The organism is Christiangramia fulva (assembly GCF_003024155.1).
Lineage (GTDB): Bacteria > Bacteroidota > Bacteroidia > Flavobacteriales > Flavobacteriaceae > Christiangramia > Christiangramia fulva.
This window is the reverse complement of record NZ_CP028136.1, coordinates 57,672-519,044: the sequence shown is the minus strand read 5'-3', so window position 1 is coordinate 519,044 and position 461,373 is coordinate 57,672. Positions and strand designations below refer to the sequence as shown.

Genomic DNA, 461,373 nt, shown 5'->3' with positions numbered 1-461,373 from the left:
TGAATTTGTTGAAAAAGAGAATTGTTATCGCTAACATAACGCCAGGTTAGAAACTGGTTTCTTAAAGTTATTTTCTTTTTAGAATTGTAATTAAACCTTCCTGTTAATTCACCTCCAGCCAGCATAGCTCCAAACCCGGCATTAAACCAGTTATAGCGGTAACCATTTAAGTCCTGATGGGAGAGAAGGTTCCAATCTACAACACCAAAATGAAAAGGCTTCTTATCCCGCTTGATAGAAGTATCAACATCGAATTCATGTGTGATTTTATTAAGATTTTCCCTTCGCATCTTCAATCGGGCTGCTTTTACTGAAGGTAATTCCAGGTCGGTTTCTATGGAAATGGAGAGTTTTCGAAAATTAAATGTTGCATTTAAACCAAAAATATCTCCTAAATAATTCAGCTTCAAAAAAAGGTTAGTTTTTGTTGAAATCAAGGCTCCTTCTTCAAGAACATAACTTTTTCCATTAAATTTTATCAGTTTTTGATTAGTATCTATCGTAAAATTATTTTCAGTAGTTATAAAAAAGCCTTTGATCTGCGAATTGTCATCGCTTAAGCTGTTTTTAATTTGTAAGAATTGAAATAGCTCTGTAATGGATATTAATGCCTGATCCCCGCAAATTAAAGAAGTGATCTCAGTGGCGGGCATTGATTCTACATTTAAAGACAACAATACTTCATCACAGTTTTTTTGTTGAGCTAAGGTTTTGGGTGCAGAACAGATAATAAAAAACAGGAACGCAATTAACCTGAAAGAGATCTGATGCCTTCCAGGACTGGAAAAAGGATTATTTCGATTGACAGCTGTCAAAGCTATTCATTTATGATAGTAGCCCAGAGCGAAAGATTTCCTGAAAAAGTTCCATTAAGGGCCTCACCATTATGGATTTTAAGGATTCCTCCAATCGGGATTTCCAATGAATGATCTTTTTGAAGGGTATATACCGTATTGGTTTCTTCTGAAAGAAGTTCTACTTGCAGCCCCTCGGAATTTGTCATTACTCCGGGTGTGGTATGGACCTGTACCATAATAGGGGTTGTGCTATCTGTAGAAATAGAAAAAATGGCAGGACTATGATTTGGATTGATTTGGGTTGCATTACCCGTGTTCGACCATTCACCCGTTGGAGCTACACGAATAGTGGCATTTTGGGAGGAATTTAAAAGATAGAAATCACCAAAGTTCAATTCCTGGGTCACAGAAATAAAGATATTTTGTGCAGACACGGCTGAAACCTGGAGCAATAGAAAAAATAAGAAGAGCATTTTCATTTTATCCGTTATGGAAGTGGAATTATAGATCCAGTGTGGCCTCCGCAAATTTTTCTTTTGGTTTCTTTTGTGAATAATAGGAAATTTTCAGTGTACCGCTATTATAATTTATTTCTTCTGGAGCAAGGAGTTTAATCCGCGTTTTTCGAAGCGAGCCTGGGGTATACACTGCAAATCCTTTCATTTTTGCAACTTCGGTTTCCTTTCCATCGGGGGAAATATGTTTAACAATTATGTCACCGTAAACTGAAGCATTCCCCTTACGCCTAAAATCCATAGAAACGATGGGAATGGAACCCTTAAATTTTTCAAAGCTGGTATTTTCAATAGTTACTTCCGCATTTGGATTCCCCACTCGTATAATATTGGCAATGCTTATCCCATAGATTGGGGTGAGATTAATTTTAATGCCCTCAGTTTTACCCTTTTTAGGAGATTCAAGGGCGTCTTCCTTAGGTAGTGCCTGTATGTAAAGGTGGGAACGATATTCTCCGGGCTGTAATTCACCGGTTTTTGTTAACTGAATTTTAATTACCTGGGTTTCTTTAGGTGCCAGTGTGATGCTACGGGGAAAAAAGCGAAGGTAAGGGGAGGCAAAATATTGCAAGGAATCAGGTTCCGTTATTTTTTGAAATTTACCATCTACATCCATTTTTATCTCTATGTACGAAATTCTGTAGGTGGTAGTTTCGGTCCCGCTATTATTCAGGTTAAGGGTTTGGACCCGGTTGCGAGTGCCTTCAAAGACAATTCGCTTGGGAAAGATCAAAAGGTCTCCCTGTGCGGAAAGGTTAAAAGTGATTAGGCTTAGAAAAAAAAGTATTAATAGGGCTTGGGTATTGCAATTCATTCTCATCTTCATCAACAACTTTAATATGAAAAATAATTGCCGCGGGAATGCCGCGACAATTATTTATGAAAACACTTAGTTATAGTTAACGGTAAGAGTCATTCCGGTTGCGTTAGTGTACACACCAGGAGCCTGATCAGCACCCACTGTTAAAGTAGCACCAACGTTTACAGTTTGAGTTCCACCAGTTAGGGTACCTGTTGCATCAGGATTACTTACAAAAGTGCCCACTCCCATGGTAGCCGTACCACCACTGTTCGAAATGTCAAAAGCAGAAGGTAGGCTAATGGCATAGGTATAACCATCTGCACCATTTACGGTAAAGGATGCAGCAGAAACCGTTCCCGGAGTACCGGTAATGGTAAGGTCGGTGGCGCTTGCTGTTCTTGTACCGTCAGTAGCAACAGTAACTGTACCACCACTGGATGTACCTACAATATCACCAAAACTGAGAGCCGAACCTCCAGTAATTGTAATGGGGGTGATTACGTTAGCAGTCGTGTTTACCGAAGCAGAGGCATTATCCTGAGCTACGGCATTAGTTGAAAATGCAATTGCCATAATTGCAAAACAAATAAGAGTAATTTTCTTCATCATGTAAGATTTAAATAAACAAATATTAAAAAAAAGTTAAAAAAATTAGACTGCGAAGAAAAATAAAATGGATCGGATAATCGACGAAAGGATAAAATAATCGATGAAATGCATAAAAAATTAACTTTGATATAAATGTCCTAAGATAATGGCTAATTCTTTTAGTAAAAGATATAAAATAACATAACTAATTGTAATGTATATCAAAAGTTAACAATTGTGGTTCAATTTTATTTAAATTATGGTGCGTGGGAATAGATATTTTCTCAATATAATCTGCGGACAAAACCTTGTCTTTTCTAATGTTAGATACTGTTAGGGAATCAAATTCATTACCAGTCTGTTTATAAATAAAAAAGGAAGGATCTAATTCTAAGCTATAGATTTCACCATTGCTTGAAAGTTTCATATCGGCCAGAATCACTACAAAATCATTTGTAGGAAAAATACTATATTCAGAGGAACGAATTGAAGGAAAATGAACCTGTAGGAAATCGTTGGAAGATTTAAAAATTATGGAAGACGATTTCAGATCCGTTTGTAGTGGCGGAATAATTCGGGTATAGGTAGGAACTGAGGATGAATTTTGAGTAAATCCTATAAAATGGATAAAAAGAATGAAAAAAATAAATAATCGCCTCATTCCTTAAAGGAACTCGAAAAATAGTATCAGGAATAATTTATTCGATGTGAGCTAAAAATAAACGATAAAATACATTTTCAGGTGTTAAAAGGTTCTTTAGGATTGCATGATCATTGTCTGTTAAATTTTTTCGTACTCCGAACCTCCTTGTGAATAATTCAGGTTATCGGCCTGCAAATTTGTAGAACGAAAGTCAAATCAACTTCAATCCCATCGTTTAAAATGAAACTTGCGGTGGGATTGTTTTAAAACTCGTTTTACAATGCCAACAAGTATTATTACCACCGAGGATCTCCAAGCTTTCAAGGAAGAAATGCTTACAGAGATCGAAGCAATGCTCAGCAAACAGCAGGGCGGATTCACCAAAAAATGGTTAAAGTCAACCGAAGTCATGGAACTCCTTAAGATCTCCCCTGGAACTCTTCAGAACTTTAGGGTCAACGGCACCCTTCCGTATACCAAAATTGGAGGGATTATTTATTATGAAGCATCGGATATCCAAGAAGTATTAACGGCTAATAAGATCCATCATAATTTTTAGGAGGTTATGAATTACATCGCTCATCTGAATAAAGTCTTAGCACATTTCGGCCGGGATCCCCGTCTTCATCCAACCCATATCAGTTTGTATATGGCCCTTTTTAGGCGCTGGAATGAAGAACATTTCCCGCGATGGCTGACGATCAGCCGGAAACTGGTCATGAAGGATGCCTGTATGGGATCAACTTCCAATTATCACCGGTGTATCAGAGAAATGCACCGATGGGGATACTTAAAATATAAGCCTTCCCATGCCATGGCAGGATCTCGTGTGAGGCTTCTTGTAAACCTTAAAATAGGTGTCCCGCTAGAGGGACAACCTGATGACAAGGCTTGTCTTCTATTGGGACACCGGTGTCCCAATACGGAACAACTGTCCATATATAATAAACATATAAACATTAAAAGGCTTTGGAAAGAAAAAAAAGAAACTATTGAAGATTTTTTTGAAAGGAAAAACCTCGAAAAAGCCACTGAAGAATTTCTGAGATGGGTTTCGCTCGATTACCCCGAGAAGCAAACTTTTGAGGATGTGGACGATCTCCTTGAAGAATGGTACCAGGAAATGAAGACTGAGAAGAAGGCCAAATCTCAGCCCAGAGAAGATTACCTACAGGTTAAAAAAACCAAGCGTTATGATCAACCCCTGTAAAATATCAGATGGTGGGGTAGAGTATATCCTGGGAACCTTTGACGGGGAAAAGGCCGTTTATGATTTTCCTAAGATCCTGGAATTTTTCGAAAGGAAAGGCAGGGAATTGTTCGGCGGACATTTCAGGATTTACCCTGCTGATCATGAGATACTTCATAAACTCTGCAACTATGCCATTCGCGACCCCGTCAACTGCGAAAAATACGGTTTGGATCCCAATAAAGGATTGCTGCTGAGTGGTCCTGTAGGCTGTGGAAAAACCACACTGATGAAACTGCTAAGGCATCTGGTGCCTCACCAGCGCAAGTATGAAGTCATTCCCTGCCGAAATATTGTGTTTGGGTTCAATCATGTGGGATACAAAACCATTGAAGATTATGGAAACAATAGTTTTATCTGTTTTGATGATATGGGAGTGGAACCCGCAGGACGGTACTACGGGAAAGATTGCAATGTGATCGGAGAGATCATGCTCTCGAGGTATGAACTTTTCCTGTCCAACAAAGTAAAAACCCATGCGACCACAAACCTCAATGCCGACGAAATGGAGGAGCGCTATGGCAGCAGGGTAAGAAGCCGGATGCGGCATCTTTTTAATCTCATCGCTTTTGACAGCGAAACACCTGATAAAAGAAAATAACATGAAAATTGCATTTTACAATATCGAAAATCTCTTCTTCAGGCATCGCGAGCTGCTTGAAAAACCAAAAAGCCATAACCATAGTAACTGGAGGGAGGAACTGGACAATTTGATGAATACCAAATCAAACCGGCGTTATGAACGCATCCGGGAATTGGTTTACCTGCTTGGCTTTGAGCATAAGGATCCTTTCAGGTATGGTTATTTGAACCGGAAGGGAATGGTCATGGCCATGAAACCACAACACTATGAGCTTGCAACCAGGGCAGGAGAAATTACAAACTGGCAGGGATGGATTGAAATAGAAAATCGGCCGCTTCCCACCAGATCCATCCATCATAAAGCACAGATCATAGCCGAGACCAATGCTGACGTACTTGTGCTTCAAGAGGTAGAAAGTAAACCGGCGGTAAAGGTGTTTCTTGAAAAATACCTTTCACACTATCCAATCGCACCCTACCGCGATCTCTCGTTTTCACAAGGAAATGACGATCGTGGGCTGGATCAGGCGGTGTTGGTCAGAAAAGGAATTATGCTGGATTCAATGGGCATCTATAACCAGGAAAGAGAGAGCACAGGTGCCTTCCTGTTTGATCGCGATTTCACCGCTTTTAGAATCACCGGAAAAACGGAAAGCTTCTGGATACTGGCGGTACAATTTACCGCAGGAATAGAATTAAAAGAAGAGTTAGAAAAGAAGAGATACCGACAAAGCCAGGCGGTTGCCAGGGTATATCAACAGCTTCGGGAGCAGGGGAATGATCATATTCTGGTATTGGGAAGCCTGTTCGCGGTTTCCTATTGCTATTCACTGTCTCCACTTCTTCAGGATACTGATCTTAAATCTATTTCCCGGCATCCTCAATTTCTTGCAGCCAAAGACCATGGAAAAGATAAAGATTATTATAGCCTGGGGGCCTATGGTCGGGGTCTCAATTTGAAGGAAGAGGTATATCTGCTTGCCAGTCCTGGGATGTATTCAAAAATAAAACGCTGTGGCATCGATCGTCGTGCCATTTGGCCGGGTACTGAAAATCAATGGAGAATTTTAACGACGCTAAAGCAAAAAGAGGAACAGGCCAGTCAACACCCGGTTTTATGGATGGAGGTTAAATTTTAAGAGAACAATAGGAGTTAAGGTTAAAGTTCATTTAAACCTTTTTGGAAATGATCCTAAAAAATACGAAGTGATTATTTTTACAAAAGAAGTAAAAGGGTTATATTTATAACTGTCGCAAAGGGGTGCTTCGTTATGAAGCTGAGAATATACCCTTAGAACAAAATAGGTAATGCTATTTTGGATCTGCGATAAATCAAAGGGAACATTAAAGTAGAATTTATTGTTCCCTTTGTCTATTTAGTAACTCACCGCAATCCTATAGCTTTTTTATACACTAAATACCTCAAAAAGGCTTTTATTTTTATTAGCTATTCCTCTTGTATTAAACAATGGGTAGTCTCTCGCAGATTTAATTGAGAATCTTCAAATTTCATCTATTCCGGATGGTTAAATTCTACTACCACGGTCTAAGGATTTGAGGCAGGTTCTTAGGTTTGAATTATTCTTTAATAAACCTAAAGCCATGAAAATCAAACAAACCTTCACACTTTTTTTGTCCCTGATTTCAATCCCGTCCTTCGCGCAGATCGGCGGGATTGAACAATCTGTTTCGGATATTTCCGATACCATTCGAGCTGTCTTTCCCATTATCCTGGGTGTTATTTTTTTAGTAGGATTTCTTTTCAACGCCGGACATTTTTTCGGAGAGAATGCCGATTTGAAAAAGGGAATTACCCGTGTTCTGGTGTTTGTCTTAATTGCCGGAGCAGTAGTTGGAATTTTTACTTACCTGATCGGAATTGTTGTCTGATGAAGAGCTTTTCAATTTATCGTAGTATCAGGCAAAAGGCACTGCTTTATGGCCTCCCTCTTGAGCGCTTCGCTATACTTATGAGTTCGGTGATCCTATCTCTTCTGGTGGTCATTTTCTCCTTCGGATTTATGGCAGTGGTCTTTTGTTTCTTTTGGAACACGGCGCTGTACTTTTCCCTACTACGGTTAAAAACATTCCGCTCAGGGATGCTAACCGGCAAGGGGATAGCATTCATTTCCTGCAAACAATTAGGTCTTGGAAAATATGCGAATTAATCTCCATGCATATTATCCTATTATCAGCCAACAGGGAGATGCGGTCTTTCTGGGCAATGGTAATTTTTGTTTAGCCTACCGGGTGAGGCTTCCCGAAATCTATTCCCTTTCCGAGACCGATTTTGAAAAACTACATACCTGGTGGCATCAGGCCTTTAAGGGATTACCTTCAGGAACCGTTATTCATAAGCAGGATGTGTATTTAAAACAAGCTTTTAACGGGGAGCGACTCCCTGGTGAAAGTTTTCTGGCCCGGGCAACTTCGAATTATTTTCACGGCCGGGAGTTTCTTTCCCACCAGTCCTATTTGTTTTTCTGCTGGCCTTCCAACCGGTTATTCAATAGAGGGGCGGTGATGAATCCTTTTTTAAAGATTAAAAAGGAGTTCCCGATTACGGCTGATGGCTCTTGTCAGCTTTTCGAGGCGGCAGTTCATGAAGCGGTCAATTTTTTAAATACCACAGCGCTTATTGATCTGGAGGAGATGAAAGCAGAAGAAGTTATCAAACTCACCGATTCTTATTTCAATGGGTTTGGACAGGATGCGGATACCGACATCCGCTCGGGTCAGCTGCATTTGGAGATTGGTGAAAAACCATACGGGATGCTGGCAGTCAATAGCGAGTTGTGCTTTTCCGGAGGAGTTTCCACCAGCCGCATGAACCCGCGGTTTTCCATGGGAGACATTAGCTTTCACCAGGGGTTTATCGATAATCTTGGGCTTGAATTTTCCAGAAATCATGTGGTAAATCAAATTATGTACCTCGATGACCGATCCCACTGGTTGTCGATCCTCAATAAAAGAAGAGAAGAACTTTCCAAGAGTATTCGTTTCGGAACTCAGAATAAAGTCATTCTTGAAAGGATCGAAAAGATCCTTGGCGAGATAAACCGGGACGACCAGGCACGCATAATTCGAGGCCAACTCAATGTACTTTTTTGGAGTGAAGAGAAATCGCAACTTTCAAAGCTTGGAGGCCAATTAAAAGGAGCTTTAAAAGATTTGGATATTCGTCCCTATCAACCTTCAGGAAAAGAGCTCCAGCGATATTTTCTCACCAGCTACTTCGGGTTTTCTTCAGGCTTCTGCAATGAAGACCTGTATGTGAGTGATTTGCGCCATGGCTTATGTCTATGGCTAAATAATACCTCTTATACCAGTGATGGGGCAGGCATTATTTTCAATGATCGGCTTCAGAATATTCCGGTAAGAAAAGATGTTTGGGATGAGGGAAAGAAAAGAATAAAAGCACGCAATTTTGCCATTTTCGCTCCCACAGGAGAAGGAAAATCCTTCCTGGCCAATAATATTCTAAGACAATATTTTGAAAACGGGACCCGGCTGGTCATCATAGATCTAGGAGGGAGCTATTCCAAATTCGCGCTGTTATACCCCGATGACCAGGTAGTATTAAGGTATGAAGATGGAAAAAATTTAGGCATAAACCCCTTTTATATGGCAGGCCCAGATGACCTAAGTCCGGAGCGTATTGAAGATCTGGCCGGATTTTTACTTGAGCTCACTTCTTCCGGACTTAAGGTCGCCAGGGAGGGCCAGGTGGCACTTAAGAAAATCCTGGTAAGCTATTACCGGGAATGTCTTAGCGACCATTCCCTGGAGAGTTTCTTTCATTATGTCAAAGAGATATCAGATCATTTAGAGTCCAAGCTGAGTATATCGCTACAGTTTTTCGATCCGCAACAGTTCCTGCATTTACTCTCGGAATATGTAGAAAATGGCATTTATAGTTTTTTATTCGAGACCAGGGAGGATCAGTCCTATAAACTGGAAGATAAAAAACTGATCATTTTTGAACTTGATGAAGTTCGCGATAACCGTGCTGTGCTTTCGGTGATGCTCATGCTTATCAAGTCGGCTATCCAGCGTACCATTTGGAAAAACCCTTCAGAGCGGGGCATTATTTTATTTGATGAGTTTGCCAAACAACTGAAATTTGAGAATGTACTGGAGAGCGTTGAATTCTATTACCAGGCCATCCGAAAACAAAATGGCGCTATCGGGATCATTCTCCAATCTATCAACCAGTTACCGGAAACTGCGGCATCGGCCAGTATTCTGGAGAATACCCAGGTCATCTATAGTTTGCATAATGAAAAAGGCTATGAAGCACTTCGCAGGCGGCTGAATCTTTCCGCTCATGATCTGAACCAGCTTCATTCCATCCGCAATAACCTTACCGGTCCCCGCAAATACACCGAAGTCTTTATTAAGATCGGAAAACAAAGCAATGTTTTCCGCCTGGAAGTTCCCCCCGAGGTCTATGCGGCATACCTGACCGATGGAAAAGAAAACCAGCAGATCATGACACTTTATAAAGCCCATGGTTCTATGGAAAAAGCAATTGTTCAATTTTTAAACCAGTGACTATGAAACGAATTTTTATTCTCAGCCTAATGGTGTTTTTAAGTTTTTCAAGGCTGGCTGCCCAGGGCATGCCCGTCTATGACAACACCAACTTTTTAGCCCTTGGCCAGCAGCTTATAGAGTCTGCCAAGCAAACCTCCCAGCTGTTACAAACAGTAAGATTTCTCCAGGAGCAAAAAGAACGGATCGAGCAGGTAAGCCAGGTCATTCAGCAACTGAAAACCGTTCGGGAAATTATTTCCAATTATGAAGAACTCTATACTACCGTTCGTAGCGATCTACAGGAGATATTAAACTCTCCCTATATCCATGGAGATGAAGTCACCATCATTAGTGAATCCTTTAATACTTTAATGGATACCGCCCTGGAGGATCTACAGTTTATGCAGGATTTGCTTACTAGCAATTACCTGGAAATGACCGATGCAGAGCGGCTGTCCATTTTGGAAGCTCAGCGAAAACGCTCACGAGAAATGATCCAGGAGATCAGTCTTAAGAAGAAGCGCTACCAGCATATTATAGAATTTCGTCAGGTTAAGGAATCTATTAACGGTCGGCCCGCTAAATACTAAATAGAATGGAGCTGGGTCTGGAATACATAGATGCCATATTTACCACTCTCAAGGAGACGGATATTTCACAGTACACCCTTACCGGGGTAAAAACACTGGCTGTACTTTTATTTCTGGTCAATATCCTAAAGAAATACCAGGAAGGGGCGGTCTCCAGTGATGGCTATACCTGGGGACTGCAACCTGCCGATTTGATTAAAAACTTTACCCTGACGTTACTGGTCATTTTTTCTTCACAAATTTTAGGATTTTTTGACGGTATACTCGTGAGTATCGAATCGAATTTTAGGGATACCGCTCCGGCACTCATTCCTTTACAGCTTCAGGATGTGGAAATCGAGCAGGATCTGGGCCTGGTGGAAGCAGGGAGTAAAGCCCTCGGCATGCTATACGAATACCTGGTCACTCCTTTTTATCCGATGAAAGTGGTAGCCTTTATCCTCGGCTTGTTTTTATGGATCATGGATCTTTTCATCTATCCGCTCTTTTTAGCCGAACGATTCTTTTTGCTGGGGTTACTGCAGCTCTTTTTTCCTCTGGTCTTATCTCTGGCAGTATTTGAGAAATTCCGGGAAATGGGCTATCGTTTTTTTCGGTTGTATGCAGCGGTTTATATGGTAGTGCCAGCTTTTTTTCTGGTCAATATTTTTATCAACGAACTCTACAGGGCCATCAACCTTGATTTTTGGCCGAACCTGGTAGGAGAGGATGTGGACGGAACTATTCTGGCCCCTGTGATCCAGTTAGGTTCCATCTGTTTTATTGTATTACTTAAATTCAAATTATACCGAAAAGCGATCAGTTTCACTTTCCGACTTTTCGCCAGTTAAATTCAAATTTATGAAAACACCATATATGCATATTTATCGAGTCCTGCGCCTTAATCGATTCGTGGTGCTGACCGTGATCTTCATTTCCTTTGGCAGTAGTGTAATTTCTCTGGTACAGGTCCGTAAAGCCTACCGGGAATTACTGGATAAGGCTTTTGTTGTAAATGGAGATGGGAGTGTAGTACCACTTTCCCTTGTCAACCAACGGGAAAACCTGGAAGTAGAAGCCCGGGCTCACCTGGATCTTTTTCATCGGTATTTCTTCGATCTCAATACCAGTAATTACGAATCGAGCCTGGAAAAAGCCCTTTGGTTAGGGAACAGTTCTGTAGATGAAGTTTACCGGCAGAAAAAGGCCGATGGCGTTTACAATCGGCTTTTGCAGTATTCACTGGTTCAAAAAGTAACCGACCTGCATTCTGAGCTGGATCTATCAAAGAGTCCCTTTAAGTTTAGGACCACGCTGCATTTTGAGATCAACCGTGGAAGTATTACCGATCGATACGAGTTAGTCACAACCGGAAAACTTATACGTGTGGATCGAAATTTCCCCAATAATCCGCATGGATTATTGATCATCGATTTTTTTGAAAACAGTTTAAAAAAGTTACCCAATGAAAATAAATAAACGAAAAGTAGTTTTTGGAGGATGTATTCTGATCATCCTGTTACTGATGGTCCTTTATTGGATTTCAGTATTTGGAGATACCAAGGAAATCACCCCATCGCTTAAGGAAACTTCTGTTCCCAGACTGGAGAAGGAGCCTGAGCAGTTTAGTAGCCGTAGAAAGGCAATAGATCAGCTACGGGAGAAAAAACCTTCCCTGGCTCCCAGTATTTATGATGAGAGTCTTCTGGATTCCTCGGGAACCTATGATCCTTATTTAAAGGAAAAAGAGAAGCTGAAATTAATGGATAGTATTCTGGCCACTGGCCCTGAGGAATATGATTATAACATTCCCGAAACGATTGTTGAGAAAACAGAAAAATCTCCAGAGCTTTCTGATTCACTGATGCCGCTTAAAATCTTGGAAGCATTCCTCGGAAAGGGGCATGCTCAATTTTTTATCGCGAGTCCCTCACCAAAAAACAAATCTGATAGACCCCCAATAAAGGCGGTCGTAAATAAAGACCAGGTGGTCAGGAAAGATGAGCGTTTAGAGCTTCGTCTATTGGACTCCTTTATGGCCTCCGGGGATACCCTGGAGAAAAATACGATCCTTTATGGACAGTGCAGTTTTAAGGCTAATCGTTTGATGCTGACTATTTACCCAAAAGGAAAGTTATCGCAACAGCTGGAAGCCTATGATATTTCTGACGGTCAAAAGGGGATTTATATCCAAAACAGCTTCCGTAGCCGGGCTACCACTGAGGTTTTAGACGATGTCATTCAGGATATCAATATTTCGGGGGTACCGCAGGTAAGGGGGATCAAAGGTCTTTTCCAGCGGGACAATCGAAATGTAAAAGTCAAAGTCCTTCACCAATATCAATTACTCTTAAAACCAGCATTATGAAAAATCTTTTATTATCAATGACGTTTTTTTGGATTCAAATAAGTATAGCACAGCATCCGCCAGTATTGTACTGTAATTCCAGACAGAATGTAGCGGTGGTGTTGCCATCCCCGATTTCCAGTGCTATTTCCGGCTCCGAAGATTTTGTCTTCAGTTATAACCAGCAGGCGAGTGACACGCTCGGCCTTTTGCAGGGCCGGCAGGGAAGAGCCAGTAATCTTTTTATAAGAACGGCCGATGGGGGATTTCATTCATTTATTTTAAAATTCAGGGACAGCCTTCCGACTTTCACCTATTATATCAGGAGTGATCAAAAGGCTATGGAAGAAAAGAAGACCAGCGATCGCCCAGACCGATCAGTGGTATCAACAAAAAAGTCGCTATCTGATTCATTAAATACGATTCTTGCCCAACATTTAATGGAGGCTAAAGAAAGGTCCTCGTTAGGGGTTGCCCGAAAAGGACATATCAAATTTGAAGTGAAGGCGATAGCTTATATAGGTAACAGCGTTTATATTCGTTATAAAATCAGTAACCGGTCAGCTATTGATTTTGAGATCAACCAGGTTGGCCTTCGGATCTTACAGGGAAGTAAACAAAGAAAAAGTTCTTACCAGGAAATCCCAATAGATCCGATTTTTACCTATCAATTACCAGATCTTATTCCGGCGGGGCATTCCAAAGGATTTGTGATCGTTTATCCAAAGTTTACTGTGACCAAACAACAACAGTTAGAAATAATGGTCAATGAGAAAAATGGAAGCCGGTATCTTTCTATGTCGCTCCGAAGTAATAAAATCAATAAACCATACAGACACTAAAAAGGATGGTTACAAAGAATTAATTAATGCCGAGGCCTCCAGGTAAATCTTCTTAAAATTCTCTTCGATATCCTCCCTACCGGGATGTCGGAATAGGGAAGGCAGTGATTTTAATAATCGCTGCCTTTTGAACTGAATAAGCTTTTCTTTACCATCTGCATAGGCCACAAATTGCCCCGGTTTTAATCGAAAAAAAAGATCCGCTCTTCGTTTGGAAACTTCGCGTTGCGAGCGGGTGATTCGTGTATCGAAATTCATGGACCGACTCTCACTAACGCTAATCATTTCTTTATGCGTAAGTTCGAAAAATTGCTCATAATACCGGGCCGTGGCCGGGTCATTGGCTTTTCCAAAGAATTGATAAGAGAGATTACTAAGAATGGCTTTACTGGCTTTTTCTCCATAAAGAAGGTCATTCTGGATTTTATCCTGCATGACGTAAAGGGTGGCAATATCATAGCTCCTTAGGGTGGCAGGCACCCGGTGCATATTTAACAGGCGCAGGGTAGGAGCCTCTTCCATGAGAATAAAGGAACTCTCCCTCCCACGAACACTCATTTGTTTGATGATAATATGAATGATAGTGGCAATAACCGGAGAATAGGCGGCATCCAGTTTAGGGTTATTCACAATAGATACCACCGCGGGGTTTTCAGGATTATTGATGTCCAGTGCAATATCATTTCCTGAAAGGGTGAAGAAGATCTTACGGGTACTGATTTTTTTAAAAGCGTTCGCCAGGGTACCTTTCACGGCGGCCGTTTGTCGTTCAGAATCAATACCACTTATAAAAGCGTCTGCCATCCCCCTGGAAGTAAAATCGGAACTCAAAAACCTTATCAGCTGTTCGCTGGTCATCAGCTGATAAATTGCAATCAGATGGGGCAGGGTGCAGCAGGCAGGGTGGTAGGTACGGAGTTTCCAGATTAGGCCACTAAGAATCCCTTCCACCGCATCGTTAAAAAAACGGGTAGAGCCAGAAGCATACTGGTCTTTTTGTTCCAGTAGGTTTTCCATCAGCACCCGGGCCACTTCATTCACGCTTTCTTCATCAGGAAGATAGGGTGGAGCGATGGGATTGACCCGGTGGAAAATAGGATCGAAAGAGATGATAAAAAAAGGAATATTGGATTTGCGATATAGGGGATAGGCTAATTCCGTGAGTTCAAAATTTTTATAATCATGAATGATCCCGCAGAATTGGTGGCGGTGAAGATGTTGAAGGAAATTATAAATGACACTTTCAGTCTTTCCGCTTCCAGCTGCCCCTGTGATAGAAACCCCGCGCCGGAGATTTTGTATCTTAAAAGAACCATTTTGAAGTAAGAAGGGTACCCTGTATTTGGGAGCAAGATTTTCATCCTGATCCTGATTTCGGAAACCATGGATAAGAAGGATTTCAAGAAGCAGGGGTAAGATCAGCAATAAACAAATAAGAATATTTTTTTGGGTCAGGAAATAGGTCGGGGAGAAAATGATACCCGCTAAGGCCAGGTTCAGCCAAACCCCACGGTTATAGATCCGTTCAAGGGTTAAAAAGCCGATAGTGCAGACAGCATAAGCTAAAAGTAAATGTAAGGCCATATTTAAAAGTTTAATAACCAATCGATCCAGAGCGAATACCGACTTCCAGTGCTTTTTGAAGTTGTTTAATAGCAAAACGGATTTTGGCATTGGGAATAGGGGGCAGACTTTGTACAGGCAGCTTAATCAGCTGCATGGCAAGTTTACGTTCAGAAACAGGTAAGCGCAGGAGTTTTGAATAATAAAGTTTTGGGTTATGCAAAAGATTTTTGCGGGAGCTATAAGCTTCTGCATAATTTCTACGATATCCGAATTGTTTATCAAACCGCTCTTCAGCTTTTTGAAAAAACAGGTCCCGGTCGAAGCCTCGTTTTATCGTACGTCCCTGAAGGACCACCTCTGAGGCTTTATATTTACTCCCGGGAGAGAGGCTGACGCTATTGGTGCGGTCTTTACGACTTACCACCAGGTGCACATGCGTTTGGGAACCGGGTTTCTGCATGCCCTGTTCGATTATCTTGCCTTCCAGTTTATGGGGCGCTTCTTTTTGCAAGCGCAGGATTTCTTTTTCCAGTTCTTTGATGGATCCTGTTAATTCTCCGCGGTCCACCTTACGGATATCATTTTGGAGTTTGGCGATACGATTAGAAAAAGGGGCATTCTCGCGGATTTCACGGTCGGTTCCTTTATAGGTGCGGGCATATTCTATTTTTGCAAAATACAGGACATCTGAGGACTGAATGGGCCTCCCGTTGATCTCCCTATTAAAACAGGAGGCATAATCTTTCATAAGGGATCGCACATAGGTTTTTAGCTTTTCAGGATCATTGCCAATATGTTGCAGTTCCCGCTGGGAAGGATTTACGGTTAAGGAATAGTAGCGGGGTTCCGTAGATTTTAATTTAGAAGTGTTGTGATCTATTGCGCGGACTACCTCCTTGGGTGAAATTCGCTCCTGGTCCTTAGAAAAGAAAAATTCCTGGTGATCCGGTTGAAGATCTTTGTTCTCTTTTTCCAGGTATTCGATAAAATCGGTGACGCTGGTGGAGAAGGAGTCACCGAGTTTTTGAGGACTAATCGTGATATACATGGTATTTAGATTTTAAATGGTTTATTTCCTGTGGAGATATGGTAATTTTAAGAAAGGGTTTTCCGAAAGTTGGTTGTACGGTTTTGATATGCCTGAGCAGCTTACGAATATCCTTATGATCAGGTTCTTTTGGTTTTAGGGGTACCGTGGTGGTTTTAGCATTTAAATTCTTAAAAGCTTCCTGGAAGGAACTAATATTCTTTTTAGGATTTTGTCCCGGCAATTCTTCAAAGAGCGCTTCCAGCATTCCTTTGGTGGGGATGGTTTGATTTTGTTCGATATCACGGATGATGGCCATAAGTGCATTAATCCTTTTTTTGATGACGGACTCGAGGGTCTGCATTCGTGGGCCCAGGGATTCAGTTGGTGCGATTTTATTAAACTCAAAAAATTCCAGCATCAAAAGCAGGGTCATGGAACGGGACCTGGATATTTCTTTACTGTACCGAATGAATTTTTCGGCTACAGAGCTTTTAAAACTCAGGTTTCTAAACTTTTCTTTTTTTAAAGAATCATCCATTTTGCGTGAAAAATTTGCCTGTTTATAGGGGCTGAGACAATTTTTGCGTGAAAAACTTCCCAACTTTTGATGTGTTTTATTTTAGATAGAACTAAAAGCGCCCATTTGAGTGCAACTCAAATGAAAAATGTTTCATAACCTCGCGTCGCGGGTTATCCTCTTGCTTTTCCTTTTTTGCCGGAGGCAAAAATTCAAAGCCTTTGGAAATTAGGATTTTCCAACTAAGCTAAAAGATTGAAAAGTCGCTTTTAAGAGTTTTCTAAGCGAAGAATTATGAGTTTTGCAGTAAAAACAGGAAAGGACTATTAAAAAGAAAAAGGGATCTTTAGTAAAAATCCCTTTCATAAATGAATAGTCGAACTTAAAAAACTATAGAATTGCTTCATCGGCAAAGGAAAAATAATCGCCGTCGGGAGTAATGATCAGGTGATCCAGTAGTTTTACATCCAGAAATTCCGATGCGTTTTTGATTTTTTTAGTGAGCTGTTTATCGGCCTGGCTGGGATGGAGGTTTCCGGAAGGATGATTATGGGCCACGATAATAGCTGTGGTCATAGATTTTAAAACTACGGCAAAAACAATACGCAGGTCAACAAGGGTGCCGGTAATGCCTCCCGTGGAGACTTCAAAAATTCCTTTAATCCGGTTGGCGTTATTGAGTAGCATTACTTTGAAGGTTTCCTGCAGCCCAATTCGGTCTTTGTCCCAGGAATTAAAAAACACCTCTTTGGCATCAAAAGAGGAACTGATTTTAGGGGCCTCTGCGATTTTAAAATTCCCGAGGTATTTGATCGAAATTTCGTTAACTTTGGTTTTCATAATTTACTCTTTTAAGGGTTAATTAAAAAGAGGGCGCTACCGTGAACAAGTCTCGCCCTCTTTATTTTTCATACATTATCATGATTCTCATCAAGGTTTTTGCTGCCGAGCAATAGAATTTCAGAAATCACTATTTCTGTTACATACCTTTTAACACCTTCCTTATCTTCATAGGATCTGGAAGAGAGTTTTCCGTCGATGGCAATTTCTTTGCCTTTACCTACGTGATTTTCGATGATCTCAGCGGTTTTTCCCCAAGCTACCAGGTTGTGCCATTGGGTTTCCTGAATTTTCTCTCCGCTGGTGGTGCGGTAATGGTCATTAGTGGCCATGGAGAAAGAAGCTACTTTCTTACCACTTTCAAGGTTTCGGATTTCGGGAGTGTTCCCTACGTTTCCGATGAGCTGTACTTTGTTTCTAATAGTACTCATGATTAAAGAATTTAAGATTAATAAAAAGTGTTCCCGTAAGTACCCACGGGTAGGTTTAAAAAATTTACTTTCTGTATCTGGAGCGTTTTTCCTTTTTTGATTTTGGAAATTTCTTGATCTGGAATTGATATGCAGTTGAAATGATTTCATGATGAAGATGTTAGAATTTACTTCCCGTAGTGCCATCGCTGTTATCCTTTTTTGATGCAGATACGATTCAACATTCAGAATTAGTCAAAGGGCATATAAAAAGGGAGTGCGTAGCCGAGTGGTTTATGCTGCCCGGCTAACTTCTGAATGTTGGTATTTTGCGTCTTAAAAAAGGAGAGGAGATGGCAAGGATGGTGTATTCAAATGAATGGAAAAACTGTAACTTTTATCAGACGATATACATCCAAATTGAAAATTCCTGAAAAAAGAATAATTATAGCTCGTAACTCCTAGTTTTGAAGATATTTATGAGAAGGGAATTTCCTCTAATTCTCTAAATGTATTCCATTAAAAAAAATCCACATGTGATTAAGAGTTTGAAACTTTTGGTGAACCAAATTAATGGTGGCATATTATTAGTAAGAAGATGCCCTAGATATCCAAATTGAGAATGATTTCCTCCTTTTGTCATTACAGTTGTGTGTTTTTGGGAAGTTTGACCTTATTTTCCATGACTTCTTCTAAACCGGAAAGACCACCATTTTGCGCTTACAATATAAGAGTGGGAATTTCTAAAGATGATAGATCAATATCACGGGGATGATAGGTGCCCATCAGAAATAACAGACGTTTCCTATCCTATTCAGGCTATATGGGGTGCAGATGGTCCATTTTTAAAACTTGAAGAAAAAGGACAGGAAATTAAAAAGGCTGCTGGCTTATCAAAAATTCACAAGTTGAGTTCCAAGCACTTTATACAGGAAGAAAAGCCCTTGGAAATTGTGGGAAAATTGGAAGAGATTATACAAGTATTCCAGCACCGACGGCCACAGTAGGCATATTAAAATTGATTCTCGTAGAATCAATTTAGGAATTTAAGGAGTACAATTTAATTTAAAGTCTAAAAAAATATCAGCCGGTAGTTGGTATATTGAAGCATAACCATTAGCTAAAATAACTATAAAATTCAAAGAGTAAAATTCATAAACCGGCAAATCTGTAAATTCACTATTGCGCCTGACGATATCTGGGATAGTTCCAATTCGTTAGGATATTTTATTCGCTGAGAGCTTTTTTCCATAATGAAAAACTATTATAAGCAATACACTTAAACCAAATAATGGCAAAAGAAGGCTTAAAAGAATTATTAAACCTATGACTACTTTACCAACTGTAAAATTTTTAGGTACTTTAGGTATTCCCCAACCCTTTTTGTCGCGTAAATAATAAGATAAAAAAGCAGAAAGGGATAATGTGAATAAGGCTATAGCTGTAAGAAGCATTAAATATTTATTCCAGGGTCCAAATTGGCCTTGATGAAAAGCCATAAACCATAATCGCCCTCGCATTAGCACACCGATGTCATTCCAATCATGAGAAACAATTTCCTTTCCTGAAAATTGGTCTAAATGATGTATTTCCAGGTAATGCGGATCGCCCACAGTATTAGAGACGGTAAAAACATCAGTTTTTTTGTAGGGAAGTCCAATATGAATTTCCCCTTTCAAATCCATTCCCTTTGCTATACCTATTACACTGTCTAAAGGAATAGTCTCTATTCCAAAAGATTTAGAATGAACATTTGTTGCCTGCCAGGTAACCGGGTACCCCGTATGGGTAACCTTTTGCATCCATTTGAAGTAGTCGCCAAAAACATCGGTCCAGGGCAAACCTCCCATTAAAATCATTAGTAAAAGAACAGAAAACCAGAATGCGGTTACGGCGTGCAAGTCCCGGAAAAAATTCCGTCTTCCTTCCTTTTTCCTGATGAGAAAAACACCTTTCAACGACCATTTCTTTTTTGGCCACCAAACATAAATTCCGGTTATAATTAGTACGATTAACCAGCAAGCTATCAATTCAACTATTTTGGTGCCAAATTTTCCCATTAGAAGTTCGCCGTGTAGCTTACGTACTTTAAACATCTTAGAATCTTTTTCTCTAATCTGGGCTAAAATATCACCGGAATAGGGATTAAGGTAAAGAGTAGATTTAGTGGCGAATTGTCCTGATGCAAATCTGGTAGCCTGAACATTATTTTTATTCAAAATAATTTCATCGGGCTTTTTACTGGATTTCTTCTGAACTACTTCCCACTGCTTTTGAAAGCTTAAAGGTTGGCCTTTTACCTCTTTTATCTGATTTATTTTTGCCAAATGTGGAGCTTCATAATTATCCTTAAAAAGATAAATTCCACCTGTAATAGAGAGAATGAGCACGAATGGAAGGGAAATTAATCCGGCTATTACGTGCCATCTCCAGAGCCAGCTGTTCAGTTTTTTATTTTTCATTTATTTCTTAAAAATTATATTTTACTCCCAGATGAAATGCTCTTGGATTTCCAATAGTATAACTGTTTTCTTTTCTATAAATATTATAAGAGGCCTCTACTGCATACAGGCTGTCGAAAATATTTAGAACCTGTCCCCAAAATTCAAACCTTTTTAAAGTATAACTCGCTTTAAGATTGAAAATGCTGTAGCCTTTATAGGTTGCCGTAGAGTGGCCCCCATCTTCGGAAATTACCTGTCCTTCAAAACTTGTATTATATCTTCCAACCATGGTATTATTAGCGCTAATATTCAGATGGGTTAAAAATGAAGGATGATAGGAAATTTCAGTAAAACTTGTATATCGTGGAGCCGTTTCTCTGTCTGTTCCTGAATAATCCACACCATTTTGAAAGAATTTGATGTAACGATGCCTTGCTAGACTTCCGCTGTGGGTAATTCTAAGCGATGAAACTGGAAAATAAGTTACTCCATATTCAATCCCATACGATCTGGTTTTTCCGGCATTGGTGTAATAAAATTCATCATTTCCATTTCGCAGACTTATTAAAGTATTTTTTCCATTTAGCATATAAAGAGCCAGGTCAAGTTTTACCCGCGATGGAAGATTAAAATATCCTCCCAATTCGTAGTTATTGTAATTACTGGGTTTTAAATCAAACACCCTGCCTCCCGCACCTACAAAACTATTGCGGTATAAATTGGAAGTCTCCGGCGGAGTAAAGCCTACCGCGTAATTTCCGTAGATCCCCAGCGCTTTTGAAAAATTATAGTTAAAACCAATTTTGGGAGACCAATTTTGGTATCTGGTAATAGCATCTTCCGGTCCTGCAACATCTTCTATAAGGTTATTATAATCGTACTGAAATTTATCGAACCTGATCGCCCCGGTTACTTTCAATTTCTGAATAGGACTAATTTCATATTGGGCATATCCCGCATAGTTTAAAATATTAGCGCGATAGTTCAAAAGAAAATTATTCTTATCGATTGTATAGCCGGTGTTCTTGTGTGTTTCAACATCCACCTGTACCTGGATAGGATTGGCAAAATATTTTTGCGGTGAATAATCTAACGAAACTCCCGTAATTAAGGTAGAATTCCAAAATTTAAAATCAGTTTTGTGCTGAATTATACCCACATAACTATTAAATCCATTGGAGTTTATTTCTCCAGATCCACTGCCGGTTAATTGACCCTGCTCACGAAATTGAGTAACTCTATAAGATGGGATTTGCCCCATGGTATTATCTCTAAAAATGAAATTAAAGGTTGTCTTGTTTTTGCTATTCCATTCTTTATCCAGCGTACTCCTTAAGCGCAGAGAATTATCGGTTCTATTGGTAAAAGTTTGGTCGCTAAGATACTCTCCTGTCCTAAAGTCATTTTCACCCAAAGAACCTGTCATATCACTCCGATAATTGATTAGATCCAGTACATTGGTCCATTCCAGGGAACTGGAAAAATTCACTTTAGATTTAAAAGTCAGACCAAATTTTTCATAATCGCTATATTCGATAGGCCCATTTTTCCTCTGTACATATTGCGATCCAACATAAAACCCCACTTTTTTGCCTAAGTATTGAGAATATTCAGCTTCATATCTGGAAAGCCCCAAATCGTTTAATTGAAATCCCAGGCTTCCGGAAGGGTTAAAAGTTGGATCTTGCGTAATAAAATTGAAGCTTGCTCCAATAGCCTCACTTCCATAAATGCTAGATGCAGGACCTTTTAAGACTTCTATTTTTTGAAGGGAAGTATTATTGATTTCCAATAACGAATTATGGTTGAAAACCGCGGTGGGTCTTATGGGAAGTCCATCTTCAAGATACAAAAAAATAGACCTGGTTGAAATTGGAGATCGAACCGACATAAAATGTTGTTCATTTCCGGCCGCTTTAGATGTGGACATAAAAACTCCGGGTACCTCATTTACTAATTGTTCCAATCCAAATGCCTTTGATTCCTGGATTTGCCTGGCCGATATGGTTGAAATAGAAGCAGGAACTTCCGATCGTTTTTGTAATTCTCTACTGGCCGAAATCACAACCTCCTCCAGGCCCGTTTGTGCCTCATTAAGAATAATTGTGTTAAACGTTTTAGTAAGTTTTGTGATTTTTGACTCGAATCCAACATAGCTTATTTTTACTTTATTGGTATTTCTGAGTAATATTTCAAAATTACCATCAAAATCTGCAACAACACCATTCTCCGGATTTTCAACCGAAGTTATGGTAGCTCCCGATAATCCCGCTTTATTTTCTGATATAACGCGGCCATAATATTTATTCTGGCCAAAGGCATTAATGCTTACAACAATGGCTGTAAGCATTATAAAAATTTTATTCATAATTATATTTTAATGCATACTCCTTTAGAGCGTCAATAAACGCTCTGTTTTTTTGTTCTGTATTATGCACTAAACTTTTGGAGGGGGGGAAGGTACAGTTTGAATTTGTGAGTAATCTTTGGGTAAAAATCTCCAATTATCGCAGCGGTAAAAATCGGAAATATATAGGCGAGATTTATAGGAATATTCCTGAAAAAATAGTGGGAGAAAACTTTCAGCCAGAATTGTATTTTGTTTTTTATCACTTTTAGATCCCAGTGATAATTCCTTCATTAAATGACATTTACCGTTGCAATGAAGTTCGGGCTTATTTTTATTGACGCAAAAGTTTCTGATAATTTCGCTCTGGTTCAGCTTAAAATAGGTTAAATAGGCAAATTCATATACAGGTCTCGCGGTAAAAGCGAAAAATAAAAATATGACTGCTATTTTTTTCATCATATTGGGTGTATGCAAAAGTAAAAAAAAATGGAGTTTCCACTTGATGGTTTCCTTTTATATCTTGCTTTTCTATAAGAGAATTTTTTTTATATTCACGTTAACGTATATTTCGGATTCAACTTTATTGTCTCAAAAAAGAATTACTGGAAATTGCAGAAAAGTTTGATCTCCCTAATATGCAAATTTTCAGTTTTCTTCAGAAAGTATACTTGAAGGATTAAATCCCGATACGAAGCTATTTTTACACCTATAAGCTTAGCTGAATAGCTGGCTTTCCACCACCTAGGTTAGCCTTTATCAAGGCTAAATCCAATAGCATCTCGGGGATGAATTTTTGTTGAAATGCTAAAAGAATATGCCTGATTTCTTCACTTTCTTTTTCTGGCATTATGATATGTTGAGTTTTAATTACGTTCTGTAAATTTTGTAACCCATTAGTAGAAAATACTACCAATTCCTGCTTCCGTTTTTCATAAGGAGGAGTTCCCACCATCGATTTAATTCTGTCCCAAATTTCCTGTAATAATTCAGGCCAATTTGCAATACCCCGGTAATACGATGAGATGAGCGGATAGTCATGAACTTCTTTAATAGAATCAAAAACATTTATGATATTTCCCCTTGTCTTCCCGGGATCTATCAAGGGTACTTTTTCTGTCCCCTTTACAATGCCAAAGGGAATTTTATAGTAATAATCATCTTCATTTTCAGGTTCTGATCTATTTCTCTTTTCAGCCCCGTAACTTAATTCATAAAAAAGACCTGTAATTATTAAAAGCTTTGGTAGAACATAAAAGATCGTATCATTAAAAGCTATTAACTGCTTTATTTTAGTCTGGTTTTTTAAAGACAATTCTGGAAAAGTGGAAAATTCGTTTATAAGAGCCATTTCACGGATTTCGTCCGCTTGTTTTTCAAATGCCATGGTACGCAAAACGGGGCTTACTTCTTTCCATCTTTGCTCCAGATAATCTGGATAGTTTGCTAAAATTCGAAAAATTGAATTAACTACAGGTACACGTAAAGTGTTCTGAATATCTTTATAAATGAGAGCCATTCTTGGACCTACTTTTTCGGGCATTAAATCCTGTTTTGTGGCCGCTAACTGCATCCCTCTTTTTATTTCTTCCTGAAGATCTTTATTTTTAAATTTCATAATCCTTTTTAATAGCCTTATATATCCCTACAAATCGTAATTATTAAGATCGTTCTCGTTATTTACATTCCTGAAAGCATTACAATAGTTTCCGATCCATTATTAGGTCCTAATTACATCGCACGGTGATTCTTGGTTCTTTTTTTAAGTGCTTCATAATTTTCTGCCGCCAATTCATCAATTTTTTTGGGATCCATAAAGTTTAATTCAATCTGTTTTTTTCTTTCCTCACCTCCTAAAATCACATTTATTTCTTCCGAAATTAACCCCTCTACAACCAGTTTTGCAACTTTTTCAGGTGAATCCATTTCATCAACTTCAGCTGTTTTCATCATGTTGGTATTAGTTGCCGAAGGATATACAGTCATTACGTGTATAGGATATTGGTAGAGTTCTCTTCTCATTGCATCAGAAAATTGTCTGACAGCCGCTTTTGTTGTAGCATAAACACTATAAAAGGGCATTGCAATGTAACCATAGCCGGATGAAATATTCACAATTGCACTTTGATGGCTTTGTTTTAAAAGTGGAAGGGATTTTTTGGTCAAGAGAATCAAACCGGTAAGATTTACGTTTATTTGCTGAATTATATCTTCCTGACTTACTTCAGAAAGTAAACCTGCACTAACCACACCAGCATTATTGATTAGTATATCCAATTCTTTCCAATTACTTTGTATAACGGTAATACATTTTTTCAAATCTTCTGTAGAAGATAAATCTCCTTTTAAAAGGAGAAATTGAGCAGAAGGGAAATCACTTTTTAACCGTTCTAGAGTGTTTAAGTTTCTTGCAAAAACAGCTATTTCTTTAACGCCATGATGAATTAATTCTTTTATTATAGCTTTTCCTATACCTGAATTGCCCCCTGTAATTAATACCTTTTTATTTTTAATGTGCATAAAAATCTAATTTTGATGATTTCTAAAAATAATACCCAATCAAGGAAAATAATGTCTTTTTTTTGACACTTAACAAAATTTTTGACCTTATCAGGAGCAAATTTCTTTATTTCCTTTCTCTCCAGAAATAAAACCTTAAACCAGTAATAAATAATATTACAGGAATAAAGCCTGAGATGAAAACCAAAATCCTTCCAGGTAATCCGACTATTTCCCCAATATGAACTGGATAAAATTGTAATGCTATTTGTTCACTCAAGGGGTCACTATAAAAAGAAGTGGAAGAAAGGACTTTTCCCATTTCATTTAATTTTAATTCCCTGGTTTTTCTCAGTCCTGGCACAATGAATCTGTTTTGAATATACCTAAACTGATATGCTGGATTTGAAGCTTCTGGAAAATAAATTGCACGGAGTGAATACCTTTTGTTAGGATTCTCCAGTAATTGATGAATATCAAGAGTGTTTTCTTGCGTTATTTTTTTATCCAGGCTGATATTTTGAAAGCTATCCAACACCTTTAAACCTTTCTTGTAATAAGTGTTATAAGTAAAATAGGCTCCGGAAAATGCTATTATCAGGAGCGGTATAAAAAAGAAAAATCCCAGGCTTTTATGAACATCGTAGTTAAACCTTTTTTTATTTCGTTTCCATTTAATTTTAATTCCTTTTTTAAAATTCAGGTTATATTTTTTCCACCATAGAAAAAATCCGGAGCTGAGGAGAAAAAGAAAAAATAAAATTGCACTTCCACCAACAATGTATTTTCCAATTTTAGGAATGCCGAGGCTACGATGGATCCTCAACAAATCTTCAAAAAATAATATAGACGCTGATTTTTCTCCTAAAAGCTCGCCAGTCCTGGGATGATAATAAAATGTTTTTCCATCCCTAAAAATAATAGAAATGCTTTGCTGTTCCCTGTAGGGGAGGAAAATTTTCCCTATTGAATCTTGATGAGTTTTATAAAGTGTCTGGGAAGTTTTTAAAAGTTTTTCTTCAGAAATATCATTGAAAGAATCTACATTCAGCAATTGCGGATTTAATGCGGCCATTATTTCAGGCTGCCATACATACAAAGCACCAGTAAGCCCTGAAATAGAAGCTATAAGGCCACAGGTCAATCCTAAATAAAGGTGAATTTTCCGGGCTATTTTTAAAGACAGATTCAAAAGATATGTTTATTCTTGAAGAAAAGCCGTTGCTTAAACATGTCAATGACTAAGCAACGGCAATCTCATATTTTAGAAATTATAAGTTAACCCAAGACGAGCATTAGCTCCTTCTCCTGCGACGGTAAAGGACCTTAATGGTGCCGCCCATTGTGACCGTGCAGGTAAATAGAATTCATTCAGAAGATTATTAATACCCAGAGAAATACCCAGGTTGTTTTTTATCTCGTAAGTCGCTGAAAGATTGACCAGCGTATATCCTTTTACCGGAAATTCAGTATGCCTGAAGACGAAATTTCCTTCCGCGTCCTGAAAAGGATCAAATCGGTTTCGATCCCCAAGGTGAATTACGTTTAAGGAGGTACTTAAGTCTTCGATTGGCCTCCAGGTGATATTCGCTGTGAATTTGGGAGCTGAAATCACATCTCCGCCAACATAGCTTAAGTTGTTTTCCTCTCCTTCAGGATGCTTTAGACCTTCTACATAAGAATAGGTAGCTCCTAAAAAAAGTTTGTTATTAGGAAAAGAATAATTTATGGCTAGCTCTCCACCGTATATTTTTTGTGGCTGTTCAGAAGGCACAAATGAATTTAGCTCATCACTAAAGACAACTCCGGTACCTAAATTTGAAGTACTATAATACCAAACGGCTTCTACACGCAAATTATTAAAGTTTGAAATAAATCCGAATTCATAATTATTGGTGACCGCCGGTTCTAACTGGATATTTTCGATACTTTCAGCTGTTGCAGATCTCAGAATAGACCCGAGATCGGCTATTGAAAATCCCTGGGAATAACTTATGTAGGGGATAAATTCCTGGTGCTCAATATATCGTAGTCCTAAATTGAAGGCAAGGTTGTCGAAGGCCAATTCTCCTCCCTGAACAGAAACAGATGGATTAAAGTTTCCATCTCCCTTAGGCGAATAGGGAAGGGTATTATAATCTGCAATATTCATTTTCAAATCGTCATAGCGCAGCCCGGCCTTGAATACCCATCTGTGGTCCAGCTTCAGGGTGGTTTGTAAATAAGGCGCAAAGCTCATCAATTCAATATTTGGCACCCAAAGCCTTCCGTCTAACAAGCCCTGATTGGTTCTATCCTTTAAAAGATCCAGCCCATAGATTAAAGAGATTTCTGAATTTCCATAGGAGTTGATTCGAGTATTGAAATTAGGCCTTAAGCCATATTTTTCTGAATTGACAACAGATTGGCCTCCATTTTCAAATTTATCAGAATAAAAGAAGATACTTTCCGCCTTAGAATAATAAAGATCGGTTACAAAATCTGTAGTTCCTGAAAAAATAGAGTTCAGGTTGTATTTTAACCGGCCATTTATCAGCTGGGAACCTGTTGGTTGTTCTCCAGGAATAGATCCATCAATACCATATCCAGGTTCTAAGGAATAATCTCCTTCCTCATTTAGAACCTGAATGTCCGCAAAAACTGGAATAAAAGGGGAGTCCTGGAGCGATTTATAGAGGTTTCCATTAAGTGTTAATTTCTGGTTTTCTGAAAGAAGATATTCTAGTTTAGCATAGGTACTGTAGATCTTGGTATTATCCAGGCCATAGGTTGGGAGAAGGGGAACACCATTAGCATCATATTTATTCCCAGTTTGTTCGAAACTTCCACTTACGTAATAATTGAATTTATTTAACTGACCGGTCAAAGATTGGTAAACTCCATACCCAAAGGCATCTTCTGTTTCGGAAAGCTGAGAAGTACCCCAAACATTACTGGTTCCACTGAATTTTTCTGAAGTATTTGGGTCTTTGGTAATATAATTTATAAAACCTCCATTTCCTCCATTTCCGAAAATAGAAGTAGCTCCTTTTATTACTTCAACTCTTTTGATATCATTTGGATTAATGCTTTTGATTCCCAATTGTCCATTCCGCAGGGGAGTGGATTGCGGAATTCCATCTACCATCACCAGTAATGACCGGCCTCTTAAAGTCTGTCCCCAGTTGGAAAAAGTTCCTGTGCTTACAGCAAGTCCGGGTACGGTATAAGCTAGGATTTCATTAATGTTCGATGTAAAGGTAGAAAATTCTTGAAGTTTCCCTGAATTTACAACCGTCACCGATGCGGGAATTTCTGAAAGATATTCAGGATTTCGGCTCGCAGATATAACTACCTCGTCAAGGTTTCCATAGTCATCTTGTAAGATAGTGTTATATTCTACTACCGAATTTGAGGTAAATTCCAGCTTTGCTTTTTTGGTTTGATATCCTAACATTCTTATTGTGACAGTCCAGATTCCCGGGGGTATATCCTTTAAATTATAAACTCCCTCGAAATTGGTAGTTGTCCCTTTCTGTAGTTCTTCCAGATATATCGTGGCGCCGGCAATAGGTTCATTTATATCATTTTTAATTTCCCCCTTTAGTTCAGATTGAGAAAACCCACACAGGCTAATAAGCAGGCAGACTGCTAAAGTAAAATATTTCATTATTATTATTTAGATTGATTAAAAATAGTGAAGCAAATATAGAATTTAATTTAATTTTTTACAGTTTGGTATTAATTTTTTATTTAAATACTTGCTTAAATAATAAATAAATTAATATATTCGTTTTTGTAAAAATTGAAATAGATGAAGACAGATTTAAATTGTACCCGGGTAGAGGCAAATTACACTCAAATTAACCAGTGTAAAGAAATGATCAATTCCTCAGCCGCAAGTTTTACCGGAATTAGCAAGATCCTTGCATTAGCAGGAAATGAAGTAAGGTTGAAAATTTTATTTCTTCTAGAAGAAGAAAGGGAACTTTGCCCATGTGATTTATCCGATATTTTGGGAATGAGCATACCGGCAGTTTCGCAACATCTTCGAAAATTAAAAGATGGCAATATTGTAGAAGGAAGACGGGAAGGGCAAACAATTTTTTATTCCTTAAAGAAAGAGAACTTAACAATGCTCCGGCCTTTTTTTAAACTCATTCTTGCTCATCCAGAAAAATCATTAGCATGAGTTTTCTAACCACCAATAAAGGGAAAAAACAGAACTACAGGGGTAAAGGAGCCACTGTTTCAGGAATATTTGCGGCATTAGCTGCCTCTTCCTGTTGTATTCCACCTGTAATCGCAGCTATCGCTGGAATTGGTGGTATAGCGGGCAGTTTATCATGGCTTGAGACCTATCGCCCTTATTTAATAGTGTTAGCCATTTTTGCCATAGGCTACGCCTGGTATAACTATTATCAGCGGCAAAAATCAGACGAGTGTTGTGCTATAAATGCAAAGCCAAAATGGTACCAAACCAAGACTTATTTATTAAGTGCCAGTCTTTTCGCAGCTTTAGCCGTCGCGTTTCCATATTACTCTGGTATTTTCTTCCCTTCTAATAATAAGGAGGTTGTTGTAGTAAATAATTCTGATTTGCAAAGCAATACTTTTAATATACAAGGGATGACGTGTAATGGTTGCGCCGCCCATGTGGAATCTGAGGTCAAAAAGCTACCAGGGATTTTCTTTGTTGATGCTATTTATGAGAAAGCATCTGCCAAAGTGGAATTTGACCGGACTAAGGTAAGTATTGGACAGATTGTCGCAGCCATTAATAGAACAGGTTATAAGGTGGTGAAGAAAAACTAATCCTTTTTTTGCCTTTTATATTTAAGAACTTGATTAAAAGATTATATATGAAAAAATATGATGTTTTTGTAATAGGATCAGGAATGGCGGGAATGACGGTCGCCAATAAATGTGCTGCAGGCGGACTGAAAGTTGGGATTACTGATGAATTAGCCTACGGCGGTACCTGTGCCCTCCGGGGTTGTGATCCAAAAAAGGTTATTATAGGAGCTACCGAAGTCCGTGATTTCGCTCATAGACTCAAGGGAATTGGAATAGATACTGTACCCCAGGTTAACTGGAAAGATATTATGGCATTTAAGCAATCTTTTGTAAATGACATGCCTCCAAAGATTGAAAAGGGATATAAGCAAAATGGCATCGATACTTATCATACCGCGGTAAAATTTATATCAGAAAATACACTTCAGCTTGGAAAAGATCACATAACAGCCAATAATTTTGTTATTGCCACTGGAGCCAAACCCAGAGAATTGACTTTTGAAGGCGGACATTTCGCCCTCTCCAGCACAGAATTTTTGAATATGAAGGATCTGCCAGGCTCAATGCTTTTTATTGGAGGCGGTTATATAGCTTTTGAATTTGCCCATATCGCAGCCCGTTGTGGTTCAAAAGTTACTATTGTTCACCGCGGAAAACATCCTCTGAAGAATTTCGAGCAGGACATTGTCAAACATCTGATTGATGCCACTAGAGACCTGGGAATTGAGCTTATATTAGAAACAGAGGTTCTGAAAATAGAAAAGAAAAATGATGATTATTTAGTAAGCGGCAAATCAGGCGAAACAATGTCAGAATTCAAAGTCGAGGCTGTATTCAATTCGGCAGGAAGACCCCCTGCTATTTTTGACCTTGACCTGGTGAAAGCAAATATCGCTTATTCCGAAAAAGGAATTGAAGTAAACAGCTTTTTGCAAAACACCACGAATAAAAAAATATATGCCGCAGGAGATTCAGCCGATACGAATGGGCTTCCGTTAACACCCATAGCGGTTATGGAAGGGCACATCGTGGCCTCAAATATCATTAAAGGAAATAAAAAAGAGGTGAATTATCCTCCTACACCATCGGTTGTATTTACACTGCCTGTGCTCACGGGTGTAGGTCTTACCGAAGAACAGGCCAGAAATAAAGAAGTCCAATATAAGGTAAATTATCAATCGGCCGAAAACTGGTTCAATGCCAAGAGGTTAAATGTTAAACAGTATGCATTTAAAACAATTATTGATAAAAATACCAACAGTCTTTTAGGTGCTCATATCATTGGTCCCAATGCCGAAGAGATCATAAATATATTTGCTATCGCTATAAAGACTGGAATCAAAGTTGCTGAATTAAAAAAAATGATCTACACCTATCCGACTATGGCTTCTGATATTCCACATATGGTTTAATAACAAAAAGATGAAAGTAGAATTAAAGTCCGAAATAAGCTGCCCACATTGTAATTACAGAAAGGAAGAAACAATGCCCACCACTGCCTGTCAGTTTTTTTATGAGTGTGAAAATTGTAAAGAGGTATTAAAACCTAAAGAAGGAGATTGCTGTGTATTCTGTTCCTATGGCTCAGTAGCCTGCCCACCAATACAGGACGGTTCGGGGTGCTGTTAAAAATTTGTAAAAAATCCAGTGAACACCCTTATTGCTAGAGTATCTTGTGAAAAATAACAAGAATATGATTCCAAGAGATTTAAGTAAAGACATAAAGACCCGGCTACAAAGTATAAATGGGCAAATAAGCGGACTCATAAAAATGCTTGAGAAAGATACAGATCCCGACAAGCTCCTAATTCAGTTTAAAGCTGCTCAAAAAGGATTGGATAAAGCACACTTCCTTTTATTGGACGAAACCTATAGAAAAACACGCGCTATAGATAAAGAATTAGGTAAGTTGCAATAGCCTTTCAAGGTCTTTAACATGAATTTCTTTCCTGTCATAATCTATGATTCCCTCTTTCTTTAAGGAGCTGAAAACACTTGAGACTTCCTGCCTGTTAGTAGAAGTCAGCTGGGCAATTTTGTCGTGAGTAAGGTTATTATTAATGACAAGTTTCTTACCGAATCTTTCGGCCATGGGAAGCGCCGATTCTTTAAGAAATTCTAAAATTCGTTCCCTGTTGCTTTTCAAGGAAACATCTTCAAGCCGTTTTTGTAATTTCTCTAGTCGGCTTTCAATGAGTTGGGTGAATTTTAAATTCAGCTCAGGAACCATTAGCAGAAGTTTTTTCATATTACTACTGCTCATTACGCAAAAAGTAGCTTCCTCTTCAGCAATAGCCGCATCTTTTCTGAAATTTGATGGATTTAGGAAGGATTCGCCGAAAATTTCCCCCGGTTCTAGAATGCTGACTAAAAACTCTTTTCCTTCCGGGCTACAATGAGAGATCTTTATTTTTCCCTTTTTAAGAAAGTATACGCTGTTTGCAGGACTTGACTGGAAGTATACCGTTTCATCTTTGCCAATGGTTTTCATTACCGTGTTCTTACAAATAAAGCTTCTTTGCTTATCGTTTAATTCTGAAAAAAAATTAAAAATTTTCCAGGTACCAGATTTTAGAATGCTCCTTCATGTTGTTGAATTTTTATTGGGAGGCGTTAGGTTATTTAAAGTTTAATTGAAGAAAACTTTCATTTTCTTAAAGGAATGGTAAAAAAACTAATTTAGATACATCTAGCAGAAATTCTTCAAAAAATAAAACTTTAAAGTTTTTATAAAACCTTTGAAAGGTCAAAAAAATGACATTAAAAGTTTACAGGTATTCGGACTTTTAAATATCAGAGAGATCAAGAAATAAAAATTAAAATTATGGAAACATTTAATTATAAGGAATCTTCAAATTCTAAATTTTTAGAAGTAGCAGGTTTTATGGTTAGTATGGGAATACCAGCGATCATTGCTGTATGGGGGATATTTGCCCTTGGTTTCGACAGCATTAACTGGGGTGCTGCAATTATTTGGGGAATAGCAGCCACAATAATTTTTACTCTTGTCACAATAATGGGAAAAAAGATGGGTATGACCCGTATGGATCTCCTGGATTTGCTTGGTAGTTTTTTTATGCCACCACATTCTAAATCTTCCCGCCAACTGGGTATGGCAATCCATTTAATGAATGGTGCCCTATTAGGTATTTCCTGGGCATATGGCACAGTTTTATTTTCTGTTGATGCTAACTGGCTTACGGGCTTGGCTTGGGGAATCATTCTTTGGATATTAGCCTTATTAATGATGTCAACCTTGAGTGCGGTTCATCCCGCCATAAAAAAAGGTCATCAGGAGGATCCTGGAATAGCGGCAACAAATTTTGGAAAAATGACACCTGTTGGAAGTCTTATAGGTCATATAATTTTTGGTGTTGTCCTGGGATTCTTGTATAGCTACATTCCCTTTTGAGACTGGAATAAGAAACAGCGCCTAATTTTTCGTAAATTAATCCTGTTTTTAAATTGTTGAAAATGAAAAGAATATTGGTGGTTAGTTTTTTGGTGTTGCTTTTTAATTCATGTGACGACCATTCTGTTGAAAAAAGATCAGAACAGAAAATTAGTAAAGAAGAAAATTTTGAATCTCCTACTTCCAGCTCGAAGAGAATTAGTGATTTTCCGGTGGATAGTCTCAATAGTTTTTGGAAAAAAGAGTTAAATGATAAAGATGGATTTTATAAAATCACTTTTCCGCGCACAGATATAAAACTTAAACTAGATGATATTCCTGTGGTCCCTGCACTTGCTTATACTTCCTGGATCGCTTATTTGCCAGTTGAAAATGGTTCTCGAATTATGGGTGATATGGTTTTGTTAGATTCCGAAATATCAAAAGTCCTTCCTTATCTTAAAAAGAATGGTATCAATATCACGGCTGTTCATAATCATTTATTACGAGAAAAACCGCGTTTAATTTATATGCATTTTGCAGGGACCGGTAATGCGATAGAACTTTCAAAGAAAATGAAAAGTGCTTTTGAGTTAACAGCAACACCATTAACAAAAAAAGAAGACAAGGACGAAGAGGTGAAAAAAGTCAGCAAAAATTTCAATTGGTCATCAGTAAAGAGTATACTGGGTGAAGGTACAGAGAATAAAGATGTTATTAAATTTACTTTCCCAAGAAAGGAAACCATCAAAATGGAACATTTAACCTTACCTAAAACTTATGGTATTGCTACTTCCATAGGCTTTCAAGGTCTTGATGAGCAAACCGCGGCCATCACTGGTGATTTTGTAATGAAAGAAAACGAAGTGAATGACGTTATTGCTACCCTTTCTAAAAATAATATTGAAATCACAGCTCTTCATAATCATATGCTACATGAGGAGCCAAGACTGTTTTATATGCATTTTTGGGCGGTAGGGGAGCCAGAACAACTTGCAAAAGGCTTGAGGGAGGCTTTAGAAAAAATGAAAGTGGTCTTAAATTAGGACTTAATTATTTTTCACCATAAGGATAAAAATACTGTTTTTCATTTTGTTTCCATTTTTCTTTTATAAAGGGAGTTGAAAGATCCCAATCTGGCCTGATTTTCCTGGAGATAGCCCGAAAATCCTGTCTTAATTCTTCCGGAGTGGGCCTGCCCCCGTACCAGGACAAAGTACAGGAGAAGTATATCTTTGATCAAAAGCTGGAATTTTTGAAAATCAGACTTACAACTCTATAACTAATCGGTTAATAACGGGTTAATTTGTCTTCTTTCTATTTACTGAATGAATAAAAAAATAGAAATGCCAGGTAGAAATAAAATTCAATATGGATGTAAGCTTTGGGCATTTCTAAATTAATTATGACGGCGTGCAGAATTTTTAATTTAGAATTTTTTTGTCACTGGTTATTCGAGGTACATTTAAATTTAACCTGGAAACGTTGAAGGACAAACGGAGGTTTAAGTTTCCTTTATTTCATTTAAAGTTATTTAATTTTAATTGCTACTTTTAAATATTAGAAAGTCAAGGTTTCTAAAAATGGTCTACAAATCGGTCAACAAATTGAGGAATTGATTTTTCATCCCTTTAAATATAGGGGTTGCGAGATGGGTTCGAATCCCTTCGCGCCCACAGAACTTAAAAAAGGCTTCCATTTCTGGAAGCCTTTTGTGTTTTATTATTCTAGAGCTCTCCTGGCAAAAAAAACCGATAGATATGACCATTATCATATAATCTGAGCCTGCAGTTGGTCATATTTGCTGATTAAAGACTAAAAGAATGCAGGCAATTTCAGCTCACAACTTTCACATTCCCGTGATGGGACTGGCGTTTTCTATAGACACACCCATTAAAGTAGGTCCCTTCGGAATTAATTCAGCAATTTCCATAATAGAAGATAATCTGCTGGAAACCATGCGGAGGTATTATCTAAAAAAGATTGAGGAACCCTATATTCCTATTGGAAAACATGAAACCAATTACCGGGTAAGGCGCATAAAGGCTTATTTAAATCTAATGCAACGCCTGGTTAATTCGGAATTTGAAAAAATTAAGAGTTCAACCTTCGAGTTAGGATCAGACCTGGTGAAGTATTTTGAAATGCTTCCGGCAAACAGCGGTCTGAAGAAAAAGTATGAATATTTCATGTCCTTAGGTGACCCGCACGAGAAGGCGGTGGTAGCGAAATCTTTGAAAGATGAAATGATTCCGGGAGCCATTGAGGTGAATATTATGACCAAAGTTGATAAGGATAATTTAGATAAGGAAGGAGCACTTATAGAAAATGGTTCAGATGCACTTACCGCTTTAAAAGCTTATGCCGAAAGCGATCTAAAAAACTCTTCTCTTATTTTTTCTGCCGGAATGAACCCCAGGCTCTATAATTATCTTGAGAATTTCACCGAATTTGATGCTGTTGATTATGGCCAATTCAATAAAAGAGTGGTCATTAAGGTTAGCGATTATCGTTCTGCTTTGATCCAGGGAAAATATCTCGCAAAAAAGGGAATTTGGGTTAGTGAATTTCGAATTGAATCGGGACTGAATTGTGGAGGACATGTTTTTGCGACGCCGGGAATTCTCATGGGAAGCATTTTAAAAGAGTTTAAAGAGAAAAAAGAAGAACTGGTTTCGAGCCTTTTCGATTTATATGCTTCTGCTGTGGCAGAGAAAGGCAAAAAAGTTTTTGACGAGCCTCATCCTATCAAAATTACCGTGCAGGGCGGAATAGGTACCGGAGCTGAAGATAAATTTTTGCATGATTATTATGAAGTCGACAGTACCGGCTGGGGAACACCATTTTTGCTTTGCCCCGAAGCAACTACGGTTGATGAAAAAACTCTTCAACTCCTGCTTAAATCAAAAGAAAATGATGTGGTACGAAGCAATGCTTCACCTTTGGGCGTTGCCTTTAATTACCTGAAAGGTACCAGTGGGGAAAAAGAAAGGCTGGACCGGATGGAAAGTGAAAAGCCAGGCAGCCCTTGTACCGAAAAATATCTGGTCTCGAATACCGAATTTTCAGATAAACCTATTTGTACAGCTTCTAAGCAATACCAGCGAAAAAAACTGAAACAATTAGAAGAGAGCCAGCTTTCTTCTGAGGAATATGAAAAGGAATATCAAAAAATAACCGGAAAGGAATGCCTCTGTGTTGGGCTCAGTAATGCTGCGCCACATTTGTATAATGTACCTTTTCTTCCGAAGCAGCAGGCGGTAACCATTTGTCCGGGGCCTAACATTGTGAATTTTTCAAAACTTCTAAGTTTGAAACAGATGGTTGATCATATCTACGGACGTGAAAATCATTTGACCCAGGGCAACAGGCCGCATATGTTTATCAAAGAACTTGAATTATATCTCGATTTTCTGAAAGAGCAGCTAATTGAAATTTCCGAACCTACGAGTCGCACAATTCGTGATTGGAAAAATTATTGCGGAAACCTTTTAACAGGAATCGCACATTACAAGGAATTAGCAATGAACGGATTGATTGAGAAAGCTGATACTTTTAAGAAAGCAATAGAAAAAGCGGAAGAGAATATTAAGCTTATACAGGTGAAATTGGAAGATCAACCACTGGTTGCTAATTAATAAAAGGATTTTGCTTTTGTTTCTAAAATTTTAAACAGGCGAAACCTTTTTTAATATATTTGCCGGGTGAATGAGTGATTAGCTCAGTTGGTTCAGAGCACTACCTTGACAGGGTAGGGGTCACTGGTTCGAATCCAGTATCACTCACGAAAATATTATACCAAACCCTACAAACGTTGAGTTTGTGGGTTTTTTTGTTTTGATATTCTTGAAATTTTATTACATTTTTTTAAGCGTTCCCTTCTTTTAAAACTCCCCTTAACTTCCTAACTTATAGTTTTAATGTATTTTCCTGAAATCGATAAAAATGGAAAATTGCTATCCCTTAAAATGATCCCGCTGGAAATGAAAAAATTCAGTCTCCACTATGCGAATTCAGAACAGGTGAAATGGCTGAAGTCGATGTTTGATAGGGAGGGGGAGAAATTTGGCACTTCGGTTAAACTGACGGAGGCTCAAAATTTAAAACTGAACTGGCAGAATTGATATTTTGGATCTTTTCAATCATATCAATGAGCCTGATAGCCTTTATCTGAAGAAATTTTAATATTTTAGGAGATCCTTGGTAATCTATGTTTATCAGGGATTTCAATTTTTTCTATTAATACAAAATAAAATGATGACAAACTTTAAAAAATGGGGCTTACTGGCTCTTTTAGGTGTTTTTCTTTCGGTTACAAATTCCTTTGCACAGGAAAGATTCGGCGGTCTCGCCCTTTATACAGTCAGAGATGCTATGGCTGATAATCCTAAAGAAACGCTGAAGAAGGTTGCTGATATGGGCTATAAATACATTGAAGCAGCAGGTTACGAAAATGGTAAGTTCTACGGAATGGAGCCAAAAGAATTCAAAAAATATCTGGATGAACTTGGTCTTATACCCTTAAGCACTCATCAGGGATCTGTTACTCTTGAAAATGCCGATAAAATGATGCAGGACGTGAAAGATGCCGGATTTGAATATTTTGTTCTTCCCGTGCCACCCATGGGATATTTCACTTATGATCAGGAAAAGCAAAGTATGGGAATGAAAGATGATGTGAAGACTCTGACCAATATTTTTAATACGCTTGGTAAAAAAGCGGAAGCAAAAGGATTAAAATTGCTTTATCATAATCATAATTTTGAATTTAAAGAAAATGAAAACGGCATTAAGGCTTATGATTATTTCCTTAAAAATACCGATCCTAAATATGTGAATTTTCAAATGGACCTTTATTGGATTACCAAAGCCGGTGAAGATCCTGTAGCTTATTTTAAAAAGTATCCGGGTAGATTTAAATTATGGCATGTTAAAGACATGGATGATCAGGGAAGATTTGCACCTGTAGGAACAGGGACTATAGATTTCAAACGCATTTTTAATAATAAGGATCTTGCGGGAATGCAGCATTATTTAGTAGAACAGGATAAAACCTTTAATCATACTCCTCTTGAAGCTGCCAAAATCAGCCACGAAAATTTAAAGGCTATTTGAACAAATAGAGGCTTTCATCGTGTTACAATAAACTAAAAAACGGCTGATTTCAGCCGTTTTTTTAGTCTCTTATTTTTTTAATGAATTGAGCAATCTTTCCAGGGCCATTCCCCTCGATCCTTTTATTAGGAAATAGCAATTTTCATAATTGGTCTCTTCAATATGTTTTTTTAAACTGGCAATATCCTTGAATTTGAAAATAAAATCACTTTGAACTTCAGTATTTCTGAAATTTTCTCCCAATAAATAGGTTTCGGAGAAATTACTGTTCTTCACATGATTCACGATGAGCTGATGTTCAGTAGCAGCTTCATCTCCCAGTTCGAACATGTCTCCTAAAATGGCAATTTTCTGTTTATTGGTTTTTAGATTCTGAAAATTTTCAAGCGCAGCGTGCATGCTGGTAGGGTTGGCATTATAAGCATCCATAATGATGGTATTGCTTCCTGCCGGAATGACTTCAGAACGGTTATTTCCGGGCTTAAAATCTTTTATTGCCTGCCTGATCTCATCAAAATTTACCTTAAAATAAAGCCCGATACTTAATGCAGCTGCAATATTCCTGGCATTATAGCTGCCGGAAAACTGGCTGGTAAAAAGGGTATTATTATAAATAATTTCAGCCTTTTCTCCTTTTTTATATTCCAGTTGAACATCAGCTTCCGGGTTTTCGCCAAAAGAAAAAGTATGCTTGTAATTAGAATGTTTTCTTTGTATCTCATCATCGATATTCAGAAAAATAAGTTTATTCCTTTCCTGAAGATGTTTGTAAAGTTCAGTTTTTCCTTTTATAACTCCTTCGATTCCTCCAAAACCTTCCAGATGGGCTTTCCCGAAATTGGTAATGAAGCCGTAATCGGGATTGGCGATGGTGCAGAGAAATTCGATCTCGAGTATATGATTAGCACCCATTTCTACAATACCGAATTCTGTCTCTTCATCCATCGTGAGCAGGGTAAGGGGGACGCCAATATGATTATTGTAGTTTCCGCTGGTCGCAATAGTTCTGTATTTTTTTGAAAGTACCGCGTTAATAAGTTCTTTGGTGGTTGTCTTTCCGTTGCTGCCTGTGATCGCAAGAATAGGGATCTTAAGGTAATTACGGTGGAAAATGGCCAATTTCTGAAGTGCTTCCAGGGAATTTTTTACTAGAATATATTCCTCTGAATCTTTAGCGTATTCTTTCTCATCGACTACCACATATTTCGCGCCTTTACGAAGCGCTTCTTCAGCAAAGACATTTCCGTTGAAGTTATCGCCTTTAAGTGCGAAAAAAATGCTGTTTTCTCGAATTTTCCGGGTATCGGTATCAACTCCACTGCAAAGGAGGAAACGTTGATGTAATCTGGCTGTTTTCATAAAACTAAAACTATAAAAAAAGCCCTAAACAAGTTAGGGCTTTAAGTTAATTTTAGGTAACTGCTAGGGTTACTTAGTCGTTCTGGCAGTTTTATTTTTATTTAAAGATTTAGATCCAACCCGGGACATAGCGTTTCTGAAACCTATATAATCGGTAGCCATATCCTGAGGGAAGAAACGTCTTTGTGCGGGATCCAGCCAATAGGCTCTGTCTCTCCAGCTGCCTCCTTTGTAAACTCGTACCTCGTCACTGATTAGTGTAGTTCTTCTTTCTTTGTCGTAGCCTCTTTCTTCTAATGTAGGAGTGGCCGAACTGTCGCTGAATTTAAAGTTATCATAGGTCGGGGAATTGTACATTCTTTTAGAGGGATCATCTATATCCTGAAAAGGCTGATAATATCTGCTTGAACTTTTATCTCCATCACGAAAATCTCTCTGATCACTTTCAGTATAGTTGGTTCTCATGTAGGTATCTTCCTTGGTAACCGGCACCTGGGCGATCTCTCCCGGAAGGTTTTTTGCGACAAGTTTCCCATTGCTGAGCGTGTCATACACAATATCTTCAGTACCCACGACTTTTACCGTTCCATCTTCATTAATGGCATGTTTGGTATAGACATTTCCTCGGTAATAGTTAAAGTCGTTGAATTCATCATCAACGATAGGTCGGTAAACATCGGCAACCCATTCTGCTACGTTCCCTGCCATATCATAAAGACCAAAATCATTGGGTTCATAAGATTTTACTTCGGCAGTTATATCTGCACCATCGTCGCTCCATCCGGCAATTCCGCCGTAATCACCATCTCCCTGTTTAAAATTAGCAAGCTGGTCACCCATTCTTTTCGCTTCACCACTACGGGTGTATTGGCCATCCCATGGATATTTTTTTCTTCCGCGATAAATGTTATAATTTCTTATTCCAACAAGTCCGAGAGCCGCATATTCCCATTCTGCTTCTGTTGGAAGACGATACTCCGGATAAAGGAGACCGCTTTCCCTCCCGGGATATACCTCTTTTACGGGATTTCCATTTTCGTCGGTATTCTCCATACGGTCCTGAACTTTCTTCCCGTCAAGTAATTCGGTATTGCCTCCATATACCTTAGTTGGAGAGGCGATATAAGTATCGGTATTAAAAGTAGCCGACTGATCTTCTGAATTATACCTCGCGTTTTCGGCAAGGAATCCTTCTTTTTCTAATCGGGCTTCATTTACACGATCTGTTCTCCATTTGCTAAATTCCACCGCCTGTATCCAGCTAACTCCCACGACAGGATATTCAGCATAGGCAGGATGGCGAAGGTAATTGGTAACCATGGTTTCATTGTAACCAAGCCTGTTCCTCCAAACCAGGGTATCTGGCAGTGCTCCGGTATATATATTTTTGTAATTTTCCTGAGAAGGCGGAAAAACACTTTTTAACCAGTCTAAATATTCAAGATACATCTTATTGGTTACCTCGGTTTCGTCCATATAAAAGGACTGAACATGTTGTTGAGTAGGAGTGTTGTTCCAATCATGCATGGGATCGTCCTGTACACGTCCCATAGTATAAGTTCCCCCCTCTACAAAAACCAGCCCGGGGGCAGCATCCTGTTCTTTATAGTCGGTATTGTATTGAAAACCTCCGTCTTTTGAATTAATATCCCATCCCGTGGCACGCGAGGTATTCTTATAATTGTTTTTGTTACAGCTTACTAAGCTAACGCCACAAACAACAGCAATAATGGCTTTTAAAGCTATTTTCGATTTCATAGTCTTTCTCCTTTATGATAGAAATTTAGGCCCTGCAATATACTAATTAACGCCAAATGTACAAGTTTATTTTATTTATTATAAAACTGCTCAATTTAGCATAACTCTCTGATATACCATACACTAAACGGCATTGCAGATGGTTTATTGTGAGTGTTTTAGGAAGGGTTTGGAAGAAATTCACTTTATAAAGCTTAAGCTTGAAATTATTGCTTAAAGTGCAAAGGCTGCTTTTGTGTTATATGAAGCAATAAATTAAAATTTTTGCAGTTATACTATTTAACCAAGTTTATTTCAACCAGAATTTACGTATTTTATCATAGTTTAGGGAAGTTTTTTGAAGCCTCAGTTCTTTCTTAACAGGAATATTACTATATATTTGTTTATCATTAACTACTATAATGAAAAAAATTACATATTTAATTACTGGAGTAATTCTTCTTGGAAATTATTCTCTTATTGCTCAGGAAAAAGGAGATCGGGTAATAACAACCTCAGTTCCTTTCCTAAAGATCGCGGCTGATGCAAGGTCTGCCGGGATGGGTGAACTTGGTGTGGCATCATCTCCAGATGTGTATTCTCAGCAGTGGAATCCTGCAAAATATGCTTTCTTTAATTATGAAAATGGAGCGGGTGTCACCTATACCCCGTATTTAAGCAGGATCGTTAATGATATTTTTCTTGGAGGCGTAACTTATGTTCAGAAGCTAAATGAAAGAAGTGCTTTTGCAGGCAGTCTTCGTTATTTTAGCCTTGGTTCGATTGAGCGAAGAGATACTTTCGAGCAGGACGCACTTTTGGTAAACCCGAATTCATTCACCTTAGACCTTTCTTATTCATTAAAACTTAGTGAAGATTTTTCTATGGCAGTGGCCGGACGTTATCTTCGATCTGATTTGGACCTGGGAGGAAATGAAAATATCGCGGGCTCAACTTTTGGCGTTGACATCGCAGGATATTATGAGAGTCCGCAAATGACCTATAGTAGTTTTGATGGAGTCTGGAGGCTCGGCGCCAATATTTCTAATATTGGGCCTAAAATAAAATTTGATAATGCCGGTCAGGAAAATTTCATTCCAACCAACCTGGGTATTGGTGCAGGATTTGACTTTATTTTTGATCCCCAAAATAAACTGGCTACTTATCTTGAATTCAATAAATTGCTCGTGCCAACTCCTAAAGATTTCAACGGAGATGGCAAAATTAATGGAGAAGATACCCAGCAATATAATGAAATAGGCTCGATAGAAGGAATTTTTAAGTCTTTCGGCGATGCACCTGATGGCTTTTCTGAAGAACTTAAGGAAGTTACATGGGCTCTTGGAGCCGAATACTGGTATCAAAACAAATTTGCACTTCGGGCAGGATATTTTAATGAAAGTGAGGAAAAGGGATTTAGAAAATTTTTCTCCGTAGGGGCCGGTTTTGCTTATGAATCGGTGGTTATTGATATGTCCTATTTATTTTCTACATCTTCTGTCCCCAGCCCTCTGGAAGGAACCTTGCGATTTGGCTTAAGTTTTAATTTTGGAAACAGCTATACCAATTAATCTCTAAATATTAAAATTGCTGCGGGTGGTTTGCTTGAGAGAGCTTTTCTCTTATCTTGTATTCCCAATTTTTTTTGGCTGATAAAGGCAAAGTTTTCAGGCGAATTGTCCCTGAATGGTCCTGAAGTAAATAACTATCACACATGAAATCATTAACTATAACCTCACACCTGGAGGTTTACGATTCTTTGGAAGAGCTTCCTGGTAACTTGCAGCAATTAATGCAACAGGCAATTAAAGTTCGCGATACGGCCTATGCTCCCTATTCTCAGTTTAAAGTAGGTGCCGCACTGTTGCTCGATAATGATGAAGTGATTTTGGGAAGTAACCAGGAAAATGCTTCTTATCCTTCAGGTTTGTGTGCCGAGCGCACCGCGGTTTACGCGGCAGGAGCAAAATATCCTGAGGCCGAAATAAAAGCGATTGCGATTTCTGCTAAATCCATGAAGCATCAGGTAATTTCCCCGGTGCCTCCATGCGGTGCCTGCAGGCAGGCTCTTATTGAATATGAAGTGAAGCAGGAAAAGCCTATCGGGATCTTTTTTATGGGTGAAAGCGGGAAAGTGGTGAAAGCCAATTCTATTAAAGACCTGCTCCCGTTAGTCTTCGATAATTCCAGTCTATAAGGTTTTCGTGATTTTTTGCAGTAAAACTGTTTTCGTTTCTTACTGAAAATAGTATTTTTGTTATCCGCTTGGCAAAACCAATCTGTCTGGCCTTAAAATAAAGTAGATTAGATGAAGAAAGTAACAAAAGCCACGTATCTTAAGTGGTATGAGGATATGCTGTTTTGGCGCAAATTTGAAGATAAATTAGCCCAGGTTTACATTCAGCAAAAAGTAAGAGGTTTTTTACATTTATATAACGGCCAGGAAGCTATTTTGGCTGGTGCGATGCATGCGATGGATCTTGAAAAGGACCGCATGATCACTGCATATAGAAACCATGTTCAGCCAATTGGCCTCGGAGTGGATCCAAAAAGGGTAATGGCCGAGCTCTTCGGAAAAAAAACCGGTACTTCTATGGGACTTGGTGGTTCCATGCATATTTTCTCTAAAGAACATCGTTTCTATGGCGGCCACGGAATTGTAGGAGGTCAGATCCCTTTGGGGGCAGGAATTGCCTTTGCCGATAAATATTTCAAAAGAGATTCTGTGACACTTACCTTTTTGGGTGACGGGGCTGCAAGACAGGGATCACTTCATGAAACCCTTAATATGGCCGTAAAATGGGACCTGCCAGTTGTTTTCTGTGTAGAGAATAACGGGTATGCAATGGGAACTTCTGTGGCGCGAACTGCAAAAGGTACCGATATCTGGAAACTCGGGAATGGCTATGAGATGCCTTGTGGGCCGGTAGATGCGATGAATCCTGTAAAGGTTGCCGAAGCTTTTGACGAAGCGATTACCCGTGCAAGAAAAGGAAACGGTCCAACCTTTCTTGAATTGAAAACCTATCGCTATCGGGGTCATTCCATGAGTGATGCTCAAAAGTACAGAACAAAAGAAGAGGTTGCGGAATATCAGAAATTAGATCCTATCACTCAGGTTCTTGATGTGATCAGGGAGAAAAAATATGCATCTGATAAAGAGATCAAAGAAATTGAAAAGCGCGTCAAGGAAAAAGTTGCTGAATGTGAGAAATTTGCCGATGAGTCAGATTTCCCGGATAAAAACGTGATGTATGACGTGGTTTACCAACAGGAAGATTATCCTTTCCTGGCACATAAATTAGATTAAAATTATGGCAGAAGTTATCAAGATGCCGCGATTGAGCGACACCATGGAAGAGGGTGTGGTTGCGAAGTGGCTTAAGAAAAAAGGAGATAAAGTTGAAGAAGGCGACATCCTGGCCGAGATCGAAACCGATAAGGCTACGATGGAATTTGAATCCTTTTATGAAGGTACGCTGCTCCATATAGGTGTAGAAGAAGGGGAAGGAGCTCCGGTAGATGCACTTCTCGCTATCATCGGCGAAGAAGGTGAAGATATAAGTGATTTGCTTGCCGGAGGCGGAGAATCTTCTGAAGAAAAAACACAGGCTACTCAGGTTAAAGAAAAAGAATCTGAAGAATCTGTCGAAAAAGAAGATGATTCTGAAGAAGGGGAAATTCCGGAAGGTGTTGAAATAATCAATATGCCTCGCCTTAGTGATACCATGGAAGAAGGAACCGTCGCTTCCTGGCTTAAAAAAGAAGGCGATAAAGTGGAAGAGGGAGATATCCTGGCCGAGATTGAAACCGATAAGGCCACCATGGAATTCGAATCTTTCTATTCCGGAACACTTCTGAAAATTGGAGTTCAGGAAGGGGAATCTGCCAAAGTGGACAGCCTTCTTGCAATTATTGGCCCTGAAGGAACCGATGTTTCAAAAATTATGGCTTCCGGTGGTGCCAAAAAAGCAAAAAAATCTACTGCAGAACCTAAAGCCGAAGAACCTTCTCAGGCTCCTGCTGAAACTGAAACAACAAAAACCGAATCGGCTGCCAAAGACGGCGGACGAATTTTCGCTTCGCCACTTGCCAAAAAGATGGCCGAAGATCGTGGCATAAGCCTTTCTGAAGTGAAAGGTTCGGGTGAAAATGGGCGGATTGTTAAGAAAGATATTGAGAATTTCAAAGCTGCTCCAAAACAGGAAACTGCTGCCGCAACTCAGGAAACTGCTGCAAAACAAACTACGGCTGCGGTACAGCCTTATGTTCCTGCCGGGGAAGAAAGCTACGAAGAGATCAAGAATTCTCAAATGCGCAAGACCATTGCAAAACGTTTGGGAGAATCAAAATTCACTGCACCGCATTACTATCTCACTATCGAAGTGAATATGGAAAATGCCATGGCATCCAGAAAACATATCAATGAAATGCCTGACGTGAAAGTGTCTTTCAATGATATGGTGATCAAAGCTTCGGCTATGGCTCTTAGAAAGCATCCGCAGGTAAACAGCCAGTGGACCGGGGAAAGTATGAAATATGCCAAACATATCCATATGGGTGTGGCGGTAGCTGTTGAAGAAGGACTTGTGGTTCCTGTTTTGAAATTTGCCGACCAGATGTCCCTTACTCAAATAGGGAACAATGTGAAAGACCTTGCCGGAAAGGCGAGAAACAAAAAGATACAACCTTCAGAGATGGAAGGAAGTACGTTTACCGTTTCTAACCTGGGAATGTTTGGGATTGTGGAATTCACCAGCATCATAAATCAGCCAAACTCGGCGATTCTTTCAGTCGGGACTATCGTTGAAAAACCTGTAGTGAAGAATGGTGAGATCGTTGTTGGTCATACCATGAAGCTAACGCTGGCCTGCGACCACAGAACCGTTGATGGAGCCACCGGTGCCGCATTCCTTGCGACTCTGAAAACTTATATGGAAAATCCTGTGACCATGCTGGCTTAATCAGGAGTTTTAATAAAAAATCGAATCCCGCTTACTCGCGGGATTTTTTTATCTTTAGGCTTATGCGAAAAAATATATTTCAACTTCCGTTTATACTTCTTATCGGTGTTTTTATAAATTTTTCCTGTATTTCTCAGGAAACAAATTCAGAATCTTACCAGGTTTCAAAAGACGAAGTGCTCGCTAATTTAACCTACCTCGCTTCAGATGAATTAAGGGGAAGAAAAACCGGTTCAGAAGATATCAATACCGCTGCCGCTTATATTGAAGGAAAATTCAAAAGCTATGCTATAAAGCCATTTTTTGAAACCTATCGTGACAGTTTTCAGGTTGGAGATCTTTACGGTTATAATCTGGTTGCTGTTTTGCCGGGGAAAGATGAAGAATTGAAAGATCAGTACATCCTCGTGGGGGCTCATTACGATCATATTGGGAAAGCTAATCCCGACGCTGATGATGTTATTGCTAACGGTGCGAATGATAATGCTTCCGGAACGGTTTCAGTTCTTGAAATCGCAAAAGAATTTGCGAAAAACAGCGATAATAAAAGGAGTATTATTTTTGCTCTTTTTTCGGGGGAAGAACTTGGGCTAAAAGGATCTTCTCATCTCGCCCAGAAACTTAAGGAAAAGGGAATAGACCTTTACACCATGTTCAATATCGAAATGGTTGGTGTGCCAATGAAAAATAAATCTTATGAGGTTTATGTCACGGGATATGATAAATCTAATCTTGCCCAGAAATTCAACGATTATACTTGGAAAGAAGTACTCGGATTTTTGCCCCAGGCCTCAGAATACAATTTATTCAGAAGGAGTGATAATTACCCTTTCTATAGTAATTTTAAAATCCCGGCCCAGACTATCTCTTCTTTTGATTTTACCAATTATCCTTATTATCATCATGTAAATGACGAAGTTGAGTATCTTGATCCTGAATTTATGGCTGATTTGATAGAAGATATCCTACCGGGACTGCATAAAATGGCCAGGACAGATAACAAAGAGATAAAATTAACAATAGAGCAATGAAAAATGTTGTGATTACCGGAACCAGTCGCGGAATGGGTTTCGAAATGGTAAGCCTTTTTGCTGAATTGGGGCATAATGTGCTGGCACTTTCGCGAAATGAGAAGCCTGTACAGGATCTAAAAATCGAAAATGTTACCGCTTTTTCTTTTGATATTACCAGTACTGCCAGCATGGCTGAAGTCTTTGAGCATGTTGAAAAACATTGGGAACGGGTGGACATACTCATTAATAATGCCGGAGACCTTGTCAATAAGAGCTTTGAAACCACTTCAACTGAAGATTTCCGAAATATTTATGAAGTCAATGTTTTTGGAGTTGCCGAGATCACCAGGCGATTGCTCCCGTACATGGATCGTGATTCACACGTGGTCAATATCAGCAGTATGGGCGGCATCCAGGGAAGTATGAAATTTCCAGGCCTTGCAGCATATAGTTCAAGTAAAGCTGCAGTTCTGACCCTTACGGAATTGCTTGCGGAAGAATATAAGCAAAACGGCCCCTCTTTTAATGCTCTGGCCCTGGGAGCAGTCCAGACTGAAATGCTTAATGAAGCATTCCCAGGATATCAGGCCCCGGTTTCAGCGGTTGAAATGGCAGAATATATCGTGGGTTTCAGCCTGAAAGGAAACAGATTTTATAATGGTAAAATAATGCAGGTTTCAAACAGTACTCCGTAAATGAAAGAAATTCTGGGAAAATATCTTCCGGCAAATGCTGTTCATCCGGTATCAGAATTAATTAAAATGAGCTCGGTTCATCTCAAGATCGTGAATGAACGGGTGACAAGGCATGGCGATTATAAACGTTTGCATGACGGTTCTCAGCAAATAACCATAAATGCAAATTTGAATAAATATCGTTTTTTGATTACAACTATTCATGAGCTGGCGCATTTAATAGCTTTCGAAAAATACGGCAGGAGAATAAAACCGCATGGGGTAGAATGGAAACATTGTTTTCGCAGTTTGATGTTGCCTTTTATAAGGCCGGAGATATTTCCTAATGAGTTACTTCCGCTTATTGCGAACCATTTTAGGAATCCGCGTGCCAGCAGTGATACCGACGCAAAGCTTTCGGTAGCCTTAAAAAAATATGATGAGCAGAATGGTAAAAACTATATTTTTGAAATTCCTTCCGGAAGCATTTTCCGAATATATAATGGAAAAACTTTCCGCAAAGGAGCCCGCAGAATTAAGAGATATGAATGTACGGAGGTAGACACCGGAAGGATCTACCTTTTTCAACCTAATGCTGAAGTACAACTGTTAAAAGCCTGAGCTATGACCGGAACGAATAAAGATAATTATTATGCCATTTTAATGGCTGGAGGTATAGGCTCCAGGTTCTGGCCATCGAGCAAGGCCTCTAATCCAAAGCAGTTTTTGGACATTCTGGGTGTGGGAGAGACGCTTTTTCAAACAACCTATAACAGGCTCTCAGGTCTTATTCCGCACGAGAATATTTATATTCTTACCAATGAAAAATATGTAGATAAAGTGAAGGAGCAATTGCCTTCTGTCAAAGATGAGCAAATTGTTCCCGAACCCGAGATGCGAAATACAGCTCCGAGTATTCTGCTGGGGGCCATGAAGATCCACAAAAAGAATGAAAATGCTCTGATGATAGTCGCTCCCAGCGATCATTGGATCGATAATGAAGATGAATTCATCGCGTCTGTACAAAAAGGATTTGATTTTGCCGAGCAGAACGAAGGTCTGGTAACTTTAGGCGTGGAACCTGCTTTTCCTAATACGGGATATGGATATATAAAATACGATAAAGAAGGTGAGGACGAGCTGAGAAAGGTACGGGCATTTACTGAAAAACCAAGCCTAAAAAAGGCTGCTGAATTTATTAAAGCCGGAAACTATTCCTGGAATGCAGGAATTTTTATTTGGAGTTCTTCCTATATTATTGAAAGCTTTAAAACGCTTATGCCGGGAATGTTTCAGCTTTTTGAAAAAGGAACTGAATCTTTGAATACTGCTGATGAAAAAGAATTTCTGCAGAAGAATTACAAGCTTGCCGATACTATTTCTATAGATTATGCTATTCTTGAGAAATCGGAGAAAGTATTTGTGATTCCGGTTCATTTTAAATGGAGCGACCTGGGCACCTGGTCGGCAATTCAAAAGGAATTACCTTTAGATGAAAACGGAAATACTGCAATTAATGCCAGAGTTGTGGCACAGGATTCAAAAGATAATATTATTTCTTCCTCCAGTAAAAAAGTGGTTGCTTTACGTAAAATTTCTGAAATGATTATCATTGAAGATGATGAAATTCTTATGATCATTCCAAAATCAGAAGAGCAGGAAATCAAAAAACTTCGAGAAGAGGTAATGGAAAAATTTGGTAAGGATCTCGGTTAAATTAGCTTCTAATCATCATTGTTTTGAGCCGCACGTACCTGCTGAAAGAGGTCTGAAGAATATACAAAATCTGTCACTGCTTCATCATCGGTTTTGAAGATCTCGTCTTTGGTACCTTTCCATGCCAACACACCATCTTTAAGAAAGGCTATTCGTTCCCCAATCTCAAGTACCGAATTCATATCATGAGTGATCAGTACCGTGGTGATGTCGTTCTCATGAGTAAGTTCCTGGATAAGGTTATCGATCACCGTGGCCGTTTTCGGGTCGAGTCCTGAATTGGGCTCATCGCAGAAAAGATACTTTGGCTTATTCACGAGGGCCCTGGCAATGGCCACCCGCTTTTGCATTCCACCGCTGATCTCTGAAGGCATTTTATGATCGTTACCTGTAAGGTTCACCCGCTCAAGAACTTCATGCACTCGTTTCAGCATTTCCTTCCTTCTTTGATTGGTAAACATTTTCAGCGGAAACATGACATTTTCTTCCACGGTCATTGAATCGAATAAAGCTCCTCCCTGGAAAAGCATTCCTATTTCGGTTCGAAGTTCCCTTTGTTCTTCTTCAGAAAATGTGGTATAGGGTTTTCCATCATATTCAATGGTACCCTTATCGGGCTTAAAAAGTCCGAGCATGCATTTTAGAAAGACACTTTTTCCTGAACCGGACTCCCCGATAATGAGGTTCGTTTTTCCGCGTTCAAAAACATAGTCGATTCCTTTAAGCACATCCTGCCCGCCAAAAGATTTATATAAATTTTTAACTTCGATCATGATCAGCTTAATAGTAATTGGGTGACTATATAGTTGGTGACAATTAAGATAACACTCGTCCAGACAAACGAGGTAGTGGCAGCCTCTCCTACTTCAAGAGCTCCGCCTTTCATAAAATAGCCATGATAAGCGGGAACGGTAGCCAAAATGAATGAAAATAAAAAAGTTTTTATAAAGGCGTAGGTAAGATGAAACGGTATAAAATCATCCTGTAGGCCTGTTACAAATTGATCTGAAGTGACAAAACCTCCAAAAACAGCTGCGCAATAAGCTCCGAGAATACCTAAAAACATCGAAATTGCGATCACAAACGGATAGGTGAGCATTGCGATGATTTTAGGGAAAATGAGATAATTCTGGCTGTTAATACCCATTACTTCCAGAGCGTCGATCTGTTCAGTTACCCTCATAGATCCAATGCTCGAGGTGATATAAGATCCAACTTTCCCGGCCATAATTATAGAAATAAATGTAGGGGAAAACTCGAGGATCACCGATTGTCTTGCAGCATAAGCTACCAGCGATTTAGGGATCAGCGGATTGTTTAAGTTAAGCGCGGTTTGAATGGCTACTACGGCACCAATAAAGAATGATAAAAATGCAACGATTCCCAATGAACCCATGATAAGATCATTGATTTCCTTTAGGATGAGATTCCTTAGAACGGAGCCTTTGGTCATTCGGCCAAAAACTCCTTTGAGCATTAAAAAATATTCACCAATCGAGTGCAGATAGGTCATTCAATAAATTTTGAAAAGCTAAAATACTAAAATTTCACGCGAAAGTATTTAAGGCTGAATTAAAGTTTAGCGTCACAAGTTTAGTATTTTTGAACATAATAAAAATCTTTTTTGATGAAACGTTACTTAATAGCACTTTTTCTACTCGTTAATTTTTTTTCAGTAAAGGCCCAAATTCCCGATACCAGACCTAAACTTGTGGTCGGCATTGTTGTTGACCAGATGAGGTATGATTATCTCTCCAGGTTCTGGAACCAGTATGGAGAAGAGGGATTTAAAAGATTGGTGAATGATGGTTTTAATTTTAAAAACAATCATTTTAACTATGTGCCTACTGCTACCGGCCCGGGCCACGCCTCGGTTTTTTCAGGAACCACGCCAATGAATCACGGGATCATCAGCAATAACTGGTATGATAAGTTTTCCAAGGAATTCATTTATTGCGTAAGTGATGGATCGGTCAGCCCTGTAGGAACTACCAGCGATGCAGGAGAAATGTCCCCGCATCGTATGAAAAGTTCGACTTTTGCAGATGAAAACCGATTATATACCGAAATGAGGGGGAAGACCATTGGGGTTTCTCTTAAAGATCGGGCCTCCATTTTGCCCGCCGGACATTCTGCCAATGCAGCTTACTGGTTTAACGGCCGCGAAGAAGCTAATTGGATAAGCAGTTCTTATTATTTAAAGGAATTACCACAATGGGTAAAGGATTTCAATAATTCAGGAAAGGCAAAATCGTATTTGAAGACCTGGAATACTTTAAAAGATATTTCTGTTTATACTGAAAGCGGAAGCGACGAAAACAACTTTGAAGGTGGTTTCCGCGGAAAGGAAAAAGCGGTATTTCCTTATGATCTTAAAAAACTGGCTCCTGAAAATGGACAATTTGATATTCTTAAATCTACTCCTTACGGGAATGACCTCACCGAAGAATTCGCTGAAGCAGCCGTGAAAGGTGAGCAACTTGGGCAGGATGATATCACTGATGTGCTTACCTTAAGTTTTTCAAGCACCGATTATGTGGGCCATAATTTCGGAGTTAATTCCAAGGAAATTGAGGATACTTATCTAAGGCTGGATCTCACGCTCGCGAAATTCTTAAAATTTCTCGATAAGCAGGTGGGACCGGGAAATTACACCCTTTTCTTAACCGCAGATCACGGAGCCATAGATGTTCCTTCTTACCTTCAGTCACAACGCGTTCCTTCAGGTTATTTTGAGGAGACAAAAAACAATATGAACCTGGATGAATTTGTAAAAAAGGAATTTGACAGTGACAGCCTGATCGCGAATATTTCTAATTCCCAGGTATTTCTTAATTATGATGAAATCGCGAAAAAAGGCCTCGAATTATCTGATGTAGAAGAGAAAATAGCACATTATTTGTTGCAACAGGATCATATCTATAAAGTTTTTACGCGGGAAGAACTTACTGCCGGCTCTTTCACAAAAGGAGTGGGAGCGTTAATTCAGAATGGTTTTAATCAAAAACGAAGTGGTGATGTGGTTTTTGTTTTAGATCCTTCTTATGTTGTTTATTCTCCAACCGGTTCTACGCATGGAAGCGCGTTTAATTATGATACTCATGTGCCTTTGATCTTCTACGGAAAAGGGATCAGAAAGGGCTCGACAGTTAAAATGAGCTTCATTCCTGATATCGCGCCAACCATCTCAAGCCTGTTGGGTATTCCTTTCCCTAGTGCCGCTACCGGAAAGCCATTACTGGAAGTACTTGAAAAATAAGCTTAGACCAGTTTCTTTTTAATATTGGCCCAGCGCAGTTTTCTTATAAAACGACCTTCTTCTACCGAAACCAGAAAAGGTCGTTTTTTACTTTTAGCCCTGAAATAACCGGTGATATAATGCAAAAATGCAAATGGGTTCATTTTCATTACGGCTAATTTGCCCGAGGCAATGACTGTTAGCAAAAGTCCGTAGCGTAAACGATAAAATGCCTCGCCCTGTTTATGGCCGGAATGTTCAAAATAATTCATTCCGGTTGGACGCAAATGCTGCACCAAAAGTTTTTCATCGGTTACTACTTTCCAGTCATGAAATCTTGCAAGAAGTTCATCAGCAGTGTCCCAGCCCATGGCGGGTTTCAATTTACCTATTTGAATAAAGCAATGCTTCCGGTAGGCTTTTAAAGCGCCTCGAATATGATCTTTCCCCGTTAAGTTCTCGGGAATCCATTTGTTATTGTGTTTCACACTACAAAAGCCTCCTGCCATTCCTACTTTTGGATCTTCCTGAAAAATTTGTACAATTTTTTCCAGATAATTCTTCGGAAAGATAAGGTCGGCATCGAATTTACAGATCACGTCAAAATTTTCGTCAAGCTGATAGTAGCCTTTGTAAAAGGCATTGATCACTTTACTTCCTGGGGCATGTTCGGCTGATGATTCATTTTTTACCAGCTCAATAAAATCAAATTTCCTGCTGAACTCTTCGACTATTTCAGCGGTGTTATCGGTAGAATGATCATCAACCACTACTAATCTGGTTGGTAAAAGAGTCTGTGAAACAAGTGACTGAAGGCATTGTGCAATAAAATTTCCCTCGTTATGCGCCGGAATGACAATATAGACCTTCAAGAAAATGCTTTTTAAATGTGAAGCTAAGATATGATTTTAGAAAAATTATTTGCGCTCTGCGTAAACGGCGTAATATCGGGGAGTGATCTTTCTTAGTAGTGGACGAACTCCAATTTTATTTACCGGATTTGTCCATTTTAAGGTTTTTTTTATTTCCCAGCCGCTTTTTTCCAGCAACCAGTCGAACTGCCAATCTTCAAATTCGTGATAATGCCGATCCCATTTATCGGTTTTACTTCTGTAAGCAGGCGAAAACCATAATTTTAAGGGAACGCTGGCTACCAGCTTAGGTGCTTTTATCTCTTTCAGAATATTATAAGGAGCGATTAAATGTTCGAATATCTCAAAGGCTGTTACTGCTTCAAATTCTCCATTCTGGACTGATGTAAAATCTTCGTCCAGGTCTTCTCCGGAAGTGTTCGTGACGCTGTAACCATTTTCCGACATAATTTTGGAAAAGGGATTTTTCACTCCCAAATCCAGGATCTTAGCCGGTGGTTTCACCGAATCCTGAAGGAATTCAAGTGTTTTTTGAAAGCGCTTTTCCGGAAAGGTGTTTTCGTACATTTTATACCTGGTAGGTAATGGCATTAATATTCATTCCGGCACCCACGCTGGCAAACATCACAACGTCTCCTTTATTCAACTTCTGGTTTTTAATTCCGCCTTTTCGAACGAGGTCAAAAAGAGTTGGAACCGTCGCCACACTGCTGTTGCCAAGTTCATGAATAGTCATGGGCATAACATCTTCAGGGGCTTTGGTCTGGTGAAGTTTGTAGAACCTGTCTATAATTGCCTGGTCCATCTTTTCATTCGCCTGATGAATAAAGATTTTTTTAAGGTCGTTAATAGATTTTCCGCTATTATCAAGACAGCTTTTCATGGCTTTAGGAACGTGCATCAAGGCAAATTCATAAATTTTCCGGCCATGCATTTTTATATACCGTACATCTTCCGAAGCTTCCGAACGGTTTGATTTTCCAAAATAAATATATTCCGCTTCCTGAAAAGAATGTGTAGCCGATTCATGGGCAAGGATCCCGCCTTTTTCTTCGGTGGCTTCCAGGATCGCTGCCCCGGCCCCATCTGAAAAAATCATCGAATCCCTATCATGTTTATCGATCACTCTCGATAAAGCTTCAGCGCCAATTACCATACATTTTTTTGCCATGCCCGCTTTGATAAACGCCTGGGCATGTATCATACCTTCGATCCATCCTGGGCACCCGAAAAGCACATCATAACAAACACATCGGGAATTTTTAATCCTTAAATGAGATTTAACCCGGGTCGCCAGGCTGGGCACCGTATCGCTCTGAACAGAGCCGGTTTTAACATCTCCGTAATTATGAGCCACAATGATATAATCAAGGGTTTCGGGATCTAATTTTGCATCCTCAATAGCTTTTTGAGCTGCAAGAACAGCAATATCTGATGTGTTCAGGTTTTCACTTAAATACCTTCTTTCCTCAATTCCTGTAATGGCCTTGAATTTCCTGATGGTAGTTTCGTTATCATGAGGGAAATTAGTGCCATCAGTGTTGTAGAATTCATGTTTGTCAAAGTCAGCGTTTTTAGTGATAATATTTGGTATGTAACTACCGGTTCCGGTGATTTTGCAATTCATCTGACTTTCATTATTGTTAGTTATACAATTTAATTAAATCATGTTAAATATAACTTAAAATTCGCTATTTTTCATAGGAAAAAAACCTGTTTTTCAACAGGCCCTTTTTGGTATTTAAGCTTCAGCATATTCTTCAGTAGGAGGGCAGGTACACATTAAATTCCTGTCTCCGTAAGCTTCATCGACTCTTCTAACGCTCGGCCAAAATTTGTTGTCATGTAAATGTTCCAAAGGATAGGCCGCTTTTTCTCTGGAATATGGAAGATTCCATTCGTCTGAAGTAAGCATATGTATAGTATGTGGTGCGTTCTTCAATACGTTATTATCATTATTGCCCGAGAGTTCATCAATTTCATGGCGTATGGAGATGAGCGCATCACAAAAACGGTCTAGTTCAGGTTTGCTTTCACTTTCGGTAGGTTCGATCATGATGGTCCCGGCAACCGGAAAAGAAACGGTAGGAGCGTGGAAGCCATAATCGATCAGCCTTTTGGCAATATCGGTAACCTCAATTCCTTTTTCTTTAAAAGGCCGGCAATCTACGATCATCTCATGCGCAGCACGACCTCTTTCACCAGAATAAAGCGTTTTATAATGGCCTTTTAGTCTTTCTTTGATATAATTGGCATTCAGAATGGCATATTCTGTAGCCTTTTGTAATCCACCGGTGCCCAGCATTTTTATATAGCCGTATGAAATAAGGCAAACGAGCGCAGAACCCCAGGGAGCTGATGAAATTGCCCCAATGGCTTTATCGCCACCTGTTTTGATCACCGGATTTCCGGGTAAAAATGGTTTTAGCTGCTCGGCCACGCAAATAGGTCCCACACCGGGTCCGCCACCTCCGTGAGGGATGGCAAAGGTCTTGTGAAGGTTGAGGTGACAAACATCAGCGCCAATTCGGCCCGGATTTGTCAAACCTACCTGGGCATTCATATTTGCCCCGTCCATATAAACCTGTCCGCCGTTCTCATGAATGATATTGGTGATTTCTCTAATCGCCGATTCGAAAACACCATGAGTAGAAGGATAGGTAACCATTAATGCGGCAAGATTATCTTTATGTTCGATCGCTTTTTCGCGAAGATCGTCTACATCGATATTTCCGTTTTCAGTAGCTTTTGTCACCACCACTTTCATACCGGCCATTACTGCAGAAGCGGGATTTGTACCATGGGCTGAAGATGGAATTAAACAAACATTCCTGTGACCTTCACCATTGGCTTCATGATAAGCCCGAATCACCATTAATCCGGCATATTCTCCCTGCGCACCTGAATTTGGCTGAAGGGAAGTTGCCGCAAAACCGGTAATTTCAGTTAGCTGTTTTTCAAGCTCTTTCAGCACGATCTGGTAACCTTCGGCCTGTTCTACGGGAACGAAAGGATGCAGATTTCCCCACTGCGGATTACTTAACGGAAGCATTTCTGAAGCGGCATTTAGTTTCATCGTGCAGGAACCTAACGAGATCATGGAATGATTCAGGGAAAGGTCTTTGCGCTCCAGTTTTTTAATATAGCGCATCAATTCTGTTTCTGAATGATACAGATTGAAAACCTCATGAGTTAGAAAATCGGTTTTTCTCTCCAACTTTTCAGGAATAGCCGATTTCTTTGAAATTTCTTCCACCGAAGATTTTTCCTTTCCGGCAAGTTCGGCAAAAACCGCGATGATCGCATCAAGATCATCGGTGGTTGTGGTTTCATTTATAGAAATACACACGCTGTCAGCATCAGGATAAAAGAAATTGATCTCATTTCTTTCGGCAATTTCCTTCAGTTTTTTAGAATCGGCTTTTAGATGAAGCGTATCAAAATAAGCTGAATTCAATTGTTCAAAACCAAGTTCAGCGAGCTTTTCCTCTAAAGTATTCGTATAAGAATGTACGGTATCGGCGATATAACGAAGTCCGTTTGGCCCGTGGTACACCGCGTACATTCCGGCCATTACAGCGAGAAGCACCTGCGCGGTACAGATATTTGAAGTCGCCTTGTCGCGTTTTATATGTTGTTCCCGGGTTTGAAGGGCCATACGAAGGGCGTTGTTGCCATCCATATCTTTACTCAGACCAATTATTCTTCCGGGAAGATTCCTTTTATATTCTTCTTTTGTAGCGAAATAAGCGGCATGCGGACCTCCATATCCCAACGGAATTCCAAAACGCTGCGTAGTTCCCACAACCACATCAACTCCCAGTTCACCGGGAGCCTTAAGTTTTACCAGACTTAAAATATCAGCTGCAACGGAGATTTTTATTCCTGAATTCTTACAATTTTCTACAAATTCAGCATAATCGAAAACCTGTCCGAATTTTCCCGGATACTGAATTAGTGCTCCAAAATAATCTTCAGAAAAATCAAATTCTTCATGATCTCCAACAACCATGTCAATCCCGAGGAATTTTGCACGGGTTTCCATCAAATTAATAGTTTGAGGAAGCGCCTGCTGAGAAACGAAAAATTTGTTTACATCATCTTTCTTTTGCTTGCGGTCACGAACAGCGTGAAGCAACGCCATGGCTTCAGCAGCAGCAGTAGATTCGTCAAGAAGAGAAGCATTGGCGATTTCCATGCCGGTAAGATCGCTTACCATAGTTTGAAAATTTAGCAAAGCTTCGAGACGACCCTGGGCAATTTCAGCCTGATATGGAGTATAGGCCGTATACCAGCCCGGATTTTCAAGTATATTCCTTTGAATAACCGCTGGAAGTATTGCCTGGTGATAGCCAAGGCCTATATAGGTTTTGAAAATTTTGTTCTTTTCAGAAAGTTTTTTGATATGTTCGGCATATTGATTTTCGCTCATGGCCCTGGGCAGGTCCAGGGGCTTCGAAAGTCGAATATCGTCAGGGATAGTTTCGTATATAAGCTGCTCGATAGATTCTACTCCAATAGTGTCCAGCATGTCCTGTAAATTCTCAGATTTTGGACCTATATGGCGCAGTGCAAAAGAATCTGTTCTCATTTAAATTTCAGTTGTGTTTTTGTGCTGCGAAAATACGTAATTTCAGTCTAAAATTTTACAATTTGAGCGACTTGTAGTTGTTAAGATTTTAAGCTGATTTGCAGCTTTTTTTTAATGTGTATTTTAGCCTGATGAAATTTTTAAAAACTCTCTTTGCTTTCTACATTAACAGCAGTGTACATGTAGCGCTGGCAGTAGTGTCTTTTACGCTTGTTTCTTTTCTTCAGGAAGGACGCGAATTCAACCGGGATCTCATCGCTTTTATTTTCTTCGCCAGCATCACGGGTTATAATTTTGTAAAGTATTCTGGGATCGCCAAATTACATCACCTTAGCCTCACCAGAAATTTAAGATGGATCCAAATATTCTCTTTTTTCTGCTTTCTCGGCCTTGTTTATTTCACTTTACAATTACAATTAAGAACCATTATTGCTACCGGAATTCTGGGACTTTTTACCCTCTTATATGCACTTCCGGTTTTTAGTAAAAAAAGAAATCTAAGAAGTCTTCCCGGGCTTAAAATTTTTGTCATTGCTGCTGTTTGGGCGGGAAGTACTGTAATTCTTCCTGTAATAGAAGCTGAAAAATTAATGGGGATGCACCTGATTTTGGATATGATCCAGCGATTTATGCTGGTGGTTGTGCTCACCCTGCCGTTTGAGATCAGGGATGTTCGATTCGATGAATCTGATCTGGATACCATTCCTCAGAAGATAGGGGTGAGAAAAACCAAAACCTTTGGTACTGTCCTGCTAATTCTGATCTTTTTTATTGAATTATTTCAAAAGGATTTTCAGAATATTGATTTTCTAACCTTAACTTTAATATTGATCATTTTGGGAATAATGCTTTGGAAGTCAAGAACTTTACAGCACCGATATTATGCTTCGTTTTGGGTAGAAGCAGTCCCTATTTTTTATTTTTTGCTGCTTTTTTTGGGTAAAGTAGTCTACTAAGAGTGCTGGCGGGATGTTTCTTCTTCAATTTGCTTTTTCCAGGCTTTTTTATGCTCTTCAGGGCAAGATTTTAAATGGGATTTTTTTAGAAGCCGGGTGAGTCTTTTATTCCTGGAAGTGTATTTTCTGCAGGCTTTGCAAAAAGCAAGATGAATTAGAAGTCGTGCTCTTTCCAGCGGTTTTACATCATCATACTGCGCTTTATCGCAATTACTGTTCGCTTCAGAGCAATCGATAAAAAATAACCTGCGTAATCGATTCATAATTAGAACCAGTTTTTTTCTAGACATTCGGCCAAAGCTGTTCTGGCCCTGTGAATAATAACCCAAAGGTTAGACGGCGTAATATTAAATTCATTACATATAGCTTCAGTATCTAAACCGTCAATTGTTTTTCTTCTGAAAATAGCCGCATGTTTTTCATTAATACTATCGAGACATTCCAGAATCGCGAGCCCCAGTTCATTGTTTTCCATTTCGTCTTCGGCAGTGCGGTCGCTCAAATCTGCTACCTGCTCTTCCAGCCATTCACCTTCATTGTAATCGTCAGAATAATCTATGTGAACTTCAGCTTTCCCTTTACGGGAATTTATTTTCCGATAGTAATCTATGATTTTTCTTTTTAATATCGAAATAAGCCAGGTCCTTTCCGAAGCCTCTCCCTTGAAATATTTAGCCGATTTAAGGCCGGCTAGAAAGGTTTCAGAAATAAGGTCATTGGCAACCTCCCGATCATTCACGCGAACGATGGTATAATTAAAAAGGTAGTCTGAATAGCGATCTACCCATTTGCTTGGATCTAAAGTGTTGGCAGGCATTTTTTTAACTCATCTCTCTATCAAAAGTAACAAAAGAAACACGACCAATAGTTATAGAAAGGATAAGTTTTTCTGATGAGGCCTGCGCTGACAGCTATTTTGAAATAAGGCCCGCCCTTCTTAGCAAAGCTTCGGGTTGAGGTTCTTTTCCGCGGAAGCGTTTATAAAGGATCATGGGATGCTCGGTTCCTCCTTTTGATAAAATATTTTCGCGGAATTTATCGGCGATATCCTTACTGAAAATGCCGTGTTCGGTAAAATATTCGAAGGTATCGGCATCAAGAACTTCAGCCCATTTATAGGAGTAATATCCGGCTGAATATCCTCCCTGAAAAATATGGGAAAAGGCGGTACTCATACAATTCGATCCTACTTCAGGAAATAATTTGGTAGGTGCGAAAGCCTCTTCTTCATGTTTTTTGACATCAGTTATACCGGTGGGATCTATACCATGCCAGCTAAGGTCCAGCATTCCGAAACTAATTTGTCTTACTGTTGCCATTCCTTCCATGAAATTAGCCGATTCTTTGATCTTTTGTATATAATCTTCCGGAATAGGCTCGCCTGTTTTATAATGTTTGGCAAAAAGCTGAAGCGATTCCTTTTCGTAACACCAGTTTTCAAGAACCTGGCTAGGGAGTTCCACAAAATCCCAGTACACATTTGCACCAGAAAGGCTTGGATAAGTTGTATTGGCAAGCATACCATGCAATGCATGTCCGAATTCATGGAAAAGAGTGGTCACTTCGTTAAAAGTTAAAAGTGAAGGCTCTTTTTTGGTGGGTTTGGTGAAATTGCATACAATAGAAATATGCGGACGCTCATTTTTGCCATTTTGAACTGACTGTTGCTTGTAAATGGTCATCCAGGCACCATCCCTTTTCCCGGGGCGTGGATGAAAATCGGCATAAAAAAGAGCAACGGGATAATCTAATTCATCGGTCACCTGGAAGGTTTTTACATCGGGATGGTATTTATCCACATCGTTCACTTCACTGAACTTCAGGCCATATAATTTATTGGCAACCATAAACACTCCGTCTATCACATTTTCGAGTTTGAAGTAAGGTTTCAGCTTTTCATCATCAAGATCGAAGAGTTTTTGTCGCAATTTCTCTCCATAATACGCAGAATCCCATTTTTGGAGCTGGTCAATTTCATCAAGATCTTTAGCGAAATTCTCCAGTTGTTTAAATTCTTTTTCTGCTGCTGGTTTGGCCTTTTCCAGCATTTCTTTTAAAAATGAATCTACTTTTTCGGGAGTTTCGGCCATACGCTCTTCCAGAACAAAGTGGGCATGAGAATTAAAGCCAAGCAGTTTCGCCCGCTGGTACCTCAATTTGGCAATTTTCAGCACATTTTCCTGGTTATCCAGTTCATCATTATGAAAACCACGAGAACCAAAAGCCAAAGCCATTTCTTTTCGAAGTTCACGGTCATCGGCATATTTCATAAAAGGCAGGTAACTTGGATATTCGAGCGTGAAAATCCAACCATCCTTATCTTTAGACTCTGCAATTCCCCGGGCTTCTTCTTTAAAACTTTGGGGAAGTCCTCCAAGCCTGCTTTCATCGGTGACTTGAAGTTCGTATCGGTTGGTTTCGGCCAGGACATTTTCACCAAATTTGAGCTTTAACTGCGATAATTCTTTGTCTATATCCCGTAATTCCTGTTGCTTGTCTTTCGGCAGATTGGCACCATTTCGGGTAAAGGCCTTATATTTTTTCTCCAGAAGGGTTTCTTGTTCTTTAGTAAGTTTAAGGGTTTCCCTTTGGTCAAAAACTGTTTTTATCTTTTCGAATAAAGCCTTATTCAGGATAACATCATTTTTAAATTCGGAAAGCAGGGGAGAGATCTCCTGAGCGGTTTTTTGAATTTGCTCATTGGTTTCAGCCGAATTTATATTGAAGAATATGCTGGTAACCCGATCCAGTTTCTGGCCAGAAAATTCTAAAGCCTCTATGGTATTTTTAAAATCTGGTGCTTCCTTATTCGAAACAATTTCATCTATTTCAGCTTTGGCCAGCTCGATAGATCTTAAAATAGCTGGTTTATAATCCTCGGTTTTTATTTTAGAAAATGGAGCGTAATCAAATTCGAAAAGTAGAATATTGTGGATACTCATATTGGTTTTCAATTGTTGTTTTTGAAGTATTTTTTAATGCAAATACTCTATGTTATGAATATTTTAACTAAATTAGCTGCTTTGATATTTGATATCCAACTTATTATAAGATAGTAGTTTGCAAGGTTCTGGTTTTATATTTAGAATGGTTAATAAATAATAAGTACAGATTTTCTTAGTTTACTACTCGGGACCGCCATCGGCGGTCCTTTTTTTTATTTTTTTACGGATTTAGCTCCTGCGATTACTTTTTCTTTAAGGCCTTCTTTATAGATCAGTATTTTATCCCGGACACATTTGTCAGAAGATCCTATGATCTGGGCAGCCAGGATTCCTGCGTTTTTTGCACCATCTAAAGCTACAGTAGCAACGGGAACTCCGGCGGGCATTTGTAAAATGGAAAGTACAGAATCCCATCCGTCAATTGAATTCCTCGATTTTACAGGGACACCAATTACCGGCAGCGGGGAAAGGGAAGCCACCATTCCCGGAAGATGAGCAGCTCCGCCGGCACCTGCAATGATCACCTGGATTCCTTTTTCGTGGGCAGTTTTGCCAAATTCGAACATCTTTTCAGGGGTGCGATGCGCTGAAACGATATCTACTTCTACTTCAATATCGAATCCCTCAAGAATATCGATAGCTTCCTGCATAACCTGTAAATCGCTGGTGCTGCCCATAATTACTGCTACTTTTCCCATTTTATTTCTGTTTACTAATGACTTTTATACTGTTTTTTACTTTTTCAGCGATTTTTCGTGCTTCAACAAGGTCTTTATTTACAATGGTGACATGGCCCATTTTCCGAAATGGTCGCGTAAGCTTTTTACCATAAATATGAGGTGTTACGCCATCCATCGCCATGATTTTCTCAATATTTTCATATTCTACTTCACCTTCATAGCCCTCAGCGCCCACCAAATTTACCATAATTCCACCTACTTTGCTATCGGTATTTCCCAGGGGAAGGTCAAGAATAGCACGAATGTGCTGCTCAAACTGATTGGTATAAGAGGCTTCGATACTGTAATGGCCGCTGTTATGTGGTCGCGGAGCTACTTCGTTTATTAAAATATCGTCGTCTTTGGTTTGAAACATTTCTACCGCAAGCAGCCCTACATGATCAAATGCCGCTGAAACCTTTTCCGCCAGTTTTCGAGCTTTTTCGGCTACATGCTCTTCAATTCGGGCCGGACAAATCACATATTCGACCTGGTTGGCAGTAGGGTGAAATTCCATTTCTACCACCGGGTAGGTTTTTATTTCTCCGGAAGGTCTTCTTGCTACTATCACTGCCAGTTCATTTTTAAAAGGGATCATTTCTTCGGCGATACATCCACCCTCAGAAAGATCGTTTAAATCTTCAATTTTCTTAATGACCGAAACTCCTTTGCCATCATAACCGCCGGTAGCGCTTTTCCAAACAAATGGGATTTTTAATTTTTCTTCCCTGACCGAATTCTTTAAATCTTGCAAGGAATCGAAAATCTCAAAATCGGCCGTTGGAATGGCATTTTTTACGTAAAATTTCTTCTGAATTGCCTTATTCTGGATCTTTTCAAGAGTTGCTGCAGAGGGATAAGTCTTTTTTCCTTCCTTTTCCAGTTGTTTTAGGGCATCTGCATTGACGCCTTCAATTTCGAAAGTGACAACATCAGCTTTTCGGCCAAAATCCAGAACCGTATCATAATCCATTAAATCTCCCTGTTGAAAATAATTACAGGAAATTTTGCAGGGAGCTTCAGCGCTGGGATCCAAAACCAGTGTTTGGATATCAAATTTTCGGGTTTCGTAGAGCATCATTTTCCCCAGCTGTCCGCCTCCTAAAATGGCTATTTTGAAATCGGAAGAAAAGTAATCCTTCATAAAAAGTCGGCTTTTTCGCAAAAATAACCTATTCATAATTTCTGCAAGGCATAATCGGGAAGAAATCAGGCTTTTGAGCTTAAAGAGATTCCTTATCTTTGCACCTTTAAAATTGATGATTTTGATCAAACTCCACGACCTCGAATTTGAGCCTTTTATATCAGAAGCCGAGATTACAGGCGCTATAGATAAAATTGCCAGTCAACTCAACAGCAATTTTGCCGGGCAAAATCCGGTTTTTCTTGCTGTGCTCAATGGCGCTTTTATGTTTGCTTCTGAAGTTGTAAAGCGTTTCCAGGGAGATTGTGAGGTAAGTTTTGTGAAAATGGGATCTTATAAGGGTACGGAGAGTACAGGTGAGGTGAAAACCTTATTGGGTCTCGACCATGATCTGAAGGGTCGTAAAGTGATTTTATTGGAAGATATAGTAGATACTGGTAACACACTGGTTGAATTGGATAAAATGCTGAGGCAGGTTGGTGCGGAAAGTTATCATGTGGCGACACTTTTTTATAAGGCGGAAGTCTATGATAAACATATTCCCATAGCTTTTAAAGGCATTGAAATACCTAATAAATTTATTGTAGGCTTTGGTCTTGATTACGACGGACTGGGCCGAAATCTTACTCAAGTATATAAACGCAAAGAAAATACAATGACAAATCTTGTATTGTTTGGCCCTCCGGGTGCAGGCAAAGGAACACAGGCCGCTATTTTAAAGGAAAAGTATGACCTGGTACATATCTCTACTGGCGATATTTTTCGGTATAATATTAAAAATCAAACTGAGCTCGGACTTAGTGCCAAATCTTATATTGACAAGGGCTTGCTTGTGCCAGATGAGGTTACCATCGATATGCTTAAAGCTGAAGTTGAATTAAACGAAGGAGCCAAAGGCTTTATTTTCGACGGATTTCCAAGAACTGAAGCCCAGGCCGAATCTTTAGGTGATTATCTTAGATCGAAGGGAACTGAAGTTCATGCAATGATAGCCCTTGAAGTGGAAGATGAAATTCTTGTGGAGCGCTTACTGGAAAGAGGAAAAACTTCAGGAAGGCCTGATGATGCTGATGAGTCGGTGATAAGGAACCGGATAAAAGTTTATTATAAAGAAACCGCGATTCTGAAAAATTATTATCAGAAACAGAATAAGTATTTTGGCGTGAATGGGGTAGGAAGCATTGAGGAAATCACTGAGCGTTTAAGCAATGTGATCGATAAGTTAATTAAATAGATTTATGACTGAAGGGAATTTTGTTGATTATGTAAAAATCCATGTTTTTTCCGGGAACGGAGGAAAAGGTTCTGCCCATTTACGACGCGAGAAATATATCGCAAAGGGCGGGCCTGATGGTGGTGATGGTGGCCGGGGAGGACATGTGATTGTTAAGGGAAACAAAAATCTCTGGACACTCTATCATTTAAAATTTAAAAGGCACGTGAAGGCTGAACATGGGGAGCATGGCGGGAAACAGCGAAGTACCGGTGCCGATGGTGCCGATGAATATATTGAAGTTCCTTTAGGAACAGTGATCCGCGATTCTGAAACAAACGCGGTGATTAAGGAAATCACTGAAGATAAACAGGAATTTATTGTTGCCGAAGGAGGAATGGGAGGCCAGGGAAACTGGCATTTTAAAAGTTCCACTAATCAGACTCCCCGCTATGCACAACCTGGAATTCCGGGAAAGGAAGTCGATATAACACTTGAATTAAAGATCCTTGCTGATGTTGGTCTTGTTGGGTTTCCGAATGCGGGTAAATCTACTTTGCTTTCGGTGGTAACCGCTGCAAAACCTAAAATAGCCGATTATGAGTTCACCACCCTTAAACCCAATCTTGGTATTGTGGAATACCGCGATTATCAGACTTTTGTGATCGCCGATATTCCCGGAATTATTGAAGGGGCTGCGGAAGGAAAAGGTCTTGGACATCGTTTTCTTCGTCATATTGAAAGAAATTCTACGCTCTTATTCTTGATTCCCGCAGATGCGCCGGATATTGTTGAACAATACAGAGTCCTTCTGGATGAGTTGAAACGATACAACCCCGAGTTGATGGACAAAGACCGATTGATCGCTATATCAAAAAGTGACCTTCTGGATGGTGAATTAAAAGCCGAACTTTCCCAGGAACTTGACAAAAAACTTCAACTTCCATATCTTTTTATCTCCTCTGTGGCACAAAGCGGCCTCACAGAGTTAAAAGACAAATTGTGGCAAATGCTGAATAAGGAGCCTGTTTAATTCCTGTTAAACAGCAGCTTTCTGGAACTGATTTTGCTTAATTTTAGTAAAAATAAGTTATGAAATTATTCAAATTCCTCGGGATATTATTCCTTTTATCCTCCTGCAATGCGCCTCAGGCAGTATATGATTATGACCAGCAGGTAAATTTTCAGAAATATAAAACCTATGCTCTTTTTCCCGATTTTAAAACTGGCTTAAGTCAGCTTGACGAACAAAGATTGATCAGGAGCATTGATGAGAAAATGCAGGCCAAAGGTTTTACGCGGGCTGGGGATCCCGGAATTTATGTTAATGTATATACTCAAACCTTTCAGGAAGATAACAGAAGTCGTGTTGGCATTGGAGTAGGAGGCGGAGGCGGAAATGTAGGCGTGGGAGTTTCAGGCGGAATTCCTCTTGGCCCCATGGATACAATTTTAAAATTAACTTTTGATTTTATAGATGTTGAAAAGGATAACCTGGTATGGCAGGCGGTGATTGAAAGTCCTTTTGATTTTAATGCGAGTCCTGAAAAAAGGCAATCTCGTTTTGATAAAATAGTGGAAACGGCTCTGGAAGGTTACCCTCCAAAAAAGTAAACTTAAGATATTTAAAAGAAAATAGAAAAGCCCCCGCCGACGGCGGGGGCTTTCACTTTTTGGTTGGTTAGTTAGTATCGAAAAATCTAATTTTCGTTTTCCATATCGTTCACGTCTTTTGTCCCATCAGAACTTTTTCTGTTGGATACCACAAAGACACTTCTACGGTTTTTAGCATATTGTGCTTCTGTACAAATACCTGGTTTGGTACAGTCATTAACCGGACGGTTTTCTCCATATCCTTCAGAAGTTAAGCGGCTTTTATCAATTCCGTGCTCAACCAGATACTTGACGGTGGAAGCAGCTCTTCTTTTGGAAAGTGCCATGTTGTATGCATCGCTTCCGCGGGCATCAGCATGAGATTCAACTTTCACTTTTATTTCCGGATTTTCATTCATATAGGTTACTACAGAATCAAGTACAGGTTTGGACTCAGGCTTGATAGTAGCCTTATCGAAATCGAAGTAAATTTTACTGCCGTCAATAGGAATAATATCCTGCCCGCTGGTCTCGTCGGTTACTACCGGAGCTTTGATCACTTCATTTTCCTCACGGGTGAACTGATAAAGATTGTCACTTCCTCTTCGGTTAGAGGCAAAGAATCCTTTTTCCTGGCCTTCCTTAATGACGAATGCGAAATCATCGTTACCGCTGTTAATAGATCTACCAAGGTTTTGTGATTCAGAAAAATCTCCTTCGCTTCTGTAAATATCCAGGTTACCAAAACCTTCATGACCATCTGAGGTGAAGTAAAGAACCCCTGCATCACTAATGAATGGGAATTGCTCCCTGTGAGGCGTATTTACTCCGGGGCCAAGATTTTGGGGAGTTCCGTAAGTTCCATCTTCGTTAACATCAACCACATAGATATCAAAAGATCCTGTGGTGCCTGGCATATCACTGGCAAAATATAGTTTCTTACCGTCGGCACTAAGGCTTGGATGTTCTACCGAGTATTCTTCACTGCTAAAAGGAAGTTTTTTAACGTTCGTCCATTTACCATTAACTTTTTCAGCACGATAGATGCTGATATTGGCGACGCGAACATCTTCTTCATTTTTCACCCTCTTATCGTTGGTACGGTCAAAGAACATAACAGTACCATCCTGATTAAATGTAGCAGAGCTTTCATGAGCATCTGTGTTGATCGCATCAGAAAAAAGGATGATGTCACTTACTTTTCCCGTACTGTCTATTTTAGCGTTGTAAAGGTCAAGAGTGGGAAGTTTATTCCACGGATAAATAGGTCGCTCCTGGTTTCTTGTTGAAGCAAAAGCCACGCGATCTCCATAGAATCCAATTCCGAAATCGGAAGAAGATTGGTTATTCATTACCTGGTCATACTTGAATTTATGAGGCACGGCGGTATCAAGTTCTTTCGAGAATTTCTCGAAATCCCAGTTTTTACCGGTGACTTCATTCATGTAATTATAGGCTTTCACATAATTTCCTGCAGCCATAAGGGCATTTGCATAGCGAAATTTATATTCCGCATCTATATTGCCTTCATGTCTAAGGAACAATAATTCATAAACTTCTGCAGCATTCTTCATTTGATTGGTAAAGAAATAAGAGTCTCCAAGGTTTTGAAGGATGTGCTGCGTTTTGTCATTAACCTTTTCATAAGCATCAGCTGCGTCAATGTATGCTGCCTGGGCAAAGTAACGATCTCCTTCCTTAACAGCAGACTTTTGTGCAAAAGCGGTGATGCTTATCAAAAGTATTAGAAGTGTAATATATATTTTTTTCATGTTAGTCGGTTTTTAGAAGAATCGGGGTGATTTGTCATATCCTTTTTTCAGGCCGAACAGGTCAAGATCAAATAAAAGCATGATCTCGTGTGAACCGTCCTGACTCAGGTCGTAGGTTGGATAATCATAAGCATAACCAACTCTAAGTGATGGTGTGATTTTGAAATTCACCAGTCCGGTAATACTCTTGTCGAACCTGTAACCAATTCCAGCTTCCAGTCTGTCATAAAGCAACACGTTTGCATTAACATCTACAGAGAGAGGTGCTCCCTGAACTCCTCTTAACATAAAAGAGGGTTTAAGTTTTGCATTGCTGCTTAGATCAAAAACGTAACCACCGGTTAAGAAGTAATGTACTGCTTCTACACCAAGTTTTTGCAAACTAGAGTTGTTTTCGATGTGTTTCGAGGTGAAAAGGTTGGGAGCAGAAATACCTAAATAGTGATGATCTCCAAACCAGAAGGCTCCCACACCAAATACGGGGAAAATTTCATTCTGATTTTCAAAGGCGGGATCATTAGGATTATTAAGAACCACCCCTGATAGGTTAGCATCCCAGGTTGAAAGACCGGCTTTGGCACCAAAAGAAAGTTTAGTGTTTTCGCTGGCGGGAATCACATATGCAAAATCTGCAGTGATATTATTTTCTTTCACCCAGCCGCCTATTTCATCATGAACGACGGTAAGGCCAAGTTCTACTCTTTCGCTAACTGGAGTATGGGCGAAGAAGTTGAGGGTGCGCGGAGCACCATCAACATCTACCCATTGAGTTCTATATATCGCCCCCATGTCCAGCATACCAGGATCATCGGTAGCATAGGCCGGGTTTACCACACTCATGTTATACATGTACTGAGTGAAAAGCGGGTCTTGCTGAGACATACCTTTTATTGAGAAAAGGATAATCCCTGCGAATAATAAATATTTTGTGATTAATTTTTTCATTGCTTTCTCTTGTTTATCCTTTTATTATCTGCTTAAGTATATTTTTCCTCTTTTTGGAGGGGTGACCCCATCGTTAAAGTCAAGTAGGTAAAAATAAACTCCCACAGGTAAAACGTCATTGCCTAAAGCCCCAGATTGGTTTGAAGTTCCATCCCAATTTGGTGTGTTGGCGCCTCCTTTATATACCAGATCTCCCCAACGGTTGTGGATTTTAATGATATAATTTGGATAGTAACGTTCGATATGCTCGATAACAAAGGTGTCGTTTTTCTGATCACCATTAGGTGAAATACCTTCAGGGAAAACTAATGGACAATTTTCAATGGTTACTGTAACTTCAAGTCGCTGTGAACTTTCACAATCTGTAGCCGGATCATAAAGGGTAGCATAATATTTACCACTCTGAAGAGCCGTTGAAGTATTTAAAGGATCTGTACTATCAACAGATGCATACCATGTAACATTGGAAGTTTGATCTACTGCTGAAGAAAGATCAGCAACTTTTGGATCATCATATTCGCAGAATGAAAGACTGGCATTATCGATTGTTGGCGTACCGGGATCGTTTATAGTTACAGTGAATTCTGTAGCGTCAGATTCGCAACCGTCTTCAGATGTTCTTTGTGTAACATAATAAGTTCCACTTACCAGTTCGTCTGTTTCCAGAACCATTGTTTCCAGAGTCGCATCAGTATAGAAAGTCAGATTTTCACCTTCTTCCATAAGATTAGCACCTGTTGGAGACTGGATTGCACAGAAGGAAATATCATTCACATCTGGCGCATCTGGAGCCGGACTAATATTTAGCTGGAACTCTGCTGTGTCATCTCCGCAATCATTTGTCGCAGGAACAGTATACACAACGGTAGAGTTATAAGCTGCAGGATCTAATTCAGAAGGAATAATTTCTCCATTTGCGATCACTTCGTCTGTTTCTTTAAAAGTGAATGTACCATTTTGATCAGCATCTACCGAAACATAATCGGTAAGGAGATTAATGGTGGTTGAATCATTAGAACAGGCAGTGATATTGGAACCTTCTCCGGCATTTGCAGCATCTAAGAATTTAACTTGTAAAATCGCTGAATCTGAACACGCACCACTATTATTACTTACCATATAAAAGAAATTATAAATGGTATCGCTATCAAAATCTGAAGGTATTATCTCTTTATCTACTGTATTTCCGTTCACGGTGAACTTTCCGCCTGACTGTGCATCAGCACTTAGTAAGGTTGATAAATCGAAAGTATCCAGATTTTGACAAACTTCTTCGGGTTCCGAAGTATCTGCTCCGGCATTAGGAACTGCTCTCACATTCAATTTAAATACTGCCTTAGCATCACCACAATCATTTTCTGCTTTAACGGTGTATATAATATTATAAACCTTAGGTTCCAGATCAGAAGGATCTATTTCTCCATCTACAATAACTTCTCCTGTTGATTCAAAGGTGAATGTTCCAGTTTTATCAACTCCTTGATCTAATTTCGAAAAGAGTTTTAAAGTTCCTGAATTCTGACAAACATTTAAAGTTTTTGCACTACCAGCGTAAGCTGATCCCAGAACTGTAATATCAAAAGTAATAGAATCTGATCCGGTTACACAGCTTGCTTCTTCGTCTAAGATGTAGGTAATGGTATAAACACCTTCTCCTTCTTCTCCAGGATTAAAAGTTCCTTCATCATATCCTACAAATCTTCCAAAGTCAGGATTAGAACCAATAAAATCGGTTAAATCTTGAATTCCTGCATTTTGACATATAGGATCTGGATCTTCAACTTCAGTTAATTCCGCAACAATATTATCCCGTATTACTATTGAAAGTTCAACTGAGTTATTACAGGGTTCATTATTTAGTGAATAAACTGTGGTTAAAGTTGTATCACCATTGTTATAATCCTGAATGATTGTTGGGATATCCGGATTAAAAGATCCGCCTTCTGTTGGAACATCATTATCGATTAAACCTAAATAATAAGCGGTAAGAGCATCTTCGGTGAAGAAATTTTCATCGATATCTTCTCCACAAATTATTTTCGGTTCTACCGGAGCAATTTCTATTCCCTCAGTTATTGTAAAGGTAATTGTAGCCATATCATTACCGATAGTACATGGGTCTGAATCTGTGTCCCCATTAACTGTATAGGTAAAAGAATGGTCTCCTGTTGTTTCAGCTGAAGGATCAAATTGGCCATCTGTAATAGTAAGATTATCACTACTAAATACTCCTCCAGATGTTGCTCCATCACCTAAATATGTACTTAAGTCCTGAAGATCATCAGTAGAACATATAGGGTTTTCCATATTCTTATCTCCTCCGGCACTAACTACAGTGTTTGGAGTGATGGTGACAGAATAAGTGGCCGAATCTGTACAATCACTATTACTTACTGTGTAAGTAGTTGTGAAAGTTGCCGGAAATTCAGTAGTACTGCCATATTTAGTTAAAAGAGTGATTAAATTGTCTCCTGTGAAATCGCCATCCGGAGTAATATCCAAGCTAAACTCGTCAAGAAGAGCTGATGGATTTGTTAAAGCCGTAGCTGCTATAGCCTCAAACTCGGCTTTACAAAAACTAAACTTTCCACCAGGACCTGCATTTGGTGCTTGATTAACATTAATAGTAAAAGTTGTTGACGCGGTTGTAGTAACACAATCTGTTTCGGGAGATACTGTATAAGTTATATCATATGAACCAACACCTTCTTCAGAAGGGTTAAAAGTAGCATCGCCTACCTCGGCATTGTCACTTGAAAATGTTCCTACTCCATAATCTCCGCTTAAAAAAGTATAAAGATCAAGATCAGTATCTTCATTAGAGCAAAAAGTATCACCAGTTCCAGTTCCGGCATCGGCAGGAATAGCTTTTATAACTGTAAGTGTGGCTGTCGCCATTGCGGGAGCACAAACCCCATTGTCTACAGTGTACTCTGTTGTAAAGTCTTCAGAAGGATCTGTGATGCCGTCATTGTAATTAGTGATTAAAGTATTTAATGGCGGATTAAAGCTACCACTGGCATCATCTGTTCCAAGAAGTTGCAGATAGTAAGTTTTTAGACTGGCTTCATTGGCAAAGATACCTTCAGCATCAACATCTGTTTGGCACATTTCATCAGAATTGGTAGTGCCTGCATTATTTTCAGGAAATACATTTAAGGTTGCAGTAGCGCTTTTTTCACATCCATCATTATTAACGGTGTATTCTATTGTATATGTCTTAGGAAAATTATTATTATCGATATCATTACTAAGAGTGGCAATAAAGTCTGAGATACCTGGAGTGAACTCTCCGTCAGTATCTAATCCAGTGCCTCCGAGATACGTCCTAATTGCTGTTTCAACAGCATTAATGTTAGACGCAGCAAGAGGAACTAATGGTGCAAGTTCTGTAATACAAACATCTTGTTCTTTATCTGTTCCCGGATTTGGATCTGCAGCAACAGTGACTCCTAAGATTACAGAATCTTCACATCCATTAGAAAAGGATACGGTATAAGTAGTTTCATAATATCCCGCTTTAGTACCGTCATTGTAATCTGCAACAATTTCGGTTAACGTAGCCATATCGAAATTTCCTGTATCAGGCACATCGTTTGATGTGTCAGAATCATTATTATATTCCAATAAGCTCAGGAAATAAGCCCTTGCATTGGTTTCGTTGTTGAGTTGAGAATCAGCATCAGAAACACAGAGCGTATTATCGGTATTATCCGGTCCTGCGTCAGCAGGCAATACAGTGAAAATGACTTCAGTTCTTTCACTCTCGCAAGGAGGCCCATCAGAGGGCTTAACCTGGGACACATAATAAGTTGTACCATTTTGGACAAGGTCATCATCGGCAAGGTTAGGTTCTGAAGTGGGCGTGTCGTACCATAAGTTTTTATCTCCTTGTACATATTGTGACAGCTCACCTAATGTTGTTCCTTCACAAACTTCATCTGGAACAGTTTCGGTAGGTGCACTAAGTTCTACAGGTTCAAATCTTACCGGTTTGCGTTTAGACTGGCATCCGGTGCCTGCATCATAATATCCTGCATAATAATTGCCCACAGAAAGCGGGTCTGTATCAGCCAGGGGCGTTGCGTTACGGTCATATCTGCTTGAAAAAATTTCAAGAGTGTAACCCGAAGGGGCTGGTGCCGCATCAATAGCTTCTTTTAGATCAGCAATAGTGTATGGGCCGCCCCCGGAGCAGGGAGTAAAGAAATCGTCCTGAACTACTGGAGTGGCAGGACCTGTTATACTTACTGTTACTGAAGGTCTTGTGAAACCTGAATCAGTACAGTCAGGTGAATCTGCGAAATAATCTTCGCCATCCTGGAGAATTCTATCAATAGGTAAAGCGGTTGAAGAAGTTGCTTCTGCATACCACTTAACATTGTCTCCATTTGCCTTCAGATCAGCAACTGTAGATAAGGCATTACAAAAGCTTTGGCTTGAGTTGTCTACAGTTGGACATGCTTGCCCGTAGATCGAGGGCAAACTTCCGATGAGTAAAGTTAAGGTCAAAAGGTAAAATATCTTACCCTTAAACCTTAAAGTAAAATTTTGCATAGGCTAGGTGTTAAATTCAAAAAATTAGGATTAGGTTAAACTCATTAAATGTTGCACAAATATGTAAATAATTTTTAATATGCTACGTTATATGGGCTACTTCTTTAGATTTTTTAATACTGAATTTTCTTCAATACTTAAAAATTTCTGAAAGAACATGATAAATTTAAGAAAATTTTAATTATGAACCTGAATAATAAGTACTTCATCGTCATTTTCTGTCTTTTTACGGTGAATATTTTTGCGCAATCTCAGATTGTAGAAGCGGAAAAATTGTTGAATAATGGAGAAATAGAGGAAGCAAAACAGATTTTTCTCCAAAATGACCAGGATGAAAAGGCCAGGGAATACCTTGGAGACATCGCATCTTTTCAGAAAAACTGGGATCAGGCTAAAGAATATTATAGGGACCTGGTTAAGCAAGAACCTGAAAACGCAGTCTATAATTTCAAACTTGCAGGTGCTTTGGGTATGAAGGCCTATAATACCTCAAAGTTTCAGGCAGTTTTCATCATCGGCGATGTAAAGAAATATTTTCGCAAGGCCGCTGACCTGGATAAATCGTTTGTTCTGCCCCGAAGGGCACTGGTTGAATTGTATATGGAGCTTCCCGAAATAATTGGGGGAAGCCGTACCATGGCTGAAAGTTATGCGCATGAACTTGAAAATATCAATCCTTTAGAAGCTTTGCTGGCTCAGGCATATATCTATAGAAAATCTGATTTTAAAGAACTGGCGAAATTGAAATATGAAGAAGCTATAAAAACCGCCCTTAAAAGACCAAATCTTATCACGCGAAATTATTTAAATTATGAACTTGGCGAAGCTTCTGCCTGGTACAAAATCTATCCTGAAGCGGGAATTGATTTTCTGCATAAATATTTGAAAGAATATGGATATAAAGATTTGAATTCTCCTGCCTGGGCATATCTTCGGCTGGCTCAGATCCAAAAATCTCAAAATAACAGCGCAGAAGCCTTGAATATGATTAACAAATCACTGGAAGTAGATCCCGGATTTGAAAAAGCCATTCAGGAAAAACAGAAAATACAACAGATGTGAGCTATTGAATCCATACTGCAAGCCTTATATTTGCGCAAAATTTTTATATGAGAATCCATTTTATTGCGATAGGTGGAAGCGCCATGCACAGTCTGGCAATTGCGTTGAAAGAAAAGGGTGATGAAATCACGGGAAGTGATGATGCTATTTATGAACCTTCCTATTCAAATCTTAAATCTCACCATATTTTACCGGCAAAAATGGGCTGGTTTGAAGAGAATATATCCGAAGATATCGATGCTGTTATTTTAGGAATGCATGCCAGGGCCGATAATCCTGAACTGCTCAGGGCTAAAAAACTCGGATTGTCCATATATTCTTATCCTGAATTTCTTTTTGAGCAATCTAAAGATAAGACACGTGTGGTTATTGGTGGCTCCCACGGAAAAACCACTATCACTGCGATGATCCTTCACGTGATGAAATATCACGAAAAGGAAATTGATTATATGATTGGCGCTCCGGTGACCGGAATTTCAAATTCTGTGCACCTTACCCGTGAAAATGATTTTATGCTAATTGAAGGCGACGAATATCTTTCTTCGGCGCTGGACCGCAGGCCTAAATTCCATCTCTATAAACCCAATATCGCGCTTTTAAGCGGAATTGCCTGGGATCATATCAATGTTTTTCCTTCTTATGAAAACTATGTGGAGCAATTTAAAATCTTTGTCGATTCTATTGTAAATGGAGGTATTCTCGTTTATAATGAAGAAGATGACGAAGTTAAAAATATCGCTGTTTCAACCCAGAATCCCATTCGAAAACACCCTTACAGCACTCCTGCTTATTATACCGAAAACGGAAAAAGTATCCTGGAAACTGCAGAAGGCGATCTCCCTCTTGAGATCTTCGGAAAACATAATCTGAATAACCTGTCCGGTGCAAAGTGGATTTGTCAGCATATGGGAATCGATGAAGATGATTTCTATGAAGCAATTGCCAGTTTTAAAGGAGCAGCCAAACGTTTGGAAAAATTAGCAGAAACTTCTTCCGCCGTAATCTATAAAGATTTCGCTCATAGTCCTTCAAAAGTAGCTGCCACCACTGCGGCTGTTAAGGAGCAATTTCCCAACAGGAAAGTAATTGCATGCCTGGAATTACATACCTATAGCAGCCTGAATTCCGAATTTTTGAAGGAATATCGGGGCACTTTAAATATGGCTGATGAGGCTCTTGTTTTTTATTCTCCTGAAGCGATCGAAATAAAAAAGCTGGAACCTATCGGTAAGGAATATATTGTAGAATCTTTCAGGCATAAAAATCTTAAAGTTTTTACCAATAGTGAAGATCTAAAACGAAGCCTGGAAAATACCGATTTTAATAATTCAGTATTGCTGCTTATGAGCAGCGGCAATTACGGAGGTATACAAAATGAAGAGTTTAAAAACTTGATTTAAAATTCTTTGGACTGTAATTTATTAAATCATTTCATGTCTTTGTTTATCTTTATTTTTATATGAGCAAGGACAAAGAAAATCTTAGTATCAAAAAGTGGGCTGAAGACGACCGGCCTCGTGAAAAACTGCTTCAAAAAGGGAAGTTAAGCCTCAGCGACTCTGAGTTGATCGCCATTCTTTTAGGTTCAGGGAGTAAAAATGAATCGGCAGTAGAGCTGAGTAAAAAGATTCTTTCTTCGGTCCAGAATAATCTTAATCAATTAGGAAAGCTTTCCGTTCAGCAATTGTGCAAATTTAAAGGCATTGGTCCTGCCAAGGCGGTAAGTATCGTCGCTGCAATGGAACTTGGCAGAAGACGCAGGCTGGAAGAAGCGCTGGAACAAAAGAAAATTAGTTCAAGTAATTCAGTGTTTGAGATCATGCAGCCGTTAATTGGGGAATTGCCTCATGAAGAATTCTGGATTCTATACCTTAATAACAGCAATAAAGTAATAGAGCAATTTCAAATAAGCAAAGGAGGAATAACCGGCACCTTAGTGGATGTTCGCATCACTCTAAGAAAAGCTCTGGAACTTGGCGCTGTTTCTATAATTTTGGTCCATAATCATCCTTCTGGAAACCTTAAAGCCAGCGAAGCCGACAAACAACTCACAAAAAAGTTAAAAACGGCTTCTGAAAGCCTTGACATCAAAGTCCTGGACCACATTATTGTGACCGAAAAATCATACCTTAGCTTTGCAGACGAAGGTCTGCTCTAACCAGGATTGCAATGCTAATAATTTACACCCAGAAAGTTACCCCGCGTATAATCTATGTTTTCAAGCATATTTGTTCAAATATTCTGGGAATTTCCATAAAATTCACTTCCAAAATTGAAGAATTTATTGCCCATGATGGCCCCAAACTTTCTTATGGGAAGCAGCCTCTCGGAAATGAATTTTTTATTCAGAAGGTGGATCTTTTAATGGAACAGGGTTTTTCAGAAATTGAGATAAAAGTACAGCCCTGGGACGATACTCTTTGCTTTTTCCCGGTACCAGAAGTTAGCGATCTGCCATTTGACATTTTTGCCGCGTCTTTTTACCTGCTCAGCCGTTATGAAGAATATCTGCCTCATGTAAAAGACGAATCCGGAAGATTTCCTGCCGGTGAAAGCCTGGCGGCCCAGGAAAGTTTCCTGCATAAACCTGTAATTGATATCTGGGCGTTAAAATTCCGTGAAATTCTCAGCACCCGTTTCCCGGGGCTGGAATACAAAAAACGAAATTATAAAGCTCTAAGCCTGATAGCTTCAGAAAATGTTTTCATTTTTAAAAACAAAGGTTTTCTTCGCAGTTTCCTGGGTCTTTGTATTGACCTTTTTAGTTTAAATCTTGGAAAAGTTTTTGACAGGATGCAGGTTTGGTTTCGGCTGAAATCTGATCCATATGATATTTTTGAAGACCTTATTCAGCTTATCAGGAATAATAAAACAGAAATGCTGTTTATGTTTCAGCTAAGCGATTTTTCAATGCATGACCGTAACATTAGCCATAACCGGATGCCACATCGCTCTGTAATAAAATCGGTTGCTGATTATGCCACGGTGGGACTTTTAATAGGCTATTATGCCATGGAGGAGATCACAACTTTGCGAAAGGAAAAGCGGCGCCTTGAAGATATTGTACATAGCCCTGTCGAAAATGCCATGAATTCGAGATTCAATCTAAGCCTGTCTAATAATTACAGTAATCTTATAGAGCTTGAAATCCATAATGATTATTCCATGGGATATCCAAATAATCCCGGTTTCAGGGCCGGCACCTGTACTCCCTTTCTTTTTTACGATATTAACATGGAAGTAACCACGCCTTTAAGACTGCATCCTTATGCTTTTAATTCATCTGTTCTGGAGCGAATTTCAAAAACGCGGATCAGGGAAGATCTCAAAAGAATGATCACGGAAGTAAAAGAAGTGGGCGGAACATTTTGTGGCGTTTTTTCCAATAAGGATTTTTCAAATTATTCTGATAAAAAACTATATTATTCCCTTTTAAACCAGATGCATGAAATGGAATGAAATAGAACATGTTTTTTTTGATCTTGACCATACTCTGTGGGATTTCGAGAAAAATTCGGCTTTGGCGTTTCAGAAGATATTTGAAGATCAGAAAATTAATATTTCGGTTTTAGAATTTTTAAAGGTGTACAAGCCTATTAATTTTCGATACTGGGAAATGTACAGAAGTAATTCGGTTACCAAAGAAGCCTTGCGCTACGGAAGGTTAAAAGAAAGCTTTGATTCCCTGAAATTTGAAGCTACTGATGCTACCATCAATACACTCGCCGATGATTACATAAAATATCTGCTCGCCAATAATCATTTGTTGGAAGACGGCAGGGAAGTGCTGGATTATTTAAGTAAAAAATACGAGCTTCATATTATTACCAATGGTTTTGAAGAAGTTCAGCACAGTAAGATGAAAAATTCAGGAATTCTTCATTATTTTAAAAGCATCACCACCTCAGAAGAAGCCGGGGTGAAAAAACCACATCCTGCGATTTTTGAAAAAGCCCTGCGAAAGAGCAAGGCAGATCCTTTAAAATCGGTTATGATTGGCGACAATCTTGAAGCTGATATCATTGGTGCCCATAAATTTGGCCTTCATACCATTTACCTCGATACAGAGGAGGAAAATATTGAAGTAGAATTTGTTAGGATCGAAAAGTTAAAAGAACTCTTAAATTATTTATAACAATAAAGAATAGGTATTTTCGTTTGGCAAAGAAAGCTGCTCCCGTGTTTGCAAAAAGGCCTTTAAAAATATTATTTCTTTTACTTACCATAAGCTTCTCTTTAAGTTCCTGTTTTAAGGATGTGGATTTTGGCCAGGCACAGGATATTCTCCTAAAACCAGACATTGATGTTGACCTTTTGGTTTACCAGCTCAATGAAAATGATTTTATTGATTCTCGAGATCAAAGCTTTACTCCTGTAATCAGGGATACGGTACGTCTTGAGTTTTTGAATGATGATTATGTTCAGAAAAGCCTTCAATATGCCGAATTCAGATTTAAGCACACTAATTTCTTCAGCCAGCCTATAAAGAGCAGTATTAAATTTCTTGATGAGAACAACAATTACCTTTTCAGCGTGGATTATATAATACCTGCGGGGAATGAAAATTCGCCTGGAGTTGTAGATACCATTAAAGTCATGCAGGGTAACGATATTCTAAAGGTGAGGAAATCAATACAAATGGCATTAGAACTTGAATTGCAGGGTAGCGAAAAAGATCTCAAAGGAGAACTTGACTTTTCTTCCAAAGGTCTGTTCAAATTTGAATTTTAGGATGCGGGAAACTATATTTATTATTCTTTTCTTGTTAAGCATAAACTGTGTAGGGCAAAACAGACCTTTGTTATGGGGTGTGGATGACTTACCGCAGTCTTTACTTCAAAATCCGGGTGCGCGAATAGATTATACTCGTCATTTCGGATTTCCCTTTTTTTCTCAGATACATCTTTTTGCCGGTTCTACGGGCGTTACCGCTTTTGATATTTTTGACGACTCAAATCCGAATGTCAATCAGCGGGTGAGCAATGTGATGAGCAGGCTAACTAAAAATGATTTTTTTTCGGTCAATGAACAATTGGAAGTTCTTTCTTTCGGATGGAAAATGGGGGAGAGGGGATACTTTTCTGCAGGGATTTACCAGGAACTTGACGTTTTCGCCTATTTTCCACATGATCCGGCAATATTGGCCTTTGAAGGGAACGCAGATTATATAGAGCAGAATTTTGATTTTTCAGATGTCAATTTTACCGGCGATGTCCTAACGGTTTACCATGTGGGTTTAAATTATAATGTTGACCGGCAGCTAACATTTGGCGCGAGATTTAAACTGTATTCAGGTATTTTTAATGCTGAAAGCACTAATAACAGCGGGGTTTTCAGGACCGAAATTACGCCTGGTGGTCCCAATTTTTATCGACATTTTATTGAGAATATGAGTGTGAAGGTAAATACTTCTGGCTATGCTTCCCTTAAGAACAAGGAAGGGATGACGGTTGATGAAGCGGTGGCGGAACTTCTAAGTCGTTCCTTTTTTGGTCAGAATGTGGGTGTGGGTGTAGATCTGGGATTTAATTACAAGGTGACAGAACAGTTGACGCTAAGCGGTTCTGTGCAGGATCTGGGAATCATGTTCCATCAAAAAGATACTGAAAATTCCTATTACTACGGTTCTTATCAAACCGATGGCCTGGAACCTCTTTTTCCCGAACTTGATAATAATGAGGCAACTATTCCCTATTGGGATGTTTTTGAAGAAGAACTCAATGTGAATCTGAAAGACGAAACGCTAAGTGAACCCTACAATTCCTGGAGGCCTCTGAAATTCAATGCATCCCTGGAATTTGGTTCCGGAATGTCATTTTTACCTTGTGATTATCTCATTCATAAAAGACCCCGGTATATGAATGTTTTTGGAATGCTTTTTTCAGGTGTGAACAGGCCTAAAGGTCCAACTTACGGGGTTACTGCATATTACGGAAGAAAGTTTACCGAGAATTTCAGGATGCGGCTCGCTTATGGGATTGATCAGTTTACCTTAACAAAAATAGGTTTGATGGCTTCCAAACGATTTTCTAATTTTAATCTTTATCTTGCGGTTAATGATATTCTTGGGTTCACTAATTTAGCGAAAGCTAATAGTGCTTCCCTTCAATTTGGAATGCAATTTATATTTAAAGATTTATGAAAAGACTTTTGATACTAATACTTATGATCAGCAGCATGGCTGGAAGCTATGCACAAAATATCAATTCTTATAAATATATAATAATCCCTGAAACCTATAAATTTACAAAGGGAGTTGATCAATATCAGCTTAATTCCCTTACAAAATTCCTTTTTGAGAAGGAAGGTTTTAATACGGTGATGATGAAAGGAAAGAAACCCGCTGATCTGAGACAGGATCCATGTCAGGGCCTGACGGCGGATGTTCAGGATAATTCCGGGCTTTTTGTTACCAAACTCGTACTCACTTTAACCGATTGTTCGGGAGAGGTAGTTTATAAAAGCGAAGAGGGCAGAAGCCGTGCAAAAGATTTTAAAGCCGCTTACCACGAGGCTTTAAGAGGAGCTTTTGAAGGAGTAAAAGAAATGAATTATCAATATAATGGTGATTCTGCCAAACCATTATTGGCGCAGGAAACAAAAACTTCTGAAAAAAAACCTGAAAAACCTGCGACATCAATTTCTGAAGAAGAGGCTCTGGAAGAGACAAAAAAACCTACCCCGGTAAAGATCGCCACGGAGCCTAAAGCGATTGTTGATGCAGAGAAAACTGAAGTTAAACCGGGCAATTCGGAAAAATCTCTGGAAGAAAGGCAGTTCGAATATGACGGGCAGCAATATAAATTAAAACCTACTGCCCAGGGCTATGGTCTTTATATAAAGAATTCTCCCGAACCAATTGCCCTTCTTCTAAAAAGCGGAAGCGGTGGTAACTTCATATATAATTCCCTAAGCAATCAGGGGATTGCTTATTTCGATAATCAGGGAAATCTTGTGGTGGAGTATTTAAATAAGCAAACCAACAAAAAGGATATTATTGTTTACCTGAAGAAATATTAATAATCATATTTATTCTTCCATCTTTTCCGAAGGAATTCCCGCTGGGCGTTTTCCCGCTGATTCTGTCCGGGATCATATAGTTTCGTGTTTTTGATCTCTTCCGGAAGGAATTCGGCTTCGACAAAATTTCCTTCATGATTATGGGCATATTTATAATCTTTTCCGTAGCCTATATCTTTCATCAGTTTGGTGGGTGCATTCCTAATGGAAAGCGGTACAGCAAGATCACCGGTCTTTTTTACCAGGCTTTGCGCGGCATTGATCGCCTGGTAAGAGGCATTGCTTTTAGGTGAAGTGGCAAGATAAGTAACACATTGAGATAAAATAATACGAGCTTCAGGATACCCAATGGTGTTTACCGCCTGAAAGGTATTGTTGGCGATTACCAGGGCGGTAGGATTGGCATTTCCGATATCTTCGCTCGCCAGGATAAGAAGCCGCCGGGCGATGAATTTCACGTCTTCGCCACCTTCGATCATTCTTGCCAGCCAATAAACCGCAGCGTTAGGATCGCTGCCTCTTATGGATTTTATAAATGCCGAAATGATATCATAATGCTGTTCCCCGGTTTTATCATATAAAACAGTATTCTGCTGGACTTTTTGAAAAACCAGATCATTGGTGATTTCAGTATTTTCAGGTTCAGAGGTTACGATAAGTTCAAAAATATTCAGCAATTTCCGGGCGTCACCACCGCTTAACCTTAAGAGGGCTTCGGTTTCTTTTAATTTTACTTTTTTGGCAGCTATGGTTTTATCTTCTTTCATTGCTCTCTCGAGAAGGGCGGTGAGATCTCCTTTGCTGAAGGGTTTCAGAATATAAACCTGGCAACGGGACAGAAGTGCGGAAATCACTTCAAAACTGGGATTTTCAGTAGTGGCTCCTATCAAGGTTACCCATCCCTTTTCAACGGCTCCCAGTAATGAGTCCTGCTGAGATTTACTAAAACGATGGATCTCATCGATAAAAAGAATCGGACTTTTAGTAGTAAAAAGTCCTTCACTTTTTTTAGCTTTCTCAATGACTTCTCTTACGTCTTTAACTCCGCTGCTAATGGCGCTTAGGGTAAAAAAAGGTCGGTCGGTTTCATTGGCAATAATATTGGCGAGGGTGGTTTTGCCTACACCGGGGGGGCCCCAGAAGATCATGGAAGGGATTATTCCCTGTTTTATTTGTTGTTTTAGGATTCCGTTTTTGCCAATTAGGTGATTCTGACTTAAATAATCATCAAGGCTTTTTGGTCTTAACCTTTCTGCCAGAGGTTGATTCATAGCATTCTTTTAATGACAGTTTTTCATCCGGTTTAGTTTGGATGGTTTTTTGTAATATTAATTAAAATTGAAGAGAATTTGAAAGCTTCATCACCTTTTGTTTTTAGTACCGGAACTATAGGCTATCCTTTGATGTTCGTTCTGCTTATATGGATTGTTTTCTGGGCTGAGGTGCGTTTTGGATTTCATCTAAACAGGTTCGGGATCCAGCCGGGGAGCATTGAAGGATTAAGAGGGATACTGTTCTCACCTTTTATTCATTCAGATATCCGGCATCTTTTTAATAATACCATTCCGCTATTTGTATTATCACTTTCGCTTTTTTATTTCTACAGGCCCATTAGCTGGAAGGTTTTGGTCATCGGATTTTTTTCTACCGGCATTTTGACATGGTTGATCGGGAGACCGGCTTATCATATTGGTGCCAGCGGAATTATATATTTACTGGCTTCCTTTTTATTTTTCAAAGGAATTTTTTCCCGATACTATCGGCTGGTTGCGCTTTCACTGATGGTGGTCTTTCTTTATGGCGGCCTCGTTTGGTATGTAACACCCATAGATCCTGAAATTTCCTGGGAAGGACATTTGTCCGGATTGATCTCTGGCTTTGTATTATCGCTGATCTTCAGAAAAAGAATTGCTTCAACTCCCAAATATGAATGGGAAAAACCGGGTTATAATGAAGCTGATGATCTCTTTATGCGGCATTTTGATGAAAATGGAAATTTTATTGAAAACCTGCCTGAAAATGATACTTCAGATGAGGAAGAGAGTAAGATTCAATATCATTATAAAGAAACACCTAAAAAGGATTAAAGCCTTTGCCGAACCACTTCGTAAAGTAAGGCACCACATGCAACTGATACATTTAGCGATTCTATACTACCTAACATCGGCAATTTTCCTTTAAAATCAACCGATTTCAAAACCGAATTAGAAACTCCTTTAGCTTCATTTCCCATAATGATCGCAACAGGTTGTTTTAAATCCAGGGCATAAATGGTCTCGTTTGTTTTTTCGGTTGCCGCAACTGTTTTGATGTTATAAGACTGAAGGTGAAAAATAGCGTCTTTAATGTGGTTGACTTTACATAAAGGAACTTTAAATGCGGCTCCTGCTGAAGTTTTTATGGTGTCGGCATTTAGCTGTGCAGAACCTTTTTCAGGAAAAATAATTCCATCTACGCCGCAACATTCTGCGGTTCTAATAATCGCACCAAAATTACGCACATCGGTAATTCCATCGAGGAGAAGGAATAAAGGAGCTTTTTTTGATTGGGTCACCCTGGTAACCAGTTGCTCAAGCTCCACGAAATTAACCGGAGAAATTTGAGCCACCACTCCCTGGTGATTTCCTCCTTTACTCAATTTGTTGAGTTTTTCTATGGGAACAAAGGAAACCGGAAAATTCCCTGTTTTTAAATGTTCATTAAGCTGATGGAAAAGCGATCCGGAAAGACCTTTCTGAACATAAATCTTTTCAATGCTTTTATCGCTTTCGATAGCCTCAATAACTGCTCTTATTCCAAAAATTCTTGTTGTTTCCTGCATGGGGTAAAGGTAGTGCAAATGTTTATTTCCTGAAATTTAGGTAATAAAAAAACCACCCGTATTGGCGGGTGGTTTTTTATATAAACATAATTTGGATTAATAATGTGGATTGTCGTCTGCCACCTTTCCAGTTCTTTCATATCCTTTGAAAACATATACAGTTCCTGGGTCCCAGCTAAACTCTGCTTCAAATTGAATTTCATCTACTACTGTATTACTGCCAGGAGTAGTAAAGCTGTTTTTAGTGAATTTACCATTTGTTATTGTAACTGTTTCACCAGTATATAATTCTTCTGTATCAGGCACACTAGAGAAAGTAAGAGTGCTGGGATCAAGGGAGACTTTTGCTTTCAATTCCATCCAGAGGTCATTATCATCCAGCCAAAAATTGGTGTTATTGGCTGCAGTTGCATATGTACTGAATTGCACGTAATCTCCGCCATACGCTGGAGTTTCACCATCAGGTTCGAGTGCTATTACCCACCAATCTCCTGTGATGTCTTCGACAACAATATTACTGGGATCTGCAACTGGATCATCATTCTCACAGGAAAAAAGGGAGCTCATCAAAGCAAAACCTAGTAATAAAAAGCTTAATTTTTTTGTTATATCTTTCATTTTTTTCGATTTTTTTGAACAATAATTAAGAAAAAGAAATTATTGTTGTACCTGAGTTAAAGTTACTTCGAATACATAACCGGCATCCCAAGATGTTTTGAATTTAATAGTTCCGGCAGCTGGATTTACTGTAAATGAATCCATTTCTAAAGTTCCTCCAAATGCACCAACTCCGGTTGTATCATCCAGTGTAAAATCATTAGTTGCAATATTGTTTGCAGTTACCGTCATACCTGTGGCAGCATAGGCGGGACCATATCCTCTTCCATAATCATAATAGCCACCAATAGCATCAGAAAGTTGGTAAACACCATTCCCTAAATCAATGATCATAATAGGACCCAGGTCCTGATACTGAGGAGATGTGCTTCCATTTCTAACAACATCAGCTTCATATACACCTGTAATACTATTTACCAGGTCACCATTACAAGGAGGCCAATAAACGCTTCTGAAAGCCGTAGCCGGGATTCCATCTTCATTAAAGGCACTATAAGCAACACTATAGATATCGGGACCATCGATAGTATTACCACCGAAATAAGTACCGGAAATTGATGTAGTTAGTTCAATCTCTTGACCACCCGCCTCAGCTATTGCTCCCGGGTCAGTATATGATTCAGTATCACAAGGCAAAGTAATTTTAGTACTTCCCTCAAGAGTGATCTTAGGTAGGTAAGTGACAGATGATGCAACCAATGGCTCATCATCTGTATTACAGCTAGTCAAAAACAATCCAAGGATTGCAAATGTGTAAAATAATATTCTGTAGTTTTTCATTTTAATTTTTTTTAGTTATCCCAAAATATATTATCGGTTATAGTCCTCTGAGCTGGTGCGTTTGGGTTTAAACTTCTTTCAGATTCTGGATATAACCAAGCAGATGGAAATGTACCATTAGGAAGAACAGACAGTGGCGGAGTTTGCCAAATACCATTGGTAAACAGTCTGCTTTCAGGTCTATCAAACCTGCGTGCTTCTATCCAACCTTCATCTTCCTGTGTTCCGTTCAATGAAATCCATTTTTGAACTGCGATTTGGTCTATACGATCTACCAGGGCATCAGAACTTGAGTAATTCAGTGAGTTGATATATGAGGATGCTTCATCTTCGATTCCCATATACTTAAAGTTAAGTGCTATGGCCGTCTCAAAAGCCATTTCTTCGTCGTCGCTTGTATCATATCTGGCGGCCGCTTCAGCTCTCAAGAACCAAACTTCCCATGGACTCATTAAAATTACAGGGTTGGTTTCAGAATATGCATACTCTGATGCCATACTGTAATCAGTAGGAGGTGCAGTAAAAGGTTCGTTCTTGATAGTACCTTGATCAATTCCGTGTAGTTGTCCGGCAAAACTTCCAGTAGTAGCTTTAGTATATAAGACCTCACCTCTTGGATCATCTAAAGACTCAAGAACATCCAGGGTGGCGTTGCTCGCAAAATAGAACATACCAACCCCGTATTCAGCTCTGGCAAACATTGGGTTTTGATCTCCTGATGCACCAGTATAAGGTATATATGGCATATCCGCAACGGTCTCAATAAAAGTTCCGTTAGCGATAAGCTCCTTAATGGCAGCAGCCTGAGGGTCGGTTTCTGAAGTTCGCATAAGAACTCTTAATTTCAATGAATTAGCAAATTTAATCCATTTAGAGATGTCTCCTTGATATATGAAATCCTCTTCCCCTACAACACCATCTTCAGCTCTTTCTAAATCTGATAGAGCTTCGTCTAGCAAAGTAACTAAGCCAGGGTAAACAGCAGATCCTGCGGCGTCAAAACTTGGAGCTAATATAGATCCATCTTCAATAGCACCTGCGAGTGCTTCCGAAAAAGGAATGTCACCAAAATGATCAACTAAACCTTGAAAAAGATAAGCTTTTAACACTTTCGCAATTCCACTATAAGCAGGTGCGGAGCTGTTTTTTGTTATAGCGTTAAGGTCAGCCAAGCAATTGGCATAGGCTCTTGCCCAATACCCGTTAAAATCATCAGGCTGAGCAACATATCTTTCTGAATTCCCTATAGAAACACCTTGGCCCCAAGTATAATACTGACTCCAAAGGAAAGATTCAGAATAATTCAAATCGGTGTCTACAACATAACCCAGAAATCCGATTGCTGAACTTAAAACTTGGGCATCTCCCGCTGAGGGAAATGTGTTGGGATCTACATTAACTTCTTGTAAGCTATCCGAACATGAATAGTTTAAAGTTAATAAAAGTAAAAGCAGTATTTTAATATTGTTTTTCATCGTATTTTTTTTAGAATGACAATTGTACATTAAGTCCCAAACTCCTTGAAGTTGGTGTTTGAGTTGTCTCAATACCCTGTGCATTACCCGTTAATGCTGGACCGTTTACTTCAGGGTCAGCGTATTTATTTTCACCTGGCAACCAGAATTTAAGGTTTTTACCATAAATTGCTAATCTCGCATTCGTTATAAATGTATTTTCCAGGAATGTTTTAGGTATAGTGTAACTTAATTCTACTTCTCGCAATTTGATATAACTGGCATCTATTAAATAAGTAGAAGCAGCAGGATCGTAACTGGTATAAAAATCCTGTTCAGTAATTGCGGTAGTATTTTCAGAAAAAGTACCATCTTCATTTTGTATTACAGAGTTTGGTATAATGAAAGGTTCTCTGTTATAAATGGTGGTATTAATTGCAGTTCCGTTAAATTCAGTCATATATTTTGACTGGGAAACGAATTCTCCACCTTCTTTCATATCAACTAAAACTCTCAATCCAAATCCTTTGTAATTGGCGTTGGTACCAAAACTTAAAAGGTAATCAGGTTGATAAGATCCAAGGTATACTTCTTCATCTGTATATAGCGGATAACCAGTGTTAGGATCTACTATAATTTGTCCTTGAGCATTGGTCTTAGGTGCAAGTCCTTTAAACGTTCCGAATGGCATACCTTCTTTTGCAACTACAGATACACCAGTATTTCCAAAAGGTCCGCCTATAGTTAATTCGCTGATATCTTCAGCAATATTTACGACCTCGTTGTCGTTTTTAGAAAAAGTACCGAAAAGTTCAAAATTTAAGTCGTCTATAACATTTTTTAAAGGTCTTATACTTAAAGTAGCTTCGTGACCTTTATTTGTCATTCTACCAATGTTACTTACCGTTTGAGAGAAACCTGTTGATCTTGGCAGGTTGATAGTTACAATTTGATCATCATGAATAGATTTATAATAGGTATATGATAAGGTTATCATATCTCTAAAGAAGCCAAGATCAGCACCTACTTCATAAGTAGTTGTTAATTCAGGTCTAAGTGTCGGGTTCCCAATAGTATTACCGAGCGTAAAACCTGGAACACCATTTTTAGGGAAGAACAGTGCATAATCTCCTAGGCCTACAATGGTAGGATTTCCTATGAAATAGGAATTTAGTAAATATATACCAGCATCCTTTCCTGATGTACCGTAACTTCCTCTTAATTTACCATAATTTAAGAAGTCATTTTCAATGTTTAAAAGGTCCGTGAATATTACAGAAGCACCTACGGCACCATACAAGAAAGAATTATTACCTGCTGGAAGAGTGGAAGACCAGTCATTTCTTGCCGAAAGCTCTAAAAACGCAGCGTTTTTATAGCCAATACTTGCGTTTGCCAAAGCACCGTAAATTCTATATCTACTTCTATACATGCTAGAGGTAGGTGATTGGACACTGTTGGATAGGTTGTATACACCGCTAACTACAAGGCCTCCTACAGAACTACCTGTTAAAGATTTATTCTCTCTTGAGAAGTAATTAAAACCTGCTGATGCCGAAAGTTCAAAATCATCACTTAACTGCTTATTATAGTTTGCTGAAACAGTTGCATCAAGGTTTAGCGTCTTATTATTGTAGTTTACATATTCGCCAAGCGAGTTATGTTTTGAGTTACGAGTACCAATCTCCAAACCATTTGTCCAAATTAATTGCTGAGCTGGAGTGAATGTTGGAGTCCAGGTATCGGTTTGAGTATTCACAATATTACCTCCAAAGCGTCCATTTAATGATAGGCCATCAAAAAGTTTATATGTCAGGGATGCATTAGCTAAGAAGTTATCAATATTTGCCTCGTTTCCATATTCATTTAAGATATAATAAGGGTTAACGGAAGAATAAGATCCCCAATAACCGTTGATATCATGAAATGGGCTTTTATAGTCTTTCAACTCCGAAAAAGGAATATTTACAGGAGATTGTACAACCATAGCGTACGCATTATTTCCTTCAAAGGGTCTGGAACCTTCCTGTGCCGTATTTTCTCTCACATTGGCATAAGAAATTTTGAAGTCTGATTTGAGTTTGTCGCTTAGTTGAGCAGAAGCATTAAAGCTAAGGTTATCTCTTTTGTAATATGTATTGTCTAAAATACCCGATTGATCTGTATTACCATAAGAGGCGAAATATGTAAAACCTTCTTTCGCACCAGATAAACTTATAGTGTTAGATAAAGTATATCCGGTATTGAAAAAGTTTTGTAATTGGTTGGGAACAGCACTATAAGGTCTTATTAAAGCTTCTAATGCTCCATCTCCATCAGAGTCGATTGGGCTAGTCCATGGTCTAACCACACCGTCAAGTGTTGGTCCCCAGGACCAGTTTTCTCCAGAATCCAAACTAGCATTATCATAGCCCTGCCCATAAGTGCTCTGTCTTTGCAAATTAATGATCGCAGTCTCCATAGATGTTGAACCATTGTAGTTGATTCTCATTTTTTCACCTTTCTTTCCAGATTTGGTAGTAATAAGAACAACCCCGGAAGCTCCACGTGATCCATAAAGAGATGTGGCAGAAGGACCTTTAAGAATTGTTACAGATTCGATGTTATCAGGGTTGATGTCATTGAATCGGTTACCATAATCTGCGTACCCAGTACTTGAAGATCCAGCGCCCCCAGAAGTTGCAGAGTTGTCAATTGCAACCCCATCAACAATGATAAGGGCGTTGTTATTTCCCGTAAGAGACCCTTCTCCTCTAAGTACAATTCTTGTAGATGAGCCTACAGAACCTGAACCGGTTGAGAGTTTTACACCTGCTGCTTTACCTCTTAATGCTTCTAATGCATTTTTGCTAGGAGTCGAATTTAATTCTTCAGAATTTACGGTTTGGTTAGCATACACCACCTCACGTGCATTTCTATCTGAAATACCTAGTGCAGTCACTACTACTTCTTCAAGTTCAGAAGCACTGGGACTCATGGTCACGTCTATTCTGTCACTTTCAGTAGTCCCTACTGTGTATTGTGCAGTTTCGTAACCTATAAATGAGAATACTAAGACATCTCCTTGCGATGCCTCTATAAAATAATTCCCATCAAAATTTGTTTGGGTACCTTGTGTGGTCCCTTTAATTATAACGTTCACCCCTGGCAGCGGTAACCCTTCGGCATCCGTTACCGTCCCGGTAATCGTTCGTTGGTTTTGCGCAAAAGTAATTTGCACAACAAACGCCAGTAATAGCGTTAAAATACTACTTAACTTTGTTTTCATGTTAAAATTTGTTTGAATTAGCCTCGCCAAATGTGATAATAAATGGTTAATTAAACAAGTTTTTATTTTTAAAAAATAGACTTATTGTAAAAAAAATGTTAAAAATCCTTTAAAATCCTCTGCAAACCGCTTTTCAGGAATTTTTTCTGTTAAGAAATCGGAGGTTTTATAATATCCACTTACCTGTTTTATATAGGGGCTCCTTTTTTCTTCCTGTTGATACCCGCTTTTATGGGGTGAAAGAAATTTTTCAAGAAATCCTTGAAAATAAATAAAGTAGTGTTTGAATAATATTTTTTTATTTCTACCTTTGCAAACCCTTAAAAAGAGGGGAGTAAATTTTATTAATAATTAGTGTATAGGAAATTATGCCAACAATTTCACAATTAGTACGAAAAGGAAGAGCCAAAATAACCAAGAAGAGTAAATCGGCTGCTTTGGATTCGTGCCCTCAAAGGAGAGGTGTTTGTACCCGTGTGTACACTACCACTCCTAAGAAACCAAACTCTGCTATGCGTAAAGTAGCTAGGGTAAGGTTAACTAACGGAAAAGAGGTGAACGCCTACATTCCGGGAGAAGGACACAACCTCCAGGAGCACTCGATAGTATTGGTTAGAGGTGGAAGGGTGAAAGATTTGCCTGGTGTTAGATACCACATCGTTCGTGGTGCGCTTGATACTGCCGGTGTTGAAGGTAGAACTCAGCGTAGATCTAAATACGGAGCAAAACGCCCTAAGAAGTAATTAAAAACTTTTAATGTAAAGAAATGAGAAAAAGACAGGCGAAAAAAAGACCTCTTTTACCAGATCCTAAATTTAACGATCAGCTTGTAACACGTTTTGTGAACATGATGATGTGGGATGGGAAAAAATCGGTTGCCTTTAGAATTTTCTACGATGCTATTGATATCGTGGAGCAAAAGAAACAAGACGAAGAGAAATCTGGTTTGGAGCTTTGGAAAGACGCTCTTTCAAACGTTATGCCTCACGTAGAAGTGAGAAGTAGACGTGTTGGAGGTGCTACCTTTCAAATTCCTATGCAGATTCGTCCAGACAGAAAAGTATCAACTGCGATGAAATGGTTGATTAGTTTTGCGCGTAAGAGAAATGAAAAATCTATGGCCGCAAAACTTGCTGCCGAAGTTCTTGCCGCAGCTAAAGAGGAAGGTGCTGCTGTGAAGAAAAGAGTAGATACTCATAAGATGGCTGAAGCTAATAAAGCATTCTCTCACTTTAGATTCTAAAAAAACAATATGGCACAAAGAGATTTAAAATATACTAGAAATATAGGTATTGCAGCTCACATTGATGCGGGTAAAACCACAACTACTGAGCGTATCCTTTATTATACAGGTATCAGTCACAAGATTGGTGAGGTGCACGATGGCGCTGCTACCATGGACTGGATGGAGCAGGAGCAGGAGCGTGGTATTACCATTACTTCGGCGGCTACCCATTGTACCTGGCCATATAGGGATCATGAATATACCGTTAATATAATTGATACTCCCGGGCACGTTGATTTTACCGTAGAGGTAGAACGTTCATTACGTGTTCTTGACGGAGTTGTTGCATTGTTCTCTGCAGTAGACGGGGTTGAGCCTCAGTCTGAAACTGTTTGGAGACAGGCAGATAAATATAGAGTACCACGTCTTGGTTTCGTTAATAAGATGGACCGCCAGGGTGCAGATTTCTTCAACGTTTGCCGTCAGGTAAAAACAATGTTGGGAGGGAATCCTGTTCCGCTTCAGGTTCCAATTGGAGATGAAGCCGATTTTAAAGGTGTGGTTGACTTAATTTCTAAAAAAGCGATCATCTGGAATGATGAAGACATGGGGATGACCTATGATACCATCGATATTCCTGAAGAGCTTAAAGCAGATGTTGATAAATATCGTGCAGAACTTGTAGAAGCAGTGGCTGAATATGATGAGGCCTTGATGGAAAAATTCTTTGAAGATGAGAATTCAATCACTGAAGATGAGATCATCGCTGCCCTTCGTGCTGCAACTATAGATATGTCTATCATCCCGATGATGTGTGGTTCAGCATTTAAAAATAAAGGTGTTCAGGCGATGCTTGACGCTGTAATGCGTTATCTGCCTTCTCCGGTAGATGTAGAGGCTATTAAAGGTGAAAATCCAGACACAGGTGAAGAAGAAAGTCGTAAGCCTAATGTCGATTCTCCTTTCTCTGCACTTGCATTTAAGATTGCTACCGATCCTTTTGTAGGTCGTTTGGCTTTCTTCCGTGTGTATTCCGGTACTTTGGATGCTGGTTCTTATGTGTTGAACGTTCGTTCAGGTAAGAAAGAACGTATCTCGAGAATTTACCAAATGCACTCTAACAAGCAGGAGCCTATCGATAAGATTGAGGCTGGTGATATTGGAGCGGCTGTTGGTTTTAAAGATATTAAAACCGGAGATACGCTTACCGATCTTGATCATCCAATCATTCTTGAGTCTATGTCTTTCCCTGCACCGGTTATTGGTATTGCTGTAGAGCCTAAGACCAAGGCTGATGTTGAGAAGATGGGTATGGCTCTTGGAAAACTTGCTGAAGAAGATCCAACCTTTACTGTAAGGACTGATGAAGCTTCTGGTCAAACAATTATCTCTGGTATGGGTGAACTTCACCTGGAGATCATTATTGATCGTATGAAGCGTGAGTTTAAAGTGGAAGTAAATGTAGGTCAACCACAGGTTGAGTACAAAGAAACCGTAACTCGTTCAGCAGATCATCGTGAAGTTTATAAAAAACAGACTGGTGGTCGTGGAAAATTCGCTGATATCGTATTCACCCTGGGGCCTGTAGATGCAGACTTTGAAGGTGAAGGTCTTCAGTTCGTAGACGAAATTAAAGGTGGACGTATTCCTAAAGAATTTATTCCTTCTGTTCAGAAAGGATTCCAGGAGGCTATGAAAAATGGTCCTCTTGCAGGATTTACTATGGATTCTTTAAAAGTTGTTCTTAAAGACGGATCTTTCCACCCTGTGGATTCCGATCAGCTTTCATTTGAACTGGCTGCAAAACTAGGATACAGAGATGCTGCTAAAAAAGCAGGTGCTGTAATTCTTGAGCCAATCATGAAAGTAGAAGTTGTAACTCCGGAAGAAAACATGGGGGATATTGTTGGTGACCTTAACAGAAGAAGAGGTCAGGTAAACAATATGTCAGACAGATCTGGAGCGAAGGTAATCAAAGCTGAAGTGCCACTTTCTGAAATGTTCGGATATGTTACTACATTGAGAACACTTTCTTCAGGTCGTGCAACTTCAACTATGGAATTCTCTCACTATGCTGAAACTCCTTCAAATATTTCTGAAGAGGTGATCAAAGCAGCAAAAGGAGCAGCAAACGAATAATCTTAAGGAAATGAGTCAAAAAATCAGAATAAAACTAAAATCTTACGATCATAACCTGGTAGACAAATCTGCTGAAAAGATCGTAAAAACCGTAAAAACTACGGGAGCTGTTGTTACCGGACCAATTCCGTTGCCAACAAACAAAAAGATCTTTACTGTTCTTCGTTCGCCTCACGTGAACAAGAAGTCAAGGGAGCAATTTGAGCTTAGCTCTTATAAAAGATTGCTTGACATCTACAGTTCTTCTTCAAAAACCATCGATGCGTTGATGAAACTGGAACTTCCAAGTGGAGTAGAGGTAGAGATTAAAGTGTGATAAAAAACTTCCGTGCACCCAGGTGCCCGGTTAACATGTCCGGAGCTTCGAGCAAAGGAAAAACGGTGAAAAATACAATTCAGGGCTGAAATGTATTTTTCAGCCCTTAGTTTTTAGAAAAAGTAAATCAATTAATAATTAATTAAATATGTCTGGGTTAATAGGAAAAAAGATCGGCATGACCAGCATTTTCGACGAGAATGGAAAGAATATTCCATGTACCGTGATCGAAGCTGGACCATGCGTTGTTACCCAAGTCAGAACCAAAGAGGTTGACGGGTATGAAGCACTTCAACTTGGTTTCGATGACAAAAAGACTGTTAATAAAGCTGCTGAAGGGCACGCGAAAAAAGCAGGAACTGTTGCAAAACGGAAGGTCATTGAATTCCAGGGATTTAAAGAAGATTACAAATTAGGAGATTCAATCACAGTTGAACAGTTCAGAGAAGGTGAATTCGTAGATGTGTCTGGAATTTCTAAAGGAAAAGGCTTCCAGGGTGTTGTAAAAAGACACGGTTTTGGAGGTGTTGGGCAGGCCACTCACGGTCAGCACAACCGTTTAAGAGCCCCGGGTTCTATCGGTGCAGCCTCGTATCCTGCGAGAGTTTTCAAAGGGATGAAGATGGCCGGAAGAATGGGTGGTGAAAAAGTAAAAGTTGAAAACCTTAGAGTTTTAAAGATTGTGGCAGACAAGAATCTTCTTGTTGTGAAAGGTTGTGTTCCAGGTCATAAAAACTCTTACGTAATCATCAGCAAGTAATGGAAATAGCAGTTTTAGATATTAAAGGAAAAGAAACAGGCAGAAAAGCAAAGCTTTCTGATTCTGTTTTCGCTATAGAGCCTAATGAACATGCTGTTTACCTTGATGTGAAGCAATATCTTGCCAATCAGCGTCAGGGAACACATAAGGCTAAAGAAAGAGCAGAAATTACCGGAAGTACCCGTAAGATCAAAAAACAAAAAGGAACTGGTACTGCCCGTGCGGGTAGCATCAAATCTCCTGTTTTTCGTGGCGGTGGGCGAATCTTTGGTCCCAGACCAAAAGATTACGGTTTTAAACTGAACAAAAACCTAAAACGTCTTGCAAGAAAATCAGCGCTTTCTATGAAGGCAAACGATAAGGCGATTTTAGTGGTAGAAGATTTTTCTTTCGATACTCCCAAAACCAGGAATTTCATCGAAGTTCTTCAGGCTCTGGGAATTGAAACTAAAAAATCTTTGATAGTGTTGGGTGACTCAAATAAAAACGTATATTTGTCGTCGCGCAATTTAAAGACCTCTGAAGTTATAACAAGCTCAGAATTAAGTACTTACAAAATTCTGAATGCGAATAATGTTGTCTTTTTAGAAGGATCTTTAGAAGGAATTGAATCGAAATTAAGTTAATAAACGTTATGAGCATCTTAATAAAACCTGTTATTACAGAAAAAGCGACCGCAGATAGCGAAATGAACAATCGCTTCAGTTTTGTGGTAAGTAACACGGCTAATAAGATTCAGATCAAAGAAGCGATCGAATCGGCTTATGGCGTTTCTGTTACTAAAGTTCGAACTATGAATGTCCGTCCTGATCGTAAAACCAAATACACAAAATCTGGTATGATCACTGGTAAAACTAAAGCTTTCAAAAAAGCAATAGTACAGGTGGCGGAAGGTGAAACTATTGATTTATACAGTAATCTCTAAGATTGAAAAATGTCAGTTAGAAAGTTAAAACCAATCACACCTGGTCAGCGTTTTAGAGTAGTTAATGGGTATGACGCCATTACTACTGATAAGCCGGAAAAAAGCCTTTTGGCTCCGATAAAAAAATCAGGTGGTAGAAACAGTCAGGGAAAAATGACCATGCGCTACAAAGGTGGTGGTCATAAAAGACGTTATCGAGTTATCGATTTTAAACGTGACAAGCAGGGAATTCCTGCTACTGTTGCGAGCATAGAATACGATCCAAACAGAACGGCCTTTATCGCTCTTTTGAATTATCAGGATGGTGAAAAAAGGTATATCATTGCTCAAAATGGTCTTCAGGTAGGGCAAAATGTGGTTTCAGGACACGAAAGTGTTGCTCCTGAAATTGGAAATGCCATGCCTTTGGCAAATATTCCTCTTGGAACAATTGTTTCTTGTATCGAGCTTAGGGCCGGGCAGGGAGCTGTTATGGCTCGTAGCGCCGGAGCTTTTGCTCAATTATTGGCAAGGGAAGGAAAGTATGCAACCGTGAAATTGCCTTCAGGTGAGATTCGAAGAATCCTTGCAACTTGTATGGCTACAATCGGTGCTGTTTCCAACAGTGACCACCAGCTATTGATCTCTGGTAAAGCCGGTAGAAAACGCTGGTTAGGTATCAGGCCGAGAACAAGACCTGTAGCTATGAACCCTGTCGATCACCCAATGGGTGGTGGTGAAGGTAGAGCTTCAGGTGGTCACCCAAGATCTAGAAAAGGTATTCCTGCAAAAGGATTTAAGACCCGTTCGAAGACCAAAGCGAGTAACAAGTATATTGTAGAACGCAGAAAGACTAGAAAGAAAAAATAAGATATGGCACGTTCATTAAAAAAAGGACCTTTCGTTCACTATAAACTGGAGCAAAAAGTTGCCCAGAATGTTGAGTCTGGAAAGAAAGCCGTGATCAAAACCTGGTCTCGTGCTTCTATGATTACTCCAGATTTCGTTGGACAAACCATTGCAGTGCATAATGGAAAACAATTTGTTCCTGTATATATCACTGAAAATATGGTGGGTCATAAATTAGGAGAATTTTCACCAACACGATCTTTTAGAGGACATGCTGGTGCGAAAAATAAAGGTAGAAAATAATTGAAGCTATGGGAGTTCGTAAAAGAGAAAGAGCAGAGCAAATAAAAGAAGCCAAACAACAGGTAGCTTTTGCTAAGTTGAATAACTGCCCTACTTCGCCAAGAAAGATGCGTCTTGTGGCGGATCTGGTAAGAGGAGAGAAAGTAGAAAAAGCGCTTCATATTTTGAAATTCAGCAAGAAAGAAGCTTCAAATCGTTTGGAAAAGCTATTGCTTTCCGCCATTGCCAACTGGCAGGCTAAAAACGAAGATGCTAACATCGAGGAAGCTGAACTATTTGTGAAAGAGATCCGCGTAGATGGGGGAACGATGTTGAAAAGACTTCGTCCTGCACCACAGGGTCGTGCACACCGAATTAGAAAAAGATCCAATCACGTAACATTGGTGCTTGGAGCAAACAATAATACACAAAGCTAAGATAGAGTATGGGACAAAAGACAAATCCAATCGGGAATCGCCTTGGTATCATCAGAGGATGGGAATCCAACTGGTATGGAGGTAATGACTACGGCGACAAATTAGCCGAAGACGATAAGATTAGAAAGTACATCCATGCTCGTCTTTCTAAAGCGAGTGTATCGCGTGTAATCATCGAACGCACGCTTAAGCTTGTAACCGTTACTATCACCACTGCAAGACCTGGTATCATTATCGGGAAAGGCGGCCAGGAGGTAGACAAGCTTAAGGAAGAGCTTAAGAAGATTACCGACAAGGAAGTTCAAATTAACATCTTTGAGATTAAGAGGCCAGAACTTGACGCCCACCTTGTGGCTGCAAGTGTAGCAAGACAAATCGAGAATCGTATCTCTTACCGTCGTGCAATTAAAATGGCTATCGCGGCTGCTATGAGAATGAACGCCGAAGGGATCAAAATAGAGATCTCCGGTCGTTTAAACGGTGCTGAAATGGCACGTTCAGAATCATACAAAGATGGTAGAATACCTTTGTCAACTTTTAGGGCTGATATTGATTATGCTTTGATCGAAGCTCATACTACCTATGGTAGGCTGGGTGTTAAAGTATGGATCATGAAAGGTGAGGTATACGGAAAAAGAGAGCTTTCGCCTCTAGTTGGCCTTGCGAAAAACCAGGGTAAAAAATCCGGTGCCGGACGTGGAAACAAATCCCGTCGTAGAAAGTAATTTTTTAAAGTAAAAAAGAAAATGTTACAACCTAAAAGAACAAAATATCGTAAGCAGCAAAAGGGCCGTATGAAAGGTGTATCTCAAAGAGGGCATCGTCTTTCAAACGGAACTTTCGGAATCAAATCAATGGATTCGAGCTTCGTGACCGCACGCCAAATCGAGGCAGCGCGTATTGCCGCTACCCGTTACATGAAAAGGGAAGGATCTATCTGGATTAAAATTTTCCCAGATAAGCCTATCACTAAAAAGCCTCTTGAGGTACGTATGGGTAAAGGTAAAGGTGCTGTTGAGTATTGGGCAGCCGTAGTAAAACCAGGAAGAATCATGTTTGAAATTGGTGGAGTGCCAATGGATATTGCTAAAGAGGCACTTCGCCTTGCAGCGCAGAAACTTCCTGTGAGAACCAAATTTGTTGTAGCTAGAGATTATCAAGAATAATTTTTTGAATTATGAAACAATCAGAAGTAAAAGAATTGTCTGTTGCAGAATTGCAGGAAGAGCTTGATAAATCTCGTAAAGCATACGCAGATTTAAAAATGGCTCACGCCGTTTCGCCATTAGAAAATCCTATTCAATTAAGACATGTGAGGAGAAACATTGCGAGACTGGCTACAGAGTTAACTAAAAGAGAACAACAATAATTGTTATTCTGCTGAAAGATGGAAAAAAGAAACTTAAGAAAAGAGCGTATAGGTGTTGTTACAAGTAACAAAATGCAGAAATCAATCGTGGTTTCTGAAGTTAAAAAAGTAAAACACCCTATGTATGGAAAATTCGTTTTAAAAACGAAAAAATACGTAGCACACGACGAAAATAACGACTGCAACGAAGGAGATACCGTAAAGATCATGGAAACACGACCTTTAAGTAAATCTAAATGTTGGAGATTAGTAGAAATAATTGAAAGAGCGAAGTAATCATGGTACAACAAGAATCCAGACTAAGAGTAGCAGATAACACCGGGGCTAAAGAAGTTTTAGCGATCCGCGTGTTGGGAGGTACAAAGAAAAGGTACGCTTCTGTTGGTGATAAAATCGTGGTGAGTGTCAAGGAAGCCACTCCAAACGGTAACATCAAAAAAGGTGCTGTTTCAACAGCTGTTGTTGTTCGTACCAAAAAGGAAGTACGCCGTCCAGACGGATCTTACATCCGCTTTGACGATAACGCATGTGTGCTTTTGAACCCCCAGGGGGAAATGCGCGGAACCCGTGTATTTGGTCCTGTGGCACGAGAACTTCGTGATAAGCAATTCATGAAGATTGTATCATTGGCACCAGAAGTGCTTTAATACATTACTAAAATGACAAAGCTTAAAATTAAATCAGGAGATACTGTTCGTGTAATTGCCGGAGACCACAAAGGTCAGGAAGGTAAGGTACAGAAAGTTCTTCGTGACAAGAATAAAGCCATCGTGGAAGGGATCAATATGGTCTCAAAACATGAAAAGCCAAGTGCTCAGAATCCACAGGGTGGTATAAAAGAGAAGGAAGCTCCTATCCATGTATCCAATCTTGCACTTCTTACCAAAAATGGTGAGATTACCAGGGTAGGATATAAAGAAGAAGATGGGAAGAAAGTGAGATTTTCTAAAAAATCTAATGAAGTAATTTAGTTATGGCATACGTACCAAGACTTAAACAGGAATATAATGAGCGTGTGAAGAATGCGCTTACTGAAGAATTTAGCTACTCCAATATAATGGAGGTGCCAAAACTTGAGAAAATCGTCATCAGCCGTGGTGTTGGTGGTGCGGTAGCCGATAAAAAACTTATTGATCATGCGGTAGATGAACTTTCATCTATTAGTGGTCAAAAAGCCATCGCTACTTATTCCAAGAAAGACGTTGCATCGTTTAAGCTTCGTAAAGGGATGCCAATTGGCGCTAAAGTTACTTTACGAGGATACAGAATGTATGAATTCTTAGACAGACTTATAACTACCGCTTTACCGCGTGTAAGAGATTTTAATGGTATCAAGTCTAACGGATTTGATGGAAGAGGTAATTACAACCTTGGAGTTACCGAGCAGATTATCTTCCCTGAAATCGATATTGATGCAGTGAACAGAATTGCTGGTATGGATATCACATTCGTAACAACTGCCAATACCGATAAGGAAGCTAAAGCATTGTTAACCGAACTAGGTTTACCTTTTAAAAAGAATTAATTATGGCTAAAGAATCAATGAAAGCCCGTGAGGTTAAGAGACAAAAACTGGTAAAAAAGTATGCTCAAAAACGCAAGGAGCTTAAAGAAGCCGGCGATTGGGAAGCACTACAAAAATTGCCAAAAAATTCTTCTCCTGTACGTTTGCACAATCGTTGTAAACTAACTGGAAGACCAAAAGGTTATATGAGACAATTTGGTCTTTCCCGAGTTATGTTCAGAGAGATGGCCAATCAGGGGCTAATTCCAGGTGTTAAAAAAGCAAGCTGGTAATAATTATTAATTGGAGGCAGGTTCAGAAATACTGAAAACCACCCCCGCAAATAAATATAAATGAATACAGATCCTATTGCAGATTACCTAACAAGAATCAGGAACGCCAATGCTGCTAATCACAGAGTGGTTGAAATTCCTGCTTCCAATGTTAAGAAAGAGATCACAAAAATTTTGTTTGATCAGGGATATATTCTTAGTTACAAATTTGATGACAGTACCGCTCAGGGAACTATCAAAATCGCTCTTAAATATGATAAAATCACTAAAGAGCCTGTAATCAAGAAAATTCAGAGAATAAGTAAACCTGGTTTACGTAAATATGCTGGTGCCCATGATATTCCAAGAGTCCTTAATGGTCTTGGTGTGGCGATCGTTTCAACTTCTCACGGTGTGATGACCGGGAAGCAGGCGAAAGCTGATAATGTTGGTGGAGAAGTACTTTGCTACGTATACTAATACTTAAAAGACTAAAGAAATGTCAAGAATAGGTAAAAACCCAATTACAATTCCCGAAGGTGTAAACGTTGATTACACAGATGGAGTTGTAACGGTAAAAGGAAAATTGGGAGAACTTAAGCAGGAGATTACCGATATCGATGTGAGTATCGAAGATAATGTAATTTCTTTTGAAAGATCTTCAGAGAAAAGTGATCAAAAATCAAAGCATGGTCTTTACCGTGCGTTGGTGAACAATATGATTGAAGGTGTTACCAAAGGTTTCAGTAAACAACTTGAACTTGTGGGAGTTGGTTATAGAGCCAGCAACCAGGGAAACAGGTTGGAGCTCGCCGTTGGTTATTCTCATAATATTGTGATAGATTTGGCTCCCGAAATTAAGGTGGAGACTATTTCTGAAAAAGGAAGGAATCCAGTTGTGAAACTTACTTCTTATGATAAGCAACTTGTGGGACAGGTTGCCGCTAAGATCCGTTCATTTAGAAAACCTGAGCCTTACAAAGGAAAAGGTATCAAGTTTGTCGGAGAGCAATTGAGAAGAAAAGCAGGTAAATCAGCTTAATAAATTTAGTTATGGCAGTGTCAAAACAAGATAGAAGAAATAAAATCAGAAAACGTATCCGTAAAGGGATAGCGGGAACTGTAAGCCGTCCTAGATTATCTGTTTTTAGAAGTAATAAAGAAATTTATGCTCAGATCATCGACGACGTAGAAGGTAAAACCCTCGCATCAGCTTCTTCAAGAGATAAGGGAATCGCTTCTGAAGCTTCTAATAAACAGGAGCAGGCTCAGCTGGTTGGAAAAGCCATCGCTGAAAAGGCCAAAAAAGCCGGAATAGATACTATTTCTTTCGACAGAGGTGGTTACCTGTATCACGGTAGAGTTAAATCATTAGCAGAAGGTGCTCGCGAAGGAGGACTAAAATTCTAAAAATATGTATCAAGATTATAAAAACGTAGAACATGTAAAGCCAGGAGGTCTTGAACTTAAAGACCGTTTGGTAGGAGTACAACGTGTTACTAAGGTTACAAAAGGAGGTAGAGCATTCGGCTTTTCTGCAATTGTGGTTGTGGGAGATGAAAATGGTGTTGTAGGCCAGGGACTTGGTAAATCTAAGGAAGTTGCCGATGCTATTTCTAAAGCCGTTGAAGATGCCAAGAAAAATCTGGTACGCATTCCTTTAAATAAAGGAACTTTGCCACACGAGCAAAAAGGTAAGTACGGAGGTGCAAGAGTGCTTTTGATGCCTGCAGCTACCGGTACCGGAATTATCGCAGGTGGAGCAATTCGTGCGGTACTGGAATCGGTTGGAGTGCATGACGTACTTTCAAAGAACCAGGGATCTTCAAACCCTCACAATGTGGTGAAAGCTACTTTTGATGCCTTATTACAATTAAGAAGTGCTGAAACTGTTGCAAAACAACGAGGCGTTTCGTTAGAAAAGGTTTTTAAAGGATAAATCAAGGAAAAGATGGGAAAGATTAAAGTCACAAAAGTAAAGAGTGCCATCAACCGCACTAAGAATCAAAAACTTATTCTTGAGTCTCTTGGACTTAGAAGAATGGGGCAGACGGTTGAGCATGAAGATACGCCAAACATCCTTGGTATGGTAAATAAAGTTAAACACTTAGTTTCTGTAGAAGAAGCAAAATAATAAGTCTCTCATGGATTTAAGTAACTTAAAACCTGCAAAAGGTTCAGTTAAGAAAGATGGTAAGCGTGTTGGTCGCGGTGAAGGTTCCGGTAAAGGAGGAACTGCCACTCGTGGTCACAAAGGTGCCAAGTCACGATCTGGTTACAGCAAGAAGATCGGTTTTGAAGGTGGACAAATGCCACTTCAGAGACGTGTTCCAAAATTCGGATTCAACAATAGAAACCGCAAAGAATATCAGGGAATCAATCTTGATACACTGCAATCTCTGGTAGATAGCGGCAGGATCAAAGATACGGTTGATATGGATGTTCTTGTAGCTAATGGTCTGGCTGGAAGAAACGAACTTGTTAAGATATTAGGTAGAGGTGAATTGAAAGCAAAATTGAAAGTATCTGTTCATAAATTTACGGCCTCAGCAAAAGAAGCTATTGAAGCTGCCGGTGGTGAAGTTGTTACTTTATAATAGATAATCAAATGAAATTCATCAATACGATCAAAAATATTTGGAAAATCGAGGAACTGAGAAACCGTATCTTGGTTACCCTCGGTTTACTTTTGGTATATCGTTTCGGTGCGCAGGTAGTTTTACCTGGTGTTGATGCGGCTCAATTGGAAAACCTGGCTAATCAAACCGATAATGGTCTTTTAGGACTTCTTAATGCTTTTACCGGTGGTGCTTTTTCAAGGGCTTCAGTATTTGCACTTGGGATTATGCCTTATATCTCTGCTTCGATTGTAGTGCAATTGATGGGAATTGCAATTCCTTATCTTCAAAAACTGCAAAAAGAGGGAGAGAGCGGCCGAAAAAAGATCAATCAAATTACGCGCTGGTTAACCATCGCGATTACACTTGTTCAGGGACCTGGTTATATCTATAACCTGTTCGCTACCTTGCCATCACAGGCATTTTTATTGGGGGATAACATCACGTTTATCGTTTCCTCAGTGATCATTCTTTCTACCGGAACGGTATTCGCAATGTGGCTGGGTGAAAAGATTACCGATAAAGGTATTGGTAACGGGATCTCTCTTCTGATCATGGTTGGAATCATGGCCAGGCTGCCTCTTGCATTTGTACAGGAGTTTGCTTCCAGAGTTTTCGAATCGAATGGAGGTTTGATTATGATTTTGATCGAATTGGTGATCTGGTTTGCAATTATCATGGCTGCGATCATGCTCGTTATGGCTGTTCGTCAGATTCCCGTACAGTATGCTCGTAGAACGGCTTCTGGAGGTTATGAAAAGAATGTTTTCGGTTCAAGACAATATATTCCGCTTAAACTGAATGCTTCTGGGGTAATGCCTATCATTTTCGCTCAGGCGATCATGTTCATTCCCGTAGCTCTGGCTGGTTTGTCAGATTCTGATACCGCACAGGGAGTTACCGCGGCATTTAGAAACGTTTTCGGATTTTGGTATAACCTTGTGTTCGCCTTATTGATCATAGTATTTACCTATTTCTATACCGCGATCACAGTTCCGACTAATAAAATGGCTGACGATCTAAAACGCAGTGGTGGGTTTATTCCCGGGATTCGTCCGGGTACCGAAACCGGTGAATATTTAGACCGCATAATGTCTCAGATTACGCTTCCGGGATCTATTTTCCTCGCACTTATTGCTGTAATGCCGGCAATTATAGTGCAGCTGTTGGGTGTGCAACAGGGATGGGCGCTATTCTTTGGAGGTACCTCGCTTTTGATTTTGGTTGGAGTAGTTATAGATACCATGCAGCAGGTGAATTCTTATTTGCTGAACAGGCACTATGACGGATTAATGAAAACAGGTAAAAATAGAAAAGCAGTAGCTTAATTATGGCAAAACAACCACCAATTGAACAGGACGGAACGATCATCGAAGCATTGTCAAATGCGATGTTTCGTGTGGAATTGGAGAATGGTCACGTGGTGACCGCCCATATCTCCGGAAAAATGAGGATGCACTACATCAAATTGCTTCCTGGAGATAAGGTGAAACTGGAAATGAGTCCTTACGATTTATCGAAGGCTCGAATAACTTACAGATACTAAAAAGTAATTTTCAGGCTTTTATAAATTTTTTATACTTTTGCACTCTGAAAAATTTATGACAGCTTAACTTCACAGAATGAGATAAGACTCTGCCTGTGAATCAAAAAAAGATACGATGAAAGTTAGAGCATCAATAAAAAAGAGAAGTGCCGACTGCAAGATTGTACGCAGGAAAGGGCGCCTTTACGTGATTAACAAAAAGAATCCTAGATTTAAACAAAGACAAGGCTAATTATGGCAAGAATTGCAGGGGTAGATATACCTAAACAAAAGCGAGGAGTTATAGCATTGACCTATATCTTCGGAATTGGCAAAAGCAGGGCTCAGGAGATACTTGCTCAGGCTAAAGTGGATGAGAGTAAAAAAGTTTCAGATTGGGACGATGATGAAATCGGACGAATTCGTGAAGCCGTTGGCCAATATACAATCGAAGGAGAATTACGTACCGAGGTTCAAATGAGTATTAAGCGTTTGATGGATATCGGCTGCTACAGAGGAATTCGCCACAGAGCCGGATTGCCTTTGAGAGGTCAGCATACCAAGAACAACTCCAGAACCAGAAAAGGAAGAAGAAAAACAGTTGCTAACAAGAAAAAAGCAACTAAATAGTAAGTAGTATGGCAAAGAAAGCAAATCCAAAAGCTAAAACTCAGAAAAAGCGTAAAGTAACCGTTGAATCTAACGGGGAAGCTCATATCGCTGCTTCTTTCAACAATATCATCATTTCCCTTACCAATAAGAAAGGTGATGTAGTGGCATGGTCTTCTGCAGGGAAGATGGGTTTTAAAGGATCAAAGAAAAACACTCCTTACGCTGCACAGCTTGCCGCTGAAGATGCTTCAAAAACAGCTCATGAGGCTGGTTTGCGTAAAGTAAAAGTGTATGTGAAAGGTCCTGGAAATGGTAGAGAATCAGCGATACGTTCAATCCACAATAATGGGATTGAGGTAACCGAGATCATCGATATCACTCCGCTTCCGCACAATGGTTGTCGTCCACCAAAAAGACGTCGCGTTTAATAATTTTATAATTAGAAGAGGAATTAGATTATCGAAGGACGAATGCCTTAATTCATAATCCCTTTTCAAAACAACTATAGTAATGGCAAGATATACTGGTCCAAAAACCAAGATAGCACGTAAGTTTGGTGAGCCTATCTTTGGTGATGACAAATCTTTTGAAAAAAGAAATTACCCTCCGGGACAGCACGGGAATAACCGTCGTCGCGGAAAAAAATCGGAATATGCAATCCAGTTGATGGAAAAGCAAAAAGCCAAGTACACCTATGGTATTCTTGAGCGTCAGTTCCGCAACATGTTCGAAAAAGCTACCCGTTCTCAGGGAATTACCGGTGAGGTATTACTTCAGCTTTGCGAAAGCCGTTTAGATAACGTGGTTTACCGTATGGGAGTAGCTCCTTCAAGAAGGGCTGCACGCCAGTTGGTGGGTCACCGTCACATTACCGTAAATGGGGAAATTGTGAATATTCCATCTTATCACCTTAAACCAGGAGATGTAATTGGAGTAAGAGAAAAATCTAAATCACTTTCTGTAATCCAGGAATCACTTTCAAATAACAGCAGTGTTTACGAATGGATCTCATGGAATTCAGAAAAGAAAGAAGGAACATTTGTTTCCGTACCAGGAAGAGTTCAGATTCCTGAAAATATAAATGAACAATTCATCGTCGAATTATATTCGAAATAATAATTCACACAGAAGTCGAAATATGGCAATACTAAATTTTCAGAAGCCCGATAAAGTTATAATGATTGATTCTACCGATTTCGAGGGGAAATTCGAATTTCGCCCTTTGGAACCCGGATATGGATTGACCGTTGGTAACGCTTTAAGACGAGTGCTTTTATCTTCTCTGGAAGGTTTCGCGATAACTTCGGTTCGTATTGAAGGTGTAGATCATGAATTTTCTACCATTTCAGGCGTAGTTGAAGACGTAACTGAAATTATTCTTAACCTGAAACAGATCAGGTTCAAGAGGCAAATTGATGAGATCGATAACGAATCGGTTACCATTTCAATTTCAGGAGAGGAACAGTTAACTGCCGGTCACTTCCAGAAATTCATTTCAGGATTTCAAATTCTTAACCCAGACCAGGTGGTTTGTAATATGGATAAGAAAGTGAATCTGAATATGGAGATCACTATCGAAAAAGGTAGAGGTTACGTTCCGGCGGAAGAAAACAAGAAAGCCAATGCTCCTTTGGGAACAATTTTCACCGATTCTATCTATACTCCTATTAAAAATGTGAAGTATAGCATCGAAAACTATCGTGTGGAGCAGAAGACTGACTACGAGAAACTGGTATTTGAAATTATCAGTGACGGTTCTATTCATCCAAAAGATGCATTGACCGAAGCAGCTAAAACACTTATTCATCACTTCATGTTATTCTCTGATGAGAGAATTACTCTTGAGGCTGATGAGATCGCTCAAACTGAAACTTATGATGAAGAATCTCTTCACATGAGACAGCTTCTTAAAACCAAGCTGGTAGATCTTGATCTTTCAGTAAGGGCCTTGAACTGTTTGAAAGCTGCAGAAGTTGATACCCTTGGAGATCTTGTTTCTTACAATAAGAATGACCTTATGAAATTCAGAAATTTCGGTAAAAAATCTCTTACCGAGCTGGAAGAATTAGTGAGCAACAAAGGTTTGAACTTTGGGATGGACCTTTCAAAATATAAATTAGATAAAGACTAGTTTGGTAGTGGTATAAAACCACTGCTTCAACTTAAAATAAATAACCATCATAATTTGCTCCTCAGAGCGGGTTGCAGCAAGATGATGAAATATAAAATGTCATGAGACACGGAAAGAAAATAAATCATTTAGGTCGAAAGACGGCGCATCGCAAGGCAATGCTCGCGAATATGGCCTGTTCCCTAATTGAACATAAACGTATCAATACTACGGTTGCAAAGGCCAAAGCTTTAAAAGTTTTTGTGGAGCCTCTGGTAACCAAATCTAAAGAAGATACAACTCATAACAGAAGGATCGTTTTCAGTAAACTTCGCAGCAAAGAAGCCGTAAGCGAATTGTTTAGAGAAGTTGCTCCTAAAGTTGGGGACCGTCCGGGAGGTTATACCCGCGTTATAAAATTAGGAAGCCGTCTTGGAGACAGCGCCGAAATGGCAATGATCGAGCTTGTAGATTATAATGAAACTTATGGTGTAGATAAACCTAAGAAGAAAAAATCTACCCGTCGTGCCGGTAAGAAAGTTTCTTCTTCTTCAGATAATGCAACTGAAGAGAAAAAAGCTGCGGCTCCAAAGGAAGAAAAACCTAAAAAAGAAGAGCCAAAAGCTGAGAAAGCTGAAGATAAAAAGGCTGAAGAAAAGAAAGATGATAAAAAAGAAGAGTAGAAATGCTTCTTATAATAATCTAATTTTTAAAAGGATAAACTTTTTGAGTTTATCCTTTTTTTATACCATTTCGATAAATATATTGGACTAATTTTTAAGGCAACAAGAAAACAACTATGAAATATCAGGTTCGAAAAAAAGCAATTATTTTACTTGAAGACGGAACTATTTTCTACGGAAAAGTGGTTGGAAACAAAGATGGCAGCGCCGTTGGGGAGGTTTGTTTCAATACCGGGATGACCGGTTATCAGGAAATTTTTACCGATCCTTCCTATTTTGGGCAGCTTATGGTGACTACTAATGCTCATATTGGCAATTACGGAACCAATGAGGGCGAAAATGAATCTGATAAAGCCAAAATTGCCGGACTGATCTGTAAGAATTTCAGTTATACGCAGTCGCGCCCCGCAGCCGATAGAACTTTGCAGGAATTTCTTGATGAAAGCGACATTTTCGCCATTTCAGATGTTGATACCCGCGCGCTGGTCACCTATATTCGCGAGAATGGAGCGATGAACGCCATTATCTCTACAGATGTTGATAACATTGACGGCCTGAAGAAAGAGCTTGAAAAAGTGCCAAATATGAAGGGTCTTGAACTGGCTTCAAAAGTTTCGGCTAAAGAACCTTATTTCTACGGTGATGAAAATGCAAAATTCCGCATTGCTGCTTTGGATGTTGGAATAAAAAGAAACATCCTTAGAAACCTGGCAAAACGGGATGCTTACGTAAAGGTTTTCCCTTACGATGCCACTTATGAGGAAATGAAGGAATGGAATCCTGACGGGTATTTCCTTTCCAATGGTCCCGGCGATCCGCAACCTCTGGAAAGCGCTATTTCAGTTACTAAACAGATCATTGAAAATAATCATCCTTTGTTTGGGATCTGTCTCGGCCACCAGATCATCGCTCTGGCGAATGGAATAGAAACCTATAAGATGCATCATGGTCACCGCGGAATTAATCACCCGGTAAAAAATCTTGTAACCGGAAAGGGAGAGATCACCTCGCAAAACCACGGGTTTTCGGTAGATAAAGAACAAACCGAAAATCACCAGGATGTAGAAGTTACCCATATCTGCCTTAACGACGGAACCGTGGGCGGTCTCGCGATGAAAAGCAAGAATGTCTTCTCGGTGCAGTATCACCCGGAGGCAAGTCCCGGACCGCATGATGCCAGTTATTTGTTTGATGAATTCATTGAGCGAATCCAAAAAGGAAAAGCTTAAATATAAATTTAAAAAGGCCGGATTCAATCCGGCTTTTTTAATATAACAGCTTCGTCTAAAATAAAATTTTGAGTTAGGTTATAAAAGAGTAGTTTTGGGACTTTTTATTTCAACTAATCCAATTTTATGAAGAAAATCTTCTTTATCGGCTTTTTCCTTTTCGGATGCAATGCCTTTTCCCAAACTTCCAATCAATTTTCCCTTAATTTTTTAATTCCTTCAGCTGAATATGAAGCTTCAGTAGGAGATAACTCCACCATAGATGGTCTTGTAGGTCTCGGGTTTGGTTACCATGATGCCAGTTACCTTGACGAGCCGCAGTTTGGAATTTTTCCTCAGTTTGAAGCTCAGTACAGATATTATTATAATTTTAAAAAGAGGGAGGAAAAAGGCAAGAAAATTTCGGAGAATAGTGGCAATTATATAGCAGCGGTAGGCATTCTTGCCGGTGGCAATCCTGTTTTTGGAGATATGGAATTGCGAAATGATTACAGTGGTCTTATAGGACCGGCCTGGGGCCTTCAGCGAATTTACGATAGTAATTTTAAACTCAACCTTAATCTCGGAGCAGGTTATGGCTTTAATGATTATGACGAATCTTCCTTTCAGGTTTTAATAGACATTCAGCTGGGTTTCAAACTTGGACGGTAGTAAACAAGAGCCGGAGAAATTTTTCCCGGCTTTTTTCTTATCCTAAAGTTGATTATTTTGGAGGTCCTTAATCGCCTCATTCTGTGAAAAGACTTTTCCTTATTTTTTGTTCTTTAATTTGCATTTCGGCTTTGGCTCAGAACAATACCGGGAGTCAGTTTTCTCTCAATGCATTCACGCCTTCTGCCGAATATGAACTTTCAATTGGTGAAAAGTCTAGCATCGATCTCGATTTTGGTCTTGGTTTTTCTTACCTACATTCCCTGGGAGAATCGCATTATGGTATTTATCCCGGTTTTAAAACGCAATACCGTTATTACTATAATTTTCAAAAGCGGATTGATGATAAAAGGAATACTTCAGGAAACAGCGCGAACTATATTGCAGGAATAGCTTCCATTACCGGTGGAAATCCCATATTTGGAGATTTAAAATACAGCAGCGATTATGGACTTGTAGCTGGTCCGGCATGGGGCTTACAGCGCGTTTATGACAACAACTTTAAAGTTAATGTCAATTTAGGACTGGGCTTTGGATATTCTGAAGTAGGAGATTCGTACCTGCTTCCAATTATTGCCGTGCAATTGGGATGGGTATTAGATCGTTAATACAGCTTTCAGATTTCCATTCTACCGAAAACGTTATCGTTATTTTCTTGTTATAATTGCTTTAAAACTACCGTGTTTACTCGCTTTTTAACTGGTGTCTTTGTATCTTGCATCTTATTCAATTAACTAATTAAAAAAGATTATGAGTGCTATTTTAGATATTCATGCCCGCCAGATTTTTGATTCACGTGGTAATCCAACCGTAGAAGTAGATGTGATCACAGAAAATGGAATTATGGGACGTGCAGCTGTACCTTCCGGAGCTTCAACAGGAGAACATGAGGCAGTGGAACTTCGGGACGGAGGAAAAGATTTTATGGGAAAAGGAGTGCAAAAAGCGATTGATAATGTAAATGGTGAAATTGCAGAAAAACTTCTTGGCTTTTCGGTTTTTGAACAAAATCTTATCGATCAAACCATGATTGATCTTGACGGGACTCCAAATAAATCCAAATTGGGTGCAAATGCGATTTTAGGTGTTTCTCTTGCTGTGGCCAAAGCAGCCGCCAATGAATTGAACATGCCTTTGTTCCGATATGTTGGAGGTGTTAGCGGAAATACGCTCCCTGTGCCAATGATGAATATTATAAACGGAGGTTCTCATAGTGATGCTCCCATCGCTTTTCAGGAATTTATGATCATGCCGGTGATGGCTAATAGCTTTTCCCATGCACTAAAAATGGGAACTGAGATTTTTCATAATCTTAAAAAAGTGCTTCACGACAGAGGATTGAGTACGGCTGTTGGTGATGAGGGAGGTTTCGCTCCTACGCTTGACGGAACTGAGGATGCACTGGATACTATTCTGAAGGCAATTGAAAAAGCGGGTTACAAACCTGGAGAGGAAGTAAGTATTGCTTTGGATTGCGCTTCAGCTGAATTCTACGAAAACGGAAAATACGATTACACCAAATTTGAAGGGGATAAAGGAAAAATTAGAAACAGCGAAGAGCAGGCAGAATATTTGGCCGAGCTGGCTTCTAAATACCCGATTATCTCTATTGAAGACGGTATGGATGAAAATGACTGGGAAGGCTGGAAAGCCTTAACCGATAAGATAGGCGATAAAGTGCAATTGGTTGGTGATGACCTTTTTGTGACCAATGTGGAAAGACTTGGCCGCGGAATTAAAGAAAAGATCGCTAATTCTATTCTTATTAAGGTTAACCAGATTGGTACCTTAACAGAAACGATTTCCGCAGTAAATATGGCTCATAACGCCGGATATACTTCTGTGATGTCACATCGTTCCGGAGAGACTGAAGATAATACTATCGCAGATCTTGCCGTTGCGTTGAATACCGGACAGATCAAAACAGGGTCAGCTTCCCGTAGCGATCGAATGGCAAAATACAATCAGTTGCTGCGTATCGAAGAAGAACTGGGCTCGGTAGCTTATTATCCTCAGGATAAAGCTTTTAAAATAAAATAATTGAAAATTTAATTCTTTAATATTTTTAAACCTCTTTTCGAAGAGGTTTTTTTATGCATAAAACCCCTGTTCCAATTCCATTATTAACAATGATTTAAATAAATATAATTGCGTCTATCCCAGCATATTCCTTAACTTCATGATCCAATCAGACATACATTAAATTGAAAAAACGTTTTTTATTTGTAGCTGCAGAAAATGATGGAATCCCTAAATGTAAAGCGGGAGGAATGGGAGATGTTGTGAGGGATGTTCCAAGACAAATTGCTGCCCGTGGAGATTCTGTAAATGTCATTACTCCTTCTTATTCCCGATTGCATCAGGAAGGTGAAAAACTGGCCGAGGTGCGATTTTTTTTCAGGGGGCAGCAACAAACGGCTGGAATTTATAAGGTTCCGGGAAAAAAGGAAATTGAAGGCATTAAACATTTTGTGGTTCATCACCCCGAAATTAAAGCCGGAGACATCGCCCATATTTATTTCAACGATCCTGATCAGCCTTTTTTTACCGATGCAAGTATGTTTGCCTTGTTTTGCACAGCGGTAGGCGCAGCGATCAGAGACAAGATTCTTGGTGAGCTTGATATTGTACATCTTCACGACTGGCATACGAGCATGTTGCTTTTTTTAAAAGAATTTCATCCAAGATTTTCAGCGCTTCGCAATATCAGGTTTGTTTATTCTATTCATAATCTTGCCATCCAGGGGATCAGACCATTTGAAAACAGTTATTCTTCAGTGAAAGCCTTTTTTCCTGATGTTGAATTTGATTACCATAAACTTTATGACCGCCGGTATCTTGACTGCATCAACCTGATGGCCGTTGGCATTCGTCTTGCCGATGCTGTTCACACGGTTTCTCCTTCCTATAAAGAAGATATTCAAAAACCAAGTAATCCGCCTCATTTTATTGGAGGTGAAGGTTTAGAGGAAGATCTGAAAAAAGCTGCCGCGGAAAACCGCTTATTTGGAATTTTGAACGGAGCCAATTATACAAATATCGCTGTAGCGGAAAAAGGTATCCTTTTCAGGCAATGCATCAGAAGACTTTTTAGATGGTTGCAGGAAGATAACAAAGATTATAAGGCACATTATCTTGCTCATACCGGTGAGAAACTTACCAGGTTTCAGGAATTTCCGCCAGATTTTATCTGTACAAGTGTTGCCAGGCTTACCGAGCAAAAATTCTTCTTCTTTAAAGATGCGCCTGAGCTTTTGGACAGGCTTATGAAAAAGCTTCAGGAAGTAAAAGGGGTATATGTCCTGCTGGGAACAGGCGCGCCCGAATATGAAGCTCTTTTCAGGGAAGCGAGCTACCGTCATAAAAATTTCATTTTTATCAATGCGCAGTCTGAGAGTATTATTGATATGCTGTACCAGGAATCAAACCTTTATTTAATGCCAAGCCAGTTTGAACCCTGTGGAATAAGTCAGATGCTGGCGATGAGGAACGGCCAGCCTTGTCTTGTGCATCATACCGGAGGTTTAAAAGATACTGTTGTGCATGGAGAAACTGGCTTTAGTTTTAATGGAGAAACTACTACCGAGCAGGAAGAGGATTTTGTAAAGGTTTTTTCAGAAACTGTCGATCTTTTTTTCCAGGACCAGGAGCGCTGGAAAGCTATTTGTGAAAATGCGAGAAATCAAAGGTTCACCTGGGAAAAATCGGTAGATGAATATTATAAATATTTATATGTGCTATAGGTAATTTTTGCGATTGGATATGATTTTTTAGGAAGATGAAAATAATATCATAATTCTTTATTTTTTAGATATTGAGAGACTTATGATCAAATTGGATTATAATTTTTTAGCTTCTTCATTAAATTATACCGAAAACCTAAGAAATAAAGGGATTTTCTGCAATTTCGGCAGTGTGGTTCAATTTATTTTAACACTAAATTTCGTATTTTAGCAAGGCTTGAAAATTTTAATTAAAAAGAACTATATATACTATGTCTAAAGTTGCGACCCTCCAATATGATGGAAAAGAATATGAGTTTCCGGTTACAGTAGGAACCGAAAATGAAGTAGGTATAGAGATTAAGAAACTTCGTGCAGAAGCTGGACTTATTACTCTTGATCCCGGATATAAAAATACAGGTAGCTGTGAAAGTGCGATTACGTTCCTTGATGGTGAAAAAGGAATTTTAAGATACCGTGGCTATGCCATAGAGGATCTTGCTGAAAAAGCCGATTTCCTTGAGGTAGCTTTCCTTTTAATCTTTGGTGAGCTTCCTAATAAAGAGCAGCTGGAAAAGTTTACCAATGACATTAAAGAACAATCTCATGTAGATGAGGAGATGAAGAAAATCCTTGACGGATTTCCAAAAGCGGCTCATCCCATGGGTGTGCTTGCTTCTTTGACAAGCGCGCTTACCGCCTTTAATCCTTCTTCAGTTGATGTTTCTTCAGAAGGAGATATGTATAAGGCAATTGTTAAGATCATGGGTAAATTTCCTGTTCTTGCCGCCTGGACGCTTCGCAAAAAACATAGTCTTCCTTTAAATTATGGAGATGAGTCTCTCGATTATGTGGAGAATCTTCATAAAATGATGTTCGAAAAACCCGGGAAAAGTTATAAAGTAGATAAAACGGTTATAGATGCTTTGGATAAGTTACTGATCCTTCATGCCGATCACGAACAAAACTGTTCTACTTCAACGGTAAGAATGGTAGGTTCTTCACATGCCGGATTATTCGCTTCTATTTCTGCCGGTGTTTCTGCTTTATGGGGCCCACTTCACGGTGGCGCTAACCAGGCCGTAATTGAAATGCTGGAAAGGATAAAAGAAGATGGTGGAGATACTCATAAATTTATGGAAAAAGCTAAAGACAAGGAGGATCCTTTCCGTTTGATGGGCTTTGGTCATAGAGTTTATAAAAATTTCGATCCGCGTGCGAAAATTATCAAGAAATCTGCAGATGAGGTTCTTGGTCAGCTTGGAGTAGATGATCCTGTACTGGACATCGCAAAAGGTCTTGAAAAAGAAGCTTTGGAAGACGATTATTTCGTACAAAGAAAACTGTATCCAAATGTTGATTTTTACTCAGGCATTATATACAGGGCTCTTGGAATTCCTGTAGAAATGTTTACCGTGATGTTCGCTCTGGGACGTTTGCCAGGATGGATCGCTCAATGGAGGGAAATGCGATTGAATAAAGAGCCAATAGGTCGTCCAAGACAAATTTACGTTGGGCCGAATCATAGAGATTTTAAGCCACTAGGCAGTCGTTAAGAAAACTTTCATTAAAGTAAATTAAGGAAAGGCTTCATGTTAAAATGAAGCTTTTTCTATATTTGTCAAAATTGGAAATTCCCGATGAAACTACACATAATCAACGAAACTTCGCGGCTGAGAGCCGTGGTTTTGGGAACCGCAAAAAGCAATGGCCCTGCGCCTTCACTTGAAGAAGCTTACGATCCAAAATCAAAAGAACATATCCTGGCAGGAACTTATCCCAAGGAAGAAGATATGGTGGAAGAAATTGAAGCCGTTGCTGCAGTTTTTGAGAAATATGATGTAAAGGTTTTCAGGCCAAAGATTATCCCTGATTATAACCAGATTTTTACTCGTGATATCGCTTTTGTGATAGAAGATAAATTTATTAAATCTAATATTCTTCCTGATCGCGAAAAGGAAATTGAAGCTATAGATGAGGTTTTAAAGCAAATTAATCCTGAAAAAATTATAAAACTTCCCGAAGAAGCCCATATTGAGGGCGGGGACGTTATGCCCATGGGAGATCATATTTTCGTGGGAACTTATAAGGGCAAAGACTATAAAAATTTTATTACCGCCCGCACGAATATTCAGGCAGTGGATGCTTTACAGCAACTTTTTCCGGATAAAAAAGTGGTGAGCTTCAACTTAAAAAAGTCCAATACCATTGCAAGGGATAATGCGCTGCACCTGGATTGCTGTTTTCAGCCCGTAGGAAAAAATAAAGCCATTATCTACAAAGAAGGTTTCCTGAATCCGGAAGAATATGATTGGCTGGTAAAGTTCTTCGGAAGAGCGAATATCTATGAGATCACCCGCGATGAAATGTATGATATGAATTCCAATATTTTTTCAATTTCTGAAGAGGTAGTCATTTCAGAAAGAAATTTTACGCGTTTGAATGCCTGGCTGAGGGAACAGGGTATTAAAGTTGAAGAAGTTCCTTATGCTGAAATATCCAAACAGGAAGGCTTATTGAGATGTTCAACCCTGCCATTAATTAGAGATTAAGATGAAACAGATCACCGATACCATTTTGATGGTTCGCCCCGTAGCTTTTAGAATGAACGAGGAAACCGCTGTGAACAATTATTTTCAGAAAAATTTAAAGTCTCCCGATCTAAATGTCTGGGCAGCAAAAGAATTCGATGAATTTGTAGCCAAACTCCGCAATGTGGGAGTGAATGTGATTGTGGTAGACGATATTCTGGAAGACAATACTCCGGATTCCATTTTTCCAAATAACTGGGTGTCTTTTCATGAAGATGGGCAAATTGCCCTGTATCCCATGTTTGCTGAAAACCGGAGAAAAGAACGCCGACTACAATATTTTGAAGAACTTGAAAAAGCCGGATTTAAAATCACCGATATTACCGATTATACTTCAGGTGAAGAAGATGATGTTTTTCTGGAAGGAACGGGGAGTCTTATTTTAGATCGTCCAAATCAAAAAGCTTACTGCGCCATCTCCCCGAGAGCCGATGAGGACCTGTTGATCGAATTCTGCGAAGATTTTGAATTTACGCCAGTTATCTTCCATGCAAATCAAACGGTTGGTGATAAGCGGCTTCCCATCTATCATACCAATGTGATGATGTGTGTTGGAGAAGAATTTGCAATTATTTGTCTCGATACTGTTGATGATAAAAAGGAAAAGAAGAATTTGGTAAAGCACTTGAAAGAGGATGGCAAGGAGATCATAAATATTAGCGAGAAACAGATGCATGAATTTGCAGGGAATATGCTTGAAGTGCAGGGCCGGGATAAAAAATACCTCGTAATGAGTGAAAGGGCAAGGCGAAGCCTTACTCTGGAACAGGTTGAAAAGATTGAAAATTACTGTGAGATCCTTAGTTCAAAGATCGAAACTATAGAAACCTGTGGGGGAGGAAGTGCCCGTTGTATGATGGCAGAAGTTTTTCTTCCAAAAGCGTAACTACCTCTTTTTGAAAAGTCTTTTGAGCATCACCAGCATCAGATAAATGGTGAAAAAAGCAAAGGGCAAAGAGGTAATTATCAGTAGTTTTTGCATTGCGGTGAGCACATTTGATGTAGGTTTTACCTGCCCCAACACAATTATAGCTTCGCAAAAAATACAAATTATCACCGCCCAGGCAAGACGAAATCTTTTGCGGGGTTCCTGTCTTCCGCCATCGGTGAACATACTTAAAACAAAAATAGCACTGTCTACCGAGGTGACCAGGAAACTAATAAGCAGAAGTATTACCAATAATGCGATAATTCCTGAAAACGGATAGGCTTCCAAAAAAACGAATATTGAGGTGAACACGTTTCCAAATTCACTGTGATATTCCTCCAGATTTTCTATAAACTTAAACGCGGAATGCCCAAACACGCTAAACCAGAAGAAACTTCCAAGGGACGGTATCAATAAAACGCCAATGATCATTTCCCTGATGGTTCTTCCTTTTGAGATTCGGGCAATAAAGATCCCTGTAAAAGGGGCCCAGGCCAGCCAGAAAGCCCAGTAATAATAGGTCCAGTCGGTCAAAAAAGCTTTCCCGGGATCATAATTCCCCATTGCAAGGCTCAGTGGAATAAAGTCGCGGACATAAAAATAAAGGGATTTGAAGAAGTTTTGCAGAATTCCAGAAATATCTGCCTGAAAAAAGACAAAAAGCATGAGGAAAACGGCTAGATAAATATTCCAGTTAGAGATTCTTTTGATACCTCTGTTCACTCCCGACCAGGCCGAAATAAACGCGAGGAAACAAATGAGAAAGACCAGCATCATATTAGTGATTAAACTGCCCGGTTCCCTGCTCATGAAATGGCTAATTCCTCCCTCGATCTGTGTTGTGCCCAAACCAATAGCCGCAACCAAACCAATTACAGTTGTTAAAATGGTGAGAATATCGATACTTTCCGGCAGGTACCGGACTTTTTTTAGTCCTTCCGTAGCTTTTCCCAATTGTACTTTTTTCTGCTGAATAAAAATGGAATAGGCCAGAACCACTGCGAATAATCCATAAAATGCCCAGGCTGTAAATCCCCATTGATAAAAAGTGTATTCCAGGGAAATACTTTCGGGAGAGGCCCCGGTTTCTATGGGCGGATTCAGAAACATAAAAACGGGTTCCTGAACGGCTCTAAGTAAAATTCCCGCTCCCATCCCGGCACTGTATAACATCGCGATCCATGAAAGTTGGTCAAACTCGGGCTTTGGCGCGCCTAATCGTTTTTTTCCAAATTTGCTGAAAGCCAGAATAAGTAAAATTATCACACAAAGTAATCCGGTGACCAGGTAGAACTGCCCAAAATAATTGCGCACCCAAAGAGAAACTGATTCAATGAGGTCGTAAAAATATTCGGTATAAATAAAGATGAAAATAGAACCACTCAAAAGTAAAATGGCTGAAATAAGAAAGATGCCATTATTGATGAGGATTTTTGGGTATTTCTTCAAAAAAATAAAAGTTAGTCTTTGCCTAAAACTATTACATTTTCTTGCCTTTCGCAATTCGGTTGATCATTCCTTCAAAAATAAAATAGTGAAATGGGTACATAGAATACCAGTAGGCGCGCCCTAATAAGCCTTTTGGCCTGAAAGTCGCATTTTGATGAAGAATATTATTTTCATCTATATTAAATTCCAGCCATGCTTCGCCGGGAACTTTCATTTCGGCAAAAAGTAGCAGCCTGCGTTGTTGCTTATCGGCAAGTAAAACCCTCCAGAAGTCAAGCGAATCCCCGGCATTGATCTTAGATGGATGCGTTCTTCCCCGGCGAAGCCCAACACCACCGGCCATTTTATCCATAAAACCTCGAAGCTTCCAGAGAAAATCGGCGTAATACCAGCCGGTTTGACCACCAATAGACCAGAGTCTTTCAAGAACTTCCTTCGGATTTCTTATTTTAACCGACTTTTTATCCTGAAGGCATCCGTAAGTCGGGATTTGAATATACCTGTTGAGATCTCTGCGGAAGCGCCCGCTGCTAAGTGAATCTTTCCAGCTGGAAATCACTTCGTTTTGTTCTATCTTATAAAAAGCCATTCGAATTGCTTCCTTATAATCTATGAGGTCAATATTCAACATTTCCTGAAGTCTGGTGTCTTTGGTGATCACCTCCACACTCATAGAGTCAATTAGATTTTGTGCCAGTCTGTAAGAAGTTGAGGTTACGAAATACAACCAGTAGGAACTCAATTTTGGAGACATCACCGGCACCCCGATGATCCAGATTTTTAACTTCCGTACTTCGGCATATTGTTCCATCATTTCCTGGTACGTAAGTATGTCCGGTCCTCCAATATCAAACGACTGATTAAAGCATTCTTCTCTTGCGATTACTCCGGTGAGGTATTGAATGACGTTGCGTATCGCGATAGGCTGGCAGCGCGTTTTCACCCATTTTGGAGTGATCATGGCCGGAAGTTTTTCGCACAGGTCCCGTATAATTTCGAAGGAAGAACTTCCTGAACCTACAATAATTGCTGCTCTTAAAACCGTCAAATTGAAACTTCCCTTGTAGAGGATTTCCTCTACCATTTTTCTGGACTGCAGGTGTCGCGAAAGTTTATCTTCATTGATGATTCCGCTTAGATAGATCACCTGTTTTACCGAGGTGTTCGCCATCATTTTATTGAAATTCCTGGCGGCGGTCGCTTCGATCCTGTCAAAATCTTTGGTTGCAGCCGTCATCGAATGGATGAGGTAGTATGCAACATCAATATTTTTAATTTCTTCGGGAGGCGAATCGTCATGAATAAAGTCAATCTCGACAATCTCTACATGGTCTTTGATTCCGTCATAAGAGGTAAAACGGTCGCGGTTTCTTACCGCACAAATCACTTCATGTCCCTGGCCAATCAGCTGCGGCAAAAGTCGCATTCCAATATAGCCGTTAGCTCCGGTAAGTAGTATCCGCATTAAAAGAATATTATTCTTCAAATTAGAAATATAATTACTAATTTCACCTGTGATTAGTAAAACTTTATTAAATGAATAACGTCCTTAAATTTGTGCTCTTAATCCTTGGGATCGGTCTTATTGGTTATGGATTATATACTCTTATAAGTCCCGAATTCTCTATAGATGCAGGTCCATTGCAGGTTAAGGCACAGGGTGATAATACTCAGAGTTATGCTATGATTGGCTTTGGTGTTCTTGCTTTGATAGGAGGACTGGCTTTTAAACGCCGCTAAAGACTTAAACATTCTTTAGAAAACTTTTTTTAATTCGGAGGAATTGAAATTTCCTTAAAGATCCTCTATCTGGGTAGGCGCATTGTCTGATTTGTAGTCGAGAATCTTCCGGAAGAATTTGTGAATTCCCGGGCTGTCTGCTTTCACCTTAATGAAGTAATGATCTATATAAATGCTGTATTCTTCGGCCTTTCCTTTGTACAAATTCAATTTAAAATAGGGAATTACCAGGGCATAGGTTTCTAAAAGCGACCGAAACATAACTATAATACCATTCTTACGCATCTCCACATTACAAACATTAGAATTGTTATCGAGAATCAGCAAATTATGGATGTCTATACTGGAAGAAGTGATTTGTAGTTTAGGAGAGCCGGTACCTTTCAGTTTTACCCGTTCTATCAGCGTAAAAGGTTTACCCACCGCCCTGTTAATTTTATCAGAAGTATCGGGCCGGTTGTACGAAATATTCAGAAGCATCTCTTTTTTTCTAAATATAAGGATTTGAAGGCGAAGACAGGCCAGGGGAACTCTAATTCTTTTTATCTTTGCGGCTCAATTCCAATAAACACAAAGGAAATGAATATTGAAAAAATTCTTGCGGTTAAAGTCAAAGAAGCGGTTCTTAAAAATTACGGGTTAGAACCTGAAAATATCGAATTTCAGCCTACGCGGAAGGATTTTGAGGGAGATATTACGTTGGTGGTGTTTCCCATGATGAAACAAATTAAAACGAATCCTGCCCAATTGGCCGAAAATATCGGGAAATATCTTGAAGCTGAAGTTGAAGAAGTAGCCGGTTACAATGTTGTAAAAGGTTTCCTGAATATTATTATCAGTGACAACTTCTATGTGAATTTTTTCAATGAGGTGAAAGACCGGGAAGATTATGGAATTTTGCTGCCTCAGAGCGATGCCAGCGGAATTATGGTTGAATATTCTTCACCAAATACAAATAAGCCACTGCATCTGGGCCATATCAGGAACAATCTTTTGGGATATTCGGTTTCTGAGATCCTGAAAGCCGCCGGCAATGAAGTTTATAAGGTGCAGGTGATCAATGACCGTGGGATTCATATTTGTAAATCGATGGTCGCGTGGCAGAAATTTGGCAATGGCGAAACTCCTGAATCTACGGGATTAAAAGGAGATAAACTGGTCGGGAATTATTACGTGAAATTTGACCAGGAATACAAAAAGGAAATTGCCCGGCTCCGCGAAGAAGGAAAAAGTGAAGACGAAGCGAAGGCTGAAGCCCCTATTTTTGTAGAAGCTAAAGAAATGCTCCGAAAATGGGAAGCCAACGATCCTGAAGTGGTGAAACTTTGGGAAATGATGAACAATTGGGTTTACAAAGGTTTTGACAAGACTTATAAGGCTTTGGGAGTTGATTTTGATAAAAATTATTACGAAAGTCAAACCTATATTTTAGGAAAAGATGAAGTGCTGAAGGGCCTTGAAGAAGGTGTTTTCTATAAAAAGGAAGATGGCAGCGTCTGGATAGACCTGAGTGAAGAAGGCCTTGATGAGAAGATCGTTTTGAGAAGTGATGGTACCGCAGTATATATGACGCAGGATATTGGTACGGCGATCCAGCGTTTTCGCGATTTCAACATAAACCAGCTGGTTTACACTGTGGGGAATGAGCAGGATTATCATTTCAAAGTCCTGTTCCTAATTTTGAAAAAGTTAGGTTATGATTGGGCAGATTCATTATACCATTTGAGTTATGGAATGGTAGATCTACCTTCTGGAAAAATGAAAAGCCGCGAAGGAACAGTGGTCGATGCAGATGATTTGATTGAGGAAATGACGCAGACTGCCAAAAGTATTTCTGAAGAACTTGGAAAACTTGATGAATATACTGAAGAGGAAAAAGAAGAACTATACAGAATCATTGGTCTTGGCGCTCTGAAATATTATATTTTAAAGGTTGATCCAAGAAAGCGTATTTTGTTTGACCCTGAAGAATCGGTAGATTTCCAGGGAAATACCGGCCCGTTTATTCAGTACACCTATGCAAGGATTCAGTCCATTCTTAGAAAAGCCGATTTCGATTTTTCTGAAGAACTTTCCAAAGATTTCAGTTTTCATGAAAAGGAAAAAGAACTTATAAAAACCCTTCAGCTTTATCCTGAAACCATTGGTCTTGCAGCCGAAAATCATTCTCCTGCCCTTATTGCCAATTATGTTTATGAACTGGTAAAATCTTTCAATTCGTTTTATCAGAATGTTCCTATTCTCGGAATTGATGATGAAAACGAGAAGATTTTCAGGGTGCAGTTGTCTAATTTGGTAGCGAATGTGATCAAATCAGGGTTTAGGCTATTGGGAATTGAAGTGCCGGAGAGAATGTAAGCGGGTGGGCCTTTGCCATTAAGCTTATTAACTAAATGAATTTGAAATTTCATTTTAGCACTTTATTCTTCAGTTTCAAATCATTAAATTTGCAATCCGCTGCCCGGCAGTGATGAAATAAAACCACAGGAAGATTATGTTTGATAGTTTAAGTGACAAGTTAGATAGTGCCTTTCATGTACTGAAAGGTCATGGGCAAATTACCGAGATCAATGTTGCAGAAAGTCTGAAAGAGGTGCGACGCGCCCTTGTAGATGCCGATGTGAACTATAAGATTGCCAAAGAATTCACCAATACTGTTAAAGAAAAGGCCCTCGGGCAGGACGTTCTGAAAACACTGAAGCCAGGCCAGTTAATGGTGAAACTGGTAAAAGATGAGCTTACCGAATTGATGGGAGGAGAAGCGGAAGGCATAGATCTTTCGGGAAATCCTTCAATAATTTTGATGTCGGGGCTGCAGGGTAGTGGTAAAACAACTTTCTCTGGGAAACTTGCTGATTATCTCAAACGTAAGAAGACTAAAAAACCATTATTGGTAGCCTGTGATGTTTACCGTCCTGCGGCGATCAACCAGCTGCATGTGGTAGGTGAGCAGGTGGATGTTGAGGTATATTCTGAAGAAGGAAACCAGGATCCGGTTGCGATCTCTAAATCGGCAATTGCTTACGCGAAAGAAAATGGACATAATGTGGTGATCATCGATACCGCCGGTCGTTTGGCCGTTGATGAGATGATGATGACCGAAATCTCAAATATCAAAGACGCCATTCAGCCTCAGGAAACACTTTTCGTGGTAGATGCCATGACTGGTCAGGATGCGGTGAACACGGCGAAAACTTTTAATGAGAGACTTGATTTTGACGGGGTGATCCTTACAAAATTAGATGGTGATACCCGTGGTGGTGCTGCGATTTCGATTAAATCGGTGGTGAATAAACCGATAAAATTTATCGGAACCGGGGAAAAAATGGATGCGATGGATGTTTTCTATCCTTCGCGTATGGCTGATAGAATTCTGGGAATGGGGGATGTTGTTTCCCTTGTGGAAAGAGCTCAGGAACAGTATGACGAGGAAGAGGCCAGAAAACTTCAGAAGAAAATTGCCAAAAACAAGTTCGGTTTTGACGACTTCCTGAATCAACTTCAGCAGATCAAGAAAATGGGATCTATGAAGGATCTTTTGGGAATGATCCCCGGAGCCGGGAAAATGCTGAAAGATGTCGATATCGATGATGATGCTTTTAAAGGAATTGAAGCTATTATACATTCCATGACCCCGGAAGAAAGAAGTGAGCCAAAACTCATCAATGCCAGCAGAAAGAAAAGAATTGCCAAAGGGTCGGGAACTTCAGTTCAGGAAGTGAACCAATTGCTGAAACAATTCAACCAGATGGGTAAAATGATGAAAATGATGCAGGGAGGCGGTGGCCAAAAAATGATGCAAATGATGAAGGGGATGAAATAGTCTTTTATAGTTGGTAGTTAGCAGTTTGTAGCAGTAATCAGTAAATAGCGGTGTTTAATATGCAGTTTACAGGAAAAAAATAAATATATGAATTCAGATCTTTAAAGGCTTATGAGATTGCATTCGATTTAGCCATGAAGATATTTGAAATTTCAAAGGGGTTTCCAAAAGAAGAAACCTATAGTTTAACCGACCAGATTTGAAGAAATTCCAGGTCGGTTTGTTCTAATATAGCCGAGGCATATCGGAAGAGAAATTATCCGAATCACTTCAGAAGTAAATTTAGTGATTGGGATGCCGAGAATGCGGAAACACAAAGCTGGTTACACTTTGCCAATGTGTGCTGCTATATTTCAGAAAAGGATTATGAGAATTTGAATCAACAAAGTGAAGAGGTTGGAAAGCTTATAAATTTTATGATTAATAATCCCGGCAAATTTGGAGTACAAGACTGCTAACTGCCTACTAAAAACTGAATACTAAAAATGACAATTCTCGATGGGAAAAAAGTAAGTAGTGATATTAAGGATGAGATCGCTGCTGAGGTTACTAAAATAAAAGAAAGAGGAGGGAAAGTTCCCCATCTGGCTGCCATCATAGTAGGGAAAGACGGTGCCAGTCTCACCTACGTTAACAGCAAAGTGAAAGCCTGTAAAAGAGTGGGATTTGAGTCTTCACTTTACCGACTTCCTAATACGGTGAGTGAATTGGAGCTTCTCGCTAAAATTGAAGAGCTTAATCAAAATGATGATATTGATGGTTTTATAGTGCAGCTTCCGCTACCGCCGCAAATCGATACCCAAAAAGTTTTAAACGCTGTAGATCCCGATAAGGATGTGGACGGTTTCCACCCCACAAATTTCGGCAAAATGGCTCTTGATATGACTTCCTTTATTCCTGCGACGCCCTTCGGAATTTTGGAATTACTGGAGCGTTATGATATTCCTACCAAAGGTAAACATACTGTGGTGATTGGCCGGAGTTATATTGTTGGCCGCCCCATGAGCATTTTAATGGGCCGCAGTGGTTTCCCTGGAAATTCTACGGTTACCCTCACTCACGAGTTTACCAAAAATATCACGCAGGTCACTTCGCAGGCCGATATTATCATTATCGCGGTGGGAATTCCTGATTTTCTGAAAGCCGAAATGATCAAAGATGATGCGGTGATCATAGACGTTGGAATTACCCGCGTACCTGATGAAAATGCCGAAAGAGGCTACGTGATCAGGGGAGATGTTGATTTTGAAAATGTAAGTAAAAGGGCTTCGCATATCACTCCGGTGCCCGGCGGAGTTGGACCCATGACCGTCGCCATGCTTTTAAAAAATACACTGCTGGCCAGGGAAAGACATAAACACAGAGCCGATGAGGCAGCAAAAAATAAATAGTTAAGAAGCTGGCTCAAAAGTCGAAAAAAAGTCATCCTGAATTTATTTCAGTTTGACGAAAATAGAGCTTTTGAGACAGCCCTTTTTATTTTAATCATTCTCCAGTTTCCAGTCAAGATAGCGATGAATATCGGTTTGAATGAATCTCAATCCGAAAGTTAGCACGGCAAGATCATCTATATATCCGATGCCAGGTACAAAATCCGGCATTATGTCAAAGGGATTCAGAATGTAAAGAAAAGCGAAAGCAATGGTCGCGATGGTAAACCATGGCACTTCCTTATAAATACCCTTGCGATAATCTTTCAGCATTCCAAACATCACATTGGCCAATTCGGCATACTTTTTCAAGGTATTTGAATTGTTCAGCTTCCGGTCTATTTCCTTCTGACTGTCCAAAGCAACGGTCACATCGTCTTCATCTACCCTGGCAATTTCGGCTTTCATAAAGCCTTCATCCAGTTTTTCTTTTTGTTTCTCTTTCTTTTTTCCGAACATGATAATATGGTTTAATGGTTAAAGTCTGTGGTGGGAATTTCCATACTCCTTTTTATAAATTTTCAGAATTAAAATAAAAAGGGAAATAAGTAATGGCCCGAATATGAGTCCGATAAATCCGAAAAGAGGCACTCCCACGATAACACCAAAAAGTGTAATAAGCGGATGCACACTTGCAAGTCGTTCGAGCACATACAGCCTCACAACATTGTCGCTGGCTCCCACCACAACGAAACCATAGATTAACAACGCGATTGCCTGCCAGTCACTGGCCTGGGCAAAGAGTAAAATTACTGCCGGAACAATCCCTATAGCAGTTCCTATAAAAGGGATCATCGAACCAATGGCGGTAATTACGAACCAGAAAAACGGATCGGGAACTCCAAAAATAAGGAAACCTATTAAAGCTATGACTCCCTGAACAAAAGCTACCAGGGGGATTCCCAGGGCATTCGATTTTACGAGTTCATCGCTTTCATCACCAATAATTCGGAGGTTGTCTTTTCCTAAAGGAATATAATCGATCATGGTCTCCCGAAGAGAAGATCGGTTGATCAGCATATAATAAAGCATAAAATACATGATCCCGATCGCGATAAAAGCATTGAAAGTACCTCCGGCAAGGCTTTGGAGATTTGCAGAGATCCAATTAGTGATGGCCGAGGTGTCAATGCTTCCGCTAATATTATAGCCTAAATATTCCTCGGCAGAATTTAATTGCGCTTTAATTGCGCTGAGCACTCGTTCCGAATTTGCCACTGCTTTCCCGATTTTGGTGGTAAGCATAAAGGCTGTGATAGAAACGGGGATTAAAATACCTACGAAAGAACCGGTCATGAGCAATGCAGCTGCAATAGGTGGTTTCCAGCCTCGTGCTACCAATCGCCTCATCCAGCCTTTCATTAAAACATAAAGGGTTACCGCACCGAGTACTCCTGATAAATAAGGAAGGATTTCCCCGAATATCAATACGGTTAGAAAAAGGATGAGCATCAGTACGAAGATCTGTCGTACCAGTGACGGTTTAAGTCTGTCCATTCTGGTTGGTTGTTAATCTGAAATTATCGGGCAAAAAGCTGGTCCATATTTTTAAAAGCCTTGAATTCAAGAGCATTTCCGCAGGGATCTTTGAAAAACATGGTCGCCTGTTCTCCCGGTTTTCCTTCGAATCTAATATAAGGTTCAATGACAAATTTTATCTTCTTGGTTTTCAGTAATTTAGCAAATTCATGGAAAACATCCCATTCCAGTACCACACCAAAATGAGGAACAGGAACGTCTTTCCCATCTACGGGATTTGAACTTTCTTTGGCTTTTTCGGCTGGATCCTGATAGTGAATTACCAGTTGATGACCGAAGAAATTAAAATCTACCCAATGGTCGCTGCTGCGGCCTTCTCCGCAGCCCAGAGTTTCTTTGTAGAATTTCCTGCACTTCTCGAGATCAGAAACAGGAATGGCCAGATGAAAGGGTTGTATCTTCATAAATGTAAAATTTCCGGTTAAGTTAAATTAAAATATCCTTAAGGTTTTCCGGACCGAATTTAAATTTAACAAGAAACTTCACAAAATAGTAAGGCCGGTCGCTAATTCTCTGTTAAGATTTTTGCGCCTCTCAGTGTTTACCAGAATTTTCCAGTAGCTGATTTAGCTCCTGAAGTTCCTGTTCAGTGAGGTCGCGCCATTTTCCCGTAGGAATGTCGAGATCAATATTCATAATCCTGATGCGTTTAAGGGAAGTAACTTCATAGCCTAAAAATTCACACATTCTTCTAATCTGGCGATTCAGGCCCTGAGTCAGCACGATGCGGAAAGTATTTTTTTCAAGTCTCTCCACCTCGCATTTGCGTGTTACAGTATCAAGAATAGGTACGCCACCTGACATTTTTTTGAGGAAATCGGCGGTAAGGGGCTTATTCACCCTAACCACGTATTCTTTTTCATGCTGATGCCTTCCGCGTAGAATTCGGTTTACAATTTCGCCGTCATTTGTTAGAAGAATGAGGCCTTCACTATTTTTATCAAGCCTGCCAACCGGAAAAATGCGTTTTGGGTAATTGATGAAATCTATAATATTGTTCTTTTCAACTTTTGAATTGGTGGTGCAAACTACTCCTACCGGTTTGTTGAAAGCAATGTAAACCGGAGCTTCTTCAAGTTCTTTTTCTGAAACTTTTTTACCATTTACGGCGACTTCATCGCCCGGCATTACTTTGGTACCCATTTCGGGAATTTTTCCGTTAACGGTCACTCTTCCCTGCGCGATAAGTTTATCGGCTTCCCGCCTGGAACAGTACCCCAGCTGACTTAAATATTTATTGATTCTAATTTCTTCGGCCATATCGGCAAAGATACAAGTTAGTTTTTGCCATTCCGAAAAGGAAATTTTAAAAAAATTAAAACCTCAGGCAACCTTTTGTAACTTTCCTGCGTCTATATAAGTAGAAGCCCTTGATAAAAATGGTGAAAGTCATACAGCTTTTTAAGAATGAATCTCTTTTGATCAAAAGGGCCGCAGCGGGTAACCGTGAAGCCCAGCAAAAGATATATGAACTGTATTCACCTAAAATGCTAAGCCTGTGCCGGAGATACATCAAAGATCTTCATCATGCCGAGGAAGCAATGCTTAACGGATTTTTTAAGGTCTTTACTCACTTGAAAGAATTTAAATCGGAAGGCAGTTTTGAAGGCTGGATCAGAAAGATAATGGTACGGGAGTCGATCTCGTTTTTAAGGCAACAAAAAAAGTTAGAATTCACTGAAGAAATTGAAAATGGTACGGCCGAAGTCTATAATAATATCAATTCTGAAATGGAAGTGGCCGAAATTCAGAAGATGATCGACGACTTGCCCGAAGGTTATAAACTGGTTTTTATTCTTTACGCGGTGGAAGGATATAAACATTCTGAAATTTCAGAAATGTTGAATATTACGGAGGGTACTTCAAAATCCCAATTATTTAAAGCACGAAAAATGCTTCAGGAAAAATTAAAATCTAATAATCTCAGCAGTTATGGCACCAATTAAGTTTGAAGAACATATCAGGGAGCAGCTGGAAAAAAGGAAAATAAAACCTACCGAAGGCAGCTGGGAAAAGCTCAATGCCCGGCTCGATAATTCAGATACAAAGCGAAAATCGAAATGGTGGATGGGAATCGCGGCTGCGGTAGTGGTTTGTTTAATCGTCTCTATGTTTTTTATAAGTCAGCAAAAACAAACAGGGTCTCCAATGGTAGAAAATCCGGTAGAGGAAGCTGTTCCGAAACCCCAAAGATTTGAAAAATCCGCTTCCCTGGCTTCTGAGGAAACAAAATCTGAAGATATTTCTGATAAGAAAAAAGAAGTAACAACTAAACGATCACCGGAAAACCAGAAAAATAAAAATCAGAACGTAGTAGCTTCTGCTGAAGCTAATGAGCCTGGATCAGAAAATGAAGAAAAAATTTCACCTACGAAATCGGTAATTTCTCCTGTTGTTGAAATTTCCCCTATTCCGTTGAAAGAAAATGAATTGAAAATTGAGAAAAACATCCTCGATAACAAAATTGAAGAACTGGTGGCAAAGGTCAAAAAACAGAAAAATGCCGGGGAGATCGTTACCGATGAAGAAGTGAACGCGTTGCTTGCTGAAGCCGCAAAAGACCTCGGCCAGGAGCGAAAATTCTATTCGCATGGCAGAGTCGATGCGGATGAATTACTGGCAGATGTGGAAGCAGATATTGATCAGTCTTTCCGAAAAGAGATCTTTCAGCTTTTAAAGGAAGGCTTTGTAAAAGCGACCACGGCTGTGGCGACCAGAAATTACTAATAAGTTCAATTTAATAAATCCCTTAAGGGTCATTCATCAATCATTTCTGATGTGAAAGCTTTTTGCCTTTTGCTGAAGAAAATTTAAATCAAAAACAAACAATGAAAACAATTATTCTTTATCTCATTCTCGCTGTATTTAGTTTTACCTCACAGCAGCTGGAATGCCAGGAAACCAGTCAAAAAACAAAAGAAGAGATCCTTCAGAATAAACGGGAAGAGATCATCAATAACGAAAAAGAAAAATTGCGCTTTAAAATTGAAACGATCAACAGGCAGCTTGAAAATAAAGTTATCACTGCCGAAGAGGCTGAAAAACGTAAAAAGGAAGCCGCTGAATTGCATGCGAAAAACATCGAAAACCGTATTGCAATTATGGAAAATAAGTACGAATTAGACATCAGGAATGATAAAGAGCATTCTTCCACCTATATAGGTTTGAGTGAAGACGGGATGACTTTTCGCGTGAATGCTGAAAGAGAGCGCAAATACGACAAACGAACCACTAGCGATATTGTGTTTGCTGCAGGTTTCAATAATGCGCTTACCGAAGAGCAGTCGCTAAATGATTCCGATTTTAAGATTGGTGGCAGCCGCTTCTTTGAAATTGGCTGGGCATGGAAAACCCGGGTTTTTGATAATTCTAACTGGCTGCGGTTAAAGTATGGATTTTCTTTCCAGTTTAACGGCTTAAAACCAACCGATAACCGATATTTTGTGAATAATGACGGACTTGTTAGCCTCGAAGAGTTTGATCACGATCTTAGTAAATCTAAATTCAGAACTGATTATCTCGTGGCCCCCGTTCATTTCGAATTCGGCCCTTCTGAAAGACATGAAACCGAAAGGAGTCTGCGTTTCTCGACTGAAGATAAATTCAGGATCGGACTTGGTGGGTATGCAGGTTTTAGTCTTGGGGAGCGTCAAAAATTGAAGTACACCATTGACGGCGATAAGAAAAAAGACAAATTAAAAGGAGATTACAATACCAATGATTTTATATACGGGCTTAGTGCCTACATGGGGTGGGGCGGTGCTACCTTGTATGCGAAATATGATTTGAATCCGCTTTTTGCAGATCCAAATCCCGAAATGCATAATTTTTCTCTTGGGATAAGATTCGACGTGGATTAGCCATTTTAATAGTTTAGTTTAGTAAGGCTTTGGAAGTATGGAAAAATCCATATTTTTAAAGCCTTATCTTTTTATGCATTTTTGCAGTAAACCTGAAGAAATTTGATCTCAAAAGCTACCATAGATACAGTCTTTGAAACCGCTCGTGTAGAGGAGGTTATCGGTGATTTCGTTCAGCTGAAGCGTTCGGGAAGCAACCTGAAAGGGCTTAGCCCTTTTACCGATGAAAGAACCCCGAGTTTTATGGTTTCGCCGGTAAAACAGATATGGAAGGATTTCAGTAGTGGAAAAGGAGGAAATGTGGTTGCCTTCTTGATGGAACACGAACATTTTACCTATCCCGAAGCCATTAAATACCTTGCTAAAAAATACGGTATTGATATAGACGAAACAGAGCAGAGCGATGAGCAGAAGGAGCTGGCAAATGAGCGGGAGAGTATGTATCTGGTTTCAGAATATGCCAGTAAATATTTTCAGGAAGTACTTCATGAAACCGAAGAAGGAAAGGCAATTGGTTTAAGCTATTTCAAGGAAAGAGGATTTACAGCCGAAACGATCAAGAAATTTGATCTTGGATATTCTCCTGAAGAGTGGGAAGCTTTTACCAGCAGGGCTCTGGAAGAAGGTTATCAACTGGAATATTTAGAAAAAACAGGTCTCAGCATTGTAAAAGAAGATAGAAAATTCGATCGGTTCAAAGGCCGTGTGATGTTTCCAATTCATTCCATGTCTGGCCGTGTGTTGGGGTTTGGCGGTAGAATTCTTTCCAATACAAAAAAAGCCGCAAAATACCTGAATTCTCCCGAGAGCGATATTTACCATAAAAGTAAGGTGCTTTATGGGATCTATTATGCCAAACAAGCGATCGCACGGGAAGACAATTGCTACCTGGTAGAAGGATATACCGATGTAATACAGTTGCATCAAAGCGGAATAGAGAATACGGTTTCCTCATCGGGGACCGCTTTGACATCAGAACAGATAAGGCTGATCAACCGGCTTACAAAAAATATTACCGTTCTTTTTGATGGAGATGCGGCGGGAACCAGGGCTTCTTTGCGAGGTATCGATCTCATTCTCGAGCAGGGAATGAACGTAAAAGTTTGCACTTTTCCCGAAGGTGAAGATCCTGATAGCTTTGCCAGGGCAAATTCAGAGGAAGACCTGAAAGAATATCTCGAAGAAAATGCCAGGGATTTTATCAGCTATAAGGCTTCTTTGCTAATGGAGGAGGCTAAGAACGATCCCATTAAAAAGGCTGAGCTCATCAGGGATATGGTAAATAGTATTTCCAAAATTCCCGATAATATACAACGGGAAGTTTACCTGCAGGAATGTTCGAGGATCATGGATATTTCTGAAAATGTACTTTATGCGAGTCTTGCGCAAATTCAGAAAAAAGATTCAAAAACTTCTGCGAAACAGCAAAAGCCAATGGAGGTGGTTCGGGAAGAATCCCAACCTCGCGCTAAGGTTGACCATCTGTACGTTCTGGAGCGAAATATTATAAAGATCCTTATGCTTTACGGGAATAAGGAAGAAGATTTTGAAGATTTGTTGTTGAAGGAGAATAAGGAAACGGGAGAACTGGTTCTTGAACCTGAGACTCAGCATTCCAAAGTATTTAAAAAGGTATTTCTGGATTTACAGGATGACGAAATTGCCTTTTCTAATGAGGAATTTAAAAAGCTTTATAACCTTTTAATTTCCAAACTCAATAGTAAAGAAAACGAAGATTTTGCAGTAGAAAACATCATTAATGAGCTTGAACCTGAAGAAGCTTCAAGAATTACTGATATCCTCATGGAAGAAGAACAATACGAATTGCATAGCTGGGACCGCCATGATATTCCCGTAAAGGAAAAAGACCAGACCGTTAGCCAGTTCGTGAGTCAGACGATATTAAACCTTCGCAGGCATCTCATCGATTGTAAGCTGAATGACCTTCTGGAGAATATCAGAAATGTCGAGACCGAAGAAGAGAAGACAGATATTAAAACCGAAGTAATGGGTTTTAATAAATTGAGAACTCTTCTATCAGAGAGATTAGGAAGGGTTATGTAGTATTCAATTGAAGTAACCTTGATTGGGTGATCAAATCAGCCACGTTATCTACTTTTAATTTTTTAAGAAGACGGGTTTTGTAGGTACTCACCGTTTTCTCATTGATCGCAAGTGCTTCAGCGATATCTTTATTTCTTTTACCGGAAGAAAGCAGATTTAAAACTTCAGATTCCCGGGTAGAAAGCTTCTTAAATTTTGTAATCAAACTCTTACCTCTTGAGATACCCGAATTCAGTTTTTCGGTGATCTTGCGGTTAAGGTAAATTCCGCCTCTTGCCACCTGATAAATAGCTTTTTCAAGTGTCTCATTATCAGAATGCTTAGAGATGTATCCGGCAGCGCCGGCTTTGATCGTACTCAAGGCATACATTTCTTCGGGATGAGAACTGAAAATAAGGGTTTTCACCTGCGGAAATTCCTGCTTAATGCGCCGTATTGCATTAATGCCATTTATCTGAGGTAAATCGAGTTCCACGATCAATACATCTGGAGCGTCTTTTTCCAGTTGATTGAATAGCTGCGTACCGCTGCCAACCCTTCCGTACACCTGAAGTGCCGGATTATTTCTCAAAACACATTTTACTCCTTCGTAGATTATGGGGTGATGATCTGCGATTAAAACTCGATACATTTTTTTTAGATTAAAAAAACAAGTGAGGGGAAGCTTGCAATTGTTGTTTTCCTATACCTAAATTAATGCTATTCGGTCTTAATTTTGAAAAGTCCTTAACATATTCGATAAGATGTTTATTTTTTTAGATGAACGGGTATTTCGCAAACAGGAATGGGAGCTACTTTGTGTTTATTTGCAAAATTTAGGCGCTGATAAATTTCAAGGACCTCTTTTTCCCTGGCGTTGAGATTATTTAGGTCAATTCCCGAATTTATCTTTTCCATCGCCCACTCAAGTTCATTATAAGTAGCGCCTAATTGCTCTTCATCACTTCTGCTATCCCCAAAAAGACCATCAGTAGGAGGGGCAAGCATTATTTCGTCAATAATATTCAGATGTTTACCCAAGTCGTACACTTCACTTTTTAAAAGATCTGCAATGGGACTGAGGTCAACACCACCATCTCCGTATTTGGTAAAAAAGCCTACGCCAAAATCTTCAATTTTATTTCCGGTTCCGGCAACGAGATAAGCATGGAGTCCTGCAAAATAATAAAGCGTTGTCATTCGCAGTCGCGCCCTGGAATTGGCGAGGCTGAGGTCAAGTTTTTCAGAAGCAGGTTCCTGGGGAAGCGTTGCTACAAAATTATCATAGACCGGCGTAAGATTTATTTCCAGGCTGCTCACGTTGGCGAAATTATGTTCCAGCTCATTTAAATGTTTTCTCGCTCTGGTAACCTGGTTTTTTTCCTGATAAATAGGCATTTCCAGGCATAAAGTGCGCATTCCGGTCTTTGCGCATAGAGCAGAGGTGACCGCAGAATCGATCCCGCCGCTAACTCCAACCACAAATCCGTTCATTCCTGCCTGAGAGGCATAATCTTTTAACCAGTTAATAATGTGATCGGCAACTTTTTCAGTCTGCATAATGTTGGGTGATTAAGTATGTAAATGATAACTTTGCGGCACAAATCTAATACTAATCCCTATTTTTTGAAAAAGACGGGAGTTAAAGCCTTGCTAAGAAAGATGTTGAAGAAGTTGAATTTGCTTTTGTGTATGCTGATTCTCTTTTCCTGTGATCAAAAATCGGAAACTGAGGAAAAGATAGAAAAGGTAAATGCTGATTTTCAAACCATTCGCTTTGATAGGAAATTTGCCGAAGCTGATGAGGCGGGTCTTCCACGGCTAAAAAAGGAATACCCGTTCCTTTTTCCCAAGCAGTATCCTGATAGCGTCTGGATTAACAAACTTCATGACAGCATTCAGGAAGAGCTCAATACTGAAGTGGAGAAAATTTTTCCGGAGTTTTCAGAAGAAACCGACGCGCTGCACAGCCTTTTTCAGCATGTAAAATACTACTTTCCGAACTTCCAGGTGCCCGAGGTAATCACGATCACTTCTGATGTTGATTATAAAAATAAGGTGCTTTATACCGGGAAATATCTTTTTATTGCGCTTGATACCTACCTTGGGGAGGACCATAAATTTTATATAGGGATCCAGGAATTTCTGAAAAAGAATTTCAGAAAAGAGCAGATCATTCCCGATGCCGCCGGAGAAATTGCAAAACAATTTGTGCCGAAGCCCGAAGCGAGAACTTTTCTCGCTCATATGCTCTACTATGGGAAAATCCTTTATTTAAAAGATCTTTTTATTCCGGGAGTGAGCGATGCTGAAAAAATGGGCTACACAAAGGAAGAACTCGACTGGGCTAAGGCTAATGAAGATCAGATCTGGCGATATTTTGTAGAAAATGAGATTTTATATGATACCGATTCCAACCTGTATTCAAGGTTTTTATATCCGGCACCTTTTTCTAAATTTTATCTTCAGCTCGACAGTGAGTCGCCAGACAGGTTAGGGCAGTACATCGGCTGGCACATTATACGTTCATATATAGAAAAAAATAAGGTTTTCGTCAAACAAATGCTGAAAACGCCTGCCGCCGAAATTTTTGATAAAGCAAACTATAAACCACAGAAATAATGTCTAAATACAAAAAATCTGAAATAAATATTGAAGTCATCACCGACGAAAATCATGTTCCCGAAGACATCACCTGGAGCGCTGAAGACGGGAATATCTTTAAAGAAGAGGCCAAAGCGCTGATGCTTTCCGTCTGGGACAGCAAACAGCAGGAAACCCTACGTATTGATCTTTGGACCAAAGACATGCCCGTTGATGAAATGAAGAAATTTTTTCATCAAACCCTGGTTTCCATGAGCAATACCTATTACCGCGCCACCAATGATGATAAAATGCGAGATACCATGAAGGATTTCTGCGACTATTTCGCTGAAAAGACTGAGATCAAAAAGCAGTAATTGAAGCTGCTTTTTATTTATAACGCGAACTCGGGAAAGGCTAATGCCTTTGTTGACACCCTGCATAAGATCTTCAGGCCTTCTACTTATTCCTGTGATCTTTGCAATCTAAGCTTCGGAATTTTCTCCGAAAAGAAGCAATGGAAGAAATTCAGGAAAAATCTTGAGGTAGAAACAGAATTTCTGCATAGGGATGAATTTCAGAAGAAGTATGCCTCGAAGTTTGGCTATAAATTCAATTATCCTATTGTACTTTCTGAAAATTCAGAAGGGCTTGAGGTTTTTATATCTGATAAAGAATTTGCTCAAATCAGTTCTGCCAAAATGCTTATGGGGCTTATTGAACAAAGGCTGAAGCAGTAATTTAATTTTTGTTCAATTGCTTATTGATGTTTTCTATGTAATCCAGAATAGCTTCCCCGCCCGTGTTTTTTGCGGCTGAAGTAATGAAAAATTCCGGCATCTCTTCCCAGGTTTTTAGCATTTCTGCTTTGTAATTTTCGATATTTTTTTCGAGTTCCTTTAGCTTCAGCTTATCGGTTTTGGTGAAAATTATACAGAACGGGATCGTATTTTCGCCGAGCCATTGCATGAATTCCATATCGATAGCCTGCGGTTGATGCCGCGAGTCTATGAGTACAAAAGCGCACACCAATTGTTTTCTTTGCTCAAAATAAGCGGTGATAAATTTCTGAAACACCTTTTTGGTAGATTTGGAAACCTGAGCGTAACCATAGCCGGGCAAATCTACCAGATGCCAGTTGGAATTGATCAGGAAATGATTGATCAGCTGTGTTTTTCCTGGTTTTGCTGAGGTTTTTGCCAATGATTTGCGACCGGTAAGCATATTGATAAGCGAAGATTTTCCCACATTACTTCTTCCTATAAAAGCATATTCGGGCAGCGAACTGTTGGGACATTGCTCAACTTTGGAGTTGCTCACAACAAATTCGGCAGACTTGATCTTCATATTTTGGATTTTTAGATATCCCTTTTTTTGAACCAGGCGTGAAGCACTTTGTTGAACTCCCCGGGATGTTCCATCATCGCAGCATGTCCGCATTTGTCGATCCAGAAAAGATCGGCGTCGGGAAGAAGGCGTTCAAAATCTTCAGCGACCTCCGGTGGGGTAACCGAATCGTTTTTTCCCCAGATAATACAGGTTGGGGTGCCCATTTTTGGCAGATCTTTAGCCATATTATGCCGAATAGCGCTTTTAGCGATGGCCAGGGTCTTAACCAGTTTATTGCGATCGCTCACGGTTTTATACACATCATCAACTATTTCCTGTGTAGCAACCTCAGGATCATAAAAAACCGCCTGGGCCTTCTTTTTTATGAATTCATAATCGCCGCGACGAGGATAACTTTCACCCATCGCATTTTCATAAAGCCCTGAACTACCGGTGATCACAAGAGCTTTTACTACTTCGGGGAACATTTTTGTCGCCAGTAAAGCAATGTGGCCGCCCAGAGAATTTCCAAGCAGGATCACTTCTTTGTAGCCTTTAAAATCTATAAATTCCTTGAGATATCTGGCAAATGTGCCAACGCTTGTTTTAAGAAGCGACATGGAGTAAAGAGGGAGTTCCGGGATCAGCACTTTATAGCCGTTCTCGGGAAAATAATCTACCACGCCGTCAAAATTGCTCAGGCCTCCCATAAGTCCGTGAAGGATAACAATTGGAGTGCCTTCGCCTTTTTCAAGATATGTGAATTTTCCCTCTTGCCGTAAGTGATCTTTCATTGATTGCCTTTGCGGTTAGCAATCGCAAATATAGCGATTTCGATACAAGTATAATCATTTTTGCTTAACTGCCATGGCATTTTCCGAAAGTGGGAATTCTAAAATTTCCACAAATTGGAAGCTTTCTTTTCCACAATTCTCCACCTTTTTTCAAAATACTGAATCCTAAGTAAATAGGGCTATTTCAAAGGTTTTCAATTACATAGAAGGGTGAAACTTATCAACATTGTGGTAAAAAGTGGTAAATTGTGGTAATATTTTCAATATATTTGGCTCTATAAAGGAAATCAGTGGTAAATCTCATTGGAACATACGAATGCAAAGTTGATGCGAAGGGCCGGCTTATGGTGCCTTCAGCATTGAAGAAGCAGCTTGCGCCAATGTTGCAGGAGGGATTTGTGATCAAGCGGGCGGTTTTTCAGAATTGCCTTGAGCTGTACCCGATGAGTGAATGGAATGTGCTGATGAAAAAAATGAACGGACTTAACCGTTTCAAAAAGAAGAATAACGATTTCATCAGGAGGTTTACCGCCGGGGTGAAAACTGTGGAGGTCGATGCCAATGGCCGGCTTCTCATTCCTAAAGATCTTACCGCTTTCGCCGGAATCGATAAAGAGATCGTGATCTCTTCGGCGATCAATATTGTGGAGATCTGGGATAAGGAAAAGTATGAAAATGCCATAGAAGCTGCTTCCGACGATTTTGGCGATCTGGCGGAAGAAGTGATGGGTAACGAAGATATGGATGGAATATCATAACCCTGTTCTGTTAAAAGAATCGGTGGATGGTCTTGCTGTTAAACCCGACGGAATTTATGTAGATGTGACTTTTGGTGGTGGCGGCCATTCCCGGGAAATACTTTCAAGACTTGGTGAAAAAGGCAAATTGTATGCCTTTGATCAGGATAAAGACGCTCTTAGAAATACAATTGAAGACGACAGGTTTACGCTCATCAACGAGAATTTCAGATACCTGAAACGCTTTCTCCGTTTTTACGGAGTTCGAAAAGTAGACGGAATTCTTGGCGATTTTGGGGTTTCCTCTCATCAGTTCAATGAAGCGGAAAGAGGATTTTCAACCCGGTTCGATGCGAAGTTGGATATGAGGATGGATCAGAAAAATAAGCTCAGCGCTTATGAAGTGATCAATAATTATGAAGAGGAGCAGCTGCGAGATATGTTTTATGAATATGCCGAGCTGAAGAATGCGCCGAAACTCGCCAGAACTATTGTGAGTGAGCGAAAGAACAAGCCGATAGAAACCAGCGAACAGCTGAACGATTTGCTGAAGCCGTTGCTTTTTAAAGGAAGAGAGAATAAAATCCTTGCGCAGATCTATCAGGCTTTGCGTATTGAAGTGAACCAGGAAATTGAGGTTTTGAAAGAATTTTTATCACAAACCGAAGAGATCGTAAAAGAAGGAGGCAGGTTGAGTTTGATCTCCTATCACTCGCTCGAAGACCGGTTAGTGAAACGATATATAAGAAGCGGATTGTTTAAAGGGGAACCCGAGAAAGATATGTTCGGAAATGTATCGGTTCCTTTTAAAAAAGTGGGAAAACTAATCGTTCCTTCAAAAGAAGAGATAAAACAGAATAATCGTGCGAGAAGCGCAAAACTTAGAATAGCTGAAAAACTTTAAAAATGAAACAGGGTTTTTACAACATTCTTAAAGCGAATTTCCTAATCAGTAATGACGCGGTTAAAAACTGGCGTTTCATCGTTTTCTGCACCATTCTGGCCATCATCATGATCGCAAGTTCTCATAGTGCAGAACGAAAAGTACATGAGATTGCAAGACTGAATAATGAGGTGAGAGCACTAAGAAGTGAATTTGTAGAGAGACGTTCAGATTTGATGAAAATAAAGATGGAATCTACCATCACCAATAAAATGGCTGGAAAGGGTATTGGGCCTTCAGAGGTCCCGCCCAACAAAATAAAAGTGATAATTAAAGATTAAGCTGAGATGGCGACAACCGAAAAAAACATCCTGAACCGAATGTACTTCGTGGCTGGCTGTCTCTTTATTTTTGCGATAGCCGTCGGCGCCAAACTGATCGATATTCAGTTTGTTCAGGGGGATCATTACCGGGAACTTGCTGAAGAAAGAGTCTTCAGGAATTTTAAGATTCCGGCTAACCGTGGCAATCTTTATGACGTGAATGGAAACTTACTGGCGACTTCGGTTCCGAAATACGACGTTCGTTTTGATGCAGTCACCGTTTCTGATAAAGATTTCGAAACTAATATTGGGCCGCTTTCCAGGGAGCTATCCAAAATGTTTGGAAAACCTTCTTCTTATTATAATCAAAAACTGAGAACGGCTCGGGCGAACCATCAGCGGTATTTGCTTATTGCAAGAAATCTGGGCTATTCAGATTATATGAAGATCAAGAATTTTCCAATGTTTAATCTTGGAGCCTATAAGGGTGGTATGATCACCGAGCAAAGTACGGTGAGGGAACATCCGCTGGGTAAAATGGGAGAGAGAACGGTCGGCTATGAACGAAAAGACGAAAATGGTTATTTCACCCGCGTAGGTCTGGAAGGAGCTTTTGGTCATTTTTTAAGAGGAACTGACGGCCGACAGTTAAAGCAAAAAATTGCTAAAGGGCAGTGGAAGCCTATCAGTGATAATAATGAGGTAGAACCTGAAGACGGTTACGACGTAATCTCTACTATAGATGTGAACATTCAGGATATCGCACATCATTCTTTGCTCAGGCAGCTCGAATATTTTGAAGCTGAACACGGTACGGTAATCGTCATGGAAACCAAAACCGGCGAGATCAAAGCTGTTTCCAATCTTGGACGCACCGAAAACGGCACTTATTACGAAAAAAGAAATTACGCGGTTTATGAGGCTCATGAACCGGGTTCGACTTTCAAGCTAATGGCCATGGTGGCCGCGCTTGAAGATAAAGTTATTGACACGAATCAGGTTATTGATACTGAAAAAGGCGTAACCTATTTCTACGGTCGTGCGGTAAGGGATTCCCATCATGGCGGCTTCGGAAAGATCTCTGCGGCCCGCGCTTTTGAGGTTTCTTCGAATACTGCTTTCAGTAAAATGATCACTAATGCTTATGGCAATCACCCCGAGAAATTTGTTAACCGACTTGATGCTATGGGGCTTAACCGCAAGATTGGTCTTGAAATTAAAGGTGAGGGATCTCCCCGAATCCCTCACCCTCAAGACAAATCGTGGAATGGTTTGAGCCTTCCGTGGATGGCTTTTGGTTATGGCGTGGCGATCACTCCCTTACAAACGCTCACTTTTTATAACGCTATAGCCAATGATGGTGTGATGGTGAAGCCGCATTTTATAAAGGAAGTGAAAGACCGCGATAAGGTGATTATGGAAATGGATACTGAAGTGATGAATCCTTCGGTTTGTTCCAAAGAGACAGCGCATAAAGTTCGTGAAATGATGAAAAATGTGGTCAAACGAGGAACGGCGACCAATATTTATACTGAAAACTTTTCGATGGCTGGGAAAACAGGAACCTGCCAGACCGAATACTGGATTGAACCCGGCCGATATATCGCCTCTTTTGCAGGTTATTTCCCTGCCGACCATCCTAAATATTCCTGTATCGTAGTAATTCACAAGCCTAAAAGGAGCAAGGGCTATTATGGTAATATCGTGGCGGCCCCCGTTTTCAAAGATATCGCTCAAAAAATTTACACCGATACCCCGGTTATGGATTCCATCCAGTCACTAGAAATTAAGGATCCGAAGGTGAAATCCGATTTTGAAAAATATTATGCCAAAGTTCAGAATGAGAAATTACTGATGCCCGATGTGACCGGAATGCCGGCCATGGATGCGGTTTCTATCCTCGAAAATCTTGGACTTGAAGTTTATATAGATGGCAGCGGGGAAGTTAGGAGACAATCGGTCGCTGCCGGGCAAAAGGTTAAAAATAATCAGAAAGTAAAACTGGAAGTAAGTTGAAAATTTTAAAGGATATACTTTACAGGGTAAATATGGAGGCGGTTGCCGGCGACACCGGCGTAAGCATTAATTCGCTTCAGTTCGACTCCCGTAAGGTCCAGTTGAATGACGTATTTGTAGCGATCCGCGGAACAGTTTCTGACGGACATGATTTTATTAAAAAAGCCGAAGATCAGGGCGCGATCGCCATCATCTGCGAGCAGATGCCTGAGAAAAAGGTGAACGGCGTTACTTATGTGGAAGTAAAAGACACCAAAAAAGCCCTGGCTTATATGGCTTCCAATTATTACGATACGCCATCAGAAAAATTAAAACTGGTTGGCGTTACCGGTACCAATGGAAAAACTACTATTGCCACCCTCCTCTACGATCTTTTCACCAACGCAGGTTTTAAGGCCGGGCTTCTTTCAACCGTAAAAGTCATGGTAGGCGATAAGCAGTATGAAGCCATCCGAACCACTCCAGATTCTATTACTATCAATTCTTATCTGAAAAAGATGAATGATGTTGGAGTGGAATTTTGCTTTATGGAAGTAAGTTCTCACGGGATCGATCAGCACCGCACAACAGCCTTGAAATTCGTGGGAGGAATTTTCACCAATTTATCACACGATCATCTCGATTATCATAAAACCTTCGCAGACTATCGCGATGTTAAAAAGCGGTTTTTTGATGAACTGCCTGCTTCGGCTTTTGCGCTTTCGAATGTTGATGATAAGAACGGATTGGTGATGCTTCAGAATACAAAAGCTAAAAAATATACCTACGCCTTAAAATCGTATGCCGATTATAGAGCGCAGATCCTGGAAAACCAGTTTACCGGTTTGCTTCTGAAAATAAACGACCAGGAAGTCTGGTCAAGATTAATAGGAAGTTTTAACGCTTATAATGTCCTGGCGATTTTCGCAACGGCCGACCTTCTCGGTTTGGAAACCCTCGAAATCTTAAAACTCATCAGTGAGCTGAGATCGGTAAACGGAAGGTTTCAATATGTGATTTCAGAAAAAGAAAAAATTACGGCAATCGTCGATTACGCTCATACGCCCGACGCGCTTAAAAATGTGCTTGAAACCATTAACAGCATCCGCACAAAAAATGAAGAATTGATCACCGTGGTGGGTTGTGGAGGAGATCGCGACACCACGAAGAGGCCTAAAATGGGCCATATCGCTTCTGCCTTGAGCACCAAAGTGATCTTTACCAGCGATAATCCGCGTACCGAAGATCCCGAAAAGATCATTAAAGATGTGGAAGCTGGTGTGCAGCCTCAGAATTTCAAAAAAACAATGAGCGTCACTAATAGAAAACAGGCAATTAAAATGGCCTGTCAGCTGGCCAGGCAAAACGATATCATTCTCATCGCCGGTAAAGGCCATGAAACCTATCAGGAAATTAACGGTGAAAAATTTGATTTTGACGATTTCAAAATTGTAACCCAAACTTTAAAAGAACTGGATAAATAATGCTCTATTACCTTTTTCAATATTTAGAGAGTGAATATCAGCTTCCGGGAGCACAGCTTTTCCAGTATATTTCGTTTCGTTCAGCGATGGCGATCATTTTATCCCTGCTCATTTCTACAATTTACGGTAAGAGAATTATAAATTATCTGTTGGTAAAACAGGTTGGAGAAAGCGTGCGGGATCTGGGTCTCGAGGGTCAAAGTGAAAAATCTGGAACACCAACAATGGGTGGGGTGATCATTATTTTTTCAACGATCATTCCGGTTCTTCTTTTTGCCAAACTTGAAAATATCTATATAATTCTTCTACTCGTTACAACACTATGGATGGGAACCATCGGTTTCATTGATGATTACATCAAAACTTTCAAAAAAGATAAGCAAGGGCTTAAAGGCAAATTCAAGGTGATCGGGCAAATTGGTCTTGGTTTGATCGTGGGTTGCACCATGTATTTTCATCCGCAGATCACCACCAAAGATGTAACCACCGTTACGACGCCGACGCAAGATGTGATCGCCAGGACCGAAGTTGTGGATATGGGGCCGGAGGTGAAAAATACCACCACCACAATTCCTTTTGTAAAAAACAATGAATTTGATTATTCCAGGCTTATAAGCTGGATAAATCCGGAATTTGCAAAATACGCCTGGCTGATTTTTATTCCTATTGTGATCTTTATCGTTACCGCAGTCTCTAACGGGGCGAACCTCACCGATGGAATTGACGGCCTCGCGGCAGGCTCCTCAGCGATAATTGTACTTACCCTGGGGATCTTTGCCTGGGTTTCGGGTAACATCATTTTCTCAGATTATCTCAATATCATGTATATCCCGCGTTCGGGTGAAATGACCATTTTTATTACCGCTTTTGCCGGTGCACTGGTCGGTTTTCTCTGGTATAATACCTATCCGGCGCAGGTTTTTATGGGTGACACGGGAAGTCTTACCATTGGCGGTATAATCGCGGTACTGGCCATCGCGACAAGAAAAGAATTACTGATCCCTCTTTTATGCGGAATTTTTTTGGTGGAAAATCTTTCAGTGGTCATGCAGGTTTCGTGGTTTAAATATACCAGGCGAAAATATGGAGAAGGAAGGCGAATTTTCCTGATGTCGCCGCTTCATCATCATTATCAGAAATTGGGAAAACATGAAAGCAAGATCGTAGTGAGATTCTGGATTATCGGGATTTTCCTGGCAATTCTTACCATAGTGACGCTGAAAATTAGGTAAAAGGATGGTGAAGAAGATAGCGATACTGGGCGGTGGCGAAAGCGGGATTGGAACAGCCATCCTGGCATTAAAAAAAGGATATGAGGTTTTCCTTTCAGATAAAGGAAAGATCAAACCAAAATATAAAGAAGTTCTTAAAAATATTGAGATCGATTGGGAAGAAGAGCAACATACTGAAGAGAAGATTTTTCAGGCTGATGTGGTAATGAAAAGTCCGGGAATTCCCGACAAGGCGCCACTGGTTGTAAAACTGAAGGAAAAGCAGATTCCTGTAGTATCAGAAATTGAATTTGCTTCGTGGTTTACTAAAACTCCGATTATTGGAATTACCGGTAGCAACGGTAAAACCACCGTGACCAACCTCATTCAACATGTGCTGAAAGAAGGTGGGATCAATTCAGAAATGGGAGGAAATGTTGGGAATAGTTTTGCCAAAATGGTGGCCGAAGGATCAACAGACTGGTATGTGCTGGAATTAAGTAGTTTTCAGCTTGATGGTATTGAAAAGTTCAAACCTGAGATTGCAATTCTGACTAATATCACACCTGATCACCTGGATCGATATGAATATAAACTTGAAAATTATGTTGCTTCCAAATTCAGGATCACTGAAAATCAAACCGAAGAAGATTATTTCATATACGATGCCGATGACGAAATTATAGCAAAGAAGTTGAAACAAACCCCGATCAAAGCTCAAAAACTGCCATTTTCGCTTGAAAAAAAACTGGAAAATGGCGCCTATATAGAAAACGAAAATATTGTTGTAAAAATTAATAACACCAAATTTACCATGCCAACAAAAGACCTTGCCTTAGAGGGTAAACACAACACCAAGAATGCCATGGCGGCTGCTACTGTAGCCCAGCTGCTACGAATCAGAAAACAGACGATTCGAGAGAGTATGGCGAACTTCCAGGGTGTAGAGCACAGGCTTGAGAAAGTTCTTAAGATCAATAATGTGCTTTATATCAACGATTCCAAAGCAACAAATGTCAATGCAACCTACTATGCTCTTGAAAGTATGGAAACCGACACGGTCTGGATCGTTGGCGGTGTTGATAAGGGAAATGTTTACAATGAATTGCTTCCACTGGTAAACGAAAAGGTAAAAGCCATTATTTGCCTTGGGCTCGACAACGATAAGATCGTCAACGCCTTTGGGAATATTGTGGATAATATGGTTGAAACTGCCTCGATGAAAGATGCTGTGCAAATAGCATATCGCCTGGCCGATAAAGGAGATACGGTTTTGCTTTCCCCGGCCTGTGCAAGTTTTGATCTCTTTGAAAATTATGAAGACCGCGGAAGACAATTTAAAGAAGCGGTAAGGAATTTATAAATGATTAATTCAGGACCTGGAAGGTTTTAAAAACCTTGCAGGTAGGATAATACAAAATGAACAATATTTTCTCAAATCTGAAAGGAGATAAAGTGATCTGGGCACTGGCCGGCCTGTTGGCGATATTCTCATTTTTGCCGGTTTACAGTGCGAGTAGCAATCTTGCCTACCTTCATGGCGACGGTAGCACCTTCGGATTTCTGGTGGTTCATTTCTTTCATTTGCTGCTTGGCTTCTGCTTATTGTTTGCAGTGCATAAAGTGCCTTATCATTATTTTCGCGGAATATCTATTTTACTGCTTCCGGTGGTGGTTGTGCTTCTTGTTTTCACTATGATTCAGGGTACAACCATTGATGGTGCTTACGCCAGTCGCTGGATACGAATTCCTGTTTTAAATGTTTCTTTTCAGTCTTCTACCTTAGCAGCCGTGGTGCTTATGGTTTACGTAGCCAGGTACTTATCGAAGATCACCGAAAAAACCGTCACTTTTAAAGAAACAATTTTACCGCTTTGGCTGCCCGTTTTTGCCATTTTAGCACTAATTTTGCCGGCCAATTTTTCCACTACGGCGATCGTTTTTTCTATGACGCTCATTCTGATGTTCTTAGGCGGTTATCCTATAAAGTATCTTTTAGGAATAGTAGGGGTTGGGGTAGTTATGCTGGCTTTATTCGTTCTTACAGCAAAGGCATTTCCCGGTATGATGCCCAGCAGGGTTGATACCTGGACCAGTCGAATCGAAACTTTTTTTGATGGCGATGAGGAACAGGAGCAGTACCAGGTTGAAAAGGCCAAAATCGCTATTGCTGAGGGCGGAATTACGGGAGTGGGAATTGGAAAAAGCGTTCAGAGAAATTTTTTACCGCAGTCCTCATCCGATTTTATTTTCGCGATCATCGTGGAAGAAATGGGATTAATCGGTGCTTTTGGCGTAATGCTGGCCTATTTGTTCCTGCTATTCCGAATAGTTATTGTAGCTACCAAGGCTAATACGATTTTTGGAAAACTGGTGGTAATGGGGGTTGGATTGCCCATTGTTTTTCAGGCCCTGATCAATATGGGTGTGGCTGTGGAATTATTTCCGGTTACAGGACAAACCCTGCCATTGGTAAGTAGCGGTGGGACCTCGATCTGGATGACTTGTGTTTCCCTGGGAATCATCCTTAGTGTGAGCGCGAAAAGAGAAGAAATAAAGGAATCAGAAAATAATATAATTGAAGGCGAAGAGGAAAATCCCCTTGATATTTTAAGTGAAGCCATATGAAAGAAAATTTACGCGTCATATTATCTGGAGGTGGAACGGGGGGACATATTTATCCTGCCATCGCCATTGCCGATGAGATCAAACGGAGACATCCTGGCGCGAAGTTTCTGTTCGTTGGCGCAAAAGATCGTATGGAAATGGAAAAAGTTCCCCAGGCCGGATATGAAATTGAAGGTTTGTGGATCAGCGGAATTCAGCGTAGTCTGAATTTCAAAAATTTTATTTTTCCTTTTAAACTTATGAGCAGCCTGGCGAAATCACGAAAAATCATCAAGAAGTTCAAACCGGATATTGTGATCGGTACCGGCGGATTTGCCAGCGGCCCGGTTTTGCGCGTTGCTATTTCGAAAGGAATACCCACGCTCATCCAGGAGCAAAATTCGTATCCCGGTATTACCAATAAAATCCTTGCGAAATATGCCGATAAGATCTGTGCAGCCTATGAAAATGTGAAAGCATATTTCCCGAAAGAGAGAACCGTCATTACCGGAAATCCTGTCAGGCAGGATCTTTTGGAAGTGAATCAGTTAAGGGAGGAGGCTTTGGAGAATTTCCAGCTTTCAAAAGATAAAAAAACGGTACTTGTAATAGGCGGAAGCCTGGGTGCCAGAAGGATCAATAAACTTATTGAAACTTATCTGAACAGGTTCAAACAGGAAGATGTGCAGCTTATCTGGCAATCGGGAAAGCTTTATTACGAGGAGTATAAAAAATACGATTCAGGTAATATTCGGGTAATGGAATTCATTAACCGGATGGACCTGGCATATGCCGCCGCCGACGTGATCATTTCACGTGCCGGCGCAGGTAGTGTTTCAGAATTATGTATCGTTGGAAAACCGGTACTTTTTATTCCTTCGCCCAATGTGGCTGAAAATCACCAGGCGAAGAATGCGATGGCCGTCATGGAGAAAAATGCCGCGTTAATGATCACCGAAGAAGAATTGAACGAACGCTTTGAACCTTGTTTTTTCAATTTACTGAAAGACGAAAAAACCATGAGACGGTATTCAGAAAATATCAAAGAACTGGCTTTGCCTCATGCGACTTCAAATATTGTAGACGAAGTTGAAAAACTAGTAAACAATAAAAATAAGAATAAGTAATAGTAAGATTTGAAAGATTTAGATCACATAGCACATTTTTATTTCATCGGGATCGGTGGGATTGGAATGAGCGCGCTCGCCAGGTATTTTAAGGCGAAAGGTGGCTATGTGGCCGGTTATGATCGTACGCCTTCAGATCTAACAAATACTTTGGTTTCAGAAGGGATTAAGGTCAATTATAAAGATTCTGAAGATGAGATTCCTTCAGAAATACTGAATAATCAGGAAAGCACTTTGGTGGTTTATACACCTGCAATCCCGAAGGATCATCAGCAAACAAAATTCTTAAAAGAAAAAGGCTTTGAATTTATCAAACGGGCACAACTTCTTGGAGTGATCAGCCTGAACAAATTCACTATGGCCGTTGCTGGAACTCACGGAAAAACTACCACTACCGCGATTCTGGCTCATCTTCTAAAAGAAACCGGAGCGAAAGTGACCGCTTTTCTCGGTGGCATCAGCGAGGATATTCAGTCTAATTTGATCATGCAGGGCGAGGAGGTGATCGTTGCCGAGGCTGATGAATTCGACCGCTCCTTCCTGAATCTTTCTCCAAATTTTGCCGCCATCACCTCGATGGATGCCGATCATCTGGATATTTACGGAGAGAAGAAAGAGCTGGAAAAATCTTTTCGTGAATTTGCTGGAAAAGTTCCGAAAGATGGCAAGTTGTTTATTCGCAACGGACTTCCCCTGGAGGGATTACGCATCGGAATAAATGATAACAGCGATTATTCAGCTAAAAATATCAGAATTGAAGAAGGAGCTTATGTATTTGACCTGAAGACTCCTTCCGAAGAAATAAAGAATTTAAAATTTAATCTACCCGGCAACCATAATTTGCAAAATGCTATAACAGCCCTGGCCATGGCTATTGAGTATGGCTCCCCAACCAGCGAACTGGCCAGGGCTTTATATAGTTTCAAAGGTGTTAAACGTAGATTTAGTTATAAAATAAAAACCGATGACCTGGTTTTGATCGACGATTACGCGCATCATCCTGTCGAGATCGCCGCGGTTCACCAGGCCGTTCGTGAAATGTACCCCAGCAACAAGGTTTTAGCGGTTTTTCAGCCCCACCTGTTTAGCCGCACCCGTGACTTCGCTGAAGATTTTGCCACTCAGCTTTCAAAGTTTGATGAGGTGATTCTCCTGGATATTTACCCCGCCAGAGAATTGCCCATTGAAGGCATATCTTCAGCCTGGTTGCTGGATCAAATTTCAAATAAAAATAAGGCTCTTGTAGCCAAAAAAGATCTGCCTGAAAAGGTGAAGAATTCAACGGCTAAAGTGGTCGTAATGATGGGAGCTGGAGATATTAGCGAGGAAGTGAAAAACGTACAAAAAGTATTACAAAAATGAGAGCTGGAATGGGATACATAAAAGCCCTGGCGCTAATTGTTCTAGTGTGCTTTTTATTCGGATTTGCCGAATACCGGCATAAGGCCCGTAAGATCAGTGATGTAGAAGTGAGTTTTACCGGGGGAGAAAATCTCTATGTTACTGAGGAAGTGGTTAATAAATTGTTAATACAAAATGAAAGCGCCGGCTCGAGCGTAGATAAAGAAATTTTAGATTTGAATAGGGTGGAATCCCTCCTGAACAGTCACGAAATGATTGAAAATGCTGAAGTTTTTGTCACTTTAGACGGAAAACTTGAAGCAATTGTAAGTCAGAGAAAACCAATAGGAAGAGTTATGGGAAATACTTCATTTTATCTTGACAGAAATGGAAAAGTGATGCCTCTTTCCCAAAATTATTCCGCCAGGGTACCCTTGATGCTTGGTTTTAATGAAAAGACCGCCCCGGAAGCTTATTCTGTGGCCAATTTTATCAAAAACGATTTGTTTTTACGAGAACATATTACCTCTATTCACCGGCTTGACAATGCCAAACTGGAAATGTCGGTTCGTGATCGTGATTTTAAATTATACTTCGGGGATACCTCGAATGTAGCTTTGAAATTCAACAATTTCAAGGCTTTTTATAAGAAAGCGCAGAAAGACAAAAAATTAGATACCTACAAAAAAGTGAACCTACAATTTGGCGATCAGGTTGTATGCACTAAAAAATAGTTTATGGAACAGAACGATATTGCAGTAGGACTAGATATTGGAACAACAAAGATTGTGGCTATGATCGGCCGCAAGAATGAGTATGGAAAAGTAGAGATCATCGGTATTGGTAAGTCGAAATCTCTGGGCGTTCACCGCGGAGTGGTGAATAATATCACCCAAACTATCCAGTCTATCCAGCAGGCAATACAGGAAGCAGAGGCCGATAGCGGCATGAAGATCAGTGAAGTGGTGGTGGGAATTGCCGGGCAGCATATCAGAAGCCTTCAGCATAGTGATTATATTACGCGCCAGAATCCCGAAGAGGTCATCGATGCCGAAGATATTGAAACGCTTTGTAACCAGGTGCATAAACTGGTGATGCTTCCCGGAGAGGAGATCATTCATGTGCTTCCGCAGGAATTTAAGGTTGACGGCCAGGCCGAGATCAAAGAACCTATCGGGATGTACGGTGGAAGGCTGGAAGCCAATTTCCACGTAGTGGTAGGTCAGGTTTCATCCATCAGGAATATCGGTCGGTGTGTGAAAAGCGCGGGACTCGAGCTTTCTGCGGTTACTTTGGAACCATTGGCTTCCGCGAATGCGGTCTTAAGCCAGGAAGAAAAGGAAGCCGGGGTGGCACTGATAGATATTGGTGGCGGTACTACCGATCTGGCCATTTTCAAAGACGGAATTATTCGTCACACCGCTGTGATTCCTTTCGGCGGAAATGTGATCACTGAAGATATCAAGGAAGGTTGTTCAATTATTGAAAAACAGGCGGAATTGTTGAAGATCAAATTCGGCTCGGCATGGCCTGGTGAAAATAAAGACAACGAGATCGTTTCGATACCCGGCCTTCGCGGAAGAGAACCAAAAGAGATCACCCTGAAAAACCTTTCAAAAATTATTCATGCGCGGGTTGTGGAGATCATCGAGCAGGTATATCTCGAAATCAAGAATTACGGGCATGAAGAACAAAAGAAAAAACTAATTGGAGGCCTTGTGCTTACCGGTGGGGGTGCGCAGCTGAAGCATTTGAAACAACTGGCCGAATATATCACCGGGATGGATACCAGAATTGGTTTTCCTAATGAGCACCTTGCCGGGAATAACGATGCCGAAACCACGAGTCCGGTGTATGCGACCGCGGTAGGATTGGTGATGAATAGCCTGGAAAGAGGAAAAGGCAAATTTCAGGAAGAGGCAGTTCTTTCTGATAATAAAATGGCAGAAGATTCCTCAGTAGAGACTTCTGAAGAAGAAATTCCGGAAGAGAATGAATCGAAAAAAGTGGCTCGTAAGAGCATTTTCGATAAGTGGGCTGAAAAGTTCAAAGACTTTTTAGACAATGCAGAGTAAGCTACTCGGTAAATTAACGAGTAGAAGTTAAATAGAAAAGACAATTATTTCTGGCGGGAATGCCGGGAAATTAAAGCTCACTTAGTGAGTGAAAAGATACAACCAGTAAAACAGAGTTTATGAGCAGTACAGAATTTGGAGACATCTCATTCGATTTACCAAAAAATCAATCGAACGTCATCAAGGTAATTGGTGTAGGCGGAGGAGGAAGCAATGCCATCAACCACATGTTCCAGTTGGGCATTAAGGGAGTTGATTTTGTTGTATGTAATACCGATGCGCAGGCACTCGAAAACAGTTCTGTTCCCAATAAGATACAGTTAGGAGTTACTCTTACTGAAGGTTTGGGAGCCGGAGCGAATCCCGAAATCGGTGAAAAAGCCGCTTTGGAAAGTTTTGAAGACATCAGGCAAATGCTTGATAAAAACACTAAAATGGTATTTATCACTGCGGGAATGGGCGGTGGAACCGGAACCGGGGCCGCACCTATTATCGCTAAACAGGCCAAGGAACTGGATATTCTTACCGTCGGAATTGTGACCATTCCGTTTCAATTCGAAGGAAGAAACCGAAACGAACAAGCCCAGATAGGTGTTGAAAAATTAAGGAGACATGTTGATTCGCTTATCGTGATCAACAACAATAAACTACGCGAGGTTTACGGAAATCTTGGTTTCAAAGCCGGATTCTCAAAAGCCGATGAAGTTCTGGCAACTGCCTCCAGAGGAATTGCAGAGGTCATTACTCACCACTATACTCAGAACATTGACTTGCGCGATGCCAAGACCGTATTGAGCAACAGTGGTACTGCCATTATGGGTTCGGCACAGGCTTCGGGAGCCAGCAGGGCTACCGATGCGATCATGAAAGCGCTGGATTCACCTTTATTGAATGACAACAAAATTACCGGAGCTAAAAATGTTTTACTGCTCATTGTTTCCGGTAATGAAGAGATCACTATAGATGAAATTGGTGAAATTAACGACCATATCCAGGCTGAGGCCGGGCACAGTGCCAATATTATCATGGGAGTTGGTGAAGATGAATCTCTTGAAGATGCCATCGCCGTAACCATCATTGCCACTGGTTTCAATGTGGAACAGCAAAACGAGATCACCAATACCGAAACTAAAAAGATCATTCATACGCTTGAAGACGAACAAAAAGCTGAGCATGATCTTAGTAATAAATCTACCGGCGTGATTACAGCGACCAGTAAACCGGTTTCGGAAAAACCTGCTGAGGAGGCTAAACCTCCAAAAGACGAAAAGATCGTTCATACACTCGACGAAAATGCGGAAGAAGTCGATGAGGTCGGGAATATTCAAAAAAAAGTAGACGATCTTCTGAAAACACCTGATTTCGCAAGGAAACTCGATGTGATCTACGAAGAAGTAGATCCCGAAGAATTCATCATCAATGATACCACCGAAGAGGTGAAAAACATGGAAGTTGAGGATGCGGAAGAGGTAAAGACCGAAAAAGAAGAACAGTTTATGTTCACTTTCGACCTTCCGATGAATAAAAAAGAAGAAGAGAAGAAGCCGGAACAGCCAAAAGCTGAAAATATCAAAAAGCATACGCTGAAAGAGGAAGATGAAAAGGAAGAGGAAGTGAAGCAAATCAGGGTAAATGAGGCCGTGGAAATTATCCCGGTTACCGAAAGTTCGGCTCATGGGATCAAGCGTTATAGCCTTGATGATTATATGGAAGTGGAAGAAAGGCTCCAAAATTCCAAAGCTCCTGAGAAGAAAGAAGAGGAAGTTGATGAAACCGTTGCCTTTGAAAAGAAAACCGTCGCTCCAACTCCCAGAAAAGAAACCGACGAGGATAATCCCTTCGACAATCCTATTTCTTCAGAAGTTGTAAAACAGCGAACAGCCGAAAGAAAAGCCAAAATGAAGGAGTTCAATTATAAATTCAGAACCGGTGCTGCCCAGATCGATGAGATCGAAAAGCAGCCGGCCTATAAAAGAGCGGGAATTGAGCTGGATAATTCTAAACCGGGAGAAGGAAAATTGTCAAGAACAAGTATCGACCAGGACGACAATAATGATTTGCATTTCAGACGTAATAATTCTTTTCTTCATGATAATGTAGATTAAATTTCAACCTAGCCAAAGAAAAAGGTGCCCGAAAAGGCACCTTTTTTATTTTCTGAATTTCAGACAATTATTGTTTCTGCGCCCCGACTTCATCGGTGTCGCGGCGATACTTCAGCATTGAAATACCGGCGATAAAGAATATGAAACCAAGTATAGCGAGCGCCCATGGACTGAGCATAAGCGCCACACTTCCAAAAATTCCCAATACTCCCATTACCAGAGCGATGGCGCCGCCAATGGTCATAATCATTGCTAAGATTTTTATCATAACATAGTTTATTGGTTATAAATTAAAAGTACTTAAACAATTGAAAGCCATGGTAATATTAACAGATTTTACAATTTTCTTCAGAATTTCTTCAAATTTTAATTCCAGTAAATCATAAAATATTTGATTTTGGCATCGTCTGGAATTTGTGAAGCCATGATCTTCGAATCTGTATCATACCTTAGGCTGGGTGGTAATTGTGATTTATCTATGGTTACATAAGCATTGATCTCATCAAGAAAAACCACCGCGGCATTAATGGTGTTTTCAATTCGTGAGATATTGTAATTTTTCATTATATCTTTAAAAGTACTTTTCACATTCAGGCCCTCTTTGGTCGCATATCGGGGGTCAAGAACACGAATATAGCCAATCGTACTGGTGGAATCGAACTCCTGCAAGGGTTCCATTTCCAGCAGTGGCTTTCCATTTCTGTCAAAAACTTTAATCTCGTCGGTAGATTTTAAAGATTCCGGACCACTGGTTTGAGTAACGATACTGTCATTTTTGAAGATAGAATCCAACTGGTTGATCTTTATTTCTTTGGTAAGCGGCCCCACTCTGTTAGAAGTTATTAGAAAAGGATTGTCATTCTCATTATTACATGAAGTTAGCAAAGCTAAAACTGCAATGGTAGAAATTGTTTTTTTGAACATTTAGATCGGGTTATTTCATTAATTTATTCATAATTCCCAGGACACCCCTAATAAAGGTGGCACTGGTCAAAACTTTTATAACTGCTCCTTCTGTGCCTGATGACCGGGACCTTGTTGAGGTAACTTTTTTTCTCTCTTTCTGTGCTTTTTCCCGCGCTTCTTCCTTATCGGCAATTTCGATTTTTCGGTTGAGAATTTCATAGGCACTTTCCCTGTCGATTTGCTGATTGTATTTCGAAACCAGGTCTGAATTTTCTACCAGTTTTTCCAATTCTAATCCTGTAAGAATATCCATTCGGCTCATTGGTGCCCGAAGCATGGTTGCAGCCAGAGGAGTAGGTCTTCCTTTTTCATCTAAAGCCGAAACCAAAGCTTCGCCTATACCTAACGAAGTGAGTATGTTTTTGGTATCATAAAATTCTGAAATAGGATAATTTTCAGCAGCTAATTTTATGGCTTTACGATCTTTGGCGGTAAAAGCCCTTAGCGCATGCTGAATTTTTAAGCCCAGCTGACCCAGCACTTCTTCAGGTACATCAGCCGGATTTTGAGTAACAAAGTAAATACCTACTCCTTTTGAACGTATAAGTTTTACGATATTTTCGATTTGATCCAGCAATGCATCTGAGGCCTCATTAAAAATAAGATGAGCTTCATCGATGAACATTACCAGTTCCGGCTTCTCAGCATCTCCTTTTTCAGGAAAAGTGGTGTATATTTCTGCGAGCAGGCTAAGCATGAAGGTTGAAAAAAGTTTTGGCTTATCCTGAATATCATCCAGGCGAATCACATTTACATAAGCATCGCCATTAGACTTTTTCCGTAACAGGTCTGGTACCTCAAAAGATCTTTCGCCAAAGAAAATTTCCGCTCCCTGTTGCTCCAGTGCCACTATCTGCCTGAGAATAGCTCCTGTAGAAGCGGTAGAAATTCTCCCGTATTCTTTTTCAAAATCCTCTTTGCCTTTTTCGGTAGAATACTGGATGATCTTTTTCAGGTCTTTCAAATCGAGCAAAGGCAACTGGTTATCGTCGCAATATTTAAAAATAATAGACAGCACGCCAGTTTGTGTGTCGTTTAGATCGAGAATTCGTGATAAAAGAACCGGTCCGAATTCGCTAACTGTGGCTCTTAACCGAACGCCCTCCTGCTTAGAAAGACTTAAGATTTCTACTGGGGATGCTTCCGGGGTGAATGGAATACCTAATTTTTTATGCCTTTCTTCAATAAAATCGGCTCCTGCAGATGGCTGAGCAATTCCGCTCAGGTCACCTTTTACGTCCATTAAAAGTACCGGCACTCCTTTTTTGGAAAGGTTTTCGGCTAAAATTTGTAGTGTTTTTGTTTTTCCGGTACCTGTAGCCCCGGCTATGAGTCCGTGCCGGTTCATGGTTTTTAATGGGATTTTCACTGCGGCATCAGAATATACGTTTCCGTTCAGCATTCCTGCTCCAAGGTGAATAAAATCACCTTTCGAGGCGTATCCTTTCTGAATTTCTTCAATAAATTGAGTTTCTGTTTTCATTAATGCTAAGTTATTATAAAATTGGCAACTGAAAAGAGGATCCGCAATGATCCCTATTAGGTTTATTTAGCTTTTCTAAATATAGTTTACTTTTATAACTATTAAAGTTTCCAGGAGACACGAAATTATGCGCCTTAATATTATCAGTTTTCTTTTTGTTATTTTCCTTTTTCCACTTGTTTTTAGTTGCGGGCAGCAGAGAGATCTGCTAAAAAAGGTCAGGGAAAGCAAGGATCCAAGGCTCAACAAGGTTTTTGATAAGCCCGAAAAATATGCGGTTCAGATAATTTACACAGAGATCTGTCATAAAAACGATGAGGTTTCTTTGAAGGATTATAAATATCGGGTTGATTCCGAAAATTATTTTTATCCTGCCAGCACGGTAAAATTACCCGTAGCAGCTTTAAGCCTCGAGAAGCTTGATTCACTCCAGGGACAGGGTGTGGACATTTACAGGAGTACTCCATATCATTTGGAAGGCGATATGGTGAAACACAGCATAGAAAATGATATTAAAGGAGTTTTCGCAATAAGTGACAATGAGGCCTATAACAGGCTGTTTGAATTTCTTGGACCGGATTATATCAATTCTCATATGAAATCTAAAGGCCTGTTGCCTTTTAGGATTTCTCATCGTTTCTCCGGAGAAAATTCGGCAGATACAGTCACGAAACAACTGATTTTTAATACAAAGGAAGGAAAGTACCGCTTGCCGGTGACCTATAACCAAACGGCAGATTCATTGGAACTTAAAAATGTGATCATCGGAAAAGCTTATATAAAAGATGATGAACAGATCAATGAGCCTTTCAGCTTTGCCTATAAGAATTACTTTCCTCTTGAAACGCAGCATGCGCTTATGAAGAGATTGTTCTTTCCGGAAAAGTTTGAAAAATCCGAATTATTTCACCTTTCTGCCGGAAATATGAAATTCTTGAAGGCCGCGATGTCCGGTCTTCCCCGGCAGCTTGGCTACGATGAAAATGAATTTTACGATAGTTATGGAAAGTTTTTCATTTACGGCGATTCTGAAGATCGCATTCCCGATTATATCAAAATCTATAACAAAGTGGGTTATGCTTATGGCAATTTAACCGAAACAGCTTATGTACATGACCTGAAAAATAATGTTGAGTTTCTGCTATCGGCGACTTTGCGGGTGAACGAGAATGAAATTTATAACGATGGAAAATATGAATACGACAGCATAGGAATTCCTTTTCTCGCGGCCCTTGGCAGGAAGATTTATCAGCTGGAGCTGGAACGGAAAAAATAAGCGCTTTTTTATTTCACAGGTGGCTCAAGTAGCTGAATAGTGCCTTTATCGGCGTCAATTTCAGCCGATATACCATTAGGAATAGTAAAATTATCATCCAGGTGCCCGATCATGGAACCTGAAAATGCAGGAATTCCATGAGGTTTTATGTAGTGATCGATCACTTCTTCTAAAGTAAGTGAACCATAGCCACTACCGCCGGGATCACAATCGGTACATTTTCCAAAAATGAATCCGGAGATCTGATCCAGCACGCCTCCCAGCTGCAGTTGCGTCATCATACGGTCGATACTGTAAATTTTTTCACCAACGTCTTCAGTATATAAAATCTTGCCTTTCCAGTCTTTTGGGAAATATTCCGTACCCATAATTCCGGTCATTACAGAAAGATTTCCGCCTAAAAGTTTTCCTTTTGCCTTTCCGGGCTGAATGGTTCGTATCCGGTTGGTTGTTTGTACAAGTTCGTCTCCTTTGGAATCAGGGTTTTTCAATAGAACTTCATCTCCGGCAAAAAGCAGGTTTCTGAAATGATCGTAAGCGAAAGTGTTCCAAGTTGAAGTAGCCAGCGGTCCGTGAAAAGTAACAAGTCCTGTTTTTTCAAATATTCCAAGATGAAGTGCAGTGATATCACTATAACCCACAAAGATCTTCGGATTATTTTTAATGGCCTCATAATCTAAAAGCGGCAGAATTCGGGCAGCTCCGGAACCACCACGTAAACTAATTATTGCCTGTACATCGCTGTCGAGAAACATATTATTAAGTTCTTCGGCTCTTTCATTATCGGTTCCGGCAAGATGTCCATAACGGCTTTTCACATATTTTCCGAATTTCACTTTCAGGCCCATGGCTTCGAAAGTCTCTTTTGCTATCTGGTATGGCTGAGTTTCGAAAATGGCGCTGGCGGGACTTACGATTCCAACGGTATCACCTTCTTTTAGGTGCTCGGGTTTTATAATTTTCTGATCGTTTTCAAAATCGAGTTTCGAAGCAAATGAATTCAACGGAAAGGCCATGCCTGCGAGGCCAGCCCCAACGCTGTTTATAAAGTGTTTTCTTTTCATGAGATGAATTTAAAAATTGTCCCGAACCATTTCCAGGATTTTTGCCATTTCCTTCTTCAACGAAGACGATGGAATGGTAAAATTACTATTCATAAAGCTGAAGATAAAAGTTTTTCCTGATTTGGTAATGAGATAACCGCTTAAACTGTGATTGTTGCTCATAGAGCCGGTTTTCGCGTAAATATACGGCTCTTCCGCTTTGTAGTAATTCTTTAAGGTTCCCGAAACACCACCGGAGGGCAAAAGATCATAAAGTTTTTCCTCCGGCATTTCGTTTTTGATCTTTTCAAGCAGAGCGACCATCGTTCTCGGCGTAAAGAGGTTATATCTGGAAAGTCCCGAGCCGTCTACCCAAATAGGTTCGTCAGGAAGATCTTTCAGGTAATTTTTTTTCATGTAATCAATGGCAATTTCCGTTTTCAGGCTGTCGCTGATTTTGTCTGAAACCATCAATAAGATCTGTTCGGCAATAAAATTATCGCTCACATGAAGCATCTGTTTGTACAAACTGTCGCTGGGAATACTGTACAAGGTTTGGTCGAGTTTTTCAGGAGCTTCTTGTTTTACAGTAATTGGTTTTGAAAGAGTATCTGAAAGCAGGTCCATCAGCGTTTTTTCAGAATATTTTATAGGAATCCATTTCTCCTTTTCTTCGTTTTTAAGAGAAATATCGAAATGGTTAGATTGTAAAGCTCTTTTTATCAGCGGTTTTTCTTCTGAAGATGCTAAAAACGAAATACTGTCTTTAAAAATTTCCGGACTTATTTTCTGAAGCTTTCCGGTTTTGTCGAACTTGAAATGGACTAGACTTCCATAAACCGGAAAATCATTTCTTTCCGCCGAATAATAATCGTTGTAATCATCCCAGGCCCAGCCCGGACCCAGATAAGTTTCTTTATAATTTGGCAAAACATAAACCAGTGGGCCATTTTGTTTTAAAAATCGGTAAACCTTACTGTCCGGAAGGTCGGGATTTAAAAAAGAAGGATCTCCGGTACCTTTAAAATATAAGGTATCGCTAATTTTTTTGTATTTCAGGGCGGGAATCGAGTCGCCCAGCATTTTCAGCCCGGTAAAAAAAGTGAACAGTTTCGTGTTGGAGGCCGGTGTAAAATATTTCTGAGCATTATATTCAACCAGCATTTTTTTTGATGCGGGATCATATAAAGCGAAACCTACAAAACCGTGCTGGAATTCCGGAGCTTCTTTAAGTTCGGTTTTTATATTTTTTCTGAATTTCTGACTTGCGCAGGATGAAAATAAAATTGCTAAAGTGACTATGAAAAATCGGTAAAAATTTCTGCTGAGGAGGTTTTTAATGACCATTAGATTTTGGAGTAGTTAAAACGCTGAAAAAGTTAAGAAATTAATACTAATGCTTAAAAATGAATTTCATTTTTCAATAATAGACTTTTTAATTAGGTGTTTTTACAGTGGAGATTTGAAAATTACTAAATTGACCATCAAATAACCTCCTAATAAAAAAAGATGTTCAGAGCAGGGATTCAAATTTTAACGATTCTTGGTTTTATTTCAATTGTTAGCTGTAAATCAAGAATAATTGATAAACCAATTCACTTTGATAATCAACGAAAAGAACTCACCAGGGAATATATTAAAGATCATTATGGTCTGGAAGTCGAAAATATAAAGATAGATCCAAAAATTATCGTGCTGCATTGGACTGCGATTCCAACATTACAGGGATCTTTTAATGCTTTTAATTATGATACACTGCCTGCAGCCAGGAAAGACATTGCAAAAGCAAGCCGCTTGAATGTTAGTATACAGTTTCTGGTAGATCGTGACGGAACTATATACCGGTTGATGCCGGAAGATTTTATGGCCCGCCATGTGATCGGGTTAAATTACAACGCAATAGGAATTGAAAATGTTGGAGGAACACCTGAAACCCCTTTGACCAACGACCAGCTGAAGGCTAATATCTGGCTTGTAAATTATCTTAACAGAAAGTACAATATTGAATACCTGATTGGCCATTATGAATATACCAAATTTGAAGGCAGTGATCTATGGAAGGAGCTGAATGATAACTATCGAACCGAGAAAACCGATCCAGGTGAAGAATTTATGAGGAAAGTACGTGAAGCTGTAAAAGATCAAAATTTAAAATCGGCTCCCGCTAAAAATTAAAAAAATGAAAAAATATATTGTAATCTTATTAATGGGAATTTTGAACACCCATTTTGTGTTTTCTCAAAATAAATTTTCCGACAGATTATTTGCGAATTATGAAAAATACAGAGAAGAAAAAATCAAAAACCGGAGGTTTAATCATGTGCTTGTAGACAGTTTGCTTAATGAACATCGAACAGAAGGTATTTTTAAAATTCAAAAAGTTGGGGAATCCATTCAGAATAGGAGCCTGAACCTGGTAAGTATTGGCCACGGAAAAACCGAGGTTTTACTATGGTCACAGATGCATGGTGATGAACCTACCGCAACCATGGCTATTTTCGATATTCTGAATTTTTTCGCTTCCAATGATTTTGAAGAGGAAAAGAAAATACTTTTGGATAGTCTGAGCATCCATTTTTTACCGATGCTGAATCCTGATGGTGCTGAAATCTTTGAAAGAAGAAACGCCTTAGGGGTCGATATCAACCGCGATGCGTTAAGGTTGCAATCTCCTGAAAGTAAAACTCTAAAGAGGATGAGAGATAGCCTGGATGCCGATTTTGGATTTAATCTCCACGATCAGAGTCGCTATTACAATGCTGAAAGAACTTCAAAACCAGCGACTATCTCTTTTCTTGCTACTGCCTATAATTATGAAAAAGATATTAATGAGGTCCGTGCAAAATCCATGAAGCTTATAGTGGATATGAATAAGGTGCTTCAAAAATATGCTCCCGCACAGGTTGGGCGTTATAATGATGATTTTGAGCCACGGGCTTTTGGAGATAATATTCAAAAATGGGGCACCAGTCTTGTTCTTATAGAATCGGGCGGTTATCCCGACGATCGGGAAAAACAGGTAATACGAAAATTAAATTTTGTTGTTATACTTTCTGCTTTAAAGTCGATAGCTACAAAATCTTATGAAAAAGAAGCAATTTCAGATTATGAAAAAATTCCTGAGAACGATCGCATGCTTTTTGATTTAAAATTAAAAGGTATAACCTACCAAATTGATGATAAATCTTACATTTTAGATATTGGAATCGATCAGGATGAAAATGAACTCCAGGGCGAAGATTTTTATTTTTCCGGAAGAGTAGTAGATCAGGGTGATCTTTCTACCAGTTACGGCTATGAAGAAATTAATGCTTCCGACCTGATGCTAAAATTTCCGGAAGTTTATCCAAAAACTATCACTTCGGAAGAAGAACTAATGAAACTCGATGTGCCAAAACTGATTGAGAAGGGATATTTATTTGTTCCGGTTTCCGAAGAAATGCTTCAGAAAGAATATTCCAGTTTTCCATTAAACCTGGTATCTGAAGACTTTAAAGTGAAGAAAGAGTTACGTCCCGGTATTCCGGCTAATTTTATCCTTTATCAAGGCGGAAAGGTTATCCAGGCAGTTATCAATGGATTTTTGACACAGCCTGAAAATGCGGGGCAAAATGTTCTGAATTCCAGAAGTTATTATTAGATCGCTCTGCCTGAGTTTGCTTATCTTTGCACGCTATGATTTCAGAAGAGACAAAAGAGCTTGTAGAGAAAGGTGTGATGCTTCCGTTGATGGAAGAGTTTTACACTATTCAGGGAGAAGGATTCCATAAGGGAACTGCTGCTTATTTTATTCGAATAGGCGGTTGCGATGTAGGTTGTCACTGGTGTGATGTAAAGGAAAGCTGGAATGCAGATCTGCACCCGCCGACCCCAGTTGGAAAAATTGTGGAAAATGCAGTTAAATACAGCGATACTGTTGTAGTGACCGGTGGAGAACCGCTTACCTGGGATATGACTGTTTTAACAAATAGTCTTAAGAAAAAGGGATGCAAGATCCATATAGAGACTTCCGGGGCTTACGATATTACCGGGATTTGGGATTGGATTTGTTTGTCACCTAAGAAAATTAAACTTCCGAAGCCCGAAATTTATCCGCTGGCCCATGAGCTTAAAGTAATTATTTTCAATAAGCACGATTTCAAATTTGCCGAAGAACAGGCTGCAAAAGTCAGCGATCACTGTATTTTGTATCTTCAGCCTGAATGGAGCAATCGTGAAAAGATGATGCCGCTGATCGTGGATTATGTAATGAAAAATCCGAAGTGGAAGGTATCACTTCAAACCCATAAGTATCTCAATATTCCATAAAAAAACGCCCTTTTTTGAGGGCGTTTCCAATATTACGTATTCTATAACCTGTTCTTATTTTGCAGTTTTGAACGGCACTTTTACATAGCGGTCATCCCAGCCAATTAAAAGATCTGCACCGTTATTTGCCTTTTCAAAAGCCATCGAAAGTGCCTCAATATTATTTGGAGCTTTTCTTACAGGAACTTTAATTCTTACAATATCTTCCTTTTCAGAATATTCATAAGCTCCCCAGGTATTGGTTTTTTTATTTAGGATTACGGTCCATTCCTTTTCTTCAGGAATAGTGTAAAGGGTATAGGTTCCTGCTTTAACAGTTTCATCAGCAATCTTCATGTCCTGATAAAAGGTTATTTCGGTAGCTTCATTAGCTCCGGTACGCCAAACTTTTCCGTAAGGTACCAGTTTTCCGAAAACTTCCCTGTCCCGTTTTTGTGGTCGGCTGTAGATTACCCTTACCACAGGTTGATCTTTATCGTTGCGGTAAATAGCCAGATCCATAGGACTTACGTCCAGTTTTGAAAATTCAGGTCCCTTATCCTGGGCCTGGACTGAGTTTGCGGTGACCATACAGATGATGCTGAATATTCCCAATATTAATCTTTTCATGTTAGTGGATTTTTAAATTTTAGAGTTTCAATAAATATAAGTGAAGGTAAAGACTACAATTGTTAAAATAATGCTTACAGGTTGTTAAAATTATTAGGTTTTTTATAACTGAAAGAAAATTGCTGTAATAAATACTGATCATGTTTAATAAAGTATCGAATGTTATTTTTTTAATTTATTAATGTAAGCATTGTAGATAGTTGTGTTTTATAAAGATAAGTATCAGTACATATTTGTATTGAAATTATAAAAAACATAAAAGTCATGTGTGGAATTTTAGCAGTTATCGGAAAGGATCTTGACCAGGCCAAAATAGGAAGCCTGTCTAAGAGAATGTCTCACAGAGGTCCTGATGAAAGCGGAATGATTATTACTGAGGGAGGGCATGTGTTAGCGCACGAGCGTCTTTCTATTGTAGATTTAACAACTGGGATTCAGCCTATTCAGGGAACCAGCTCAGCCTGGATGATCCATAATGGTGAAATCTATAACCACGAGACTTTACAAAATAATGAATTAAAAGATCACACTTTTAGAACTACCAGCGATTCTGAAGTTATCGTTCACCTTTATGAGAAATACGGTTATGATTTTGTAGATATGCTGGACGGAGTTTTCTCTTTTGTTGTTATTGATGGTGATGATTTTATTGCCGGAAGAGATCCGATAGGTGTTAAACCACTTTATTACGGAACTGATGAAGCCGGAGCGATTTGGTTTGCCAGTGAGATGAAAGCACTTGCCGATCATTGTAAAGATTTTGCTGCTTTTCCTCCCGGACATTATTATACTCCAAAAACCGGATTTGTAAGATATTATCAGCCTGAATGGTTCGAATCTGAAAAAGCCGTTCAGCCTGCCGATCTTAAAAAACTTCGGGAAAGTCTTATCCAGGCGACCAAAAAACGTTTAATGGCCGATGTGCCACTGGGAGTTTTGCTAAGCGGCGGTCTGGATTCATCGCTGACTTCTTCTATCGCTGCAAGGTTGATCAAAGATTCCGGTCAAAAACTACATTCTTTCTCTATTGGTCTGGATGCTGATGCGCCTGACCTGATCGCTGCGAGAAAAGTAGCCGATTTTCTGGGAACCGAGCATACGGAGGTTTTCTTTACTGTAGAGGAAGGAATCGAGATCCTGGAAAAACTCGTATGGCATCTGGAGACCTACGATGTGACTTCTATTCGTGCAAGTACCCCAATGTATTTCCTTTCTAAAGCAATTGCAGATAAAGGAATTAAAGTGGTTCTTTCAGGAGAAGGTTCTGATGAGATCTTCGGAGGGTACCTTTATTTTAAAAATGCGCCTTCTGCAGTAGATTTTCAGAAAGAAACAATCAGGAGGGTTCAGCGATTAGCGACTGCCGATTGTTTAAGGGCTGATAAATCAACAATGGCCCACGGCCTTGAGGCTCGGGTTCCGTTCCTTGATAAACAGTTTTTGAAAACAGCTATGGAAATAGTTCCTGAAGAAAAAATGCCAACCACTTATGATGGCGTTGAGAAATATATTCTGAGAAAAGCTTTTGACACTCCTGACGAGCCTTTCCTTCCTGAAGAAGTTCTTTGGAGGCAAAAAGAGCAGTTTAGTGATGGCGTAGGTTACAGCTGGATCGATCAGTTAATTGAATATGCCGAAAGTCAGGTGAGCGACCTTCAAATGGCAACAGCGGAAGAAAAATTTCCGGTGAACACACCAGCGACCAAGGAAGCTTATTTTTACAGAACTTTATTCGAAAAACATTTCCCTCAGGAATCTGCTGCCAAAACGGTAAAAAGATGGATTCCAAAATGGCAGAAAGACCTGGATCCTTCAGGAAGAGCCAACGAAACTCACGTTGCTCCTGGACTTAAAAAGGTGCTACAGAAAATTTGAATTAAGCTATGTTTTTTGTGCAGCCCAGATCGTGAAGATTTTCTTAAAACGATCTGGGCTTTTTCCACATAATTTGTTGATAACTTAAGGCTTCGACAAACTTCTTTGACCTGTTAAAAAAATGCGAATTACTATATTTGTTCGTTATCCAAAAGAGACGAAAATAATTAGCAAATTTTATGAGCGAAGAAGTTAAGAAAAATAACTATTCAGCCGATAGTATACAGGCGTTGGAGGGAATGGAGCACGTACGAATGCGTCCTTCAATGTATATTGGTGACACTGGTGTTCGCGGGCTTCATCATCTGGTATATGAGGTTGTTGATAACTCTATCGATGAGGCACTTGCCGGTCACTGTGATAGAATAAAAGTAGATATAAACGAAGATAATTCTGTTACCGTAGAAGATAACGGTAGGGGGATCCCTATCGACCTTCACAAAAAAGAAGGGGTTTCCGCACTGGAAGTGGTTATGACCAAGATCGGTGCCGGGGGTAAATTCGATAAAGACAGTTATAAGGTTTCGGGTGGTTTGCACGGTGTTGGAGTTAGTTGTGTGAATGCACTTTCTTCACATTTAAAAGCGACTGTTTACCGTGAAGGCCAGATATGGGAGCAGGAATACGAATTGGGAAAACCTCTTTATCCCGTAAAACCTGTGGGAAAAACCGATCTGAGCGGTACTATTGTTACCTTCAAGCCAGATCCTTCCATTTTTCAACAAACGCTTGAGTATAGTTTTGATACGCTCGCCAGCAGGATGAGGGAACTTTCCTTTTTAAATAAGGGAATTGAGATAGTCCTTACCGATAAAAGACGAAAAGAAGATGACGGCGAATTCGTAAAAGAGCGCTTTTATTCTGATGAAGGTTTAAAGGAATTTATCCGCTTTTTAGACGGAAACCGTGAGCCGATCATTGGCGATGTTATTTCAATGGAAGGGGAGAAGAATGAAATTCCCGTGGAAGTTGCCATGGTTTACAATACTTCATTCAATGAGAACCTTCATTCGTATGTGAATAACATTAACACTCATGAAGGGGGAACGCACCTTTCAGGTTTTAGAAGAGGTTTGACCACCACTTTAAAGAAATATGCTGATGCCTCCGGCTTGCTTGATAAGGTGAAATTTGAAATTACCGGGGATGATTTTCGGGAAGGTCTTACCGCTATTATTTCAGTAAAAGTTGCTGAGCCTCAATTTGAAGGTCAGACAAAAACCAAATTAGGAAACAGGGAAGTGACTTCGGCTGTTTCACAGGCGGTTTCAGAAATGCTGGAAAATTACCTGGAAGAAAATCCGAATGATGCTAAAATCATTGTTCAAAAAGTGATACTTGCTGCGCAGGCACGAAATGCTGCGAAAAAAGCCCGTGAAATGGTTCAGCGAAAAACGGCCATGAGTGTTGGTGGATTACCCGGGAAATTATCAGATTGTTCCGAACAGGATCCAACAAAATGCGAGGTTTTCCTCGTCGAGGGTGACTCCGCGGGTGGAACAGCTAAGCAGGGACGTGACCGTAATTTTCAGGCTATTCTTCCGCTTCGGGGTAAGATCCTGAATGTTGAAAAAGCGATGTCACACCGTGTTTTCGATAACGAGGAGATCAAAAATATTTATACCGCACTGGGTGTTACTATTGGTACTGAAGAAGATAGTAAGGCGTTGAACCTTTCAAAGCTCCGTTACCACAAAATCGTGATCATGTGTGATGCCGATGTTGATGGAAGTCATATTGAAACACTTATTCTCACCTTCTTTTTCCGTTATATGAAGGAATTAATCGAGAATGGACATATTTATATTGCAACACCTCCTTTATATCTTGTTAAAAAAGGAAGTAAAAAGCGCTATGCGTGGAATGAAAAAGAACGCGATGAAATAGCCGAAAGCTATAGCGGTGGAGTTCAGATTCAGCGATATAAAGGTCTTGGGGAAATGAACGCAGAGCAACTTTGGGATACCACTATGGATCCTGAACATAGAAAACTGCGTCAGGTAAACATTGATAACAGTGGAGAGGCCGACAGGATTTTCTCTATGCTTATGGGAGATGAGGTTCCGCCAAGGCGTGATTTTATTGAGCGTAATGCTAAATATGCAAATATTGATGCCTGATCCCAATTTCAAATAAATTCATTAAAAGACCCACACATTATTTGTGTGGGTTTTTACGTTAATAAACTTAAAGGCCCTGCATATTTTTTTATTTTTGAAACTTAAAACCAAATCACTGTGAAAAAGATAACCAATTTTTTAATCATGGCATTCGTATGTCTTTCCGGAACAACTTATGCCCAGCAGGATGTGAATGATTTTGTTGATGATATGCTTTATATTGCAGACGGTTTTGCGGCTCCGGCTTCTAATAGTGCTGCTTACCAGGGAACGGCTGGTTGGTTCACTTCGGCAAAATCTCTCGATTTATGGAAGGTCGATGTGTCCTTCCATGGAAATGCACTTTTTGTGCCCCCCAGTAAAAAGGAATTTACCGTTAGTGCTTCTAATTTAAAATTATTACAGATTAATGATGGTGCTAATGCGGCTGTAGTCCCAACAGCTTTTGGGTCAACTTCAAATGTTAAATTTTCGGGTAATGTGATGGGGCAGGATTTTAGCTTCGACGCCATAGAAGGTATAGATAAAGGAGCTCTTTTTTATCCTTTTGCCCAGGTTTCTGTCGGATTGCCTTTTGAGACAGAAGTAGGAGTGAGAGCCCTTCCTGAGCTTGAGGTAGATGGATCAAAATTCAGCACGTATGGAATAGCGATAAAACATAATTTCAGTCAGTATTTTCGCTTTAACAGAAAAGAAGATTTACAACTCGCAGCCGTTATTTCGTATAATATCTTCAATGTGAAATATGGATTTAATCCAGTTGCGGTCCCAGATGTGGTTACCCTTAATCTTATTAATGTTGATGCTGATATGATCATGGGAGAATTATTAGCATCTAAGCGATATGAAAGTTTTGAAATCTTCGGGGCCTTGGGAGTGGCAAAATCCAACTTTGATTATAGATTCGATGGTAGTGGTTTTGGCCTCCCTTTGATAAACCAGGAATTAACTGCCTTAAGTGATAATGAAGCACAATTTAAAGGAGATATAGGTTTTAATCTATATTTTACCCGTTTTAAAATAAGTACCATGGCCACTGCCGGAAAATTCTTTAACGTAAACTTAGGCCTTCATTTTATTCTGTAAACGTGCATTTATACCATACTTATTATTAATACTGCCTCATAATTCGTAATTTCGTAAGCAGTATAAATTAATTCAAAATCTCTTATATAAAATGAAAGTTACCATTGTAGGCGCAGGTGCCGTGGGCGCAAGTTGTGCAGAATATGTTGCCATTAAAAATTTTGCTTCTGAAGTAGTTCTTCTTGACATAAAAGAAGGTGTTGCTGAAGGTAAAGCGATGGACCTTATGCAAACTGCTACTTTAAACGGTTTTGACACCAAAATTACCGGAAGTACAAATGACTATTCCAAAACCGCCAATAGCGATATCGCTGTTATTACCAGTGGAATTCCCAGAAAACCAGGTATGACTCGCGAAGAATTAATAGGAATAAATGCCGGGATCGTAAAGGAAGTCTCAAGCAATCTTATTAAGCATTCGCCAGATGTTACCCTTATCGTGGTAAGTAATCCGATGGATACAATGACCTATCTGGTTCATAAAAGCACCGGCCTTCCCAAAAATAAAATCATAGGAATGGGAGGCGCGCTTGACAGTGCACGTTTCAAATATCGACTTTCTGAAGCTCTGGGCTGTCCTCCTTCTGATGTTGATGGAATGGTCATTGGAGGTCACAGCGATACCGGAATGGTTCCGCTTACCCGCCTTGCTACAAGAAATAGTGTTCCCGTAACCGCATTTCTTTCAGAAGAGAGATTGAACCAGGTTTCTGAAGATACCAAAGTGGGAGGAGCAACCCTCACAAAGCTTTTGGGAACCAGCGCCTGGTATGCTCCGGGTGCAGCAGTATCTGGGCTGGTGCAGGCAATTGCGTGTGACCAGAAAAAAATGTTCCCATGTTCAGCCCTTTTAGATGGTGAATACGGGTTAAGCGATCTTTGTATTGGAGTACCTGTAATATTAGGCAAAAACGGACTTGAAAAGATCGTTGAAATCCAGTTAAATGACGCAGAAAAGAATAAAATGCAGGAAAGTGCTGAAGGCGTGAGAAAAACCAATGGTTTACTGGATGTTTAATCTTTAAAAATGATTTAAAAATATCTTGAAAAGCCACAGTTTTAGTGGCTTTTTTGATGGATTAAAAAGTTAAAATTATCCAAAAAAAAATATTGGGATTTGAATTTTGAAGCCCTATATTTGTCCGTTTTAAAAATAGACCTATAATCAATAATTTGAGGAATAATGCAGAATAAAGGACTGATTAAAGTTTTTGCTATTTTGTTTGGGCTGGTATGTATTTATCAGTTGTCCTTTACCTTTATTACAACTGAGGTAGAGACTGAGGCTGAAGATTACGCGGCCCGCAAAATCAGTACTAACGTAGATAATTATTCAGAGCGTCGCGATGCTGTTGAGGCCCAGTATTTAGATTCTATGGCAAATGAAGAAATCATTGCCGGAATCACCTACGGGGAAGCTAAAGAAAAAGAACTAAATAAAGGTCTTGACCTTAAAGGAGGTATTAATGTTATCCTTCAAATTTCGGTTAGAGATATCCTTAGTGGGCTTGCGAATGATTCTAATGATCCTGCTTTCAGAAAAGCGCTTGCCGAAGCAGATGAAGCACAGAAAAACAGTCAGGAAAATTATGTTGATCTTTTCTTTAATGCTTTCAATAAAATTCCGGATGCTAAATTAGCCTCTCCCGATATTTTTGGAAACAAAACTTTAAGTGATGTTATCAATTATAACATGACCAATGAACAGGTGGAGCCTATCATTCGCAGGAAGATTGATGAGTCTATCACTTCAGCATTTGAAGTTTTAAGAAAACGTATCGATAAATTTGGTGTTACCCAGCCAAACATTCAGCGTTTGGGAACTTCGGGACGTATCCTTGTAGAATTGCCTGGGGCCAAAGATATCAGCAGGGTCAAGAATCTGCTTCAAAGTACAGCCCAACTGGAGTTCTGGCATGTTTACAAGGGACAAAGATTTAGCAGCTTCCTGGCTCAGGCCAATCAGAAGCTGGCTCAAATGCAGAAGAATGAGAATTCCAAAACTGAAGAAGCTGCAGATACAACCAAAGCTGCTTCCGAAGATCAGGAAATCGAAGCACTTCTGGCTGATGCCGCTGATAGTACCAAGGTAAAGGAAGGTAATAACCCTTTGTTTGACCTCATAGTTTCACCAGGCTATCAAAACGGGCCGGTAATAGCTACTTTTAAGGTCAAGGATACTGCCCAGGTTATGGATTATCTTACTAATCCACAAATTCGTTCTTTACTTCCTTCAGATATGCGTTACGCTAAATTTGTATGGGGAGTTCCCGATGACGAAACGCAAACAACTTCTTTATATGCCTTAAAAGGAAATCGTTCCATGCAACCGCCATTGAGTGGTAGTGTAATTACAGATGCCCAGCAAACTTATGATCAGTTAGGACGTGTGGCTGTAAGTATGCAGATGGACGGAACCGGTGCCAAGATATGGGAAGATATGACCGGAAAGGCATACCAGGAGCAAAGCCAAATCGCTATTGTTCTTGACAATATTGTCTATTCTGCACCGGGCGTTTCTACCGGAGCTATTTCAGGAGGACGTAGTGAGATCACAGGAGATTTTAGTATTACTGAGGGCCAGGATTTAGCTAACGTTTTGCGTGCAGGTAAACTTCCGGCTTCTGCAGATATTATTCAAAGTGAAGTAGTAGGTCCGTCCCTTGGACAGGAAGCTATAGATAGTGGTATAAATTCCTTTATTATCGCTTTGATCCTGGTTCTACTATGGATGATCTTCTACTATGGAAAAGCGGGACTTTTTGCCGATGTGGCCCTTGTAGTTAACATCCTTTTCATTTTTGGTGTACTCGCAGGCCTCGGAGCTGTTTTAACATTGCCAGGTATTGCCGGTATTGTTTTGACCATCGGTATGTCGGTTGATGCGAACGTACTTATCTTTGAAAGGATCAAGGAAGAAATGGCAAAAGGTAAAATGCAGCGCGATGCCATTAAAGATGGTTTCAGTAACGCACTTTCTTCGATTCTTGATGCGAATATCACTACAGGACTTACCGGGTTAATCCTTTTTATTCTGGGAACAGGTCCGATCAAAGGATTTGCCACCACCTTATTAATAGGTATTTTAACTTCCCTTTTTACCGCAATTTTTATAACCAGATTGTTTATTGATGGTTATGGTAAAAAAGGAAAATCTATAGATTTTTCTACTTCCATTACAAAAAACCTCTTTACGAATGTAAATATTGATTTCGTTAAAAAGAGGAAAGCTGCCTATGTATTTTCAGGTATATTGATCCTTATTGGTGTTGGTTCCCTGTTTTTCCAGGGTCTTAACCAGGGTGTGGATTTTGTAGGTGGTAGAACTTATACTGTTCGATTTGATCAGGCCGTTAATCCAACACAGGTTCAAAAAGACCTTGTGGCAGAATTTGGAAGTGCCGAGGCAAAAACATACGGTCCCGATAACCAGTTAAAGATCACTACAAAATACCGTGTAGAAGATGAAGGTCCTCAGGTTGATGAAGAAATTCAACATTCATTATTTGAAGCACTTCAACCTTATCTGCCTTCAGATCTTACTTATGATAATTTTATAAATGGATCGGATACTAAAACAGTTGGTGTCATGGAGTCTATGAAAGTAGGTGCTACCATTGCCGATGATATTAAGAATGCGTCTTTCTGGGCCGTGCTTGGCTCGCTGATCGTAGTATTCCTGTATATCCTGTTGCGTTTCCGTAAATGGCAGTTCAGCCTTGGAGCGGTGGTTGCCGTTTTCCATGATGTGTTAGTGGTATTGGGCGTTTTCTCATTACTTTACAAGATCATGCCTTTTAATATGGAGATCGATCAGGCTTTTATTGCTGCAATTCTAACGGTAATTGGTTATTCGCTGAACGATACCGTGGTAGTGTTTGACCGAATTAGGGAGTACGTGAACGAACATTCTTCATGGACCCTTAGAAGAACCGTAAATAATGCCCTCAACAGCACTTTAAGCCGTACGTTGAACACCTCGCTGACAACCTTAGTGGTTCTGCTTGCGATTTTCATCTTTGGAGGTGAAAGCATTCGCGGATTCATGTTCGCACTGATCGTAGGTGTGATCGTAGGTACTTATTCATCCCTTTTCATCGCGACGCCAATTATGTTCGATAGCGTGAAAAAAGAGGATAAAGATAAGCTTAAGAAAAGTTCTGAGAGAAAGGCAGAAGCTGAAGCGACTGCATAATAAGATCATAAAATAAGAATATTAAAAAGGCTTTCCCCGCGGAAAGCCTTTTTAGTTTTAATGCCCCAAAATTTTAATAAACCTTAATCTTTTATTCGGTGGAAATTTATCTTATCCCCTTTTTCCAGGTTCCATTCATCAGCTTTACCGGCATTTACTTCAAGTATAAACCTAGAAGGACCTTCAGAAGGTAAGGAGGTTTCATCTCGGGGGACTGCATTTTTTTGAATGCTTACCAAACTACTGTCTTTATCATAATATATAATATCCAGCGGGATATAGGTATTTTTCATGTAAAAATACCGGGGTTCTTCCGAAGGGTAAATAAAAAGCATTCCACGGTCTGCCTTCATGCTGTCCCGGTACATAAGCCCGGTTTCATGTTCATAATCGGTATCGGCAATTTCTATATCTAACTTTTCAATAGTATCTCCCGATTCTTTTTTTAATAGATAAAGTTCACCTTCCTTTTTAAAACTAATAGGTTCGGTTTTAATACTCTGTTGTTTTTTTCCTTCATTACAGGAGGATAAAGACAGGTTCAGAATAAGCGAAAGAGAAGCAAGTTTTATAAAATTTTTTCTCATACAGTCTTTTGTCTCTTGGGACGGTACATGAAATAAAATCCTGCAAGTATAAAAGGGATACTCAGCCATTGGCCAGTATTAAGAAGCCAGGTGCTTCTTTCTTCTACCTGCGGTTCTTTAATAAATTCGATAAAAAAGCGAACGGTCCATAAAGCCACCAGGAAAACCCCAAAAATATAGCCTCGTTTAAATCTTTTGTCAGTTTTCCAGTAAAGGAACCATAAGCCTAAAAAGATAAGGAGGTAACAAAAAGATTCGTATAACTGTGCCGGATGTCGGGGAAAATCTTCCCCTAATTGGGCAAAAATGACTCCGTAATCTGAATGGGTTGGTTTTCCTATAATTTCAGAATTGATAAAATTTCCTATTCGTACAAATATGGCACCTGAAGCGACTGGAATTACAATTCTATCCAGGATCCAAAGCACCGGTTTATGAATTACGCGGTGAGAATAGAGGTACATGGCAACAATAATTCCTATTGCCGCACCGTGACTCGCCAATCCTCTGAAACCGGTAAATTCAAATTCCGGTTCAAATTTCACCGGTAGAAAGATTTCTAATAAATGATTCTGAAAATAATCCCAATCATAAAAGATAACATGGCCCAATCTTGCTCCAATGAGAGTGGCCAGAACGGTGTAAACGAAAAGGGAATCGAGCTGTTCAATATCCATATTTTCGTGTACATAAATTCTTTTCATGATGTACCAGCCAAGTGCGAAAGCGATAAGAAACATGAGGCTGTAGTAGTGAAGGGTAAAAAATCCGAGGTCTAATCCTTCGGAAGGATTCCAGCGAATGGCATTGATAAACATACCTGTATTTTTGTTTAGCCGTAAATATACGTAATTGCGGCTTGTTTCCCGGATTTTATGATTTGGATTTTGAAGGAACGGGGTCATAACCATGACCTCCCCAGGGATGACATCTGGCTATTCGCTTTATCCCCAGCCATAAACCCTTCAAGGGGCCGTGAATTTTAATGGCTTCTATCATATACGAAGAGCAGGTAGGAGAATATCGGCAGCTCGAAGGGGTTACCGGTGAAATGAATTTCTGATAGAACCGGACCAAAGCAATTAATATTTTTACCAGTCCTTTTTTGAGCATTTTTTATTGAATTGAATAGGTGGTACCTTCTTTACCATCTTTAAGTTGAATGCCGATTTCCTGAAGCCTGTCACGAATCTCATCACTAAGCGCGAAATTTTTATTGTTCCTGGCTTCGGCTCTTAAATTGATCAGCAATTCAACAGTACCTGAAAGCTTTTCGGTTCCGTTTTCCTGTTCAGTTGAAGCATCCTGTAAACCTAAAATTTCGAACATAAAGGACTGCATGCTTTCCTTCAGCTCTTTTTTGCCTGAATTTGAAATTTTTGTCGATCCTTCTTTAGCTGAATTAATTGCTTTTACCGCATCAAATAACCGGGCGATAAGAATAGGACTGTTAAAATCGTCATTCATCGCATCATAGCAAGACTGTTTCCACTCCGAAAGATTAAAATCATCTTTTGTAGATTCCGGAAGTTCATCTATAGAATGGTAAGCCTCCATTAGACGATTGAATCCCTTTTCACTTCCCATGAGGGCTTCACTAGAAAAATCAAGTATACTGCGATAATGTGCCTGTAAGATGAAAAACCTTACCACATTTGGAGAAAAGGCTTTGGCAAGAATATCATTTTTTCCAGAAAAAATTTGTTCCGGTAAAATGAAATTTCCTGTGCTTTTCGCCATTTTCTTACCGTTAAGGGTAAGCATATTGGCGTGCAGCCAGTAATGGACCGGCGATTTCCCGCAGGCAGCTTCTCCCTGGGCAATTTCACATTCGTGATGGGGGAATTTTAAATCCATACCACCGCCATGAATATCGAATTCTTCGCCCAGATATTTGGTACTCATCACCGTACATTCCAAATGCCAGCCGGGAAAACCATCGCTCCATGGGGAAGGCCAGCGCATGATATGTTGTGGTTCGGCCTTTTTCCATAGTGCAAAATCCTGTGGATTTTTTTTATCGCTCTGTGCAGCCAGTTCGCGGGTGTTGGCGATCATATCTTCAATACTTCTTCCGCTTAATTTACCGTAGGCATGATCTTTATTAAACTTCAAGACATCAAAATATACCGAGCCGTTGGCTTCATAAGCATAGCCTTTCTTTAAAATGGTTTTGATGATCTCGATCTGCTCCACAATATGCCCGGTTGCAGTAGGTTCAATACTTGGTGGAAGGTTATTGAACTTCTGTAAGGTATTATGAAAATCAACAGTATATTTTTGAACCACTTCCATAGGTTCGATCTGCTCCAGCCTTGCTTTTTTCGAAATTCTGTCTTCCCCGCTGTCGGCATCATTTTCTAAATGGCCGGCATCAGTAATATTTCTGACATAGCGCACTTTATATCCCAGGTGTTTAAGATACCTGAAGACAAGGTCAAAAGAAATAAAAGTGCGGCAGTTACCAAGGTGCACATTGCTGTAAACTGTAGGGCCGCAAACATACATTCCCACATGTCCTTCGTTAATTGGGGTGAAAACTTCTTTTTCACCGCTCATCGAATTATAAAGTTTCAGGGTTTGGTCCTGGTAAAGCGCCATGTAAATTGAAAATTTGAATTATTAGAAGCTGGTGTCTAATTTAATATAATCGAGGAATTCTCTACGAATATCTTTTTGTTTGAATTTTCCGCCAAATTCGCTGGTGACGGTACTGCTTTCAATATCTCTAATTCCGCGGCTGTTCACACAAAGGTGTTTTGCATCCACCACGCAGGCAACATCTTCAGTTCCAAGAACATTTTGAAGTTCCTGCACAATCTGCATGGTCATGCGTTCCTGAACCTGAGGCCGTTTCGCAAAATAATCGACTATCCTGTTCATTTTTGAAAGGCCTACAACCGTGCCGTTAGAAATATATCCAACATGAGCTTTTCCCACAATGGGGAGAAGGTGGTGTTCACAGGTAGAATAAACAGTAATATTCTTTTCCACGAGCATTTCGCCATATTTGTACTTGTTTTCGAAAACAGAAGCTTTTGGCTTTCGTTTTGGATGCAAACCTGAGAAGATCTCATTTACAAACATTTTGGCTACCCGCATTGGTGTTCCTTTAAGGCTGTCATCGGTAAGATCCAGCCCCAGGGTTTCCATTATATGTCGAACGTCTTCTTTTATAAGATCAATTTTTTCAATATCACTTTTCTCAAAAGCGTCATCTCTTATGGGCGTTTCTGCACTGCTTCCGGCATGGGCATCCCCCATTTCCTCGATTTCATTCAAAATTTTATCTATTTTCATGCGTTTTTGCATTAATAGTCGATGTATACTGCATTGGCTTGCAAAGATACATAATTTCTAATGTTTTAGCCGTAGCCAAAATGATTGGCTTGTTCTATATTATGATCATTATTTCATATTTTGCATTAATATTCTCACAAATATGAAATGAGAAATCTTTTTCCAGGTATACTTCTTTTTTTAAGTCTTCTTTTTTCGAATACGGTCTTTGCTCAAAGTTCGCTATGTAAGGATATTCAGCCTTTTTGCGCGGGAGACCAGCGCCTAACCTTTCCAAACTCCAATTCTACCAACTCTAACCAGGATAACGGTGAAGTTGGCCCTGCCTATGGATGTTTGGAACAACAGTATTATCCGGCCTGGTTTTATCTTCAAATAGAAGATCCCGGCGATCTAACCTTTACTATTTCACAATATACCAACCCCGATCTTACCGGATCCCCTCTGGACGTTGATTTTGTGGTGTGGGGACCCTTTAATGTTGGAGACGATTTTTGTAATGCTTTAACTGAAGATAAAATTGTTGACTGCAGTTACCTCCCTGATGCTGTCGAAACTATGCAGATCACAGGAGCGAGGGCCAATGAGATTTATATAGTTGTTATTACCAATTTTGAAAAGTTGCCTGGGTACATTGGTCTTCAGCAAACGGATTCGGGTGAAGGTTTTGGTTCTACAGATTGTAGTATTCTTGATAAATCTTTAGGCGATTTTATTCCGGTATGCGGAGCAGATGAATATGAACTGAACGGATATACCGATGAAGCAGGCAGTTACGAGTGGTACAAAAAGAATCCTGCTACAGGTCAGTATGAAAAAATTCCCGGCGCTGACGGGCCACAATTGGTAGTTACGGAATCTGGTGATTATAAGCTCGTTGTTGCCGATGCCTTAGGTGAAAATAAAGAGGAAGATGAGGTTACTGTTACTTTTTACGATATTCCGGAAATTGGTGAAGCTTCAGATGTTTTTATTTGTAATGAAACTGCCGAAACAGTTGATCTAACAACCAATGCACCGGCTTTAATTGCTCCTAATCCCAATCCTTCTGAATATGAAGTGGTTTATTTTCAAAATGAAGAGGACCTTCAAAATAATATTCCAATTTCTAATCCTGATAGTTTTCCTTTTACAGCGGGCAAGGAAATTTTTGCCAGAGTAAAACATATCGAAGGGGGATGTTTGTCAAATTCAGTTTCTTTTAAAATGGATTCTTTTAACCTCCCCGATTTTAGTTTGGATGAAAAGACCTATTTCTGTTTGGATGCGAATGATAATTTAATAGCCCCTGTAAGAATAGGAAAAGATTTAGGCGCTGATTATGAATATGAATGGACTTTCGATGGAAATCAGGTGCAGGGGCCAATTCTTACACTTTCAGATTTTCCAGGTTCGGGAAGTATAGATTTAAAGATCACGCATAAAATAACTGGGTGTACTCTAAATCTCAGTACACTTCCTGTGAAAATTTATAGCCCGGCAGATCTTACCATAGAAGTTGCAGGCTCTGATTTTGGAGATGGTTATTCCCTTACTGCTGCTACAGTAGAGGCGAAGCCTAATCCTGATGCTATTTATGCGTATCGGTTGGATGATGGTAACTGGCAGGAAAGCAATATTTTTAAGGAAGTAGCCGCTGGGAATCATAGCATTTCTGCAAGAGAAATTCATGGCTGTGGAGCTGTAACCAGCGAAAATATTTTTCTGGTGGGTTATCCAAGGTACTTTAGCCCGAATTCAGACGGTTATAACGATAGCTGGAAAATCCTTAATAATGATCAGATAACTATTAAAAGCTTATATATTTTTGATCGTTACGGGAAGCTGCTTAAGCAGTTGGGAAGGAATAAAGGTTGGGATGGAACGTTTAATGGTAAGCCTCTCCCAGCTGATGATTACTGGTTCAGGATAGAGTTTGTAGAAGAAAAAACAGGAAAAGTCAGCAGTTATTCTGCTAACTTTTCCTTAATTAGATAAATTACAAACCAAAGTTGAGGCTTATCACCACTTTGGATAGATCCCGGTCAAGAAGGACCGGTTGGGTTAATCCTGTATTTAGTAGGGGTTCCTTTTCTTTATAAGTTGCCAGGCTATAAGCGGCATTTAAAGAAAGGCTGCCAAAATCATATCCCAAACCTGCAGTATAACCGGTAAGATCTCCAGTGCCATTATCGCTTTTAAACGGACTCTCAACAAATCTGTAACCGGCCCTGAAGCTTAGGCGGGAAACTCTATACTCACCACCAATTTTATAACTTGAAGAAGCCTGCATATTTTGATTAATATCCTGATTTATCACAGCAAAACTCGGATCGTTTACAGGTTTAAGCTTCATGGAACTGTAATCCTTCAGGCCGTATTCAAAGCTGATAAGTCCGCTTTTCCCGAAAAGATAAGCCAGACTTCCTGATATTTTAGAAGGGGTTTGCAAACGGTATTCAGGATAGGTGTTTATAACATTTGGGGCAATAGAGACATATTCATCCTGATAGCTATTTGTTTCAATGTACTGGCTGGTTTCTTCCCGAATATTATACCAGATTGGAGAATCATAACTTACTCCAAACCTCCAGTTATCTGCTTTAAAAATGCCTCCCAGCTGAAATGAAAAACCATCCCCGTTGGTAGAAAGATTATTTCCAAAATAGACTTCAGTGGTTTCACTTTCCGGATTGTCATTAAATTCACTTATTTCTTCAGAGCTTTCATAATTTATAAAATGGGAATTCAAATTCAGTCCCAGATAAAGGAAGTCCTGAAATTGTGTTCCAATATTAAAAGATAATTTTCCGTTAAGCCCTGTCGCGGCATAATTGAAGCGCTGGTCAAAATTTCCCGCATCAATTAAAGAATAATAAGAGCTATTTTCAGGATCGTTCGTTTCAGCTTCAATTACGTAAGCCTGATATCCTAAAAATGCCTGTTGAGCACCAAATCCGTAAGTTTCTCCCAGGTTGGAGTATGTTTTGTCTATGCTTTCTCCATTTGGACGTTGCAAAAGGTTCAGAGGAAGTCCATTGGCGTAATTCAGAAAATACTGGTCAATGGAATTTTGAGAAACTCCTCTGGCAATATAGTTTTCATCAAAGGTCCTGGTAGTTTGGTAATTTATCGCCAGGGATAATTTTTTAAAATCTCCGCCGCTTGTATTATTAAAGATAAAAACGCCACCAAGGTTACTTAAGTCAGTGGTAGAATTATCGCTGCTTGTTCTGCCATTCGAATATGAAATATCATTTTTTATTCCTCGAAAGCCCAGAGTGATATTAGCGCTACTGCTAAGAAAGACTGCTGAAGAAGCTGGGTTGATAGATACTGCACTCATATCACCGCCAAGAGCTCCAAAAGCTCCGCTCATTCCAATATAACGTGCTGTTCCAGAAAGCTCTTCTGAAGAATATCGATAAATATCAGGGAGATCCTGAGCTAAAGCAAGCTGTGCTGTTCCGACGAAAATAAAAAGTATAAAGAATTTTCTCATAGCATTTCATTTTATAAAAAAACCTTACAGAGCCATCTGTAAGGTTTTATTCATTTATATTATTTTTTTAAAGACCTCCACGGCCTCCTCTTGAAGTTCTACTGCTTGAGCCTGAGCTTCGGGTTGTTCCGCTGCTTCTTGTGGTGGGAGCAGAACTTCGCGTAGTAGCTGGCATTGAACTTCTTCTGGGCTCGGAAGAACGGTAGGTATTATTGTTTGAAGAACTCCTTGATTGATAAGTTCTGGAGCGTGAGTGGGTGCCCGCATCATAAGAAGGTGCAGCCTCAGTTCTTCTACTTGTGCGAGAATAGATATTTGCCGAATTATCATTACCGCTTCTGCTTCTTGCACTGGAAGTCCTGGAATTTCTTATTTCTCTAATACTTCTAGAATATGAAGAGGTTCTTGCATTATTAACAGAACTTCTTCTGCTTTCACCATCATAGTATCTTACGGGCTCGCTTCTGCGGGTAGCACTATAAGCTAACCTGTTATTTCCGTAGTAATTATAGTAATAAGGGTTGTAATAATTATAGTAAGGATAATAACCTCCGTAATAAGAAGCATATCCGTATCCAAAACCAAAGCCAATGTTCCAGAAAGGTGAATAACCATAGGCGATTGGGCTATAATATCCGCCCCAGTATGGAGAATAAGGGCTATACCATCCTGGATAATAGGGATAGCCATAGCCATATCCATAATAGCCATAACCATAACCGTATCCATAATACCATGGATTATAGAAACCGTTGTTGTAAATATTTACGGTATAAGTGTCGGGATCATTTCCCCAGGGGGCATAACCTCCTGAATAAGCGATACCATCAGCATCCTGATCTTCCTCAGCATAATTTCCATAAGAAGAAGTGGAAGAATAACTGTCAACATCGGTGAAAATATCCCTCTCTAAAATTTCGCCATACATTTCTGATTGTTGCGCGAAAAGATTTTTATAGTATGTGTTATTGTTATTGGGTTTTACTTCCTGTTTTTCCGGCTGTTCCTGTTGTTCCCAAATACCCGGTCTGGATTGACCATAAATTCCATCTGCTTCATACCCAGAATACTGGTATGAACTACAGGAAGCTAATGCCATTATCAATGCCGGTGCAAAGAGGAGGCCCAGGTTCCTTTTTATAAATGTAAAAACTTTCATAGGTAATCGTTTTTATTGTTGGGCATCATAAATTTAATTAGTTTTGCCCGACGAGTTTAGCGTGTTATTACACTCTGAAAAGGTACAAGTTTTATGCCAAATAACAAACAATGGGTAAAAATCTAACAAAGCGAAGTGAAGACTATTCCAGGTGGTATAATGAGCTGGTAGTAAAGGCTGATATGGCCGAAAATTCAGCTGTAAGAGGATGTATGGTGATCAAACCCTACGGGTTCGCCATATGGGAAAAAATGCAGGCCGAACTGGACAGGATGTTCAAAGAAACAGGACACGAAAATGCCTATTTTCCTCTTTTTGTACCTAAACATTTATTTGAGGCTGAAGAGAAAAATGCTGAAGGTTTTGCCAAAGAATGCGCAGTGGTCACTCATTACAGATTGAAAAATGATCCTGATAATCCGGGAAAACTCATCGTCGATCCCGAGGCCAAACTGGAAGAAGAACTCGTGGTAAGGCCTACTTCTGAAGCTATAATTTGGAGTACCTATAAAAACTGGATACAGTCGTACCGGGATCTTCCCATCAAGATCAACCAATGGGCAAATGTGGTTCGCTGGGAGATGAGAACCCGGTTGTTTTTAAGAACAGCTGAATTTCTCTGGCAGGAAGGTCATACCGCTCACGCTACCAAAAAAGAAGCTCTGGAAGAAACAGAGCTCATGAATGATATTTACGCTGAATTCGCCGAAAATTTTATGGCGATTCCGGTCATTAAGGGAGCTAAGACCGAAAATGAACGTTTTGCGGGCGCTCTTGAAACTTATTGTATTGAAGCCCTCATGCAGGATGGAAAAGCGTTGCAGGCAGGAACATCCCATTTTTTGGGTCAGAATTTCGCAAGAGCCTTTGACGTTAAATTTGCCACACAGGAAGGAGGTCTTGAACATGTTTGGGCTACATCCTGGGGCGTTTCAACAAGACTCATGGGTGCGCTTATCATGACGCATAGTGATGATAATGGACTGGTGCTTCCCCCTAAATTAGCTCCTACTCAGGTGGTGATCGTTCCTATTTATAAAGGCGAAGAACAGTTGAAGCAGATATCTGAAGTAGCCAATGAGCTTGTTCAGGAGCTGAAAGCCGCAGGAATTTCGGTGAAATATGACAATCGTGATACACAAAAGCCAGGCTGGAAATTTGCCCAGTACGAATTACAGGGTGTGCCGGTAAGATTAGCCCTTGGTCCAAAGGATCTTGAAAAAGGTACGGTTGAGCTTGCAAGACGTGATACGCTTACCAAAGAATTTGTAAAAAGAGAAGAGGTTGTTGAAAAAGTAAAAGCTTTGATGACCGAAATTCAGGATACTCTTTTTGAGAAAGCCCGGAAGTTCAGGGATGAGCATATTACAGAGGTAGATACTTTTGATGAATTCAAGAAAGTACTAAAAGAAAAAGGTGGTTTTATTTCAGCCCACTGGGATGGAACTCCCGAAACCGAAAATCGTATAAAAGAGCTCACCAAAGCAACCATTCGCTGTATTCCTTTTAACGGTCCTAAAGAGCCTGGAAAATGTGTCCTTACTGGTAAAGATTCGGCTCGCAGGGTGTTATTTGCAAAGGCTTATTAAAAACTTTAAAAAATTTTAAGCAACATTTGTGGCATTAAAAAATAGTTGTATTTTTGCATCCGCATTTGAAAGAAAAATTGGTCCGTTCGTCTAGGGGTTAGGACGCCAGGTTTTCATCCTGGTAACAGGGGTTCGATTCCCCTACGGACTACTAGAGAAAGTAACACTGAAAAAAGTGTTTGTGATAACAACTTCGGTTGTATTTTGAAATAAATTATGGTCCGTTCGTCTAGGGGTTAGGACGCCAGGTTTTCATCCTGGTAACAGGGGTTCGATTCCCCTACGGACTACTTTAAAAAAACTATTAAATAAGTAATTGTAATGGCAAATCATAAGTCAGCGTTGAAGAGGATCCGTAGCAATGAGAGCAAACGCCTCAGAAATCGCTACCAGCACAAAACTACCAGAAACGCAATCAAAAAATTGCGTGAAGCCGATAAAAAAGAGGCTGAAGGAATGCTTCCTTCTGTAGTTTCCATGATCGATAAATTGGCTAAGAACAATATCATTCACGATAATAAAGCTGCTAACCTAAAGTCAAAACTGACTAAGCACGTCGCAGCGCTTTAATTTTAGCAGTGTTCAATTTATAAGAATGCTTTCTGCTTTTGCGGAAGGCATTTTTTATTTTTAAAAAACTGAAACGCCCGTAAGGGTGGTAAATCTTTCCAAGGCTTTCATTCCTAATTCTGAATTTCCCTTTTCATTAAGGATGGGACTCCAAACGGCCACCGAATAATTATCGGGATGTATCGCAACAATTCCGCCGCCCACTCCACTTTTTCCCGGTAAACCTACCTGGAAACTGAATTCTCCCGCTTCATCATAAAATCCGCAGGTCTGCATCAGCGCATTTATTCGTTTTACGGTTTTGGGTTTCAGAATTTTTGTACCATTTTCAAGAATCTTTCCGCGATTGGCGAAGATCATAAAAGCTTTTGCGAGTTGCCTGCAGGACATGGCCAGTGAACATTGGTGAAAATAAAAATCCACTATGGGTTCCACATCACATTTGATATTGCCCAGGGCTTTGATATAATTGACAAGGGCGACATTTCGGTAACCTGTGCTTTTTTCTGAAGAAGCGATATTCATGTCATAATCAATATCATCTTCTCCGGTTATTTTTCTTACAAATTCCAGTAATTCCTTTTTCGGATCTTTCAGCTGATCAACCAGGATATCACTAATTACCAAAGCTCCCGCGTTGATAAACGGATTCCTGGGAATCCCGCTTTCTTTCTCCAACTGCGTTAAGCTATTGAAAGGATCCCCCGAAGGTTCTACTGAAACCCTATCCCAGAGAGATTCCCCCATGATCTGCATGGCCATAGAAAGCGTAAAAACTTTAGAAATACTCTGTATCGAAAATTTTTCATCGCTGGCACCAAAATGAAAGTGATCATTTGTTCCGCAGTAAACATGCATTCCAAATTTGCGACGATCTATTTTGGCCAGTTCGGGAATGTAAGATGCAACCTTGCCTTTTACATCCCGGTAACTCATTTCCTTATAAATAGTATCGAGTATTTTCTGGTAATCCATTAATTAAGGTCGCTTAGGTCGGTTTCGGTTTCAACTTCGTAAGGTACTTTATCCTTTTCAAAAATACGCGCCTTCAGGTCCCCCTTTAACGTAACTTTATTAGCATTTAGCTCCAGCCAACTGCCTTCACGTAAACCCACTACGGGTTGGGAATTTAAGCTGTGAAACTCTTTAATTCGCGTTTCCCGTGTTTCGCCCTTATGTTTGGAATTCGGGTCTGGATCGAGATAATGTGGATTGATATTAAACGGAACAATTCCCAAGGTTTTGAAGGAAGGCGGATATACAATGGGCATATCATTGGTGGTTTGCATACTTAATCCGCCAATATTTGTACCTGCACTTGTGCCCAGGTAGGGAGTGCCTTTTTGAATTGCCTTACGCAGTTCATCCATTATTTTATTGCGGTAGAGTTCAGATACCAGAAGAAAAGTGTTGCCGCCACCGGTAAATATCGCCGGCGCCTTTTGGACTGCTTCCGCCGCATTCTCAAATTCCTGAATTCCTTTTATTTTAATGTTGATCTTTGAAAAAGCTTTAGCGGCGTTTGCCGTATATTCGTCCAGAGAAATCCCTCCCGGGCGCGCATAAGGAATAAAGAGCACAAAGTCACAGTTTTTAAAATGTTCTTTCAGGTGCGGAAGCAGGTATTCCAGATATTCCTGATTATGAAGCGTTGAAGTGCTGGCCAGTATAGCGTTCATGATATTTTTATTTTGAAGTAAAGTTAGAGAATCGCGGTATTAAAGAAAAGTTTCTTGAAATTTACAGGCTAAAACTACTTTTTTAAGCGTTATGACTAATGAAATTTAACCAATCTAAGCTTGAACCAATTCGCCGGATCGATTTTAAATATTGAGAAAAATAGAAAAGAATGAGAGATTTCATAACGAATTATTTTATCAAACATTCCTTTTTTCTGATTTTGCTCATGTTCGGAAGTCTTGTTACCAATGCGCAGGAAAGACAAATTCTAAAAGGAAAAATCCTTTCTGTTGATCATGAAAATGTTGAAAAGATCAATATCATCAACCTGAATAATGAAACAGGAACCATTAGTGATCAGAATGGCGACTATGAATTAACAGTGAAGGCTCACGACAGTATTTTATTTTCTTCCGTTCAGTTTGAAAACAAAACCCTGGTTGTTTCAGAAAAAATGATTTCCGATGGAAAATTTCCGGATGTTATTTTGAATGATGCCATCAATGAACTGGCTGAAGTGCAAATAAGCAATATTAAGCTTTCCGGATACCTCGCTAATGATATTAACCAGGTTTCGATTGCTGAGGTTGAAACCAAAAACAAACTTCAGAGGAACCTGAATAAAGTGATAGAAATCGACCGCAGTTTAAATCCGCCTCAAAATGTTAATCCGCAGGGCGGTATCAATGTCATGAAAGTTGCAGGTATGATCGCTGATAAATTAAATACCCATAAAGAAACCCTCATTCATTTCACTCCGGAAGATTTCGTGAAAAAAAGCATAAGTATGGTAGGGGTTCAATATTTCCGGGAAACACTGGCGCTCGAGGAAAATGAGGTTACCAATTTCATTCTTTATTGCAGTGAAGAAGTGCGTTTTAAAATCCTTTTCCGCAAAGAAGATGCTTTAGGCCTTATTGAATATTTTGATTCAAAAATTGATGATTTCAGAAATTTAAGAGGAGATTTACTCAATCAACAAAAAGAAGTGCCACTTTAAACCTTTCCGCTACTTTATCGTCTATAATAGTAAGCTATCAGGAATTTGGACTGATATTTGCAAATATTTGTATAAAAAAGCTTACATGAAAAAGATTGCTATTCTTCTTGTATGCGTTTTTGCCCTGACTTCTTTTAAGGCGAATCTGCATAAAACCTATTTGAGCGTTACTGAAATTGAATACAGTAATGACGAACAAAGCCTTCAGATAATTTCCCGGGTCTTTATTGACGATTTTGAACAGGTACTTAATCAGCGTTACCAAAAAGATATCTCGTTTTCTTATAAAGAAGATCTTTCTAAACATAAAGATCTAATGCAGCAGTATCTTAATGAAAAACTGAACATCAGCGTAGACGGAAAACCTGTGAAAATTCAATTACTGGGAAGTAAATTTGATGCCGATCAGATAGAAATGTTTATCGAGGCTGATGAGGTGAATGATTTTAATACAATAACAGTCAAAGATCTAATGTTGACCGATTTGTTTGATTCCCAGAAGAATATCGTCAATATCAAGAAGAATTCTGAAGTTAAAAGTATGCTCCTGATGAAATCTGACGGGCAGAAAACCATTAATTTTTAGTAAAACTTCCTGAAGAATATAGAAATATTTACTTTTAGCATCCCTTAAAACACAAATAATAATATGAAGAGATTAAACTTGTTGTGCTCCTTTTTTATCATGTTCGTTTTCGCCGGGCTTACGGCTCAGGAAACAGGGCAGGAAAAGCAGGAAGGACATACTAATCAAAACAAATTCAGGCAAATGTATATGGAATTTGCCTCTCCAAACCAGTATAGAACGGCTTCAGGAGCTCCCGGTCCGGCATATTACCAAAACCGGGCAGATTATACTATCGATGTGACTCTTGACGACAAGAATTCGGTGCTTACTGGTGAAGAAACTGTAACTTATCATAATAATTCTCCACAAGCCCTTGAGTATCTGTGGCTTCAGTTAGACCAGAATATTCGCGAAAAAAATTCTCCTGCATTAGAGAGAAATAGTGAAACCATGTCTCCGGCTAGCTCAGTGGCAAAATTCGCCGATAAATATCTGGAAGAACCTTTCGATGGAGGTTATAAAATTCAGGAGATCACTAAAGACGGGAAATCACTTCCCTACAAGATCGTTCAAACAATGATGAGGATTGATCTTCCGCAGCCATTAAAATCGGGAGAAAGTTATTCTTTCAATGTAAAATGGAACTACAAGATCAATAATCATGTTACCGACCGTGCGCGATCTGGATATGAATATTTTCCTGAAGACGGTAACAAGACCTATCAAATTGCCCAGTTCTTTCCAAGAATGGCGGTTTATGACGATGTGGAAGGCTGGCAAAACATGCAGTTCTGGGGAAGCGGGGAATTCGCTTTGCCTTTCGGAAATTATGAAGTAAACATTACCGTTCCTGCCGACCATATCATGGAGGCTACCGGAACACTTCAGAATAGAAAAGAGGTATATTCTAAAAAAATGATGGATCGCTACGAAGAGGCAAAAAAGTCTTTTGATAAACCTGTGGTGATCGTAACTCAGGAGGAAGCCGAAAAAGCCGAAAAAGGTTTTTCAAATAAAACACAAACATGGAAGTACAAGGCTGAAAATGTTCGTGATTTCGCTTTTACCAGTTCAAGAAAATATATTCTTGATATGATGGCGACCGATGTCATGGGAAAAACAGTGATGGCCGTTTCTATTTATCCTAAAGAAGGTAATCCGCTTTGGGAAAAATGGTCAACACGTGCTGTTGCCAATACCTTAAAGACCTATTCTGCGCATACTTTCCAATATCCTTATCATAAAGCGGTATCGGTACATGCCAAGAACCAGGGAATGGAATATCCTATGATCTGCTGGAACTACGGTCGTCCTGATGAAGATGGAAGTTATAGTGACCGCACCAAATTTGGTATGATCAGCGTTATCACCCACGAAGTCGGACATAATTTTTTCCCGATGATTGTCAATTCTGATGAACGTCAGTGGGGATGGATGGATGAAGGGGTCAATACCTTCTGCCAGTATCTTGCCGAGCAGGAATTTGGTAAAAAATATCCTGAAGCTTTAGGCTCCCTAAATAAATATCCTTCAAGAAGGGGAGAGCCGCATAAAATTGTTCCTTATATGAAAGGCGAACAGGCCAATATTGCGCCGATAATGTCTAATCCAGAGGAAGTATATCAACTGGGACCAAATGCTTACGGAAAACCTGCAACAGCTCTAAATATTCTTCGAGAAAGCATTTTAGGTCACGATCTTTTTGATTATGCGTTCCATACTTACGCTCACCGATGGATGTTCAAGCATCCAACTCCCGAGGATTTCTTCCGTACCATGGAAGACGCTTCAGGTGTTGATCTTGACTGGTTCTGGAGAGGATGGTTCTATACTACAGATAATGTAGATATTGGGATCAAATCTGTCGATAAATTTTATATAACCGATAAGCCTACGGAAAAAGGAGAACAGTATCTTCAGCATTCCTGGTCTTCCAATGAAGGTGCGAAGCTTTATGTAGTTAAGGAAGAAGATCCTGAATTTGATGAAAGTCTGAAGGGAAAATCACTTCTTGAAAGTTCTGAAGCACTCAATAAATATGTTATGGATAATTTTACTGCTGAAGAACGGGCAAAACTGAAGGCTCCTAAATATTTTTATCAGGTGACCTTTGAAAAGCCGGGAGGACTTGTAATGCCGTTGTTCCTTGAAATCACTTATGCTGATGGGACTACGGAAAAAAGAACTTATCCTGTACAGATCTGGAGAAGAAATGATCAGGAAGTTAGCAAAATAATCCCTTCTTCTAAAGAGATCAAAAAGATTACTGTAGATCCCGATCTTGAAACTGCCGATGTGAATCTTGATAATAACAGCTGGCCAAAAGCTCAAAACAAGAATGAATTTGAACAGTTTAGAGATTCTAAAAAATAGATTTTAGTTAAAATTTAAATTTTAGCCGACTTTAACGAGTCGGCTTTTTTTATGCTGAGATTTGTAATTATATTTGTGCGTTATGCAAGTGTTACCTTTATTTATAAGTGGAGCCGAGATCGGATTTATCATGTTCATACTGGTGATGGTATTTGGAGCAGATAAGATCCCGGAAATAGCACGTGGCCTCGGGCAGGGCATGAAAGCTATTAGAAATGCTTCTAATGATATTAAAAGCGAAATCCAGAAAAGTGCAGAAAAGCAGGGAATTGATACTGATTTCACAAAAGATATCAAAGGGGAGATCGATAAAGTTAAAGAAGATATAGAGGAAATCTCTGGCTCGATCAAACGCCATCGATGATCTTTTTTAGATGTGGGAACAGGTTAAACAATGGGACAGGGAGTTATTCGTTTTTCTTAATAATCTCGGCATTGAAAAATATGATGCCTTTTGGATTTACGTAACGAACCCGCGCCATTGGATCCCGCTCTACTTTTTCTTTTTTCTTTTGTTCTTCTTGGCTTTCCACTGGAGAAAAGCTCTTTTTTCACTCCTTTTCCTTCTCGCTACTGTGTTTAGCGTTTGGGGATTCACCAATATTGTAAAAGGTTTTTTTATACGGCTTAGACCTAATAATACGCCCGATCTTGTGGATTTGATCAGGGTTCTGCAGGAACCCACGGGCTATAGTTTCTTTTCAGGGCATTCATCCACTTCTTTTGCTGCCACCACCTTCGTGGTTCTCGTACTGCGTGAAAAATCGAAGTGGATCTACCTTGCTTACATCTGGCCGATCATTTTTATCATGAGTCGCATTTATGTGGGAGTACATTATCCCAGTGATGTTATTGTAGGTATGCTGGTAGGGATTATTTTTGCCTTTATTTTCTTCTGGCTGTATAACAAGGCCGGCAGGCGAATATATTAACCTTTAAAACGGGAAAGGCTAAGGCCGTCACGAATAGGAAAAATTACCGTTTCCAGTCTTGTGTCGTCAGCAAGCAGCTTGTTATATTTAAGAATTGCCTGCGTAGATTCATCTTCAGCCTCCACTTTTTCTACCACTTTCCCCGACCATAATACGTTATCGGATAAAATCAAACCTCCAGGATTCATTTTTCCGATGATCAGGTCAAAATATTTAGGATAATTCGGTTTATCAGCATCTATAAAAACCAGGTCGAATTTCCCTTCTAATTGAGGAATAATGCTGGTCGCATCTCCTATATGCTGTTTGATCTGCTCGCCAAATTTTGATTTTTTAAAATATTTTTTCTGAAAATCATACAGCTCTTCATTGATATCAATGGTATGAAGAATCCCGCCCTCCTGAAGTCCTTCGGCGAGACAAAGCGCTGAATAACCGGTGTAAGTGCCGATTTCGAGGATGCTTTTAGGTGCCTTTAATTTTGATAATAGACTTAACACTCTACCCTGATAGTGGCCGCTGAGCATCCTTGGCTGAAGAATCTTCTGATTTGTTTCCCGGTTAAGGGCGGCAAGCAGTTCTGGCTCTTTTTCAGAATATTTTTCGATATATTCATCGATCTTTTCAGGTAAGAAATTCATGAGTTGATTTTTGACAAAATTAAACAAATATGAGTACCAACTCAAGTTCAGGGGATTCGTCATGAAATTGTATTTTTACTAAAAATTCAGTGTATGAAGTTTGAAAATTCAAGAGAGTTTGCTCAGAAATTAGATAGTGAAGACGCATTGGCACCTTACCGGGAGCAATTTATTTTTCCAAAAGTCAGAGGAAAAAAGGTGATCTATTTTGTAGGAAACTCGCTCGGACTTCAACCTAAATCGGCAAAAAAATATGTCGATGAAATAATGAATGATTGGGCAGAACTGGGCGTAGAAGGGCATTTTCATGCCGAAAAACCATGGTGGGATTATCATGAACGATTTGCTCCAAAATTGGCAAAAATTGTAGGTGCAAATCCTGAAGAAGTAACGGTAATGAACACCCTTACGGTGAATCTTCATTTGCTGATGGTCTCCTTTTATCGCCCTTCCGGTAAGCGATTTAAAATCATTTGTGAAGAAAAGGCCTTTCCCAGCGATCAGTACATGCTGGCCAGCCAGGTGAGATTCCATGGATATGATCCCGATGAAGCCATTGTTGAAATTAAAAAGAGGGAGGGTGAAAATAATTTCAGGACAGAGGATATTCTCGCGAAGATCGATGAAGTAGGAGAGAAGTGCGCACTGGTGTTAATTGGAGGTGTGAATTATTATACCGGCCAGGTTTTTAACATGCAAAAGATTACCCGGGCCGGACATGAAGTTGGAGCTTTTGTGGGATGGGATCTCGCTCATGCCGCCGGAAATATTGAGTTGAAATTAAGCGATTGGAACGTTGATTTTGCGGCCTGGTGCAGCTATAAATACATGAATTCCGGCCCCGGGAATGCTTCGGGAGTTTTTATCAATAAAAAGTATCATAATAGAAAGGATATTCCGCGTTTTGAAGGCTGGTGGGGCCATAATAAAGCAAGACGATTCCTGATGGAACCTGAATTTCAGCCAGAACCAGATGCCAATGCCTGGCAGATCAGTAATGCTCCTGTGCTCGCCTTAGGTCCCTATCTGGCATCTTTAGAAATGTTTGATGAAGTGGGAATGCCGGCCCTAATTGAAAAGAGAAATAAAATTGTGGCTTACCTCGAGTACATTCTGCACGAAATCGATAAGGAAGTGGAGAGTACTTTTGAAATTATTACACCTGAAAATCCTAAAGAGCGAGGTACCCAACTTTCTGTGTTTTTACATGGCGAGGGGAAGGAAATTTTTCGCTACCTTATGGATCACGGAGTGATTACAGACTGGCGGGAACCAAACGTCATTCGTCTTGCCCCCGCAGCATTCTACTGTTCTTTTGAAGATATGTATGAGTTTGGCCAAATTCTTAAAAACGGAATTTTGTCTAAACCAAAATAAATCGGCCTACTCCGCAGAAATGTCAGAAAAGAAGATCTTAAAATTACCATCCTTTCCTTTATGTTCCCGGGCGATTTTAATTCCTTCAAAATCATGGTAATCTTCCCAGGTGGTAGCCAATGGATTTCCGCCGCCTGAAGGTTTATACACCCATTCCTGTATCATATAATCATCATTGAAGTAAATGTCATAAGTATCTCCTGGTGTATATCCTCCCTGTGAGGGATAATTCACACTCATCATCTTCATTTCTTCCCCGCTTATAGGCGCCTGAGCCTTCTTTACCTCGCTTATTTCAGCATTAGACCATTCAAGCTGAAATGGAAAAAGAAGCCAGTAAGTATCGTTGACGAATTTTCTATCGATCTTTTTGTCTTTTTCGCTGAGGCTGTCTTTTTTTATGTAACTCATTACCGTATCTTTTTCAGTAAGGGTAATTTTATGAGTATCGGGATGCCATGCCCAATGGCGCTTTGATCTTATAGTGTCATTTACCTCTACATTAAACGTAAATTCCAGTTTTTTGATACTGTCGAATTTTTTAATTCCGTTTGCAAAAGCAATTTTATCAGCTGCCGATGCTGGCTCATTCATGTCTTCCAGTTTCTTTTCTTTCTGCTTTTGATCATTACAGGAAAGAAGGAAAAGGCTTAGTGAGAATAATAAAATAAATTTTTTCATCGTTGGTTTTTAAGTGAAAGTAAAGATAAGGAATATTCAACTATTTGATTTTCAGGTAATTCATACCTTCATTTTTTGTTATAAAAAACCCTTTGAAATTCAAAGGGTTTAATGAAACTGCCATTTTTTATAATCTTCTTCCCGTGAGTAATTTGTATAAAATTAAGATCACGGCCAATACAATAAGAATATGTATTATGCTTCCCAGGTCAGGAAACGCAAAATATCCTATTAGCCATCCTATGATCAACAGGACAATGATAAGCCAAATTAAATCTCTCATATCTTTTGGTTTTAAGAGGCGCTTTTTCAGGATCGCCATCAGTTGTTTTGTACTGGAGAATGGGTATTTACCTAATTCTCAATACTAAAGGTAGATAATTGAAAGACGAGCAGGACCTTCTTTAACCTTGATTTAACTAGCAGAATAAAACCTGAACTTTTTTATATAATGCTTTATTGATTGGTTTCAGTACTAAAAAACGACTTGAGTTCTTTACCTGGGCGCGCGTAATGAAAACGGTCCAGCAGGGTGGGAAGGGAATATCCGTCTAAACCATCAATGGCTACAGTTCCCGCATCGTCAAGTCTTAGCCATCCATCCGGCATCTGTATGCCTTCATCAAAGTAAATATGCTCAATCGCAGCTACAATAAGGAGAGTGTCATTTTCCTTTATTTCATATTCATTTAAAAATCGGCAGCCCAATTTAATTTCAGATTGCTTTACAAAAGGAGCATGAAAACCATCAAGATATTCTTCCTCCAGACCTGTTTGATGAAATTCTGAAATATTTTCTTCGTATTTCGCAGCGGTCTGGTGAGCCTGGGCGATCATTTTTTCATGAATATGATTAACTGTGAAATAAGAGGTTTCCTTAATATTTTTATAGGTATTACGCGGAACTTTTGTGGGACGCATGACAAAACCCAGCATGGCGGGATGACTCCCCATGTGAGTTACCGAGCTGAAAACCGCCACATTGGGATTACCGCTCTTCGATTTTGTGGCTATCAGGTTCGCCGACTTATATCCTGTGCAACTGTTGATTAAATTGAGGCGGAAAACTTTTTCCATACGCTCTATTTCCTGTGCATCTACATGTTTCATAGCAAAAAAGGTCAGTATTTTAGACTGACCTCAAGTTAGAAATTGGCTTTTTAAAAGCCTGTTAACACTTCTTTAAATTAATCCTGAGTTTCCAGTTTATTAATTCTCATTTCATAGTCTTCCATGGCTTCCCGAATGGCATCGGTATTATCTGAAGCACGCTGATGAGCTTCCTCCATGGCTTTTTCAAGATCTTTGTCGGGATGTTGAAATAGATCGGTAATAACGTGGTTGATTTTGTCGAGGATGCTTTCCTGGCTGTTTTTGATATCTTCCAGTTTATTAAGTGTAGACCTCATTTGGTCAAGCTTCTGTTGATCCATAATTAGAGTTTTAGTTATATAGATTTACTTTTAAATTGGCAGTTATTCTTATTTCAGTTAATGCTACGAAACTTCTTCCTTTTTATAGGGAGGATAATCGGTATATCCTTTGGGTCCGGAAGTGTAAAAAGTATCCTGGTCCCATTCCGCAGTAGGCCATTTATTCCTAAAGCGTTCCGGTAGATCGGGATTTGAAATAAATAATTTTCCGAAAGAAACAAGATCGGCAATCCCTTCTTCAATGATCTTATTGCCCGATTCCCGGTCAAAATCCTTATTGGCCATTAAAGTACCCTTGTAAATAGGCCGGTAATGTTTTGCAACTTCTTTTTCAAGATAAGGAATATCGCTAACATCGGTAAATGGTTCCGATACATGCACATATGCCAAATTATAAGCATTTAACTTATCGATTATATAGTCAAAGGTAGCGATGGTTTCATCGGTTGCTGTAATTCCCGCTTTATCGGTAAAGGAAGGATTAAAATGACAACCAATTCGGTTTTCCGCCCAGACTTCTGTGCAAATTTCCAGCACATCAAAGAAAAACCTTGCCCTGTTCGGAATATTTCCGCCGTAATCATCGGTGCGAAGATTCGCATTTTTATTGAAGAACTGATGGAAAAGATAGCCATTGGCAGCATGTAGTTCAATACCATCAAAATTGGCTTTTTTGGCCATCACTGCTGCATTTCGAAATTCCATGATAGTCTGCTGGATTTCCTGAATGCTCATTTCCTTAGGTTCGGCGGTAGGCTGTAGTCCTTCGTCTGTAAACACCTGGGTATTGGGATTGATTGCGCTGGGGGCCAAAGGTTTTTCACCATCATGGAATTTTGGATGGGATATCCGGCCACAATGCCAAAGCTGCACAAACATCCTTCCACCTTCTTCATGTACGGCATCGGTGACCTTTTTCCAGGCTTCTGCCTGTTCCTCGTTATGAATTCCGGGGGTATTGATATACCCAATCCCTCTTTCTGAAACCTGAGCACCTTCTGAAATTATTAATCCGGCGCCAGCTCTTTGTTTGTAATATTCAACATGGAGATCTGTGGGTACACGGCGTTTATTATCGGCACGGCTCCGGGTTAAAGGAGCCATTACCACACGATTCCTGAGGTTAAGGTCTCCCATTCTGAAAGGCTGTAATAAAGGTTGGTTAGTAGCTTGCATACGAGGTGGTTTTTTATAAAAATACCTGATATACAGCACAGGAGCTGTTAAGTAAATTATAAATGCCTGGAATCATTGCTAAAACTAAAGGATAGCCTTTTGATTTTAATTGGTTAATTTCGCACCGAAATCAATGAAAATCTGGGAATAAAAATTAATTTTTCCAGAATTTCTTTTTAGTACAGTTCATGCAAAGCAAAAAAAAAGTGGCGATAGTAGGCTCCGGACTCGTGGGCTCACTTCTTGCAATCTATCTTCGGCGAAAAGGCCATTCCGTTAGCGTTTTTGATCGCCGTCCCGATGTAAGAAAGGTTGAATTTTCCGGAAGGTCCATCAATCTTGCGATGTCTAATCGCGGTTGGAAAGCTTTACGGGAAGTAGGGGTGGAAGATGAAATACGAAAGTTGGCCCTGCCGCTGGAACAACGTGCGATGCATGTGAAGGATAAGCCGGTATATTACCAGAAATACGGAGCCGAAGGAGAAGCTATTTATTCAATTTCCAGGGGAATTCTTAACAGAAAAATGATCGATCTGGCTGAAGAAGCTGGAGCCGAATTCCGCTTTGAAGAAAAGGTCTGGGATGTGGATATGCCAAAAGCCTATCTTTATACCGGTGCAACCGAAAAAAGTAAATGGAAAGAATATAAATTCGATCTTGTTTTTGGTGCCGACGGCGCTTTTTCCCGGGTAAGGCATAAAATGCAGCGACAAAGCCGATTTAATTATTCCCAGCATTTCATAGATGTTGGCTACAAAGAACTTAGCATTTCTGCCAATCCTGATGGCAGCCATAAACTCAATAATGCTTCTTTTCACATCTGGCCGCGTGGAAACTTCATGCTTATTGCAATGCCCAATCTGGATGGCAGTTTCACCTGTACCCTATTTTTGCCTTTTGAAGGCGACATTTCTTTTGAAAGCATTCAAACCGAAAAGGATGCCGATCTTTTCTTTGAAACCCATTTTCCCGATATAAAGGATGAAATCTCCAATTTGAAGAAAGATTTTTTTAAAAATCCTACCAGTGCCATGGTTACCATCAAATGTTTTCCCTGGTCTTATTTCGATAAAATCACCCTTGTAGGCGACTCGGCACACGCCATAGTTCCTTTTTACGGTCAGGGAATGAACGCCGGTTTTGAAGATATCTGGGTCTTGAACCAGAAAATGGAAAAATATGGCGATGACTGGCAGCAAATTTTTGAGGAATATCAAACTGAACGCAAACCTAATGGGGATGCCATCGCAGAGCTCAGCTACCGGAATTTTGTAGAGATGAGTAGCAAAACGGCCGATCCCATGTTTCTTCTTCGGAAAAAGATTGAAAAGAAATTTGCCGATGCGCATCCCCATTCGTGGACGCCACTTTATTCCAGGGTTACATTTTCAGATAAATCTTATTCTGAAGCCCTTAAAATCGGTGATCGCCAGCGCGATATTATGGATGAGGTTATGAAAATGCCGGATATTATGAACAAATGGGATTCAGAAGAAGTGGAGCAGAAAATTCTCAATTATCTCAATACTTAATGGGCTTTTTCCTTTAGCAAATCCGGAAATTTTTCCTTGAACCTGTTGATCCGCGGTATAGATACATTCTGGATATAAGGATTTTCGGGATGATTTTTTTCGTAATTCTGATGATAGTCTTCAGCCTTCCAGAATTTCTGAAACGGCAGAATTTCAGCTGCAATAGGTTTATCGTATTTTTTGGCAACTTCAGCCTTTACTTCTTCAATGATTTGTTTTTGCTTCTCGTTCTGATAAAAAATGATCGACCGGTAATGTTTCCCAATATCGGGTCCCTGCCCATTTACCTGCGTTGGATCTTGCGAACCGAAATAAACCTGGACCAGAGTCTTGAAACTTACTTCGTCAGGATCATAGATCACCTCCACCGTCTCTGCATGGCCATCGCTGTTCTCATAAGTGGGATTCTTCATTTCTCCACCCGCATAGCCGGAAATAGCTTCTTTTACGCCTTTTACGCTTTCATAGATCGCCTCCACGCACCAGAAACAACCGCTAGAAAAATAGGCGTGTTCGAGACCGTTTTGAGCAGGAACTTCGACCGGTTCGGCATTTACGAGCGCTTCTGGGGTAGGAGAATTTCCGGCAGAATTGTTACAGCCCAATAATAACAGGCTTAAAAAATTGATCAGTAAAAATTTCATTTTATAATTTTTTATAGGTTCCTTCAAGAGTTTTCTTACCATAGAGCGCATAATCTACAGCAATTTTATTGTCAATGCTAAAACCTTTCCAGTCCAGTTTAAGTCCGCCATCCGGCTCGGTTGTGATTTCAGCGATCTTTACTGTTTTGTCAAATTTCTCCCAGGGAATTTCGGTATTGGTGGTTTTCGAGGCTTTCCCGTCATAATAGACATTGATCTTATTTCCGTTTTGTTGAAAACGCGCATTGATATACAGGTCCTTGTCAGCCAGACAAAGCTCGCTGGTACCCGAAAGAACGATCTCCAGGCAGTAACATGAACAATTTATATCTTCGTTATGGTCTTTCCGAATATATTTTCCGGCAATATTGCCGGCAGAAATTTCGCGGTTTTCATCAGAATATTTTTCCGCATCAATCCCGGTTTTTCTGGCAGTAACTGAAGTATCTTCTATATTGGAATTTCCCGTTGGTTCAGTATTTTCTTCCTGGTAAGTCTTAGGGGCATTTTGAGAAGACGCTTCTGATTTATCCTGGCCTGAATCCCTGCATGAAAACTGGCATAACAATAAAACTGCTATGATTATTACACGTTTCATATTCCTTTTAATTAGAAATTAAAGGTAACTTTTTAAAAATTGACAAATGTAAAATACTTGTTAATGAACGTTCTGGCGGGATACGGCATAAAAAAACTGCCTGAAGAAATTTTTCTTCAGGCAGTTTTTATAGATAAGGAGGGAAGTTTCTTAGAACTTTTTGAACATTCCTTCCATTTTTTCCTGTTCTTCCTTGGCAAGTTCTTCGTCTACCAGGATACGACCGCTGTGTTCATCGGTGATGATCTTTTTGCGACCCGCGATTTCCATGATTACCTGTGGGGGTATTGTGAAAAAAGATCCTCCTGAAGCGCCACGTTCAACCGGTACTACCGCAAGACCATTTTTTACATTGGTGCGGATTTTCTTATAAGCTTTTACCAGGCGATCCTCAATGTTCTTTTCGTATTCTGCAGATTTGTCAATAAGTGCCTGCTCTTCCTTTTCGGTTTCTTTCAGGATCTCATCCAGCTCACTTTTTTTATGCTTCAGATGTTCTTCGCGTTGAGCCAGTTTTTCCTTGGTGCTGGTAATGACTTCTTTTTTCTGTTCTATTTTCGCTTTATATTCTTTAATATGCTTTTCAGAAAGTTCTATTTCCAGCTCCTGAAACTCAATTTCCTTGCTCAGCGCATTAAATTCGCGGTTGTTACGAACGTTCTTTTGCTGTTCAGAATATTTTTTAATAGTGCTCTTAGACTCGTCTATCTGATTTTTCTTGTTCTTGATGTCGTTTTCAATAACTTCAATATCAGCATCCAGTTTTTCCAAGCGTCTGTTCAAACCTGCTACTTCATCTTCAAGATCTTCGACTTCCAGAGGAAGTTCACCACGTACATTGCGAATTTCATCAATTCGCGAATCTACCAACTGAAGATCGTACAGTGCCCTTAACTTCTCTTCTACAGTAACATCGTTTTTTTTCGCCATATTATAAATAATGTATTGGATTCGTATTTGTATCTGCTAAAATAAGTGCAAAACTACTAATTTTTTTGCTAAGAAAAGAATATAGTAAATTTTTTGTAAACTGTTCACTTTCATAATGACCAATATCGGCCAGTACTATATTTTTCCCGGCTTTGTAGAAGTCATGATATTTCAAATCGGCGGTTAAAAACACATCAGCGTCGGCAGAAATTGCATTTGAAATGGCAAAAGCACCGCTTCCGCCAAGTACGGCTACTTTTTTAATGCTGCTTTTTACCAGTTCTGAGTGCCTGATTATTCCACAATGAAAAGTTTTTTTGACTTCTTTCAGAAAATCTTCAGGATTTCGCTCGGTTTCAAGCTCCCCGATCATTCCCATTCCCAAATGCTGATTTTCATTTTCCAGTGCATAGATCTCATAAGCAACTTCTTCATAAGGATGGCTATGAAAAAGACTTTTCAGGATTTTTGCCTGTTTATGAACGGGAAAAGTTACTCCCAGCTGGACTTCTTCTTCAAAATGAACTTTTCCCTTTTCGCCAATTACCGGATTAGAATCTTCATTCCCTCTAAAACTTCCTTTACCTTCCACATTAAAACTACAGTTATCATAATTTCCAATACTTCCGGCACCGGCTTTAAATAAGGCTTCCCTCACTTCATCGGCATTTGCACGGGGCACAAAGGTCACGAGCTTTTTTATCGAATCTTTCCTCGGAATCAGGATTTTCCGATTGACCAAACCCAGTTTTTCTGCGATCATATCATTCACACCTTTGTAATTATTATCCAGAGCGGTATGGATCGCATAAATGGAAATATCATTTTTTATAGCTTTCAAAACTGTTCTTTCCACATAATTTTTGCCGGTGAGCTTTTTTAATCCGGAAAAAATAATAGGATGAAAACTGATAATAAAATTGCAGTTCTTAGCAATAGCTTCTTCAACTGTTGCCTCGAGCGTGTCCAGTGTAATTAGTGCCCCGGTAACTTCATTGCCCGCATCACCTACCAAAAGCCCTACATTGTCAAAATCTTCAGCATATCGAGTGGGAGCAAATTCTTCTATAATATTAATTACTTCCTGTATGATCATATTTTAATATTTTAGCTTTTCAAAGATAAATATTATACAAAGCCTTCCATGTTCAATCCCAGAAAATTGCTCTATCCATTTTCCCTGCTATACGGAGGAGTAACGGCGGTTCGAAATTATCTGTACGATCATTCTTTTCTGAAATCTCAGGAATATTCGTTACCGTTGATTACTATTGGGAATTTGAGCGTGGGTGGTACGGGAAAATCGCCGATGACCGAATATTTGCTGAATTTGCTTCATAAAAACTATAAACTGGCGACCCTCAGCCGTGGGTATAAACGCAGCAGTAAAGGTTTTCAACTAGTTGAAGTCAATGATGAGGTTTCAAAATCGGGAGATGAGCCACTGCAGTTTAAGAACAAATTTCCAGATATGCTGGTGGCAGTTGATGCCAATAGGAGAAAAGGGATAGAAAAATTATTGAAATTTCACCCTGATGTGATCATTTTAGATGATGCTTTTCAGCACCGAAAGGTAAAGGGAGGTTTTCAGATACTGCTTACGGCCTATGGCGATCTGTACAAAAAGGACCTTGTTTTGCCGGCCGGAAATCTGCGGGAACCTAAAACGGGTGCCAGCCGTGCCGATATGATCGTGGTCACTAAATGTCCGCAAAATCTTTCTGAAGAAGAAATGCTTGAAATCACTGATCTTCTGAAACCTGAAGTCCATCAGAAAATTTATTTCAGTTATATCAACTATTCTGAGGAGATTATTTCTGAAAAGGAAAAAATGAAGCTTGCAGAGATAGATTCTTCATTTACGCTGGTTACTGGAATTTCGAATCCGAAGCCGCTTCTGGATCATCTTCATTCAAAAAATATTCATCTAAAACATCTTAAGTTTCCAGATCATCATAACTTTTCAGAAAAAGAAATTGAAATTTTGAATACTAAAAGATCCATTCTTACCACCGAAAAAGATTATATGAGACTCAGAAAAAGGTTGGATACAGATAAGTTATTCTACCTTCCTATTGAAATCTCCTTTCTGAAAGAAGGCAATAATTTTGATCGAAGAATTCTGGATTTTATTCAAAAAAAATAAGGTGCTGAAAACACCTTATTTTTTTGGCTAATTCAAACTATATAAATTTCGTATCTCTATATAATTCTACTAACCAATTATTTGCAAAGCCTGTGCCAAAGCTCTAAACTGTTGTGGCTCTGGCTGCTAAGTGTTTGTTAATTTTGTGGAAAAACTCTTCGGTCTTATAGGGTTTGGGGATAATATCATTGAAACCATTCAGGTAAAATTCGTCTAGACTTTCATCAAGCGTGACCGCTGTTAGAGCGATAATTGGAATTTCTGAATCGAATTTTCTAATTTGGATCGTTGCTTCAATACCGCTTATTCCCGGCATGTGTATGTCCATAAGAATAAGATCGAAATCGTTGTTTTTTACTTTCTCTACGGCAATAGATCCGTTATCGGCAACATCACAAATAACCTTGTTTTTTTCCAGGATCTTTCTCGTGATCATCTGGTTGATCTTGTTGTCTTCAACAACAAGTATGCGCTTGTTCTCCATGATATCGTTGGTGAGCTTGGACTCATCGATCTTAGGAGTTGCAGGTTTTTCTTCAGCAATTTCACCTTCGGGAGCAGTAAACTTAAGTTCAAAGAAAAAGCGCGAACCTTTTCCCAGCTCACTTTCAAGCTCAATTTCGCTGCCGAGTAGGCTCAGGAGATTTTTTACAATAGAAAGTCCAAGGCCGGTACCCCCAAATTTGCGGTTGATCTGTGTGGAACCTTGGGTGAAATTCTCAAAAATCGCTTTTTGTTTTTCTTTACCAATACCTTCTCCATTATCCTTTATCTCAAAGGCGAGGGATATGTCTTTTCCTTCATGCCTGGTTTTTTTAACTGAAATCCAGATATCCCCATTTTCTGTAAATTTGATAGAGTTTCCTATCAGGTTTATAAGAATTTGAGATATTTTAAGCGGATCTCCTATTAAATTCTTCGGAATGCTTTGATCAAAATCAAAATGGATTTTTGTTTTCTTTTCATCAGCCGAATTTTTCAGGGCAATCATAACATCTGAAATTCGCTGTTCCAGGTTGAATTTAGATTCTACAATTTCGACTTTGTTGGCCTCCAGCTTGTTGAGGTCCAGAATATTGTTGATGAGCGAAAGCAGATATTCTCCCGAAAATTTTAAAGAATTTAGATGTTCTTTCTGACTTTCTGTCGGACTTTCTTCTAAAAGCAGGTGCGTCAGGCCAGTCACCGCATATAAAGGAGTTCTTAATTCATGAGTAATGGTTGAAAGAAACTGGGCTTTTGCCAAAGAAGCTTTTTCGGCATTTTCTTTTGCCAGGACCAGTTCAGAATTCTTTTTTTGAAGCAGTTCATTCGCCCTTGCCCTGAGGTTGTTATTTTTGTAAAGAGATAGTGTAAGCAAGGAAAGAATGGTGATCAGCGCCACACTCAGGATAGTGGTAAGTTTATTTACCTTCAGGGTGCGCTCCTGTTCGGCATTTTGGAGCGTGAGTTCATCAACGGTCGATTTCAAAGCGTCCATGCCAAATTTTTCGTAAGAATCTTTGGCGAGGGCCTCTTTATTCATTGAAAAGACATTCTGCCTGATCTGATTTGCTTCTTTTAAATAAGCTAAAGCGTCTTTTGGATTGCCTCTGGATTCTTCTATCTGGCTTAAGAGTTCATAAGAATACATACGCATTCCTATAAATTGGCCACTTTGAGCAATATTCAAGGCTCCTTTCGCCGCTTCCAGGGCTTTTTTATAATCTCCTTCGGCAATAAAGGCCCTGCTGCGATAATAATGAAGGCGCGAAATTTCGTAGGTGTTTTTGGAATTTTCCAGATAAACATCGGCATTATCGAGCAACGCATTGGCGCGTTCCAATTCTCCTAAAGCTAGATAAACTATGGCCTTATTTAAATCAATAATTCCCAGTTGTTCTTTGTTGCTTTCTTTTTTATAATATTCTTGGGCAAGATCTAAATACTTTAGTGCCCGCTGGTATTCCTGTTTTGAATAAAGAATTTTTCCATAGAGAATGTATGAATAAGCGAGGCCTTCCTTGTCATTTATATCGCGTTGAATGGCGATTGCCCTTTCAAGCTGGGTAATGCCTTTGTCAAATTCATGTCGAACCTGATACATTCTGGCTAAAATACTGCTCGCCAGCGCAATAAATCGTTTGTGGTCAATACTTCTGGCAAGTTGGAGGGATGTATTAAGCTCCTCCTGAGCTTTGTCAAATTCCATCGTATTGATAGAATTCTCTGCTTTTGCAAGTAATTTCCCGATATTTTCTGAGGTAGGCTTTTGGGCAAGGCTATCAGGATCCTGAAAACTGAAGCTAATCAGGCAGCAAAAGAGAATGAGAATAGTGATTAAGTTCTTCATTTTTGGGAAAATAGCTAAACGCTTTATGTCGTTAAATATAGCTATTTATCGTTAACAAGTGAAATTAAATCGATAAGACGACTTGAATATCCAATTTCGTTATCGTACCAGCCTATGAGTTTTATAAGTTTTCCGTCAATAACTGAAGTCATTTGTGCGTCAAAAACGCAGCTGTACGGGCTGTCAAGGATATCCACCGAGACTATGGGATCTTCGGTATATTGTATAATTCCTTTAAATTCGTTTTCGGCCGCTTTTTTGAATAAAGAATTCACTTCTTGAATAGAAGTAGATTTTTTCACGTTCAGCGTCATATCTGTAAGGGAACCATTTGGTACCGGAACTCTTATTCCGCAGCCTCCAATTACTTTACTGAGCTCAGGGAAAATACGAGTGAGTGCTTTAGCGGCACCTGTAGTGGTTGGGATGATAGATTGAGCAGCCGCACGGCTTCGCCTGAGATCCCGGTGTGGCTTGTCATGTAGGCTTTGATCTGAGGTGTAGGAATGAACTGTGGTAATATAGGCCTGTGAAACTGATAAATGATCATCGATCACTTTAAGCATGGGAGCAGCATTGTTTGTGGTACAGGAAGCATTCGAAATGATCTTTTCTGAACCGTCTAAAATATTTTCATTAACCCCCAAAACCACAATTTTAATTGATTCGTCTTGTGGAGGAACCGATAAAATCACCTTCTTCACACCTTTTTTTAGGTGGCCTTCCAGTTGAGCATAGGTTTTAAATTGCCCGGAACATTCAACAACATAATCGACATTATAATTGTCCCATGGGATTTCTGCAGGAGTGTGATGGTTTAACAGCGGTATGGTAATTTCATCGACTTTTATTCCCTGCGGTACCGCCGAAACCTGGTTTTTAAGAGTTCTGTGAATGCTGTCATATTTCAGCAAATGCGCAAGACTTACGGCATCATGAATGTCATTAATTGCCTTTACCTGAAAATCAGGATTTTCCAGTAATTTCCTGAATAGATTTCGGCCAATGCGGCCAAAACCGTTAATGCCGATAGTGATCTTTGCCGGCATTCTTTAGTTAATATGTTTCTGAGCTTTATATGAGGAGCGTACCAAAGCACTGCTTTCCACATGGCGGAAGCCCATTTCGAGCCCGATCTCTTCGTATTTTTTAAACTGATCGGGTGTGATAAACTGTTTTACGGGCAAATGTTTTTTGCTAGGCTGAAGATACTGGCCTATTGTTACAACATCTACTCCCGCTTCGCTCAGGTCCTGCAGCGTTTGAATCACTTCATCTTCCTGTTCTCCCAAACCAAGCATGATTCCAGATTTGGTACGGTTAATACCGCTCTTTTTCAGGTATTTCAATACCTCAAGACTGCGCTCATATTTTGCCTGTATTCGCACTTCGCGGGTTAGCCGTTTTACGGTTTCCATATTGTGTGAAACTACTTCGGGAGCAACTTCCACGATACGATCTAAATTGCGCTCATTGCCCTGAAAATCGGGAATCAGGGTTTCCAGGGTAGTTTCCGGGTTCATTCGGCGTATGGCTTTTACGGTTTCAGCCCAGATAATTGAACCCATATCTTTTAAATCATCACGATCTACGCTGGTGATCACGGCATGCTTGATTTTCATAAGTTTGATGGAACGCGCCACTTTTTCTGGCTCATCCCATTCAACGGTTTCAGGCCTTCCGGTCTTTACACCACAAAACCCGCAGGAGCGTGTGCAAATATTTCCCAATATCATAAAAGTAGCGGTACCTTCGCCCCAGCATTCTCCCATATTCGGGCAGCTGCCGGAAGTACAAATGGTATGCAGATCGTACTTGTCAACAAGGCTACGTAATTCGGTGTATTTTTTTCCGGTGGGCAATTTCACCCGAAGCCATTTGGGTTTTGGCTTTCTTTGAGTTTTTTCTTCTAGCGTCGCAACGTCTGTATTCATAGCAAAATTCTATGTTTCAAAGATACAATAATAAGCTAAACTTCATAAATTAGACAGCATGTGATCGCAATTCTTACTACGAATTACGAGACTCTATAATCTCTGCCAATAACTTTTTGGCGCGCAGTAGTTTAACTTTCACATTATTCATTGGTTCTTCCAGGCTTTTAGCGATTTCTTTATAAGATTTTTCCTGAAAGAACCTCAGATTGATCACTTCCTGGTAATGAGGCTTCAGCTGTTTGATATCGGCCAATAATTGTTCCAGATGTTGTTCTTTTATGAGCTTGTCTTCAATGGTGGGAGTTTCGTCGGCGATATTGTAGACTCTTTCTTCATCCTGCATCATTGTTTCAGACCGGATTGATGCTTTTTTCTTTCTTAGTTGATCGATATGTATATTCTTGGAAATAGCGACCAGCCAGGTGCTGAAGGCGTAATTTTCATCAAAAGTATCTATCTTGTCAAAAGCTTTTGAAAAAGTCTGAATGGTGATATCTTCAGCTTCATATTCGTTTTTTAAATGCTTTAGCTGATAGCCGTACACATCATTCCAGTATTTGTTCAGGAGATAATTAAAAGCGGCCTGGCTGCCCTCTTTAGCTTCTCTGATTTTCTGAAGCTCTTTGCCGGAATTTATTTCCAATGCTTTGGTTTTGAAATGAGGTTAGATATAAAGATAGCTAATTGCAGGAAGATTAAAAACAAATCGAGTAACGGAAAAAGCCATACCACATCAAGTTCGTCAAGCTTTTTAGCCGATTTTACATAAACGAAAGCCTCTAGCAGAAGTTTAATTCCCAGGGCGGCTAAAACAACTTCAGGAAATATTCTTAAAATGAGGAGGGTGGTGAAGAGAACCCAAAATAGCAGTCGGGAAGCGTAAAACAATCCAAGAAGGAAACGGTGTTTGAATTTATAATTACCCGCGACGGAAACATGTCTTTTTTTCTGCTTAAACCATTCCAAAAAACTGTTTTTAGGTACGCTTCGGGTCTGGCTGTCTATTTCAAAAGAAATCGCTGTATTTTCAGAAGTTGCCGCTTCGTTTATAAAAAGATCATCGTCGCCGGAGCGCAAATGTAAATGACTGGCAAATCCTTTTAAATCATAAAATAATTGAGATGTGTAGGCGAGATTTCTTCCTACTCCCATATAAGGCGAACCAAGACGGGCATAAGAGAAATACTGAATAGCGGTGAGCAGGGTTTCAAAGCGAATAAGTTTATTTAACAGGGAACCTGTATGTTTAAAATAACCGCCATAACCAAGAACAATACTGATACCGGGCTGAAAGTGCTGAGACATCTTTGAAATCCAGTTCTTCGATTGGGGAGCACAATCGGCATCGGTAAACAAAAGAAAATTATTCCGGGCTTTTTTAATTCCAAGGGTAAGCGCATACTTTTTATTCGCCCAGAAAGCCTCATTATTTTCAACATTAACGCATTTCACTCTGGGATCGATCGCCTGGAATTCCTCTATCACCTCAAGGGTTTCATCGGTTGAAGCATCGTTTATAACAATTACTTCAAATTGCGAATATTCCTGTTCCAGGATGGAAGGAAGAAAATTCCGCAGGTTTTCAGCTTCGTTTTTGGCGCAGATAATTACCGAAACCGCTTTACCGGGATGTAATTTATTCTTTATTCCGGCGGTCGCAAAAGCGAAAAATCCGAAGAAATAAAGGAGGTTTATTAAAACTATGAATAGGAAAAATCCCAGTAAAATTGTCCCCATGTATTTTAACTGGCCTTAGCAGTATCGGAGCAATTTCCCATTTCTTCCGGCATTTTTCCGCAGTAGCTGCAGGCTTCGCCGTTTTTATTCAGGTGAGGGTTCTGGCTGGCACAGGTACCGGCAAATTTTCCGTCTTTTTTTCCCCAGATCTTAATGGCTATACCTGCGAATGCAAGCCCTAGTAATATGATACTTAAAATAAGTAATTTCATGTCTAAATTTTAGTAGTACAAAAATAACAATAAAAGAGGGTTTCAGAAAATAAGACGGATTCTTTGTAAAACCTTTACACACTTTAACTAAAATTTAGAGGCTAACATTATTATAAGAGGTTTTATCACAATAACTTAATAGTATATAATTTAAAAAAAGACGTTATGAAAGCGAAGATGTTAATGGCCGTATTTTTTTGCGGAATACTCGCATTTACTGCCTGTAAGAACAACAATGAAGCAAAAAATAATGAGGAAATAGAAGCTCAGCGTCAAACTGAGCTTGAAATGCAACAACAGAAGCTGGAAAGTGAAGCTAATAATATCGATACCAAGCTTAGTACTATTGATTCGCTTAGGAAACTTCACGGACTTATAGAAACCGCTCAAATGGATGAACTTCTGCGGGTGGGGAAGGGTCCGTTTACCTTCTTTGCGCCCACTAACTCTGCCATAAGCGAGATGAATAAGGCAACCTTAGACACGCTAATGCTGCCGGAACATAGAGAAGATTTGGCAAATTTACTTCAATATCATTTAATTGAAGAAGACCTAAGCTATGAAGAACTTAAGAATGAGATCAGGGACAATGACGGTGAATTCGAATTGAGTTCGATGGATGAACTTGGAGTAATTACCGCCACTCTTGACGGGGATAAAATAGTATTGATCGATGAAAAAGGGAATAAAGCTACTATTGTAAAACCAGATATTAAGGCATCTAACGGAGTAATCCATCTTATAGATGGTGTCCTTCAGTTTAAAGGGGAGGAAGAGACGGCTTTATAGTCCCATTAATCTGATCTTATAAGCGGAAATCTTCAAAGATTTCCGCTTTTTTTATATGATATTGACTTCAGCTTCCAGTTGAATTCCAAATTTTTCTTTGACGCTGTCCTGCACTAATTTCGAAAGTTCAAGAATTTCTTCCCCTGAAGCATTTCCATAATTTACCAGGACCAGGGCCTGCTTTTCATGCACTCCCACATTTCCTTTTTTGTAGCCTTTTAAGCCGCTTTGTTCGATAAGCCAGCCCGCCGGAATTTTAACCTCATTTTCAGAAACCGTATAAGAAGGAATATCTGGAAATCCTTCCTGAAGTTTCCGGAAATTTTCCAAAGAAATTACCGGATTTTTAAAAAAACTACCACTGTTCCCCAATTTTCGCGGATCAGGTAGTTTTGACTCTCTGATCTTTATTACGGCATTGGAAATGTCTTTTATTGTGGGATCGCTAATGTTTTCTTTTTGCAATTCGGTTTTTATGGCACCATATTCAGTGCTTAACTGATGATCCTTTTTGGATAGTTTAAAAGTTACCGAAGTTAAAATGTACTGCCCTTTGAGTTCATTTTTAAAAACTGAATTGCGATAGCCAAAATTGCAATCGTCTAATTCAAAGTTTTTTTCCTGAAGGGTTTGAATATGAAGGCCGCTGCACCTAACAAAGTTATCTTTCAATTCCACGCCATAGGCGCCAATATTCTGAATAGGTGCGGTTCCTACATTTCCGGGGATCAGGGAGAGATTTTGTAATCCGCCGAAACCGTGATCCAGGGTCCATAAAACAAATTGATGCCAGTTTTCACCGGCCATGGCCTTGACCAGGACTTCATTTTCGTCTTCTGAAATTACCTCAATTCCCTGTAAGTTAATATGAATGACCAATTTATCAACATCTCCGGTAAGGAGAATATTGCTTCCCCCGCCGATCAGAAAAACTTCAGAAGAATAGGTCTTTCTTAATATCGCTTTTAACTCTTCGATCTTTTCCACAGAAATAAACCTGTCGGCTTTTACATCTATTCCGAAGGTATTATAATTTTTAAGGGAAAAGTTCCGGAGAATCTGCATTAATTCTGGCGGTTATATTCTTTTAAGGCCTTTTCCAGAATTTCAAGGGATCGTTCCAGGTCTTCTTTTTTCAAAACATAAGCAATACGAACCTGATTCAGGCCGGTATTGGGAGAAGAGTAAAAGCCAGCAGCAGGAGCAACCATAATGGTTTCTCCATTATCTTCATAAGTTTCCAGCAGCCAGCGTGCAAAATCATCGGCATTATCTACGGGAAGTTGGGCGATACAATAAAAAGCTCCTTTAGGCTTGGCTACCTTGACGCCTTCAATTTTTTGCAGGCCTTCCACAAGAATGTTCCTGCGAAGGGTGTACTGCTCTATCACCTCGTCAAAATAACTCTGGGGAGTATCGAGGGCCGCTTCGCTGGCAATTTGCGCAAAGGTAGGCGGACTTAGTCTGGCCTGAGCAAATTTCATGGCTGTTGCCATCACTTCTTTATTTTTAGAAACGATACAACCAATTCTCGCGCCGCACATACTGTAACGTTTGGAAACAGAATCGATCATAATTGCATTTTCGGTAATTTCGGGAATGCTCAATACCGAATGATGTTCGGCACCTTCATAAGCAAACTCCCGATAAACCTCATCAGCAATTAAAAACAGGTCATGTTTTAATGCGAGGTCGGCAAGTTTCTTGACTTCTTCACGGGTGTAAAGATATCCCGTTGGATTTCCAGGATTACAAATTAAGATCGCCCTGGTCTTCTCAGTGATCAGTTTTTCAAATTCTTCGATAGGAGGAAGGGCGAAATTATTTTCGATAGTAGATTCAATAGGCTTTATAGTCACCCCTGAAGCAGTAGCAAAACCATTGTAATTGGCATAAAAAGGTTCCGGGATGATCACCTCATCCCCGGGATCTGTGATGGTTCCCATTGCAAATAAAAGAGCTTCAGAACCACCTGTGGTGATAATGATTTCTTCTTTTTCAACCGGTAATCCGGTCTTTGTATAATAATGAGCCAGTTTTTCCCTATAGCTTTCAAATCCTGCCGAATGGCTGTAAGAAAGAACTTCAATAGCGTTATTTTTAACAGCTTCAAGTGCGCAGGAAGGAGTTTTTATGTCGGGCTGGCCGATGTTCAACTGATATATTTTTTTTCCTTTTGCTACAGCAGCCTCTGCAAACGGAACTAATTTTCTTATGGGTGATTGAGGCATTTGTTGCCCCTTGCTTGATATTTTTGGCATTTCTTATTCTTTATGGATTGCAAAATTGCAAAATATTAGGTTTAAATCCATATTTAGTCGCAGTTAATGTGAAGGAATTCCTGCAAGGACTGAATTTTATAATAAAAAAACCCTTCCGGGAATTGGAAGGGCTTTGGATTTTTATGGTTACCGAGTTTTATCCTTGTGAATCATCGATAACTGTTCCCTTTATTTTAAGGGCTTTAACGGGTTCTTCAGCATTTGAATAAACAGTTACTGTTTTTCTTATAGGGCCAACACGATTAGTATCATATTTTACCTCAATTTTTCCCGTTTCACCCGGCAAAACCGGATTCTCAGGTTTTTTAGGTACGGTACAGCCGCAGCTGGATTTTACATCTTCTATAACGAGTGGCGCATCACCGGTATTTGTAAATTCGAATACCCTTAAGCCGTCACTTCCTTTTTTTATTTCTCCGTAATCGATTGTTTCCGATTTAAATTCAATCTTTGCGGTTTTCTGAGCCTGAACAGTAGTAAAACCGGCAAGTACGAAAACAGTGATTGCAATTAACTTTTTCATGGTTTTTAGGTTTTTAAAGGAGGATAAAGATAGCTGAAAAACTTATTATTTTAATCATTTCAGCAACTTTCATAATCTTCCATTAATAATTACTTTTGCCAATATTCCAAAAATTAGACCAAGATATGGCAATTGCTTCACAATATAATGCAAAAAGCGTAGAGGACAAGTGGTACGAGTACTGGATGAAAAATGCCTATTTCCATTCGGAAGTTGATGAAAGAGAACCATATACCATCGTTATTCCGCCTCCCAATGTCACTGGCGTACTGCATATGGGGCATATGCTCAACAATACCATTCAGGATGTTTTGATTCGCCGCGCCAGGTTAAAAGGCTTTAATGCCTGCTGGGTTCCGGGAACAGACCACGCTTCGATCGCAACTGAAGCCAAAGTGGTAGCCAAACTAAAAAGTGAAGGAATTGAGAAATCACAGATCGACCGTGATGAATTTCTACAACATGCCTGGGATTGGACCCATAAACACGGGGGTATTATCCTTCAGCAATTGAAGAAACTGGGTGCTTCCTGCGATTGGGAGCGTACCAAATTCACGATGGACGAGAAGATGTCTGAGTCGGTAATTAAAGTTTTCGTCGATCTTTATGAAAAGGGCCTGATTTATCGTGGTTACCGCATGGTAAATTGGGATCCACAGGCGAAAACAACCCTTTCCGATGAAGAAGTTAATTATGAAGAACGCAACGGTAAACTCTTTTACCTTAATTATAAAATAGACGGCAGCGATGATTATTTAACCATTGCTACCACCAGACCGGAGACGATCCTTGGTGATACCGCCATTTGTATAAATCCTGATGACGATAGGTTTAAGCATCTGAGAGGGAAAAAAGCCATTGTTCCAATTTGTAACCGTACGATTCCTATCATCGAAGATGAATATGTAGATATGGAATTTGGAACCGGTTGTCTTAAAGTAACTCCCGCCCATGATGAAAATGATAAAATGCTGGGGGATAAACACAATCTTGAGGTTATTGACATTTTTAATGATGACGGAACCCTGAACCATTACGGTCTTCATTATAAAGGAAAAGATCGGTCTGCGGTTCGTGCCGAGATTGTGGAGGAACTTGAGATCAAAGGTTTTCTGAATAAAGTTGAAGACCATGTGAATAAAGTGGGTACCAGTGAACGTACAGGAGCCGTGATCGAACCGAAACTCAGTGACCAGTGGTTTCTTAAAATGAAAGAAATGGCCAAACCCGCTCTCGATGCGGTTGTGGAAAAAGATATTAATCTGGTGCCGGACAAATTTCTTAATACCTATAAATACTGGATGGAAAATGTCCGTGACTGGAATATTTCTCGCCAGCTTTGGTGGGGGCATCAGATCCCTGCCTATTATTTTGGAGAGGGAAAAGAAGATTATGTAGTCGCCGAAACTGCCGAAAAGGCTATTGAAAAAGCCAGAAAAGCTTCCGGAAATGAAAATTTAAAGATAGAAGATCTTCGTCAGGACAAAGATGTGCTGGATACCTGGTTTTCTTCATGGCTATGGCCGATAAGCGTTTTCAACGGAATTCTGGAGCCGGAAAACAGGGAAATTCAATATTATTATCCTACCAATGATCTGGTTACCGCTCCCGAAATTTTGTTCTTCTGGGTGGCGAGAATGATCATGGCGGGTTATGAATACCGCGGAGAAAAACCCTTTAAAAATGTTTATTTAACAGGTATCGTAAGGGATAAGCAGCGACGAAAAATGTCCAAATCACTGGGAAATTCGCCCGATCCACTGGGATTGATAGACCAGTATGGTGCCGATGGTGTTCGTGTAGGAATGTTACTGAGCTCACCTGCAGGGAATGACCTGATGTTCGATGAAGATCTTTGCAAACAGGGGAGTGCTTTTGCCAATAAAATATGGAATGCATTCAGGCTGGTAAAGGGCTGGGAAATTTCCGAAGAACTGGAGCAACCAGAAACTTCGAAAATTGCCATAAAATGGTATCAGTCTAAATTTCAAAAAGTCTTAAGCGAAATTGAAGATCATTATTCAAAATACAGGATAAGCGATGCCTTGATGGCCACTTATAAGCTGGTTTGGGATGATTACTGCAGTTGGTTCCTTGAAATGGTAAAACCCGGCTATGGTGAGCCTGTGGACGCTATTACCTATAAAACGGTTATCGAAATTCTTGAAGGAAATCTTAAAATCCTTCATCCGTTTATGCCTTTTGTAACCGAAGAGATCTGGCAAAGCATTACCAGTAGAAAGCCTGAAGAGGCTCTTATCGTTGCAAAATGGCCTTCTTCTGAAGCCTATGACGAGGAGCTGATAAAAGATTTTTCAAATGCCGCTGAAGTAATCGCGGGAATAAGGAAGATTAGGAAAGAAAAGAATATTTCCTATAAGAACGAAATTGAGCTTAAAGTGCTGAAGAATGAGGATTCTTCCTCGGTTTTTGATGAGGTGGTGGCCAAAATGGGCAATCTTTCAGCGATCGATTACGTCAACATACCCGTGGAAGGCTCTTTATCATTTCGTGTAAAATCGAATGAATATTTTATTCCTGTTACAGGAGCAGTAGATGTGGAAGCCGAAAAGCAAAAGTTGAAGGAAGAACTGGATTACACTCAGGGCTTTTTGAAGGCTGTGGAAAAGAAACTTTCAAATGAACGTTTTGTGAACAATGCTCCTGAAAAAGTTGTGGCTCTCGAAAAAGCAAAAAAAGCAGATGCCGAAGCTAAAATTGAGACTTTGAAGGCAAGTCTTAAAAATCTGAATTAATCTTAGATTTTTAACCGGAATTAACCAAAATTTGCTGTTGGTTTTCTCTCCTGATGAATTCTATCGGTTTTAACGCCGAAAGATGATCAGCATAAGAGTTTGATAATTTTTGAGCAGGTGAAAATTAATCGGCTATTTTTCCGATGTGTTTTTCCACCAGTTCAATATAACGCCGTTCTGCTTCGTCTTTCGAGAGTTCCTTAACCTGCACAAGGGCATTCATCTTAAAAGCTCCTCGCAGGTCCCCATTGCTGGAAGGAGGTATGTAGAACCCGTTTTTTTCAGTAGCTCTTTTATATAGCGCATAAAAGTGTAGTAAAATATCGGGTGGAAATTGCTGATTGGTATTACTGGCCATTTCATAGGCCTTTGCAAATTTTTCGTTGTTCTCTTCTCCCATGATTTTCTAAGAAGGAATATTCGCGATAACGCTGATCCCTCCTTTTACTTTTTGGTTAATCTCAACATTTACCTGTGTTCCCACAGGTACAAACACGTCAACGCGGCTTCCAAATTTTATAAATCCGCTGTCGCTTCCCTGAACAACCTGTTGGCCTACTTCAGCATAATTGACAATACGTTTTGCCATGGCACCTGCAATTTGCCGGTACATGATCTCCCCGGCAACATTATTCTTTACCACTACAGTTGTTCGTTCGTTTTCCTCACTCGATTTTGGATGCCACGCCACCAGAAACCGGCCAGGATGATATTTGCTGTAGGTAACTTCTCCGCCCACAGGATGTCTTGTAACATGTACGTTCACCGGAGACATGAAAATGGAGATTTGCAGCCTGTTATCTTTAAAATATTCTTTTTCAAAAACTTCTTCAATGGCAACCACTTTCCCATCAACGGGAGCTATAATATGTTCATCATTCTTTTCAGTTACTCTCTTCGGATTCCTAAAAAACTGAAGAATTAGGAAAAACAAAATGACTGAAGCTGCCGCGATAGCAAATTTCACCCAGTATATATTAATTAAACTATAGCTAACGACATTTATTGCAATCAATATGATTGCAGTTATCACCATAATATTATATCCTTCTTTATGAAACATAGTTTAATAAATATAAATATGCGTAAACAAACGGACTTGCAAAGATAATACTATCCAGCCTGTCAAACAATCCGCCGTGCCCGGGCATTAATTTTCCACTGTCTTTTACACCCGCCTGTCTTTTGAATTTTGACTGGATAAGATCGCCTAAGGTTCCAAAAATACTCAATATTACCGCCAATCCCAACCAGATGGGCAATGTTAGGAACCGCGAGTAATACCAGATGATAGCTCCCATGATGCAACAGAAAACAAATCCGCCAAGAAAACCTTCAATAGTTTTATTCGGAGAAATTTTTTCGTAAAGTTTATGTTTCCCGAAATTTTTCCCTATCAGAAAAGCAAAAGTATCGTTGGACCAGATTAAAAGGAAAATTCCTATTACCAGATTAGGTATAAAAACCCCTTCAATAGTGGGAATTAGGGTAAGAAAAATGGTCGAGGAAATCAGGTAAAAAATAATGATGATATATTTTTTCTTTTCGAAAACGGGGATTTTTTTTACAATTATCAGGTCTTTTACCAGAAATAAATTCACGAAAATGGTGATTATAAGTAGTAAAATGGTTGCATCCTGGTTGAATTTCAAAAAGCTGAATAGGTAAAATAAGATCGCCTGTAAAAGATAGAGCGCATAGCTCTTTAACCGCAGTAACTTCTGCATTTCTATGAGGCATACCAGACTGAGAATATAAAAAAGGATGATGAAAACCAATTCTGAAGAGAGAATTGAGGCCACCAAAATAGAGGTATACAATAATCCCGAGACGGTACGAATGATGGTTTCCCTCATATTACAGATCTTCCAGTAGCAGCAAATATAGATTTTTTGTACTACTTCCGTAACTCATAAAATCTCCCTCTTTCTTTGTTTCGAAATTTTTGATCGTGGTGATATTGGAAGGAATTTGCTGTCTATTCCTGAATTTGATGCCTCTAAGGCCTTCGCCTATGGTATCTATAAGCTGGCTCGTAGAGGAAAGTATCACAAAATTGGAAGGAAGATCGTGCAATTTGCGTTCCTTAATCTGGTTGGAAGAAATTAAAATACTCCCGTCATTTGCGACTAAAAATTCACAGGTAGAAAGAAAAAATTCGGCATTTGCAGAATGGTTGAATTTCAGATTGAAACCGTCGAATTTATTGATTAGATTCTTATCGAAGCAGCAACATTCCTTTTCATACCAATCATTTTCCATCAGGATATTGTCAAAGGCCTCCTTTATTTCCGAGTTATCGATACAATATAAAAACTTGCCTCCATTGTTCTTGAAATTCATCATAAAACGCTCATCGGTAGGTAATTTCACCTCCGGCATATACTTGCCCCGTTCAGCGTTTTCAGGTACATCCTTCTCCTCGTCTGATTTGGACTTCGGATTAAGAAACCTCTTGAATAGATTCATAGAGTCTTATGTCATTTTACCAAATTTAAAAAATCTCAAATTAACGAATGTTGAATTTGAGATTTTTTAAAATGATTTCTACACTATTTATTAACCGAATCGTTTTCGGTTACTTCTTCATCTTCACTGTCTTTATCTTTTGAAGATTTAACTTCTTTGCCATTTTTGGAAGCCTCAGCATCTTTCAGCTTATTTTTCTCCTTCAGTGGTTTTCCTTCTTCTTTTTCTTCGTCAAAAGGACGTTTTCCGAAGATCTTTTCAAGGTCATCTTTGAAGATTACTTCTTTGTCCAGAAGAATTTCAGCTAATTGCGTAAGCTTATCTTTATTATGAGAAAGAAGGTCAACCGCTCGTTGATACTGACTTTCTATAAGATTTGAAATTTCTTTATCTATAAGTTCTGAAGTCTTTTCACTATAAGGTTTGGTGAAATTATATTCGCTTTGTCCGCTGGAATCGTAATATGTCAGGTTTCCTACGGCATCATTCAATCCATAAATGGTCACCATGGCACGAGCCTGCTTGGTGACTTTTTCAAGGTCGCTAAGTGCTCCTGTTGAAATCTTATTGAAAATGACCTTTTCAGCAGCACGACCACCCAGGGCAGCACACATTTCATCCAGCATTTGTTCAGGCCTTACGATTAATCGCTCTTCCGGCAGGTACCAGGCAGCACCCAGCGACTGTCCGCGGGGAACGATGGTCACTTTCACCAGTGGAGCAGCATGTTCAAGCATCCAACTTACAGTAGCGTGGCCGGCTTCATGGAAGGCGATCGCCTTTTTCTCTTCAGGGGTAATGATCTTATTTTTCTTCTCAAGACCGCCAACAATTCGGTCTACAGCATCGAGAAAATCTTGTTTTCCCACTGCCTTATTTCCTTTTCTTGCCGCTATCAAAGCTGCTTCGTTACAAACATTAGCGATATCAGCTCCTGAGAATCCGGGTGTTTGTTTTGCTAAAAATTCAATGTCAAGCTCGTCAGAGACTTTTTTCAGTGGCTTCAGGTGAACTTCAAATATTTCTTTTCTTTCTCTTAGATCGGGCAGGTCAACATAGATCTGACGGTCAAAACGCCCGGCACGCATCAATGCTTTATCCAGCACGTCGGCACGGTTGGTCGCTGCGACAACAATCACATTTGTATTAGTGCCAAAACCATCCATTTCGGTTAAAAGCTGGTTCAGGGTGTTCTCACGTTCGTCATTCGATCCTGAAAAATTACTTTTCCCACGCGCTCTACCAATAGCATCGATCTCATCGATAAATATGATGGAAGGTGATTTTTCTTTGGCTTGTTTAAAAAGATCACGCACTCTTGAAGCACCTACACCCACGAACATTTCCACGAAATCTGAACCTGAAAGTGAGAAAAAAGGTACTTTGGCTTCACCTGCAACGGCTTTTGCCAATAAAGTTTTTCCTGTTCCTGGAGGGCCTACAAGTAATGCTCCCTTCGGAATTTTACCACCAAGGGCCGTATACTTTTCGGGCTGTTTCAGGAAATCTACAATTTCCTGCACTTCTTCCTTGGCGCCTTCAAGTCCGGCAACATCTTTAAAAGAAGTTTTCACATCGGTGTTCTGGTCAAAAAGTTTGGCTTTGGATTTTCCGATATTGAAAATCTGACCGCCTGCGCCTCCACCGGCTCCCGAGCTCATTTTCCGCATAATAAATATCCACACACCAATAATCAGTAAAAAGGGGAGAAGTGCCCAAAACAATTCTCCCAGCACATCACTGGATGTGTCGTAGGTAACAACGGTGTCTAAATTATTTTCCTTCTTTATTTCATTAATGTCATTCTCGAAATTCTGAAGATCACCAAACTGAAAACTATAGGCAGGGGTGTCTCCTGCCGGAAACAGCTCCGGACTAATATTTTTCTTATGAACTTCTTTTTGTTTGGCTTCTTCGGTAAGATATACCTTAGCCTGATTTTTATTGATGATCTCCACTTTCTTGACATCACCATTTTTCAACATTTCTTTGAACTCGGCAGGATTTGTTTTGGCAGGCTCTGAAAAGCCACCCCCTCCGAAGAAATTAATGCCTAAAAATATAATGATGATCGCCGCATAAATCCAGTAGGCACTGAATTTAGGTTTTCTGGGATCCAATTTTTTCTTTGGTTTCTGATTCGCCATTCTGTAAAGCTAAAAATTTAGATTTTAATAACTGGTTTCTATGGAGGTTATCTTTGCGTCCCCCCACAGACTTTCAATATCGTAAAATTCCCTGATATGTTTCTGGAAAACATGTACAACCACGTTTACATAATCCATCAAAACCCATTCGGCATTGTCGCTACCTTCAATGTGCCAGGGTTTGTCTTTCAGGTTTTTACTAACGGTTTTTTGTATGGAGTTTACTATGGCGTTTACCTGTGTGTTGGAAGTTCCGTTGCAGATAATAAAATAGTCGCAGACTGTATTTTCAATTTCTCTAAGGTCCAGGATATCAATGTCATTTCCCTTTACTTCCTCTATCCCTTTTATAATATGTGCAATAAGTTGATCGCTGTTCTTTTCCTTTTTTGCCATTAAATTTTTTTATTTACGCAAATTTATCATTTTTTGCTCTTTTTTTGAGATTGTTAACACAAGATTTAACGCCTCATTAGTATTCCATTTCATATGCGTATAATCAAAGTTAATGCCATTGATTCAACTAATTCCTTTGTAAGGAAGTTTTACGAGCCCGGTGCTGGTACAGAACCTGTTTGTGTTCAGGCCCATCATCAAACAAGGGGTAGGGGCCAGCGAGGTTCAGCCTGGTTATCAAAACCCGGTGAGAATCTCACTTTTAGTGTTTTGTATCCCCATGAAAAATTGAATTTTTCGCGTAATTTTTTACTCAGTGCAACGGTTTCTCTTGTCGTAGTCGAAACTCTCTTTGACTTTAAAATACCAAACCTGAAAGTAAAATGGCCAAACGACATTCTGTCAGCCAAAAAGAAAATTGGAGGTATTCTTATTGAAAATATTATTAACAATAGCCGTATAGCCGCAAGTATCATCGGTATTGGGCTCAATGTGAATCAGAAGGATTTTAAGGATTTACCCGCCGCGGGTTCTCTCTTTAGCCTTACCGGAAAAAAATATGATCTCGATGAATTGCTGAACATTTTACTATTGAAAATTGACGAAAAACTGAAAGATTTGCCATTGGCTGATGAAACCGAATTACTTGAAAAATATGCTGAAAATATGTTCCGTCTCAACCAGGTTTCGGCTTTTGAACTTCCTTCAGGAGATAGAATCAATGGGATTATTCGCGGCGTTACCACTGAAGGAAAATTAAATCTGGAAATAGAGGATGCGGTTTTTCGGACTTTCGATCTTAAGGAAATCCAGCTTTTATATTAAAAAAGCCGGAATTTCTCCCGGCTTCAATAAGTTCTGATCTTATTTTTTACAACTTTGCGGCATTCTCACTCAGGGTGTCAATGAATTTCTGAAGCGGTTTTTTGATCATCATGCTCATCATAGGATTAAAGTTTCCTTCGAAATTCATAAAAACTTCGCTTTCATTTACTCCAGATCCTGAAATAAAAATATTCAGGTGAAACGGAAATTTATCTGAAGTGGAACCTAAAACTACCAACTCGGGCTTTTTAGTTTCGGTAATTTTCAGCCTTATTTCAGGCATTCCTTTTAACTGAAACAAAAAAGTATCATTAGAGATCGCTTCAAAATTCTCCTTACTTGTAGGCATAAGTTGTTCATAATTATGAACGTTCGTCAGGAATTCGAACATTTCTTCCTGGCTTTTACTGGTTTTAACCTTCGGACTTTCTAATTTCATGCTTTCACTTTCCAGTTGGAAGGATTTTCTCGCCATTTCCGCAAAATCCCTGCTTCTTCTATGTTGATATAATTAGTTTTTTGCGCTGTTTCGATGAGGTGATCATAATCACTAAGTGTGAAAAGATCAATTTCAGCATTTTTGAAATTTTCAGTTGAAGTTTTAAATCCGTAGGTGAAAATGGCAAACATACCTTTTACATTTGCTCCCGCTTCCTTCAGCGCTTTAACGGCGTTAAGTGAGCTGTTTCCCGTACTAATGAGGTCTTCAACCACTACAACCGTCTGGCCTTCTTCCAAATTTCCTTCAATCTGATTTTTTCGTCCATGACCTTTGGGCTCGGGTCGCACGTAGATGAAGGGCAGGCTCAAATACTCGGCTACCAGCATTCCAACCCCGATCGCTCCTGTTGCCACAGCAGCAATAACATCGGGTTTACCGTATTTTTCTTCAATTTGTTTTGCAAAATGCTCCCGTACGTAATTTCGGATCATCGGGTAGGAAAGGATGATGCGATTATCGCAGTAAATTGGCGATTTCCAGCCACTGGCCCATGTAAAGGGTTCTTGTGGTTCTAATTTTATTGCTTTAATTTGCAATAAAAGTTCAGCAGTTTTCTTAGCTGTTTCCTTATTCAAAATCATAGCTACAAATGTATAAAGTTTTTGTAAATGATATTCCCATAATTCTCTCAACCGAAAAAGAAATCGATGAGAAATATACATCTTTTCCTATAAAAACAGTTCGCCTTAAGAAGGTGATCAAGAGAATTATCAAGGGGAAGCTAAGATATGTGAACCTTTATCATCCTGATGAACAAAAGCTTTTGCGATACCTTTTTAAGAAGATCAAGGTAGTTACTGCCGCCGGAGGTATGGTGTTAAATCCGCAGAAGGAAATTCTTTTTATTTATAGAAATAATCGCTGGGATCTTCCGAAGGGTAAAATCGAGAAAAATGAGGGCCTTGAAGAAGGTGCCTTACGTGAAGTGGAAGAGGAAACAGGTGTGAAAGAGCTTAAAATCACCAAATTCATCACCAAAACCTACCATGTTTTTAAGCGTAAGGGCAAATTCAGATTAAAGGAAACCTACTGGTATGAAATGTACAGCGAGTATGATGGTGAACTTATTCCGGAAGAAAGCGAGGGCATAAAAAAAGTGAAGTGGAAAGATTTTAAAAAAACCCGAAAAGCGCTTTTGAAGTCCTACGCCAACATTAAAATGTTATTTCCGGAAGAATACTTAACGGGGGAGGCGAAAGATTGGGTAGCGTAAATGCGCTTTTTCATAATATTTGGAGTGTTTGTGCAACCAATCAAGCTGCTCATACGAGTTATTTCTGAAATCGGGATCTTTGCGCTTCTTTTCTTCAAATTCCTTTTTAAGTTCGGCATCGTCTTCCAAAAGCTGTGCGGCGACATCTTCAAAAACATAGGGTGAAAATCCTTCTTTTTGCTGAAGAATGGTGTCGAAAAAATTCCAGTTAAAGAATGAATCTACTGCTTCCGGCTCTAAGGTTTCTATCAAATACCTGGCGCCATCCTGGAAAGTGGTGATAAGATAATCTCCTTTTCTAAAATGTACATTTTTCGTCGATTTTGTCACTTTGGTGTCGCTGTGAAGATAATGGCCTTCAAAAGGCTTGTCGCTGGTTTTAAAGTCATCAATATGATAGACTTCTACTTTAATTACCGTATCCTGGGCGATCGGTTCCATTTGAATATCGTTTAATTTAAGGCGTTCAATAACCTGCCACCATCCCTGAGGCACGATGTAGGCACGCGGAATTTCAATTTCTTTGGTAGGCTTAAAATTATTGTAATATTCAATTTCTTTGGTGAAAGGCTTGTCGCGATTGTATTTTAAACGTTTCTTCCCGGTGACTTCACTGGTTATTTGTTCCCCTTCATAACCTTTAAATTCTCGTTTGGTGGGATTTTCTTTGTCCACTTCAAACTGTATGGGATAATTCCTATCGGTTAAATACTTGCGGTGTGCCTGATTGCGAAGGTCTTTTATAATGGATGATTGATTGTCGGTGATATTTATCATGGAACGCATCAACTCATAAGTTCCCAGAACACGTTTTTTGTAAGGTTTGAGCATATGGGTTTCCACCATCATTCCCAAAGTGTTCCAGAGAGTGGTGTAGCCGGTTGAATAGCGGGGATAATCCATGAACTGCGAGAAGCCTTTTTCGGGAACTTCATTGAAAACGTTCACATAAGGCGTGATATCCCAGTTTTTTTTCTTTAAGGAATCTTCAAGAGCAGGACGCAGGGTGTTTTCTATGTACTTGCCCAGATTTCCACCCATTTTATTATGTTGCGTAAACAAATGGGTAAGTGAATACTGATAATCAGCTCCATTGCTCACATGATTATCGATAAAAACATCAGGATCCAGTTTGTGAAAGATCTTATAAAAAGATTTTGTGTTTTTGGTATCGGCTTTACTGAAATCGCGATTAAGATCATAGTTGCGGGCATTACCTCTAAAACCATATTCTTTCGGGCCATTTTGATTGGTACGGGTGTTGGAATTCCTGTTGAGCGCACCTCCAACATTATAAATAGGAATGGTCGCAATCAAAACATTTTTAGGAGAAGGTATTGAGTCGCCGGCAAGATCGCGAAAAAGCATCATGGTAGCATCGATCCCATCGCTTTCCCCCGGATGGATCCCGTTGTTGATAAGCATGATGCTATGCGTTTTTTTTATTTTTTTAAGATCAGTTTCGCCGGTAGGATTATAAATGGCAAGATGAAGAGGAAGCCCGCTGTCGGTTTCTCCAATTTCTTCAAGTGTTATAGTTGGATAGGCATCTGCCAGCTGCTTATAAAAAGCAATGGTTTCTTCGTAAGTGGCGGTTTCGGTACCTCCCGATTTCTCGAATTGAGTTTCAAAATCATATTCCTTTACGAGCTTATATTTGGAGAGATCACAGGCCACCAGGCTGATTGCAATCCCCAATACCAACCACAGTTTTTTCATAAAATTTTCTGAAAAATGTATCTGTAAACTTAACTAAAAAGTCTGAGAAGAGCCAAAGCGCATCCTTTTATCTTCAATTTTTCGAAAAGTTAAAGAAGAATTAATTACTGTAAGCTCCTTAAATAGAAAAGCGGAGTCTGATTTTGGGGATGACCGGTTTTGTGTTACTTTCGGAAAAACCTGCGAAAAAGAAACACTTTTGAATAAAATTTTACTTCTTGCTTTAATATTGTTGTCCTTTCATCTAAAAGCTCAGCAGCTAAAGGCTTATGTTTTTAATGCTTCCTCTGGGGAACCTCTGGAAAATGTGCATGTAAGCAATCCGGCTTCAGGAGAAGCTGTTTTTTCTGATGCCAATGGATTTTTTACGATAGGGATTTCACAATTTCCGGCAGAACTTCAATTTGAAAAGCTCGGATTTCAGAAGAAAACAGTTACTTTAAATTCAAACCGCGCCTTAAAGATCTATCTGCAGGAAGATATTGCGGTTCTTTCAGAAGTCGTGCTTAGAAGTTCTAATATTCCACGAAAAATCAGGGAAACTCCGGCGGCAATAAGTTTGATTTCTTCAGAAGACCTTCAAAAAACCGATAATTTCAATCTTGTTCAGAATCTAAATTTCGTGCCAGGTGTTTATGTGAACCAGGGCGGATTGAATACCAATAAGATCAATATCCGCGGAATTGGTTCAAGATCGCAGTACAGTACCAATAAAATCAAGGCTTATATCAACGGAATTCCGCTTACCACGGCTGAAGGGGAGCTCACTTTAGACGATTTTGACCCGGAGTTTCTGAATAGAATTGAAGTGGTAAAAGGCCCTGTTTCTTCACTTTATGGCGCAGGTCTCGGAGGTTCAATAAATATGTTCACCCAAACAGGCAGGGCTTCCAATTTGAAGGCTGAATTTTCTGCAGGAAGTTTTGATACTTATAAGTCCCGGATCGCGGCCGGATTGACAAAAAATAACATTTCTAGTTTTATAAATCTGAGCCATCTGAAGAGCGATGGTTTTAGGCAGAATGATAATTATAATCGTTATAACGGAAGTGGGATTCTTACCGCTACTGCCGAAAATGGAGATATAACATCAGCATTTTTCTCAATAACCGATCTCAAAGCTTACATCCCGAGTTCTTTGAACAGAGATGATTTCCTCAATAATCCTCAAAAAGCGGCTTATACCTGGTATCAGGCGGCGGGCTATGAATCTTACAAAAAATATATACTCGGACTTTCTTACTCGCATGATTTCACTGAAAAATGGACCAATCTATCTTCGGTATTTTACAATTCCCGCGATGGATATGAACCGAGACCCTTCGATATTTTAGATGAAAACCGAAATTCGGCTGGATTGAGGACCAGGTTCAACTATAAAGATTCTTTTTTTAAGAAACCTTCGGAATTAAGTTTTGGAGCCGAAACAATGTTCGAGTGGTATAAAACGGGAACTTTTGAAAATCTTTATGAAGAATTTGAAGCCCGGGAAAGCTTTCAGGGCGATAGACTAAGCTTGAATAAGCAATTCAGGAATTATTTAAATCTGTTCGCGCAGATGAACATCGAGCTTTCTGAAAAACTGCTTCTGGAAACCGGAATTAATTTCAATATCACTTCTTATCGGCTAAATGATGAATTCGCGGATGATGGTATAGACCAGTCCGGAAATTACAGTTTTGATCCGGTGGTTTCGCCAAGAATCGGTTTGAGCTATGAAGCTTTCGCAGGCAAAAATTTTTACGCGTCGGTAAGCCATGGTTTCTCTACACCTACAGTCGCTGAAACGCTTACGCCGGAAGGTCAAATCAATACCGATCTAAAAACCGAAACTGGTATCAATTATGAGGTCGGTTTTAAAGGGAATTGGCTAAATAATCGACTTTACACCGAGTTAAATTTATACTCCATCCAGATCAGCAATCTGCTGGTGGCAAGAAGGATTGGGCAGGACCAGTATGTTGGTATAAATGCGGGGAAATCTGATCACAACGGAATTGAATTTTTCGGCAGTTTTCGATCTTCATTTTTTTCGGATTTTAGTTTAAATCCTTATTTGAAAGGCAATTTCAATTTCTTCAAATTTGATCATTTTGTAGATGCCGGCGAGAATTATTCGGGGAATACCATTCCCGGCGTTCCGGAATATTCGGTTACAACAGGAATTGATGCAGATTACCGGCAGTTTTCAGGCACACTAAATTATCAGGCTTTTGGAGAAATGGCATTAAATGATGCCAATTCAGGCTATACCGATCCTTATCAATTACTTAATTTAAAACTGAATTATAACTGGCAGTTAACAACGGATTATCTCATAAGTTTCAATTTCGGAATAAATAATTTGCTGGATCAACATTATGCGGCGAGCATCGTGCCAAATGCAGTTGGTTTTGGTGGTTCTGCACCTCGATATTTTTATCCCGGGCAGCCACGAAATGTTTTCGGCGGAATTAAATTTAGTTATAATATCAATTGACAATGGAAAATTGACAATGGAAAATTGACAATGGAAAATTATGCTATATGCTCTAAGTTGTAGGCTGATAATTTCACCTGGGGACGAAATTCGTTTATTGCTTATTGGTAACTGAAACAACCTCCGGCACCATAAATTCATAATTTCCGCCGTGACGAATTACATCACGCACTACGGTAGAAGAAATATGTGCTTTCCCGGAACTTGAAATCAAAAAAACGCTGTCTATTCCGGCCATTTTGAAGTTGGTTTGTCCTATCGCCTTTTCAAATTCCAGATCCTGCCCGTTGCGGAGTCCGCGAAGTATGAATCCGGCATTCACCGATTTGCAGAAATCCACGGTCAGGCCTTCGTAGGTTTTCACTTTTATTTTTGGCTCGTTTTCGTAATTCTTTTTCAGAAAATGAAGCCTTTCCTCTAAAGTGAACATATACTTTTTGCTTGAATTCGTGCCAATGGCGAGAATGATCTCATCAAAAAGAGGCAAAGCTCGATCAATAATATCGGTATGGCCAAGGGTAAGCGGATCGAAAGATCCCGGAAAAACTGCTTTTTTCATCAGTCGTTTTTTTTGATCGGTTAAATCAGGTAAAAGATACTTAGAAAATCTGACTTCTATTGCAGAGCGGCTTCAATGGCGCTGCCAAAAAGCTCTTTCAGGCTTATTCCGGCTTTCTCGGCCTGTTGAGGCAATATACTCGCCTGGCTGATCCCCGGTGTGGTATTCATTTCGATAAAATGAGGTTCGCCTTTATGGAAAATAAATTCCGAGCGCGTAAAGCCTTTCATTTTTAATTTTCGATAGATCATTTTTGCGATTTCCTGAACCTTTTTAGTGTCTTCTTCAGAGATCCTGGCTGGAGTGATCTCCTGTGATTTTCCAAGGTATTTCGCTTCATAATCAAAGAATTCCCCTTCGGGAACAATTTCAGTCACAGGAAGAGCCAGAACTTCTCCTTTATAAGTAATTACGCCTACAGAAACTTCAATTCCATCCAGGAAAGATTCGATGATCGCTTCGTCATCTTCAGAAAATGCAGTTTTTGCGGCTTCCATGATGTCTTCTTTTTTCTTCACTTTGGAGACTCCAAAACTGCTTCCGGCACGGTTAGCCTTCACAAAACAGGGCAAACCTACTTTGTCCACAATTTCTTCAGGATTGATAACATCTCCTTTATTCAGAAAATAATTGGTTGCGGTTTTGACACCGTAAGGCCTTAAAACGCTGATCAAATCCCGTTTATTAAAAGTCAAAGCCGACTGGTAGTGGTCGCAGCTTGTTTGTGGAATATTCAATAATTCAAGATAGGCTTGTAAGAGTCCGTTTTCGCCCGGCGTTCCGTGGATGGTATTAAAAACACAATCGAAAGTGATAAGCCGGTCATCAATAGTGACCGTAAAATTGCTTTTATTGATAGGGTAAGGAGTGTCATCTTTAGTAACCACGAACCATTCATTTTGCATAATATGTACGCGGTAAGGTTCATAAAGTTCAGGATCGAGGTTTTTATATACAATGTTTCCGCTGTTGATGGAAATGCGGTATTCACTGGAAAAACCGCCCATGGCGATCGCAATTTTTTTCTTCATAGTCAATATATCCGGTTAGAAGTCGTTAAACAAAAATATCACTTAATAGGGCACACACCAAAACCAAAGGGTTTTATATCTTTGCCCATTATCACAAAAATTATGGGATTATTCCGATTTATATTCAGTAAAACATTTGTCATCCAGCTGGTAATCGCTGTGGGAGTATTGATAATACTCGCTTTTCTGACCCTGCAATGGTTGGATTATACCACCAATCAGGATCAGCGAATCAAAGTTCCAGATCTTGCCACCATGAACCTTGATAAAGTCGAAGAACAACTGGATGAATTGGATTTACGCTATGAAATTCTGGATTCTGCCAATTTTAATCCCGATTTTCCCAGATATTCCGTAATCGACCAGGTTCCCGCTCCCGGAAAGTTCGTTAAAGAAAACCGAAAGATCTATTTAACCCTGAATCCTTCCGGGTACCGGAAAGTCGAAATTCCCGATCTTTTCAGAAAAACCCGAAGACAGGCGATACCGACATTGCGCTCGCTCGGATTTAAAATCGGAGATATTTCCTATAAAAAAGACATCGCCCAAGATGCCGTTCTGGAACTTCTTCATAACGGTAAAACACTCGAGCCCGGAGATATGCTGATGAAAACTTCAACTATCGATCTTGTTTTAGGAGATTCTACCGGAAAATACCTTGAAGAAGAAACAGATTCTACCGATACGGAAGTGAATGAAATTCAATAAAATGAGCACAGATAAAGACAGGCCGGAAGAAGAGATCGATGAGCAGGAACAGGATGAAAGTCTTTATGAGCATCATAAATTCAAAGCTGAGGTAGGCCAGAAGCCTTTACGTGTTGATAAATACCTGATGAATTTCATCGAAAACGCGACCCGAAATAAAATTCAGAAAGCTGCCAAAAGCGGAAATATTTACGTTAATGGGGAGACTGTTAAGCAAAATTATAAGGTAAAAGGAGGCGATATCGTGCAGGTGATGTTCGAACATCCGCCTTATGAGTATTTGCTGGTGCCTGAAGATATTCCGCTGGATATCGTTTATGAGGATGATACACTTTTAGTAGTTAACAAACCCGCGGGAATGGTCGTTCACCCGGGTCATGGGAATTATAGTGGCACCCTCATCAACGCGCTGGTACATCATTTTGATAATTTGCCTAAAAACAGCAGTGAACGCCCCGGGTTGGTCCATAGAATCGATAAGGACACCAGCGGATTGCTCGTTATCGCCAAAACTGAACATGCCATGGCGCATCTCTCCAAACAGTTTTTCGACAAGACCAGCGAACGCGAATATGTCGCTATCGTTTGGGGAAATGTGGAAGAGGACGAAGGTACCATTGAGGGAAATATAGGCCGAAATCCTAAAAACAGACTCCAGAACGTGGTTTATCAGGGCGATGATTCCGAAAGCGGAAAACCCGCGATTACCCATTACAAGGTGTTGGAACGATTTGGTTATGTTAGCCTGGTTTCGTGTAAACTGGAGACTGGAAGAACTCACCAGATCAGGGTTCATATGAAGCATATCGGCCACACGCTTTTCAATGACGAGCGTTATGGCGGCGACAGGATCCTGAAAGGAACGACTTTCACCAAATACAAGCAATTCGTCGAGAATTGTTTCAAAGTGCTTCCACGGCAGGCTTTACATGCTAAAACTCTTGGTTTCACCCATCCCGAAACCGGCAAATGGATGAGCTTTAATTCTGAATTGCCCGAAGATATGGTCGCCTGCATTGAAAAATGGCGCAATTACTCAAAGAATCAGAAAGAGTTTCTCGATTAGGGCGTGTCCCAAAATTGTAAATTTTGGGTCGGGCTTTCGGCAGTCGTTGTCCTTCGCGCTGCTCAGGACGAACTTCAACAAAGCCTCAATCCCTCACGCATTCACTTTTGCCGATAGGTCACTTCTATCGGTTTGGTGTAAGAATAGTTGCGGGGTTTGACCTCAAGATAGCAAAATGAAAAATACGAAAGGAAATACCGCAAGACTTTCCGATGAGCAGTGACCTAGCAATTTTTTTCAAGGTGTTAGCGGCTCGTTGGTTTAATTCTATAAATTTTTTTAATACTTGTGTTTTTCTTTTAAGTGCTGTTGTAATAAATCTTTTCCATAATCGTTACCATTCGGCGTCCTTACCATAGTGTGTATATGATTTCTTGTTGCTTCTCGACCTTGGCCTTTTATGCCAACTGGCCCTTGGTGGTCAAATTCTATTAATATTATTGGACTGTGTGAATTCTGTAATAAAACACTGCATCTTCATCTGTTTTTCCTATCCAAGCAAACCAAGTTTCATCCAAGTGGCTTTTTATGTCTTCTATCTTAATTTTGGCGTGTCCATCTTCCATATTCGATATGTATTGCAGGATTTAGGAACACTTCACTGTCAACTTACCACTAAAGCCCAATAGAAGCACCGCACTTGAATGTAAGCACATTACCCCGTTGCTGCCAAGCGGCTGTTAGCGGTTCGTTGTTCTTCTCCTTGAATTATATGTCAAACGAAAATCAGGAAAAGTGTTAATATAATACCACCAATTGCAAAATAAATTCCCTTTTTGAATATTTTGGTTGTTGGCATAAACATCCAAAAGGAGGAAAGAACAAAAAACAAAAGCGATGATCCAAAGAAAATATTTAAGAAAAATAAAGCATCATTCGTGGATGCTTTATGGATTTGGCTCAGCTTTTCTAAAACCTGTGGCAATTCTTTTGATGTAACTTTTGCTACACCAGTTGCTTTATTGAATGTACCTTGTTTGAAATAAACAATACCATTTGCTACTTTTTCAATTTTTAAATCTCTAATTCTTAATGCCTTGCCGAGTTCTTCAATTTTAAAATTTGATGAAAATGTTTTTTCTATGGTACGTTCCGATTTTAAAAAATCGGTATCCCTGAAAATCATAACTACTCCACTTATGGCATAAACTGCCATAATTCCAGCTAAGAAAAAACCCAAGTAGCGATGATAAATTCGCATTTTAGTATTTACTGTTGTTTTGCTCATTATTTTTTATTTGAAGTCATTTTTTGAATAAACCCACACCTTTGTCCGCTCCTAATGTTCCTGTCTTGGGGTGAAGAAAATATTTACTATGGTCGTCAAAATTCAATTCAATTGGTTGTTCAGTAATTTTAGTGTTATTAAACTTTAATAAAATTGGGTCAATGTCTTTAAAGTTTAATTGTGGTCCACCACCAGTCCCTGTTAATTTTTTGTTGCCTGCAAACAAACTATTATTTACCTGATATAAAATGGGCTCTGCTTTTTTGCTATCTTTTAGCTCTAGTTCTTGCTGATTTTCATCCCGGTCTAATTGGCTTATCCAGGCATAATTACTGTTGGCGATGATGTTATTTTCAAAAATAAAATCATTTGCAATAGCAGAAGTCCACACACCACAGCCATAACCGCCATAGATTAAAGTGTTTCTCATTACATGCCCTGTGCTTTTACGAGACCAATAAACAATGGCTTGTTTTAAATGATAGAAAATGCAATGGTCAATCACAATACCGTTACCATTGGCAATAATCCCCAAATGATTAGGGCTTGTTACTTCATCTCCTGCAAATAAACACTGCGTAATTTCCAAATCATCAAGTGCCGGATTGGTTCTGCTAATTGGGTATGCTCTTATTATTTGTCCTTCTTTTGGGTGTTCAACAACAGGTGCACCTAATATTTTTAGGCCTTGAATTGTTACATGGCTTGTTTCAATTTTAATTCCGTACATAGCCCCGCCAAATTTATCTTTTACCCCAAACCAATTATCCTGTAACGGCATTGTATGAATAATGGTAGGCATACTGCCAGTATTCCAGTCTGCATCGTCAGGTAAAATTTCTGCTCTAATCGTTAAACGATTTTCTTTTGTAAAAGTCCGTTTGGTTGGTTGTAAAACAGTAGTTTCTTCAAAAGCATAAACTCCCGAAGCCAATAATATAGTAACCCCTTCTTTTCCTACACTTTCGTTTACTTTTCTTGCTGCTGCTGCTAAGGTTTTAAATGGACTTTCTTTACTGCCAACGTTGGTATCAATCCCTATTGAAGAATTGACATAAATGGTTGTTTGTGACATTGCCTTATTCATAAACAAAACAACCAATACTGTTAATAAAATTTGCTTCAGATTCATAATGCTATTTTTTGTTTAAAACATTTATTACCTTTGATTACTAAAAGTTAGTAACTACTAAAAGGTAGGCAAACATATATTTGTTTGTTAAAATAAACAAGAAGGCACTTAATAGTGGGTAGCTAACAATCAAGTAACTATTATTGAAAATCAGCACTATGAGTAAAATAAAAATTCTAGAAAATGAGATAAATATTGAAAATTGCCCGGTAAGAAAGGTGTTAGACCGTTTTGGGGACAAATGGTCTTTACTTGTTTTGCTTATTTTGGGTAAGAATGAAACCTTACGTTTTAATGAACTCAATAAAGCGATTGGTTCGGACATTTCACAAAAAATGCTGACAGTTACTTTAAGGACTTTAGAAGCGGATGGGTTTTTAAAGCGTACTATTTATGCAGAAGTTCCGCCAAGAGTGGAATATACCATTACAGATTTAGGCAAGTCTCTTGTCCCACTTATTGATAATTTGGAAAAATGGGCAAAGGTTAATATGTCTGCTATTGAGAAGTCAAGAAAGAAATTTGAATAAGTCCTGTTTTTGATGTTTGTCGTCAAGCAGGATGTCGCTTTACAATTCTGACTAACGTAAAGAGTTTTAAACGCAATCTGGCCAAAAAAGAGAGGCTTTGGGAAGGAGGTATCTAAGAATGCGGTTAAAACTGTGTTGATCTAAAAGTCCAGCGGGATATAGGGTATACCGATCCTAGTAGCCTTTGCCTGACCTGACGCTGATCTGCATGCGGGAGCTGTCCAGGTTAGCAGGTTTGAGATGCAGGACTTCGCTTAGCCGGAGTCCTGCGGCATAGGCCAAGGCGATGAGGTATTAGTGTTTCCTGTTTTTCACATTGACCAGAATAGTCTTAATCTCTTGCTTGGAAAAGACCTTCCCTACAACGTGATTCAGCTTGGAGACGGGTACCATGCTGTTTAGATTTGAATTAGTGATATCATTGGTTTTCCAAGTTGTTGGCAATAGTCCATTGAAGTTCAACAGATTCCCGATCCCAAAGATAAATTTCCTTTTTCCGGAAGTTGATAGCCACTCGGAAATTGCTTAGAAATTCATAGCCAAGGAGACCATCCGCTCTGATGATCTGACTTGAGCCCCTTTGCCTTTGATTAAAATGATCCAAGTTGATAAAAAGTGTTTTCATGGCTGGAAAGGTAAGGTTACCCACAATCAGATTATCGATTTTTTGGGATTTTACTGAAACTCCTTTAGAACCGAACCCTGCCAGTGAATCCTCTTGTATCCGCAAACCCAAATTCAGCCGCTTAATTTGTCTGATATCCATAACATTGGCACTGGCTCCGGAATCCACAATCATATTTAAACGCTGCCCGTTCAAATTGACTGCTATAAAAGGTAAACCTCTTCCAGTAAAAAAGGAAAGTGTATCCAGGGGTTTCTTATGAATATTTTTTGAGGACATACGGTTTCCTTTTTTGTCGAGTTGATAAATGGTCACCTTCTTAAAGATATAATCCAGAACCAATTCGCAGTTTTTAAAAATACTATTTCCAACAACCCCGAATAATTCCAGACCGGTAAATTTCTCCATTGCAGTAAAATCAGTAACAGTGGCAACTACTTTTTTTTCAAATCCCCCGATGTTAAACCTTATGACTTCAATTTCTTTATCCATCTCAGTGCTGTTGATATTATAGAATTTGTCTCCGGTAGGTCTGCCATTGAAATACCGGTTATTTAGGATAACTTCTGAAACACCGGTGTCCAGGATAAACAGGCCTTCCCTGCCATTCACGGCAGCTTTGACTATGATCAGTTCACGTGTAAGTTCAAATGATACGCTTGTGACAGTAGGGTTTGACCAACTGTAAATTGGTAACAACAGATCGAGGACAATGGCAAATATGATCGCTTTCATCTTTATGATATTTAGGTTGTTATAAAAATCATTACCTTTGATTACTAAAAGTTAGTTACTTCTAAAAGGTTATCAAATATATATTAGTTTGTTAAAATAAACAAGAAGGCACTTAATAGTGGGTAGCTAACATTCAAGTAACTATTAATGAAAGTCAGCACTATGAGTAAAATAAAAATTCTAGAAAATGAGTTAAATATTCAAAACTGCCCGGTATGAAAGGTGTTAGACCGTTTTGGGGACAAATGGTCTTTACTTGTTTTGCTTATTTTGGGTAAGAATGAAACCTTACGTTTTAATGAACTCAATAAAGCGATTGGTTCGGACATTTCACAAAAAATGCTGACAGTTACTTTAAGGACTTTAGAAGCGGATGGGTTTTTAAAGCGTACTATTTATGCAGAAGTTCCGCCAAGAGTTGAATATACCATCACAGATTTAGGGAAATCTCTTTTCCCACTTATTGATAAATAAGAAAAATGGGCAAAGGTTAATATGTCAGTTATTGAGAAGTCAAGAAAGAAGTTTCATTGAATACAGTTTTTGATATTTGTTATTAGGCAGGATGTCGCATTACAATGACCGCTAAGGGTTCATAAGAAACTAATTTCCTCAGTTTTTCGGTTTTTGAAGCTATGGCTTATCTTTGATAGAAAATTAAACGAAAGAAATGAAAATTGTTGTTTCCCCGGCGAAAACGCTGGATTACGATTCAAAATTACCAACCACTCGAGGCACTCAGCCCGAATTTCTGGAAACTGCTGGCAAATTGAACCGCAAACTTTCCAGGCAAAGCAAAAAAGAGATTTCAAAATTAATGAGCATCAGCGATAAACTGGCAGATCTAAATTATACGCGGTACCAGGAGTTTGAAGAAGATCATAATAAAAAGAATTCCCGTCCCGCCATGTATGCCTTTAACGGCGATGTTTATACAGGACTGGATGCCTATACAATTCCTACAGAGAAGCTGGATAAACTCCAGGATACATTACGAATTCTTTCCGGGATGTATGGAATTTTAAGGCCTTTGGATCTTATTCAGCCGTATCGCCTGGAAATGGGAACCGATATCGGAATCGAAAGAAAGAAAAACCTTTACGAAGTATGGCATAAAAAGGTGACCGATTATCTCAATAATGAACTTAAAGACGATGAACTTTTTCTGAATCTTGCCAGCAATGAATATTTTAAGGCTGTTGATACGAAAAAGCTGAAAGTTCCTGTAATTTCTCCTGTTTTTAAGGATTTCAAAAACGGAAATCTCAAGATTATCAGTTTTTACGCGAAAAAAGCCAGAGGTTCTATGGTTCGATATATCATCGATAAAGACTGTCAAACCCTGGACGATGTCAAAGGCTTCGATTATGAAGGTTACCGCTTTAGTGAACAGCATACCGAAAATGAGAATGAACCCACCTTTATTAGGTAAAGGCTTACCGCTTATAGCTTAAGCTATGAAACAACTTTTTCATCACAAACATCCATACGATCCTTTTATTCCCGAAAATGCCACGAAACTCATCGTGGGCACCCTGCCACCGCCGCGTTTTACCAAAAGACAGCTCAAGGAAGATGATTTAGATTTTTGTTACGGGAGTCGTGACGGACTGCTTTGGATCGTACTGAATAAAATTTTTGACCTCGGCCTGAAATTTGAAAATACCGAAGAAGCCGTGAAGCAGCGTAAAGATTTTCTTCGCAGCCGCCGAATTGGAATTTGTGATGTGGTGGAAAGCAGCCGGCGTGAAAAGATAGATGCCTCTGACCTCGGGATGCGAAAAGTAGAATTGCGGGATATGATCAAAATTCTTCGAAATCATCCTAAAATCGAAACACTTTTATTTACCGGTGGGAATTCGAAAAACGGACCGGAATATTTTTTTCGGAAACATTTAAAGGAAGATCATCCCGATATCAGGATGAAATTAATATCAAACGATTCCCCTAAAATCCACCAGTTTGTACTTGACGGAAGGCTGATAAAAACCGTTTCATTAATTGCTCCGTCTGGTTCCGCGAACATAGCGATTGGAAGTTCTGAGCTCTATAAAGAGCTCAAAAAGAAAAACCCTGAATTCAATACCATTGATTTCAGGGTCCTTCAATATAAAGAATTTTTCTAGGCGTTATTGCAATTCTTTTTTATCCTGATCGGCTAAAGTGGTGGGTTTCACCTTAAATTTTTTGCGTTTAGGGCGTAACTTTCCGTGTGTGCCGATCGCGATTTTACCGCGTTTGGTTTTTTTATCGCCTTTTCCCATTTTATTTTTTGTTTTGCTGATCTCTGATGGTTTCATCCTCAAAATCAACATCATTGGTTTGCTTATCGCGGTTTCCAATCTCGTTCAAAGGATTTTCATCCTTATCTTTTCTTTTTCTGTGCTTATCTTCAATAGGTCCTCCCATAATTGTCGTTTTTTATGATTCAATCCTAATTTAAGGATAAGTCTGCTCAAAACATGCTAATGCTCTGTTACAATTAGGTTAAAGCTTTAACATTTTTCACAAATTCAGAAATTGATGAAGTTCCTTTTTCATTGAGATTTTTGATAAAAGCGCTGCCAATGATCGCTCCTTTTGCATATTCAGTGGCTTGTTTAAAAGTATCATGATCTTTTATTCCGAAGCCGACGATCTGCGGATTCTTAAGCTGGAGATCATTTATTCTTTTGAAATAATTCCTGGTTTCCTCTCCAAATCCGCTGGTAGAACCGGTTACGCTCGCGCTGCTTACCATGTAGATAAAACCTTTGGAAACCGAATCGATAAACCTGATGCGTTCTTCTGAAGTTTGCGGAGTGATCAGGAAAATATTGAGCAGCCCATATTTCGCGAACAACTCCTGATATTCTTCATGATAAACGTCTACAGGAAGGTCTGGAATGATGAGTCCGTCAATGCCTGTTTCCTGGCATTTTTTACAAAAATTCTCAACTCCATATTGCAAAATAGGATTGAAATAACCCATAATGACCAGCGGAATTTCCACTTTTTCACGGATACTTTTCAGCTGATCGAAAAGTTTATTGGTGGTCATCCCATTCTTCAGCGCTTTTGTAGAGCTTTCCTGTATGGTTGGTCCATCGGCCAGCGGATCGCTAAATGGTAATCCTATTTCAATAAAATCTACGCCGCTTTTTTCCAAATCGAGGATTATCTTTTCGGTATCGTTGATCGCCGGAAATCCGGCTGTAAAATAAATGGAAAGCAGTTTGTGATCTTCCTGCAGTTTTTGTTGAATTCTGTTCATTATCATTTTCTTAGGTCATTGGGAGGAGCATAGCGGCGAAGCTAACTCCTTTTCCCTCGTCACGCTGAATTTATTTCAGCGTCTCTGAAGATTCTGAAACAAGTTCAGAATGACAATATTAGTTTTATTACAAATTGAAATAATCGATATAGGTGTTCAAATCTTTATCTCCGCGACCCGAAAGGTTTACCACGACAATATCATCTTTCTTGAATTTGCGGTCCTCAAAAATAGCCAGGGCATGCGAAGTTTCAATAGCGGGAATAATTCCTTCCAGTTTTGCCAGTTCGAGTCCGGCTTTCATCGCGGCTTCATCGGTAATGCTTATGAATTCTCCTCTTCCGCTTTTGAAAAGATTAGCGTGCATCGGCCCGACTCCCGGATAATCAAGTCCCGCCGAAATGGAATAGGGTTCAGTGATCTGTCCGTCGCCGGTTTGCATCAGCAATGTTTTGCTTCCGTGAATAATGCCGACTTTTCCCAGCGCTGAGGTCGCCGCGCTTTCACCCGAATCGATTCCTTTTCCGGCAGCTTCCACGGCAATGATTCCTACTTCCGGGTTATCGAGATAATGAAAATAAGCACCCGCTGCATTGCTTCCTCCGCCTACACAAGCCACAACAAAATCGGGATTTTCAGTGCCTTCTTTTTCCTTCAGCTGATTTTTAATTTCCTCTGAAATCACGCTCTGAAACCTCGCCACCATATCGGGATAGGGATGCGGTCCCACCACAGAACCAATGATGTAATGGGTGTCTACCGGATTATTGATCCAGTCCCGAATCGCTTCATTGGTCGCGTCTTTAAGCGTTCGGCTGCCCGATTTTGCGGGAACTACTTTAGCACCAAGCATTTTCATCCTGGCAACATTCGGCGCCTGCCGTTCAATATCGATCTCACCCATATAAACTATGCACTCGATCCCCATCAATGCGCAAACCGTAGCGGTAGCAACACCATGCTGTCCCGCCCCGGTTTCGGCGATAATTCGGTTTTTACCCAGTTTTTTAGCCATCAGGATCTGCCCCACGGTATTGTTCACTTTATGAGCGCCGGTATGGCATAGGTCTTCCCGTTTCAAATAGACTTTGGTCCCGTATTTTTCACTGAACCTTTTCGCGTAATAGAGCGGGGTAGGGCGGCCCACATATTCCTTCAGAAGTTCTTTGAATTCTTTCTGAAAAGAATTCTCTTTCATGATATCCAGATAGCGCGAGCGCAATTCTTCTACATTCGGATAAAGCATTTCGGGAATATAAGCACCGCCAAATTCACCGTAATATCCCTTTTCATCTGCCTGATAGGTCATTATATGTTGATCTGAGATTTAAAATCTTTTAATTCTTTTAATTTTTTAAGGCCTGGTCTTAACTCAAATTTGCTGTTTACGTCAATGGCGTAAAGGAGTCCGGGTTTTCCTAATCTGAAGAAATGGTTTTTCAGTTCTGAAATAGCGCTGCCATGTTCGGGGCCAATACCTCCACTTAAAAAGAAAGGCGTATTTGAAGGATAATCCATTAAAATTTCCCAATTGAAAGGAGTTCCATTACCTCCATGATTTTCACCTTTGGTGTCAAAAAGGAAATAATCTACAATGCCTTCAAAAGCTTTAATTTCCTGAAAATTGAAATCTGCACCCACCGAAAAAACTTTAATGATCTCGGGTGTATTTCCCATTTTTTGAAGCTGAACCCTCAAATCTTTACAAAAAGCCGCCGATTCTTCCCCATGTAATTGTACCGCGTTTAGGTTATATTCTGAAACTTTTTTTACGATTTCAGCAAGGGAAGCGTTTACAAATACACCAGTTTTCTTGATCTCCGGAGGTAGCTCGGGCAATTCTCCTTCAAAGTATCGCGGACTTTTATCATAAAAAATAAAACCCATATAATCAGGTTCAATTTCTGCAACCTGGAGCATATTTCCAGGCTGTTGCATCCCGCAGACCTTAAGGCTGAGGCCTGAACTCTGTCCCGAAGCGGGAGTGATCAGGGTTTTTTCTTTAGTAGTTTTTTCTTTCATCTGGTTATGGCAGTTTTTAGTTTTTCAATAAAATGAATGGCGGCATCACCGGGATTCTGGGTTTTCATGAAATTCTCACCGATCAGGAATCCTTCGTAACCATAATCCCTTAAATCGGAGATCACTTCCGGATTGCTGATCCCGCTTTCCGAAACCTTTACGATTCCATCAGGAATAAGCTTTGCCAGTTTTTTACTGTTTTCGGTACTTACTTCAAAAGTCTTTAAATTTCGGTTATTTACGCCGATCATATCTGCCGGAATTCCTGCCGATTTTTCCAGTTCTTCCTCATTGTGAACTTCCAGTAAAATATCGAGACCGAGATCTTTAGCCGAATTTGCCAGTTTTTGTAATTCTTCTTTTGAAAGTACCGCGGCGATCAGCAAAATAGCATCGGCACCGTGTGCTTTTGCCTCCAGGATCTGATATTCGTCTATCATGAATTCCTTTCTCAAAATAGGAATTTTTACCGAAGCTCTTGCCAGCAACAGGTCATCAAGTGAACCCCCGAAATATTTTCCGTCCGTTAAAACAGAAATACCAGCGGCACCCGCATTTTCATAACCCCTCACCACATCCTGAACATTCAGGCTTTGATTGATCACCGCTTTGGAAGGAGATCTTCGTTTGTGCTCGGCGATGATTCCCGAAGCGGAATTTTTCAGACTTTCAGCCAGTGACTTCACGTTCCGGTTAAAAAGAACTGATTTTTTGAGTTGTGACTCTGGAATCAACGACTTTTTCAGTGCGACTTCTTTCCTCTTATCAGCTACTATTTTATCGAGAATATTCATCAAATTTTACTTAATTCCTGTAATTTTTTAAAGCTTTGGTAAGCTTTTCCATTACTAATTGCTTCCCGGGCCTGTTCAAATCCTTCTTTTGCTCCCAGGTTTCTGGAAGTGGCGATTGCCATTCCGGCATTGGCACAAACCACATTGGTCTGAGCCTCGGAACCTTCACCTTTCAGAATGGAAACAAGTATTTCCGCGGAACTTTCCACAGAACCTCCACCGGCTATTTCTTCAGCTTTTAATTCAGAAACACCAAAATCTGAAGGTTTCAGCATACTTTCTGAATTATTCCGAATACATTTTGTTTCGCCCGTAAGGGAAATCTCATCATAACCATCAAGGGCGTGCAAAATAGTATAATTTTTATCGGTGTTCTGGTAAAGATACGCATACATTCGCGCCATTTCAAGGCTGAATACGCCCACGAGCTGATTTTTTGGAAAAGCCGGATTCACCATTGGGCCGAGCATATTGAAAAAGGTCTTTACGGCCAGGCCTTTTCGAACCGGGGCCACATTTTTCATTGCCGGATGAAAAAGCGGAGCGTGTAAAATGCAAATATTGGCCTCCTCGATACATTTTTTTAGAAAACTTTCATCGCTGCTGAATTTGATACCTAGGGATTCCATGACGTTGGAACTTCCGCTTACCGAAGAAACGCCGTAATTGCCATGTTTTGCCACTTTTACCCCCGCACCAGCCGTTACAAATGAAGAGGTAGTTGAAATATTGAAAGTATTTTTACTGTCGCCACCGGTCCCGCAAAGATCCACCGGGTCAAATTCTGAAAGATCTACATGAATGCACAATTCCAGCAGGGCATCTCGAAAACCCTCAAGTTCTTCAATGGTCACACTGCGCATCATATAAACGGTAAGAAAAGCGGCGATCTGCATTTCAGAATATTTTCCTTCAGAAATATTAAAGATCACCTGTTTCGCTTCTTCGCGGCTTATGGTTTCGTGATTGATGAGTCTGTTTAAAAGTTCTTTCATTTTTACTTTTTAATGAAAATTTTAAAAATCAGGCGTTTGCCCGGGTTCTTTTATCCTCCTCTTCGGGAAGTTTATGTGTGGGGCCTTTGACCCAGTTCTGAATCATTTTTTTTCCTTCAGGAGTTAAAACAGATTCAGGGTGGAACTGGACGCCACGAACATCAAATTCTTTATGTCGCAGTGACATTATTTCTCCTTTTTCATCATAACTCGTAGCCTGAAGAGAAGCTGGTAACTTTTTTTCGACAACCCACGAATGATATCGGCCTACCTGAAGGTTCTTTTCAAGGCCTTCAAATAAATATTCATCATCAACAAAAAGTTCTATGCCGGTAGCAACTCCGTGGTAAACCTCGTCGAGATTGATAAGTTTCCCGCCAAAGACTTCACCAATTGCCTGCATCCCGAGGCAAACGCCCAAAATGCTTTTGGTAGCGGCATATTCTTTAATAATTGGTTTTAAAAGTCCGGCCTCATCAGGAATTCCCGGCCCCGGGGACAATAAAATTTTATCATATTCTTTCACGTCCTCAAGGTTTAACTGGTCATTTCTACGAACCGTCACCTCACAATCCAGTTCCTCAAGATAGTGCACCAGGTTATACACGAAGGAATCGTAGTTATCTATTACTAAAATTTTCATATTTCTTCAGCTATTTCAAGGGCGCGGGTGAGAGCGCCCAGTTTGTTATATACTTCCTGTAATTCGTTTTCGGGTTGTGATTCTGAAACGATTCCCGCACCGGCCTGATAATGCAATTCATGGTTTTTGCTTACGAATGACCTGATCACGATGGCGTGGTTGAAATTTCCGTTGAAATCCATGAAACCAATGGCGCCGCCGTAGGCACTTCGGTTTACATTTTCAATTTTTTCAATCAGTTTTAAGGCCATGGGTTTTGGAGCGCCACTGAGCGTTCCAGCAGGAAAAGTATCGGCTACAATTTGTGGCGTGACCGCATTTTTATCAATTTTTGCAGTGACTTTGCTCACCAGGTGGATCACATGGGAGAAAAACTGAACCTCACGATAGGTTTCTACCTTCACCTCGCTTCCATTTCGGCTTAGATCATTCCGGGCAAGGTCGACCAGCATGACGTGTTCTGAATTTTCCTTGGTATCTGCCGAAAGTTTTTTAGCCAGTTCGGCATCCTGTTCATCATTCCCAGTTCTTTTAAAAGTGCCGGCAATGGGGTGAATTTCTGCCCGGCCATCCTGAACAATGAGTTGTGCTTCGGGAGAGCTTCCGAAGATCTTAAAGTTTCCGTAGTCAAAATAAAAGAGATAGGGAGAGGGGTTCACATTTCGGAGAGCGCGATATACATTGAATTCGTCTCCTTTAAATCTCTGGGAAAACCTTCTGGAAAGTACAAGCTGAAAAACGTCGCCTCGATGACAATGCTCCTTTGCCATTTTTACCATATTAAGGTATTCGTGGTCGGTGAGGTTTGAGGTAGTTGTGCCTTCGCTGGTGAAATTATAGGAAGCGAAATTCTTAACCTTCAGGAGTTGTTCAATTTCATCTATCCTGTCTTCATTTTTATAACTATGGTCGAAAATATAGGCTTCATTTTTAAAATGATTGATCGCGATGATGTTCTGATAGACCGCGTAAAAAATGTCAGGAATATCCAGATCTTTTTCCTTTTTGGCGATATCGACTTTTTCAAAATAGGTAACCGCGTCATAAGCGATATAGCCGAAGATCCCATTGTTTATGAATTTGAAGGGAGATTCATCGGTTTCAAAATTTGAAGAAAACTGTTGAATGGCTTCAGGAACTGATGCATGCTCGCCTGGAGTAGAGACTTTTTTACTTCCGTCAGGAAAAGTTTCGGTTATTTCCCCATTTTCAAGCTTAAAAGAAGCGATGGGATTGCAACAGATGTACGAAAAACTATTGTCGCTGGCGTGATAGTCGCTACTTTCAAGAAGAAGGCTGTTGGGATAGCGATCGCGGAGTTTTAAATAAATGCTCACCGGCGTGGTAGTGTCGGCAAGGATCTTTTTGTATTTGGTGTTTAATTTGAACATTTTTAAGATGTCATTTTAAATGAAAAAAGGCTTGTCGTGAGACAAGCCTTAGATTTTTATATCAGGAATGGCAAATCAGCTCACGATTTCAGACGTAAGTTGTTCCACCACCAGTTATTTCTTTTTATTTCTAACATGCTTCAAATATAGAAACGTTTTCAATCTAATCAAACATTTTTCAAATAAAAAAATCCCGAAGGCAGGGCTCCGGGATTTTAAGCATTACAATTTCAGGTTAACATCAAGATCAAAATTATCGTAGATGGTTTTGTCCCCAAGGTTATCGAAAAAGCTTCCAGAACCGTATCTTACATTGTATTTAGAACGGTCTATAGTTAATTTAGTAGTCGCAGTGTTATCATCGTTCAGCTTAAGATCAAAGGTTACGGGATGTGTTTCTTCCTTAATGGTTAGATCTCCAACAATACCGTATACATTATTAGCTTTTTTGGCAGCGTTGGTGATCACCAGTTTGGCAGTAGGATATTTCTCAACCCCGAAGAAATCTTCAGATTTTAAATGCCCTTCCAGTTTTTGCCTGTATTCACCTTCAAGGTCGGTAACTTTAATTGAACTCATGTCCATAATGAATTCTCCGCCAACTATTTCATCATCTTCAAAAATAAAATGTCCTTTTTGAAGTTTGATGGTTCCGTTATGGGAGCCGGTTACTTTTTCACCGGTCCATTCTATGGTGCTTTCTTCAACTCTAACTTCTCTTTTTGTTGAAGTAAATGCTACAGTTGTTAATAGAATTACTGAGGCAATTCCGCCTTTTAAAAATTTGCTTTTCATAGTCGCTTTTTTTGAATTATATAAAATGAAACAGGTCTGCCCTGTTTTTTCTTACTTTCTCCTGATATTGAAGTAAATCGTCTTCACTTCGGTAGCCAATGGTGGCGATCACCGAAGAAGTCAGATTCATTTTATCCAATCCAAGGATTTCATCGAATAGTTTATTATCGAAACCTTCCATAGGGCAGGCATCGATTCTGAAGTTAGCTGTTGCAGATAATAAATTTCCCAAAGCTATATAGGTTTGTTTCGATGCCCAGATCTGTTGCTCTTCTGCACTCATTGCCAGAATGGTGTTTTTCAACATCTTTTCCATGCCTGCAAGATCTTCTCTTGATTTTTTCCGGGTTTTTGCAATATTATCGAGGTAATTATCGATATGCGATTCTTCAATTTTGCTGTAATTGGCAAAAACGATCAAATAGGAAGAATCGGTAATCTGGGACTGGTTCCATGCGGCAGTTCTTAGTTTCTCCCTTGTTTCCTGATCTTTAATAACGAATATTTCATAGGGTTGAAGACCATAAGAAGAAGCAGATAATTGCAAGCTTTCCAGGATTTTTTCAAAGTCTTTTTCCTGTACTTCCTTTGCAGTATTAAATTTCTTGGTGGCATAGCGCCAGTAAAGATTTTCAATATAGGCACTCTTGTTTTTAACTTCTAAGTTCATTGAGTTTTAGGTTTAGTGATTCTTTTTCTTTTTCATTTATTTTGTTCGCGAAGTCATTTTCGACCTCGTCGATCACAGCATCTATTTGAGACAGCAGGTCAAGACCCTTTTCGGTAATCCTGATCTCCACTTTTCGTCTGTTTGAAGGGCATACAATTCTTTCGCTTAGCCCTTTATCTACCAGTTTGTCTACTAATCTTGTCGTATTGCTCATCTTGCTTACCATTCTTTCCTGAATGGTGCAGAGGTTCGCCGGTTTTCCCTTCTGACCCCTGAGAATCCTTAAAACATTAAACTGCTGATTACTTACACCATAAGGCTTGAGGGCTTCAGCGATTTTTTCGCTTATATAGTTAGCCGTTACAATAAGGTTTAACACCAATTTTCTGGATTCGGGCAGTTTATCGCTTGTTTTAATATATTCTTCAATATTCATGTCAGTACAACAATTGTATATACAAATATAATATATACAAGAGTCATGTGTTTAAAAATTCTGTTAAATTTTATAGAGAGGAGGGAGGAGAAAAAAATCGGTTATCTTTACGGAGCAAACAACCATAAATTACTTAATACTATGAAAGATCTAAGCCAGGAAGAATGGCAAAAAAAGCTGCAAGAAGATGAAAAAGCCGTAATTCTTGACGTTCGTACTCAGGAAGAAGTTGACGAAGGTTACATTCCTGAAGCAAAGAATATCGATATTTATAAGGGCCAGGGTTTTATCAATGAAGTGGAAAAACTGGACAAATCAAAACATTATTATATTTATTGCCGCTCGGGAAAAAGAAGTGCTCAGGCCTGTTCCCTGTTAGACCAAATGGGTTTTGAAGAAACCTATAATTTATTAGGTGGTTTCTCTGAATGGGAAGGAGAAACAATTGAAGACTAAAGTTAGAAATTAATATTTTCCAAAGAGCCGCCTCTCAAAAGAGGCGGTTTTTTTTTTGAAAATTTGAAAGATAAAGTTAAAAAATTTGCATTTTATCTAATAAAACTTACATTTAAACGATCTATTAACTTTTTTTAACTAAAACTTTTCTAAAATGAAATTGAACTCGCTGAAAATGCTAGTGGTTGCTGTGTTTACATCCACTCTCATAGTTTCTTGTAGTCAGGAACCGACCGAAACGGTAGTCAATAAATCTACTCCGGCAGAAGCTATTTCCGATCCGGATATTATTCCTGGACAATATATTGTTGTTTTTAATACCAATGTAACAGGAAATGAAGCCAAGGCAATGGCAAATTATAGTAAATCACAAGAACTTGTGAAATCTAAGACGGCACTAATGATACAGGATGCCGGAATTAATGCTGAAATACTTTCTGTATACAGTAAAACCATCAATGGTGCGCTTTTAAAAATGGATGCTAAACAAGCTGATATGCTTAGCAAACGAAAAGAAGTTTCATATGTTGAAAAGGACAGGCTTGTTGTTTTAGCTCCTCCTTGTGGAACCCCTATGAATCCGTGTAGCGGAGGAGGTGGTGGAACAGGGGGAAGTTCCGGGCAACAGAAACCATATGGAATAACCCGTGTAAATGGTGGAGCTACCTACACGGGAAGCCATGTGGCATGGATTATAGATACTGGTATCGATTTAGATCACGAAGACCTGAATGTAGATGCGAGCAGAGGTTTCAATGCCTTTACCTCTGGAAGAGATTCTAAATCTTTAGATGATGGTAATGGTCACGGAACACATGTTTCCGGTACCATAGCAGCGATCGACAATGGAGTAGGTGTTGTGGGAGTTGCTGCCGGAGCTACTGTAATTCCTGTAAAAGTTCTGGATAGTCGAGGTAGCGGATCTTACTCAGGTGTGATTGCCGGTGTTGACTGGGTTGCTGGAAACGGGAATTCTGGAGACGTAGCTAACATGTCGCTAGGAGGACCTGTGTCAGATGCGCTTGACCAGGCGGTAAAAGATGCAGCTGCAACTGGGGTAAAATTTGCCCTTGCAGCAGGTAATGAAACCGATGATGCAAATAATCATTCTCCTGCCAGAGCTAACGGAACTAATATTTATACCATTTCTGCAATGGATAATAAGGATGTATACGCTTACTTTTCAAATTATGGAAATCCGCCAATTGATTACTGTGCTCCCGGAGTAAATATTCTGTCCTGCTGGAAAGATGGGGGGTATAATACCATTAGTGGTACTTCCATGGCTGCACCACATGCTGCCGGAGTGCTATTGTGGGGAAATCCGTCTTCAGATGGAACAGTAAGCGGGGACCCAGATGGAACTAAAAATGGAGGTGTAGGATATGCAGATCCTATAATTTATCACCAATAAAATCAGGAAAACAATCGTAAAAAGCACCATAATTTTTGGTGCTTTTTTATTGTCATATACTCAAAAGGCAATTTTTGCGTTAAAAACATAAGCGCGTCTCTTTTATTATTTTATTTAATTGATATATTTAACCCGAATAAAAGAGCTAGTTTCTATAATTATGAACAAATCTTACTATCTACTTATCGTTGGATTATTCCTTGTATCAATAACTCATGCCCAGGAGTTCAGTTTCGGAATAAAAGCAGGAGCGAATTATGTCATGGGTGGACAGATAACGGGGATAAGTTCTAATGGACTTTATTTCGACGGGACTGTTGAAGCCGATCCAAAAATTGGCTTTCACGGCGGAGCTTTCTTCGAATTAAGATATAAGAAATTCCTTCTTCGTCCCGAATTTATCTATAGTTCCATGGAAACTGAATTTCCTTTTCCTAAGGCAACCTCTGTTTATTCGGTGAGTAAAATTAGTGTTCCATTATTATTTGGATATAATATTTGGGGACCCATAGATATTTATGCCGGCCCTGCCTATCAAAATACTCTGGATTCTTCTTTGGAAGGCACCGAACCCCCAGACCAGGTAATAGTCGCTCAAAATACTCCACTCGCCGCCCAGGCGGGAATTAAAGCCAGATTGGGTAGATTGGAAATTGACCTGCGATATGACAGGTCTTTGGCAACCGCAGAATCTATGGATATAGATATCGTCAACAGCGATTATGGAATAAACCGTGCGCGTTTTGATGATACGCGCCTTAATCAGATTCTCCTAAGTCTTAGCTTGAAAATATTTGATAGTGAAGCGAATGGAGGCAGAAGGCGTGGCGGAGGCTGTTATTTCTAAAACTTCCTTTTACATAAAAATCAAAAGAGGCTGTTCGAAAGGACAGCCTCTTTTTTATCAATTGAAATGCTTTTTAGTTTAAAGCCCTGTTCTGTTTTTTCTTATTGATCATTAAAACAAAAGGTACACAGCACAAGAACAAAAGTCCCAGGTATAAGAAAATATCCATATAAGATAGAACGGTACTTTGTTTTAAAATACTCATATTCAAAACTTCGTGTGCCCTATCCAGGGCTTCATTTGCACTGAAACCTTTGCTCATGAACATTTGCTTTAAACCTTCGATTCGCTGCTGTACCTTAAAACTGATCCCGCTAATATTTGGAATTAGGTCCACCCGATGCTGTTGATTCAGCCGCGATATCATGGTAGTGATAATCGCAATTCCAAAGGAACCTCCTAACTGTCGCATCATACCGGTAAAGGCAGCGCCGTCGCCAATATCCTTTCCGTGTAAAGTGGAAAGGGATAAGGTGGTAATGGGCACAAACAACAGTCCAAGTCCCACACCCCGCACTACCAGCGGCCAAAACATCAGTTCAGAACCTGTGTCGGGAGTCATAAGGGTATACATCCATAAACTGTAAAGAAAGAAGATGGCGAAACCTGCTGCTGCAAGATATTTATGGGAAATTCCTCTTTCCAGTAATTTTCCGATGATCGGCATCATCAATCCCGTGGTAATCGAACTTGGTATCAATAGTAAACCGGCGTCTGTCGCCGTCCATCCCAGAATAGACTGTGTATAAATGGGAATTATAAAAGTAGATCCAAAAAGACCAAATCCTAAGATAAAAGTGAGAATGGTTCCAATACGCAGGTTTCCATCCCGAAGCACCCTCAGGTTCACAATAGGATGTTCATAAACCAGCTCCCTCCAAATGAAAAGAATAAATCCGAAAAGGGAAACCAGGCTTAGTGTAAGAATAAGCGAATCCTGGAACCAATCATCCTGCTGCCCGTGTTCCAGAACAAATTGTAAAGAACCAATGAAGGAGGCCAGTAAGATAATTCCCCACCAGTCCACCTGATAGGCTTTCAGTTTTTCTCCATACTTCGGACTACGCACAAAAGCAATCGTTAAAGCAGTGGCAATGATTCCGATAGGAATATTGATATAGAAAATATAAGGCCAGGAAAAATGGTCTACAATATAGCCTCCCAAAGGAGGACCAAGAGTAGGCCCTACAATAACTCCCATTCCGTAGATAGCCTGGGCCATACCTCTTTTTGCCACCGGATAACTTTCAGTAATGATCGTTTGAGCCGTTACCAGTAAGGCACCTCCTCCCATACCCTGGATAAATCTGAAAAGAACAAGCTCCCAAATGTTTGTCGCATTTCCGCAAAGGAAAGAAGCAACAGTAAAAAGGATAATCGACGCAGCAAAATAATTTCGCCGGCCAAATTGCTTGGAAAGCCAGCTTGTCATGGGGATAATGATCACATTGGCGATCGCATAAGCGGTGATCACCCAGGCGATATCAGTAAGAGTAGCACCAAGGCTTCCCCGCATATCATTAAGCGCAACATTTACAATGGTGGTGTCTATGATCTCAAGAAGAGCACACATGATTGCGGTAACTGTAATAATTACCCTTCTAAAACCATATTCTACCAGGCTGTTTTCTTCCTGCTGCATTTTATTAGTTTAAGTGTACGTCTACTTCTACGTTCATTCCTGAACGTAATTTCTTCAGTTTTTCAGGGTCATTAGACTTCGATAAATCAATTTTTACCGGCACTCTCTGGACGGTTTTCACGAAGTTTCCTGTTGCGTTGTCAGGGGGTAAAAGGGAAAATCTGGCACCGGTAGCCGGTGAAAACGCGCTAACTGTTCCTTCGAGTTCCATACCTGGGTAAGCATCCACATCAATTTCGACTTTTTGTCCGAGTTCCATTTTATCCAGCTGGGTTTCCTTGAAATTGGCAACCACCCATTTTTTATCGGTGTTCACCAGATAAAAAAGAGCCTGACCGGGCTGTACAAATTGTCCGGGCTGTATATCAACTTCTGAAAGTTGCCCGTCAATAGGAGCGGTCACCACGGTATAATCAAGATTTAATTGCGCAGCATCAACCGCTGCCTGCGCGCTTTTCAGATTCGCTTCGGCTACTGAGACCTGTTTTTCTGAAATTTCAGTTTGCGATTCAGCGGCATTCCTTTGGCTTGCAGAAGCTTTTTCCTGATTCTTTAAAATTTCAAGATTTTTTTCGGCCTGCTGTTTGGCAGCCAAAGCCTGCTCATATTGCTGCTCGGTAATGGAATGGTTTTTATATAGATTTTTAAATCTTTTATAATCATTTTCAGCACGCCATAATCCAATTTTGGCATTTTCTATACTTTGGGTGGCCGTGTTCACCTGGGCGTTTGAAGCCGCCGCGTTGGCCTGATAGGATCCTATACTTGCCTTCGCTACATTAAGTTGGCTTTCTGCCGCAGCAAGGCTTGCCATGGCTTTTTGTAGCTGCACATTATAATCGCGATCGTCGATAATAAAAAGCGTATCCCCTTTTTGCACTTTTTCATTATCCTCGACAAAAACCTTTTCAACATATCCACCTACATGAGGAATAATGGCACTCATGTTAGCTTCAATCTGTGCGTCATCAGTTTCTTCGTGTGAAAGTGAATGAAAATATTTGTACCCACCATAAATTAATCCGATACCCACCAGGGTCGAAATGATCATGATGAATTTCTTATTTGTTTTCTTTTTCTGTTCCATTTTTTTCTTAGTTTACTTAGTGAAAGAGTTGGTCAAATTTCCCTGAGCTCTCAACAGCTCATAGTATTTTTGGGTAATATCGGCTTTTGCATAGGCCAGGTTGATCTTCGTCTGAAGCTGTTCCACGTCGGCCTCTAAAAGATCATTGGTATCCATAAGCCCGTTATCATACTTGTCTTTTACAATTCGGTAATTTTCCACCGCCTGGGTTTCTGACTTTTTATAGACATCAAATTTTTCAAGCGCGAGCTGATAGTCCTTTTCGGCTTTTTTGATCTGAATTTTTATCTGGTCTGAAACCGATTCGATGCGATGCTGTAGTTCTTCGGCTTTACTTTTTGCAACATCTACTTCATGTTTGTTTTTGAAAAGGCTCGCAAAATTATACTTGATGCCTACACCAAAATTCATCGCATTAGATACCGTTAGCGCATTCTGAAGGTCCAGCGCAATGTACCCGGCTGAAAGGCCTATGGAAGGAAAATAATTTCCCTTTGCAACTTTCACGGCGCTTTCAGCAGCTTTCTCCTGATATTGCAGGGCTTCCAGATCACTGCGGCTGGCATCGGGACTCAAAACTGAAACAGGATTGACTACACCTATATTTTCTACTGTAATTTTGGTTTCTTCCGGAAGGCCGAGTAAGGTCACAAGTTGGAAATTCAGAATTTCAACATTTTTCTCAGCTTCTTTGAGGCTCAGTCGGGTATTGTCTTCCTGAAGCTGGGATTTTAACAGATCATTACGTGCCAAAATTCCATTATTCTCCATGGCTGTAAAATCTTTTACACGTCGTTGTGCGCTTTTAAGGCTTTCCTGCAGAAGATCGACCGCCCTGGTGGCTTTGTATAAATTCAAATAATTCTGAATGGTTTGCAAGGTGACCTTTTCCTGGTCGTTCCTGAAATTCGACTTAGCAGCCTCTAGACTGTTCTGACTGAGGTCAACAGAATTTTTCAGTTTAAATCCGGCAAAAAGAGGCAAATTAAGGTTCGCCTGGCCCAGCATTAACTGGTTTACTTTTGGGGATTCACCGGGTTGATCTGAACTATTATCAGAATTGCCGTTACCTGTGTTTATTTTCAAATTTACATCAGCATTCGTGAGATAAGCATATTGTCCTGAAATATCGAAATCGGGATAAATATTATCTTTCGTGACTTTAAGCTGACTGGCGGCGGTATTTACCTGCGATTCGGCTATTTTGATTTCCTGGCTGTGGGTCAGGGCCAGTTCTACTGCTTCCTGAAGGCTTAAATCTCTTTCCTGCGCGAAAATTGAAACTGTTGATAGCAGAATAAGTGATAAAATGAACTTAAATCTCATAAGTTAAAAGGGCTTTAATGGTGTTTTGAATGTGTGGCGTTATCACGTTAAAAATGTATTCCTCAAAAGAAGTTTCCGGATCCAGGCCGTGCATTGCCTGAAAAAAGCGTTTATTATAATAGAAGTTGAAATAGGTGCCTAAAATGGTAGGGCCGATCAACTGTATATTAATGTTTTTAGAAAACACTCCTTTTTCCTGGCCTTCTTTTACAAATCGCTCTATGAGGGAAAAATTTTCTTTTTTTCTTTCTATATAATTGGCAAAATCAAGCTTACGGCTGAGGTTTGAATATTCAAAATGAATGATCTTGTAGACTCTGCGGTTGCGGTGAATTCTTCTAATAATAAGTTCAACAATAGCGTCTACTTTTTCTAAATATCCCATTTCTTCTGAAAGCACCGATTCTATCTGGATGCGAAAATCGGAAGTGCGATAGAGCAGCAGTGCGGCAAGCAACTTTTCTTTAGAGCCGAAATAATAAGAAATCATGGCAACATTAATGTCGGCATGCCCGGCTATCTGCCTTACTGAAGTACCGTCAAATCCGTTTTCGGCAAACAGCTTTTCAGCCACTTCCAAAATCTGAATTTGTTTTTCGTTCAATTCCATAATTTTTCAAATGCGGCTGCAAAATTAAACAAATGTTTAAATTAAACGTTTGTTTAAATAAATTTTAACTTTTGTCAAGCTCCTTGCTTTTTATTTTCTGGAGAATCTATAGTGTAGGGATAATTTTCCCGAACGGAATTTCTTTTTTAGATGTAGAAAATGTTTTTCAAAGAAATGATAAGAAAAAAAGGAAATTAAAAAAGTGGTCACTAACATAGCTGCTACCGTTAAGGCTTTGGAATCAAAAATTTCAATTTTTTTATAAAATATGATCACAAATCCACTATAGACATAAAGGCCATAGGTAAATTTTCCCAAATATTCACTACACCTAAATAACCAATTTTTCTTAATGAAAAAAGATAATTTCCAACTAACAAAAATAAGGCTGACGAACCAACAGGATAGTGCAAGATTAAAAAGTGAGGGAATTTGAAATGAGATAAATACTAACGGAAAAAGGATTAAAAAGGCTGGCAGCCATAATTTTATACTGTTTCTTTTTTTAAAGAATAAATATCCCCCGGCCATGCCACAACTAAAATTTGCAAAGTGGTAAAAAACCGTTTTATAATCATTGGTTAAGAAAATTTGATCCAGAAAAATGTATGCTAAATAAAACGTAAGTAAGCCTCCAATTATCCATAACAGGTATTTTCTAAAAAATAGGCTTAAAATTAGAAATAGAAGATAAAATTGTTCTTCCACAGCAATAGACCAGAAAAATTTCAAGGGCATAAAAAAATCGCTTCGATCATAATTTCCTAGAAAAGTCCAGAATAAAAAAGGATGTTCAGGTAGGGTTACAGTCATTTTGAAAAGCCCAAGTATAACAGGAAGTAACAAAAAACTCAGACTGATAAGAAGGTAATAAAGCGGGAAAATCCGTAGTGCCCTTCTAATAAAAAAATTCCTTTGTGAAAAACCACCTGTCTTTTCAATTTCCTTTAAAGCGAGAAATGTCAACAGGAAACTTGATAAAACAAAAAAGAAGTCCACACCTAAAAAACCGAACGAAAAATAAGAGGCAGTATGAAATAAAAAGACAAAGAGGAAAGCCAGAAATCTTAAACTGTCAAGACCAGAAATCCGATTGATCTCATTTTTTGAGGATTTAAATTCCATTTAAATTTCATGCGAATATTGAAGTTAAAAGTAATTCTTTTGAAGCGAAAGAAAAAAGGGACAGTGATTACTATCCCTTTTTGGTTGATTAGTTTAAGGGTAGATTAAGAGATTTTTATACCCTTAAAACCAAAACTTTGGAAAAATAAAATTAAGCTTTCTCAAAATATTAGTATACGAGGGTTTTCCCTGAATTTTTAACTTATATGCTGTTTTAATGCGGAACCAGCCGGCATAGTTGGATAAAGTTCCTCGTAAGTCTTTAATTCCTTCCCGACCCTTTTATAAATAAGATTGCGATCCAATTCTTGTAAAGAAGAACATCCTGCCGCCGCAAAAAGTTCAAGAAAATCATTTAGAATTTCCTGGTGATAATTTCTGACCCTTTTCCATTTATCGGCTACCACAAGTCCTCTTCGCAGGCTGGCTTTGTTTGAGGTAATTCCTGTGGGACATTTATTGGTGTCACACCTTAAGGCCTGAATACAACCGAGAGCGAGCATCATTCCTCTTGCTGAATTACACACATCGGCTCCTATACAAAAAGCTTTAAAAACATCAAAAGCAGTGAAAATCTTTGTTGCTGTAAGAACCTTGATGTCTTTTTTAAGGTCATAAGCATTCAGCGTGTCCACGACAAAAACCAATGCTTTTTCCCAGGGCATACCCACATAATTGGAAAAATCTATTGGCGCTGCCCCTGTTCCGCCTTCTGATCCATCCACGGTTATGAAATCTGGTTTAATGCCGGTTTCAACCATTTTTTCGCAGATGTCAGTGAATTCTTTCCGACTGCCAATACAGAGTTTGAATCCTATAGGTTTACCGTCGGAGAGGTCTCTCATTTTCTTTATAAACTTCAGCAAACCTTCAGCGTCACTAAATTCTTTATGTCCCGGAGGTGAAAGAATTTTTGTATGCGGTTTCACACCCCTTATTTTGGCAATTTCTTCATTGTTCTTTGCCGCCGGAAGAACTCCGCCATGCCCGGGTTTTGCTCCCTGGGAAATTTTCAATTCGATCATTTTGACTTCGGGATAGGCTGCTTTTTCTTTAAAAAGCCCGGGATCAAATCTGCCATCATCGGTACGACAGCCAAAATAACCTGTTCCCACTTCGTAAACAAGATCACCTCCTTTTCGATGATAGGGTGAAATACCGCCTTCCCCGGTGTCGTGAAAGAAATTTCCGGCCCTGGCACCAAGATTAAGCGCTTCAACTGCGTTGCTGCTCAACGCTCCAAAACTCATTGCCGAGATATTAAAAAGGCTGGCGGAATATGGATGTTTGCAATCCGGTCCGCCAATTTGAACACGGGGCGGGGTATCCAGCTTTTCAGCAGGATAAATGCTGTGCTGCATCCATTTATAATTTTCCTCTTCAACATTCAATTCCGTACCAAAAGGATGCGTTTCATTTTGATGTTTCGCTCTTTCGTAAATGTAGCCACGGTGATTGCGATCTATTGGAGTTCCATCGGTATCATTTTCAACAAAATACTGATGAATTTCCGGCCCCAGCATTTCCAGAAGGTAGCGCATATGGCCAATGACGGGGAAATTTCTTAGAATAGTATGTTTTTTTTGGACAAGATCGTAAATACCAATTCCGAAAAGTAGAAGTGCCAGGGCGGAAAAACCGTATTTAGGCCAAATAATAATACAAATGATAACGCCGACAATAAAGAGGGCGATGAAGGTGAATTTTATAGCTTCTCTCATTAATTAAAGAACAATATTGAGTAATAGTTTCAGCAAGTTAATTCGAAAAGCTAGAAGTATAAAGTTTTACGAAAGCTTTCTTGGATATTTATTTTGGATAGACTTTCAATTTAAGCCGAGAAAAAAAGTTAATTAAAAACAAAATCTGGCCATTTTTCCACAGGCATAATTAACTTAATGGGGAAAATTTAAATACAGAATATGCATTACAAGAACAAAAAAATACTGATAACCGGTGCGGGATCGGGAATAGGAAAATCTATTTTGAAACAATTCGTAGATCGTGGCGCAACCAGTTTTGCCGTGGTGGGAAGAAAAAAGGAGCCCCTGGAAGAATTAAAAAAAGAATTTCCGGGTGCTAATTTCACCATTATTACGGGTGATGTTTCTAAAAAGGTAGATCTTGATAAGATCGTCAGGCTTGTTGAAGAATCGATGGGTGGCCTGGATATCCTGGTAAATAATGCAGGTGTGGTGAGCGCAGGTTTACTGCAGGACATCAGTGATGAAGATATTATCAATCAAATAAACATCAATCTCACTGGTTTGATCTTGCTTACCAAAAAGAGTTTGGCGTTGCTTAAAAAAAGCAAAGAAGGCGCAATAATAAATATTTCTTCCGGATTGGGTTATATAGGAATGCCATTTTACAGTGTGTATGCTGCCACCAAGGCTGCAGTAAGGCAATTTTCAGATTCTTTGCGACGCGAATTACTTGATTATCCGCTTCATATTATGACCGTTTATCCAACTACGACCGATACCAATATGATGAAAAATGCCAAAGTAGGTGAGATGGATACCCCTGAAGAGGTTGCAGAAGCAACTTTAAAAGGAATGGAGGAAAATGAGATTAACGTAATCCTTGGCGGAGAGCAACGAAAAAAACAAATAGAGCTCAATTTTAATGATCCTAAAAAGATGGATGAATTGTCAAAACAGAATTACGAAAGCATGAGAGAACGCACGGAAAATCATCGATCGATGTGAGAAAATTTTGTGGAAGAAAAACCATTAAAGATGAAAAAAGATACGATAACCGTAAATATAAAAGTAAACCGTCCTGTTGAAAAGGTTTGGGAGTGTTGGACGCAGCCCGAACACATAAAAAGCTGGAATAATGCCAGTGATAACTGGGTCACTCCCAGTGCCACTAATGATTTAAAGGAAGGCGGAAAATTTGTTTACCGAATGGAAGCCAAAGATGGAAGTGCTGCCTTTGATTTTCAGGGAACGTATAAAAAAGTGATCTACCCGAAATTTCTGAAATACATTCTTGACGATATGCGCGAGGTAGAAATAAAATTTGAGGAGAAAGGAGATGCAACCTTAATTGAAGAAACTTTTGAAACAGAAAAAATGAATTCGGCTAAAATGCAGAAAAATGGCTGGCAGGTGATTCTTGATAATTTCAAAAAATATGTAGAATCAGAAGTTTGATTATAAATTCTTTTTTTAAAAAAATAAAAAGCGGCGAGTCCTGGCTCACCGCTTTGAATAATTATTTACAATCTGAAGAGAATTTTACTTTTCAGAATCGATCTGGCAATTTCCCGAAGCACACCCAAACGAGAACAATCCCATAAAACCAACATAGGCTCCCAGTAAAATTCCCCACCACTGCTCATTTAAAGCAGATTGAATAATAACCGCGATCCCGAGACCGAGATAGATTACGCGAAGCCAGGTCCAGTTTTTTAGAAGTCGCTCTTTCATTGTATTTTGTTTTTAAGACTGGTCCAGCCGCCGCCATTATATACGTTTTGGTAGCCGCGGGATTTGAGGATCTGTTTTGCTGAAGCACTTCTCATGCCCGAAGCACAACAGGTGATGATGCTTTGGTTCCTGTTTTTTAATTTGTTCAGGTTTCCTGAGAGGCTATCCAGCGGAATGTTTTTCGAGCCCTTAATATGCCCGGAAGCAAATTCCTGTTTTGTGCGTACATCCACGATCACAGCCCCGTTCTTTACCAGTTGAGAATAATCTGTACCTTCTCCGAATAATTTCTTTAAAAATTTAAACATACCTAAGCCGATTTGGATTGATGAAAATTTACGGTTAACCAGGAGCCGGCATTAACACATTCAATGTTTTTGAGGCCGAGATAATTCTTAGCCTGTTCACTTCTCATTCCCGAAGCGCAACATAGAATAAGTGGCGATTCCATAGCTTCCAATTCATCTATTCTCAAAGGTATTTCATTCAAAGGAATATTTTGGGATCCTGCAACGTGGCCTCCGTTAAATTCAGCTGGAGTACGCACATCAACCACAGTACCTTTATTTTCTTTAATAAGTTCTTCAATATTCATTTCTTCATTTTCTAATTAAAACGAAGCAAAAATAAAACAGGAAAAAAGCTCTTACAGTGACTTTTGTTACAAAGATGATTTTTTAGACTAAAGGACGAAACTACTTAGGTTTTAATTCAGAAAGGAAAATGACAATTCCCCCAGAAGATGCCTTAACAATCATTTAGCATGTGGCGCTGAAATACTTTTAATAAAATAAGTAATTTGAAATTATTAAAAGAATCATTGAACCGGATATGAAAAAGAAGGGAAATAAAAGGATACATAATCCTTTGAAAATTCCTTTTTCGGGATGGAAAGAAATTTTACTTGAAGTAAAAAATGAAATTGGTGCCGATTATGTGGGATTGATTTCAGGTGTTGCTTTTTATGCTTTTCTGGCGATTTTCCCGGCGATCATGGCCTTGATCTCTATCTATGGCCTTACCACCGATCCTCATGAGATAGAACAGCAACTTAGGCAAATATCTTCTATGATGCCGGAAGAAGCCTTTCAAATTCTTCAGCGAAGAATCGAAAATTTCATCCAAACCTATTCAAGTTCTTTAGGAGTGAGTACGATTATCGGTTTGATATTTAGTATCTGGAGTGCCAATAAAGGAACAAAATCACTTTTTAAAGGAATAGATATTGCCTATGATACCGTTAACGACCGGGGTTTTTTCAGGCAGGTGCTGCTGGCTTTTATCTTCACCCTCTTCGGAACCGTTTTATTGGCTTTAAGCCTTGCACTGATCGTAGGATTTCCTGCAATGATAAGCCATCTTAATTTACCTTCAAATATTGAAAATTTGATATCATGGATGCGCTGGCCCGTACTTGCGCTAATAGTCACTTTTTTTCTATGCCTGGTCTATCAGCATGCTCCTTACCGGCCCCGGCCAAAATTCAGATGGGTGGTTTTCGGAGCTCTTTTTTCAACCATTATCTGGCTGCTGGCCTCCTGGGGATTTTCCTTTTATGTTAGTCATTTTGGCAGCTATGGAGAAATTTACGGCTCGGTTTCGGCCGTGGTGGTTATGCTGCTTTGGCTTTATATTACCAGTTTTATTATTATTCTTGGTGCCGAGATAAATTCTGAAATAGTTGATTATGTAGATGGTGATCCAGATCGTGAAGCTTCTTATAAAACCAGGAAAAATAAGGAAGAGCTTCAGGATTTACGCTGAAATTTTGATAGAATCAAGACTGCTTTTTAAATCTTATTAATTCGTCAAATGGCGATAACTATTCTGAAATAATACACTTCTTCTGAAGATTTAAATTCAAATTACTATCATTCCTGATTGACTACATTTAAATCTTTATTTAAATGGAGCACCTGGTCTGATTTCAATTCAATTTCCCTTTCCAGACCTCTGTATTTCAAATTTATTTTTTTATCAGTTTCTGAAGCCAGAGTTAGTAAATCAAGTTCGGCATTTTTCCAGGAGATATCTACTCTAATATTACCACGGGCTTTTAGACCGTTTATCTCACCATTTGTCCATTCTTTTGGCAAGGCGGGAAGTATTCTTAAAAATCCCTCGTGTGATTGTAACAGCATTTCGGCAAGGCCGGCAGTGAAGCCAAAATTACCATCAATTTGAAAGGGAGGATGTATATCCAGCAAATTTGGATAAATAGAATGTTCCTTAAATATCTGGATGTGTTTATAGCAGGCTTCCGGATCCTGAAGACGGGCATAGAAATTTATAATCCAGGCCCGGCTCCAGCCCGGTCCGGCTCCTCCGTGATCCAGCCGGTATTCAATAGTTTTTCTGGCAGCCTCAAATAGCTCCGGATTTTCCATGCTAATGGCATTACCAGGATAGAGTGCATAGAGATGGGAGATGTGACGATGTCCCTTTTCAGGCTCTTTATATTCCCGGTCCCATTCCATTATCCTGCCATCAGATGCTATTTTAATTCCTGGATGAAGACGCTTTAATTTTTGTGATATTTCCTGTGTAAAATCATTTGATATTCCTAGAATACTGGCAGCTGATAGTGTATTCTGAAAAACTTCCGCAATGATCTGGTGGCCCATGGCATTTCCTCTGGACACCGCGGCACTTTTACCATCCGGCGCGATATATGAATTTTCAGGAGAAGTTTCGGGATAAGATATTAAGGTAGAATCTCTTTCATCTTCCGTAAGCCAGTCCGCATAAAATTCTGCATAGGCTTTCAAAGCAGGATAAGCTCTTTCGCGCAGAAAAACCGTGTCCTGCGTAAATTGAAAATGATCCCAATACTGTCTTACAATCCAGCCTCCACCATGTATCCATGAGCCCCAATAAGGTTTTTCGGCCCTCATCCATGGTGCAGCCCAGAGATCTGTTGCCTGGTGAGCTACCGCGCCATTCATTCCGTATTGTTCCTGTGCAAGCTTCTTTCCTCTTACTGTTAACCTGTCAAGGAAATCGAAAAGAGGTTCGTGCATTTCGCTCAGGTTTGTTGGACCGGCGGGCCAGTAATTCATCTGCAGGTTGATATTCAAATGGTAATCAGCGTTCCAGGGAGCTTCAATATGTTCATTCCAAATACCCTGCAGATTGGCAGGATTGGTGCCGGGACGGGAACTGGAGATTAACAAATAGCGTCCATACTGGAATAATTTCGCCGTAAGATCTGGATCCTGCGTCCCTTCTTTAACAAGTTTTAATCGTTGTTTAGTGGAAAGGGTATCCAGTTCGTGACCTCCCAGATCCAAAGAAACCCGGTTGAAATATTTTTGATACTCTTTTAGATGGCGGGAAAGTATTTCTGTGTAATTTTTATTTTCTAAACTTTGAAGTGTTTTTTGGTTTTGGGCTGCGAAATCCTTGTGATAAAAAGAAGTGTTACATACAATGTAAATGACTGCTTCGTGTACATTCTGAAAACTTAAGGAGTCTTTTCCGGCTTCCATGCTACCCTGTTCGACTTTAGCTTTTAAAATGGTTTCAAACTTTACCCCATGGTCAATAATGAAAGGTTTTGAACCTTTGGCTCCTCCGAATTGCGTTACCATTCCATTCATTTTAAGGAGATTATTCTGAGAAGAAGAAACAGAAACGGTAGGGTGGCCATGATCATCAGGACGGCTTATTTTAAGACTGAAATCTATTCCCTGAGGTAAATCTGTAGCGATTTTCACAACCAGAACCTCATCGGGAGCAGAAGCAAAAACCTCTTGCGAAACCGTATGGCCATTAATTTTCCAGGATGACCTTGCAATCCCCGTGCTTATATCCAGACTGCGCCGGTAATCACTAATATCATTGTTCTTGTAATTTATAAAAAGATCACCCATGGTCTGGTGTGATCTCGTTACTCCTTTATACGAGAATTTTTCTACAATCAAACTGTCGGCAAGATGTACCCTGCCCTCTCTAATTAATTCTCTTATCTGAGCCAGGTCTTTTGGAGTCCCCTTACTATTTCCCCATTCCGGTCCACCCGGCCACATGGAATCTTCATTCAACTGAATTCGCTCATTTACTGGATCTCCAAAAACCATAGCGCCAAGTCTTCCATTCCCAACAGGAAGTGCATTATCCCAGTTTTCAGCGGGAGATTCATACCACAATAGATCCTTTTTGGAATTTGGCTGCTGACCGAAACCTGTAAAAAAGTTCAGTACAAAATATAGAACTAAAAATATCGGGTATTTCATAATTTCGATATTGTAAAGATCAGGGGCACTGATAAACAGGCCCTGATCTTTTCATGATTTAGTAATATACCCTGAATCAGGATTTTTTATTTAATTTCTATTGAAGTTTTTAAAAGAATATTTCTTGAAGAATTACCTACTTTAAGCAGGTAGGTACCCGGTTCTATTTTCCATGAGTTGGTATCTTCATCAAAATAGGCCAGTTCTTTCACCGGGATATCTATGGTAACTGTTTTCCTGTCGCCGGCCGGAACCATTATTTTTGCAAAGCCTTTCAGCTCCTGGTTAGCCCGTTCTATTTTTGAATTTTCTTTGGAAACATATACCTGAACCACTTCCTTTCCAGCCATTTTCCCGGTATTTTCTACATCAACATTCAGCCTTATTACGTCTTCTGGAGAAAAAACATCTTCTTTATTGACAGTCAGGTCCCGAAAATTAAAATGGGTATAAGAAAGGCCATATCCAAAAGGATATAATGGCTCAATGTTCTTTGTATCAAACCATCGATAGCCGGTTAAAATCCCTTCTTTGTAATTAACCGATTCATCACCGGGGAAACTGTGAGTGGCATGAGCCGGTGAATCTTCCAGGTTTTTAGGCATTGTCCAGGGAAGTTTGCCTGACGGATTTACTTTTCCTAAAAGAATATCTGCAAGGGCGTTTCCACCTTCCGAACCATTAAACCAGCTCCATACAATGGTTGAGGTCTGATCATTTATCTTTTGTAAATCGAAAGGTCCTCCCGCTATCATTACCACTATGGTATTCGGATTGGCCTCCAGGACTTTTTGAATAAGTTCTCCCTGGCCAAATGGCAGATGAAGATCTTTTCTATCGGCGGCTTCAGATTCATAATCACGGTTAGATCCCGCAAATATGATAGCGACATCTGATTCTTTTGCGGTTTTTACTGCCTCATCGATCATTTTGGAATTAGGAGTGTCCAGCGTTTCTCTTCCATAGCTTTGGCCGTTTTTAGAGGGAAGATATTTTTCTTCATAGCCCTGGGAATATTTAACCGATATCGCTGCAGGTAATTTTTCTTTCAGGGCCTGTAACGGAGTTACTTCATTCTTTGTTTTTACGCCTGCACCAAAACCACCCTGAGCAAATTTCCTGTCAGCATTATTACCAATAATGGCGACACTTTTAATATTGGTCAAATTTAATGGTAAGAGGTCTTCAGAATTTTTAAGAAGAATAACAGATTCTGAAGCGATATTGTAAGCATCTTTAAGATGAGCTTCTGTATTTCGGCTTCCTTTTGCTCTATTTGTTGAATCAATACTATGGATGTTATACATCACTCTTAGTACACGCCTCACATGGTCGTTTACTTCTTCTTCAGAAATTTTGCCCGCTTTTACCGAATCTATAAGGGGCTGGGCAAAATAATATTCATTAAACGGTTTATTGGTGCCCATTTCAACATCAGCGCCATTTTTAAGTGCCTTTACAGTACTGTGTACAGCATCCCAATCTGAAATCACGATTCCTTTGAAATCCCATTCTCCTTTTAGTATTTCTTCCAGCATATATTCATTTTCGTTTAAATAATCGCCGCGGAATTTGTTGTAGGCAGCCATTACGCTATAAGCATGGCCTTGTTCTACTGCAGCTTTAAAAGCAGGAAGATATATCTCACGCAGGGTTCTTTCGTCCATTTGCACATCCACACTGCCACGGTTAGTCTCCTGGTTATTAACCGCAAAATGTTTGATACAGGCGGCGACATCATTTTCCTGAACGCCTTTAACATAAGGTACAACCAGTTTTTTATTCAGAAATGGGTCTTCAGTAAAATATTCAAAGGTACGGCCGCCCAGGGGAGTCCTGATAATATTAAAGGCCGGAGCGAGCAGGACATCTTTATTTCGGTCCCTGGCTTCCGCTCCAATACTATTTCCGAAGGTGTGTGCCATTTCGGGGTTCCAGGTAGCCGAAAGACCTCCGCCAGCAGGATAAAAAGTAGCAAAGTCATTTTCTAATCCCAGCGGCGCCCAGGATTCCCGATGAAGTTCTTCCCTAATTCCAAGAGGGCCATCGGTCATTTTAAGCTCCGGAATACCTAATCTTTCAACTCCTGCCGTGGTAAACATGCTGTTTCCATGGAGCATTCCTGCTTTCTCCTCCAGGGTCATTTTAGCGATCAGGCTGTCTATTTGCTTCTCATATTTCATGCTAAGCGGGTCTCCCTCAAAGGGATACTGGGGATCAGCGATAGCCATGGTGCCGGTATTTTTATTTTCATTACATGCTCCCAGGGCAAGTAAAATAAAGGCAACAGCAAGAGAGGTTATTTTATTTTTCATTGGTTTGGTTTTAATTACGGATATTAATTTTTTTTGTCAGAGCTATTTTATCAGAAGCACCTCCTACCTGAATTTCTATTTGATCATTTTCCAAAACAAACTCCTGTTTTTCTTTGTTCCAGTATTCAAGATCACCGGCTTTCAGAGGGAGTTTTATGGTTTTGGTTTCACCCGCTTTTATTGGCACGCGTTTAAAACCCTTAAGCTCTTTAGCAGGCCGTTTCACTGATGAATTTAGATGTTTTATATAAAGTTGAACCACTTCTTCTCCATTTCTTTTGCCGGTATTGGTAACTTCTACACTAAGGGTTGCGGTCTCTCCTTTTTTCAAATTCTCTGTACTTATTTTGAGATTGTCATACGAGAAATCAGTATAACTTAAACCGTGACCGAAGGCATAAAGAGGTTTTCCTTCAAAATACATATAAGTGCGGCCGTCACGGATGTTATAATCCATCAAAGGCGGAAGATCTGTGATCTTTTTAACCCAGGTTTGGGTAAGCCTTCCGGCAGGATTGTAATCTCCAAAAAGAACATCGACGAGTCCATTTCCCAGTTCCTGACTATTTTGAGCCATGTGCAAAATTGCGGGGACGTGTTCTTGAGTCCAATTAATGGCATACGGAAAACTGCTGATCAAAGCGACAATGGTTTTCGGATTTGCCTGATAAACAACTTTTACCAGATCTTCATATTCCGATTTCAAGGATTGTCGGTCTACCGATTCTTTTCCTTCACTCGGGAGTGGACATTTAGCCCATCCTGCATCACAGGTGGGGTGATTTCCAATTAAAACCAAAGCGATATCGGCTTTTTTGGCAATTTCGGCGGCTTTGCCATCAGCATTATTCTTCGCGTATAAAATTTCTGTTTTGTCACCAATTCTTTCTTTTAAAGCATCAAGCGGAGTTATACGATAGGGAGGAGTTCCGCTGTACCAGTCCAGTAAAACCTCATCTGCCCGGGGCCCGATGACCGCAATGCTTTGAAGTTTATTTTTATCAAGGGGAAGAATATTATTTTCATTTTTCAATAAAACAATAGATTTTCTGGTAGCTTCCCTTGCCAGCTCTTTATGAGCTTTCGTTTGCCATGGATCGATAGTGTCGCCGGCAGTCCCAATTTTGGCATAGGGATTATTTTTAGCAGGATCCAGCATTCCCAGTTTGATCATTACCCGGTAATTTCCCCGGAGGACATTATCCAGATCAGTTTCAGAAATATATCCTTTTGCCAGAGCGCCATATACCGCCTCTTTATACTGGTCAAGAAACTGGTTGATCCCGGCGTGAATCGCCGCCGCAGCTCCCTCATATTTGGTTTTATAATATTTGTGATCTGAAAGCAACAATCTGAAAGCCCCGCCATCTGTACAAATTATTCCATTTTGGCCCCATTCATCTCGGGTAATTTCTTTTAACATAGGATGGACCATCGCCGGAATGCCGTTCACTTTATTATAAGCTGCCATATAAGCACGGCTTCCACCTTCTTTTACACCCATTCTGAAGGGAACGGAGTAATATTCCCGCCAAAGTCGCTCGTCGAAATCAGAAGAAGTATAGGTTCGGCCATCTTCATTAGAATTTGCCAAAAAGTGTTTCATCAGGGAGGCAGTTCGCCAGTAATTTTTGTCATCGCCCTGAAGTCCTTTAATAAAGGCTACCGCCATTTTACCGGTAAGAAATGGATCTTCTCCATAACTTTCTTCTGTACGCCCCCATCGTGGATCACGTGCTAAATCGGCGTTCGGGGCCCTAACCACCAATCCGCCTCTATTGTATTTTTGAAAAATATATCTTGTTTCTACAGCTTCGGCTTCGGCTATTTTTTGCAGGAGCCCGGTATCCCATGTTTCTCCAAGTCCGTATGCCTGTGGGAAGGTGGTGGTGGGAATATGATCTTTTCCACCCCAGTCTGCAGGTCCGCCCTGTGCCAGACCGTGTAATCCCTCGACGTGCCCCGTACCTTTCACTCCTAATCGCGGAATGGAAGGATCTGTACTTAAAGCCTCCACTTTTTCTTCCAGTGTCATCAAGGAAAGTAAATTATCGATACGCTTTTCGGTATCCAGTTTTGGGTTCTGGAAAGGAAATTCATAATTCTCCTGAGCACTTATAGGTAAGATGTTCAAGAGGATAATGAGACAAGATATTTTACTGCAAAATTTCATATCAAAGAAGTACTTTATTAGAGATTTTTGAACCTGATTTTTCCTCTGCCATTTGTTCCTAATGTAATTCGAGAGGATTGGTTTCACCTTTTTTGTCCTCTGAAAAACTTCTATCAGTTTCAGATTTTTTCATCTTCAGGCTGAAATAAGTTCAGCCTGAAGATGAATAGCAATTAATTCTGCATTTCTATTTTAAAATTTGTTTTTCCTTTTAAGGGATTTTGTTCCAGCTCAAAATTGTTTCTTTTCCTGGTAAGTTTAAGAGTTTGGAGGGCATCGCCTTCAGGAAGATAAACTTTTCCTGAAGCAGAATTGGTGCCTTCGGCAGCATATACTTTTAATTCAAGTTTGCTCCAATCCATATCCGGCGTTGACTGTGCGAGTTTGATGTGCGGGATAACCGTACCATTCCTTACCAAAGCGATAATTGGAATTTCTCCGGCTTTGATCTTATACCATCCGCTTTCGTAAACTTTATGAGTTTGGTAGTCTATCCACTGTCCTTCGGGGAGATAAACATCCCTTTCAGTAACATCTTCAAAAAGTGGCGCGACCAGCATACTGGAGCCCAAAAGATATTCATCATCAATCAACCATGAGCCGGCATCATTCGGAAATTCCACAAAAAGCGCGCGCATCATTGGGAGGCCTTTTTCTGAGCTTTCTTTGGCCTGCGCATAGATATAGGGCATCAGTTGGTAACGCATATTATCGGCTTTTCTGAAATCTTTCAGGAAGCTGTCGCTGTAAAGCCATGGTTCTGTAGGCGGTGCCCCGTGACTTCTAACATGGGATGAAAGCATTCCAAAAGGGGTCCATCTTCGGTATAGATTTTCGGGAGATTTGGTAACAAAACCTCCCACGTCATGACTCCAGAAACTGAATCCGCTGAGTCCAAGAGAAAGTCCGCCGCGAAGAGTAGCCAGCATCGCCGAATTTGTAGTAGCGGCATCGCCTCCCCAGTGCAGGGGATATCGCTGACTGCCGGCCCAGGTACTTCTTGCCCAGATCAGGGTATATCCTTTTTCCTGTTTTGTGATTTCAGCTACTGCTTTATTGTAGCGCAGCGGGTAAAGATTGTGCTCATAAAAACCGGTACGGCCGGAATGATAGATTCCGTTAGCGGGAGCAGCTTCACCAAAATCTACTTTAAAAACGCTTACGCCAAGATCGAACAGGTTTTTCAGTTTGTTCTGGTACCAGGTAATGGTTTCAGGATTAGAGAAATCAAGTACTGCATCTTCATAAGGAATATTGCCTTTTCGATCTTTTACTGCAAGTTCCTTTTCAACAATTTCATTAAATAAGGTGTTTTTTGGGGTGAAGTAGGGAAGTTGCCATAGACTCACATGAAATCCCTGTTCTTTCAAATCTGAAAGCATTTTTTCAGCATTATCGAACCGGTCTGCGGCAAATTGGTAATTATTTCTCCAGTCCACATCAAACCAGCCTGTATCAAAATGGATCACGTCACTCGGAATTTTATATTTTCTGAGATTATCAGCGACTTCACGACCTTCTTTTTCAGAAAAATAGGTAATACGGCTCATCCAGAACCCGAACGACCAAAGCGGTGGCATGGCAGCTTTCCCTGTAAGATTGGTATATTCATCTAAAATATCTTTAGGCTCGCCTATAAAAATGAATAGATCGGCAACATCATCGCCAAGCATTATTTTATTGGCAGCACTAAAATATTTTCCGAAATCTATAGAAATAGGAGAGGAAGTATGCATAAAAACACCATAGCCGCGACTGCTCATATAAAACGGAATAGGCTTATACATAGTTTCATTTTGTACGCCATTGGCATCATCGGTCCATAAAATAACCTTCTGTCCGCGTTTATTGAATTGAGTAAAAGATTCCCCGCAGCCAAATATTTTTTCTCCGGGCTCCAGGCTAAAAACAGGTGCCATGCTTGTGGAGTAATCACTGTTTCTTCGCACATAAGAAAATGGCAAAACCGGGGTGTAAGTATTAGAAACATCAGAACTATGCAAAGTACTGGTAAGTAACTTTCCATTTTCATCATAAATTTTTACATGCCAGGGTTTGGTTTGAATTTCTACGGAGCCATGTGCGCTGGTATATTTATAGCCGCCCTCAATTTTTGAAGATTTCCAGGCTTCCGGATGGTTTGGTGCCTTGCCGTCAACGAGCATTAGCGATTCTTCCTGCTTATGAAATTGTGGGCCGGAAGCCATTTTTATGCGAATGGTACGATCTGAAACAAACTGAATTTCGAAAGGTAGCTCAGGTGATGCTTCATATTCGGTGGTAGGAAATTCATTTGCTTTAGCGGGAACTGGTCGCATTAGCATGTTATTAAAAGCCTGGCGGGTTTCGTAATTATTGCGCTGGTATTTAATCGTTCCTTTTCCGGTTGAAGGATCAAAACCGATAAGTTCATCGGCAAAATAGAAGGTATTTGAATAATCTTCAAAATCTTTACTCATATCGGGCGGCGCATTCAGGACTTCAGCATTTTGAATTTGCGCCTGTAGTGAAGCAATTCCGAAAAAAAGAAGTGCCAGAAAGACCGTTTTGGAGGAAAATATTTTATTCATATTGGGTAATTAAATAATTCACTTTAAATTAATTCTTCTATATTTTATAGTTTCAGTTATAGCTCATTTTCCATTTCTATTTTTATCGTTGCAGCGGCTAATTTATCAGAAGAAGCTATAAGTTCAAGATCGCCGGGATTTTCTGAAGCCTTTATTACTACCAGGCATTTTCCGTTCATCGCTTTATGTTGTGTGCCTTTAAAAGATTCGTGATTTACGGGATCTCCGCTGGCAACGCCAACGATTTCTCCATCGCCTTTCAGGCTGAATTTTATAAGATCATCAGCCCGGGGAGCAAGAGTGCCGTCTTTATCGGTAATAGTCACGGTAACAAAACAGAGGTCCTTGCCATCGGCTTTTATCTTTTCACGGTCTGCTTTAAGATTTAACTTTGCAGGTTGCCCGGCTGTTTTAATTTCGGTTTCTTTTACAACACTTCCATTTTTCCTCGAAATTGCCTTCAGGGTACCGGCTTCAAAAGGGAATCGCCACATCACGTGCAGATCATCGCCTTGTTTTCTTTTGGTGCCCATTGATTTTCCATTCAGAAATAATTCAACTTCATCGGCATTATTATAATAGGCCCATACATCTACGGTTTGCCCTTTTTCCCAGTTCCAGTGAGGTAGCAGGTGTAGCACATTTTCATGGGTCCACTCACTTTTGTACATATAATAGACATCTTTAGGAAAGCCTGCCAGGTCTATAATTCCAAAATATGAACTTCTGGAGGGCCAGATATAGGGTGTAGGTTCACCTATATAATCGAATCCGGTCCAGATAAAAAAACCAGAAAGATAATCATGTTTTTTGATCACTTTCCAGGTCGCTTCGTGAGTTGAGCCCCAGGGTGTTCTTACCTGGTCAAAAGCCGAAATAGTATTATCAGGATTTCCTTCGGTAAAAATCTTATCCCAGCTTACCGGCCATATTTTAAAGGTATCTGAAGGAAATTCATAATAGCCCCTTGTTTCTAATGCCGAGGTGGTCTCGGTGGCAATGAAGGGCGTGTTGGGGAAAACTTCAGGATGTTGAGTATAAGTTTCATGGGCATAATTGTAGCCGATGATATCCAGGGCACCAGAATAGGCAATTTTGTTCCCTTCGTTAGGCGGATTCATAGCGGCTGTTACGGGACGGGTTGGATCTAACTTATGAGTAAAATCTGCCAGTTCCCGGGCGATCTCCGCACCGCGTTCATTCCATTGTTCAATAATTTCATTGCCGATACTCCACACAAAAACACTGGGATGATTGCGATCCCTTAAAATTTGATCTTTTAGGTCTTCTTCATGCCACTTTTCCCAGTTTTTACTGTAATCATAAGCTGTTTTAGACTCTTCCCACATATCAAAAGCTTCGTCCATGACGATAAATCCCATTTTGTCACAGAGTTCTAAAAGTTCGGGAGCCGGCGGATTGTGCGAAGTCCTTATACCGTTGGTTCCCATTTCTTTCAAAATTTCAAGTTGTCTTTCAATCGCGCGCCTGTTAACTGCCGTACCTAATGGTCCCAGGTCATGGTGCAGACAAACGCCTTTGATTTTTACTCGTTCACCATTAAGAATGAAACCTTTTTCAGTGTCAAAATGGAAATCCCTTATTCCAAAATTCGTTTCGTAGCTGTCAAGTAATTGTCCGTCTACCATAATTTTGGTTACGGCTTTATATAGCTGCGGATTTTCTACCGACCATAGGTTGGGATCTATAATAGTTGCTTTCTGAGTGATCTTCTTTTCGGAATTCGCTTCAATTTTAACTTCTTCGGAAGTTGAAGTTATCTCCTCTCCCTCGTATAAAATAGAGGTCTTTATTTTCGCAATTTTAGATTGCGAATAAGCGTTGGCGATATTTATTTCGAGTTTAACCGAAGCAGTTTCTTTGCTGACATTAGGAGTTGAAATAAAAGTTCCCCACTGCGGAATATGAAGTTTGTTGGTGGTGATTAACCATACATTCCGGTAAATTCCCGATCCGGAATACCAACGCGAATTAGGCTGGCTGGAATTATCAACTTTTACCAGCATTACATTTTCTTTCTTCCCATAGTTTAGATAAGGAGTAAGCAAATAGTCAAAACCAATATATCCATTTGGACGTTTGCCTAAATAATGACCATTTATCCAGACTTCGCTGTTTTCATATACGCCGTCAAAACTTACGAAGCTAAGCCTGGAACTATCTTCGGCTTTTACTGAAAATGTTTTTCGGTACCAACCCAGGCCACCGGGCAATGCACCTCCTCCCACGCCGGCGGGATTGTTTTTATTGAATTCTCCTTCAATACTCCAATCATGTGGTAAATCTATATTTCTCCACTTTGTATCTTCTGAAACAGTATCCTGATGTTGGAGGGAATCGTTTAGGTGGAATTCCCAACCCGAATTAAACGAGACTTTTCGGTTCTTGAAATCTCTATTTTCAGAGTTTTGTTCACAGGAAAAGACAAGGATACTTAGAAAAAGTAAGAGATAAATTTTAAATCGCATCGGCTAAATTTTAAGCTGGGGAAGTCAGAGGTGGCCGGTATGTTTTTATTAAAAAATGTATTTTATACAAATATAGTTAATAGATATATCTAAGGCCGAAAATATTTCTTTTAAAAATACCCTCTTTTTGCTTTATATCAGTACAGAAAAAAAGATCCTTTTAAATTTTTGCCGATAGAAAACAGTAGTAAAGTTACCTCTTTAGCAGATCAGGCAGGCAAACCCAGAATCCTATAAATTTTTACGGAAAGAGTAGTTTGTAAAATTGAAGAAAAGGCCTTTTTATTGAAACTTTTCACCTTGGGGACGGGCAGAAAAAGTTAAAATTTTAACAGCCTAAAACGATTAATTTTTATAAACTTGAGGGCTTTTCAAAAAGCTTTCCCACAAAGTGGAAATATCTACAACAAATTTATGAAAAGAAGAGATTTACTTAAAATATTAGGGGTTTCAGCGGTTGGTTTAGTGAGCGTGCCTTTATGGATAGACTATTGGGACGGGGATGATTTACCGCCAAACCAGCTTGGAATGCCCGAAGATCAGCAATTGCTTTTAAAAGATTTGGTAGAAACCATCATTCCTAAAACCGATATTCCCGGAGCTCAGGACCTGCAGGTCGATAAATTTGTGGTGACAATGGTGGCAGATTGCTACGAAAAACAGGTTAGGGATGAATTTCTAAACGGCTTTAAGGAGCTGCAAAATTCTGCTGAAAAAACATATAAATCCGACTTTCTGAAAATAAAGGAAGAGGAAAAAAACACTCTTCTAACCGAAATGGCAGAAAAGCCGGTTCCGGAAAATCAAAAAATCAATTTTATAACTTTTCTGAAAGGTCTTACCATCACCGGATATATGACTTCAGAATATGTGGAGATGAATCATCTGCACTACGAAATGGTTCCTGGCCGCTTTTACGGAAGCTTCCCGGTTTCCAAGTCTAAATTTTACAATGCATAGTAATGGCGAATTTCAATATAGATTTTAAAAATAATAATACCTACGACGCTATTGTAATCGGATCGGGGATGAGTGGTGGCTGGGCTGCTAAAGAACTTACCGAAAAAGGTCTGAAAACGCTTGTTCTGGAAAGGGGAAGGGATGTGAAACACGTTCAGGATTATCCTACCACATTTTTGAAACCCTGGGAAAGCAAACACCGGGGACAACTGCCTTTAGAAGTCGCCAAAGAAAATCCCATTATCGGTAAATGTTATGCTTTTAGTGAGGATACCGCTCACTTTTTTTCAAAAGACAATGAACAGCCTTATGTTCAGAAAAAGCCTTTCGACTGGATCAAAGGTTACCAGGTTGGGGGAAAATCGCTGCTTTGGGCCCGACAGGTGCAACGATGGAGTGACTTCGATTTTGAGGGTCCGGCCAGAGATTCTTATGCCGTTGACTGGCCAATAAGATATAAAGATCTCGCTCCCTGGTATAGTTATGTGGAAAAATTTGCCGGGGTTTCAGGGAATAAAGATGGACTTCCCGAACTTCCGGATGGTGAATTTTTACCGCCCTACGAGATGACGATCGTCGAAAAATATTTTAAAGATCAGGTAAAGAAAAATTATAACGACCGGCATGTAATTATTGCCAGGTGCGCACATCTTTCTGAACAACGTGAGATCCATAAACAACAGGGTAGAATGCAGTGCCAGAACAGGACGATGTGTGAAAGAGGTTGCCCTTACGGGGGTTATTTCAGCAGTAATTCATCTACAATTCCGTGGGCGCAGAAAACCGGCAATCTCACACTGCAACCCCACTCAGTAGTAGATTCGGTTATATATGATGATAAGAAGGAGAAAGCAACCGGAGTACGTGTGATCAATTCCCAAACCGGCGAAGCTTCAGAATATTTTGCGAAGATCATTTTCGTCAATGCTTCGGCTGCAAATACGAATCTTATTCTGCTAAATTCCAAATCGGCTCGCTTTCCACAGGGATTGGGGAATGATAATGGTCTCATGGGAAAATATTTTGCTTTTCATAATTATCGAGCCACTGTTCGTGCTGAATATGACGGCTACCTGGATTTCACCACAGACGGGCGACGGCCAACCAGCGGTTATATACCTCGTTTCAGGAATTTGCATAAACAGGAAACCGATTTCCTCAGGGGTTATGCCGCAGGTTTTGGAGCGAATCGTGGCGTTTCAAATTCCCGTGAAGGTTTTGGAACCGATCTGAAAAATAATTTATTGAACCTGAAATATGGCCCATGGCAAGTTGGAAGTCATATGATGGGGGAAACAATTCCCAAAGAAACAAATCATGTAAAGTTAAGCGCAACCGAAAAAGATCCATTCGGAATGCCAAAACTGGAGTTTTCTATTGATTATGATGAGAATGATGAGAAAATGATCGCGGATTATTTCGAGCAGATCACCGATATGTTTGAAAGCGCAGGATTTAAAAATATTGTCACCCATGATTCAAAACAGGCTCCTGGGCTTGATATCCATGAAATGGGAGGAGTGAGAATGGGAAAAGATCCTAAAACATCTTTGCTCAACAAGTGGAACCAATTGCACGCCTGTAAAAATGTCTTTGTTACCGATGGTGCCTGTATGACCTCTACCAGTACCCAAAATCCGTCATTGACCTATATGGCCCTTACTGCAAGGGCTGTTAATTATGCAGTAGAAGAATTGAAAAAAGAGAATTTAAGTTAATTGCTGAGATAGCAGAGTTATGATCTTTGGCCGAATTCAGAAATTTTCAATTTTTGTTCTCTCTTTGGGTCTCATGAAATGAAAAAAACTGCTCATTCCTATTAACTTATAAGAGTCTGTTATTTCTAAAAGCCGCTCAAAACCTGTTTTGAGATAGCGCTCGAAATCACAAGCTTTCTTCTTATTCGGAAAAAGAGAAAGATGTACAAGTTCTACAGGTAACTTGTCTTTTGTGAAATTAACGTTTCCTTTATTATGAGCTTCAAGACGTTTGTCAACATTCTCAGTGTAACCCGTATAATATTGACCATTTGAGCATTTGAGGATATAAATAGCGTAAGGCAGGTTCATAAATAATTAATTTAAGTTGGACCTACGTCCACCGCCGGCGTGCGCTAAAGCTTTAGCGGAGGCGCAAGCCCTTCGAAGAATAAAGATATAAATTCCTTCTTTTAGAACGTCTAAAAATAAAAAGCCCTCCTTCGCTTTTTTATCCAAAAGCTTCGGAGGGCGTAGGTGGAGTCGGAGGGGTTCGAACCCTCGTCCAAACAAGCAATTCAGCTGCTTTCTACACGTTTAGTTTTCGTTTGATTGTCGATGCAAAGCCGGCCGAAAACCACCAACTTTACACGTATCCTCACTTAAGTTTCGCAACCGCATCAAGGCCCTGCGGTCACTATATTTACTTTATCGGTGCCTCTGATGTGGACGCCGTAAATCAAGGCTTCCACGAGACATCTTGGCTCCCTGCCTTGCAGGGACTAAGCATTCCTACTATGATTCGGATTATGCAGCCAAGGCGTAGTTATTCTCGCCGTTTAAAAAAGTGTGAAAAATGAGATTTACGAGCTATTTCCCAGCGCTCGACGTGCTTACAACTCAATTAGACTCGCTGTCAAAACCAAGTCGACCCCATTATGTAAAAGAACTTACCTCTTTTATTGCATTTATTATGCCAATCTTGTGACACTCTAAGCTTGTCGTAGCGGGCGTTCCGCTCCTCCCTTCGACAGGCTCAGGGCGTCGCGGCAGGTTATTCGCTGCAATCTTTTTATTTTTCCCGACTTCGCTCGAAATCAAAATAAAAAGGATTTCCGCTGCTATCTGCCTGCCGGTAGGCAGGTCCCTAACGCAAAAATTTCAAAATTCCCAAATCCTTACTATAGTTGAAGGTTCCAGGAACCAACTCTAATTTCCGGTTGGGCCTGCGAAGATACATATTTTATAAAAATAAGCCTATTTATCGGCCTGATCTCTTTTTTTCCGAAGTGTACAATTATGAATTCCGGAAATATTTAATTTTCTATCTTTGAAACACTTCATAACTACACAAAAGCTTATTCTTAATATGATCAAATTTGCGCTTATCAAAGAGCGAAAGACTCCGCCGGACCGGCGTGTGGTTTTCAGTCCTGAAATGCTTGAAAAAGTCAAAGAAAAATTCCCGGAAGCCCAATTCAAAATAGAATCATCTAATATCCGCATTTTTACCGATCAGCAGTATCGCGATGCCGGCTTCGAAGTTTCCGAAGATGTTTCAGACTGTGATGTCCTATTGGGAGTCAAGGAGGTTCCCATTCCCGCTCTAATTCCCGATAAAAAATATTTCTTTTTCTCGCATACCATCAAAAAACAACCCTATAACCGGGATTTGCTGCGAGCAATTCTTGAGAAAAATATTGAACTTTATGATCATGAAGTCATAACAGATGAAAACGGCAGAAGGCTTATTGGTTTTGGCCGGTATGCCGGACTCGTGGGTGCCTATAACGGTATTAGGGCGATTGGTTTAAAGGAAAAAAAAATCAGTCTGCCAAAAGCCGAAGGTCTGCCGGATCTCCGTGCCATGCTGTCAGAATTGGACAAGATCAAAATTCCTGCCTACAAAATCGTGCTGACGGGAAGTGGCAAGGTGGCGCATGGTGCCATGGAAATCCTTGACCACATGAAAATAGAACGGGTTTCACCGGCTGAATTCCTGAAAAATGAATATAACCACCCGGTATATACATCAATCGATGTGCTTGATTATGCGAAAAGAAAGGATGACGGCCGGGGAGAAGTGCTGGACTTTTTTCATAATCCCGGTGATTATGAATCTGATTTTTTCAAATTTGCCAAATCTGCCGATGTATTTATTGCCGGGCATTTTTACGGCCAGGGCGCACCGGTATTCTTTACTGCCGAAGATGCAAAAAAAGAAAATTTCAGAATTAAATATATAGCCGATATTTCCTGTGACATCGCCGGCCCTATTGCGAGTACGATCAGGCCCTCCACCATCGCCGAACCTCTGTATGGTTACGATCCGGAAACTGAAGCAGAAGTCGATTTTCGTGAGCCGGGTGCAATAACCGTTATGGCGGTAGACAACCTGCCCTGTGAACTTCCGAAAGATGCCAGCGAAGGTTTCGGGGAAATGTTCCTGCAATCTGTGATCCCTGCCTTTTTTAATGGCGACAAAGACGGAATCCTGGAGCGGGCCAGAATGACAAAAGATGGAAAACTAACTGAAGGCTTTAAGTATTTGCAGGATTACGTTGACGAGCCCTAAATTTTTTTCGGCTTAATTCAATTGAAAGGCAGCTGAGAAGTCCGAGAGAATATGCCATTAGGTCCCAGGCTGAAAAATCGCTGCCCAAAATTATCATCACAAGTCGGGGAGGCTGGTATTGCAATAGTTTTACGTAATTGATCATTTGGAAAAATTCTACCGAAAATGAGAAAATCAGCACTATGGTTAATCCGCTCCAAACCGAAATTCTGAAGACCATCATTAAAAAACAGTAAAGCAGGATTACCACCAGAAAATCTCCAAGGTAAGGCCTGATAAAATCATCCTGCGCGTAATTCGCTATAAGAATTTCGATGATCAGCAACAAAAGGAAGCCGAGAAAATAACGAAATCTGCTGTTTCTTGGAATTTTGGTCATCGCCAGGTGCTTTTGTTAAAATACCTAAAAGGCATCATCAACTGCCAATTTAATAGCTTTCTTATTTTAAATCGCATGATCTAATGCCCTGATTTCCTTTTTATATTCCGATGGAAGGAGGAGAGCTTTTAAAAGCTGGTCAATTTTCAGTTTTTTAGAGAATTTGTAAAGAACTATCAAAGGACTCAAAAACGAGAATCTTCTTAATTTAAGCAATCGGCGAACATGAGGGGGAACTATGAGGATTTGTACTTCCAGAAGTAGCAGGAATCTTAGCCAGCCAAGATGTTTTCGGTACTGGCTAAAAAGATCTTTGGTAAAATCACTATTATTTAAATGCTGCTCAAGGTGGAGCTTTCGCATTCGCTTAAATTCTTCAAAATTTCGGGGTAAATCTTCAATATTCATTCCTTTTCCAACTCGGAAGAAAACATCAAAAATTTCCTTCTTCTCAGCATTGGTAAGTTTTCTTTCCAGGGCTTCATACAATCTGATGGAATAATCTATCAGCATAAATAGTACATCGCGATAAGCCCATTGGGGAATCTTCTTTCCCCGCGCATTTTCTACTGAAGTATGGATAAAATTTATCCGATCTATCGCTTTAATAGCAGTTTCCTTTTTTGCGAAGACAATTTCCCTGGCATAAGTAACCGTGGAAAATAATCTTCCCAGCGGGTCTTCGGGAAGTTTTCCTGTAAAATAAAGCCAGTCTACGGCTTTGTTCAGTGCAAATTCGGCAGCAGCTCCTGCAAAGATCACCAGAATGGTATCACTGTTTCCCCAGATCTCCCTGACGATCGAATTTTTTTGAACGAAGTTTTCAGGTTTCATTTTATGAAATTTTAAAGCCCGCAGACTATTTCAGGTTAATATCCCTCACAAATCGGTATTCAAGGTAAAATTAATTTCCTGCAAAAGGAGTTCCAAAAATTCCCACCGCAAGTTCGGTCCAGATCAGAAAAAAAACGATCAGGATAACTCCCAAGGCAATGAACCTTTTTTTCGCCGATCCGATTTTTCTCCATGCGAATTCAATTCCCATGCCTGTTACGAAAAGCAGGATGCCCATTACGATAAAGTCTGGTAAATCCCAATCCACCCCGGTGTTAAATTGCATGGCGATGAGAGGAATTGCAAGTAGAATTGCGGTAACTGCGATAACGATAAATAATCTTTTGTTTTTCATAATCTTAAATTTCAGTTTGATGATTAAAATGTTTTGCAATAGACTTTTAGTTGAAACCGAATAACAGGGGAAAAATAAAAACCACTAAAGCGGCCCAACCCAGGTATACTGGCAGATAACCAGCGATAGAATTTTCAATTGCCGTAATTGGTTGTTTATGAACAAGTATTTGAAAAAGCTTTATCATTACCATTGTTAAATGGATAAGGAACAGTATGTTAGCACCGAGGACGGCGAGGCGGTTAGGAGTGAAACCCCATTCTGAAATTCTAAATACAATTGCTGAAAGCGCTACGCCATTGATGATTATAGTGATTGCAGATAAAGGTAGAAGCACCCACAGCGAACTTGTTTTTTCCTGTTGCAGATTTCCGGCAACCGAGAAGAAAATAAGTGCGATAACTCCTGCCAGAAGCAGATTGAAGATCAGAAGAAATTCCCGGTCGTTATATGGGTCTTTTCCTGAATAAATGATCGCCCCGAGGTAAATGATAAGCATCAACAAAACCAGCGGACTAAATATTCTGGCGATCACAGGCGAAATATGCCTGACCAGCTGCGGATTGGTTTGAGTGAGGAAACTTGCAAAGATCGGTACCGCCGGTAAGCCAAAAATCACCACGTAGCGGAAATAAAAATCTTCTATCTGAAGGCCGATAAGGTTAAAAAGCCCTAATGTGATCCCTGTCGTTAAAATCCCGGCCAGTATAAGGATCGCGCTCATCACCAGTAAATCTCCATTGAAGCTGAGGTATTCCAGCCATTTTTGAGGATTTTGTCTTTTAAAGCCGGTAAATGAAATTCCCAATACAAACCAGAGAAGCACCGGCAAATGTATGCAGGCGAGCAGGAGGGTATCGCTGGAGTCGATGGAATTCGGAAGGAAATTGATATATAACAAACTTATCAGCGTCCCTATGCTTAAGATTATTATTTTTTTAGTATCAATCTTATTCTTCCGAAAAAAGTACGCAATAAGAAAAGGGAATACCAGAAAACCGATATTTCGGCTATAGAAAAACTCTTCATCGATACCGAAGATATCTGGCAATTTCGCGAGCAAACCTGCAATGAGACAGGAAACCAGAATAAAAAATATCTCACTTCTGGAGCCCCACGAAATAGTTTCCGATTCGTAATTAAGACGCTGCAGCCAGAACTCTGCGATGGGACTCTGTTCTAATTGAGGATAAATTTCAAAAAAGGCTGTTTTGAAATCTTTTTTGTTATGCCGGTACAGTTGCTCGAGGCTTCCCGGATTATCTAAATTATTTATAATTTCATTTTTCATAATCTTCTGAAAGAACTTTGAAATTCAAAGTAGTTGTTTAAAAAAATTTATTTCTTTTTTTTCTCAATGCTGATATCCTTAGATAAAAGCTTTTCAAGTGCATCCAGGTGTTCCTGAAAAGCTTTTTTACCCTTTTCAGTAGCCAGATAACGCGTATTGGGTTTCCGATTGATGAATGATTTTTCCACTTTTATATATTTCTGTTTTTCCAGCGCTTTGGTGTGGCTGGCAATATTTCCGTCGGTGGCGCCTAAAAGCTCTTTCAGCGTATTGAAATCGGCAAATTCATTCACCATGAGCACACTCATAATTCCCAGCCTGATTCGATGATCAAAAGCCTTATTTATATTGCTGATAATATTCTTCACAAGGCACTTTTTCGGTCATGCTTATTGTACATCCAGATGCCGTAAATAATATGAAAAACCCCGAATCCCAATGCCCAGAAATACAATCCGTATCCCATAAACTGGGTAGCGATAAGGCCCAGCACCAGGTTTGCGTACCCAAGACTTCTAAGTTCACCCAAAGTATATTTGCTGGCATGTATCAGAGCCAGGCCGTAAAACAGGAGCATGCAGGGAGCAATAAATCCAATAAGGGAATACTCCAGTAAAACCAGGCAAAAGATTCCGCCTGCGGCAAGTGGTGTAAAAAAATTGATCACCAGCCTTCTGGTCGTGCTGTCCCAGATCTTCTGCTTATTTTTTTTCGCTTTCCGGGTGGTTAGAAATACGGCTGTTCCAATGGCAAGAATAAGGACCACCAGTGCAAGCAGCAATAATTGGAAAATTAGATCGTTATTTAAATTTTTTTCAGAAAAAGCACTAAAATCCTCATAATTAAATCTATTCCTGGAGATCAGTATTTTTGCAATGATAGCTCCCAAAATCGCGTAAAATCCGGCAAATACTCCGGAGAGTCCGCTAAGGGAAATAAATCGGGAGGAGCGATGCATCATTTGTTTGATCTCACTCAGATCCTGAAGATACTTTTCGTTTTCCATTTTAAAGTACTTTGAAAAACAAAGTAAATAAAAATTATTTTAGCTTCGGCATTTTTCAAGGATTTTTTCCTGATTTCTTTCAATATTCCGATCTTTAATGAAAATTTAGAAATTATGAAATCCCGCTTCTTTCTAATAATATTCCTTTTTATGTCTTTAGCCTCGAAAAGTCAGGAGTTAAAACTGATGACCTACAATATTAGATATGCCAATGAGAATGACGCGGAGAATAGCTGGTCTAAACGAAAAGATTTTATTACTAATCAGCTTAAGTTTTACGAGCCGGACATTTTTGGAGTGCAGGAAGCGCTGAAAAAACAAATTGACTATTTTCTCGACAATCTTGAGGACTACGATTTTGTTGGAGTGGGCCGGGATGACGGAAAAGAAGGCGGGGAATACAGCGCGATCTTATACAAGGAAGATCAGTTTAAAGTGCTGGATCACGGGACCTTCTGGCTTTCTGAAACTCCTTCAAAACCCTCTAAAGGCTGGGATGCCGCGTACCCGAGAATTTGCACTTATGCTTTGTTCAAGGAAAAGGAAACAGGAACTAAATTCTGGTATTTCAATACCCATTTTGATCATATTGGCGATATAGCACGAAAAAACAGCGCAAAACTTATCCTTCAGAAGATCTCTGAAATGAATACTGATGATCTTCCCGTCATCCTTTCGGGAGATTTCAACCTTGAACCGGAAACGGAGCCTATTCAGCTAATAAAAAATAAGCTGAAAGATTCTAAAGAGCAGGCGAAAATTGTAAGTTTTGGCTCTGAAGGCACTTTCAATGGTTACAATTATGACCAGGCCGATCGACCACGTATCGATTATATTTTTGTCAATGACGAGGTGGAAGTAGAAAAATACGGCGTTCTTACCGATTCAAAAGAAATGCGTTTTCCATCAGACCATTTTGCGGTGATGGCAGTATTGAAATTGGAATAAAAAAACCTCACAAGTTTTAGTCCTGTGAGGTTGTGCATCATTTAAATACTTTTTCTAAGCCTGAGGTTTTTTATCCTGTTGGGTTAGCTCGATCATATAATCGATCTCTTTTACCATTTGCTCATTATTACCTCCATAACCTATGACTTTAAAATTGATCTTTCCTTCCGGGCCTATGATCACTTTCGTGGGAATTCCTGTTATTCCGTATGCATTTGCAGTAGTATAGGTGTTTGATTCCTCTCCGGCGGTCTTATCGATAAGTACATGAAAAGGGTAATTATGCCCGGTGATGAAATTGGCAACATCTTCTTTTCGAGTTGGCTGATTTTCAAAGGTATCCACAAAGAAAAATTTCACGTCAGGATTATCCTGATACTTCTCTACGGCCATTTTCATTCCCGGGAATGAAGCTTTGCAAGGGCCGCACCAGGTCGCCCAAAAATCAAGAACCACGGTTTTTCCGCGAAGATCGGCCAGGGCTATTTCATTTCCTTCAAGATCTGTAAGGCTAAATGCGGGAGCTTCCTCATTCAGCATTTCTCTTTTCAGCTCTTTCATGGTCTTGTCTTTGGAGGCTTTTTCTATGGAAGCCAGGTACTCGTCATATCCTTCCAGCGAGCCCTTATTTTTTTCGTACGCAATTTTGAAATAATCCTTCATCATATCAGCCGCACGATTTTCCCGTAAGAATTCTTCAGCTTTCTGCTGTGCTTTTTCATACTTTTCGGCTTCCAGCAAATACTGAACATAACGTGTATTCACATCGGCGCTTGAATAATCATTCACTGCTTTTTCCTGTGCTGCCAAAGCATCTTCAATATCTCCCTGTTTGAAATTGATAAACCCGTAAGTGTCGAGATACATGCTCCTGCTGTTGGTGATCACGTTCTGGAACTGATTTTCAGAATAATAATCAGGTTTTTCTTCTTTTTTCATTTCTGCAACAGCATCCAATGATTTTTGCGAAATTTGTTCGGCCATATCAAGATTTTGTCCTTTTTCGGCCATATCCCAGGCAACAGAATTGTATAGGCTCGCCCGCGTTGAAGGAGACTGGATCTTCTGGGTATATTCCATGAACTTGTCATAATTGCCTGCTTCGGCATAATCGCTGGCAAGATTTCGAAGCATAAAATCTTTCTGGCTTCCTTCTTCGCCCACTTTATTGTTATATTCTTTTAAAATCGCCTCTCTTTTTTCGATTCCCTCTGCCTGATAGAAGTCGAGCATATATTTTCTTTTGGCAATTTCTCCTTTCGGATATTTGCTTATGGCGACATTTTGAATGGAATCGCTTTTGGCCTTATCTTTTTTCAGGTTATAAAGATTGGAAAGCGCTTTATAATTTTGTTCTGAAAGCTTCTCTTTCCCGGAATAATAATCTATTCTTTGCTGTACATAATCCAGTCCTTTTTCGCGATTGTTCTCAAGCATAAGGTTTGGATAGCTTAGATCATAGGTTTCAACAATATCGGGATAACGCTCGAAATCCTGCTGGATCATTGCCAGCGAAGAGTCTTCTTCTTTTTCTATGCCATATTCGTTGCCATATCTAAGGTAATAAGTGCCCATACTTGCCCCGGAGCCGGCTATTTGTTCCCCATTTTCATCATAAAGAGGAATTACATACCCGTTTTTTTCATTATTATCCACATGATTCGCAGTCGTAAAATTGAAAGCGACAGCCTGTGCAGAATCGGGTATTTTTATTTTCCCTAACCATATTTCGGCGGAATCTTTTAGGTCGATGTCCAAAGGAAAAGCTGCGCCATCTTTGATATAGTTCATAACGGCCCCGGGCGCCTTTTCAATTTCTTCTGAAGGATTATAGCTTATCCTTAAATTATCTCCGGGTTGAGGTTTTGCTTTGGAAATATGAAGTGCTCCTATATCCCGGCCTTCATCAGCTTCCTTTTCATCCTGGCAAGAAGAAAGACAAACCAGAATGGCTAAAAAAAGTATTTGTGAAATTCTTTTCATACTGAATTAAAAAATTTGTGATTCTGTAAAGCTAACTAATTCTCGAAAATTATAAGCTATTCACTGTTCTCCTGATGGCGGTTAGGTTGCTAAGCAGCTTCTCAAGATATTCGAGATTAAGCATATTGGCACCATCGCTTTTTGCGTTCGCCGGATCAAAATGAGTCTCGATAAACAGGCCATCCACTTTATTTACCACCCCGGCACGGGCAATGGTTTCGATCATATCGGGGCGTCCGCCGGTAACGCCGCTGCTTTGGTTAGGCTGCTGAAGGGAATGCGTCACGTCCAGCACTGTTGGAGCAAATTCCCGCATGGTTGGAATTCCGCGGAAATCCACGATCAAATCCTGGTAGCCGAACATCGTCCCTCTGTCGGTTACCATTACCTGTTCATTATTGCAGTCGGTTACCTTTGTTACAGCGTGTTTCATACTTTCCGGACTCATAAACTGCCCTTTTTTGAGGTTGACGACTTTTCCGGTTTCGGCAGCAGCGACCACAAGATCGGTCTGGCGAACGAGAAACGCAGGGATCTGAAGCACATCTACATACTCTGCGGCCAGATTGGCATCGCTGATCTCGTGAATATCGGTTACCGTTGGAATATCAAAGGTTTCGGAAACCTTTCTAAGGATCTTGAGCGCTTTTTCATCACCGATTCCTGTAAAACTGTCTATCCGGCTTCGATTGGCCTTTTTAAAGGAACCCTTGAAGATATACGGGATTTTCAGTTTATCGGTGATTTCAACAACTCTTTCGGCAATTCGCAAAGCCATTTCCTCGCCTTCGATGGCGCAGGGTCCGCAAAGCAGAAAAAAATTATTGCTGTCGCTGTGTTTTATTTTTGGAATTTTACTGAGGTTCATTGCTTAAAATTTTGTTGCAAAGATAACTGAATATGAATCGCTCTGCAATTTTCAAGCTTTCAGCGATCATAGAACCAGCGCTATTTTTTGTAAATTGAAAAATTGGTTACCTAAACAATTTCAATCTTCGATCCATGAGCAGTGCAAATGCCTATTATTACCTGGTGAGTTTTTTTATAGTGGCGGCCCTTTCTGTTTTCTTTTATCTGCGCAATGGCCTTGACTGGGAGGTGTATGTATTTCTCACAGCCGCTGTGGTGTACCTCGTTATTTTCTTTATTAAGCTTCTAAAAGCAAAAAACTCTGATTCTCAATAGGTTAAATATAATTTCATAAATAGCTGAAATAGTGAAAAATAGCTGTACATTTGCAGCCTTAAAAAAAAGGGCTATATGACAGCTATCAGAAATATTGCGATCATCGCGCACGTTGACCACGGGAAAACCACGCTGGTCGACAAGATCATGCACCATTGTGAGCTTTTCCGGGATAATGAATCTACGGGGGATCTTATTCTTGACAATAATGACCTGGAACGCGAACGCGGAATTACAATTACCTCTAAAAACGTTTCGGTTACCTATAAAGATACGAAGATCAACATTATCGATACTCCCGGTCACGCCGATTTTGGAGGTGAAGTGGAAAGGGTTTTAAACATGGCCGATGGGGTGCTTCTCCTGGTAGATGCCTTTGAAGGACCCATGCCGCAAACTCGTTTTGTACTTCAGAAAGCGGTTGATCTTGGATTGAAACCCTGCGTTGTGATCAATAAAGTTGATAAAGAAAACTGTACTCCGGAAGAAGTGCATGAAAAAGTCTTCGACCTGATGTTTGAACTTGGCGCTGAAGAGTGGCAGCTGGATTTTCCTACTGTATACGGTTCGGCCAAGCAAAACTGGATGAGTGAAGACTGGAAAGAAAAAACCGATAATATCGAGCCTTTGCTTGATATGGTCATTGAGCATATCCCGGCGCCAAAAGTAGATTTGGTAGGGAGCCCTCAAATGCTCATTACTTCCCTTGACTTCTCTTCGTTTACCGGAAGGATCGCCATTGGCCGTCTTCAAAGGGGAACTTTAAGAGAAAATCAGCAGATATCTCTTGTAAAGCGGGATGGAAGCATTAAAAAATCAAAAATTAAAGAATTACATATTTTCGAAGGTCTGGGCAGAAGAAAAGTGGAAGAAGTTCAGGCGGGCGATATTTGTGCGCTGGTAGGACTTGAAGGCTTCGATATTGGCGATACCATAGCCGATTTTGAAAATCCTGAAGGTTTGAAAACCATTGCTATTGATGAGCCTACCATGAGTATGCTTTTCACCATCAACGATTCTCCTTTCTTCGGAAAAGATGGAAAATATGTTACCTCACGCCATATTAAGGAACGTTTGTACCGGGAACTTGAAAAAAACCTGGCACTTCGTGTGGAAGAAACCGATAGTGCCGATAAATTTATGGTTTATGGCCGGGGAGTTCTTCACCTTTCCGTTTTGATCGAAACCATGAGACGTGAAGGTTACGAATTGCAAATAGGCCAGCCTCAGGTTATTATAAAAGAAATAGACGGAGTGAAATGTGAGCCGGTTGAAGAACTTACTATAGATCTTCCGGAGGATGTTTCAGGAAAAGCCGTAGAAATGGTTACCATGAGAAAAGGGGAGATGCTGAGCATGGAAGTTCGTGGCGAACGTATGAATATTCAGTTTATGATTCCTTCCAGAGGAATTATAGGTTTGAGAAACCAGTTGCTTACCGCTACTGCCGGTGAAGCGATCATGGCGCACCGATTCAAGGAATATCAGCCTCTAAAAGGTGGAATTCCTCAGCGCCAGAATGGTTCTTTGGTTTCCATGGAAAAAGGAAAAGCAATTCCTTACTCCATCGATAAACTCCAGGACAGAGGCAAGTTTTTTGTTGATCCGGGGGAAGATATTTACGAAGGTCAGGTTATTGGTGAGAACTCGCGCCAGGATGATATGGTGGTGAATATTACCAAAACTAAAAAACTTTCAAACGTGCGTTCTTCAGGGGCTGATGAAAAAGCGAAGATCGTTCCTGCAATTAAATTTTCACTGGAAGAGGCGCTTGAATATATTCAGAAAGATGAATATGTTGAGGTGACTCCACATTTCCTGCGGTTGAGAAAAATTCTTCTTACCGAAAATGAACGTAAAAGATCAAAATCGATATAAAGATTAGAATTTATAAATTTGAAAGCCTGCCGGAAGGCGGGCTTTTTAATGTAATAAAATTAAAAATGGAATTTCTCGGAATTACTCTTACTGAATGGACTGGTTACCTGGCTTCTTTTTTTGTGATGATCTCTTTCTTTATGCGAAATATCGTGACTCTTCGATATATCAACAGCGTTGGATGTCTTTTCTTTGTGGTTTACGGATTTCTACTCGATTCCTGGCCGGTGATCATTACCAATGTGGCTATCGTAAGCGTGAATTTTTACTATCTTTTCATCAATAAAAGGGAGCCGGAAAAAGAGACCGCTTAACGGCTGACTGCTGCCAGTGCAGCACCAAGAATTCCTGAGTTGTTCCGCAATTCGGCAGGAACGACCCTGGTATCAACATCTATATATCGGGAAAAATCGTCCCAGTTGTTCGAGATTCCGCCACCAATAATCATCAGGTCCGGATTAAGAATGACAAACACATAATTCAGGAAAACATTGAAACGGTAAGCCCAGTCCTTATAATTAAGGTTTTCGCTGGTCTTTATGGAAGAAGCCGCCCAGTCTTCAATTTTTACGAATTCTTTATAGGGGATTTGACCGAGTTCAAAGTTTGGAATTAGTTCGCCGTGAAGGTATGCGCCACTTCCCAAACCGGTTCCTACCGTGATCATAAGAATAAAACCATCTTCATTGCGGCCTGCACCAAATTTCACTTCTGCAAGTCCGGCAGCATCAGCATCGTTCACGACCGTAAAATCTTCGCCGGTTACATCTTCAAATAGCTTTTCAGCATTGACATCCATCCATTTTCGGCTTAGATTTCCAATCCCTTTACAAACTCCTTTTTTTACGATCGTAGGGAAACCGCAGCCTACGATTCCTTTATAATTGAAATGTTCGAGCATTTCCTTCACTGCGAGGGCCATTCCCTCTGGTTCCCGGTCTTCAGGCGTTAGAATTTTGTGCCTTGGTGTCACTAATTTGCCTGTTTCCACATTTACTATGGCCCCTTTTAAACTCGAGCCGCCGATGTCTATTCCTAAAATTTCCATTGAGAAAGAAGATTTCTACAATTTATCAAAAAAGCAGTTCTTCAGAAAGTTTTTCTGTCAGTCATTTTGAAGAAGCTTTGCGACAGGAAATCAACAGGCTTTCAGAAAGAAATTCCAACCAATATCGTCATGCTGAACTTTCTTCAGCATCTAATATGAGAAATTAGATAATATTAGTTAAAGACCCTGAAACAAGTTCAGGGTGGCGGAAAAGAAAATATAAAATTCTAATTTTCCTGTTTTCTGGATTTTCGAATGGAAAGCATCATAGCAAGGATTAATAGGAAGTTAGCGAGAATTCTCATGTAAAAAGCTTTGTCAAAATCATCAGGATACGCAAGAATGATGTTCCCGATGAATAAAATTCCCGAAAGGATCAGCACGACGTAGGCAGCTTTTTTCTTTTTTTCCATTAAACCGTTTTTTGTACTACTTCAAAAACCCGCTGGCCGTCACATTTTAAAGTTTTCGAAGGATATTTAAGCAGAAGCGCATAATCATGTGTGGCCATCAAAATGGTATTGCCGTTGCGGCTTATTTCCTGGAGCACTTCCATAACTTCTACTGAAGTCTGCGGATCAAGATTTCCAGTAGGCTCGTCGGCCAGGATAAGTTCGGGATCATTCAGCAGGGCGCGTGCTATTGCCACCCGTTGCTGTTCTCCACCTGAAAGTTGGTAAGGAAATTTAAAACCTTTGGTTTTCATGCCTACTTTATCAAGAACTTCATCGATCTTGTGGTCTATCGCTTTTTTGTCTTTCCAGCCGGTAGCCTTCAGCACAAATAAAAGGTTTTCCTTTACATTCCTGTCAGTTAGCAGCTTGAAATCCTGGAAAACCACACCGAGTTTCCTGCGTAAATATGGAATGTCTTTTTCCTTTAAAGTCCGCAGGTTATAATCAACAATTTGGCCTTCTCCTTCAGTTAAAGGCAGGTCGCCATAAAGGGTTTTCATAAAACTACTTTTTCCCGTACCCGTTTTTCCGATAAGGTAAACAAATTCACCTTTTTCCACGGTGACGTCAACTTCAGAAAGAATGAGGCTTTCCCGTTGGTAGATCGCTGCATTTTTAAGTTCGAGAACAGGTTGAGACATGAAATTATTGTCTTGGTTAAAATTCAGTTTTTCAGTAAAAGTTATAACCGGTAGCTTCAGTCTTTATTGCGACCGGAGGATAAAATTTATACCTAATGGGCTTTCAAATATACGTTTTTCAAAAAGCGTCTGCATACTTTTTTTTGTATTAACATAATTATAGAACTCTATGAACGTTATAGATTCAAGCATTAATATATCTTTGGATACCAATCTAAAATAAGACGAATGACACTGAAGAAAGCCTTTCTATTGGTTATTTTTATAAGCTTCTCATTTTCTGGAATTTCACAGCAATCTGCCGCCTATACCAACGAGCTGGTTGATTTTAACCGCGCACTAGCTCTTTACAATAACGAGCAGTACCTCGCGGCCCAGAATCTTTTTGATGAAGTGATGGAAGATACCAACGACGAAAAGATCAAGGGCGATTGTGCCTATTATATCGCCAATGCCGCGGTTCGCCTGAATCAGCCCGGAGCCGATGAGCTGATGGAAAAATTCGTCACGCATTATCCTACAAGTACCAAGACCAATTCAGCTTACCTCGATGTAGCCGATTATTATTTCAACACCGGTAAATATGCGCTTGCAAGACGCTGGTATGATCGGGTAGATGAAAAGGCCATGAGCCGAAAGGACCGCGAACGTTTTTATTTCAATAACGGATATGCTTATTTCCGATCCAATGATATGGAAAAGGCACAGGATTATTTCCAGCGGGTAAGCGATTCTAAAGAATATGGCTCTCAGGCCAAGTATTACCTTGGATATATCGCTTATGAAGGTGATGATTACCAGCAGGCGAACCAGTATTTTGAAGAGGTCAAAGGAAATGCCCGGTATTCAAAAGATCTTTCCTACTACCAGGCTGACATGAATTTCAAGCTTGGAAATTTTGAAAAAGCTATTGAACAGGGACTGGAACAACTGCCAAAATCGAACCGGCAGGAACTTTCACAGCTCAATAAAATAATAGGGGAAAGCTATTTCAATTTAGGGGAATATGAAAAAGCCATTCCTTATTTAAAAGAATATAAGGGCTTGCGCGGCAAGTGGAATAATACCGATTATTACCAGCTTGGTTACGCTTATTACAAGCAGGGAAATTATGAGGCTGCGATCAATGAATTCAATAAAATTATTGACGGGCAAAATGCCATCGCGCAGAATGCCTATTATCACCTTGCGCAATCGTATCTCGAGCTTGGGCAAAAGCAACAGGCTTTGAACGCTTTCAAAAATGCCAGCGAAATGGACTTCAATGCGAAAATTCAGGAAGATGCTTTGCTGAATTACGCCAAGCTTAGCTACGAAATTGGGAATTCGTATGAAAGTCCTTCTAAAGTGTTGTTGAGTTATCTTGAAAAATATCCCGGTTCTCAGCATAAAGAAGAAGTGGAAAGCTTATTGATAGATTCCTTCATCACTTCTAAAAACTATGAAGAGGCGATGAGGTTGCTTGAAAACAATCGCAACTTCAGCGACAAGCAGGCTTACCAGAAAGTCGCGTACTTCTACGGACTGGAACTTTTTGAGGAAGGAGATTATTATGCTGCGATCGAGAATTTCGACAAAGCGTTAAAAGAACCGCGCGACCAGCAGATCAGTGCAAAGGCAACCTTCTGGAAAGCCGAAAGTGAATACAATGTAAACCGAATGGAAGACGCTATTCTTGGGTATCGTGAATTTAAAGGCATGAACGCTGCCAGGAATACCGAAGAATATGAAGATTTAGACTATAATATCGGGTATGCCTATTTCAAAAAGAACGATTATTCACAGGCGGTAAATTATTTCAAGAATTATGTGAACAGTCCGAATGCTGATGGTGCCAGGAAAAATGATGCGCTATTACGACTTGGAGATACCTATTATGTAACCAGCCAGTACTGGCCGGCTATGGAAGCCTATCAGCGGGCCATCGACAATGGCGTGAGCAATGCCGATTATGCCGCTTTTCAGAAAGCGATAAGCTATGGATTTGTAGATAGGAACGACACCAAAATTGAGGAATTGAACAGCTTTATTGCGAAATATCCGCGTTCTCCTTACCGGGATGATGCGATGTACGAACTGGGCAATACTTACGTGGCCAAAAATAATACTTCTCAGGCCATTCAGAGCTATAACCGTTTGATCAGGGATGTGCCTCAAAGCTCACTGGTTCCAAAGGCGATGCTAAGGCAGGGCCTTATTTATTACAACCAGAATGAAGGCAATAAGGCTTTGGAAAGGCTCAAAAAAGTAGTGGCCGATTATCCTAATACTCCTGAAGCCAAGCAGGCGGTTTCCACAGCAAGGAATGTGTATGTTGATTTGGGCCGTACTGATGAATATGCGTCCTGGGTGAGAAATATCGATTTTGTGGAGGTAAGCGATGCCGATCTTGATAACACCACTTATGAGGCTGCGGAAAACCAGTATCTTAATAATAACACTCAGAAGGCAATTGCCAATTTTGAAAAATATATTCAGAATTTCCCGAACGGAATACATTCCATCAATGCCAATTTCTACCTGGCCCAACTGTATTATCGCGACGGAAAAGTTGAAAAATCTATTCCGTATTATCAATACGTGACTTCAAAGCCTAAAAATGAATTCAGTGAGCAGGCCCTGGCAAGATTGTCACAGATTTATCTTGAAAAGAAAGATTACGCCAATGCATTGCCGCTTCTGGAAAAACTGGAAACAATGGCCGATAATGGTCAGAACGTAGTTTTTGCTCAATCAAACCTGATGAAATCATATTACGAAACCGGCAATTTCAGCAAAGCCAATCAGTATGCCGAAAAAGTGCTTGCCAATCCAAATTCTGAACAGGATGCCCGCAACGACGCCAGGATAATGGTTGCCAGGGCCGCGATAAAATCGGGTGACGAAAACAAGGCACGTTCGGCTTATAAAGAAGTTCAGAAAACTGCTAAAGGCGAACTGGCTGCTGAAGCCTTGTATTACGATGCTTATTTCAAACATAAAGACGGAAATTACGAAGCCTCGAATGCTGCGATCCAGATCCTGGCAAAAGATTTCTCGGGCTATAAGCTCTGGGGTGCCAAAGGCCTGGTGTTAATGGCTAAGAATTTTTACGCGCTTAATGATGCGTACCAGGCGACCTATATTCTGGATAACGTGATCAAGAATTTCCAAAAATATCCTGAAATAGTCGACGAAGCCAAAGCCGAGTTGGCTAAGATCAAGGCCCAGGAAGCCAAAACCAATGCCTCAGTTCAAACCAATAACTAAACTTAATCTAATAGATTCACTGCTATATGCGATGTAAAGCGATCAAAATAAGTCTGGTATTTAGTCTGTTTATTTTTAGCGGAATCCTGTATGCCCAGGACCCATTAGGTAGCGAAACGGTAACAGTTGTAAAACCTTACACCCCATCGGTGAGGGATGCCAATAAAATAAAGGAAACCCCAAATCGAAATGATACGGTAAGCCTCAGGAAAAAGTCGGTGGAATATTCTATTTTTTCAGTGCCTGTAGCTTCTACTTTTACGCCTGCCAAAGGCCAGGCGACGACTGTGGAAAGGGAGAGGCCACCAAAAATCTATGATAATTATGCCACTCTTGGCTTTGGAAATTACTCAAATGTGCTGGCAGAATTCTACAGCAACCTGGAAATTGACCGCGAAAGTAATTTCGGGATTTTTCTAACTCATAATTCCTCACAGGGCGGAATTGAAGGTGTACGCCTGGATGATAAATTTTATGATACCGAGCTCAATTTAAGCTACAATCAGCGAAACCGCGATCTTTCCTGGAAGGCTGAAGTAGGAGGAGAGCACCAGTTATATAATTGGTATGGACTTCCTGAATATAACACCATGACCGACGCCCGCCTTTTAGAACTCGATCCTACACAGAATTATTTTTCGGTTTATCTAGGAAGCCAGGTTGACCTTTACGATTCATTTTTTGATAAGGCCAAAGCTGTTTTTCGTCATTCCGGTGATAGTTATTCAACATCTGAGAATCATTTCGATGCCGAAGGAGATTTTGAAGTAAATATTGCCGATGAACTTATTTCTACAAAACTGGAAGCCGATATCGTAAACGGCCAATTTGATCAAAGGTATTTAAATGAAAATGGCTATAGCTACACCTTTATGAACTTTAGCGCAACACCCAGTTTGTTGATTCTTCGGGATGACCTTAAGATCAATTTGGGTGTTTCTTTTTTCTTTGGAATGGACACTGAAAACAGCGATAACAATTTTTACATTTATCCAAATGTTCAGGCGAGCTATAGACTGGCGGGAGATTATTTTACAGCCTATGCCGGACTTGAAGGCGGCCTGGAACAAAACACCTATTATAAATTCTATCAGCGAAACCCATACGTTTCTCCAACGCTCAATATCATGCCTACCGATAATAAATACAACGGTTATATCGGGGCCAAGGGGAAGCTTAGCAATGCCTTTTCTTATAATTTTCGCGGAACCTATAAATCACAATTTAATAAGGCTCTTTTCACCAGGAATATTGATGCCTCTTATTTAGAAGGAGAAAGCTATACGTACGGAAATAGTTTTGACGTGGTCTACGATGATGTGAAGACGCTTTCCTTTTATGCCGAATTGGGGGTTGATGTAAACCGAAACTTCAGACTAGGAATCAATGGTGAATTCTTCGATTATAATACCGACGCCGAAGCCGAAGCCTGGAATTTGCCAAATATCAAAGCCAGTCTGAATGCCGATTATCAAATTACCGAAAAATGGTATACGGGAGCCAATCTTTTTTATCGGGGCGAACGCAAAGATCAGTATCGCTACCTAAATGCCGATCCCGGAATGGGCCAAATCATGACCCTGGATAGCTATTTCGATGTGAATGCCCACCTTGGCTATCGCTTCAATGACCAGCTTTCAGCCTTTGTAAAAGGAAATAATTTACTGGACAATAACTACCAAAAATGGATAGATTATGATGTCCAGGGCCTTCAGGTACTTGCCGGCGCCACTTATAAATTCGATTTCTAAAGGTCTTTTAATAATTCATCCGGAGTGTAGATCTTATCATTCTTAATGATAAATTTTATGCTCCGGGTATTTTCTATTTTCTCCAGCGGATTTTTATCCAAAATAAGAAGATCACCCACTTTTCCTTTTTCAAGGCTTCCATAATATCTTTCCAGATCAAAGAATTTCGGGCCATTCACCACTGAGGTGATCAACGCCTGTTGAGGTGTTAAACCAGCCAAAACCAGTTCCTGAAGTTCGGCATGTAGAGATTCACCAGGATAAACAAAAGAGTTGAATGGCCCGGCATCTGAACCTGCAAGTAAAGTCACTCCCGCTTTTTGCATGGGAACGATCATAGCGGCAAACATCTCTTCTGTGGTGGAATGTATATCGCTTCCCGCAGCCCGGGCTCTTTTGGCACTTTCAATACGGCCATTGTAAGTTTTTTGAATTCCTTTTCCAATGTAAGAAAGCGTTTTATCCTTGCTATGATCAGTATCGAGGATATTTCCCAGGGTTTTTCCAATATGCAGGGTTGGGGTTACCGTAGTTTCCTGGTTATTAAGAGTAGAAAATACGCTCGCTGCCAGATCTTCATCATAAGTCTTGACAAGATCATTTATAATTCCGTAGCCTTTACCCAGGTTTCCAAGGCTATCCCCAACAGGAGAACAGGCTTTCAGTACGTAATACATATGTTCCGTTCCATCCAGGCCAAGGTCTACGGCTTTCAGAAAATTTGCATCCATAGGCATGTGTCCGGTGGTTTTCATTTTTCTATTTTCCGCCTCTTCAATGATCCCGTAGAAAATTTCAGGGGTGAGGCTGCCATCATACATTTTCACATAATCTACCTTCAACTTCTGAAGAGAATCAAGGGCTTTTTTAATTTCAGCCTTATTGGTCACCGATATAGAACCAGGCCACGCAGGATTTGCACCATCCAGTTTGGGTCCGGAGGTGAAGATCCGCGGACCGGCGATTTCTCCTTTGGCCGTCTTTCTGCGCCAGTCGAGTACCGACGGAGTCATATCACCGCCCGCATCGCGAACCGTAGTGACCCCAAAAGCAAGATATAGCGGAAGAAAATCTTTATTTTCCTCGATTAAAGAATCACCGCCGCGAAAATGTACGTGCATATCCCACAATCCCGGCATCACGAATTTATTTTCAGCATCAAAGGTTTCTTTAGCCTTAAAAGAGTTGCTCTCGCTCATTTTATCTATAAACCGAATGGTATCTGAAGTGATACCGATCACTTGATTCTGCAGTATCTTGTTATTTTGAACATCTACCACCTTCGCATTGGTAATAAGAAGATCAAATTCTTTGGGGTTTTCGGCTTTTTCTGATGTATTGTCCTTACAAGCGGTAAGTATCAAAATTGCCAGAGCGAATACTAAATATTTTTTCATTTCATTTTTTTTTCGAATTACTGATACGCCATTCCCACATAAGCTACCCAATGTGTAGGTTTGCTGGGCGCGGTGGTCCCCATTCCCAGGTCTTCAACCTTCAGGTGTTGATTTTTTAAACTGGAACGGTAGCCTATAAGTTCACCCTGGAGCTTTTCTCCATTCAGAATTTTATTCAGTTTATTGGCGAAAAGGAGTCCGAAGGGAACCGAATACCTTCCACACCAGGTCCACTGGTATTCCTTATAATTATCAGGTTGAACGGTGTAATGCTTAAATTTTTCAATTTTCTCGGCGGTCAATTTACCTTTCAGGGTTTCTGCGATTATTTTTTCATCTTTTTGATGGGCCTTTTCATTGCCAATACTATCTGTTCCGAAAGGGGCCAGATCGCTGCCACCCCAGTCTTCACTTCCGTAATGTATGGCATCATTTGAAATCACAATGGCGAGGTCTTTGCCATATTGGAGGTTTTTTTCTTTCATAATTTCTGAAAGTGTTTCTGCCAGTTCATCAGAATAATTCTGCATATCCTCGAATTTCATATAAGGAACGAGAATCGGTATAATTTCAACATTGGGATTCATTTTTTGAAGGAAAGGAACAATAGCTTCCAGGGAATGTTCGAGTTGCATCATACTGTCGTGAACCACGAAATTCTTCGCATTCATTTTCTGAAGCAGTTCATCCCTTATTTGGGAAATTTTCAATTTTCCGTAGGGCGCTTCCCAGTAATCATAATCCCCAAAAACCAGTTTATCCTGAAGTTGATAATTTCTTGCCCGATGAGCCACGCCCACCAAAATAATGGTGTTTGCCTTAATCCCCTGCAGCGTTTTGGCATATAAACCGCCGGCGTAGGCATAATCGTCGTGCGGATTGATTACTGCTTTGTAGGTTGAATTTACCGGAACCTTGTCTGAAGCATCGATCCTGCTCATGATACTGTCCATTTGCCACGCATGTTTGGCAAAACCAATGCTGTCGTGGAATATTCTGGTTTTTGATGAAGACTGGGCAAAAGCAAGTATGCTGTTAAGTAGCACCGTAATAAGAAATAGATACCTCATATTTTGTCCGAAAATTTTCAGGAGGTTCTAAAATAGGGCTTTTAGATGAAATATTTTGGGCACATTTAATTAAACACTTTCGCCTATCCGGAAAATATGGTAATTAGGCCGAATTATTCTATTTTAGGAGCCGCTAATATTAACCTTAAATAACCTCCATGGCTAAGAAATTTAGACGGCTGGATCGCGATCGGCCGTATCTTAACCTACTTGATTTTCTGGTCCAGGAAAAGACCTTCCTGGCAATTGTAATAGTAGGAATAATTCTCGCCGGTATACTCACCGGTTATTCCCGGGGAGCAATGTGGCTGGGGTTCTTTTTTGCAGCCTATGCGACGGTCGCCAATGACAGCATTCAATCTTTGGGAACTTTTATTGAAAGTAATAAAGACCGAAAATGGTGGGTTTTATGGCTTTTTGTGGGTTCTATCTTCTTAGTTACGGTTGCCTTTAGTTATTTTTATTTTGACGGTGATGTGACCTATCAACGGCTCCTGAATCCTGACGGGACAACAGATTATCCGCATCCTGAGAAATTCAGCTTTTTCCAGATCATTGCGCCGCTGGTACTTTTGATTCTCACCCGGCTCAGAATGCCCGTTTCCACCACATTTTTGATCCTGAGTGTATTCAGTGCCGATACTTCCGGAATTACTTCGGTAGTTTGGAAAAGCTGGACCGGGTATATTATGGCCTTTATTTTGTCTTTCCTGGTTTGGTACCTTTCCTATAATTTCATAAAAAAGTATTTCAAAAGCCGAAAGTTCCATCGCGGCTGGACCATCACTCAATGGATCGTTAGCGGTTCACTTTGGGCTGTTTGGGTGATGCAGGATGGTGCGAATATCGCCGTTTATTTACCAAGACATCAGAATCTTTTTCAGTTTATCATTTTTTCGGTGACCATTTTCATGGGCTTAGGATTGCTCTTCTATTTACGGGGCGATAAGATTCAGAAAGTTGTTAGCGAAAAATCAAGAATATCGGATATCCGGGCCGCCACGGTAGTCGATTTTACCTATGTGGCACTTCTAATCTATAAGCTTTTTATCAGCACCGTCCCTATGAGTACCACCTGGGTTTTCCTGGGGGTGATTGGAGGTCGTGAGATAGCCATCAGTCTGGCGAGAACCAAGAAAGGTAAAAAACACCGCAAGAAAGCAGGCAGAATGATCTTTAAGGACTTTGCCTATGCCATGATCGGCTTATTTGTTTCGGTTGCCCTTGCAGCGGCCGCAAATCCTGATATCCGCAATGCCGTGATCGATGCGATTGGACTATAAGAAATAAGAAAATTTAATATTATGAAGAATGCGTCTGGCAGGGCGCATTTTTTTAATTTTAGTTAAAATATAACCTGATGAAAAAAATATCAATGCTTTGTGGCTTTCTGGTATTTCTGGTGAGTTGTAATTCTGAAAAACAGAAGGCCGATTTGCTGGTTTACAACGCAAAAGTTTATACCGTTGATAGCACTTTTAGCAAAATTGAAGCTTTTGCGGTCAAAGATGGTAAATTCTTTGAAACAGGAACTACTGCCGGTCTGAAAGATAAATATGAGTATGCCCAAATCATTGATGCCGAAGGGAAAGCCGTTTATCCCGGCTTCATAGATGCACACGCCCATTTTTACGGACTTGGCCTGCAACAACAAAAAGTTGAGCTTACGGGAACGAAAAGCTTTAAGGAAGTCGTTTCCCGAATTGTGGAATTTCAGAAAAAGCATCATCTCGATTATATTACCGGCCGTGGCTGGGACCAGAATGACTGGGAGGTAAAAGAATTTCCTGCCAAAGATACCCTGGATGTATTATTTCCGGATACACCAGTTGCAATAACCAGGATCGATGGCCATGCGATGCTGGTAAACCAGGCAGCGCTCGATAAGGCTAACATTACCACCAAAACTAAATTCCAGGGAGGTGATATTGAACAAAAAGACGGTAAACTTACCGGTATACTCGTAGATAATCCAATGGAATTGATCGAAGCTACCCAGGAAGAACCCGATTTTCAGGAAAGAAAAGAAGCTCTTTTAAGCGCACAGGAGATTTGTTTGAAATATGGGCTAACTACGGTTGACGATGCCGGACTGCCTCGGGAAGTGATTGAAACAATCGATAGCCTTCAGAAAAGTGGAGAACTGAAAATGAGAATTTATGCCATGGTTGCAAATTCTCCTCAAAATCTGGATTATTATCTTTCAAAAGGACCTTATAAAACAGAAAGGCTGAATGTGCGCTCTGTAAAATTCTATGAAGATGGCGCCCTGGGTTCTCGTGGAGCGGCCCTGAAAAAACCTTATTCCGACAGGCCGAACCATTTTGGAGCTCTACTTTCTCCCATATCTGATCTAAAGGATATTGCAGCCCGGGTTGCGAAATCTGAATTCCAGTTAAACACGCATGCGATTGGCGATTCTGCGAATTACCTGGTTTTGAAAACCTATGATTCCCTGCTTGATGATACTACCGATAGAAGGTGGAGGGTGGAGCATTCGCAGGTAATAGATCCCGAAGATTTTCATTATTTCAGCAAAAATATCATTCCTTCGGTTCAACCTACGCATGCGACCAGCGATATGTACTGGGCTGAAGATCGTCTGGGGCCAGAGCGGATCAAAGGCGCTTATGCCTATAAAAAATTGTTGCAGGAAGCCGGGCTTGTGGCCCTAGGAACCGATTTTCCGGTTGAGAAGGTGAGTCCGTTTTTGACCTTTTATGCGGCGGTTTCCCGCCAGGACACTGAAAATTATCCTGAAGGCGGATTTATGAAAGACCAGGCTCTTTCAAGAGAAGAAACCTTAAAAGGAATGACCATCTGGGCTGCGTATGCCAATTTTGAGGAAAATGAAAAAGGAAGTATTGAAGCCGGTAAATTTGCCGATTTTGTGATCCTGGACCGCGATTTAATGGAGGTGGCCTTAGACAGTGTTCCTGAAACTAAAGTCATTAGGACCTTTATTAACGGCGAGCAGGTCTATAAAAATTAATCTGGGTATCTTTGCAACTCAATAAAAATTTAGAAAAATGAACGACGGATTATATGCCAAATTTCACACTTCAAAAGGAGAGATCCTTGCAGAGCTGGAATATAAAAAAACTCCCGGCACGGTTGGCAATTTTGTAGGCCTTGCGGAAGGCAAAATTGAAAACAAAGCGAAAAAGAAAGGAGAGCCATACTACGACGGACTCAAATTTCACCGGGTGATCCCAGATTTTATGATCCAGGGAGGTGATCCACAGGGTACCGGAGCCGGTGGCCCGGGTTATAATTTTGATGACGAGATCCATCCTGACCTGAAGCATGATGAACCGGGAAAATTATCGATGGCCAATGCCGGGCCTGGTACCAACGGGAGTCAGTTTTTTATCACTCATGTTGAAACTCCATGGCTTGACGGAAAACATACGGTTTTTGGAAATGTGGTCGAAGGTCAGGATGTGGTTGACAAGATCCAGCAGGGTGATAAGATCGAAAAACTGGAGATCATTCGTGAAGGCAGCGATGCTGAAAATTTTGATGCCGTAAAGGCCTTTGAAAATTTTAATGCTGAAAAAGTAAAAAAAGAAGAGGAAGCTAAAAAGAAAGCCGAGGCAGAGCTCGAAAAACTTGCCGCAGGATTTGAAAAAACCGAAAGCGGACTCCGATATAAGATCATCAATAAAGGAGATGGAAAGCAGGCCGAAAAAGGCAAAACTGTTGCCGTACATTATAAAGGTCAGCTGGCTGATGGCACCGTTTTCGATTCTTCATATAAAAGGAACAAGCCTTTGGAATTTCCTGTGGGTATGGGGCATGTGATTCCCGGCTGGGATGAAGGAATCCTGAAACTGAAGGTAGGAGATAAGGCGCGGCTGGTGATTCCGCCTCATCTTGGATATGGAGAGAGAGGCGCCGGAGGCGTAATTCCACCAAATGCCATTTTAGTGTTTGATGTGGAATTGATGGAAGTTAAATAGTATTTTTCCAAAATAATAAAAAAGGCGGCGTGAAAATTTTTCACGCCGCCTTTTACTTTTCTTCTTCCCGGTTTATTTTGAATCGGGTTGTGGGGTCATGCGTAAATAAGGTTTAATGGTTTTGTATCCTTTTGGGAACATCTTATCGGCTTCTTCATTAGAAACTGAAGGACTTATAACCACATCTTCACCGCTTTTCCAGTTCGCAGGAGTCGCCACTTTCTTATATGCAGTTAACTGAAGGGAATCTATGACCCTTAATAATTCATCAAAATTCCTTCCTGTACTGGCAGGATAAGTAATCATCAATTTGATGGTTTTATCAGGCCCGATAACATATACTGAACGCACTGTAAGCGTGTCATCGGCTTTTGGATGAATCATTCCGTACAGGTTGGAAACCTTTCGGTCTTCATCTGCAATAATCGGAAAATTAACCTGGGTATGCTGTGTTTCATTGATATCTTTTATCCAGCCTTTGTGGGATTCCAGCCCATCAACACTCAGCGCCAGGACCTTTACATTTCTTTTTGCAAATTCGTCTTTGTATTTGGCTACTGCTCCTAATTCGGTTGTACAAACAGGCGTATAATCTGCCGGATGTGAGAAAAGAATTCCCCAGCTGTCTCCCAGGTAATCATAAAAATTGATCTTTCCTTCCGAAGTTTGGGCATCAAAGTTTGGGGCTTTGTCTCCTAATTTCAACTCGCTCATAATAAATATTAAATTTTTAGGTTAATCCTATTAAATCTATAGGAAAATAAAATTACGAAAAATAAATACCTCTGATTATAAGATTAGGTTAAATTGCAGTAAATTCAGTTTTGCTCCTTAAAATTAATCATAAAAGCCGGATTTCACTAAGTTTTTACCTCACAAATGCTGATTATGGAAGAAATAAAATGGAAAGATTTTGAAAAAATCGACCTGCGCGTTGGAAGCATTCTTAAAGCAGAATCTTTTCCCGAGGCCAGGAAACCTGCCTATAAATTGAAAATAAATTTTGGGGAACAATTGGGGGTAATGAATTCGTCAGCACAGATAACCCGCCGCTATACCACGCAGGAACTCATAGGCAGGCAGGTAATCGCCGTGGTTAATTTTCCTGTAAAACGTATAGCCGGTTTCAAAAGTGAATGTCTTGTTCTGGGTGTTCTCGGTGAAGATGAAGATGTTGTGCTACTCTCTCCAGGCCAGAAAGTAAAAGACGGATTAAAGATTGGCTAATCAAATGCCTTCTTTGAATTTTCGGTGTTCTTCCAGCAACCTCTCAATATCTTTGTTGTACCCATAAAGTACCATAATCTCATCTTGAGATAAAATGGTATCGGCCCTTGCAATTCCCTGCACGGTGGGTTTTTCAGTTTCTGCTCCCAATTCATTTTTAGTATGGGATACCTTCATAGTAGTAAGAATGATCACATTAAATTCCTTTTTTAACTGAAGGTCTTTAATTGCTTTTCCATCATATTCCGGTGGAATTCTTGTTTCTACTATACTATACTCGCTATCAAGTTCAAAACTATCTACCACTCCTTCCATATTTAACTTCTGTGCCCAGCGGTCGGCAGTTTCCTTTTCGGGATGAATGATCTCTTTTACACCCATTGCTTCCAAAACCATTCGCTGTAAAGGATCCACAGCCCTTGCAATAAGTCGTTTTACATGCATCTGTTTCATAAGGGCGGCAGCCATAATATTGGCTCCCCTGTCTTCCCCAATTCCAACAATTACCACATCGGTATCTTTAAGAGGAAGGTTTTTTACTGCTTCCACATCGGTGGCATCAAGGCCCACGGCGTGAGTGATCTTCTCTTTGATCCCTTCTACCTTTCCCAGATTTACATCTACTCCAATCACCTCATTCCCCATACCGGTGAGTTTTTCGGCTATTGAAGATCCAAAAATTCCAAGTCCAATAACAATATACTTCATGGTTGAGTTCTTTTAGTTTATTAAAATCTCATCGGTGGGATAACGATAATTTAAATGTTTCACTCTTCTCAGAAGGGCGATCAAAATGGTAAGCATGCTTACCCGGCCTATAAACATGGTGAAGATGAGCACTATTTTTGAAGGAGCCGAAAGACTTGCAGTGATCCCCGTTGACAAGCCCACCGTACTGTATGCCGAAAAACATTCAAAGGCGATACTTAGAAGTGTTTTGTCTTCATCAAAGGAAGCGATCATGAAAACGGCCATTCCAATCACCATTAAAGATAATGAGATGATCGCAAAAGCCCTTCTTACTGAAGCGTAAGAAATTTCCCTTTTATAAATCTCTATGCGATCTTTGCCCCTTGCAAGACTAAAAAAGTTCAAAGTTGCAATCGCAATGGTACTTGTTTTAATACCACCACCGGTGGAGGCAGGAGAAGCACCTATCCACATCAACAGGAATATCATCATTAAAGTACTGAAATTAAGGGCTCCTGTGTCTACCGAATTGAAACCCGCTGTACGTGGAGTTGCTGCTCCAAAAAACGAAACGACGATCTTTCCATACCAGCTGTGTTCTGCAAGTGTATTGTTATATTCGAAAGCGTAAAATCCAAGCGTTCCTACCGCAAGCAAAATTCCTGTGGTAACGATCACAATTCGGGTATTGATATTGATCATCCAGGGCAAATGGATCCTTTCCTTTTTCTTCTGAATTCTTAGTAGCCCATGTTTCAACTTATACACCACATATTTATAGAGGTTCAGAACGATGGGAAAACCAATTCCGCCAAGGATAAAAAGGCAGGCGACTACCATTTGAAGTGTATAATTATGCCGAAAACCGGGTTCGTAAAGGCTGTTTTCCAGGGTAGAGAAACCCGCATTACAAAATCCGCTGACAGCATGAAAAACTGAAAAGAAGATCCTGTCAGAGATTAGCGCCATTTCACTTTTATTCAGACTGAAATAAATAAAAATTCCCCCTAAAAATTCCACGATCAAAGTGATATAAAGGATCTTTTTTAAGACACTTATGACTTCACCAATTTTTTCGGAATTAGTAGCGTCTTTCAGCATTAACTGATTTTTATACGAAGTCTGACCTCTGAAAAAATAGCTGAAATAGCTGGCAAAAGTCATAATTCCCAGACCTCCAAGCTGCATTAACAGTAAGATCACGCCTTGGCCGAATCCCGTAAAATAAGATCCTGTATCGACAACGATCAGGCCGGTGACGCAAACGGCACTGGTGGAAGTAAAAAGGGCATCCAGTGCGCTAATGCCATTATGTGTAGCGTTGGGAAGCATTAAAAGGCCCGCTCCCGTTAAAATTATAAAAAGAAAACCGGCCATAAAAAGCTGCGCCGGGTTGAGATTCTGTCGATTAAAATTAAATTCTACGGTTGCAAATTCCCTTATGAAATAAATAAATGCTGCTAAATAAACATAGAGCATTTTATTCAGACTTTCCAGGAATCCGAGGTTATCTCGCAGAGTATCCATTTTCACCAAAATCAGAATAAAAAACAGAGATCCCAGCAAAGTGTCAAAGATCCGAACCTTCAGTCTGAACTTGATCTTAAAAAGAAAATACCGAAGAATGATGGTGGCTACCCCTGTAATAAGAATGATGAAATAGAATTTATTTAATTCCTCCTCACTATACTGGGGATGCCTGAAACCCAGATCATAGATCGCGACCAAAATAGCGATCAGACTTAGAAAAAACGAAAAACGGTTTAAGAAATTTAAAAATCTCTCATCCCTTAATCTACTTCTGAATCCGGAGAATTTCACTTATGAAAGAATTTGCGCATACTATTAAAAAGGACGTTTAAATCAAGTCCCGAATTTTGAGGTGCTAAGTTATTTAAATCTAAAAGAATAGTCTTAAAATTTATTTAAACTCTCTTTACATCTCCTTTCCAAAGAAAATGGCATTCATTAATAATTTATTCGTTCCATACCAAAACGCGCGAAAGTTTGTGTTATCGGTGAAAATGATCACATCCCCACGGCCCAGCTTTTCGTGTTTGAAAGGAACCGAATTTGCGAGTGAATCCAGATTGGGTTTACTTATATAGCCACTCAGCAAAGGATTTTTTGTGTATTTGATAGGATTGTTATAGCTCTGTTCGTCGGGTTCCAGAAATAAGGTCGTATTTCTGAAAAGTGCGATTTTATCGTTTTTATAACCAAAAGCGATAGGATGGCTTCTGTCAAGTTTCGCTTCAAAAATAGCCCCGCCAATACCCTGTGCGCCGCGAAAATCTCCACGTTCTTCAAAACTTATATCTTTTGCAACCAGCTTATTTTCTTTGGATTTAAAATCTATGAAATCGTTTTTCTTAAGCCAGTTTGCGGCATTTCGGTAGCCAATAAGCGTTCCGCCTTCGCGAACCCATTCTTTCAGGCTGGAAGCAGCTGATTGATCAAGGTTCCATGTGTTTGGAAGAATGATATCTGTGTATTTGCTCAAATTTGTACGCGGCAGGTTCCGCGTATCCAGTTTGGTGATCTTCATATCATAGCGCTGGTCAAATAAATGCCAGATTTCGCCGGCGTCATAAGAGCTGATGCCTTCCCCGACGATCAAAGCTACCTTTTGAGGCTGCAAGGCCTTGAATTCCCCGCTCCCCAGGTTGATCCCTTTGGTCATCCCGGTATTCGCCGCAGTTATTTTAACATGGCTTTCTTCGGAAACTTCAGTGAGGAACTTATGAATTTCTGCTGATGATAATTTCTGATTCTGCACCGGGATCATGATAGTGCCGTAATCATATTTTTGACTATTTAAACTGAATTCTTTCATGGCAACTTTTGCACGCAAACCTTTATTCAGTATCATGTTCAGCGCTTTGGGAGAATAATAATTGTTCCAGTCAAGCAAGTAGGCATAATCACTTTTGCCGGGTTTTTCGGGCTGCGGAATTTCAAGGTTTTCTATTTTCTGCCCCGCCTTTTTCATGGAAGCATTTTCGGTATAATCAAGATTGAAAGCGAGCGGGAAGGTCCATGCAGAAATATCGTAAAAAAGGCTGTCCTGGAAACTCGTTCTTTTTTCGAACATGGCTTCCACCAGGCGATGCTGCCTTTGATTTTTAGGCACTATATAAGCCGAGCCCTTACTGAATTTCTCTCCGTTTTCTGAAAAATTGTCGGCTACACTATAGACCTCGACCTGGTGTCTTTTCAGGATTTCGGCCAGTTTATAGGCACTCACGGGATCTTTTGAATTTCCAAAGGCCCAGGCACCATCAGTAGCCGATTTTCTGGCGTTCTCATAAAAACTGCGCTGGTAATTAAGCAGTTTCTGTCTCATTTTCTGTGAGGCTTCCAGTGTAGAAAGTGCTGCAGTGAATTGATTTCTTATAGTAAACGGAAAGGTGAGAATACCATTCTCTGTTTCCTGCGCATGACCACGGGAACTGGCCTGTTCGAAAAGAATACCTATACTTCCGTTAATATCGGGAAATGTTGAACCCTTTCCGTAATAAAAGTCGTCATAGTTCTCTTCGGTGAAATAAAGTGAACCAATGCTATCTAATGCTTTTGCATGAAAGGTCCCGATTTCTTTGGTGAGATCCTGGTTCATTTGCGGGGTAAGCGGGTGAGTCCTGGAAGGGATTCCCGGCTGAAAAAAGAAAGTGGAATTGGGTCCCATTTCGTGATGATCGGTAAGGATATTCGGATACCATTTATGGAAGGTTGCGATCCTCGCCTGTGTTTCGGGCAATTGTACCGGCAACCAGTCACGGTTGAGGTCAAACCAATAGTGGTTGGTTCTCCCGCCCGGCCATACCTCGTCATATTCACGGTCCTGAGGATCGGGATTGATATTTTTGCTTCTGTTCGTATTCGCCCAGTAAGCGAAACGCTGCAGTCCGTCCGGATTAAAAGATGGATCCAGAAGGATTACCGTATTCTTAAGTGTATTTTCAATTTCAGGGCCTTCCGCAGCAGCGAGATAATAAGCATAGATCAAAGCAGCATTTGCTCCACTGGGTTCGTTTCCATGGATGGAAAAGCCCTGATTGATCACCACAGGCATATTTTTAGTGTTTACCGCTTCGGAATTTTTTTCGATCAGTTTAAGATGATTCTGCCTTATTTGTTCAATATTTTGAAGATTTTCAGGGGAAGAAATGGTGAGTAAAACCAAAGGCCGCCCTTCATAGGTCGTTCCGCGATTTTCAATATTTATACGCGGTGAAACTTCTGCGAGCTTATTCATGTAATTTAACAGCAGGTCATGCGTGACATGCCATTCACCGGGAACAAAGCCAATAATATCCTGAGGAACAGGGATTTCAGGATTGTAATTTACATTGTCGGGAAGATAATAATCCAGAGTGATTTCTTCTGTTTGAGCCTGAAGTTGTAGGCTAATAAAAAGAAATAAAAGTAGGAGTTTTCGCATTTAATTTTTTTTAGAAATCTAATATAAAAAAAACCGCCCTGTTCGGGACGGTTTTATCGATTACAGGATATTTTGTTCCTAAATATCGTCGAAACTAAGATCTGTGAATTTTTCAGGACTTGTTGAAGCCGAAGCTGCCGTTGCCGGAGCTTTCTCATCATCATATTCCTTTTTGAAATCCTTCTGGTGACGTTCGCTAATCACTTCTTCTCCTTTTTCATCAATGATATAATTGGTCATTTCTTCAAGGATTTCTTTAAATCCGTCAAAATCTTCCTTGTAAAGATAGATTTTGTGTTTTTTGTAATAGAAAGAACCATCATCATTAGTGAATTTTTTGCTTTCAGTGATTGTAAGGTAGTAGTCCTCTGCGCGGGTGGATCTAACATCAAAGAAGTAGGTTCTTCTTCCCGCTCTTAAAACTTTAGAGAATATTTCTTCTTTCTCCATCATATCCTTGTCGCTCATAAAATAAATTCTTTAATGGTTTGTTATGATGCTCAAAAATCTAAAAATTTTTAACATCTAACAAAAAATTTTCACATTTCTTTTTCATTTAGTTGTTTTGCGTACAACTCTTTATAATATCCACTCTGGCTCAATAACTTGCTATGTGAGCCTTCCTGAATGATTTTTCCATCTTCAAGAATGATAATTTTATCAGCATTTTTTGCGGAAGAAACACGGTGGCTTACAATTATGGTGGTTTTATTCTTAGTGATTTCGAACAAATTGTTCAGAATTTCCTCTTCGGTTTCTGTGTCTACTGCGGAAAGGCAATCGTCAAAAAGTAAAATTTCAGGATCATGAATAATAGCGCGTGCGATGGAAACCCGCTGCTTTTGTCCGCCGGAAAGAGTAATTCCCCTTTCGCCAAGAACCGTGTCATAACCTTTACTGAAACCGATGATATTTTTATGAACGGAAGCATTTTTGGCTGCCTGAATGATTTCCTTTTCGTCGGCTTCAGTTTTACCGAAGTTGATATTATTCCTGATGCTGTCACTAAAAAGGAAAGCGTCCTGCGGCACATATCCTATACTTTTACGAAGGCTGTCAAGATTCAGTTTCTTAATATTCCTTCCGTCGATGAGAATTTCGCCCTCATCAATATCGTAAAGTCGGCCAATGAGCTCAAGGATCGTCGATTTCCCGGAACCTGTTTTACCAATGATCGCAAGCGTTTGCCCACTGTCAATTTTAAAAGAAACATCTTTCAGTGCGGTAATATTGGTATCGTCATAAGTAAAACTTACATTTTTGAATTCGATATTACCCTTTATTTCATCGGGTTCCTCTTTGGGATTGGTAATATCAGGTTTTACGTTTAAAAATTCATTGATCCGCTCCTGCGAAGCATCGGCCTGTTGCACTAATGAAGTTACCCAGCCTATCGAGGCTACCGGCCAGGTGAGCATGTTCACGTACAGGATAAATTCTACCAGTACGTCTATGTTTTCTATTTGCCCGGAAAGAATTTGGCGGCCACCTATATAGATAACAATGATATTGCTTATCCCGATGAGTAAAACCATCAGCGGGAAAAAGAAGGCCTGCACTTTCACCAGATCAATATTCTTATCCCGGCTTGCATTAGAAAGTGTGGTAAAATTTGAAGTTGTAGAGGGTTCAATACTATAAGATTTGATCACTGCGATCCCGCTAAAACTTTCCTGGGTAAAAGTGTTGAGTTTCGATAAATATTGCTGTACAATGGTACTTCTTTTATGTATCGCCACGCTAAGCCTGTAAATAGCAAACGAGAGAATAGGCAGGGGAATAACCGTATAAAGAGTTAATTCAGGCGCCGATTTGATCATAAAGATCAATACCACCACTGTTGAGGTGAAAGTGGTAACGCTGTACATGATCGCCGGTCCCAGGTACATACGCACCTTTGAAACATCATCACTGATGCGGTTCATCAGATCCCCGGTTCGGTTCTTTTTGTAAAAATTAAGGGAAAGTTCCTGGTAATGTTTATAGACTTCATTCTTAAGGTCATATTCCATATGCCTTGAAACCACGATGAAGGTCTGCCTCATCAAAAAAGTAAAAAATGCAGAAATAAGTGTGGTGCCGGCAATCAGCAAAATATTGATCAGAAGCTGATGTTTCACTTCTGAAATATCTGTGACCTCGCCATTGAGATATTTTTCAATGATCTTGGTGCTCCTTCCAATCAGTGGCACATAATAAATGGCAAAAATCCTGGCGGCGATCGTAATGATCAAACCTATGAGAAGTTTCCATTTGTACTTATAAAAATATTTATTGAGGTGCTTTAAATTTCCCATTCTAAAAATTGGTCTTATTGCGAATTCCTTAATTTAACACCTTTAAAAAATAAAATAATTAAAAATATCATTATTTTTGTGGTGTAATTTTGTCAAATTCAAAATACATTAAACTAAAAAACCAACATATTATGCAAGTTGACGTTTTGAACGCAAAAGAACTTAAAAAATCTGCTCCGGTTTTCGGGCAGGTGTCGTTTGACGATCATGAACAGATCGTTTTTTGCAACGACAAAGATACAGGTTTAAAGGCAATAATAGGTATTCATAACACGGTTTTAGGGCCGGCCCTGGGCGGTACAAGAATGTGGAATTATACCAGCGAATGGGAAGCACTTAACGATGTTTTGAGGCTTTCCAGAGGAATGTCTTTCAAAAGCGCCATTACCGGTCTTAATCTTGGAGGAGGTAAAGCGGTAATCATAGGCGATGCGAAAAAAGACAAAACACCCGCCCTTATGAGAAGGTTTGGTGAATTTGTAAATTCTTTAGGCGGAAAATATATTACTGCAGAAGATGTTGGTATGGAAACTGCCGATATGGATACCGTGAGGGAAGTAACTCCTTACGTTACCGGAATTTCAGAATCTAAAGGAGGCGCCGGTAATCCTTCACCGGTGACTGCTTATGGTGTTTTTATGGGAATAAAAGCTTCAGCCAAATTCAAATATGGCAGCGATGATCTCAACGGAAAAAAAGTGCTTGTGCAGGGAATTGGCCATGTGGGTGAAACTTTGGTTGATTATCTGGTAAAAGATGGTGCCGAGGTATTTATTACCGATATCAGTGAAGAACGCCTTCAACAGGTAAGTAAAAAATATGGAGCACATATTTTTACTGATGGCGACATCTATTCTGCCGATGTTGATATTTACGCTCCCTGTGCACTTGGAGCCACTATCAATGACGATACAATAGACAGATTAAAAGTTGATATCATTGCCGGCGCGGCGAATAACCAGCTTGCCAATGAAGTGGAACATGGTGAAATTCTTCAGAAAAGAGGAATTGTTTACGCTCCAGACTTTCTTATCAACGCCGGCGGAATTATAAATGTCTATGCCGAGCTCGAGAAATATGGAAAAAAAGAGATCATGCAGAAGACTGAGAATATTTATAATACCACCCTGCAAATCCTTGAAAAGGCGGCCAGGGAAGACATGACCACTCATTTTGCCGCACTGCAGATCGCGAAACAACGAATTGCCGACAGAAAAAATCAACATTTGAATTAGTCAATTCCAATAAATTGATATTTTTGCAGGGCGAAAGTTTTTCTTTCGCCCTTTCTAATTTCTAAAAAAGTTCTTTTACAATTATGTTGACAAGAAGACATATCAGGGTTAAAGTAATGCAGTCTTTGTACGCCTTTAACCAAAGCCAGAATGATAAGCTTGCCACGGAAGAGAAATTCCTCGTAAAAAGCATGGAAGAAATGTATGATCTTTTCCTGCTTCAACTTAGCCTGATCACAGAGATCAGGGAACACGCCGAAACTTTTTTAGAAAAATCTCAGCAAAAACATCTCGCCACCAGCGAAGAGAAAGATCCCAACAGGAAATTTTTGAATAATAAAATTTTTGAAATTCTCAATGAAAATGAGAGTTTACAACATGCTCTTGAAAAACATAAGATCAACCAGTGGAAGCATGATGATGAATATGCGGCAATTATCTGGAATGAGATAAGGAGCAGTATGGAGTACGAGGAATATATGCGTACCCGGGACAATGATTTTAAAGAAGATAAAGATTTTATTATCACCATCTTCAAGAAGTATATCGCTCCAAACGAAAAGCTTTACGAATATCTTGAAGATATTAAACTTACCTGGCTTGATGATCTTCCTTTGGTGAACACCGCTATTTTGAAAATGCTTCAGAAGCTCAAAGAACCATCCGGGAAAAAGAAGAAGATCACCAGTTTGTTCAAGAATGAGGAAGACCGTGAATTTGCAATAAAATTATTCAGAAAAACCTATCTCAATAGCGAGGAACTGGAACAGGAAATGCTGGGAAGAACACCAAACTGGGACAAAGACCGTATTGCCGAGGTGGATATGGTACTTATAAAAATGGCTATTTGTGAATTTCTGAAATTCCCAAGCATTCCGGTGAAAGTAACTATTAATGAATACCTTGAAATAGCCAAGGAATACAGCACTCCAAAAAGCAGCATTTTCATCAATGGCCTGCTCGACAAATTGTCAAAAGAGTATAAAGTTGATGATAAATTAAATAAAAGCGGCCGTGGCCTGATGTAATCAGGAAATTTTATTAATTTTAGGCCTTAAAATAAAAAATAACTTTAACGATGAAAAAAGCAATTTTAATGTTTGCAGTTGTCGGAGGTTTGGTTTTTACAGGTTGTAAAGACAATAATGCTTCAGACAAGGTTAAAGCTGAAAATGTAGAAACAGCAGCTGAACGTGATGCTAAGGAAAACGTTTATCCTGAAATCACTTTTGATGAAACCGAATATGATTTTGGAAACATTACAAAAGGAACTCCTGTACAACATACTTTTCAGTTTACCAATACGGGGAGAGCGCCTCTTGTAATCACCAATGCCACCAGCTCCTGCGGTTGTACTGTTCCAACCTATCCTAAAAACGAGACTATTGCTCCCGGAGAAACTGGTGAATTACTCGTAAAATACAACGGATCAGGAAACGGCCAGGTTACTAAAACAGTAACTCTTTCTGCCAATACCGAATCTGGAAAAGAACAAATTAAGATCAAGGCTTTTGTGGAACCTGAAGGAACCAATAAAGCCAGCTAAAAGCATATATGGATAAATTATCACAGTTTGCACCGATTATTTTGATGTTTGCGGTAGTGTATTTTTTTATGATACGCCCGCAGATGAAAAAAGCTAAACAGGAAAAGAATTTTGCTGCCGAACTTAAAAAAGGAGACCGTGTGGTCACAAAAAGCGGAATGCATGGCAAAATTATCGATTTCAGCGAAAAGAATAATGCGGTGATCATTGAAACCGGCGCGGGAAAAATCACTTTTGACCGTTCTTCCATTTCTATGGAAATGACTCAAAAATTAAATGAACCTGCAAAGGCCAAAAAATAAGAATAAAGAATTTTGAAAAAATTAAAGCGGCTTTCGGGCCGCTTTTTTTTAGTATTTGTACTTGTCGTTGAGTCCTTTTTTGCTTTTGATCATTGGGATGATCTTTTCCAGCCGGCGTAATTTTGTTTCTTCCCTTTTCGCTTCAGAAATATATTCGGCATATTCCCTTTTACAACCCGGTGACATCGCCTCAAAACCGGACTTTACCTCCGGGTCTTTTTTCATGGCTTCAGAAAGCAGGGCGGGAATTTCAATTTTTTTGCTCCTTACGGGTTTTACTTCTTTTCCTTCACTTTGATTCTGAATGGCTTCCTGTATGTAAGGCAATAAAATGGAAACCTTTAACTCGTCTCCCTCTTCAAATCTAATTTGCCTCAGGGCTTTGGTTTTTCCTTCCTGGGCATTGACGAGTAAGGAAGTGTTTTCTTTTAGTAAAGCTCCGTTAAAGAACCAGATTCCGAAGTGATTTTTAAAAGCCCCAATGCCCAGCACGTTTTTCCCGTTTAGAGTATATACAGGACCGCCCCATTTTATAGCGGGCTCGAGTTCGGTAGTGAGTATCATTTCGTGTAACTGCCAAAGTTGTTTCTTCCATTTAGGATGTTTGTCGATATATTCTTCAACTTTGGAAACAGCCATTATTTTAATGAGTTTTGGAGACCTTCCAGGTTTTAAAAACCTGGAAGGTCTAAATTTGTAGTTATACCTACTTTTTATATTTATTGGCGGTCATTTCAGCGATTTTCACAATTACTTCGGTCGCTTTCTGCATACTTTCTACAGGGACATATTCATATTTTCCGTGGAAATTATGGCCGCCGGCAAAGATATTAGGGCAGGGAAGACCCATAAAACTCAGTTGAGCTCCATCGGTACCGCCACGAATAGGTTTGATAATGGGTTTTATATGAAGCTCTTTCATGGCTTCTTCAGCGATTTCAACGATCTGCATTACCGGCTCCACCTTTTCCTTCATATTAAAATACTGATCTTTTATCTCAATTTTTACGCATTCCCGTTCATATTGCTTGCAAATTTCTGCAACCAGATCTTTCATCATCTTCTTTCTCGCCTCAAAATGCTTTTTATCATGATCCCTTATAATATATTCCAAAACCGTTTCCTCAACATTCCCATGGATATTGGTTAAGTGGAAAAAACCTTGTCGGCCTTCGGTATGTTCAGGAGTTTCCAGCCTCGGCAGTGAATTGATAAAATCCTGCGCGATATACATACTATTGACGAGCTTGTCTTTGGCATAACCGGGATGCACGCTTTTCCCTTCAACGGTGACTACTGCGCCGGCCGCATTGAAATTTTCAAATTCCAGTTCACCAATCTGGCTGCCGTCCATAGTATACGCCCATTCTGCGCCAAACTTTTGCACATCGAATTTATGGGCGCCGCGACCAATTTCTTCATCGGGAGTAAAGCAAACTTTGATAGTGCCGTGTGGAATTTCAGGATTATCTATAAGGTATTCCATCGCCGTCATGATCTCGGTAATGCCAGCTTTATCATCGGCTCCGAGAAGAGTGGTTCCATCAGTGGTGATGAGTGTCTGGCCTTTATACTGAATGAGATCTTCAAAATATTCAGGGGAAAGGATAATGTTTTTTTCTTCATTCAGCAGAATATCACCACCGTCATAATTTTCTACGATCTGCGGATTCACATTGGTACCCGTAAAATCGGGTGTGGTGTCAAAATGGGCAACAAAGCCTATTACGGGCACTTTGTGTGAAACATTTGCCGGAAGGCTGGCCATTACATAGGCATTCTCGTCGATGCTCACCTCCTGCATCCCGATTTCCTTTAATTCTGTTACCAGTTTGTTGGCAAGATCCCACTGTTTTTCGGTACTCGGAGTGGAGTTGCTTTTGGGATCGCTTTGGGTATCTATTTTTACATAGCCGAAGAAACGGTCTATGATCCTGTCTTTTCTGAACATTATTAGATTTTTTTTAGAAAAAAATATAGGCTACTTTTCAAGTTTTTAATGCCAACAACAAATATAGATTAACCCATAATTCTTTCTCTTAAACTTATGAAAAAACTAATTCTCCTTTTTTTAATAAGCCTTATTTCCTGTCAACCAGCCGTAAAAGGTGTTTCAGAGAAAAAGGATAAGAATACTGGACTTATTGCCAATAAGGCAATGGTAGTTTCGGCGCGGGAAGAGGCTTCCAGAATTGGCCTTTCAATACTTCGCAAAGGAGGAAATGCATTTGACGCCATGATAGCTACAGAAATGGCCCTTGCAGTAGCCTATCCCTTTGCAGGAAACCTGGGAGGTGGAGGTTTTATGGTCTATCGGAAAGCTGATGGCAGTACAGGTTCACTAGATTATAGGGAAAAAGCACCGTTGGCAGCTTCTAAAAGAATGTACCAGGATGCTGAAGGAAATGTTATTTCAGAAAAAAGTAAAATAGGCGGTCTCGCCGTGGGCGTTCCAGGAACTGTTGCCGGAATATTTGCAGTCCATGAAAAATTTGGTTCCCTTCCAATGCCCGAGATACTTAAACCAGTGATCGCTCTTGCCAAAAGAGGTTTTGTGGTGACAGAACATCAGGCAGAGAATCTTCAAAAATATCGGGAACTTTTCCTTAAGGTTAACAACGATAGTATTCTCTTTTCAAAAGCTTATATGGCTGGAGACACCATTCATAATTTAGAACTGGCAAATACTTTACAGCAAATTGCGGAAAATGGAAGGAAAGAATTTTATAATGGTTCCATAGGCCGGGAATTGGTCAATTATCTCCAGGCTCACGGTGGGATCATGACCATGGAAGATCTCGCCGAATACCGTGCTCAATGGAGAGATCCAATTAGCGTTAAATATAAAGATTTGAAACTGATCTCCATGCCGCCTCCTTCTAGCGGGGGAATCGTGCTTGGACAAATACTGAAGATGGTGGAACCTTTTCCTTTGAAGGAATTTGGCCATAATTCGGAAAAAACCATACAGGTTTTAACCGAAGCGGAGCGAAGGGCGTACGCTGATCGCAGTTACTATCTTGGAGATCCAGATTTTGTGAATATTCCAACAGATACATTGCTAAGTGATTCCTATTTAAAAAACAGGATGGATAAATTTAGCTTTACCAAAGCTACCCCTTCTTCTGAAGTAGAACATGGAGAAATTGCCGGTTATGAAAGTATGGAAACCACTCATTATTCTATCGTAGACCAATATGGAAATGCCATCGCAGCGACGACAACCTTAAACGGCGCCTATGGTTCAAAACTTTTTGTGCCCGAATTAGGATTTTTTCTTAATAATGAAATGGATGATTTCAGCGCTAAACCCGGTTTTCCAAATATGTTCGGCCTTATTGGAGCTGAAGCCAATTCTATAGCACCCGGTAAGAAAATGTTGAGTTCTATGACCCCCACCATTGTGGAGAAAAACGATAAATTATGGATGGTGTTGGGTTCTCCCGGAGGTTCGACCATTATTACTTCAGTTTTGCAGACGATCCTTAATGTAAAAGAATTTGGCGTGACCATGCAGGAGGCGGTAGATGCCCCACGCTTTCATCATCAATGGTTGCCAGACGAAATATTGTTCGAACCTGAAGGTTTTGATGAAAAACTGCTTAATTCTCTGCAGGAAAAAGGGTATAATATCAATGTTGGGGAATCTACGGTCATCGGGAAGGTCGATGCTATCCTGGTGCTTCCCGATGGGCGTATGGAAGGTGGTGCCGATAGAAGGGGAGACGACACTGCGGTTGGTTTCTGAAAAACCCCCGCAATAGTCGATTAAATTTTTTTAGATATTATCCAGAAATAAGTGATTAAAAAATTTTCACTGAATACCATATTTCTTTAGTTATTATTCAAAATTTGGTTAATAACGCAAAATTATATTTACCTTATGCGCTTAAAACCAAAAGAAATATGAAAAAAAATTACTTTTTAATGGTCTGTATGCTCCTTGTAGGGTGGCTAACGCAGGCACAAATCACCGAAGTTAAAGGTACAGTGGTAGATGAACAATCCCAGCCTCTGCCGGGAGTATCTGTTGCTGTAAAAGGAACAAATAAAGGAACGGTAACCGATTTTGACGGCCATTACTCAATTGATGCGTCACTGGGTCAAACCCTGGTTTTTACTTTTGTAGGTTTTGAGCCGCGTCAAATTGAAGTAGATCGTGAGGTAATAAACGTCACCCTGGTTGCGGGGATGGCTCTTAATGAAGTAGTTCTGGTGGGTTCGCGAAATCGGGCACGAACAGTTACTGAATCTTCAGTTCCTGTAGATGTACTGAATGTGAGTGAAATTAGTCAGGAAGTACCTCAGGTGAACCTAAATCAGATGCTGAATTATGTAGCACCTTCCTTTTCTTCAAATACTCAAACAATCTCAGATGGAACAGATCATATAGATCCTGCTTCTCTAAGGGGTTTGGGACCTGATCAGGTTCTTGTGCTTATAAATGGTAAACGAAGACATAATTCCTCTTTAATCAATGTAAATGGAACTTTCGGTCGTGGAAGTGTGGGGACTGATTTAAATGCAATCCCGGCCGCGGCTATAGGAAGAATTGAGGTGCTGCGCGATGGTGCGGCTGCTCAGTATGGTTCTGATGCTATTGCGGGAGTAATAAATATTGTTCTTAAAGACGATGTTGATAAGCTAAATTTCGATGTCACCACGGGAGCTAATTTTACAAAAAATGCCAATGAACAAACCGGCGGAGTAGATGGTGAAACCGTGAATGTGGCCGCAAGCTATGGAATTAAATTGGGAGATAACGGTGGTTCTATAACCTTTGCAGGAGATTTTGATTATCGCGAAGATTATAACCGAATGAAAGAATGGGAAGGCAGTATTTTTAATGCGTACAACGCGGTGGAAAGGGTTGCTTCAAATGCAGGCGCAGATATTGCCAATCTGAGCAACGAACAAATAAAACAGTTTGCCCAAAATGTTTCTTATTTCGATGATTCTTTCAAAAATGATATCGCTAATGCCGAAGACAGGGCAGCCTTGCAATCTCTTCTCGATTTGAATGTCACCGAAAATGAACTTGATGCCAGAAATCTTAACCGAAGTGACTTTAATATGAGGGTAGGCCAGTCTGCACTTCGAGGCGGAAGACTTTTTGCAAATATGTCTCTTCCCATTGACGATGCAGGGACCGAGTTATATTCTTTTGCAGGTATGAGTTCCCGGAAAGGAAATTCTGCCGGATTCTATCGTCTGCCCAATCAAAGCAGAACCTATACTCCAATATATATAAACGGGTTTTTACCTGAAATAAATTCAAAGATAAACGATAAGTCACTCGCTGTGGGAATTCGTGGTACTGTGGGAGAATGGGATGTAGATTTTAGTAATACCTGGGGGAAAAATGAATTCCTGTATTTAATTTCAAATACCTCCAATGCCTCCTTGCAAAGGGCCAGCCCGACAAGTTTTGATGCTGGCGGATTTTCTTTCGCGCAAAATACCACCAACCTCGATGTTTCTCAATTATATGATAATATTTTTGAAGACCTGAATGTCGCTTTTGGGGCAGAATATCGATTAGAAACCTATGAAATTTATGCCGGAGAAAAAGCCTCTTACGAGCAGTATACTCAAAATGGAGATGTTGTTACAAGGGCAGATCAAATGCCTGCAACCGACTTTTTTGGAAATCCAAGGCCAGGAGGATCTCAGGTTTTTCCAGGGTTTAGCCCAAAAAATGAACTATCGAGACAGCGTAGTAGTATAGCCGGATATTTCGATATTGAAGCAGATTTTACCAAGGCTTTCCTTCTTACTTTTGCTTCCCGCTTTGAAAATTATTCCGATTTCGGCTCTACCATTAATTTTAAAGTATCTTCGAGATATAAGCTTACCGACAATATCAATATAAGAGGTGCGGCCAATACCGGTTTTAGAGCTCCTTCATTGCATCAATTGTATTTTAATTCAACTTCAACAATTTTTGATAATAATGGTGATCCACAAGAAGTAGGTACATTTTCAAATGACAGCAGGCCTGCTCAGCTTCTTGGAATCCCAAAACTTAAAGAAGAGACTTCAAAAAGCATAAGTCTTGGTTTTACTGCCAGTATGCCCGAGGCCAATATAACCTTGACTGTTGACGGATATTTTGTGGCAATTGATAACCGCATTGTTTATACCGGCCAGTTTCAGGGCCCCGGAACAGGTACTGAACTCGATAATCTATTGTCTCAGGCCAATGCTACTGCGGCCTCTTTTTTCGCAAATGCGATCGATACCGAATCTAAAGGTTTAGACCTGGTACTAACGCATAAAGCGTTCTTTTCACAGAATGTCCAGTTGAAATCTGATCTTGCCGCTACACTTTCTAAAACGAAACAGGTGGGTGATATCAAAGCTTCTCCACAATTGGAACGTGCTGGATTGGTGAATACTTATTTTCCTGAAGATAGCCGTATTTATTTGGAAGAAGCGGTACCCAGAACCAAGATTAACTTGACAAATAGTTTGGCGCTGAATAAATTTAATTTCTTTTTACGAAATGTTTTCTTTGGAGAAGTGACCGAAGCCGCGACCACTCCTGAAAGTCAACAGGTTTTTGGTTCTAAACTGGTAACAGATTTTTCAATTGGATATAAAGTCACAGATGCTCTAAGGTTAACCGCCGGAGCCAATAATATTTTTGATATTTATCCAGACAGAGCAGAGGAACAGTATGGAAACCGAAGTGGTGGAAGATTTGACTGGTCCAGGAGATCACAGCAGTTTGGGATTGGAGGGAGATTTCTTTTTGCAAGGCTTAGCATTTCCCTTTAAGGAAAAATAAAATTATTTAATATGATAAACCGGCCTGATTTGTTTTTACAAATCGGGCCGGTTATTTTTTGCAGATTTCACAGGGTTTTCTGAAAATATATTTTAACCTATTTTTGCAGAAACCAGCCCGGAATGTATAAATCGCTAATTCGTCCCTTACTTTTCAAATTTGATCCTGAAAAAGTACATTATTTTACTTTTGATTTTTTAAAGAGTTTCTGCCGGATTCCCGGAGCTATAGATTTTCTGAAATCAAAATTCCTTCTGCAGGATAAACGCCTGGAAAGAGAGGTTTTTGGGTTAAAATTTCCTAATCCGGTGGGTCTTGCTGCGGGATTTGACAAAGACGCGAAACTCTATAAAGAACTTTCGGCCCTTGGATTCGGATTTATTGAAGTGGGCACGGTTACGCCAAAACCACAGCCGGGGAATGAAAAGAAAAGACTCTTCCGTTTGCCTGAAGATTCCGCGATCATCAACCGGATGGGTTTTAATAATGAGGGTGTTGAAAAAATGGTGGAACGCCTTAGAAAAAACACCGATGTACTGATCGGTGGAAATATTGGAAAAAATAAGGTCACTCCCAATGAAAATGCGGTTGATGATTATCTCTACAGCTTCGAAAAACTCTTTGATCAAGTAGATTATTTTGTGGTGAATGTGAGTTCCCCCAATACGCCGAATCTGCGTGAACTTCAGGGAAAGGAGCCGCTAAAGAAACTTTTGAATAGCCTGCAACAGAAAAATGATCAAAAAGCGAAACCGAAACCGATATTATTAAAAATTGCTCCCGATCTTACCGATGAGCAACTTTTGGACATCATCGAAATTGTAAAAGGAACCGGTATCGCCGGAGTGATCGCAACAAATACAACTATTTCAAGGGAAGGAATTCATTCTGAAAATAAAAATGAAACCGGCGGACTCAGCGGAAAACCTTTGACCAAACGATCAACCGAAGTGATCAGGTTCCTATCTGAAAAAAGCAATAAGGCTTTTCCGATTATCGGCGTAGGAGGAATTCATACCCCCGAAGATGCCATTGAAAAACTGGAAGCCGGTGCAAGCCTGGTTCAACTCTATACCGGATTCATCTATGAAGGACCTGCTTTGATCAAAAGGATCAACCAGGAAATTCTTAAGAAAGGGATTTAAAATTTTAAATGGATAGATGGCCGACCAGTTAATTCCGTTTTTGACCGCTTCAATTTTATTAACCCTGGCACCAGGGCCGGACATTATTTATGTGCTGGTTCGATCCATTGCTTATAATGCGAAACAGGGAATTGTAACGGCTACAGGCCTCGTAAGCGGGATCCTTGTTCACACCAGCCTTGTTGCTTTCGGAGTTTCCGCGATCATCAGGCAATCAGAAAATGTTTTTCTGATCATTAAAATCTTTGGCGCAGGGTATTTGCTATATCTCGCCTGGCAGGTGTATAAAAGCAATCCCGAGATCGCCTTTTCTTCGGAAGGAATAAAAAATAAAAGTCTCTGGTCTTTATACCGGCAGGGATTTATCATGAATGTGCTCAACCCGAAAGTGGGCATATTCTTCCTGGCTTTTTTCCCTGGTTTTCTGTGGGAACCTGAAGGAAACACCGTCATGCAGTTCTATATCCTGGGAATCATTTTTATGCTGCAGGCTTTGTTGATCTTTTCAATTGTGGCGCTATTGGCCGATAAGATTTCGGTTTTTATAAAATCGCATCCCAAATCGGGTTATTTCCTTAAATGGATGCAAATCGTCATTTTCATCTTAATTGCGGTATTAATTCTGAAATAATCTCTTGCGAATTCTTCATTGCTTCAGAAAGAAAGCTTTTGGAAATTTTTGCATTTTCAATAAAAACCAGGCCTTTTTCCATTTTCTTTAAAATACTATCTTTGGGCGTATGACAGAGATCAAGCTTATCGAATGTCCGCGTGATGCCATGCAGGGAATCAGGGATTTTATTCCCACTCAGGAAAAGGCCCGCTACATTCAGTCTTTATTGCGCTGCGGATTTGACACCATAGATTTCGGAAGTTTTGTGTCTCCAAAAGCCATCCCGCAAATGCGTGATACTGCCGAAGTACTTTCTAAACTTGATCTTTCCAAAACCAGGAGCAAACTTCTGGCCATCGTTGCCAATACCAGAGGCGCCGATGATGCTTCCAAATTCGAGGAGATAGATTACCTGGGATATCCATTTTCGATTTCTGAAAACTTCCAGATGCGGAATACGCATAAGACCATCGCGGAATCGGTAGAAGTGCTTCAGGAAATTCTCAATATCGCTGAAAAATCGAATAAAGAGGTGGTAGCCTATCTCAGTATGGGTTTCGGAAATCCTTATGGAGATCCATGGAATGTGGAGATCGTAGGGGAGTGGACCGAAAAACTCTCGAAAATGGGGGTGAAGATACTCTCGCTTTCCGATACCGTGGGAAGTTCAACACCTGAGATTATAGATTATCTGTTTTCGAACCTCATTCCCAAATATCCCGAAATTGAATTTGGTGCGCACCTTCATACCACACCTTCGAGCTGGCATGAAAAGATCGACGCGGCTTATAAGGCCGGTTGCCGACGTTTTGATGGCGCCATACAGGGTTTTGGAGGCTGCCCGATGGCCAAGGATGAACTTACCGGGAATATGCCCTCCGAAAAAATGCTTTCTTACTTTAATAAAGCGAAAGCCGAAACTCATATCAAAATGACCAGTTTTGAATCGGCTTATAATGAGGCTTCCAAAATTTTCGCTGCTTATTATTAGGAGTATTTATCGCTTTAAAAACTTCTATTAATAAACTTTATTTAAAATTAATCTAAATAATGTTGTACTGATTTATTCGCATTCTTATATTTGCCGAAATTATTTTAAACGAGTCTAAATAAAGAATTGATCCTTTGCGATCACAAATAAAGAAGAATGAAAAGAATCACAGGAATTTTATTGGTATTTACTCTGGTTTTTGCGGCCTGTTCAAAAGACGATGAAGGCGGCAGTATTAATCCTAATAATTTCGATCGTCAGGGAATGCTCGCCAACTGGGCCGATAATATCATCATCCCCGCGTTTTCGAATTTTAAAAATTCAACCCAAGATCTTGAGGATAAAACCACTGCTTTTACCAGTGATCCTTCCGAAGCGAATCTAGCAGAACTTCGTGCCGCTTTTGAAACAGCTTATCTTGATTTTCAAACAGTGTCTATGTTTGAAATTGGCAAGGCAATGGAGATCAATTTCCGTCATTTCTTAAATACCTATCCTGCCGATGCTTCGGCTATCGAAGCTAATATCGCGGGAGATTATGATCTTACTTCGGTTAACGCATACGATCAGCAGGGATTTCCGGCCCTGGATTATATGATCAACGGTCTTGGTGAGACCGATGCTGAGATCGCCGCTAAATATGCTTCTGAAGATTATAAAACCTATCTGGAAAATCTCGCTTCACGTATCAATTCTCTTACTGCAGAAGTGAATTCTTCATGGCAGGGCGATTTCAGAGATCAGTTCGTGAACAACACCAGCTCTTCCAGCACTGGAAGTATCGATAAGTTTACCAATGATTATATCATGTATTTCGAAAAATTTATCCGCTCTGGTAAAATTGGTTTTCCTGCGGGTGCCTTTACGGGAACCCCTTCTCCTGGAAATGTGGAAGCTTATTATTCTGAAGACTTTTCAAGAGCCTTATATATCAAAGCGCTCGAGAGCGTTCAGGATTTCTTTAACGGAAAACATTTTGGAAGCAGTGAAACTGGAAAAAGCTTCAGCCAGTATATCAATTATATGCAGCCTGCCATGGAAACCGAAAACCTTGCCAGCCAGATCAACGCTCAGTTTGATGCTATCATCAGCCAGGCTGAAACCTTAAACGAAAGCCTGGCAGCCCAGGTGCAAAATGACAATTCTAAAATGCTTGCCGCTTTTGATGAACTTCAAAAGGCTGTGGTTCTATTGAAAGTAGATATGATCCAGGTGCTGTATATCGGTGTGGATTATGTAGATTCTGACGGCGACTAGTTTTCGCACAATGTCGGCAAAACTGAATAAATATCTTAAATCTTACACCGAAGCGGCTCCCCTGGCAGTGTTCAGGATCTGCTTCGGTGTAATGATGTTTATTAGCGTGGTGCGGTTTTGGCTGAACGGCTGGATTGAAAAACTATACATCACCCCGAAATTCTTCTTTTCCTATTACGGGTTCGAATGGGTTAAACCTCTTGGAAACTATACCTATCTCATTTTTGCCATTTGCGGCATTGCTGCTCTTTTAGTGGCTGTAGGCTATAAATACCGAATTTCGATTCTCGTCTTTTTCCTGAGTTTTACCTATATCGAACTCATGGATAAGACCACGTATCTCAACCATTATTACTTTATAAGCATTCTTAGCTTCCTGATGATTTTCCTGCCTGCTTCCGCTTATTTTTCACTGGATGCCTGGAAAAATAGGAAAAATGCCTTTCAGAAAATACCTGCCTGGAGCATAGACGCCATCAAACTGCTTATGGCCACGGTTTATTTTTACGCCGGGATCGCGAAAGTGAACAGCGACTGGTTGCTAAGGGCAATGCCTTTGAAGATCTGGCTGCCTGCTCAATACGATCTGCCATTTCTGGGCAATTTGATGCAGCAGGAATGGCTGCATTATGCCTTTAGCTGGAGCGGGATGCTATATGACCTGCTTATTCCTTTTTTTCTCTTATGGCGACGCACGAGATTTGTAGCATTTCTCGTCGTGATCATTTTTCACGTACTCACCCGGATTCTTTTCCCCATCGGGATGTTTCCATATATCATGATCGTGAGCGCGCTTATATTTTTTAGTCCCGGCTTCCATCACCGGATCCTGAATTTTATTTCACGTTTATTCCATATTAATAAATCGGTTTTCGATAACGGAAAAAAGCTTGTGTATAATGGAATTAAAAGGAAAGCAATATTGGCAATTCTGGCGGTATTTTTTATCGTTCAGATCCTTTTTCCATGGAGGTATTTGCTGTATCCGGGTGAACTTTTCTGGACAGAAGAAGGCTTTCGGTTTTCGTGGAGGGTCATGCTGATGGAAAAAGTAGGATACGCGCAGTTTATCGTGGAGGATAAGGATTCCGGAAAACGCTTTTACATTGATAATGGTCAGTATCTAACGCCTTTTCAGGAGAAACAAATGTCCACACAACCCGATTTTATCCTGCAATACGCACATTTCCTGGCCGAAGAATTCCGCGAAAAAGGACATGAGAATATTGAAGTTCACGTGGAAAATTTTGTAGCCCTCAACGGCAGGCGAAGCCGTAAGTATATAGATCCTGAAGCCGATCTTCTCGAATATGAAGATTCCTTCAGGCATAAAACATTCATATTACCATTCAATGATGAAATTAAAGGTATTTAGTATTTTATTTTTTATCACGGCAATTGCAAGCGCCCAATATTCACTTAGCGGCACCATCACTTCGGCCGAAACCGGAAAACCGGTTCCCAATGCCGAGGTCTGGAATAAGACAACCGGAGAGGTGACGGTAGCCGACGCGAATGGAAACTATAAAACCAGATCTTTCAAAGCCGGCACTTATACTTTTGCGGTCTTCAGCTATGAATACGAGATCGAAGAAAGGGAGATCGAACTTCGGTCTAACAAAACTGTTAATTTTCAACTATCTCCACTAGCCGAAAGTCTTTCCGAAGTCGTTTTGACCAATCGGCGTGAGCAGATCTTCGCTCTTCGAAAATTGAGAAAGGTAGAGGGCACCGCGATCTATGCCGGGAAGAAAAGTGAAGTGGTAATGCTTGATAAGGTCACGGGGAATCTCGCGGCCAACAATGCCCGACAAATTTACAACCAGGTGGCGGGCTTAAATATTTATGATAATGGCGATGCTGGCCTGCAGTTGAATATCGGCGGTCGTGGCCTGGATCCTAATCGTACCCAGAATTTCAATACGCGGCAGAATGGTTATGATATTTCGGCAGATGTGCTGGGTTATCCTGAAAGTTATTATACACCACCGCCGGAAGCTCTTCGGGAAATCCAGGTGATTCGCGGAGCAGCTTCCTTACAGTACGGTACTCAGTTCGGCGGACTCATAAATTTCGTTTTTAAAGAACCTTCCGAGAAACCCATAGAGTTTTTAACCCGTCAGTCGGTTGGATCCTACAATATGTTCACCAGCTTCAACAGTTTGAGCGGCACCGTGGGTAAATTCAGCTATTATACTTACTATAATTATAAAGGCGGAAATGGCTTCAGGCCAAATTCTGAATATGATTCCCATAACGCCTTTGCTCATTTGGGATGGCAGTTTGACGAAAAGACCAGTCTGAGTTTTGAGTATACTTTTTTGGATTACCTTGCTCAGCAACCGGGCGGATTGACCGATGCGCAGTTCTACCTGGATCCTGATTTCAGCAACCGCGAACGCAACTGGTTCGACGTGAACTGGAATTTGTATGCCCTTAAATTCAAACACGAATTTTCTTCAAAAACCGATTTTAGTCTCAATGTTTTCGGACTCGATGCGACTAGAAGCGCCATTGGTTTTCGGGAAAATCGGGTTTCCCAGGCCGACGATCCAACGGCTCCAAGAGAGTTGCTCGTCGACCATTTTAAAAACTGGGGCGCCGAAGCGAGGCTTCTTACCCGCTACGACCTTTTTGGGGAAGAATCGGTGTTACTGGTTGGAAGCAAATATTATGATGCTCACAACAAACAGCGGCAGGGTCCGGGAAGTGCTTCTGCCGGTCCCGATTTTGATTTTGCCAGTGACGAATTTCCTTATTATTCAAGGCAGTCGCAATTTGAATTTCCTAATAAGAACCTGGCGTTCTTCGGTGAAAATATCTTCAATATCACCAATAATTTTTCTTTGACGCCGGGTGTTCGGGTTGAGTACATCAATACGCAGGCTGAAGGTTCCTATAAATTCATTCTTGAAGATCTCGCGGGAAATATTCTGCTGGATCGTGAAATTACCGATAACAGGAATTTTGAAAGAAGTTTTGTGTTGTTTGGGCTGGGGAGCAGTTATAATTTGAATGCTTCCAATGAGCTTTACGCTAATTTTTCACAGAATTATCGCTCGGTCACCTTTAATGATATCAGGGTGATCAACCCGGTTTACCAGGTCGATCCTAATATCCAGGATGAGGAAGGCTTTACTGCCGATCTCGGTATTCGCGGAAGGCTAAAGGATAAGGTTTCCTATGACGTGAATGTTTTCGCACTGAAATATAACGACCGTATTGGTGAGGTTTTAAAACCTGAAGTACGAGAAAATGCGGAAGGCGAAATGGAAGAAACCGGAAGGATCGTCCGCTTTCGCGGAAATATTGGAGATGCGTTTATTTATGGCCTGGAAAGTTTTGCCGACTGGAACCTGAAAAATACCTTTTTTGAATCGGCTGAAGATTACAGGCTGAATGTTTTTGTGAATGCGGCTCTGACCAGTTCAGAATATACCCGTTCTGAAGAAATAAATGTGGAAGGCAATCAGGTGGAATTCATTCCTAATGTGAATTTAAAGACCGGAGTTAATTTCGGTTATAAGAATTTCCTCGCCGGACTCCAATACACCTATCTTTCAAAACAATATACCGATGCGACCAACGCGCCACAAGACGTGAATGACAATCAGCGTGGGATCGAAGGCGCTATCCCGGCATACGGAATTATGGATCTTTCGGCTTCTTACAGCTTTGGAAAATTCAAACTGGAAGCGGGGATCAATAACCTGCTGAATAATTATTATTTCACCAGAAGGGCCACTGGATATCCGGGGCCTGGAATCATTCCGGCGCAGCCTTTAACCTGGTATACCACCATTCAGTTTAGGTTATGATCTGGTATTGATATTTTTCATATTTTCTTGGTTTAAATTTTTGGAATATCAACAATGGAAGTAGATTTAAAATCTGTAATAACCTGTCCTTACTGTAATTTCCAAAAAGAGGAAATTATGCCTTCTGAGAGTTGCCAGTTTTTCTATGAATGCGACAATTGTAAAAAAGTTTTAAGACCAAAAGAAGGAGATTGTTGTGTTTTTTGTTCTTATGGCGCAAATGTATGTCCTTCCGTGCAAAGTAAATCCCGATAATTCCTCTCCATTTTATGGGGTATCAAATGCGGTGCCTCAAGCCAGGTAATTTCTTTATCGAGGAACTTTTTCCAAAAATTTTGTAACCCTTTTAAGTTTCATGTACTCTATTTTAGAAAGGCAGGTGGTTCGGCCATTTGTTCTTTAGCTCCATAGTCTTCTGGTTTAACCTCTTATCGTAATAGTTTGAAAGACCAATTTATTAACCAATAAAACCAGAGTTATGAAAAACGTGTATTTATTTAAAGATTCATTTTTGAGTAGAAGTCCATTCATGGTATTTTTTCTCCTTTTAATGATGGGAGGAATGCTAAGCTGTACGAAAGATGTGGAGTCAGAAATCAACAATTTAGACGCGAAAGCCGCAGTAAATAAGAATACTACGGCCGAATTGGAATTAGTAGCAGAAGACCTTGTTTCTCCTGTTGGAGTTGTGCCTGTTCCCGATGGTTCAGGAAGGCTTTTCATCATTGACCAAATAGGTAAAATCTGGATCGTTGATAAGGAAGGAAACAAACTCGATGAACCATTTTTAGACGTAAGTGATGAGATGATCGATTTATGGCCGGGATATGATGAAAGAGGTCTCTTAGGACTGGCTTTCCATCCCGATTATGCTTCTAACGGTCGCTTTTTTGTGTATTATGTAGCCCCGCCTGAAGATCCTGACTATAATAATTTAAGCAGGATTGCCGAATTTCATGTATCATCTGATACTAATAAAGCCGACAAGAGTACAGAAAAAGCCATTCTGGAAATAGATCAGCCGCAATTCAACCATGAAGGTGGAACGATTGCCTTTGGCCCTGATGGCTACCTTTATATTTCTATTGGAGACGGTGGAAATAAAAATGATATAGGATTTGGTCATGTTTCCGATTGGTATGCTACCAATGAAGGTGGTAACGGTCAGGATATTGAACAGAATTTATTAGGAAACATCTTAAGAATTGATGTGGATTCCGGTGATCCTTATGGAATTCCAGCCGATAATCCGTTTGCCGGAGATATACCGGGTATGGATGAAATTTATGCCTATGGCTTTAGAAATCCTTTCCGTTTCTCATTTGATATGAGCGGGTCTCATCAGCTTTACGTTGGAGACGCCGGACAGGTAATGTGGGAAGAAATTAGCCTTGTAGAGAAGGGTGGCAATTACGGATGGAATGTAAAGGAAGCCACTCATTGCTTCGACGCCTCTAATAATACGAATATTTTGAGTTCCTGTCCCGATGTTGATCAATATGGGAACGAACTTATTGATCCTGTAATAGAAATGATGAATTATGCGAATCCTCTCCCTGGGGAAGGAAAAACAGTAGCCATCATTGGAGGTTATGTCTACCGCGGAAATGAATTGCCCGGCTTCCAGGGAAAATATATTTTCGGATCTCTCGCCAAAGAATTTGAAGAAGGTGAAGGGCCTAATGGAAATATTTTTATATCCAATCCCGCAGGACCAGGTTTGTGGTCATTTCAGGAGTTAAATGTCAAAATCGAATCGGAGGAAGGCGAAGGATCCGGAGAAGAATCTGAAGAGGAAGAAGAAGGAATAGGCTATTATGTTAAAGGTTTCGGCCAGGATTGGAAGGGCGAAATTTATGTAGCTGCATCAAAAGAAGTTGGCCCTCAGGGAAATACAGGAAAAATATTTAAATTAGTAAGAGCAGAGAAAGAAAAATCTTCTCGTTAGAACCAGGTTAAAAAGCGCGGGTGCTCTGGCACCTGTGCTTCAATCTCTTTTCCCCGCACACTTACTTTTTTCACTAAAACCTGAAAATATGATAGACGTTAAACCTTTTGAAAAGACTACAGATTTCGAATTAATTCCTCAGATTCTAGCCGGTGACCAGGCGCTTTATGAAGTAATAATCCGTCGGTACAATCCTTATTTATTCAAAATAGGAAAAAGCTACGGGCTAAATCAGGAAGATACTGAAGACATGATGCAGGAATCTTTTATCAGCGCTTATTTCAATCTTGATAAGTTTGAGAATCGCTCTTCTTTTAAAACATGGATCGTGAAGATCATGCTCAACCATTGTTATCATAAGGTGAAGAAATTTAGTTACAGTAAGGAATATGCTTCTGATGATATAGAAAGAAATAACGGTACGCCCATGTTTACAGGTAAAACTTTGAATACTGGTAAAACGGTTATGAACAATGAGCTTAAAAAAATTATTGAAGCCGCAATTCTTAAAATAGATGAAGATTATAGAATGGTTTTCACCTTGAGAGAATTAAATGGCTTAAGCACCCGTGAAACTTCTGAAGCCCTGGATATTTCAGAGTCTAATGTAAAAATAAGGCTAAAGAGAGCTAAAGCCATGCTTCGAAGTGAAATTTATAAAAGCTATTCTCCTGAAGAAATTTTTGAATTTAACCTCATTTACTGTGATCGCATAGTAAAGAATGTCATGCATTTTATCGGGTCTAAAGATCAGGATAAGAAGGGTTTTTCCGGTTTTAACCAGATTAGGAACTGGTTCTTTCAGTTGTTCGGTCAAACTCGTGTTTAAAATTATTAACTAAAATTCAAAGTCATGGACAGAAAATCGTTTCTTCAAAAAACCTCCGCGAGTTTACTGGTTATTCCCGCAATCACATTACTGGGATGTTCTTCAGATTCTGGGGATGAAATGGAAAACCCGAACCCAAATCCAAATCCTGGAGATACTATGGCTTCTGGGAATTGTCTTGACAATGGTACAGAAGTGGCTATTAGCGCTAATCATGGGCATGAACTAACAGTTTCCAAGGAGGATGTAGCGGCGGGAACGGCGAAGACCTACACGCTCAGTCAGGCTTCTACCGATCAACACACGCATCAGGTCACGTTAACCTCAGCACAATTCAGCGAACTCGAAAGTAATCATCAAATTACTGCGACTTCAACAAATCAGGAAGGTCATACTCATAATGTTACTGTTTCCTGCGCTTAAGCTAAAGCCTTTAAATTCAATTAGGTAAATTATGTTCCGTCTTACTTACATAATAATGATTTGTCTGGGTTTACTATACTCCGGCACGCCCCAATTTTACCAAACCACGAGTTTGAAAATCAATTTTTTTTCTTCGGCACCTGTGGAAGATATTGATGCAAATTCCAGTGAAGGGATCATGGTTCTGAACCTGGAAAATGGAGCCACATCGATAAAGGTCCCCTTGAGATCATTTCAGTTTAAAAAAGCATTAATGCAGGAACATTTCAATGAAAATTATGTCGAGAGTGAAAAATTTCCCGAGGCCTTTTTTAAAGGAAAAGTTGAAAATATTAAAGACTTAAAACCGGGAACAACTGCTGTATATAATCTGGTAGGAGATTTCACTATTCACGGCGTGACCCAGAAACGAACTTTGCCTTTATCTCTTTCCCTGTCGAAAGATGGAAAAACTTTAAGTATTAATTCTGAATTTAAAGTTGCCTGCGAAGATCACCAAATTAAAATCCCTCAAATTCTGTGGCAGAATATTGCTGAAGTTGTAGATGTTAAAGCAGAAGGACAACTAAAACCTTTAAATCAATGAAAACAGTTTTATCCTTACTACTGCTTTGCATATTCCAAAGCGCCTTTTCTCAGGATGTTGATAGCATTATGAACAGCCTCTCTACCGAAAAAAATTATGTGGTGGAAGCAACTTTTAAAAGTCCGTGGCTGGTACTTTCCCAGACCAATGAAACTCAGAAAGCAAAGAATCTCACTGTTTGGATAGCTCATCGATTCGGTGATATTGGGGGCGAATTTGGGGGCTCACATACCTTGTATGGACTGGATGCGGCAACCGATATTTACCTTGGGGTAGATTATGGTATTTCAGATAAATTAACAGTTGGAATTGGAAGAAGTAAATATAATGAGACCTATAATGGTCTTTTAAAGTACCGACTTCTTCAACAAAAAGAGGAAGGTCTTCCCATCTCTGTGACCTTGTTTGACCAGGCAGGATGGATTACCCGGGAAGAATTTTTTGATGGTGAATTTGATGGACAGGCAGATAGGATTTCCAATTTTTTCCAGGTTATAGTTGCAAGAAAATTTTCGTCGGGAGTTTCGTTTCTAATAGGCCCGGGGTATTTGGTAAGATCAAATAACCTGGTGGATAGCACTGGTGATGAAGATGATCTTTTTTCCGTTGCGTTGGGAGGAAGAATCAAGCTCTTCAAGAGATTTGCAATTGTTGCCGATTATACCATCGTGAATGGTCTTAGCAGGGATACTCCCGGGGGATATTTCAATCCATTTGGTGTAGGTTTGGAAATCGAGACCGGTGGCCACGTTTTTAGTCTCAATTTTCAGAATTCTCAGTACATCATAGCCAATAATTATATTCCGAATACTACAAAAAGCTGGAGCGATGGAGGAGTGAGATTTGGTTTTTCGATCTCGAGGAATTTTAACCTCGCTCCCCACAAAAAATAATTATCAACCTTAATTTTTTAAAAATGAAAAGAATTGAATTTATTAGTTCGGTCGGGAAAGGAGTGATTCTCATATGTTCAGGTTCCTGTGTATTGGCGGGTTGTAGCTCTGGAGGCGACGATTCTGAAATGAATAATGGCGGAAATAATGGCGGGACAGATAATAAGGTTTCTATTAGTTTGTCTACGCTCAGCGATGTGGGGGATCAAACTACCAAAAACGGAATCCTCTTTTTTCGTGTTGGGGCAGGAAATACCACGAATGATTTTATAGCAACAGAAGCAATCTGCCCTCATCAGGGAGGTAAACTGGTGTGGATACAGAATGATATGTTGATAGAGTGCCAGCTTCATCATTCCCAATATGAGGCAGATGGGGATGTTATTCAGGGGCCGCAAAATGCAAGTGGATCCACCAGAGATCTGAAAATTTATTCAATTAGTATTTCAGGAGACACACTTACCGCTACCAAATCATAGATCGGATCGATAAAAAGGGAAAAATTAGCTTTTTAAGTAGCCTTTAACCTGGTATACTACCATTCAGTTTAGGTTATAAAAAAACTTCTTTCAGAATTTCCTGATTTATTCAAATTCTGTACAATCGGGAGATGGGTGGTAAACTCCTGCCGCCTGTTGATAAACAACTCGCGCACCCAAATGTCCTGCATAAGTGAGACTTAGAGCGCCGCCAACAGATAAAGCAACAGCAAGGAATAGTAAAAAAGCAATTTTTTTTCTCCAGATAAGACGAACAAGTTCGATCAGGGCTCCGGCCGAAAAAATATATCCTGCAACATAAGCCCAGTAAAGATGATCTTTAAGTACCGTGGGATCACAAATTTTTCGGACTTCCACGCCATAGGCAATTTGGCCGGTATAAAAGGTTATCCAGAATAAAATGATCCCAAGAAATAACTGTAGAGAAAAATTAAATCTTAGTTTACCGGCGTATTTTTTATTTCGGAAAAGTATTGCTGCAATGCCTACTAAGGCCGTAATAATTAGAAGTCCGATGGGAAAATGGACGAAAAGAGGATGCAATAGCTCTTTTCGCCACATTGAGGGAATTTCATTCATTCCTATTCCACTATTTCAACACTTATGGGATCCAAGCGTTTTCCTTTCTTTTCTACCTCTACTTGAAGAGTTTGCCCTTCAGACAAAGTATTGAAGGCTACGGTTTCGCCATCTTTGCTCAATTTAGTTTGATCGGTGAAATATAGTTCCAGCGTTTTATCATCATCGGTTTTTAAATAAACTTCCTGCTCTTCCGGATCTACTTTAATTGCTTCTCCTGTATAAGTTCCGGAAGGAACAATATCTGTATTTTCAATTTCTGAACTACTAGCATCTCCTTCGCCGTTTTTACAGGATTGAAATCCCAGGCTTGTAATAAGAAGTAAACTTAACATAGTGATTGTCTTTTTCATTTTTTGGTATTTAAAGGTTAAGATTCAAATATATTATTTATGCCACTGTATAAAAAATCTTTAGGTTTTTCTTAAAAGAGAGTATCAGCTAATTTGGCTATTTTGCCACTAATTCGGGCTGCTCTTAATAATTAAAAAGGAGGATTTGTTTTACTGCAATTTTAATATGAAGACTTAAAGCTTTCAAATTAAGTTTTCTCAGTAATTCACCTTATATTTGCATGCAATTAATCCTTAATTGCAATGACCGCACACGAATCAAAAATTCTCGGCGAAGGACTTACTTACGATGACGTACTTTTAGTTCCTGCCTATTCTGAAGTTCTCCCCCGGGAAGTCAGCATTCAGTCAAAATTCACCAGAAATATTCCTATTAACGTTCCAATTGTTTCCGCAGCGATGGATACCGTTACCGAATCCCGTATGGCAATTGCCATCGCGAGGGAAGGTGGGATTGGAGTTCTGCACAAGAACATGAGCATTGAGCAGCAGGCGCTGAAGGTGAGAAAGGTGAAAAGGGCTGAAAGCGGGATGATCATAGATCCTGTAACCTTGCCCATTTCGGCAAAAGTAAAAGACGCCAAGGCCTGTATGAAAGAGCACAGCATTGGTGGTATTCCCATTGTTGATGAAGAAGGAAGATTGATCGGGATCGTGACCAACAGGGATTTGCGGTTCGAAAAAAATAATGACCGACCGATTTCTGAAGTGATGACTTCTGAAAATCTCGTAACGGTTGCAGAGGGAACTTCCCTTGATGAGGCCGAAGATATCCTTCAGGAAAACAAGATCGAGAAACTGCCGGTAATCAATAAAGATAAAAAGCTGGTCGGGCTCATTACCTTCCGGGATATCACCAAACTTACCCAAAAACCCATGGCCAATAAAGATACTTATGGTCGTTTGAGGGTGGCTGCGGCAGTAGGGGTGACCATGGATGCGGTTCATAGGGCCGAAGCACTTGTGAATGCGGGCGTGGACGCGATCATTATCGATACTGCGCACGGGCATACAAAAGGAGTAGTTCAGGTGCTGAAAGAAGTAAAAAAGAAATTCCCGGAACTGGAAGTGGTTGTGGGAAATATAGCAACCGGAGAAGCTGCCAAATATCTGGTGGAAGCGGGAGCCGATGCGGTAAAAGTTGGAATTGGTCCCGGCTCAATTTGTACCACAAGAGTGGTAGCCGGTGTTGGTTTTCCTCAATTTTCGGCGGTCCTTGAAGTAGCCGCGGCTATCAAAGGCAGTGGCGTACCGGTAATTGCAGATGGCGGAATTCGTTATACCGGCGATATTCCTAAAGCGATTGCTGCGGGAGCCGATTGCGTGATGCTGGGCTCTTTACTTGCCGGAACTAAAGAATCTCCGGGCGAGACCATTATATACGAGGGAAGAAAATTCAAATCGTACCGCGGAATGGGTTCTGTGGAAGCCATGCAAAAAGGTTCCAAAGATCGATATTTCCAGGATGTGGAAGACGATATTAAGAAACTCGTTCCCGAAGGAATTGTGGGCCGTGTGCCTTACAAAGGCGATCTGGAAGAAAGCATTCACCAATTCGTGGGCGGACTTAAAGCCGGGATGGGTTACTGCGGAGCAAAAGATATTGAGACACTCAAAGAAACAGGGAAATTTGTAAAAATTACCGCGGCGGGAGTTCACGAAAGTCATCCTCACGATGTGACCATCACCAAGGAATCACCTAATTACAGCAGATAAAATTTGGAATAAGTTTGTCTGAAATTTTTAGGTTTTACCTTGATAGTTTCAGGATTTATAAAGATTTAAACAAGCAAAAAAAATCCCGCTTTTCGCGGGATTTTTTATATATAATTTATTGTTCTATTGTTTATTCTGGGAGGCGGAATCCTGTGCGGGAGCAGGTTTCGGAGTTACTCCCATGATCTTCATGACCTTTTCGGTGATATCATCTTCTGCGCGTGAATATGCAAGTCCGGTTGCATTCGCATGAAAGATCTGAGTATAGCCTTCCTGGGCAATCACTTTTTTCATAGCGGCATCGATCTTATCATAAAGAGGATTTGTAAGTTCATTTCTTCTCATCTGCATCATGACAGAAGCCTTTTGGCGGAAATTTTTAATGTCATTTTCGAGCTCGATGATCTTTGATTCCTTTTCTTTTCGTGAAGCTTCAGTCAAAGTGTCGGTGGCGGCCTGGTATTCTTTTACCAGTGACTGATAATCATTAATATTTTTTTGAAGCTCACCCTGAAGTTCTTTGTTGTAATTTTCAAGTTGCTTATTGATATCGATACTTTCGGGCATTTGAGCGAGAATATATTCCGCGTCAATGGTACCTATTTTGCTTTGCGCCTGAGCGGCTAAGCCTACGAAGAGAAGAATCAATCCTATGCTAAATTTTTTCATTTTTTAATAAATTTTTCGCAAATATAACAGCCTAAGAGCAATAACTGCGCCTTAATTTTTAAAAAATTGTTTTTTAGGGCTCCTACCATTTTAAATAATCGCTTGAAAAGTTTATAAGAAGGAGAGATTCTTTAAAAGGATCAGGTAAATAAATTCTGAAAAATGGAAACCGCATTCCCTACATAATTATATTGGTAACTTTTCGTTATTGCTTTTAGCTTGCAGAACCTTAAGTTATTCTTATTTTTGCGCGGAATGCAGGAGGAAAAGAAAAACGCTTCTTCTGGCATTTCATTTGCAGAGCGGTAAAAAAATTAAATTTTGAAGCACAAATTTTTCGGATTTGGAATAGGCATTCTGGCTTTGTTCTTAACTGGTTGTGATTATTTTCAAAAAAGTGAAGATGACCGCAAGGTGATCGTAAGGGTGAATGATTCTTACCTTTATGAAGATGACATCAATAAACTTATTAATGAAAATACTTCAGCTGAAGATAGTGCTTTAATAGTTTCAAATTATATTACCCGCTGGGCAACCCAGCAGTTGCTGATAGACCGCGCTGAATTAAATCTGCCCGAAACCACTCAAAAAGAATTCAATGAGCTGGTGAATAATTACCGAAATGAGCTGTACACCAACGCTTATACTGAAGCCGTAGTTTCCCGGGATCTTGATACTACTTTGAATAAAGAAGAAATAAAGGAATATTACGAAGAAAATAAAGAGAATTTCAGGTTAAATGAAGACCTTGTAAAACTTCGGTATATAAACCTTCCGAAGAGTGCAAATAATATTGAAGCTATAAAGAAGCGGTTTATTCGGTTTAATGAAAAAGATAAAAAAGCCCTGAGCGATATTGCCATCCAGTTTAAGAATTATTCGATGAATGATTCTGTGTGGGTAAAAACAAAATCTGTTTATAAAAAAATTGGTCCGCTTAATGTGGGGAATAAGGATGAATTGCTCAAAAAGTCCAATTTTATGCAATTGCAGGATTCTCTAAATGTGTATCTTGTATATGTAAACGATGTGCTTGCCCGCAATGAACAGGCTCCCCTGGAATATGCAGAACCAACTATCAGGGAGATTTTGCTGAATAAGAGAAAACAGAATTTAATAAAAGAGTTAGAAAAAGATATAACTAAAGATGCGATTAAAAATAATGAATTTGAAATATACAATTAAGGCTTGCATTTTTCTTTCCGTGGCGCTGATATCAGTGATTGGGAACAGCCAGGAAGTGGTAGTGACTGACAGTACTTCCATACAACCCAAAGAAGAAGTGAAGAAGGATGTTCAGCAGGAAAATGACCGCAGAAAGGTAGATGGCATTGCCGCCGTGGTAGGAGATTATATCATTCTTCAAAGTGATATTGATCTTATGTATAAAGACATGAAGAGCCAGGGAATCTCTACTGCCGAGGTGACCGACTGTAACCTGGCGGGATCACTGATGGAAAGCAAACTTTATGCGCACCAGGCTGTACAGGATAGTATTATTATTCCCGATTCCCAGATCAACGGGATGGTAGATCAGCAGCTTCAACAGTTTGTAGCCCAGGTTGGTTCAATAGATAAGGTTTTGGAATTCTATAATAAAGATTCTGAAGAAGATCTGCGCGAAGAATTGTTTACCATCAATAAGCAACGGCAACTCGCTCAGCGCATGCAGCAAAAGATCATTGAAGATATTGAGGTTACTCCTGAAGAGGTACGCCAGTACTATAATAATATGAAAGAAAAGCCCATTTTCGGAACCGAGGTGGAACTTTCGCAAATTGTCGTAAAGCCGGAAATACCAGAAGCCGAAAAACAGAAGGTAATCGACCGACTAAAAGAATTCAAGGCCGATATTGAAGATAACGGGGCAAGTTTTGCCACAAAAGCGGTCTTGTATTCCCAGGATCCGGGAACAGCTTCCAATGGTGGAAAAATTACGCTTTCAAGAAAAGATCCCTTCGTAAAGGAGTTTAAAGACGTTGCTTTTAGCCTCCAGGAAGGAGAGATAAGTGAACCCTTTGAGACCATTTTCGGTTATCATATTATTAAAATCGATAAGATTCGCGGGCAAACCGTTGACCTGAGGCATATTCTTTTAATTCCAGATGTGACTAATGCTTCTGTGGAAGCTGCCAGAAAACAGATCGATACCGTTCGAAGCAAAATAGTAAAAGGGGAAGTTGATTTTGCCGCTGCGGCAAGAGAAGTTTCCGATGAAGAAGAGACAAAGAATGATGGTGGAAAACTTATAAATCCCAGAACCGGTGATACCCGGTTCGAATTGACCAAAGTAGATCCCGAATTATTCAAGCAGGTAGAAGGTCTCAAGGAAGGTGAAGTTTCCCAGGTTTTAACCCAGCAGGATCGTACGGGAAGACCGGAATTCAAGATCATAAAGGTCACTAAAAAAATACCCGAGCATAAAGCCGATTATGCTACCGACTTTCAAAAGATCAAACAACTGGCCCTTCGCGATAAGCAGCTTAAGGCGATTGAAAAATGGCAAAAAGAGAAGATCAAAGACACCTATATAAAAGTGAACGGGAAATATCGCGATTGTGACTATACCAGCGATTGGGTAAAAAATAATTAAAAATATGTCAGACGTTGCCCTTGTAGAAAAACTGGTAGAAAAACACGGCAGGCTAAGAAAAGAGGTTGCCAAAGTGATCGTGGGTCAGCAAAACGTGGTTGATCAAACCCTGCTGTCCATTTTTTCCGGGGGACATTCTTTGCTTGTCGGGGTTCCCGGTCTGGCCAAAACCCTGATGGTAAATACTATTGCCCGCGCTTTAGGCCTTGATTTTAAAAGGATCCAGTTTACTCCAGATTTGATGCCCAGTGATATTCTTGGCGCCGAGATCCTGGATGAGAACCGTAAGTTCAAGTTCATAAAAGGGCCTATTTTCACAAATATTCTACTGGCAGATGAGATCAACAGGACTCCGCCCAAGACACAGGCGGCACTCCTTGAAGCCATGCAGGAAAGGGCGGTAACCGTAGCCGGGCATCATTATAAATTAAATCAACCGTATTTTGTTCTTGCTACCCAAAATCCAATCGAGCAGGAGGGAACCTATCCCTTGCCGGAAGCTCAGCTGGACCGATTTATGTTCGCTATCCATTTAGATTATCCAAGTTTTGCTGAGGAGGTAGACGTGGTAAAAAGCACTACAACCGATAATATTCAGGAAGTAGATGCTTTATTTTCTGCGGAAGAGATTTCAGATATTCAGCATTTGATAAGAAGAATTCCTGTGCCTGATAATGTTATTGAATATGCGGTAAAACTGGTAGGAAAAACGCGTCCTTCTTCTGAAGCGCCAGAACTGATTCAGAATTATGTAGATTGGGGGGCGGGACCTCGTGCTTCACAAAACCTCATTCTTGCGGCAAAAACTCATGCCGCAGTGAACGGAAAATTTTCACCTGATATTGAAGATGTACAGGCTGTTTCCTTCGGAATACTTCGTCACCGTATTATCAAAAATTACAAGGCTGAAGCCGAAGGAATCACCGAAGAAGAAATTATCAGGAAATTGTTCTAAGAAGGCCTGATATGAAGCAGTGTTGCAAATTTTATTAAGAGGGCGAATCGTTTCGCAAAAATTAATAATAAAATGAAATTCGATGCAGTAGGGAGAGATAATAAGTTCTTTTTAACAATACCAGTTGTTTTTGATGAACATATGTATTAGGCTGTGTAGAGGGTGTAAAATAAACTCTGTCTGAAGGAAATTTTAAATTAATTTTATTCAGACAGACTTATGACAACAGAAGAACAACAACAATTAGAGAAGAAGGCCCTGGAGCAGTTTATGTCGGGCAAGAGTCTTTTCGGTAAGGGCGGTGCTTTTGCGCCTATGCTTAAGAGTTTTATTGAAAAAGCTCTTGAAGCAGAAATGGATTCACATCTTAATGAACAAGAGCGCTCTAATGGCAATAAGCGCAATGGCAAAGGAAAAAAGAGGATAAAGAGTGGCTATGGATCCTTTGAAATTGATACCCCGCAGGATCGTCAAAGCAGTTTTGAACCCGATCTGGTAAAGAAACGCCAGACTATTTTAGCAGATAATCTCTCTGAGAAGATAATAGGCCTCTACGGCCTTGGAATGAGCTATCGTGACATCTCTTCTCACATTAAGGAAATGTATGACACAGACATCTCCCATACGGTTTTAAGCCAGATTACTGACAGGATCATTCCTGATGTAAAAGCATGGCAGAGCCGTCCCCTGGATTCCCTTTATTGCATTGTATGGCTCGATGCCATGCATTACAAAGTGAAGGTAGATGGAAAGATAGAACACAAGGCCCTCTACAACATTCTAGGCATCAACAAAGAGGGATATAAAGAAGTTCTGGGAATGTATATTTCTGAGAGCGAAGGTGCCAACTTCTGGCTTCAGGTGTTGACAGATTTACAAAACCGTGGGCTGGAAGACATCTTGATTGCCTGTACTGATAATCTCAAAGGTTTTACCAATGCTATTCTCAGTGTGTTTCCAAAGACGCAGGTACAACTTTGTATCGTTCATCAAATAAGAAACTCTCTTAAATATATCGCTTCTAAAGACCAGAAGGAATTTATGAAGGACCTTAAAAAGGTCTATCGCGCTGTAAATAAAGAAGTAGCTGAAGATGAACTGCTGGGCCTGGAAGAAAAATGGGGACAGAAGTATCCCGTAGTAATTGAGAGCTGGCAACGCAACTGGGAAGAACTCTCACAGTATTTTCAGTTCACTGAGCCTATCAGAAAGATCATTTATACCACTAATGCCGTTGAGGGCTTCCATCGCCAGATTCGTAAGGTTACAAAGACCAAGGGAGCCTTCACTAATGATATGTCCCTTCTAAAGCTGGTTTATCTGGCTACCAGGAATATCGAAAAGAAATGGACAGCTCCTCTCCATAATTGGAGTCTTACCATTCAGCAATTTTATATTAAATTTGGTAATAGGATACCATTGACCATAAATATCAGTGCCTCTGGAATTAGTAAAAGAGAAATTGAAAGATCAGACAGAGTTTAATTTACAGACCCGCTGTGTATCTCTCTAAAATTTTGAATTAAGTTCTCTCATCATTCCAATAGTGTCTACGAATCTTACTCCAAAGTGATTACATACTTCAGGGATTTTCACCCTTTTCTTTGCTCCGGGGGCACTCTTTTCATATGTAACAATAACCAAATTCTCCTTTATTGCATATGCTACTAACCAGGGATCAGCTAAATCTGCTTGTAAGAAATCCTCAATAGCACTGTCAAGGTACTGATGTCTCATTGTATTAACCCATTGTACTATTTGGATATATTGAGAAAGAGCTTCTTCTGTGGGATGGAAAAATTGATCTTCTAAATTATCAATACACCAGATTTTCAATTCATCTTCGTGGGATGATTTGTCATAAATCTCTTTTTTAACTTTATCTATGCTAATTATATGTCCCTTTCTGGCTAATTCCTTAGTTCTGATCCAAAAACTTTCAACCACATCTAATGGATAATAGGAACGATGGGCTTGAATAAAGAAATTTGTGTCCAGTAAATATCTCATCATACTTTATAAAGATATTCGTTCACAAATTTGTCATAAGTATTTCCCCTAAGATTCGTAAGACGATATGCGTCTCTATATAAAAGATTATTTTCTTTTACAGCATTATTGACAAAGTTTACAAATCTTAGACTAACTCTTTTTCTAGCAGTTGCATAAAAGTTTCCTCCAGAAGTTTGATTTTCTTTTTTTATTTGGAAACTTTTGATGTAGGAATTATAAAATTCAAAGAATTCTCCTTTGGTAATTAAATTCAGATCTAAAGCTCTTCGTGCAATAACTATGGGACTTACTTTTAAATTTCTACTCAATGTGCTGAAATTTTTAGAAGTTTTCCATAATTCCTTAAAATGTATTTCTGGTACTAAAAACTCAGCAGCGACCTTATCACATAGTTTTTCAATTGGATTATCTGCTGGTAACATATCATCATTATCAAATCCAGCACTCTCCCCTAACCAAATATGGGCTATCTCGTGTAAAAGAGTGAACATTTGAGCTGCTTTGGCGTCAGTAGAATTAATAAATAGAAAGGGAGCTTTTTTGTTAACTAAAACGAATCCTCTACATTCTTCAACATTAATTTTCCTTCTTGTATTATTGCCAACAACTCCATTGAAAGTGATAATTATTCCTATATCTTCAATCTTTCGAGTAAGGTAATCTAAAGTTTCTTCCCAAGTTTTGAATTCTTTGGCCCAATCTTCATTTAAACCTAAAGTTTTCCTAATACTATTTACTATTTCTCTGTAGCTATCATTTTTATCAAAAGATTCTACAAAGCCCAAATCATCATATCCACTTTCAGTTAAATATTCTGTAAGCCAAGTTTGTCGTTCTTGAAGCATTTGTATTGTATGATATACATTCAAAGAAACTTTTTGAACATCTCCTTTTCCGGTTCTAAAAAAAGGAATATTTAATTCTTCTTGTGGAGGTTCATTTAGAAATAAATAACCAAATGGTACGTGAACTTTATGTGTAAAATCTTCCAATTGTTTGATAGTAGGATATTTGTTTCCTTTTATCCATTCTTCAACCGTTGGGTTTTTGGTAAAAAATTCTTCTAGCTTAAAACCTGCTCTGGTTATAGCCCATTCAATTAAATTGGAATTAATATTTTCAATTCGATTTACCACGAGTCAAAGATAGATATTTTTCGCATTCTTGGATACATAGGATATTTTCTCCTGATTTTTTTGAATTTTCCGAATAAAATATCCACTTCAATTTTTTTCTCAAGGAGCAATTTTGGAGCTTTATCTATCTAAATTTATTAGATTCTCAATTTTATCTATTTAAATTCATTTTTACTGAATTTTTCCTATCTATTTTTCCCATTATGAAAATGCTATTCAGCTTTTTGTGAGATTAGCCCTTAATTTTCAAAACCGGCCTAAAATGCTTATTTTTGCAAGACTTTTACATTAAATAAAACAGCAAACATGGCATACGATATTGATATGATCAAGAAGGTCTATAGCCAGGTCGCCGGACGTGTGGAAAAAGCGCGTGAGGTGGTGGGCAGGCCTCTGACTTTAGCAGAAAAAATACTTTATTCACACCTATGGGAAGGGAACGCCAAAGAAGGCTATACCCGTGGTAAAGATTATGTTGAATTTGCTCCTGACCGTATTGCCTGTCAGGATGCGACAGCGCAAATGGCGCTACTTCAGTTCATGCAGGCCGGAAAGAAAACAGTGGCAGTACCAACTACGGTGCATTGTGACCACCTTATCCAGGCAAAAATGGGAGCGGCGATAGATCTGCAGGCTGCCAATAAAAGCAGTAGTGAGGTTTTTGATTTTCTGGAATCAGTATCGAACAAATATGGCATAGGTTTCTGGAAACCCGGTGCAGGTATCATTCACCAGGTAGTACTCGAGAATTATGCTTTCCCCGGGGGAATGATGATCGGTACCGACTCTCATACCGTAAATGCCGGAGGACTTGGTATGGTCGCGATTGGCGTTGGTGGTGCCGATGCCGTTGATGTAATGGCAGGAATGCCCTGGGAACTTAAATTTCCTAAATTAATTGGTGTGAAGCTTACCGGAAAACTATCCGGATGGACCGCCCCCAAAGATGTGATCCTGAAAGTTGCCGGAATTCTTACCGTAAAAGGTGGAACCGGTGCTATTATTGAATATTTTGGCGAAGGGGCTCGCTCTATGTCCTGTACCGGTAAAGGTACTATTTGTAATATGGGAGCTGAGGTTGGTGCTACCACATCAACATTTGGTTACGACGATTCTATGGAGCGCTACTTAAAAGCTACCAATCGTGCCGATGTTGCAGAAGCTGCCAATGAAGTGCGAGAGCATCTCACCGGTGATGATGAGGTATACGCAAATCCTGAAAAGTATTTTGATGAATTGATCGAGATCAACCTTTCAGAATTGAAACCTCACTTAAACGGTCCTTTTACACCCGATCTTGCCACTCCAATTTCTGAAATGGGAGTTAAAGCCAAAGAGAATGACTGGCCTATAAGTGTAGACTGGGGATTGATAGGTTCCTGTACAAACTCTTCTTATGAAGATCTTACCCGTGCAGCTTCCATAGCCAAACAGGCAGTTGACAAGAAAATTAAAGCAAAATCAGATTTCGGGATCAATCCGGGTTCTGAACAAATTCGATATACCGCAGAGAGAGATGGTCTTCTGCAGATCTTTGAAGATCTTGATGCTACCATTTTTACCAATGCCTGTGGGCCATGTATTGGTCAGTGGGACCGTAGCGACCGTAAAAGCGACGAAAAAAAATACTATTGTACATTCTTTTAACCGAAACTTCTCCAAGCGCGCCGATGGGAATCCAAATACCCACGCTTTTGTAGGTTCACCCGAAATGGTTGCCGCAATTGCAATTTCAGGTCGACTTGATTTTGATCCTACCCGGGATAAGCTTATCAATGAAGACGGGCAGGAGGTAATGCTTGAAGAGCCTAGCGGAATAGAACTTCCAACAAAGGGATTTGCCGTTGAAGATCCCGGTTATGTTGCTCCGAAAGAAGATGGAAGCAGTGTGGAAGTTAAAGTAGCTCCAGACAGTGAAAGGCTTCAGTTGCTTACTCCGTTTGAGCCGTGGGATGGAAAAAACCTTATGGGTGCTAAATTGCTTATTAAAGCCTGGGGTAAATGTACTACCGACCATATTTCTATGGCGGGACCATGGTTGCGTTACAGGGGCCATTTGGACAATATTTCCAATAACTGTTTGATTGGTGCCGTGAACGCTTTTAATAAAAAGACAAATTTCGTGAAGAACCAGCTCACCGGTGAATACGACGGGGTGCCGGCTGTTCAGAGAGAATATAAAAAAGAAGGAATTCCTACCGTTGTTGTGGGCGACCATAATTATGGGGAAGGTTCTTCAAGGGAACATGCGGCGATGGAGCCAAGACATCTTGGGGTTAAAGTAGTGCTTGTAAAATCTTTTGCAAGAATTCATGAAACTAACCTTAAAAAACAGGGAATGCTTGGAATCACTTTCGATAATGAATCAGATTACGATCTAATTCAGGAAGATGATACCTTCAACTTTATAGATCTTAAAGATTTTGCACCAGATAAGCAACTTACTATTGAAGTAGTGCATGCAGATGGCAGCAAAGATACTATCAAGGCTAATCATACTTATAATGAGCCTCAAATTCAGTGGTACAGGGAAGGTTCTGCACTGAATCTCATTAAAAAAGAGAACGCAGCTTAAAAGCCAAAAGTTTTTCTTTAAAACAAAAGAGGCTGTCTGAAAAGGTATTTTTAGTCAGCCTCTTTTTATTTGGCTATGCCCCCCAAAACTTATCGCCAAATATTAAGAATTTCATCAGCCTGTGAACCACTTTTTCTTAAAGTTTCAGCAAAAGGGAAATCATAAATCGTTCACGACGTAATTTTCAACCCTGTTTTTTTGTTCTATGAGAATATCAATGATATATTTTGGAGCATCCGCGGTATATAGCGCCGCATAATATAAATTGAGGTTTTTTAATTCGTATTTTAAAAGCCTGTTCCAGCTTTTTTTATAAAAATGCTCCTCCAGCGCCCTCGATGCCCTTAAAGTAAAGCAAAGCAAATAATAAGTCATATTTATAGACCATATCTTGTTTCCATTTCGTACCTTACTAATGGTTTCGTCAAGTTCGGCTTTTATTTTCTTCCTCTTGTCAAGCCTTTCACTGCAGATTTTCTCTCCTTCTTCATCTGCATGACGACCTAACGCATCATAAATAGAAATGATAGAGTCATTCAAAGATTGCAGCTCACAGAGTCTAATAAAAAGTAAATTAGAAATCATGTGAGAAATGTAAATCAGTTCTGTTTTTTCAAATTAAAATATTTTATTTTAACATATTTTTAGCATTTTAAATTATAGACGCCCCCCCATTTATTATTTGTAATTATAATTGATTTCAGTATAAAAAGTAAGTCCGTACTTTGATGCTACTAAGGAAAACATAGTAAAATGAACCACAGAACCGAAATAGGAAAACGAATTAAAAAGTTGCGGCAGGAGAATAATTATTCCCAGACGCATGTGGCCAGTATTTTATTTATTTCTCAGGCTGCATATTCTTTAATAGAAAATTCACAAAATGGCATTGTTGTAGATCACATTATAAAACTTAGCCAGTTGTACGGAGTGACCTGTGATTTTATCCTTAGGGGAGAAAGAAATCTTATAAAAGTAAGCCGCGATAGTGGTTTTATACCCCTCATCAGGGCGCATGCACATGCGGGATTCCTGAGTAACCTCGGGAACGAAGATTTTTTTGATATCAAAGACTGGTTTAGAATTCCCGGTTTTGATCCCACCAGGGATCAGACGCTTTTTGAAGTTGATGGAGACAGTATGTCGCCTACCATTTTTCCGGGAGATGTTCTTATCTGTCAGGTGCATAATCATGTAGATCAGGTTCTCGACGGTTCGGCTGTGGTCATTATTACGGTAGAAGGAGTAATGGTGAAGAGGCTGCGAATTGATGACAACCGGGAATTTGTTGCGGTAGAAAATGATAATCCGGAGTATTCCCCCGAACCGAGGCGTTTAAAAAAAGGCGATATTAAAAAGATCATGATGATAAGGGGTAAAATAAGCAGTGTACTCGTGCCTCACCATGAAATTACAAGTAAAGGAAAAATGCGGGAACTGGAAGAAAGTGTAAACATGCTCAAAAAAGAACTCTTCAGCATGAGTAAGAAACTTAATGCGCTTACCAAACGAAATTAGTTGAGCAGACAAAGATTTTTTTATTTCTTTACCGAAGAGAAAACAAAATATGAAAATCTTTAAAAATAAATGGGGTGACATTCTCCTAATTATCTTTATCCTCGCCCTTATTATCCCCCAAACCCGCAAACCTATTCAGATTTTTGTAAATAAAGTTATATCGTTTGCTCCTTCGGTGAACGATGAGGATGAATGGGAAAAAATTGCCGATTATAACTGGATACTTCAGGATATTAACGGCAGGCGTGTAGAATTTTCAGATTTCAAAGATGAAGTGGTCATTGTTAATTTCTGGGCTACCTGGTGCCCGCCCTGTCTTGCCGAAATGCCCGATTTTCAGAAGTTATATGAAGACTATGGCGGAAAAGCCAAATTCTTCTTTGTCACTAATGAACAGCACGAAACCGTTCTCACTTTCCTAAGAAAAAAAAGATACACACTCCCCACTTATAAAATGCTGACGAAAGCTCCCGGGCCCATGGATGGCCGCACATTGCCAACTACTTATGTTCTCGATAAAAAGGGAAATATTGTGGTTGATAAGGTTGGTGCCGCGAATTGGAACAGCGATTCTTTCCGTAAAACGCTGGATAAATTATTAGGACAATAGCTCGTTTAAATTTTTCTGAAAAAAGATTTCAGAAATTGAGGATGATAAAGGGAAAGCATAATTTTTAACTCTTCTGATGGTTTTGTTTCTTCATCAAGAAATCTGAAGATTTCCTGTACTTTGTTGCGCGTATAGAGTTTTTCAAAGATCTTTTCACCAAGCTCATTATGCCTGGCAAGAACATCTAAAAAAATACCATCATATTTTCTAAATCTTATAGAGGAAAGGCCTTGCCCGGGAGGCTTACCCATTTTGATATTTTCTATTATCGCTGCCACTTTTTTTTCAGTGTTTTTAAAAGAATATCCTGATGAAGCCTTTACCCACCCACCGGCAGTGCCAATCATGGTGATATGTTTGGAGCTGTTTTTCTCAAAATTGAAATCGGTCATGGGAATCATCCCTTTTTCGGTTTCCAGCACTTCCCAATCTTTAATTTTCAGAATCTGCTCCAGGTATTCCTTCAGTTTTTCATCATAAACGGCTTCTTCGGTCATAAAAGGAGTGAAAAATGTAAATTCCAGGAGAGCTTCGGTTTCAGAAAAAGGAAGTATATAGGTAAAACTTGTGGTATTTTTATATTTAATACGATAATCCATCATGGTGAAAACCTCAGGATCAAAGGCCGGTGCTGAAGTTTTAATTCTCCAGCCCTTAAAATGCTGATAAATAACTGTGTTTTTGGGATCATCCTGGTACTTTTTCCCCGGCCTGCTATCAAAAAAATGTTTGGCGGTATATTTTTTCTTTGCGCCAATCGCGGTTCGCGTCACAGGATCTATAGATTGGATTTTATCCTGTATAAAAAAAATATCTGTAGATTTTTCCAGTTTCTGCTTTGCATATTCATAGAAGTCAATGGCGCGCAGCATCTTATACGAATAGTCGCCAAGATCGAGAAGGTTTTCCTGTTGTTTTGTTATGAATTTTCCTTTTTTCCAGCTTTTCGTAGTTATCTCGTCCCATTTTCCCTCGCCTTTTTCCCAGAAACACCAGGTTTTATCGTTATGATCTTTAAGAGAGGGTTCGATAATCGCAATTTTTTTGCCTTTAAAAAAAATATCTTCATTAATTGACAAAGCAAGCTGAAGTCCGGCCAGACCACCACCAACAATGACGTAGTAATAATCTGGAACTATCATATATTATTTTTTCTGAAAGTATTTAAAAGGGACCAGAAGCATTCCGAAACATTCACCTTCCTCTTTTCCCAAATGTTTGTGATGGATCTTATGAGCCCTTCTTATTCCGCGGGCATACCAGTGGTCGGCATTTCGGAAGACCTTAAAACGCTGATGAATAAAAATATCGTGTACGGTAAAATAAGTGATTCCGTATGCCAAAATTCCCAGACCTATGGGAAGCCCGATCCACACGTCTTCATATTTCCATAAAAGGAAGCAGGAGATACTAACCAGCGCATAGAAAACGAAAAAAAGATCGTTTCGTTCCCACCAGCTGCTGTGATCTTTTCTATGATGATCTTTATGCAGTTTCCAAAGAAAACCATGCATGATATATTTATGAGTAAACCAGGCCATGCCTTCCATAAAAAGGAAAGTTCCCAGAAATACCACGATCCATAATACAATTTCCATTATTCTGAGGTTTTAATTTTATATCAAATTCAATCGGTACGAAAGATACGATTTTGCAAGGAGTCCGGCTTTTTCATAATTGGGAACTCTTACTCTTCTGTTTCTAATTTCCAGAGAGGGAATCCTTTTTAATTTTTGTAAGAGTTTTTTATAATAAATATAAGCGGTATAAACTCCAAATTTTGCTTCAACGGGCAAATGAGTGATTCCTTCAAGACCGGCCATAAAATCATTTTCGATCTCTTTGATGATCTTGGTTTTACTTACTTCATCAAGTTTCGAAAGGTCAATATGCGGGAAATAACTTCGGCTTAAATCTTCGTAATCGGCTTTTAGATCTCTCAAAAAGTTCACTTTTTGAAAAGCGGATCCGAGGCTCATTGCTGAATTTTTAAGCTCTTCATATTTCCGGTCATTTCCCTTTACAAAAACTTTGAGACACATCAGGCCCACCACATCAGCGCTGCCATAAATGTACTGCTTGAATTCTTCGATGCTGGTATATTGTGATTTATGAAGATCCATTCGCATACTGTCCATAAAAGCGCCATAAAGGTGTTCGGGAATATCATATTTATGCACCGTCTCCTGAAATGAATTCAAGATAGGGTTCAGGCTGATCTTCTGCTCAATGGCTTTGTACATTTCTATTTCAAAATCGTGAAAAAGCTGCTCTTTTTGATAATCATGGAAAGAATCCACAATTTCATCGGCCAGACGCACAAAACCATAAATATTATAAATATCCTGCCTGATGGAAGGAGCGAGCATTTTTGTTGCCAGGGAAAACGAGGTGCTGTAGACATTGGTGACCGTTTTGCTACAGGACCGGGAAACGGTGTCAAACAAAGATTTCATATCAATTTTTTTCATTTTTTTCGATTAATCCGGCAGCCAGTTTTCCCGAGATCAGGGAGGGAGGGACGCCGGGACCAGGAACGGTGAGCTGTCCCGTGAAATAAAGGCCTGCTACTTTTTTGCTTTTCAGTTTAGGCCGAAGAAAAGCGGTTTGGAAAAGCGTATTTGCCATTCCGTAGGCATTGCCTTTATAAGAGTTGTAGGCTTCCTTAAAATCGTTTACACAAAAAGATTCTTTAAAAGCAATTTTTGATTTTACCTCCTGGGACGTAAGTTTTTCAAATCTGTTTATGATCAGGTTGAAATAATGCTCTCTTATTTCAGGAGTATCCTCGAGGTCCGGGGCAAGAGGAATAAGAAAAATGCCTGCTTCTTTTCCCTGGGGAGCTGATGAATTATCGGTAATAGAAGGAAAACTGGCATAGAATAAAGGATCTTCGGGCCATTTTGGAGCATCGTAAATGTCATGAGCATGCTTTTCAAAACTGGAATCAAAGAAAAGACTATGATGGGAAACGTTTTTTAATTTCGTATCAAAACCCACGTAAAACAGTAGGGAAGAAGGAGCAAAGATCCTGCTGTCCCAATATTTTTCGGAATATTGCCTCAGAGCAGAAGGAAGAAGTCTTTCAGAATGATGATAATCGGCACCGGAAAGCACGATGTCGCAGAAATATTCTTTCCCGTGCACTTTAACACCTTTTGCTTTTTTATTTTCGGTAAGGATCTCTTCGACGGGAGCATTGACTTCAATTTTCACTCCCAGGGAAACCGCCAGGTCCCTGATCCCTTCAATCACTTTATACATCCCTCCCTGCGGATGCCAGGTTCCTAACCCGAAGTCGGCATAATTCATAAAACTGTAGAAAGCCGGAGTATCCGAAGGTTTTGCACCAAGAAATAAGACTGGAAATTCGAGGATCTGTCTTAATTTCGGATTTTTAAATTCTTTTCTTACTTCGCTGCTGATATTGCTGAAAAAACGTCCGAGCCTCATTGCTGTTGCCGGACTCACGAGCTCCAGGGGTGAGATCCCGGGCCGGTAAACCAGGTCTTTTATGGCGATATCATAATTATCTCTGGCGCGGTCAATGAATTTCCTGAGCTTTTCAGAACTTCCTTTTTCTTCCTTTTCAAATTCAGCGTAAATAGCTTCCAGGTTGGAGGGAATACTTATTGAAGTACCGTCACCGAAAAACACCTGGTAAGCGGGATCCATTTTGGTAAGCGAATAGAAGTCTGAAGGTTTTTTATTGAAATCATTAAAAAATCGTTCGAACACATCAGGCATCCAATACCAGGTAGGGCCAATATCAAAGGTGAAGCCATCTTTTTTAAGCTGCCTGGCCCTTCCGCCTACCGTAGGGTTCTTTTCAAATATTTGAACCTCATAACCGGCTTTGGCCAGGTAACAGGAAGCTGCCAGGGAAGAGAAACCTGAACCAATGATAATTATTTTTTTTCGCATGTAATTTTCCTACAAAGTGGCTACAAAATCATTAATGGTGTTGAAAATCCTGACGTTTTTAGGCAGGTGGCGATCATCTATTTCTCTCGCGCGGGCTCCAAACAGAAAAAGCTCCCTTTGCTTGTTTTTGCAAAGCTTTTCCTGGAATTCATCAATAAATTCCTGTATATCTGTGTTGCGGGGGAAAACGGTAAGATAGCATAGAAAAACCAGATGGTCGTAGATATCTGTTAAATAAAGAACATTGTCGAGTGGAAGGCTCGGTCCCAAGTAAACTGTTTTTTTTCCTGCAGCCAGCAATTCATAGTTCAGGTAAAGAATTCCGATATCATGGATTTCGTTATGTGGCAAAAACAGCACATAAAGATCTTCATCCTTTTTATGGGTTTTCTGAAATTTCAGCTCTGCAATGTTCAGGTAGATCTTTTGTTTGATCAGTTCTGTAATGTAGTGCTCATGAATTGGTTTGATCGTATCGGTTTGCCAAAGCACCCCGATTTCATGAAGCAGAGGAAGAAAAACATCATGAAAAACAGTACGAAAGCTCTTCTTTTCCCTTAGTTTATTATAAGTATCTTCAAATAGCTGATCATCAAAATTCATCATCGCTATTTTAAAAAAGTTGCGGGAGCGGTTTTCTTCGCTTTTTGAGGCATTGATCCGCTTTACAAGATTTTTGATTTCTTCATCGCTCATTTTGGAGATCCGCGAAATCTTATATCCATGTTCATTGAGAAAAGAGATATTTAGTAATTTCTGAAGATTTTCTCCATCATAGGTGCGTATGTTCGTATCGGTCCTTTCTGGATTAAGTATGTCATATCTTTTTTCCCATATTCTAATGGTATGAGCTTTTATCCCGCTTAGGTTTTCAAGATCCTTAATACTGAAATTTTGTTTTATATGTTCCATTATTAAATAAATAGATTAAACAAATCTAAAAAATAAAGTGTACCAGTAATACTAGAAAATGTTAAATGTTTAATTAAAAAATAAAAAAATTAAACAATACCTATTTTTAAGGAAGTTTGAAGCGCAATCCTGGAATAGGTAGCCTGAAATTTTTCTGATCATTTCGATCTATTATTTGTAAATTCAGCTTTCTTAATCCCAATTCTATGAATCTGAAGAAGTTTTTTTCCTTTATATTATTTAGTGCATTCACTTTTTCCTGGTCACAGGAGCCTCCTGCATTAGACGCTATCAAAAAATCTGATCTTAAAAATGATATTTTTGAACTTGCCAGTGATGCCATGCAGGGTCGCAGGGCGGGAACCATAAACGAACTAAGGGCTGCTGCCTGGGTTGCCGAGAGGGCCAGGGAAGCGGGAATGAAGCCTGCAGGTGAGGATGGAACTTTTTTCCAGTTTTTTCCATTATACAGAACCACGGTAGCCGAAGACAGTAAAATTACAGTAGACGGAAAAGATCTGAAGCTTTGGAAAGATGTATATGAGGTCTCACCTGTTCCGGTACATTTTGAAGAGACCGCTGTTTGGTTAACCCCTAATGATACCACTGCAAATCTGAACAATAAAGTAGTTGCAATGAAATTATTGCCGCCACGCAAGCTTCCGGAAGAAGGAATGAGCCTTTGGGTTTATCGCTATGCGCTTTCAGCGATACGCCAGCAGGCAGCTACATTAAAAAGACAGGGGGCGAAAGCGGCGATTTTGGTAGCCGATTCAACAGCCTATTCTAAAATTGGATTTTTTGGTCATGGACTGGAGGAAGGAAAGTACGAAATCGATAAAAAAGAATGGCTGAAAAAGCAGGATGAACTCCCGGTTTTCATCGTAACACCTGAATTTGAAGAAAAACTTAAGAAGAATGTCAAAGTAAAAGCCGATGTGACCATTGATAAATTCAGTTATCCGTCGGCCAACGTAATAGCGAAAGTAGAAGGTACTGATGCGCGTTTAAAAGATGAATATGTGTTGTTCAGCGGGCATCACGATCATGATGGGGTGGGAGTGCCGGTTGAAGGAGACAGTATCTGGAATGGTGCTGATGACAATGCCTCGGTAAGTGTTGCCTTACTGGCAATTGGCAGAGCATGGTCTAAAAACCCCGGCAAAAGAAGCGCGCTTTTTGTCTGGCACGGTGCTGAAGAAAGAGGCTTGTTTGGTTCCAGGTATTTTGTGGAACATCCTGTGGTGAAAAAAGAAAAAATCAACGCGGTTCTCAATGGAGATATGATTGGAAGAAATGAATCTGGAAACGCCGCTTTGCTGGGTTCCATTCCGCCACATAAAAATTCTTCTGAATTAGTTGAAATGGCAATGGATGCCAACGAAGAACTGACGCATTTCAATGTCGATACAAGTTGGGATGCTGAAGATCATCCTGAATTCTGGTATTTCCGAAGTGATCATCTGCCATATGCTCAGGCAGATATCCCCGCCATTTTTTTCACCACGCTGTTACATCCCGATTATCACACGCCGAAAGATGAACCTGAAAAAATCGATCTTGAAAAATTGCTGGAGATGACTCAATGGATGTATGCAACAGGCTGGAAAGTATCCCAATCTGGGAAAGCTCCTGCACTTGATAAAAATGATTCGAATTCAGAAAAGTAAAAACAAAAAATTGCTGCTATGCAGCAGGAAAGAAGTGCCCGAGGCGGGAGTCGAACCCGCACGCCCTAATGGACACATGGCCCTCAACCATGCCTGTCTACCAGTTCCAGCACCCGGGCGGCTTTTATAAATAAAATCCCTGGGTTTTCAATAATATTTCGAAAAACACCCAATTTGTTTTCCAAAAAAGTGATCTGGCTGGGGCTCCCTTTGCTTCGACATGCTCAGCACAGGCTCTTCGAAAAGATCAGCGCAAGCGCTTCGCTCAGGATAAACTTCTCGCCCTATTAATATCAGATCAAAAAAGTGATCTGGCTGGGGCTCGAACCCAGGACCCTCTCCTTAAAAGGGAGATGCTCTACCAACTGAGCTACCAGATCTAAAAAAAATAAAAGAACTAAAAGTGATCTGGCTGGGGCTCCCTTTGCTTCGACAAGCTCAGCACAGGCACTTCGACAAGCTCAGCACAGGCTCTTCGACAAGCTCAGCGCAAGCGCTTCGCTCAGGATAAACTTCTCGCCCTATTAATATCAGATCAAAAAAGTGATCTGGCTGGGGCTCGAACCCAGGACCCTCTCCTTAAAAGGGAGATGCTCTACCAACTGAGCTACCAGATCAATAAAGACATCCGTTTTTTTGCGAATGCGGGTGCAAATATACATTCATTAATTTATTTATCAAGGCGAATTTGGTATAATTTTATTATAGTTTTGCCTTCAACTCATTTTAAGAAGATTAAAGATGAAAATATTTCTTTTGGGATACATGGGATCGGGTAAATCAACCGTAGGCAGGCTTCTGGCGGAACAATTGAGTTTTGAGTTCCTGGACCTTGACCAGGCCATTGAACTGCAGGAAAATATACCTGTTTCTACCATTTTTCAAAAAAAAGGAGAACTCTATTTTCGGAAACAGGAAAGAAAATTACTGGAGTGGATAATAGCGAAAGATAAGGCGGTTATTTCTCTGGGTGGCGGGACTCCCTGTTATGGAGATAATCTTGATTTGATAAAAGATGCTAAAGATTCTAAAACAGTTTATCTAAAGATGAGTGTACAGCAACTTACCGATCGCCTGGAAAAGGAAAAGGAACAAAGGCCATTAATAAGTCATCTTGATAAAAAGGAGGAACTGGAAGAATTCATTAGAAAACATCTTTTTGAAAGAGGATTTTACTACAGCCAAAGTGAGTTGATCATTAACTGTGATAACAAAAAGCCTCAGGAAATTGTAGATGAAATAGTAGCTGGTTTATGACATTTCTACACTTTCCTTATTTTTCTCAAAATTGACCTTAACTGTTTCGCTGAGGGAAGTGGATAGGGAAATTCCCTTGAAATCGGCTTTTACAGGGTATTTTTTATGATTCCGATCTACCAGGACCGCCGTTTTAAATTGTTTCAGCGGGACCTCCAGAAAATGCCGTACGCCATAGATCAAAGTTGTTCCCGAATTTAAAACATCATCCACAAGTACGATAGATTTATTTTTGTATTCACTACTATCTAATGAAGTTCGAACTGGCTCAAGAGGTTTCTTTTTATTGATTTCCACTTTGCAGAGTGTAGCTTTGAGTGGCGAAATTTCCTGGAGTTCTTTCAGAATTTTTTCGGCCAGCAAATATCCGTTTTTTGCAATTCCGGCGATAATGATCTCCTGTTCATGAACATTGCTTTCATAGATCTGGTAAGCGATTCGCCTGATCTTATGTTTTATTTGCTGCTGGTTTAAAATTGGCAGATTTTTACTCATCTTTTTTAGTGAATTTAAAAAACAATTCGTTGCCCTGACGTGGTTTTATTGAATTGTAACAGTCTTCCAGGATATTTATTTCAAAATAAGGACTAAAATACTGCAAATATTCTTCTTTACTCCCTCCAAAAGGTGGCCCGTCTTTCGTAAGTGGAAATTTAAAAAGAAGTCCGCAGATTTTACCCCCAGATTCTAAAATACTGGCAGCCTGCTTTGCATACAAAGGCCTTTTTTCAACCTCAATGGCGCAGAAGAAAGTCTGTTCCAGGATAAGGTCGAATTTTTCGTTGAGTTCGAAGAAATCTCCCTCTATCATCTGGGAATCCGGAAAAGCCGGTAATCGTTTTTTAAGATTTTGAAGGGGTTCTGCGGAAATATCAATAACATGAACATTTTTGAAACCTTTGCGGAAAAGGTATTCGGCTTCATACGAATTTCCCGCCCCGGGAATCAAAATTTTTAAATTTTTATCCTGAAGCTGATCGATATACTCTTTCAACGGATTGGAAATTTCACCAATATCCCATCCCATTTTATTTTCCTGATAACGTTTTGTCCAGAATTCTTTATTCATCCTCGAGTTTTTCGTCCTGATCGGCATTTTCAAACCACTCATCAATATCCCGACGGTCTTTTTTCGTGGGCCTGCCCGTTCCTTTTTTTCGATAATAATCTTTGGAATATTTCAGAAGTTCAAGTTTTTCAAAAGCCTCTTTAGGTGTGACATCATTTACATAGATATTTACAAGTTTTGCACCAACGCGATTTGGCGGAAGGTCGAGAATCTCGAGCTGATAATCGATCTGATTTTTCCTAACCTCAAGTTTATCACCTGGAAACACTTCCTTGGAAGGTTTTAAATTATGGCCTTCCATTTTCACTTTTCCCTGCTTACAGGCGTTGGTAGCAATGCTTCTGGTCTTGTAATAACGTACACACCATAAAAATTTATCCACTCTCATAATTTGATCTCTAAAAGCACGTTCATAGTTAAGCAAAAATACAAGATTATTGTATCTTGCGCGTCCAAAACAGATTACGAATGAGATTAAAAAAACTTATGTTCCTCGGCCTTTTGGCCACACTTGTTTTTTCGTGTAATAAAGATAAAAGTACTCCTGAAACCATTCCGCCTCATGACCGGGGTGAGCAGGCCATAGAAGATGATCAGGCATTGATCAACTATCTTTCCACACATTTTTATAATTATGAGGAATTTGAAAATCCTTCTGAAGATTTTGATTATGTAGTGCGCCTGGATACCATTGCAGGTGAAAATAGCGATAAAACGCCAATTATTGAATCTGATAAGCTGATTACAAAAACAGTAAATTATAAAGGAATTGATCAGCAATTATACGTCCTGAAGATCAGGGAAGGAGCAGGAGCCAAACCCCATTTTACCGATTCGGTTTATGTTGCTTATAAAGGTGAATTATTAAATGAGGCGGTTTTTGATGCTAACCATATTAAATCTCCAACCTGGTTTTCACTAGGTCGCTATTATCAACTCCAATCCAATGGTCGTCTCGCCTTAAATGGTGGACTTATCGAGGGCTATACTGCCGGAATTCAGGAATTTGGTGAGGCAACGGGTTTTGAAGTAAATCCCGACAATACTATTAACTGGACCAATGATTTTGGAATAGGCGCCATTTTTATGCCTTCAGGCCTAGGATATTTTTCTGCTCCTCAAAGCAGCATTCCTGCTTATTCACCTCTTATTTTCACCGTAAATCTTTTCAGGGTGAATGTAGCCGATCATGATGGAGACGGGATTCCAAGTTATATGGAAGACCTGAATAACAACAATGATATTCTTGATGATGATACCGACGGGGACAATTTAAATAATAGTTCTGATGCTGATGATGACGGTGATGGAACTCCTACCAGAGAAGAGATAGTCATCAATGAAGACGGAAGTATCGAATTTACCGATACCAATGGTGATGGAACCCCAGATTATCTGGATCCCGATTTTTTTAAATAAATAATGGCACATATAAAAAATAGCCCCCGCGAACCGCGGGAGCTATTTTTATTTTAGTTCCTTCAGTTTACAATTCGTAAGAAAGACTTAGAATCCATTGTGAAGGTCTTGAGTCTATTTTGAAACCCTGGTCCATAGCGGTTTGCCCTATGGCGTCGTTTTCCTGAAAAGCTCCTTCATAGCGCGCGTCAAAACCTATTCTCCCCAGGTCAACCCCGAGACCTAATTCATAGCCAACGGTAATTTGGTTTTCAACATCACCTATTTGAAAACTGGTATTTTCCAGTTCATTTTTCATGACATACTGAAAAGAAGGCCCTGCTTTAATATTTAATGGTCCAAGTACATTAACTCCCACAAGCACCGGGGCATCAATTTTAGTGAGTTTATAATTGAAATCTTTGTAATCGGTATTTAATTCGGTGTAAAGTAATTCTGGTCGTAGAAAAATTCCAGCTACTTCAAATTGTCCATAAACTCCGGCGTGCCATCCGGCCTTTTCTTTACCTTTAATTATGGTTGCGGCATCACTGGCCACCTCACCGGGTCCTTCATAATCTCCGGTAGCTCCGTAATTAAAACCTCCCTTGATTCCAAATTCGGCATTCTGGGCCCATGAGTTAACTCCGAAAAAAATTAGGGCGACTATAAATAACTTTTTCATTTTTAGATTTGTTTATCGTTAGACTAATATAACGAAGACTCATTGCACTTATTTCTAAAAAAAAGAAAAAGCCTTCCCAAAATTTTGAAAAGGCTTCTTCATAATTTAAATGAAATGTGGTTTATTTTCTTTTTAAAACTTTTTCAGCAGCTTTGATAATGGCGGCAGCATTTAAACCATATTTTTCCATAAGCTGCTCAGGAGTTCCGCTTTCGCCAAAGGTATCCTGGGTTGCCACGAATTCCTGAGGAGCCGGATGATTTTCAGCAAGTGTTCTCGCCACGCTTTCTCCCAGTCCGCCAAGGAAATTGTGTTCTTCAGCTGTGACCACGCAACCAGTTTTCTTTACTGAATTTATAATAGCCTCTTCATCAAGCGGTTTAATGGTATGAATATCGATCACTTCGGCACTGATCCCTTTTTCATTAAGTTCAACAGCCGCCTGGATGGCCTCCCAAACCAAATGCCCGGTAGCTAGAATAGTTACATCGCTTCCTTCGTATAATTGAACCGCTTTTCCTATCTCGAATTTTTGATCTTCAGGAGTGAAATTGGCAACTTTTGGTCTTCCGAAGCGAAGGTAAACAGGACCTTCATGCTCTGCAATGGCGAGTGTAGCCGCTTTTGTCTGGTTATAATCACAGGTATTGATAACGGTCATTCCCGGCAACATTTTCATGAGGCCAAGATCTTCAAGGATCTGGTGAGTCGCCCCATCTTCTCCTAAAGTGACACCAGAATGAGATGCACAAATTTTCACATTTTTCCCTGAATAGGCGATGCTTTGTCTAATTTGATCATATACCCTTCCGGTCGCAAAATTGGCAAATGTACCGGCAAAAGGGATCTTTCCGCCTATTGTTAGTCCGGCAGCCATTCCCATCATATTGGCTTCAGCGATTCCTACCTGGAAAAAACGCTCCGGGTTTTCGTCAATAAAATCCTGCATTTTTAGAGATCCAACGAGATCTGCACACAAGGCTACCACATTAGGGTTTTTACGTCCCAGTTCAGTAAGCCCGGCACCAAATCCTGAACGTGTATCTTTATTTCCTGTACTTTTATATTCTTTCATGATCTTTCTTTTTGTAAATTTTAATGAAGTTGATTAATAATCACCAAGGGTTTCGGGGTTTTGGGCCAGGGCCTTTTCCAGTTGCTCGTCATTGGGAGCCTTGCCGTGCCATGCATGCGTATGCATCATAAAATCTACTCCATGACCCATTACCGTTTTCATTAAAATACAAACCGGTTTTCCTTTTCCAGTTCGGGATTTAGCTTCATTAAGACCATCAATTACCTGTTGGAGGTCGTTGCCATCTTTTATTTCCATCACATCCCAGCCAAAAGCTAAAAATTTTGCTTTCAGGTCGCCCATAGGAAGAACAGTCTCGGTACTTCCATCTATTTGCTGTCCGTTATGATCAACAGTAGCAATGATATTATCGATATTTTTGGCTGCGGCATACATGATCGCTTCCCAGTTTTGACCTTCCTGAAGTTCACCGTCCCCATGAAGTGAGAAAACAAGGTGATCATCATTGTTAAGTTTTTTTGCCTGGGCAGCTCCAAAAGCAACACTCATTCCCTGGCCTAGAGAACCTGATGCTATACGTATTCCCGGAAGTCCTTCATGAGTGGTAGGATGTCCCTGAAGTCGGGAATTGATTAGGCGAAAAGTATTCAATTCTTCCACAGGGAAGAATCCGCTTCTGGCAAGAACACTGTAGTAAACCGGAGAAATGTGGCCGTTGGAAAGGAAGAAAAGATCTTCACCGATCCCATCCATATCAAAATCGGTTTTGTAATCCATTACCACTTTATAAAGAGCGGTAAAGAATTCGGTACAGCCAAGAGATCCTCCGGGATGCCCCGAATTTACCTTGTGTACCTGCCTTAAAATATCCCTTCTTACCTGGGTTGCAAATTTCTGTAATTCGTTGATGTCTGGCATTTTATAATCGTGTTGTTTTAATGCTGGCAAAAATAACTTTTTAATAGGCTCTGGCAAAGAGAGTTTTGGCTAGATATTAACTTTTTGTTCAATTAACTAACAAATGGAAAGTTTAATAGCACTTCTATTTGATATTTAGTTGAGTATCTTTGCACCGATTTAAAACGAACTATGAAATTTGATCTTTTAGGAACCGATCCCGGTAGTAAGGCGCGAGCAGGAAAAATCGAAACAGATCACGGAACCATAGAAACTCCAATTTTTATGCCTGTAGGTACCGTAGCCTCGGTAAAAGGAGTACATCAGAAAGAATTGAAAGAAGATATCAATCCCGATATTATCCTCGGAAATACTTACCATCTTTACCTTCGTCCCCAAACCGATATTCTTAAAAAAGCGGGTGGTCTCCATACATTCATGAACTGGGACCGAAATATCCTTACTGATAGCGGCGGCTACCAGGTATATTCACTTTCCGCCAGAAGGAAGATCAAAGAGGAAGGGGTAAAGTTCAAATCTCATATAGATGGTTCGTATCATACCTTTACGCCGGAAAATGTGATGGAAATTCAACGTGCGATCGGGGCCGATATCATTATGGCTTTTGACGAATGCACGCCTTATCCTTGTGATTACAGGTATGCGCAGAAATCAATGCATATGACGCATCGCTGGCTGGATAGATGTATGGCCCATCTTGAGAAGACTCCGGAACTTTATGGCTACCAGCAAACTTTATTTCCCATTGTTCAGGGAAGTACCTACAAAGATCTTCGGAAACAATCGGCCGAATATATCGCAAATGCGGGAGCCGAAGGCAATGCTATTGGCGGACTTTCAGTTGGCGAACCTGCCGAAGAAATGTATGAAATGACCGAAATCGTCACTGATATTTTACCGGTAGATAAGCCAAGATATTTAATGGGAGTGGGAACTCCAATCAATATTTTGGAAAATATTGCGTTGGGAGTAGATATGTTTGACTGTGTTATGCCCACCCGAAATGGCCGGAACGGAATGCTTTTTACCTCCCAGGGTACGATCAATATTAAAAATAAGAAATGGGAAGCCGATTTTTCTCCCATCGATGAAGAAGGTATCACCTTTGTAGATACGCAGTATTCAAAGGCCTATGTGCGGCACCTATTTTCTGTAAATGAAATGTTGGGGAGACAAATAGCCAGTATTCACAATCTCGGATTTTATCTTTGGTTGGTAAGGGAAGCCAGAAAGCATATCTTAGCCGGGGATTTCGTTGATTGGAAGAATAAGATGGTAAGACAAATGGACAAACGATTATAAGTTTCAAATTTGAAAATTTTAGACTGGTACATACTTAAGCGCTACCTGGGAACCTTCATTACCATGCTGGTCCTTTTTATTCCCATTGGTATTACCGTGAACCTGGCTGAAAAGATCGATAAGATCCTGGAAAACGAGGTCCCTTTTATGGAGGTGGTGATCTATTACGTAGACTTCACCATTTATTTTGCAAATCTTCTTTTCCCGATCTTCCTTTTTTTATCGGTGATCTGGTTTACTTCAAAACTGGCGATGAATACCGAGATCATCGCTTTTTTGAGTAGCGGGGTTTCTTTTATGCGATTCATGAGACCATATTTGATCGGGGCGACAATCGTATGTATAGCAGCCCTGGTTTTTTCTATGTACCTGGGTCCTAAGGCGAATAAGGGCTATAATGAATTCTTATTTCAGTATCTCAAGCGCGGAACACAAACTCAGGAAACTACAGATGTTTACCGGCAGATCAATGATCACGAATATATCTATGCCAGTCATTTTCAGCCAAAATCACATACAGCCCGTAATTTTACGCTGGAACATTTTGAGGGAAATAAACTGAAATTCAAAATAAGCGCCACCAGTCTTCGGTGGAATCCTAAAGATAGCATTTATCGCCTCACAAGAGTTGACAAACGATACATCGGTAAAGGAAAGGATTCCATTGAAACCTTAAGAACCTTAGACACTATCCTGCCTTTTGAATTTGATGAACTTACGCCTGAATCTTACATTGCTGAAACCCTTAACTATTCTGAGCTCAATGAATTCATAGAAAATGAAAGGCGCCGAGGTTCGGGAAATATTAGTAGGTACCTGGTTGTAAAGTACAAAAGATGGAGTACCCCGGTATCGGCATTCATACTTACAATAATAGCCGTGGCTGTAGCTTCTTTTAAAAGAAGGGGAGGAATGGGCGTAAATCTGGCAGTTGGAATTTCACTTGCGTTTATTTTTGTTTTTTTTGATAAAGTCTTCGGGACAATGGCTGAACAGTCAAATTTTTCTCCCTTGATCGCAGTTTGGTTTCCAAACGTGGCTTTTGGTATCCTGGCTGTGGTTATGCTTATAAGAGCGAAAAGATAAACTCTTAAATCTGGAAAAATTTAAAGCCCCTCTGGGAATTCTTTCCTTTCAAACTCCTTATATTTGTAAGCTATAAAAAAATAAATACCATAAATCCGTATGGAATATTTAGATTTTGAACAACCCATTAAGGAACTTAAGGAGCAGTACGAAAAGGCCTGCAATATTGGCGAAGAGAGTGAAGTTGATGTGACTGCTACCTGCAAGCAAATCGAAAAAAAACTTTCTGAAAAAAAGAAGGAGATCTACAAAAATCTTACTCCCTGGCAGAGGGTTCAGTTGTCAAGACATCCAAACAGGCCCTATACCCTGGATTATATAAACGGAATTTGTGGCGATACTTTCCTTGAACTTCATGGAGACCGAAATGTTCGTGATGATAAAGCGATGATCGGCGGACTTGGAAAGATCGATGAACAAAGTTATATGTTTATCGGTCAGCAGAAAGGTTTCAATACCAAGACCCGCCAATATCGGAATTTCGGAATGGCCAATCCAGAAGGTTACCGCAAGGCACTAAGGCTGATGAAATCGGCTGAAAAATTCGGTCTTCCCGTTGTGACGCTTGTAGATACTCCCGGAGCTTATCCCGGCCTCGAAGCTGAAGAAAGGGGACAGGGTGAAGCCATAGCCCGAAATATTCTGGAAATGACCAGGCTTAAAGTTCCTATTATTGTAGTGATCATTGGCGAAGGTGCCAGTGGTGGTGCTTTGGGAATAGGAGTTGGCGATCGTGTGATGATGCTTGAAAATACCTGGTATTCGGTGATCTCTCCCGAATCATGTTCTTCAATTCTTTGGAGAAGCTGGGAATATAAAGAAACAGCAGCTGAAGCTCTGAAACTTACCGCAGCCGATATGAAAAAACAGAAACTTATTGATAGCATCATAAAAGAACCTCTTGGTGGAGCACATAGCAATCGGGAAGAAGCTTTCGAAAAAGTTAAAAAATCGATTATTAAGGCTTTTGATGAAATAAAAAACTTATCACCAGAGGAACTTGTAGAAAAACGAATGGAAAAATATTTGAATATGGGAGTCTTTAAAGGATGATTTCTTTGTTCACAACCTTTCAGTCAAAATCCGAAAAGTCATTTTCGGATTTTTTTATCTTTTCAACATAAAATATTAGTTATTAACAGCTAAATTGTTCATTACCTGTTAAGGAAGAATAAGCTAAATTTTTAAGATCGTCTTAACATTTTTTTTACTTTCGTTCCTATGGAAAAAATCACCGCCCCTCAAAATATAGCCTACAGAAAATCGAATGTAGTAAGCCTGGAAAAAGGAAAAGTTCCTCCGCAAGCCATTGATTTAGAAGAAGTTGTTCTTGGGGCGATGATGATTGACAAAAAAGGGGTAGATGAAATTATTGATATTCTTCATCCCGAAGCTTTTTATAAAAATGCCCACAGCCTTATTTACGATGCCATAAAAAAGTTATTCGATAATTCAGAGGCAATCGACTTATTAACGGTTTCTAACCAATTGAAGAAAGATGGCAATTTTGATAAAGTTGGCGGGGATTATTACCTCATTCAGCTTACTCAAAAGGTGTCGAGTTCGGCCCATATTGAGTTCCATGCCCGAATCATTCTGCAGAAATATATCCAGCGTAGCCTTATAAAAATTTCAAATGAAATTATCGAGGAAGCTTTTGATGAAGGAACTGATGTTTTCGACCTTCTTGATAATGCAGAAGCAAAACTTTATGAGGTAACCCAGGGAAATATCAAACGTTCTACCGAGACTGCTCAAAGTCTGGTAATGCAGGCGAAAAAGAAGATCCAGGAAATTTCTAATAAAGAAGGTTTAAGTGGAATTCCTTCAGGATTTGAAAGACTTGACGAACTTACTTCGGGCTGGCAACCTTCAGATTTGATCATCGTGGCGGCCCGACCTGGTATGGGTAAAACAGCACTTACGCTATCCATGGCACGGAATATAGCCGTAGATCAGGGAATTCCTGTTGCTTTTTTCTCCCTGGAGATGTCTTCGGTACAGCTGATCACCCGTTTGATATCTTCAGAAACGGGTCTTTCTTCTGAAAAACTTCGTACCGGGAAATTGGAACAACACGAATGGGAACAGCTGAATGTGAAAGTAAAAGATCTTGAAAAAGCACCGCTTTTTATTGATGACACCCCTTCGCTTTCGATTTTTGACCTCCGGGCAAAAGCGCGCCGGCTTTCTTCACAACATGGAATTCGGCTTATCGTGATCGATTATTTGCAGTTGATGACTGCGGGCGGAAGTCAGAAAGGCGGGAATCGTGAGCAGGAAATTTCCACGATTTCGCGTAACCTCAAAGCCCTCGCCAAAGAATTGAATGTTCCTGTAATTGCGCTCTCTCAGCTTTCACGGGCCGTCGAAACCAGGGGAGGAAGCAAGCGGCCTTTGCTTTCTGACCTCAGGGAATCAGGCGCGATTGAACAGGATGCCGATATTGTTTCCTTTATTTATCGCCCTGAATATTATAAAATTGAAGAATGGGACGATGAAGAAAGAACACCTACCCAGGGACAGGCCGAATTCATCGTGGCCAAGCACCGTAACGGCGGACTTGATAATATTAGGCTGAAATTCATTGGAGAACTCGGTAAATTTGATAATTTAGAAGACTTTAGTTTTCCTTCTGAAATCCCTTCGCGTATGAACAGCGGTGATGATGATAGTGGATTTGGAGGTCATAATTTACCAAATCCGAGTGCCGATGAAGCTTTCGGAAGCTCAATGAACAGCGATTTCGATGATGATGATAATGACGTCCCCTTTTAAAAATTTAAACCAGGAAAAAATATTTCCAAACTTATTCTATAAAAATAACAGCAGTCTTTTTTCTTTAAAAGGACTGCTGTTTTTTTTGATCTTCAGTATTTCTTCTAATGCTTTTGCTTCCAAGGTATTGATTCCTATGGATGCCGAAACTCAGAGCAATCATTTGAAGGCCTATGGAATTGTTTATTATGCGCTGGAAAATCAGTTGAAGGTGAACTGGCTTCTTAATTATCGTGGTGGATCTTTCCTTGTTTCCGATTCCGATAAACTTCGAAAAGAATGTCAGATTCGCGGGGTCGATTTTGAGCAAATCAGCGATTCTATGGCTGAATCTATTCTTACCGAAATTTCGAGTCCTTCAAAAAATATGGAATCTGTTGCGCTGGAAAAAGCCCCGAAAATCGCAGTTTACAGCCCCAAAGGGAACAAGCCCTGGGATGATGCGGTAACTATGGCGCTTACCTATGCCGAGATTCCCTATACTACTATTTATGATCGGGAAGTTTTGGAGGGTAAATTAGTTCTTTATGACTGGCTTCACCTGCACCATGAAGATTTTACGGGCCAATATGGAAAATTCTATGCAGCCTTTCGAACTGCGCCGTGGTATATTGAAGAAAAAAAGGAGGCAGAAGCTCTGGCTAAAGAACTTGGTTATTCGAAGGTTTCCGAAGAAAAGCTCGCGGTTGCCGAAAATATCAGGGATTATGTGATTGGTGGTGGATTCATGTTCGCTATGTGCAGCGCGACCGATAGTTTTGATATCGCCCTCTCCGCTTCGGGAGTTGACATCTGTGAACCAATGTTTGATGGTGATCCCAGCGACCCCGGCTATCAGGCAAAATTGAATTACGACAATACTTTTGCTTTTACTAATTTTCATCTGGAAAGAAATCCTATGGTTTATGAATTTTCAGATATTGATATGACCGCAAAAAGACAAATTCCTGCAGAGAGTGACTACTTTACCTTAATGGATTATTCGGCGAAATGGGACGTGGTGCCAACCATGCTCACGCAAAATCATACCAGATTGATCAAAGGATTCATGGGCCAAACCACCAGTTTTGATCCCGATCTTATCCGGCCGGGAGTTTTGATCATGGGTGAATGTAAACTAAATGGGGAAGCGCGTTATATTCATGGCGTGAAAGGCAAGGGATTTTTTACTTTTTACGGCGGCCATGATCCCGAAGATTATCAGCACCGGGTTGGTGATCCAAAAACCGAACTGGAATTGCATCCTAATTCCCCCGGTTACAGGCTTATTTTGAATAATGTTCTTTTTCCTGCCGCAAAGAAAAAGGAACAAAAAACCTGAAATTTTATACTTATTGCGTTAGGTAGATTGGTTTGGATTAGCACTTCTGAATTATGATTCGAATATCCATTGATTGATTAAAAATCTGATCCCATTTGAACGGATGAAAACGCAATAATGAAATAATTCCTTCTGCAGTTCCCTTTTTTGAAAATTTAAGAAGGCTTTAATTTTCTATGAATCTGAGTTTCGTAATTTCTGTTTTTAAATGGAATAATTATGGAGAAGATTTTTCAAAAAGAAATTAGCCTGAAACCGAGAAAAAGAGGTTTTCATTTGGTGACAGAGGAAGTCATTTCACAATTTTCAGAAATTAAAGAAATAGACACCGGGATTCTTCAGGTTTTTATCAAGCATACTTCTGCGGGTTTGACTATTAATGAAAATGCCGACCCCACTGTTCGGGAAGATTTTGAAAGTCATTTTAATAAAATGGTGCCCGAGAATCAGTCTTATTACAGACATACCCTTGAAGGCCCTGATGATATGCCGGCACATTTAAAATCTGCCCTTACCGGAACTTCTGTCCAAATTCCAATTTCAAAGGGAAAGTTGAACCTGGGTACCTGGCAGGGAATTTATTTGGGAGAATATCGAAATCACGGAGGTTCAAGAAAGCTTGTATTAACTGCTTTCGGAAAATAAAAAATCCCGCCAAAAAGCGGGATTTTTCCTTAAGAGAGTATAATCGTTTATTTAACTTTTTCTACAATTGCTTTAAAAGCCTCCGGGTTATTCATTGCCAAATCGGCAAGAACCTTACGGTTCAAATCGATATTGCTGGCTTTCAATTTACCCATAAATTGAGAATAAGATAATCCGTTTAATCTGGCGGCAGCGTTAATACGCATGATCCAGAGAGAACGGAAGTTGCGTTTCTTGGCTTTACGGTCTCTGTAAGCATATAACATTGCTTTGTCAACCGCGTTTTTGGCAACTGTCCAAACGTTTTTACGACGTCCGAAATAGCCTTTAGCTTGCTTTAAAACTTTTTTTCTACGTGCCCTTTTGGCAACAGAATTTACTGATCTTGGCATAAATTTACATTTTTTTGTAGCAGGCGATCCAATTATTCAAAATTTAAAATTCTGAATTTTGAATTCTTTTTACTGGCCCGACTCCATGGTTAAACAATAATTGAAACCTGAATTGCTTCAGTTTACTTTAAACGTAACTGAAGTTTCACATTGTCCTTATCTGCATCATGTACCAAAGTACTGTGCGTTAAGGCGAGCTTACGTTTTTTAGATTTCTTTGTTAAGATATGACTCTTAAACGCGTGCTTTCTTTTGATCTTTCCGGTACCGGTTAGCTTAAAACGCTTTTTGGCACTGGATTTCGTTTTCATTTTAGGCATTGCTGTCCTTTTTTATAATTAACTCTCTTAATTTTTAATTCTATTCTAATTCTCCTTTAAGCCTTTTTTAAAGAAATTTAGGGAGAAGATTATTTCGTTTTTTTAGGAGCCATAAACATGGTCATACGCTTACCCTCCAGTTTTGGCATCTGTTCTACCTTGCCATATTCTTCAAGATCCTGAGCGAGTCTTAACAGAAGGATCTCTCCTTTATCTTTAAATACGATTGAACGGCCTTTAAAGAAGACGAAAGCTTTAAGTTTTGCACCATCTTTCAGGAACTTCTCGGCATTTCGTTTTTTAAACTCATAGTCATGATCGTCGGTATTCGGGCCAAAACGGATTTCCTTAACTACAACCTTGCTGGCTTTAGCCTTCATGGCTTTTTCCCTCTTCTTCTGTTCGTAGAGGTACTTTTTGTAGTCCATGGCCTTAACCACGGGTGGTTTCGCATCGGGCGATATTTCCACAAGGTCAAGTCCCATTTCCTGTGCAATAGAAAGGGCTTGTTTCACAGGAATCACCTGCATTTCGACATTATCTCCTACCAGGCGAACTTCGTCTGCCCTGATCTTCTCATTAATTCGGTGTTGTTCTTCTTTTTGTCTCCCGAATTGGTTCGGTTTTCTTCTTCGTATTGCTATGGCTATAAATTTTAGTTAGACTTCAGTTTCAAAAGGTTTTAAGGTACTATTGATTTCCGTATTTATCAAATTCGCGAATTCTTCAACACTCATACTGCCCAAATCACCTTCGCTGTGTTTACGTACAGAAACCGTACCATCCTGGGCTTCCTGTTCTCCAACGATCAGCATATACGGGAATTTTTGCACTTCAGCTTCCCGTATTTTCTTGCCAATAGTTTCATTTCTATTGTCAACGAGGGCGCGAATTTCGTTATTTTCGAGCAAAGTTAAAACTTTTTGTGAGTATTTTTCATATTTCTCACTGAGCGAGAGAATGATAGCCTGTTCGGGCATAAGCCACAAGGGGAAATTTCCGCCGGTATGCTCAAGAAGTATGGCCACGAAGCGTTCCATACTGCCAAAAGGTGCCCGGTGGATCATTACCGGCCGGTGCATTTCATTATCACTTCCTTTATAAGTAAGATCAAATCGTTCGGGTAAATTATAATCTACCTGAATGGTGCCAAGTTGCCAGCTTCTGCCAAGTGCATCTTTCACCATGAAATCCAGTTTTGGACCGTAAAATGCTGCTTCGCCGGTCTCTACTACATAATTGAGACCTTTTTCTTTGGCAGCGCTCAGAATAGCACTTTCGGCTTTTTCCCAAACATCGTCAGATCCGATATACTTTTCTTTATTTTCAGGATCTCGTAAGGAAACCTGGGCTGTGAAATTTTCAAAACCTAAAGATGAGAATACATATAAGGTAAGATCAATTACTTTTTTAAATTCTTCATCCAGCTGCTCGGGCGTACAGAAAATATGGGCATCATCCTGTGTAAATCCTCGTACCCGGGTAAGCCCATGTAGTTCCCCGCTTTGTTCATATCGGTAAACGGTGCCAAATTCTGCAAATCGCTTCGGAAGATCCCTGTAACTCCAGGAAGAAGATTTGTAAATTTCACAATGATGCGGACAATTCATCGGTTTCAGCAAAAATTCCTCTCCTTCATTGGGTGTGTGAATGGGCTGAAAACTGTCTTCCCCGTATTTTGCATAGTGTCCTGAAGTAACATACAGTTCCTTTTGTCCAATATGTGGAGTCACTACCATTTCATAACCTGCTTTTTTCTGAGCTTTTTTCAGAAAATTCTCCAGTCGCTCTCTTAAAGCAGCTCCTTTGGGTAACCAAAGCGGTAATCCCTGGCCAACTTTTTGTGAAAAAGTGAAAAGTTCCAGTTCTTTCCCGAGTTTACGATGATCACGCTTTTTAGCTTCTTCTAATAATTCGAGATATTCCTTTAAATCTTTTTGCTTCGGAAAAGAAATACCGTACACCCTTGTTAACTGTGGTTTGTTTTCATCACCCCGCCAGTAGGCACCGGCAACGTTCATCAGTTTTACGGCTTTTATGATCCCGGTGTTGGGAATATGGCCTCCCCGGCATAAATCGGTAAAGGTGTCATGATCACAAAAAGTGATGCTGCCATCCTCCAGATTTTCTATGAGTTCAAGCTTAAAAGGATTCTTTTCGTTATTGTAAAAATTAAGTGCTTCTTCTTTTGAAACCTCCCGCATTTTAAAATCGTGTTTCCCGCGGGCGATTTCCAGCATCCGGTCTTCTATTTTTTTAAAATCAGATTCAGAGATTTTCTCTTCACCAAAATCAATGTCATAATAAAAACCATTTTCAATAGCTGGGCCAATAGTTAATTTTGCACCCGGATACAGATCCTGAATTGCCTGAGCCATTACATGGGAAGTTGAATGCCAAAAGGCTTTTTTCCCTTCTTCGTCATTCCAGGTATATAGAACAAGATCGCCGTCTTCGGTTAATGGCGTGATGGTTTCAATGGTGTTACCGTTGAATTTAGCCGAAATTACATTTCGGGCCAGGCCTTCGCTGATGCTTCTGGCCACATCCATAGGAGTGCTTCCTTTTTCAAACTCCTTAATACTACCGTCAGGCAGAGTAATCTTGATCATTTTCTATACTTTTTTAGAAGGGACAAAGATAAGATGTTGAATTTGGTTGCGCAATAAAGGGCTCTTTATTATCTGAATTAAGTTTTTTATTAATTTTTGATCTTTTTCTGTGGTTTTATATTGAAATTCAATCGCTTAAAAATAAACTTTAAATTTTCCTTAAAATATTCAATTTGATATTTGGAATAAAACGAATGTTCGTTTTATATTTGCACCCGCTTTCTCAGGGAAGCTTAGTTCATTGAAGGGGTAGTTTGATTATAGAAGCGGGGAAAGTTAGCGATTTTTCATAAGGTAAAAAGGTGCTAAGATTTTTTTAAAAAATAAAGTTTAAAAAGTTTTGGTTGGAAAAGAAAAGTCGTTGTATATTTGCACCCGCTTTGAAAAACAAGCGACGTTCTAAAAGAGAGATAAAGAAAACAAAAACCACCCGGATGGGGGGAGAAGGGGTTCGAGTCCTCGGGTTTTGGCAAGACAGTGATCAATTAACAATGATCAATAAGCAATGAGAAGTTGTGATAATTGTTAACTGTTAATTGATAATTGGTTCATTGACATATTGAATTGACAGGGATTACATTATAAAGATGTAATCAAGTATATAAGAATTAAGACAAAAAGACGTCAACTGAGCAATTTCTACTAGTAGTTGTTAAGAGATATAAGAATTAACGATGAAGAGTTTGATCCTGGCTCAGGATGAACGCTAGCGGCAGGCCTAACACATGCAAGTCGAACGGTAACAGGGATTAGCCTAGCTAATTTGCTGACGAGTGGCGCACGGGTGCGTAACGCGTATACAATCTACCTTCAAACGGGGGATAGCCCATGGAAACGTGGATTAATACCCCATGGTATTATCGGTTCACCTGGACTGGTAATTAAACATTTATGGTTTGAAGATGAGTATGCGTCCTATTAGCTAGATGGTAAGGTAACGGCTTACCATGGCGACGATAGGTAGGGGTCCTGAGAGGGAGATCCCCCACACTGGTACTGAGACACGGACCAGACTCCTACGGGAGGCAGCAGTGAGGAATATTGGACAATGGAGGCAACTCTGATCCAGCCATGCCGCGTGCAGGAAGACTGCCCTATGGGTTGTAAACTGCTTTTATACGGGAAGAATCACTCTCACGTGTTGAGGGCATGACGGTACCGTATGAATAAGGATCGGCTAACTCCGTGCCAGCAGCCGCGGTAATACGGAGGATCCAAGCGTTATCCGGAATCATTGGGTTTAAAGGGTCCGTAGGCGGGACAATAAGTCAGTGGTGAAAGTCTTCCGCTTAACGGGAGAATTGCCATTGATACTGTTGTTCTTGAGTTGTTATGAAGTGGTTGGAATGTGTAGTGTAGCGGTGAAATGCATAGATATTACACAGAACACCTATTGCGAAGGCAGATCACTAATAACCAACTGACGCTGATGGACGAAAGCGTAGGTAGCGAACAGGATTAGATACCCTGGTAGTCTACGCCGTAAACGATGGTCACTAGCTGTCCGGCCTAATTGAGGGCTGGGTGGCCAAGCGAAAGTGATAAGTGACCCACCTGGGGAGTACGTTCGCAAGAATGAAACTCAAAGGAATTGACGGGGGCCCGCACAAGCGGTGGAGCATGTGGTTTAATTCGATGATACGCGAGGAACCTTACCAGGGCTTAAATGCAGTCTGACAGGTCTGGAAACAGATTTTTCTTCGGACAGATTGCAAGGTGCTGCATGGTTGTCGTCAGCTCGTGCCGTGAGGTGTCAGGTTAAGTCCTATAACGAGCGCAACCCCTTTCGTTAGTTGCCAGCGAGTGAAGTCGGGAACTCTAACGAGACTGCCGGTGCAAACCGAGAGGAAGGTGGGGATGACGTCAAATCATCACGGCCCTTACGTCCTGGGCCACACACGTGCTACAATGGTAGGGACAGAGGGCAGCTACCCCGTGAGGGGATGCGAATCTTGAAACCCTATCACAGTTCGGATCGCAGTCTGCAACTCGACTGCGTGAAGCTGGAATCGCTAGTAATCGCACATCAGCCATGGTGCGGTGAATACGTTCCCGGGCCTTGTACACACCGCCCGTCAAGCCATGGAAGCCGGGGGTACCTGAAGTCGGTCACCGCAAGGAGCCGCCTAGGGTAAGACTGGTAACTGGGGCTAAGTCGTAACAAGGTAGCCGTACCGGAAGGTGCGGCTGGAACACCTCCTTTCTAGAGCAACGCACGCTTATACGTGCTAGCGCAATTACTGGAAACAAAGGAAGTGTAAAGAAGGCCTCTTTGGTCTTGATTCTTATCTGTCAATTTGATATTATAGTACTGAGTACACAGTATTGAGTATTGAGAAGCTTAGCGCTTGTCTAAATACTCATTACTAACTACTCACTACTAAAGGACAGTCTCATAGCTCAGCTGGTTAGAGCGCTACACTGATAATGTAGAGGTCGGCAGTTCGAGTCTGCCTGAGACTACTCGTAGAGTAGACGCAGGGAGCGAGAGGTTTACCCTGAGCGAAGTCGAAGGGAGTCTGCCTGAGACTACTAATCGCGCGCAGCGCGATAGTTATGAGTTAACAGTTCTGAGTTCAGAGTTTTTGCTCAAAGGCAACTAAGTTCATAAAAAAGTATTGAAAGGAAATTCTAGAAGCTAAGAATTCTAATTCTAAATTCTGAATTCTAAATTCGGAATTCAAATGGGGGATTAGCTCAGCTGGCTAGAGCGCCTGCCTTGCACGCAGGAGGTCATCGGTTCGACTCCGATATTCTCCACCTACGCTCACCGAAGTGAGCTTCGGTGGACTAAGGTCCACAGAAGGTTACCAAGGCGAGCCTCGCATAGAGCGATCTATCGAGTAAACGTTCATTGACATATTGAAGAAACAAAGAATACGAGAACACAAATAGATAGAACTATTTTAAGTAAGTAATACATTAAAAATTCCGGGCTATAGGCGCGAGCCATTGGTCCGGGACGAGCATTAGAAGCAAAACGCATACAAGCTAGATAAGGGCGTATGGGGGATGCCTAGGCTCTCAGAGGCGAAGAAGGACGTGATAAGCTGCGAAAAGTCGTGGGGATTGGCACATACAAATTGATCCGCGAATATCCGAATGGGGCAACCCACTATACTGAAGGTATAGTACCCGACTTGTCGGGGGCAAACCCGGGGAACTGAAACATCTAAGTACCCGGAGGAAGAGAAAACAACAGTGATTGCGCTAGTAGCGGCGAGCGAACGCGCAAAAGCCCAAACCAATGAGTTTACGGACTTATTGGGGTAGTAGGACTGCGATATGGGTTGTATAAGGAACTAGAATCATCTGGAAAGATGAGCCATAGACGGTGACAGCCCGGTATAGAGAACTTGATACAATCTTAGCAGTATCCTGAGTAGTGCGGGGCACGAGAAACCCTGTATGAATCTGGCGGGACCATCCGCTAAGGCTAAATACTCCTGAGAGACCGATAGTGAACCAGTACCGTGAGGGAAAGGTGAAAAGAACCCTGAACAAGGGAGTGAAAAAGAACCTGAAACCATACGCTTACAAGCGGTCGGAGTCCGCCAATGGCGGATGACGGCGTGCCTTTTGCATAATGAGCCTACGAGTTAACGTTTCCAGCAAGGTTAAGCACTTAAGGTGTGGAGCCGTAGCGAAAGCGAGTCTGAATAGGGCGAGATTCATCCTTAGGGGATGAAAGCGCACTTGTGCGCTTAGTTGGTAGTGTTAGACGCGAAACCGTGTGATCTACCCTTGGGCAGGTTGAAGCTGTGGTAACACATAGTGGAGGACCGAACCCGTTGACGTTGAAAAGTCTTGGGATGACCTGAGGGTAGGGGTGAAAGGCCAATCAAACTCGGAAATAGCTCGTACTCCCCGAAATGCATTTAGGTGCAGCGATATAGTTAGTTTTATAGAGGTAGAGCTACTGATTGGATGCGGGGGCTTCACCGCCTACCAATTCCTGACAAACTCCGAATGCTATAAAATGATGCATATCAGTGAGGGCATGGGTGCTAAGGTCCATGTCCGAGAGGGAAAGAACCCAGACCATCAGCTAAGGTCCCCAAATGTATGTTAAGTTGAAGAAACGCGGTTGAACTGCCCAGACAGCTAGGATGTTGGCTTGGAAGCAGCCATTCATTTAAAGAGTGCGTAACAGCTCACTAGTCGAGCGGTTCGGCATGGATAATAATCGGGCATAAACATACTACCGAAGCTATGGATTTCATACAAAGGTATGGAGTGGTAGGGGAGCATTGTAATGGGGTTGAAGGTGAACTGCGAGGTTTGCTGGACTAATTACAAAAGAAAATGTAGGCATAAGTAACGATAATGCAGGCGAGAAACCTGCACACCGAAAGACCAAGGTTTCCTCAGCTATGCTAATCAGCTGAGGGTTAGTCGGGTCCTAAGGCGAACCCGAAGGGGGTAGTCGATGGACAAGCAGTTAATATTCTGCTACTTGCCCCACGTTAAAAGCGGACGGAGGCGTAAAGTTGGTGCGTACTGACGGAATAGTACGTTGAAGCCAGTGGTAACACGGCGATAGTACACCAAAGCTACGGCGGCGGTGATAATCCAGCGGCGCGACTTCCAAGAAAAGCGAGTGGAGGCAACCCGTACCGTAAACCGACACAGGTAGTTGGGAAGAGAATTCTAAGGTGCTCGAGAGATTCATGGCTAAGGAACTAGGCAAAATTGGCCCGTAACTTCGGGAGAAGGGTCGCCCCGAGCAATCGGGGCCGCAGTGAAAAGATCCAGGCGACTGTTTATCAAAAACACAGGGCTCTGCTAAATCGAAAGATGACGTATAGGGCCTGACACCTGCCCGGTGCTGGAAGGTTAAGGGGAGACGTCATCCGCCATTGGCGGAGAAGCGTTCAACTGAAGCCCCAGTAAACGGCGGCCGTAACTATAACGGTCCTAAGGTAGCGAAATTCCTTGTCGGGTAAGTTCCGACCTGCACGAATGGTGCAACGATCTGGATACTGTCTCAGCCATGAGCTCGGTGAAATTGTAGTATCGGTGAAGATGCCGATTACCCGCTACGGGACGAAAAGACCCCGTGCACCTTTACTATAGCTTAGTATTGACTTTGAACAAGTGATGTGTAGGATAGGTAGGAGACTTTGAAGCAGCCTCGCCAGGGGTTGTGGAGTCGTTGTTGAAATACTACCCTTTACTTGTTTAGAGCCTAACCCCGAGAACTTGGGGGACAGTGCTTGGTGGGTAGTTTGACTGGGGTGGTCGCCTCCAAAAGAGTAACGGAGGCTTCTAAAGGTTCCCTCAGCACGCTTGGTAACCGTGCGTAGAGTGCAATGGCAAAAGGGAGCTTGACTGAGAGACATACAGGTCGATCAGGTACGAAAGTAGAGCATAGTGATCCGGTGGCACCGCATGGAAGGGCCATCGCTCAAAGGATAAAAGGTACGCCGGGGATAACAGGCTGATCTCCCCCAAGAGCTCACATCGACGGGGGGGTTTGGCACCTCGATGTCGGCTCGTCACATCCTGGGGCTGGAGAAGGTCCCAAGGGTTGGGCTGTTCGCCCATTAAAGTGGCACGCGAGCTGGGTTCAGAACGTCGTGAGACAGTTCGGTCTCTATCTGTAGTGGGCGTTAGAAATTTGAGTGGACCTGACTCTAGTACGAGAGGACCGAGTTGGACCAACCTCTGGTGTACCAGTTGTTCCGCCAGGAGCACTGCTGGGTAGCTACGTTGGGAAGGGATAAGCGCTGAAAGCATATAAGCGCGAAACCCACCACAAGATGAGATTTCTTTAAAGGACCGTGGGAGACTACCACGTTGATAGGCCACAGGTGTAAGAGCAGTAATGTTTGTAGCCGAGTGGTACTAATACTCCGTAAAGCTTGATGCGCAAGGCCCCTTCTAAAGGAGGGGCCGGTAATGCTTTTAGCATGTAAAGCTGCTGTGTTTTAAGTGTTTTTTGTTTCTTTAAGTATGTCAAGATATTGGTCCGCAAAGCGGACAGTTAAAAAGTGAAAAAGTCAATAAGTTAAAAGAGCTTTTCTTTACAACTTTAGAAGCTTTGAAACTTTCTAACTCAAAATTTAAGGTGGCTATAGCAACGGGGCTCACCTCTTCCCATTCCGAACAGAGAAGTTAAGCCCGTTAGCGCCGATGGTACTGCTTCTTGTGGGAGAGTAGGTCGCCGCCTTGTTCTTCAAACCCTTCATCTTCACAGGTGAAGGGTTTTTTTATGCTTAAAAATTACTTCCAAGACCTACAACGCCTTCGCTGATATTGATCGCGCCCGAGTATGCCTGTCTCTCAAGGGGTATCTGCCACAATAGTACGGCCCGAAGGCAGGTGCCACCATAAAAAAAATTATTCAGCTGTGATCCGGGCGCTATCAAATCCGCAGATCGCAAAATAGCCCAGCGGGAAGTTCTCGAGTAAGTTTACATCATTATTGATCCTGGAAACATTGAATATATTTCCTCTCACTGTGGCTACCGGAGTTTGGAAAAAATTGAACTCGGTATTGCTTTGAACAATGATTTGTGACATATAATTATAAAAATCTTTATTGATGCCTATAATTTTAACCTCCACCTGTTCTCCGGGGGGTAAATCTTCGTCGTAGAAATAAGAAAATTCGAATTCCTGGCCATCGTAAAATTCATCTTTTGAAACAAAATAGTTGTTATAGTCAAAATCGAAAAGATAGTAATCCGCACGGCCGGCCTTATCTGTAAAACTTACCTTGACTTCGGTTTCATCGCCCTGAAATAAATCCCCATTTCCGAACTCGAGATTATCGAGAGGTACCGTAGGAGTATATTCATATTCGGCCTGATAAGTTTCGCCATTATATTCGAGAACCAGGCTTATTTTCTGGTTGATCAGGATTGAAGTGCTAATCTCACCCGGAAATACTTCATCGCCAGAAGGTTGATAGATCCCGCTGTTTGGCTGCAGTTCAAAAAGATTTATATAGCCGCCATTTTCTAATCTCAGGTAAATATTAGACAGCTTTGCAGGTTTTAACTCTTCAAAGAACCCGCTTGAAATACTTGCCTTAATTGCAACAGGCGTAGTTTGTTGGTTAGGATCTACTAAAATGAGTCCGTCAATTATTAGGCGTTTATCAGTGTTTTCGGTTTGAACTTCTATTACGTCCTCGCAGCTTATCAGAAATAAGCATAATAAACTCAGTATTTTCAGCTTATTTTTCATTTTCAAAATTTGAAATTGTAAGTTACAGACGGGACGAGTCCAAAAATCGAAGTTCGAACGGCTTCATTTTGGCCTGTATCCAGATTTCGTCTAAAATTGATTGAAGCGGCATTTTTCCTGTTATAAACATTATAAATGCTAAAAACCCATTCGCTTTTCCAGTTTCTGTTTTGATTTTTTTTCGGAATCAATTTTGCCGAAAGATCCAACCGGTGATAATTTGGCAAACTTTGTTGATTTCGTAAACCATAGTATGGAACAGTCAAACCCTGGAATTGGAATTGACCAAGGGGATAATTTGTAGGCTGCCCGGTTTGAAAAATAAAATTACCGCTAAAACTCCACTTTTCATTTAACTCATAATTAGCAAAAAAAGCGATATCATGCCTTTTATCAGAGGGCGTATTGTACCACTTTCCCCCGTTTATGCCAGATTCTTTAGGTGTTTGTTCAGTGTTTTCCACAGCTCTTCCTGGCGTTCGCTGTTCAGATTTTGAAAGAGTATAGGCAATCCAACCCTGCAACCTGCCTTCATATTTTCTGAAAAGCATCTCAAGCCCATAGGCCCGGGCTTCTCCATTAAGAATGACCTGTTCAATGGCATTGTTGGCAATGAGCTCAGCTCCATCGATATAATCAATTCGGTTATTTACCGTTTTGTAAAAAATTTCAGATTCCAAACCGTAGATCTTTTCCGGGAAATTATGGAAATACCCCAGCGCATATTGATAAAGTAATTGTGGTTTTACGTAGGGACCGCTGGGCGTCCAAACATCAAGCGGTGTGGGTGAACTTGTATTTGACAGTAAATGCAGATTCTGGCTCATTCTTATAAAACTGGCCTTGAAGGAATTGCTCTCATTTAATGAATAAGAAACCGCCAGCCTCGGTTCTAGATTTGTATAATGCGCCAGTTGTTTAGATCGAGACGGATGAATTGTGTCTGAAGGGATTGCACTCTTATATATTAGTTGAAAAGGATCAAAAACAACCGGGCGATCGTTTTCATAGGTATAGAATTCATCCTGCCCGAACCTGATAAAATGGCTTAGACGAATACCGTAATTGATCCTAATTTTTTCTGAAATTTCCTGTTCCACGCCTATATAAGCAGCGGTTTCATTGGCAAATTTTTTAGTTAGCTGATCTTCAATGATCCCAGATTCTTCTGAATTTGGCTTTATTTTACCAGGATTAAAAATATAATAGGTATCATGGATGCCATAATTAATTTGCAAACGGTCATTGAGATAATGTTTCAAATCATATTTTATATTGAAGTTCTTGATTCCAGAATTCCACTGAAATCCGGCAAAATCGAGTTCCAATCCATAATAATAGTCTGAATAGATCATCGATAAATTGGAGAATAACTTATCGGAAAAAAGGTGGTTCCACCTGAAATTGAGAACTGAATTTCCATAGGAGTTCACGAAATTATCCGAAAGCCGAAAGACATCCCTTCCGAAGTAACCCGAAAGAAAAATATTGTTATTCTTGTTCAGCTGAAAATTGAGTTTGGTATTGAGATCATAAAAATATGCGCTGTTATTGATGTCAAACAAAGGCAGGAACAAGTGAGCATACGAACCGCGGCCGGCGATAAGAAAAGCCGATTTTTCCTTTTCAATGGGGCCTTCCAGTAATAACCTGCTTGAAACGGCACCTATACCGCCATTGGCATGAAATTCTTTGCTATTTCCTTCCTTCTGAAAAATTTCCAGAACAGAAGAAACCCTCCCCCCGTACCTGGCCGGGATCGCACCTTTATAGAGTTTCAGATCCTTGATGGCATCGGGATTGAAAACCGAAAAAAGGCCGAACAGGTGGGAGGAATTAAAAATGGTAGCTTCATCCAGTAAAATCAGGTTCTGATCGACAGCGCCCCCGCGAACATTAAAGCCGGAAGCACTTTCACCCGCGCTGGTAACGCCGGGAAGCAAAAGAATAGATTTTATGATATCGGCCTCCCCGAGCACCACGGGGATATTTTTCACGGTTTCCAACCGTAGCCTGTTAACGCTCATCTCCGGCTTGCGGATGCTTATTCTCTCAATGTCCTTTTCGATGAGTACCTCCGAGAGTTCTTCTACCTTTTCCGAAAGATAAAAGTCTTTTCTCAGATCCCGATCCAATTCAATACTTTCAGAAATTGTTTGATAGCCGATACCGGTAATTTCAATTTGATAGGTTCCTCCGGGAAGAGTGATGGAATAAAAACCATATTCGTTGGTGGTAGTCCCCGTATTCAGCTCGGGAATAAGAATATTGACGCCGATAAGGGTCTCGTTGCTTTTTTCTTCAGAAACTTTTCCGCTAAGTGTAAATTTTTCCTGAGCTATTGAAATTTGAAAGATCAATAGAAAGATGCATAAAAACGCCCTTAAATACATAGATTTTTTTAGCAGGAGATTTCCTGAAATTCTCAGTGAAAATAAGAAAAAGCAGGGCCTGTTTTTTAATCCTTAAAAGAAAATATTGAAATTTAATGCTTTTCAAATTCCGTTTTACAGTTTTTACAGGATTCCCCTTAGTTTTTAAAATTCTGCTTCTGCTTACTTTAGTGGATTCATCAATCAAAAAACTTAAGTTATGAAACAATTCAAATTCTTTCTGAGTTGCCTCTTTGTACTATTCCTTTCTAATTCCTGTAGCTCTGATGATGATCAGGCTGTTTTACAGGAAAATTACCTGAAGGCTAGCGTAGGAGAAAGTTCTCTCCAATTAAACGATGCGAATGGAAATTTCGTGGTGACTCGTGTTCAAAATGCAGATGGAAGTATTCTTCTTTCCATAGCGGTATCAACATCTGAAGAAGACGGCTTCTTTATGCAAATTCCATATTATAAAGGCGCGGGACGATATGAAATAAAACATAAAAATATGGCTACCTGTATTATGTCTTTTCAGGAAACGAATTCACATGGAAAATGGGTGTGCAAATATCCGGGTGCCGATGGTTTCGATAATTATATTGAAATTTCGAAGGATGGCGGTAGTTTTATTGAGGGTAGTTTTGAATTTTCGGGAAGAAATACTTCTGATTCGAGTTTAATCGAGGTAAGAGATGGCAAATTTGGAATTTATTCGGCTCGTTAAACTCAATTTTAATCGAATAGTGATTTTACAACCGTAAGGATACCTTTGAACATAAGAAATAATGTGCCAATTATTGCGGCAATTCCCAGGATCAGGATAGGATAATAAAGCGGATGTTCCTGATTATGAAAAGCTGAAAAAAGGATGGTAGGGCCGATAAAAGCCAGCGGCAAGGCACCTCCAAGGTATTTTAAACCTGTGGAAAGCACTTTTTTATTGGTATGCTTCATCAAATTTTATTTTATCTGCAAGATACAAACCGAAATTCTATTTTTGTAATTTTCGAGAAAGTGTATTTTGGGGATCTCTATTGAAATTTCCGTTTCAAGGCAGCTTAGAGGGCAGAATTTCCGCGGAAGAATATTCGTAAAGTTTTTGAATTCATAAACTTAAAGCGATATTTTTCTTAATGGTTTCCAGATTTTTAGTTTATAAAGAAGTTTTAAAAAGTAATGGCTGCTTGTATTTCTTTTTTTGCTGAAGAATTCTTTTTCCTTTTCTAAAAGATCCTTATTGGAACTGTTTTTAAGTTTATCGTACAGATTTCCTGCGGCATATTTTACCAGGCTATGGTTGTTTTTCTTTATATAACTGGATAAAGTCTTATCTATTATTTTCCAGCCTCTGATATAGCTTTTTACCTGGTCCCTTTTTTCTAAATTGCTTAACCTTTCATTGGCACCTGCGCGATATAAAACGCTGGTTTTATTGGTAAAATGAATGGAAGAACTATTAAGAATGATCCTGGTGAAATATTCACCATCATCATTATTTGAAAGATGTTCATTCCATTTTCCGGCTTTTTCTGAAAGTGCTGAAGTGATAAAGTAGGAATGTACCGGTAAATAACTTTGGGTATTTCCAAAGATATTAAGCAGCTCTATTGGATGTCTTGTAGAAAAGTAGGTTGGCATTTGCTCGTGAACAATAACTTTGTCACTTTTTGAATAGAACCTGCCCCATTTACAGGTTGCCATAGAAAATTCATCTTTTTGTTTTAACAAACCTACATGAACGGCAAGTTTATCAGGAGCGATAGTATCATCAGAATCCAGATACTGAATAAAATTTCCTTTAGATTTTTCAAGGCCGATATTTCGGCAACATGCGGCTCCTTTTTTCCTTTCTGAAGGTCTCTTTAGGTAACAAAAGCGTGAATCTTTTTCAGAAATTTCACGAAGCATGGCTTCCGTTTCATCCTGAGAGCCATCATCAACCACAAGACATTCCCAATTCGGATATGTTTGATTTTTAACGCTTGCAAGTGATTGCCGAAGAAAATGCGCCCTGTTAAAGGTGGGTATAATAATAGAGACCAGATCGTTCATATAGTAAAAATACAGTTAAATGAAAAAAGCCGGATTTGCCAATCCGGCCTTCTTCATAATTAAATGATTTTTATACTGGAGCATCAAGAATTTCATTAAAGGTACTACTTGGACGCATCGCTTTCTTTGTTAATTCTTCATCGGGATAATAATAACCGCCAATATCCTGCGGACTTCCCTGTGCATCGAGTAAATCCTGGAGAATCTTGTCTTTATTCTCTTCCATTTTCTTAGCCACCCTATCAAAATAAATATTAAGATCGGTGTTTTTCTTTTGTTTTGCGAGCGCTTCGGCCCAATAGAGTGCAAGATAAAAATGGCTTCCCCGGTTATCTATTTCATTTACCACTCTGGAAGGTGATCTTCCTTCATTCAGGAAACGTTCGGTGGCTTCATCAAGTGTTTCTGAAAGGGTTAAAGCTTTCTGGTTATCATATTTATTTCCCAGATGTTCCAGGGAAACAGCCAGTGCAAGGAATTCACCAAGAGAATCCCATCTTAGATGGCCCTCTTTAAGGAATTGCTGCACGTGTTTTGGTGCTGAACCACCGGCGCCGGTTTCGAACAGTCCACCGCCATTCATCAAAGGAACTATGGAAAGCATTTTGGCACTTGTTCCCAATTCAAGAATTGGGAAAAGATCGGTTAAATAATCTCTCAAAACATTTCCGGTTACCGAAATGGTATCTTTTCCGTCTTTTACCCTCTGGAGTGTATATTTTGTTGCTTCGGTTGGAGCCAGGATTTTAATTTCCAGGCCTTCAGTATTATGATTCGGAAGGTATTTGTTTACTTTTTTGATCAACTGTGCATCATGGGCGCGATTCTCATCTAACCAGAAAACTATAGGCATTCCCGTTGCACGACCTCTTTCTACTGCCAATTTGATCCAATCCTGAATAGGAGCATCCTTTACCTGGCACATTCTCCAGATATCCCCTTTTTCAACAGAATGTTCAAGAACCGTTTTTCCTGAAGAATTGATCACTTTTACCGTTCCATTTCCTGAAATTTCAAAAGTTTTATCGTGTGAACCATACTCTTCAGCTTTTTGAGCCATTAAGCCTACATTTGGTACAGTTCCCATAGTAGTAGGATCAAATGCTCCGTGTTCTTTGCAGAAATCGATGGTAGCCTGGTATAATCCGGCGTAACTACTGTCAGGGATCACCGCTTTGGTATCCTGGGTTTTTCCTTCGGCATTCCACATTTTTCCTGAATTACGGATCATTGCGGGCATAGATGCGTCTATAATAATGTCGCTTGGTACATGCAGGTTTGTAATACCCTCATCTGAATTCACCATAGCCAGGTCCGGACCATCCTTTAGATCTTTATTGATCGCCAGTTTTATCTGGTCGCGTTCTTCTTTTGGAAGATTATCAAGCGCCTTAAGAACATCACCGAGTCCGCTGTTTGGATCGGCTCCGGCTTTTTCCAGTTTTTCGCCGTACTTTTCGAAAACATCTTCAAAGAAAACTTCTACTGCATGACCAAATATGATAGGATCTGAGACTTTCATCATGGTCGCTTTCATATGCAGCGAAAATAAAACGTCTTTTTCTTTGGCATCCTTTACTTCTTTACGAAGAAAATCCAGAAGAGCTTTTTTACTCATTATCGTAGCATCGATGACTTCTCCTTTTAAAACTTTAAGGTCATCTTTCAATGTTTTTTTGCTGCCATCTTCCGCAATGAACTCGATCTTAAGAGTATCTCTTTCATCAAGAGTGATCGATTTCTCATTAGAACGAAAATCCCCATGATCCATTGTAGCTACGTGGGTTTTGGAATCTGAGCTCCATTTTCCCATGGAATGCGGATTCTTTTTCGCAAAATTCTTTACGGCCTTTGGAGCACGGCGATCGGAGTTTCCTTCCCGAAGCACAGGATTCACGGCACTTCCTTTAATCTTATCGTAACGGGCTTTTATTTGTTTTTCTTCAGAAGTTGAAGGCTCATCGGGATAATCTGGAAGTGCAAAACCTTTGGACTGCAGTTCAGAAATGGCATTTTTCAATTGTGGTACCGATGCACTTATATTCGGTAATTTAATAATATTAGCTTCAGGACGCTTCGCCAGATCACCGAGCTCAGCGAGATCATCAGAAACTTTTTGATTGTCTTTTAAATAATCTGGAAATTGCGCCAGGATTCTTCCCGCTAAAGAAATATCGCGGGTTTCGAGACTAACTCCGGCGGCGTTGGTAAAGGCGTCAATAATTGGCAAAAAAGAATAAGTTGCCAGCATGGGAGCCTCATCTGTTTTGGTATAGATTATTTTTTCTTTTTGAGACATTTTTGATGTTTTTGGTTGCATAAAACTTTAATAGCACCCTCACAGTAAAAACAGGGCGCAAGGCAGGCGCAATATACGTTTTTCAGGGCTTTTATCCTAAGTAAAAAGGGAGAACCGGGCTGTTAATAAATCATAAAATAGCGGGAATAAAAAAAGCCATTTCATCTTATTTGACTAAAATGAAATGGCTTCTAAAGAAACAGCACGTTACCACTTTTCTGGAAAAGCATTTTAAGCTTTTCCTGTGTATACTGCTTCCTTTGATTCAGTTTTAACAAGTGGTTAAAAAAGAATCAAAATGGGCTTTTACCTTTCAAACTATTCTTGTCAATGCAAAATTTATGTTATATAGAAGGTAAAAACCATATGTAAAGAACTTGCTTTACCGGAAATCAGTTTAAATTAAAAATCCTTTTGTCAATTTAACTCATTCAAATTTCCACTATTAAAAGTAAGGAAAACCTTCTTTTTTTGCAATTTTTTGCGCTTAAAAATTATCAACTTCCTGTAAACTATACTTATCAACTTTTGTTAATAAAAAAAGCCCCATGGAAACATGAGGCTTTGATAAATTTTTTGTCGAGATTATCTCTTAACTTCCTGTATACGGGCTTTTTTACCGGTAAGACCTCTGAAGTAGAAAATTCTTTTTCTGCGAACTTTACCTCTTTTATTAACTTCGATCTTCTGAATTGCCGGAAGGTTCACTGGGAAAATTCTTTCCACACCTACGGTTCCACTCATTTTACGTATTGTAAAAGTTTGAGAAGCACCTGTACCTCTTTTTTGAATGACTGTACCGCGGAAGAACTGTGTTCTTGTTTTCTGGCCCTCTTTAATTTCGTAATAAACGGTGATAGTGTCACCGGCAGAAAATTCAGGAAATTCCTTTCTGTCGATAAATTCGTCCTGGACGTATTTTATTAACGATTCCATGGTTTAATAGTTTAAAAATAAAATCTAAAACAACATTCACGGTGATCGCCAGAGGTTATTCTAGAATGCGTGCAAAATTAATCAATTTTATTTATTGTACAAGTCTGAATCACAGATTTATTCCTGTTCAAAGATATCTGGGCGAAGGCGCCGGGTTCGTTCCATGGCCTGTTCTTCCCGCCATTCTTCTATCTTTGGTAAATTACCGGAAGTTAATATTTCAGGAACTTCCCAGCCTTTATATTCCGCGGGACGGGTATAAACAGGTGGCGCGAGCAAATTATCCTGGAATGAATCTGTGAGGGCAGAGGTTTCATTTCCCAGCACACCGGGGATGAGCCTTATTACTGCGTCACATAGAACCGCCGCTCCGAGTTCTCCTCCCGAAAGTACGTAATCACCAATGGAAATTTCGCGGGTGATAAAATGATCCCTGACTCTCTGATCCACACCTTTATAATGTCCGCAGAGAATGATGATATTTTCAAGAAGGGACAGTTTATTGGCAGTTTTCTGGTTAAGAGTTTCGCCATCGGGAGTCATATAGATCACTTCGTCGTAATTCCTTTCCGACTTTAATTTCGTGATGCATTTATCTATGGGTTCGATCATCATCACCATTCCGGCACCACCACCAAACTGATAGTCGTCTACCTGCTTGTAATTATCATCGGTATAATCCCTGAGATTATGAAGATGCACTTCTACAAGTCCTTTTTTAATGGCTCTCTGGAGAATAGAAGCTTCAAACGGACTCTTCAAAAGGTCGGGGACAACCGTGATAATGTCAATACGCATTACGGGAAATTTAAAATATTCGATTAATGGAAATCAGGAATTGCCGCTGGTTTTGTTTCGTTCATCCTGGAGAAGTCGACCCAGGCGTTGCTCTTTTTCAAGGGCTTTGGTTCGGTAAACATCAAATTCCTTTTCGGTTTCATCTAATTTCTGCCTGGCTTCGCGGGTAGCCGAATTGGAATTTTTATACTTAAAGAATAAAATAAGAACAATTACGATAAGTGCCGCTACAATTCCCCACATCATTGCTTTATATCCGCCTTTGCTGAAAGGCATTCCCAGGAACATCAGTGCATCCTTTTCTTCAGTTACCTTTTTAAGATCCTGTTGCGTGGCGGCCAGCTGATTTTTAAGATCTTCGATTTCCTGATTCTGCTCATCAACCGTATTTTTCTGAACAATGATCTCTTCCTTTAAATCACTGATATAGTTTCGGGTATTATTCCTGAGCTGAATAAGTTTATCGTAATCTATCACCTTATATTCTTTGTAGCTGTTAGATTCTTCGATAAGCTGGGTAAATTCATCCTGAACCGGAGTAGAGGTGGCAAGGCTGTCCTGTGCCCTGGTTTGCATTACCGTTATGACAAATAAAGCGATAATGAAAAATTGCTTGGTCATTTTAATTTTAAATTTTGATATTATACACACAACGAGGCTTTCATTGGCTTAGTATAATTTCCGGATTTTCAGGTTACTTTTAATGTCTATGATTTTAATTTATTTTGAATCAGAAACTTAAACATTAAAAGTGGCGCTAAAATAAAAAAAACCCCGCTAAAGCCGGGGTCTTTTTTTAAAAAAGATTGTAATTCTAATAGTAAGTAAAGCGTCTGACTTTAGCGATATATTTCGCCAGCCTGATCACCTGTTGGCTGTATCCGTATTCATTATCATACCAGATGTAAAGAATGATATTCTTTTTGGTATCTGAAACAATTGTCGCATTGCTGTCATAAATCGCGGGTGCCGAAGAACCAATAATATCGCTCGATACCAGCTCATTATCTACCGAATATTGAATTTGCTCCACAAGATCGCCTTCCAGTGCATATTTCTTCAGAATTTGATTTACACCTTCCGTAGTGGTTTCTTTTTCTACTTCAAGATTAAGAATTGCCAAACTACCATTCGGCACCGGAACGCGAATGGCATTTGACGTAAGTTTTCCTTCTAAGGAAGGTAAAGCTTTTGCGACGGCTTTTCCCGCGCCGGTTTCGGTAATAACCATATTCAAACCGGCCGCACGCCCTCGTCGGTATTTTTTGTGCATATTGTCTACCAGATTCTGGTCATTGGTATACGCATGAATGGTTTCCAGGTGGCCATGGACCACTCCCAGGGAGTCCTCGATAGCCTTCAGAACCGGAGTAATGGCATTAGTGGTACAGGAAGCAGCTGAAAAAATCTCGGTTTCATCAATATTATAATTCTTATGATTAACACCATGCACAATATTTGGAATCCCCTTTCCCGGCGCGGTGAGCAACACTTTGGAAGCTCCTTTTGACTTTAAATGACGGGCCAGAGCGTCTTTATCCCTAAAAGCCCCGGTATTGTCAATAATAAGGGCATTATTGATCCCGTATTTGGTATAATCGATCTCTTCCGGATTATTTGCTGAAATCATTTGAACCGTAGTTCCGTTGATAATTAGAGCAGATCTTTTCTCATCGATATTTACCGTCGCGCTAAATGTTCCGTGTACCGAATCGCTTTTTAGCAAAGAAGCCCTTTTTTCAAGTACTGAAGCATTGATTTCCCCCCGGGTCACTATCGCCCTGAGCCTTAACTGGTTTCCTTTGCCCGTGCGTGTCATTAATTCCCTGGCAACCAAACGTCCAATTCGGCCAAAACCGTAAAGCACTACATCTTTGGGTTTTACCGGTTCTGTTTCTTTGGCATCTTTTAATTTGTTAGAAACAAAAGCCATGGCATTGGTGTAATCCTGGTCAGCCAGATGATATTCATAAGTAAGTTTGCCTATATCAAGCTTCGCCGGAGGAAGGTTTAGGTCCTGAATGGCTTTCGCTATCTCTACGGAATCGAAAATTGAAATGGGTTTTCCTACAAATTCACCTGCGTATTCATGCAGATCAAGAATATCACTGACATTTCGGTTTATAAGCTGATTTCTGAAAAGTACAAGTTCGATTGATTTGTCGTACCAGAGGTCACTTACAATATTGATGAATTCTACGGAAGCCTTGCGCCTGTCGGCCTGAAAAGAAAGTTCCCTTTCGTAAACTCTATTAAAGTCCATTTTAGGTTATGTTGTTTTAAATTCGGCGCAAAAGTATATATTTCAAACGTTTTCGTAAAAATTTTAATGAAATAAAAAAACCCTTCCATCGAGAAGGGTTTTTATTAAGAATTTCTTAGAAATTATCTCCAGATCATTCGTTGTTTCTCGCCATTAAGGTCGATGTATGTGATCACAATTGGGTCGGAAGGGTTTCTTTCGGTTAGCACCTCTTCAACCTGACGAACATTATTTACTCTCTGGTTATTGATCTCGGTAATGATAGTTCCAATTAATTCGGAAGCTGGCAGATTTTGAGATAAGGTTTTATTGATTTTTACCCCATAATCGGCTCCTAACTTTTTCAATTCCTTTTCTGAAGCATTTGCAACTTCGAGTCCGATGGAAGGAATGCTGAAAGTATTAATTTTGGTAAGGGTAACATTGAATTCTTTTTCTTTCCCCCCACGGTTTACTTTTACCGCAACCACATCACCAGGACGTTTTGAATTGATATATCCGGTAAGATCAGAGAATTTATGGATTTCTATATTGTCAATTTTTTCAATGACGTCATTTTCTTTAATTCCCGCTTTTTCGGCGCCGCTTCCTGGAGCGATACCTGCAACATATACTCCCTGTGAAGTAGGCAGGTCATATTGCTGCACAGCCTCGGGATTGATACTGCCCCCTCGAATACCTAGTATGCCTTGTTGAACATCGCCATATTCCATGATATCTTCTACTACTTTGCGGGCATTATTGGAAGGAACGGCAAAGGAGTACCCGATATAGCTTCCATTCGGGGAAGTAATGGCTGTATTGATTCCTATTAATTCACCATTGATGTTTACCAGGGCACCACCACTATTTCCGGGATTCACCGCGGCGTCTGTTTGAATGAATGATTGTGGTGAGTTATCACGCGCGTTCAGGTCTCGCGCCTTGGCACTAATAATACCTGCTGTAACGGTAGATTTCAGGTTAAAAGGATTCCCCACGGCAAGAACCCATTCACCAAGTTTTACGTTATCTGAATTTCCGAAAGGTATATAATCAAGGTTATCGGCATCGATTTTTATAAGAGCGATATCGGTAATCGGGTCGCTTCCAATGACTTCAGCTTTATAGGTTTTATTATTGTTGAGGGTTACTTCCAGCTCACTGGCACCTTCAATAACGTGATTATTGGTCACGATATAGCCGTCTGGAGTAATAATCACACCAGATCCGGCCCCCTGTAAGGCCCGGCCGCCATTATTGCCATACTGGTAATATTCCCAGATATTACGCGGACTTTTAAATACGGCCACGTTCTTCACGTGAACCACGGCATGAACGGTTTTTTCGGCAGCTTCGGTAAAATCGACATTCGTACCATAAACGGTATTCGAATTGTTAGCTACCGGAATAAAAGATTTTGATGTTTGTGCATCCTGAGGCAGGAAATTGCCAGCGTCCTCATCAAAAAACAGCTTATAGCTGCTAAGCGTGAGAGCTCCACCCAGGATAGAAACCAATAATAGACTTGCTATTTTTTTCATTTCGGATTTATTTTTATTTATAAACAATTAGTGTAATTCTTTATTATAATGAATGCGCACTTTAACCAAGCTTTAACAGCCGGGATATTCGTATTCATTATTGTATATTTGTGCCACTCAAAATTCAGCTATGAAACTGACTTTTTTTAAATATCAGGGCACGGGCAACGATTTTGTGATGATCGATAACCGCGACCATAAGATATCCAAAAACAATACCAAACTAATTAGACACCTTTGTGATCGAAGATTTGGCATAGGCGGTGACGGACTTATCTGTCTTGAAAACGCCGAAGAAAAAGAGTTCGATTTTAAAATGATCTATTTCAATGCTGATGGGAATGAGAGCAGCATGTGTGGGAATGGTGGACGCTGCCTGGTGGCCTTTGCAAAATTCCTTGGAATTATTGAGAATTCTGCCAAATTTATCGCTGTTGATGGCCCTCATGAAGCCTTTATTAAAAACGGAATTATTAGTCTAAAAATGCAAAATATCGATGCTGTTTCCAAAATTGAAGATGCTTTGTACCTCAATACGGGCTCGCCACATCATGTTATTTTTCGCGAGGGAATCGCCACCATGGATGTAAAAAAAGAAGGAGCCGATATTCGCTATTCCGATCATTATAAAACGGAAGGTACCAACGTGAATTTTGTAGAGCCGGTAACTGAAAATGAATTTTCTGTGCGCACCTATGAACGTGGAGTGGAAGATGAAACCCTCTCTTGCGGAACCGGCGTTACTGCCGTAGCAATAGCCGCTTTTCATGCAGGTAAAACTTCTTCAAACAGCGTTGATCTCCTGGTGCAGGGAGGGAAATTGAATGTAAAATTTGAAGAAAAGAATGGTAAATATTCAGAGGTCTGGCTTTCTGGTCCGGCCGAATTCGTGTTTAAAGGTGAAATTGTATGTTAACACTCACGGGAAAGAAAGTTTATCTTCGTGCTCTGGAACCCGAGGATCTTGATTTCGTTCATAAAATTGAGAATACCGAATCTTTTTGGGAAGTGAGCTCCACGCAAACCCCATATTCAAAATTCCTTATCAGGCAGTATCTGGAAAATGCTCACCGGGATATTTACGATATTCGGCAATTAAGACTTGTGATTTCTACAAAAAGGCACCGTTCAGTAGGGCTTATTGATGTTTATGACCTCGAACCCAAAGATCGAAGGGCTGCGATTGGTATTCTTATTGCAGATAATAAAGACCGTAAAAAAGGATATGGTTCTGAAAGTTTGGCCTTGCTTTGCGACTATTGTTTCAAACATCTGGGACTTCACCAGGTCTATGCCAATGTAGGAGCCGAAAATAGAGATAGCAGAAGGGTTTTTGAAAATAATGGTTTTCGAAAAGTAGGCCTAAAAAAAGACTGGACCCTTTTTAATGGGGAGTTTAAAGATGAATTCCTTTACCAACTTATAAATAATGTACATTAGGAAAATAGCGATGGCCGTCGCCATTTTAGGAGCGATTGGCCTGGGAATATTCAGTTATTATATCTATAACAGCATATTTTCTTCGAATACTGCCTTCAAAGAATCTTCAGAAGTAGTTTATATTCCAACCGGTGCCGATTTCGAAACAGTGGCCGATTCGTTGCGGCCACTGCTGAAAGACCTTCAGACCTTCAGCATTGTCGCTCAGAAAAAAGGCTACACTCAAAATGTCCGGCCTGGAAGATATGTTCTGAAAAAGGGTATGAATAACAATGAAATCATCAATACCCTTAGAATAGGAAATAAACCCATTAGCGTTATTTTTAATAACCAGGAGCGGCTTGAAGACCTTGCCGGAAGGATTGCAGAGCAAATCGAAGCCGATAGTACCGAATTGATCAGGGCTTTTCGTGATTCCACCTTTCTGGCAAAGGAAGGTCTTGATGATGAAACTGCTTTGGGTATGTATATTCCTAATAAATATGAATTTTACTGGAATACTTCCGCAGAAGAATTTCGTGCGCGCATGAAAAAGGAATATGATCGCTTTTGGAATGAAGAACGACTCAAGAAGGCTAAAGAAATCGGCCTAACACCTTCTGAAGTGATCACCATAGCCTCTATTGTTCAAAAGGAAACAGCCAAAGTAGATGAGCGGCCGCGCGTTGCCGGTGTTTATATGAACAGGTTCAAAAATGGCTGGAAACTCGATGCCGACCCCACGATCATTTACGCCATAAAAAAGAAAACTGGTAATTTCGATACCATCATAAAAAGGGTTTTATACAAAGACCTGGAGCTGGATTCTCCTTATAATACCTATAAATATGCTTCGCTGCCACCGGGTCCAATCCATATGCCGGATATTTCTTCTATTGATGCCGTTCTGAACTATGAACATCATAATTATTATTATTTTGTAGCCGATGTTAAGAATTTTGGCTATCATAAATTCTCCAAAACTCTTGCTGAGCATAACAGGAATAAGCAGGAGTACATTCGCTGGATCAACCGTCAGGGTATAAAAAGATAGGTCTCAAAAACCTTTAAGTTTTTCTAAACATTTAAGCTTTTCAAAGTTATACTTCAGTTAAACTTTACGTAAGTTTAAAAAAGGTTTAACATACTGATATTCAGATTTTTAAAAATTGTTATACATTTGCCACCGCTAATATGAAAGGGGTGAGGTTTTTTAGACCAAACCATTAACCTTTCGAAAACAACAGCAATGAGAAAGAAAATTGCAAAATTTTCAATCTTGCCACTGGCAGCAGGCTCGATATTTTTTAGTTTTTCAACTAAAGATGCTGCTAAAATAAATCTGGAAAATTATTCTACCGCTAATCTCGATCTTGATTATACGGTGGAAGATCTGAAAGCAGAGATTGAACCAGATTTTCACATTTCCCATGCCGCTCCTTTTCTGGGTAAATCGTATGTAGGTTTTAAAGAAGCCGTGGCTTTTAAAGAGTCACAGGGTAATTATAAAAACATCAACGAATACGGTTATTTAGGGAAGTACCAGTTTGGAAAAGGAACCCTGAAACTTTTAGGAATCTACGACACCGTGGAATTCCTGGAATCACCTGCTTTACAGGAAGCAGCTTTTTATGCGAATGCCAGCCGAAATAAATGGATTCTTCAAAGAGATATCAAGCGTTTCGATGGAAAAACCATAAATGGAGTTAAGGTAACCGAATCTGGTATTCTTGCCGCCGCGCACCTTGCCGGTCCTGGCAGTGTAAAGAAATATCTTAGAAGCTGGGGCGCCCAGGCTTTTAGTGATGCCTTTGGAACCAGCATCAGAAATTATATGAAGCGTTTTCAGGGCTATGATGTGTCTTATATCAAAGCAGAAAAGAACGCCCGGGTAGATTTTGACAGGCTTTAAAGTCTACAAATCTTTCTGAATGATAAAAATCGCCGGTCTTTTATGAAGGTCGGCTTTTATATTTTTCCATTCTGAAGCGGTTGCCGTTTTGATGAATTCTGAAGCTAAGGTTAGATCACAGGCCACACAGATACGGGTAGCCGGATGAAGTATCTGGACAAGATCCTGCAGAAATTTCATATTTCGGTAAGGCGTCTCAATAAACAGTTGCGCCTGATTTTTTTCCGCGGAAATTCTCTCAAGCTGTAATATAGTGCTTTTCCGTTCCTTTTTATCAATGGGCAAATACCCGTGAAAGGTAAAGCTCTGGCCGTTCATTCCGCTGGCCATCATTGCCAAAAGGATGGAGGAAGGGCCCACTAGAGGCACTACCTGAATTCCAAATTGATGGGCAAGTTTAACTATTTCGGCGCCTGGATCTGCCACGCCCGGACAACCGGCTTCACTCAGTAATCCCATATTCTTGCCTTCCTTTGCAGGATTTAGAAAATTGAGAATTTCAGAGGGGTCTGTAAATTTATTTAAGGCTTTTAATTGAAGTGCAGGCTGTGATTTTTCCGGAAGGATCCTTTTGATAAACCGCCGGGCAGACTTTTCATTTTCCACAATAAAATCATCTATTTCTTTGATGATTTCTTTATTCATTGGTGGAAAAACTTTATTATCAGGAGAATCTCCCAGGCCTACGGGAATAAGATAGAGTTTTCCATATTGATGGGGATCACTCATAAGTCCCGTTATTCAGCTTTTCTGCAATTTTATCACAGGCTTCGTCAAGCATTTGGTAAACATTTTCAAATCCCTGCTCGCCGCCATGATAAGGGTCGGGAACATCAACATTTTCATCGGGGAACATTTCATTCAGGATCAGGTGTACTTTTTTGCGATCTTCCTCATTCCTTGCGAGCTCAAGCACATCGCGATAATTGAAATTGTCCATCACGAAAATATGGTCGAAATCATCAAAATCTGATACCGAAAATTGTCTTCCGCGTTGTTCGGTGATGTCGAGATCATACCTTTTCGCGGTGGCGACAGATCTTCTGTCAGGAGCATCACCAATATGGTAGTTGCTTGTTCCGGCAGAATCTACGTAAACCTTGCTGCGGTCAACCTTGGACTTTAAAATACCTTCGGCCAGGGGCGATCTGCATATATTGCCTAAACACACCATCAAAACCCTGGTTTTCATAAAAGATTGAGTTTTAGAGGGTAAGTTTTTTGTTGAGGTCTTCCACGAACTTTTTGAACTGCTTATCGGTAGAAGCCAGATTATCTACAGTCTTGCAGGCGTGAAGAACAGTAGCATGGTCACGACTTCCAATTTGTGAACCAATACTTGCCAGCGAAGCTTTTGTGAATTTTTTGGCAAAAAACATGGCAAGCTGCCGCGCCTGAACAATATGGCGTTTCCGTGTTTTAGACTGCAGTGTATCCACATCCATCTGGAAATAATCGCTTACCACTTTCTGAATATAATCTATAGATACTTCACGCTTGGTATTCTTCACGTAGTTGTCTACGATCTTTTTCGCAAGGTCAAGAGTGATATCTTTCCGATTAAAAGACGAATGGGCGATCAATGAAATAATAGCTCCTTCGAGTTCACGAATGTTCGTTTTGATATTATTGGCAAGGAATTCCACAATATCTTCCGGCATTTCCACGCCGTCGCGATACAGTTTATTTTTGATAATGGAAACCCTCGTCTCGAAATCGGGATGTTGCAGTTCTGCAGAGAGTCCCCATTTGAATCGGGAGAGCAGGCGTTGTTCAATATCCTGCATATCAACCGGAGCCTTATCGCTGGTAAGGATCACCTGTTTACCGTTTTGATGAAGGTGATTGAAAATATGGAAAAATACATCCTGGGTTCCGGCCTTTCCTGAAAGCAGCTGAATGTCATCCACGATCAGAACATCGATGATCTGGTAAAAATGAATGAAATCATTGCGATTGTTCTTTTTTACCGACTCAATGTATTGCTGGGTAAATTTTTCTGCAGAAATATACAGAACGGTTTTTTCAGGATATTTGTCCTTGATCTCCACACCAATAGCATGGCCCAGATGAGTTTTTCCCAAACCAACACCGCCAAAGATCAACAGGGGATTGAAAGAGGTTCCACCAGGTTTGTTAGCCACTGCCAGGCCGGCAGAGCGGGCAAGCCTGTTGGATTCTCCTTCAAGAAAATTATCAAAATTATAGTTGGGGTTGAGCTGAGACTCGATCTTTACATTCCTGATTCCAGGAATGATAAAAGGATTTTTAAGCTCAGGACTCTTATTTTTAATGGGAACATCTACTTCCTGCGAAGCCATATTCGATCTTTGAGTACTCGGTATTTTTTCAGTAAAAGGCAGTTTGTTCCCATACGTATTCTCCATTTTGATCACATAAACCAGTTTGGCTTTTTCGCCAAGCTCACGAGTAAGGGAAACCTTTAGAAGTTTAACATAATGCTCTTCCAGCCATTCATAGAAAAATTTTGAAGGTACCTGGATGCTTAATGCACAATCTGTAAGTTTTACTGCTTGTATTGGTTCGAACCATGTTTTGTAGGCCTGGGGGGTTATATTATCCTGAATGAAAGACAGACAATTATTCCAAACCGATTGCGCAGTTTTTGACATTCTTTGTTAGACGTTATTTAGGTTAGTAGTAAAGACTAAATTGGAAGTTAGAAAGAAGATTCTTTGCTAACTCGAGCGGAACAAATATGTGAACAAAAAATGTAAAAAAAAAAACCTTTTTGGGGTTGAATTTTAAGAAAAATTTATGCATACTTGAATCCAAGCCTGAAGATAAAAAACCTTTCGCAAAAAGGCTATTATTTCTTATGAAATCTCATAATTCTTTTGTTAAAGTTCGTTATGCCGAGACCGACCAGATGGGTGTGGTGCACCATGGAAATTACCCGCAATACCTTGAAATAGCTAGGATCGAGTGGCTTGAAGCTCTCGGGATCTCCTATAAATCTTTGGAAAAGGAAGGGGTGATGTTACCGGTTTTTGAACTGAATGTAAAATACCACAAACCCGTAACTTTTGATGAAAAACTGAAGATAGAGACGCGGCTTAGGGAACTTCCAAATGTTAAAATCACTTTTGACTACTTTATCTTCAATGAAAAGGGTGAAAAAGTTACTTCGGCCAGCAGTATTTTGGTTTTTATGGATTCAAAAACGCGCAGGCCTATACGATGTCCTGAAAATATTCTGGAAAAGCTGAAGGATTAATCTTCGATTTTTGAAATTTCTACTTTATAGGTGTTGTCAAATTTTGAAAAAATTTCCCCGGCTTCATTTTTTCTAACTGAGATATAGATTTTACAATCAATTTCCAGTATTTGATCGATCACGTTCAGGTTGTTTTGTTTAATTACCTGCATCACTTTGTTCATTTCAGGATAATCAAATTTTACAACGAAAACCTCGTCTATCGTCCTCTGGATGATCTCTGAATTTTCAAGCGCCATCTGCGCGGCGGTACGATACGCATTTATGAGTCCGCCCACACCTAACTTTACACCTCCAAAATAACGCACCACCACGATCAGGATATTGGTTACCTCAAAAGACTGAATTTGCCCGTAAATAGGCATTCCTGCTGAATTTGAAGGCTCGCCGTCATCATTTGCCCGGTACCTGAAATTCTGCTCTTCCTTTCCCAGCTGCCACGCATAGCACCAGTGACGCGCCTTATGATGCTTTGACCTGAGTTCCTGTAAATGCGCTTCAATTTCCTCTTCATTTTTTACAGGAAAAGCATACCCGAAGAACTTTGAATTCCGGTCTTTGAAAAGCACTTCTTCCGAGGCTTTGGTTATGGTTTTATAAGTATCCTTCATATCGCGCTGTTTGCTACCAGAATAATACTGATAATTGCCAAAATCAAACCTATCCAGTTTTTACGAATCAGTTTTTCATGAAATAGCAGAATTCCCGTCAGGGTTGAAAATGTTACTATCGCCACATGGTTCATGGTAAAAACGGTGGAACTTTCGAGGCCGTTGCTTCTCAATGCCATTACCAGAAAATAGATAGAATAATAATTGGGAATTCCCAGGGCGATCCCACCGAGAATATTTTTCCAGGTGATCTTTAATTTACCAAGAATGGCCTGGCCAGTTAAGATGAAGGTGCCTATAATTCCTGCAGTGGCGAAAATGGTAGAAGAGAAGAGGCCCACATCAGTTTCTGCCACGTAACTCGTTTCAAGATATTTCAGGCTGGTATCTATGATCCCGCTTCCGAAAAAGACCAAAAGCGGAAAAATCAGGTTTTTGGTTTTTATGCTTATTCCTTCCTTCTTTTTAATGGAAGTAAGATAAACTGCGATCAAAGCCAGGATGATTCCACAAATTTTTAAAAATCCGGTACTCTCATTGTAGAGGAAAATTCCGCAGGCTACGGGAATGGCAACCGACATTTTTGTAGCTACGGCAACGACCGACATACCACTTCGCTGTGTGGTGATCGCCGCCAGATTAAAAACGGTAATGAATAAAAATCCGAGCACAAGAGCACCCGGAAACCAGCTTTCCGAAGGTACTTTACTGAAATCGGCATTATCGATATAACCAAAATATCCAACGGTACAGGCTATGAAATAGTTGACGATGATCGCCTGTAGGGTATTTACTCCATACCTGGTGTACAGCCTGAAAACCACAAAAATTATGGTTGAAGACAGTACGCTCAGGAGCAGGTAGATCAAAATAATTCCTTTTTAGTAGTGAAAAGATCGATCACATCCTCTCGCGTTGGTTCGATATTCCATACATTGAAGCCCAGCCTGGCTGCGGTTTCAGTATTTTCTTTGGTATCGTCTATAAATAAAGTATTTTCCGGTTTCAGATCATGTTTGTCAACCAGAAATTCAAAAATTTCCGGGTCGGGTTTTCGAAGTCCTATTTCGTGCGAGAGGTAAAATCCGTCAAAGCATTGTTTAAAATCATTAAAAAAGGAAACGTTGCTTTTGATGTATTCGATGTGATTTTCGTTGGTATTACTAAGCAGGATAAGCTTAAAATCTTTCTCTTCGGCCAGTTTCTGAATAAAGCGAAAGCGATATTCCGGAAATTCCAGGATCATGGCGTTCCACGACTGCATGAAATTTTCTTTTTCCAGCTGCGGGAATTGTGCACGGTATTTTTCAGCGATCTCATCGGAAGTAACAAATCCCTGTTCATAATCGCGGTTCATGGCGGTGATGGAATCGGGCAATTTGTCGATATCCATTTCCTTTAGTTTTCGGGTGGTCGCCTCTTTATCAAGATTTATAAATACATCTCCAAAGTCAAATATGATCGCGTCAATCATTTCTGTAAATTTTTAAATTATCGGTTTCGATGGTTTTTTCCTGCTGCAAATTACCCGAAAATTCAGGAGCCTTAATGCCGGTTTTAAACTGATTTCTGCCGGTAAAAATTCGGGCTTCATCCCAAAGACCGGAGTTGATAAATTGCTTAAGGGTTTGGCTGCCGCCCTCGATGATCACCGATTGCAAATCATGTTCATATAATATTCTGCAGATCTCGTCTGCGATATTTTCTGAAAAATTTATTTCCTCAAAAAGGAGATTTTCCTTTTCCCTCGAAGCGTCTTTTTCCGCGCAGATCACGATGGTCTTTACACTTCCGTCGAAAATTGAAAAATCGGCAGAAAGCTTCAAATCTTTATCGATCACCACACGAACGGGATCATTTCCGGTCCATTTTCGAACATTCAGCTTTGGATTGTCGGCTTTTACCGTATTGGCGCCCACTAAAATCGCCGCTTCTTCACTGCGCCATTTGTGCCCAAGCTGCCCTGAATATTTGTTGGTGATCCAAACTGGTCTATTCGACTCTTTCTTTTGTGGCGCAATAAATCCATCAGAAGTCTGCGCCCATTTCAGAATAATATAAGGCCTTTGTTTTTTATGAAAAGTAAAAAACCGCTTGTTTAATTCCAGGCATTCCTTCTCCAGGATTCCCACTTTGACCTCGCAACCGGCATCCATCAGTTTTTTAATTCCGCGGCCGGCAACTTTAGCGAAAGGATCCATGGTACCTATGACTACTTTTATAAAGCCTTTGGCAATGATCAGGTCACTGCAGGGAGGCGTTTTGCCAAAATGACTGCAGGGCTCCAGGCTCACATAAATAGTCGACTTTTTGAAAAGTTCCTCATTTTTCACCGATTGAATGGCGTTTACTTCAGCATGAGCTTCGCCGGCCTTACCATGCCAGCCTTCCCCAATGATCTTCCCATCATATACGATCACACTCCCAACCAGGGGATTCGGATAGGTCGTTCCGAGCCCGTTTTTGGCCAGTTCTATGCAGCGATTCATATATTTTTCGTGTATATTCACGTCACAAAAATAGAATTATTAAGCAGAATGAGTACGTGGAAAATACGTGAAATTGAACCAGAAGACAATCAGGAAGTTAAAAAATTAATTCAAAATGTGCTTGTGGAAATGGGTGCGCCAAAAGAGGGCACCGCTTATGAAGACAAATCCCTGGATGATATGACTGCCACTTATGAGGGCAGGGGAAAAGTTTATTATGTGGTTGAGGAAAATTCTAAAATAATAGGGGGTGCGGGGATCGCGCCCTTAACCGGGATGGAATTTGAAATTTGCGAATTGCAGAAGATGTATTTTCTACCCGAGGCCCGTGGCCGTGGAATCGGTAAGGAAATGATTGAACATTGCCAGGAATTTGCCCGAAAGAACGGTTTCCAGAAGTGTTATATCGAGACTTTGCCCTCGATGAAGCATGCGAGAAATCTCTACAAAAAATGCGGGTTCGAACCTTTGCCTGGCCCCATGGGAAATACCGGTCATTATAATTGTACCGTTTTTTTACTGAAAGACCTTTAGGTAAGTGCGGCTGTCACAGTTAAAACTCCAGTTTATAGATCATCTTAAAGATGGATATCCCTCGAAAGAAATTGAATCTTTTTTCAATATTCTTGCGGAAAAGTACCTTGGAATGACGCGGCTGGAAGTTGCTTTGGCGCCGGAATTAGCGCTGAATGAAGAACAGTTGAGTGCATTTGAATCGGCATTGAAAAGATTGAAGCAGCATGAACCCGTACAGTATATCACCGGGGAAACCGAATTTTTCGGACTGCATTTTCTGGTAGATAAAAATGTACTTATCCCTCGTCCCGAAACCGAAGAACTTGTAGATTGGATCATTCAGGATAATAAGGAGTTACAAAATCTTAAAATCCTGGATATAGGCACCGGAAGCGGCTGCATTGCGATAAGCCTTGCAAAAAATTTGAAAGCCGAAGTTACCGCTTTTGATATTTCGGAAGCAGCGCTCAAAACTGCAAGAAAGAACGCTAAATTAAATAAGGTCGATGTCGATTTCCGGAAGCTGGATATATTGAAACTGGAAAAACTGCAAGAGCGGTATGATATCATAGTTTCCAATCCGCCTTATGTGCGTGAGCAGGAAAAGGAACAGATGCAGAAAAATGTCCTGGACCATGAGCCAAAAACGGCGCTCTTTGTTGATGATGACGATGCCTTGATCTTTTATAAAAAAATTGCCGAATTGGCGCAGGTTTCTCTGAGACAGAACGGAGCACTATATTTCGAGATCAACCAGTATCTGCATGAAGAGACCAGAGACCTGGTTGAAAATTTGGGTTTTGAAGCCGAATTAAAAAAAGATATTTTTGGGAATTACCGGATGCTAAAAGCTGTCAGATAAAATTATGAGTCATAAAAATTCCATTCAGAGTCTTGCCGTTTTCTGCGCCAGCAGCGACGGGAACGATCCGCAAATTTTCGAAGAGGCTTATGAATTAGGCCGAAAAATGGCTGAAAAAAATATTCGTTTGGTTTACGGAGGCAGTAAACTCGGACTCATGGGGCAGGTTGCCGCAGGGGTTATGGAGGCCGGCGGAAAAGCAACCGGAGTGATTCCCGATTTCCTGAAGACGAAAGAAGTGGTTCATACCGGCCTTGATAAGTTGATCACTACCAAAGATATGCATGAGCGCAAACTTACTATGAATGAACTCAGTGATGCTTTTATCGCCTTACCCGGAGGCTTCGGAACTTTCGAGGAACTTTTTGAGATCGTCACCTGGGCACAGCTAGGTTTGCATAAAAAACCTATCGGTTTGCTTAATATCAATGGATTTTATGACGATTTACTCAAAATGCTTCATAAAATGAATGAAAAAGAGCTGCTAAAAAAGGAAAATCTCGATATCTTACTGGTTGCCGATAATTTTGAAGAATTATTCGAGAAAATGATCCATTTTGAAGCAAAACCGGTTCCGAAATGGATGAATAAAAACCAGACCTAAGATGAAAATCTCGAAACTTAGCATTTATTCCAATAAAATTAAAGCTCAGCTGAAGTTCTACAGGGACGATCTGGGCTTTGAGATCCTTAATTACGATGAAAAAAGTTTTGAGATAAAATGCGGGTACTCGGTGCTTCGTTTTGAATACCGGGAGAATCCTACTCCTTATCATATCGCGTTTCATATTCCAGATAATCAGGAAAAATATGCCTTGCAGTGGATCGAAAATAAAACTAATGCCTTGAAAAATAATAATGATAAGATCATCGATTTCAGTAACTGGCAGGCAAAATCGGTTTATTTTTATGATGAAGATGAAAATATCATGGAATTCATTTCCCGTAACGATTTTTCCAAACCGAAATCTGCTCTTTTTTCCGCGGATAGTATAGTGGGAATCGCCGAAATCGGACTCGCTACTGAAGATATTCCTTCAAATTTTGAAAAAATGAAGCAGGAGTGCAAACTGGAAAAATTCGATGGAAATTTTGAGCATTTCTGCGCAGTGGGAGAGCCTTCCGGACTCATTATTACCATCAATAAGAATAAAAAAGACTGGTTTCCAACAAGTGACAAAGCTTATTCTTCGGCCTTTGAACTGGAGTTTTCGCATCAGTCTAAAAATTATCTTCTGAAATTCAGCAGTAACGACAGGCTGAATATCTCACAACTTTAAAGCATTATATTCTAGAAATGGATATCAAAAAAAAGATAGAAAGCCTTCGCGAGGAAATGGAGCAGCATAATTATAATTATTATGTCCTGGATAAACCGCAGATCAGCGATTATGAATTCGATATGAAGCTGAAGGAACTTCAGGAACTGGAGGAAAAACATCCGGAGTTTCAGGATGAGAATTCGCCTACACAACGCGTGGGTGGTGCCGTTACCAAGAGTTTTGCAACAGTTCAGCATGAATATCGCATGTATTCGCTATCCAATTCATATTCGAAAGAAGAGCTTGAAGACTGGGAAAAACGTATCGGGAAAGTGGTAGAAGGCAAAGTTCAATATGTTTGTGAATTGAAATACGACGGGGCTTCCATCAGCCTTACTTATGAAAACGGCACTTTACAGCAGGCGGTCACCCGCGGCGACGGTTTTCAGGGAGATGATGTGACCAATAATGTGCGTACGATTCGTTCGGTTCCTTTGAAATTAAAAGGTGATTATCCGGAGCGTTTTCATATTCGCGGCGAGATCATTCTGCCTTATGAAGGTTTTGCGAAAATGAATGCCGAGCGCGTGGAAATAGGGGAAGAACCTTATGCAAATCCGAGAAATACGGCTTCGGGAAGTTTGAAATTGCAGGACAGTGCCGAAGTCGCGAAACGTCCGCTGGAATGTTTACTTTATACGATAACCGGGAAAAACATTGCGATAAGTTCCCAATTTGAAGGACTTGAAAAAGCCCGAAAATGGGGTTTCAAAGTACCGGAAGAATCGGAATTGAAAAATTCGATCGATGAAGTTCTGGATTATATCAATTACTGGGACAAGCATCGGCACGATCTTCCTTATGAAACCGATGGGGTGGTGGTGAAGGTGAACGATTTTCAACAGCAGGAAGAGCTTGGGCATACCGCGAAATCACCTCGCTGGGCGATGGCGTACAAATTCAAGGCCGAGCAGGAAAGCACAAAATTGAAAAAGATCACCTACCAGGTGGGAAGAACCGGAGCGATCACGCCGGTGGCAAATCTTGAACCGGTGCAACTGGCGGGAACCATCGTGAAAAGGGCATCCCTTCATAATGCCGACCAGATCGAAAAACTGGATGTACGGGAAGGTGATACTGTTTTTGTTGAAAAAGGAGGTGAAATCATTCCGAAGATCGTGGGTGTTGATTTTACCAAAAGAGATCCCGATTCTGAACCCACAAAATATGCGACCCATTGCCCGGAGTGTGACACCGAGCTTGTGCGGGCCGCCGGGGAAGCACAGCATTACTGCCCGAATACGAATGGATGTCCGCCGCAGATCATTGGCCGAATTCAGCATTATATTTCAAGAAAAGCGATGGATATCGAAGGCCTGGGCGGGGAAACCGTGGCGCTTCTGGTAAATAATGATCTTATTGAAAATTATGCCGATCTCTATACTTTGAAAAAAGAGGATATACTTCCACTGGAACGAATGGCAGAGAAATCGGCTGAAAATTTGGTCAATGGTATTGAGAAATCTAAGGAGGTGCCTTTCGAAAGAGTGCTTTTCGCCCTCGGAATCCGTTATGTGGGTGAAACCGTGGCTAAAAAACTTGCGAAACACTTTAAGAATATCGACGCGCTGATGGCCGCTTCAGAAGAGGAATTGATCAACCTTGATGAGATCGGGGAAAGGATCGCCTGGAGCGTGAGGGACTTTTTTGATTCCGAAGCAAATGTTGAAAATGTCAAACGACTTCGGGAATATGGTGTTCAATTAGAAATTTCAGCGGAAAAACTGGCGAATCAAACCGATAAACTTGGCGGCAATACTTTTGTGATCTCCGGGGTTTTTGAAAAGGTTTCCCGGGATGAGCTTAAGAAAATGATCGAGGACAACGGCGGAAAAGTTTCCAGTTCGATTTCTTCCAAAACTAATTACCTGGTTGCGGGCGAAAATATGGGTCCCAGCAAACTTGCGAAAGCCGAGAAGCTCGGAACGAACATTATAAGCGAAGATGATTTTCTGAAAATGGTTAATTAGCTCTAAGCTCTAAGCTGTAAGCCCTAAGCTATAAGTCTTAAGCTGTAAGCCAAAAGCATATAGCAAGCCTCCAAAAAAAAGAATAAAGAAAAAGGAGCCGAGAAACAAGAATTTGAAACGAGTCCTATTTCATTTTCAAATCTTCAAATTGCTAAATTTTCAAATAATTTTCTCCAGGCTTATTGCTTAAAGCTATTAAGATACTTCCATACTTTTTGCTTCTGTAGAAACTTCTCCTTTTTCATCGAAATAGAAGTCGAGTCTGCCCAGGAATAATCCGTAACAACCAACCTGGTTTACGAGCACATTTTTACCCGCTTTATTCTGAACAACGGTCGGTTTTTCCAGGAAAGTATGAGTATGCCCGCCAATGATGAGATCGATATCCTGAGTGGTTTTTGCCAATTTCAGGTCAGATATCTTATCATGATCGTATTCATATCCTAAATGTGACAGGCAGATCACGAGATCACATTTCTGTTCGTTTTTTAACAGGTTGGTCATATCCTGAGTCACTTCAACCGGATCGAGATATTTGGTTTCCTTGTAAAGTTTGTCGTTCACCAAACCTTTCAGCTCCACACCGAGCCCAAAAACGCCTATTTTGAGTCCGTCTTTCATGAAAATACGGTAGTTTTTGGTTTTTCCATTCATGATGGTATTGCTGAAATCGTAATTCGAGCAGATAAAATCAAAGTCGGCGTAAGGTAATTGAGCATATAATCCGTCGATGCCATTGTCAAAATCGTGGTTCCCGATGGTAGCCGCGTCATACTTCAGCTTGCTCATCAGTTTGAACTCAAGTTCGCCGCCGTAAAAATTGAAGTATGGAGTTCCCTGGAAAATATCACCGGCATCCAGCAAAAGCGTATTCGGGTTTTCCTGCCTGATCTTTTCGATCAAAGTCGCTCTCCTGGCCACTCCACCCATATTGGCATTTCTGCCTTCTTCGGGCCCAAAGGGTTCTATATGGCTGTGCACATCGTTGGTGTGAAGAATGGTGAGATGTTTTTTATGCTGAGGTTTGAAGGAGAGGGACGCCAGACCGCCGAGACCCACAAAAGCTCCCGCCGTAGCTGTAGTTTGTAAAAATTGCCTTCTTTTCATCTTATTGCTGTCTTGTATATCGATCGTCTATTTCCGCTTTGAGCGTATCGTGTTTTTTAAAATAATCGATGATCGCGTTGCGAATCTTATAATCGGCACCGTAGAGATTCACCGGATCTTTGAAAAAATTCATACTGTCGCCTCCCTGCTGCAAATAATCGGAAGTCGCTACGAAATAGGTTTTATTGGTATCAATTTCCTTACCATGAATACGGGCATCGATGATCTTATAATCTTTGTCGGCTGTTAATTTGATGCCGCTTACCGGATGCGCGCTTTTAGCCTGGCTGAGGTAATCGAGCATCTCCTTCACCTTTTTTCCGGAAAGTTCAGCAATGACAATTTCATTTTCGAAAGGCATCAGCTCGTAGGCGTTTCGCGCGGTAAGATTTCCTTTTGGGAGTTCTGCACGAATTCCACCTTTATTAAGCAGGACAAAATCGATATTTTTTCCGGTACGTGCTTTAAAAACGGGGTTTGCCTGCTCCATGACCACATCGGCCATAAAATTTCCTAAGGCAGAATTAAGGTCGCCATCGCTTTTATTCAGAAGTTTCGGATTGTAGATCAAAGCCGAATCGAGCGTATTATTAAGATGCTCCTTATAGGGCTTTATAAAATTCTGAATAGCGGTATCGCCCTGAATTTTTTCGTTCACCGGAATTCTTTCCGCAGAAATATCAGAGACTTCAAAACTGTCATTTTTACAGCCCATTAAAATGATCGCTGCGAATCCAAAAAAAAGATGTGATAACTTCATAAACTTAAAAAGTAGGCTGCAAAGATAAACGCTTCATCAGTTTTATCCGAGTAAATCAAAAAAAGCATTTTTCAGGCTGTTCATTTTAAATTTTACAGCATTTGTGGTCTGCCAATTAGATTTCTTCGGGAAAAGACAGAAATAGTTAAGTATTTGTTAATGAATAAGATTTTTCTTTATATTTAGCCCATTATTTTGCCCCCTATGAGATATAGCCAAATGGCCATTCTGGCAACAATTCCGGTTTTTATTATTAATTTATATGCCGTGGTTTCTGGAATTTCCTGGGGTATAAACCTTTCCGAGATACTTATAATTCTTATTCTCTTCGCCGGATTTCGCAAGCGAATTGATCCTAAAAATGTGAATTTGATCGCTTTCGTCTTTTTAAGCATTGCTGCCTACCTCCATGGTTTTATACAAAATGATAAGACCATCTATCTTATTTGCATGATGCTGGTAATGATCTCTTATATTTTTCTGTACAGGGAGGCGCTTAATTATACGCAAACGGAAAATGCCAGTAAATTCATGCGCATCTTTTTTGTGGTGGTGCTCGCCCTGAATGTTTATTTCTTGTACGGTCATTTAGAAGAAGTCCAGGCTCGTATTAAAGGAGCCTTGGAGTTTGGAGTGTACTGGATATATTATTTAAACCTGCTCGTTTTGGCAATTATAGGCCTCGTTTACTATCTTAACTCATATTCCAGGAAGTCGGTTTATTTTATTTCGCTGGTCCTAGCGGTTGTATTTTCAGATGTTTTTCGGGATATGGCTAATTTTTATCTCTCAGATACCAGCGTGTTGTTAGTAGAATATTTCCTAAAATATGGAGCCTTTATCCTTGTTTTTCAGTTCTTTGGGACAGGAGAAAAAAAGCTCAGGCTTATCAATCTCGTGTAAAGCATTTCACAAAATAAACAAAGCTGTTAAATATGGTAGTTAGGGTTTTTAACAAATCTGAAACCGCTTTTATGTTTATTGAAAATAACTACTTTTGCTTCACTTTTAAACCGGATTATTTTCATTGAATCTGAAAAGAAATTTACTTAAAAAGAAAATTCTGAAACTTTCCCGGGAAGCGGGAAAATCGGAATTGGGAAAACCTAAAGAACTGGGTTTCGTTTTTGAAGGGATCTCTTCGGAAGGGATCATAGAGTTTATTAAAGGTTTTAAAGATCAGGGATGGAATGAAAAACAAATGGAAATTATCATTTGTGATCCTCAGGAAGCTTTGCCTCGCGGGGTAGAAGCCGAAACCCTGGAAATGGAGAACATTAGCCTCAGCGGAAAGTTAAAACAAGAAATCGAGCTGCATTTCGTAAAGCACAATTACGATTTCCTGATTGGGTATTTTTCTGAAAAATCGCTACCGGCGGCCCTTGTGTTTGCAATGACGGCCGCGGGATTTAAAATGGGCAGAAAACCGGATGTTTTCAATCTTTTTGATGTGGAAATATCTGCTAATGATCCAAAGGTTTTCCTGGAGGAAAGCCTGAAATATTTACAAATTTTAAAAGCAAAAAATTAATGGAAGCCTTTGTTGGAACTGGTGTGGCGCTGGTTACGCCATTCAAATCAGATTTATCGATAGATGTTGACGCACTGCATAAGCTGGTTCAGTCCCAAATAGATAACGGGATTGAATACCTGGTGGTGCTGGGAACGACGGCTGAAAGTGCAACTTTGAGCAGAGAAGAAAAAGAACTGGTAAAAGCTGAAGTAAAAAAGGCTAATAACGGAAGGTTACCGCTGGTTCTTGGTGTGGGAGGAAACAATACCGCTTCGCTGGTGAACGAATTGCAAACCGGAAATCTTGAAGGTTTCGAAGCTATACTATCAGTTTCTCCCTATTACAATAAACCTACGCAGGAGGGAATTTTCAGGCATTTTAAAGCAATCGCCGAAGCTTCTCCGCTACCAATTATACTTTATAATGTTCCCGGAAGAACTGCGTCAAACGTTCTACCCGAAACAGTGAACAGGCTGGCACGGGAAGTTCCTAATATCATAGGCGTGAAAGAAGCCGCCGGCGATATAGTTCAGGCCATGAGGCTGATTAATATGGTTCCTGAAGATTTCAAAGTGATTTCGGGAGATGATATGGTTGCCCTGCCAATGACCCTGGCTGGAGGAAAAGGAGTGATCTCGGTGATCGGACAGGGTTTTCCGAAGGAGTTTTCAGAAATGATACGGCTGGGATTAAAAGGCGATGCAAAAGAAGCCTATAAAATGCATTATAAAATTGCGCCATCAATAGATCTTATTTTTGCGGAAGGGAATCCTGCCGGGATCAAGGCGCTGCTTACCAAAAAAGGAATTATTGAGAATTATCTCAAACTTCCTCTGGTTGAAGCATCAGAAAATCTTCAAAAAAGAATTGATCATTTTGTAGATAATTTCTGATTATCACGCAGAATTTTGGATAAGAATAGCTTTCCTGCTACAATAAACCCCCAAAAAACGGGTTAATTCTGTAGTTCAGGAAAGTTTTTTTTATAGTAACAAATAATGTATTTTTGCCAGATGTTTTTACGTATGATAAAAAAGGCACTTCTTATAGTGGGTATGCTAACGGTAACGCTGTCTTGCAGCGAATATCAGAAGCTGCTAAAAAGTGATGATACAGCCCAGAAATATACCAGGGCAGAAGAATTATATAACCAGGGGATTGAAAAAGACAGCGATAAGTCGCTTAAAAGGTCATTGCGGCTTTTGGAGCAGATCGAGCCTCAGTTTCGTGGAAAACCTCAGGGACAGCGTCTTGCTTACATGGTAGCGAATGCGCATTACCAGCTTGAAGATTATTATCTGGCGCCTTTCGAATTTGAAAGATTCCTACAGTTATATCCTAATTCTGATAAAGCCGAGGAAGCAGAATTCAAAATGGCGGCAAGTTATTTTTACCGTTCCCCGAAATATAATCTTGACCAAACCGATACGCATAAAGGCATTGAAAAGTTACAAATTTACCTGAACAAATATCCTGACGGGGAATATTCAGATAAAGCCAATGAAATGGCCACTGCGCTGCAAACAAAACTTGAAAAGAAAGCTTTTGAAATAGCGAAACAATATCATAAAACTCAGTATTATAAGGCGGCGATAGCTTCTTTTAATAATTTCCTGGCCGATAATCCGGGATCTCCATTCAGAGAAGAAGCTTATTTTTACCGTTTTGATTCAGCTTATCTTTTGGCCATCAACAGTTTCCAGGTTTTGATGGAAGAACGGCTAAAAGAAGCAAAGGATTTTTATGAAACCTATAAAAAATATTATCCTGAGGGGCAATATCTTCCGCAGATGAAGGATGCCCTTGAAGATATTAATAACCGTTTACAAAATTTTTAATTAAGGCATGATGGATTTTAAGAAAATTGACGCTCCGGTTAACACCACTACTTACAACAAAAACCTTATAGATGAGCCCACAGGGAATATCTATGAAGCAATTTCAATAATTGCGAAAAGGGCCACACAGATCAATTCTGAAATCAAAAAGGAATTACTGGAAAAGCTCGATGAATTTGCTACTTATAACGATTCTCTAGACGAGATTTTTGAAAATAAGGAGCAGATAGAAGTATCTAAATTTTATGAAAGACTTCCTAAGCCACAGGCGTTGGCAATTGAGGAATGGCTTGAAGATAAAATTTACTACCGCAATACGAAAGATACCGAAGAATAGAACTGTTTCGGTATGTCTTCACTAAAGGGCAAGAAAGTTTTATTAGGCATTACCGGTGGTATTGCCGCTTATAAATCTGCCTCTTTGGTTCGCTTATTTATTAAGGCCGGAGCCGAAGTAAAAGTAGTGATGACGCCCGCGGCAAAAGAATTTATTACCCCGCTTACACTTTCCACACTTTCTAAAAATGAAGTTTATTCTTCATTTACCGATGAGGAAGACGAAAATGCTCGCTGGAACAACCACGTAGAACTCGGCCTTTGGGCCGATTTTATGCTTTTAGCCCCTGCTACAGCCAATAGCCTGTCAAAAATGGCAGCCGGCAACAGCGATAATTTTTTGCTTGCCGTTTACCTTTCGGCAAAATGCCCGGTGTTCTTCGCGCCCGCGATGGACCTGGATATGTATAAACACCCATCCACAAAAAAAAGTTTTGAAACGCTTGAGAGTTACGGGAATATTATGATCCCTGCAGGAACCGGTGAACTTGCCAGCGGACTCCACGGCGAAGGCCGAATGGCCGAGCCGGAAGAGATCATCTATTTCCTCGAAAATCATTTTACCAAAGATTTACCTTTAAAAGGAAAAAAAATACTCATTACCGCCGGACCTACTTATGAAGCGATCGATCCGGTTCGATTTATCGGGAATCATTCCAGCGGGAAAATGGGTAGTGAACTTGCTGAAGTAGCTGCGGGTCTTGGTGCTGAGGTGACGCTTATCCTTGGGCCTTCCCATGTGGAAGTGGATGAAAAAAGTATCCGTTTAATACGGATTACAAGTACCCGTGAAATGTATGAGGCGGCGACTTCAAATTTTGAAGATTGTGATGTTTTTATTGCGGCCGCTGCAGTGGCCGATTATAAACCGAAAAATGTTGCCGATCAAAAGATCAAGAAATCGGGAGATATCACCCTGGAACTTACCAAAACTGAGGATATCCTGGCTACATTAGGACAAAGGAAAAAGCATCAGAAACTTATAGGTTTTGCTTTGGAAACAAATGAAGAAGAAGCCAATGCAAGAAAAAAGCTCGAAAAGAAGAATCTTGATTTTATTGTATTAAATTCATTGCGTGACAAGGGCGCGGGATTTCAGGAAGACACCAATAAAGTGACTATCATTTATCCCGATCATCAGGTGAAATTCGATTTAAAATCTAAAAAAGAAGTGGCCTTGGATATTCTAAAAGAAGTTATAGATTTACTAAATGCGTAAGGTTTTTCTTCTAATATTATTTTTTACCGGGATGCAGCTCTGTTCTGCCCAGCAACTCAACTGCGAGGTGATCATCAATGCCGAGCAGACGGGACAGGCAAATCTTTCGGTTTTTAAAACCCTGCAGCGTGCGCTTACAGAATTTGTGAACCGTACGAACTGGACCGAAAGAAGTTTTCAGCCACAGGAGCGCATCAACTGCAGTATGTTCATTACCATTACCAGTTTTGAAGGTGAAAGTTTTAATGGAAATATTCAGGTACAGTCTTCAAGACCGGTATATGGCACCTCACTGGTAACCCCTGTTTTTAATTTTAAAGATGAACAACTGGGCTTCAATTATCGCGAATTTCAGCCGTTAAATTATAGTCAGAATACTTTTAGCTCTAACCTGGTTTCAGTGATTTCTTTCTATGTCTATACTATTATGGGGCTTGATGCCGATACTTTCGCGCCAATGGGTGGAACGCCTTATTTTGAAGAAGCGAATCGCATTGTAACCACCGCCCAACAGGGAAATTACAGGGGCTGGAGCGGCGCCGATGGTCCGCGTTCGAGATTTAGGCTCAATGCCGATTTGCTGGCGAATACTTATGCCGAATATCGCGAGTCACTCTACGATTATCATAGATTGGGGCTTGATATTATGGCTGCAGATCTACTTACCGGAAAAAAAGCCATTGCTGAAACCTTTAATAAACTTGAGGTGATGAACCGCCGACGAAATAATTCGCTGTTGCTTCGGGTGTTTTTTGATGCCAAGGCTGACGAGATAACGTCTATCTTCTCGGGAGGGCCTTCGGTAAATAAGGCCGATCTCATTGAAACATTGAACAATATCGCTCCCCGTTACTCCAAGAACTGGAGAAGTATTCAATGATCTTTTTGGTTGATTTGAAGTTTTTTCTCACGTATATTTAGCACAAATTTTAGCGATTTGCTCACATCTCTTTCGATAAAAAATTACGCGCTTATTGAAGATATCAATATTCGCCTGGAAAACGGTTTTACCATTATCACCGGGGAAACCGGTGCGGGAAAATCTATCATGCTTGGGGCTTTAGGATTGCTTTTGGGTGATCGCGCCGATTTCAGTTCCATCAGGGATCCGGAGAAAAAATGTGTGATCGAAGGCGTTTTCGGCATTACAAATTATAAACTTCAGAGTTTTTTCAAAAAAGAAGATCTCGATTATGAACCGAACAGTATCATAAGGCGGGAAATTCTTCCTTCGGGAAAATCACGAGCCTTTATTAATGATACACCGGTTACCATTTCAGCGCTTTCAAAACTGGGAAGTTATCTTATCGATATTCATAGCCAGCATGAGACCTTAAGCCTTGGAAATTCTGAATACCAGTTCAATGTCATCGATACTATCGCAAAGAACGAATCGGTGATCATTGAATATAAAAAGGAGCTGAAAACATATAAGGCGCTGCTGGCAAGACTTGAAGAACTTAAAGAAGAACAATCCCTTGCAGCTAAAGAATACGATTACAACTTGTTTCTTTTAAAAGAACTGGAAGCGGCGAATTTAAAGGAAGGTATGCAGGAGGAACTCGAGGAGAGGTATGAGGAGTTGAATAATGTGGAAGAACTGACCGAAAACCTCAGTTCTGCCCTAAATTTACTGCAGCAGGAAGAAATTGGTAGCCTTGAAAGTCTTAAAGCAGTGCGTGCCCACCTGGCCAGGATTTCCAAATTTTCTACGGCTTATGAAGCTTTTCATGAGCGTATCCAGAGTGTGATCATCGAACTTGACGATTTGGAGACCGAGATGACTGCTGCGCTGGACAGGGTAGAAGCCAATCCTGAAGAACTGGAAACCATCAACCAGAAATTACAGGCCATTTATAACCTTCAGAAAAAGCATAACGCGGGGGATATAGCAGAACTGCTTCAGATCATGAGTGAATTACGCGAAAAGGTCGCGGTGACCGAAAATGCCGATTCAATGGTTTCTGAAATCGAAAAGGAAATCAAAGCTCAAAAAGAGGTCGTTTCAAAGATCGCCGACACTCTTCACGAAAATCGGAAAAAAATAATCCCTGCATTTATCGAGCAAACCGAGCAGATCTTAAAAGACCTTGGGATGCCAAATGCACGTTTAAATATCGAGCTCGAAAAAGGAAGCGAATTTCTAAGCAACGGCCGGGATAAACTGGAATGGTACCTGGCGGCCAATAAAGGCGGCAGTTTTAAGGAGATGAAAAAGGCAGCTTCGGGAGGAGAATTATCCAGGATCATGCTTGCTGTAAAAAGTATTCTTTCGGCTCAAAGCAATTTACCTACCATTATTTTTGATGAGATCGATACGGGAGTTTCGGGTGAAATCGCTCAGAAGATGGGGGAAATCCTTAAAAGAATGGGCAATTCCATGCAGGTGATCGCCATAACCCACCTTCCGCAGATCGCCGGAAAAGGCGCTACTCATTTTAAAATTTTCAAAGAAGACAGTGAAACGGCCACGCAAACAAAGATCCTTCGGCTGGAGGAAAATGAGCGAATCGAAGAACTGGCCCTGATGCTTGGCGGAAATGCCAAAACCGATTCAGCTCTTGCTCATGCCCGGGCTCTTCTGAATTAATGAAAGCCGGAGAATCGTTTTTCCCATTATGAAACTTCTTTGCTATCTTTACAAACCAACAACCATAAAATAAAATCAAATGTCATATAACCTGTTGAAAGGGAAAAGAGGAATTATTTTCGGTGCGCTTGATGAGAATTCGATCGCCTGGAAAACTGCTGAAACCGTTCATGCCGAAGGAGGTAAATTTGTGCTTACCAATGCGCCAATAGCCATGAGAATGGGGAATATCAAGGATCTTGCTGAGAAAACGGGTTCTGAGATCATTCCTGCCGACGCAACAAGTGTGGAAGATCTTGAGAACCTAGTAGAGAAATCTGTGGAAATCCTGGGAGGGAAGATCGATTTTGTGCTTCATTCCATCGGGATGTCTGTGAATGTGCGAAAAGGGAATCACTACACCGATATGAATTACGATTTCACCACTAAAGGCTGGGATGTTTCTGCGGTTTCTTTTCATAAGGTGATGCAGGTGCTTTACAAAAAAGACGCGATGAATGAATGGGGAAGCATTGTTGCCCTGAGCTATATGGCGGCACAACGCGTTTTTCCTGATTATAACGATATGGCCGATAACAAAGCCTATCTGGAATCCATCGCTCGCAGTTTCGGATATTTCTTCGGAAAAGATAAAAAGGTGCGGGTAAATACAATTTCGCAATCTCCAACGCCCACTACGGCTGGACAGGGAGTAAAAGGCTTTGGCGGATTTATCGCTTTCGCGGAAAAAACGTCTCCCCTTGGGAATGCAACAGCCCAGGAATGTGCTAATTATACAGTATCTCTTTTCTCTGACCTTACCAGAAAGGTAACTCTCCAGAACCTTTATCACGATGGCGGATTTTCAAATATGGGAGTTAGCCAGGAGGTAATGGAAGCCTTTGACCGCAACGAGGAAGAAAAATAAATAAGAGGATCGTCTGAAAATCTGTGATTTCTAATCTGAAACCGGTTTTTGGATTTCTGAGGATCAAATCCTGGAATTGCCGATTAAAATAAGAATGATTTTCATGATTTTTAGACGGTTCTTTTTGAAGTGCTTTTCACATGCAGCCCAAATATTCTTTTATTATTCCTGTTTACAACCGTCCTGAAGAGATCAGGGAACTGCTGGAAAGTATGCTTCAGCTCAGGGGAAATATTCCTTTTGAGGTTATTGTTGTGGAAGACGGTTCTAACCTGAAATCTGATAAGATCACAGAAGAATATTCCCCGAAGCTGGATATTCACTATTTCTATAAATCCAATTCCGGTCCCGGGGATTCCCGAAATTTCGGGATGCTGAAGGCTAAAAGTGATTATTTTCTTATCCTTGATTCAGATGTTATTCTTCCGCCTGATTATTTAGAGGAAGTGGAGGCTTTCCTGAATGAAAATAGCTGTGACTGTTTTGGCGGCCCCGATGCCGCGCACGAGTCTTTTTCACGGGTCCAGAAGGCGATTGATTACAGTATGACCTCTTTTTTTACAACCGGCGGAATCAGGGGAGGCAAAAAAGAGGGTTTTCAGCCACGAAGTTTTAATATGGGCCTGAGCCGCGAAGCCTTTCAGGCGAGCGGCGGCTTTGGAAACATACATCCGGGTGAAGATCCCGATTTGAGTTTGAGGTTGAAGGAAAAAAGGTTTAATATCTGCCTGATCCCTGAAGCGAAAGTTTTTCATAAGCGTAGGATAGACTGGCAAAAATTTTATGTGCAGGTAAAAAAATTCGGTATGGTAAGGCCAATTTTGAACAAATGGCATCCTGGTTCTGGAAATGTCACTTATTGGTTTCCGCTGCTATTTTTGATCGGATTGCTCATTTCAGCGGGACTGGCCACGGCAGGATATTTTTTTTATTTAGGAGTTTATATTATTTATTTTTCGGTAATTGTCATAGATGCTTCTATAAAGACGAAAAGCCTTTATACCGGGCTTATGGCCTTAAGGGCTGTGATCGTCCAGTTTTCGGGATACGGATACGGGTTTTTACTTTCGGTATTCAGAATAGGGATTTTAAATAGGAATCCTGAAGAGGTGTTTCCGCAATTGTTTTTCAAAAAAACTAAAAGTGCTTAAAAAACGTCGATTATTTAAAAGGTCCAGTGTAAAGACCTTCAGTTTTTTCCTGGTTTTTTCAGCCATAGTATGGGTATTGGTTCAGTTTTCCAAGACCTACACCCAAACCATAGAAATTCCCCTTAACTATATCAATCCGCCTCTCGATAAAAGCATTTCCGAAGATAGACCAGATCATGTAGACCTTCAGCTTCAGGAAACCGGGTTCAGCATTTACTATTATAAGATCTTCGACCCGGAGCTGACCATAGATCTTTCCCAGGCTGAGGTAGAAGATCATCAGCTTGTTTATTATATCGAAAATCACCTGAGCCATATAGAAGAAGAATTACGAATAGATTTTAAAAAATCGCATATCATTCAGGATGAGATCGTGATCCCTTTTCAGAAGAAAAAGGAAAAAATGCTGAAGGTGATCCCGCGCATTGAGGTGAACTATGCGGTGGGTTATTCGGCTGATAATCCCGTTCAACTTAAACCTGATTCTGTAAAGGTAAGTGGTGCAGAAAGAATGATCGATACCATTGATAGTGTGTACACGCGCAAATTGACCATAAATAAAGCCAACCAGGATATTAGCGGAAAAGTGAAGATCGATACCAGTGGCCTGGGAATGCTCAGTTTTTATAATAATACAGTGAATTACTTTCAGAAAATTGAAAAATTCACCGAGGGAAGTGTCGAAATTCCCATTGAAGTGATAAATGTTCCTTCCGGTATGAACCTTGTTTATTTCCCGAAGACGGTGATCGTCTATTATCAGGTAAACCTGCGGCAGTATGAAGAGATCACTTCAGCCGATTTTCGGGTGGTGTGCGATTACAGTGAAGTGAATAAAGGCGAAGATTATATGATCGCCAAGATCGTGGAAAAACCTTCTTTTATCACGAATGTCAGGCTTAATGAAAGGCGTATTCAATTTGTGATCAAGAAATGATAACGGTAGGACTCACCGGCGGAATTGGCAGCGGAAAAACGACCATAGCAGGTTTTTTCAGGGAGCTTGAGGTGCCGGTTTATATTGCCGATGAAGCCGGAAAACGCCTGATGGAAACTTCGGAAGAGATCAGAAATAAAATCATCGAAATCTTCGGAAAGGAAGCTTATAAAAATGGCCTTCCGGATAGAAAACTTATCGCCTCACGCGTCTTTAAAGACAAGGCCCTTCTTGAAAAATTAAACAATATCATTCATCCCGCAGTGGCTGACGATTTCAACGAATGGAAGGCCCGGCAAAAGGCAGCTTATGTTCTTTATGAAGCCGCGATCCTGTTTGAAACGGGAGCTTATAAAAAGGTAGATTTCAGTATTCTGGTCACTGCTCCCAAGGAAACCAGGATTAAAAGACTTCAAAAAAGGGATAATAGTTCCCCGGAAGAGATCGCCGACCGAATGAACAATCAGTGGGACGATGAAAGGAAATCTAAACTTGCCGATTTTGTTATTGAAAATACAGATTTAGGCCATAGCCGTGAACAGGTTAAGGATATTCACTTTGAAATCTTAAAAGCAGGTCAAAATTCGCAGAAGTTCTGTTAACATTTGGTTAAACACTTTAAGCTCTAAATGTTAAAATATTACTTTTGAACGCATGAACAAGAAGCTTTTTGTCCTTCTCGTAGTCCTGATGAGTTTATCCCTTATAGGTATCATTTTCGTTCAGGGATATTGGATCAAAAGCACGATAGATGATAGGGAAGCGCAGTTTTCGTATGAGGCGAAACAGGTGCTGTTAAATGTGTCCGAAGAAATTCAGAATCTCGAATTTGAAAAATATTATTTTCAGATAAAAAATCCTGATAGCACCAACAGCAGGCTAAATGACGTTAGCGTTTCTGAATATTTTTATTCAGGCCAGGACCCAAACCAGAATGAAACTTACTTCAGTACTGAAACAGTTTTAGAAGAAGATTATAAGGTTTCTTCGGGTTTTCTTGATTTTGCCCAGGACAGTATCCAGTTCACCAAGATGATCAAAAAAAAGGTGACTGATATTATGAGGAATAAGGATCTTGAGGGTAATAATCTAAGCGCGCGTCAGCGAATCGCACATATTGAACAGATCTCCAGGATGGAGGAAGTAGAAAAGGATATTCTGAGATCTGCGATTGCCGAAGAAGTTCAAAGGCTGCCTATTCATCAAAGAGTGTCTGGAGAGACCATAGAAAATCTTTTGACGAAGGAAATGAAAGACAGGGATCTCAGCTCCAAATTTGAATACGCGGTTTATAATAATGGAATAGCCACAAATCTGCATTCTGAAAATTTTGATCTGAACTTTCCTGCGACCTATGCTGTGCCTTTGTTTATGGACCGGGTTGGAGGCAGCGGATACCGGCTGCTGGTGAACTTTACGAATAAAAAAGAACAGGTATTGTCTTCAGTGATCCTGATGGCAAGTCTGTCTATCATATTTACCCTTATCATAGTGATCGCGTATTCCAGTGCGCTTTCGCAACTGATAAGACAACGACAGATCTCGCAGATAAAGACCGATTTTATCAATAATATGACCCATGAGTTCAAAACGCCCATTGCGACCATTAACCTCGCGCTGGACGCCATTAAGAATCCAAAGGTCATTGCAGATGATGAAAAGGTCGCCCGTTATTTGCAGATGATAAAAGACGAAAATAAGAGAATGCACGCACAGGTAGAAAATGTTTTGCGCATTTCAAAGCTTGAAAAGAATGAGCTGGACCTGAAAAAGGAAAGGCAGCAGTTGCATGACATTATAGAAGATGCCATCACCCATGTAGAATTGATCGTAGAAGATCGCGGTGGTTACCTTCAAACCCATTTTGGTGCTTTAAGGTCATCAATCCTGGCTAACCGGGATCATTTTACAAATGTGATCGTTAATATTTTGGACAACGCGATAAAATATTCCGAAGGTCCGCCAAAGATCGATATCTACACCAGCAATGTAAAAAATTACATCTGTTGTGAAATCCGTGATCAGGGAACGGGGATGAGCAAGCAGGTACAAAAGAAAATATTCGATAAGTTTTACCGGGAACATACCGGCGATATTCATAATGTGAAGGGACACGGCCTCGGATTGGCCTACGCCCGGCAGATAATTGAAGATCATCACGGTGAGATCTCGGTAATGAGCGAAAAAGGAAAAGGAAGCACCTTTACAATTAAACTACCACTAATATCTTAAATATATGGAAACTGAAAACAAGAAAATTCTATTAGTAGAAGACGATCCGAATTTCGGAACGGTTCTAAAAGATTACCTGGCCATGAATGATTATGAGGTCACTCATGCGAAAAACGGAATGGAAGGATTCGAAAAATTCAAAAAAGACGATTTCGATCTTTGCATTCTCGATGTGATGATGCCTTATAAAGACGGATTCACGCTGGCCAAGGAAATAAGAGATAAAAATGAGGAAATTCCGATCATTTTCCTTACCGCCAAGGCGATGAAGGAAGATGTTCTTAAAGGATATAAGGTTGGAGCTGATGATTATCTAAACAAACCCTTCGACAGCGAAGTGCTGTTGATGAAGATCAAGGCGATCATGCAGCGTAAGGCGACCGACAGCGTGGCTGACAGCAAGCAGTTCGAATTTGAGATCGGTGATTTTCACCTGAATTCAAAATTGAGATTTTTGACCTTCAGGGATGAAGAACCTCAAAAATTATCACCTAAAGAGAACGAATTGCTAAGATTACTGGCTTTACATGAAAATGATCTAATGCCAAGAGAGCTGGCACTTACCAAGATCTGGAGAGACGATAACTATTTTACTTCCAGAAGTATGGATGTGTATATCGCCAAGCTTAGAAAGTATCTTAAAAAAGACGAAAATGTGGAAATACTGAATATCCACGGAGAAGGCTTTAGACTTGTAGTAAAAAACAAGGAAGAAACCGAAGCATAGAATCCAGAATATTCAGTTTCCCGGGAAATGTTGCGTCACGGAAGGAAGCCGTGACGCGGCATGACCTTAAGAAAAATTATACTCCCGCCGGCTTACCGGCATATCTTCGCATATACCTGAAGCATAGATATTTGTGAAACTTCACATAAAATTAAGACCTGTTTTCTTACAAATCTTATCTTTACGGCATTCCAAATGCCCTGATTGTGAAAAAAGAAGACCGAAAATGTGGTAGCGCGGGCTTTTCATTAAAGAATTGCCTTGTTTTCTTTTTAGTTTTTTTTCTCTTTATTTTAAAGTCTATTCAGGCACAAACCCCCCAAAATACATCTCCCACTTATACTCACCTAAGTCATGTAGATTTACCTACTGTAAGCACGAGTGAGCTGAATTCTGATGATCTCACCATAGCGATTGCTACAGGACCACAAAACTTTGTATATGTACTTACTTTTGGAAGTGGAGTTCAAAAAAGAGATGCAGATGGAAATTTGGTAAAATCAAATTTCATTACCGGATTAAGTAGCCCTTTTGATATTGCTGTAGATGAAGATGGTTTTATTTATATAGCTGATTTTTTTGCGGGAGGTGATACATGGGCGGATAATGGTCAGGTTAAAATCTATGATTCCAATGGAAACTATATTAGATCAATTCTTACCTCTTATTTCAGGCCAATGGGAATTGATGTAGATGAAAATTATGTTTATATAGCTGAATATAATGATGGAAAAAAAGGGCCAGAAAGTACACCTTCCAGCAGAATCCGTATAGTTGATAAGGCAACCGGGGCCGCAATTAAGGTAAATAATAATGTTACACTTCCTTATAGAATTGCCAACGATTCGAAAGGGAATGTATATGTTAGCCAGGAAGGAGGAGGAAGCCCTGGTGTGTATATTTTTGATTCTAATTTATCCCCAAAAGGGAAATTATCTAATATTCAATCTCCGGGTAGCGTTGTAATCGATGATTTCGATTTTATTCATGTTATCGAATATGCAGGGAGAATAGATTTTGGTAAATTTATAACTTCCACGGATGATTTTTTTTATTTGTATGGTGTTGCTCATACATTGTATGATGCAGTTCAAGATCAGGTTTTTGGTGTAAAAATATTCTCCCCAAATTATCAATTTAAAACTTTTTATAAAGAAGAAATCCACTTCCCTTTAGATATAGCATTTAATCATTGTGACAGGATGTATATTGATGATTCTGAAATTTTCGGAACTCATGTTGATGAAAAAATTGGTTTCATTAGAATACACACTTTCGCACCATCAAAGTTAGAATTTGACCTTGAAATCTATCAACGTACACCTGCATTCGATATAACACCTCCAGAAATTACATGTCCGAATAGTTTCGAACAGAATACCGATCCTGGGAAAAATTATGCAACGGTAACTTATTCCGCTCCTACAGCTTCAGATGCTTGTGGATATACTTTAGAATTAATAGACGGTCTTGCTTCAGGGAGTCAGTTCCCAATAGGTGATACAAAGGTGACCTATCAGGCAACTGATAATTTTAGTAATTCAAGTACCTGCTCTTTCATAGTTACCGTTAAAGCTTCAGCCGAATCACCAACTTTCGATTGTCCTGACCCCAATCAGAGAACCGTACTGGAATTGGATGAAAATTGTGATTATATAGTTCCGGATTATTCGGGTAAAATCACAAATTTTCAACATTTTACTTCAACTCCGTATTTTGTGCAGAGCTCCACAAGGTCGGGGAATATATTAAATGTCACCATCGAAGTTTTTGATGGCGAAGGTGGTGATAAAGTTGGAGAATGTTCCTTTCCGGTAGATTTGGAAGATCAAATCCCACCGACCGTAACTTGTCCAGAAACTATAAAAGTTCCTTATACCGATAAGAAAGAATACCAAATTCCTGATTTTACTGCTGACATAGTAATAACAGATAATTGTTCAGAAAGCTTTACGATTACCCAAACTCCCAAAATGGGGACCATTATAGACAAGGATACTACAGTAGAACTTACTGTTTTAGACGAAAAAAATAATCAGTCGGGATGTAATTTTAAAATAGAGTTTTTTAAAGAAACCAAGCTGGAAATTCTTAACTGTCCTGGTGCTCAGACTTTCGAGGTAGATGATAATTGTGCGTACCTCATTCCTGATATAGCCAAAACAATAGAGACAAATATTCCAGAGGCAAATGTTACCCAAAGTATAGGAGCTGGTTTTGAGGTACATGGTTCACTTACGCTAACAATTACAGCTAAATTTGAGGATCAAACAGCAACCTGTGAAGTAAAATTAATTGCTGAGGATAATATTCTTCCCACGATAAACTGTCCTGGTGATCAAACGGAAATAGTAGCAGCAGGAGAAGGTTTTAAGTTACCTAATTACGTGCTGCAGGCTACCTACAATGATAATTGCTATGTAGCCAGTTTAAAGCAGGAGCCTGATGTGCAAACGGTAATATATCAAACTACAGAAGTTACTTTATATGCAGTAGATGGATCAGGTAATGAAAGCAGTTGCTCATTTATGGTTAATCTTGAAGAAGCCGAAGCTCCAAAAATCGACTGTATCACGAATTACAGCGTGTATTCCAATGAAAATTGTGAATATTTTGTACCTGATTTTTCTGAAATTCTCTCTTATAGTCCGTCGGGAGCTGTGATCACTCAGGATCCTGAAGCGGGGGCCTTAATCGACCCTAATTCCGATCCTTATATCACCGTGACCGCCACCTATAATGATAAAACCGATAATTGCAATGTGTATCTGGAGTTTAAAGATGATACCGATCCCATGATCGACTGTCCCGGCAATCAAACCGTCAGTATAGCTCCAAATACCACTTATTCCTTGCCCGATTATACCTCCCAGGTAACCGTTAGCGATAACTGCGGAATGTCCCAAATTATCCAGGAACCCGCAGAGGGAACCGAAGTGACTTCTGATACCGAAATTAAAATAACCGCGGTAGATGATGCCGGTAATTCTGATTTCTGCACTTTTCAGCTGCAAATAAATATCGTGGAAAACCTGGCCATCAATTGTCCGGGTGATAAAGAATTTTCATTCGATGAGAACTGCGCTTTTGAATTACCCGATTTTACCGGGGAAGCTGAGGTGATCAATGGCAACGGATTACAGGTAAGTCAGTCGCCGTCACCAGGAACGATCATCACCAGTGAAAATACAGAGATCGAACTGAGCGTGGAAAAAGATGGGGAAAAGGCTACCTGTTCCTTTACTCTTAATCTCAGCGATAAGATGGATCCTGTGGTGATCTGTAAAAATGGATATGAAATAAACCTTCAGGAAGGGGAGACAATTACTTTGGATGCGGCCGAACTCGATAATGGCAGTTATGACAACTGCAGTGAGAGCCTTTCTTTCAGCATGAATATCACCCAATTTACCGCCAGTGATGAAGGGGAAGTTCCGGTAATCCTAACTGCAACCGATGAGGCCGGAAACAGTGGGATCTGTGAAACTACGGTAAAGGTGATCGTTGACCGACAGGGGAACCAGCCTCCAACTGCAAGGGACGATAATTATGAGACTTTAGAGGGAGTAGGGCTAAACGTAAATTCATCTGAGGGAGTTCTTAAGAACGACAGCGATCCTGAATCTGATCCTATCACCGCCATACTCGATACCGATGTTTCCCACGGCGATCTGCAGTTAAATGAAGACGGTTCATTTGAATATACTCCCGAAACAGGCTTTTTCGGGCAGGATTTCTTTACCTATCATGTTAGCGACGGCCAGAATAATTCTGAAACCGCGATGGTCACCATTACCGTAGTTCCCGATGATTTCGGGGATTTTACCTGTGCGCAGGAGGTGGTGCTTGCCCTCGATGAAGACGGAGAAGCAGCTCTCAATATGGAGGATCTGTATTTTGGAAATGCCGATGGCAGTGAACTTTCTGTGAGTCAGCAATTATTTAGCTGTGATGATATTGGGGAAAATACGATAGTTCTTTCCTATTCTGGAAGGAACAACGGTTCCTGTGAAATCAGGGTGCAGGTGGTTGATGAAAAAGCTCCGGTTCTCAAAGTAAAAAATATAGGTATAGATCTCAATGAGCAGGGTGTGGCCACGATAGATTTTGCAGGTATCAATAACGGCTCTTATGACAACTGCGATGGAAAAGTTACCTATACGCTTAGCAAATATGTGTTTACCTGTATGGATCTGGGAGAAAATACCGTTGAGGTCACCGCGGAAGACAACAACGGAAACATAAGCCATGCGCAGGTAGTGGTGAAAGTATTCGCCGAAGCCGGAATTTGCGATAAACCGGGACAGGGTTCAGATTATATCTTTATTTATCCCAATCCCAATTCCGGGGAGTTTAAGGTCGCCACGCCGGCAGATATTAGTATTTCCCGGATAGAGGTTTTTGATAATCGCGGCAGGTTTATCTCTTCAAAGGCTTTTACAACAGAAGAAAACTCTTATGAAATGATTCTCATTCCCCTTGAGGAAGGAGTTTACGTGCTTAATATCATTACCAATAAAGGAAAGGTTATTCGTAGATTGATCTATAAGCGTTGAGTTCTTTCAATAAAAGCAATAATTACTTTCGGAGGGGTTTTATAGTCGAACCAGTGTATTTCTTCGTCTTTTCGAAACCAGGTTAGCTGTCTTTTGGCAAATCTGCGGGTGTTTTTCTTAATTTCAGAAATTGCAGTTTCTAAGGTCCAAATTCCGTCAAAATAATTAAAGAGTTCTTTGTAACCCACGGTGTTCAGTGCATTCAGATCTCTTTTAGGATAAAGTTTCCGGGCCTCTTCAACAAGTCCGTTTTCGATCATTTTATCCACTCTTCGGTTTATTCGGTCATAAATGATGCTGCGCTCGGCAGTAAGGCCAATTTTGATGGTTTCAAATTCCCTTTCAGATCTATTTTTATTCAGAAAAGACGAAAAAGGCTTTCCCGTGGCCAAACAGATTTCCAGGGCTCTTATTACCCGATGCGGATTCTGTACATCGGCAGTTTTGTAATATTCAGGATCAAGAATATACAAACGTTTCTGAAGCCAGTCGAGTCCTTTTTTTTGTAGATTTTCATTCAGTTTTTCGCGAATGGAAGGGTCGACTTCCGGAAAATCATCAAGTCCTTCGGTGATGGCTTTAATATATAATCCGCTGCCGCCAGCCATTACCACGACCCGGTGTTTCTTAAAGAGATCAGTAATTTTTTCAATGGCTTCCCTTTCAAAATCACCTACTGAATAGTCTTCTTCAACTGAAAGATGCTGAATAAAATGATGTGGAGCCGCCGCCAGTTCTTCCGGTTCGGGAACAGCAGTGCCGATATGCATTTCCTTAAAAAACTGCCGTGAATCGGCTGAAATGATATCGGTTTTAAAATGTCTCGCAAGCTCAATGGAAAGTGCAGTTTTCCCAATGGCCGTGGGACCTAAAATGCTGATTAAAATATTATTCATCTTTAAGTTTTTGAAAGAAATAAAAACTTATTCATGAACTGATAATTGGATGATCTTGAAATTATGCTTTTTACGCAAATAGCTCTGGATGATGTGCTGAGCGTCGCGGTTGTGATCCATGGGCGTAATAATTGAGCGTATAATGTCCAGATTGTTGATTTGATGGTTCAAATTGAAATATCCGGCACCTTTAAATTCGCCATCTTCGATCAATAAAGCGCATTTTTCATCAACTTCCCTTCCGCGGCCAACCAGCAACATATTCTGGTTTTGGTAGGAGTAGCGCCCAATAAGCTCTTTTACCCTTTCATTGTAGTCCTCGGGCGTTTCCTCTTCAATACAGGCGCCATAACAGTTTTTGATGGTATAATTGAAACAATTTCCTTCACCCGAATGCATTCCGGTAAGCCTTTCGCAAAGCGAGAATTCTTCCACCCAGTTCGTAAGCGTATTTTTAGCCGATTTCAGGCTTCCAAAAGTGGTGATACTATTCTTATTTTTTGAAGCTTTCCCGATCTTCAGGTTTATATAGCCGTTATCATCGGTATAATGGTATAACGCATGGCTGAAAACATCCCTTTTCAGGGCATTGTTATATTTGGGTTTGATCTCTTTGATCTCCTGATTTTCTTTCAGAAGCGCCAGAAGTTCATTTCCGGTGGGTTCATAAGAGACAGAAGCGACCTTTTTCTGCATTTCCCGTGATTTGGGATGTTCATTGGTAAAATGCTGATTGACCCTTTTCTTGATATTCCTGGATTTCCCCACATAAATGATCTCGCCATTCTCATCGTGGAAATAATAGATACCTGTTACTGAAGGCAGATCCTCTAAAATATAGACCAGTTTTGTATCCATACTGCTTTTTGGCTCTTTTCGCACATGCTCTTTCAGAATGTCTTTTTCAACATCTTTGGCCAGCAGCATTTTGAATAATTTTATGGTTGCCTGCGCATCACCGGCCGCACGATGGCGGTCGCTTAACGGAATTCCCAGCGAACGCACCAGTTTTCCTAGGCTGTAGGAGGGCATTCCGGGAATTAGTTTTTTGGAAAGTTCCACCGTGCACAAGCTCTTGCGTTCAAATTCAAATCCAAGCCTGCGGAATTCCGTTCTCAGGATGCGGTAATCAAATTTTGAATTATGGGCGACCAGGATACAATCCTGGGTAATTTCAACAATTCGTTTAGCTACCTCGTAAAATTTAGGCGCATTGCGCAGCATCTCATTATTGATACCCGTCAGGTTAACCACAAATGGCTGAATGGGCTGTTCCGGATTGACAAGACTAATGAACTGGTCCACAACCCTGTTTCCGTCAAACTTATAAATTGCTATTTCGGTGATGCCTTCTTCATTGTATTTGCCACCGGTAGTCTCTATGTCTAATATTGCGTACAAATAATTCCTCCTTCGTTAATTATAATTTCGGGCGCCAAAGATACTGCTTCCAATGCGAACCATAGTCGAACCACATTCCACAGCAATTTTATAATCGCCGCTCATTCCCATGGAAAGTTCGGTAAGCTCCGGGAAATCTTTTTGGAACTCATCCATCACTTTTTTCAGGAAACTGAATTCCTGCCTTACCTGCTCCTCATCATCGGTAAAGGTTGCCATTCCCATCAAGCCTATGATCCTCACATTTTTCATTTTTGAATAGGCCTCAGATTCCAATATCTCTCTGGCTTCTTCTTTAGAAATGCCAAATTTCGAATCTTCTTCGGCTATCTTGATCTGAAGCAGACAATTGATGGTGCGTTCGTTCTGCTTCGCCCTTTTATTTATTTCTTTTAATAATTTCAAACTGTCAACGGCATGGATCAATGACACAAATGATGCCATATATTTCACCTTGTTGCGTTGAACATGGCCTACCATATGCCATTCGATATCCTGAGGAAGTTCTTCCTGCTTATCGGTCATTTCCTGGATCTTGTTCTCTCCAAAGATCCGCTGACCGGCCCGGTAAGCTTTGAGAATGTCCTCATTGGGCTTGGTTTTGGAGATCGCGACCAGTTTGACGTTTTCGGGAAGTTCCTCTCTGTATTTTTTAATATTTTCTGAAATATCCATCCTTGTTCCTTTTTTCTGAATTCAGGATTTACCGTTCTGTAGGGTTAACTGTGGCTAGTATTACGCGATTAAAATTCATAGATCGTGAGTCCGCTGCGCAATTTGGGTTCAATATAAGTACTTTTTGGCGGCATGGTCAAATTTTCATCTGCAATTTGTTTAATTTCTTCAATTTCAGCCGGAAGCATTCCGAAGCCAACGGCAAACTCCCCGCTGTCTACGCGGGTTTTCAGTTCAATGAGGTCATTCCTCCCAGGAATATATTCAATCCTTTTATCCTGTCGCAGGTCTGCAATGCCGAGTATGGGTTTCAGGATCTTTTCATATAAAATATTTGAATCCAGGCTGCTCAGCGAATCGGTGAACCGGTATTGAGTCTTCCGCAGATAAAGCGAATAAAACTCCCCATGGAGGTACATACTGAAATGATGTTTTTTCGAAGGCCGGTAGAGATCCTTACCCCGATTTTCAATCCGGAACCACTCATCGAGCAGGATAAGGAATTCTTCTTTGGAATGACCATTCAGGTCTTTTATAAGTCGGCTGAACTCATAAACCCGAAGACTGCTTTCTGTAATGAGATAGCTCATAAAGAAATTATAAGATTCTTTACCGGTGTGGTTGGGATTTTTCTCCCTGCTTTCTTTTGCCAGAAGCCAGGAGGAGGCGCTGCGGTGATGACCATCGGCGATATAAAGCTTCTCCATTTTTTCAAATTCCGAAGCTATTTTTCCCGTGCTCTCCATATCGCAGATCTTCCATAGTTTATGGATCTCCCTGTTGGAAGTGGCGAATTCATATTCGGGGCGCTTTTGCATGGTCTTGCGCATTAGATCCTCAATGATCTCATTATCAGGATACGTGAGCAGCACCGGTTCCGTATTAAAACCAACAACCTTGAGGTAATCTTTAAAAAGCTCTTCGCGGTGAGCGATGGTATCTTCGTGTTTGCGAATGATATTCTGCTCGTAATCATCGGCGCTGGCGGCGGCAATGATCCCGCAGCAACTGGCTTCCCTGCTGTTTATCTGGTAAATATAGTAGCAGGCTTCCTTCTCCTGAATAAAAATATTGTCTTCCAGAAACTCCAGGTAGCGATTACGCACCATCTCAAAACGCTTTTCCCCGCCTATCTCATGCTGAAATTTATAGCCGGGATTGATGATATGCAGAAAAGAATAGGGATTGAATTCCAGCTGAGCCCTCAATTCATCTTCGTCATAGTCTTCATAAGAGCGTGAAGCTACCAGTCCCGCAAAGGGCCTCGCCGGTCTTACCGCTTTAAAGGGAAGTATCTTTGTCAAATTTTATTAAAGTTAAGGAGGTAAAGAGTTAAGGAGTGAAAAAAATACTAACTACTCAGTACTCAATACTCAGTACTAACTACTAAACTGCGATGAAACTTTTTCAGCTTTTTTGCTTTCGGAATAATCGTAGAAACCTTCTCCCGATTTTACTCCGATCTTTCCGGCTCTGACCATATTGGTAAGCAATGGGCAGGGAGCATATTTCGGATTCTTGAAACCTTCGTACATCACTTCCAGAATAGAAAGGCAAACATCGAGACCGATAAAATCCGCCAGCTGAAGTGGTCCCATCGGGTGCGCCATCCCGAGTTTCATCACAGTATCGATCTCGTAAACGCCGGCCACCCCGTTGTAAAGCGTTTCAATGGCTTCGTTGATCATTGGCATAAGGATGCGGTTCGCCACAAAACCCGGATAATCATTCACTTCCACCGGAACTTTATGTAGTTTTTTAGACAGCTCCATGATCGTATGGGTCACCTCGTCACTGGTATTATAACCCCGAATGATCTCCACGAGTTTCATTACCGGCACAGGATTCATAAAATGCATCCCGATCACGCGCTCGGGATTTGAAACCGCCGCCGCGATCTGGGTAATAGAGATCGAAGAAGTATTGGTTGCAAGTATGGTATCTTCAGAAGTGGACTGGTCCAGGTGACGGAAGATCTTCAGTTTAAGCTCGGTATTCTCGGTAGCCGCTTCCACCACGACACTTGCATATTCAACACCTTCCGAAATATCGGTATAAGTGGTGATATTATTTAGGGTGTTCTTTTTATCGTCTTCGGAAATCTTTTCTTTGGAAACCATACGGTCAAGATTCTTCGAAATGGTATCCAGTCCTTTTTTAAGGTTTTCCTCAGAAATATCGATTAACTGAACTTTGTAACCGTACTGGGCAAAGGTATGCGCGATACCATTTCCCATAGTTCCGGCTCCAATTACTGCTATGTTTTTCATTTTAAAAAGTTTTTAAACCTGCAAGGTTTCTAAAACCTTGCAGGTTTTGTTTTATAAATCAAAATTCTCGATCACCTGGTTGGCTATTTTCAAGGCTTTTGCCGCCTGCGCCATAGTCACCACGGGTTCTGAATCGTTATGAATGGCCTCGGCGAAACTTTCCAGTTCTTCCAGGATCGCGTTGTTCGGCGAAACGGATGGATTATCAAAGTAGATCTGTTTTTTCACTCCTTCCGCATTCTGAAGGATCATGGCGAAATCATCGGGATCTTCAGGGGCGTCCTTCATTTTTACCACTTCACAAACCTTTTCCAGAAAATCTACAGAAATATAAGCGTCGCGCTGGAAGAACCTCGATTTTCTCATATTCTTCATCGAAATCCTGCTGGCGGTAAGATTTGCCACACAACCATTTTCGAATTCGATACGCGCGTTGGCGATATCGGGAGTGTCGCTGATCACCGAAACTCCGCTGGCATTGATCTTTTTGACCTCGCTTTTCACCACACTCAATACCGCATCGATATCATGGATCATCAGGTCAAGCACCACGGGAACATCGGTTCCGCGAGGGTTGAATTCTGCCAGACGGTGCGCCTCGATAAACATCGGGTTTTCAATACGATCGACAACCGCCTGAAAAGCAGGGTTGAACCTTTCTACATGACCAACCTGGCCTTTTACTCCGTGCTTTTTGGCAAGAGCGATCAGTTCTTCGGCTTCTTTAAAAGTATTGGTAATGGGTTTTTCGATAAAAAGGTGTTTTCCCGCGGAGATCACCTTTTTGGCGACCTCAAAATGGGAGAGGGTAGGAGTCACCACATCTACCATATCGGCTGCTGCAATCAGTTCGTCCAGGTTATCGAACATTTTGTATCCGAATTCATCGGCTACTTTTTTAGCATTTTCCTTATCGGCATCAAAAAAACCAATAAGCTCATATTTTTCAGATTGATTTAAAAGTTTGAGATGGATCTTTCCAAGATGTCCTGCACCCAGAACGCCAGCTTTCAGCATATTTTGCATTTTTCACAAAAATAGCATTTTGATTCTAAATATTTTATAAATCCGCGTTAGAATCCGGGGCATGTTTTGCTTGCAGAATTCAGTTTTCTTTGCCTATTTTTAAGAACTGAATAAAGAGAAATTATCTTGAAAGACACTTACCGACATCAGGGAAAGCGGCAGCAGCTGGTAAAAACGGTGAAGAAGAAGGGGATCACCGATGAAAAAGTGCTGGCAGCGATCGGGAAAATCCCGCGTCATCTTTTTATGGACAGTAGTTTTGAAGATCATGCCTACCAGGACAAAGCCTTTCCCATCGCTGCCGATCAGACCATTTCTCAACCCTATACCGTAGCTTTTCAAACCCAGTTAATGGAAGTTAAAAAAGGTGAAAAGGTACTGGAAATAGGTACGGGAAGTGGGTATCAAACCGCTGTTCTTTGTGAACTGGGTGCGAAAGTTTACAGTATCGAGCGGCAGCATGAGTTGTATAAAAAAACGAAAACTTTCCTGAATAAGATCGGGTATCGTCCCAAGCATTTAAGTTTTGGCGACGGTTATAAAGGCCTCCCCGAGTATGCTCCCTATGATAAGATCATCGTTACGGCTGGTGCGCCTGAGGTACCAAAGGATCTTTTAGGTCAGTTGAAAGTAGGAGGGAAAATGGTGATCCCCGTGGGATCGGAGGTGCAGACCATGACTCTTTTTGAACGCAAATCTGTTAAGGAATTCGATAAAAAGGAATTTGGGGCCTTCAGGTTTGTGCCCTTGTTGGAAGATAAGAATTGAGGTTGGTGGTTGGGTTGATGGAGAATTAGATAATGAGATGATGAGATAATGAGATAATGAGAAAATGTACCAATGTGAAAATGTATCAATGTGTAAATTGATCAATTTGGAAATGGTTTTTTGCTCTAAACTTAGGCTAGTTCTGAGTTAAGAGTTATGAGTTATGAGTTTTGCAGTGTGTTATCAGATGTTACCGGTTCAGAACCTATTTACCATTTTCTTTATCGTCATTCCGATCCGCCGCAGGCGGTGAAGCAATCTCATTTTGGATAGTTGGATTATTAGATAATAAGATAATGAGAAAATGAGAAAATGAGAAAATGTATCAATGTGAAAATTAATCAATTTGGAAATTTGATGATTTGGAAATTTGGAAATGGTTTTTTGTTTTAGGCTTTAGGCTAGTTCATCTGAGTTAAGAGTTGGGAGTTATGAGTTGTTGCATGTTAGGGTGTGTTCAGGAACCAAACCTATTCTTTATACCGTCATTGCGATCCGCCGCAGGCGGTGAAGCAATCTCATTTTGGATAGTTGGATTATTAGATAATAAGATAATGAGATAATGAGAAAATGTATCAATGTGTAAATTAATCAATTTGGAGATTCGTCATTTTGGAAATTTGGGAATGGTTTTTTGTTTTAGGCTTTAAGCTCTTCCATGCTCCAGACTCTCAAAAAAATTTGTACTTCCCACTTCGTAAATCGTAATTCATCCATTTTCATTTCGAGCGAGTCCCGGGGCTCTGGACGACGAGAAATCTCATGGTTTGTTCCTGGGAATTCTTTTAAAAATTGTCGTGTGTACTTTGAGATTTCTCACTTCGCTGCGCTCCGTTTCGAAATGACTTTCCTGATAGGTTTAGGGCTCAAGTTGAAAAAAAAGTAGTTTTTTCGGAGTTTATTTTATTATTAGATGGTAAAAACTATATTTGTTAAAACTATGTGAAGCCCTTTATGCGATTTAAATCATTTTTGTTTTTATTCGCTGCGATACTTGCCTTAACCTCTTGTGTATCTACAAAGCAGATGTCTTATCTTCGTGAAAATGAAGAGCAGATAGACAGCATCATTCAGGTACAGCGTATCCGCACTCCTTACCGAATTCAGGTAGGGGACCTGTTGAGTATCAGGGTTAAAGCCCTGGATCAGGAACTGGTGGGCATGTTCAATCCCGTTGGAGAGAGCAATCCAAATGCGACTACAGAAGAAGCTGTTTATTTTGACGGGTTCACTGTTGACGATCACGGAAATATCAGGGTTCCCACACTTGGGGAAATAAATGTTTTGGGGTTTACCGAAAAGGAGGTTCGGGAAAAAATAGAAAAGAAGTTACTGGAAGAATATTTTAAGGAAGAGGCTAATATATTCGTGACCGTAAAACTGGCGGGGATAAGGTATACCACGCTTGGAGAAATCGGGCAGGGGAGTCAGGTGATCTATAAAGATCATGTTACCATCATGGAAGCCATTGCCAATGCGGGAGGAATTCAGGAGCTGGGAGACCGGGAACATGTGAAAATAGTCAGGCAGTATCCGCATGGTGAAGAGGTGCATACCGTTGATGTAACCAGCCTGGACGTTACTAAAAGTCCGTATTATTATATACAGCCCAATGACATGATCGTGGTCAATCCGCTGCCCAGAAAAGCTTTAGGACTGGGTACTACCGGTTTAGAAGTTTTCAGAACGGTAACGAGTTTGATAACGCTGGCAACTTCCATTTACTTTTTAACGACAAGATAATGGCGCATGAAGATGATCATATTTCAGATGTAGGCTCGACCTTTGACTTTAAAGGATTTATTTTAAAGGTCATAAGTTACTGGAAGCTGGTTTTGCTTTCAGTGGGAATCAGCCTTGCCGTAGCCTATTATAACAATGTAAGGAAACTTCCTGTATACCGCCTGGGAAATCAGATCTCCATAAAAGACGATCAGAATCCATTCTTTACTTCGAATACCAGCCTGACCTTTAACTGGGGAGGAACTTCAGATAAGGTAAGTACAGCCATAACCATTCTTCGCTCACGTTCCCACAATGAAGAAGTGGTTGAAAAACTCCAGTTCTACATCAATTATTTAACCGATGGAGAATACCAGAGAATTGATGTTTACGGGCAGACACCGTTTAGGATCATAGCAGATACCGCTGCCTACCAGGCGAATAATGTCACTATGGTCATCCACCAGGTGGACGATAAGCTTTTCAATATCAAAGCCAGGGTGCCTGCCACTTTAAGCAGAACGAACTATAAGCTCAAGGAAACCGATACGAGGATAGTAGAAGCCTCAGATTTTGATCGGAACTTCAAATACGGCGAACATATCACCTTACCTTTTTTTTCTGGCTATGTGGTAAGAACCGAAAGACAGGCGCCGAAGGAAAAGGCTTATTATATCAGCTTTACTCCTTTTGACGGAGCGGTAGGAAGATATCGGGGTGTTTCCATTTCGCCCGATGGACAGGGATCTTCAGTGCTTAATTTAAGTCAGACCGGCTTAAATAAGGAGCGAATCGTAGATTACCTGAATGGTTCGGTAGCAGTGCTCAGTGAGAATATGCTGGAGCGGAAGAATCTTTTTGCTACCAAAACCATTCGGTTTATTGACAGCAGCCTTGCAGCCCAGGCCAAACAGCTTAAAGCTGTAGAGGAGGAGCTTAACAGTTTTAGGAATGAAAGCTCTCTTATGGATGTTTCGGATGAAAGCCGAAATCTTTCTTCAAAACTCGCTGATCTCGATGTGAAAAAAGAGGAAATAAGAAGGCAGATCGCTTATTATGACAATCTCAAAGACTATCTGCAAACAAGGGACGATTATTCCAATGTACCAGCGCCTTCGGTAGCCGGGATCAGTGAAGGAAGTATCGCGGGAGCGGTGGGAAAGATCGTTCAGCTCGCCGAGGAAAGAAGCAATTATCAATATACTTTAAAGCCCAATTCTCCGGTTTTTGATGATATTGACCGGCAGATCAATTCGGTTAAATCCATTATCCTCGAAAATATAAGTTCTTCTGTGGGCCTTTTAAGAACTGAGCTTAATGATATTAACCGAAAAATGGCCCAGCTGGAAAGTGAAGTCAAAAAATTGCCACAGGAAGAGCAGGACTTGATGAAGATCCAGCGCAAGTATGCCATCAACGAGCGCACCTATAATATGTTCCTTGAAAAAAGGAGCGAAGCTGGCCTCATAAAGGCTGCGAATGTGAGCGATGTTATGATCATCGATAAAGCCAAAGATACCGGGGGTGGAAGGATTGGTCCTGATACCCAGCTTAATTATGTAATGGCAGTGATGGTAGGTGGTTTAATTCCCTTAACCTTTGTGTTCCTGCTGGTATTTCTGAATACCAATATTCACAACGCACAGGAAATTTCCAGGTTGTCACCTATTCCTATTCTTGGTTTAATAGGACGCAGTAAGGCAGAGAGCAACCTTGCCGTATTTAATTCCCCAAAATCTTCTATTTCCGAAAGTTTCAGGGGCTTAAGATCCAGTTTACAGTTCATGTATAAAAGGCATGGCATCATGGGCTCCAAAACAGTGCTTATCACCTCTTCGGTTTCCGGGGAAGGAAAGACCTTTTGCGCCATGAACCTGGCCACGGTATTTGCTCTTAGCGAAAAGAAAACAGTACTGGTAGGGGTAGACTTGCGGAAGCCCAAGATATTTGATGACTTTGAACTTGATAATGAGCACGGGATTGTGAATTACCTTATCGACCAGGCTTCGGAAGAAGAGATCATTCAGCCGAGTAAGATCCCTTATCTTGATGTGATCACCTCCGGCCCGGTTCCGCCAAACCCTTCCGAACTATTGATGACTGAGAAGATGGATGTACTGATGGAGCGTCTTAAAGAAAAATATGATTATATCGTGCTGGATTCCCCGCCTATCGGGATGGTAGCCGATGCGCTGAACCTGGTAAAATATGCCGATGCTACTTTATACCTTATCCGTCAGGATTATACCAAGAGGGGGATGCTGGAAACGATCAATGAAAAATACAAAAAAGAAGAGGTTAAGAATATCAGTTTTGTACTGAACCATTTTGTACACCGCGCCAAGTACGGCTATGGCTATGGCTATGGATACGGCTATGGTTATGGTTACGGCTATAACCGTTATGCCAAAGGATATTACGGAGCCGCGCCTTCAAAATTTCAACAGCTTAAGAATTCCTGGAAGAAGTTTATGAGGAATTTTGAGTAGTTCGGAGGTGGTAGTTGGTAGTTCGGAGTTAAGAGTTCAGAGTTATGAGTTTGGTGGCTTGTTGTCGGCCTTAGGCTATTTCTGAGTTAAGAGTTCAGAGTTAGGAGTTTTGGATGATATCAGATGTTTCAGGAACCCAAATCTTTTCATCATTCCGTCATTGCGATGCGCCGGAGGCGCAGAAGCAATCTCATTTTGGATAGTTGGATTATAGGAGAATTAGATAATGAGAAAATGAGAAAATTTGTCAATGTGAAAATGTACTAATGTGTAAATTAATCAATTTGAAAATTTGTTAATTTGGAAATTTGGGAATGGCTTTGGTTTAATCAATTCAAGATTCAAGATTCAAAAATCGTACTTCCCACTTCGCAAATCGTACTTCATTCAGGTTCATTTCGAGCGAGTCTTTAGGCTAGTTCTGAGTTAAGAGTTCAGAGTTATGAGTTTTTGGTTGCGTTTTCTCGGTTTTTTCCGGTACTAAACCTTTTCTTTAGTCTGCCATTGCGATAAGCTTTAGTATAGGTCAGAGTTCTGAGTTTTGGGAAGGTGTTGTGGTTTTTACCACGAAACAGGAGTCAGGATTTCTTCCTTTACACAGCGTACCTAACTTCATGGTGTGTAAATTTGATCAGATACTATTATTTTAGAGATTTCTTTATTTAAATAAATGGTCTACTTCAGAAATAGAAAGTCCGGTGTGCTCGCAGAATTCCTGCAGGGATACCAGCTGTCGGGGTTTTTTATTCAGATCACCTCTGATCTTACGAAGCAGCCTGCGGGAATAGGTTTCACTTCTTCCCGTAATTAAACTTATATCTGCCGGATAAATACAGATCCTTTTCATAGGCGGTTAGTTTGTGGATAAGTATAGGGACTTTCCGATTAATACTGCTAATATATTGAATTACAAAATATTATGGAAGGGGATTTTTCCGGTATTCTTTTCAATTAACAATTAATCAATTTGAAGATTTGTCAATTTGGAAATTTGGGAATGGTTTTTAGCTATAAGCTTTAGGCTAGTTCAGAGTTAAGAGTTCAGAGTTCGGAGTTTTCCATGTTAGGGGATGTTCAGGAACCCATATCTATATTTTTTCCGTCATCATTCCGTCATCGCAATGCGCTGTAGGCGCAGAAGCAATCTCCTGTTGGATAGTTGGATAATTGGAGAATTAGATAATGAGAAAATTAGAAAATGTGAAAATGTACCAATGTGTAAATTAATCAATTTGAAAATTTGTCAATTTGGAAATTTGGGAATGGCTTTGGCTTAATCAATTCAAGATTCAAGATTCAAAAATTCGTACTTCCCACTTCGTAAATCGTACTTCATTCAGGTTCATTTCGAGCGAGTCCCGAGGCCTCGGGACGACGAGAAATCTCATGATTTTTTGCAGGGAATTCTTTTAAAAATTATTATGCAAAGGTTGAGATTTCTCACTTTGCTGCGCTACGTTTCGAAATGACTGTGTTAGTAGGCTTTAGGCTAGTTCTGAGTTCAGAGTTATGAGTTTTTGGATGCGTGTTGTCGGTTGTTTCCGGTTCAGAACTTATTCTTTATTCCGTCTTTGCGAGCTTCCGCCAGAGGCGGAGGAGAAGCAATCTCATTTTGGATAGTTGGAGAATTAGAAAATGAGAAAATGTACCAATGGGTAAATTAATCAATTTGAAGATTTGTCAATTTGGAAATTTGGAAATGGTTTTTAGCTATAAGCTTTAGGCTTTATGCCTATTCTTGTACGTCCCTGATATAGGTTGACCACTAAAATCAACTTATATGAAACCCAACGTACGATTACTGCGAAAGCATCGCCGTTATTCTGATGAGTTTAAAAAACAGATTGTAGCGGATTTTGAAATTGGAAAGTTTAGCGTCTATCAATTATCACGACTTCATGGAGTTCATTCCACGTTAATTTATAGGTGGATTTATAAATTTTCTACCTTTAACGAGAAAGGAGTTAGAGTTGTAGAAATGGAAAACAGTAGCAGTAAAAAAATGAAAGAAATGGAAGCTCGGATCAAAGAACTTGAAGCGGCTTTGGGCCGTAAACAGATCCAGGTTGATTATTTTGAAAAGATGATCGAATTAGCTAAGACCGAGCTGGATATCGACATTAAAAAAAACTACAGCACCCCACAGTCAACTGGTTCAGGGAAAACAAAGAAAAAGTGAGTTTTTCTATGAACCAGCTCTACGAAAGTGTCGGAATCAGTAAGCAGGCGGTACATCAATATGCACGGAGACAAACTTTGTTTGATCATCGATTAATGGAATTGATGTCTGAAGCGGACGATATTCGTAGAGACCATCCTGGTTGTGGGGTGGAGAAAATGTACTATACTCTAAAACCTGATTTTATTGGAAGAGATCGCTTTGTAGAGACTTTTATGCAATTAGGGTATCGTCTTAAAAGGAAGAAGAATTACAGACGCACTACCATTGCCGGTAAGGTCTACTATCCAAATAAAATAAAGGGGATAGAGATCAATGCACCTTCGCAGGTATGGCAGAGCGACATCACTTATTACCGCGTAGGAGATAAATTCTATTACGCAGTTTTTATTATAGATGTTTATACGAAGAAGATTGTTGGTTATGAAGTCTCTGATCATATGAGAGGAACAGCAAATGTCAAGGCTTTGCAAATGGCTTTACGCCACAACAAAGCACCAAAGATCCATCACTCTGACAGAGGAAGTCAATATATTTATAAGTGCTATACAGATCTTTTAAAATCAAGTTCTACAACAATTAGTATGGCTTTAAGTGCCCAGGACAATGCTTATGCTGAAAGGATCAACAGAACAATAAAAGAAGAATATCTGGATCACTGGAGGCCACAGTCCTTTAGCCAACTTAGAAACCAGGTTAAAAAGGCAGTAAATAATTATAATAACAAAAGACCACACGATCATTTAGAAAAAAGATACCCTGAAGAATTTTTTAGTTATTGGTCAAGCCTTCAACCAGAAGAACGGCCAATAATTACTATTTTTGATAATGAAAATTAATACCTAAAATCGGTCAACACTAATCAGGGAAGTTCATCTGAGTTAATAGTTAAGAGTTTTAGTTTGTTTGTTCTGCTTCCGGTATATGGTTTACAGGGTACCATCTACAGTACATAGAAATGGGTGAATTATACAGGAAACATAAGTAAGCCATAGGCAAACCATAGGGAAGCCATAGGGAAGGGGTATGGGAGCCTTTGATTTTGTTGGGCTGAATGAAGAAAATGGCCGGGCAAAATGTGCAGTTTGTAGCAAAATGTGCAAAAAGGGATCAAAAGGTTTAGAATGTGCAGAAATAAGTTAAATCAGCCAAAGAGTGCTTTTTCGGCCAAAATGATATTGTGTTGTTTTACAGTAAGTTAAAGTGATTTAGATTCGCTCATTATAAACTTTTAAAAACCATAAAATTATGGCAAAGAACAATGGGATCTTAAAGATCGAAGGAACCCTTCAGGACCTGACCTTTTACAAGGGACAGGACGGGTATTTGGTGAAAACCAAGAGCGGAGTCTCCAAGAAACGCATCATGCATGATCCGGCTTTTGTGAGAACGCGAGAAAACCTGAGCGAATTTGCGGAAAGTGCCAGCGCCGGCAAAATGCTGAGGCTCGCTTTAAACGAACTGCTGCAACAGGCCAAAGACAATCGGGTCACGAGCAGACTTACCCAGCGAATGAGCAAAGTTCAAAAACTGGACAGTGTGCACCTGCGCGGGCAGCGAACCGTGCAGCAGGGATTAACCACGGTACCGGGCCGTTTGCTGCTGGAAAATTTCAACTTTAATGACAAGGCACCTTTGGAGTCGGTTTTACTGGCGCAGTATTCGGTGGATACGCTAAACGGAGAAGTAAGCATTCCGGGATTTATTCCGAAGATCAACCTGTCGGTACCAGAAGGGAGCACGCATGTAAGTTTAAGATCGGCCTTTATCGGGGTAGATTTTTCAACCGGGAAATTTTCGGGAAGTCTGAGCCCGGTGGAGAACCTGGAATTGGATATGACTCCAACCGATGTTTTGCTTACTCCGAGCTCTGTGCCAACGGGAACAGGTAATACCTTTATTCTGCTACTGGTAGAATTCTATCAAATGGTCAATAATAATCAATATGCATTAAGGAATGGCGCCTTCAATTCGCTGTGTTCGCTTTCGGTGGCATAAAATTGTTTATTATTTATTTCGAGGCTCCTTAACGGGAGCCTTTTTTATTTTTTATTATTAATGAAGTTAAATAGGATTAATATATTTAACACGGCATAAACTTGAGAATTTTGTTCGGTAAAAAAGAAAAGGAAATAATTCAATTATTCTGGTGGAGCGAGCCCAGGCTTATGGGAAAGCAGAAAGAGAACTACGGAGACCTGCTTTCCAAGTACCTTGTGGAAAAAATATCTGGGAAAAAGGTGAATTGGGTACAGCCTAAAAAAATGCCCTGGTATAGTTCTTCAAAAAAGAACTATCTGGCTGCGGGAAGTATCATTCATCATGCAAATAAAAATAGCATAGTCTGGGGCAGCGGAATCATCGATCATGAACAGGAGATAGCCGTGGCTGATTTCCGGGCTGTGCGAGGACCGGAAACAAGAAAATATCTCCTGGGAAAAGGTTGTCATTGTCCGGAAGTCTATGGCGACCCGGCTTTATTACTATCCGATTATTTTAAACCACAGATAAATAAAAGATTTAAGCTTGGTATCATTCCGCATTACAATGATTTTAAAGAGATAAAAAATCATTGGAAAGATCAGGATGGTGTGAGCATCATCGATATGATGACCGATAATATTGAAAAGACTACTGTGGAAATACTTGAATGTGAAAAGATCATTTCGTCTTCCCTTCACGGTGTTATTGTAGCTCATGCCTATGGAATTCCAGCTGTATGTGTACAATTTTCAGATAAGGTTTTTGGTAATGGGATCAAGTATACTGACTATTATGCATCGATAGGCTTCGATGGATTTGTACAAACCAATCGGGATATTTTGTCAATAGTATGCGAAACAGAAAAGCTGTTTGTAGATGCTTTTCAACCGGAGGAAGAAAAAATTCAGGAACTAAAGAAATCCCTTTTAAAAGTTTGTCCTTTTAAAAAACTCTAGCTGAAGATTTTCTAAATTGCAGGCAGAAGCAGCGTTATGGAAAAATCCAACCAGCAGAAAAATAAGGAGCATTACGAAAAGGCCTATCAGAAATATTCAATTAAGAATATTTTGTGGAAGATCAATCATCTCGATTTTTTCCTGGATAAGGCCATAAAGACCGAAACCAGCTGGCATGGATTGTATATGCATGATTTTGCATCACAACTGAAAGGGAAAAAAATACTTGAATTGGGTTGTGGAGATTGTACCAATGCCGCTGTGATGGCACAGCTGGGAGCAGAGGTCTGGGCCAATGATATCGCTGACACACCGGGAAAGATCATTGAAGAAGTGAATAGCCAACAGGGGTTTGATAAACCGATGCGCTTTATTCCCGGAGATTTTCTAAAAAATGAACTGCCAGACCAGTCATTTGATTTTATTGTGGGCAAGGCTTTTTTACATCATCTTGAAATTGAGGAAGAGCGACTGTTTTTAAAAGAATGTGCCAGACTTCTTAAACCTGAGGGTGAAGCGAGGTTTTTCGAGCCAGCAGTGAACAATAAATTACTGGACGAGTTGAGGTGGTATACTCCATTGCCCGGCCGCCGACCTTCCAAATGGACCCCAAAGAAGTTCAGGGCGTGGAAAGAACAGGATCCACATCCAGACAGAACATTTAGCTCCTCCCATTTTGAAAAGGCGGGGAAAGAATTTTTTGAAAAAGCAGAAATATATCCGGTTGGGTCACTGGAGCGGTTTCATCAATTACTTCCTGCGAGAAAACCTATCAATAATAGATACCGCCAATGGGCTTTTAGAAATGAAAAATATCTCCCAAACTTCATTAATCGAAGTTTTGCAAGAAGTCAGTTGATAATTTATTTCCAACCGAAACATCATAATTTAAAGAAATAATTTGAAGAAAATCGTTGAAAAAATAATAATGAAAGTTCCTTATTTCAGGTCTTTGCACAAGGAAATAGAGCGTTATAAAAGGTTGCAATATTATCCGCCGGGACATTATTATTCTCCCATTGTAGACTATCATGCTGTAAAAAATAGCGTAAACCTGTGGGAAGCTTCGGAACCTGCCAATATAGATTTGAATGTGAAAGGGCAATTAGAACTTTTATCAAATTTCCCTATGTATTACAATGAGATTCCCTGGAAAAACAAAAAAGTAAAAAACCTTACCTATTATTTTCAAAATGATTTCTATTCGTATACTGATGGGATACTATTGTACTCTATGATAAGGTACTTTGCTCCTAAAAGAATAATAGAAATAGGTTCCGGTTTTTCCTCTGCTTTGATGATCGATACTAATCATTTATTCTTCAAAAATGAAATAGATCTAACTTTTATTGAACCATATCCGGCACGCTTAAATTCCCTTGTGGATAAACAGCAAGAACAAAATGTAACCATCCTTGAAAAGAAAGTACAAGAGGTTCCTCTTGAAATATTGGGTCAATTGGAAAAAGGTGATATTTTATTTATAGACAGTTCCCATGTTTCAAAGACCGGCAGTGATGTAAATTATATTTTATTCGAAATTCTTCCAAGGTTAAAAAAAGGAGTGATAATTCATTTTCATGATATATTTTATCCTTTTGAATATCCAAAACTTTGGGTATACCAGGGAAGGAACTGGAATGAAAATTATCTTTTAAGGGCTTTCTTAATAGGAAATGAGAATTATAAGATTTTGCTATTTTCAGATTATTTACACAAGTTGAAACCGGAGATTTTTGAAAAAATGCCCCTACTAAAAAGAAATACCGGAGGGAATATATGGTTAGAAAAAATAGAAGACTAGATTGTTGATGAAATTACTCTTGTTTTAGACAATTATTGTTTAAGGACTGGATTTTATTTTGGATATAAATAGCTTCAGAATCTGATAGAGTAATTCTCTCTAAGCATAATTTATAATTATACTCTACGATTTCCTTTTTCCACTCAAGATTACTTAAGTTTTCCTCCATAGTATAGAACTTAAATCCTTCGTAAGCAGGTGAGGGCTCTTCTACAATTGGGATTGCTCCGCAAAGAATTGATTCAAAAAACCTATAAGTCCAAATATAAACTCCTGATGGGCATAGTATAAACTTAGATTTTAATAGCAAATTGTAGTATTCTTTATCCCATGATTTCACTGGAAAAATTCTTCCTCTATTTGAACGAGAAATAAATAATTCTCCAAATTTTTTAAGTAGTGGTTTTTCAATATTAAACATTGTAAATAATTTTCTTTTGATTTTAAATCCAAAGGTTACATGTTTAATCCTGTATGACCTATGGTAATTGGCAAACAACCATTTTTCAATTGCTTCTTCTCTTTTAGCATCAATTAAGCCAGCAAATAAAATTTTGTATTTTCGTTTTTTAGCCCATTTTAGCTTTAGATGAGTAATTATCGCTTTTGGAAAAACTAATGTTTTATTTATTAGGAAAATAGAAGTTATGGGTTGGGAATGATCAATTTTGATGATATTCTTTATATCAACACCTTCTTTTAGACCCACAGAGTATGGCATATTGAAATAATATTTCAATAGCCTGAATTTATCCTGCTCCTCCTGAGAAATATTAATTTCAAAATTTAATTCGCTAAGTGCTTGTACTGCTCTTATTTCCTGAATAAGTGAAACATCTGTTACATTTACCATTTACATGGGACTTATTAAGTATTATAGTAGTTGTAAAAATAGAGTTTACTTTTAAAAAATAGCTATTGCGCTTTTAAACTGTTTTATTTGTAATATTACTTCTTGTCGGAATGAATCTGGAATTTAGTAACGAAATATTTCAAAATACAGTAGTGCTATGATTTATGTTTATTGGTGGTCCCGTGTAAGAGAGAATAATAAAGAAAGTGAGAATTTCGGAGATGCTTTAGTGCCTTATATACTGGATAGGACAACCTCAGAAAGATATCAATGGATAATTCCCAATAGGAACCGGGTTTTAAGAATTTTCAAAAAAAAATATCACCATATAATTATTGGAAGTATACTTAGAAGGGCGACCGAGCATTCAGTAATTTGGGGAGCCGGTATTATGTTTCATAATTCAGATGTTCCTAAAGCAAAATTTCTAGCGGTTAGGGGTCCCTTAACGCGTAAGAGATTGTTAGATTTGGGTTATAAAGTACCCGAATATTATGGTGACCCGGCGATTTTAATTTCCCTTTTTAATAAGCCAAAAGCGAATAAGAAATATGAATTAGGAATTATCCCTCATTTTCTTGATTATAAGGATGTAGACGATTTATATAATGATGATCAAAAAATATGTATAATCAATATTCTTTCTAACGATCCCCAAAGTGTAATTGATCAAATTAATGATTGCGAAAGGATTCTATCTTCTTCTTTGCATGGAATTATTGTAGCACATGCTTTAAATATTCCTGCACTCTGGTTTAAAATTTCAGAGAGGTTATTAGATGATATTAAATTTTATGACTATTATCAATCTCTAAAAATAGATTTCAAAGCAGATATTCCCTTCAAAAAATATTCTTTCGTGGAATTAATGGATTTGTTTGAAAAATACCATCACTTAACTTTGCCAGAAGAGCAGAATTTTGACCAGTTAATTAAGAATTTAATTGAAACCTTCCCGTTTCGTAAATCAAAGGAGTTTAAGATTTTAATTAAAGAGTTTTTAAATTAGGAGCTTATTCTTTTAAGCTCAAAATTCTTAATAAGAATATAACAATGAAACTTGAATGGCTTTAGAAACAAGAATATATCAAAAGGAGGCAAATAGAAATCCTTTAAAAGTACTTAAGGAAAGTATAAATGATATTTGGAGGTCTCGTTTTTTGTCCAGACAATTGGCCGAAAGGGATATCAAAGCCCAATATAGACAATCTTACCTCGGTATTTTCTGGGCATTTCTCACTCCCCTGGCGACGGCGGCGGTATGGATTTTTCTAAACCTCTCGGGAACAGTGAAACTTACTGATACAGGAATGCCTTATCCTCTTTATGCATTTTCAGGAACTTTGTTATGGTCTATTATTACCGAATCCATAAATGCTCCAACGAGTAGTACGAATTCAGCCAAAGGCCTGTTAAGCAAAATTAATTTTCCAAAAGAAGCTCTGGTAATATCAGGGATATATAAACTCCTTTTTAACAGCCTGATGAAAATTTTCTTAATGGTAGTCTTTATCTTTCTGTTCGGCATAGGTTTTCACTGGAGCCTATTGCTTTTGCCATTGGCTATTGTAGGGGCAGTTATGCTGGGGACTACTATCGGGTTATTTCTTACCCCATTAGGTATGTTGTACAACGATGTAGGAAAACTTATCAGTATGGGTTTTAGTTTTCTCATGTATATAACCCCAGTTGTATATGCTGTACCAGACAGTGGACTAATGAAAACAGTAATGGAATGGAATCCTTTTACTCCCGTGATGCTTACCACTCGCGATCTGCTTATAGGCGCTACACCAGAATTCCTGGGCTATTATTTTTTGGTGATGACTATGTCTTTACCCTTGTTGTTATTGGCCTTATTAGCCTATCGTATTTCAATTCCCATACTCATAGAACATTAAGTTAGATCAATGATTGAAGCAGAAGTCTTAGTAAAAGTAGAAGGAGTCTCCAAAAAGTTTTGTAAAGACCTGAGAACAGGTTTATGGTATGGCGTACAGGATCTCTTTTCCAATTTTTTGGGCAATAAGCATGAGCGGAAATTAAGAGAAAAGGAATTCTGGGCATTGCAGGATATCAATTTTGAACTGAAAAGAGGTGAGTGTCTTGGACTAATAGGGCATAATGGTGCTGGTAAATCTACACTTTTGAAGATTCTCAACGGGTTGATTAATCCTGATGCAGGTAAGGTTACTATAAAAGGAAGGGTGGGCGCACTTATAGAGCTGGGCGCCGGTTTTAACCCCATCCTTACCGGGAGAGAAAATATTTATAACAATGGGGCTATACTGGGGTTTAGCCGCAGGGAGATTGATGAAAAACTGGAAGAGATCATTGCTTATGCTGAATTAAGCGAATTCATCGATATGCCTGTACAGCATTATAGTAGTGGGATGAGGGTTCGTCTGGGATTTGCGATTGCCGCTCAAATGGAGCCTGATGTTTTATTGATAGACGAAGTATTGGCAGTAGGCGACCTTGGTTTTATGCTAAAATGCTTTAAAACGATAGACCAGATCTTGCCAAGTACTGCAATTATTTTTGTATCACATAGTATGCCGCGGGTTTCCCGACTTTGTAATGAAATAATTCTTCTGGAAAACGGAAACGCAAAATACCAGGGAAAGGATATTGCAGCTGGTATAGATCTATACTATGATCGATTTCTTTTGAATGATAAGAAAATGATTTTTACCGATGGGACTATGGAGTTATTGGAAGTCCAAATTATTTCTGAGAAATCGTCAAAAAGGGAAGAAATACCCGTAATTAATTGGGGAGGAAATTTAGAATTAGTTTTTACTTTTAATGTTCTAAAAAAAATTCAAACGCCAAGATTAGTAGTTTCAATATTTGATATTGAACAAAAGTCTGTTGCAGTCCTTGAGAAAAAATTTATTTCCGATGCATCAGAAATAAATAAAGGAACTTTAAATTTGAGAATTATCCATCAAAATATTCAATTTTCAAAAGGAATATACTCTCTCAATATCGGTTTAATTAAGGCAAACTCTCCGGGACCCATTGTGCGCTATAGTGATTTTTGCAAATTTCAGGTGCTACACGACGAGGATGTTTGGGAACCTTTTATATTAAAAACTGAATATTAAACTATATGTCCGGTAATAAGATCCATATTGGGTATCCTAAAACTGCTACAACTTATTTACAGCAGATAATTTTCCCACAGTTGAAAAATCATACATATATTAATCATGCAAAATTTCGAGGATCCGGTCTAAATGATTTAATATGGAAGGCTGATAGAAGTGTAAATTATGAAAAGTTAAAAAAAAATTATAATAAAAACAATTATTTCATTTCTTTCGAAAATCTAGTTGGACCTTATTTTCAGGGTTCTATTATGATTGATGAAATCCCTTATAGACTAAAAAAAATTTTTGGGGACGAGACTAGAATTTTAATTTCAATACGAAGGCAGGATGAACTTTTAAAATCATTGTGGATACAATATGTCCATCAAGGTGGAACAATAAATTTTAAAAATTTTATTACTAATCCCATTTCTGGAAATAATAGAATTGATCTAAATGCATATAATTATTTGGAAACATACAATAGATATGTTAAAGTTTTTGGTAAAGAAAATGTGAAAGTGTTGCCCTATGAATTTTTAAATTATGAAAGAGAAAAATTCATTAAAATTTTAAAAGACTATTTTCAAACTGAAGATTTCAATTTTAATAATAGGGACATTCGGAACAGAAGCATGAGTGGTTATCAAATAAAGTTGTTAAGATTTTTTAATAGATTTTTAATGTCAAGAGTATCTGAAAAATATTTAATTCCACCCCGTATTATTCATCAGAATGATTTAAGACATAAATGGCAAAAATCAAATTTTTTAAGAGTAGGTAATACTTTTGAAGCAGAGGATTTAAAGTTATCAAATTCCATTCTAAAAATGTATATGCATTCTAATAAAGAATTAGATACGATAGTAAAGTTGGGGCTTAGCAAATTTGAGTATTATTAGAAGTATGACGGATTACTTTATAAATTTCGAGTTGAAAGAAAATACTTTAGACATTTTTACAATTAGGAAATCAATATTAAAAAGTATAAATAAAAATTTAAAATTTTTTAATGGTAGTTTACTTGATATTGGCTGTGGTAAAATGCCTTATAAGAAATATATTTTAAAAAATTCCTCTGTTAAAAAATATACTGGGCTAGATATTGAGAATGCCCTGGAATATGATATAGATATCAAACCAGACTATACCTGGGATGGTCAAAGCATTCCTTTTGAAGCCGATAGTTTTGATACTGTAATGGCAACCGAAGTACTGGAACACTGTCCCGATCCTGAACTGGTTTTAAAAGAGATCTATCGTGTGCTAAAACCAGGAGGAGTATTTTTTTTTACGGTGCCTTTTTTATGGAACCTGCACGAAGTACCACATGATGAATACCGGTTTACCCCTTTTGCCCTGGAGCGAATATTGAAAAATGCAGGTTTCAGGAATATTAACTTAAAAGCTACGGGAGGCTGGCATGCTTCAATGGCACAAATGCTAGGGCTGTGGGTGCGAAGAAGCCCAATGAAAGCCGGGAAAAGAAAATATCTTTCCCTATTTTTAAAACCGTTTATTAAATACTTGATTAAACTAGATAAGCCTGAAACCGTCACTTTTAAAGAAGGACAAATGATCACCGGTTTGTATGGTTTGATAAGAAAAGACAGATGAAATTGAATATAGCGCTTTGCTCTCCCAATAAAAACGCCTATTCCGAAACTTTTATACAGGCTCATAAAAGGTTATTGAAGGGGACTATTTTTTATTATTATGATGGTGAGCTTCCCAGCAAACTGGAAAATGGGCTGGTTATCAATTCCCGTAAAAAGCGCCTATTAGATCTTTTTAAAGGTCACCTTAACTTAAACCGTTTTTCCCTCCCAGAACAGGCCTTGCTAACTTCCTTTAAGAAAAATAAAATTGACGTGGTACTGGCCGAATATGGAACCACTGCAATGAAGTTACTGCCAGTTTGTGAAGAACTTGAATTACCCATCATCGTTCATTTTCATGGCTTTGACGCTTCAAGAACCGATCTACTTCTACAAAACGATCATTATAAGAAATTGTTTGACTATGCGAAATTTATAGTGATAGTTTCCAAAAAAATGGAAACTGATCTCTTAAATATGGGATGTCCGTCTCAAAAACTCATCTACAATGTTTACGGCCCCGGGGAGGAATTCTTTGAGGTGCAGCCTCAGTTTTCCAAACCTCAATTTATATTTGCAGGACGTTTTGTAGATAAAAAGGCTCCTCATTACCTTATTTTATCTTTTTTAGAGGTAGTAAAATCATTTCCTGATGCTATTTTAATTATGGCAGGGGACGGAGTTTTAAAAGAGTCCTGCGAGAATCTTGTGGAATATTATGAGCTTGAGAAAAACATAATTTTCCCCGGCGTCGTTGATGCCTCTATGTTAAGAAAATACTTTATAGAGTCTCTGGCCTATGTCCAGCATTCGGTAACAGCTAAAGACGGTGATAGTGAGGGAACTCCGGTAGTGATTCTTGAAGCCGGAGCTGCGGGCTTACCAGTTATTTCTACCAGACATGCGGGTATCCCAGATGTGGTTATAGATGAAGAAACGGGCTATCTCGTGGAGGAAGAGGATATAAGAGGGATGAGTGAAAGAATGTTGAAGCTTTTGAGAAACCCCGGCCGGGCAAAAATCTTGGGAAAAAATGCCCGGGAACGAATTTCCTCTAACTTCCGCCTTGAGAGGCACATAAACAAGCTTAATTCTTTGGTTAATAAATCCCTGGAGCAATAAGTTTATTTATCCAATTCCAATTCCAGTTTTTGTACCTTATCTTGCGCCAGATCCTATTTATATAATGAAAGAAGAGGTTTTAATTTCTATAATTATCCCTACCTACAACCGTGGGAGTCTCATTGGAGCCACCCTGGACTCCATTCTTTCGCAGACTTATGAGAATTGGGAATGTATAGTAGTTGATGATGGATCTATCGATTATACCAAAGAGCTATTGGAATTGTATTCGTGCAAGGACTCCAGGATAAAGTATTTAGAGAGACCTGAAAAAAAAAGAAAAGGCGCAAACGCTTGTAGAAATTTTGGCTTTAGCCGAAGCAGTGGTGATTATATACTTTGGTTTGATAGTGACGATATTATGACGATTGATTATTTTAAAAAAGCCATAGAAAAGATAAAAACTGAAAGCAATCTTGATTTTGTTTTTTTTAATTATAAGATTTTTGATGAAAAACCTTTTAAAATAATTGATATTCAAATAAATAAGAGCATTTCTCCCTTGTTCGATTATTTTTCTGGAAAAATTAATTTTTCAACTTGTGGGGTTATTTGGAGAAAAGAAAGCATATCCATAGGGTATAATGAAAAACTAAAAAAGACCCAGGAGCTGGATTTTATTTTTAATAATTATAAAGCCAACACTCAATTAAAGGGTGCACATATAGATCATACTGCTTATTTTTTACGAAAGCACGGTCGCTCTATAGTAAGCTCTTTTAAAATTGGGGATCCGGAATTTTTATGTTCAGATATTTTTGTTCGGAAAGAGTTAATGGATTTTTTTAAAAAGGAGGAGTATCCGCTCATATGGGATTATCAAAAACAGGAGTTCGATAAATCTTTGAAAAGATATCTGAATGAGTCTCCGATCTATGATATTTTAAAAAACTTTTCTTTTCAATTACCTTTTAAGAAATTATTTCTCTTAATTCTTTATAGAAGCCTGTATAAAATTACAGGAAGGGACTATAGATTAAAAAAAATCTTAACAGCTATAAGCAGTTCTCCGGAAATTATTAATATACCTATACAATGTTAGCCGTTGTAATTCCATATTATAAAATTAAATTCTTTGAAGAATGTCTTGAATCACTGGCAACACAAACCAATAATAATTTCACGGTCTATATTGGCGATGATGCTTCGCCAGATGATCCACAGCCTTTAATTGAAAAATTTCGAAATTCCCTGAATATTAGTTATAAGAAATTTCAGGAAAATATAGGGGGTAAATCCTTGGTGAGCCATTGGGACAGATGCCTGGAGTTGACTGGCGATGAAAAATGGATCATGATACTCGGTGATGATGATTATCTCGGGCCACAGGTTGTCGAGAGGTTTTATCAAGAACTTCCTGTTTTTGAGGATCTATCTAATATTGTAAGGTTCGGTACAGTTACTATTGATGAGTCTTCCCAGGCCTTATCCGGAAAATACGAACATCCCGTATGGGAAACTGCTCCCGATTCTTATTTTCGAAGATTCACCCAGCAAACAAGAAGTTCCCTTTCCGAATATATTTTTAAAAGAAGCGCCTATGAAAAATTCGGATTTTATAATTATCCGTTAGGATGGTTTAGTGATAACAAAGCCTGGTTGGATTTCGCAGAGAATAAGAAAATATATTCGATAAATGAAGCGATAGTTTTTATAAGGAGTTCTGCTTTAAATATTTCCGGGAGAACCGATAATGAAAAATTGAAAACAGAAGGTCAACTTCAGTTTTATGATCATCTTGTTACTGATAGGCTGAACTTATTTAAAAAAGAAGAGCGGCTAAAACTAATAAGATATTATGAAGATCGACTTAGGGAAAATAAACGGCTTTCTTATATAAAGTTAATTAGCTTGTTATTTTTATATGGTAAAAATTATGAAAAAGAGGAATTTAAGAAGTTTATAAAACGAAGTATCAAAAATCTTTTTATCTACAAAAATGAATAATCCCCTGGTAAGCATTATTATACCTGTTTATAATCGGGCTGATTTAATTTCACAAAGTCTGGAATCTGTTTTAGATCAGACCTATGAGAACTGGGAATGCATTGTTATAGATGATGGGTCTACCGATGGTACATTAGATGTAGTTAAAAAGTATGCAACCAGGGACGCAAGGTTTTCTTCTATAAAAAGACCCACTGGAAAGCCTAAAGGGGCAGCTGCCTGCAGGAATGTGGGGCTGGAACATTCCAGTGGTAACTTTATACAATACCTTGATTCAGATGACCTGCTTCATCCTGAAAAACTGGAAAAACAAATGAAGTACGCAAGAAGAGATGTAGTGCTTACGGGAAAATGGGGCTATTTTTCAGGAGAGGACCTTATGGAAAGATTTAAGTATAAACAAAATTGCTATCGTAATTTCAGAGATCCTTTAAAGCTGCTTTTCTGTTTTGGAAAACACGACGAATTCCTGCCTTTACATTGCTATCTTATTCCTAGGAACATCATAGAAAAATCAGGGAAATGGAAAGAAGATCTTGGGAATAATGATGATGCCGAATATATGAGCAGAATACTTTTGAATACTCCAAGGGTGAAATTTGATGCCGAGGCCATTGTATTTTACCGGGTAGAAGGGAAAAGTACTCTTAGTGGTTTCAAAACTGTTGAGAATGCTGAAAGTGCCGTGAAATCATTACGATATCTTGAAAATATTTTATCGAATTACCCGAAGATAAGTAGCTTGTATCTTGGAAATTTAAAAAATAAGATCAAGGAAAGGATAAAAGATAGTTTCCCTGATCTATATATTAAAAACAATGACCTTTGGTTCTAAAATATTAAGGAGATACTTTGAAGAGAATTCTATTTAAAATTCAGAAATTCCCGCAGCTGTCGGAAACCTTTATTGTGAACCAGATGGTTATAGCCATTAAGCTTGGTTATGAGGTTAGAATTCTTACCGAGGAGATTTGCGATATAAATCAAAATGCAAATCAGGAAATTTTTGAGGAATTCGGACTTAAAGAAAAGCTGATTCTGGAAGATTATGAGATCCCAGTTACAAAGCTGAGGCGAACTTTGAAAGCAGTAGGACTTATCTTGAAAAGACCAGATCTTTTAGGTGCTTTTTTAAAATTTTACCACAATTGTGATCGAAAAGGTTTTTTACCCATATATCAATTCTATTTTTACACATCCTTTTATAATTATGATATCATCCATATTCAATTTGGTACGAATAAGAGCCCTGTGGATGTCCTAAAAAAGACTGGCTTTCTAAAGAGCCGGATCATTACCAGTTTTCATGGCCATGATCTTCATTTTCCTATAAATAATATGATACCAGCGAAAGGTTACTATGATGACCTATTTAAAATAGCCGATATTTTAGTATGTAATACACCCTTTTTGAAAAGAAAGCTCAAAGTTCTTAATGCTCCTGAACAAAAAATCAGAATTGTACCAGTAACCGTAAATACGAGGTATTTCAAACCCGTGGTGGAGTCTACTAAAAAAAATGATGAGGTAAAATTAATAACAATAGGAAGGCTGGATGAACTTAAAGGACAGGCCTATGGTATAAAAGCAGTTGATATATTGATTAAAAAAGGACTGAATGTAAAATACATTCTTGCTGGTACTGGAGAATATCAAGAAAAATTAAAAAAACTTGTTGGGGACTTGGGACTGAATCAAAGTGTTTACTTTAAAGGGAGAGTAAGCCAGAGCCAGGTATGCAGGCTATTACAGGAGTCGGATATATTTCTCATGACTTCAGTCACAAATGACGTTGGCATGCAGGAAAGTCAGGGACTGGTTACAGCTGAGGCACAAGCCTGCGGATTACCTATAGTTGCGTTTGATACAGGAGGAGTTAAATATACCCTTATCAATGGAAAAACAGGTTTTTTATGCAAGGAGAAGGACCTGAAAGATTTTTCCTCTAAAATCGAAATGCTGATAAAAGATTCAGTCTTGAGAGAAGAAATGGGAATAAATGCACGAAAATTTATAGAAGAAGAATATTCTGAGGTTTCAGTAATGGATAAGTGGAAAGAAATCTATGGTTAAAAGTAGTTCCTTATTTTAGCAATAAATCAAATATAAATGCAGTCTAAAGAAAAGGTCTCCATAATTATTCCCTGTTATAATGATCATTTATATATAGTCCGGGCAGTAGAATCTGCAGTGGCTCAAACCTGGCCTGTGAAGGAGATCATTTTGATAGATGATGGTTCCAATGAACAGACGAAAATTAAGCTAAGGTCCCTTAAAAAAAAGATTGATAAGCTTATTAGCCAGGCAAACGAAGGTGTGAGTGCTGCAAGAAATAGAGGAATTGAAGCTGCTTCCGGTGAATATATCCTGGTATTGGATAGTGATGACTATTTTGAACCTGATTTTTGTAAAATGGCTTTGGATGCTTTTCGACAGGATGAAGAGATAAAATTAGTTACCTGCTATTCTAACTGGTTTGATGAAAAAAGTAGCAAGCTTTTTCGGCCTTTAGGAGGAAAAGTAAAAGATGCTTTATTTAAAAATATTGCCATGGGATCTTCAATGTTTCGCAAAAGGAACTGGGAAGAAGTTGGAGGTTATGACGAAAAAATGCTAAAAGGCTTTGAAGACTGGGAGTTTTATATAAGACTTTTAAAAAGTGGTGGCCAGGCGTATGTTATCCAGAAAGTCCTTTTTAATTACCGGAATAAGGCCAACTCCAGGAATAAAAAGGCAAATATGGAAAAATATGCAATTAAAGAATATATCTATAATAAGCATGCTGATCTTTACAAGGAACATTTTTCTTTCTTTATTCATGAATGGCTGAAAACTGATAAAAAAAGGGAGGCCTTTAAGCAGCAGGTAATGAACAGCCTGGATTATAAAGTTGGAAATAAAATTCTTAAGCCTTTGAGGTTAATAGGTTTATTTAAAAAGAATAGGGACTGATGTTGTTATACAGGCAAAGGAGAAAGATCATCCGTTATTTCAGACTTATGCAGGTATTGGTGAAGACCTTTTTCACTCCCGTAAATGAAAAAACCATCTTTTTTGACACCTCAGAAATAGCGATTAATCGTTACCTCTATTGTTTTCTAAAAATGTTCCAGTTGGAAGGTTATACAGTATATATTACTTTGGATATTAAAACTGCAAATATTTTATGCAATACAAAAGGGGAATTTAAATATGCCAGCTGGCTTATCAGTGAAAAAGTTATAAAATTTGGAATGCCTTCCTCAGCAATTTTAGAAATTTCAAAAGACCGTTTAAGCAACGCATATTATAACCAAAACAAGCAAGGCTATCGAGTTCCGGTTTGCTGTTATCCCTGGTTTTACACTAATATGTCCGGGTTCAGCAACATGGAATTAAAAGAAAACCGGAAGAATTCTGTTTTTATGTCGGGAAATATCGATCCGAGATATTACGACAGTATTTCTGATACTCCAATTTTTCGTAAGTTACCCAGCCGCAAGAAAACTGCAGATTTCCTTAGAAATATCAGTTATTTTTATCCGGTTAAAAACAACGAAGAACTTAATTCTTTTCTTAATAACTCCATAGATAATAAGGTAATTATAATAGATTCCAGTCAGGATTTCCGTATCGAATTGGAAACCCTACCCTTTATTTTGCAGAAGTTTTTATTTTATCTGGCTCTGCCTGGCATTGTTGTTCCTCAATCTCATAATTTACCCGAAGCCATGCTCTTTGGGTGTATTCCCATAATTCATAAAGAATATGCAGAACTTTTGGACCCTCCATTGGAATCGTTTAAGAATGCTATTGTTTTTAATTCTTTAGGAGAACTTAAAACAATAATTGAACAGGCATTCGAACTTAATGATTCGGAGGTAAAACAAATTAGGCAAAATGTATTGGAGTATTATAAAAAATATCTTAGTCCAGAGGCTGTAGTTGAAAAAGTACTTCAGGGTCCTGAGAGGATATTTATTCAGGCAGAACGAGTAAGTTTAATTGAGCTTACTAATAATGTATAATGGATGGCAGTTAATAAAGAAAAAATAGCGATAATCACAACAGTAGCTAATTGGGAGTTGTATAATAAGACCAAACATTTTTTTCCCACAGGAATTAGGGTATTTGCGATTGATGGGACAAGTGCTTTTTATGGTGTCAAGAGCATGACCTTTTTTATGAAAAAGCTAAAAAAATACGATTTGGACTGGTTAGTCATGGCAGATGAGGACGTTATTTTTGAAAATCCAGAGAAAATATTCAATCTTATCGAATATCTTGATAAAAATAATTATACCGTTGCAGGAGTAAGCGAGGCAGATCGTATTGGCGAACAAAGTAAACATCCCTATGTAATAAACACGTTTTTCGGCATCTTAAATTTAAGGGAAATTTATAAGATTTATAATGAAAAAGAAATGTTAGCCAATCAATATGCCATAGATAACGAATTTCCTAAACAGGTAGAAGGGTTCAGGCGGTATGAACATCCCATGACCTCCTTAGCCGAATCATATTATTGTTTTTTTCTTTGGCTACGTCGAAAAGGAAAAAAAACAAAATTCTTGAAGATCACACGTCCATTAGAAAATGATTTGTTAACCACCGCTGTTCATGATCATACTAATACCGTATTACTATATCATACATGGTTTGCGAGGTTCTATTCATTAGATACATTTCATAAAAAACGAATAGATAAAGTAATTAAAAAGGGAAAATTCAATAGTGAAAATTCGAAAATTATTCTTCTCAAAAATCATAGCCATGATATAAAATTCTTTTTTTACAAATATTTTAGAAGATTAAGAAGATTTATTTTAGAATAAAAGCTACAATGAAAGAAAATAAAAAACCCAAAATTTCAATCATAGTGGCAACATTCAATAGAGCTCACTTTATCGAAGAAAGTTTGAAATATATTGTGCAGCAAACTTTTGCGAATTTTGAATGCCTGATCATCGATGATGGTAGTACCGATAATACTGCAGAAATAGCTATTAAACTAAGCAAAATCGATTATAGATTTAAATATTTTCGTAGGAATAAAAGTTATAAGAAAGGGATTTCCGGCTGCCGAAATCACGGGCTGGATATGGCAAAGGGGGAGTATATCATTTTTTTTGATGATGACGATATTGTGCATCCTGATAATTTAAAAATATGCCTTTCCTTAATTAAAGAATTTAATGTAGACTTTTGCAGATATGACAAGGAGCCTTTTTCGGGAGAATGGGATCCGAAGATAATAAAAAAAAATTCCAAATTTAAAATTGAAAGAGTTGATTTTCATCAAATCGAAGAGGTAATAACCGGAAAAATTGCTTTTGCATCCTGTTGTATCCTATGGAAAAAAGATTGCTTCCAAACAATTAGGTTTAATGAAGAACTTCAATATGCAGAAGAATGGGAATGTTATTCCAGGATTCTTACTTCTGGCTATTCGGGAATTAGCATAGATAAGGTTCTTTATTATAACAGAAAACATTTTCAATCCAATACAGGAGAATTTAGAGATAATAAACCTATAAGGATGGAGTCTAAAATAAAAGCAATAAAACTGGTAATAGACAATTTGAAGACAAATAACCTTTTGTCACCAGAGTTGGTAAAATATTTCATACGTTGGGGTTTTCAGTTTAATAAACCAGAAATAATCAGATATGGTTTAAAACAATCCGAAGCAGGAATTTTAAAATTTTTGAATTATGAAATTGGTTTTTTGTTTTATCCTATTTTAAAACCTTTATTTAGAATAAAAGGAATTCTACTGGATAAAAAGCATGGATGAGAATTCAAATAATACACCCTTAGTAAGTATAATTCTTCCCGTTTATAATGGCGAGAAATATTTGTCTCAATCTATTGAAAGTTGTCTTGATCAAAGCTATACTAATCTTGAACTGATCATCGTAGATGATGCTTCAACCGATAATTCTTTAAAAATAGCTAATATTTATGCATCAAAAGATGATCGGGTAAAAGTTATAGCGCATGACCGGAATAAAAATTTACCCGCAAGTTTAAATACCGGCCATAGGATTGCAATAGGGAAATATGTAACCTGGACTTCTCATGATAATTTCTATAAAAAGGAAGCAATTGAGAAAATGCTGGCAAGTATTTATCGGTCTGATGCAGATCTTGTTTTTAGCAATTTTCAAATTATTGATGATAAAGGGAACTATATTGGTTCGTATAGCCATTTTTCAGGGAATACCATCTTATTAGAAAACATTATTAGAGCATGCTTTTTATATAAAGTTGAAGTATATGAGAGAAATAATGGTTATAATGAAAATTTATTTAAAATAGAAGATTATGCTTTCTGGTTGATGGCTTCATTACATTCACGTTTTCAACATATTCCAGAGCAACTGTATTGTTACAGGTCTCATTCAGAAAGTCTTACTGCTGGAGCGGTTCTTTCTCAATTTCATTACAAAAAGGAATTTTCGCAAAAAGTTAAGGAAATGTACCAAATTTATTTTGCCAAATTAGAATCGAATTATCCACATGATTTGGCAAAACTCTTTAAAAACCTCCACCTACATCAAAAAATAGATTTGATTAAATTTTTTAGATCTTATAAATGCTACAAAAAGAACCTTAAAAAGGTATTCGATATTTATGGAGAAAAGAAAGTTCTTTCGGAATTAGATATTCGATTTCGACAAAACATATTAAGGTATCCATCAAATCAAACTCCAAGAATACTATTTTATATTCTCTTGAAAAGGCATAGACTTTTATTTTCTTACTCGAAAAAGAAAAGTTTTCAGATCTTTTTTAAATCTTTAATGAATTGGTCACATTAAAGTTATTTTTATAATAAAATAAACCTGGTTTGAAAAAAATACTGGTATGCTTCGGAACCCGTCCGGAAGCCATCAAAATGGCCCCTGTAATTTATGAACTGCAAAAGCATAAAGTTGATCATATAGTTTGTGTAACTGCTCAGCATAGAGAGATGCTGGACCAGGTACTGGATTTTTTTGGAATTGTACCTCATTATGATCTCGGACTAATGTCTCCAGATCAGTCTTTAAATAAACTAAGTGGTGAGATCATTGCTTCGTTTGATAATGTCCTTACAGAAGTTAAGCCGGATATCTTGATGGTACATGGTGACACTACCACATCGGTGATGGCGGCATGGGCCGCGTTTCACCGGCAAATTCAGGTAGCACATATCGAAGCAGGACTACGGACCTTTAATGTAAAGTTTCCTTTTCCTGAAGAGGTAAACAGGCAAATAACGGCCAGGCTCACAGAATATCATTTTGCCCCCACGGTTCAGGCCAGAGAGAATCTACTAAGGGAAAATATTGCTGAAAACAAGATTTTTATTACAGGAAATACCATTGTGGATGCGGTAAAACTGGGCGTTTCCAGACTTGATAAAATAAATAAATCAAAGCTTACCTCTGAAACGGGGATACTTCCCGGCAGGTTTATTTTGGTTACAGGCCACCGGAGAGAAAGTTTTGGAAAAGGCTTTGAGCAACTGTGTGATGCTATACTTGAAATTTCAAAAACAGAGGAAATTGATTTTTTATATCCCGTGCACCTTAATCCTAATGTAAAAGAACATGTGTATGAAAAGTTAGGGAATACTCAAAATATTCATCTCATAAGCCCAGTTAGTTATCCCGCGATGCTATATTTAATGAAAAACTGTGAATTTATTATTTCCGATTCCGGAGGTATTCAGGAGGAGGCACCTGCTTTTGATAAAAAAGTGCTGGTCACACGTGATTTTTCGGAGAGGATGGAAGGAGTAGAGGCTGGTCTTTCTATATTGGTTGGAACCAGCAAGGAAAAAATTATTAAAGAGGCTTCATTGTTATTAAAGGCTTCCAAAAATAAAGCATCCTTTAATAATCCTTACGGCGATGGTAAAGCAGCCAAGAGAATTGTGAAAATCATTGTAGAAAACCTTGGCGTTAAGGAGTAATTGATGAAACGTATACTGGTAATAGCCGAATCTACAGATATCGATAACAGCAGTGGTGCTAAGGCGAATATGGCTTTAATAAAAAACCTTATCAAGGTAGGTTATCTGGTTAAAGTATGTCATTATTCCAGAAAAGAAGTGGAGATTGAAGGAGCAGAAAGTATTTCGATTCTCGAAAACCGGAAAAGCCTTTTATTCTTTCTTAGCCGAGTAGAAAGATATTTTCGTTACTTATTTGGGATAAGTTTAAATCCGAAAATTGAAAAAAATACCGGCTTTTCTTTTACTTTAAAAAATGACAGAAATAGTATAATAGCGGCACTAAAAGAAGAAAAAAATTTTGAGTCTGCCTGGGTGCTTACTCTTAGCCAAGGTGGTAGTTTCAGGCCCCATCATGCCCTTTTAAGAATGCCTGAATGGCATCATAAATGGATCGCTTATATACATGATCCCTATCCCATGCACTGGTATCCAAAACCCTATACCTGGAAAGAAGCCGGGTATAAATTGAAGCAGCGATTTATGGAGGAAATTGCAGATAAATGTAAGTATGCTGCTTTTCCTTCTCTTTACCTCAAGGAATGGATGGGGTCCAATTATCAGGCTTATCTGGAAAAGGGGATCGTCATTCCTCACCAGTTGAACAAAGAAATAGAAAAAACTCCATCTGAAAAGGTGAAGATCGATCCTTCGGAATTCACAGTACTTCATGCCGGGAATTTTTTACAGGCCAGACAACCTAATGGCCTTATCGATGGATTTAAAAAGTTTGTATCTAAAAAGCCGGATGCAAGAGTGAAACTGATCCATATAGGGCCAGCACCTCATTATAAGGAATATCTTGAAAAAGAGGCTAAAGATGAGACGAGAATTGAAGTCTTTTGCGAAAGTCACCCGTTCAATGAGGTACTCTGGTTACAGGATAAAGCCACTATAAATATCATCATAGAAGCCAAAGCAGAATTCAGTCCTTTTCTACCCGGGAAATTCCCGCATTGTATCGCTGCTGGAAAACCTATCTTGTTGTTAGGACCTCCCAAAAGTGAGGCCAGACGATTACTGGGAGAAGATTATCCTTATTATTCAGAAATTGATGATGCTGAACATATCGCTATTCTGCTTGAAGATCTTTATCTTAAATGGGAGCAAGGAGAAATTAGAATTGACTTTAGTGAAATTGAAAACTATTTGTCTTCTGCACATCTGAAGGAAATGATAGAGGGCCTATGAAAATCTTAATGGTATCCATATTCGCCCCACATTTCTTTAACTGGACCGAGCAGTTAAGGGAGTCGGGGCATGATGTATACTGGCTGGATGTTTTTGATTCCAACACAAAGGTTGAAAAAATAGATTTTGCACAGCAAATTACTGGCTGGCGTTATAAGTGGGATTTTCCCGGAAGGTATTTTCTAAAAAAAAATCATCCTGGATTTAACAGACTTATAAATAAAGTAAACGAAAGAAGTTTTCAGAAGGTTTTAGAAAGAAAAATAAAAGAGATCCGGCCTGATGTAATTCACAGTTTTGTGATCTATCTTTCAGCTGCTCCCGTATTGCCGGTCATAGAAAAATTTCCAAAAATAAAATGGATACTATCCACCTGGGGTAGCGATCTTTTTTATTACAGCAAGAAAAAAAACTATCGGGTAGATATTCAAAGAGTTTTGCCAAGAGTAAATTATTTATTTACCGATTGTAAAAGAGATCAGCAGATAGCGATAGAAAATGGCTTTAAAGGAACTTATCTGGGAACTTTTCCGGGGGGAGGAGGTTTCGACCTTCAATTGCTGGAATCGTATCATAAAGAACCCAATGAAAGGAATCTAATTCTTGTAAAAGGTTACCAGGGATTACATGGCAGGGCTATTGAGGTGCTGAAGGCTTTGCTGCCTGTAAAAGAAAAATTGAGAGAATTTGAAATAGTAGTTTTCGGGGCTGATGAGGAAGTGTTTCATTTCGTCAGGAATTCCGAAATAAATAGCTGGATAAATTTTAAAGTACTTGGAAAAGTTTCTCATCGGGAAGTGATGAAGCTAATGGGACTTACCAAAATTTTTATAGGCAACAGCCTTTCTGACGGTATGCCCAACACCTTACTTGAAGCTATCGTTATGGAAGTTTTTCCCATTCAATCAAATCCCGGAAGAGCTACTGAAGAAATAATCACTGATGGCCTGAATGGCTTGCTCATTAATAATCCTGAAGAACCTAAACATATCCGGAATGTACTGGAAAAGGTCTTAGAGGATGAAATAGATATAAAAAAAGCTATAAAATTTAACAACGAAAATTTAAGACCCGGACTTGATAGAGAAAGAATTAAATATGAAGTTCTTAAAAAGTATAAATTAGTAGAAGAGGAATTAGAAACATCGGGCTCATAAATGAATCCAGAAATTACCATCATATATGCTAACCGAGATCGGGACCTGGAAAGGATCAGGTTGACGCTTGACTCTCTCTCCAAACAGACTGATCAAAATTTTAACGTCATCTTCGTGGATTACGGAAGTAAATATGAACTTGTAGAAGAATTAAAAGAGCTATTTAAAAATTATACTTTCGTGCAATTTTTCGCTATGGAGGTGCCCCAGCTTTTATGGAATAAAAGTAAAGCTTTAAACTATGGAATTCTTAAAGCATCCACTCCATTTATATTTATAGCTGACGTGGACCTTCTATTTCATCCTTTAACCACCAAAAAGCTTGAAGACTTTTCTGATCAAAATAGTTTTGGCCTTTTTAGCCTAAACTATCTTTCCAAAGAGGAATCGGCAAAAGTGGTTAAAAAGAATACTCTCAAAGATCCTGAAATTGAAAGAAAAGGAGAGGTTAACGGGATGATACTCGCTCCCAAAAAAGCTTTTATCGAAGTGAATGGCTATGATGAATTCTTTCATTTTTATGGTGCGGAAGATGTAGACCTGTTTGATCGAACTGAACGAGCTGGATATAAAAGAATAAAACATCCGGATAAACTATTCTATCATTTCTGGCATCAAAGCTTCCAGGGATCGGAGGATAAAATCATTACTCAAAGACCAAGAGTAAAAAACATCATGCGAGTCAATGAGCAACATTACTTTATGAACAATCAGCTGGAAGTAATCAGGCCCAAAAGGCAGCCTGAAATGGGTAAGATCATCAGTAAGGAAGACAGTAATTTGCTAAAAACCCCTGATAAAACTTATCGTGTAAAAAACATTCTTGCTCAGGTGGAACATTTTCTTCATGAGATCATGCCTACAGAAAAAGGAGTGATATGTGCAGTTTTTGAGGAAGATCCCTATTATTCTTCATTCAAGCATCAATTGAAAAAGCTTTTGAAGAAACAAACTCAAACCTATATTTCAATGAAAGAAGTAAATGATATGCTTCTTAAAAAAATAGTATTTGAATACAGGAATGCCAACTATTCTTTTAAAATTGCAGAAGATCTAAAAACCATAGACTTTAGAATACAACTCTAAATGATAAAACAGGTAGAAATAATAGCTGAGGTTGGTCAGGCCCACGAGGGAAGCCTGGGAATGGCTCTTGCCTATATCGATGCTCTTGCAGATGCCGGGGTGAATGCCGTAAAATTCCAGGTGCATATCGCGGAGGCGGAAAGTAGCATCTATGAGCCTTTCAGGGTAAAGTTCTCCCAACAAGACCAGACGCGCTACGATTACTGGAAACGAATGGAGTTTACCAAGGAGCAATGGAAAATTCTTAAACAGAGGTGTGATGAAAAAAGAGTTGAATTTCTGGCTTCGCCATTCAGCAATGCGGCTGTCGATCTTCTGGAGGAACTTAAAGTGAAGAGGTATAAAGTAGGATCGGGGGAGGTGACTAATTTTCTTTTACTGGAAAAGATAGCGAATACTGGAAAGCCTGTAATACTTTCTTCTGGAATGAGTTCTTATGAAGAGCTGGATAAAAGCGTTGAATTTTTAAGAGAAAAAAACATCGATATCTCCATATTACAGTGTACCACGGCCTATCCTTCTAAACCGGAGAATTTTGGGTTAAATGTGATAGGAGAATTAAAAGAAAGATACAGGACTTCGGTGGGATTCTCTGATCATTCCGCTAAAAAAGAAACCTGTATAGCT

At 39.8% G+C, this 461,373-nt stretch carries 446 protein-coding genes, 8 tRNA genes, 3 rRNA genes, 1 other RNA gene, 2 pseudogenes and 1 riboswitch (2 of these 461 running past the window's edge); of the genes and pseudogenes, 260 read left to right on the top strand and 200 right to left on the bottom strand.

The genetic code is table 11. From position 1 onward, the window contains the following. From C7S20_RS02565 to C7S20_RS02545, 5 genes are all read right to left on the bottom strand, one after another. On the bottom strand, positions 1-653 hold the beginning of the coding sequence (locus C7S20_RS02565) for a carboxypeptidase-like regulatory domain-containing protein (RefSeq protein ID WP_159039856.1). It extends 1,768 nt beyond the left edge of the window; only the first 653 of its 2,421 coding nucleotides appear in the window; it begins with the start codon at positions 651-653; the stop codon falls past the left edge of the window. Positions 654-817: 164 nt separating this feature from the next. Continuing rightward, positions 818-1,276, bottom strand: coding sequence for a DUF4402 domain-containing protein (locus tag C7S20_RS02560; RefSeq protein WP_107011010.1), 459 nt, complete (start codon positions 1,274-1,276; stop codon positions 818-820). 22 nt (positions 1,277-1,298) lie between these two features. Next, positions 1,299-2,132, bottom strand: a complete 834-nt coding sequence (locus C7S20_RS02555; RefSeq protein ID WP_159039855.1) for a fimbrial biogenesis chaperone — start codon at positions 2,130-2,132, stop codon at positions 1,299-1,301. Between the two features lie 69 nt (positions 2,133-2,201). Further along, positions 2,202-2,723, bottom strand: a complete 522-nt coding sequence (locus C7S20_RS02550; RefSeq protein ID WP_227009084.1) for a DUF4402 domain-containing protein — start codon at positions 2,721-2,723, stop codon at positions 2,202-2,204. A 184-nt stretch (positions 2,724-2,907) separates the two neighbouring features. Continuing rightward, positions 2,908-3,363 carry a hypothetical protein gene (locus C7S20_RS02545; RefSeq protein ID WP_107011008.1) on the bottom strand — a complete coding sequence of 152 codons (456 nt, stop codon included), beginning with the start codon at positions 3,361-3,363 and terminating at the stop codon, positions 2,908-2,910. A gap of 262 nt (positions 3,364-3,625) precedes the next feature. On the opposite strand from C7S20_RS02545, the gene C7S20_RS02540 reads away from it, so the two are divergent. From C7S20_RS02540 to C7S20_RS02485, 12 genes are all read left to right on the top strand, one after another. Continuing rightward, the gene (locus C7S20_RS02540) at positions 3,626-3,904 is read left to right on the top strand and encodes a helix-turn-helix domain-containing protein (RefSeq protein ID WP_107011007.1); all 279 of its coding nucleotides are present in this window, start codon (positions 3,626-3,628) and stop codon (positions 3,902-3,904) included. Between the two features lie 6 nt (positions 3,905-3,910). Continuing rightward, entirely contained in the window at positions 3,911-4,555 is a 645-nt protein-coding gene (locus C7S20_RS02535; RefSeq protein ID WP_107011006.1) for a hypothetical protein, read from the top strand. After that, positions 4,539-5,195: a P-loop NTPase family protein gene (locus tag C7S20_RS02530; protein WP_107011005.1), complete on the top strand. Its 657-nt coding sequence runs from the start codon at positions 4,539-4,541 to the stop codon at positions 5,193-5,195. The genes C7S20_RS02535 and C7S20_RS02530 overlap by 17 nt, the downstream gene beginning before the upstream one ends. Position 5,196: 1 nt before the next feature. Continuing rightward, positions 5,197-6,315, top strand: coding sequence for an exonuclease/endonuclease/phosphatase family protein (locus tag C7S20_RS02525; protein WP_107011004.1), 1,119 nt, complete (start codon positions 5,197-5,199; stop codon positions 6,313-6,315). A 108-nt stretch (positions 6,316-6,423) separates the two neighbouring features. Next, positions 6,424-6,515: riboswitch (TPP riboswitch) on the top strand. Between the two features lie 263 nt (positions 6,516-6,778). Continuing rightward, positions 6,779-7,066 carry a hypothetical protein gene (locus tag C7S20_RS02520; RefSeq protein ID WP_107011003.1) on the top strand — a complete coding sequence of 96 codons (288 nt, stop codon included), beginning with the start codon at positions 6,779-6,781 and terminating at the stop codon, positions 7,064-7,066. Further along, complete coding sequence (locus tag C7S20_RS02515) at positions 7,066-7,344, top strand: hypothetical protein (RefSeq protein WP_107011002.1); 279 nt, start codon at positions 7,066-7,068, stop codon at positions 7,342-7,344. Before C7S20_RS02520 ends, C7S20_RS02515 begins: the two co-directional genes overlap by 1 nt. After that, positions 7,334-9,730: a TraG family conjugative transposon ATPase gene (locus C7S20_RS02510; RefSeq protein WP_107011001.1), complete on the top strand. Its 2,397-nt coding sequence runs from the start codon at positions 7,334-7,336 to the stop codon at positions 9,728-9,730. The genes C7S20_RS02515 and C7S20_RS02510 overlap by 11 nt, the downstream gene beginning before the upstream one ends. 2 nt (positions 9,731-9,732) lie before the next feature. Beyond that, positions 9,733-10,302 carry a conjugal transfer protein gene (locus C7S20_RS02505; RefSeq protein WP_107011000.1) on the top strand — a complete coding sequence of 190 codons (570 nt, stop codon included), beginning with the start codon at positions 9,733-9,735 and terminating at the stop codon, positions 10,300-10,302. 5 nt (positions 10,303-10,307) lie between these two features. Beyond that, positions 10,308-11,132, top strand: a complete 825-nt coding sequence (locus C7S20_RS02500; RefSeq protein ID WP_107010999.1) for a hypothetical protein — start codon at positions 10,308-10,310, stop codon at positions 11,130-11,132. 10 nt (positions 11,133-11,142) lie between these two features. Next, positions 11,143-11,760: a conjugal transfer protein TraK gene (locus C7S20_RS02495; protein ID WP_107010998.1), complete on the top strand. Its 618-nt coding sequence runs from the start codon at positions 11,143-11,145 to the stop codon at positions 11,758-11,760. Continuing rightward, on the top strand, positions 11,747-12,649 hold the full coding sequence (gene traM, locus C7S20_RS02490; protein WP_107010997.1) for a conjugative transposon protein TraM: 903 nt from the start codon (positions 11,747-11,749) through the stop codon (positions 12,647-12,649). Before C7S20_RS02495 ends, traM begins: the two co-directional genes overlap by 14 nt. Then, a complete protein-coding gene (locus C7S20_RS02485) occupies positions 12,646-13,470 on the top strand; it encodes a DUF4138 domain-containing protein (protein ID WP_107010996.1) in 825 nt (274 codons plus the stop codon). The genes traM and C7S20_RS02485 overlap by 4 nt, the downstream gene beginning before the upstream one ends. Before the next feature lie 9 nt (positions 13,471-13,479). Here C7S20_RS02485 and C7S20_RS02480 read toward each other — a convergent pair whose 3' ends face one another. The 5 genes from C7S20_RS02480 to C7S20_RS02460 form a co-directional block, all read right to left on the bottom strand. Beyond that, entirely contained in the window at positions 13,480-15,054 is a 1,575-nt protein-coding gene (locus tag C7S20_RS02480) for a type IV secretory system conjugative DNA transfer family protein (protein ID WP_107010995.1), read from the bottom strand. A 10-nt stretch (positions 15,055-15,064) separates the two neighbouring features. Then, entirely contained in the window at positions 15,065-16,084 is a 1,020-nt protein-coding gene (gene mobB, locus C7S20_RS02475) for a MobB family relaxase (protein ID WP_107010994.1), read from the bottom strand. After that, positions 16,068-16,604, bottom strand: coding sequence for a BfmA/BtgA family mobilization protein (locus C7S20_RS02470; protein WP_159039854.1), 537 nt, complete (start codon positions 16,602-16,604; stop codon positions 16,068-16,070). Before C7S20_RS02470 ends, mobB begins: the two co-directional genes overlap by 17 nt. 369 nt (positions 16,605-16,973) lie before the next feature. Further along, entirely contained in the window at positions 16,974-17,423 is a 450-nt protein-coding gene (locus C7S20_RS02465) for a JAB domain-containing protein (protein WP_107010992.1), read from the bottom strand. A gap of 68 nt (positions 17,424-17,491) precedes the next feature. Next, entirely contained in the window at positions 17,492-17,854 is a 363-nt protein-coding gene (locus C7S20_RS02460) for a single-stranded DNA-binding protein (RefSeq protein WP_107014066.1), read from the bottom strand. A gap of 728 nt (positions 17,855-18,582) precedes the next feature. Here C7S20_RS02460 and C7S20_RS02455 point away from each other — a divergent pair. Further along, entirely contained in the window at positions 18,583-18,840 is a 258-nt protein-coding gene (locus C7S20_RS02455; RefSeq protein WP_193510788.1) for a hypothetical protein, read from the top strand. A 210-nt stretch (positions 18,841-19,050) separates the two neighbouring features. On the opposite strand, the gene C7S20_RS02450 is transcribed toward C7S20_RS02455, so the two are convergent. From C7S20_RS02450 to C7S20_RS02420, 6 genes are all read right to left on the bottom strand, one after another. Next, entirely contained in the window at positions 19,051-20,295 is a 1,245-nt protein-coding gene (locus C7S20_RS02450; RefSeq protein ID WP_107010991.1) for a PepSY-associated TM helix domain-containing protein, read from the bottom strand. 7 nt (positions 20,296-20,302) lie between these two features. Beyond that, a complete protein-coding gene (locus C7S20_RS02445) occupies positions 20,303-22,645 on the bottom strand; it encodes a TonB-dependent receptor (RefSeq protein WP_107010990.1) in 2,343 nt (780 codons plus the stop codon). A gap of 688 nt (positions 22,646-23,333) precedes the next feature. After that, on the bottom strand, positions 23,334-24,167 hold the full coding sequence (locus C7S20_RS02435) for a halocarboxylic acid dehydrogenase DehI family protein (RefSeq protein ID WP_159039853.1): 834 nt from the start codon (positions 24,165-24,167) through the stop codon (positions 23,334-23,336). A 188-nt stretch (positions 24,168-24,355) separates the two neighbouring features. After that, on the bottom strand, positions 24,356-25,144 hold the full coding sequence (locus tag C7S20_RS02430) for an SDR family NAD(P)-dependent oxidoreductase (RefSeq protein WP_107010987.1): 789 nt from the start codon (positions 25,142-25,144) through the stop codon (positions 24,356-24,358). Positions 25,145-25,250: 106 nt separating this feature from the next. Then, complete coding sequence (locus C7S20_RS02425) at positions 25,251-26,315, bottom strand: PepSY-associated TM helix domain-containing protein (RefSeq protein WP_227009083.1); 1,065 nt, start codon at positions 26,313-26,315, stop codon at positions 25,251-25,253. Between the two features lie 72 nt (positions 26,316-26,387). Next, entirely contained in the window at positions 26,388-28,772 is a 2,385-nt protein-coding gene (locus C7S20_RS02420) for a TonB-dependent receptor (RefSeq protein ID WP_107010986.1), read from the bottom strand. Between the two features lie 144 nt (positions 28,773-28,916). Between C7S20_RS02420 and C7S20_RS02415 the strand changes: the two genes are divergently transcribed. The 5 genes from C7S20_RS02415 (at position 28,917) to C7S20_RS02395 (ending at position 31,817) form a co-directional block, all read left to right on the top strand. Continuing rightward, on the top strand, positions 28,917-29,294 hold the full coding sequence (locus tag C7S20_RS02415) for an ArsR/SmtB family transcription factor (RefSeq protein WP_107010985.1): 378 nt from the start codon (positions 28,917-28,919) through the stop codon (positions 29,292-29,294). After that, positions 29,291-29,917: a mercuric transport protein MerTP gene (gene merTP / locus C7S20_RS02410; protein WP_107010984.1), complete on the top strand. Its 627-nt coding sequence runs from the start codon at positions 29,291-29,293 to the stop codon at positions 29,915-29,917. Before C7S20_RS02415 ends, merTP begins: the two co-directional genes overlap by 4 nt. A gap of 47 nt (positions 29,918-29,964) precedes the next feature. Next, complete coding sequence (locus C7S20_RS02405) at positions 29,965-31,311, top strand: dihydrolipoyl dehydrogenase family protein (protein ID WP_107010983.1); 1,347 nt, start codon at positions 29,965-29,967, stop codon at positions 31,309-31,311. 10 nt (positions 31,312-31,321) lie between these two features. After that, the gene (locus tag C7S20_RS19700) at positions 31,322-31,528 is read left to right on the top strand and encodes a GDCCVxC domain-containing (seleno)protein (RefSeq protein ID WP_107010982.1); all 207 of its coding nucleotides are present in this window, start codon (positions 31,322-31,324) and stop codon (positions 31,526-31,528) included. Between the two features lie 64 nt (positions 31,529-31,592). Then, a complete protein-coding gene (locus tag C7S20_RS02395) occupies positions 31,593-31,817 on the top strand; it encodes a metal-sensitive transcriptional regulator (RefSeq protein ID WP_227009082.1) in 225 nt (74 codons plus the stop codon). On the opposite strand, the gene C7S20_RS02390 is transcribed toward C7S20_RS02395, so the two are convergent. After that, complete coding sequence (locus tag C7S20_RS02390; RefSeq protein WP_227009081.1) at positions 31,800-32,390, bottom strand: Crp/Fnr family transcriptional regulator; 591 nt, start codon at positions 32,388-32,390, stop codon at positions 31,800-31,802. The two genes, C7S20_RS02395 and C7S20_RS02390, sit on opposite strands and share 18 nt — an antisense overlap. A gap of 333 nt (positions 32,391-32,723) precedes the next feature. Here C7S20_RS02390 and C7S20_RS02385 point away from each other — a divergent pair, with 333 nt between their 5' ends. The 6 genes from C7S20_RS02385 to C7S20_RS02360 all read left to right on the top strand — a co-directional run bounded on the left by C7S20_RS02385 (position 32,724) and on the right by C7S20_RS02360 (position 38,405). After that, positions 32,724-33,311 (top strand): DUF6789 family protein, encoded by a 588-nt coding sequence (locus C7S20_RS02385; RefSeq protein ID WP_159039852.1) that lies wholly within the window; start codon positions 32,724-32,726, stop codon positions 33,309-33,311. Positions 33,312-33,373: 62 nt separating this feature from the next. After that, positions 33,374-34,336, top strand: a complete 963-nt coding sequence (locus tag C7S20_RS02380; protein ID WP_107010980.1) for a DUF1259 domain-containing protein — start codon at positions 33,374-33,376, stop codon at positions 34,334-34,336. A gap of 777 nt (positions 34,337-35,113) precedes the next feature. After that, positions 35,114-36,928 (top strand): hypothetical protein, encoded by a 1,815-nt coding sequence (locus C7S20_RS02375; protein WP_107010979.1) that lies wholly within the window; start codon positions 35,114-35,116, stop codon positions 36,926-36,928. 72 nt (positions 36,929-37,000) lie between these two features. Then, positions 37,001-37,075: transfer RNA gene (locus tag C7S20_RS02370), tRNA-Val, on the top strand. A gap of 135 nt (positions 37,076-37,210) precedes the next feature. Further along, complete coding sequence (locus tag C7S20_RS02365) at positions 37,211-37,414, top strand: hypothetical protein (RefSeq protein WP_107010978.1); 204 nt, start codon at positions 37,211-37,213, stop codon at positions 37,412-37,414. A gap of 130 nt (positions 37,415-37,544) precedes the next feature. Beyond that, positions 37,545-38,405 carry a sugar phosphate isomerase/epimerase family protein gene (locus C7S20_RS02360; protein ID WP_227009080.1) on the top strand — a complete coding sequence of 287 codons (861 nt, stop codon included), beginning with the start codon at positions 37,545-37,547 and terminating at the stop codon, positions 38,403-38,405. Positions 38,406-38,474: 69 nt separating this feature from the next. Here the strand turns inward: C7S20_RS02360 and C7S20_RS02355 are convergent, their stop codons facing one another. Both C7S20_RS02355 and gldJ read right to left on the bottom strand, forming a co-directional pair. Further along, positions 38,475-39,764 carry a UDP-N-acetylmuramoyl-tripeptide--D-alanyl-D-alanine ligase gene (locus tag C7S20_RS02355; RefSeq protein WP_107010976.1) on the bottom strand — a complete coding sequence of 430 codons (1,290 nt, stop codon included), beginning with the start codon at positions 39,762-39,764 and terminating at the stop codon, positions 38,475-38,477. Between the two features lie 69 nt (positions 39,765-39,833). Next, complete coding sequence (gldJ, locus tag C7S20_RS02350) at positions 39,834-41,522, bottom strand: gliding motility lipoprotein GldJ (RefSeq protein WP_107010975.1); 1,689 nt, start codon at positions 41,520-41,522, stop codon at positions 39,834-39,836. Positions 41,523-41,923: 401 nt separating this feature from the next. Between gldJ and porV the strand changes: the two genes are divergently transcribed. The 8 genes from porV (at position 41,924) to C7S20_RS02310 (ending at position 49,868) form a co-directional block, all read left to right on the top strand. Then, positions 41,924-43,072 (top strand): type IX secretion system outer membrane channel protein PorV, encoded by a 1,149-nt coding sequence (gene porV / locus C7S20_RS02345; protein WP_107010974.1) that lies wholly within the window; start codon positions 41,924-41,926, stop codon positions 43,070-43,072. 143 nt (positions 43,073-43,215) lie between these two features. Continuing rightward, positions 43,216-43,698, top strand: a complete 483-nt coding sequence (gene cdd, locus C7S20_RS02340) for a cytidine deaminase (protein WP_107010973.1) — start codon at positions 43,216-43,218, stop codon at positions 43,696-43,698. Between the two features lie 111 nt (positions 43,699-43,809). Then, on the top strand, positions 43,810-44,811 hold the full coding sequence (gene pdhA, locus C7S20_RS02335; protein ID WP_107010972.1) for a pyruvate dehydrogenase (acetyl-transferring) E1 component subunit alpha: 1,002 nt from the start codon (positions 43,810-43,812) through the stop codon (positions 44,809-44,811). A 4-nt stretch (positions 44,812-44,815) separates the two neighbouring features. Beyond that, complete coding sequence (locus C7S20_RS02330) at positions 44,816-46,465, top strand: pyruvate dehydrogenase complex dihydrolipoamide acetyltransferase (RefSeq protein ID WP_107010971.1); 1,650 nt, start codon at positions 44,816-44,818, stop codon at positions 46,463-46,465. 62 nt (positions 46,466-46,527) lie between these two features. Continuing rightward, positions 46,528-47,496 carry a M28 family metallopeptidase gene (locus C7S20_RS02325; RefSeq protein WP_107010970.1) on the top strand — a complete coding sequence of 323 codons (969 nt, stop codon included), beginning with the start codon at positions 46,528-46,530 and terminating at the stop codon, positions 47,494-47,496. Continuing rightward, on the top strand, positions 47,493-48,173 hold the full coding sequence (locus C7S20_RS02320; RefSeq protein ID WP_107010969.1) for an SDR family NAD(P)-dependent oxidoreductase: 681 nt from the start codon (positions 47,493-47,495) through the stop codon (positions 48,171-48,173). The genes C7S20_RS02325 and C7S20_RS02320 overlap by 4 nt, the downstream gene beginning before the upstream one ends. Continuing rightward, positions 48,174-48,773: a SprT-like domain-containing protein gene (locus C7S20_RS02315; protein WP_107010968.1), complete on the top strand. Its 600-nt coding sequence runs from the start codon at positions 48,174-48,176 to the stop codon at positions 48,771-48,773. A 3-nt stretch (positions 48,774-48,776) separates the two neighbouring features. After that, positions 48,777-49,868, top strand: coding sequence for a mannose-1-phosphate guanylyltransferase (locus tag C7S20_RS02310; protein ID WP_107010967.1), 1,092 nt, complete (start codon positions 48,777-48,779; stop codon positions 49,866-49,868). A gap of 8 nt (positions 49,869-49,876) precedes the next feature. Here the strand turns inward: C7S20_RS02310 and C7S20_RS02305 are convergent, their stop codons facing one another. Next, positions 49,877-50,641: an ABC transporter ATP-binding protein gene (locus C7S20_RS02305; protein ID WP_107010966.1), complete on the bottom strand. Its 765-nt coding sequence runs from the start codon at positions 50,639-50,641 to the stop codon at positions 49,877-49,879. A 2-nt stretch (positions 50,642-50,643) separates the two neighbouring features. Next, positions 50,644-51,381, bottom strand: coding sequence for an MlaE family ABC transporter permease (locus tag C7S20_RS02300; protein WP_107010965.1), 738 nt, complete (start codon positions 51,379-51,381; stop codon positions 50,644-50,646). A gap of 114 nt (positions 51,382-51,495) precedes the next feature. On the opposite strand from C7S20_RS02300, the gene pafA reads away from it, so the two are divergent. Then, on the top strand, positions 51,496-53,127 hold the full coding sequence (gene pafA / locus C7S20_RS02295; protein ID WP_107010964.1) for an alkaline phosphatase PafA: 1,632 nt from the start codon (positions 51,496-51,498) through the stop codon (positions 53,125-53,127). Between the two features lie 2 nt (positions 53,128-53,129). Here the strand turns inward: pafA and C7S20_RS02290 are convergent, their stop codons facing one another. The 4 genes from C7S20_RS02290 to gcvP form a co-directional block, all read right to left on the bottom strand. Then, complete coding sequence (locus tag C7S20_RS02290) at positions 53,130-53,978, bottom strand: glycosyltransferase family 2 protein (protein ID WP_107010963.1); 849 nt, start codon at positions 53,976-53,978, stop codon at positions 53,130-53,132. 45 nt (positions 53,979-54,023) lie between these two features. After that, on the bottom strand, positions 54,024-54,545 hold the full coding sequence (locus C7S20_RS02285) for a class I SAM-dependent methyltransferase (RefSeq protein WP_107010962.1): 522 nt from the start codon (positions 54,543-54,545) through the stop codon (positions 54,024-54,026). Position 54,546: 1 nt separating this feature from the next. Next, a complete protein-coding gene (locus C7S20_RS02280) occupies positions 54,547-55,605 on the bottom strand; it encodes a 3-oxoacyl-ACP synthase III family protein (protein WP_107010961.1) in 1,059 nt (352 codons plus the stop codon). 114 nt (positions 55,606-55,719) lie between these two features. Next, positions 55,720-58,569, bottom strand: coding sequence for an aminomethyl-transferring glycine dehydrogenase (gene gcvP, locus C7S20_RS02275; protein ID WP_107010960.1), 2,850 nt, complete (start codon positions 58,567-58,569; stop codon positions 55,720-55,722). A gap of 131 nt (positions 58,570-58,700) precedes the next feature. Here gcvP and C7S20_RS02270 point away from each other — a divergent pair, with 131 nt between their 5' ends. Next, positions 58,701-59,525, top strand: coding sequence for a UbiA prenyltransferase family protein (locus tag C7S20_RS02270; RefSeq protein ID WP_107014064.1), 825 nt, complete (start codon positions 58,701-58,703; stop codon positions 59,523-59,525). On the opposite strand, the gene C7S20_RS02265 is transcribed toward C7S20_RS02270, so the two are convergent. The 5 genes from C7S20_RS02265 to C7S20_RS02245 all read right to left on the bottom strand — a co-directional run bounded on the left by C7S20_RS02265 (position 59,522) and on the right by C7S20_RS02245 (position 64,333). Further along, the gene (locus C7S20_RS02265; protein ID WP_227009079.1) at positions 59,522-59,788 is read right to left on the bottom strand and encodes a hypothetical protein; all 267 of its coding nucleotides are present in this window, start codon (positions 59,786-59,788) and stop codon (positions 59,522-59,524) included. The two genes, C7S20_RS02270 and C7S20_RS02265, sit on opposite strands and share 4 nt — an antisense overlap. Before the next feature lie 2 nt (positions 59,789-59,790). Then, positions 59,791-60,342 carry a sigma-70 family RNA polymerase sigma factor gene (locus C7S20_RS02260; RefSeq protein ID WP_107010958.1) on the bottom strand — a complete coding sequence of 184 codons (552 nt, stop codon included), beginning with the start codon at positions 60,340-60,342 and terminating at the stop codon, positions 59,791-59,793. Positions 60,343-60,436: 94 nt separating this feature from the next. Beyond that, a complete protein-coding gene (locus tag C7S20_RS02255; protein WP_107014063.1) occupies positions 60,437-62,467 on the bottom strand; it encodes a M3 family metallopeptidase in 2,031 nt (676 codons plus the stop codon). A gap of 215 nt (positions 62,468-62,682) precedes the next feature. Beyond that, positions 62,683-63,168, bottom strand: a complete 486-nt coding sequence (purE, locus tag C7S20_RS02250) for a 5-(carboxyamino)imidazole ribonucleotide mutase (protein ID WP_107010957.1) — start codon at positions 63,166-63,168, stop codon at positions 62,683-62,685. A gap of 1 nt (position 63,169) precedes the next feature. Continuing rightward, positions 63,170-64,333, bottom strand: a complete 1,164-nt coding sequence (locus C7S20_RS02245) for a 5-(carboxyamino)imidazole ribonucleotide synthase (protein ID WP_107010956.1) — start codon at positions 64,331-64,333, stop codon at positions 63,170-63,172. Positions 64,334-64,454: 121 nt separating this feature from the next. Between C7S20_RS02245 and C7S20_RS02240 the strand changes: the two genes are divergently transcribed. From C7S20_RS02240 to C7S20_RS02230, 3 genes are read left to right on the top strand one after another with little or no spacing between them, the layout of a single operon-like run. Then, positions 64,455-65,567 carry an adenylate kinase gene (locus tag C7S20_RS02240; RefSeq protein WP_107014062.1) on the top strand — a complete coding sequence of 371 codons (1,113 nt, stop codon included), beginning with the start codon at positions 64,455-64,457 and terminating at the stop codon, positions 65,565-65,567. Between the two features lie 4 nt (positions 65,568-65,571). After that, entirely contained in the window at positions 65,572-66,579 is a 1,008-nt protein-coding gene (gene obgE, locus C7S20_RS02235) for a GTPase ObgE (protein WP_107010955.1), read from the top strand. A gap of 59 nt (positions 66,580-66,638) precedes the next feature. Continuing rightward, positions 66,639-67,160, top strand: coding sequence for a DUF4136 domain-containing protein (locus C7S20_RS02230; protein WP_107010954.1), 522 nt, complete (start codon positions 66,639-66,641; stop codon positions 67,158-67,160). An 86-nt stretch (positions 67,161-67,246) separates the two neighbouring features. On the opposite strand, the gene C7S20_RS02225 is transcribed toward C7S20_RS02230, so the two are convergent. Genes C7S20_RS02225 through C7S20_RS02215 form a run of 3 tightly spaced genes read right to left on the bottom strand, consistent with a single transcriptional unit; the run spans position 67,247 to position 74,413 of the window. After that, on the bottom strand, positions 67,247-68,911 hold the full coding sequence (locus C7S20_RS02225) for an OmpA family protein (RefSeq protein WP_193510787.1): 1,665 nt from the start codon (positions 68,909-68,911) through the stop codon (positions 67,247-67,249). 12 nt (positions 68,912-68,923) lie between these two features. Further along, positions 68,924-69,856 (bottom strand): PorP/SprF family type IX secretion system membrane protein, encoded by a 933-nt coding sequence (locus tag C7S20_RS02220; RefSeq protein WP_107010953.1) that lies wholly within the window; start codon positions 69,854-69,856, stop codon positions 68,924-68,926. Between the two features lie 24 nt (positions 69,857-69,880). After that, positions 69,881-74,413: a T9SS type B sorting domain-containing protein gene (locus C7S20_RS02215; RefSeq protein ID WP_107010952.1), complete on the bottom strand. Its 4,533-nt coding sequence runs from the start codon at positions 74,411-74,413 to the stop codon at positions 69,881-69,883. A 183-nt stretch (positions 74,414-74,596) separates the two neighbouring features. On the opposite strand from C7S20_RS02215, the gene C7S20_RS02210 reads away from it, so the two are divergent. The 8 genes from C7S20_RS02210 to C7S20_RS02175 are packed head-to-tail and all read left to right on the top strand — an operon-like array spanning position 74,597 to position 82,495. Beyond that, positions 74,597-75,475, top strand: coding sequence for a tetratricopeptide repeat protein (locus C7S20_RS02210; protein ID WP_107010951.1), 879 nt, complete (start codon positions 74,597-74,599; stop codon positions 75,473-75,475). 47 nt (positions 75,476-75,522) lie between these two features. After that, positions 75,523-76,875 (top strand): UDP-N-acetylmuramate--L-alanine ligase, encoded by a 1,353-nt coding sequence (locus tag C7S20_RS02205; protein WP_107010950.1) that lies wholly within the window; start codon positions 75,523-75,525, stop codon positions 76,873-76,875. A gap of 59 nt (positions 76,876-76,934) precedes the next feature. Continuing rightward, positions 76,935-77,633 (top strand): RadC family protein, encoded by a 699-nt coding sequence (gene radC, locus C7S20_RS02200; protein ID WP_107010949.1) that lies wholly within the window; start codon positions 76,935-76,937, stop codon positions 77,631-77,633. Between the two features lie 11 nt (positions 77,634-77,644). Continuing rightward, positions 77,645-78,934, top strand: coding sequence for a polysaccharide deacetylase family protein (locus C7S20_RS02195; RefSeq protein WP_107010948.1), 1,290 nt, complete (start codon positions 77,645-77,647; stop codon positions 78,932-78,934). Beyond that, positions 78,921-79,610 carry a YjjG family noncanonical pyrimidine nucleotidase gene (locus C7S20_RS02190; protein ID WP_107010947.1) on the top strand — a complete coding sequence of 230 codons (690 nt, stop codon included), beginning with the start codon at positions 78,921-78,923 and terminating at the stop codon, positions 79,608-79,610. The genes C7S20_RS02195 and C7S20_RS02190 overlap by 14 nt, the downstream gene beginning before the upstream one ends. 23 nt (positions 79,611-79,633) lie before the next feature. Next, entirely contained in the window at positions 79,634-80,206 is a 573-nt protein-coding gene (locus C7S20_RS02185) for a hypothetical protein (protein ID WP_107010946.1), read from the top strand. Between the two features lies 1 nt (position 80,207). Then, entirely contained in the window at positions 80,208-81,617 is a 1,410-nt protein-coding gene (locus C7S20_RS02180) for a DUF5723 family protein (protein ID WP_107010945.1), read from the top strand. After that, on the top strand, positions 81,614-82,495 hold the full coding sequence (locus tag C7S20_RS02175) for a hypothetical protein (protein ID WP_107010944.1): 882 nt from the start codon (positions 81,614-81,616) through the stop codon (positions 82,493-82,495). The genes C7S20_RS02180 and C7S20_RS02175 overlap by 4 nt, the downstream gene beginning before the upstream one ends. Here the strand turns inward: C7S20_RS02175 and C7S20_RS02170 are convergent. Next, positions 82,492-83,766, bottom strand: coding sequence for a replication-associated recombination protein A (locus C7S20_RS02170; protein ID WP_107010943.1), 1,275 nt, complete (start codon positions 83,764-83,766; stop codon positions 82,492-82,494). The two genes, C7S20_RS02175 and C7S20_RS02170, sit on opposite strands and share 4 nt — an antisense overlap. Positions 83,767-83,844: 78 nt before the next feature. On the opposite strand from C7S20_RS02170, the gene C7S20_RS02165 reads away from it, so the two are divergent. Next, positions 83,845-84,582, top strand: coding sequence for a rhomboid family intramembrane serine protease (locus C7S20_RS02165; RefSeq protein WP_107010942.1), 738 nt, complete (start codon positions 83,845-83,847; stop codon positions 84,580-84,582). Here the strand turns inward: C7S20_RS02165 and rlmB are convergent. The 5 genes from rlmB to C7S20_RS02140 form a co-directional block, all read right to left on the bottom strand. Continuing rightward, entirely contained in the window at positions 84,579-85,316 is a 738-nt protein-coding gene (gene rlmB / locus C7S20_RS02160) for a 23S rRNA (guanosine(2251)-2'-O)-methyltransferase RlmB (protein ID WP_107010941.1), read from the bottom strand. The two genes, C7S20_RS02165 and rlmB, sit on opposite strands and share 4 nt — an antisense overlap. Before the next feature lie 96 nt (positions 85,317-85,412). Continuing rightward, entirely contained in the window at positions 85,413-85,934 is a 522-nt protein-coding gene (locus C7S20_RS02155; RefSeq protein WP_107010940.1) for a lipid-binding protein, read from the bottom strand. 39 nt (positions 85,935-85,973) lie between these two features. Next, complete coding sequence (locus C7S20_RS02150) at positions 85,974-86,714, bottom strand: BT_2262 family domain-containing protein (RefSeq protein ID WP_107010939.1); 741 nt, start codon at positions 86,712-86,714, stop codon at positions 85,974-85,976. 11 nt (positions 86,715-86,725) lie between these two features. Further along, the gene (locus tag C7S20_RS02145; RefSeq protein WP_159039851.1) at positions 86,726-88,189 is read right to left on the bottom strand and encodes a SusD/RagB family nutrient-binding outer membrane lipoprotein; all 1,464 of its coding nucleotides are present in this window, start codon (positions 88,187-88,189) and stop codon (positions 86,726-86,728) included. Between the two features lie 10 nt (positions 88,190-88,199). After that, the gene (locus C7S20_RS02140) at positions 88,200-91,436 is read right to left on the bottom strand and encodes a SusC/RagA family TonB-linked outer membrane protein (protein WP_107010937.1); all 3,237 of its coding nucleotides are present in this window, start codon (positions 91,434-91,436) and stop codon (positions 88,200-88,202) included. Between the two features lie 368 nt (positions 91,437-91,804). On the opposite strand from C7S20_RS02140, the gene rpsL reads away from it, so the two are divergent. The 40 genes from rpsL (at position 91,805) to ctlX (ending at position 118,120) form a co-directional block, all read left to right on the top strand. Further along, on the top strand, positions 91,805-92,179 hold the full coding sequence (rpsL, locus tag C7S20_RS02135) for a 30S ribosomal protein S12 (RefSeq protein ID WP_010230128.1): 375 nt from the start codon (positions 91,805-91,807) through the stop codon (positions 92,177-92,179). Between the two features lie 23 nt (positions 92,180-92,202). Further along, entirely contained in the window at positions 92,203-92,679 is a 477-nt protein-coding gene (rpsG, locus tag C7S20_RS02130; RefSeq protein WP_107010936.1) for a 30S ribosomal protein S7, read from the top strand. Between the two features lie 9 nt (positions 92,680-92,688). Further along, positions 92,689-94,800 carry an elongation factor G gene (gene fusA / locus C7S20_RS02125; protein WP_107010935.1) on the top strand — a complete coding sequence of 704 codons (2,112 nt, stop codon included), beginning with the start codon at positions 92,689-92,691 and terminating at the stop codon, positions 94,798-94,800. 10 nt (positions 94,801-94,810) lie between these two features. Further along, the gene (gene rpsJ / locus C7S20_RS02120; protein ID WP_010519396.1) at positions 94,811-95,116 is read left to right on the top strand and encodes a 30S ribosomal protein S10; all 306 of its coding nucleotides are present in this window, start codon (positions 94,811-94,813) and stop codon (positions 95,114-95,116) included. Positions 95,117-95,264: 148 nt separating this feature from the next. Next, positions 95,265-95,876, top strand: coding sequence for a 50S ribosomal protein L3 (gene rplC / locus C7S20_RS02115; RefSeq protein ID WP_107010934.1), 612 nt, complete (start codon positions 95,265-95,267; stop codon positions 95,874-95,876). Beyond that, positions 95,876-96,502: a 50S ribosomal protein L4 gene (rplD, locus tag C7S20_RS02110; RefSeq protein ID WP_107010933.1), complete on the top strand. Its 627-nt coding sequence runs from the start codon at positions 95,876-95,878 to the stop codon at positions 96,500-96,502. The genes rplC and rplD overlap by 1 nt, the downstream gene beginning before the upstream one ends. Before the next feature lie 8 nt (positions 96,503-96,510). Then, positions 96,511-96,801, top strand: a complete 291-nt coding sequence (gene rplW, locus C7S20_RS02105; protein WP_107010932.1) for a 50S ribosomal protein L23 — start codon at positions 96,511-96,513, stop codon at positions 96,799-96,801. 9 nt (positions 96,802-96,810) lie between these two features. Then, positions 96,811-97,650 (top strand): 50S ribosomal protein L2, encoded by an 840-nt coding sequence (gene rplB / locus C7S20_RS02100; protein ID WP_107010931.1) that lies wholly within the window; start codon positions 96,811-96,813, stop codon positions 97,648-97,650. A gap of 3 nt (positions 97,651-97,653) precedes the next feature. Further along, positions 97,654-97,932: a 30S ribosomal protein S19 gene (rpsS, locus tag C7S20_RS02095; RefSeq protein ID WP_107010930.1), complete on the top strand. Its 279-nt coding sequence runs from the start codon at positions 97,654-97,656 to the stop codon at positions 97,930-97,932. Positions 97,933-97,940: 8 nt separating this feature from the next. Continuing rightward, the gene (rplV, locus tag C7S20_RS02090) at positions 97,941-98,348 is read left to right on the top strand and encodes a 50S ribosomal protein L22 (protein WP_107010929.1); all 408 of its coding nucleotides are present in this window, start codon (positions 97,941-97,943) and stop codon (positions 98,346-98,348) included. An 8-nt stretch (positions 98,349-98,356) separates the two neighbouring features. Beyond that, positions 98,357-99,073 carry a 30S ribosomal protein S3 gene (rpsC, locus tag C7S20_RS02085; RefSeq protein WP_107010928.1) on the top strand — a complete coding sequence of 239 codons (717 nt, stop codon included), beginning with the start codon at positions 98,357-98,359 and terminating at the stop codon, positions 99,071-99,073. A 21-nt stretch (positions 99,074-99,094) separates the two neighbouring features. Then, on the top strand, positions 99,095-99,514 hold the full coding sequence (gene rplP, locus C7S20_RS02080) for a 50S ribosomal protein L16 (protein WP_072553860.1): 420 nt from the start codon (positions 99,095-99,097) through the stop codon (positions 99,512-99,514). 11 nt (positions 99,515-99,525) lie between these two features. Beyond that, complete coding sequence (gene rpmC, locus C7S20_RS02075) at positions 99,526-99,717, top strand: 50S ribosomal protein L29 (RefSeq protein ID WP_107010927.1); 192 nt, start codon at positions 99,526-99,528, stop codon at positions 99,715-99,717. Between the two features lie 18 nt (positions 99,718-99,735). Further along, positions 99,736-99,993, top strand: coding sequence for a 30S ribosomal protein S17 (gene rpsQ / locus C7S20_RS02070; protein ID WP_083643378.1), 258 nt, complete (start codon positions 99,736-99,738; stop codon positions 99,991-99,993). A gap of 2 nt (positions 99,994-99,995) precedes the next feature. Continuing rightward, positions 99,996-100,364: a 50S ribosomal protein L14 gene (gene rplN, locus C7S20_RS02065; RefSeq protein ID WP_107010926.1), complete on the top strand. Its 369-nt coding sequence runs from the start codon at positions 99,996-99,998 to the stop codon at positions 100,362-100,364. Between the two features lie 12 nt (positions 100,365-100,376). Further along, positions 100,377-100,688, top strand: coding sequence for a 50S ribosomal protein L24 (rplX, locus tag C7S20_RS02060; RefSeq protein ID WP_107010925.1), 312 nt, complete (start codon positions 100,377-100,379; stop codon positions 100,686-100,688). A gap of 2 nt (positions 100,689-100,690) precedes the next feature. Further along, a complete protein-coding gene (gene rplE / locus C7S20_RS02055) occupies positions 100,691-101,242 on the top strand; it encodes a 50S ribosomal protein L5 (RefSeq protein WP_107010924.1) in 552 nt (183 codons plus the stop codon). Between the two features lie 2 nt (positions 101,243-101,244). Beyond that, a complete protein-coding gene (rpsN, locus tag C7S20_RS02050) occupies positions 101,245-101,514 on the top strand; it encodes a 30S ribosomal protein S14 (RefSeq protein ID WP_107010923.1) in 270 nt (89 codons plus the stop codon). A gap of 60 nt (positions 101,515-101,574) precedes the next feature. Next, a complete protein-coding gene (gene rpsH / locus C7S20_RS02045) occupies positions 101,575-101,973 on the top strand; it encodes a 30S ribosomal protein S8 (RefSeq protein WP_107010922.1) in 399 nt (132 codons plus the stop codon). 19 nt (positions 101,974-101,992) lie between these two features. Continuing rightward, the gene (gene rplF, locus C7S20_RS02040; RefSeq protein ID WP_107010921.1) at positions 101,993-102,535 is read left to right on the top strand and encodes a 50S ribosomal protein L6; all 543 of its coding nucleotides are present in this window, start codon (positions 101,993-101,995) and stop codon (positions 102,533-102,535) included. 11 nt (positions 102,536-102,546) lie between these two features. After that, positions 102,547-102,903: a 50S ribosomal protein L18 gene (rplR, locus tag C7S20_RS02035; protein WP_107010920.1), complete on the top strand. Its 357-nt coding sequence runs from the start codon at positions 102,547-102,549 to the stop codon at positions 102,901-102,903. A 4-nt stretch (positions 102,904-102,907) separates the two neighbouring features. Then, positions 102,908-103,432, top strand: a complete 525-nt coding sequence (gene rpsE / locus C7S20_RS02030) for a 30S ribosomal protein S5 (protein WP_107010919.1) — start codon at positions 102,908-102,910, stop codon at positions 103,430-103,432. Between the two features lie 12 nt (positions 103,433-103,444). After that, a complete protein-coding gene (gene rpmD, locus C7S20_RS02025) occupies positions 103,445-103,627 on the top strand; it encodes a 50S ribosomal protein L30 (protein ID WP_107010918.1) in 183 nt (60 codons plus the stop codon). A gap of 10 nt (positions 103,628-103,637) precedes the next feature. After that, complete coding sequence (rplO, locus tag C7S20_RS02020) at positions 103,638-104,090, top strand: 50S ribosomal protein L15 (RefSeq protein WP_107010917.1); 453 nt, start codon at positions 103,638-103,640, stop codon at positions 104,088-104,090. Between the two features lie 11 nt (positions 104,091-104,101). Beyond that, positions 104,102-105,439 (top strand): preprotein translocase subunit SecY, encoded by a 1,338-nt coding sequence (gene secY, locus C7S20_RS02015; RefSeq protein ID WP_107010916.1) that lies wholly within the window; start codon positions 104,102-104,104, stop codon positions 105,437-105,439. 2 nt (positions 105,440-105,441) lie between these two features. After that, complete coding sequence (gene infA / locus C7S20_RS02010) at positions 105,442-105,657, top strand: translation initiation factor IF-1 (RefSeq protein WP_083643366.1); 216 nt, start codon at positions 105,442-105,444, stop codon at positions 105,655-105,657. Positions 105,658-105,772: 115 nt separating this feature from the next. Beyond that, a complete protein-coding gene (gene ykgO, locus C7S20_RS02005) occupies positions 105,773-105,889 on the top strand; it encodes a type B 50S ribosomal protein L36 (RefSeq protein ID WP_010519235.1) in 117 nt (38 codons plus the stop codon). Between the two features lie 2 nt (positions 105,890-105,891). Continuing rightward, the gene (rpsM, locus tag C7S20_RS02000; RefSeq protein WP_107010915.1) at positions 105,892-106,266 is read left to right on the top strand and encodes a 30S ribosomal protein S13; all 375 of its coding nucleotides are present in this window, start codon (positions 105,892-105,894) and stop codon (positions 106,264-106,266) included. A gap of 8 nt (positions 106,267-106,274) precedes the next feature. Next, positions 106,275-106,676 (top strand): 30S ribosomal protein S11, encoded by a 402-nt coding sequence (gene rpsK / locus C7S20_RS01995; protein ID WP_107010914.1) that lies wholly within the window; start codon positions 106,275-106,277, stop codon positions 106,674-106,676. Positions 106,677-106,758: 82 nt separating this feature from the next. After that, on the top strand, positions 106,759-107,364 hold the full coding sequence (gene rpsD / locus C7S20_RS01990) for a 30S ribosomal protein S4 (RefSeq protein ID WP_107010913.1): 606 nt from the start codon (positions 106,759-106,761) through the stop codon (positions 107,362-107,364). Between the two features lie 22 nt (positions 107,365-107,386). Continuing rightward, positions 107,387-108,379, top strand: coding sequence for a DNA-directed RNA polymerase subunit alpha (locus C7S20_RS01985; RefSeq protein WP_107010912.1), 993 nt, complete (start codon positions 107,387-107,389; stop codon positions 108,377-108,379). A 101-nt stretch (positions 108,380-108,480) separates the two neighbouring features. Beyond that, positions 108,481-109,041 (top strand): 50S ribosomal protein L17, encoded by a 561-nt coding sequence (gene rplQ, locus C7S20_RS01980; protein ID WP_107010911.1) that lies wholly within the window; start codon positions 108,481-108,483, stop codon positions 109,039-109,041. Positions 109,042-109,157: 116 nt separating this feature from the next. Beyond that, positions 109,158-110,270, top strand: coding sequence for a glutamine-hydrolyzing carbamoyl-phosphate synthase small subunit (gene carA, locus C7S20_RS01975; RefSeq protein WP_107010910.1), 1,113 nt, complete (start codon positions 109,158-109,160; stop codon positions 110,268-110,270). 126 nt (positions 110,271-110,396) lie between these two features. Continuing rightward, positions 110,397-110,921 (top strand): hypothetical protein, encoded by a 525-nt coding sequence (locus tag C7S20_RS01970; protein ID WP_107010909.1) that lies wholly within the window; start codon positions 110,397-110,399, stop codon positions 110,919-110,921. An 83-nt stretch (positions 110,922-111,004) separates the two neighbouring features. Next, entirely contained in the window at positions 111,005-111,529 is a 525-nt protein-coding gene (locus C7S20_RS01965; RefSeq protein WP_159039850.1) for a hypothetical protein, read from the top strand. Positions 111,530-111,671: 142 nt separating this feature from the next. Beyond that, positions 111,672-112,961, top strand: a complete 1,290-nt coding sequence (gene eno, locus C7S20_RS01960; RefSeq protein ID WP_107010907.1) for a phosphopyruvate hydratase — start codon at positions 111,672-111,674, stop codon at positions 112,959-112,961. Between the two features lie 164 nt (positions 112,962-113,125). Next, the gene (locus C7S20_RS01955) at positions 113,126-114,664 is read left to right on the top strand and encodes a glycogen synthase (protein WP_107010906.1); all 1,539 of its coding nucleotides are present in this window, start codon (positions 113,126-113,128) and stop codon (positions 114,662-114,664) included. 251 nt (positions 114,665-114,915) lie between these two features. Further along, entirely contained in the window at positions 114,916-116,199 is a 1,284-nt protein-coding gene (locus C7S20_RS01950; RefSeq protein ID WP_107010905.1) for a citrate synthase, read from the top strand. An 84-nt stretch (positions 116,200-116,283) separates the two neighbouring features. Beyond that, the gene (locus tag C7S20_RS01945; RefSeq protein ID WP_107010904.1) at positions 116,284-117,195 is read left to right on the top strand and encodes a dimethylarginine dimethylaminohydrolase family protein; all 912 of its coding nucleotides are present in this window, start codon (positions 116,284-116,286) and stop codon (positions 117,193-117,195) included. Between the two features lies 1 nt (position 117,196). Beyond that, positions 117,197-118,120, top strand: a complete 924-nt coding sequence (gene ctlX, locus C7S20_RS01940) for a citrulline utilization hydrolase CtlX (protein ID WP_107010903.1) — start codon at positions 117,197-117,199, stop codon at positions 118,118-118,120. On the opposite strand, the gene C7S20_RS01935 is transcribed toward ctlX, so the two are convergent. Further along, entirely contained in the window at positions 118,121-119,611 is a 1,491-nt protein-coding gene (locus C7S20_RS01935; protein ID WP_107010902.1) for a BCCT family transporter, read from the bottom strand. It lies immediately after the preceding gene. Positions 119,612-119,642: 31 nt separating this feature from the next. Beyond that, positions 119,643-121,076 carry an SDR family oxidoreductase gene (locus C7S20_RS01930; protein ID WP_107010901.1) on the bottom strand — a complete coding sequence of 478 codons (1,434 nt, stop codon included), beginning with the start codon at positions 121,074-121,076 and terminating at the stop codon, positions 119,643-119,645. Between the two features lie 71 nt (positions 121,077-121,147). Here C7S20_RS01930 and C7S20_RS01925 point away from each other — a divergent pair, with 71 nt between their 5' ends. After that, a complete protein-coding gene (locus tag C7S20_RS01925) occupies positions 121,148-121,351 on the top strand; it encodes a hypothetical protein (RefSeq protein ID WP_107010900.1) in 204 nt (67 codons plus the stop codon). A gap of 54 nt (positions 121,352-121,405) precedes the next feature. Here the strand turns inward: C7S20_RS01925 and C7S20_RS01920 are convergent, their stop codons facing one another. Next, positions 121,406-121,831: a hypothetical protein gene (locus tag C7S20_RS01920; protein WP_107010899.1), complete on the bottom strand. Its 426-nt coding sequence runs from the start codon at positions 121,829-121,831 to the stop codon at positions 121,406-121,408. A gap of 99 nt (positions 121,832-121,930) precedes the next feature. On the opposite strand from C7S20_RS01920, the gene argS reads away from it, so the two are divergent. The 4 genes and pseudogenes from argS to C7S20_RS01900 all read left to right on the top strand — a co-directional run bounded on the left by argS (position 121,931) and on the right by C7S20_RS01900 (position 126,565). Continuing rightward, the gene (gene argS, locus C7S20_RS01915) at positions 121,931-123,709 is read left to right on the top strand and encodes an arginine--tRNA ligase (protein WP_107010898.1); all 1,779 of its coding nucleotides are present in this window, start codon (positions 121,931-121,933) and stop codon (positions 123,707-123,709) included. A gap of 136 nt (positions 123,710-123,845) precedes the next feature. Beyond that, positions 123,846-125,174 carry a signal recognition particle protein gene (ffh, locus tag C7S20_RS01910; protein ID WP_107010897.1) on the top strand — a complete coding sequence of 443 codons (1,329 nt, stop codon included), beginning with the start codon at positions 123,846-123,848 and terminating at the stop codon, positions 125,172-125,174. 134 nt (positions 125,175-125,308) lie between these two features. Further along, positions 125,309-125,632, top strand: a pseudogene (locus C7S20_RS01905) (four helix bundle protein). 27 nt (positions 125,633-125,659) lie between these two features. Further along, positions 125,660-126,565: a bifunctional 5,10-methylenetetrahydrofolate dehydrogenase/5,10-methenyltetrahydrofolate cyclohydrolase gene (locus tag C7S20_RS01900; protein ID WP_107010896.1), complete on the top strand. Its 906-nt coding sequence runs from the start codon at positions 125,660-125,662 to the stop codon at positions 126,563-126,565. A 90-nt stretch (positions 126,566-126,655) separates the two neighbouring features. Here the strand turns inward: C7S20_RS01900 and C7S20_RS01895 are convergent, their stop codons facing one another. The 4 genes from C7S20_RS01895 to rluF all read right to left on the bottom strand — a co-directional run bounded on the left by C7S20_RS01895 (position 126,656) and on the right by rluF (position 129,403). Then, on the bottom strand, positions 126,656-127,063 hold the full coding sequence (locus tag C7S20_RS01895; protein ID WP_107010895.1) for a YkvA family protein: 408 nt from the start codon (positions 127,061-127,063) through the stop codon (positions 126,656-126,658). 18 nt (positions 127,064-127,081) lie between these two features. After that, complete coding sequence (locus C7S20_RS01890; protein WP_107010894.1) at positions 127,082-128,101, bottom strand: AI-2E family transporter; 1,020 nt, start codon at positions 128,099-128,101, stop codon at positions 127,082-127,084. Between the two features lie 23 nt (positions 128,102-128,124). After that, positions 128,125-128,547, bottom strand: a complete 423-nt coding sequence (locus tag C7S20_RS01885; protein ID WP_107010893.1) for a VOC family protein — start codon at positions 128,545-128,547, stop codon at positions 128,125-128,127. Positions 128,548-128,677: 130 nt separating this feature from the next. Continuing rightward, complete coding sequence (gene rluF, locus C7S20_RS01880) at positions 128,678-129,403, bottom strand: 23S rRNA pseudouridine(2604) synthase RluF (protein ID WP_107010892.1); 726 nt, start codon at positions 129,401-129,403, stop codon at positions 128,678-128,680. Between the two features lie 122 nt (positions 129,404-129,525). Here rluF and C7S20_RS01875 point away from each other — a divergent pair, with 122 nt between their 5' ends. The 4 genes from C7S20_RS01875 to dnaG all read left to right on the top strand — a co-directional run bounded on the left by C7S20_RS01875 (position 129,526) and on the right by dnaG (position 134,067). Then, positions 129,526-130,089 carry an RNA polymerase sigma factor gene (locus tag C7S20_RS01875; RefSeq protein WP_193510807.1) on the top strand — a complete coding sequence of 188 codons (564 nt, stop codon included), beginning with the start codon at positions 129,526-129,528 and terminating at the stop codon, positions 130,087-130,089. Beyond that, a complete protein-coding gene (locus C7S20_RS01870) occupies positions 130,076-130,870 on the top strand; it encodes a hypothetical protein (protein ID WP_107010891.1) in 795 nt (264 codons plus the stop codon). Before C7S20_RS01875 ends, C7S20_RS01870 begins: the two co-directional genes overlap by 14 nt. A gap of 101 nt (positions 130,871-130,971) precedes the next feature. After that, positions 130,972-132,003, top strand: a complete 1,032-nt coding sequence (locus C7S20_RS01865) for a porin family protein (RefSeq protein ID WP_107014059.1) — start codon at positions 130,972-130,974, stop codon at positions 132,001-132,003. Positions 132,004-132,105: 102 nt separating this feature from the next. Further along, positions 132,106-134,067, top strand: a complete 1,962-nt coding sequence (gene dnaG, locus C7S20_RS01860; RefSeq protein WP_107010890.1) for a DNA primase — start codon at positions 132,106-132,108, stop codon at positions 134,065-134,067. On the opposite strand, the gene C7S20_RS01855 is transcribed toward dnaG, so the two are convergent. Together C7S20_RS01855 and nadE are read right to left on the bottom strand one after the other, a co-directional pair. Next, the gene (locus C7S20_RS01855; RefSeq protein ID WP_107010889.1) at positions 134,060-134,698 is read right to left on the bottom strand and encodes a response regulator; all 639 of its coding nucleotides are present in this window, start codon (positions 134,696-134,698) and stop codon (positions 134,060-134,062) included. The two genes, dnaG and C7S20_RS01855, sit on opposite strands and share 8 nt — an antisense overlap. A gap of 116 nt (positions 134,699-134,814) precedes the next feature. After that, positions 134,815-135,606 (bottom strand): NAD(+) synthase, encoded by a 792-nt coding sequence (gene nadE, locus C7S20_RS01850; protein WP_107010888.1) that lies wholly within the window; start codon positions 135,604-135,606, stop codon positions 134,815-134,817. 102 nt (positions 135,607-135,708) lie between these two features. On the opposite strand from nadE, the gene gldB reads away from it, so the two are divergent. The 3 genes from gldB to C7S20_RS01835 are packed head-to-tail and all read left to right on the top strand — an operon-like array spanning position 135,709 to position 137,369. Beyond that, entirely contained in the window at positions 135,709-136,668 is a 960-nt protein-coding gene (gldB, locus tag C7S20_RS01845) for a gliding motility lipoprotein GldB (protein ID WP_107014058.1), read from the top strand. After that, positions 136,668-137,006, top strand: coding sequence for a gliding motility protein GldC (gldC, locus tag C7S20_RS01840; RefSeq protein ID WP_107010887.1), 339 nt, complete (start codon positions 136,668-136,670; stop codon positions 137,004-137,006). The genes gldB and gldC overlap by 1 nt, the downstream gene beginning before the upstream one ends. Further along, positions 137,007-137,369 carry a GTPase gene (locus C7S20_RS01835; protein ID WP_107010886.1) on the top strand — a complete coding sequence of 121 codons (363 nt, stop codon included), beginning with the start codon at positions 137,007-137,009 and terminating at the stop codon, positions 137,367-137,369. It begins immediately after the preceding gene. Position 137,370: 1 nt separating this feature from the next. On the opposite strand, the gene yihA is transcribed toward C7S20_RS01835, so the two are convergent. Continuing rightward, positions 137,371-137,976, bottom strand: a complete 606-nt coding sequence (gene yihA / locus C7S20_RS01830) for a ribosome biogenesis GTP-binding protein YihA/YsxC (protein ID WP_107010885.1) — start codon at positions 137,974-137,976, stop codon at positions 137,371-137,373. An 11-nt stretch (positions 137,977-137,987) separates the two neighbouring features. After that, on the bottom strand, positions 137,988-138,752 hold the full coding sequence (locus C7S20_RS01825) for an alpha/beta fold hydrolase (protein WP_107010884.1): 765 nt from the start codon (positions 138,750-138,752) through the stop codon (positions 137,988-137,990). Between the two features lie 290 nt (positions 138,753-139,042). Between C7S20_RS01825 and mraZ the strand changes: the two genes are divergently transcribed. From mraZ to ftsZ, 13 genes are all read left to right on the top strand, one after another. Continuing rightward, a complete protein-coding gene (gene mraZ, locus C7S20_RS01820; protein WP_107010883.1) occupies positions 139,043-139,510 on the top strand; it encodes a division/cell wall cluster transcriptional repressor MraZ in 468 nt (155 codons plus the stop codon). Beyond that, entirely contained in the window at positions 139,497-140,393 is an 897-nt protein-coding gene (gene rsmH / locus C7S20_RS01815; RefSeq protein WP_107010882.1) for a 16S rRNA (cytosine(1402)-N(4))-methyltransferase RsmH, read from the top strand. The genes mraZ and rsmH overlap by 14 nt, the downstream gene beginning before the upstream one ends. Positions 140,394-140,395: 2 nt before the next feature. After that, entirely contained in the window at positions 140,396-140,713 is a 318-nt protein-coding gene (locus tag C7S20_RS01810) for an FtsL-like putative cell division protein (protein WP_107010881.1), read from the top strand. A 6-nt stretch (positions 140,714-140,719) separates the two neighbouring features. After that, entirely contained in the window at positions 140,720-142,711 is a 1,992-nt protein-coding gene (locus C7S20_RS01805; protein ID WP_107010880.1) for a penicillin-binding protein, read from the top strand. Next, a complete protein-coding gene (locus C7S20_RS01800) occupies positions 142,708-144,174 on the top strand; it encodes a UDP-N-acetylmuramoyl-L-alanyl-D-glutamate--2,6-diaminopimelate ligase (RefSeq protein ID WP_107010879.1) in 1,467 nt (488 codons plus the stop codon). The genes C7S20_RS01805 and C7S20_RS01800 overlap by 4 nt, the downstream gene beginning before the upstream one ends. Beyond that, on the top strand, positions 144,174-145,406 hold the full coding sequence (mraY, locus tag C7S20_RS01795; protein ID WP_107010878.1) for a phospho-N-acetylmuramoyl-pentapeptide-transferase: 1,233 nt from the start codon (positions 144,174-144,176) through the stop codon (positions 145,404-145,406). Before C7S20_RS01800 ends, mraY begins: the two co-directional genes overlap by 1 nt. Positions 145,407-145,410: 4 nt before the next feature. Next, positions 145,411-146,748: a UDP-N-acetylmuramoyl-L-alanine--D-glutamate ligase gene (gene murD, locus C7S20_RS01790; protein WP_107010877.1), complete on the top strand. Its 1,338-nt coding sequence runs from the start codon at positions 145,411-145,413 to the stop codon at positions 146,746-146,748. Between the two features lie 56 nt (positions 146,749-146,804). Then, positions 146,805-148,013, top strand: coding sequence for an FtsW/RodA/SpoVE family cell cycle protein (locus tag C7S20_RS01785; protein WP_107010876.1), 1,209 nt, complete (start codon positions 146,805-146,807; stop codon positions 148,011-148,013). Further along, entirely contained in the window at positions 148,010-149,119 is a 1,110-nt protein-coding gene (murG, locus tag C7S20_RS01780; protein ID WP_107010875.1) for an undecaprenyldiphospho-muramoylpentapeptide beta-N-acetylglucosaminyltransferase, read from the top strand. Before C7S20_RS01785 ends, murG begins: the two co-directional genes overlap by 4 nt. A 9-nt stretch (positions 149,120-149,128) precedes the next feature. Beyond that, complete coding sequence (gene murC / locus C7S20_RS01775) at positions 149,129-150,481, top strand: UDP-N-acetylmuramate--L-alanine ligase (RefSeq protein WP_107010874.1); 1,353 nt, start codon at positions 149,129-149,131, stop codon at positions 150,479-150,481. Positions 150,482-150,489: 8 nt separating this feature from the next. Continuing rightward, positions 150,490-151,194, top strand: a complete 705-nt coding sequence (locus C7S20_RS01770) for a cell division protein FtsQ/DivIB (RefSeq protein WP_227009078.1) — start codon at positions 150,490-150,492, stop codon at positions 151,192-151,194. 3 nt (positions 151,195-151,197) lie between these two features. Next, positions 151,198-152,535 carry a cell division protein FtsA gene (ftsA, locus tag C7S20_RS01765; protein WP_107010872.1) on the top strand — a complete coding sequence of 446 codons (1,338 nt, stop codon included), beginning with the start codon at positions 151,198-151,200 and terminating at the stop codon, positions 152,533-152,535. 119 nt (positions 152,536-152,654) lie between these two features. Beyond that, a complete protein-coding gene (gene ftsZ / locus C7S20_RS01760; protein WP_107010871.1) occupies positions 152,655-154,640 on the top strand; it encodes a cell division protein FtsZ in 1,986 nt (661 codons plus the stop codon). Positions 154,641-154,707: 67 nt separating this feature from the next. Here ftsZ and C7S20_RS01755 read toward each other — a convergent pair whose 3' ends face one another. The 3 genes from C7S20_RS01755 to C7S20_RS01745 form a co-directional block, all read right to left on the bottom strand. Next, on the bottom strand, positions 154,708-154,908 hold the full coding sequence (locus C7S20_RS01755; RefSeq protein WP_107010870.1) for a hypothetical protein: 201 nt from the start codon (positions 154,906-154,908) through the stop codon (positions 154,708-154,710). A 98-nt stretch (positions 154,909-155,006) separates the two neighbouring features. Next, the gene (locus C7S20_RS01750) at positions 155,007-155,564 is read right to left on the bottom strand and encodes a hypothetical protein (RefSeq protein ID WP_107010869.1); all 558 of its coding nucleotides are present in this window, start codon (positions 155,562-155,564) and stop codon (positions 155,007-155,009) included. A 10-nt stretch (positions 155,565-155,574) separates the two neighbouring features. Beyond that, positions 155,575-157,089, bottom strand: a complete 1,515-nt coding sequence (locus C7S20_RS01745) for a helicase HerA-like domain-containing protein (RefSeq protein ID WP_107010868.1) — start codon at positions 157,087-157,089, stop codon at positions 155,575-155,577. Positions 157,090-157,216: 127 nt separating this feature from the next. Between C7S20_RS01745 and C7S20_RS01740 the strand changes: the two genes are divergently transcribed. Next, positions 157,217-158,365, top strand: coding sequence for a serine hydrolase (locus tag C7S20_RS01740; RefSeq protein ID WP_107010867.1), 1,149 nt, complete (start codon positions 157,217-157,219; stop codon positions 158,363-158,365). An 8-nt stretch (positions 158,366-158,373) separates the two neighbouring features. Here the strand turns inward: C7S20_RS01740 and C7S20_RS01735 are convergent, their stop codons facing one another. After that, positions 158,374-159,429 carry a S66 peptidase family protein gene (locus C7S20_RS01735; protein ID WP_107010866.1) on the bottom strand — a complete coding sequence of 352 codons (1,056 nt, stop codon included), beginning with the start codon at positions 159,427-159,429 and terminating at the stop codon, positions 158,374-158,376. A 9-nt stretch (positions 159,430-159,438) separates the two neighbouring features. Then, on the bottom strand, positions 159,439-160,755 hold the full coding sequence (dacB, locus tag C7S20_RS01730; protein ID WP_107010865.1) for a D-alanyl-D-alanine carboxypeptidase/D-alanyl-D-alanine endopeptidase: 1,317 nt from the start codon (positions 160,753-160,755) through the stop codon (positions 159,439-159,441). Between the two features lie 162 nt (positions 160,756-160,917). On the opposite strand from dacB, the gene C7S20_RS01725 reads away from it, so the two are divergent. The 3 genes from C7S20_RS01725 to C7S20_RS01715 are packed head-to-tail and all read left to right on the top strand — an operon-like array spanning position 160,918 to position 163,716. Continuing rightward, complete coding sequence (locus C7S20_RS01725) at positions 160,918-161,583, top strand: N-acetylmuramoyl-L-alanine amidase (protein ID WP_107010864.1); 666 nt, start codon at positions 160,918-160,920, stop codon at positions 161,581-161,583. A 4-nt stretch (positions 161,584-161,587) separates the two neighbouring features. Continuing rightward, the gene (locus C7S20_RS01720) at positions 161,588-163,048 is read left to right on the top strand and encodes a M14 family zinc carboxypeptidase (protein WP_193510786.1); all 1,461 of its coding nucleotides are present in this window, start codon (positions 161,588-161,590) and stop codon (positions 163,046-163,048) included. 35 nt (positions 163,049-163,083) lie between these two features. Further along, entirely contained in the window at positions 163,084-163,716 is a 633-nt protein-coding gene (locus C7S20_RS01715) for a 7-carboxy-7-deazaguanine synthase QueE (RefSeq protein WP_107010862.1), read from the top strand. A 54-nt stretch (positions 163,717-163,770) separates the two neighbouring features. Here C7S20_RS01715 and C7S20_RS01710 read toward each other — a convergent pair whose 3' ends face one another. Beyond that, a complete protein-coding gene (locus tag C7S20_RS01710; protein ID WP_107010861.1) occupies positions 163,771-164,325 on the bottom strand; it encodes a DUF2911 domain-containing protein in 555 nt (184 codons plus the stop codon). 264 nt (positions 164,326-164,589) lie between these two features. Between C7S20_RS01710 and asnB the strand changes: the two genes are divergently transcribed. From asnB to secDF, 5 genes are all read left to right on the top strand, one after another. After that, positions 164,590-166,200: an asparagine synthase B gene (asnB, locus tag C7S20_RS01705; protein WP_107010860.1), complete on the top strand. Its 1,611-nt coding sequence runs from the start codon at positions 164,590-164,592 to the stop codon at positions 166,198-166,200. Positions 166,201-166,379: 179 nt separating this feature from the next. Next, a complete protein-coding gene (gene gyrB, locus C7S20_RS01700; RefSeq protein WP_107010859.1) occupies positions 166,380-168,320 on the top strand; it encodes a DNA topoisomerase (ATP-hydrolyzing) subunit B in 1,941 nt (646 codons plus the stop codon). 117 nt (positions 168,321-168,437) lie between these two features. After that, positions 168,438-169,406 carry a DUF6588 family protein gene (locus C7S20_RS01695; protein ID WP_107010858.1) on the top strand — a complete coding sequence of 323 codons (969 nt, stop codon included), beginning with the start codon at positions 168,438-168,440 and terminating at the stop codon, positions 169,404-169,406. A gap of 91 nt (positions 169,407-169,497) precedes the next feature. Next, positions 169,498-170,424: a malate dehydrogenase gene (mdh, locus tag C7S20_RS01690; RefSeq protein ID WP_107010857.1), complete on the top strand. Its 927-nt coding sequence runs from the start codon at positions 169,498-169,500 to the stop codon at positions 170,422-170,424. Between the two features lie 165 nt (positions 170,425-170,589). Next, positions 170,590-173,601: a protein translocase subunit SecDF gene (gene secDF / locus C7S20_RS01685; RefSeq protein ID WP_107010856.1), complete on the top strand. Its 3,012-nt coding sequence runs from the start codon at positions 170,590-170,592 to the stop codon at positions 173,599-173,601. Between the two features lie 83 nt (positions 173,602-173,684). On the opposite strand, the gene C7S20_RS01680 is transcribed toward secDF, so the two are convergent. Genes C7S20_RS01680 through folE form a run of 5 tightly spaced genes read right to left on the bottom strand, consistent with a single transcriptional unit; the run spans position 173,685 to position 177,488 of the window. Next, the gene (locus C7S20_RS01680) at positions 173,685-174,188 is read right to left on the bottom strand and encodes a DUF192 domain-containing protein (RefSeq protein ID WP_107010855.1); all 504 of its coding nucleotides are present in this window, start codon (positions 174,186-174,188) and stop codon (positions 173,685-173,687) included. Continuing rightward, positions 174,185-175,006, bottom strand: coding sequence for a prolipoprotein diacylglyceryl transferase (gene lgt, locus C7S20_RS01675; protein ID WP_107010854.1), 822 nt, complete (start codon positions 175,004-175,006; stop codon positions 174,185-174,187). Before lgt ends, C7S20_RS01680 begins: the two co-directional genes overlap by 4 nt. Positions 175,007-175,061: 55 nt before the next feature. Beyond that, on the bottom strand, positions 175,062-175,301 hold the full coding sequence (gene yidD / locus C7S20_RS01670) for a membrane protein insertion efficiency factor YidD (RefSeq protein ID WP_193510785.1): 240 nt from the start codon (positions 175,299-175,301) through the stop codon (positions 175,062-175,064). Positions 175,302-175,304: 3 nt separating this feature from the next. Further along, positions 175,305-176,789, bottom strand: coding sequence for a cysteine--tRNA ligase (gene cysS, locus C7S20_RS01665; RefSeq protein WP_107010853.1), 1,485 nt, complete (start codon positions 176,787-176,789; stop codon positions 175,305-175,307). A 21-nt stretch (positions 176,790-176,810) separates the two neighbouring features. Then, positions 176,811-177,488, bottom strand: a complete 678-nt coding sequence (folE, locus tag C7S20_RS01660; protein WP_107014056.1) for a GTP cyclohydrolase I FolE — start codon at positions 177,486-177,488, stop codon at positions 176,811-176,813. Between the two features lie 147 nt (positions 177,489-177,635). Between folE and C7S20_RS01655 the strand changes: the two genes are divergently transcribed. Continuing rightward, positions 177,636-179,465 (top strand): T9SS type B sorting domain-containing protein, encoded by a 1,830-nt coding sequence (locus C7S20_RS01655; RefSeq protein ID WP_107010852.1) that lies wholly within the window; start codon positions 177,636-177,638, stop codon positions 179,463-179,465. A gap of 1 nt (position 179,466) precedes the next feature. Here the strand turns inward: C7S20_RS01655 and C7S20_RS01650 are convergent, their stop codons facing one another. Next, entirely contained in the window at positions 179,467-180,969 is a 1,503-nt protein-coding gene (locus C7S20_RS01650; RefSeq protein ID WP_107010851.1) for an OmpP1/FadL family transporter, read from the bottom strand. Between the two features lie 67 nt (positions 180,970-181,036). Continuing rightward, entirely contained in the window at positions 181,037-182,128 is a 1,092-nt protein-coding gene (locus C7S20_RS01645; protein WP_107010850.1) for a hypothetical protein, read from the bottom strand. A 110-nt stretch (positions 182,129-182,238) separates the two neighbouring features. On the opposite strand from C7S20_RS01645, the gene proS reads away from it, so the two are divergent. The 4 genes from proS to rpsT all read left to right on the top strand — a co-directional run bounded on the left by proS (position 182,239) and on the right by rpsT (position 184,287). After that, entirely contained in the window at positions 182,239-183,717 is a 1,479-nt protein-coding gene (gene proS, locus C7S20_RS01640) for a proline--tRNA ligase (RefSeq protein ID WP_107010849.1), read from the top strand. A gap of 79 nt (positions 183,718-183,796) precedes the next feature. Continuing rightward, positions 183,797-183,868, top strand: a tRNA-Glu gene (locus tag C7S20_RS01635). A 67-nt stretch (positions 183,869-183,935) separates the two neighbouring features. After that, positions 183,936-184,007: transfer RNA gene (locus C7S20_RS01630), tRNA-Glu, on the top strand. A 31-nt stretch (positions 184,008-184,038) separates the two neighbouring features. Next, positions 184,039-184,287 carry a 30S ribosomal protein S20 gene (gene rpsT, locus C7S20_RS01625; protein WP_107010848.1) on the top strand — a complete coding sequence of 83 codons (249 nt, stop codon included), beginning with the start codon at positions 184,039-184,041 and terminating at the stop codon, positions 184,285-184,287. A gap of 60 nt (positions 184,288-184,347) precedes the next feature. Here rpsT and C7S20_RS01620 read toward each other — a convergent pair whose 3' ends face one another. After that, a complete protein-coding gene (locus C7S20_RS01620; RefSeq protein ID WP_107010847.1) occupies positions 184,348-185,262 on the bottom strand; it encodes a glutaminase in 915 nt (304 codons plus the stop codon). Further along, positions 185,262-185,966 (bottom strand): dipeptidase PepE, encoded by a 705-nt coding sequence (pepE, locus tag C7S20_RS01615; protein WP_107010846.1) that lies wholly within the window; start codon positions 185,964-185,966, stop codon positions 185,262-185,264. Before pepE ends, C7S20_RS01620 begins: the two co-directional genes overlap by 1 nt. 170 nt (positions 185,967-186,136) lie before the next feature. On the opposite strand from pepE, the gene C7S20_RS01610 reads away from it, so the two are divergent. The 5 genes from C7S20_RS01610 to C7S20_RS01590 all read left to right on the top strand — a co-directional run bounded on the left by C7S20_RS01610 (position 186,137) and on the right by C7S20_RS01590 (position 190,840). Then, on the top strand, positions 186,137-186,967 hold the full coding sequence (locus tag C7S20_RS01610; RefSeq protein ID WP_107010845.1) for a hypothetical protein: 831 nt from the start codon (positions 186,137-186,139) through the stop codon (positions 186,965-186,967). Positions 186,968-187,052: 85 nt separating this feature from the next. Continuing rightward, positions 187,053-187,553, top strand: a complete 501-nt coding sequence (locus C7S20_RS01605) for a DUF6702 family protein (RefSeq protein WP_107010844.1) — start codon at positions 187,053-187,055, stop codon at positions 187,551-187,553. A gap of 63 nt (positions 187,554-187,616) precedes the next feature. After that, positions 187,617-189,908: a M1 family metallopeptidase gene (locus C7S20_RS01600; RefSeq protein ID WP_107010843.1), complete on the top strand. Its 2,292-nt coding sequence runs from the start codon at positions 187,617-187,619 to the stop codon at positions 189,906-189,908. Between the two features lie 82 nt (positions 189,909-189,990). Then, entirely contained in the window at positions 189,991-190,272 is a 282-nt protein-coding gene (locus C7S20_RS01595) for a Sec-independent protein translocase subunit TatA/TatB (protein WP_107010842.1), read from the top strand. Between the two features lie 10 nt (positions 190,273-190,282). Next, a complete protein-coding gene (locus C7S20_RS01590; RefSeq protein WP_107010841.1) occupies positions 190,283-190,840 on the top strand; it encodes a phosphatase PAP2 family protein in 558 nt (185 codons plus the stop codon). On the opposite strand, the gene C7S20_RS01585 is transcribed toward C7S20_RS01590, so the two are convergent. Beyond that, on the bottom strand, positions 190,837-191,481 hold the full coding sequence (locus tag C7S20_RS01585; protein WP_107010840.1) for an O-methyltransferase: 645 nt from the start codon (positions 191,479-191,481) through the stop codon (positions 190,837-190,839). The genes C7S20_RS01590 and C7S20_RS01585 overlap by 4 nt on opposite strands. 93 nt (positions 191,482-191,574) lie before the next feature. Between C7S20_RS01585 and kynU the strand changes: the two genes are divergently transcribed. Then, positions 191,575-192,858 (top strand): kynureninase, encoded by a 1,284-nt coding sequence (gene kynU, locus C7S20_RS01580; protein WP_107010839.1) that lies wholly within the window; start codon positions 191,575-191,577, stop codon positions 192,856-192,858. A 6-nt stretch (positions 192,859-192,864) separates the two neighbouring features. On the opposite strand, the gene C7S20_RS01575 is transcribed toward kynU, so the two are convergent. The 5 genes from C7S20_RS01575 to C7S20_RS01555 form a co-directional block, all read right to left on the bottom strand. Continuing rightward, positions 192,865-193,539 carry a hypothetical protein gene (locus C7S20_RS01575; RefSeq protein ID WP_107010838.1) on the bottom strand — a complete coding sequence of 225 codons (675 nt, stop codon included), beginning with the start codon at positions 193,537-193,539 and terminating at the stop codon, positions 192,865-192,867. A gap of 127 nt (positions 193,540-193,666) precedes the next feature. Then, positions 193,667-193,822 carry a lmo0937 family membrane protein gene (locus C7S20_RS01570; RefSeq protein ID WP_107014055.1) on the bottom strand — a complete coding sequence of 52 codons (156 nt, stop codon included), beginning with the start codon at positions 193,820-193,822 and terminating at the stop codon, positions 193,667-193,669. A 173-nt stretch (positions 193,823-193,995) separates the two neighbouring features. Beyond that, on the bottom strand, positions 193,996-194,649 hold the full coding sequence (locus C7S20_RS01565) for a flavin reductase family protein (RefSeq protein WP_107010837.1): 654 nt from the start codon (positions 194,647-194,649) through the stop codon (positions 193,996-193,998). A 77-nt stretch (positions 194,650-194,726) separates the two neighbouring features. After that, positions 194,727-194,972 carry a hypothetical protein gene (locus C7S20_RS01560; protein WP_107010836.1) on the bottom strand — a complete coding sequence of 82 codons (246 nt, stop codon included), beginning with the start codon at positions 194,970-194,972 and terminating at the stop codon, positions 194,727-194,729. 63 nt (positions 194,973-195,035) lie between these two features. Continuing rightward, positions 195,036-196,148 (bottom strand): alkene reductase, encoded by a 1,113-nt coding sequence (locus tag C7S20_RS01555; RefSeq protein ID WP_107010835.1) that lies wholly within the window; start codon positions 196,146-196,148, stop codon positions 195,036-195,038. Positions 196,149-196,336: 188 nt separating this feature from the next. Between C7S20_RS01555 and C7S20_RS01550 the strand changes: the two genes are divergently transcribed. Further along, complete coding sequence (locus C7S20_RS01550; protein WP_107010834.1) at positions 196,337-197,680, top strand: FAD-dependent oxidoreductase; 1,344 nt, start codon at positions 196,337-196,339, stop codon at positions 197,678-197,680. On the opposite strand, the gene msrA is transcribed toward C7S20_RS01550, so the two are convergent. The 4 genes from msrA to C7S20_RS01530 all read right to left on the bottom strand — a co-directional run bounded on the left by msrA (position 197,677) and on the right by C7S20_RS01530 (position 200,948). Continuing rightward, positions 197,677-198,324 (bottom strand): peptide-methionine (S)-S-oxide reductase MsrA, encoded by a 648-nt coding sequence (msrA, locus tag C7S20_RS01545; protein ID WP_107014054.1) that lies wholly within the window; start codon positions 198,322-198,324, stop codon positions 197,677-197,679. The two genes, C7S20_RS01550 and msrA, sit on opposite strands and share 4 nt — an antisense overlap. A gap of 1 nt (position 198,325) precedes the next feature. Next, positions 198,326-198,922 carry a hypothetical protein gene (locus tag C7S20_RS01540; protein ID WP_107010833.1) on the bottom strand — a complete coding sequence of 199 codons (597 nt, stop codon included), beginning with the start codon at positions 198,920-198,922 and terminating at the stop codon, positions 198,326-198,328. Positions 198,923-199,072: 150 nt separating this feature from the next. Continuing rightward, complete coding sequence (locus C7S20_RS01535) at positions 199,073-199,852, bottom strand: zinc ribbon domain-containing protein (protein ID WP_107010832.1); 780 nt, start codon at positions 199,850-199,852, stop codon at positions 199,073-199,075. A gap of 1 nt (position 199,853) precedes the next feature. Beyond that, positions 199,854-200,948, bottom strand: coding sequence for a Nif3-like dinuclear metal center hexameric protein (locus tag C7S20_RS01530; protein ID WP_107010831.1), 1,095 nt, complete (start codon positions 200,946-200,948; stop codon positions 199,854-199,856). Positions 200,949-200,996: 48 nt separating this feature from the next. Here C7S20_RS01530 and lpxK point away from each other — a divergent pair, with 48 nt between their 5' ends. Continuing rightward, a complete protein-coding gene (gene lpxK, locus C7S20_RS01525; protein ID WP_107010830.1) occupies positions 200,997-201,998 on the top strand; it encodes a tetraacyldisaccharide 4'-kinase in 1,002 nt (333 codons plus the stop codon). A gap of 103 nt (positions 201,999-202,101) precedes the next feature. Here the strand turns inward: lpxK and C7S20_RS01520 are convergent, their stop codons facing one another. The 6 genes from C7S20_RS01520 to C7S20_RS01495 all read right to left on the bottom strand — a co-directional run bounded on the left by C7S20_RS01520 (position 202,102) and on the right by C7S20_RS01495 (position 208,216). After that, positions 202,102-204,330 (bottom strand): tetratricopeptide repeat-containing hybrid sensor histidine kinase/response regulator, encoded by a 2,229-nt coding sequence (locus C7S20_RS01520; RefSeq protein WP_107010829.1) that lies wholly within the window; start codon positions 204,328-204,330, stop codon positions 202,102-202,104. A 41-nt stretch (positions 204,331-204,371) separates the two neighbouring features. Next, entirely contained in the window at positions 204,372-205,379 is a 1,008-nt protein-coding gene (gap, locus tag C7S20_RS01515) for a type I glyceraldehyde-3-phosphate dehydrogenase (RefSeq protein ID WP_107010828.1), read from the bottom strand. Positions 205,380-205,382: 3 nt separating this feature from the next. Continuing rightward, complete coding sequence (gene lipA, locus C7S20_RS01510) at positions 205,383-206,264, bottom strand: lipoyl synthase (protein WP_107010827.1); 882 nt, start codon at positions 206,262-206,264, stop codon at positions 205,383-205,385. A gap of 76 nt (positions 206,265-206,340) precedes the next feature. Then, complete coding sequence (locus tag C7S20_RS01505; RefSeq protein ID WP_107010826.1) at positions 206,341-206,910, bottom strand: RNA polymerase sigma factor; 570 nt, start codon at positions 206,908-206,910, stop codon at positions 206,341-206,343. Then, positions 206,901-208,004: a glycosyltransferase gene (locus C7S20_RS01500; RefSeq protein WP_107010825.1), complete on the bottom strand. Its 1,104-nt coding sequence runs from the start codon at positions 208,002-208,004 to the stop codon at positions 206,901-206,903. Before C7S20_RS01500 ends, C7S20_RS01505 begins: the two co-directional genes overlap by 10 nt. Positions 208,005-208,009: 5 nt before the next feature. Beyond that, entirely contained in the window at positions 208,010-208,216 is a 207-nt protein-coding gene (locus C7S20_RS01495; RefSeq protein ID WP_107010824.1) for a membrane or secreted protein, read from the bottom strand. A gap of 165 nt (positions 208,217-208,381) precedes the next feature. On the opposite strand from C7S20_RS01495, the gene C7S20_RS01490 reads away from it, so the two are divergent. Further along, entirely contained in the window at positions 208,382-209,005 is a 624-nt protein-coding gene (locus C7S20_RS01490) for a fasciclin domain-containing protein (protein WP_107010823.1), read from the top strand. A gap of 51 nt (positions 209,006-209,056) precedes the next feature. Here C7S20_RS01490 and murB read toward each other — a convergent pair whose 3' ends face one another. The 3 genes from murB to C7S20_RS01475 form a co-directional block, all read right to left on the bottom strand. Then, the gene (murB, locus tag C7S20_RS01485) at positions 209,057-210,070 is read right to left on the bottom strand and encodes a UDP-N-acetylmuramate dehydrogenase (protein ID WP_107010822.1); all 1,014 of its coding nucleotides are present in this window, start codon (positions 210,068-210,070) and stop codon (positions 209,057-209,059) included. Continuing rightward, positions 210,070-211,266: a pyridoxal phosphate-dependent aminotransferase gene (locus C7S20_RS01480; RefSeq protein ID WP_107010821.1), complete on the bottom strand. Its 1,197-nt coding sequence runs from the start codon at positions 211,264-211,266 to the stop codon at positions 210,070-210,072. The genes murB and C7S20_RS01480 overlap by 1 nt, the downstream gene beginning before the upstream one ends. Positions 211,267-211,423: 157 nt before the next feature. Beyond that, positions 211,424-211,810, bottom strand: a complete 387-nt coding sequence (locus tag C7S20_RS01475) for a DUF1573 domain-containing protein (RefSeq protein WP_107010820.1) — start codon at positions 211,808-211,810, stop codon at positions 211,424-211,426. Positions 211,811-211,935: 125 nt separating this feature from the next. Here C7S20_RS01475 and C7S20_RS01470 point away from each other — a divergent pair, with 125 nt between their 5' ends. Then, positions 211,936-214,566 (top strand): valine--tRNA ligase, encoded by a 2,631-nt coding sequence (locus C7S20_RS01470; RefSeq protein ID WP_107010819.1) that lies wholly within the window; start codon positions 211,936-211,938, stop codon positions 214,564-214,566. A 124-nt stretch (positions 214,567-214,690) separates the two neighbouring features. On the opposite strand, the gene C7S20_RS01465 is transcribed toward C7S20_RS01470, so the two are convergent. The 6 genes from C7S20_RS01465 to rsfS form a co-directional block, all read right to left on the bottom strand. Further along, entirely contained in the window at positions 214,691-214,966 is a 276-nt protein-coding gene (locus C7S20_RS01465) for an acyl-CoA-binding protein (protein WP_107010818.1), read from the bottom strand. 6 nt (positions 214,967-214,972) lie between these two features. After that, a complete protein-coding gene (locus C7S20_RS01460) occupies positions 214,973-215,629 on the bottom strand; it encodes a phosphatidylserine decarboxylase family protein (protein WP_107010817.1) in 657 nt (218 codons plus the stop codon). Further along, positions 215,619-216,422, bottom strand: a complete 804-nt coding sequence (locus tag C7S20_RS01455) for a phosphatidate cytidylyltransferase (RefSeq protein WP_107010816.1) — start codon at positions 216,420-216,422, stop codon at positions 215,619-215,621. The genes C7S20_RS01460 and C7S20_RS01455 overlap by 11 nt, the downstream gene beginning before the upstream one ends. Before the next feature lies 1 nt (position 216,423). Continuing rightward, complete coding sequence (locus tag C7S20_RS01450; protein WP_107010815.1) at positions 216,424-217,035, bottom strand: LUD domain-containing protein; 612 nt, start codon at positions 217,033-217,035, stop codon at positions 216,424-216,426. A gap of 83 nt (positions 217,036-217,118) precedes the next feature. Continuing rightward, positions 217,119-219,182: an ATP-dependent zinc metalloprotease FtsH gene (ftsH, locus tag C7S20_RS01445; protein WP_107010814.1), complete on the bottom strand. Its 2,064-nt coding sequence runs from the start codon at positions 219,180-219,182 to the stop codon at positions 217,119-217,121. A gap of 24 nt (positions 219,183-219,206) precedes the next feature. Continuing rightward, positions 219,207-219,578, bottom strand: a complete 372-nt coding sequence (rsfS, locus tag C7S20_RS01440; protein ID WP_107010813.1) for a ribosome silencing factor — start codon at positions 219,576-219,578, stop codon at positions 219,207-219,209. 93 nt (positions 219,579-219,671) lie between these two features. On the opposite strand from rsfS, the gene C7S20_RS01435 reads away from it, so the two are divergent. Then, positions 219,672-220,403: a biotin--[acetyl-CoA-carboxylase] ligase gene (locus C7S20_RS01435; protein ID WP_107010812.1), complete on the top strand. Its 732-nt coding sequence runs from the start codon at positions 219,672-219,674 to the stop codon at positions 220,401-220,403. A 46-nt stretch (positions 220,404-220,449) separates the two neighbouring features. Here the strand turns inward: C7S20_RS01435 and C7S20_RS01430 are convergent, their stop codons facing one another. Both C7S20_RS01430 and pyrE read right to left on the bottom strand, forming a co-directional pair. Then, positions 220,450-220,842: an orotate phosphoribosyltransferase gene (locus C7S20_RS01430; RefSeq protein WP_107014053.1), complete on the bottom strand. Its 393-nt coding sequence runs from the start codon at positions 220,840-220,842 to the stop codon at positions 220,450-220,452. Further along, positions 220,839-221,486, bottom strand: a complete 648-nt coding sequence (gene pyrE / locus C7S20_RS01425) for an orotate phosphoribosyltransferase (RefSeq protein WP_107010811.1) — start codon at positions 221,484-221,486, stop codon at positions 220,839-220,841. The genes C7S20_RS01430 and pyrE overlap by 4 nt, the downstream gene beginning before the upstream one ends. Positions 221,487-221,494: 8 nt before the next feature. On the opposite strand from pyrE, the gene C7S20_RS01420 reads away from it, so the two are divergent. Next, positions 221,495-222,118, top strand: coding sequence for an NUDIX hydrolase (locus C7S20_RS01420; protein ID WP_107010810.1), 624 nt, complete (start codon positions 221,495-221,497; stop codon positions 222,116-222,118). Here the strand turns inward: C7S20_RS01420 and C7S20_RS01415 are convergent. Next, positions 222,086-223,837 (bottom strand): M14 family metallopeptidase, encoded by a 1,752-nt coding sequence (locus C7S20_RS01415; RefSeq protein ID WP_107010809.1) that lies wholly within the window; start codon positions 223,835-223,837, stop codon positions 222,086-222,088. The two genes, C7S20_RS01420 and C7S20_RS01415, sit on opposite strands and share 33 nt — an antisense overlap. 199 nt (positions 223,838-224,036) lie before the next feature. Here C7S20_RS01415 and C7S20_RS01410 point away from each other — a divergent pair, with 199 nt between their 5' ends. Next, positions 224,037-226,316 carry a TonB-dependent receptor domain-containing protein gene (locus C7S20_RS01410; protein WP_107010808.1) on the top strand — a complete coding sequence of 760 codons (2,280 nt, stop codon included), beginning with the start codon at positions 224,037-224,039 and terminating at the stop codon, positions 226,314-226,316. A gap of 94 nt (positions 226,317-226,410) precedes the next feature. On the opposite strand, the gene coaD is transcribed toward C7S20_RS01410, so the two are convergent. Together coaD and C7S20_RS01400 are read right to left on the bottom strand one after the other, a co-directional pair. Beyond that, positions 226,411-226,875 carry a pantetheine-phosphate adenylyltransferase gene (gene coaD / locus C7S20_RS01405; protein ID WP_107010807.1) on the bottom strand — a complete coding sequence of 155 codons (465 nt, stop codon included), beginning with the start codon at positions 226,873-226,875 and terminating at the stop codon, positions 226,411-226,413. A 56-nt stretch (positions 226,876-226,931) separates the two neighbouring features. Beyond that, entirely contained in the window at positions 226,932-227,906 is a 975-nt protein-coding gene (locus C7S20_RS01400) for a D-alanine--D-alanine ligase (RefSeq protein WP_107010806.1), read from the bottom strand. A gap of 102 nt (positions 227,907-228,008) precedes the next feature. Here C7S20_RS01400 and C7S20_RS01395 point away from each other — a divergent pair, with 102 nt between their 5' ends. Further along, the gene (locus C7S20_RS01395; RefSeq protein WP_107010805.1) at positions 228,009-228,614 is read left to right on the top strand and encodes a PASTA domain-containing protein; all 606 of its coding nucleotides are present in this window, start codon (positions 228,009-228,011) and stop codon (positions 228,612-228,614) included. 1 nt (position 228,615) lies between these two features. Next, a complete protein-coding gene (locus C7S20_RS01390) occupies positions 228,616-229,680 on the top strand; it encodes an RluA family pseudouridine synthase (RefSeq protein ID WP_107014052.1) in 1,065 nt (354 codons plus the stop codon). Positions 229,681-229,959: 279 nt separating this feature from the next. Here the strand turns inward: C7S20_RS01390 and C7S20_RS19945 are convergent, their stop codons facing one another. The 4 genes from C7S20_RS19945 to C7S20_RS01375 all read right to left on the bottom strand — a co-directional run bounded on the left by C7S20_RS19945 (position 229,960) and on the right by C7S20_RS01375 (position 232,040). Continuing rightward, entirely contained in the window at positions 229,960-230,118 is a 159-nt protein-coding gene (locus C7S20_RS19945; RefSeq protein ID WP_423738336.1) for a DUF3500 domain-containing protein, read from the bottom strand. Next, a complete protein-coding gene (locus C7S20_RS19940; protein ID WP_423738335.1) occupies positions 230,118-230,255 on the bottom strand; it encodes a DUF3500 domain-containing protein in 138 nt (45 codons plus the stop codon). The genes C7S20_RS19945 and C7S20_RS19940 overlap by 1 nt, the downstream gene beginning before the upstream one ends. Positions 230,256-230,395: 140 nt before the next feature. Beyond that, entirely contained in the window at positions 230,396-230,908 is a 513-nt protein-coding gene (locus C7S20_RS19520; RefSeq protein WP_159039849.1) for a hypothetical protein, read from the bottom strand. Positions 230,909-230,924: 16 nt separating this feature from the next. Beyond that, positions 230,925-232,040 (bottom strand): right-handed parallel beta-helix repeat-containing protein, encoded by a 1,116-nt coding sequence (locus C7S20_RS01375; protein ID WP_159039848.1) that lies wholly within the window; start codon positions 232,038-232,040, stop codon positions 230,925-230,927. A 158-nt stretch (positions 232,041-232,198) separates the two neighbouring features. Here C7S20_RS01375 and C7S20_RS01370 point away from each other — a divergent pair, with 158 nt between their 5' ends. Further along, positions 232,199-232,570, top strand: a complete 372-nt coding sequence (locus tag C7S20_RS01370) for a winged helix-turn-helix transcriptional regulator (protein ID WP_107010803.1) — start codon at positions 232,199-232,201, stop codon at positions 232,568-232,570. Positions 232,571-232,988: 418 nt separating this feature from the next. On the opposite strand, the gene C7S20_RS01365 is transcribed toward C7S20_RS01370, so the two are convergent. After that, on the bottom strand, positions 232,989-233,930 hold the full coding sequence (locus tag C7S20_RS01365) for an aspartyl protease family protein (RefSeq protein ID WP_107010802.1): 942 nt from the start codon (positions 233,928-233,930) through the stop codon (positions 232,989-232,991). A gap of 222 nt (positions 233,931-234,152) precedes the next feature. Here C7S20_RS01365 and C7S20_RS01360 point away from each other — a divergent pair, with 222 nt between their 5' ends. From C7S20_RS01360 to C7S20_RS01350, 3 genes are all read left to right on the top strand, one after another. Next, positions 234,153-234,404: a winged helix-turn-helix transcriptional regulator gene (locus C7S20_RS01360; protein ID WP_227009077.1), complete on the top strand. Its 252-nt coding sequence runs from the start codon at positions 234,153-234,155 to the stop codon at positions 234,402-234,404. A gap of 196 nt (positions 234,405-234,600) precedes the next feature. Next, positions 234,601-235,362 carry a peroxide stress protein YaaA gene (gene yaaA, locus C7S20_RS01355; RefSeq protein ID WP_107010801.1) on the top strand — a complete coding sequence of 254 codons (762 nt, stop codon included), beginning with the start codon at positions 234,601-234,603 and terminating at the stop codon, positions 235,360-235,362. 25 nt (positions 235,363-235,387) lie between these two features. Next, positions 235,388-236,056 carry a uracil-DNA glycosylase family protein gene (locus C7S20_RS01350; RefSeq protein ID WP_107010800.1) on the top strand — a complete coding sequence of 223 codons (669 nt, stop codon included), beginning with the start codon at positions 235,388-235,390 and terminating at the stop codon, positions 236,054-236,056. Positions 236,057-236,059: 3 nt separating this feature from the next. Here C7S20_RS01350 and C7S20_RS01345 read toward each other — a convergent pair whose 3' ends face one another. From C7S20_RS01345 to C7S20_RS01295, 12 genes are all read right to left on the bottom strand, one after another. Further along, positions 236,060-236,194, bottom strand: coding sequence for a 30S ribosomal protein THX (locus C7S20_RS01345; RefSeq protein ID WP_107014050.1), 135 nt, complete (start codon positions 236,192-236,194; stop codon positions 236,060-236,062). Between the two features lies 1 nt (position 236,195). Next, the gene (locus C7S20_RS19645; RefSeq protein WP_193510784.1) at positions 236,196-236,339 is read right to left on the bottom strand and encodes a hypothetical protein; all 144 of its coding nucleotides are present in this window, start codon (positions 236,337-236,339) and stop codon (positions 236,196-236,198) included. A gap of 73 nt (positions 236,340-236,412) precedes the next feature. Further along, entirely contained in the window at positions 236,413-237,183 is a 771-nt protein-coding gene (trpA, locus tag C7S20_RS01340) for a tryptophan synthase subunit alpha (protein WP_107014049.1), read from the bottom strand. 127 nt (positions 237,184-237,310) lie between these two features. Then, positions 237,311-238,492, bottom strand: a complete 1,182-nt coding sequence (gene trpB, locus C7S20_RS01335) for a tryptophan synthase subunit beta (RefSeq protein ID WP_107010799.1) — start codon at positions 238,490-238,492, stop codon at positions 237,311-237,313. Next, positions 238,492-239,205 (bottom strand): phosphoribosylanthranilate isomerase, encoded by a 714-nt coding sequence (locus tag C7S20_RS01330; protein WP_107010798.1) that lies wholly within the window; start codon positions 239,203-239,205, stop codon positions 238,492-238,494. The genes trpB and C7S20_RS01330 overlap by 1 nt, the downstream gene beginning before the upstream one ends. Then, positions 239,202-239,999, bottom strand: a complete 798-nt coding sequence (gene trpC / locus C7S20_RS01325; protein WP_107010797.1) for an indole-3-glycerol phosphate synthase TrpC — start codon at positions 239,997-239,999, stop codon at positions 239,202-239,204. The genes C7S20_RS01330 and trpC overlap by 4 nt, the downstream gene beginning before the upstream one ends. Beyond that, positions 239,999-240,994: an anthranilate phosphoribosyltransferase gene (gene trpD / locus C7S20_RS01320; RefSeq protein WP_107010796.1), complete on the bottom strand. Its 996-nt coding sequence runs from the start codon at positions 240,992-240,994 to the stop codon at positions 239,999-240,001. The genes trpC and trpD overlap by 1 nt, the downstream gene beginning before the upstream one ends. Positions 240,995-241,022: 28 nt before the next feature. Further along, positions 241,023-241,637: an anthranilate synthase component II gene (locus tag C7S20_RS01315; protein WP_107010795.1), complete on the bottom strand. Its 615-nt coding sequence runs from the start codon at positions 241,635-241,637 to the stop codon at positions 241,023-241,025. Further along, positions 241,634-243,028 (bottom strand): anthranilate synthase component I family protein, encoded by a 1,395-nt coding sequence (locus C7S20_RS01310; protein ID WP_107010794.1) that lies wholly within the window; start codon positions 243,026-243,028, stop codon positions 241,634-241,636. The genes C7S20_RS01315 and C7S20_RS01310 overlap by 4 nt, the downstream gene beginning before the upstream one ends. A gap of 222 nt (positions 243,029-243,250) precedes the next feature. Further along, positions 243,251-243,823 carry a YceI family protein gene (locus C7S20_RS01305; RefSeq protein ID WP_107010793.1) on the bottom strand — a complete coding sequence of 191 codons (573 nt, stop codon included), beginning with the start codon at positions 243,821-243,823 and terminating at the stop codon, positions 243,251-243,253. 16 nt (positions 243,824-243,839) lie between these two features. Beyond that, complete coding sequence (locus C7S20_RS01300) at positions 243,840-244,493, bottom strand: NAD(P)H-dependent oxidoreductase (protein ID WP_107010792.1); 654 nt, start codon at positions 244,491-244,493, stop codon at positions 243,840-243,842. Further along, positions 244,477-244,929: a MarR family winged helix-turn-helix transcriptional regulator gene (locus C7S20_RS01295; RefSeq protein WP_107010791.1), complete on the bottom strand. Its 453-nt coding sequence runs from the start codon at positions 244,927-244,929 to the stop codon at positions 244,477-244,479. Before C7S20_RS01295 ends, C7S20_RS01300 begins: the two co-directional genes overlap by 17 nt. Before the next feature lie 141 nt (positions 244,930-245,070). Between C7S20_RS01295 and C7S20_RS01290 the strand changes: the two genes are divergently transcribed. The 3 genes from C7S20_RS01290 to C7S20_RS01280 all read left to right on the top strand — a co-directional run bounded on the left by C7S20_RS01290 (position 245,071) and on the right by C7S20_RS01280 (position 247,646). After that, the gene (locus C7S20_RS01290; protein ID WP_107014048.1) at positions 245,071-245,385 is read left to right on the top strand and encodes a rhodanese-like domain-containing protein; all 315 of its coding nucleotides are present in this window, start codon (positions 245,071-245,073) and stop codon (positions 245,383-245,385) included. Between the two features lie 154 nt (positions 245,386-245,539). Further along, positions 245,540-246,799, top strand: coding sequence for a S8 family serine peptidase (locus C7S20_RS01285; RefSeq protein WP_107010790.1), 1,260 nt, complete (start codon positions 245,540-245,542; stop codon positions 246,797-246,799). Positions 246,800-246,959: 160 nt separating this feature from the next. Next, positions 246,960-247,646 (top strand): outer membrane beta-barrel protein, encoded by a 687-nt coding sequence (locus C7S20_RS01280; protein WP_107010789.1) that lies wholly within the window; start codon positions 246,960-246,962, stop codon positions 247,644-247,646. Positions 247,647-247,719: 73 nt separating this feature from the next. On the opposite strand, the gene C7S20_RS01275 is transcribed toward C7S20_RS01280, so the two are convergent. The 6 genes from C7S20_RS01275 to C7S20_RS01250 form a co-directional block, all read right to left on the bottom strand. Further along, positions 247,720-249,288 carry an MDR family MFS transporter gene (locus C7S20_RS01275; protein ID WP_107010788.1) on the bottom strand — a complete coding sequence of 523 codons (1,569 nt, stop codon included), beginning with the start codon at positions 249,286-249,288 and terminating at the stop codon, positions 247,720-247,722. A gap of 4 nt (positions 249,289-249,292) precedes the next feature. Then, positions 249,293-250,375, bottom strand: a complete 1,083-nt coding sequence (locus C7S20_RS01270) for an HlyD family secretion protein (RefSeq protein ID WP_107010787.1) — start codon at positions 250,373-250,375, stop codon at positions 249,293-249,295. A gap of 12 nt (positions 250,376-250,387) precedes the next feature. Beyond that, on the bottom strand, positions 250,388-251,701 hold the full coding sequence (locus C7S20_RS01265; RefSeq protein WP_107010786.1) for a TolC family protein: 1,314 nt from the start codon (positions 251,699-251,701) through the stop codon (positions 250,388-250,390). Beyond that, the gene (locus C7S20_RS01260) at positions 251,691-252,311 is read right to left on the bottom strand and encodes a TetR/AcrR family transcriptional regulator (protein WP_107010785.1); all 621 of its coding nucleotides are present in this window, start codon (positions 252,309-252,311) and stop codon (positions 251,691-251,693) included. The genes C7S20_RS01265 and C7S20_RS01260 overlap by 11 nt, the downstream gene beginning before the upstream one ends. 90 nt (positions 252,312-252,401) lie before the next feature. Further along, on the bottom strand, positions 252,402-253,436 hold the full coding sequence (locus C7S20_RS19935; protein ID WP_107010784.1) for an acyltransferase family protein: 1,035 nt from the start codon (positions 253,434-253,436) through the stop codon (positions 252,402-252,404). 197 nt (positions 253,437-253,633) lie between these two features. Next, complete coding sequence (locus tag C7S20_RS01250; protein WP_107010783.1) at positions 253,634-255,157, bottom strand: FMN-binding glutamate synthase family protein; 1,524 nt, start codon at positions 255,155-255,157, stop codon at positions 253,634-253,636. A 201-nt stretch (positions 255,158-255,358) separates the two neighbouring features. On the opposite strand from C7S20_RS01250, the gene C7S20_RS01245 reads away from it, so the two are divergent. Both C7S20_RS01245 and C7S20_RS01240 read left to right on the top strand, forming a co-directional pair. Further along, positions 255,359-256,147, top strand: a complete 789-nt coding sequence (locus C7S20_RS01245) for an SDR family NAD(P)-dependent oxidoreductase (RefSeq protein ID WP_107010782.1) — start codon at positions 255,359-255,361, stop codon at positions 256,145-256,147. 30 nt (positions 256,148-256,177) lie between these two features. Then, positions 256,178-256,597, top strand: a complete 420-nt coding sequence (locus C7S20_RS01240) for an SRPBCC domain-containing protein (RefSeq protein ID WP_107010781.1) — start codon at positions 256,178-256,180, stop codon at positions 256,595-256,597. Positions 256,598-256,681: 84 nt separating this feature from the next. On the opposite strand, the gene C7S20_RS01235 is transcribed toward C7S20_RS01240, so the two are convergent. From C7S20_RS01235 to C7S20_RS01225, 3 genes are read right to left on the bottom strand one after another with little or no spacing between them, the layout of a single operon-like run. Further along, on the bottom strand, positions 256,682-256,873 hold the full coding sequence (locus tag C7S20_RS01235) for a hypothetical protein (RefSeq protein ID WP_107010780.1): 192 nt from the start codon (positions 256,871-256,873) through the stop codon (positions 256,682-256,684). Continuing rightward, positions 256,870-257,181 (bottom strand): rhodanese-like domain-containing protein, encoded by a 312-nt coding sequence (locus C7S20_RS01230; RefSeq protein ID WP_107010779.1) that lies wholly within the window; start codon positions 257,179-257,181, stop codon positions 256,870-256,872. The genes C7S20_RS01235 and C7S20_RS01230 overlap by 4 nt, the downstream gene beginning before the upstream one ends. Positions 257,182-257,183: 2 nt before the next feature. Beyond that, positions 257,184-257,468 (bottom strand): rhodanese-like domain-containing protein, encoded by a 285-nt coding sequence (locus C7S20_RS01225; protein ID WP_107010778.1) that lies wholly within the window; start codon positions 257,466-257,468, stop codon positions 257,184-257,186. A 236-nt stretch (positions 257,469-257,704) separates the two neighbouring features. Here C7S20_RS01225 and C7S20_RS01220 point away from each other — a divergent pair, with 236 nt between their 5' ends. Next, entirely contained in the window at positions 257,705-258,637 is a 933-nt protein-coding gene (locus C7S20_RS01220; RefSeq protein ID WP_107010777.1) for a YihY/virulence factor BrkB family protein, read from the top strand. Positions 258,638-258,744: 107 nt separating this feature from the next. Here the strand turns inward: C7S20_RS01220 and C7S20_RS01215 are convergent, their stop codons facing one another. The 5 genes from C7S20_RS01215 to galB all read right to left on the bottom strand — a co-directional run bounded on the left by C7S20_RS01215 (position 258,745) and on the right by galB (position 270,655). Continuing rightward, positions 258,745-261,108 (bottom strand): glycoside hydrolase family 95 protein, encoded by a 2,364-nt coding sequence (locus C7S20_RS01215; RefSeq protein WP_107010776.1) that lies wholly within the window; start codon positions 261,106-261,108, stop codon positions 258,745-258,747. An 86-nt stretch (positions 261,109-261,194) separates the two neighbouring features. After that, positions 261,195-263,423: a glycoside hydrolase family 3 C-terminal domain-containing protein gene (locus C7S20_RS01210; RefSeq protein WP_107010775.1), complete on the bottom strand. Its 2,229-nt coding sequence runs from the start codon at positions 263,421-263,423 to the stop codon at positions 261,195-261,197. 10 nt (positions 263,424-263,433) lie between these two features. Beyond that, entirely contained in the window at positions 263,434-265,557 is a 2,124-nt protein-coding gene (locus tag C7S20_RS01205) for a glycoside hydrolase family 3 C-terminal domain-containing protein (protein ID WP_227009076.1), read from the bottom strand. 212 nt (positions 265,558-265,769) lie between these two features. Then, a complete protein-coding gene (locus tag C7S20_RS01200) occupies positions 265,770-268,166 on the bottom strand; it encodes a glycoside hydrolase family 31 protein (protein WP_107010773.1) in 2,397 nt (798 codons plus the stop codon). Between the two features lie 56 nt (positions 268,167-268,222). Next, positions 268,223-270,655 carry a beta-galactosidase GalB gene (gene galB, locus C7S20_RS01195; protein ID WP_107010772.1) on the bottom strand — a complete coding sequence of 811 codons (2,433 nt, stop codon included), beginning with the start codon at positions 270,653-270,655 and terminating at the stop codon, positions 268,223-268,225. 414 nt (positions 270,656-271,069) lie between these two features. On the opposite strand from galB, the gene C7S20_RS01190 reads away from it, so the two are divergent. Together C7S20_RS01190 and C7S20_RS01185 are read left to right on the top strand one after the other, a co-directional pair. Beyond that, on the top strand, positions 271,070-271,615 hold the full coding sequence (locus tag C7S20_RS01190; protein ID WP_159039847.1) for a gluconate 2-dehydrogenase subunit 3 family protein: 546 nt from the start codon (positions 271,070-271,072) through the stop codon (positions 271,613-271,615). A gap of 2 nt (positions 271,616-271,617) precedes the next feature. Further along, on the top strand, positions 271,618-273,333 hold the full coding sequence (locus tag C7S20_RS01185; RefSeq protein WP_107010770.1) for a GMC oxidoreductase: 1,716 nt from the start codon (positions 271,618-271,620) through the stop codon (positions 273,331-273,333). A 36-nt stretch (positions 273,334-273,369) separates the two neighbouring features. On the opposite strand, the gene C7S20_RS01180 is transcribed toward C7S20_RS01185, so the two are convergent. Together C7S20_RS01180 and ssrA are read right to left on the bottom strand one after the other, a co-directional pair. Continuing rightward, positions 273,370-273,684 (bottom strand): GIY-YIG nuclease family protein, encoded by a 315-nt coding sequence (locus C7S20_RS01180; RefSeq protein WP_227009075.1) that lies wholly within the window; start codon positions 273,682-273,684, stop codon positions 273,370-273,372. Positions 273,685-273,847: 163 nt separating this feature from the next. Beyond that, positions 273,848-274,247: a transfer-messenger RNA gene (ssrA, locus tag C7S20_RS01175) on the bottom strand. A gap of 434 nt (positions 274,248-274,681) precedes the next feature. Between ssrA and C7S20_RS01170 the strand changes: the two genes are divergently transcribed. After that, positions 274,682-275,887, top strand: coding sequence for an NAD(P)-dependent oxidoreductase (locus tag C7S20_RS01170; protein WP_193510783.1), 1,206 nt, complete (start codon positions 274,682-274,684; stop codon positions 275,885-275,887). On the opposite strand, the gene C7S20_RS01165 is transcribed toward C7S20_RS01170, so the two are convergent. From C7S20_RS01165 to C7S20_RS01140, 6 genes are all read right to left on the bottom strand, one after another. Further along, positions 275,853-276,266 (bottom strand): ribosomal maturation YjgA family protein, encoded by a 414-nt coding sequence (locus C7S20_RS01165; RefSeq protein ID WP_107010769.1) that lies wholly within the window; start codon positions 276,264-276,266, stop codon positions 275,853-275,855. The two genes, C7S20_RS01170 and C7S20_RS01165, sit on opposite strands and share 35 nt — an antisense overlap. Before the next feature lie 66 nt (positions 276,267-276,332). Next, positions 276,333-277,100 (bottom strand): oxygenase MpaB family protein, encoded by a 768-nt coding sequence (locus C7S20_RS01160; RefSeq protein ID WP_107010768.1) that lies wholly within the window; start codon positions 277,098-277,100, stop codon positions 276,333-276,335. A gap of 70 nt (positions 277,101-277,170) precedes the next feature. Beyond that, complete coding sequence (locus C7S20_RS01155) at positions 277,171-277,455, bottom strand: hypothetical protein (RefSeq protein ID WP_107014046.1); 285 nt, start codon at positions 277,453-277,455, stop codon at positions 277,171-277,173. A gap of 46 nt (positions 277,456-277,501) precedes the next feature. Further along, complete coding sequence (locus C7S20_RS01150; RefSeq protein ID WP_107010767.1) at positions 277,502-278,746, bottom strand: DUF4153 domain-containing protein; 1,245 nt, start codon at positions 278,744-278,746, stop codon at positions 277,502-277,504. A 47-nt stretch (positions 278,747-278,793) separates the two neighbouring features. Continuing rightward, positions 278,794-279,114: a winged helix-turn-helix domain-containing protein gene (locus C7S20_RS01145; RefSeq protein ID WP_107010766.1), complete on the bottom strand. Its 321-nt coding sequence runs from the start codon at positions 279,112-279,114 to the stop codon at positions 278,794-278,796. Next, on the bottom strand, positions 279,111-279,752 hold the full coding sequence (locus C7S20_RS01140) for a hypothetical protein (RefSeq protein WP_107010765.1): 642 nt from the start codon (positions 279,750-279,752) through the stop codon (positions 279,111-279,113). The genes C7S20_RS01145 and C7S20_RS01140 overlap by 4 nt, the downstream gene beginning before the upstream one ends. 114 nt (positions 279,753-279,866) lie before the next feature. Here C7S20_RS01140 and C7S20_RS01135 point away from each other — a divergent pair, with 114 nt between their 5' ends. Then, the gene (locus C7S20_RS01135; RefSeq protein WP_107010764.1) at positions 279,867-280,700 is read left to right on the top strand and encodes an endonuclease/exonuclease/phosphatase family protein; all 834 of its coding nucleotides are present in this window, start codon (positions 279,867-279,869) and stop codon (positions 280,698-280,700) included. A gap of 54 nt (positions 280,701-280,754) precedes the next feature. On the opposite strand, the gene C7S20_RS01130 is transcribed toward C7S20_RS01135, so the two are convergent. Both C7S20_RS01130 and kdsA read right to left on the bottom strand, forming a co-directional pair. Further along, complete coding sequence (locus tag C7S20_RS01130) at positions 280,755-282,683, bottom strand: TlpA disulfide reductase family protein (protein WP_107010763.1); 1,929 nt, start codon at positions 282,681-282,683, stop codon at positions 280,755-280,757. A gap of 49 nt (positions 282,684-282,732) precedes the next feature. After that, on the bottom strand, positions 282,733-283,551 hold the full coding sequence (gene kdsA / locus C7S20_RS01125; protein WP_107010762.1) for a 3-deoxy-8-phosphooctulonate synthase: 819 nt from the start codon (positions 283,549-283,551) through the stop codon (positions 282,733-282,735). 134 nt (positions 283,552-283,685) lie between these two features. On the opposite strand from kdsA, the gene C7S20_RS01120 reads away from it, so the two are divergent. The 3 genes from C7S20_RS01120 (at position 283,686) to C7S20_RS01110 (ending at position 286,060) form a co-directional block, all read left to right on the top strand. Further along, positions 283,686-283,868, top strand: a complete 183-nt coding sequence (locus C7S20_RS01120; protein WP_107010761.1) for a hypothetical protein — start codon at positions 283,686-283,688, stop codon at positions 283,866-283,868. Between the two features lie 75 nt (positions 283,869-283,943). Beyond that, complete coding sequence (gene typA, locus C7S20_RS01115; RefSeq protein ID WP_107010760.1) at positions 283,944-285,746, top strand: translational GTPase TypA; 1,803 nt, start codon at positions 283,944-283,946, stop codon at positions 285,744-285,746. A 65-nt stretch (positions 285,747-285,811) separates the two neighbouring features. Beyond that, complete coding sequence (locus C7S20_RS01110) at positions 285,812-286,060, top strand: uroporphyrinogen decarboxylase (protein WP_107010759.1); 249 nt, start codon at positions 285,812-285,814, stop codon at positions 286,058-286,060. On the opposite strand, the gene ppgK is transcribed toward C7S20_RS01110, so the two are convergent. After that, the gene (gene ppgK, locus C7S20_RS01105; RefSeq protein WP_107010758.1) at positions 286,057-286,794 is read right to left on the bottom strand and encodes a polyphosphate--glucose phosphotransferase; all 738 of its coding nucleotides are present in this window, start codon (positions 286,792-286,794) and stop codon (positions 286,057-286,059) included. The two genes, C7S20_RS01110 and ppgK, sit on opposite strands and share 4 nt — an antisense overlap. Here ppgK and C7S20_RS19515 point away from each other — a divergent pair. Continuing rightward, positions 286,794-286,961 (top strand): hypothetical protein, encoded by a 168-nt coding sequence (locus C7S20_RS19515; protein ID WP_159039846.1) that lies wholly within the window; start codon positions 286,794-286,796, stop codon positions 286,959-286,961. The genes ppgK and C7S20_RS19515 overlap by 1 nt on opposite strands. A gap of 60 nt (positions 286,962-287,021) precedes the next feature. Here C7S20_RS19515 and C7S20_RS01100 read toward each other — a convergent pair whose 3' ends face one another. Together C7S20_RS01100 and C7S20_RS01095 are read right to left on the bottom strand one after the other, a co-directional pair. Continuing rightward, positions 287,022-287,207: a hypothetical protein gene (locus C7S20_RS01100; RefSeq protein ID WP_107010757.1), complete on the bottom strand. Its 186-nt coding sequence runs from the start codon at positions 287,205-287,207 to the stop codon at positions 287,022-287,024. Next, positions 287,207-287,890, bottom strand: coding sequence for a cell division ATP-binding protein FtsE (locus C7S20_RS01095; protein WP_107010756.1), 684 nt, complete (start codon positions 287,888-287,890; stop codon positions 287,207-287,209). Before C7S20_RS01095 ends, C7S20_RS01100 begins: the two co-directional genes overlap by 1 nt. A gap of 228 nt (positions 287,891-288,118) precedes the next feature. Between C7S20_RS01095 and C7S20_RS01090 the strand changes: the two genes are divergently transcribed. Both C7S20_RS01090 and C7S20_RS01085 read left to right on the top strand, forming a co-directional pair. Beyond that, on the top strand, positions 288,119-291,139 hold the full coding sequence (locus C7S20_RS01090; protein ID WP_107010755.1) for a tetratricopeptide repeat protein: 3,021 nt from the start codon (positions 288,119-288,121) through the stop codon (positions 291,137-291,139). A 26-nt stretch (positions 291,140-291,165) separates the two neighbouring features. Then, entirely contained in the window at positions 291,166-292,890 is a 1,725-nt protein-coding gene (locus tag C7S20_RS01085) for a porin family protein (RefSeq protein WP_107010754.1), read from the top strand. Here C7S20_RS01085 and C7S20_RS01080 read toward each other — a convergent pair. Then, positions 292,887-294,287, bottom strand: a complete 1,401-nt coding sequence (locus C7S20_RS01080; protein ID WP_107010753.1) for an amidohydrolase family protein — start codon at positions 294,285-294,287, stop codon at positions 292,887-292,889. The genes C7S20_RS01085 and C7S20_RS01080 overlap by 4 nt on opposite strands. Before the next feature lie 17 nt (positions 294,288-294,304). After that, positions 294,305-295,357 (bottom strand): AmmeMemoRadiSam system protein B, encoded by a 1,053-nt coding sequence (gene amrB, locus C7S20_RS01075; RefSeq protein ID WP_107010752.1) that lies wholly within the window; start codon positions 295,355-295,357, stop codon positions 294,305-294,307. Between the two features lie 158 nt (positions 295,358-295,515). Here amrB and C7S20_RS01070 point away from each other — a divergent pair, with 158 nt between their 5' ends. From C7S20_RS01070 to C7S20_RS01060, 3 genes are all read left to right on the top strand, one after another. Then, entirely contained in the window at positions 295,516-296,640 is a 1,125-nt protein-coding gene (locus tag C7S20_RS01070; protein WP_107010751.1) for a hypothetical protein, read from the top strand. Between the two features lie 77 nt (positions 296,641-296,717). Then, on the top strand, positions 296,718-298,349 hold the full coding sequence (locus C7S20_RS01065; RefSeq protein WP_107010750.1) for an amidohydrolase: 1,632 nt from the start codon (positions 296,718-296,720) through the stop codon (positions 298,347-298,349). 37 nt (positions 298,350-298,386) lie between these two features. Beyond that, positions 298,387-299,319 (top strand): peptidylprolyl isomerase, encoded by a 933-nt coding sequence (locus tag C7S20_RS01060; RefSeq protein WP_107010749.1) that lies wholly within the window; start codon positions 298,387-298,389, stop codon positions 299,317-299,319. A 72-nt stretch (positions 299,320-299,391) separates the two neighbouring features. Here the strand turns inward: C7S20_RS01060 and C7S20_RS01055 are convergent, their stop codons facing one another. Beyond that, entirely contained in the window at positions 299,392-300,033 is a 642-nt protein-coding gene (locus tag C7S20_RS01055; RefSeq protein ID WP_107010748.1) for a peroxiredoxin, read from the bottom strand. Between the two features lie 174 nt (positions 300,034-300,207). Here C7S20_RS01055 and C7S20_RS01050 point away from each other — a divergent pair, with 174 nt between their 5' ends. Continuing rightward, positions 300,208-300,546: a tRNA-binding protein gene (locus C7S20_RS01050; protein ID WP_107014045.1), complete on the top strand. Its 339-nt coding sequence runs from the start codon at positions 300,208-300,210 to the stop codon at positions 300,544-300,546. On the opposite strand, the gene C7S20_RS01045 is transcribed toward C7S20_RS01050, so the two are convergent. The 5 genes from C7S20_RS01045 to C7S20_RS01025 form a co-directional block, all read right to left on the bottom strand. Further along, a complete protein-coding gene (locus C7S20_RS01045) occupies positions 300,547-301,254 on the bottom strand; it encodes a potassium channel family protein (protein WP_107010747.1) in 708 nt (235 codons plus the stop codon). A 12-nt stretch (positions 301,255-301,266) separates the two neighbouring features. Next, positions 301,267-303,057, bottom strand: a complete 1,791-nt coding sequence (locus C7S20_RS01040) for a TrkH family potassium uptake protein (RefSeq protein WP_107010746.1) — start codon at positions 303,055-303,057, stop codon at positions 301,267-301,269. A gap of 115 nt (positions 303,058-303,172) precedes the next feature. Then, the gene (locus tag C7S20_RS01035) at positions 303,173-305,680 is read right to left on the bottom strand and encodes a M14 family metallopeptidase (RefSeq protein ID WP_107010745.1); all 2,508 of its coding nucleotides are present in this window, start codon (positions 305,678-305,680) and stop codon (positions 303,173-303,175) included. 78 nt (positions 305,681-305,758) lie between these two features. Continuing rightward, complete coding sequence (locus C7S20_RS01030) at positions 305,759-306,148, bottom strand: PUR family DNA/RNA-binding protein (RefSeq protein ID WP_107010744.1); 390 nt, start codon at positions 306,146-306,148, stop codon at positions 305,759-305,761. 71 nt (positions 306,149-306,219) lie between these two features. Continuing rightward, positions 306,220-307,977, bottom strand: a complete 1,758-nt coding sequence (locus C7S20_RS01025) for an ABC transporter ATP-binding protein (protein WP_107010743.1) — start codon at positions 307,975-307,977, stop codon at positions 306,220-306,222. Between the two features lie 131 nt (positions 307,978-308,108). Between C7S20_RS01025 and C7S20_RS01020 the strand changes: the two genes are divergently transcribed. From C7S20_RS01020 to yajC, 4 genes are all read left to right on the top strand, one after another. Further along, positions 308,109-309,212: a Glu/Leu/Phe/Val family dehydrogenase gene (locus tag C7S20_RS01020; RefSeq protein ID WP_107014044.1), complete on the top strand. Its 1,104-nt coding sequence runs from the start codon at positions 308,109-308,111 to the stop codon at positions 309,210-309,212. Positions 309,213-309,295: 83 nt separating this feature from the next. Then, the gene (gene nusB, locus C7S20_RS01015) at positions 309,296-310,240 is read left to right on the top strand and encodes a transcription antitermination factor NusB (RefSeq protein ID WP_107010742.1); all 945 of its coding nucleotides are present in this window, start codon (positions 309,296-309,298) and stop codon (positions 310,238-310,240) included. Between the two features lie 50 nt (positions 310,241-310,290). After that, entirely contained in the window at positions 310,291-310,758 is a 468-nt protein-coding gene (locus tag C7S20_RS01010) for a DUF1573 domain-containing protein (RefSeq protein WP_107010741.1), read from the top strand. 8 nt (positions 310,759-310,766) lie between these two features. Further along, positions 310,767-311,060, top strand: coding sequence for a preprotein translocase subunit YajC (gene yajC / locus C7S20_RS01005; RefSeq protein ID WP_107010740.1), 294 nt, complete (start codon positions 310,767-310,769; stop codon positions 311,058-311,060). A 48-nt stretch (positions 311,061-311,108) separates the two neighbouring features. Here the strand turns inward: yajC and C7S20_RS01000 are convergent, their stop codons facing one another. Together C7S20_RS01000 and pepT are read right to left on the bottom strand one after the other, a co-directional pair. Continuing rightward, positions 311,109-311,699, bottom strand: a complete 591-nt coding sequence (locus C7S20_RS01000; RefSeq protein ID WP_107010739.1) for a YdeI/OmpD-associated family protein — start codon at positions 311,697-311,699, stop codon at positions 311,109-311,111. 67 nt (positions 311,700-311,766) lie between these two features. Continuing rightward, the gene (gene pepT, locus C7S20_RS00995; protein ID WP_107010738.1) at positions 311,767-313,011 is read right to left on the bottom strand and encodes a peptidase T; all 1,245 of its coding nucleotides are present in this window, start codon (positions 313,009-313,011) and stop codon (positions 311,767-311,769) included. Between the two features lie 96 nt (positions 313,012-313,107). On the opposite strand from pepT, the gene ggt reads away from it, so the two are divergent. From ggt to C7S20_RS00920, 15 genes are all read left to right on the top strand, one after another. Next, positions 313,108-314,808, top strand: a complete 1,701-nt coding sequence (gene ggt / locus C7S20_RS00990; RefSeq protein WP_107010737.1) for a gamma-glutamyltransferase — start codon at positions 313,108-313,110, stop codon at positions 314,806-314,808. A 158-nt stretch (positions 314,809-314,966) separates the two neighbouring features. Next, the gene (locus tag C7S20_RS00985; RefSeq protein WP_107014043.1) at positions 314,967-317,840 is read left to right on the top strand and encodes a TonB-dependent receptor; all 2,874 of its coding nucleotides are present in this window, start codon (positions 314,967-314,969) and stop codon (positions 317,838-317,840) included. A gap of 132 nt (positions 317,841-317,972) precedes the next feature. Beyond that, on the top strand, positions 317,973-318,995 hold the full coding sequence (locus C7S20_RS00980) for a quinone-dependent dihydroorotate dehydrogenase (RefSeq protein WP_107010736.1): 1,023 nt from the start codon (positions 317,973-317,975) through the stop codon (positions 318,993-318,995). Positions 318,996-319,011: 16 nt separating this feature from the next. Then, on the top strand, positions 319,012-319,626 hold the full coding sequence (locus tag C7S20_RS00975; protein WP_107010735.1) for a LysE family translocator: 615 nt from the start codon (positions 319,012-319,014) through the stop codon (positions 319,624-319,626). A 109-nt stretch (positions 319,627-319,735) separates the two neighbouring features. Beyond that, the gene (locus tag C7S20_RS00970) at positions 319,736-320,599 is read left to right on the top strand and encodes a hydroxymethylglutaryl-CoA lyase (protein ID WP_107010734.1); all 864 of its coding nucleotides are present in this window, start codon (positions 319,736-319,738) and stop codon (positions 320,597-320,599) included. Positions 320,600-320,755: 156 nt separating this feature from the next. Beyond that, on the top strand, positions 320,756-321,856 hold the full coding sequence (locus C7S20_RS00965) for an imelysin family protein (protein ID WP_107010733.1): 1,101 nt from the start codon (positions 320,756-320,758) through the stop codon (positions 321,854-321,856). 10 nt (positions 321,857-321,866) lie between these two features. Then, positions 321,867-323,231 (top strand): HTTM domain-containing protein, encoded by a 1,365-nt coding sequence (locus C7S20_RS00960; RefSeq protein ID WP_107010732.1) that lies wholly within the window; start codon positions 321,867-321,869, stop codon positions 323,229-323,231. Continuing rightward, complete coding sequence (locus C7S20_RS00955) at positions 323,212-325,674, top strand: TonB-dependent receptor domain-containing protein (protein WP_107014042.1); 2,463 nt, start codon at positions 323,212-323,214, stop codon at positions 325,672-325,674. Before C7S20_RS00960 ends, C7S20_RS00955 begins: the two co-directional genes overlap by 20 nt. Before the next feature lie 54 nt (positions 325,675-325,728). Continuing rightward, the gene (locus C7S20_RS19695) at positions 325,729-325,929 is read left to right on the top strand and encodes a GDCCVxC domain-containing (seleno)protein (RefSeq protein WP_107010731.1); all 201 of its coding nucleotides are present in this window, start codon (positions 325,729-325,731) and stop codon (positions 325,927-325,929) included. Between the two features lie 223 nt (positions 325,930-326,152). Beyond that, on the top strand, positions 326,153-327,622 hold the full coding sequence (locus tag C7S20_RS00945) for a PQQ-dependent sugar dehydrogenase (protein WP_227009074.1): 1,470 nt from the start codon (positions 326,153-326,155) through the stop codon (positions 327,620-327,622). 88 nt (positions 327,623-327,710) lie between these two features. Then, on the top strand, positions 327,711-328,451 hold the full coding sequence (locus C7S20_RS00940) for a sigma-70 family RNA polymerase sigma factor (protein ID WP_107010730.1): 741 nt from the start codon (positions 327,711-327,713) through the stop codon (positions 328,449-328,451). 24 nt (positions 328,452-328,475) lie between these two features. Continuing rightward, positions 328,476-328,874, top strand: a complete 399-nt coding sequence (locus tag C7S20_RS00935) for a hypothetical protein (RefSeq protein ID WP_107010729.1) — start codon at positions 328,476-328,478, stop codon at positions 328,872-328,874. 112 nt (positions 328,875-328,986) lie between these two features. Further along, positions 328,987-329,460: a YceI family protein gene (locus C7S20_RS00930; RefSeq protein WP_159039845.1), complete on the top strand. Its 474-nt coding sequence runs from the start codon at positions 328,987-328,989 to the stop codon at positions 329,458-329,460. Then, entirely contained in the window at positions 329,457-330,353 is an 897-nt protein-coding gene (locus C7S20_RS00925; RefSeq protein WP_107010727.1) for a DUF5777 family beta-barrel protein, read from the top strand. The genes C7S20_RS00930 and C7S20_RS00925 overlap by 4 nt, the downstream gene beginning before the upstream one ends. A gap of 23 nt (positions 330,354-330,376) precedes the next feature. Beyond that, positions 330,377-330,832: a QcrA and Rieske domain-containing protein gene (locus C7S20_RS00920; RefSeq protein WP_107010726.1), complete on the top strand. Its 456-nt coding sequence runs from the start codon at positions 330,377-330,379 to the stop codon at positions 330,830-330,832. A gap of 105 nt (positions 330,833-330,937) precedes the next feature. Here C7S20_RS00920 and C7S20_RS00915 read toward each other — a convergent pair whose 3' ends face one another. Both C7S20_RS00915 and C7S20_RS00910 read right to left on the bottom strand, forming a co-directional pair. Beyond that, positions 330,938-331,432 (bottom strand): DUF2231 domain-containing protein, encoded by a 495-nt coding sequence (locus tag C7S20_RS00915; protein WP_107010725.1) that lies wholly within the window; start codon positions 331,430-331,432, stop codon positions 330,938-330,940. Between the two features lie 2 nt (positions 331,433-331,434). Beyond that, a complete protein-coding gene (locus C7S20_RS00910; RefSeq protein WP_227009073.1) occupies positions 331,435-331,785 on the bottom strand; it encodes a hypothetical protein in 351 nt (116 codons plus the stop codon). A 243-nt stretch (positions 331,786-332,028) separates the two neighbouring features. Between C7S20_RS00910 and guaB the strand changes: the two genes are divergently transcribed. Then, entirely contained in the window at positions 332,029-333,501 is a 1,473-nt protein-coding gene (gene guaB / locus C7S20_RS00905; protein ID WP_107010724.1) for an IMP dehydrogenase, read from the top strand. 123 nt (positions 333,502-333,624) lie between these two features. Here the strand turns inward: guaB and C7S20_RS00900 are convergent, their stop codons facing one another. Next, the gene (locus C7S20_RS00900) at positions 333,625-334,170 is read right to left on the bottom strand and encodes an OmpH/Skp family outer membrane protein (RefSeq protein WP_107010723.1); all 546 of its coding nucleotides are present in this window, start codon (positions 334,168-334,170) and stop codon (positions 333,625-333,627) included. 321 nt (positions 334,171-334,491) lie between these two features. Here C7S20_RS00900 and C7S20_RS00895 point away from each other — a divergent pair, with 321 nt between their 5' ends. The 4 genes from C7S20_RS00895 (at position 334,492) to C7S20_RS00880 (ending at position 339,203) form a co-directional block, all read left to right on the top strand. Beyond that, the gene (locus tag C7S20_RS00895) at positions 334,492-335,355 is read left to right on the top strand and encodes a peptidyl-prolyl cis-trans isomerase (protein WP_227009072.1); all 864 of its coding nucleotides are present in this window, start codon (positions 334,492-334,494) and stop codon (positions 335,353-335,355) included. Continuing rightward, positions 335,318-336,763, top strand: a complete 1,446-nt coding sequence (locus tag C7S20_RS00890) for a peptidylprolyl isomerase (RefSeq protein WP_107010722.1) — start codon at positions 335,318-335,320, stop codon at positions 336,761-336,763. The genes C7S20_RS00895 and C7S20_RS00890 overlap by 38 nt, the downstream gene beginning before the upstream one ends. 4 nt (positions 336,764-336,767) lie before the next feature. Further along, complete coding sequence (locus C7S20_RS00885; protein WP_107010721.1) at positions 336,768-337,718, top strand: AAA family ATPase; 951 nt, start codon at positions 336,768-336,770, stop codon at positions 337,716-337,718. Between the two features lie 219 nt (positions 337,719-337,937). Beyond that, positions 337,938-339,203 carry an IS256 family transposase gene (locus C7S20_RS00880; RefSeq protein WP_107010720.1) on the top strand — a complete coding sequence of 422 codons (1,266 nt, stop codon included), beginning with the start codon at positions 337,938-337,940 and terminating at the stop codon, positions 339,201-339,203. Positions 339,204-339,227: 24 nt separating this feature from the next. On the opposite strand, the gene C7S20_RS00875 is transcribed toward C7S20_RS00880, so the two are convergent. Both C7S20_RS00875 and C7S20_RS00870 read right to left on the bottom strand, forming a co-directional pair. Continuing rightward, positions 339,228-339,731: a DUF4411 family protein gene (locus C7S20_RS00875; RefSeq protein ID WP_107010719.1), complete on the bottom strand. Its 504-nt coding sequence runs from the start codon at positions 339,729-339,731 to the stop codon at positions 339,228-339,230. Then, positions 339,728-340,867 (bottom strand): ImmA/IrrE family metallo-endopeptidase, encoded by a 1,140-nt coding sequence (locus C7S20_RS00870; protein ID WP_107010718.1) that lies wholly within the window; start codon positions 340,865-340,867, stop codon positions 339,728-339,730. The genes C7S20_RS00875 and C7S20_RS00870 overlap by 4 nt, the downstream gene beginning before the upstream one ends. Positions 340,868-341,173: 306 nt before the next feature. Between C7S20_RS00870 and C7S20_RS00865 the strand changes: the two are divergent. After that, positions 341,174-343,442: pseudogene (locus C7S20_RS00865) on the top strand (aconitate hydratase). A 159-nt stretch (positions 343,443-343,601) separates the two neighbouring features. Here the strand turns inward: C7S20_RS00865 and C7S20_RS00860 are convergent. Then, a complete protein-coding gene (locus C7S20_RS00860; RefSeq protein ID WP_107010717.1) occupies positions 343,602-344,027 on the bottom strand; it encodes a hypothetical protein in 426 nt (141 codons plus the stop codon). Positions 344,028-344,195: 168 nt separating this feature from the next. Between C7S20_RS00860 and C7S20_RS00855 the strand changes: the two genes are divergently transcribed. Beyond that, on the top strand, positions 344,196-344,960 hold the full coding sequence (locus C7S20_RS00855) for an XRE family transcriptional regulator (RefSeq protein WP_107010716.1): 765 nt from the start codon (positions 344,196-344,198) through the stop codon (positions 344,958-344,960). Between the two features lie 49 nt (positions 344,961-345,009). Continuing rightward, positions 345,010-345,570 (top strand): TlpA family protein disulfide reductase, encoded by a 561-nt coding sequence (locus C7S20_RS00850; protein WP_107010715.1) that lies wholly within the window; start codon positions 345,010-345,012, stop codon positions 345,568-345,570. Positions 345,571-345,575: 5 nt separating this feature from the next. On the opposite strand, the gene C7S20_RS00845 is transcribed toward C7S20_RS00850, so the two are convergent. From C7S20_RS00845 to C7S20_RS00825, 5 genes are read right to left on the bottom strand one after another with little or no spacing between them, the layout of a single operon-like run. After that, entirely contained in the window at positions 345,576-346,712 is a 1,137-nt protein-coding gene (locus C7S20_RS00845) for a lycopene cyclase family protein (RefSeq protein WP_107010714.1), read from the bottom strand. 3 nt (positions 346,713-346,715) lie between these two features. After that, entirely contained in the window at positions 346,716-347,168 is a 453-nt protein-coding gene (locus C7S20_RS00840; protein ID WP_107010713.1) for a sterol desaturase family protein, read from the bottom strand. Between the two features lie 18 nt (positions 347,169-347,186). Beyond that, positions 347,187-348,026 carry a phytoene/squalene synthase family protein gene (locus C7S20_RS00835; RefSeq protein WP_107014038.1) on the bottom strand — a complete coding sequence of 280 codons (840 nt, stop codon included), beginning with the start codon at positions 348,024-348,026 and terminating at the stop codon, positions 347,187-347,189. 1 nt (position 348,027) lies between these two features. After that, positions 348,028-349,494 carry a phytoene desaturase family protein gene (locus C7S20_RS00830; RefSeq protein ID WP_107010712.1) on the bottom strand — a complete coding sequence of 489 codons (1,467 nt, stop codon included), beginning with the start codon at positions 349,492-349,494 and terminating at the stop codon, positions 348,028-348,030. Between the two features lie 9 nt (positions 349,495-349,503). After that, positions 349,504-350,406 carry a MerR family transcriptional regulator gene (locus tag C7S20_RS00825; protein WP_107010711.1) on the bottom strand — a complete coding sequence of 301 codons (903 nt, stop codon included), beginning with the start codon at positions 350,404-350,406 and terminating at the stop codon, positions 349,504-349,506. A gap of 206 nt (positions 350,407-350,612) precedes the next feature. Here C7S20_RS00825 and C7S20_RS00820 point away from each other — a divergent pair, with 206 nt between their 5' ends. Beyond that, a complete protein-coding gene (locus C7S20_RS00820) occupies positions 350,613-352,076 on the top strand; it encodes a M28 family metallopeptidase (RefSeq protein ID WP_107010710.1) in 1,464 nt (487 codons plus the stop codon). Positions 352,077-352,111: 35 nt separating this feature from the next. On the opposite strand, the gene C7S20_RS00815 is transcribed toward C7S20_RS00820, so the two are convergent. From C7S20_RS00815 to C7S20_RS00805, 3 genes are all read right to left on the bottom strand, one after another. Further along, positions 352,112-352,195: transfer RNA gene (locus C7S20_RS00815), tRNA-Leu, on the bottom strand. Between the two features lie 188 nt (positions 352,196-352,383). After that, positions 352,384-352,456, bottom strand: a tRNA-Lys gene (locus C7S20_RS00810). A 164-nt stretch (positions 352,457-352,620) separates the two neighbouring features. After that, a tRNA-Lys gene (locus C7S20_RS00805) sits at positions 352,621-352,693 on the bottom strand. Positions 352,694-352,817: 124 nt separating this feature from the next. Here C7S20_RS00805 and C7S20_RS00800 point away from each other — a divergent pair. Continuing rightward, positions 352,818-353,333: a shikimate kinase gene (locus C7S20_RS00800; protein ID WP_107010709.1), complete on the top strand. Its 516-nt coding sequence runs from the start codon at positions 352,818-352,820 to the stop codon at positions 353,331-353,333. On the opposite strand, the gene C7S20_RS00795 is transcribed toward C7S20_RS00800, so the two are convergent. Genes C7S20_RS00795 through C7S20_RS00785 form a run of 3 tightly spaced genes read right to left on the bottom strand, consistent with a single transcriptional unit; the run spans position 353,328 to position 354,790 of the window. Then, the gene (locus C7S20_RS00795) at positions 353,328-353,828 is read right to left on the bottom strand and encodes a phosphoribosyltransferase family protein (RefSeq protein ID WP_107010708.1); all 501 of its coding nucleotides are present in this window, start codon (positions 353,826-353,828) and stop codon (positions 353,328-353,330) included. The two genes, C7S20_RS00800 and C7S20_RS00795, sit on opposite strands and share 6 nt — an antisense overlap. After that, positions 353,821-354,402: a methyltransferase domain-containing protein gene (locus C7S20_RS00790; RefSeq protein ID WP_107010707.1), complete on the bottom strand. Its 582-nt coding sequence runs from the start codon at positions 354,400-354,402 to the stop codon at positions 353,821-353,823. The genes C7S20_RS00795 and C7S20_RS00790 overlap by 8 nt, the downstream gene beginning before the upstream one ends. After that, the gene (locus C7S20_RS00785; RefSeq protein WP_107010706.1) at positions 354,395-354,790 is read right to left on the bottom strand and encodes an RNA-binding S4 domain-containing protein; all 396 of its coding nucleotides are present in this window, start codon (positions 354,788-354,790) and stop codon (positions 354,395-354,397) included. The genes C7S20_RS00790 and C7S20_RS00785 overlap by 8 nt, the downstream gene beginning before the upstream one ends. A gap of 80 nt (positions 354,791-354,870) precedes the next feature. Between C7S20_RS00785 and C7S20_RS00780 the strand changes: the two genes are divergently transcribed. Beyond that, positions 354,871-355,821 (top strand): FKBP-type peptidyl-prolyl cis-trans isomerase, encoded by a 951-nt coding sequence (locus C7S20_RS00780; RefSeq protein ID WP_107010705.1) that lies wholly within the window; start codon positions 354,871-354,873, stop codon positions 355,819-355,821. Positions 355,822-355,888: 67 nt separating this feature from the next. Here the strand turns inward: C7S20_RS00780 and C7S20_RS00775 are convergent, their stop codons facing one another. From C7S20_RS00775 to C7S20_RS00765, 3 genes are all read right to left on the bottom strand, one after another. After that, positions 355,889-356,485 (bottom strand): outer membrane beta-barrel protein, encoded by a 597-nt coding sequence (locus C7S20_RS00775; protein ID WP_107010704.1) that lies wholly within the window; start codon positions 356,483-356,485, stop codon positions 355,889-355,891. A 121-nt stretch (positions 356,486-356,606) separates the two neighbouring features. Next, positions 356,607-357,560, bottom strand: coding sequence for a transketolase family protein (locus C7S20_RS00770; protein ID WP_107010703.1), 954 nt, complete (start codon positions 357,558-357,560; stop codon positions 356,607-356,609). A gap of 33 nt (positions 357,561-357,593) precedes the next feature. Beyond that, positions 357,594-358,439, bottom strand: a complete 846-nt coding sequence (locus tag C7S20_RS00765; RefSeq protein WP_107010702.1) for a transketolase — start codon at positions 358,437-358,439, stop codon at positions 357,594-357,596. A gap of 171 nt (positions 358,440-358,610) precedes the next feature. Here C7S20_RS00765 and tgt point away from each other — a divergent pair, with 171 nt between their 5' ends. The 6 genes from tgt to C7S20_RS00735 all read left to right on the top strand — a co-directional run bounded on the left by tgt (position 358,611) and on the right by C7S20_RS00735 (position 365,571). Next, on the top strand, positions 358,611-359,741 hold the full coding sequence (gene tgt / locus C7S20_RS00760; RefSeq protein WP_107010701.1) for a tRNA guanosine(34) transglycosylase Tgt: 1,131 nt from the start codon (positions 358,611-358,613) through the stop codon (positions 359,739-359,741). A 9-nt stretch (positions 359,742-359,750) separates the two neighbouring features. Continuing rightward, positions 359,751-360,827: an LptF/LptG family permease gene (locus tag C7S20_RS00755; RefSeq protein ID WP_107010700.1), complete on the top strand. Its 1,077-nt coding sequence runs from the start codon at positions 359,751-359,753 to the stop codon at positions 360,825-360,827. 99 nt (positions 360,828-360,926) lie between these two features. Beyond that, positions 360,927-361,880 (top strand): acetyl-CoA carboxylase carboxyltransferase subunit alpha, encoded by a 954-nt coding sequence (locus tag C7S20_RS00750; RefSeq protein ID WP_107010699.1) that lies wholly within the window; start codon positions 360,927-360,929, stop codon positions 361,878-361,880. A 168-nt stretch (positions 361,881-362,048) separates the two neighbouring features. Next, the gene (gene dnaB, locus C7S20_RS00745; RefSeq protein ID WP_107010698.1) at positions 362,049-363,605 is read left to right on the top strand and encodes a replicative DNA helicase; all 1,557 of its coding nucleotides are present in this window, start codon (positions 362,049-362,051) and stop codon (positions 363,603-363,605) included. Continuing rightward, on the top strand, positions 363,577-364,926 hold the full coding sequence (locus C7S20_RS00740) for an asparagine synthetase B (protein ID WP_423738324.1): 1,350 nt from the start codon (positions 363,577-363,579) through the stop codon (positions 364,924-364,926). The genes dnaB and C7S20_RS00740 overlap by 29 nt, the downstream gene beginning before the upstream one ends. Positions 364,927-365,145: 219 nt before the next feature. Continuing rightward, a complete protein-coding gene (locus tag C7S20_RS00735) occupies positions 365,146-365,571 on the top strand; it encodes a secondary thiamine-phosphate synthase enzyme YjbQ (RefSeq protein ID WP_107010697.1) in 426 nt (141 codons plus the stop codon). A gap of 47 nt (positions 365,572-365,618) precedes the next feature. Here C7S20_RS00735 and rplT read toward each other — a convergent pair whose 3' ends face one another. From rplT to thrS, 4 genes are all read right to left on the bottom strand, one after another. Further along, a complete protein-coding gene (gene rplT / locus C7S20_RS00730; RefSeq protein WP_107010696.1) occupies positions 365,619-365,963 on the bottom strand; it encodes a 50S ribosomal protein L20 in 345 nt (114 codons plus the stop codon). Positions 365,964-366,085: 122 nt separating this feature from the next. After that, complete coding sequence (gene rpmI, locus C7S20_RS00725) at positions 366,086-366,283, bottom strand: 50S ribosomal protein L35 (RefSeq protein WP_011708523.1); 198 nt, start codon at positions 366,281-366,283, stop codon at positions 366,086-366,088. Between the two features lie 89 nt (positions 366,284-366,372). After that, on the bottom strand, positions 366,373-366,921 hold the full coding sequence (gene infC, locus C7S20_RS00720) for a translation initiation factor IF-3 (RefSeq protein ID WP_341476522.1): 549 nt from the start codon (positions 366,919-366,921) through the stop codon (positions 366,373-366,375). Positions 366,922-366,942: 21 nt separating this feature from the next. Then, positions 366,943-368,895 (bottom strand): threonine--tRNA ligase, encoded by a 1,953-nt coding sequence (gene thrS, locus C7S20_RS00715; protein WP_107010694.1) that lies wholly within the window; start codon positions 368,893-368,895, stop codon positions 366,943-366,945. A gap of 671 nt (positions 368,896-369,566) precedes the next feature. Here thrS and C7S20_RS00710 point away from each other — a divergent pair. The 5 genes from C7S20_RS00710 to rrf all read left to right on the top strand — a co-directional run bounded on the left by C7S20_RS00710 (position 369,567) and on the right by rrf (position 375,070). Next, positions 369,567-371,098, top strand: a 16S ribosomal RNA gene (locus C7S20_RS00710). 186 nt (positions 371,099-371,284) lie between these two features. Continuing rightward, positions 371,285-371,358: transfer RNA gene (locus C7S20_RS00705), tRNA-Ile, on the top strand. 223 nt (positions 371,359-371,581) lie between these two features. Beyond that, positions 371,582-371,655, top strand: a tRNA-Ala gene (locus C7S20_RS00700). A gap of 223 nt (positions 371,656-371,878) precedes the next feature. Further along, positions 371,879-374,767 (top strand): 23S ribosomal RNA (locus C7S20_RS00695). A gap of 194 nt (positions 374,768-374,961) precedes the next feature. Continuing rightward, positions 374,962-375,070, top strand: a 5S ribosomal RNA gene (gene rrf, locus C7S20_RS00690). The 16S, 23S and 5S rRNA genes sit together here with 2 tRNA genes alongside, the layout of an rRNA operon. 167 nt (positions 375,071-375,237) lie before the next feature. On the opposite strand, the gene C7S20_RS00685 is transcribed toward rrf, so the two are convergent. Next, a complete protein-coding gene (locus C7S20_RS00685; protein WP_107010693.1) occupies positions 375,238-376,089 on the bottom strand; it encodes a DUF4249 family protein in 852 nt (283 codons plus the stop codon). Positions 376,090-376,091: 2 nt separating this feature from the next. Then, on the bottom strand, positions 376,092-378,482 hold the full coding sequence (locus C7S20_RS00680) for a TonB-dependent receptor (RefSeq protein WP_107010692.1): 2,391 nt from the start codon (positions 378,480-378,482) through the stop codon (positions 376,092-376,094). A gap of 199 nt (positions 378,483-378,681) precedes the next feature. On the opposite strand from C7S20_RS00680, the gene C7S20_RS00670 reads away from it, so the two are divergent. Then, complete coding sequence (locus C7S20_RS00670) at positions 378,682-379,188, top strand: hypothetical protein (protein WP_107010690.1); 507 nt, start codon at positions 378,682-378,684, stop codon at positions 379,186-379,188. An 8-nt stretch (positions 379,189-379,196) separates the two neighbouring features. On the opposite strand, the gene C7S20_RS00665 is transcribed toward C7S20_RS00670, so the two are convergent. The 8 genes from C7S20_RS00665 to C7S20_RS00630 all read right to left on the bottom strand — a co-directional run bounded on the left by C7S20_RS00665 (position 379,197) and on the right by C7S20_RS00630 (position 388,335). Next, the gene (locus C7S20_RS00665; RefSeq protein WP_107010689.1) at positions 379,197-379,418 is read right to left on the bottom strand and encodes a DUF6095 family protein; all 222 of its coding nucleotides are present in this window, start codon (positions 379,416-379,418) and stop codon (positions 379,197-379,199) included. A 159-nt stretch (positions 379,419-379,577) separates the two neighbouring features. After that, a complete protein-coding gene (locus C7S20_RS00660; RefSeq protein WP_107010688.1) occupies positions 379,578-380,516 on the bottom strand; it encodes a glycosyltransferase family 2 protein in 939 nt (312 codons plus the stop codon). Positions 380,517-380,586: 70 nt separating this feature from the next. Continuing rightward, a complete protein-coding gene (locus C7S20_RS00655) occupies positions 380,587-382,815 on the bottom strand; it encodes an NADP-dependent isocitrate dehydrogenase (RefSeq protein ID WP_107010687.1) in 2,229 nt (742 codons plus the stop codon). Between the two features lie 585 nt (positions 382,816-383,400). Then, a complete protein-coding gene (rplS, locus tag C7S20_RS00650) occupies positions 383,401-383,751 on the bottom strand; it encodes a 50S ribosomal protein L19 (RefSeq protein WP_107010686.1) in 351 nt (116 codons plus the stop codon). Positions 383,752-383,868: 117 nt separating this feature from the next. Next, positions 383,869-384,549: a tRNA (guanosine(37)-N1)-methyltransferase TrmD gene (trmD, locus tag C7S20_RS00645; RefSeq protein WP_107010685.1), complete on the bottom strand. Its 681-nt coding sequence runs from the start codon at positions 384,547-384,549 to the stop codon at positions 383,869-383,871. 33 nt (positions 384,550-384,582) lie between these two features. Further along, positions 384,583-385,170: a hypothetical protein gene (locus tag C7S20_RS00640; protein WP_227009071.1), complete on the bottom strand. Its 588-nt coding sequence runs from the start codon at positions 385,168-385,170 to the stop codon at positions 384,583-384,585. Positions 385,171-385,363: 193 nt separating this feature from the next. Then, the gene (locus C7S20_RS00635) at positions 385,364-386,812 is read right to left on the bottom strand and encodes a glyceraldehyde-3-phosphate dehydrogenase (RefSeq protein ID WP_107010683.1); all 1,449 of its coding nucleotides are present in this window, start codon (positions 386,810-386,812) and stop codon (positions 385,364-385,366) included. A gap of 122 nt (positions 386,813-386,934) precedes the next feature. Then, a complete protein-coding gene (locus C7S20_RS00630) occupies positions 386,935-388,335 on the bottom strand; it encodes a S1C family serine protease (RefSeq protein WP_107014036.1) in 1,401 nt (466 codons plus the stop codon). A 130-nt stretch (positions 388,336-388,465) separates the two neighbouring features. On the opposite strand from C7S20_RS00630, the gene dapF reads away from it, so the two are divergent. The 4 genes from dapF to C7S20_RS00610 all read left to right on the top strand — a co-directional run bounded on the left by dapF (position 388,466) and on the right by C7S20_RS00610 (position 391,666). Beyond that, a complete protein-coding gene (gene dapF / locus C7S20_RS00625; RefSeq protein ID WP_107010682.1) occupies positions 388,466-389,251 on the top strand; it encodes a diaminopimelate epimerase in 786 nt (261 codons plus the stop codon). Further along, on the top strand, positions 389,245-389,775 hold the full coding sequence (locus C7S20_RS00620) for a GNAT family N-acetyltransferase (protein ID WP_107010681.1): 531 nt from the start codon (positions 389,245-389,247) through the stop codon (positions 389,773-389,775). Before dapF ends, C7S20_RS00620 begins: the two co-directional genes overlap by 7 nt. Further along, positions 389,765-390,808: an endolytic transglycosylase MltG gene (gene mltG / locus C7S20_RS00615; RefSeq protein WP_107010680.1), complete on the top strand. Its 1,044-nt coding sequence runs from the start codon at positions 389,765-389,767 to the stop codon at positions 390,806-390,808. Before C7S20_RS00620 ends, mltG begins: the two co-directional genes overlap by 11 nt. Positions 390,809-391,003: 195 nt before the next feature. After that, positions 391,004-391,666 (top strand): peptidoglycan-binding protein LysM, encoded by a 663-nt coding sequence (locus C7S20_RS00610; RefSeq protein WP_107010679.1) that lies wholly within the window; start codon positions 391,004-391,006, stop codon positions 391,664-391,666. A gap of 3 nt (positions 391,667-391,669) precedes the next feature. Here C7S20_RS00610 and C7S20_RS00605 read toward each other — a convergent pair whose 3' ends face one another. The 3 genes from C7S20_RS00605 to dnaA are packed head-to-tail and all read right to left on the bottom strand — an operon-like array spanning position 391,670 to position 394,299. Further along, on the bottom strand, positions 391,670-392,395 hold the full coding sequence (locus C7S20_RS00605) for an SAM-dependent methyltransferase (protein ID WP_107010678.1): 726 nt from the start codon (positions 392,393-392,395) through the stop codon (positions 391,670-391,672). After that, positions 392,388-392,858: a low molecular weight protein-tyrosine-phosphatase gene (locus C7S20_RS00600; protein WP_107010677.1), complete on the bottom strand. Its 471-nt coding sequence runs from the start codon at positions 392,856-392,858 to the stop codon at positions 392,388-392,390. Before C7S20_RS00600 ends, C7S20_RS00605 begins: the two co-directional genes overlap by 8 nt. Before the next feature lie 13 nt (positions 392,859-392,871). Beyond that, on the bottom strand, positions 392,872-394,299 hold the full coding sequence (dnaA, locus tag C7S20_RS00595; RefSeq protein ID WP_107010676.1) for a chromosomal replication initiator protein DnaA: 1,428 nt from the start codon (positions 394,297-394,299) through the stop codon (positions 392,872-392,874). A gap of 206 nt (positions 394,300-394,505) precedes the next feature. On the opposite strand from dnaA, the gene C7S20_RS00590 reads away from it, so the two are divergent. After that, positions 394,506-394,904 carry an acyl-CoA thioesterase gene (locus C7S20_RS00590; protein ID WP_107014035.1) on the top strand — a complete coding sequence of 133 codons (399 nt, stop codon included), beginning with the start codon at positions 394,506-394,508 and terminating at the stop codon, positions 394,902-394,904. Here the strand turns inward: C7S20_RS00590 and C7S20_RS00585 are convergent. Genes C7S20_RS00585 through ribD form a run of 4 tightly spaced genes read right to left on the bottom strand, consistent with a single transcriptional unit; the run spans position 394,901 to position 398,025 of the window. Further along, positions 394,901-395,515 carry an IMPACT family protein gene (locus tag C7S20_RS00585; RefSeq protein ID WP_107010675.1) on the bottom strand — a complete coding sequence of 205 codons (615 nt, stop codon included), beginning with the start codon at positions 395,513-395,515 and terminating at the stop codon, positions 394,901-394,903. The two genes, C7S20_RS00590 and C7S20_RS00585, sit on opposite strands and share 4 nt — an antisense overlap. After that, positions 395,512-396,384, bottom strand: coding sequence for an EamA family transporter (locus C7S20_RS00580; protein WP_107010674.1), 873 nt, complete (start codon positions 396,382-396,384; stop codon positions 395,512-395,514). Before C7S20_RS00580 ends, C7S20_RS00585 begins: the two co-directional genes overlap by 4 nt. Beyond that, entirely contained in the window at positions 396,381-396,989 is a 609-nt protein-coding gene (locus tag C7S20_RS00575) for an HAD family hydrolase (protein WP_107010673.1), read from the bottom strand. Before C7S20_RS00575 ends, C7S20_RS00580 begins: the two co-directional genes overlap by 4 nt. After that, positions 396,982-398,025, bottom strand: a complete 1,044-nt coding sequence (ribD, locus tag C7S20_RS00570) for a bifunctional diaminohydroxyphosphoribosylaminopyrimidine deaminase/5-amino-6-(5-phosphoribosylamino)uracil reductase RibD (protein ID WP_107010672.1) — start codon at positions 398,023-398,025, stop codon at positions 396,982-396,984. The genes C7S20_RS00575 and ribD overlap by 8 nt, the downstream gene beginning before the upstream one ends. A 27-nt stretch (positions 398,026-398,052) precedes the next feature. Between ribD and C7S20_RS00565 the strand changes: the two genes are divergently transcribed. Genes C7S20_RS00565 through ligA form a run of 5 tightly spaced genes read left to right on the top strand, consistent with a single transcriptional unit; the run spans position 398,053 to position 402,674 of the window. After that, positions 398,053-398,538, top strand: coding sequence for a GNAT family N-acetyltransferase (locus C7S20_RS00565; protein WP_107014034.1), 486 nt, complete (start codon positions 398,053-398,055; stop codon positions 398,536-398,538). Between the two features lie 4 nt (positions 398,539-398,542). After that, positions 398,543-399,382 (top strand): peptide chain release factor N(5)-glutamine methyltransferase, encoded by an 840-nt coding sequence (gene prmC, locus C7S20_RS00560; RefSeq protein WP_107010671.1) that lies wholly within the window; start codon positions 398,543-398,545, stop codon positions 399,380-399,382. A gap of 4 nt (positions 399,383-399,386) precedes the next feature. Continuing rightward, on the top strand, positions 399,387-399,986 hold the full coding sequence (locus tag C7S20_RS00555; RefSeq protein ID WP_107010670.1) for an LOG family protein: 600 nt from the start codon (positions 399,387-399,389) through the stop codon (positions 399,984-399,986). A gap of 1 nt (position 399,987) precedes the next feature. Continuing rightward, positions 399,988-400,662, top strand: a complete 675-nt coding sequence (locus tag C7S20_RS00550) for a VOC family protein (protein ID WP_107010669.1) — start codon at positions 399,988-399,990, stop codon at positions 400,660-400,662. 17 nt (positions 400,663-400,679) lie between these two features. Next, on the top strand, positions 400,680-402,674 hold the full coding sequence (gene ligA / locus C7S20_RS00545; RefSeq protein ID WP_107010668.1) for an NAD-dependent DNA ligase LigA: 1,995 nt from the start codon (positions 400,680-400,682) through the stop codon (positions 402,672-402,674). A 195-nt stretch (positions 402,675-402,869) separates the two neighbouring features. Here ligA and C7S20_RS00540 read toward each other — a convergent pair whose 3' ends face one another. Together C7S20_RS00540 and C7S20_RS00535 are read right to left on the bottom strand one after the other, a co-directional pair. Further along, the gene (locus tag C7S20_RS00540; protein WP_107010667.1) at positions 402,870-403,781 is read right to left on the bottom strand and encodes a metallophosphoesterase; all 912 of its coding nucleotides are present in this window, start codon (positions 403,779-403,781) and stop codon (positions 402,870-402,872) included. 1 nt (position 403,782) lies between these two features. After that, complete coding sequence (locus C7S20_RS00535; RefSeq protein WP_107010666.1) at positions 403,783-404,541, bottom strand: 5'-nucleotidase C-terminal domain-containing protein; 759 nt, start codon at positions 404,539-404,541, stop codon at positions 403,783-403,785. 204 nt (positions 404,542-404,745) lie between these two features. Between C7S20_RS00535 and C7S20_RS00530 the strand changes: the two genes are divergently transcribed. From C7S20_RS00530 to C7S20_RS00460, 15 genes are all read left to right on the top strand, one after another. Continuing rightward, complete coding sequence (locus C7S20_RS00530) at positions 404,746-405,444, top strand: hypothetical protein (RefSeq protein WP_159039844.1); 699 nt, start codon at positions 404,746-404,748, stop codon at positions 405,442-405,444. A gap of 124 nt (positions 405,445-405,568) precedes the next feature. Beyond that, positions 405,569-406,072, top strand: a complete 504-nt coding sequence (locus C7S20_RS00525; protein ID WP_107010664.1) for a DUF6913 domain-containing protein — start codon at positions 405,569-405,571, stop codon at positions 406,070-406,072. Beyond that, a complete protein-coding gene (gene dapA / locus C7S20_RS00520; RefSeq protein WP_107010663.1) occupies positions 406,072-406,947 on the top strand; it encodes a 4-hydroxy-tetrahydrodipicolinate synthase in 876 nt (291 codons plus the stop codon). The genes C7S20_RS00525 and dapA overlap by 1 nt, the downstream gene beginning before the upstream one ends. A 132-nt stretch (positions 406,948-407,079) precedes the next feature. Continuing rightward, a complete protein-coding gene (locus C7S20_RS00515) occupies positions 407,080-407,892 on the top strand; it encodes an outer membrane protein assembly factor BamD (RefSeq protein WP_227009070.1) in 813 nt (270 codons plus the stop codon). Positions 407,893-407,902: 10 nt separating this feature from the next. Further along, entirely contained in the window at positions 407,903-408,229 is a 327-nt protein-coding gene (locus tag C7S20_RS00510; RefSeq protein WP_107010661.1) for a DNA-directed RNA polymerase subunit omega, read from the top strand. Positions 408,230-408,241: 12 nt separating this feature from the next. Next, positions 408,242-409,447, top strand: coding sequence for a bifunctional phosphopantothenoylcysteine decarboxylase/phosphopantothenate--cysteine ligase CoaBC (gene coaBC, locus C7S20_RS00505; RefSeq protein WP_107010660.1), 1,206 nt, complete (start codon positions 408,242-408,244; stop codon positions 409,445-409,447). Further along, positions 409,440-410,327 (top strand): type IX secretion system protein PorD, encoded by an 888-nt coding sequence (gene porD, locus C7S20_RS00500; protein WP_107010659.1) that lies wholly within the window; start codon positions 409,440-409,442, stop codon positions 410,325-410,327. The genes coaBC and porD overlap by 8 nt, the downstream gene beginning before the upstream one ends. Before the next feature lie 57 nt (positions 410,328-410,384). After that, positions 410,385-412,037: a DNA repair protein RecN gene (gene recN / locus C7S20_RS00495; RefSeq protein WP_107010658.1), complete on the top strand. Its 1,653-nt coding sequence runs from the start codon at positions 410,385-410,387 to the stop codon at positions 412,035-412,037. A 79-nt stretch (positions 412,038-412,116) separates the two neighbouring features. Next, positions 412,117-412,944 carry an enoyl-ACP reductase FabI gene (locus tag C7S20_RS00490; RefSeq protein ID WP_107010657.1) on the top strand — a complete coding sequence of 276 codons (828 nt, stop codon included), beginning with the start codon at positions 412,117-412,119 and terminating at the stop codon, positions 412,942-412,944. 140 nt (positions 412,945-413,084) lie between these two features. Further along, the gene (locus tag C7S20_RS00485; RefSeq protein WP_107010656.1) at positions 413,085-414,095 is read left to right on the top strand and encodes a glycosyltransferase family 2 protein; all 1,011 of its coding nucleotides are present in this window, start codon (positions 413,085-413,087) and stop codon (positions 414,093-414,095) included. Then, positions 414,088-415,032 carry a YbbR-like domain-containing protein gene (locus C7S20_RS00480; protein WP_107010655.1) on the top strand — a complete coding sequence of 315 codons (945 nt, stop codon included), beginning with the start codon at positions 414,088-414,090 and terminating at the stop codon, positions 415,030-415,032. Before C7S20_RS00485 ends, C7S20_RS00480 begins: the two co-directional genes overlap by 8 nt. Continuing rightward, entirely contained in the window at positions 415,029-415,634 is a 606-nt protein-coding gene (gene coaE / locus C7S20_RS00475) for a dephospho-CoA kinase (RefSeq protein ID WP_107010654.1), read from the top strand. The genes C7S20_RS00480 and coaE overlap by 4 nt, the downstream gene beginning before the upstream one ends. Before the next feature lie 52 nt (positions 415,635-415,686). Next, positions 415,687-417,264 carry a sensor histidine kinase gene (locus C7S20_RS00470; RefSeq protein ID WP_107010653.1) on the top strand — a complete coding sequence of 526 codons (1,578 nt, stop codon included), beginning with the start codon at positions 415,687-415,689 and terminating at the stop codon, positions 417,262-417,264. Positions 417,265-417,268: 4 nt separating this feature from the next. Beyond that, the gene (locus C7S20_RS00465) at positions 417,269-417,991 is read left to right on the top strand and encodes a response regulator transcription factor (protein WP_083642999.1); all 723 of its coding nucleotides are present in this window, start codon (positions 417,269-417,271) and stop codon (positions 417,989-417,991) included. A gap of 206 nt (positions 417,992-418,197) precedes the next feature. Next, positions 418,198-422,547: an HYR domain-containing protein gene (locus tag C7S20_RS00460; RefSeq protein WP_107010652.1), complete on the top strand. Its 4,350-nt coding sequence runs from the start codon at positions 418,198-418,200 to the stop codon at positions 422,545-422,547. On the opposite strand, the gene miaA is transcribed toward C7S20_RS00460, so the two are convergent. From miaA to C7S20_RS00430, 6 genes are all read right to left on the bottom strand, one after another. After that, positions 422,535-423,443: a tRNA (adenosine(37)-N6)-dimethylallyltransferase MiaA gene (gene miaA / locus C7S20_RS00455; protein WP_107010651.1), complete on the bottom strand. Its 909-nt coding sequence runs from the start codon at positions 423,441-423,443 to the stop codon at positions 422,535-422,537. The genes C7S20_RS00460 and miaA overlap by 13 nt on opposite strands. A gap of 27 nt (positions 423,444-423,470) precedes the next feature. Then, a complete protein-coding gene (locus tag C7S20_RS00450) occupies positions 423,471-424,844 on the bottom strand; it encodes an exonuclease domain-containing protein (RefSeq protein WP_107010650.1) in 1,374 nt (457 codons plus the stop codon). Between the two features lie 15 nt (positions 424,845-424,859). After that, positions 424,860-425,519: a YggS family pyridoxal phosphate-dependent enzyme gene (locus C7S20_RS00445; protein ID WP_107010649.1), complete on the bottom strand. Its 660-nt coding sequence runs from the start codon at positions 425,517-425,519 to the stop codon at positions 424,860-424,862. A 68-nt stretch (positions 425,520-425,587) separates the two neighbouring features. Beyond that, entirely contained in the window at positions 425,588-426,823 is a 1,236-nt protein-coding gene (locus C7S20_RS00440) for a DUF1015 domain-containing protein (protein ID WP_107010648.1), read from the bottom strand. A gap of 75 nt (positions 426,824-426,898) precedes the next feature. Then, positions 426,899-427,789: a 3-hydroxybutyryl-CoA dehydrogenase gene (locus C7S20_RS00435; protein WP_107010647.1), complete on the bottom strand. Its 891-nt coding sequence runs from the start codon at positions 427,787-427,789 to the stop codon at positions 426,899-426,901. A gap of 51 nt (positions 427,790-427,840) precedes the next feature. After that, positions 427,841-428,806, bottom strand: coding sequence for a Gfo/Idh/MocA family protein (locus tag C7S20_RS00430; RefSeq protein ID WP_107010646.1), 966 nt, complete (start codon positions 428,804-428,806; stop codon positions 427,841-427,843). 135 nt (positions 428,807-428,941) lie between these two features. On the opposite strand from C7S20_RS00430, the gene C7S20_RS00425 reads away from it, so the two are divergent. From C7S20_RS00425 to C7S20_RS00415, 3 genes are all read left to right on the top strand, one after another. Next, a complete protein-coding gene (locus C7S20_RS00425) occupies positions 428,942-429,583 on the top strand; it encodes a protein-L-isoaspartate(D-aspartate) O-methyltransferase (RefSeq protein WP_107010645.1) in 642 nt (213 codons plus the stop codon). A 954-nt stretch (positions 429,584-430,537) separates the two neighbouring features. Continuing rightward, positions 430,538-431,326, top strand: a complete 789-nt coding sequence (locus tag C7S20_RS00420) for a polysaccharide biosynthesis/export family protein (protein ID WP_107010644.1) — start codon at positions 430,538-430,540, stop codon at positions 431,324-431,326. Further along, entirely contained in the window at positions 431,326-433,794 is a 2,469-nt protein-coding gene (locus C7S20_RS00415; protein WP_107010643.1) for a GumC family protein, read from the top strand. Before C7S20_RS00420 ends, C7S20_RS00415 begins: the two co-directional genes overlap by 1 nt. A 658-nt stretch (positions 433,795-434,452) precedes the next feature. Here C7S20_RS00415 and C7S20_RS00410 read toward each other — a convergent pair. Then, on the bottom strand, positions 434,453-434,641 hold the full coding sequence (locus C7S20_RS00410; RefSeq protein WP_107010642.1) for a hypothetical protein: 189 nt from the start codon (positions 434,639-434,641) through the stop codon (positions 434,453-434,455). A 933-nt stretch (positions 434,642-435,574) separates the two neighbouring features. Here C7S20_RS00410 and C7S20_RS00405 point away from each other — a divergent pair. The 6 genes from C7S20_RS00405 (at position 435,575) to C7S20_RS00380 (ending at position 440,716) form a co-directional block, all read left to right on the top strand. Beyond that, complete coding sequence (locus tag C7S20_RS00405) at positions 435,575-435,973, top strand: transposase (RefSeq protein ID WP_107010641.1); 399 nt, start codon at positions 435,575-435,577, stop codon at positions 435,971-435,973. A gap of 8 nt (positions 435,974-435,981) precedes the next feature. Next, positions 435,982-436,812 carry an IS3 family transposase gene (locus C7S20_RS00400; RefSeq protein WP_107010640.1) on the top strand — a complete coding sequence of 277 codons (831 nt, stop codon included), beginning with the start codon at positions 435,982-435,984 and terminating at the stop codon, positions 436,810-436,812. A gap of 409 nt (positions 436,813-437,221) precedes the next feature. Further along, positions 437,222-437,971, top strand: coding sequence for a hypothetical protein (locus C7S20_RS00395; protein WP_107010639.1), 750 nt, complete (start codon positions 437,222-437,224; stop codon positions 437,969-437,971). Positions 437,972-438,081: 110 nt separating this feature from the next. Beyond that, the gene (locus C7S20_RS00390) at positions 438,082-438,912 is read left to right on the top strand and encodes a polysaccharide pyruvyl transferase family protein (protein WP_227009068.1); all 831 of its coding nucleotides are present in this window, start codon (positions 438,082-438,084) and stop codon (positions 438,910-438,912) included. Between the two features lie 36 nt (positions 438,913-438,948). After that, positions 438,949-439,812: a class I SAM-dependent methyltransferase gene (locus C7S20_RS00385; protein WP_107010638.1), complete on the top strand. Its 864-nt coding sequence runs from the start codon at positions 438,949-438,951 to the stop codon at positions 439,810-439,812. A 28-nt stretch (positions 439,813-439,840) separates the two neighbouring features. Continuing rightward, a complete protein-coding gene (locus C7S20_RS00380) occupies positions 439,841-440,716 on the top strand; it encodes a class I SAM-dependent methyltransferase (RefSeq protein WP_227009067.1) in 876 nt (291 codons plus the stop codon). 13 nt (positions 440,717-440,729) lie between these two features. Here the strand turns inward: C7S20_RS00380 and C7S20_RS00375 are convergent, their stop codons facing one another. After that, a complete protein-coding gene (locus tag C7S20_RS00375) occupies positions 440,730-441,569 on the bottom strand; it encodes an exostosin domain-containing protein (RefSeq protein ID WP_107010636.1) in 840 nt (279 codons plus the stop codon). 157 nt (positions 441,570-441,726) lie between these two features. On the opposite strand from C7S20_RS00375, the gene C7S20_RS00370 reads away from it, so the two are divergent. The 20 genes from C7S20_RS00370 to C7S20_RS00275 all read left to right on the top strand — a co-directional run. Further along, positions 441,727-442,578 (top strand): polysaccharide pyruvyl transferase family protein, encoded by an 852-nt coding sequence (locus tag C7S20_RS00370; RefSeq protein WP_107010635.1) that lies wholly within the window; start codon positions 441,727-441,729, stop codon positions 442,576-442,578. A gap of 55 nt (positions 442,579-442,633) precedes the next feature. Then, entirely contained in the window at positions 442,634-443,470 is an 837-nt protein-coding gene (locus C7S20_RS00365; RefSeq protein ID WP_107010634.1) for an ABC transporter permease, read from the top strand. A 9-nt stretch (positions 443,471-443,479) separates the two neighbouring features. Then, positions 443,480-444,679, top strand: coding sequence for an ABC transporter ATP-binding protein (locus tag C7S20_RS00360; protein WP_227009066.1), 1,200 nt, complete (start codon positions 443,480-443,482; stop codon positions 444,677-444,679). Positions 444,680-444,684: 5 nt separating this feature from the next. Beyond that, entirely contained in the window at positions 444,685-445,566 is an 882-nt protein-coding gene (locus tag C7S20_RS00355; protein WP_107010633.1) for a hypothetical protein, read from the top strand. 4 nt (positions 445,567-445,570) lie between these two features. Then, entirely contained in the window at positions 445,571-446,281 is a 711-nt protein-coding gene (locus C7S20_RS00350) for a class I SAM-dependent methyltransferase (RefSeq protein ID WP_107010632.1), read from the top strand. Beyond that, positions 446,278-447,384 (top strand): glycosyltransferase family 4 protein, encoded by a 1,107-nt coding sequence (locus C7S20_RS00345; protein WP_107010631.1) that lies wholly within the window; start codon positions 446,278-446,280, stop codon positions 447,382-447,384. The genes C7S20_RS00350 and C7S20_RS00345 overlap by 4 nt, the downstream gene beginning before the upstream one ends. A 64-nt stretch (positions 447,385-447,448) precedes the next feature. After that, positions 447,449-448,426 (top strand): glycosyltransferase family 2 protein, encoded by a 978-nt coding sequence (locus tag C7S20_RS00340; RefSeq protein WP_107010630.1) that lies wholly within the window; start codon positions 447,449-447,451, stop codon positions 448,424-448,426. Beyond that, a complete protein-coding gene (locus tag C7S20_RS00335) occupies positions 448,420-449,331 on the top strand; it encodes a glycosyltransferase family 2 protein (RefSeq protein ID WP_107010629.1) in 912 nt (303 codons plus the stop codon). Before C7S20_RS00340 ends, C7S20_RS00335 begins: the two co-directional genes overlap by 7 nt. After that, a complete protein-coding gene (locus C7S20_RS00330) occupies positions 449,324-450,166 on the top strand; it encodes a glycosyltransferase family 2 protein (protein WP_107010628.1) in 843 nt (280 codons plus the stop codon). The genes C7S20_RS00335 and C7S20_RS00330 overlap by 8 nt, the downstream gene beginning before the upstream one ends. Positions 450,167-450,249: 83 nt before the next feature. Continuing rightward, a complete protein-coding gene (locus C7S20_RS00325) occupies positions 450,250-451,404 on the top strand; it encodes a glycosyltransferase family 4 protein (RefSeq protein WP_227009172.1) in 1,155 nt (384 codons plus the stop codon). A 36-nt stretch (positions 451,405-451,440) separates the two neighbouring features. Further along, a complete protein-coding gene (locus C7S20_RS00320; RefSeq protein ID WP_107010626.1) occupies positions 451,441-452,283 on the top strand; it encodes a glycosyltransferase family 2 protein in 843 nt (280 codons plus the stop codon). Then, positions 452,283-453,338: a hypothetical protein gene (locus C7S20_RS00315; RefSeq protein WP_107010625.1), complete on the top strand. Its 1,056-nt coding sequence runs from the start codon at positions 452,283-452,285 to the stop codon at positions 453,336-453,338. Before C7S20_RS00320 ends, C7S20_RS00315 begins: the two co-directional genes overlap by 1 nt. 3 nt (positions 453,339-453,341) lie before the next feature. Further along, on the top strand, positions 453,342-454,145 hold the full coding sequence (locus C7S20_RS00310; RefSeq protein ID WP_107010624.1) for a hypothetical protein: 804 nt from the start codon (positions 453,342-453,344) through the stop codon (positions 454,143-454,145). 8 nt (positions 454,146-454,153) lie between these two features. After that, entirely contained in the window at positions 454,154-455,107 is a 954-nt protein-coding gene (locus C7S20_RS00305) for a glycosyltransferase family 2 protein (RefSeq protein ID WP_107010623.1), read from the top strand. Beyond that, on the top strand, positions 455,100-456,134 hold the full coding sequence (locus C7S20_RS00300; protein WP_107010622.1) for a glycosyltransferase family 2 protein: 1,035 nt from the start codon (positions 455,100-455,102) through the stop codon (positions 456,132-456,134). The genes C7S20_RS00305 and C7S20_RS00300 overlap by 8 nt, the downstream gene beginning before the upstream one ends. A 29-nt stretch (positions 456,135-456,163) precedes the next feature. Further along, positions 456,164-457,273 (top strand): non-hydrolyzing UDP-N-acetylglucosamine 2-epimerase, encoded by a 1,110-nt coding sequence (gene wecB / locus C7S20_RS00295; RefSeq protein ID WP_107010621.1) that lies wholly within the window; start codon positions 456,164-456,166, stop codon positions 457,271-457,273. Between the two features lie 3 nt (positions 457,274-457,276). Further along, positions 457,277-458,503, top strand: a complete 1,227-nt coding sequence (locus C7S20_RS00290) for a glycosyltransferase family protein (RefSeq protein WP_107010620.1) — start codon at positions 457,277-457,279, stop codon at positions 458,501-458,503. Continuing rightward, positions 458,500-459,660, top strand: a complete 1,161-nt coding sequence (locus tag C7S20_RS00285) for a glycosyltransferase (RefSeq protein WP_227009065.1) — start codon at positions 458,500-458,502, stop codon at positions 459,658-459,660. Before C7S20_RS00290 ends, C7S20_RS00285 begins: the two co-directional genes overlap by 4 nt. Next, positions 459,661-460,746 carry a glycosyltransferase family 2 protein gene (locus C7S20_RS00280; RefSeq protein WP_107010619.1) on the top strand — a complete coding sequence of 362 codons (1,086 nt, stop codon included), beginning with the start codon at positions 459,661-459,663 and terminating at the stop codon, positions 460,744-460,746. It abuts the gene before it with no gap. Beyond that, positions 460,747-461,373: the 5' portion of an N-acetylneuraminate synthase family protein gene (locus C7S20_RS00275; RefSeq protein WP_107010618.1), read on the top strand. It continues 387 nt past the right edge of the window; 627 of the gene's 1,014 nt are visible here — the first part of the coding sequence; the start codon lies at positions 460,747-460,749; the stop codon falls past the right edge of the window.

What these genes read in the sequence shown, in the direction of transcription:
- C7S20_RS02560 (WP_107011010.1), bottom strand. Translation starts at nt 1,276, where the DNA reads ATGAAAATGCTCTTCTTATTTTTTCTATTGCTCCAGGTTTCAGCCGTG.
- C7S20_RS02555 (WP_159039855.1), bottom strand. Translation starts at nt 2,132, where the DNA reads ATGAGAATGAATTGCAATACCCAAGCCCTATTAATACTTTTTTTTCTA.
- C7S20_RS02550 (WP_227009084.1), bottom strand. Translation starts at nt 2,723, where the DNA reads ATGATGAAGAAAATTACTCTTATTTGTTTTGCAATTATGGCAATTGCA.
- C7S20_RS02545 (WP_107011008.1), bottom strand. Translation starts at nt 3,363, where the DNA reads ATGAGGCGATTATTTATTTTTTTCATTCTTTTTATCCATTTTATAGGA.
- C7S20_RS02540 (WP_107011007.1), top strand. Translation starts at nt 3,626, where the DNA reads ATGCCAACAAGTATTATTACCACCGAGGATCTCCAAGCTTTCAAGGAA.
- C7S20_RS02535 (WP_107011006.1), top strand. Translation starts at nt 3,911, where the DNA reads ATGAATTACATCGCTCATCTGAATAAAGTCTTAGCACATTTCGGCCGG.
- C7S20_RS02530 (WP_107011005.1), top strand. Translation starts at nt 4,539, where the DNA reads ATGATCAACCCCTGTAAAATATCAGATGGTGGGGTAGAGTATATCCTG.
- C7S20_RS02525 (WP_107011004.1), top strand. Translation starts at nt 5,197, where the DNA reads ATGAAAATTGCATTTTACAATATCGAAAATCTCTTCTTCAGGCATCGC.
- C7S20_RS02520 (WP_107011003.1), top strand. Translation starts at nt 6,779, where the DNA reads ATGAAAATCAAACAAACCTTCACACTTTTTTTGTCCCTGATTTCAATC.
- C7S20_RS02515 (WP_107011002.1), top strand. Translation starts at nt 7,066, where the DNA reads ATGAAGAGCTTTTCAATTTATCGTAGTATCAGGCAAAAGGCACTGCTT.
- C7S20_RS02510 (WP_107011001.1), top strand. Translation starts at nt 7,334, where the DNA reads ATGCGAATTAATCTCCATGCATATTATCCTATTATCAGCCAACAGGGA.
- C7S20_RS02505 (WP_107011000.1), top strand. Translation starts at nt 9,733, where the DNA reads ATGAAACGAATTTTTATTCTCAGCCTAATGGTGTTTTTAAGTTTTTCA.
- C7S20_RS02500 (WP_107010999.1), top strand. Translation starts at nt 10,308, where the DNA reads ATGGAGCTGGGTCTGGAATACATAGATGCCATATTTACCACTCTCAAG.
- C7S20_RS02495 (WP_107010998.1), top strand. Translation starts at nt 11,143, where the DNA reads ATGAAAACACCATATATGCATATTTATCGAGTCCTGCGCCTTAATCGA.
- traM (WP_107010997.1), top strand. Translation starts at nt 11,747, where the DNA reads ATGAAAATAAATAAACGAAAAGTAGTTTTTGGAGGATGTATTCTGATC.
- C7S20_RS02485 (WP_107010996.1), top strand. Translation starts at nt 12,646, where the DNA reads ATGAAAAATCTTTTATTATCAATGACGTTTTTTTGGATTCAAATAAGT.
- C7S20_RS02480 (WP_107010995.1), bottom strand. Translation starts at nt 15,054, where the DNA reads ATGGCCTTACATTTACTTTTAGCTTATGCTGTCTGCACTATCGGCTTT.
- mobB (WP_107010994.1), bottom strand. Translation starts at nt 16,084, where the DNA reads ATGTATATCACGATTAGTCCTCAAAAACTCGGTGACTCCTTCTCCACC.
- C7S20_RS02470 (WP_159039854.1), bottom strand. Translation starts at nt 16,604, where the DNA reads ATGGATGATTCTTTAAAAAAAGAAAAGTTTAGAAACCTGAGTTTTAAA.
- C7S20_RS02465 (WP_107010992.1), bottom strand. Translation starts at nt 17,423, where the DNA reads ATGAAAACCAAAGTTAACGAAATTTCGATCAAATACCTCGGGAATTTT.
- C7S20_RS02460 (WP_107014066.1), bottom strand. Translation starts at nt 17,854, where the DNA reads ATGAGTACTATTAGAAACAAAGTACAGCTCATCGGAAACGTAGGGAAC.
- C7S20_RS02455 (WP_193510788.1), top strand. Translation starts at nt 18,583, where the DNA reads ATGATAGATCAATATCACGGGGATGATAGGTGCCCATCAGAAATAACA.
- C7S20_RS02450 (WP_107010991.1), bottom strand. Translation starts at nt 20,295, where the DNA reads ATGAAAAATAAAAAACTGAACAGCTGGCTCTGGAGATGGCACGTAATA.
- C7S20_RS02445 (WP_107010990.1), bottom strand. Translation starts at nt 22,645, where the DNA reads ATGAATAAAATTTTTATAATGCTTACAGCCATTGTTGTAAGCATTAAT.
- C7S20_RS02435 (WP_159039853.1), bottom strand. Translation starts at nt 24,167, where the DNA reads ATGCCCGAAAAAGTAGGTCCAAGAATGGCTCTCATTTATAAAGATATT.
- C7S20_RS02430 (WP_107010987.1), bottom strand. Translation starts at nt 25,144, where the DNA reads ATGCACATTAAAAATAAAAAGGTATTAATTACAGGGGGCAATTCAGGT.
- C7S20_RS02420 (WP_107010986.1), bottom strand. Translation starts at nt 28,772, where the DNA reads ATGAAATATTTTACTTTAGCAGTCTGCCTGCTTATTAGCCTGTGTGGG.
- C7S20_RS02415 (WP_107010985.1), top strand. Translation starts at nt 28,917, where the DNA reads ATGAAGACAGATTTAAATTGTACCCGGGTAGAGGCAAATTACACTCAA.
- merTP (WP_107010984.1), top strand. Translation starts at nt 29,291, where the DNA reads ATGAGTTTTCTAACCACCAATAAAGGGAAAAAACAGAACTACAGGGGT.
- C7S20_RS02405 (WP_107010983.1), top strand. Translation starts at nt 29,965, where the DNA reads ATGAAAAAATATGATGTTTTTGTAATAGGATCAGGAATGGCGGGAATG.
- C7S20_RS19700 (WP_107010982.1), top strand. Translation starts at nt 31,322, where the DNA reads ATGAAAGTAGAATTAAAGTCCGAAATAAGCTGCCCACATTGTAATTAC.
- C7S20_RS02395 (WP_227009082.1), top strand. Translation starts at nt 31,593, where the DNA reads ATGATTCCAAGAGATTTAAGTAAAGACATAAAGACCCGGCTACAAAGT.
- C7S20_RS02390 (WP_227009081.1), bottom strand. Translation starts at nt 32,390, where the DNA reads ATGAAAACCATTGGCAAAGATGAAACGGTATACTTCCAGTCAAGTCCT.
- C7S20_RS02385 (WP_159039852.1), top strand. Translation starts at nt 32,724, where the DNA reads ATGGAAACATTTAATTATAAGGAATCTTCAAATTCTAAATTTTTAGAA.
- C7S20_RS02380 (WP_107010980.1), top strand. Translation starts at nt 33,374, where the DNA reads ATGAAAAGAATATTGGTGGTTAGTTTTTTGGTGTTGCTTTTTAATTCA.
- C7S20_RS02375 (WP_107010979.1), top strand. Translation starts at nt 35,114, where the DNA reads ATGCAGGCAATTTCAGCTCACAACTTTCACATTCCCGTGATGGGACTG.
- C7S20_RS02365 (WP_107010978.1), top strand. Translation starts at nt 37,211, where the DNA reads ATGTATTTTCCTGAAATCGATAAAAATGGAAAATTGCTATCCCTTAAA.
- C7S20_RS02360 (WP_227009080.1), top strand. Translation starts at nt 37,545, where the DNA reads ATGATGACAAACTTTAAAAAATGGGGCTTACTGGCTCTTTTAGGTGTT.
- C7S20_RS02355 (WP_107010976.1), bottom strand. Translation starts at nt 39,764, where the DNA reads ATGAAAACAGCCAGATTACATCAACGTTTCCTCCTTTGCAGTGGAGTT.
- gldJ (WP_107010975.1), bottom strand. Translation starts at nt 41,522, where the DNA reads ATGAAATCGAAAATAGCTTTAAAAGCCATTATTGCTGTTGTTTGTGGC.
- porV (WP_107010974.1), top strand. Translation starts at nt 41,924, where the DNA reads ATGAAAAAAATTACATATTTAATTACTGGAGTAATTCTTCTTGGAAAT.
- cdd (WP_107010973.1), top strand. Translation starts at nt 43,216, where the DNA reads ATGAAATCATTAACTATAACCTCACACCTGGAGGTTTACGATTCTTTG.
- pdhA (WP_107010972.1), top strand. Translation starts at nt 43,810, where the DNA reads ATGAAGAAAGTAACAAAAGCCACGTATCTTAAGTGGTATGAGGATATG.
- C7S20_RS02330 (WP_107010971.1), top strand. Translation starts at nt 44,816, where the DNA reads ATGGCAGAAGTTATCAAGATGCCGCGATTGAGCGACACCATGGAAGAG.
- C7S20_RS02325 (WP_107010970.1), top strand. Translation starts at nt 46,528, where the DNA reads ATGCGAAAAAATATATTTCAACTTCCGTTTATACTTCTTATCGGTGTT.
- C7S20_RS02320 (WP_107010969.1), top strand. Translation starts at nt 47,493, where the DNA reads ATGAAAAATGTTGTGATTACCGGAACCAGTCGCGGAATGGGTTTCGAA.
- C7S20_RS02315 (WP_107010968.1), top strand. Translation starts at nt 48,174, where the DNA reads ATGAAAGAAATTCTGGGAAAATATCTTCCGGCAAATGCTGTTCATCCG.
- C7S20_RS02310 (WP_107010967.1), top strand. Translation starts at nt 48,777, where the DNA reads ATGACCGGAACGAATAAAGATAATTATTATGCCATTTTAATGGCTGGA.
- C7S20_RS02305 (WP_107010966.1), bottom strand. Translation starts at nt 50,641, where the DNA reads ATGATCGAAGTTAAAAATTTATATAAATCTTTTGGCGGGCAGGATGTG.
- C7S20_RS02300 (WP_107010965.1), bottom strand. Translation starts at nt 51,381, where the DNA reads ATGACCTATCTGCACTCGATTGGTGAATATTTTTTAATGCTCAAAGGA.
- pafA (WP_107010964.1), top strand. Translation starts at nt 51,496, where the DNA reads ATGAAACGTTACTTAATAGCACTTTTTCTACTCGTTAATTTTTTTTCA.
- C7S20_RS02285 (WP_107010962.1), bottom strand. Translation starts at nt 54,545, where the DNA reads ATGTACGAAAACACCTTTCCGGAAAAGCGCTTTCAAAAAACACTTGAA.
- C7S20_RS02280 (WP_107010961.1), bottom strand. Translation starts at nt 55,605, where the DNA reads ATGAATTGCAAAATCACCGGAACCGGTAGTTACATACCAAATATTATC.
- gcvP (WP_107010960.1), bottom strand. Translation starts at nt 58,569, where the DNA reads ATGAGAACAGATTCTTTTGCACTGCGCCATATAGGTCCAAAATCTGAG.
- C7S20_RS02270 (WP_107014064.1), top strand. Translation starts at nt 58,701, where the DNA reads ATGAAATTTTTAAAAACTCTCTTTGCTTTCTACATTAACAGCAGTGTA.
- C7S20_RS02265 (WP_227009079.1), bottom strand. Translation starts at nt 59,788, where the DNA reads ATGAATCGATTACGCAGGTTATTTTTTATCGATTGCTCTGAAGCGAAC.
- C7S20_RS02260 (WP_107010958.1), bottom strand. Translation starts at nt 60,342, where the DNA reads ATGCCTGCCAACACTTTAGATCCAAGCAAATGGGTAGATCGCTATTCA.
- C7S20_RS02255 (WP_107014063.1), bottom strand. Translation starts at nt 62,467, where the DNA reads ATGAGTATCCACAATATTCTACTTTTCGAATTTGATTACGCTCCATTT.
- purE (WP_107010957.1), bottom strand. Translation starts at nt 63,168, where the DNA reads ATGGGAAAAGTAGCAGTAATTATGGGCAGCACCAGCGATTTACAGGTT.
- C7S20_RS02245 (WP_107010956.1), bottom strand. Translation starts at nt 64,333, where the DNA reads ATGAAGGATTACTTTTCTTCCGATTTCAAAATAGCCATTTTAGGAGGC.
- obgE (WP_107010955.1), top strand. Translation starts at nt 65,572, where the DNA reads ATGACTGAAGGGAATTTTGTTGATTATGTAAAAATCCATGTTTTTTCC.
- C7S20_RS02230 (WP_107010954.1), top strand. Translation starts at nt 66,639, where the DNA reads ATGAAATTATTCAAATTCCTCGGGATATTATTCCTTTTATCCTCCTGC.
- C7S20_RS02225 (WP_193510787.1), bottom strand. Translation starts at nt 68,911, where the DNA reads ATGAAAAAAATATATATTACACTTCTAATACTTTTGATAAGCATCACC.
- C7S20_RS02220 (WP_107010953.1), bottom strand. Translation starts at nt 69,856, where the DNA reads ATGAAAAAATTAATCACAAAATATTTATTATTCGCAGGGATTATCCTT.
- C7S20_RS02215 (WP_107010952.1), bottom strand. Translation starts at nt 74,413, where the DNA reads ATGCAAAATTTTACTTTAAGGTTTAAGGGTAAGATATTTTACCTTTTG.
- C7S20_RS02210 (WP_107010951.1), top strand. Translation starts at nt 74,597, where the DNA reads ATGAACCTGAATAATAAGTACTTCATCGTCATTTTCTGTCTTTTTACG.
- C7S20_RS02205 (WP_107010950.1), top strand. Translation starts at nt 75,523, where the DNA reads ATGAGAATCCATTTTATTGCGATAGGTGGAAGCGCCATGCACAGTCTG.
- radC (WP_107010949.1), top strand. Translation starts at nt 76,935, where the DNA reads ATGAGCAAGGACAAAGAAAATCTTAGTATCAAAAAGTGGGCTGAAGAC.
- C7S20_RS02195 (WP_107010948.1), top strand. Translation starts at nt 77,645, where the DNA reads ATGCTAATAATTTACACCCAGAAAGTTACCCCGCGTATAATCTATGTT.
- C7S20_RS02190 (WP_107010947.1), top strand. Translation starts at nt 78,921, where the DNA reads ATGAAATGGAATGAAATAGAACATGTTTTTTTTGATCTTGACCATACT.
- C7S20_RS02180 (WP_107010945.1), top strand. Translation starts at nt 80,208, where the DNA reads ATGCGGGAAACTATATTTATTATTCTTTTCTTGTTAAGCATAAACTGT.
- C7S20_RS02175 (WP_107010944.1), top strand. Translation starts at nt 81,614, where the DNA reads ATGAAAAGACTTTTGATACTAATACTTATGATCAGCAGCATGGCTGGA.
- C7S20_RS02170 (WP_107010943.1), bottom strand. Translation starts at nt 83,766, where the DNA reads ATGAATCAACCTCTGGCAGAAAGGTTAAGACCAAAAAGCCTTGATGAT.
- rlmB (WP_107010941.1), bottom strand. Translation starts at nt 85,316, where the DNA reads ATGCAGGAAACAACAAGAATTTTTGGAATAAGAGCAGTTATTGAGGCT.
- C7S20_RS02155 (WP_107010940.1), bottom strand. Translation starts at nt 85,934, where the DNA reads ATGAAAGATATAACAAAAAAATTAAGCTTTTTATTACTAGGTTTTGCT.
- C7S20_RS02150 (WP_107010939.1), bottom strand. Translation starts at nt 86,714, where the DNA reads ATGAAAAACTACAGAATATTATTTTACACATTTGCAATCCTTGGATTG.
- C7S20_RS02145 (WP_159039851.1), bottom strand. Translation starts at nt 88,189, where the DNA reads ATGAAAAACAATATTAAAATACTGCTTTTACTTTTATTAACTTTAAAC.
- C7S20_RS02140 (WP_107010937.1), bottom strand. Translation starts at nt 91,436, where the DNA reads ATGAAAACAAAGTTAAGTAGTATTTTAACGCTATTACTGGCGTTTGTT.
- rpsL (WP_010230128.1), top strand. Translation starts at nt 91,805, where the DNA reads ATGCCAACAATTTCACAATTAGTACGAAAAGGAAGAGCCAAAATAACC.
- rpsG (WP_107010936.1), top strand. Translation starts at nt 92,203, where the DNA reads ATGAGAAAAAGACAGGCGAAAAAAAGACCTCTTTTACCAGATCCTAAA.
- fusA (WP_107010935.1), top strand. Translation starts at nt 92,689, where the DNA reads ATGGCACAAAGAGATTTAAAATATACTAGAAATATAGGTATTGCAGCT.
- rpsJ (WP_010519396.1), top strand. Translation starts at nt 94,811, where the DNA reads ATGAGTCAAAAAATCAGAATAAAACTAAAATCTTACGATCATAACCTG.
- rplC (WP_107010934.1), top strand. Translation starts at nt 95,265, where the DNA reads ATGTCTGGGTTAATAGGAAAAAAGATCGGCATGACCAGCATTTTCGAC.
- rplD (WP_107010933.1), top strand. Translation starts at nt 95,876, where the DNA reads ATGGAAATAGCAGTTTTAGATATTAAAGGAAAAGAAACAGGCAGAAAA.
- rplW (WP_107010932.1), top strand. Translation starts at nt 96,511, where the DNA reads ATGAGCATCTTAATAAAACCTGTTATTACAGAAAAAGCGACCGCAGAT.
- rplB (WP_107010931.1), top strand. Translation starts at nt 96,811, where the DNA reads ATGTCAGTTAGAAAGTTAAAACCAATCACACCTGGTCAGCGTTTTAGA.
- rpsS (WP_107010930.1), top strand. Translation starts at nt 97,654, where the DNA reads ATGGCACGTTCATTAAAAAAAGGACCTTTCGTTCACTATAAACTGGAG.
- rplV (WP_107010929.1), top strand. Translation starts at nt 97,941, where the DNA reads ATGGGAGTTCGTAAAAGAGAAAGAGCAGAGCAAATAAAAGAAGCCAAA.
- rpsC (WP_107010928.1), top strand. Translation starts at nt 98,357, where the DNA reads ATGGGACAAAAGACAAATCCAATCGGGAATCGCCTTGGTATCATCAGA.
- rplP (WP_072553860.1), top strand. Translation starts at nt 99,095, where the DNA reads ATGTTACAACCTAAAAGAACAAAATATCGTAAGCAGCAAAAGGGCCGT.
- rpmC (WP_107010927.1), top strand. Translation starts at nt 99,526, where the DNA reads ATGAAACAATCAGAAGTAAAAGAATTGTCTGTTGCAGAATTGCAGGAA.
- rpsQ (WP_083643378.1), top strand. Translation starts at nt 99,736, where the DNA reads ATGGAAAAAAGAAACTTAAGAAAAGAGCGTATAGGTGTTGTTACAAGT.
- rplN (WP_107010926.1), top strand. Translation starts at nt 99,996, where the DNA reads ATGGTACAACAAGAATCCAGACTAAGAGTAGCAGATAACACCGGGGCT.
- rplX (WP_107010925.1), top strand. Translation starts at nt 100,377, where the DNA reads ATGACAAAGCTTAAAATTAAATCAGGAGATACTGTTCGTGTAATTGCC.
- rplE (WP_107010924.1), top strand. Translation starts at nt 100,691, where the DNA reads ATGGCATACGTACCAAGACTTAAACAGGAATATAATGAGCGTGTGAAG.
- rpsN (WP_107010923.1), top strand. Translation starts at nt 101,245, where the DNA reads ATGGCTAAAGAATCAATGAAAGCCCGTGAGGTTAAGAGACAAAAACTG.
- rpsH (WP_107010922.1), top strand. Translation starts at nt 101,575, where the DNA reads ATGAATACAGATCCTATTGCAGATTACCTAACAAGAATCAGGAACGCC.
- rplF (WP_107010921.1), top strand. Translation starts at nt 101,993, where the DNA reads ATGTCAAGAATAGGTAAAAACCCAATTACAATTCCCGAAGGTGTAAAC.
- rplR (WP_107010920.1), top strand. Translation starts at nt 102,547, where the DNA reads ATGGCAGTGTCAAAACAAGATAGAAGAAATAAAATCAGAAAACGTATC.
- rpsE (WP_107010919.1), top strand. Translation starts at nt 102,908, where the DNA reads ATGTATCAAGATTATAAAAACGTAGAACATGTAAAGCCAGGAGGTCTT.
- rpmD (WP_107010918.1), top strand. Translation starts at nt 103,445, where the DNA reads ATGGGAAAGATTAAAGTCACAAAAGTAAAGAGTGCCATCAACCGCACT.
- rplO (WP_107010917.1), top strand. Translation starts at nt 103,638, where the DNA reads ATGGATTTAAGTAACTTAAAACCTGCAAAAGGTTCAGTTAAGAAAGAT.
- secY (WP_107010916.1), top strand. Translation starts at nt 104,102, where the DNA reads ATGAAATTCATCAATACGATCAAAAATATTTGGAAAATCGAGGAACTG.
- infA (WP_083643366.1), top strand. Translation starts at nt 105,442, where the DNA reads ATGGCAAAACAACCACCAATTGAACAGGACGGAACGATCATCGAAGCA.
- ykgO (WP_010519235.1), top strand. Translation starts at nt 105,773, where the DNA reads ATGAAAGTTAGAGCATCAATAAAAAAGAGAAGTGCCGACTGCAAGATT.
- rpsM (WP_107010915.1), top strand. Translation starts at nt 105,892, where the DNA reads ATGGCAAGAATTGCAGGGGTAGATATACCTAAACAAAAGCGAGGAGTT.
- rpsK (WP_107010914.1), top strand. Translation starts at nt 106,275, where the DNA reads ATGGCAAAGAAAGCAAATCCAAAAGCTAAAACTCAGAAAAAGCGTAAA.
- rpsD (WP_107010913.1), top strand. Translation starts at nt 106,759, where the DNA reads ATGGCAAGATATACTGGTCCAAAAACCAAGATAGCACGTAAGTTTGGT.
- C7S20_RS01985 (WP_107010912.1), top strand. Translation starts at nt 107,387, where the DNA reads ATGGCAATACTAAATTTTCAGAAGCCCGATAAAGTTATAATGATTGAT.
- rplQ (WP_107010911.1), top strand. Translation starts at nt 108,481, where the DNA reads ATGAGACACGGAAAGAAAATAAATCATTTAGGTCGAAAGACGGCGCAT.
- carA (WP_107010910.1), top strand. Translation starts at nt 109,158, where the DNA reads ATGAAATATCAGGTTCGAAAAAAAGCAATTATTTTACTTGAAGACGGA.
- C7S20_RS01970 (WP_107010909.1), top strand. Translation starts at nt 110,397, where the DNA reads ATGAAGAAAATCTTCTTTATCGGCTTTTTCCTTTTCGGATGCAATGCC.
- eno (WP_107010907.1), top strand. Translation starts at nt 111,672, where the DNA reads ATGAGTGCTATTTTAGATATTCATGCCCGCCAGATTTTTGATTCACGT.
- C7S20_RS01950 (WP_107010905.1), top strand. Translation starts at nt 114,916, where the DNA reads ATGTCTAAAGTTGCGACCCTCCAATATGATGGAAAAGAATATGAGTTT.
- C7S20_RS01945 (WP_107010904.1), top strand. Translation starts at nt 116,284, where the DNA reads ATGAAACTACACATAATCAACGAAACTTCGCGGCTGAGAGCCGTGGTT.
- ctlX (WP_107010903.1), top strand. Translation starts at nt 117,197, where the DNA reads ATGAAACAGATCACCGATACCATTTTGATGGTTCGCCCCGTAGCTTTT.
- C7S20_RS01930 (WP_107010901.1), bottom strand. Translation starts at nt 121,076, where the DNA reads ATGCGGATACTACTTACCGGAGCTAACGGCTATATTGGAATGCGACTT.
- C7S20_RS01925 (WP_107010900.1), top strand. Translation starts at nt 121,148, where the DNA reads ATGAATAACGTCCTTAAATTTGTGCTCTTAATCCTTGGGATCGGTCTT.
- C7S20_RS01920 (WP_107010899.1), bottom strand. Translation starts at nt 121,831, where the DNA reads ATGCTTCTGAATATTTCGTACAACCGGCCCGATACTTCTGATAAAATT.
- argS (WP_107010898.1), top strand. Translation starts at nt 121,931, where the DNA reads ATGAATATTGAAAAAATTCTTGCGGTTAAAGTCAAAGAAGCGGTTCTT.
- ffh (WP_107010897.1), top strand. Translation starts at nt 123,846, where the DNA reads ATGTTTGATAGTTTAAGTGACAAGTTAGATAGTGCCTTTCATGTACTG.
- C7S20_RS01900 (WP_107010896.1), top strand. Translation starts at nt 125,660, where the DNA reads ATGACAATTCTCGATGGGAAAAAAGTAAGTAGTGATATTAAGGATGAG.
- C7S20_RS01895 (WP_107010895.1), bottom strand. Translation starts at nt 127,063, where the DNA reads ATGTTCGGAAAAAAGAAAGAGAAACAAAAAGAAAAACTGGATGAAGGC.
- C7S20_RS01890 (WP_107010894.1), bottom strand. Translation starts at nt 128,101, where the DNA reads ATGGACAGACTTAAACCGTCACTGGTACGACAGATCTTCGTACTGATG.
- C7S20_RS01885 (WP_107010893.1), bottom strand. Translation starts at nt 128,547, where the DNA reads ATGAAGATACAACCCTTTCATCTGGCCATTCCTGTTTCTGATCTCGAG.
- rluF (WP_107010892.1), bottom strand. Translation starts at nt 129,403, where the DNA reads ATGGCCGAAGAAATTAGAATCAATAAATATTTAAGTCAGCTGGGGTAC.
- C7S20_RS01870 (WP_107010891.1), top strand. Translation starts at nt 130,076, where the DNA reads ATGGCACCAATTAAGTTTGAAGAACATATCAGGGAGCAGCTGGAAAAA.
- C7S20_RS01865 (WP_107014059.1), top strand. Translation starts at nt 130,972, where the DNA reads ATGAAAACAATTATTCTTTATCTCATTCTCGCTGTATTTAGTTTTACC.
- C7S20_RS01855 (WP_107010889.1), bottom strand. Translation starts at nt 134,698, where the DNA reads ATGTATCGAGTTTTAATCGCAGATCATCACCCCATAATCTACGAAGGA.
- nadE (WP_107010888.1), bottom strand. Translation starts at nt 135,606, where the DNA reads ATGCAGACTGAAAAAGTTGCCGATCACATTATTAACTGGTTAAAAGAT.
- gldB (WP_107014058.1), top strand. Translation starts at nt 135,709, where the DNA reads ATGTTGAAGAAGTTGAATTTGCTTTTGTGTATGCTGATTCTCTTTTCC.
- gldC (WP_107010887.1), top strand. Translation starts at nt 136,668, where the DNA reads ATGTCTAAATACAAAAAATCTGAAATAAATATTGAAGTCATCACCGAC.
- yihA (WP_107010885.1), bottom strand. Translation starts at nt 137,976, where the DNA reads ATGAAGATCAAGTCTGCCGAATTTGTTGTGAGCAACTCCAAAGTTGAG.
- C7S20_RS01825 (WP_107010884.1), bottom strand. Translation starts at nt 138,752, where the DNA reads ATGAAAGATCACTTACGGCAAGAGGGAAAATTCACATATCTTGAAAAA.
- rsmH (WP_107010882.1), top strand. Translation starts at nt 139,497, where the DNA reads ATGGAATATCATAACCCTGTTCTGTTAAAAGAATCGGTGGATGGTCTT.
- C7S20_RS01810 (WP_107010881.1), top strand. Translation starts at nt 140,396, where the DNA reads ATGAAACAGGGTTTTTACAACATTCTTAAAGCGAATTTCCTAATCAGT.
- C7S20_RS01805 (WP_107010880.1), top strand. Translation starts at nt 140,720, where the DNA reads ATGGCGACAACCGAAAAAAACATCCTGAACCGAATGTACTTCGTGGCT.
- mraY (WP_107010878.1), top strand. Translation starts at nt 144,174, where the DNA reads ATGCTCTATTACCTTTTTCAATATTTAGAGAGTGAATATCAGCTTCCG.
- murD (WP_107010877.1), top strand. Translation starts at nt 145,411, where the DNA reads ATGGTGAAGAAGATAGCGATACTGGGCGGTGGCGAAAGCGGGATTGGA.
- C7S20_RS01785 (WP_107010876.1), top strand. Translation starts at nt 146,805, where the DNA reads ATGAACAATATTTTCTCAAATCTGAAAGGAGATAAAGTGATCTGGGCA.
- murG (WP_107010875.1), top strand. Translation starts at nt 148,010, where the DNA reads ATGAAAGAAAATTTACGCGTCATATTATCTGGAGGTGGAACGGGGGGA.
- C7S20_RS01770 (WP_227009078.1), top strand. Translation starts at nt 150,490, where the DNA reads ATGGGATACATAAAAGCCCTGGCGCTAATTGTTCTAGTGTGCTTTTTA.
- ftsA (WP_107010872.1), top strand. Translation starts at nt 151,198, where the DNA reads ATGGAACAGAACGATATTGCAGTAGGACTAGATATTGGAACAACAAAG.
- ftsZ (WP_107010871.1), top strand. Translation starts at nt 152,655, where the DNA reads ATGAGCAGTACAGAATTTGGAGACATCTCATTCGATTTACCAAAAAAT.
- C7S20_RS01755 (WP_107010870.1), bottom strand. Translation starts at nt 154,908, where the DNA reads ATGATAAAAATCTTAGCAATGATTATGACCATTGGCGGCGCCATCGCT.
- C7S20_RS01750 (WP_107010869.1), bottom strand. Translation starts at nt 155,564, where the DNA reads ATGTTCAAAAAAACAATTTCTACCATTGCAGTTTTAGCTTTGCTAACT.
- C7S20_RS01745 (WP_107010868.1), bottom strand. Translation starts at nt 157,089, where the DNA reads ATGAAAACAGAAACTCAATTTATTGAAGAAATTCAGAAAGGATACGCC.
- C7S20_RS01740 (WP_107010867.1), top strand. Translation starts at nt 157,217, where the DNA reads ATGCGCCTTAATATTATCAGTTTTCTTTTTGTTATTTTCCTTTTTCCA.
- C7S20_RS01735 (WP_107010866.1), bottom strand. Translation starts at nt 159,429, where the DNA reads ATGAAAAGAAAACACTTTATAAACAGCGTTGGGGCTGGCCTCGCAGGC.
- dacB (WP_107010865.1), bottom strand. Translation starts at nt 160,755, where the DNA reads ATGGTCATTAAAAACCTCCTCAGCAGAAATTTTTACCGATTTTTCATA.
- C7S20_RS01725 (WP_107010864.1), top strand. Translation starts at nt 160,918, where the DNA reads ATGTTCAGAGCAGGGATTCAAATTTTAACGATTCTTGGTTTTATTTCA.
- C7S20_RS01720 (WP_193510786.1), top strand. Translation starts at nt 161,588, where the DNA reads ATGAAAAAATATATTGTAATCTTATTAATGGGAATTTTGAACACCCAT.
- C7S20_RS01715 (WP_107010862.1), top strand. Translation starts at nt 163,084, where the DNA reads ATGATTTCAGAAGAGACAAAAGAGCTTGTAGAGAAAGGTGTGATGCTT.
- C7S20_RS01710 (WP_107010861.1), bottom strand. Translation starts at nt 164,325, where the DNA reads ATGAAAAGATTAATATTGGGAATATTCAGCATCATCTGTATGGTCACC.
- asnB (WP_107010860.1), top strand. Translation starts at nt 164,590, where the DNA reads ATGTGTGGAATTTTAGCAGTTATCGGAAAGGATCTTGACCAGGCCAAA.
- gyrB (WP_107010859.1), top strand. Translation starts at nt 166,380, where the DNA reads ATGAGCGAAGAAGTTAAGAAAAATAACTATTCAGCCGATAGTATACAG.
- mdh (WP_107010857.1), top strand. Translation starts at nt 169,498, where the DNA reads ATGAAAGTTACCATTGTAGGCGCAGGTGCCGTGGGCGCAAGTTGTGCA.
- secDF (WP_107010856.1), top strand. Translation starts at nt 170,590, where the DNA reads ATGCAGAATAAAGGACTGATTAAAGTTTTTGCTATTTTGTTTGGGCTG.
- C7S20_RS01680 (WP_107010855.1), bottom strand. Translation starts at nt 174,188, where the DNA reads ATGAGAAAAAATTTTATAAAACTTGCTTCTCTTTCGCTTATTCTGAAC.
- lgt (WP_107010854.1), bottom strand. Translation starts at nt 175,006, where the DNA reads ATGTTTATCAATGCCATTCGCTGGAATCCTTCCGAAGGATTAGACCTC.
- yidD (WP_193510785.1), bottom strand. Translation starts at nt 175,301, where the DNA reads ATGCTCAAAAAAGGACTGGTAAAAATATTAATTGCTTTGGTCCGGTTC.
- cysS (WP_107010853.1), bottom strand. Translation starts at nt 176,789, where the DNA reads ATGGCGCTTTACCAGGACCAAACCCTGAAACTTTATAATTCGATGAGC.
- folE (WP_107014056.1), bottom strand. Translation starts at nt 177,488, where the DNA reads ATGAAAATAGATAAAATTTTGAATGAAATCGAGGAAATGGGGGATGCC.
- C7S20_RS01655 (WP_107010852.1), top strand. Translation starts at nt 177,636, where the DNA reads ATGAGAAATCTTTTTCCAGGTATACTTCTTTTTTTAAGTCTTCTTTTT.
- C7S20_RS01650 (WP_107010851.1), bottom strand. Translation starts at nt 180,969, where the DNA reads ATGAGAAAATTCTTTATACTTTTTATTTTCGTCGGAACAGCACAGCTT.
- C7S20_RS01645 (WP_107010850.1), bottom strand. Translation starts at nt 182,128, where the DNA reads ATGAAAGTTTTTACATTTATAAAAAGGAACCTGGGCCTCCTCTTTGCA.
- proS (WP_107010849.1), top strand. Translation starts at nt 182,239, where the DNA reads ATGGGTAAAAATCTAACAAAGCGAAGTGAAGACTATTCCAGGTGGTAT.
- rpsT (WP_107010848.1), top strand. Translation starts at nt 184,039, where the DNA reads ATGGCAAATCATAAGTCAGCGTTGAAGAGGATCCGTAGCAATGAGAGC.
- C7S20_RS01620 (WP_107010847.1), bottom strand. Translation starts at nt 185,262, where the DNA reads ATGGATTACCAGAAAATACTCGATACTATTTATAAGGAAATGAGTTAC.
- pepE (WP_107010846.1), bottom strand. Translation starts at nt 185,966, where the DNA reads ATGAACGCTATACTGGCCAGCACTTCAACGCTTCATAATCAGGAATAT.
- C7S20_RS01610 (WP_107010845.1), top strand. Translation starts at nt 186,137, where the DNA reads ATGAGAGATTTCATAACGAATTATTTTATCAAACATTCCTTTTTTCTG.
- C7S20_RS01605 (WP_107010844.1), top strand. Translation starts at nt 187,053, where the DNA reads ATGAAAAAGATTGCTATTCTTCTTGTATGCGTTTTTGCCCTGACTTCT.
- C7S20_RS01600 (WP_107010843.1), top strand. Translation starts at nt 187,617, where the DNA reads ATGAAGAGATTAAACTTGTTGTGCTCCTTTTTTATCATGTTCGTTTTC.
- C7S20_RS01595 (WP_107010842.1), top strand. Translation starts at nt 189,991, where the DNA reads ATGCAAGTGTTACCTTTATTTATAAGTGGAGCCGAGATCGGATTTATC.
- C7S20_RS01590 (WP_107010841.1), top strand. Translation starts at nt 190,283, where the DNA reads ATGTGGGAACAGGTTAAACAATGGGACAGGGAGTTATTCGTTTTTCTT.
- C7S20_RS01585 (WP_107010840.1), bottom strand. Translation starts at nt 191,481, where the DNA reads ATGAATTTCTTACCTGAAAAGATCGATGAATATATCGAAAAATATTCT.
- kynU (WP_107010839.1), top strand. Translation starts at nt 191,575, where the DNA reads ATGAAGTTTGAAAATTCAAGAGAGTTTGCTCAGAAATTAGATAGTGAA.
- C7S20_RS01575 (WP_107010838.1), bottom strand. Translation starts at nt 193,539, where the DNA reads ATGAAAAAATTTATTTTATTATTCTCACTAAGCCTTTTCCTTCTTTCC.
- C7S20_RS01570 (WP_107014055.1), bottom strand. Translation starts at nt 193,822, where the DNA reads ATGAGAGATTTAATTTGGCTTATCATTGTCCTGTTGATCATAGGATGG.
- C7S20_RS01565 (WP_107010837.1), bottom strand. Translation starts at nt 194,649, where the DNA reads ATGAAACATGTAGATGCACAGGAAATAGAGCGTATGGAAAAAGTTTTC.
- C7S20_RS01560 (WP_107010836.1), bottom strand. Translation starts at nt 194,972, where the DNA reads ATGGATCAACAGAAGCTTGACCAAATGAGGTCTACACTTAATAAACTG.
- C7S20_RS01555 (WP_107010835.1), bottom strand. Translation starts at nt 196,148, where the DNA reads ATGCAAGCTACTAACCAACCTTTATTACAGCCTTTCAGAATGGGAGAC.
- C7S20_RS01550 (WP_107010834.1), top strand. Translation starts at nt 196,337, where the DNA reads ATGCAAAGCAAAAAAAAAGTGGCGATAGTAGGCTCCGGACTCGTGGGC.
- msrA (WP_107014054.1), bottom strand. Translation starts at nt 198,324, where the DNA reads ATGAAATTTTTACTGATCAATTTTTTAAGCCTGTTATTATTGGGCTGT.
- C7S20_RS01540 (WP_107010833.1), bottom strand. Translation starts at nt 198,922, where the DNA reads ATGAAACGTGTAATAATCATAGCAGTTTTATTGTTATGCCAGTTTTCA.
- C7S20_RS01535 (WP_107010832.1), bottom strand. Translation starts at nt 199,852, where the DNA reads ATGGCGAAAAAAAACGATGTTACTGTAGAAGAGAAGTTAAGGGCACTG.
- C7S20_RS01530 (WP_107010831.1), bottom strand. Translation starts at nt 200,948, where the DNA reads ATGATCATACAGGAAGTAATTAATATTATAGAAGAATTTGCTCCCACT.
- lpxK (WP_107010830.1), top strand. Translation starts at nt 200,997, where the DNA reads ATGTTCAATCCCAGAAAATTGCTCTATCCATTTTCCCTGCTATACGGA.
- C7S20_RS01520 (WP_107010829.1), bottom strand. Translation starts at nt 204,330, where the DNA reads ATGAAGAACTTAATCACTATTCTCATTCTCTTTTGCTGCCTGATTAGC.
- gap (WP_107010828.1), bottom strand. Translation starts at nt 205,379, where the DNA reads ATGCCGGCAAAGATCACTATCGGCATTAACGGTTTTGGCCGCATTGGC.
- lipA (WP_107010827.1), bottom strand. Translation starts at nt 206,264, where the DNA reads ATGAATACAGACGTTGCGACGCTAGAAGAAAAAACTCAAAGAAAGCCA.
- C7S20_RS01500 (WP_107010825.1), bottom strand. Translation starts at nt 208,004, where the DNA reads ATGGGGACAATTTTACTGGGATTTTTCCTATTCATAGTTTTAATAAAC.
- C7S20_RS01495 (WP_107010824.1), bottom strand. Translation starts at nt 208,216, where the DNA reads ATGAAATTACTTATTTTAAGTATCATATTACTAGGGCTTGCATTCGCA.
- C7S20_RS01490 (WP_107010823.1), top strand. Translation starts at nt 208,382, where the DNA reads ATGAAAGCGAAGATGTTAATGGCCGTATTTTTTTGCGGAATACTCGCA.
- murB (WP_107010822.1), bottom strand. Translation starts at nt 210,070, where the DNA reads ATGCAGATTCTCCGGAACTTTTCCCTTAAAAATTATAATACCTTCGGA.
- C7S20_RS01480 (WP_107010821.1), bottom strand. Translation starts at nt 211,266, where the DNA reads ATGCCAAAAATATCAAGCAAGGGGCAACAAATGCCTCAATCACCCATA.
- C7S20_RS01475 (WP_107010820.1), bottom strand. Translation starts at nt 211,810, where the DNA reads ATGAAAAAGTTAATTGCAATCACTGTTTTCGTACTTGCCGGTTTTACT.
- C7S20_RS01470 (WP_107010819.1), top strand. Translation starts at nt 211,936, where the DNA reads ATGGCAATTGCTTCACAATATAATGCAAAAAGCGTAGAGGACAAGTGG.
- C7S20_RS01465 (WP_107010818.1), bottom strand. Translation starts at nt 214,966, where the DNA reads ATGGGAGAAGAGAACAACGAAAAATTTGCAAAGGCCTATGAAATGGCC.
- C7S20_RS01460 (WP_107010817.1), bottom strand. Translation starts at nt 215,629, where the DNA reads ATGTTTCATAAAGAAGGATATAATATTATGGTGATAACTGCAATCATA.
- C7S20_RS01455 (WP_107010816.1), bottom strand. Translation starts at nt 216,422, where the DNA reads ATGAGGGAAACCATCATTCGTACCGTCTCGGGATTATTGTATACCTCT.
- C7S20_RS01450 (WP_107010815.1), bottom strand. Translation starts at nt 217,035, where the DNA reads ATGAATCTATTCAAGAGGTTTCTTAATCCGAAGTCCAAATCAGACGAG.
- ftsH (WP_107010814.1), bottom strand. Translation starts at nt 219,182, where the DNA reads ATGGCGAATCAGAAACCAAAGAAAAAATTGGATCCCAGAAAACCTAAA.
- rsfS (WP_107010813.1), bottom strand. Translation starts at nt 219,578, where the DNA reads ATGGCAAAAAAGGAAAAGAACAGCGATCAACTTATTGCACATATTATA.
- C7S20_RS01435 (WP_107010812.1), top strand. Translation starts at nt 219,672, where the DNA reads ATGCGTATAATCAAAGTTAATGCCATTGATTCAACTAATTCCTTTGTA.
- C7S20_RS01430 (WP_107014053.1), bottom strand. Translation starts at nt 220,842, where the DNA reads ATGAAATTAGAAAGTCCGAAGGTTAAAACCAGTAAAAGCCAGGAAGAA.
- pyrE (WP_107010811.1), bottom strand. Translation starts at nt 221,486, where the DNA reads ATGATTTTGAATAAGGAAACAGCTAAGAAAACTGCTGAACTTTTATTG.
- C7S20_RS01420 (WP_107010810.1), top strand. Translation starts at nt 221,495, where the DNA reads ATGTATAAAGTTTTTGTAAATGATATTCCCATAATTCTCTCAACCGAA.
- C7S20_RS01415 (WP_107010809.1), bottom strand. Translation starts at nt 223,837, where the DNA reads ATGAAAAAACTGTGGTTGGTATTGGGGATTGCAATCAGCCTGGTGGCC.
- coaD (WP_107010807.1), bottom strand. Translation starts at nt 226,875, where the DNA reads ATGAAAAAAGCAGTTTTTCCGGGATCTTTCGATCCGCTTACCCTTGGC.
- C7S20_RS01400 (WP_107010806.1), bottom strand. Translation starts at nt 227,906, where the DNA reads ATGAAGAAAAAAATTGCGATCGCCATGGGCGGTTTTTCCAGTGAATAC.
- C7S20_RS01395 (WP_107010805.1), top strand. Translation starts at nt 228,009, where the DNA reads ATGGGATTATTCCGATTTATATTCAGTAAAACATTTGTCATCCAGCTG.
- C7S20_RS01390 (WP_107014052.1), top strand. Translation starts at nt 228,616, where the DNA reads ATGAGCACAGATAAAGACAGGCCGGAAGAAGAGATCGATGAGCAGGAA.
- C7S20_RS19520 (WP_159039849.1), bottom strand. Translation starts at nt 230,908, where the DNA reads ATGAGCAAAACAACAGTAAATACTAAAATGCGAATTTATCATCGCTAC.
- C7S20_RS01375 (WP_159039848.1), bottom strand. Translation starts at nt 232,040, where the DNA reads ATGAATCTGAAGCAAATTTTATTAACAGTATTGGTTGTTTTGTTTATG.
- C7S20_RS01370 (WP_107010803.1), top strand. Translation starts at nt 232,199, where the DNA reads ATGAGTAAAATAAAAATTCTAGAAAATGAGATAAATATTGAAAATTGC.
- C7S20_RS01365 (WP_107010802.1), bottom strand. Translation starts at nt 233,930, where the DNA reads ATGAAAGCGATCATATTTGCCATTGTCCTCGATCTGTTGTTACCAATT.
- yaaA (WP_107010801.1), top strand. Translation starts at nt 234,601, where the DNA reads ATGAAAATTGTTGTTTCCCCGGCGAAAACGCTGGATTACGATTCAAAA.
- C7S20_RS01350 (WP_107010800.1), top strand. Translation starts at nt 235,388, where the DNA reads ATGAAACAACTTTTTCATCACAAACATCCATACGATCCTTTTATTCCC.
- C7S20_RS01345 (WP_107014050.1), bottom strand. Translation starts at nt 236,194, where the DNA reads ATGGGAAAAGGCGATAAAAAAACCAAACGCGGTAAAATCGCGATCGGC.
- C7S20_RS19645 (WP_193510784.1), bottom strand. Translation starts at nt 236,339, where the DNA reads ATGGGAGGACCTATTGAAGATAAGCACAGAAAAAGAAAAGATAAGGAT.
- trpA (WP_107014049.1), bottom strand. Translation starts at nt 237,183, where the DNA reads ATGAACAGAATTCAACAAAAACTGCAGGAAGATCACAAACTGCTTTCC.
- trpB (WP_107010799.1), bottom strand. Translation starts at nt 238,492, where the DNA reads ATGACCTATCAGGCAGATGAAAAGGGATATTACGGTGAATTTGGCGGT.
- C7S20_RS01330 (WP_107010798.1), bottom strand. Translation starts at nt 239,205, where the DNA reads ATGAAAGAAAAAACTACTAAAGAAAAAACCCTGATCACTCCCGCTTCG.
- trpC (WP_107010797.1), bottom strand. Translation starts at nt 239,999, where the DNA reads ATGAATATTCTCGATAAAATAGTAGCTGATAAGAGGAAAGAAGTCGCA.
- trpD (WP_107010796.1), bottom strand. Translation starts at nt 240,994, where the DNA reads ATGAAAGAACTTTTAAACAGACTCATCAATCACGAAACCATAAGCCGC.
- C7S20_RS01315 (WP_107010795.1), bottom strand. Translation starts at nt 241,637, where the DNA reads ATGAAAATTTTAGTAATAGATAACTACGATTCCTTCGTGTATAACCTG.
- C7S20_RS01310 (WP_107010794.1), bottom strand. Translation starts at nt 243,028, where the DNA reads ATGTTCAAATTAAACACCAAATACAAAAAGATCCTTGCCGACACTACC.
- C7S20_RS01305 (WP_107010793.1), bottom strand. Translation starts at nt 243,823, where the DNA reads ATGAAAAGCAAATTTTTAAAAGGCGGAATTGCCTCAGTAATTCTATTA.
- C7S20_RS01300 (WP_107010792.1), bottom strand. Translation starts at nt 244,493, where the DNA reads ATGAACTTAGAAGTTAAAAACAAGAGTGCCTATATTGAAAATCTTTAC.
- C7S20_RS01295 (WP_107010791.1), bottom strand. Translation starts at nt 244,929, where the DNA reads ATGAATATTGAAGAATATATTAAAACAAGCGATAAACTGCCCGAATCC.
- C7S20_RS01290 (WP_107014048.1), top strand. Translation starts at nt 245,071, where the DNA reads ATGAAAGATCTAAGCCAGGAAGAATGGCAAAAAAAGCTGCAAGAAGAT.
- C7S20_RS01285 (WP_107010790.1), top strand. Translation starts at nt 245,540, where the DNA reads ATGAAATTGAACTCGCTGAAAATGCTAGTGGTTGCTGTGTTTACATCC.
- C7S20_RS01280 (WP_107010789.1), top strand. Translation starts at nt 246,960, where the DNA reads ATGAACAAATCTTACTATCTACTTATCGTTGGATTATTCCTTGTATCA.
- C7S20_RS01275 (WP_107010788.1), bottom strand. Translation starts at nt 249,288, where the DNA reads ATGCAGCAGGAAGAAAACAGCCTGGTAGAATATGGTTTTAGAAGGGTA.
- C7S20_RS01270 (WP_107010787.1), bottom strand. Translation starts at nt 250,375, where the DNA reads ATGGAACAGAAAAAGAAAACAAATAAGAAATTCATCATGATCATTTCG.
- C7S20_RS01265 (WP_107010786.1), bottom strand. Translation starts at nt 251,701, where the DNA reads ATGAGATTTAAGTTCATTTTATCACTTATTCTGCTATCAACAGTTTCA.
- C7S20_RS01260 (WP_107010785.1), bottom strand. Translation starts at nt 252,311, where the DNA reads ATGGAATTGAACGAAAAACAAATTCAGATTTTGGAAGTGGCTGAAAAG.
- C7S20_RS19935 (WP_107010784.1), bottom strand. Translation starts at nt 253,436, where the DNA reads ATGGAATTTAAATCCTCAAAAAATGAGATCAATCGGATTTCTGGTCTT.
- C7S20_RS01250 (WP_107010783.1), bottom strand. Translation starts at nt 255,157, where the DNA reads ATGAGAGAAGCTATAAAATTCACCTTCATCGCCCTCTTTATTGTCGGC.
- C7S20_RS01245 (WP_107010782.1), top strand. Translation starts at nt 255,359, where the DNA reads ATGCATTACAAGAACAAAAAAATACTGATAACCGGTGCGGGATCGGGA.
- C7S20_RS01240 (WP_107010781.1), top strand. Translation starts at nt 256,178, where the DNA reads ATGAAAAAAGATACGATAACCGTAAATATAAAAGTAAACCGTCCTGTT.
- C7S20_RS01235 (WP_107010780.1), bottom strand. Translation starts at nt 256,873, where the DNA reads ATGAAAGAGCGACTTCTAAAAAACTGGACCTGGCTTCGCGTAATCTAT.
- C7S20_RS01230 (WP_107010779.1), bottom strand. Translation starts at nt 257,181, where the DNA reads ATGTTTAAATTTTTAAAGAAATTATTCGGAGAAGGTACAGATTATTCT.
- C7S20_RS01225 (WP_107010778.1), bottom strand. Translation starts at nt 257,468, where the DNA reads ATGAATATTGAAGAACTTATTAAAGAAAATAAAGGTACTGTGGTTGAT.
- C7S20_RS01220 (WP_107010777.1), top strand. Translation starts at nt 257,705, where the DNA reads ATGAAAAAGAAGGGAAATAAAAGGATACATAATCCTTTGAAAATTCCT.
- C7S20_RS01215 (WP_107010776.1), bottom strand. Translation starts at nt 261,108, where the DNA reads ATGAAATACCCGATATTTTTAGTTCTATATTTTGTACTGAACTTTTTT.
- C7S20_RS01210 (WP_107010775.1), bottom strand. Translation starts at nt 263,423, where the DNA reads ATGAAAAATAAAATAACCTCTCTTGCTGTTGCCTTTATTTTACTTGCC.
- C7S20_RS01200 (WP_107010773.1), bottom strand. Translation starts at nt 268,166, where the DNA reads ATGAATAAAATATTTTCCTCCAAAACGGTCTTTCTGGCACTTCTTTTT.
- galB (WP_107010772.1), bottom strand. Translation starts at nt 270,655, where the DNA reads ATGCGATTTAAAATTTATCTCTTACTTTTTCTAAGTATCCTTGTCTTT.
- C7S20_RS01190 (WP_159039847.1), top strand. Translation starts at nt 271,070, where the DNA reads ATGAAAAGAAGAGATTTACTTAAAATATTAGGGGTTTCAGCGGTTGGT.
- C7S20_RS01185 (WP_107010770.1), top strand. Translation starts at nt 271,618, where the DNA reads ATGGCGAATTTCAATATAGATTTTAAAAATAATAATACCTACGACGCT.
- C7S20_RS01180 (WP_227009075.1), bottom strand. Translation starts at nt 273,684, where the DNA reads ATGAACCTGCCTTACGCTATTTATATCCTCAAATGCTCAAATGGTCAA.
- C7S20_RS01170 (WP_193510783.1), top strand. Translation starts at nt 274,682, where the DNA reads ATGATCAAATTTGCGCTTATCAAAGAGCGAAAGACTCCGCCGGACCGG.
- C7S20_RS01165 (WP_107010769.1), bottom strand. Translation starts at nt 276,266, where the DNA reads ATGACCAAAATTCCAAGAAACAGCAGATTTCGTTATTTTCTCGGCTTC.
- C7S20_RS01160 (WP_107010768.1), bottom strand. Translation starts at nt 277,100, where the DNA reads ATGAAACCTGAAAACTTCGTTCAAAAAAATTCGATCGTCAGGGAGATC.
- C7S20_RS01155 (WP_107014046.1), bottom strand. Translation starts at nt 277,455, where the DNA reads ATGAAAAACAAAAGATTATTTATCGTTATCGCAGTTACCGCAATTCTA.
- C7S20_RS01150 (WP_107010767.1), bottom strand. Translation starts at nt 278,746, where the DNA reads ATGAAAAATGAAATTATAAATAATTTAGATAATCCGGGAAGCCTCGAG.
- C7S20_RS01140 (WP_107010765.1), bottom strand. Translation starts at nt 279,752, where the DNA reads ATGGAAAACGAAAAGTATCTTCAGGATCTGAGTGAGATCAAACAAATG.
- C7S20_RS01135 (WP_107010764.1), top strand. Translation starts at nt 279,867, where the DNA reads ATGAAATCCCGCTTCTTTCTAATAATATTCCTTTTTATGTCTTTAGCC.
- C7S20_RS01130 (WP_107010763.1), bottom strand. Translation starts at nt 282,683, where the DNA reads ATGAAAAGAATTTCACAAATACTTTTTTTAGCCATTCTGGTTTGTCTT.
- kdsA (WP_107010762.1), bottom strand. Translation starts at nt 283,551, where the DNA reads ATGAACCTCAGTAAAATTCCAAAAATAAAACACAGCGACAGCAATAAT.
- C7S20_RS01120 (WP_107010761.1), top strand. Translation starts at nt 283,686, where the DNA reads ATGAGCAGTGCAAATGCCTATTATTACCTGGTGAGTTTTTTTATAGTG.
- typA (WP_107010760.1), top strand. Translation starts at nt 283,944, where the DNA reads ATGACAGCTATCAGAAATATTGCGATCATCGCGCACGTTGACCACGGG.
- C7S20_RS01110 (WP_107010759.1), top strand. Translation starts at nt 285,812, where the DNA reads ATGGAATTTCTCGGAATTACTCTTACTGAATGGACTGGTTACCTGGCT.
- ppgK (WP_107010758.1), bottom strand. Translation starts at nt 286,794, where the DNA reads ATGGAAATTTTAGGAATAGACATCGGCGGCTCGAGTTTAAAAGGGGCC.
- C7S20_RS01100 (WP_107010757.1), bottom strand. Translation starts at nt 287,207, where the DNA reads ATGGAAAAAAAGAAAAAAGCTGCCTACGTCGTGCTGATCCTTTCGGGA.
- C7S20_RS01095 (WP_107010756.1), bottom strand. Translation starts at nt 287,890, where the DNA reads ATGTCTCAACCTGTTCTCGAACTTAAAAATGCAGCGATCTACCAACGG.
- C7S20_RS01090 (WP_107010755.1), top strand. Translation starts at nt 288,119, where the DNA reads ATGACACTGAAGAAAGCCTTTCTATTGGTTATTTTTATAAGCTTCTCA.
- C7S20_RS01085 (WP_107010754.1), top strand. Translation starts at nt 291,166, where the DNA reads ATGCGATGTAAAGCGATCAAAATAAGTCTGGTATTTAGTCTGTTTATT.
- C7S20_RS01080 (WP_107010753.1), bottom strand. Translation starts at nt 294,287, where the DNA reads ATGAAAAAATATTTAGTATTCGCTCTGGCAATTTTGATACTTACCGCT.
- amrB (WP_107010752.1), bottom strand. Translation starts at nt 295,357, where the DNA reads ATGAGGTATCTATTTCTTATTACGGTGCTACTTAACAGCATACTTGCT.
- C7S20_RS01070 (WP_107010751.1), top strand. Translation starts at nt 295,516, where the DNA reads ATGGCTAAGAAATTTAGACGGCTGGATCGCGATCGGCCGTATCTTAAC.
- C7S20_RS01065 (WP_107010750.1), top strand. Translation starts at nt 296,718, where the DNA reads ATGAAAAAAATATCAATGCTTTGTGGCTTTCTGGTATTTCTGGTGAGT.
- C7S20_RS01060 (WP_107010749.1), top strand. Translation starts at nt 298,387, where the DNA reads ATGAACGACGGATTATATGCCAAATTTCACACTTCAAAAGGAGAGATC.
- C7S20_RS01055 (WP_107010748.1), bottom strand. Translation starts at nt 300,033, where the DNA reads ATGAGCGAGTTGAAATTAGGAGACAAAGCCCCAAACTTTGATGCCCAA.
- C7S20_RS01050 (WP_107014045.1), top strand. Translation starts at nt 300,208, where the DNA reads ATGGAAGAAATAAAATGGAAAGATTTTGAAAAAATCGACCTGCGCGTT.
- C7S20_RS01045 (WP_107010747.1), bottom strand. Translation starts at nt 301,254, where the DNA reads ATGAAGTATATTGTTATTGGACTTGGAATTTTTGGATCTTCAATAGCC.
- C7S20_RS01035 (WP_107010745.1), bottom strand. Translation starts at nt 305,680, where the DNA reads ATGCGAAAACTCCTACTTTTATTTCTTTTTATTAGCCTACAACTTCAG.
- C7S20_RS01030 (WP_107010744.1), bottom strand. Translation starts at nt 306,148, where the DNA reads ATGAGCGACAAGGATATGATGGAGAAAGAAGAAATATTCTCTAAAGTT.
- C7S20_RS01025 (WP_107010743.1), bottom strand. Translation starts at nt 307,977, where the DNA reads ATGGGAAATTTAAAGCACCTCAATAAATATTTTTATAAGTACAAATGG.
- C7S20_RS01020 (WP_107014044.1), top strand. Translation starts at nt 308,109, where the DNA reads ATGCAAGTTGACGTTTTGAACGCAAAAGAACTTAAAAAATCTGCTCCG.
- nusB (WP_107010742.1), top strand. Translation starts at nt 309,296, where the DNA reads ATGTTGACAAGAAGACATATCAGGGTTAAAGTAATGCAGTCTTTGTAC.
- C7S20_RS01010 (WP_107010741.1), top strand. Translation starts at nt 310,291, where the DNA reads ATGAAAAAAGCAATTTTAATGTTTGCAGTTGTCGGAGGTTTGGTTTTT.
- yajC (WP_107010740.1), top strand. Translation starts at nt 310,767, where the DNA reads ATGGATAAATTATCACAGTTTGCACCGATTATTTTGATGTTTGCGGTA.
- C7S20_RS01000 (WP_107010739.1), bottom strand. Translation starts at nt 311,699, where the DNA reads ATGGCTGTTTCCAAAGTTGAAGAATATATCGACAAACATCCTAAATGG.
- pepT (WP_107010738.1), bottom strand. Translation starts at nt 313,011, where the DNA reads ATGTTCAGAAAAGACAGGATCATAGACCGTTTCTTCGGCTATGTAAAA.
- ggt (WP_107010737.1), top strand. Translation starts at nt 313,108, where the DNA reads ATGAAAAAACTAATTCTCCTTTTTTTAATAAGCCTTATTTCCTGTCAA.
- C7S20_RS00985 (WP_107014043.1), top strand. Translation starts at nt 314,967, where the DNA reads ATGAAAAAAAATTACTTTTTAATGGTCTGTATGCTCCTTGTAGGGTGG.
- C7S20_RS00980 (WP_107010736.1), top strand. Translation starts at nt 317,973, where the DNA reads ATGTATAAATCGCTAATTCGTCCCTTACTTTTCAAATTTGATCCTGAA.
- C7S20_RS00975 (WP_107010735.1), top strand. Translation starts at nt 319,012, where the DNA reads ATGGCCGACCAGTTAATTCCGTTTTTGACCGCTTCAATTTTATTAACC.
- C7S20_RS00970 (WP_107010734.1), top strand. Translation starts at nt 319,736, where the DNA reads ATGACAGAGATCAAGCTTATCGAATGTCCGCGTGATGCCATGCAGGGA.
- C7S20_RS00965 (WP_107010733.1), top strand. Translation starts at nt 320,756, where the DNA reads ATGAAAAGAATCACAGGAATTTTATTGGTATTTACTCTGGTTTTTGCG.
- C7S20_RS00960 (WP_107010732.1), top strand. Translation starts at nt 321,867, where the DNA reads ATGTCGGCAAAACTGAATAAATATCTTAAATCTTACACCGAAGCGGCT.
- C7S20_RS00955 (WP_107014042.1), top strand. Translation starts at nt 323,212, where the DNA reads ATGAAATTAAAGGTATTTAGTATTTTATTTTTTATCACGGCAATTGCA.
- C7S20_RS19695 (WP_107010731.1), top strand. Translation starts at nt 325,729, where the DNA reads ATGGAAGTAGATTTAAAATCTGTAATAACCTGTCCTTACTGTAATTTC.
- C7S20_RS00945 (WP_227009074.1), top strand. Translation starts at nt 326,153, where the DNA reads ATGAAAAACGTGTATTTATTTAAAGATTCATTTTTGAGTAGAAGTCCA.
- C7S20_RS00940 (WP_107010730.1), top strand. Translation starts at nt 327,711, where the DNA reads ATGATAGACGTTAAACCTTTTGAAAAGACTACAGATTTCGAATTAATT.
- C7S20_RS00935 (WP_107010729.1), top strand. Translation starts at nt 328,476, where the DNA reads ATGGACAGAAAATCGTTTCTTCAAAAAACCTCCGCGAGTTTACTGGTT.
- C7S20_RS00925 (WP_107010727.1), top strand. Translation starts at nt 329,457, where the DNA reads ATGAAAACAGTTTTATCCTTACTACTGCTTTGCATATTCCAAAGCGCC.
- C7S20_RS00920 (WP_107010726.1), top strand. Translation starts at nt 330,377, where the DNA reads ATGAAAAGAATTGAATTTATTAGTTCGGTCGGGAAAGGAGTGATTCTC.
- C7S20_RS00915 (WP_107010725.1), bottom strand. Translation starts at nt 331,432, where the DNA reads ATGAATGAAATTCCCTCAATGTGGCGAAAAGAGCTATTGCATCCTCTT.
- C7S20_RS00910 (WP_227009073.1), bottom strand. Translation starts at nt 331,785, where the DNA reads ATGAAAAAGACAATCACTATGTTAAGTTTACTTCTTATTACAAGCCTG.
- guaB (WP_107010724.1), top strand. Translation starts at nt 332,029, where the DNA reads ATGACCGCACACGAATCAAAAATTCTCGGCGAAGGACTTACTTACGAT.
- C7S20_RS00900 (WP_107010723.1), bottom strand. Translation starts at nt 334,170, where the DNA reads ATGAAAAAATTTAGCATAGGATTGATTCTTCTCTTCGTAGGCTTAGCC.
- C7S20_RS00890 (WP_107010722.1), top strand. Translation starts at nt 335,318, where the DNA reads ATGCGATTAAAAATAATGAATTTGAAATATACAATTAAGGCTTGCATT.
- C7S20_RS00885 (WP_107010721.1), top strand. Translation starts at nt 336,768, where the DNA reads ATGTCAGACGTTGCCCTTGTAGAAAAACTGGTAGAAAAACACGGCAGG.
- C7S20_RS00880 (WP_107010720.1), top strand. Translation starts at nt 337,938, where the DNA reads ATGACAACAGAAGAACAACAACAATTAGAGAAGAAGGCCCTGGAGCAG.
- C7S20_RS00875 (WP_107010719.1), bottom strand. Translation starts at nt 339,731, where the DNA reads ATGATGAGATATTTACTGGACACAAATTTCTTTATTCAAGCCCATCGT.
- C7S20_RS00860 (WP_107010717.1), bottom strand. Translation starts at nt 344,027, where the DNA reads ATGATTTCTAATTTACTTTTTATTAGACTCTGTGAGCTGCAATCTTTG.
- C7S20_RS00855 (WP_107010716.1), top strand. Translation starts at nt 344,196, where the DNA reads ATGAACCACAGAACCGAAATAGGAAAACGAATTAAAAAGTTGCGGCAG.
- C7S20_RS00850 (WP_107010715.1), top strand. Translation starts at nt 345,010, where the DNA reads ATGAAAATCTTTAAAAATAAATGGGGTGACATTCTCCTAATTATCTTT.
- C7S20_RS00845 (WP_107010714.1), bottom strand. Translation starts at nt 346,712, where the DNA reads ATGATAGTTCCAGATTATTACTACGTCATTGTTGGTGGTGGTCTGGCC.
- C7S20_RS00840 (WP_107010713.1), bottom strand. Translation starts at nt 347,168, where the DNA reads ATGGAAATTGTATTATGGATCGTGGTATTTCTGGGAACTTTCCTTTTT.
- C7S20_RS00835 (WP_107014038.1), bottom strand. Translation starts at nt 348,026, where the DNA reads ATGAAATCTTTGTTTGACACCGTTTCCCGGTCCTGTAGCAAAACGGTC.
- C7S20_RS00830 (WP_107010712.1), bottom strand. Translation starts at nt 349,494, where the DNA reads ATGCGAAAAAAAATAATTATCATTGGTTCAGGTTTCTCTTCCCTGGCA.
- C7S20_RS00825 (WP_107010711.1), bottom strand. Translation starts at nt 350,406, where the DNA reads ATGGAACATATAAAACAAAATTTCAGTATTAAGGATCTTGAAAACCTA.
- C7S20_RS00820 (WP_107010710.1), top strand. Translation starts at nt 350,613, where the DNA reads ATGAATCTGAAGAAGTTTTTTTCCTTTATATTATTTAGTGCATTCACT.
- C7S20_RS00800 (WP_107010709.1), top strand. Translation starts at nt 352,818, where the DNA reads ATGAAAATATTTCTTTTGGGATACATGGGATCGGGTAAATCAACCGTA.
- C7S20_RS00795 (WP_107010708.1), bottom strand. Translation starts at nt 353,828, where the DNA reads ATGAGTAAAAATCTGCCAATTTTAAACCAGCAGCAAATAAAACATAAG.
- C7S20_RS00790 (WP_107010707.1), bottom strand. Translation starts at nt 354,402, where the DNA reads ATGAATAAAGAATTCTGGACAAAACGTTATCAGGAAAATAAAATGGGA.
- C7S20_RS00785 (WP_107010706.1), bottom strand. Translation starts at nt 354,790, where the DNA reads ATGAGAGTGGATAAATTTTTATGGTGTGTACGTTATTACAAGACCAGA.
- C7S20_RS00780 (WP_107010705.1), top strand. Translation starts at nt 354,871, where the DNA reads ATGAGATTAAAAAAACTTATGTTCCTCGGCCTTTTGGCCACACTTGTT.
- C7S20_RS00775 (WP_107010704.1), bottom strand. Translation starts at nt 356,485, where the DNA reads ATGAAAAAGTTATTTATAGTCGCCCTAATTTTTTTCGGAGTTAACTCA.
- C7S20_RS00770 (WP_107010703.1), bottom strand. Translation starts at nt 357,560, where the DNA reads ATGAAAGAATATAAAAGTACAGGAAATAAAGATACACGTTCAGGATTT.
- C7S20_RS00765 (WP_107010702.1), bottom strand. Translation starts at nt 358,439, where the DNA reads ATGCCAGACATCAACGAATTACAGAAATTTGCAACCCAGGTAAGAAGG.
- tgt (WP_107010701.1), top strand. Translation starts at nt 358,611, where the DNA reads ATGAAATTTGATCTTTTAGGAACCGATCCCGGTAGTAAGGCGCGAGCA.
- C7S20_RS00750 (WP_107010699.1), top strand. Translation starts at nt 360,927, where the DNA reads ATGGAATATTTAGATTTTGAACAACCCATTAAGGAACTTAAGGAGCAG.
- dnaB (WP_107010698.1), top strand. Translation starts at nt 362,049, where the DNA reads ATGGAAAAAATCACCGCCCCTCAAAATATAGCCTACAGAAAATCGAAT.
- C7S20_RS00740 (WP_423738324.1), top strand. Translation starts at nt 363,577, where the DNA reads ATGATGATGATAATGACGTCCCCTTTTAAAAATTTAAACCAGGAAAAA.
- C7S20_RS00735 (WP_107010697.1), top strand. Translation starts at nt 365,146, where the DNA reads ATGGAGAAGATTTTTCAAAAAGAAATTAGCCTGAAACCGAGAAAAAGA.
- rplT (WP_107010696.1), bottom strand. Translation starts at nt 365,963, where the DNA reads ATGCCAAGATCAGTAAATTCTGTTGCCAAAAGGGCACGTAGAAAAAAA.
- rpmI (WP_011708523.1), bottom strand. Translation starts at nt 366,283, where the DNA reads ATGCCTAAAATGAAAACGAAATCCAGTGCCAAAAAGCGTTTTAAGCTA.
- thrS (WP_107010694.1), bottom strand. Translation starts at nt 368,895, where the DNA reads ATGATCAAGATTACTCTGCCTGACGGTAGTATTAAGGAGTTTGAAAAA.
- C7S20_RS00685 (WP_107010693.1), bottom strand. Translation starts at nt 376,089, where the DNA reads ATGAAAAATAAGCTGAAAATACTGAGTTTATTATGCTTATTTCTGATA.
- C7S20_RS00680 (WP_107010692.1), bottom strand. Translation starts at nt 378,482, where the DNA reads ATGTATTTAAGGGCGTTTTTATGCATCTTTCTATTGATCTTTCAAATT.
- C7S20_RS00670 (WP_107010690.1), top strand. Translation starts at nt 378,682, where the DNA reads ATGAAACAATTCAAATTCTTTCTGAGTTGCCTCTTTGTACTATTCCTT.
- C7S20_RS00665 (WP_107010689.1), bottom strand. Translation starts at nt 379,418, where the DNA reads ATGAAGCATACCAATAAAAAAGTGCTTTCCACAGGTTTAAAATACCTT.
- C7S20_RS00660 (WP_107010688.1), bottom strand. Translation starts at nt 380,516, where the DNA reads ATGAACGATCTGGTCTCTATTATTATACCCACCTTTAACAGGGCGCAT.
- C7S20_RS00655 (WP_107010687.1), bottom strand. Translation starts at nt 382,815, where the DNA reads ATGTCTCAAAAAGAAAAAATAATCTATACCAAAACAGATGAGGCTCCC.
- rplS (WP_107010686.1), bottom strand. Translation starts at nt 383,751, where the DNA reads ATGGAATCGTTAATAAAATACGTCCAGGACGAATTTATCGACAGAAAG.
- trmD (WP_107010685.1), bottom strand. Translation starts at nt 384,549, where the DNA reads ATGCGTATTGACATTATCACGGTTGTCCCCGACCTTTTGAAGAGTCCG.
- C7S20_RS00640 (WP_227009071.1), bottom strand. Translation starts at nt 385,170, where the DNA reads ATGACCAAGCAATTTTTCATTATCGCTTTATTTGTCATAACGGTAATG.
- C7S20_RS00635 (WP_107010683.1), bottom strand. Translation starts at nt 386,812, where the DNA reads ATGGACTTTAATAGAGTTTACGAAAGGGAACTTTCTTTTCAGGCCGAC.
- C7S20_RS00630 (WP_107014036.1), bottom strand. Translation starts at nt 388,335, where the DNA reads ATGAAAAAAATAGCAAGTCTATTATTGGTTTCTATCCTGGGTGGAGCT.
- dapF (WP_107010682.1), top strand. Translation starts at nt 388,466, where the DNA reads ATGAAACTGACTTTTTTTAAATATCAGGGCACGGGCAACGATTTTGTG.
- C7S20_RS00620 (WP_107010681.1), top strand. Translation starts at nt 389,245, where the DNA reads ATGTTAACACTCACGGGAAAGAAAGTTTATCTTCGTGCTCTGGAACCC.
- mltG (WP_107010680.1), top strand. Translation starts at nt 389,765, where the DNA reads ATGTACATTAGGAAAATAGCGATGGCCGTCGCCATTTTAGGAGCGATT.
- C7S20_RS00610 (WP_107010679.1), top strand. Translation starts at nt 391,004, where the DNA reads ATGAGAAAGAAAATTGCAAAATTTTCAATCTTGCCACTGGCAGCAGGC.
- C7S20_RS00605 (WP_107010678.1), bottom strand. Translation starts at nt 392,395, where the DNA reads ATGAGTGATCCCCATCAATATGGAAAACTCTATCTTATTCCCGTAGGC.
- C7S20_RS00600 (WP_107010677.1), bottom strand. Translation starts at nt 392,858, where the DNA reads ATGAAAACCAGGGTTTTGATGGTGTGTTTAGGCAATATATGCAGATCG.
- dnaA (WP_107010676.1), bottom strand. Translation starts at nt 394,299, where the DNA reads ATGTCAAAAACTGCGCAATCGGTTTGGAATAATTGTCTGTCTTTCATT.
- C7S20_RS00590 (WP_107014035.1), top strand. Translation starts at nt 394,506, where the DNA reads ATGAAATCTCATAATTCTTTTGTTAAAGTTCGTTATGCCGAGACCGAC.
- C7S20_RS00585 (WP_107010675.1), bottom strand. Translation starts at nt 395,515, where the DNA reads ATGAAGGATACTTATAAAACCATAACCAAAGCCTCGGAAGAAGTGCTT.
- C7S20_RS00575 (WP_107010673.1), bottom strand. Translation starts at nt 396,989, where the DNA reads ATGATTGACGCGATCATATTTGACTTTGGAGATGTATTTATAAATCTT.
- C7S20_RS00565 (WP_107014034.1), top strand. Translation starts at nt 398,053, where the DNA reads ATGAGTACGTGGAAAATACGTGAAATTGAACCAGAAGACAATCAGGAA.
- C7S20_RS00555 (WP_107010670.1), top strand. Translation starts at nt 399,387, where the DNA reads ATGAGTCATAAAAATTCCATTCAGAGTCTTGCCGTTTTCTGCGCCAGC.
- C7S20_RS00550 (WP_107010669.1), top strand. Translation starts at nt 399,988, where the DNA reads ATGAAAATCTCGAAACTTAGCATTTATTCCAATAAAATTAAAGCTCAG.
- ligA (WP_107010668.1), top strand. Translation starts at nt 400,680, where the DNA reads ATGGATATCAAAAAAAAGATAGAAAGCCTTCGCGAGGAAATGGAGCAG.
- C7S20_RS00540 (WP_107010667.1), bottom strand. Translation starts at nt 403,781, where the DNA reads ATGAAAAGAAGGCAATTTTTACAAACTACAGCTACGGCGGGAGCTTTT.
- C7S20_RS00535 (WP_107010666.1), bottom strand. Translation starts at nt 404,541, where the DNA reads ATGAAGTTATCACATCTTTTTTTTGGATTCGCAGCGATCATTTTAATG.
- C7S20_RS00530 (WP_159039844.1), top strand. Translation starts at nt 404,746, where the DNA reads ATGAGATATAGCCAAATGGCCATTCTGGCAACAATTCCGGTTTTTATT.
- dapA (WP_107010663.1), top strand. Translation starts at nt 406,072, where the DNA reads ATGGAAGCCTTTGTTGGAACTGGTGTGGCGCTGGTTACGCCATTCAAA.
- C7S20_RS00515 (WP_227009070.1), top strand. Translation starts at nt 407,080, where the DNA reads ATGATAAAAAAGGCACTTCTTATAGTGGGTATGCTAACGGTAACGCTG.
- C7S20_RS00510 (WP_107010661.1), top strand. Translation starts at nt 407,903, where the DNA reads ATGGATTTTAAGAAAATTGACGCTCCGGTTAACACCACTACTTACAAC.
- coaBC (WP_107010660.1), top strand. Translation starts at nt 408,242, where the DNA reads ATGTCTTCACTAAAGGGCAAGAAAGTTTTATTAGGCATTACCGGTGGT.
- porD (WP_107010659.1), top strand. Translation starts at nt 409,440, where the DNA reads ATGCGTAAGGTTTTTCTTCTAATATTATTTTTTACCGGGATGCAGCTC.
- C7S20_RS00490 (WP_107010657.1), top strand. Translation starts at nt 412,117, where the DNA reads ATGTCATATAACCTGTTGAAAGGGAAAAGAGGAATTATTTTCGGTGCG.
- C7S20_RS00485 (WP_107010656.1), top strand. Translation starts at nt 413,085, where the DNA reads ATGCAGCCCAAATATTCTTTTATTATTCCTGTTTACAACCGTCCTGAA.
- coaE (WP_107010654.1), top strand. Translation starts at nt 415,029, where the DNA reads ATGATAACGGTAGGACTCACCGGCGGAATTGGCAGCGGAAAAACGACC.
- C7S20_RS00470 (WP_107010653.1), top strand. Translation starts at nt 415,687, where the DNA reads ATGAACAAGAAGCTTTTTGTCCTTCTCGTAGTCCTGATGAGTTTATCC.
- C7S20_RS00465 (WP_083642999.1), top strand. Translation starts at nt 417,269, where the DNA reads ATGGAAACTGAAAACAAGAAAATTCTATTAGTAGAAGACGATCCGAAT.
- miaA (WP_107010651.1), bottom strand. Translation starts at nt 423,443, where the DNA reads ATGAATAATATTTTAATCAGCATTTTAGGTCCCACGGCCATTGGGAAA.
- C7S20_RS00445 (WP_107010649.1), bottom strand. Translation starts at nt 425,519, where the DNA reads ATGGATATTTCAGAAAATATTAAAAAATACAGAGAGGAACTTCCCGAA.
- C7S20_RS00435 (WP_107010647.1), bottom strand. Translation starts at nt 427,789, where the DNA reads ATGAAAAACATAGCAGTAATTGGAGCCGGAACTATGGGAAATGGTATC.
- C7S20_RS00430 (WP_107010646.1), bottom strand. Translation starts at nt 428,806, where the DNA reads ATGCTGAAAGCTGGCGTTCTGGGTGCAGGACATCTTGGAAAGATCCAT.
- C7S20_RS00420 (WP_107010644.1), top strand. Translation starts at nt 430,538, where the DNA reads ATGCGATTTAAATCATTTTTGTTTTTATTCGCTGCGATACTTGCCTTA.
- C7S20_RS00415 (WP_107010643.1), top strand. Translation starts at nt 431,326, where the DNA reads ATGGCGCATGAAGATGATCATATTTCAGATGTAGGCTCGACCTTTGAC.
- C7S20_RS00410 (WP_107010642.1), bottom strand. Translation starts at nt 434,641, where the DNA reads ATGAAAAGGATCTGTATTTATCCGGCAGATATAAGTTTAATTACGGGA.
- C7S20_RS00405 (WP_107010641.1), top strand. Translation starts at nt 435,575, where the DNA reads ATGAAACCCAACGTACGATTACTGCGAAAGCATCGCCGTTATTCTGAT.
- C7S20_RS00400 (WP_107010640.1), top strand. Translation starts at nt 435,982, where the DNA reads ATGAACCAGCTCTACGAAAGTGTCGGAATCAGTAAGCAGGCGGTACAT.
- C7S20_RS00395 (WP_107010639.1), top strand. Translation starts at nt 437,222, where the DNA reads ATGGCAAAGAACAATGGGATCTTAAAGATCGAAGGAACCCTTCAGGAC.
- C7S20_RS00385 (WP_107010638.1), top strand. Translation starts at nt 438,949, where the DNA reads ATGGAAAAATCCAACCAGCAGAAAAATAAGGAGCATTACGAAAAGGCC.
- C7S20_RS00380 (WP_227009067.1), top strand. Translation starts at nt 439,841, where the DNA reads ATGAAAGTTCCTTATTTCAGGTCTTTGCACAAGGAAATAGAGCGTTAT.
- C7S20_RS00375 (WP_107010636.1), bottom strand. Translation starts at nt 441,569, where the DNA reads ATGGTAAATGTAACAGATGTTTCACTTATTCAGGAAATAAGAGCAGTA.
- C7S20_RS00370 (WP_107010635.1), top strand. Translation starts at nt 441,727, where the DNA reads ATGATTTATGTTTATTGGTGGTCCCGTGTAAGAGAGAATAATAAAGAA.
- C7S20_RS00365 (WP_107010634.1), top strand. Translation starts at nt 442,634, where the DNA reads ATGGCTTTAGAAACAAGAATATATCAAAAGGAGGCAAATAGAAATCCT.
- C7S20_RS00360 (WP_227009066.1), top strand. Translation starts at nt 443,480, where the DNA reads ATGATTGAAGCAGAAGTCTTAGTAAAAGTAGAAGGAGTCTCCAAAAAG.
- C7S20_RS00355 (WP_107010633.1), top strand. Translation starts at nt 444,685, where the DNA reads ATGTCCGGTAATAAGATCCATATTGGGTATCCTAAAACTGCTACAACT.
- C7S20_RS00350 (WP_107010632.1), top strand. Translation starts at nt 445,571, where the DNA reads ATGACGGATTACTTTATAAATTTCGAGTTGAAAGAAAATACTTTAGAC.
- C7S20_RS00345 (WP_107010631.1), top strand. Translation starts at nt 446,278, where the DNA reads ATGAAATTGAATATAGCGCTTTGCTCTCCCAATAAAAACGCCTATTCC.
- C7S20_RS00340 (WP_107010630.1), top strand. Translation starts at nt 447,449, where the DNA reads ATGAAAGAAGAGGTTTTAATTTCTATAATTATCCCTACCTACAACCGT.
- C7S20_RS00335 (WP_107010629.1), top strand. Translation starts at nt 448,420, where the DNA reads ATGTTAGCCGTTGTAATTCCATATTATAAAATTAAATTCTTTGAAGAA.
- C7S20_RS00330 (WP_107010628.1), top strand. Translation starts at nt 449,324, where the DNA reads ATGAATAATCCCCTGGTAAGCATTATTATACCTGTTTATAATCGGGCT.
- C7S20_RS00325 (WP_227009172.1), top strand. Translation starts at nt 450,250, where the DNA reads ATGGTTATAGCCATTAAGCTTGGTTATGAGGTTAGAATTCTTACCGAG.
- C7S20_RS00320 (WP_107010626.1), top strand. Translation starts at nt 451,441, where the DNA reads ATGCAGTCTAAAGAAAAGGTCTCCATAATTATTCCCTGTTATAATGAT.
- C7S20_RS00315 (WP_107010625.1), top strand. Translation starts at nt 452,283, where the DNA reads ATGTTGTTATACAGGCAAAGGAGAAAGATCATCCGTTATTTCAGACTT.
- C7S20_RS00310 (WP_107010624.1), top strand. Translation starts at nt 453,342, where the DNA reads ATGGCAGTTAATAAAGAAAAAATAGCGATAATCACAACAGTAGCTAAT.
- C7S20_RS00305 (WP_107010623.1), top strand. Translation starts at nt 454,154, where the DNA reads ATGAAAGAAAATAAAAAACCCAAAATTTCAATCATAGTGGCAACATTC.
- C7S20_RS00300 (WP_107010622.1), top strand. Translation starts at nt 455,100, where the DNA reads ATGGATGAGAATTCAAATAATACACCCTTAGTAAGTATAATTCTTCCC.
- C7S20_RS00290 (WP_107010620.1), top strand. Translation starts at nt 457,277, where the DNA reads ATGAAACGTATACTGGTAATAGCCGAATCTACAGATATCGATAACAGC.
- C7S20_RS00285 (WP_227009065.1), top strand. Translation starts at nt 458,500, where the DNA reads ATGAAAATCTTAATGGTATCCATATTCGCCCCACATTTCTTTAACTGG.
- C7S20_RS00280 (WP_107010619.1), top strand. Translation starts at nt 459,661, where the DNA reads ATGAATCCAGAAATTACCATCATATATGCTAACCGAGATCGGGACCTG.